Annotated in this window: 441 protein-coding genes, 6 tRNA genes, 1 other RNA gene, 6 pseudogenes and 1 other annotated feature (1 of these 455 cut by a window edge); of the genes and pseudogenes, 222 read left to right on the top strand and 232 right to left on the bottom strand. The window is 65.8% G+C overall.

Going from position 1 to position 442,942, the window contains the following annotated elements:
- Window positions 1-471, top strand: the 3' portion of a protein-coding gene (locus tag P73_RS13935) for a hypothetical protein (RefSeq protein WP_043870034.1). The gene continues 174 nt to the left of window position 1, outside the view; the window shows 471 of its 645 coding nt (coding positions 175-645); its start codon lies off the left edge, out of view; the stop codon is at window positions 469-471.
- Between the two features lie 11 nt (window positions 472-482).
- On the opposite strand, the gene P73_RS13930 is transcribed toward P73_RS13935, so the two are convergent.
- Window positions 483-2,027 carry a Fic family protein gene (locus P73_RS13930; RefSeq protein ID WP_043870033.1) on the bottom strand — a complete coding sequence of 515 codons (1,545 nt, stop codon included), beginning with the start codon at window positions 2,025-2,027 and terminating at the stop codon, window positions 483-485.
- A gap of 235 nt (window positions 2,028-2,262) precedes the next feature.
- On the opposite strand from P73_RS13930, the gene P73_RS13925 reads away from it, so the two are divergent.
- From P73_RS13925 to P73_RS13835, 20 genes are all read left to right on the top strand, one after another.
- The gene (locus P73_RS13925) at window positions 2,263-6,585 is read left to right on the top strand and encodes a strawberry notch family protein (protein ID WP_043870032.1); all 4,323 of its coding nucleotides are present in this window, start codon (window positions 2,263-2,265) and stop codon (window positions 6,583-6,585) included.
- Window positions 6,585-7,631: a DUF7146 domain-containing protein gene (locus P73_RS13920; RefSeq protein ID WP_043870031.1), complete on the top strand. Its 1,047-nt coding sequence runs from the start codon at window positions 6,585-6,587 to the stop codon at window positions 7,629-7,631. The genes P73_RS13925 and P73_RS13920 overlap by 1 nt, the downstream gene beginning before the upstream one ends.
- A gap of 343 nt (window positions 7,632-7,974) precedes the next feature.
- Window positions 7,975-8,901: a DUF2493 domain-containing protein gene (locus P73_RS13915; protein WP_043870030.1), complete on the top strand. Its 927-nt coding sequence runs from the start codon at window positions 7,975-7,977 to the stop codon at window positions 8,899-8,901.
- Between the two features lie 46 nt (window positions 8,902-8,947).
- On the top strand, window positions 8,948-9,700 hold the full coding sequence (locus P73_RS26515; protein ID WP_245629170.1) for a hypothetical protein: 753 nt from the start codon (window positions 8,948-8,950) through the stop codon (window positions 9,698-9,700).
- Window positions 9,701-10,028: 328 nt separating this feature from the next.
- Window positions 10,029-10,352, top strand: coding sequence for a DUF736 domain-containing protein (locus tag P73_RS13905; protein ID WP_009573768.1), 324 nt, complete (start codon window positions 10,029-10,031; stop codon window positions 10,350-10,352).
- A gap of 194 nt (window positions 10,353-10,546) precedes the next feature.
- On the top strand, window positions 10,547-10,795 hold the full coding sequence (locus tag P73_RS13900; RefSeq protein ID WP_009573769.1) for a helix-turn-helix domain-containing protein: 249 nt from the start codon (window positions 10,547-10,549) through the stop codon (window positions 10,793-10,795).
- Between the two features lie 99 nt (window positions 10,796-10,894).
- Entirely contained in the window at window positions 10,895-11,164 is a 270-nt protein-coding gene (locus tag P73_RS13895; protein ID WP_043870029.1) for a DNA -binding domain-containing protein, read from the top strand.
- Window positions 11,165-11,270: 106 nt separating this feature from the next.
- Complete coding sequence (locus tag P73_RS26765; RefSeq protein WP_074743007.1) at window positions 11,271-11,591, top strand: transcriptional regulator domain-containing protein; 321 nt, start codon at window positions 11,271-11,273, stop codon at window positions 11,589-11,591.
- Window positions 11,539-12,045, top strand: coding sequence for a DUF2285 domain-containing protein (locus tag P73_RS13890; RefSeq protein ID WP_245629169.1), 507 nt, complete (start codon window positions 11,539-11,541; stop codon window positions 12,043-12,045). The genes P73_RS26765 and P73_RS13890 overlap by 53 nt, the downstream gene beginning before the upstream one ends.
- Before the next feature lie 137 nt (window positions 12,046-12,182).
- Window positions 12,183-12,464 (top strand): helix-turn-helix transcriptional regulator, encoded by a 282-nt coding sequence (locus P73_RS13885; protein ID WP_009573772.1) that lies wholly within the window; start codon window positions 12,183-12,185, stop codon window positions 12,462-12,464.
- Between the two features lie 114 nt (window positions 12,465-12,578).
- A complete protein-coding gene (locus P73_RS13880) occupies window positions 12,579-13,658 on the top strand; it encodes a replication initiator protein A (protein WP_437438330.1) in 1,080 nt (359 codons plus the stop codon).
- Window positions 13,655-14,308 (top strand): ParA family partition ATPase, encoded by a 654-nt coding sequence (gene parA / locus P73_RS13875; protein ID WP_043870026.1) that lies wholly within the window; start codon window positions 13,655-13,657, stop codon window positions 14,306-14,308. Before P73_RS13880 ends, parA begins: the two co-directional genes overlap by 4 nt.
- On the top strand, window positions 14,305-14,559 hold the full coding sequence (locus P73_RS13870) for a ribbon-helix-helix protein (protein WP_043870025.1): 255 nt from the start codon (window positions 14,305-14,307) through the stop codon (window positions 14,557-14,559). The genes parA and P73_RS13870 overlap by 4 nt, the downstream gene beginning before the upstream one ends.
- A complete protein-coding gene (locus P73_RS13865) occupies window positions 14,556-15,077 on the top strand; it encodes a DUF2840 domain-containing protein (protein WP_052453276.1) in 522 nt (173 codons plus the stop codon). Before P73_RS13870 ends, P73_RS13865 begins: the two co-directional genes overlap by 4 nt.
- A complete protein-coding gene (locus tag P73_RS13860; protein WP_043870024.1) occupies window positions 15,074-15,616 on the top strand; it encodes a S26 family signal peptidase in 543 nt (180 codons plus the stop codon). Before P73_RS13865 ends, P73_RS13860 begins: the two co-directional genes overlap by 4 nt.
- A 67-nt stretch (window positions 15,617-15,683) precedes the next feature.
- Window positions 15,684-16,025, top strand: coding sequence for a DUF736 domain-containing protein (locus P73_RS13855; protein WP_043870023.1), 342 nt, complete (start codon window positions 15,684-15,686; stop codon window positions 16,023-16,025).
- On the top strand, window positions 16,022-16,783 hold the full coding sequence (locus P73_RS13850) for a lytic transglycosylase domain-containing protein (protein WP_052453275.1): 762 nt from the start codon (window positions 16,022-16,024) through the stop codon (window positions 16,781-16,783). Before P73_RS13855 ends, P73_RS13850 begins: the two co-directional genes overlap by 4 nt.
- 243 nt (window positions 16,784-17,026) lie before the next feature.
- Window positions 17,027-18,781: a relaxase/mobilization nuclease domain-containing protein gene (locus tag P73_RS13845; RefSeq protein WP_043870022.1), complete on the top strand. Its 1,755-nt coding sequence runs from the start codon at window positions 17,027-17,029 to the stop codon at window positions 18,779-18,781.
- Between the two features lie 27 nt (window positions 18,782-18,808).
- Window positions 18,809-20,794: a conjugal transfer protein TraG gene (locus P73_RS13840; protein ID WP_043870021.1), complete on the top strand. Its 1,986-nt coding sequence runs from the start codon at window positions 18,809-18,811 to the stop codon at window positions 20,792-20,794.
- Window positions 20,795-20,796: 2 nt separating this feature from the next.
- Window positions 20,797-21,228 (top strand): hypothetical protein, encoded by a 432-nt coding sequence (locus P73_RS13835; RefSeq protein ID WP_043870020.1) that lies wholly within the window; start codon window positions 20,797-20,799, stop codon window positions 21,226-21,228.
- Window positions 21,229-21,512: 284 nt separating this feature from the next.
- Here the strand turns inward: P73_RS13835 and P73_RS13830 are convergent, their stop codons facing one another.
- From P73_RS13830 to P73_RS13780, 11 genes are all read right to left on the bottom strand, one after another.
- Window positions 21,513-22,178, bottom strand: coding sequence for a cation:proton antiporter regulatory subunit (locus tag P73_RS13830; RefSeq protein WP_074743005.1), 666 nt, complete (start codon window positions 22,176-22,178; stop codon window positions 21,513-21,515).
- Window positions 22,175-23,050 (bottom strand): protease HtpX, encoded by an 876-nt coding sequence (htpX, locus tag P73_RS13825; RefSeq protein ID WP_043870019.1) that lies wholly within the window; start codon window positions 23,048-23,050, stop codon window positions 22,175-22,177. Before htpX (P73_RS13825) ends, P73_RS13830 begins: the two co-directional genes overlap by 4 nt.
- Before the next feature lie 3 nt (window positions 23,051-23,053).
- A complete protein-coding gene (locus P73_RS13820; protein WP_052453274.1) occupies window positions 23,054-23,626 on the bottom strand; it encodes a nucleotide exchange factor GrpE in 573 nt (190 codons plus the stop codon).
- Between the two features lie 30 nt (window positions 23,627-23,656).
- Window positions 23,657-25,060 carry a DegQ family serine endoprotease gene (locus tag P73_RS13815; RefSeq protein ID WP_043870018.1) on the bottom strand — a complete coding sequence of 468 codons (1,404 nt, stop codon included), beginning with the start codon at window positions 25,058-25,060 and terminating at the stop codon, window positions 23,657-23,659.
- 89 nt (window positions 25,061-25,149) lie between these two features.
- Complete coding sequence (locus P73_RS13810; protein WP_052453273.1) at window positions 25,150-26,139, bottom strand: YfdX family protein; 990 nt, start codon at window positions 26,137-26,139, stop codon at window positions 25,150-25,152.
- Window positions 26,140-26,231: 92 nt separating this feature from the next.
- The gene (locus P73_RS13805) at window positions 26,232-26,738 is read right to left on the bottom strand and encodes an NADH dehydrogenase ubiquinone Fe-S protein 4 (RefSeq protein WP_082033239.1); all 507 of its coding nucleotides are present in this window, start codon (window positions 26,736-26,738) and stop codon (window positions 26,232-26,234) included.
- A 37-nt stretch (window positions 26,739-26,775) separates the two neighbouring features.
- Complete coding sequence (locus P73_RS13800; protein WP_043871727.1) at window positions 26,776-27,396, bottom strand: HdeD family acid-resistance protein; 621 nt, start codon at window positions 27,394-27,396, stop codon at window positions 26,776-26,778.
- A 16-nt stretch (window positions 27,397-27,412) separates the two neighbouring features.
- Entirely contained in the window at window positions 27,413-30,256 is a 2,844-nt protein-coding gene (locus tag P73_RS13795) for an ATP-dependent Clp protease ATP-binding subunit (protein ID WP_043870017.1), read from the bottom strand.
- A 154-nt stretch (window positions 30,257-30,410) separates the two neighbouring features.
- Window positions 30,411-30,893 carry an Hsp20/alpha crystallin family protein gene (locus tag P73_RS13790; RefSeq protein WP_043870016.1) on the bottom strand — a complete coding sequence of 161 codons (483 nt, stop codon included), beginning with the start codon at window positions 30,891-30,893 and terminating at the stop codon, window positions 30,411-30,413.
- Between the two features lie 37 nt (window positions 30,894-30,930).
- A complete protein-coding gene (locus P73_RS13785) occupies window positions 30,931-31,332 on the bottom strand; it encodes an Hsp20/alpha crystallin family protein (protein WP_043870015.1) in 402 nt (133 codons plus the stop codon).
- 27 nt (window positions 31,333-31,359) lie between these two features.
- Window positions 31,360-31,806 (bottom strand): Hsp20/alpha crystallin family protein, encoded by a 447-nt coding sequence (locus P73_RS13780; RefSeq protein WP_043870014.1) that lies wholly within the window; start codon window positions 31,804-31,806, stop codon window positions 31,360-31,362.
- 114 nt (window positions 31,807-31,920) lie between these two features.
- On the opposite strand from P73_RS13780, the gene ftsH (P73_RS13775) reads away from it, so the two are divergent.
- Window positions 31,921-33,975 (top strand): ATP-dependent zinc metalloprotease FtsH, encoded by a 2,055-nt coding sequence (gene ftsH / locus P73_RS13775; RefSeq protein ID WP_476727302.1) that lies wholly within the window; start codon window positions 31,921-31,923, stop codon window positions 33,973-33,975.
- A 6-nt stretch (window positions 33,976-33,981) separates the two neighbouring features.
- Here ftsH (P73_RS13775) and P73_RS13770 read toward each other — a convergent pair whose 3' ends face one another.
- Complete coding sequence (locus tag P73_RS13770; RefSeq protein ID WP_052453272.1) at window positions 33,982-35,238, bottom strand: MFS transporter; 1,257 nt, start codon at window positions 35,236-35,238, stop codon at window positions 33,982-33,984.
- Window positions 35,239-35,748: 510 nt separating this feature from the next.
- Between P73_RS13770 and trbB the strand changes: the two genes are divergently transcribed.
- The 11 genes from trbB to P73_RS13715 are packed head-to-tail and all read left to right on the top strand — an operon-like array spanning window position 35,749 to window position 45,334.
- Window positions 35,749-36,696: a P-type conjugative transfer ATPase TrbB gene (gene trbB / locus P73_RS13765; protein WP_425466428.1), complete on the top strand. Its 948-nt coding sequence runs from the start codon at window positions 35,749-35,751 to the stop codon at window positions 36,694-36,696.
- Entirely contained in the window at window positions 36,693-37,025 is a 333-nt protein-coding gene (locus P73_RS13760; protein ID WP_043870011.1) for a TrbC/VirB2 family type IV secretion system protein, read from the top strand. Before trbB ends, P73_RS13760 begins: the two co-directional genes overlap by 4 nt.
- On the top strand, window positions 37,025-37,306 hold the full coding sequence (locus tag P73_RS13755; protein ID WP_009573786.1) for a VirB3 family type IV secretion system protein: 282 nt from the start codon (window positions 37,025-37,027) through the stop codon (window positions 37,304-37,306). The genes P73_RS13760 and P73_RS13755 overlap by 1 nt, the downstream gene beginning before the upstream one ends.
- A gap of 6 nt (window positions 37,307-37,312) precedes the next feature.
- On the top strand, window positions 37,313-39,823 hold the full coding sequence (trbE, locus tag P73_RS13750) for a conjugal transfer protein TrbE (RefSeq protein ID WP_043870010.1): 2,511 nt from the start codon (window positions 37,313-37,315) through the stop codon (window positions 39,821-39,823).
- Entirely contained in the window at window positions 39,820-40,602 is a 783-nt protein-coding gene (gene trbJ, locus P73_RS13745; protein WP_043870009.1) for a P-type conjugative transfer protein TrbJ, read from the top strand. The genes trbE and trbJ overlap by 4 nt, the downstream gene beginning before the upstream one ends.
- A gap of 17 nt (window positions 40,603-40,619) precedes the next feature.
- Window positions 40,620-40,907 (top strand): putative entry exclusion protein TrbK-alt, encoded by a 288-nt coding sequence (trbK-alt, locus tag P73_RS13740; protein WP_043870008.1) that lies wholly within the window; start codon window positions 40,620-40,622, stop codon window positions 40,905-40,907.
- A 3-nt stretch (window positions 40,908-40,910) separates the two neighbouring features.
- Window positions 40,911-42,263, top strand: coding sequence for a P-type conjugative transfer protein TrbL (gene trbL, locus P73_RS13735; protein ID WP_043870007.1), 1,353 nt, complete (start codon window positions 40,911-40,913; stop codon window positions 42,261-42,263).
- On the top strand, window positions 42,260-42,949 hold the full coding sequence (gene trbF, locus P73_RS13730; RefSeq protein WP_043870006.1) for a conjugal transfer protein TrbF: 690 nt from the start codon (window positions 42,260-42,262) through the stop codon (window positions 42,947-42,949). Before trbL ends, trbF begins: the two co-directional genes overlap by 4 nt.
- Entirely contained in the window at window positions 42,946-43,974 is a 1,029-nt protein-coding gene (gene trbG / locus P73_RS13725) for a P-type conjugative transfer protein TrbG (RefSeq protein WP_043870005.1), read from the top strand. The genes trbF and trbG overlap by 4 nt, the downstream gene beginning before the upstream one ends.
- The gene (locus P73_RS13720; RefSeq protein ID WP_043870004.1) at window positions 43,971-45,092 is read left to right on the top strand and encodes a TraB/TrbI/VirB10 family type IV secretion system protein; all 1,122 of its coding nucleotides are present in this window, start codon (window positions 43,971-43,973) and stop codon (window positions 45,090-45,092) included. Before trbG ends, P73_RS13720 begins: the two co-directional genes overlap by 4 nt.
- A 2-nt stretch (window positions 45,093-45,094) precedes the next feature.
- The gene (locus P73_RS13715) at window positions 45,095-45,334 is read left to right on the top strand and encodes a DUF2274 domain-containing protein (protein WP_043870003.1); all 240 of its coding nucleotides are present in this window, start codon (window positions 45,095-45,097) and stop codon (window positions 45,332-45,334) included.
- Here the strand turns inward: P73_RS13715 and P73_RS25045 are convergent.
- The 5 genes from P73_RS25045 to P73_RS13695 form a co-directional block, all read right to left on the bottom strand.
- Window positions 45,267-46,247 (bottom strand): LysR family transcriptional regulator, encoded by a 981-nt coding sequence (locus P73_RS25045; protein WP_074743003.1) that lies wholly within the window; start codon window positions 46,245-46,247, stop codon window positions 45,267-45,269. The two genes, P73_RS13715 and P73_RS25045, sit on opposite strands and share 68 nt — an antisense overlap.
- 265 nt (window positions 46,248-46,512) lie before the next feature.
- Complete coding sequence (locus P73_RS13710) at window positions 46,513-47,004, bottom strand: Hsp20/alpha crystallin family protein (protein WP_043870002.1); 492 nt, start codon at window positions 47,002-47,004, stop codon at window positions 46,513-46,515.
- Window positions 47,005-47,045: 41 nt separating this feature from the next.
- Window positions 47,046-47,444 (bottom strand): Hsp20/alpha crystallin family protein, encoded by a 399-nt coding sequence (locus P73_RS13705; RefSeq protein ID WP_043870001.1) that lies wholly within the window; start codon window positions 47,442-47,444, stop codon window positions 47,046-47,048.
- Between the two features lie 15 nt (window positions 47,445-47,459).
- Window positions 47,460-47,888, bottom strand: a complete 429-nt coding sequence (locus tag P73_RS13700) for an Hsp20/alpha crystallin family protein (RefSeq protein WP_043870000.1) — start codon at window positions 47,886-47,888, stop codon at window positions 47,460-47,462.
- 265 nt (window positions 47,889-48,153) lie between these two features.
- Window positions 48,154-49,089: a zinc metalloprotease HtpX gene (locus P73_RS13695; RefSeq protein ID WP_043869999.1), complete on the bottom strand. Its 936-nt coding sequence runs from the start codon at window positions 49,087-49,089 to the stop codon at window positions 48,154-48,156.
- A gap of 187 nt (window positions 49,090-49,276) precedes the next feature.
- Here P73_RS13695 and ftsH (P73_RS13690) point away from each other — a divergent pair, with 187 nt between their 5' ends.
- The 6 genes from ftsH (P73_RS13690) to P73_RS13670 all read left to right on the top strand — a co-directional run bounded on the left by ftsH (P73_RS13690) (window position 49,277) and on the right by P73_RS13670 (window position 59,375).
- A complete protein-coding gene (ftsH, locus tag P73_RS13690; RefSeq protein ID WP_043869998.1) occupies window positions 49,277-51,109 on the top strand; it encodes an ATP-dependent zinc metalloprotease FtsH in 1,833 nt (610 codons plus the stop codon).
- 52 nt (window positions 51,110-51,161) lie between these two features.
- A complete protein-coding gene (locus P73_RS13685; protein ID WP_052453271.1) occupies window positions 51,162-53,942 on the top strand; it encodes an ATP-dependent Clp protease ATP-binding subunit in 2,781 nt (926 codons plus the stop codon).
- A gap of 56 nt (window positions 53,943-53,998) precedes the next feature.
- Complete coding sequence (locus P73_RS25040) at window positions 53,999-54,583, top strand: NADH dehydrogenase ubiquinone Fe-S protein 4 (protein WP_074743001.1); 585 nt, start codon at window positions 53,999-54,001, stop codon at window positions 54,581-54,583.
- Window positions 54,583-55,728: a cation:proton antiporter gene (locus tag P73_RS13680; protein ID WP_043869997.1), complete on the top strand. Its 1,146-nt coding sequence runs from the start codon at window positions 54,583-54,585 to the stop codon at window positions 55,726-55,728. Before P73_RS25040 ends, P73_RS13680 begins: the two co-directional genes overlap by 1 nt.
- Window positions 55,729-56,052: 324 nt before the next feature.
- A complete protein-coding gene (locus P73_RS13675) occupies window positions 56,053-57,153 on the top strand; it encodes a glycosyltransferase family 4 protein (RefSeq protein WP_043869996.1) in 1,101 nt (366 codons plus the stop codon).
- 17 nt (window positions 57,154-57,170) lie between these two features.
- A complete protein-coding gene (locus tag P73_RS13670) occupies window positions 57,171-59,375 on the top strand; it encodes an amylo-alpha-1,6-glucosidase (RefSeq protein WP_043869995.1) in 2,205 nt (734 codons plus the stop codon).
- 42 nt (window positions 59,376-59,417) lie between these two features.
- Here P73_RS13670 and P73_RS13665 read toward each other — a convergent pair whose 3' ends face one another.
- Window positions 59,418-59,642 (bottom strand): hypothetical protein, encoded by a 225-nt coding sequence (locus tag P73_RS13665; protein ID WP_043869994.1) that lies wholly within the window; start codon window positions 59,640-59,642, stop codon window positions 59,418-59,420.
- A 212-nt stretch (window positions 59,643-59,854) separates the two neighbouring features.
- Here P73_RS13665 and P73_RS13660 point away from each other — a divergent pair, with 212 nt between their 5' ends.
- The 4 genes from P73_RS13660 to P73_RS24445 all read left to right on the top strand — a co-directional run bounded on the left by P73_RS13660 (window position 59,855) and on the right by P73_RS24445 (window position 61,793).
- A complete protein-coding gene (locus P73_RS13660) occupies window positions 59,855-60,352 on the top strand; it encodes an Hsp20 family protein (protein WP_043869993.1) in 498 nt (165 codons plus the stop codon).
- Between the two features lie 80 nt (window positions 60,353-60,432).
- Window positions 60,433-61,164, top strand: coding sequence for an NADH dehydrogenase ubiquinone Fe-S protein 4 (locus P73_RS25035; protein ID WP_082033237.1), 732 nt, complete (start codon window positions 60,433-60,435; stop codon window positions 61,162-61,164).
- Window positions 61,161-61,400 (top strand): DNA-directed RNA polymerase subunit omega, encoded by a 240-nt coding sequence (gene rpoZ / locus P73_RS13650; protein WP_052453270.1) that lies wholly within the window; start codon window positions 61,161-61,163, stop codon window positions 61,398-61,400. The genes P73_RS25035 and rpoZ overlap by 4 nt, the downstream gene beginning before the upstream one ends.
- 30 nt (window positions 61,401-61,430) lie before the next feature.
- Complete coding sequence (locus P73_RS24445) at window positions 61,431-61,793, top strand: SPW repeat domain-containing protein (RefSeq protein WP_052453269.1); 363 nt, start codon at window positions 61,431-61,433, stop codon at window positions 61,791-61,793.
- Between the two features lie 438 nt (window positions 61,794-62,231).
- On the opposite strand, the gene P73_RS13640 is transcribed toward P73_RS24445, so the two are convergent.
- Window positions 62,232-63,302, bottom strand: a complete 1,071-nt coding sequence (locus P73_RS13640) for a site-specific integrase (protein WP_043869992.1) — start codon at window positions 63,300-63,302, stop codon at window positions 62,232-62,234.
- Between the two features lie 179 nt (window positions 63,303-63,481).
- Here P73_RS13640 and dusA point away from each other — a divergent pair, with 179 nt between their 5' ends.
- Window positions 63,482-64,414: a tRNA dihydrouridine(20/20a) synthase DusA gene (gene dusA / locus P73_RS13635; RefSeq protein WP_052453268.1), complete on the top strand. Its 933-nt coding sequence runs from the start codon at window positions 63,482-63,484 to the stop codon at window positions 64,412-64,414.
- A gap of 3 nt (window positions 64,415-64,417) precedes the next feature.
- Here dusA and P73_RS13630 read toward each other — a convergent pair whose 3' ends face one another.
- From P73_RS13630 to P73_RS13615, 4 genes are all read right to left on the bottom strand, one after another.
- Window positions 64,418-64,756: a zinc ribbon domain-containing protein YjdM gene (locus P73_RS13630; RefSeq protein ID WP_043869990.1), complete on the bottom strand. Its 339-nt coding sequence runs from the start codon at window positions 64,754-64,756 to the stop codon at window positions 64,418-64,420.
- 268 nt (window positions 64,757-65,024) lie between these two features.
- Window positions 65,025-68,783: an efflux RND transporter permease subunit gene (locus P73_RS13625; RefSeq protein ID WP_043869989.1), complete on the bottom strand. Its 3,759-nt coding sequence runs from the start codon at window positions 68,781-68,783 to the stop codon at window positions 65,025-65,027.
- Complete coding sequence (locus tag P73_RS13620) at window positions 68,780-69,919, bottom strand: efflux RND transporter periplasmic adaptor subunit (protein ID WP_043869988.1); 1,140 nt, start codon at window positions 69,917-69,919, stop codon at window positions 68,780-68,782. The genes P73_RS13625 and P73_RS13620 overlap by 4 nt, the downstream gene beginning before the upstream one ends.
- A 230-nt stretch (window positions 69,920-70,149) precedes the next feature.
- On the bottom strand, window positions 70,150-71,304 hold the full coding sequence (locus P73_RS13615) for an HPP family protein (RefSeq protein ID WP_043871721.1): 1,155 nt from the start codon (window positions 71,302-71,304) through the stop codon (window positions 70,150-70,152).
- 243 nt (window positions 71,305-71,547) lie between these two features.
- On the opposite strand from P73_RS13615, the gene P73_RS13610 reads away from it, so the two are divergent.
- From P73_RS13610 to der, 3 genes are all read left to right on the top strand, one after another.
- Complete coding sequence (locus P73_RS13610) at window positions 71,548-72,201, top strand: tetratricopeptide repeat protein (protein ID WP_043869987.1); 654 nt, start codon at window positions 71,548-71,550, stop codon at window positions 72,199-72,201.
- An 83-nt stretch (window positions 72,202-72,284) separates the two neighbouring features.
- A complete protein-coding gene (locus tag P73_RS13605) occupies window positions 72,285-73,613 on the top strand; it encodes a PQQ-like beta-propeller repeat protein (RefSeq protein ID WP_043869986.1) in 1,329 nt (442 codons plus the stop codon).
- 75 nt (window positions 73,614-73,688) lie between these two features.
- Window positions 73,689-75,188: a ribosome biogenesis GTPase Der gene (der, locus tag P73_RS13600; protein ID WP_043869985.1), complete on the top strand. Its 1,500-nt coding sequence runs from the start codon at window positions 73,689-73,691 to the stop codon at window positions 75,186-75,188.
- Window positions 75,189-75,260: 72 nt separating this feature from the next.
- Here der and xth read toward each other — a convergent pair whose 3' ends face one another.
- The 4 genes from xth to P73_RS13580 all read right to left on the bottom strand — a co-directional run bounded on the left by xth (window position 75,261) and on the right by P73_RS13580 (window position 78,363).
- Window positions 75,261-76,091, bottom strand: a complete 831-nt coding sequence (gene xth / locus P73_RS13595) for an exodeoxyribonuclease III (RefSeq protein WP_043869984.1) — start codon at window positions 76,089-76,091, stop codon at window positions 75,261-75,263.
- 34 nt (window positions 76,092-76,125) lie between these two features.
- Window positions 76,126-77,310, bottom strand: a complete 1,185-nt coding sequence (locus P73_RS13590) for a BaiN/RdsA family NAD(P)/FAD-dependent oxidoreductase (RefSeq protein ID WP_043869983.1) — start codon at window positions 77,308-77,310, stop codon at window positions 76,126-76,128.
- A 123-nt stretch (window positions 77,311-77,433) separates the two neighbouring features.
- Complete coding sequence (locus P73_RS13585; RefSeq protein ID WP_043869982.1) at window positions 77,434-77,793, bottom strand: hypothetical protein; 360 nt, start codon at window positions 77,791-77,793, stop codon at window positions 77,434-77,436.
- A gap of 237 nt (window positions 77,794-78,030) precedes the next feature.
- Window positions 78,031-78,363 carry a HesB/IscA family protein gene (locus P73_RS13580; RefSeq protein WP_043871720.1) on the bottom strand — a complete coding sequence of 111 codons (333 nt, stop codon included), beginning with the start codon at window positions 78,361-78,363 and terminating at the stop codon, window positions 78,031-78,033.
- Between the two features lie 189 nt (window positions 78,364-78,552).
- Between P73_RS13580 and P73_RS13575 the strand changes: the two genes are divergently transcribed.
- The 8 genes from P73_RS13575 to P73_RS13540 all read left to right on the top strand — a co-directional run bounded on the left by P73_RS13575 (window position 78,553) and on the right by P73_RS13540 (window position 87,661).
- Window positions 78,553-79,725, top strand: coding sequence for a deoxyguanosinetriphosphate triphosphohydrolase (locus tag P73_RS13575; RefSeq protein WP_043869981.1), 1,173 nt, complete (start codon window positions 78,553-78,555; stop codon window positions 79,723-79,725).
- Between the two features lie 36 nt (window positions 79,726-79,761).
- A complete protein-coding gene (locus P73_RS13570) occupies window positions 79,762-81,828 on the top strand; it encodes a cation:proton antiporter (protein WP_082033235.1) in 2,067 nt (688 codons plus the stop codon).
- Between the two features lie 27 nt (window positions 81,829-81,855).
- The gene (gene argS / locus P73_RS13565; RefSeq protein ID WP_043869980.1) at window positions 81,856-83,574 is read left to right on the top strand and encodes an arginine--tRNA ligase; all 1,719 of its coding nucleotides are present in this window, start codon (window positions 81,856-81,858) and stop codon (window positions 83,572-83,574) included.
- A 211-nt stretch (window positions 83,575-83,785) separates the two neighbouring features.
- Entirely contained in the window at window positions 83,786-84,886 is a 1,101-nt protein-coding gene (locus tag P73_RS13560; RefSeq protein ID WP_158401942.1) for an SPOR domain-containing protein, read from the top strand.
- A 3-nt stretch (window positions 84,887-84,889) separates the two neighbouring features.
- Window positions 84,890-85,873 (top strand): beta-N-acetylhexosaminidase, encoded by a 984-nt coding sequence (gene nagZ, locus P73_RS13555; protein ID WP_043869979.1) that lies wholly within the window; start codon window positions 84,890-84,892, stop codon window positions 85,871-85,873.
- A 12-nt stretch (window positions 85,874-85,885) separates the two neighbouring features.
- Entirely contained in the window at window positions 85,886-86,683 is a 798-nt protein-coding gene (locus P73_RS13550; protein ID WP_043869978.1) for a segregation and condensation protein A, read from the top strand.
- Window positions 86,676-87,347, top strand: a complete 672-nt coding sequence (gene scpB, locus P73_RS13545; RefSeq protein WP_139267030.1) for an SMC-Scp complex subunit ScpB — start codon at window positions 86,676-86,678, stop codon at window positions 87,345-87,347. The genes P73_RS13550 and scpB overlap by 8 nt, the downstream gene beginning before the upstream one ends.
- 95 nt (window positions 87,348-87,442) lie before the next feature.
- The gene (locus P73_RS13540) at window positions 87,443-87,661 is read left to right on the top strand and encodes a hypothetical protein (protein ID WP_043869976.1); all 219 of its coding nucleotides are present in this window, start codon (window positions 87,443-87,445) and stop codon (window positions 87,659-87,661) included.
- Window positions 87,662-87,688: 27 nt separating this feature from the next.
- Here the strand turns inward: P73_RS13540 and P73_RS13535 are convergent, their stop codons facing one another.
- The 8 genes from P73_RS13535 to P73_RS13500 all read right to left on the bottom strand — a co-directional run bounded on the left by P73_RS13535 (window position 87,689) and on the right by P73_RS13500 (window position 93,843).
- Window positions 87,689-88,759 (bottom strand): 2'-deoxycytidine 5'-triphosphate deaminase, encoded by a 1,071-nt coding sequence (locus P73_RS13535; protein ID WP_043869975.1) that lies wholly within the window; start codon window positions 88,757-88,759, stop codon window positions 87,689-87,691.
- Window positions 88,760-88,857: 98 nt separating this feature from the next.
- Window positions 88,858-88,934, bottom strand: a tRNA-Pro gene (locus P73_RS13530).
- Window positions 88,935-89,022: 88 nt separating this feature from the next.
- The gene (locus tag P73_RS26510; RefSeq protein WP_245629168.1) at window positions 89,023-90,162 is read right to left on the bottom strand and encodes a MerR family transcriptional regulator; all 1,140 of its coding nucleotides are present in this window, start codon (window positions 90,160-90,162) and stop codon (window positions 89,023-89,025) included.
- 36 nt (window positions 90,163-90,198) lie between these two features.
- Window positions 90,199-90,498 (bottom strand): integration host factor subunit alpha, encoded by a 300-nt coding sequence (ihfA, locus tag P73_RS13520; protein ID WP_074742997.1) that lies wholly within the window; start codon window positions 90,496-90,498, stop codon window positions 90,199-90,201.
- 115 nt (window positions 90,499-90,613) lie between these two features.
- Entirely contained in the window at window positions 90,614-91,588 is a 975-nt protein-coding gene (locus tag P73_RS13515; RefSeq protein ID WP_043869973.1) for a beta-ketoacyl-ACP synthase III, read from the bottom strand.
- Between the two features lie 21 nt (window positions 91,589-91,609).
- Window positions 91,610-92,626, bottom strand: coding sequence for a phosphate acyltransferase PlsX (plsX, locus tag P73_RS13510; RefSeq protein WP_245629283.1), 1,017 nt, complete (start codon window positions 92,624-92,626; stop codon window positions 91,610-91,612).
- Window positions 92,627-92,779: 153 nt separating this feature from the next.
- Complete coding sequence (rpmF, locus tag P73_RS13505) at window positions 92,780-92,986, bottom strand: 50S ribosomal protein L32 (RefSeq protein ID WP_009571770.1); 207 nt, start codon at window positions 92,984-92,986, stop codon at window positions 92,780-92,782.
- A gap of 293 nt (window positions 92,987-93,279) precedes the next feature.
- Entirely contained in the window at window positions 93,280-93,843 is a 564-nt protein-coding gene (locus tag P73_RS13500; RefSeq protein WP_052453264.1) for a YceD family protein, read from the bottom strand.
- Window positions 93,844-93,919: 76 nt separating this feature from the next.
- On the opposite strand from P73_RS13500, the gene P73_RS13495 reads away from it, so the two are divergent.
- Complete coding sequence (locus P73_RS13495; RefSeq protein WP_052453263.1) at window positions 93,920-94,390, top strand: outer membrane protein assembly factor BamE; 471 nt, start codon at window positions 93,920-93,922, stop codon at window positions 94,388-94,390.
- A gap of 87 nt (window positions 94,391-94,477) precedes the next feature.
- On the opposite strand, the gene msrB is transcribed toward P73_RS13495, so the two are convergent.
- On the bottom strand, window positions 94,478-94,888 hold the full coding sequence (gene msrB, locus P73_RS13490) for a peptide-methionine (R)-S-oxide reductase MsrB (protein ID WP_043869972.1): 411 nt from the start codon (window positions 94,886-94,888) through the stop codon (window positions 94,478-94,480).
- Window positions 94,889-95,033: 145 nt separating this feature from the next.
- On the opposite strand from msrB, the gene P73_RS13485 reads away from it, so the two are divergent.
- Window positions 95,034-95,786 (top strand): GNAT family N-acetyltransferase, encoded by a 753-nt coding sequence (locus P73_RS13485; RefSeq protein ID WP_043869971.1) that lies wholly within the window; start codon window positions 95,034-95,036, stop codon window positions 95,784-95,786.
- Window positions 95,787-95,832: 46 nt separating this feature from the next.
- On the opposite strand, the gene P73_RS13480 is transcribed toward P73_RS13485, so the two are convergent.
- Window positions 95,833-96,333, bottom strand: coding sequence for an Hsp20/alpha crystallin family protein (locus P73_RS13480; protein WP_043869970.1), 501 nt, complete (start codon window positions 96,331-96,333; stop codon window positions 95,833-95,835).
- Window positions 96,334-96,448: 115 nt separating this feature from the next.
- Here P73_RS13480 and P73_RS13475 point away from each other — a divergent pair, with 115 nt between their 5' ends.
- From P73_RS13475 to P73_RS13445, 7 genes are all read left to right on the top strand, one after another.
- Window positions 96,449-98,278, top strand: coding sequence for an ABC-F family ATP-binding cassette domain-containing protein (locus P73_RS13475; RefSeq protein ID WP_043869969.1), 1,830 nt, complete (start codon window positions 96,449-96,451; stop codon window positions 98,276-98,278).
- A 225-nt stretch (window positions 98,279-98,503) separates the two neighbouring features.
- Complete coding sequence (locus P73_RS13470) at window positions 98,504-99,097, top strand: outer membrane protein (protein WP_043869968.1); 594 nt, start codon at window positions 98,504-98,506, stop codon at window positions 99,095-99,097.
- 176 nt (window positions 99,098-99,273) lie between these two features.
- A complete protein-coding gene (gene speB / locus P73_RS13465; protein WP_043869967.1) occupies window positions 99,274-100,236 on the top strand; it encodes an agmatinase in 963 nt (320 codons plus the stop codon).
- Window positions 100,237-100,238: 2 nt separating this feature from the next.
- Window positions 100,239-100,655 (top strand): DUF1499 domain-containing protein, encoded by a 417-nt coding sequence (locus P73_RS13460; RefSeq protein ID WP_043869966.1) that lies wholly within the window; start codon window positions 100,239-100,241, stop codon window positions 100,653-100,655.
- A 78-nt stretch (window positions 100,656-100,733) separates the two neighbouring features.
- Window positions 100,734-101,783, top strand: coding sequence for a peptide chain release factor 1 (prfA, locus tag P73_RS13455; protein WP_043869965.1), 1,050 nt, complete (start codon window positions 100,734-100,736; stop codon window positions 101,781-101,783).
- The gene (prmC, locus tag P73_RS13450) at window positions 101,780-102,643 is read left to right on the top strand and encodes a peptide chain release factor N(5)-glutamine methyltransferase (RefSeq protein WP_245629167.1); all 864 of its coding nucleotides are present in this window, start codon (window positions 101,780-101,782) and stop codon (window positions 102,641-102,643) included. The genes prfA and prmC overlap by 4 nt, the downstream gene beginning before the upstream one ends.
- 347 nt (window positions 102,644-102,990) lie before the next feature.
- Window positions 102,991-103,674, top strand: coding sequence for a DUF4167 domain-containing protein (locus tag P73_RS13445; RefSeq protein ID WP_043869964.1), 684 nt, complete (start codon window positions 102,991-102,993; stop codon window positions 103,672-103,674).
- A gap of 126 nt (window positions 103,675-103,800) precedes the next feature.
- Here the strand turns inward: P73_RS13445 and P73_RS13440 are convergent, their stop codons facing one another.
- The 7 genes from P73_RS13440 to P73_RS13410 form a co-directional block, all read right to left on the bottom strand.
- Window positions 103,801-104,220, bottom strand: coding sequence for a VOC family protein (locus P73_RS13440; protein WP_043869963.1), 420 nt, complete (start codon window positions 104,218-104,220; stop codon window positions 103,801-103,803).
- A 3-nt stretch (window positions 104,221-104,223) separates the two neighbouring features.
- On the bottom strand, window positions 104,224-105,066 hold the full coding sequence (rsmA, locus tag P73_RS13435; protein WP_043869962.1) for a 16S rRNA (adenine(1518)-N(6)/adenine(1519)-N(6))-dimethyltransferase RsmA: 843 nt from the start codon (window positions 105,064-105,066) through the stop codon (window positions 104,224-104,226).
- On the bottom strand, window positions 105,066-106,046 hold the full coding sequence (gene pdxA / locus P73_RS13430) for a 4-hydroxythreonine-4-phosphate dehydrogenase PdxA (RefSeq protein WP_043869961.1): 981 nt from the start codon (window positions 106,044-106,046) through the stop codon (window positions 105,066-105,068). The genes rsmA and pdxA overlap by 1 nt, the downstream gene beginning before the upstream one ends.
- Window positions 106,043-107,296, bottom strand: coding sequence for a peptidylprolyl isomerase (locus tag P73_RS13425; RefSeq protein WP_052453262.1), 1,254 nt, complete (start codon window positions 107,294-107,296; stop codon window positions 106,043-106,045). Before P73_RS13425 ends, pdxA begins: the two co-directional genes overlap by 4 nt.
- 133 nt (window positions 107,297-107,429) lie before the next feature.
- Window positions 107,430-109,619, bottom strand: coding sequence for an LPS-assembly protein LptD (locus P73_RS13420; RefSeq protein WP_052453261.1), 2,190 nt, complete (start codon window positions 109,617-109,619; stop codon window positions 107,430-107,432).
- A 4-nt stretch (window positions 109,620-109,623) separates the two neighbouring features.
- Window positions 109,624-110,721 (bottom strand): LPS export ABC transporter permease LptG, encoded by a 1,098-nt coding sequence (gene lptG / locus P73_RS13415; RefSeq protein ID WP_043869960.1) that lies wholly within the window; start codon window positions 110,719-110,721, stop codon window positions 109,624-109,626.
- Window positions 110,718-111,800: an LptF/LptG family permease gene (locus P73_RS13410; RefSeq protein WP_245629166.1), complete on the bottom strand. Its 1,083-nt coding sequence runs from the start codon at window positions 111,798-111,800 to the stop codon at window positions 110,718-110,720. Before P73_RS13410 ends, lptG begins: the two co-directional genes overlap by 4 nt.
- A 197-nt stretch (window positions 111,801-111,997) precedes the next feature.
- Between P73_RS13410 and P73_RS13405 the strand changes: the two genes are divergently transcribed.
- Entirely contained in the window at window positions 111,998-113,464 is a 1,467-nt protein-coding gene (locus P73_RS13405; protein WP_043869959.1) for a leucyl aminopeptidase, read from the top strand.
- A gap of 6 nt (window positions 113,465-113,470) precedes the next feature.
- Window positions 113,471-113,929: a DNA polymerase III subunit chi gene (locus tag P73_RS13400; RefSeq protein ID WP_043869958.1), complete on the top strand. Its 459-nt coding sequence runs from the start codon at window positions 113,471-113,473 to the stop codon at window positions 113,927-113,929.
- 84 nt (window positions 113,930-114,013) lie between these two features.
- On the opposite strand, the gene P73_RS13395 is transcribed toward P73_RS13400, so the two are convergent.
- The 4 genes from P73_RS13395 to P73_RS13380 are packed head-to-tail and all read right to left on the bottom strand — an operon-like array spanning window position 114,014 to window position 117,612.
- Window positions 114,014-114,610, bottom strand: a complete 597-nt coding sequence (locus tag P73_RS13395) for a retropepsin-like aspartic protease family protein (protein WP_245629165.1) — start codon at window positions 114,608-114,610, stop codon at window positions 114,014-114,016.
- A 35-nt stretch (window positions 114,611-114,645) separates the two neighbouring features.
- Window positions 114,646-115,272 (bottom strand): MarC family protein, encoded by a 627-nt coding sequence (locus tag P73_RS13390; RefSeq protein WP_043869957.1) that lies wholly within the window; start codon window positions 115,270-115,272, stop codon window positions 114,646-114,648.
- A 4-nt stretch (window positions 115,273-115,276) separates the two neighbouring features.
- Window positions 115,277-117,124 (bottom strand): ABC-F family ATP-binding cassette domain-containing protein, encoded by a 1,848-nt coding sequence (locus P73_RS13385; RefSeq protein WP_043869956.1) that lies wholly within the window; start codon window positions 117,122-117,124, stop codon window positions 115,277-115,279.
- A gap of 41 nt (window positions 117,125-117,165) precedes the next feature.
- Entirely contained in the window at window positions 117,166-117,612 is a 447-nt protein-coding gene (locus P73_RS13380) for a hypothetical protein (protein WP_043869955.1), read from the bottom strand.
- A gap of 185 nt (window positions 117,613-117,797) precedes the next feature.
- Between P73_RS13380 and ndk the strand changes: the two genes are divergently transcribed.
- Window positions 117,798-118,220 carry a nucleoside-diphosphate kinase gene (ndk, locus tag P73_RS13375; protein ID WP_043869954.1) on the top strand — a complete coding sequence of 141 codons (423 nt, stop codon included), beginning with the start codon at window positions 117,798-117,800 and terminating at the stop codon, window positions 118,218-118,220.
- 72 nt (window positions 118,221-118,292) lie between these two features.
- Here the strand turns inward: ndk and P73_RS25030 are convergent, their stop codons facing one another.
- From P73_RS25030 to kdsA, 3 genes are all read right to left on the bottom strand, one after another.
- Window positions 118,293-118,469 carry a YqaE/Pmp3 family membrane protein gene (locus P73_RS25030; RefSeq protein ID WP_043869953.1) on the bottom strand — a complete coding sequence of 59 codons (177 nt, stop codon included), beginning with the start codon at window positions 118,467-118,469 and terminating at the stop codon, window positions 118,293-118,295.
- 78 nt (window positions 118,470-118,547) lie between these two features.
- Window positions 118,548-118,757, bottom strand: coding sequence for a hypothetical protein (locus P73_RS13365; protein WP_043869952.1), 210 nt, complete (start codon window positions 118,755-118,757; stop codon window positions 118,548-118,550).
- 135 nt (window positions 118,758-118,892) lie between these two features.
- A complete protein-coding gene (kdsA, locus tag P73_RS13360; RefSeq protein ID WP_043869951.1) occupies window positions 118,893-119,738 on the bottom strand; it encodes a 3-deoxy-8-phosphooctulonate synthase in 846 nt (281 codons plus the stop codon).
- Between the two features lie 249 nt (window positions 119,739-119,987).
- Here kdsA and P73_RS13355 point away from each other — a divergent pair, with 249 nt between their 5' ends.
- From P73_RS13355 to modC, 6 genes are all read left to right on the top strand, one after another.
- Complete coding sequence (locus P73_RS13355) at window positions 119,988-120,203, top strand: DUF1127 domain-containing protein (protein ID WP_043869950.1); 216 nt, start codon at window positions 119,988-119,990, stop codon at window positions 120,201-120,203.
- 214 nt (window positions 120,204-120,417) lie between these two features.
- Window positions 120,418-121,356: an XdhC family protein gene (locus P73_RS13350; RefSeq protein ID WP_052453259.1), complete on the top strand. Its 939-nt coding sequence runs from the start codon at window positions 120,418-120,420 to the stop codon at window positions 121,354-121,356.
- Window positions 121,357-121,486: 130 nt separating this feature from the next.
- Window positions 121,487-121,870, top strand: coding sequence for a winged helix-turn-helix domain-containing protein (locus tag P73_RS13345; RefSeq protein WP_043869949.1), 384 nt, complete (start codon window positions 121,487-121,489; stop codon window positions 121,868-121,870).
- 69 nt (window positions 121,871-121,939) lie between these two features.
- Complete coding sequence (modA, locus tag P73_RS13340; protein WP_043869948.1) at window positions 121,940-122,737, top strand: molybdate ABC transporter substrate-binding protein; 798 nt, start codon at window positions 121,940-121,942, stop codon at window positions 122,735-122,737.
- A 6-nt stretch (window positions 122,738-122,743) separates the two neighbouring features.
- Window positions 122,744-123,439, top strand: coding sequence for a molybdate ABC transporter permease subunit (modB, locus tag P73_RS13335; RefSeq protein ID WP_043869947.1), 696 nt, complete (start codon window positions 122,744-122,746; stop codon window positions 123,437-123,439).
- The gene (gene modC, locus P73_RS13330; protein ID WP_043869946.1) at window positions 123,436-124,533 is read left to right on the top strand and encodes a molybdenum ABC transporter ATP-binding protein; all 1,098 of its coding nucleotides are present in this window, start codon (window positions 123,436-123,438) and stop codon (window positions 124,531-124,533) included. The genes modB and modC overlap by 4 nt, the downstream gene beginning before the upstream one ends.
- Window positions 124,534-124,711: 178 nt before the next feature.
- Here the strand turns inward: modC and mepK are convergent, their stop codons facing one another.
- The gene (gene mepK, locus P73_RS13325; protein WP_043869945.1) at window positions 124,712-125,281 is read right to left on the bottom strand and encodes a peptidoglycan L,D-endopeptidase MepK; all 570 of its coding nucleotides are present in this window, start codon (window positions 125,279-125,281) and stop codon (window positions 124,712-124,714) included.
- 741 nt (window positions 125,282-126,022) lie between these two features.
- Between mepK and P73_RS13320 the strand changes: the two genes are divergently transcribed.
- The 4 genes from P73_RS13320 to P73_RS13305 all read left to right on the top strand — a co-directional run bounded on the left by P73_RS13320 (window position 126,023) and on the right by P73_RS13305 (window position 130,458).
- The gene (locus P73_RS13320; protein ID WP_082033362.1) at window positions 126,023-127,690 is read left to right on the top strand and encodes a L,D-transpeptidase family protein; all 1,668 of its coding nucleotides are present in this window, start codon (window positions 126,023-126,025) and stop codon (window positions 127,688-127,690) included.
- Between the two features lie 127 nt (window positions 127,691-127,817).
- Window positions 127,818-128,885: a UDP-3-O-(3-hydroxymyristoyl)glucosamine N-acyltransferase gene (lpxD, locus tag P73_RS13315; protein ID WP_043869944.1), complete on the top strand. Its 1,068-nt coding sequence runs from the start codon at window positions 127,818-127,820 to the stop codon at window positions 128,883-128,885.
- Window positions 128,886-128,983: 98 nt separating this feature from the next.
- The gene (locus P73_RS13310; protein WP_043869943.1) at window positions 128,984-129,250 is read left to right on the top strand and encodes an acyl carrier protein; all 267 of its coding nucleotides are present in this window, start codon (window positions 128,984-128,986) and stop codon (window positions 129,248-129,250) included.
- Window positions 129,247-130,458, top strand: a complete 1,212-nt coding sequence (locus tag P73_RS13305) for a beta-ketoacyl-[acyl-carrier-protein] synthase family protein (RefSeq protein WP_043869942.1) — start codon at window positions 129,247-129,249, stop codon at window positions 130,456-130,458. Before P73_RS13310 ends, P73_RS13305 begins: the two co-directional genes overlap by 4 nt.
- Window positions 130,459-130,540: 82 nt before the next feature.
- On the opposite strand, the gene P73_RS13300 is transcribed toward P73_RS13305, so the two are convergent.
- Window positions 130,541-131,242: an invasion associated locus B family protein gene (locus P73_RS13300; protein WP_052453258.1), complete on the bottom strand. Its 702-nt coding sequence runs from the start codon at window positions 131,240-131,242 to the stop codon at window positions 130,541-130,543.
- A 573-nt stretch (window positions 131,243-131,815) separates the two neighbouring features.
- Between P73_RS13300 and P73_RS13295 the strand changes: the two genes are divergently transcribed.
- Window positions 131,816-133,375, top strand: a complete 1,560-nt coding sequence (locus P73_RS13295; protein WP_043869941.1) for a helicase HerA-like domain-containing protein — start codon at window positions 131,816-131,818, stop codon at window positions 133,373-133,375.
- Window positions 133,376-133,378: 3 nt separating this feature from the next.
- Here the strand turns inward: P73_RS13295 and htpX (P73_RS13290) are convergent, their stop codons facing one another.
- From htpX (P73_RS13290) to P73_RS26185, 6 genes are all read right to left on the bottom strand, one after another.
- Window positions 133,379-134,299 (bottom strand): zinc metalloprotease HtpX, encoded by a 921-nt coding sequence (gene htpX / locus P73_RS13290; protein ID WP_043869940.1) that lies wholly within the window; start codon window positions 134,297-134,299, stop codon window positions 133,379-133,381.
- A 73-nt stretch (window positions 134,300-134,372) separates the two neighbouring features.
- Window positions 134,373-135,149 carry a 23S rRNA (adenine(2030)-N(6))-methyltransferase RlmJ gene (locus P73_RS13285; protein ID WP_043869939.1) on the bottom strand — a complete coding sequence of 259 codons (777 nt, stop codon included), beginning with the start codon at window positions 135,147-135,149 and terminating at the stop codon, window positions 134,373-134,375.
- A gap of 1 nt (window position 135,150) precedes the next feature.
- Window positions 135,151-136,479 carry an HlyC/CorC family transporter gene (locus tag P73_RS13280; RefSeq protein WP_043869938.1) on the bottom strand — a complete coding sequence of 443 codons (1,329 nt, stop codon included), beginning with the start codon at window positions 136,477-136,479 and terminating at the stop codon, window positions 135,151-135,153.
- 73 nt (window positions 136,480-136,552) lie between these two features.
- Window positions 136,553-137,485 carry a site-specific tyrosine recombinase XerD gene (locus P73_RS13275; RefSeq protein ID WP_043869937.1) on the bottom strand — a complete coding sequence of 311 codons (933 nt, stop codon included), beginning with the start codon at window positions 137,483-137,485 and terminating at the stop codon, window positions 136,553-136,555.
- Window positions 137,482-139,080 (bottom strand): hypothetical protein, encoded by a 1,599-nt coding sequence (locus P73_RS13270; RefSeq protein ID WP_052453257.1) that lies wholly within the window; start codon window positions 139,078-139,080, stop codon window positions 137,482-137,484. Before P73_RS13270 ends, P73_RS13275 begins: the two co-directional genes overlap by 4 nt.
- Before the next feature lie 13 nt (window positions 139,081-139,093).
- Window positions 139,094-139,231, bottom strand: coding sequence for a hypothetical protein (locus P73_RS26185; RefSeq protein ID WP_169747681.1), 138 nt, complete (start codon window positions 139,229-139,231; stop codon window positions 139,094-139,096).
- A 235-nt stretch (window positions 139,232-139,466) separates the two neighbouring features.
- Here P73_RS26185 and P73_RS13265 point away from each other — a divergent pair, with 235 nt between their 5' ends.
- Window positions 139,467-140,021: a shikimate kinase gene (locus P73_RS13265; protein ID WP_043869936.1), complete on the top strand. Its 555-nt coding sequence runs from the start codon at window positions 139,467-139,469 to the stop codon at window positions 140,019-140,021.
- Complete coding sequence (aroB, locus tag P73_RS13260) at window positions 140,018-141,139, top strand: 3-dehydroquinate synthase (RefSeq protein WP_043869935.1); 1,122 nt, start codon at window positions 140,018-140,020, stop codon at window positions 141,137-141,139. Before P73_RS13265 ends, aroB begins: the two co-directional genes overlap by 4 nt.
- A 60-nt stretch (window positions 141,140-141,199) precedes the next feature.
- On the opposite strand, the gene P73_RS13255 is transcribed toward aroB, so the two are convergent.
- Window positions 141,200-142,024: a universal stress protein gene (locus P73_RS13255; RefSeq protein ID WP_052453256.1), complete on the bottom strand. Its 825-nt coding sequence runs from the start codon at window positions 142,022-142,024 to the stop codon at window positions 141,200-141,202.
- A gap of 167 nt (window positions 142,025-142,191) precedes the next feature.
- Window positions 142,192-142,716 carry a single-stranded DNA-binding protein gene (gene ssb / locus P73_RS13250; RefSeq protein ID WP_043869934.1) on the bottom strand — a complete coding sequence of 175 codons (525 nt, stop codon included), beginning with the start codon at window positions 142,714-142,716 and terminating at the stop codon, window positions 142,192-142,194.
- A 170-nt stretch (window positions 142,717-142,886) separates the two neighbouring features.
- Between ssb and P73_RS13245 the strand changes: the two genes are divergently transcribed.
- Both P73_RS13245 and P73_RS13240 read left to right on the top strand, forming a co-directional pair.
- Window positions 142,887-143,480, top strand: a complete 594-nt coding sequence (locus P73_RS13245) for a lytic transglycosylase domain-containing protein (RefSeq protein WP_139267029.1) — start codon at window positions 142,887-142,889, stop codon at window positions 143,478-143,480.
- 109 nt (window positions 143,481-143,589) lie between these two features.
- Window positions 143,590-144,168 (top strand): hypothetical protein, encoded by a 579-nt coding sequence (locus P73_RS13240; RefSeq protein WP_043869933.1) that lies wholly within the window; start codon window positions 143,590-143,592, stop codon window positions 144,166-144,168.
- A 75-nt stretch (window positions 144,169-144,243) separates the two neighbouring features.
- On the opposite strand, the gene P73_RS13235 is transcribed toward P73_RS13240, so the two are convergent.
- Entirely contained in the window at window positions 144,244-145,146 is a 903-nt protein-coding gene (locus P73_RS13235; protein WP_043869932.1) for a helix-turn-helix domain-containing protein, read from the bottom strand.
- A 153-nt stretch (window positions 145,147-145,299) separates the two neighbouring features.
- Complete coding sequence (gene miaA / locus P73_RS13230; RefSeq protein ID WP_043869931.1) at window positions 145,300-146,187, bottom strand: tRNA (adenosine(37)-N6)-dimethylallyltransferase MiaA; 888 nt, start codon at window positions 146,185-146,187, stop codon at window positions 145,300-145,302.
- Between the two features lie 137 nt (window positions 146,188-146,324).
- Here miaA and pyrH point away from each other — a divergent pair, with 137 nt between their 5' ends.
- From pyrH to lpxB, 13 genes are all read left to right on the top strand, one after another.
- Complete coding sequence (gene pyrH, locus P73_RS13225) at window positions 146,325-147,062, top strand: UMP kinase (protein ID WP_043871702.1); 738 nt, start codon at window positions 146,325-146,327, stop codon at window positions 147,060-147,062.
- 82 nt (window positions 147,063-147,144) lie between these two features.
- A complete protein-coding gene (frr, locus tag P73_RS13220) occupies window positions 147,145-147,708 on the top strand; it encodes a ribosome recycling factor (protein ID WP_043869930.1) in 564 nt (187 codons plus the stop codon).
- A 149-nt stretch (window positions 147,709-147,857) separates the two neighbouring features.
- Window positions 147,858-148,586: an isoprenyl transferase gene (locus P73_RS13215; RefSeq protein ID WP_043869929.1), complete on the top strand. Its 729-nt coding sequence runs from the start codon at window positions 147,858-147,860 to the stop codon at window positions 148,584-148,586.
- On the top strand, window positions 148,583-149,293 hold the full coding sequence (locus P73_RS13210) for a phosphatidate cytidylyltransferase (RefSeq protein WP_052453255.1): 711 nt from the start codon (window positions 148,583-148,585) through the stop codon (window positions 149,291-149,293). Before P73_RS13215 ends, P73_RS13210 begins: the two co-directional genes overlap by 4 nt.
- Before the next feature lie 18 nt (window positions 149,294-149,311).
- Entirely contained in the window at window positions 149,312-150,481 is a 1,170-nt protein-coding gene (gene dxr, locus P73_RS13205; protein ID WP_043869928.1) for a 1-deoxy-D-xylulose-5-phosphate reductoisomerase, read from the top strand.
- A gap of 18 nt (window positions 150,482-150,499) precedes the next feature.
- Window positions 150,500-151,846 carry an RIP metalloprotease RseP gene (gene rseP / locus P73_RS13200; RefSeq protein WP_043869927.1) on the top strand — a complete coding sequence of 449 codons (1,347 nt, stop codon included), beginning with the start codon at window positions 150,500-150,502 and terminating at the stop codon, window positions 151,844-151,846.
- Between the two features lie 145 nt (window positions 151,847-151,991).
- Complete coding sequence (locus P73_RS26660) at window positions 151,992-152,123, top strand: hypothetical protein (RefSeq protein WP_275451659.1); 132 nt, start codon at window positions 151,992-151,994, stop codon at window positions 152,121-152,123.
- A gap of 110 nt (window positions 152,124-152,233) precedes the next feature.
- Window positions 152,234-154,582 (top strand): outer membrane protein assembly factor BamA, encoded by a 2,349-nt coding sequence (bamA, locus tag P73_RS13195; protein ID WP_043869926.1) that lies wholly within the window; start codon window positions 152,234-152,236, stop codon window positions 154,580-154,582.
- On the top strand, window positions 154,582-155,238 hold the full coding sequence (locus P73_RS24440; protein ID WP_052453254.1) for an OmpH/Skp family outer membrane protein: 657 nt from the start codon (window positions 154,582-154,584) through the stop codon (window positions 155,236-155,238). Before bamA ends, P73_RS24440 begins: the two co-directional genes overlap by 1 nt.
- Window positions 155,239-155,352: 114 nt before the next feature.
- Window positions 155,353-155,820, top strand: coding sequence for a 3-hydroxyacyl-ACP dehydratase FabZ (gene fabZ / locus P73_RS13185; RefSeq protein ID WP_043869925.1), 468 nt, complete (start codon window positions 155,353-155,355; stop codon window positions 155,818-155,820).
- Between the two features lie 10 nt (window positions 155,821-155,830).
- Complete coding sequence (lpxA, locus tag P73_RS13180; RefSeq protein WP_043869924.1) at window positions 155,831-156,628, top strand: acyl-ACP--UDP-N-acetylglucosamine O-acyltransferase; 798 nt, start codon at window positions 155,831-155,833, stop codon at window positions 156,626-156,628.
- Window positions 156,629-156,639: 11 nt separating this feature from the next.
- Complete coding sequence (locus P73_RS13175) at window positions 156,640-157,422, top strand: LpxI family protein (protein ID WP_043869923.1); 783 nt, start codon at window positions 156,640-156,642, stop codon at window positions 157,420-157,422.
- Window positions 157,419-158,558 (top strand): lipid-A-disaccharide synthase, encoded by a 1,140-nt coding sequence (gene lpxB, locus P73_RS13170; protein WP_043869922.1) that lies wholly within the window; start codon window positions 157,419-157,421, stop codon window positions 158,556-158,558. The genes P73_RS13175 and lpxB overlap by 4 nt, the downstream gene beginning before the upstream one ends.
- 27 nt (window positions 158,559-158,585) lie before the next feature.
- Here lpxB and P73_RS13165 read toward each other — a convergent pair whose 3' ends face one another.
- Window positions 158,586-159,074: a DUF2059 domain-containing protein gene (locus tag P73_RS13165; protein ID WP_158401941.1), complete on the bottom strand. Its 489-nt coding sequence runs from the start codon at window positions 159,072-159,074 to the stop codon at window positions 158,586-158,588.
- Between P73_RS13165 and P73_RS25660 the strand changes: the two genes are divergently transcribed.
- Entirely contained in the window at window positions 159,073-159,462 is a 390-nt protein-coding gene (locus P73_RS25660) for a c-type cytochrome (protein ID WP_043869921.1), read from the top strand. The two genes, P73_RS13165 and P73_RS25660, sit on opposite strands and share 2 nt — an antisense overlap.
- Window positions 159,463-159,470: 8 nt before the next feature.
- Here the strand turns inward: P73_RS25660 and P73_RS13155 are convergent, their stop codons facing one another.
- Complete coding sequence (locus P73_RS13155) at window positions 159,471-159,851, bottom strand: lysozyme inhibitor LprI family protein (RefSeq protein WP_043869920.1); 381 nt, start codon at window positions 159,849-159,851, stop codon at window positions 159,471-159,473.
- Between the two features lies 1 nt (window position 159,852).
- Window positions 159,853-160,995 carry a tRNA 2-thiouridine(34) synthase MnmA gene (gene mnmA / locus P73_RS13150; RefSeq protein WP_043869919.1) on the bottom strand — a complete coding sequence of 381 codons (1,143 nt, stop codon included), beginning with the start codon at window positions 160,993-160,995 and terminating at the stop codon, window positions 159,853-159,855.
- A 124-nt stretch (window positions 160,996-161,119) separates the two neighbouring features.
- On the opposite strand from mnmA, the gene sciP reads away from it, so the two are divergent.
- The 5 genes from sciP to P73_RS26655 all read left to right on the top strand — a co-directional run bounded on the left by sciP (window position 161,120) and on the right by P73_RS26655 (window position 166,879).
- The gene (sciP, locus tag P73_RS13145; RefSeq protein WP_043869918.1) at window positions 161,120-161,419 is read left to right on the top strand and encodes a CtrA inhibitor SciP; all 300 of its coding nucleotides are present in this window, start codon (window positions 161,120-161,122) and stop codon (window positions 161,417-161,419) included.
- A gap of 124 nt (window positions 161,420-161,543) precedes the next feature.
- Window positions 161,544-162,263 (top strand): response regulator transcription factor CtrA, encoded by a 720-nt coding sequence (gene ctrA / locus P73_RS13140; RefSeq protein WP_043871698.1) that lies wholly within the window; start codon window positions 161,544-161,546, stop codon window positions 162,261-162,263.
- Window positions 162,264-162,427: 164 nt separating this feature from the next.
- Window positions 162,428-164,542: an NAD-dependent DNA ligase LigA gene (gene ligA / locus P73_RS13135; RefSeq protein WP_043869917.1), complete on the top strand. Its 2,115-nt coding sequence runs from the start codon at window positions 162,428-162,430 to the stop codon at window positions 164,540-164,542.
- Window positions 164,539-166,632: an ATP-dependent DNA helicase RecG gene (gene recG / locus P73_RS13130; RefSeq protein WP_043869916.1), complete on the top strand. Its 2,094-nt coding sequence runs from the start codon at window positions 164,539-164,541 to the stop codon at window positions 166,630-166,632. Before ligA ends, recG begins: the two co-directional genes overlap by 4 nt.
- Before the next feature lie 124 nt (window positions 166,633-166,756).
- Complete coding sequence (locus tag P73_RS26655) at window positions 166,757-166,879, top strand: hypothetical protein (protein WP_275451658.1); 123 nt, start codon at window positions 166,757-166,759, stop codon at window positions 166,877-166,879.
- Between the two features lie 174 nt (window positions 166,880-167,053).
- Here P73_RS26655 and P73_RS13125 read toward each other — a convergent pair whose 3' ends face one another.
- Window positions 167,054-167,500: an iron-sulfur cluster assembly scaffold protein gene (locus P73_RS13125; RefSeq protein ID WP_043869915.1), complete on the bottom strand. Its 447-nt coding sequence runs from the start codon at window positions 167,498-167,500 to the stop codon at window positions 167,054-167,056.
- 64 nt (window positions 167,501-167,564) lie between these two features.
- On the opposite strand from P73_RS13125, the gene hisI reads away from it, so the two are divergent.
- Entirely contained in the window at window positions 167,565-167,924 is a 360-nt protein-coding gene (gene hisI / locus P73_RS13120; RefSeq protein WP_043869914.1) for a phosphoribosyl-AMP cyclohydrolase, read from the top strand.
- Here the strand turns inward: hisI and gluQRS are convergent.
- The 3 genes from gluQRS to trmFO are packed head-to-tail and all read right to left on the bottom strand — an operon-like array spanning window position 167,921 to window position 170,333.
- Window positions 167,921-168,790: a tRNA glutamyl-Q(34) synthetase GluQRS gene (gene gluQRS, locus P73_RS13115; RefSeq protein ID WP_139267028.1), complete on the bottom strand. Its 870-nt coding sequence runs from the start codon at window positions 168,788-168,790 to the stop codon at window positions 167,921-167,923. The two genes, hisI and gluQRS, sit on opposite strands and share 4 nt — an antisense overlap.
- Complete coding sequence (locus tag P73_RS13110) at window positions 168,775-168,981, bottom strand: hypothetical protein (RefSeq protein WP_043869913.1); 207 nt, start codon at window positions 168,979-168,981, stop codon at window positions 168,775-168,777. The genes gluQRS and P73_RS13110 overlap by 16 nt, the downstream gene beginning before the upstream one ends.
- The gene (gene trmFO, locus P73_RS13105) at window positions 168,978-170,333 is read right to left on the bottom strand and encodes a methylenetetrahydrofolate--tRNA-(uracil(54)-C(5))-methyltransferase (FADH(2)-oxidizing) TrmFO (protein WP_043869912.1); all 1,356 of its coding nucleotides are present in this window, start codon (window positions 170,331-170,333) and stop codon (window positions 168,978-168,980) included. Before trmFO ends, P73_RS13110 begins: the two co-directional genes overlap by 4 nt.
- A 157-nt stretch (window positions 170,334-170,490) precedes the next feature.
- Here trmFO and P73_RS13100 point away from each other — a divergent pair, with 157 nt between their 5' ends.
- Together P73_RS13100 and P73_RS13095 are read left to right on the top strand one after the other, a co-directional pair.
- Window positions 170,491-171,342, top strand: coding sequence for a LysR family transcriptional regulator (locus P73_RS13100; RefSeq protein WP_043869911.1), 852 nt, complete (start codon window positions 170,491-170,493; stop codon window positions 171,340-171,342).
- Window positions 171,343-171,456: 114 nt separating this feature from the next.
- Window positions 171,457-171,903 carry a hypothetical protein gene (locus tag P73_RS13095; protein WP_043869910.1) on the top strand — a complete coding sequence of 149 codons (447 nt, stop codon included), beginning with the start codon at window positions 171,457-171,459 and terminating at the stop codon, window positions 171,901-171,903.
- Window positions 171,904-172,028: 125 nt separating this feature from the next.
- On the opposite strand, the gene P73_RS13090 is transcribed toward P73_RS13095, so the two are convergent.
- Both P73_RS13090 and gyrA read right to left on the bottom strand, forming a co-directional pair.
- Window positions 172,029-172,889, bottom strand: coding sequence for a hypothetical protein (locus P73_RS13090; protein WP_043869909.1), 861 nt, complete (start codon window positions 172,887-172,889; stop codon window positions 172,029-172,031).
- Between the two features lie 179 nt (window positions 172,890-173,068).
- Window positions 173,069-175,828: a DNA gyrase subunit A gene (gene gyrA, locus P73_RS13085; protein WP_074742992.1), complete on the bottom strand. Its 2,760-nt coding sequence runs from the start codon at window positions 175,826-175,828 to the stop codon at window positions 173,069-173,071.
- A 218-nt stretch (window positions 175,829-176,046) separates the two neighbouring features.
- Between gyrA and P73_RS13080 the strand changes: the two genes are divergently transcribed.
- Entirely contained in the window at window positions 176,047-176,334 is a 288-nt protein-coding gene (locus P73_RS13080; RefSeq protein WP_043869907.1) for an usg protein, read from the top strand.
- A 7-nt stretch (window positions 176,335-176,341) separates the two neighbouring features.
- On the opposite strand, the gene P73_RS13075 is transcribed toward P73_RS13080, so the two are convergent.
- The 3 genes from P73_RS13075 to P73_RS13065 are packed head-to-tail and all read right to left on the bottom strand — an operon-like array spanning window position 176,342 to window position 177,634.
- Window positions 176,342-176,524, bottom strand: a complete 183-nt coding sequence (locus P73_RS13075) for a hypothetical protein (RefSeq protein WP_139267027.1) — start codon at window positions 176,522-176,524, stop codon at window positions 176,342-176,344.
- 40 nt (window positions 176,525-176,564) lie between these two features.
- Complete coding sequence (locus tag P73_RS13070; RefSeq protein WP_043869905.1) at window positions 176,565-177,059, bottom strand: disulfide bond formation protein B; 495 nt, start codon at window positions 177,057-177,059, stop codon at window positions 176,565-176,567.
- Window positions 177,056-177,634 carry a YqaA family protein gene (locus P73_RS13065; protein ID WP_043869904.1) on the bottom strand — a complete coding sequence of 193 codons (579 nt, stop codon included), beginning with the start codon at window positions 177,632-177,634 and terminating at the stop codon, window positions 177,056-177,058. The genes P73_RS13070 and P73_RS13065 overlap by 4 nt, the downstream gene beginning before the upstream one ends.
- A gap of 137 nt (window positions 177,635-177,771) precedes the next feature.
- Here P73_RS13065 and ypfJ point away from each other — a divergent pair, with 137 nt between their 5' ends.
- Both ypfJ and P73_RS13055 read left to right on the top strand, forming a co-directional pair.
- On the top strand, window positions 177,772-178,626 hold the full coding sequence (ypfJ, locus tag P73_RS13060; protein WP_043869903.1) for a KPN_02809 family neutral zinc metallopeptidase: 855 nt from the start codon (window positions 177,772-177,774) through the stop codon (window positions 178,624-178,626).
- Window positions 178,627-178,689: 63 nt separating this feature from the next.
- Window positions 178,690-178,776, top strand: a tRNA-Leu gene (locus P73_RS13055).
- A 180-nt stretch (window positions 178,777-178,956) separates the two neighbouring features.
- On the opposite strand, the gene P73_RS13050 is transcribed toward P73_RS13055, so the two are convergent.
- From P73_RS13050 to P73_RS13020, 7 genes are all read right to left on the bottom strand, one after another.
- Window positions 178,957-179,901 (bottom strand): hypothetical protein, encoded by a 945-nt coding sequence (locus P73_RS13050; protein WP_043869902.1) that lies wholly within the window; start codon window positions 179,899-179,901, stop codon window positions 178,957-178,959.
- 453 nt (window positions 179,902-180,354) lie between these two features.
- Window positions 180,355-181,107, bottom strand: a complete 753-nt coding sequence (locus P73_RS13045; RefSeq protein WP_043869901.1) for a glycosyltransferase family 2 protein — start codon at window positions 181,105-181,107, stop codon at window positions 180,355-180,357.
- Between the two features lie 147 nt (window positions 181,108-181,254).
- On the bottom strand, window positions 181,255-181,419 hold the full coding sequence (locus tag P73_RS13040) for a zinc ribbon-containing protein (protein WP_043869900.1): 165 nt from the start codon (window positions 181,417-181,419) through the stop codon (window positions 181,255-181,257).
- 78 nt (window positions 181,420-181,497) lie between these two features.
- Entirely contained in the window at window positions 181,498-182,100 is a 603-nt protein-coding gene (locus P73_RS26325; protein ID WP_074742990.1) for a DUF2934 domain-containing protein, read from the bottom strand.
- 100 nt (window positions 182,101-182,200) lie between these two features.
- Window positions 182,201-182,980: an SDR family NAD(P)-dependent oxidoreductase gene (locus P73_RS13030; RefSeq protein ID WP_043869899.1), complete on the bottom strand. Its 780-nt coding sequence runs from the start codon at window positions 182,978-182,980 to the stop codon at window positions 182,201-182,203.
- 23 nt (window positions 182,981-183,003) lie between these two features.
- Window positions 183,004-184,173 (bottom strand): zinc-dependent alcohol dehydrogenase, encoded by a 1,170-nt coding sequence (locus P73_RS13025; RefSeq protein WP_043869898.1) that lies wholly within the window; start codon window positions 184,171-184,173, stop codon window positions 183,004-183,006.
- A 10-nt stretch (window positions 184,174-184,183) separates the two neighbouring features.
- Entirely contained in the window at window positions 184,184-184,840 is a 657-nt protein-coding gene (locus tag P73_RS13020) for an SRPBCC family protein (protein ID WP_043869897.1), read from the bottom strand.
- A gap of 844 nt (window positions 184,841-185,684) precedes the next feature.
- On the opposite strand from P73_RS13020, the gene P73_RS24435 reads away from it, so the two are divergent.
- Both P73_RS24435 and P73_RS13010 read left to right on the top strand, forming a co-directional pair.
- Window positions 185,685-188,492 (top strand): Hint domain-containing protein, encoded by a 2,808-nt coding sequence (locus P73_RS24435; protein ID WP_052453252.1) that lies wholly within the window; start codon window positions 185,685-185,687, stop codon window positions 188,490-188,492.
- A gap of 303 nt (window positions 188,493-188,795) precedes the next feature.
- Window positions 188,796-189,581, top strand: a complete 786-nt coding sequence (locus tag P73_RS13010) for a Hint domain-containing protein (RefSeq protein ID WP_082033229.1) — start codon at window positions 188,796-188,798, stop codon at window positions 189,579-189,581.
- Here P73_RS13010 and P73_RS13005 read toward each other — a convergent pair.
- From P73_RS13005 to P73_RS12980, 6 genes are all read right to left on the bottom strand, one after another.
- Entirely contained in the window at window positions 189,578-190,165 is a 588-nt protein-coding gene (locus P73_RS13005; RefSeq protein ID WP_082033228.1) for a nucleotidyltransferase family protein, read from the bottom strand. The two genes, P73_RS13010 and P73_RS13005, sit on opposite strands and share 4 nt — an antisense overlap.
- A 9-nt stretch (window positions 190,166-190,174) precedes the next feature.
- Window positions 190,175-191,485 (bottom strand): branched-chain amino acid ABC transporter permease, encoded by a 1,311-nt coding sequence (locus tag P73_RS13000; RefSeq protein ID WP_043869895.1) that lies wholly within the window; start codon window positions 191,483-191,485, stop codon window positions 190,175-190,177.
- Window positions 191,482-192,492 carry a branched-chain amino acid ABC transporter permease gene (locus P73_RS12995; protein WP_043869894.1) on the bottom strand — a complete coding sequence of 337 codons (1,011 nt, stop codon included), beginning with the start codon at window positions 192,490-192,492 and terminating at the stop codon, window positions 191,482-191,484. The genes P73_RS13000 and P73_RS12995 overlap by 4 nt, the downstream gene beginning before the upstream one ends.
- 3 nt (window positions 192,493-192,495) lie before the next feature.
- Entirely contained in the window at window positions 192,496-193,203 is a 708-nt protein-coding gene (locus tag P73_RS12990) for an ABC transporter ATP-binding protein (protein WP_043869893.1), read from the bottom strand.
- Window positions 193,200-193,985: an ABC transporter ATP-binding protein gene (locus P73_RS12985; protein ID WP_043869892.1), complete on the bottom strand. Its 786-nt coding sequence runs from the start codon at window positions 193,983-193,985 to the stop codon at window positions 193,200-193,202. The genes P73_RS12990 and P73_RS12985 overlap by 4 nt, the downstream gene beginning before the upstream one ends.
- Window positions 193,986-194,101: 116 nt before the next feature.
- Complete coding sequence (locus tag P73_RS12980; RefSeq protein WP_043869891.1) at window positions 194,102-195,286, bottom strand: ABC transporter substrate-binding protein; 1,185 nt, start codon at window positions 195,284-195,286, stop codon at window positions 194,102-194,104.
- Window positions 195,287-195,609: 323 nt separating this feature from the next.
- On the opposite strand from P73_RS12980, the gene P73_RS12975 reads away from it, so the two are divergent.
- The gene (locus P73_RS12975; RefSeq protein ID WP_043869890.1) at window positions 195,610-196,725 is read left to right on the top strand and encodes a PQQ-dependent sugar dehydrogenase; all 1,116 of its coding nucleotides are present in this window, start codon (window positions 195,610-195,612) and stop codon (window positions 196,723-196,725) included.
- Window positions 196,726-196,899: 174 nt separating this feature from the next.
- Complete coding sequence (locus tag P73_RS12970; protein WP_043869889.1) at window positions 196,900-198,270, top strand: class II 3-deoxy-7-phosphoheptulonate synthase; 1,371 nt, start codon at window positions 196,900-196,902, stop codon at window positions 198,268-198,270.
- 70 nt (window positions 198,271-198,340) lie between these two features.
- Here the strand turns inward: P73_RS12970 and P73_RS12965 are convergent, their stop codons facing one another.
- Window positions 198,341-198,748 (bottom strand): GNAT family N-acetyltransferase, encoded by a 408-nt coding sequence (locus P73_RS12965; protein WP_043869888.1) that lies wholly within the window; start codon window positions 198,746-198,748, stop codon window positions 198,341-198,343.
- A gap of 95 nt (window positions 198,749-198,843) precedes the next feature.
- Window positions 198,844-199,563: a PAS domain-containing protein gene (locus tag P73_RS12960; RefSeq protein ID WP_043869887.1), complete on the bottom strand. Its 720-nt coding sequence runs from the start codon at window positions 199,561-199,563 to the stop codon at window positions 198,844-198,846.
- Window positions 199,564-200,028: 465 nt separating this feature from the next.
- Between P73_RS12960 and gmk the strand changes: the two genes are divergently transcribed.
- Together gmk and P73_RS12950 are read left to right on the top strand one after the other, a co-directional pair.
- Window positions 200,029-200,712 (top strand): guanylate kinase, encoded by a 684-nt coding sequence (gene gmk, locus P73_RS12955; RefSeq protein ID WP_052453250.1) that lies wholly within the window; start codon window positions 200,029-200,031, stop codon window positions 200,710-200,712.
- On the top strand, window positions 200,709-201,239 hold the full coding sequence (locus tag P73_RS12950) for a gamma carbonic anhydrase family protein (RefSeq protein WP_043869886.1): 531 nt from the start codon (window positions 200,709-200,711) through the stop codon (window positions 201,237-201,239). Before gmk ends, P73_RS12950 begins: the two co-directional genes overlap by 4 nt.
- Before the next feature lie 10 nt (window positions 201,240-201,249).
- On the opposite strand, the gene P73_RS24430 is transcribed toward P73_RS12950, so the two are convergent.
- On the bottom strand, window positions 201,250-201,681 hold the full coding sequence (locus tag P73_RS24430; protein ID WP_052453249.1) for a hypothetical protein: 432 nt from the start codon (window positions 201,679-201,681) through the stop codon (window positions 201,250-201,252).
- 214 nt (window positions 201,682-201,895) lie between these two features.
- Here P73_RS24430 and P73_RS12940 point away from each other — a divergent pair, with 214 nt between their 5' ends.
- From P73_RS12940 to P73_RS12905, 8 genes are all read left to right on the top strand, one after another.
- A complete protein-coding gene (locus P73_RS12940) occupies window positions 201,896-202,963 on the top strand; it encodes an ATP-binding protein (RefSeq protein ID WP_043869885.1) in 1,068 nt (355 codons plus the stop codon).
- A 217-nt stretch (window positions 202,964-203,180) separates the two neighbouring features.
- Entirely contained in the window at window positions 203,181-204,212 is a 1,032-nt protein-coding gene (locus P73_RS12935; RefSeq protein WP_043869884.1) for a substrate-binding domain-containing protein, read from the top strand.
- 109 nt (window positions 204,213-204,321) lie between these two features.
- Entirely contained in the window at window positions 204,322-205,794 is a 1,473-nt protein-coding gene (gene pstC / locus P73_RS12930) for a phosphate ABC transporter permease subunit PstC (protein ID WP_043869883.1), read from the top strand.
- Window positions 205,794-207,158 (top strand): phosphate ABC transporter permease PstA, encoded by a 1,365-nt coding sequence (gene pstA / locus P73_RS12925; protein ID WP_043869882.1) that lies wholly within the window; start codon window positions 205,794-205,796, stop codon window positions 207,156-207,158. The genes pstC and pstA overlap by 1 nt, the downstream gene beginning before the upstream one ends.
- 11 nt (window positions 207,159-207,169) lie before the next feature.
- Window positions 207,170-207,967 carry a phosphate ABC transporter ATP-binding protein PstB gene (pstB, locus tag P73_RS12920; protein ID WP_043869881.1) on the top strand — a complete coding sequence of 266 codons (798 nt, stop codon included), beginning with the start codon at window positions 207,170-207,172 and terminating at the stop codon, window positions 207,965-207,967.
- Window positions 207,968-207,981: 14 nt separating this feature from the next.
- Window positions 207,982-208,707, top strand: coding sequence for a phosphate signaling complex protein PhoU (gene phoU, locus P73_RS12915; RefSeq protein ID WP_043869880.1), 726 nt, complete (start codon window positions 207,982-207,984; stop codon window positions 208,705-208,707).
- Between the two features lies 1 nt (window position 208,708).
- Window positions 208,709-209,398, top strand: coding sequence for a phosphate regulon transcriptional regulator PhoB (phoB, locus tag P73_RS12910; RefSeq protein WP_043869879.1), 690 nt, complete (start codon window positions 208,709-208,711; stop codon window positions 209,396-209,398).
- Window positions 209,399-209,533: 135 nt separating this feature from the next.
- Window positions 209,534-210,211, top strand: coding sequence for a GntR family transcriptional regulator (locus P73_RS12905; RefSeq protein ID WP_043869878.1), 678 nt, complete (start codon window positions 209,534-209,536; stop codon window positions 210,209-210,211).
- Between the two features lie 33 nt (window positions 210,212-210,244).
- Here P73_RS12905 and P73_RS12900 read toward each other — a convergent pair whose 3' ends face one another.
- The 4 genes from P73_RS12900 to rocF all read right to left on the bottom strand — a co-directional run bounded on the left by P73_RS12900 (window position 210,245) and on the right by rocF (window position 215,587).
- A complete protein-coding gene (locus tag P73_RS12900) occupies window positions 210,245-211,684 on the bottom strand; it encodes an aldehyde dehydrogenase family protein (protein WP_043869877.1) in 1,440 nt (479 codons plus the stop codon).
- A 27-nt stretch (window positions 211,685-211,711) separates the two neighbouring features.
- Window positions 211,712-213,016, bottom strand: coding sequence for an NAD(P)/FAD-dependent oxidoreductase (locus P73_RS12895; RefSeq protein ID WP_043869876.1), 1,305 nt, complete (start codon window positions 213,014-213,016; stop codon window positions 211,712-211,714).
- Window positions 213,017-213,020: 4 nt separating this feature from the next.
- A complete protein-coding gene (locus P73_RS12890; protein ID WP_043869875.1) occupies window positions 213,021-214,412 on the bottom strand; it encodes an aspartate aminotransferase family protein in 1,392 nt (463 codons plus the stop codon).
- A 245-nt stretch (window positions 214,413-214,657) separates the two neighbouring features.
- On the bottom strand, window positions 214,658-215,587 hold the full coding sequence (rocF, locus tag P73_RS12885) for an arginase (protein WP_043869874.1): 930 nt from the start codon (window positions 215,585-215,587) through the stop codon (window positions 214,658-214,660).
- A 258-nt stretch (window positions 215,588-215,845) separates the two neighbouring features.
- Between rocF and P73_RS12880 the strand changes: the two genes are divergently transcribed.
- Window positions 215,846-216,580 (top strand): helix-turn-helix transcriptional regulator, encoded by a 735-nt coding sequence (locus tag P73_RS12880; RefSeq protein ID WP_245629164.1) that lies wholly within the window; start codon window positions 215,846-215,848, stop codon window positions 216,578-216,580.
- A 454-nt stretch (window positions 216,581-217,034) separates the two neighbouring features.
- Here P73_RS12880 and tsf read toward each other — a convergent pair whose 3' ends face one another.
- Window positions 217,035-217,910, bottom strand: coding sequence for a translation elongation factor Ts (gene tsf, locus P73_RS12875; protein WP_043869872.1), 876 nt, complete (start codon window positions 217,908-217,910; stop codon window positions 217,035-217,037).
- Between the two features lie 103 nt (window positions 217,911-218,013).
- Entirely contained in the window at window positions 218,014-218,778 is a 765-nt protein-coding gene (gene rpsB / locus P73_RS12870; RefSeq protein ID WP_043869871.1) for a 30S ribosomal protein S2, read from the bottom strand.
- Window positions 218,779-219,043: 265 nt separating this feature from the next.
- Here rpsB and P73_RS12865 point away from each other — a divergent pair, with 265 nt between their 5' ends.
- From P73_RS12865 to P73_RS12855, 3 genes are all read left to right on the top strand, one after another.
- Complete coding sequence (locus P73_RS12865; RefSeq protein ID WP_043869870.1) at window positions 219,044-219,937, top strand: PfkB family carbohydrate kinase; 894 nt, start codon at window positions 219,044-219,046, stop codon at window positions 219,935-219,937.
- Window positions 219,934-220,857, top strand: coding sequence for a pseudouridine-5'-phosphate glycosidase (locus P73_RS12860; protein ID WP_139267026.1), 924 nt, complete (start codon window positions 219,934-219,936; stop codon window positions 220,855-220,857). Before P73_RS12865 ends, P73_RS12860 begins: the two co-directional genes overlap by 4 nt.
- 126 nt (window positions 220,858-220,983) lie before the next feature.
- Window positions 220,984-221,763 carry a DUF502 domain-containing protein gene (locus P73_RS12855; RefSeq protein ID WP_052453248.1) on the top strand — a complete coding sequence of 260 codons (780 nt, stop codon included), beginning with the start codon at window positions 220,984-220,986 and terminating at the stop codon, window positions 221,761-221,763.
- Here the strand turns inward: P73_RS12855 and P73_RS12850 are convergent.
- Both P73_RS12850 and P73_RS12845 read right to left on the bottom strand, forming a co-directional pair.
- Window positions 221,738-222,787: a patatin-like phospholipase family protein gene (locus P73_RS12850; RefSeq protein WP_043869869.1), complete on the bottom strand. Its 1,050-nt coding sequence runs from the start codon at window positions 222,785-222,787 to the stop codon at window positions 221,738-221,740. The two genes, P73_RS12855 and P73_RS12850, sit on opposite strands and share 26 nt — an antisense overlap.
- A 10-nt stretch (window positions 222,788-222,797) precedes the next feature.
- On the bottom strand, window positions 222,798-223,571 hold the full coding sequence (locus P73_RS12845) for a 3-hydroxybutyrate dehydrogenase (protein WP_043869868.1): 774 nt from the start codon (window positions 223,569-223,571) through the stop codon (window positions 222,798-222,800).
- Between the two features lie 385 nt (window positions 223,572-223,956).
- On the opposite strand from P73_RS12845, the gene P73_RS12840 reads away from it, so the two are divergent.
- Both P73_RS12840 and P73_RS25020 read left to right on the top strand, forming a co-directional pair.
- Window positions 223,957-225,777 (top strand): extracellular solute-binding protein, encoded by a 1,821-nt coding sequence (locus tag P73_RS12840; protein ID WP_043869867.1) that lies wholly within the window; start codon window positions 223,957-223,959, stop codon window positions 225,775-225,777.
- A 1-nt stretch (window position 225,778) separates the two neighbouring features.
- The gene (locus tag P73_RS25020) at window positions 225,779-225,895 is read left to right on the top strand and encodes a putative periplasmic lipoprotein (RefSeq protein WP_074742988.1); all 117 of its coding nucleotides are present in this window, start codon (window positions 225,779-225,781) and stop codon (window positions 225,893-225,895) included.
- Window positions 225,896-225,904: 9 nt separating this feature from the next.
- On the opposite strand, the gene P73_RS12835 is transcribed toward P73_RS25020, so the two are convergent.
- Both P73_RS12835 and P73_RS12830 read right to left on the bottom strand, forming a co-directional pair.
- Window positions 225,905-226,534 carry a helix-turn-helix domain-containing protein gene (locus tag P73_RS12835; protein ID WP_043869866.1) on the bottom strand — a complete coding sequence of 210 codons (630 nt, stop codon included), beginning with the start codon at window positions 226,532-226,534 and terminating at the stop codon, window positions 225,905-225,907.
- Window positions 226,535-226,698: 164 nt separating this feature from the next.
- Window positions 226,699-226,935 (bottom strand): hypothetical protein, encoded by a 237-nt coding sequence (locus P73_RS12830; protein WP_043869865.1) that lies wholly within the window; start codon window positions 226,933-226,935, stop codon window positions 226,699-226,701.
- Between the two features lie 306 nt (window positions 226,936-227,241).
- On the opposite strand from P73_RS12830, the gene P73_RS12825 reads away from it, so the two are divergent.
- Together P73_RS12825 and P73_RS12820 are read left to right on the top strand one after the other, a co-directional pair.
- On the top strand, window positions 227,242-227,883 hold the full coding sequence (locus P73_RS12825) for a DsbA family oxidoreductase (protein WP_043869864.1): 642 nt from the start codon (window positions 227,242-227,244) through the stop codon (window positions 227,881-227,883).
- A 122-nt stretch (window positions 227,884-228,005) separates the two neighbouring features.
- Window positions 228,006-229,187: a multidrug effflux MFS transporter gene (locus P73_RS12820; RefSeq protein WP_043869863.1), complete on the top strand. Its 1,182-nt coding sequence runs from the start codon at window positions 228,006-228,008 to the stop codon at window positions 229,185-229,187.
- A gap of 3 nt (window positions 229,188-229,190) precedes the next feature.
- Here P73_RS12820 and mfd read toward each other — a convergent pair whose 3' ends face one another.
- Window positions 229,191-232,661, bottom strand: a complete 3,471-nt coding sequence (mfd, locus tag P73_RS12815; RefSeq protein WP_043869862.1) for a transcription-repair coupling factor — start codon at window positions 232,659-232,661, stop codon at window positions 229,191-229,193.
- A 10-nt stretch (window positions 232,662-232,671) separates the two neighbouring features.
- Window positions 232,672-233,199: a hypothetical protein gene (locus P73_RS12810; RefSeq protein ID WP_043869861.1), complete on the bottom strand. Its 528-nt coding sequence runs from the start codon at window positions 233,197-233,199 to the stop codon at window positions 232,672-232,674.
- A gap of 163 nt (window positions 233,200-233,362) precedes the next feature.
- On the opposite strand from P73_RS12810, the gene hemB reads away from it, so the two are divergent.
- From hemB to P73_RS12795, 3 genes are all read left to right on the top strand, one after another.
- Complete coding sequence (gene hemB / locus P73_RS12805) at window positions 233,363-234,361, top strand: porphobilinogen synthase (RefSeq protein ID WP_043869860.1); 999 nt, start codon at window positions 233,363-233,365, stop codon at window positions 234,359-234,361.
- Between the two features lie 190 nt (window positions 234,362-234,551).
- Window positions 234,552-235,109 carry a lipid-binding SYLF domain-containing protein gene (locus P73_RS12800; RefSeq protein WP_043871689.1) on the top strand — a complete coding sequence of 186 codons (558 nt, stop codon included), beginning with the start codon at window positions 234,552-234,554 and terminating at the stop codon, window positions 235,107-235,109.
- Between the two features lie 351 nt (window positions 235,110-235,460).
- Window positions 235,461-236,195, top strand: a complete 735-nt coding sequence (locus tag P73_RS12795; protein WP_043869859.1) for a hypothetical protein — start codon at window positions 235,461-235,463, stop codon at window positions 236,193-236,195.
- 81 nt (window positions 236,196-236,276) lie between these two features.
- Here the strand turns inward: P73_RS12795 and P73_RS12790 are convergent, their stop codons facing one another.
- Window positions 236,277-237,389: a Ppx/GppA phosphatase family protein gene (locus P73_RS12790; protein WP_043869858.1), complete on the bottom strand. Its 1,113-nt coding sequence runs from the start codon at window positions 237,387-237,389 to the stop codon at window positions 236,277-236,279.
- A gap of 215 nt (window positions 237,390-237,604) precedes the next feature.
- Between P73_RS12790 and P73_RS12785 the strand changes: the two genes are divergently transcribed.
- The 7 genes from P73_RS12785 (at window position 237,605) to P73_RS12755 (ending at window position 243,085) form a co-directional block, all read left to right on the top strand.
- A complete protein-coding gene (locus P73_RS12785) occupies window positions 237,605-237,904 on the top strand; it encodes a virulence factor (RefSeq protein WP_043869857.1) in 300 nt (99 codons plus the stop codon).
- A gap of 14 nt (window positions 237,905-237,918) precedes the next feature.
- The gene (locus P73_RS12780; RefSeq protein WP_043869856.1) at window positions 237,919-238,908 is read left to right on the top strand and encodes a methyltetrahydrofolate cobalamin methyltransferase; all 990 of its coding nucleotides are present in this window, start codon (window positions 237,919-237,921) and stop codon (window positions 238,906-238,908) included.
- 149 nt (window positions 238,909-239,057) lie between these two features.
- Window positions 239,058-239,645, top strand: coding sequence for a pseudouridine synthase (locus tag P73_RS12775; RefSeq protein WP_043869855.1), 588 nt, complete (start codon window positions 239,058-239,060; stop codon window positions 239,643-239,645).
- Window positions 239,642-241,681 carry an ASKHA domain-containing protein gene (locus tag P73_RS12770; protein ID WP_043869854.1) on the top strand — a complete coding sequence of 680 codons (2,040 nt, stop codon included), beginning with the start codon at window positions 239,642-239,644 and terminating at the stop codon, window positions 241,679-241,681. Before P73_RS12775 ends, P73_RS12770 begins: the two co-directional genes overlap by 4 nt.
- A 164-nt stretch (window positions 241,682-241,845) precedes the next feature.
- On the top strand, window positions 241,846-242,478 hold the full coding sequence (locus tag P73_RS12765) for a fasciclin domain-containing protein (RefSeq protein ID WP_043869853.1): 633 nt from the start codon (window positions 241,846-241,848) through the stop codon (window positions 242,476-242,478).
- Window positions 242,479-242,614: 136 nt separating this feature from the next.
- A tRNA-Gly gene (locus P73_RS12760) sits at window positions 242,615-242,688 on the top strand.
- 106 nt (window positions 242,689-242,794) lie between these two features.
- A complete protein-coding gene (locus tag P73_RS12755) occupies window positions 242,795-243,085 on the top strand; it encodes an SCP2 sterol-binding domain-containing protein (RefSeq protein ID WP_043869852.1) in 291 nt (96 codons plus the stop codon).
- Window positions 243,086-243,110: 25 nt separating this feature from the next.
- Here P73_RS12755 and P73_RS12750 read toward each other — a convergent pair whose 3' ends face one another.
- The 7 genes from P73_RS12750 to P73_RS12720 all read right to left on the bottom strand — a co-directional run bounded on the left by P73_RS12750 (window position 243,111) and on the right by P73_RS12720 (window position 250,458).
- On the bottom strand, window positions 243,111-243,743 hold the full coding sequence (locus tag P73_RS12750) for a hypothetical protein (protein WP_043869851.1): 633 nt from the start codon (window positions 243,741-243,743) through the stop codon (window positions 243,111-243,113).
- A 37-nt stretch (window positions 243,744-243,780) separates the two neighbouring features.
- Window positions 243,781-245,397 carry a glucose-6-phosphate isomerase gene (pgi, locus tag P73_RS12745; RefSeq protein WP_043869850.1) on the bottom strand — a complete coding sequence of 539 codons (1,617 nt, stop codon included), beginning with the start codon at window positions 245,395-245,397 and terminating at the stop codon, window positions 243,781-243,783.
- Between the two features lie 128 nt (window positions 245,398-245,525).
- Complete coding sequence (gene pgl, locus P73_RS12740) at window positions 245,526-246,197, bottom strand: 6-phosphogluconolactonase (RefSeq protein ID WP_043869849.1); 672 nt, start codon at window positions 246,195-246,197, stop codon at window positions 245,526-245,528.
- A complete protein-coding gene (gene zwf, locus P73_RS12735; RefSeq protein ID WP_043869848.1) occupies window positions 246,197-247,648 on the bottom strand; it encodes a glucose-6-phosphate dehydrogenase in 1,452 nt (483 codons plus the stop codon). Before zwf ends, pgl begins: the two co-directional genes overlap by 1 nt.
- Window positions 247,649-247,996: 348 nt before the next feature.
- Window positions 247,997-248,581: an HNH endonuclease gene (locus P73_RS12730; RefSeq protein WP_043869847.1), complete on the bottom strand. Its 585-nt coding sequence runs from the start codon at window positions 248,579-248,581 to the stop codon at window positions 247,997-247,999.
- 570 nt (window positions 248,582-249,151) lie between these two features.
- A complete protein-coding gene (locus P73_RS12725; RefSeq protein ID WP_043869846.1) occupies window positions 249,152-249,829 on the bottom strand; it encodes an alpha/beta hydrolase in 678 nt (225 codons plus the stop codon).
- Window positions 249,829-250,458 (bottom strand): DNA-3-methyladenine glycosylase family protein, encoded by a 630-nt coding sequence (locus tag P73_RS12720; RefSeq protein ID WP_043871688.1) that lies wholly within the window; start codon window positions 250,456-250,458, stop codon window positions 249,829-249,831. The genes P73_RS12725 and P73_RS12720 overlap by 1 nt, the downstream gene beginning before the upstream one ends.
- 123 nt (window positions 250,459-250,581) lie before the next feature.
- On the opposite strand from P73_RS12720, the gene cobA reads away from it, so the two are divergent.
- Window positions 250,582-251,439, top strand: a complete 858-nt coding sequence (gene cobA / locus P73_RS12715) for a uroporphyrinogen-III C-methyltransferase (protein ID WP_043869845.1) — start codon at window positions 250,582-250,584, stop codon at window positions 251,437-251,439.
- Window positions 251,440-251,551: 112 nt separating this feature from the next.
- Window positions 251,552-252,769 carry an MFS transporter gene (locus P73_RS12710; RefSeq protein ID WP_043869844.1) on the top strand — a complete coding sequence of 406 codons (1,218 nt, stop codon included), beginning with the start codon at window positions 251,552-251,554 and terminating at the stop codon, window positions 252,767-252,769.
- A 36-nt stretch (window positions 252,770-252,805) separates the two neighbouring features.
- Here P73_RS12710 and P73_RS12705 read toward each other — a convergent pair whose 3' ends face one another.
- The 5 genes from P73_RS12705 to P73_RS12685 form a co-directional block, all read right to left on the bottom strand.
- Window positions 252,806-253,672 (bottom strand): NUDIX domain-containing protein, encoded by an 867-nt coding sequence (locus P73_RS12705; RefSeq protein WP_139267025.1) that lies wholly within the window; start codon window positions 253,670-253,672, stop codon window positions 252,806-252,808.
- Complete coding sequence (locus P73_RS25655; RefSeq protein ID WP_043869843.1) at window positions 253,669-254,109, bottom strand: TrgA family protein; 441 nt, start codon at window positions 254,107-254,109, stop codon at window positions 253,669-253,671. Before P73_RS25655 ends, P73_RS12705 begins: the two co-directional genes overlap by 4 nt.
- Before the next feature lie 254 nt (window positions 254,110-254,363).
- On the bottom strand, window positions 254,364-255,770 hold the full coding sequence (locus tag P73_RS12695) for a cryptochrome/photolyase family protein (RefSeq protein WP_043869842.1): 1,407 nt from the start codon (window positions 255,768-255,770) through the stop codon (window positions 254,364-254,366).
- A 46-nt stretch (window positions 255,771-255,816) separates the two neighbouring features.
- Window positions 255,817-257,640: an ABCB family ABC transporter ATP-binding protein/permease gene (locus P73_RS12690; protein WP_052453246.1), complete on the bottom strand. Its 1,824-nt coding sequence runs from the start codon at window positions 257,638-257,640 to the stop codon at window positions 255,817-255,819.
- 126 nt (window positions 257,641-257,766) lie between these two features.
- Window positions 257,767-258,999, bottom strand: coding sequence for a LysM peptidoglycan-binding domain-containing protein (locus P73_RS12685; RefSeq protein WP_043869841.1), 1,233 nt, complete (start codon window positions 258,997-258,999; stop codon window positions 257,767-257,769).
- A gap of 107 nt (window positions 259,000-259,106) precedes the next feature.
- Between P73_RS12685 and P73_RS12680 the strand changes: the two genes are divergently transcribed.
- Window positions 259,107-259,676: an LOG family protein gene (locus P73_RS12680; protein ID WP_043869840.1), complete on the top strand. Its 570-nt coding sequence runs from the start codon at window positions 259,107-259,109 to the stop codon at window positions 259,674-259,676.
- Here P73_RS12680 and rarD read toward each other — a convergent pair.
- From rarD to P73_RS12650, 6 genes are all read right to left on the bottom strand, one after another.
- Entirely contained in the window at window positions 259,613-260,575 is a 963-nt protein-coding gene (gene rarD / locus P73_RS12675) for an EamA family transporter RarD (RefSeq protein ID WP_043869839.1), read from the bottom strand. The two genes, P73_RS12680 and rarD, sit on opposite strands and share 64 nt — an antisense overlap.
- A 158-nt stretch (window positions 260,576-260,733) precedes the next feature.
- Window positions 260,734-261,213 (bottom strand): baeRF12 domain-containing protein, encoded by a 480-nt coding sequence (locus P73_RS12670; RefSeq protein WP_052453245.1) that lies wholly within the window; start codon window positions 261,211-261,213, stop codon window positions 260,734-260,736.
- Window positions 261,210-261,434 carry a hypothetical protein gene (locus tag P73_RS12665; protein WP_043869838.1) on the bottom strand — a complete coding sequence of 75 codons (225 nt, stop codon included), beginning with the start codon at window positions 261,432-261,434 and terminating at the stop codon, window positions 261,210-261,212. Before P73_RS12665 ends, P73_RS12670 begins: the two co-directional genes overlap by 4 nt.
- 1 nt (window position 261,435) lies before the next feature.
- Window positions 261,436-262,407, bottom strand: coding sequence for a metallophosphoesterase (locus P73_RS12660; RefSeq protein WP_074742985.1), 972 nt, complete (start codon window positions 262,405-262,407; stop codon window positions 261,436-261,438).
- On the bottom strand, window positions 262,388-262,987 hold the full coding sequence (locus tag P73_RS12655; RefSeq protein WP_043869837.1) for a superoxide dismutase: 600 nt from the start codon (window positions 262,985-262,987) through the stop codon (window positions 262,388-262,390). Before P73_RS12655 ends, P73_RS12660 begins: the two co-directional genes overlap by 20 nt.
- Window positions 262,988-263,107: 120 nt before the next feature.
- The gene (locus tag P73_RS12650; protein WP_043869836.1) at window positions 263,108-263,314 is read right to left on the bottom strand and encodes a hypothetical protein; all 207 of its coding nucleotides are present in this window, start codon (window positions 263,312-263,314) and stop codon (window positions 263,108-263,110) included.
- A 292-nt stretch (window positions 263,315-263,606) separates the two neighbouring features.
- Here P73_RS12650 and ccmI point away from each other — a divergent pair, with 292 nt between their 5' ends.
- From ccmI to P73_RS12635, 3 genes are read left to right on the top strand one after another with little or no spacing between them, the layout of a single operon-like run.
- Entirely contained in the window at window positions 263,607-264,842 is a 1,236-nt protein-coding gene (ccmI, locus tag P73_RS12645) for a c-type cytochrome biogenesis protein CcmI (protein WP_052453243.1), read from the top strand.
- The gene (gene ruvX, locus P73_RS12640; RefSeq protein WP_043869834.1) at window positions 264,839-265,312 is read left to right on the top strand and encodes a Holliday junction resolvase RuvX; all 474 of its coding nucleotides are present in this window, start codon (window positions 264,839-264,841) and stop codon (window positions 265,310-265,312) included. Before ccmI ends, ruvX begins: the two co-directional genes overlap by 4 nt.
- 24 nt (window positions 265,313-265,336) lie before the next feature.
- Window positions 265,337-265,576 (top strand): DUF1289 domain-containing protein, encoded by a 240-nt coding sequence (locus P73_RS12635; protein WP_043869833.1) that lies wholly within the window; start codon window positions 265,337-265,339, stop codon window positions 265,574-265,576.
- A 76-nt stretch (window positions 265,577-265,652) separates the two neighbouring features.
- Here P73_RS12635 and P73_RS12630 read toward each other — a convergent pair whose 3' ends face one another.
- Window positions 265,653-266,477 (bottom strand): sulfite exporter TauE/SafE family protein, encoded by an 825-nt coding sequence (locus tag P73_RS12630; RefSeq protein ID WP_043869832.1) that lies wholly within the window; start codon window positions 266,475-266,477, stop codon window positions 265,653-265,655.
- Window positions 266,478-266,758: 281 nt separating this feature from the next.
- Here P73_RS12630 and P73_RS12625 point away from each other — a divergent pair, with 281 nt between their 5' ends.
- The 10 genes from P73_RS12625 (at window position 266,759) to P73_RS12585 (ending at window position 274,568) form a co-directional block, all read left to right on the top strand.
- Window positions 266,759-267,799 carry an extracellular solute-binding protein gene (locus P73_RS12625; RefSeq protein ID WP_043869831.1) on the top strand — a complete coding sequence of 347 codons (1,041 nt, stop codon included), beginning with the start codon at window positions 266,759-266,761 and terminating at the stop codon, window positions 267,797-267,799.
- 80 nt (window positions 267,800-267,879) lie between these two features.
- Window positions 267,880-268,229, top strand: a transfer-messenger RNA (tmRNA) gene (gene ssrA, locus P73_RS25015).
- A gap of 140 nt (window positions 268,230-268,369) precedes the next feature.
- Window positions 268,370-268,795, top strand: a complete 426-nt coding sequence (locus P73_RS12620) for a nuclear transport factor 2 family protein (protein WP_043869830.1) — start codon at window positions 268,370-268,372, stop codon at window positions 268,793-268,795.
- Window positions 268,796-268,894: 99 nt separating this feature from the next.
- Complete coding sequence (gene chrA, locus P73_RS12615) at window positions 268,895-270,163, top strand: chromate efflux transporter (protein ID WP_043869829.1); 1,269 nt, start codon at window positions 268,895-268,897, stop codon at window positions 270,161-270,163.
- Between the two features lie 115 nt (window positions 270,164-270,278).
- Window positions 270,279-270,776, top strand: coding sequence for an SspB family protein (locus P73_RS12610; RefSeq protein ID WP_043869828.1), 498 nt, complete (start codon window positions 270,279-270,281; stop codon window positions 270,774-270,776).
- Window positions 270,777-270,909: 133 nt separating this feature from the next.
- Window positions 270,910-271,467, top strand: coding sequence for a class I SAM-dependent methyltransferase (locus P73_RS12605; RefSeq protein ID WP_043869827.1), 558 nt, complete (start codon window positions 270,910-270,912; stop codon window positions 271,465-271,467).
- 121 nt (window positions 271,468-271,588) lie between these two features.
- Entirely contained in the window at window positions 271,589-272,983 is a 1,395-nt protein-coding gene (gene fumC, locus P73_RS12600; RefSeq protein ID WP_043869826.1) for a class II fumarate hydratase, read from the top strand.
- A 168-nt stretch (window positions 272,984-273,151) separates the two neighbouring features.
- Window positions 273,152-274,126 (top strand): serine hydrolase domain-containing protein, encoded by a 975-nt coding sequence (locus P73_RS12595; protein WP_043869825.1) that lies wholly within the window; start codon window positions 273,152-273,154, stop codon window positions 274,124-274,126.
- Window positions 274,127-274,155: 29 nt separating this feature from the next.
- The gene (locus P73_RS12590) at window positions 274,156-274,338 is read left to right on the top strand and encodes a DUF4169 family protein (protein ID WP_043869824.1); all 183 of its coding nucleotides are present in this window, start codon (window positions 274,156-274,158) and stop codon (window positions 274,336-274,338) included.
- The gene (locus P73_RS12585) at window positions 274,335-274,568 is read left to right on the top strand and encodes a ribbon-helix-helix domain-containing protein (protein WP_043869823.1); all 234 of its coding nucleotides are present in this window, start codon (window positions 274,335-274,337) and stop codon (window positions 274,566-274,568) included. The genes P73_RS12590 and P73_RS12585 overlap by 4 nt, the downstream gene beginning before the upstream one ends.
- Here P73_RS12585 and P73_RS12580 read toward each other — a convergent pair.
- From P73_RS12580 to cysS, 3 genes are all read right to left on the bottom strand, one after another.
- Entirely contained in the window at window positions 274,541-275,320 is a 780-nt protein-coding gene (locus P73_RS12580; RefSeq protein WP_043869822.1) for a squalene/phytoene synthase family protein, read from the bottom strand. The two genes, P73_RS12585 and P73_RS12580, sit on opposite strands and share 28 nt — an antisense overlap.
- A complete protein-coding gene (cimA, locus tag P73_RS12575; protein WP_043869821.1) occupies window positions 275,320-276,948 on the bottom strand; it encodes a citramalate synthase in 1,629 nt (542 codons plus the stop codon). Before cimA ends, P73_RS12580 begins: the two co-directional genes overlap by 1 nt.
- Window positions 276,949-277,063: 115 nt before the next feature.
- Window positions 277,064-278,434, bottom strand: coding sequence for a cysteine--tRNA ligase (gene cysS / locus P73_RS12570; RefSeq protein ID WP_043869820.1), 1,371 nt, complete (start codon window positions 278,432-278,434; stop codon window positions 277,064-277,066).
- Window positions 278,435-278,621: 187 nt separating this feature from the next.
- Here cysS and P73_RS12565 point away from each other — a divergent pair, with 187 nt between their 5' ends.
- From P73_RS12565 to P73_RS12550, 4 genes are all read left to right on the top strand, one after another.
- Window positions 278,622-278,957 carry an MmcQ/YjbR family DNA-binding protein gene (locus P73_RS12565; protein WP_043869819.1) on the top strand — a complete coding sequence of 112 codons (336 nt, stop codon included), beginning with the start codon at window positions 278,622-278,624 and terminating at the stop codon, window positions 278,955-278,957.
- A 37-nt stretch (window positions 278,958-278,994) separates the two neighbouring features.
- Window positions 278,995-279,861: a nucleoside triphosphate pyrophosphohydrolase gene (mazG, locus tag P73_RS12560; RefSeq protein WP_052453573.1), complete on the top strand. Its 867-nt coding sequence runs from the start codon at window positions 278,995-278,997 to the stop codon at window positions 279,859-279,861.
- A gap of 60 nt (window positions 279,862-279,921) precedes the next feature.
- A complete protein-coding gene (locus P73_RS12555) occupies window positions 279,922-280,929 on the top strand; it encodes a Fe(3+) ABC transporter substrate-binding protein (protein WP_043869818.1) in 1,008 nt (335 codons plus the stop codon).
- Between the two features lie 119 nt (window positions 280,930-281,048).
- A complete protein-coding gene (locus P73_RS12550; RefSeq protein WP_052453242.1) occupies window positions 281,049-281,585 on the top strand; it encodes a GNAT family N-acetyltransferase in 537 nt (178 codons plus the stop codon).
- A 631-nt stretch (window positions 281,586-282,216) separates the two neighbouring features.
- On the opposite strand, the gene rnd is transcribed toward P73_RS12550, so the two are convergent.
- The 4 genes from rnd to purM form a co-directional block, all read right to left on the bottom strand.
- On the bottom strand, window positions 282,217-283,374 hold the full coding sequence (gene rnd, locus P73_RS12545; RefSeq protein WP_043869817.1) for a ribonuclease D: 1,158 nt from the start codon (window positions 283,372-283,374) through the stop codon (window positions 282,217-282,219).
- Window positions 283,375-283,508: 134 nt separating this feature from the next.
- Window positions 283,509-283,880, bottom strand: a complete 372-nt coding sequence (locus P73_RS12540) for a DsrE family protein (protein WP_043869816.1) — start codon at window positions 283,878-283,880, stop codon at window positions 283,509-283,511.
- Between the two features lie 121 nt (window positions 283,881-284,001).
- A complete protein-coding gene (gene purN / locus P73_RS12535) occupies window positions 284,002-284,589 on the bottom strand; it encodes a phosphoribosylglycinamide formyltransferase (RefSeq protein ID WP_043869815.1) in 588 nt (195 codons plus the stop codon).
- A complete protein-coding gene (gene purM, locus P73_RS12530; protein ID WP_043869814.1) occupies window positions 284,586-285,644 on the bottom strand; it encodes a phosphoribosylformylglycinamidine cyclo-ligase in 1,059 nt (352 codons plus the stop codon). The genes purN and purM overlap by 4 nt, the downstream gene beginning before the upstream one ends.
- A gap of 152 nt (window positions 285,645-285,796) precedes the next feature.
- On the opposite strand from purM, the gene P73_RS12525 reads away from it, so the two are divergent.
- Window positions 285,797-285,872, top strand: a tRNA-Ile gene (locus P73_RS12525).
- Between the two features lie 89 nt (window positions 285,873-285,961).
- Here the strand turns inward: P73_RS12525 and P73_RS12520 are convergent.
- On the bottom strand, window positions 285,962-287,620 hold the full coding sequence (locus P73_RS12520) for a BCCT family transporter (protein WP_043869813.1): 1,659 nt from the start codon (window positions 287,618-287,620) through the stop codon (window positions 285,962-285,964).
- A 39-nt stretch (window positions 287,621-287,659) separates the two neighbouring features.
- Entirely contained in the window at window positions 287,660-288,076 is a 417-nt protein-coding gene (locus P73_RS12515; protein ID WP_043869812.1) for a universal stress protein, read from the bottom strand.
- Window positions 288,077-288,827: 751 nt separating this feature from the next.
- Between P73_RS12515 and P73_RS12510 the strand changes: the two genes are divergently transcribed.
- Window positions 288,828-289,463, top strand: a complete 636-nt coding sequence (locus P73_RS12510) for a sensor histidine kinase (protein WP_043869811.1) — start codon at window positions 288,828-288,830, stop codon at window positions 289,461-289,463.
- A gap of 10 nt (window positions 289,464-289,473) precedes the next feature.
- On the opposite strand, the gene P73_RS12505 is transcribed toward P73_RS12510, so the two are convergent.
- Together P73_RS12505 and P73_RS12500 are read right to left on the bottom strand one after the other, a co-directional pair.
- Window positions 289,474-290,202, bottom strand: coding sequence for a Crp/Fnr family transcriptional regulator (locus P73_RS12505; protein ID WP_043869810.1), 729 nt, complete (start codon window positions 290,200-290,202; stop codon window positions 289,474-289,476).
- A gap of 306 nt (window positions 290,203-290,508) precedes the next feature.
- A complete protein-coding gene (locus tag P73_RS12500; RefSeq protein WP_043869809.1) occupies window positions 290,509-291,840 on the bottom strand; it encodes an ATP-binding protein in 1,332 nt (443 codons plus the stop codon).
- Window positions 291,841-291,886: 46 nt separating this feature from the next.
- Here P73_RS12500 and P73_RS12495 point away from each other — a divergent pair, with 46 nt between their 5' ends.
- Both P73_RS12495 and P73_RS12490 read left to right on the top strand, forming a co-directional pair.
- Window positions 291,887-292,783: an MBL fold metallo-hydrolase gene (locus P73_RS12495; protein WP_043869808.1), complete on the top strand. Its 897-nt coding sequence runs from the start codon at window positions 291,887-291,889 to the stop codon at window positions 292,781-292,783.
- An 81-nt stretch (window positions 292,784-292,864) separates the two neighbouring features.
- Window positions 292,865-292,939 (top strand) — tRNA-Asn (locus P73_RS12490).
- A gap of 526 nt (window positions 292,940-293,465) precedes the next feature.
- On the opposite strand, the gene P73_RS25010 is transcribed toward P73_RS12490, so the two are convergent.
- From P73_RS25010 to P73_RS12410, 16 genes are all read right to left on the bottom strand, one after another.
- Window positions 293,466-293,972 (bottom strand): hypothetical protein, encoded by a 507-nt coding sequence (locus P73_RS25010; protein ID WP_074742983.1) that lies wholly within the window; start codon window positions 293,970-293,972, stop codon window positions 293,466-293,468.
- A 4-nt stretch (window positions 293,973-293,976) separates the two neighbouring features.
- On the bottom strand, window positions 293,977-294,303 hold the full coding sequence (locus P73_RS12485) for a phage tail assembly chaperone (protein WP_052453241.1): 327 nt from the start codon (window positions 294,301-294,303) through the stop codon (window positions 293,977-293,979).
- 1 nt (window position 294,304) lies between these two features.
- Entirely contained in the window at window positions 294,305-294,946 is a 642-nt protein-coding gene (locus P73_RS12480; RefSeq protein ID WP_043869807.1) for a hypothetical protein, read from the bottom strand.
- Complete coding sequence (locus P73_RS12475; protein WP_052453240.1) at window positions 294,946-296,916, bottom strand: phage tail tape measure protein; 1,971 nt, start codon at window positions 296,914-296,916, stop codon at window positions 294,946-294,948. The genes P73_RS12480 and P73_RS12475 overlap by 1 nt, the downstream gene beginning before the upstream one ends.
- Window positions 296,916-298,526: a terminase large subunit gene (locus tag P73_RS12470; RefSeq protein ID WP_043869806.1), complete on the bottom strand. Its 1,611-nt coding sequence runs from the start codon at window positions 298,524-298,526 to the stop codon at window positions 296,916-296,918. The genes P73_RS12475 and P73_RS12470 overlap by 1 nt, the downstream gene beginning before the upstream one ends.
- On the bottom strand, window positions 298,523-298,966 hold the full coding sequence (locus tag P73_RS12465) for a phage terminase small subunit P27 family (protein WP_043869805.1): 444 nt from the start codon (window positions 298,964-298,966) through the stop codon (window positions 298,523-298,525). The genes P73_RS12470 and P73_RS12465 overlap by 4 nt, the downstream gene beginning before the upstream one ends.
- Window positions 298,966-299,274 (bottom strand): phage head closure protein, encoded by a 309-nt coding sequence (locus tag P73_RS12460; RefSeq protein ID WP_158401940.1) that lies wholly within the window; start codon window positions 299,272-299,274, stop codon window positions 298,966-298,968. Before P73_RS12460 ends, P73_RS12465 begins: the two co-directional genes overlap by 1 nt.
- Window positions 299,275-299,288: 14 nt before the next feature.
- On the bottom strand, window positions 299,289-299,699 hold the full coding sequence (locus tag P73_RS12455; protein WP_043869803.1) for a DUF3168 domain-containing protein: 411 nt from the start codon (window positions 299,697-299,699) through the stop codon (window positions 299,289-299,291).
- Window positions 299,696-300,151 carry an HK97-gp10 family putative phage morphogenesis protein gene (locus P73_RS12450; protein ID WP_043869802.1) on the bottom strand — a complete coding sequence of 152 codons (456 nt, stop codon included), beginning with the start codon at window positions 300,149-300,151 and terminating at the stop codon, window positions 299,696-299,698. The genes P73_RS12455 and P73_RS12450 overlap by 4 nt, the downstream gene beginning before the upstream one ends.
- The gene (locus P73_RS12445; RefSeq protein ID WP_043869801.1) at window positions 300,151-300,465 is read right to left on the bottom strand and encodes a head-tail connector protein; all 315 of its coding nucleotides are present in this window, start codon (window positions 300,463-300,465) and stop codon (window positions 300,151-300,153) included. The genes P73_RS12450 and P73_RS12445 overlap by 1 nt, the downstream gene beginning before the upstream one ends.
- A 2-nt stretch (window positions 300,466-300,467) precedes the next feature.
- Entirely contained in the window at window positions 300,468-300,953 is a 486-nt protein-coding gene (locus P73_RS12440) for a hypothetical protein (RefSeq protein ID WP_043869800.1), read from the bottom strand.
- 366 nt (window positions 300,954-301,319) lie between these two features.
- On the bottom strand, window positions 301,320-301,697 hold the full coding sequence (locus P73_RS12430; RefSeq protein WP_043869798.1) for a hypothetical protein: 378 nt from the start codon (window positions 301,695-301,697) through the stop codon (window positions 301,320-301,322).
- A 12-nt stretch (window positions 301,698-301,709) separates the two neighbouring features.
- Window positions 301,710-303,230, bottom strand: coding sequence for a phage major capsid protein (locus tag P73_RS12425; protein WP_043869797.1), 1,521 nt, complete (start codon window positions 303,228-303,230; stop codon window positions 301,710-301,712).
- On the bottom strand, window positions 303,230-303,616 hold the full coding sequence (locus P73_RS12420; protein WP_043869796.1) for a hypothetical protein: 387 nt from the start codon (window positions 303,614-303,616) through the stop codon (window positions 303,230-303,232). Before P73_RS12420 ends, P73_RS12425 begins: the two co-directional genes overlap by 1 nt.
- Window positions 303,606-304,808: a phage portal protein gene (locus P73_RS12415; RefSeq protein WP_043869795.1), complete on the bottom strand. Its 1,203-nt coding sequence runs from the start codon at window positions 304,806-304,808 to the stop codon at window positions 303,606-303,608. The genes P73_RS12420 and P73_RS12415 overlap by 11 nt, the downstream gene beginning before the upstream one ends.
- Before the next feature lie 249 nt (window positions 304,809-305,057).
- On the bottom strand, window positions 305,058-305,294 hold the full coding sequence (locus tag P73_RS12410; protein ID WP_139267024.1) for a helix-turn-helix transcriptional regulator: 237 nt from the start codon (window positions 305,292-305,294) through the stop codon (window positions 305,058-305,060).
- A gap of 291 nt (window positions 305,295-305,585) precedes the next feature.
- On the opposite strand from P73_RS12410, the gene P73_RS25995 reads away from it, so the two are divergent.
- Complete coding sequence (locus tag P73_RS25995; protein WP_043869794.1) at window positions 305,586-305,915, top strand: hypothetical protein; 330 nt, start codon at window positions 305,586-305,588, stop codon at window positions 305,913-305,915.
- A gap of 98 nt (window positions 305,916-306,013) precedes the next feature.
- On the opposite strand, the gene P73_RS12400 is transcribed toward P73_RS25995, so the two are convergent.
- Genes P73_RS12400 through P73_RS26250 form a run of 6 tightly spaced genes read right to left on the bottom strand, consistent with a single transcriptional unit; the run spans window position 306,014 to window position 307,402 of the window.
- On the bottom strand, window positions 306,014-306,223 hold the full coding sequence (locus tag P73_RS12400) for a hypothetical protein (protein ID WP_043869793.1): 210 nt from the start codon (window positions 306,221-306,223) through the stop codon (window positions 306,014-306,016).
- A 2-nt stretch (window positions 306,224-306,225) separates the two neighbouring features.
- Window positions 306,226-306,462 carry a hypothetical protein gene (locus tag P73_RS12395; RefSeq protein WP_043869792.1) on the bottom strand — a complete coding sequence of 79 codons (237 nt, stop codon included), beginning with the start codon at window positions 306,460-306,462 and terminating at the stop codon, window positions 306,226-306,228.
- On the bottom strand, window positions 306,459-306,668 hold the full coding sequence (locus tag P73_RS12390; protein WP_139267023.1) for a hypothetical protein: 210 nt from the start codon (window positions 306,666-306,668) through the stop codon (window positions 306,459-306,461). Before P73_RS12390 ends, P73_RS12395 begins: the two co-directional genes overlap by 4 nt.
- Entirely contained in the window at window positions 306,665-306,964 is a 300-nt protein-coding gene (locus P73_RS12385; protein WP_043869790.1) for a hypothetical protein, read from the bottom strand. Before P73_RS12385 ends, P73_RS12390 begins: the two co-directional genes overlap by 4 nt.
- Window positions 306,965-306,966: 2 nt before the next feature.
- Entirely contained in the window at window positions 306,967-307,194 is a 228-nt protein-coding gene (locus tag P73_RS12380) for a helix-turn-helix transcriptional regulator (RefSeq protein ID WP_245629163.1), read from the bottom strand.
- Window positions 307,163-307,402, bottom strand: a complete 240-nt coding sequence (locus P73_RS26250; protein ID WP_174446909.1) for a hypothetical protein — start codon at window positions 307,400-307,402, stop codon at window positions 307,163-307,165. The genes P73_RS12380 and P73_RS26250 overlap by 32 nt, the downstream gene beginning before the upstream one ends.
- A gap of 124 nt (window positions 307,403-307,526) precedes the next feature.
- Between P73_RS26250 and P73_RS12375 the strand changes: the two genes are divergently transcribed.
- From P73_RS12375 to P73_RS24995, 3 genes are all read left to right on the top strand, one after another.
- The gene (locus tag P73_RS12375; RefSeq protein WP_082033222.1) at window positions 307,527-307,916 is read left to right on the top strand and encodes an Arc family DNA-binding protein; all 390 of its coding nucleotides are present in this window, start codon (window positions 307,527-307,529) and stop codon (window positions 307,914-307,916) included.
- Window positions 307,917-308,229: 313 nt separating this feature from the next.
- Window positions 308,230-308,430: a hypothetical protein gene (locus P73_RS25650; protein ID WP_139267022.1), complete on the top strand. Its 201-nt coding sequence runs from the start codon at window positions 308,230-308,232 to the stop codon at window positions 308,428-308,430.
- Complete coding sequence (locus P73_RS24995) at window positions 308,420-308,716, top strand: type II toxin-antitoxin system RelE family toxin (RefSeq protein ID WP_074742979.1); 297 nt, start codon at window positions 308,420-308,422, stop codon at window positions 308,714-308,716. The genes P73_RS25650 and P73_RS24995 overlap by 11 nt, the downstream gene beginning before the upstream one ends.
- Here P73_RS24995 and P73_RS12370 read toward each other — a convergent pair.
- Complete coding sequence (locus tag P73_RS12370; protein WP_043869788.1) at window positions 308,703-309,950, bottom strand: tyrosine-type recombinase/integrase; 1,248 nt, start codon at window positions 309,948-309,950, stop codon at window positions 308,703-308,705. The genes P73_RS24995 and P73_RS12370 overlap by 14 nt on opposite strands.
- A gap of 438 nt (window positions 309,951-310,388) precedes the next feature.
- On the opposite strand from P73_RS12370, the gene P73_RS12360 reads away from it, so the two are divergent.
- A protein-coding gene (locus tag P73_RS12360) for an IS3 family transposase (protein ID WP_420836116.1) occupies window positions 310,389-311,611 on the top strand; the annotation gives its coding sequence in 2 pieces (ribosomal slippage) (window positions 310,389-310,677 and window positions 310,677-311,611; 1,224 coding nt in all).
- Window positions 310,670-310,786: a sequence feature (AL1L pseudoknot), on the top strand. (Overlaps the previous gene by 117 nt.)
- Window positions 311,612-311,930: 319 nt before the next feature.
- Here the strand turns inward: P73_RS12360 and P73_RS25990 are convergent.
- A pseudogene (locus P73_RS25990) lies at window positions 311,931-312,377 on the bottom strand (IS701 family transposase); the annotation flags it as partial.
- A gap of 66 nt (window positions 312,378-312,443) precedes the next feature.
- Between P73_RS25990 and P73_RS12350 the strand changes: the two are divergent.
- From P73_RS12350 to P73_RS12310, 9 genes are all read left to right on the top strand, one after another.
- The gene (locus P73_RS12350; RefSeq protein ID WP_043867921.1) at window positions 312,444-313,658 is read left to right on the top strand and encodes an IS256 family transposase; all 1,215 of its coding nucleotides are present in this window, start codon (window positions 312,444-312,446) and stop codon (window positions 313,656-313,658) included.
- Window positions 313,659-314,308: 650 nt separating this feature from the next.
- Entirely contained in the window at window positions 314,309-314,551 is a 243-nt protein-coding gene (locus P73_RS12345) for a helix-turn-helix domain-containing protein (RefSeq protein ID WP_245629162.1), read from the top strand.
- Window positions 314,552-314,871: 320 nt separating this feature from the next.
- Window positions 314,872-316,287, top strand: a complete 1,416-nt coding sequence (locus P73_RS12340) for a lipopolysaccharide biosynthesis protein (protein WP_158401939.1) — start codon at window positions 314,872-314,874, stop codon at window positions 316,285-316,287.
- Window position 316,288: 1 nt separating this feature from the next.
- Window positions 316,289-316,930, top strand: coding sequence for a sulfotransferase family protein (locus P73_RS12335; RefSeq protein ID WP_043869784.1), 642 nt, complete (start codon window positions 316,289-316,291; stop codon window positions 316,928-316,930).
- Entirely contained in the window at window positions 316,927-317,760 is an 834-nt protein-coding gene (locus tag P73_RS12330) for a hypothetical protein (protein ID WP_052453239.1), read from the top strand. Before P73_RS12335 ends, P73_RS12330 begins: the two co-directional genes overlap by 4 nt.
- Before the next feature lie 5 nt (window positions 317,761-317,765).
- Window positions 317,766-318,569 (top strand): glycosyltransferase family 2 protein, encoded by an 804-nt coding sequence (locus P73_RS12325; protein WP_139267231.1) that lies wholly within the window; start codon window positions 317,766-317,768, stop codon window positions 318,567-318,569.
- Between the two features lie 118 nt (window positions 318,570-318,687).
- Window positions 318,688-319,851: a hypothetical protein gene (locus P73_RS12320; protein ID WP_043869782.1), complete on the top strand. Its 1,164-nt coding sequence runs from the start codon at window positions 318,688-318,690 to the stop codon at window positions 319,849-319,851.
- Window positions 319,852-319,878: 27 nt separating this feature from the next.
- Window positions 319,879-321,063, top strand: coding sequence for a glycosyltransferase (locus P73_RS12315; protein WP_074743484.1), 1,185 nt, complete (start codon window positions 319,879-319,881; stop codon window positions 321,061-321,063).
- Window positions 321,060-322,154, top strand: coding sequence for a DUF1972 domain-containing protein (locus P73_RS12310; protein WP_043869780.1), 1,095 nt, complete (start codon window positions 321,060-321,062; stop codon window positions 322,152-322,154). Before P73_RS12315 ends, P73_RS12310 begins: the two co-directional genes overlap by 4 nt.
- Window positions 322,155-322,489: 335 nt before the next feature.
- On the opposite strand, the gene nusG is transcribed toward P73_RS12310, so the two are convergent.
- Window positions 322,490-323,008, bottom strand: a complete 519-nt coding sequence (gene nusG, locus P73_RS24990) for a transcription termination/antitermination protein NusG (protein WP_043869779.1) — start codon at window positions 323,006-323,008, stop codon at window positions 322,490-322,492.
- Window positions 323,009-323,012: 4 nt separating this feature from the next.
- Window positions 323,013-324,173 carry an MraY family glycosyltransferase gene (locus tag P73_RS12300; protein WP_202966908.1) on the bottom strand — a complete coding sequence of 387 codons (1,161 nt, stop codon included), beginning with the start codon at window positions 324,171-324,173 and terminating at the stop codon, window positions 323,013-323,015.
- Window positions 324,174-324,360: 187 nt separating this feature from the next.
- Between P73_RS12300 and P73_RS12295 the strand changes: the two are divergent.
- Window positions 324,361-324,662: pseudogene (locus P73_RS12295) on the top strand (transposase); the annotation flags it as partial.
- A 31-nt stretch (window positions 324,663-324,693) separates the two neighbouring features.
- Here P73_RS12295 and tnpC read toward each other — a convergent pair.
- From tnpC to tnpA, 3 genes are read right to left on the bottom strand one after another with little or no spacing between them, the layout of a single operon-like run.
- A complete protein-coding gene (gene tnpC, locus P73_RS12290) occupies window positions 324,694-326,250 on the bottom strand; it encodes an IS66 family transposase (RefSeq protein WP_043868168.1) in 1,557 nt (518 codons plus the stop codon).
- 54 nt (window positions 326,251-326,304) lie between these two features.
- Window positions 326,305-326,652 (bottom strand): IS66 family insertion sequence element accessory protein TnpB, encoded by a 348-nt coding sequence (gene tnpB, locus P73_RS12285; RefSeq protein ID WP_082033335.1) that lies wholly within the window; start codon window positions 326,650-326,652, stop codon window positions 326,305-326,307.
- Window positions 326,652-327,071, bottom strand: a complete 420-nt coding sequence (gene tnpA, locus P73_RS26760; RefSeq protein ID WP_420836115.1) for an IS66-like element accessory protein TnpA — start codon at window positions 327,069-327,071, stop codon at window positions 326,652-326,654. Before tnpA ends, tnpB begins: the two co-directional genes overlap by 1 nt.
- A gap of 84 nt (window positions 327,072-327,155) precedes the next feature.
- Here tnpA and P73_RS12275 point away from each other — a divergent pair.
- A pseudogene (locus P73_RS12275) lies at window positions 327,156-327,977 on the top strand (IS3 family transposase); the annotation flags it as partial.
- Between the two features lie 73 nt (window positions 327,978-328,050).
- Here P73_RS12275 and P73_RS12270 read toward each other — a convergent pair.
- From P73_RS12270 to P73_RS26120, 6 genes and pseudogenes are all read right to left on the bottom strand, one after another.
- Window positions 328,051-329,126: pseudogene (locus P73_RS12270) on the bottom strand (IS3 family transposase); the annotation flags it as partial.
- Between the two features lie 121 nt (window positions 329,127-329,247).
- On the bottom strand, window positions 329,248-330,123 hold the full coding sequence (rfbA, locus tag P73_RS12260) for a glucose-1-phosphate thymidylyltransferase RfbA (RefSeq protein ID WP_043869776.1): 876 nt from the start codon (window positions 330,121-330,123) through the stop codon (window positions 329,248-329,250).
- Window positions 330,120-330,971 carry a dTDP-4-dehydrorhamnose reductase gene (gene rfbD, locus P73_RS12255; RefSeq protein WP_043869775.1) on the bottom strand — a complete coding sequence of 284 codons (852 nt, stop codon included), beginning with the start codon at window positions 330,969-330,971 and terminating at the stop codon, window positions 330,120-330,122. Before rfbD ends, rfbA begins: the two co-directional genes overlap by 4 nt.
- Window positions 330,968-332,017 (bottom strand): dTDP-glucose 4,6-dehydratase, encoded by a 1,050-nt coding sequence (rfbB, locus tag P73_RS12250; protein WP_043869774.1) that lies wholly within the window; start codon window positions 332,015-332,017, stop codon window positions 330,968-330,970. Before rfbB ends, rfbD begins: the two co-directional genes overlap by 4 nt.
- Window positions 332,014-332,577: a dTDP-4-dehydrorhamnose 3,5-epimerase gene (gene rfbC, locus P73_RS12245; protein ID WP_043869773.1), complete on the bottom strand. Its 564-nt coding sequence runs from the start codon at window positions 332,575-332,577 to the stop codon at window positions 332,014-332,016. The genes rfbB and rfbC overlap by 4 nt, the downstream gene beginning before the upstream one ends.
- A gap of 522 nt (window positions 332,578-333,099) precedes the next feature.
- Complete coding sequence (locus tag P73_RS26120; protein WP_162484066.1) at window positions 333,100-333,429, bottom strand: FHIPEP family type III secretion protein; 330 nt, start codon at window positions 333,427-333,429, stop codon at window positions 333,100-333,102.
- Between the two features lie 33 nt (window positions 333,430-333,462).
- Between P73_RS26120 and P73_RS24985 the strand changes: the two are divergent.
- The 6 genes and pseudogenes from P73_RS24985 to P73_RS12210 form a co-directional block, all read left to right on the top strand.
- A pseudogene (locus tag P73_RS24985) lies at window positions 333,463-334,082 on the top strand (IS3 family transposase); the annotation flags it as partial.
- A gap of 370 nt (window positions 334,083-334,452) precedes the next feature.
- On the top strand, window positions 334,453-335,217 hold the full coding sequence (locus P73_RS12230; protein WP_043869770.1) for a gluconate 2-dehydrogenase subunit 3 family protein: 765 nt from the start codon (window positions 334,453-334,455) through the stop codon (window positions 335,215-335,217).
- Window positions 335,218-335,220: 3 nt separating this feature from the next.
- On the top strand, window positions 335,221-336,990 hold the full coding sequence (locus tag P73_RS12225; protein WP_043869769.1) for a GMC family oxidoreductase: 1,770 nt from the start codon (window positions 335,221-335,223) through the stop codon (window positions 336,988-336,990).
- Between the two features lie 12 nt (window positions 336,991-337,002).
- Window positions 337,003-338,346, top strand: a complete 1,344-nt coding sequence (locus P73_RS12220) for a c-type cytochrome (RefSeq protein WP_043869768.1) — start codon at window positions 337,003-337,005, stop codon at window positions 338,344-338,346.
- Between the two features lie 734 nt (window positions 338,347-339,080).
- Window positions 339,081-339,260, top strand: a complete 180-nt coding sequence (locus P73_RS12215) for a hypothetical protein (protein ID WP_043869767.1) — start codon at window positions 339,081-339,083, stop codon at window positions 339,258-339,260.
- Window positions 339,261-339,836: 576 nt separating this feature from the next.
- Window positions 339,837-341,438: an OpgD/OpgG family glucan biosynthesis protein gene (locus P73_RS12210; RefSeq protein WP_043869766.1), complete on the top strand. Its 1,602-nt coding sequence runs from the start codon at window positions 339,837-339,839 to the stop codon at window positions 341,436-341,438.
- 429 nt (window positions 341,439-341,867) lie between these two features.
- Here P73_RS12210 and P73_RS12200 read toward each other — a convergent pair whose 3' ends face one another.
- Window positions 341,868-342,809 (bottom strand): ABC transporter substrate-binding protein, encoded by a 942-nt coding sequence (locus P73_RS12200; protein WP_052453236.1) that lies wholly within the window; start codon window positions 342,807-342,809, stop codon window positions 341,868-341,870.
- 33 nt (window positions 342,810-342,842) lie between these two features.
- Window positions 342,843-343,691 carry an ABC transporter permease gene (locus P73_RS12195; protein ID WP_052453235.1) on the bottom strand — a complete coding sequence of 283 codons (849 nt, stop codon included), beginning with the start codon at window positions 343,689-343,691 and terminating at the stop codon, window positions 342,843-342,845.
- A 68-nt stretch (window positions 343,692-343,759) separates the two neighbouring features.
- Between P73_RS12195 and P73_RS12190 the strand changes: the two genes are divergently transcribed.
- The 3 genes from P73_RS12190 (at window position 343,760) to P73_RS12180 (ending at window position 346,153) form a co-directional block, all read left to right on the top strand.
- Window positions 343,760-344,329, top strand: a complete 570-nt coding sequence (locus tag P73_RS12190) for a GntR family transcriptional regulator (protein ID WP_052453234.1) — start codon at window positions 343,760-343,762, stop codon at window positions 344,327-344,329.
- A 154-nt stretch (window positions 344,330-344,483) separates the two neighbouring features.
- The gene (locus tag P73_RS12185; protein ID WP_043869763.1) at window positions 344,484-344,954 is read left to right on the top strand and encodes a MarR family winged helix-turn-helix transcriptional regulator; all 471 of its coding nucleotides are present in this window, start codon (window positions 344,484-344,486) and stop codon (window positions 344,952-344,954) included.
- Entirely contained in the window at window positions 344,951-346,153 is a 1,203-nt protein-coding gene (locus P73_RS12180; RefSeq protein WP_082033218.1) for a multidrug effflux MFS transporter, read from the top strand. The genes P73_RS12185 and P73_RS12180 overlap by 4 nt, the downstream gene beginning before the upstream one ends.
- 121 nt (window positions 346,154-346,274) lie before the next feature.
- Here the strand turns inward: P73_RS12180 and P73_RS12175 are convergent, their stop codons facing one another.
- Window positions 346,275-347,552: a TonB-dependent receptor gene (locus tag P73_RS12175; protein WP_052453233.1), complete on the bottom strand. Its 1,278-nt coding sequence runs from the start codon at window positions 347,550-347,552 to the stop codon at window positions 346,275-346,277.
- Between the two features lie 21 nt (window positions 347,553-347,573).
- On the opposite strand from P73_RS12175, the gene P73_RS12170 reads away from it, so the two are divergent.
- From P73_RS12170 to P73_RS12135, 8 genes are all read left to right on the top strand, one after another.
- Complete coding sequence (locus P73_RS12170) at window positions 347,574-347,966, top strand: iron chelate uptake ABC transporter family permease subunit (RefSeq protein ID WP_052453232.1); 393 nt, start codon at window positions 347,574-347,576, stop codon at window positions 347,964-347,966.
- A gap of 41 nt (window positions 347,967-348,007) precedes the next feature.
- A complete protein-coding gene (locus tag P73_RS12165; protein ID WP_043869762.1) occupies window positions 348,008-349,339 on the top strand; it encodes an NtaA/DmoA family FMN-dependent monooxygenase in 1,332 nt (443 codons plus the stop codon).
- Window positions 349,340-349,639: 300 nt separating this feature from the next.
- Window positions 349,640-350,530, top strand: coding sequence for a substrate-binding domain-containing protein (locus tag P73_RS12160; RefSeq protein ID WP_043869761.1), 891 nt, complete (start codon window positions 349,640-349,642; stop codon window positions 350,528-350,530).
- An 83-nt stretch (window positions 350,531-350,613) separates the two neighbouring features.
- A complete protein-coding gene (locus tag P73_RS12155) occupies window positions 350,614-352,125 on the top strand; it encodes a sugar ABC transporter ATP-binding protein (protein WP_043869760.1) in 1,512 nt (503 codons plus the stop codon).
- Window positions 352,122-353,096, top strand: a complete 975-nt coding sequence (locus P73_RS12150) for an ABC transporter permease (RefSeq protein ID WP_043869759.1) — start codon at window positions 352,122-352,124, stop codon at window positions 353,094-353,096. The genes P73_RS12155 and P73_RS12150 overlap by 4 nt, the downstream gene beginning before the upstream one ends.
- Window positions 353,097-353,099: 3 nt before the next feature.
- Window positions 353,100-354,050, top strand: coding sequence for a tagatose kinase (locus P73_RS12145; RefSeq protein ID WP_043869758.1), 951 nt, complete (start codon window positions 353,100-353,102; stop codon window positions 354,048-354,050).
- A 3-nt stretch (window positions 354,051-354,053) separates the two neighbouring features.
- Window positions 354,054-355,334 carry a D-tagatose-bisphosphate aldolase, class II, non-catalytic subunit gene (locus tag P73_RS12140; RefSeq protein WP_043869757.1) on the top strand — a complete coding sequence of 427 codons (1,281 nt, stop codon included), beginning with the start codon at window positions 354,054-354,056 and terminating at the stop codon, window positions 355,332-355,334.
- A gap of 5 nt (window positions 355,335-355,339) precedes the next feature.
- On the top strand, window positions 355,340-356,401 hold the full coding sequence (locus tag P73_RS12135; RefSeq protein WP_202966907.1) for a LacI family DNA-binding transcriptional regulator: 1,062 nt from the start codon (window positions 355,340-355,342) through the stop codon (window positions 356,399-356,401).
- A 17-nt stretch (window positions 356,402-356,418) separates the two neighbouring features.
- On the opposite strand, the gene P73_RS12130 is transcribed toward P73_RS12135, so the two are convergent.
- On the bottom strand, window positions 356,419-356,946 hold the full coding sequence (locus P73_RS12130) for a DUF3016 domain-containing protein (protein ID WP_052453231.1): 528 nt from the start codon (window positions 356,944-356,946) through the stop codon (window positions 356,419-356,421).
- Between the two features lie 351 nt (window positions 356,947-357,297).
- Here P73_RS12130 and P73_RS12125 point away from each other — a divergent pair, with 351 nt between their 5' ends.
- Window positions 357,298-358,284 (top strand): ABC transporter substrate-binding protein, encoded by a 987-nt coding sequence (locus tag P73_RS12125; protein WP_043869755.1) that lies wholly within the window; start codon window positions 357,298-357,300, stop codon window positions 358,282-358,284.
- A gap of 95 nt (window positions 358,285-358,379) precedes the next feature.
- Here P73_RS12125 and xdhB read toward each other — a convergent pair whose 3' ends face one another.
- Window positions 358,380-360,746, bottom strand: a complete 2,367-nt coding sequence (gene xdhB, locus P73_RS12120) for a xanthine dehydrogenase molybdopterin binding subunit (protein ID WP_043869754.1) — start codon at window positions 360,744-360,746, stop codon at window positions 358,380-358,382.
- Window positions 360,739-362,187, bottom strand: coding sequence for a xanthine dehydrogenase small subunit (gene xdhA / locus P73_RS12115; protein WP_043869753.1), 1,449 nt, complete (start codon window positions 362,185-362,187; stop codon window positions 360,739-360,741). Before xdhA ends, xdhB begins: the two co-directional genes overlap by 8 nt.
- A 261-nt stretch (window positions 362,188-362,448) precedes the next feature.
- Here xdhA and P73_RS12110 point away from each other — a divergent pair, with 261 nt between their 5' ends.
- The 3 genes from P73_RS12110 to P73_RS12100 are packed head-to-tail and all read left to right on the top strand — an operon-like array spanning window position 362,449 to window position 366,272.
- Window positions 362,449-364,269: a YbhB/YbcL family Raf kinase inhibitor-like protein gene (locus P73_RS12110; protein ID WP_052453230.1), complete on the top strand. Its 1,821-nt coding sequence runs from the start codon at window positions 362,449-362,451 to the stop codon at window positions 364,267-364,269.
- Window positions 364,270-364,292: 23 nt separating this feature from the next.
- Complete coding sequence (locus tag P73_RS12105) at window positions 364,293-365,603, top strand: erythromycin esterase family protein (RefSeq protein WP_052453229.1); 1,311 nt, start codon at window positions 364,293-364,295, stop codon at window positions 365,601-365,603.
- Window positions 365,604-365,618: 15 nt separating this feature from the next.
- On the top strand, window positions 365,619-366,272 hold the full coding sequence (locus P73_RS12100; RefSeq protein WP_043869752.1) for a phosphoribosyltransferase: 654 nt from the start codon (window positions 365,619-365,621) through the stop codon (window positions 366,270-366,272).
- Window positions 366,273-366,508: 236 nt separating this feature from the next.
- Here P73_RS12100 and P73_RS12095 read toward each other — a convergent pair whose 3' ends face one another.
- From P73_RS12095 to P73_RS12080, 4 genes are all read right to left on the bottom strand, one after another.
- Window positions 366,509-367,111 (bottom strand): nitroreductase family protein, encoded by a 603-nt coding sequence (locus P73_RS12095; protein ID WP_043869751.1) that lies wholly within the window; start codon window positions 367,109-367,111, stop codon window positions 366,509-366,511.
- A 276-nt stretch (window positions 367,112-367,387) separates the two neighbouring features.
- Window positions 367,388-369,610 (bottom strand): FepA family TonB-dependent siderophore receptor, encoded by a 2,223-nt coding sequence (locus tag P73_RS12090; protein WP_052453228.1) that lies wholly within the window; start codon window positions 369,608-369,610, stop codon window positions 367,388-367,390.
- A 217-nt stretch (window positions 369,611-369,827) separates the two neighbouring features.
- Window positions 369,828-370,373: an AAA family ATPase gene (locus P73_RS12085; protein ID WP_043869750.1), complete on the bottom strand. Its 546-nt coding sequence runs from the start codon at window positions 370,371-370,373 to the stop codon at window positions 369,828-369,830.
- 124 nt (window positions 370,374-370,497) lie between these two features.
- On the bottom strand, window positions 370,498-371,238 hold the full coding sequence (locus P73_RS12080; protein WP_082033215.1) for a sulfite exporter TauE/SafE family protein: 741 nt from the start codon (window positions 371,236-371,238) through the stop codon (window positions 370,498-370,500).
- Window positions 371,239-371,329: 91 nt separating this feature from the next.
- Here P73_RS12080 and P73_RS12075 point away from each other — a divergent pair, with 91 nt between their 5' ends.
- Complete coding sequence (locus tag P73_RS12075) at window positions 371,330-372,094, top strand: helix-turn-helix domain-containing protein (protein WP_043869749.1); 765 nt, start codon at window positions 371,330-371,332, stop codon at window positions 372,092-372,094.
- Window positions 372,095-372,096: 2 nt separating this feature from the next.
- Here the strand turns inward: P73_RS12075 and P73_RS12070 are convergent, their stop codons facing one another.
- Window positions 372,097-372,729: a LysE family translocator gene (locus P73_RS12070; RefSeq protein WP_043869748.1), complete on the bottom strand. Its 633-nt coding sequence runs from the start codon at window positions 372,727-372,729 to the stop codon at window positions 372,097-372,099.
- A gap of 3 nt (window positions 372,730-372,732) precedes the next feature.
- The gene (locus P73_RS12065; RefSeq protein WP_043869747.1) at window positions 372,733-373,278 is read right to left on the bottom strand and encodes an RBBP9/YdeN family alpha/beta hydrolase; all 546 of its coding nucleotides are present in this window, start codon (window positions 373,276-373,278) and stop codon (window positions 372,733-372,735) included.
- 117 nt (window positions 373,279-373,395) lie between these two features.
- On the opposite strand from P73_RS12065, the gene P73_RS12060 reads away from it, so the two are divergent.
- The gene (locus tag P73_RS12060) at window positions 373,396-373,851 is read left to right on the top strand and encodes an Lrp/AsnC family transcriptional regulator (protein ID WP_043869746.1); all 456 of its coding nucleotides are present in this window, start codon (window positions 373,396-373,398) and stop codon (window positions 373,849-373,851) included.
- A 25-nt stretch (window positions 373,852-373,876) separates the two neighbouring features.
- Here the strand turns inward: P73_RS12060 and P73_RS12055 are convergent, their stop codons facing one another.
- From P73_RS12055 to P73_RS12045, 3 genes are all read right to left on the bottom strand, one after another.
- Window positions 373,877-374,251: a YybH family protein gene (locus P73_RS12055; protein ID WP_043869745.1), complete on the bottom strand. Its 375-nt coding sequence runs from the start codon at window positions 374,249-374,251 to the stop codon at window positions 373,877-373,879.
- Between the two features lie 71 nt (window positions 374,252-374,322).
- The gene (locus P73_RS12050; RefSeq protein WP_043869744.1) at window positions 374,323-375,156 is read right to left on the bottom strand and encodes a GNAT family N-acetyltransferase; all 834 of its coding nucleotides are present in this window, start codon (window positions 375,154-375,156) and stop codon (window positions 374,323-374,325) included.
- On the bottom strand, window positions 375,153-375,839 hold the full coding sequence (locus tag P73_RS12045; protein WP_043869743.1) for a GntR family transcriptional regulator: 687 nt from the start codon (window positions 375,837-375,839) through the stop codon (window positions 375,153-375,155). Before P73_RS12045 ends, P73_RS12050 begins: the two co-directional genes overlap by 4 nt.
- A gap of 254 nt (window positions 375,840-376,093) precedes the next feature.
- On the opposite strand from P73_RS12045, the gene P73_RS12040 reads away from it, so the two are divergent.
- The 5 genes from P73_RS12040 (at window position 376,094) to P73_RS12020 (ending at window position 380,878) form a co-directional block, all read left to right on the top strand.
- Window positions 376,094-377,068: an ABC transporter ATP-binding protein gene (locus tag P73_RS12040; RefSeq protein ID WP_043869742.1), complete on the top strand. Its 975-nt coding sequence runs from the start codon at window positions 376,094-376,096 to the stop codon at window positions 377,066-377,068.
- A gap of 59 nt (window positions 377,069-377,127) precedes the next feature.
- Complete coding sequence (locus P73_RS12035; protein WP_043869741.1) at window positions 377,128-378,399, top strand: ABC transporter substrate-binding protein; 1,272 nt, start codon at window positions 377,128-377,130, stop codon at window positions 378,397-378,399.
- Window positions 378,400-378,503: 104 nt separating this feature from the next.
- Window positions 378,504-379,361, top strand: coding sequence for an ABC transporter permease (locus tag P73_RS12030; RefSeq protein WP_043869740.1), 858 nt, complete (start codon window positions 378,504-378,506; stop codon window positions 379,359-379,361).
- A 3-nt stretch (window positions 379,362-379,364) separates the two neighbouring features.
- Window positions 379,365-380,201 carry an ABC transporter permease gene (locus P73_RS12025; protein ID WP_043869739.1) on the top strand — a complete coding sequence of 279 codons (837 nt, stop codon included), beginning with the start codon at window positions 379,365-379,367 and terminating at the stop codon, window positions 380,199-380,201.
- Complete coding sequence (locus P73_RS12020) at window positions 380,198-380,878, top strand: aspartate/glutamate racemase family protein (protein WP_052453227.1); 681 nt, start codon at window positions 380,198-380,200, stop codon at window positions 380,876-380,878. Before P73_RS12025 ends, P73_RS12020 begins: the two co-directional genes overlap by 4 nt.
- A 66-nt stretch (window positions 380,879-380,944) precedes the next feature.
- Here P73_RS12020 and P73_RS12015 read toward each other — a convergent pair whose 3' ends face one another.
- The 7 genes from P73_RS12015 to P73_RS11985 all read right to left on the bottom strand — a co-directional run bounded on the left by P73_RS12015 (window position 380,945) and on the right by P73_RS11985 (window position 387,254).
- Complete coding sequence (locus tag P73_RS12015) at window positions 380,945-382,528, bottom strand: FAD-dependent oxidoreductase (RefSeq protein ID WP_052453226.1); 1,584 nt, start codon at window positions 382,526-382,528, stop codon at window positions 380,945-380,947.
- Complete coding sequence (locus P73_RS12010; RefSeq protein ID WP_043869738.1) at window positions 382,521-382,928, bottom strand: 4Fe-4S dicluster domain-containing protein; 408 nt, start codon at window positions 382,926-382,928, stop codon at window positions 382,521-382,523. Before P73_RS12010 ends, P73_RS12015 begins: the two co-directional genes overlap by 8 nt.
- Complete coding sequence (locus P73_RS12005; protein WP_043869737.1) at window positions 382,925-383,698, bottom strand: ABC transporter ATP-binding protein; 774 nt, start codon at window positions 383,696-383,698, stop codon at window positions 382,925-382,927. Before P73_RS12005 ends, P73_RS12010 begins: the two co-directional genes overlap by 4 nt.
- A 1-nt stretch (window position 383,699) precedes the next feature.
- Window positions 383,700-384,446, bottom strand: coding sequence for an ABC transporter permease (locus P73_RS12000; protein WP_043869736.1), 747 nt, complete (start codon window positions 384,444-384,446; stop codon window positions 383,700-383,702).
- Window positions 384,439-385,254 (bottom strand): ABC transporter permease, encoded by an 816-nt coding sequence (locus tag P73_RS11995; protein ID WP_139267143.1) that lies wholly within the window; start codon window positions 385,252-385,254, stop codon window positions 384,439-384,441. Before P73_RS11995 ends, P73_RS12000 begins: the two co-directional genes overlap by 8 nt.
- A 15-nt stretch (window positions 385,255-385,269) precedes the next feature.
- Window positions 385,270-386,319, bottom strand: a complete 1,050-nt coding sequence (locus P73_RS11990) for an ABC transporter substrate-binding protein (RefSeq protein WP_052453224.1) — start codon at window positions 386,317-386,319, stop codon at window positions 385,270-385,272.
- Window positions 386,320-386,666: 347 nt separating this feature from the next.
- Window positions 386,667-387,254, bottom strand: coding sequence for a TetR/AcrR family transcriptional regulator (locus tag P73_RS11985; RefSeq protein WP_043869735.1), 588 nt, complete (start codon window positions 387,252-387,254; stop codon window positions 386,667-386,669).
- Between the two features lie 120 nt (window positions 387,255-387,374).
- Here P73_RS11985 and P73_RS11980 point away from each other — a divergent pair, with 120 nt between their 5' ends.
- The 5 genes from P73_RS11980 (at window position 387,375) to P73_RS11960 (ending at window position 395,336) form a co-directional block, all read left to right on the top strand.
- Window positions 387,375-388,445 (top strand): HlyD family secretion protein, encoded by a 1,071-nt coding sequence (locus tag P73_RS11980; RefSeq protein WP_043869734.1) that lies wholly within the window; start codon window positions 387,375-387,377, stop codon window positions 388,443-388,445.
- A complete protein-coding gene (gene rbbA / locus P73_RS11975; protein ID WP_043869733.1) occupies window positions 388,442-391,201 on the top strand; it encodes a ribosome-associated ATPase/putative transporter RbbA in 2,760 nt (919 codons plus the stop codon). The genes P73_RS11980 and rbbA overlap by 4 nt, the downstream gene beginning before the upstream one ends.
- 4 nt (window positions 391,202-391,205) lie before the next feature.
- Window positions 391,206-392,318 carry an ABC transporter permease gene (locus P73_RS11970; protein WP_043869732.1) on the top strand — a complete coding sequence of 371 codons (1,113 nt, stop codon included), beginning with the start codon at window positions 391,206-391,208 and terminating at the stop codon, window positions 392,316-392,318.
- Between the two features lie 6 nt (window positions 392,319-392,324).
- The gene (locus tag P73_RS11965) at window positions 392,325-393,407 is read left to right on the top strand and encodes an alpha/beta hydrolase (protein WP_043869731.1); all 1,083 of its coding nucleotides are present in this window, start codon (window positions 392,325-392,327) and stop codon (window positions 393,405-393,407) included.
- A gap of 108 nt (window positions 393,408-393,515) precedes the next feature.
- Window positions 393,516-395,336: a PHA/PHB synthase family protein gene (locus P73_RS11960; RefSeq protein ID WP_052453223.1), complete on the top strand. Its 1,821-nt coding sequence runs from the start codon at window positions 393,516-393,518 to the stop codon at window positions 395,334-395,336.
- Between the two features lie 124 nt (window positions 395,337-395,460).
- Here P73_RS11960 and P73_RS11955 read toward each other — a convergent pair whose 3' ends face one another.
- The 3 genes and pseudogenes from P73_RS11955 to P73_RS11945 form a co-directional block, all read right to left on the bottom strand.
- Window positions 395,461-396,507, bottom strand: a complete 1,047-nt coding sequence (locus tag P73_RS11955; RefSeq protein ID WP_043869730.1) for an LLM class flavin-dependent oxidoreductase — start codon at window positions 396,505-396,507, stop codon at window positions 395,461-395,463.
- Between the two features lie 111 nt (window positions 396,508-396,618).
- Entirely contained in the window at window positions 396,619-397,524 is a 906-nt protein-coding gene (locus P73_RS11950; RefSeq protein WP_043869729.1) for an NADP-dependent oxidoreductase, read from the bottom strand.
- A 41-nt stretch (window positions 397,525-397,565) separates the two neighbouring features.
- Window positions 397,566-398,343 (bottom strand): annotated as a pseudogene (locus tag P73_RS11945) (glucose 1-dehydrogenase).
- A gap of 121 nt (window positions 398,344-398,464) precedes the next feature.
- Here P73_RS11945 and P73_RS11940 point away from each other — a divergent pair.
- Complete coding sequence (locus tag P73_RS11940) at window positions 398,465-399,376, top strand: LysR family transcriptional regulator (RefSeq protein ID WP_043869728.1); 912 nt, start codon at window positions 398,465-398,467, stop codon at window positions 399,374-399,376.
- 276 nt (window positions 399,377-399,652) lie between these two features.
- Here P73_RS11940 and P73_RS11935 read toward each other — a convergent pair whose 3' ends face one another.
- From P73_RS11935 to P73_RS11915, 6 genes are all read right to left on the bottom strand, one after another.
- Window positions 399,653-400,648 carry an NAD(P)-dependent oxidoreductase gene (locus P73_RS11935; protein ID WP_052453222.1) on the bottom strand — a complete coding sequence of 332 codons (996 nt, stop codon included), beginning with the start codon at window positions 400,646-400,648 and terminating at the stop codon, window positions 399,653-399,655.
- Window positions 400,649-400,989: 341 nt separating this feature from the next.
- On the bottom strand, window positions 400,990-401,979 hold the full coding sequence (locus P73_RS11930; protein WP_052453221.1) for an aldehyde dehydrogenase family protein: 990 nt from the start codon (window positions 401,977-401,979) through the stop codon (window positions 400,990-400,992).
- 53 nt (window positions 401,980-402,032) lie between these two features.
- Window positions 402,033-402,563: an alpha/beta fold hydrolase gene (locus P73_RS26825; protein ID WP_052453220.1), complete on the bottom strand. Its 531-nt coding sequence runs from the start codon at window positions 402,561-402,563 to the stop codon at window positions 402,033-402,035.
- Between the two features lie 40 nt (window positions 402,564-402,603).
- On the bottom strand, window positions 402,604-402,870 hold the full coding sequence (locus P73_RS26820; protein ID WP_052453219.1) for an alpha/beta fold hydrolase: 267 nt from the start codon (window positions 402,868-402,870) through the stop codon (window positions 402,604-402,606).
- Window positions 402,871-402,920: 50 nt separating this feature from the next.
- Window positions 402,921-403,832: an acetoacetate decarboxylase family protein gene (locus P73_RS11920; RefSeq protein WP_043869727.1), complete on the bottom strand. Its 912-nt coding sequence runs from the start codon at window positions 403,830-403,832 to the stop codon at window positions 402,921-402,923.
- A gap of 4 nt (window positions 403,833-403,836) precedes the next feature.
- Window positions 403,837-405,081 carry an NADH:flavin oxidoreductase/NADH oxidase family protein gene (locus P73_RS11915; protein WP_043869726.1) on the bottom strand — a complete coding sequence of 415 codons (1,245 nt, stop codon included), beginning with the start codon at window positions 405,079-405,081 and terminating at the stop codon, window positions 403,837-403,839.
- A gap of 83 nt (window positions 405,082-405,164) precedes the next feature.
- Here P73_RS11915 and P73_RS11910 point away from each other — a divergent pair, with 83 nt between their 5' ends.
- Window positions 405,165-405,578 carry a MerR family transcriptional regulator gene (locus tag P73_RS11910; RefSeq protein ID WP_043869725.1) on the top strand — a complete coding sequence of 138 codons (414 nt, stop codon included), beginning with the start codon at window positions 405,165-405,167 and terminating at the stop codon, window positions 405,576-405,578.
- Window positions 405,579-405,587: 9 nt separating this feature from the next.
- Here P73_RS11910 and P73_RS11905 read toward each other — a convergent pair whose 3' ends face one another.
- The 18 genes from P73_RS11905 to iscR form a co-directional block, all read right to left on the bottom strand.
- Window positions 405,588-406,271: a type 1 glutamine amidotransferase domain-containing protein gene (locus P73_RS11905; RefSeq protein WP_043869724.1), complete on the bottom strand. Its 684-nt coding sequence runs from the start codon at window positions 406,269-406,271 to the stop codon at window positions 405,588-405,590.
- 169 nt (window positions 406,272-406,440) lie between these two features.
- A tRNA-Arg gene (locus P73_RS11900) sits at window positions 406,441-406,517 on the bottom strand.
- A gap of 76 nt (window positions 406,518-406,593) precedes the next feature.
- A complete protein-coding gene (locus P73_RS11895; RefSeq protein WP_043869723.1) occupies window positions 406,594-407,811 on the bottom strand; it encodes a cysteine desulfurase in 1,218 nt (405 codons plus the stop codon).
- Complete coding sequence (locus P73_RS11890; RefSeq protein ID WP_043869722.1) at window positions 407,804-408,301, bottom strand: hypothetical protein; 498 nt, start codon at window positions 408,299-408,301, stop codon at window positions 407,804-407,806. Before P73_RS11890 ends, P73_RS11895 begins: the two co-directional genes overlap by 8 nt.
- A 4-nt stretch (window positions 408,302-408,305) precedes the next feature.
- Window positions 408,306-409,547 (bottom strand): Fe-S cluster assembly protein SufD, encoded by a 1,242-nt coding sequence (gene sufD, locus P73_RS11885; protein ID WP_420836137.1) that lies wholly within the window; start codon window positions 409,545-409,547, stop codon window positions 408,306-408,308.
- Window positions 409,548-409,606: 59 nt separating this feature from the next.
- Complete coding sequence (sufC, locus tag P73_RS11880) at window positions 409,607-410,368, bottom strand: Fe-S cluster assembly ATPase SufC (protein ID WP_043869721.1); 762 nt, start codon at window positions 410,366-410,368, stop codon at window positions 409,607-409,609.
- A 128-nt stretch (window positions 410,369-410,496) separates the two neighbouring features.
- Complete coding sequence (locus P73_RS11875) at window positions 410,497-410,733, bottom strand: hypothetical protein (RefSeq protein ID WP_043869720.1); 237 nt, start codon at window positions 410,731-410,733, stop codon at window positions 410,497-410,499.
- Between the two features lie 120 nt (window positions 410,734-410,853).
- Window positions 410,854-411,408, bottom strand: coding sequence for a hypothetical protein (locus P73_RS11870; protein WP_139267144.1), 555 nt, complete (start codon window positions 411,406-411,408; stop codon window positions 410,854-410,856).
- Window positions 411,409-411,516: 108 nt separating this feature from the next.
- The gene (locus P73_RS11865; RefSeq protein ID WP_052453217.1) at window positions 411,517-412,137 is read right to left on the bottom strand and encodes a hypothetical protein; all 621 of its coding nucleotides are present in this window, start codon (window positions 412,135-412,137) and stop codon (window positions 411,517-411,519) included.
- 8 nt (window positions 412,138-412,145) lie between these two features.
- Window positions 412,146-412,358, bottom strand: a complete 213-nt coding sequence (locus tag P73_RS11860) for a hypothetical protein (protein WP_043869718.1) — start codon at window positions 412,356-412,358, stop codon at window positions 412,146-412,148.
- Window positions 412,359-412,368: 10 nt separating this feature from the next.
- Entirely contained in the window at window positions 412,369-412,680 is a 312-nt protein-coding gene (locus P73_RS11855; RefSeq protein ID WP_043869717.1) for a heavy metal-binding domain-containing protein, read from the bottom strand.
- Entirely contained in the window at window positions 412,677-413,567 is an 891-nt protein-coding gene (locus P73_RS11850; protein ID WP_052453216.1) for a hypothetical protein, read from the bottom strand. Before P73_RS11850 ends, P73_RS11855 begins: the two co-directional genes overlap by 4 nt.
- A 4-nt stretch (window positions 413,568-413,571) precedes the next feature.
- Window positions 413,572-413,715 (bottom strand): YbjQ family protein, encoded by a 144-nt coding sequence (locus tag P73_RS25985; RefSeq protein ID WP_158401938.1) that lies wholly within the window; start codon window positions 413,713-413,715, stop codon window positions 413,572-413,574.
- A gap of 23 nt (window positions 413,716-413,738) precedes the next feature.
- Window positions 413,739-414,029: a hypothetical protein gene (locus tag P73_RS11845; RefSeq protein ID WP_043869716.1), complete on the bottom strand. Its 291-nt coding sequence runs from the start codon at window positions 414,027-414,029 to the stop codon at window positions 413,739-413,741.
- Entirely contained in the window at window positions 414,026-415,576 is a 1,551-nt protein-coding gene (gene sufB / locus P73_RS11840) for a Fe-S cluster assembly protein SufB (protein WP_043869715.1), read from the bottom strand. The genes P73_RS11845 and sufB overlap by 4 nt, the downstream gene beginning before the upstream one ends.
- A gap of 66 nt (window positions 415,577-415,642) precedes the next feature.
- The gene (locus tag P73_RS11835) at window positions 415,643-416,701 is read right to left on the bottom strand and encodes a cysteine desulfurase family protein (RefSeq protein WP_043869714.1); all 1,059 of its coding nucleotides are present in this window, start codon (window positions 416,699-416,701) and stop codon (window positions 415,643-415,645) included.
- Window positions 416,698-417,279: an NAD(P)H-dependent oxidoreductase gene (locus P73_RS11830; RefSeq protein WP_043869713.1), complete on the bottom strand. Its 582-nt coding sequence runs from the start codon at window positions 417,277-417,279 to the stop codon at window positions 416,698-416,700. The genes P73_RS11835 and P73_RS11830 overlap by 4 nt, the downstream gene beginning before the upstream one ends.
- Before the next feature lie 4 nt (window positions 417,280-417,283).
- The gene (gene iscR, locus P73_RS11825) at window positions 417,284-417,745 is read right to left on the bottom strand and encodes a Fe-S cluster assembly transcriptional regulator IscR (RefSeq protein WP_043869712.1); all 462 of its coding nucleotides are present in this window, start codon (window positions 417,743-417,745) and stop codon (window positions 417,284-417,286) included.
- 435 nt (window positions 417,746-418,180) lie between these two features.
- Between iscR and P73_RS11820 the strand changes: the two genes are divergently transcribed.
- The 3 genes from P73_RS11820 to P73_RS11810 are packed head-to-tail and all read left to right on the top strand — an operon-like array spanning window position 418,181 to window position 420,296.
- Complete coding sequence (locus P73_RS11820; protein ID WP_043869711.1) at window positions 418,181-418,834, top strand: alpha/beta hydrolase; 654 nt, start codon at window positions 418,181-418,183, stop codon at window positions 418,832-418,834.
- A 6-nt stretch (window positions 418,835-418,840) separates the two neighbouring features.
- On the top strand, window positions 418,841-419,110 hold the full coding sequence (locus tag P73_RS11815) for a hypothetical protein (protein WP_043869710.1): 270 nt from the start codon (window positions 418,841-418,843) through the stop codon (window positions 419,108-419,110).
- Window positions 419,111-419,117: 7 nt separating this feature from the next.
- Window positions 419,118-420,296: an HD domain-containing protein gene (locus tag P73_RS11810; RefSeq protein ID WP_043869709.1), complete on the top strand. Its 1,179-nt coding sequence runs from the start codon at window positions 419,118-419,120 to the stop codon at window positions 420,294-420,296.
- Between the two features lie 160 nt (window positions 420,297-420,456).
- Here P73_RS11810 and P73_RS11805 read toward each other — a convergent pair whose 3' ends face one another.
- The 5 genes from P73_RS11805 to P73_RS11785 form a co-directional block, all read right to left on the bottom strand.
- Window positions 420,457-421,425, bottom strand: coding sequence for an oligopeptide/dipeptide ABC transporter ATP-binding protein (locus tag P73_RS11805; protein WP_074743231.1), 969 nt, complete (start codon window positions 421,423-421,425; stop codon window positions 420,457-420,459).
- Complete coding sequence (locus P73_RS11800; RefSeq protein ID WP_043869708.1) at window positions 421,422-422,396, bottom strand: ABC transporter ATP-binding protein; 975 nt, start codon at window positions 422,394-422,396, stop codon at window positions 421,422-421,424. The genes P73_RS11805 and P73_RS11800 overlap by 4 nt, the downstream gene beginning before the upstream one ends.
- Before the next feature lie 3 nt (window positions 422,397-422,399).
- Window positions 422,400-423,254, bottom strand: a complete 855-nt coding sequence (locus tag P73_RS11795; RefSeq protein ID WP_043869707.1) for an ABC transporter permease — start codon at window positions 423,252-423,254, stop codon at window positions 422,400-422,402.
- On the bottom strand, window positions 423,251-424,264 hold the full coding sequence (locus P73_RS11790) for an ABC transporter permease (protein ID WP_043869706.1): 1,014 nt from the start codon (window positions 424,262-424,264) through the stop codon (window positions 423,251-423,253). Before P73_RS11790 ends, P73_RS11795 begins: the two co-directional genes overlap by 4 nt.
- Before the next feature lie 139 nt (window positions 424,265-424,403).
- Window positions 424,404-426,017 (bottom strand): ABC transporter substrate-binding protein, encoded by a 1,614-nt coding sequence (locus P73_RS11785; protein WP_043869705.1) that lies wholly within the window; start codon window positions 426,015-426,017, stop codon window positions 424,404-424,406.
- A gap of 254 nt (window positions 426,018-426,271) precedes the next feature.
- Between P73_RS11785 and P73_RS11780 the strand changes: the two genes are divergently transcribed.
- From P73_RS11780 to P73_RS11760, 5 genes are all read left to right on the top strand, one after another.
- Window positions 426,272-427,345 (top strand): DUF917 domain-containing protein, encoded by a 1,074-nt coding sequence (locus tag P73_RS11780; protein ID WP_043869704.1) that lies wholly within the window; start codon window positions 426,272-426,274, stop codon window positions 427,343-427,345.
- Entirely contained in the window at window positions 427,342-428,898 is a 1,557-nt protein-coding gene (locus tag P73_RS11775; RefSeq protein WP_043869703.1) for a hydantoinase/oxoprolinase family protein, read from the top strand. Before P73_RS11780 ends, P73_RS11775 begins: the two co-directional genes overlap by 4 nt.
- Window positions 428,899-428,982: 84 nt before the next feature.
- A complete protein-coding gene (locus P73_RS26490) occupies window positions 428,983-429,921 on the top strand; it encodes an AroM family protein (protein WP_043869702.1) in 939 nt (312 codons plus the stop codon).
- A 118-nt stretch (window positions 429,922-430,039) separates the two neighbouring features.
- On the top strand, window positions 430,040-431,494 hold the full coding sequence (locus tag P73_RS11765) for an LLM class flavin-dependent oxidoreductase (protein WP_245629161.1): 1,455 nt from the start codon (window positions 430,040-430,042) through the stop codon (window positions 431,492-431,494).
- Window positions 431,495-431,599: 105 nt separating this feature from the next.
- On the top strand, window positions 431,600-434,200 hold the full coding sequence (locus P73_RS11760) for a LuxR C-terminal-related transcriptional regulator (RefSeq protein WP_043869700.1): 2,601 nt from the start codon (window positions 431,600-431,602) through the stop codon (window positions 434,198-434,200).
- Here the strand turns inward: P73_RS11760 and P73_RS11755 are convergent.
- From P73_RS11755 to P73_RS11720, 8 genes are all read right to left on the bottom strand, one after another.
- Window positions 434,179-435,264: a DUF917 domain-containing protein gene (locus tag P73_RS11755; protein WP_043869699.1), complete on the bottom strand. Its 1,086-nt coding sequence runs from the start codon at window positions 435,262-435,264 to the stop codon at window positions 434,179-434,181. The two genes, P73_RS11760 and P73_RS11755, sit on opposite strands and share 22 nt — an antisense overlap.
- Window positions 435,261-436,352 carry a DUF917 domain-containing protein gene (locus P73_RS11750; RefSeq protein WP_043869698.1) on the bottom strand — a complete coding sequence of 364 codons (1,092 nt, stop codon included), beginning with the start codon at window positions 436,350-436,352 and terminating at the stop codon, window positions 435,261-435,263. Before P73_RS11750 ends, P73_RS11755 begins: the two co-directional genes overlap by 4 nt.
- Entirely contained in the window at window positions 436,349-437,902 is a 1,554-nt protein-coding gene (locus tag P73_RS11745) for a hydantoinase/oxoprolinase family protein (protein ID WP_043869697.1), read from the bottom strand. The genes P73_RS11750 and P73_RS11745 overlap by 4 nt, the downstream gene beginning before the upstream one ends.
- 42 nt (window positions 437,903-437,944) lie before the next feature.
- A complete protein-coding gene (locus P73_RS11740; RefSeq protein ID WP_043869696.1) occupies window positions 437,945-439,018 on the bottom strand; it encodes an ABC transporter ATP-binding protein in 1,074 nt (357 codons plus the stop codon).
- Between the two features lie 73 nt (window positions 439,019-439,091).
- The gene (locus tag P73_RS11735) at window positions 439,092-440,192 is read right to left on the bottom strand and encodes a type 2 periplasmic-binding domain-containing protein (protein ID WP_043869695.1); all 1,101 of its coding nucleotides are present in this window, start codon (window positions 440,190-440,192) and stop codon (window positions 439,092-439,094) included.
- A gap of 30 nt (window positions 440,193-440,222) precedes the next feature.
- The gene (locus tag P73_RS11730; protein ID WP_043869694.1) at window positions 440,223-441,029 is read right to left on the bottom strand and encodes an ABC transporter permease; all 807 of its coding nucleotides are present in this window, start codon (window positions 441,027-441,029) and stop codon (window positions 440,223-440,225) included.
- Window positions 441,029-441,931 carry an ABC transporter permease gene (locus P73_RS11725; protein ID WP_082033211.1) on the bottom strand — a complete coding sequence of 301 codons (903 nt, stop codon included), beginning with the start codon at window positions 441,929-441,931 and terminating at the stop codon, window positions 441,029-441,031. The genes P73_RS11730 and P73_RS11725 overlap by 1 nt, the downstream gene beginning before the upstream one ends.
- Window positions 441,932-441,935: 4 nt before the next feature.
- A complete protein-coding gene (locus P73_RS11720) occupies window positions 441,936-442,700 on the bottom strand; it encodes an aspartate/glutamate racemase family protein (protein WP_043869693.1) in 765 nt (254 codons plus the stop codon).
- Window positions 442,701-442,942: the final 242 nt, after the last annotated feature.

The following is a 442,942-nucleotide window of genomic DNA, read 5'->3' as shown; positions in this document are numbered from 1 at the left end:
GCCGTCCGGTTGATGGGCGGCGGCACACGGCAAGCCCCCTGCATCTGGTTTCGCGGCTTCTGGAGCCAGGGCGATGGCGCCTGCTTCGAAACCTTCTATGCCTACCGCAAGGGCGCCCCGGGCCGGATCAGGGAATACGCGCCGCAGGACTCCGAGCTGCACCGCATCGCCGATGCCCTGCAGGCGGTCCAGCGGCGTAATTTCTATCAGCTTCGCGCCGAGGCCAGCCGTCGCGGCCATTATTACCACGAATATTGCATGGGGATCTCGGTCGAGCGTGACAGTCCGACATATCAGGACATGACCGCCGATGCCGAGGAAGGCGTGATCGAGGCGTTGCGCGATCTCGCCCGCTGGCTCTACCGCCAGCTCGAGCGCGAATACGATTATCTGTCCTCGGATGACGTTGTCGATGAGGCCATCATCGCCAACGGCTACACTTTCACCGAGGCGGGGCAGCGGTTCGGGTAAGGTGCAACGCCTCAGAACTCGTCCTGCAACTCTGCATAGATAGCTTCGATCCGGTCGGCCTCCCCGTCGGTCAGAGCGGAGAACTCCTTCGCTCTGGCACGTCCGGAGAGTCTGCCACCGTTCTGGTGCAGGAAGCGAAACAGCAGGTCGAGCACGCGGTCGGGCATGTCGATCAGGCCCGAGACGCGGGACTTGAACCCGTCATAGGCACGCAGGAATCGGGTCTCTGCTGGCAGGTCGTGGTCGATTGTCTGGGCCACGCAGGCGAAGAGGAATTCGGCATGGGGCGTTGCATCGAAGAAGCGATAGAAATCGCCGGTGTCGTTCAGAACCTCGACGTTCCCGCGATCGGTTGGGTGCCAGCTGACATTGGGCAGCAGTCGACGCGAATAGCTCTCGAGCACCTGTCGGTAGGCCTCGATCCGTTCGAGGATCACCGCTGACACCGGGAAGACCAGCCCGGGCGGATTGAAGCCGCGTGCAGCAAGCACGTGGTGGATCAGGTAGCGATGGAGGCGCCCGTTGCCGTCCTCGAACGGGTGGATATAGACGAAGCCGAAGGCGAGGCCGGCGGCGGCCAGAACAGGGTCGAGCCCCGGGGCGACGTCGCGGTCGAACGCTTCGAGCCCGGTGATCAGCGCAGGCAGGTCTTCATGCCGGGCGCTGACGTGATCGGGCAGGGGGGCGCCGGTCGCGCGGTCATGCTCGCCAATGAAGCCACCGTCCTGCCGCAGGCCCAGATGGACGAAGCGGGCATCGCCGATGACGATGCGTTGCAGGCGTTCGAGTTCTGCCCGGTCGATCGGATGGCGCCCGGCTTCACCGATGATCTGGCCCCAGCGCCGGATGCGATCCTGGGGCGGGTTCTCGCCTTCGATCTGGAAACTCGACCGTGAATCCTTGAGCAGCAGGAAGGCCGCCGTGCGCGCCAGCAGATCGGCGGGCACCTCGGCCAGCACCGCGCGGGCCTCGGCTGCCAGATCGCGGGCGATGAAGGCTTCGATTGCCGCTGTGCGGAAGATCATCGGGCAAAAATCCGGGGTGCCGGGCAGGTTGTTGCGGACCCGGTGGCGCGGCGAGGGGGCGCCCTCTGCGTCCCATTGGAGCCTGGTATCGACCACGGGCGCGTAATTGCCGCGCGTGGCGTCGGGCAGATCCAATTCTGCGCCGAGGAGCCACTCGTAGAGGAACCAGACCCTGCGCGCGTAGCTGCCCGTCGGGGCGGCCTCGACAATGGCCTGGACCGGCTCTGGGCCGGTTGCCTTGAACAGCCGCTTGAGAACCGTCAGATCCAGCCCCTCGTAGCGCAGCGCGAAGGTCAGATGACCGATGAGGCTCGCCTCGGGTTCATGGCGGGGCGTGTAGAGGCGCCAGCCGTCGGCCGCGTAGACCTTGTGACGTGGGCCGATGGCGGAAAGTGTCCGGGGCAGGGGCGTTGCGAGCGCATAGGCATCGATCAGCGCAGCATAGCCCGCAGGTGTGGCCTCCTCGGGGAGCCAGCGCTCGTGAAAAACGGTTACGGCACCTGAAAACGGATTCCTTTGCGCCTGCTCCATGAAATTCAGATCTCAGCCATGATGATTGGTTTCAGATCTATGTATCTCATGAATATCAATTCTAATCAATTATGCCTCGCGAAAGTTGATGGCGGAGCGCTGTCGCCGTCAAGTCTGCGAGGTTATGGGGCCTATGATGAAGAGTCAGAGAGGTACCGGGACAGGGTGAGTCCGGGTGGTTGAGAGAGAGCGCCGTCCGGGTCCTCCCCGTTCCCGCTCTCCGAGGTTCCCCGACATGAATATCTCATCTCCCGTGACCGATCCGGTCACGCCGCTGGCGGCTGCGCCAGCGATCCTGGCCGCCGCCAATCTCCTCCTTCCCCATCTCGAACGCGGTCAACGCGTCAATACTGCGGACCTCCGCAGTGCCATGGAAAGCGCTTTCGGCGCCTCCGACGCCAGCGGCGCGTGGGACTGGAAGCTCGCCTATGAGGCCTGCGAAGTCGCCACGGTTCTGTTCCTGCGCAAATACGGAAAGGCGCTTTTCCGCAAAGCCGGTTCTCCGGCGTCCCGGCTCGGTCCTCTGGCGAAGATCGCGGGCCTACTGCCGACGCAGACCCGCCGCTCCGAGGAAAGCCAGAGCTTCCAGCAGTTCAGCACGCCTCTGCCTCTCGGTCTTGCCGCGCTGGCGGCGGCCGCGATCACGCCTGATGACGTGGTGCTGGAACCCTCGGCCGGCACCGGCCTGATGGCTATCCTGGCCCAGACCGCGGGCGGTTCGTTGATCCTCAACGAACTCGCCGAGACCCGCGCCGATCTTCTCTCTTCCCTCTTTCCGGCCTTTCCCGTCACCCGGTTCGACGCCGCCCAGATCGACGATCATCTGACCCCGGAGGCTGTGCCGTCGGTGGTGCTGATGAACCCGCCCTTCTCGGTCATGGCCAATGTCGAGGGACGGATGGCGGATGCTTCCCTTCGCCATATTGCCTCGGCGCTGGCCCGGCTTGCTCCTGGCGGACGGCTGGTCACGATCACCGGGGGGAACTTCGGACCGGAAGCACCGGCCTGGCGCGATGCTTTCATGCGCTTGCAGGACCGTGGCCGCGTGGTCTTCACCGCGGCCATCGATGGCGCGGTCTTTTCCAGGCATGGCACCCGCATCGACACGCGGCTGACAGTGATCGACAAGCTGCCCGCCAACGACTCTGCCATCTTCCCGGCCTCACCAGAGATTGCACCCGACGTCAGCACGCTGCTCGGCTGGATCGAAAGCCAGGTTCCGCCGCGCTTGCCGGTCTCGCTCCCGAAGGTCGCTTCTCCCGTGCTGGCGGCTGCCCCGAAGACCGTGCGCGGTTATCTCGCTCGCGCCACAGCGTCCCGACCCGCCGCCGCACCAGCGTCCGATCCCGAGGGGGTGGAGCTCGAGTATGAGACCGTGGACTGGGTGCCGCCCGAGGGCGCGCGGCTGTCGGACGCGATCTATGAGGAATATGCGCTGCAATCGCTGCGCATACCTGGCGCCGCGCCGCACCCGACCAAGCTGGTGCAATCCGCCGCCATGGCCTCGGTCGCACCACCCAGGCCGTCTTACCGCGCCATGCTGCCCGCTGACATCTGCGCGCGTCTGTCGGACGCCCAGCTCGAAACGGTGATCTACACAGGTGAAGCCCATGCCGATCATCTCGCCGGTGCCTGGACCGTGGACGAGCATTTCGACAACGTGCGCGCCGCCGCCGAGGATGCCGCTGGCGCTATCCGCTTCCGCCGGGGTTTTATGCTGGGTGACGGCACCGGCGCCGGCAAGGGCCGTCAGTCGGCCGGGATCATCCTCGACAACTGGCTGCGCGGTCGCCGCAAGGCGGTCTGGATTTCCAAATCCGACAAGCTGATCGAGGACGCGCAACGCGACTGGTCGGCGCTCGGCATGGAGCGACTGCTGGTCACACCTCTGTCACGCTTCCCGCAGGGAAAGCCAATCACGCTGTCGGAAGGCATCCTGTTTACCACCTATGCCACGCTGCGCTCCGATGACCGCGGAGAGAAGGTTTCGCGTGTGAAGCAGATCGTCGAATGGTTGGGCAGGGACTTCGATGGGGTCATCATTTTCGACGAAAGCCATGCCATGCAGAATGCCGGTGGCGGCAAGGGAGACCGCGGCGATATCGCCGCCTCGCAGCAGGGACGCGCGGGCCTGCGGCTCCAGCACGCGCTGCCCGATGCGCGCGTGGTCTATGTCTCGGCGACCGGCGCCACCACGGTTCACAATCTCGCCTATGCGCAGCGCCTCGGCCTCTGGGGCGGCGAGGATTTTCCGTTCCAGACTCGGGCCGAATTCGTCGAGGCGATCGACGCCGGTGGCGTTGCGGCCATGGAAGTGCTGGCCCGCGATCTGCGATCTCTCGGCCTCTATACCGCCCGCTCACTCTCCTATGATGGCGTCGAATATGAACTGATCGAGCATCAGCTCACGGACGAACAGCGCCGCATCTATGACGCTTACGCGGCCGCGTTCGCCGTGATCCATGGAAACCTGGACGCGGCGATGGAGGCGGCCAACATTACCGGCAGTGAAGGCACGCTAAACCGGCAGGCCAAATCCGCAGCGCGGTCGGCCTTCGAGAGCACCAAGCAACGCTTCTTCGGGCATCTGCTGACCTCAATGAAGACGCCGACACTGATCCGCTCGATCGATGCCGATCTCGAGGCGGGCCATGCCGCCGTCATCCAGATCGTCTCCACCGGCGAGGCGCTGATGGAACGGCGGCTGGCAGAAATCCCCACCGACGAATGGAACGACATCTCCGTCGACGTCACGCCACGGGAATATGTCGGCTCGTACTTGCAGCATTCCTTCCCGGTGCAACTCTATGAGCCCTTCACCGACAGCGAAGGCAATTTGTCCTCGCGGCCCGTGTTCCGCGATGGGCAGCCGGTCGAAAGCCGAGAAGCCGTCGTCCGGCGCGATGAGATGCTGGAGCAGCTCGGGTCGCTTCCGCCCGTGCCGGGAGCACTCGACCAGATCGTCCAGCGCTTCGGCACCGACCTGGTGGCCGAGGTTACGGGGCGGTCCCGGCGCATCGTGCGCAAGGGCGATGGTGCATCGGCGCGTCTGGCGGTCGAGAACCGTGCGCCGTCCGCAAACCTGGCAGAGACCTCGGCCTTCATGGATGACCAGAAGCGCATTCTTGTCTTTTCTGATGCCGGGGGCACCGGGCGCAGCTATCACGCGGACCTCTCGGCGCGGAACCAGCGGCTGCGGGTGCACTACCTGCTGGAGCCGGGCTGGAAGGCGGATGCCGCCATTCAGGGGCTCGGGCGCACCAACCGCACCAATCAGGCGCAGCCGCCGCTGTTCCGACCCATCGCCACGGATGTGAAGGCTGAGAAGCGTTTCCTTAGCACGATTGCCCGTCGCCTCGACACCCTGGGCGCGATCACCCGCGGCCAGCGCCAGACAGGTGGTCAGGGACTGCTCCGGCCCGAGGACAATCTGGAATCCGCCTATGCCCGCGATGCGTTGCGCCAGCTCTACCTGTTGATCGTGCGCGGCAAGGTCGAGGGATGCTCGCTCGAACGGTTTGAGTCCGCCACCGGCCTGAAGCTGATGGACAGCAACGGTGTGAAGGACGAACTGCCGCCGATCACCACCTTCCTCAATCGCCTGCTGGCGCTGACCATCGAGTTGCAGGGCATCCTGTTCTCGGCCTTCGAGCAGCTTCTGCAGGCGCGGATCGACGGGGCGATTGCATCCGGCACCTATGACATGGGGCTGGAAACGCTGAAGGCCGAAAGCTTCATCGTCACAGGCCGGCAGGTGATCCACACCCATCCGGGGACTGGCGCGGAAACCCGGCTCCTGACGCTCACCGAGCGCAAACGCAATCAGCCGGTCACGCTCGATGCAGCCCTGGCGGAGCTGGATGATCCGCGGGCGAAGCTGCTCGTGAACGAGCGGTCCGGTCGTGCCGCCGTGCAGATCCCCACCACCAGCGTGATGCTGGACGATGGCGAGATCGAGCGCCGCGTCCGGCTGATCCGGCCGATGGAAGCAATGAACCTGCCCATGCGGGCGATGGGCGAGACCCACTGGGTAGAGGCCGAGCGCGCTGCCTTCGCCTCGGCATGGCAGGCCGAGTTGGACGAAGTGCCGGAGTTCACCGACAGCATCCTGCATATGGTGACCGGGCTCCTGCTGCCGATCTGGAAACGCTTGCCGCAAGACTCCTCCCGCGTCTATCGACTCCAGACCGACGAGGGCGAACGCATCATCGGTCGCCGTGTCTCGTCGGCATGGGCTACCAATGCTTCGACCAGTGGCGTCACCAGCAGCCTGACGCCGGATGCCGCCTATGCCGCGTTGATCGAAGGCCGAACGATCCTTGATCTCACCGAGGGGCTGCAACTGCGCCGCGTCCGCGTCATGGGCGCGAACCGTATCGAACTGACGGGCTTCACCGATACCATGCGCGATCGGTTGCGAACCTATGGTCTCTTCAGCGAGATCATCTCATGGAAACTCCGCTTCTTCGTGCCGGTGGACGCATCGGGGCCGGAGATCATCGGCAAACTGCTCGACCGCTTCCCGGTCGAGCGCATCTCCGAGCGGGGGGCTGCGTGATGGCACGTCTCAACGCTTCCGAGCTGGCGCAGCGTCTCGGCCGACAGGCCGAGGCGGTGTGCCGCCACTATCTCTCGAACGGGCGCAAGCAGGGCAATTACTGGCAGGTTGGGGATGTGCGAAACACGCCCGGTCGTTCGATGTTTGTCCGTCTGACCGGGCCGGAGGCCGGTAAGGGCGCGGCTGGAAAATGGACCGATGCGCAGAGCGGGGAACATGGCGATCTGCTCGACGTGATCGGCGAAAGTCTTGGCCTCATCGACTTCGCCGACATTGCCGAAGAAGCGCGCCGCTTTCTCAGCCTGCCGCATCTTGAACCGGAGCCAAACTCCCGCCGATCCCGAACACCGCCAGCACCATCGGGATCGTCCGAAGTTGCCCGCCGGCTCTGGCGCATGACGCAACCGCTCACCGGCAGTCTCGCAGAGGCGTATTTACGGATACGCGGCATTGCGGATTTACGCGGAACCGCGAACCTGCGGTTCCACCCGACCTGCTACTGGCGCGCGGAGAGCGACGGCCCAACCGAAACCTGGCCGGCCATGATCGCCGCCGTCACCGACCTCGATGGCAGGATCACCGGTGCGCATCGCACCTGGATTCAACGTGACGGCTCTGGGAAAGCGCCGGTCGATCCGCCGAGAAAGGCGATGGGAGATCTGCTCGGAAACGCCGTGCGGTTTGGCGAGGCGCAGGATGTCATGGCAGCGGGCGAGGGGATCGAGACCATCCTCTCGCTGCGGCAGGCATTGCCGATCATGCCGATGGTCTCCGCACTCTCGGCCGGACATCTCGCTGCTATCCTGTTCCCGCCGCATCTGCGCAGGCTCTATATCGTCCGCGACAACGATCCGGCAGGCGACGCGGCACGGGACAGTCTGGTGGACCGGGCCATCGAGGCCGGGATCGAGGCCATCACGCTTTCGCCCATGCTGGGAGATTTCAACGACGATCTCGTGAGCCTCGGCCTGGAGGCGCTTCGGGCGCGGATCCGGGTGCAGATCGCTCCCGAAGACGTCAGACGCTTCATGTCGCGCGCACCATAGCCAGAGAGGGCCGTGATCGAGGATAACCGATCCCGCCATGGGCAAGGGGTGTAGCACCTCGGCAAAAGACCCGCGCCTTGGCCTTCTTGAGAGGGCGAGCGGCCCACAAACGCTCCGGCCCGGCAATGGCGGCGCCCGACTGATTTCCGTCGGCGGCCCGCCACCCCACGCGACAGGTCGCGTGGGGACCCCGTCTCCCCCGCCTTTACAGCGCGAAGCAAATCAGCCGGGCTTTGCCATCAAGGTCCTCGCCTGAGGCTCGGACTGCCAGACCGGAGCGCCCGTGGGCTTGTCGTCGCCATGAAGGCCGCGACGGTCGCGGTCCAGCCGAAGGATACATCCCATGTATGCCCATGACGAATTCGAACCTGATCACAGCACGTCTCCCACCGGCCATGTCATCGAAGCGCTCGAACTCTATGGCTACCGTCCCGCCGAGGGCGAGGCCGATCCCCGGAGCACGCCAGAGGATACCGCCATCCAGGGCGCGGTCGCCGACATCTTCGACGCCCTGATCTCCACCATGGCCGATACCAGCCTTGATTTCGACCTCGACGAAATCATGTGGTCCACCGTCAACACCTTCCACCGCGCGGTCGAGCGGATCGAACGTAAACTCGACGATAACGAGCAGGCTCAGAAGCGCCTTCAGCGCGAACAGGACGGTAGCGAAGTGAAATCCGTCCAGTTGGAGAGCCTGATCGGCATCGGACAAAACCTGATCGAGCGCCGCGACAGCATGGAGACTTTCCGCGATACTGCCGCCGACCTCTTCCTGCGTACCACCGGCACGCCCTGGTCGCCGCGCTCCGGATCACGGCTCAACCATCGCCAGATGACCTCGGCCATGATCGACAGCCGCGACTTCCTCGCCGCCAAGCGACGCGCCGACAATGAGGTGCTCTTGCCCGCCGGGCCGAAGATTGCCTTCTCGGGCGGGGATACCACCGATCACCGGCTGATCTGGGGCAGGCTCGATCAGGTTCATGCCAAGCATCCCGACATGGTGCTCCTGCACGGCGGCAGCCCGAAAGGCGCAGAACGCATTGCGGCCACCTGGGCCGACAACCGGAAGGTGCCGCAGGTTGCCTTTAAGCCCGACTGGACGAGACACGCCAAGGCCGCGCCCTTCAAGCGCAACGACCGGATGCTCGATGCCATGCCGATCGGGGTCATCGTCTTCCCGGGTACCGGCATTCAGGAAAACTTGGCCGACAAGGCCCGCAAGATGGGTATCCCGGTCTACCGCCTCGCGGAGGGCAGCGCGTGAGCGCTGCCTGCAATCCATCGATACCATGCCCGGCAGAACTCTCGCCATGCCGGGCGATTTCATGCTATGTTCGCCTTGCGCCATGGTGGTGGTGGAAGGCGCGACCGTTCCAAGTCAAACGGGAGACTCCACCATGATCGTTCTCGGAATCCTTACATCTTTCGCGGCCATTGCGGGCCTGTGCTGGTTGGTGTTCAACCTCGCGGTCTTCGCCCTGCCGTTCCTCGTCGGACTTCATACCGGCATATGGGCCTATGGAACCGGCGCAGGCTGGTTCGGTGCAATCCTCGTCGGCGGCTTCGCTGCAGGGTTGACGCTTGCCATCGGTCAGGCGCTGATCATGCACGTGCGCCCGCTCTGGGCGCGGTTTGTCATCGCGCTGATCTTCGTGGTGCCGGCGGTGCTCGCTGGCTTCCACGCAACCCTCGGGATCGCCAGGGCCATGATGCCCTCGGAGACCTGGCAGATGATCTTCGCCGTCATCGGCGCTGGCGCTGTAGGCGTTTCCGCCTTTCTTCGCATTGCGGGTTCGGCAGCCGAGCCTTCGGACAGCTCTCCCGTGAGCGCCTGTCACTGCAGGCGATCCGATGAGGCGGGGCCTGATCACTGCTGGACTGTCATCCCAATCCTCAGATTGCCGGTATGGGGCGGTGTGCGGATCGGCATGAGGCCCGCGTCGCGGCCCGTGGCCGTGCGGTGGAGGGGGCGGAGCGTTCGAGCGGCAGACTGCACCTGCGATCGCGGGGGGCACGTCGGGCGGGGCGCCTGGAGAGTGATGCGTATGGCCTGTCGCGGGTGAGCAAACCTGCCGGTGGAAAGGCCGGTCAGGCTGGCGGGCATCCGCGGTTGCCATCGTCTCCGTTCTGACCCGTCCCATGTCCGCTCCATACGGCCCTTTCAATGGCCTGATCTGGCCGAAGATCGGCTACGCCTCGACCGGCTTGGCGCAACAGCGCCGCCATAACTTTCTTCCCCTGGGCTGCGCCCATTCCGCGCGAGACAAGAAAGTTCTGCCTTTGCTGTCCAGCCCCCGGCACGCCGGGGGTGCGCCGCCGGTCGTCTCCGGCCTGTCGATCGCCATCGGGCCGCAATGGTGCGGACCCGGAAACGGAAGACGGAGACTTAAAATGGCAACCATCGGCACTTTCAAGAAGACCGGCAACGAATTCACCGGCGAAATCGTCACCCTCAGCGTCCAGGTCCAGGGCGTGCGCATCGTTCCCGACACCCGCGCCACCGGCGAGAACGCCCCCAGCCACCGGGTCCTGGTGGGCCGCGCCGAGATCGGCGCCGCCTGGTCCAAACGCTCGGGCGAGGGCCGCGACTATCTGGGCCTCAAGCTCGACGATCCGAGCTTCACCGCCCCGATCTACGCCAATCTCTTCGACGACGAAGACGGCGAGAGCTACGCTCTGATCTGGTCCCGCCCCAACGGTCGCCGCGGCGAATAACGCCGTCGCGAGGCCCCGGTCGAAAGGCCGGGGCCGATCGCCGAACAGGGCAACCGAATCAGTTCCCGAAATTTCCGGCGAGAAAGCGAAAACGCGATGTAAACACGTCAGAATTTTGGTGGTGAAATTCTGATAAGCGACTATAATAGTCGTAGTTCTGGCGTTTGCGCCGGGCCGGATGGGAGGTGATCTGCATGATCACCGCCCGACAATCACGGGCCGCGCGGGCGCTTCTTGGCTGGACACAGGAGCAGCTGGCGGATGAGGCCCGGGTATCTTTGACCGCGCTCAAGCGCCTCGAGTCCGAAAGCGGGCTCGAGGTCTATGAGACCACGCGCGATCAGGTCCGACGGGCTTTCGAGGCGAATGGCATTCTGCTCCTGAACTCCGACCAGGGGATAGGAGTGATGCATGTTCAGGCGAAGGCTGCCTCGAAGGCCTGACCTTTCCGGCAGGTTTTGCAGAGAGCCGAATTGCGCTATTGCCGTGCTCACAAAACTGTCAACTGGCTGTGCTAAGGATGTGCAGCAAACGCCGTGGGGATGCGCGTGACGATCAGCAGCTTGCAGGATGTACCGCCGCAGGGGGACGTGGTGACTGAGTATGACCGTCATCACATGGCGCAGTATATGCGTTTGCTCGATGCTGCAGGCGAGGGCGCGAGCTGGCAGGAGGCCGCGCAGATCATTCTAGGTCTCGATGCGCAGACAGAGCCAGAGCGGGTGCGTCTGGTCCATGACGCACATCTTGAACGCGCGCGTTGGTTGAGCTCGGAAGGGTATCGGCAGTTGGCGGCGGGGCGAACCGCCTGAGGAGGTGATGCGTTTCACGCATCACCTGATGCCTTGCGACGGGCTTCCCAAGTGATTGATCTCTTGGAATCCTTTCTTGTGATCAACCCAGGGGAGAGGCGATGCCATGCAACCTGATCGCTCGAATTGGCGTGACCAGGCCGCCTACGACTATCTTGATGATTTGGCTGCGCCGGACCTCGGCTGGGAATGCCTGCGCCGCAATCCCGAATATCAGCATGACTACGCGAAGCTCGCAGGAGAACCCCCGGAGAGGGTTGATCTGAGGGATCAGGTCGGCCGTCGATGGGGGTTGTGCTTTCCCGATCCGGCCCGGGCTGCCCGCCTCCGTTGCGGAGGTGTTCTGGTGTCCGGCGGTCGATACAGGTGTCGTGGTGCTCGTTGCCGCCCCCGAGGCACTGGCCGAAGAGGCAGACGCCCGCGGTAGTGAAATAGTCGCCCCGACGGGCAGGGCGTCCCCCATTGGCAAGCACCTGCGCCACAGGCTGCCGGACGGGACATACCTGCATCTCGTCGCTCCCCTGAAAGACCGTGGTCGGCTTGTGGCCACCGTTCCTCTCGGCCTCGAGGGGCTCGACCGCATCGAAGCAATCCAGCGGCTCCTGGCGGATCAGCATCGACGTCGATCCATCCCCCGCGACACCCGTCTGACCGCGCAGCAGAAAGCGCGCCTGCGGCGTGTCCTTCAAGCCTCCGACGCTGCCTTTCATGGCGCGACCCAAAAGCAGATCGCCGAGGTCCTCTTCCGGACCGGTCGCCTGGACCGCGATGAATGGCAGGTCTCCTCGGCCCGCTTTGCCGTCTCCAGCCTCCTTCGCGAGGGGCGTGACCTGATCGCTGGCGGCTATCGCAAGCTCCTGCGTCACCAGCGCCGCCTCTAGGTCGGCGATCCCGCGCCGCGGTGTGCGGATTTACCCCTGCTACCTTCCCACTGCATCTGACCGGACGCGCTTCGCCATCGTGACCGTCATCAGCCGCTGTTTCGCGGCACTGGTCACACACAGTAGGGAGACTCCCGATGTCCGCTATCTCAACCGAACTTCCCCCGCGCTATCTGCGCACCAAGGAAGCCGCCCAGTTCCTGAGCCTGTCGGCTCGGACGCTGGAGAAGCACCGGACCTACGGCACCGGTCCCGCCTACCACAAGCTGGGCGGACGCGTGGTCTATGCGATCGAGGACCTGCAGGCTTGGGTCGGACGCGGCGCTGTCACCTCGACTTCCGACCCGCGCGGGCAGGTGCTGCCAGCGAAACGCCACACGCTCCCGAACCTCCCGCAGCCCGGCCGCTTCGTGCGCTGACCTGGGGGCGACACCTTCATGACCGATGGACGCAGACCCCGTTCCGAGCGTGGACAGCTCGATCTGTTCCGCGCGTTGCCCGGTGACTTCGCCCCCAGAGATGCGCAGGACCTCATGGCCTATCCCTTCTTTTCCCTCGCCAAGTCTAAGCGTGTTGCGCCGATCGACTTTGCCGCTGGCAGCGTCAGCATTCGGGTCGAGGCCGTTCCCGATCACGGTATGGCCACAATCTGGGATGCCGACATCCTGATCTGGGCGGCGAGCCAGATCGTCGAGGCGCGTGACGCGGGGCTGCGCACCTCCCGGCTGATGGCCGCCACCCCATATGAGATCCTCACCTATGTTGGTCGCGGAACCAGTGCGCGGGATTACCAGCGCCTGAAGGCGGCGCTGGATCGTCTGCAGTCGACGACGATCTCCACCTCGATCCGGCAGCCTGCGGAAGGACGCCGCCATCGCTTCTCCTGGATCAACGAATGGCAGGAGCGCAGCGACAGGGAGGGGCGCCCGGACGGCATCGAGTTGATCGTGCCCGACTGGTTCTACCAGGCCGTGCTCGACAATGCGCTCGTCCTCACCATCGACCGGGCGTATTTCGACCTGACCGGCGGGCTTGACCGCTGGCTGTATCGCCTGGTGCGCAAGCATGGTGGCCGACAGCGCGATGGCTGGCGTTTCGACTTCCATCATCTTCACCAGAAGTCCGGGGCGCTGTCCCCCTTCAAGCGCTTCGCCTTCGAGCTTCGCGACATCATCCGGCGGCAGCCGCTGCCGGGCTACACGCTCTTTCTCGAGACTGAGGTTGGTGGACGCAAGCTGCTGGCTTTCGAGCCTACTCCGGGCTGTGGAAAACCTGTGAATGGGCTCGTGCTATCGGGAACCCGGGCTATCGTGCTATCGGGAACCAAAGGCTCGTGCTATCAGGAACCCAAACAGGGGGTAACGCACGGAAGCAAAAGCGGAAATCGCCCCCTTAACTTAGAGTCTAACAAAGAGTCTAACTTTGAAGAGCGCGCGCGTGATGTGGAAAACCTCATCCGTGCCACCGCAAAAAGCCTGAGCCAGGCCGGCAAGACGAAGGCAGCCGTCGCCCCATCGGTGCCGGGAACGGCTTCCGATAAGGGCGTCGCAGCAGCCTCCGATCATCCAGATACGCCCCGCCTTCCTCTCGAATTGCCGGGAGGTGGCGAATGATCGTCGCTCTGCTCAATCAGAAGGGTGGCGTCGGCAAGACGACGCTGGCGCTCCATATTGCTGGTGAATTGGCGATACAGGGCAAGCGCGTCACCCTGATCGATGCCGACCCGCAAGGCTCCGCCCTGGACTGGTCGCAGCAACGCGCCCGCGAAGGTCTGCCGCGGCTCTTCGGCACCCTTGGCCTGGCCCGTGACACCCTGCACCGCGAAGTCCCCGAACTTGCCCGCACAGTCGATCATGTCGTTATCGATGGCCCACCGCGTGTTGCCGGGCTCATGCGCTCAGCGCTGCTCACCGCCGATCTGGTGCTGATCCCGGTACAGCCCTCGCCATTCGATGGCTGGGCCTCTGCCGAGATGTTGTCCCTCCTTGCGGAGGCCCGCATGTATCGGCCGGAACTTGTCGCCCGCTTCCTGCTCAACCGCTGCGGCGCGCGCACCGTCATCGCCCGGGACACCGCCGAGGCGCTGGCGGATCACAATCCTCCTGTGCTTGCCAGCACGATTGGTCAGCGCGTCGTCTTTGCAGATGCGGCGCAAACCGGTCGCCTCGCCAGTGACATCGACCGTCAATCGCCTGCTGCCCGAGAGATCGCGGCGCTGACGTCTGAGATCGGGCGCCTCGGTCTTGGGAAGGTGGCGGTATGACCGGGCGCAATGACAAGCGTGGTTTCGCCGCGCGGCCAGTCGATGCCGAGACCTGGATCAAGGCTGGCGAGGCGCCATCCGCACACGGTCGCGCGGCGGCGATCTATACGGCCCGGCTCACCATCGACATCACCCCGGACCTGCGCGGTCGCATCAAGGTCGCAGCTTTCAGCCGCGGCGTCACTGTCGCTGACATGCTGCGCGAGTTGCTCGGGCGCGAATACCCGGAACCCGAAGGAGAACCTCAATGACCGGCTTTGTGATCCCTGACGTGACGGGAGACGGACCTTTCGACGCCCATTCCCGCGGCGCGCTGACGCGCGTGGAACTGACCTGGGTGGAGAAGCGGATCGAGTTCTGGATCAGGTTCGGCCAGGAGGCCGGAACGCAGATCCTCGACCGCAGCCGCCGCATCGTCTTCTTCCGTCCCGGCGCCGTGTTTGGCTTCGTCCGCTGGGCGGCGAATGACTACGGAACCGTTGTTTCGCGCATCGACATTCTGCGCGCGATCGCGCCTGGTAGCGCCTGTCAGACGCTGCCCTTCGTACGCCCCGGTGGCGAGATTTTGTTGAAGATCGAAGGCTGGCCCAAGGTCGAGAAGGTCCTCCGCCATGTCGATGCCATCGAGGGTCTCGGCATCGATCCGGCCGACGTCGATCCCGATCACTGGCGCCATGTCGCCCACTGGATGAAGGCGGGCGAAGCGCCGCGACCCTATGCGGCGGAACGCCATGCCGCATGGCTCCGGCGCCGGGAGATCGGAAAATGACCCGTGCCCGCTACATCATGGTGACGGTTGCGGCGCTTGCCGCCGTCATCGCCGGCAGCATTCCGACTGCGCCACGGCTGGTCTGGAACGCCTCGGCCAGCGTGCCGATTGGTTTCTACACCATCGCGCCGGTGGACCGGCTCGCGGTGCCAGATCTGGTCGTGGTCATGCCGCCCGAACCCTTTGCAGGTTTCATGGTTGCGCGCGGCTATGTCGGTCGCGATGTGCCGATCCTGAAACACGTCATCGGGCTGCCGGGACAACGGGTCTGCCGTGACGGTGCTGCGATCACCGTCGATGGCAGACACCTGGGGGAGGCGCGAGAGCGCGACAGCCAGGGCCGTGATCTTCCCGTCTGGCAGGGCTGCCGCACCATCGCGGAGGGCGAGGTCTTTCTGATGAACCCGGCGGTCTCTGACAGCTTCGATGGCCGCTACTTCGGTCCGTTCCCCACCTCGGCAGTGATCGGCCGGGCCAGTCCACTGTTCACCGACGAGGGTGGCGATGGCCGCCTCGTCTGGCGCGCGCCGGATCGGTGACGGCGCGCTCATGGCGGGACGTGCGAGCGGCCTGCCTCCCATTTACCGCATGAGGAAGGAGCCTCCAATGCCACAGATCGGCCAATTCACCCGCACCTCGTCTGGCTATGCCGGACAACTGCGTACGCTCTCTCTCGACCTGGAACTGACCTTCGTTCCCACAGACAATGTCGATTCAGAGAAAGCTCCCGCCTATCGCATCCATCTCGGTGACGAGGAGGGCCCGGAGGTTGGCGCGGGCTGGAAACACACCGGCGAAACCGCAGGGGCATTCGTCTCGGTCCTGCTCGATGATCCGGTTTTCCGGCATCCGATCCGCGCCCGCCTGTTCCAGTCGGATGAGGCGGGCAGGGCGTGGGGGTTGCACTGGACCCGCCCGAAGACGCGCGACGAGCGGGACGGACAATGACAATGTCCTGCACCCGTCCCGCCTCGGGGAGAGGTGGCATCTGCCGCCGCATACTCCTTCTTCTTTCCGGCCTCCTCATCCCGGTCACCGCCACGCAGCCGCTCTTGGCGCAAACCGGTGTGCCCGAACACGCAATCGCCGCGCATCCCTACGCCGCCCAAGTCACCGAGGCATCGCAGCGCTTCGGCATTCCGACGACATGGATCATGGCCGTGATGCGGGTAGAGAGCGCGGGCGATCTTCGCGCGGTTTCTTCTGCTGGCGCGATGGGGCTGATGCAGGTCATGCCCGACACCTGGGCCGGGCTGCGCATCCGTCATGGTCTTGGCCAAGACCCTTTCGAGCCGCATGACAACATCCTCGCGGGGACGGCCTATCTGCGCGAGATGTGGGACCGCTATGGCAATGTCGCGGCGATGCTGGCGGCATATAATGCCGGTCCCGCCCGCTACGAAGACTACCGACTGGCGGATCGTCCGTTGCCGGCCGAGACGCGCGCCTATGTCGCTGCGCTTGCGCCCGCGCTGCTTGGCGAGCGGCCATCGGGCACCGTTATTACTGTAGCCCGGCCGCTCGATTGGCGTGAGGCGGCGATCTTCATCAGCCGCGACGACGGCGCGTCTGTGTTCGGTTCTGTGTCGCCTCACCGGACGGTCGGCCGCGCTCCTTCACCCGTCCCGGCGGTGCCACAGCCGGGCCTGGCCCCGCAGCCTGAGGGCCTCTTCGTCAGGCGAGAAACTGGTGAGGCCCGGCCATGACCTGCGCGACGACACTTCGCATTCCGTCGTACTCGGGCGTGCTTCTGAGGGGACGGGCGGTGGCGGCAGGCACCACGACCGAAGGATGGCAGGATAAAAGGGCGCACGGTGCGCGGTGGTTGGGCGGTTGTTTTTGTTCATGTTTTTGCTGCGATCCGCACCGTGTGGCGCGTGTTCGCACCGTGCGAGATGTGCCTAAGTTTGTGAAAATGATCGCTGTTTCGCACTGTGTGGGGACCTCCCATGCCCGATGATCGCGAGTTCCGCATCCGTCCGGGGCGTATCCGCTCGACACGGGTGCAGCAGGGCCGGCCCTTTGTCGCACAGGCCCTGGCTGCGGCGAAAAAGGCCGGGGGTGGTGTGTCGCGGGCCGGGCGCGTCACCCCGAGCAATCGGTCCCGCTTCGGGCGTGGTCAGCGCGCCAGCATTCAGGCCAACCGCCTCATCACCGCTCGCACGCGCGGCGCGGTGATCAAGGCGCGTGTGGTGCGGCACAGCGGGACGTCCGCGCCTCTCGGAGCCCACCTCGATTACCTGCGCCGGGATGGCGTGACCCGGGATGGGGAGAAGGCCAGGCTCTTCGGGCCGGGAACGGAGGATGCCGATGGCCGGGCCTTCGCCGGGCGGTGTCGCGATGACCGTCATCATTTCCGCTTCATCGTCTCGCCCGACGACGCGCCGGACATGTCTGATCTGCAATCCTTCACCCGCGATCTCGTCGGGCGAATGGAGCAGGATCTCGGCACGTCTCTTGATTGGGTCGGCGTCGATCACTGGAACACCGCCCATCCGCATGTCCATCTGATCGTTCGGGGTGCGCGCGACGACGGCGAGGATCTCGTGATCTCGCGGGACTACATCAAGGAGGGGATGCGCGACAGGGCACGCGATCTCATCACCCAGGAACTGGGCCCACGCAGTGATCTCGACATCCGCCGGTCGCTTGAGCGACAGATCGGGGCCGAGCGCTGGACGCAGCTCGATCGTCAATTGCTCCGGGATGCCGGGCGTTCGCGCATCCTCGATATGGCGCCGGATGCGGATCGGCAGCCGGATGTGTTTCACGCGCTGAAGGTCGGGCGGTTGCGAAAGCTGGAAGTGCTCGGCGTCGCCGACCAGATCGGACAGTCGCAATGGCACATCAGGGACGATGCCGAGGCGGTCCTGCGCGAGATGGGGGAACGTGGCGACATCATCAAGCGGATGCATCGGGCGCTGACGGACCGGGGGATCGAGCGCGGGTCCTCGAGTTACGTCCTTGCCGCGGAGAGCCTCGATGTTCCCGTCATCGGTCGTCTGGTCCAGCGGGGTCTCGATGACGAGCTGAAGGGGACAGCCTATGCCGTCGTCGATGGTGTCGATGGCCGGAGCCACCATATCCGTCTGCCCCATCTCGACGCCGCCGGCGACAGTGCCCCGGGCTCGATCGTGGAGCTCCGCACCTATGACGATGTGCGCGGCCAGCGTCGTGTCGCGCTAGCGGCTCGGTCCGACCTGGATCTCGCTGCGCAGGTGACCGCGTCCGGGGCGACCTGGCTCGACCGGCAGGCAATCGCGCGCGACCCGCTCGCCTTGTCGGACCAGGGCTTCGGTGCCGAGGTCCGGGAGGCCCTGGAAGCCCGGGCCGAGCACCTGGTCACGGAAGGGCTAGGAGAGCGGCGGGACGGCAGGGTGGTCTTTGCCCGGCGCCTGCTCGGAACCTTGCGCGACCGGGAGCTGCAGGCGGTTGGCACGCAGCTCGCAGCGGAAACCGGGTTGCCGTTCGGCAAGGCGGGGGCGGGTGACTACGTCAGCGGCATCTATCGCCAGCGTCTCGTGCTGGCTTCGGGCCGTTTTGCCATGATCGAGGGCTTTGGAGCTGACGGCGCGCTCGGCTTCCAGTTGGTGCCCTGGTCTCCGTCTCTCGAAAAGCACCTCGGCCGGGATGTCACCGGCGTCGCGCGCGGGGACAGCGGAGTGGACTGGGACTTTGGCCGCAAGCGCGGTCTTGGCCTTTGATCAACACACCGGAAAGGAGCGACAGTCATGTCCGCGACCAAGATCCTCTGGGGGCAAATCTCTATCGTCTTCCTCATCATTCTGGCCACCACCTGGGGCGCGACGCAATACGTGGCCGCGAGCCTCGGCTATCAGGCACAGCTGGGACCGCCCTGGTTCGAGCTGTTCGGGACGCCCGTCTACTATCCTCCCGCCATCTTCTGGTGGTGGTATTTCTACGAGGCCTACGCGCCGCCGATTTTCGCGACAGGCGGGATCATCGCCGCCTCTGGGGGCTTCATCGCCATCGGTGTGGCCATCGCCATGTCGGTCTGGCGTGCCCGCGAGGCCCGCAACGTTGCGACCTATGGATCAGCCCGATGGGCCGAGAAGGGCGAGGTGAAGGCGGCTGGATTGCTGGACCCGGATGGAGTGGTCCTCGGCCGCTATGAGCGGGAATACCTGCGCCACGATGGGCCGGAGCATGTACTCTGCTTCGCGCCGACGCGATCCGGCAAGGGGGTAGGGCTTGTCGTACCCTCGCTTCTCACCTGGCCCGGCTCGGCCATCGTTCATGACATCAAGGGCGAGAACTGGCAACTGACCGCAGGGTTCCGCGCCCGGCACGGTCGGGTCCTCCTCTTCGATCCGACCAATCCGAACTCCTCGGCCTACAACCCCTTGCTGGAAGTGCGCCGTGGGGAGTGGGAGGTTCGCGATGTCCAGAACATCGCCGACATCCTCGTCGACCCCGAGGGGAGCCTGGAGAGGCGAAACCACTGGGAGAAGACCAGCCACAGCTTGCTCGTCGGTGCGATCCTGCATGTGCTCTATGCCGAGAAGGACAAGACGCTGGCCGGTGTCGCCAACTTCCTGTCCGACCCGCGGCGCCCCGTGGAGGCCACACTCCGCGCGATGATGCGGACGCCGCACCTGGGCGAGGCGGGGCCGCATCCCGTGGTCGCCAGCGCCGCCCGCGAGTTGCTCAACAAGTCCGAGAATGAACGCTCCGGTGTGCTTTCGACGGCGATGTCTTTCCTTGGCCTCTATCGCGACCCCGTGGTCGCGCAGGTCACGCGCCGCTGCGACTGGCGGATCGGTGACATTGTCGGGGGAGTGCGCCCCGTCACGCTGTATCTCGTGGTGCCGCCCTCTGACATCAATCGCACCAAGCCGCTCATCCGGCTGATCCTCAACCAAATCGGCCGACGCCTGACCGAAGACCTACAGGGTAAGGATGACCGTCATCGGCTGCTTCTGATGCTCGATGAGTTCCCGGCGCTTGGCCGGTTGGATTTCTTCGAGAGCGCGCTGGCCTTCATGGCGGGCTACGGGCTGAAGAGCTTCCTCATCGCCCAGTCGCTGAACCAGATCGAAAAGGCCTACGGCCCAAACAACTCGATCCTCGACAATTGCCACGTCCGGGTGAGCTTCGCGACCAATGATGAGCGCACGGCGAAGCGGGTATCCGACGCTCTCGGCACCGCTACCGAGATGAAGGCGATGAAGAACTATGCCGGGCACCGTCTGGCGCCGTGGCTCAGCCATCTCATGGTGTCCCGATCGGAGACCGCGCGGGCGTTGCTCACCCCCGGAGAAATCATGCAACTGCCGCCGTCCGATGAGATCGTCATGGTGGCCGGCACACCGCCGATCCGGGCGACAAAAGCACGGTATTACAAAGATGCGCGGTTCACCGAGCGGGTCTTGCCGCCACCCGATTTGGGGAATGTGGGCGCTTCGGGGAAGGATGACTGGAGCAGTCTGGCAGTCCCAACGCAGAACGACGAGTTGGAGCCAGTATCCGAGACGGGATCGGAGGATGAGGACCCGACTGCGTCAGAGCGCCGTCTTCAGCCGGAGCTGGCGCAGCCTCGGCCGGTCGACAGGCAGTCCCCCATTGAGAACGAGTTTGAATTCGACCCACCCGAGGATGAGGAGGACGGTGCCATTCGCAATCGCCGCATCATGCAGCAGATGCGCGGTGTCGCGCGGCAGGTCTCCCTCAATCCCGACGACGGCATGGAGCTTTGATCATGACCACCAGCCGCAAGAAGACGAAGATCTCGGTCTACCTCGATCCCGAGGTAATGCAGATGCTGGCAGACTTCGCCGCCCGGCGTGATCGATCCCAGTCGATGGTGGCCGAGGCCGCGATCGCATCCTTCCTCTCTCCGGATGACGGAGAGCGCCGCGAGGCGGTTCTGGCCCGACGCCTGGATCAGATCGACAGGCGGATCACCCGGCTGGAACGCGATGTCGGGATCTCCATCGAAAGCCTGGCGGTGTTCATACGTTTCTGGCTGGCAACAACACCGGCTCTGCCGGAACCCGCAGCCAAGGCGGCTCGGGCCAAGGCAGGGGAGCGTTACGAGGCATTCATCTCGGCTCTCGGTAGACGCCTGGCCCAGGGGCCGAAGCTGCGGCAAGAGGTGTCCGAGGATGTTGATGGCGGGGCAGGTAGCTGAAAAGATGTCACCTGCCGCCGCCGCAGACGTGGGAACTGTAGCCGTGATCAGCATGTCCGGGTTGCTCGCCCCTGAGCGGACCTCCGTGATCACCTCGAATTGCTGCTGCGTTCGCGACAACGGCCATTCGCGGCGGCTGCGAAGGTCCCGATGAGGCTAACGTGCGCTATGCGGACAAAGTGCACTTCGCTACCGTTGCGCCAATGGCAGCTATCGGAAGCGAGTAGTTACAGAGGGGCGTTCTAGCCTGGTTCGATCAACGGCTCTCTATGAACGACCCGCTCTTACCCCAGACGATCCATTTCGTCCCGATCTCCGAATAGCACCACCCGGTCCCCAGCCTTGAGTGCCGTTTCCCCGTCGGGCACGCCGACATAGCTTCCATCCATACGCTCGATCCCCAAAACATTGATCCCGAGCGAGGGCAGGTTCAGGCTTTTCAGTGTTTTCCCGGACCAGTCCGATCCTTCTGCCCCCTCGACGCGCCCGACCGCGAAATTCTCCCGCAGGTGAAGCACATGGGCATAGTCCCGCAGATCGAGGTCCGTCGATTTCTGAAGGGCGTGGCGGATCAACGGGGTGGCCCACCGTTCGAGCCGCTCAGAGCGGGCGAGAGCGAAGATGAGGGCCACACCGAGCAAGAGTATGATCAACCGATCCGCGGTCGCCTGCCGCTCCGCCCCGATCATCGACAGCATCAGCGTCGAGATCGCGGTCACGATCCCCACCGAGCCGGCCCGGATCAACAGGCCGATGATGCGGCGGCGTGCCGGCCCGGAGACCACGTGTTCGGCCTCGTCGGTGGTGAAGCCCGCGCCGGAAAAGGCAGAGAGCGCCTGAAACTTCGCAACCTCTTCGGTCAGGCCGGTCATCGTCAACGCGATGGTGCCGATACGAACGATCAGCAGTGACAAGGCGATGACAAGCAGGAGCGAGAAGATCGCGATCATACACCCTGCCTCAGCGCGGCGATGCGTTTCTCCAGCGGGGGATGGCTGGCAAAGAGCGCCTGAACGCGGCCAGCGCTGATGGCAAAGGCGCGCATTTCCTCGGGCAGTGGCGGTGCGTTCTGCGCCTGCCGCAACCGTTCGAGCGCCGCGATCATGTTGCGCCGTCCTGCCAGTGCCGCGCCGCCTGCATCGGCCCGGTACTCGCGCCAGCGCGAAAACCACATGACGATGGCCATGGCCAGCACGCCCAAGACCATTTCCATGATCAGCGACACGATCCAGAAGCCCGGCCCATAGCCACGCTCGATCCGCAGGATCAGCCGATCGAACAGCAGTCCGGCAATGCGTGACAGGAAGATGACGAAGGTGTTCACCACGCCCTGGATCAGCGCGAGCGTCACCATGTCGCCATTGGCGGCATGACTGACCTCATGGGCTAGCACCGCCTCGACCTCGCCCCGGTCCATATGATGCAACAGGCCGGTGCTGACGGCGATCAGTGCGTCATTGCTATTCCAGCCGGTGGCAAAGGCGTTGGGCGAGGGGTGATCGAAGATGCCGACTTCGGGCCGCCCGATCCCGGCGCGATCCGCCTGGGCGTGGACGGTTTCGATCAGCCAGCGCTCGACCGCACTGCGTGGAGTGGTGATGACCTGCACGCGCATCGCGGCCTTTGCCATGCTCTTGGACAGAATGAGCGAGATCAGCGATCCGGCAAAGCCCAGCACCCCGGCGAAGATCAGCAGCGCCGTCAGGTTCAGATCGACGCCGTTTGCCTGCAACAGGCTGTCGATGCCGAACAGGCGGAACGCCACCGACAGCACCGCGAGGATCGCGAAGTTCGCACCGAGATAGAGCGCAAGTCGCAGCATTACTTATGCCTCCGCCGCTTTGGCTGGTGCGGCGCTCACAGTGACGCGGGCAGGCCGGATCAGGCGCTGGCCGATGGCATAGCCGGGGCGATGCAAGACCATGACCTGTCCGGGTTTGACTTTGTCTGTTTCCTGCATCTGCATCGCTTCGTGCAGGGCTGCGTCGAAAGGCGCGTTCTCGGGCGCGATGGTTCTCACGCCGAGTGCTTTCAGTCCGGTCTCGAAGGCCGTCCGGGCATTGCACAGACCCTCAAGATGCGAAACGATCCTGGGATCTTCGGCATCCGGATTTGCTCGCGCGGCCTCGATCCCGAGCGCCAGGGCGTCAAGGGCAGGCGCGAGAGCCTCGACGGCCAAGGCGATACCGTGTTCACGCCCCTCCGCGTACGACGCGTCTGCCCTCTTGCGGGTGTTTTCGGCATCAGCGAGCGCGCGCTTCCACTTGTCGGTCAGACGCGCGATGTCGACCTCCGGGCTTTTGTCCTCCGCCTTCGGCATCGTTCCAAGGCCCTTAGCGTCTTGGCCAATGTCATCGGTGATCGCTACGGCTTCGGGTTTCTTTTCAGTCTCGGACATGGAACCCTCCTCTTCGATATCCACCAAGGTTCAGCGCATGACCAGAAAGATGCGGGCCGCGCCTCGCTGAATGGTGAGGGCGAGCGCCCCATCGACCTGCGCCAGTTGCTGGCGCAAATCCGCAACCGAAGCGACCGACACGCGGTTGACAGCGAGGATGATGTCACCCGCTTCCAATCCCGAACGCGCCGCCCGGCTTCCCGGATCGAGCCGCGCAACCACGACGCCGGAAAGGTTGCCATAGAACGGGTCGCCCGGTTGAAGGTCGCGAAGCTCCGCTCCCGAAAGCCGGTCGAACGCGCGCTCGCCGGTTGCGGCGGCGACCAGCCCGCCTTCACGCAGGGTCGCACTTAAAGTCAGTTCCTCGCCGTCGCGAATGACCTGCAACTCGACATCGCTGTCGATCCGTTTCAGCCCGATCTGACTGCGAAGATCGGCGGAGCCCGCTACGGGGCGGCCATCGACGGCGACGATCAGGTCGCCGGGTTGCAAGCCGGCTTCCTCGGCCGCGCTGTCGGGCTCGACCTGTGTGACCACTGCGCCGACGCCCGCTTCGATGCCCAATGCGTCGGCAAGATCGGGCGTGAAATCCTGAATCATCACACCAAGCTGGCCTCTGCGCACTTCGCCATACTCGATCAGCTGATCCATGACCGCGCTGGCCATGTTGGCGGGCACAGCGAATCCTATTCCGACATTGCCGCCGGACGGCGCGATGATCGCGGTGTTGATGCCGACCAATCGCCCGTCGAGGGTGATCAGCGCGCCGCCCGAGTTTCCGGGGTTGATCGACGCGTCGGTCTGGATGAAATCCTCGTAGCCGTCGACATTGAGGCCGCTGCGCCCCAATGCACTGACGATACCGGAAGTCACCGTCTGTCCGAGGCCGAAAGGGTTTCCGATAGCGAGCACATAGTCCCCGACAAGCAGGCTGTCGCTGTCCCCAAGCTCCAGCGCGGAGATATCCTCGGCTTCGATCTGCAATAATGCGATGTCGGTTCCGGGGTCACTGCCGATGAGTTCAGCATCGAACTGTCGTCTATCCTTGAGCGTGACCACGATCCGGTCGCCGTTTTCGATCACGTGGTGATTGGTAAGGACATAGCCTTCTTCGGAATCGATGATCACACCCGACCCGGCGCTCATCTGCTGGCGCGGCGTGGGCTGCTGCGGCACGGGCGGCATATCGAAGAACCGCCGGAAGAACGGGTCGTTGAAGAGCGGGTTCATCTCCGCTGTCTGGCGGCTTTCGACGGATATATTGACCACGGCCGGAGTGACCTCGGCCAGAAGGGGTGCCAGAGTGGGCAGTCCGCTGTCGCTTCGAAATAGCGGACGGTCGGCCGTCTGCGACGCGACCGGCGCCGCGAATGTCAGCGAAACGATGCAAAGAGCCACCAGAATGTGGCCAAGACGAGAAACAAGTGCGGGCATCTTCGATCTCCTTCAAGCCGGTGGAAAAGGTGGCCGGAGGTATCCGGCCACCGGTGTTGCAAGGCAGTTGATTGTGGAAGGGCAGCGCATCATTCCGAATCCGTTCCGAACAGCCTCTGCTTGAGACGGATGAAGCTGTCGCCGATCTTGTCGAAGATGCCGCCGGTATCGTGCGCGGCGTCGATCTTCTCGTCGAGTTCATCGAGGTTTTCGTGCAGTTCCTCGAAATCGTCCTCGTTGCCGTAGCCGAGCGCTTCGGCAATCCTGAGTTGGTTACGCGCAGCCTCGACATATTCGCCGGGCGAAAGCGGTTCCGCATCGACGGCGGCGTCGGCATCCTCGGTCTCGGCCGCCGCGGATTCCCCGGCTTCGGTATCCGCAGTCATGCTTTCACCGTCGCCAAGCGCATTTTCCGCAGCGTCGATCAGGAGTTGCGCCCTCAGAACCGGAAGCGCGATCACTTCCTCGGTCACGACCACGGTTCCAAGCGCGGTCGCAAGCGTCTGTTTCGCGGTCTCCACATCGCCTGCATCAATCTGGGAGGTCGCGCGCAGAAGCGCGTCGGGGTAGGTGGCAAGCGGCAGATTGGTGGTCTCCACCACGATTTCGCTGGCAAAATCGCGCATCAGGGGGCGGGCCTCCTGGAGGTTGCCTTCGTCCACCAGATTTTCGATTGCCTCGCGGGCCGCGTCGATCGTTTCCACGTCACCCAACAAATCACGTTGGAGCAGCTGGACATCGACAGGCGCAAGAGCGAGGTCGGGATCGCGGGCGACGACGCTTTGAAGCTTGCCGGTTGCGACTGCCAGCGCTTCGAGCGCAGCCTCGCTGTCTCCTTCATCGAGAGCCTTGAGAGCGGTCTCCGTTTCCGCAAGTGCCCTAGTTGCGTCATTGAGAAGTTTCTTCCGTTTCTCGTCGACCTGTGCGGACGCTTCATCCTGCACCGCTTCGCTTACCGCCTCATTGGTCTGGGCGGTCGGGGGCTGCGATGTCTCCTGGGCAAAGGCTGGCGAAAGGGCCAGCATGGATGTCAGCGCCAGGGCACTGACGGACGAGGCGAGTGTCTTGCGAATGAACATGGGCATCTCCTTTCTCCTTTGCGGTTTCCTGTCGTCCGGTCCTTCATCGTGATGTGAACATGCGGCGGGCCGGTTTTCGCACGTCCAATACGTCAGCGGCCCCCCAGGGTCGTTCCCGTCCAGGCCGGCGGGTCGGAGGCCGGGAAGGATTCCAGCGCGGCCAGGGTCACTGGATCGGTCTCGTCCTCGGCGGGCGGTTTGCGGTCTTCGGTCCGGACGCGCGGTTGCGGCCCGTCCAACCTTTCAAGGGGCCGGAAGATCGGTTCCCGCCGGGGGCCGCGGCGGCGCTGGCTTTCGTCCCGCACAATGTAATCCCAGTTCTGCCGTTCGGCGTAGTCGATGGCGCTTTCACGATCCGGAAAGCTGAGCCGGATCGGCCGGTAGGGATCGCGCGTGGCGGTCCAGCCCATCAGCGGCTCGATCTCCGGGGATGCGGCGGGCTCGAACTCCAGTATCCAGTGCCGCGGGCGCGGCCCCGACTGGGTCGCGCTGCGCGACGGGCGATAGATGATCGCCGTGGGCACGTCCGGCGACGACAGGTCGGTTCCGGGGATCGTCGGCCGGGACATCGGCCGGTTATGACCTCTCATGCTGAACATCGTGACCTCCTTTCAGAACAGGTTGCTTTCAGATGTCTCAGGCCGTTTCCGCCGATGCGGTATGGTCGGCCCCGCCGCCGGATTTTCGCAGCTTCAAGCCCAGCAGAATGATCGTCACGCCGAAGATCGCGGCATAGATCGCCAGCAGCCAGCCGAGGGCCAGCAGGGTTTCAACGGGGCTTGTTGCCAGGAACCAGACGATCAGGACGCCCAGCAGGACCGACACGATGCCGCTCAGCCCGAGCCAGACCTCGCCCTCGATCTCCTTGCGCAGACGGATCGCAGTGACGATCTCGAGCAGACCCGAAAAGACCGACCAGAAGGCGATGCTGGCCCAGAGGAATACGGCCAGAACCAGAGTCGCCACGAAGGGCGAGACGATCACGACGATGCCGGTCAGGATGCCGAGGATGCCGCTGAAGGCGAGCCAGCCCCAGCGTTCGCCCTCGCGCATCTGGCGCACGGCCGCGATCAGGCCGAAGACGCCATCGGCAAAGGCGAAGGCACCGAAGACCAGCGTGAGCGTCAGCACCGCCTCGGCCGGCATGAACCAGGCCAGCACGGAGATGACAAGCGCCAGCACACCGCGCAGCACGAAGGCCCACCAGTTCTTCGACAGGGAACAGAAGCCGGGGATCGGGTTGGTTTCATGTGTCATCTTCAAAACCCTCCAGTTACTTCGCGGAAGCCTCCTCGGACGCATCGGACTCCCCTTTTGCGTCCGTGGCTTCACTGTCTTCATCGCCATCGGCGGTGCCGGACGTGTCAGCCGGTTTGTCTTCCGGTTCGGCGCTGTCCTCCTCCGCGACCTCCTGTTTCTCGAAGGTGATCTTCTGCTCCTCCGCCGACCAGGCGGCGCGGACCTTGTCGCCATCCTCGACCGAGCCGGAGAGCATTGCGCGGGCCAGTTCGGTTTCCAGTTCCGACCGGATCAGGCGGCGCAATTCGCGGGCACCGAATTCGGGCTGGAAGCCCACGGCGGCGAAATGATCGGTCACGCTTTCATCGAACGCCATCTCGACGCCCTGACCAAGCGCGGTGCGCGCCACGCGGTCGAGCTGCAACTCCACGATCCGGCGGATTTCCGGGCGGTTGAGCGAATGGAAGACGATGATCTCGTCGATCCGGTTGATGAACTCGGGGCGGAAATGCTGCCGTAGCACCTCCATCAACTCACCCCGTTGCTTGCCCTCGTCGAACTCCTTCGTGCCGCGCTTCTTGAGGTTGCGCTGGATGATGTCCGAGCCGAGGTTCGAGGTGGCGATGATGATGGTGTTGGTGAAATCCACCACCCGGCCCTTGCCGTCGGTCAGCCGCCCGTCGTCGAAGACCTGCAACAGGATGTTGTAGACATCCGCGTGGGCCTTTTCGATCTCGTCCAGCAGAACCACCGAATAGGGGCGGCGGCGCACGCGCTCGGTCAGCTGGCCGCCCTCGTCATAGCCCACGTAACCCGGCGGGGCGCCCACCAGCCGCGCGACGGCGTGGCGCTCGCCGTATTCCGACATGTCGATGCGGATCATCGCATCCTCGTCGCCATAGACGGTCTCGGCCAGCGCCTTGGCGAGTTCGGTCTTGCCGACGCCGGTGGGCCCGAGGAACATGAATGTCGCCGTGGGGGCGGACCCTTCGCGCAACCCCGCGCGCGCCAGCCGCACCGCGTCGGCCACCGCACCGATCGCCTGATCCTGGCCGATGACGCGCTCGTGCAACTGGTCCTCCAGCTTCAGCAGCTTCTCGCGCTCCTCGGTCGTCAGGTCGGTGACGGGGATGCCGGTCAGCTTGGAGACGATCTGCGCGATGTGGTCGGTGCGCACCTCGGCGCTGGCCGAGGCACGGTCGCGTTTCCAGGTTTCCAGCAGGGCATCCAGTTCGGTCTGCTTTTCCTCCAGTTCCTTCTTCAGTTCGCCTGCACGGTCGAATTGCTTGCGGGCGGCGGCGTAATCCTGTTCGCGCTGGATTTGCTTCGTCTCCGCTTCCAGCTCCTGCACGTCCACCGGCCGTGCGGTGGCGCTGATTTTCACGCGCGCAGCGGCCTGGTCGATCAGGTCGATGGCCTTGTCGGGCATGAAGCGGCCGGTGACATAGCGATCGGACAATTCGGCCGCGGCGACGATGGCCTCGTCGGTGATCGTCACCTTGTGGTGAGACTCCAGCGTGTCGCGCAGGCCGCGCAGGATCATGATGGTCTGCGCCACCGTGGGTTCATCGACATAGACCGGCTGGAAACGCCGCTCCAGTGCCGCGTCCTTCTCGATGTGCTTCTGGTATTCATTGAGTGTGGTGGCACCAATCAGGTTCAACTCGCCCCGTGCCAGCGCCGGCTTGAAGGTATTGGCCACATCGAGCCCGCCTTCGCCGCCGCCCTGGCCCGCGCCCATGATCGTGTGCAATTCGTCGATAAAGAGCACGAGATCGTCCTTGTTGGCCTCGATCTCCTTCAGCACTTTCTGGATGCGTTCCTCGAATTCGCCGCGATATTTCGATCCGGCGACCATCGAGTTGATGTTCAGCTCGACCAACCGCTTGTCGCGCAGAGCTTCGGGCACCTCGCCAGCCACGATCCGTTGTGCCAGGCCCTCGATGATCGCGGTCTTGCCGACGCCGGGCTCGCCGATCAGCACGGGGTTGTTCTTCTTGCGCCGCGCCAGAACCTCGATCGTGGTCTCGATCTCGCGGGCGCGGCCGATAACGGGGTCGAGCTTGCCGTCGCGAGCCAGTTTCGTGAGGTCGCGAGAAAATTCATCGAGGTCGGGCGTGTTCGAGGGCGTCTCGACCCGACCCTCCTCGGCCCCCTGGCCCACAACCTTCGTGACCTGCTGGCGCAGCGACTGCGGCGTCAGGCCGAGCTTGCGAAGGATGTCGGCGGCCAGGCCATCGCCTTCTTCGGCGAGTCCGATCAGCAGGTGTTCCGGGCCGACATAGGAATGGCCCAGCTCGTTCGAGGCGACGAAGGCGCGGTTCAGCGCATCCTTCAGACGCGGGCTGACGCCGATCTCGCCATCCTGTTTGTCTTCGCCGCGAGGGGCCTCTTTGTCGATCTGGCGGCGCAGGTCGTCCACGTCGATCTTGAATTGCTCCAGCAGCGTCCTGACCACATCGCTGTGACTCAGCGCGAAGAGCAGATGTTCGGTATCGACCTCGGAGCGGCCGAGTTCCCCTGCTTTCTGCGCGGCCTCCTGCAAGAGCTTGTTGCCCTGTTCGCTAAGACGATCGGCGATGCTCGCCCCGCCCTGGCCGCGCCGACTGCCACGATTTACGGGAATGCGCTGACCTTCGCTTTCGTCGCCGATACGCCGGTCCATCCCGCCAAGCGGGCTGTCACCGAAGAATTCGTCGAAGAGCGATCCGCCGCCGAAGAGCGATTCCAGCGGCGAGGACGACCGCCGCTGCTGGCGTGCGAGCTTGCGGTAATCATCGTCACAAAGCTCCATTACCTGGCGTTCGCCATTGACCGATACCTGCGCCCGGAACGAGGCCGGGCGGCGCTTGCAGATGTCACAGATTCCGTTTGCCATCCTGTCTTCCTCCTGACTATTTGCTATGGCGCAATTTTATTCAAAGTTGTGGAGCCTTGCCTTGACCGGCATCAAAATGTGGCGGTTAGCGACACGCCGAGCAGTGAAATGGGGCGAGTCAGGGCGCGGACAAATCCCCGCGCCCCTAGCCAAGTCAGCCGGACTTGACGTCGATCCGCTTGACGCGCGCCTTGGCCTCCTCGGTCTTGGGCAGGGTCACGGTCAGCACGCCGCGCTTGAACTCCGCCTCGGCCTTTTCGGCGTCCACGCCCGGCGGCACCGGGATCATCCGGTGGAAGCTGCGCCGGGACTGCGAGGTGAAGCCATCCTTCTCGGCCTTCTCCTCGCGCTCGCCGCGGATCGTAAGCATGTCGTCGGTGACGTTCACCTCGACATCCTTGTCGTCGAGGCCGGGCAGATCGACCGAGACCAGCATCGCCTCGTCGGTTTCCGAGATGTCGGTGCGCGGCCCATTGGTGGCCATGCTGCCGAATGGGCTGTCGAACCGGCTCCAGAAATCCTCGAACACGCGGTTGAGGTCGCGCTGGAGCGACATCAAGGGGTTGTCGTCTTCATTGCGTCGGCCGGACGGCTGGTTGCGGTCGCGGCCCCAGGGAATGAGATCGCTGAATGCCATTGTCATTTCCTCCTTTCCTGTTTCGGTCCGGGTCGCCTCAGGCGGCCTTGACCTTGATCTGTTTCGGCTTGGCGGCCTCGCTCTTCTTCAGGGTGAGCGTGAGGACGCCGTCACGATGGGTGGCGTCGATCTTGTCGGCGTCGATGGTGTCGGGCAGGCTGAAGGCCCGCTCGAAGGTGCCGGGCGCGTATTCTGCATAGATGCGCCGATAGCCTTCGGGCACGGGCGCCTCGATCGTGCCCCGCACCGTGAGCGAGCGGTTCTCGACCGAGACATCGACGCTGTCCGGGACAACGCCCGGCATGTCGATGGTCAGCGTCACCACATCGTCCTTCTCGAAGATGTCCGTGGCGGGACGGAAAGTCGGGCCGGTATCGCGGGTTTCTTCCGCTTCGGACCGGGCCACATCGCCGCCGGTTTTCTGCATTTCGTTTGCCATGGTTCTTTCCTCCTCTCGTTTCAGCTGTCAGCTTGCCTTGACCTTGATCTTGCGCGGCCGTTCCGCATCGGGGCGGCCCATCTCGATCTCCAGCACGCCGTTCTTCGCGCGTGCCTCGACCTTGTCGGGATCAACGCGCAGCGGCAGGCGGACGGAACGTGAGAACTCGCCATGCGGGCGCTCGCGACGATGCCATGCGGCATCTTCGTCATCGGTGGACGGATTGCGCTTGCCCGAAATGATCAGGGTGTTCTCGCGCACCGTCAGGTCGATGTCGTCCTTGCCCACACCGGGCATCTCGGCGGTGACGACCACGCTTTCGTCGCCCAGCCACATGTTGACCGGGGGCCAGTTGCCATCGCTTGCACGCTGGCTACGCCCGCCGCCTTCGAACATGCGGTTCATCTGCGATTGAAGCTGGCGCAGTTCCGCGAAGGGATCCCATTGCGCCTGGGACAGTCCGTAGTTCAGCATCGTATCCTCCTCTTCCTGGTCACAACATCGGGGGTCCGCAGCGGGCGGACCGCGTTTCACGTTGCGGGACTGTCGCGAAGGGAGGGGCCCGGTTGCGAGCCTGCACGAAGACGCATGGCGACCACGTGTTTCGATACGCAAGGCCAACAGATGCACCTCGCGGCCGATGACGGGACCGAAGCGTTGCATCATGCACACGCCTCGTATCTCACCAACATCTCCGGGACCCATTCAGCGGCATCCCGCACTCAAGCATTTGGGAAGGGCGTAAAATCTTGTCAAGAGGGTGTGTCAGGAATTATGTTTGGCAGCATCAAGAAAGGAGGATTGCCGCCAATGGACAAGAAAACACAGATCAATTTCTGGTATGTCCTGCTCGCGATCTTCGGGGTCGTTCTGCTTCGCGATCTCTGGGTGCAGTCCCAGACCATTGCCGCAATCCCCTACAGCCAGTTCGAGGATTATCTCGGTGAGGGTGTCATCGAGGAAGTCGTGATCGGCAGCGATACGATCCGCGGCACGTTCAGCGAGCCGCAGGACGGCAAGACCGGTTTTGTCGCCACCACCGTGCCCGCCGACATGATCGAGCGTCTTGAAGAGGCCGATATCACCTATACCGGGGCGGTCGAGAACACCTGGCTCACAACGCTGCTATCCTGGGTGCTGCCGGCGCTTGTCTTCGTCGGCATCTGGATTTTCTTCATCCGCAAGTTCGCCGAGCGGCAGGGGATGGGCGGCTTCATGTCGATCGGCAAGAGCAAGGCCAAGATCTATGTCGAGAGCGACACCAAGGTCGGTTTCGACGATGTGGCGGGCGTGGACGAGGCCAAGCAGGAACTTGAAGAGATCGTCGAGTTCCTGAAGGACCCCGAGCATTACGGCGGCCTGGGCGCGCGGATGCCCAAGGGCGTGCTTCTCGTCGGCCCGCCCGGCACCGGCAAGACGTTGCTGGCCAAGGCCGTTGCCGGCGAGGCGGGCGTGCCTTTCTACTCGATATCCGGCTCGGAATTCGTGGAGATGTTCGTGGGCGTCGGCGCCGCGCGGGTACGCGACCTCTTCGAGCAGGCGAGGAAGGCAGCGCCGGCCATCATTTTCGTGGACGAATTGGACGCGCTTGGCCGGTCCCGCGCCGCGGGCCAGCATCCCGGCGGGGGCCATGACGAACGCGAGCAGACGTTGAACCAGCTTCTGACCGAACTCGACGGTTTCGATCCGACCGAGGGCGTCGTTCTGCTGGCCGCAACGAACCGGCCCGAAATCCTCGACCCGGCGTTGCTGCGCGCGGGCCGTTTCGACCGGCAGGTGCTGGTGGACCGCCCCGACCGCGCCGGGCGGGTGCAGATTCTCGAAGTGCACATGAAGAAGATCAAGGTGGCCGATGGCGTCGACCCGGACCAGATCGCGGCGCTGACCACGGGGTTTTCCGGCGCGGACCTAGCAAACCTGGTGAACGAGGCCGCACTGATGGCGACACGGCGCCGGGCTACCCACGTCGAGATGCAGGATTTCACGCAAGCGGTAGAGCGCATCGTCGCCGGGCTGGAAAAGAAGAACCGTCGGCTGAATGAGAAGGAGCGCGAGATCGTCGCCCATCACGAGATGGGGCACGCCATCGTCGGCATGGCCCTGCCGGGCGTGGACGAAGTGCACAAGGTCTCCATCATCCCGCGCGGCATCGGCGCACTCGGCTACACGATCCAGCGGCCGACCGAGGACCGTTACCTGATGACCCGCGAGGAGCTGGAGAACAAGATCGCCGTCCTGCTGGGCGGCCGCGCGGCGGAAAAGATCATCTATGGCCACCTTTCGACCGGCGCCTCCGACGATCTCGCCCGCGCCACCGACATCGCGCGGTCGATGGTGGCGCGCTACGGCATGGACGACGAACTGGGCCACGTGGCCTACGACACCGAACGTGGCAATTTCCTGGGTCAGGGCGACCAGGGCTCGTGGCTGAATCGTCGCTACAGCGACGCCACTGCCGAACGCATGGATCAGGCGGTAAAGGACGTGATCGACAGCATTTTCGAGCGCACACTCGCGCTTCTGGACGAGAACCGCGCGTTGCTGGAAAGCTCTTCGGCCGAACTGCTGGAGCGCGAGACGCTGGAAGACGCGGATCTGAAGCGGATCGCCGACGGCGTCAAACAGCCGGCCGAGGCAGCGTGAAACAGATCACCGCGGCGCGGGTTCTCCTGTGGCCCGATCCTGCGCGTCCGGATGCAATGGCAATGCCGCGTGGCTGGTGCTGGGCGTGGCGACGTAGGGCTGCTTGTCCGCGATGACGGTCTTTTCCCGAAGCCGGATACGCAAGGTGCCGTAGGCTGCGAACAGGCCCAGGATCGCAACGATGAAGTAGAACAGGCCGGACGGTCCCACCCATCCCATCGTCACGCTTGCCGCGAACGGTCCGGCGGCGGAGCCGACCCCGTAAACCAACACAAAGCCGCTCGCCGCGGCAATCAGCTCGCCCTCGTCGATCCGGTCGTTCACCTCGGCCAGACAGACCGAATAAAGCGGCAGAAGCGTGCCGCCTAGAACGAAGGACAATACAACCGCAACTATCTGCGCAGCACTCGACAGGAGCAGGCCGAGCAGAAGTGCGGCGAGAAGACCGGCGAGGCTGCTGCAGAGGATGATGAGACGGCGATCGGCCTTGTCCGACAGCCAGCCCAAAGGCCATTGCAAGACCAGAGCCCCGATCAGGGCCGCCGAGAGGATTGTGCCGGTCTGAGTATCTGTGAAGCCGGCCTGCTGGCTCGCCACCGGCGCCATCCCGAAAAAGGCCGCGACCGTTGCGCCCAATACAAAGGCCCCAGCAAGGGCCGTCGGCGAGATCGCGAAGAGGCGCTTCAGTTCCAGGCGCGTTGCAAGCACGACGCCCGGACCGCCCGCGCGGCTGAGCGTGATCGGGACCAGTGCCAGTGACAGGCAGATCGACACGACGGCGAAAAGAACGAAGCCCGATGTCGGCGCCAGTCCGACCATCGGCTGGCTCGCCGCCCAGGCCGCGTACATCACGATGGAATAGATCGCGAGCACACGTCCGCGCCAACTGCGTTCCGCTGAGGCATTGAGCCAGCTTTCCACGATGATGATCAGCCCGGCCCAACAAGCACCCTGTGCAACCCTGAGCGCGATCCAGACCGGCGGCGAGACGAAGATCGCAAAGCAAAGCGCAAAGGCAGACGCGGCCGAAGCGAAAGCAGCGAAGGCGCGGATATGCCCGACCCGCTGGATCACCCGCGGCGCCTGAATCGAGGCGAATACAAACCCGACGAAATAGGCCGACATCATCACGCCGACCGTTTCTTCGGCATATCCTTCGATGCCCGCGCGCAGACCGACCAGCGTCTGTTGAAGGCCGTTACCGATAACCAGCAGGGCGACGCTGACGAGGATCGAGAGATATCTAAGAGGAATCCGAAGCATTTCCAATATCTATTTCACATAGCGGCAACTGTACGAAGACGAACGCATCTCGCTGTAGCTAGCATAGCCTGTTTGGTCTCCGCTTGTGGTCGCAAAAAATGAGCTGACATTCGTGCCGATCGCAGCATCGGTCGAAATGGGCTCCGAGCGGTCATGCGGAGATGCGGCAACGCCCCGGTTTTATCGTCCGGTGGAATGGCCGCTATCAACAAAACGTCCATCTCGGTTCGCAGGTGCGGAGAACGGCCGGTCTTCGCCCGAAACCGCCATGTTCTCATGACGGTGGCCGCGACGCCTTCCTCCTAGAGTGGATCTGAGGATCATTCCGCCGTTTTCCTGTCTTTGCACGCCACGCTACTACGCCCCGCGGAAACCTGTTGAGCCGTAGGCATTTACGACTTTCTTAATCGACCCCGATCCAGGGCCGCCTGTTGGAGGCGCCCGTAAGGGAACGGGGCCGGCATGGCAAAGAACGATCAGAGACCAGAGGTGATCCGGAGAGGCGCGCGGATGCTGCGCACCGCGCTCGGGCCGGCGATCGCCGGGTTTCTGGACGACCCCATGATCGTCGAGGTGATGCTCAACCCCGATGGGCGGCTCTGGATCGACCGACTTTCCGAGGGGCTGGCAGACAGCGGCAAGACGCTCAGCGCAGCCGATGGCGAGCGCATCGTTCGGCTGGTCGCCCATCATGTTGGCGTCGAAGTTCATAGCCAGTCCCCGCGAGTCTCTGCGGAGCTTCCGGAAACAGGCGAGCGTTTCGAGGGGCTCCTGCCACCCGTCGTCGCAGCCCCGGCCTTCGCCATCCGCAAGCCCGCTGTCGCTGTGTTCACGCTCGACGACTATGTCTCTGCTGGGATCATGACCCCGACGCAGGCCGAGGCGCTGCGCCAAGCAGTTGCGACCCGTGCCAATATCCTGGTGGCTGGTGGGACCTCGACCGGCAAGACCACGCTGACCAATGCGCTGCTCGCCGAGGTGGCCAAGACCTCTGATCGCGTCGTGATCATCGAGGACACCCGAGAACTGCAATGCGCCGCGCCGAACCTCGTGGCGATGCGTACCAAGGACGGTGTTGCCAGCCTGTCCGACCTGGTGCGCTCCTCGCTGCGTCTGCGCCCCGATCGTATTCCGATCGGTGAGGTGCGTGGCGCCGAGGCGCTGGACCTTCTCAAGGCCTGGGGCACGGGACATCCCGGCGGCATTGGCACCGTCCATGCCGGTACCGGGATCGGCGCGCTGCGTCGTCTCGAACAGCTCATCCAGGAAGCCGTCGTCACCGTGCCCCGCGCCATGATCGCGGAGACCATCGACTTCGTCGCTGTATTGGCCGGTCGAGGGTCCGCACGGCGTCTGGCTGAACTCGCCCGCGTCAAGGGCCTCGGGCCGGACGGCGACTACCGGATTTCACCTGTCATTTCAGAACCCACTACTCACGAACCAGGAGACCTCGAATGATCCGTCACACCCTGCGCATTCGGCGCCACATCGCCACTGCGGCCACCGCCACCTATGTCAGCCTGTTCATCGCCCCGGCCGCTCATGCCTCCGGTTCTTCCATGCCCTGGGAAGCGCCTCTGCAATCCATCCTCGACTCCGTCGAGGGGCCGGTGGCCAAGATCGTGGCGGTGATCATCATCATCGTCACCGGTCTGACGCTGGCCTTCGGCGATACCGGCGGTGGCTTCCGGCGGCTGATCCAGATCGTATTCGGGATTTCCATCGCCTTTGCGGCCTCGTCCTTCTTCCTGAGCTTCTTCAGCTTCGGTGGCGGAGCGCTGATCTGATGGCGGTGAGTTTTGAGGCCCTCGACGCGGTGCCGGGGTTCAGCGTGCCGGTTCACCGTGCGCTGACCGAGCCGATCCTGCTCGGCGGCGCACCGCGCTCGGTTGCCATTCTGAATGGCACGCTCGCCGGTGCGGTCGGCCTCGGGCTTCAGCTCTGGCTTGTAGGGATCCTGATCTGGGCCGTCGGCCACATCGCTGCTGTCTGGGCGGCCAGGCGCGATCCGCTCTTCGTCGAGGTCGCCCGCCGCCATTTGCGCATTCCCGGTCATCTCTCGGTGTGAACTCCCATGATGAAACTCGCAGAATACCGCCGCACCGCGTCGCGTCTTGCCGACTACCTGCCCTGGGTGGCGCTGGTCGGGGAGGGCGTGGTCCTCAACAAGGACGGCTCGTTTCAGAGGACGGCGAAATTTCGGGGTCCCGATCTCGACAGTGCCGTCGCGGCCGAACTGGTCGCGGTGGCAGGACGGCTGAACAACGCCTTCCGCCGCCTCGGGTCCGGGTGGGCGATCTTCGTGGAAGCACAGCGCTCCGAGGCCTCGACCTATCCGCTGAGCACCTTCCCGGATGCGGCTTCCGCGCTGGTCGATGCCGAGCGCAAGGCCGATTTCGAGGACGAGGGGAGCCACTTCGTATCCAGCTATTTCCTGACCCTCCTCTGGCTCCCGCCCGCCGAGGATGCAGCACGTTCAGAATCCTGGCTCTATGAGGGCCGCGAAACCTCAGGTGTGAACCCCTGGGAACAGGTGCGCGGTTTCATCGACCGTACCGATCGCGTGCTGGCGCTGCTCGACGGCTTCATGCCGGACTGCCACTGGCTCGATGACGCCGCTACGCTCACCTACCTGCATTCGACGATCTCGACCAACCGGCATCGCGTGCGCGTGCCCGAGGTGCCCGTCTATCTCGACGCGCTCTTACCCGACCAGCCGCTGGCCGGTGGGCTGGAGCCGCGTCTGGGTGATCATCACCTCCGCGTTCTGACGATTACCGGCTTTCCCGGCGCCACGACCCCGGGCCTGCTCGACGAGCTGAACCGGGTGGCCTTTCCCTATCGCTGGTCGACCCGGGCCATCCTCATAGACAAGCTGGATGCAACCAAGCTGCTGACCCGGATACGTCGTCAGTGGTTTGCCAAGCGTAAGAGCATCGCCGCGATCCTCAAGGAGGTGATGACCAACGAGCAATCCGCGCTGGTCGATACAGATGCCGCGAACAAGGCCGCTGATGCGGACATGGCCCTGCAGGAACTCGGCGCGGATGTGGCTGGCATGGCCTATGTCACGGCCACGATCACGGTCTGGGACGAGGACGTCCGCCGCGCCGACGAGAAGCTGCGGCTGGTCGAGAAGATCGTCCAGTCCCGCGATTTCAGCGTCATGGTCGAGACGGTCAATGCGGTCGATGCCTGGCTCGGAAGTCTGCCCGGACATGCCTATGCCAATGTCCGCCAGCCACCGATCAGCACATTGAATCTTGCCCATATGATTCCGCTTTCGGCGGTCTGGGCGGGGCCGGAAAAGGATGAGCATTTCGGCGACTCTCCATTGCTCTACGCCAGGACCGAAGGCTCTACCCCGTTCCGGTTTTCTCTTCATGTCGGCGATGTTGGTCACACCCTCGTCGTGGGCCCGACTGGGGCGGGCAAGTCCGTGCTGCTGGCACTGATGGCGCTTCAGTTTCGGCGGTATCCGCGCAGCCAGGTCTTCGCCTTCGACTTCGGCGGTTCGATCCGTGCCGCCTCGCTCGCCATGGGCGGCGACTGGCATGACCTCGGCGGAGAGCTGACCGACGCGGACGAGAACTCCGTCTCGCTACAGCCGCTGGCCCGCATTCACGAGACGTCGGAGCGTGCCTGGGCGGCTGACTGGATCGTCGCCATCCTGACGCGCGAGAACATCCAGATCACTCCGGATGTGAAGGAACATATCTGGACGGCACTGACCTCGCTGGCCTCGGCCCCTGTGGGCGAGCGGACCATGACCGGCCTCGCGGTCCTGATGCAGTCCAACGATCTGAAGCAGGCGCTGCGTGCCTATTGCGTCGGTGGACCCTATGGCCGGCTGCTCGATGCCGAGACCGAACAGCTGGGGTCGGCGGATGTGCAGGCCTTCGAGATTGAGGGGTTGGTGGGAACCGGTGCGGCGCCCGCGGTCCTCTCATACCTGTTCCACCGGATCGGTGATCGGCTCGATGGACGCCCCACGCTGCTCATCATCGACGAGGGCTGGCTCGCACTCGATGACGATGCCTTCGCGGAGCAGCTCCGCGAATGGCTGAAGACGCTGAGGAAGAAGAATGCTTCGGTGATCTTCGCGACGCAGAGCCTCAGCGACATCGACGGCAGCGCCATCGCGCCTGCGATCATCGAAAGTTGCCCGACGCGGCTCCTGCTGCCGAACGAGCGGGCCATCGAGCCCCAGATCACGGCCATCTATCGCCGCTTCGGCCTCAATGACCGGCAGATCGAGATCCTCGCACGTGCTACGCCCAAGCGCGACTACTACTGCCAGTCGCGGCGCGGCAACCGGCTGTTCGAGCTGGGTCTCAGCGACGTTGGGCTCGCGCTCTGCGCGGCTTCCGCCAAATCGGATCAGGCGCTGATCGCCGAGATCTGCGCTGAGCACGGCCGAGACGGCTTCCTCGCCGCCTGGCTGAAGGCGCATGGCCTGGATTGGGCCGCCGATCTGATCCCCGACCTCACCAATCTCGCCATCGACGCAGAGGGCGCATCTCCGGCCTCCGGCGTCGTTGAGGACACCGAACCTGCCCTGAAAGAAGAGGAGATCACATCATGACCCGCAAAATCACACCCCGGTTCGCCGGCCCGTCGCTGCTCGCCCTCGCGCTGGCGATGCCCATGGCCATGTCGCCCATCGCAGCACCGCCCGCCCATGCGCTCTTTGGCATCGGCGGCGGTCCGTTCATCGTCTATGACCCGACCAACCACGCCGAAAACCTCCTGACCGCGGCGCGCGCTCTGGAGCAGATCAACAACCAGATCGCACAGCTCCAGAACGAAGCGCAGATGCTGATCAATCAGGCGCGCAATCTCGCCAACCTGCCGTATTCCGCGCTCCAGCAGATCCAGCAGAACGTCAGCCGCACGCAACAACTCCTGGCCCAGGCGCAGAACATCGCCTTCGATGTGCAGAGCATCGACCAGATGTTCCAGCAGGACTATGGCAACCTTTCCCTGACGGCGACCGACCAGCAACTGATCGCCGAGGCCCGGTCCCGTTGGGAGAATACCGTCGGCGGCCTCCAGGATGCCATGCGCGTGCAGGCAGGTGTCGTCGGCAATATCGATGCCAACCGCGCAGAGATGTCCGCGCTTGTGGGGCAGAGCCAGAATGCGGTCGGTGCTCTGCAGGCCACGCAGGCGGGCAACCAGCTCCTCGCACTGCAATCGCAGCAGCTCTCGGATCTGATCGCGGTGATTTCGGCAAACGGCCGCGCCAACGCGCTGTCCGAGGCCGAGCGCACCACCGCTGCCGAACAGGGCCGCATCCAGCGCGAGCGCTTCCTGACGCCGGGCGCGGGCTATCAACCCGGCAACGCGCAGATGTTCAACTGAGGCCGGGAGGGGAGACGATGGAGGGGAAGGTGCTGGCCCGGATCGCGGCCATCGTGTTCGTGGCGATCGCGATCACCGCCACGGTGATCGAGGTCACGCGGGAGGAGGGGCCAGCGCCGGTCAGCACCGCGCCCGCGCTCCAGCCGTCTGCCGATCCTCTCCGCGCGACGCTGCGCCGGTGCCAGCAGCTTGGCGAGGCCGCTTCCAGCGATGCCGATTGCCTCGCCGCCTGGGCCGAGAGCCGTGACCGGTTCCTCGGCCGGACGCCTGCTCCCGAAGCGCCGCAGCGTCCGGGAGATCAGTGAGCCATGGGTGGAACCGGCGTCATCGACAACTTCCTAGGCATCTTCACCAGCTATATCGACAGCGGGTTTGGGCTGCTCGGGGCTGAGGTGGCCTTCATCGCCACCACGCTGATCGTGATCGACGTGACGCTGGCGGCCTTGTTCTGGGCCTGGGGCGCCGATGACGACATCATCGCCCGGCTGGTGAAGAAGACGCTCTTTGTCGGGGTCTTCGCCTATATCATCTCCAACTGGAACAACCTCGCCCGCATCGTCTTCGAGAGCTTCGCGGGCCTTGGTCTGATGGCCTCGGGCACCGGGTTTTCCGCCGCCGATCTTCTGCGCCCCGGCCGCGTCGCCCAGACCGGACTCGAGGCCGGACGACCGCTGCTCGAAAGCATCTCCGATCTGATGGGCTGGGTCGCGGTCTTCGAGAACCTCGTCCAGATTCTCTGCCTGTTCTTCGCCTGGGCGCTGGTGATCCTCGCCTTCTTCATCCTCGCCGTGCAGCTCTTCGTCACCCTGATCGAGTTCAAGCTCACGACCCTCGCGGGCTTCGTGCTGATCCCCTTCGGCCTCTTCGGCAAGACCGCTTTCATGGCCGAGCGCGTGCTGGGCAACGTCATCTCTTCCGGCATCAAGGTCCTGGTCCTCGCCGTGATCATCGGCATCGGATCGACGCTCTTCGGCCAGTTCACCGCGGGTTTCGGTGGCGTGACGCCGACCATCGATGACGCTATGGCAATTGTTCTGGCCGCCCTGTCTCTGCTGGGCCTCGGAATCTTCGGCCCCGGCATCGCCTCGGGTCTGGTGTCCGGCGGGCCCCAACTCAGCGCGGGGGCGGCCATAGGCACCGGCCTTGCCGTTGGTGGTGCTGCGATCGGCGCCGGAGGCGCGACCATGCTCGCGGCGCGCGGGTCCGTGTCCACGCTCTCCGGAGGTGCCGCCATCGCACGCGGCGGCGCCACCGCGGCGGGCGCTGCCTCGAGCGCCTACACGCTCGGCTCGATGGGCGGAGGTGGTCTCTCCGGTGGGATGGCTGGTGTGGCGCGCGCCGGGGCCGCTGCCGCGGCATCACCGCTCAAGAGGGCGTCCTCTCGCGCGGCGGGCGGGATCCAGTCCAGCTACGCCGAGGGCGTCAAGGGCGGTGTTGCGGCGACGGGCGGAACCACCTCGATGGGCACGCTCGGCGGCACGGCGCCCGAGCCTGGCAGCTCCGGCCCGTCCGCCTCCGATGGCCCGCCAGCCTGGGCAAAGCGCATGCGCCATAACCAGGCCGTGAGCCATGGCGTCCGCGCTGCCGCCCATGCCATCCGGTCGGGCGACAGCCACGGCTCGGGCTCCTCCGTCAATCTCTCCGAAAGGGATCACTCATGAACCTCTTCAGGCGCTCCGCCACCCATTATGGCAAGACTCCGCAGCCAGAGACGCCTTACCAGAAGGCCGCGCAGGTCTGGGATGAGCGTATCGGCACCGCCCGTGTTCAGGCCCGCAACTGGCGCTACATGGCCTTCGGCAGTCTGATCCTCGCGGCGGGATTTTCTGGCGCCCTGGTGTGGCAATCCGCACGCGGCACGGTTGTGCCCTGGGTTGTTCAGGTCGACGCGCTCGGCGAGGCCCAGGCTGTCGCTCCGGCCTCCGCCGACTACGAGCCCACCGATCCGCAGATCGCCTTCCATCTTGGCCGTTTCATCGAACAGGTTCGTTCCATCCCCGCTGACCCGATCATCGTGCGGCAAAACTGGCTGCGCGCCTATGAGTTCACTACGGACCGTGGCGCGGCGGCTCTGAACGACTTTGCTCGCGCCAATGACCCGTTCACCCGCGTCGGTCGCCAACAGATCGCTGTCGAGGTGTCCTCCGTCATCCGGGCCTCACCGGGATCGTTCCGCGTCGCCTGGACCGAGCGCCACTACGAGAACGGTCAGCTTTCCACGACCGAGCGCTGGACCGCGATCCTGACCGTCGTGATCCAGACGCCGCGCAGCGCCGAGCGCCTGCGCGCCAATCCCCTCGGTATCTACGTCAATGCGATCTCCTGGTCGCGGGAGATGAGCCAATGACTGAACAGCATCTTCATGCAACCAGGTCTCCGGGTGTCAATAAGCCCACCTTGGTGGCCTTGCTGCTGTCCGCGTCCGTGCTGGCGGGGTGCGCCAGCAACCCGGTGCCGGAATTCAGCTACGACGAGTCCGTGCCGCCGCTGCCCACTCCGCCCGCCTCGGCTGCCGAGGAACGTCCTCGGCCCCTGCACACGCCGCCGGTCTGGACAGTGGCGCATGGCGGAGCGGCGGCGGGCACACCAACCGGTCGTGTCGAAAACGCCAATGCCGCCGCCCGGGTCGAACCGCGCCGCGAGGGCTATTACAATGCGATCCAGATTTATCCCTGGTCGGAAGGCGCCCTCTATCAGGTCTATGCCGCGCCGGGTCAGATCACCAACATCGCACTCGAGCCGGGCGAGCGTCTGACCGGCGCAGGCCCGATCGCCGCGGGAGATACCACGCGCTGGATCATCGGCGACACGGAGAGCGGGTCCGGATCCAACGCCCGCGTCCACATCCTCGTCAAACCGACGCGGGACGACATCTCGACCAATCTGGTGATCAGCACTGACAGGCGGGTGTATACGATCGAGCTGCGTGCCCGCGAGTCGCTCTACATGCCCTCCGTCGCCTGGGCCTATCCGGCAGCGCCCCGTGGTGGGCGACAGGCTGTGGCAACCGCGCCGGCCATTCCGGCGCCCTCTGCCCGCATACATCGCTACGGCTTGCAGATCCAGGGCGAAAGCCCGCCCTGGCGTCCTGTCTCGGTCTTCGACGATGGCCGTCGTGTTTATGTCGTCTTCCCGGCTGGCATCGCCCAGGGCGAAATGCCGCCGCTCTTCGTGCTCGGTGCCGATGGAGAACCGCAGATCGTGAACAGCCGCATTCACCGGAACGTGCTGATCGTGGATCGCCTCTTCGGTGCGGCGGAGCTCCGGCTGGGCGCAGGAGACCGCCAGCAGGTGGTCCGGATCGTGCGCATGGAGGAGCGCGAGGCGGATGCGCGAACGGAAGGGGATGCGCGAAGGGGAGGGGCGTCATGAGTGACACCGATACCGCAGCTCCGATGCGTCTGCGCCCCGATCCTCCGCGCGTGACCCGGTTGTCGCGCAAGGTTCTGGCCGGTGTCGGGGCGGTCGCCCTGTTCGGCATCGGGGGTGCGCTGATCTATGCGCTCCAGACCCGTGAGGCAGGGCCGGGAGGTGGAGAACTTTATTCCATCGACAACAGACCGGCAGCGGATGGTCTGGAAGGGCTGCCGTCCGACTATACTGGACCGGTTCTGGGGCCTGCGCTGCCCGGTGACCTCGGGCGGCCGATCCTTGACGCGCAGGAGCGCGGAGTGCCCGTGAGCCCTCCGCCGATTGCGAGCCCGACCGTCGATCCGGAAGCGGAGCGCCGCAGGGCAGAGGAGGAAACCGCGCGTCTGAGCGGTGTCTTCTTTCAGACGGCGTCTGGCAGGGCAACGACGGCCGGGGGCGGAGTGAACCTTCCGGGCCTGGGGGGCTCCGGGCAACCTGAGGGGAGCCGGCATACGGCTTTCCTCAACGGTCCGGTGGACCGGCAGACCGTCGCATCGGATCGCATTCAGCCGCCAGCCTCGCCGAACATCCTTCAGGCGGGAGCGGTGATCCCGGCCGCGCTCATCACCGGCATTCGCTCCGATCTCCCGGGGCAGATCACCGCGCAGGTCACCGAGAATGTCTATGACAGCCCGACCGGGTCGCTGCTGCTGATCCCACAAGGAACCCGCATCATCGGCCAATACGATGACGGCGTGACGTTCGGCCAACGCCGCGTGCTGCTGGTCTGGAACCGCCTGATCCTTCCCGGCGGTCAATCCATTGTTCTCGAACGTCTGCCGGGGGCGGATGCGAGCGGCTATGCCGGCCTCGAGGATGGCGTTGACTATCACTGGTGGGATCTGATGCGCGCGGCGGGTCTGTCCACGCTGCTCGCGATTGGTGCGGACCTCGCCACCGATGACGAGGACCGCCTGGTCCAGGCGATCCGCGATGGAGCGGTGGACACGATCAACCAGGCCGGCCAGCAGATCGTCCAGCGTCAGTTGCAGGTCGCGCCGACGCTGACCATCCGTCCGGGGTTCCCGGTCAGGATCATCGTCACCCGTGATCTGGTATTCGAACCCGCAGGAGGTTGATCATGTCGAAACTGAAGCTTGGGCCGTTGCCCGATGACAAGCCGGTGAAGGTGACAGTGGAACTGCCGGCGTCCGTTCATCGCGATCTTGTCGCTTATGCAGAGGTGCTGGGGCGGGAGACAGGCCAAGCTGTTGCCGATCCTGTCCGGCTGATCGTGCCGATGCTGGAGCGGTTCATGGCGACGGATCGCGGGTTTGCGAAGGCGAGGCGTGCGGCTCAAATCCACAGAGATGCTCACTGATAGCCGCGCTTCTTTCCGACCCTGCTTTTGTCCTCGCCATGCTCAGAAGACGCCTGAACGCGGGGTTGTCGTTATTCGGCGACCAGATTGCAGAAAATGGAAGGCGCTCGCCCTTGATCGGTCGAAAGACCACTCCCGGGTGGTTCGTCACCGTCATCGCCTCGCTGACCACGGTCAAACCTCGCCCAATGGCAACCAATGACAGCAGGTTATCTCGACTTACGGATTGCACATGTATGTCAGGGTGCCAACTGAGGTCTGCCAGCTTCCTCACCAGATAGTCATAGATCTCTTGGCCCGGCGCTGTTTTGCTGACCATGAAAGCCTCGCCGCTAAGCTCGCGCCAGTCGACTGCTGTCCGGATGGCTAACTCATGACGTTCAGGCAGGACAACGAAAACACCTTCTGACCACATTAATGCGCTGTCACATTCTTGCCAGGTCCGGGTTCCAGTTAGGAAAGCGACGTCGAGTTTGAGCCGACGGATGGCAGCGACGTGTTCTTCCGGGTTTCCATCGATCAATTCGATCTGCACATGATTGTGCTGATCCCCGAAGGAGCACAGCAATTCGGCCAGAAAGCCCGAGGCAATCGATGAATAAATGCCGACTCTTATACTGCCGTTTTCCGATCTGCCAAGTGCCGCCATCGCGTGCAAGCTCTCATCAAGCCCGCGAATTATCTGACGTGCGCGAGGTAGAAATTGTTGCCCGGCGCGGTTTAGGGTCACACCGCTTCGATGACGGTGGAACAAGGATGTTCCGAGGCGATCCTCGAGATCGCAGATGCATCGACTGATTGATGACTGCTGGACACCCATCGTGCTTCCAGCCTTTCGGAAACTGCCATGATCGGCTGCATTAACGAAGCACCGCAGGTGCCGAAACTCAATGTCACGTGCTCTCCTTTTCATCGTGTGTCATCCGCTCGATGCCCCCATAGGTGAGTCTCGCACTCAATCGTGCAGGGTTCTGGTGCTGTGCTTGTGACGAGATCGTTCGTCCATTTTAGCTATGTGAACTACTCGGAAGTACTTTTGCGGAAGACCTGTCCCGGGCAACCGCCTGAAGTTCCAACCCGACCTGCATGGCTCTCTCCCGATTGGATTTAAGCGTCCAAGACAGGAGAAGTGTAGATCGTCGTGCCGACAGCACGGTACTGTCGGCACGACATTGGTATCAGGCGTTTTTCACCTCGATGCGCTTGACCTTGGCCTGCGCCTCCGGGGTCTGCGGCAGCTTGATCGTCAGCACGCCGTTCTTGAAGCTGGCATCGGCCTTCTCACCGTCGACTCCCGGCGGTAGCGGGATCGTGCGATAGATCGCGCCATAGCTGCGTTCGGAGAGATAATAGCCCTTCTTCTCCTCCTGCCGCTCGATCTTCTTCTCGCCCTTGATGGTCAGGATGTCATCGGTCACGGTGACCTCGATGTCCTTCATTTCCATCCCGGGCAGTTCGATCGATACCTCCACGTGATCTTCGGTCTCGACCACGTCGGATTTCGCCTCGCCGCCTCCCCAGGGCCAGTCGAAATCGCCGACGCGGTTCCAGAAGCCTTCGAACACACGGTTCATGTCGCGTTGAAGGGTGGCGATGGGGTTCTGGTCATCACTTTTCGGGTCGGGCGCATGATCCTTCCGCGCCCAGGGGATCAGGTCCTTGATCTGCATGTGAGTTCTCCTTTCTTCTTTTTTGGTGCGACGTGCCCGGCTTACGACGCCGTTACCGTGATCTTTTTGGGTTGGGCTTCCGCTGCGCGCGGCAGCGTCAGGGTCAGCACACCATTAGAGACCTGCGCGCCGATCTTGTCGGGGTCGAAATCGTCGGACATGGTAAAGGCTCGCTCGAAATCGCCCTCGCCGTATTCGGCATAGGCCAGTTGCAGCTTCTCGGGCTGCGTGGCATGGACCTTACCTCTGATCGTCAACACGCGCTTTTCGAGCGTGATATCCACGTCTTCGGCGGCGACGCCCGGCATCTCGAGTGTCAGTGTCACCCCGTCAGCCGTTTCGACGATGTCGGTCAGCGGCCTATAGATACGACGGCCGGTGGTGGTTTCCGGTGTCTCGGCCGGGGTCTTGTCGGCAGTATGTGTTACATCGTTGGTCATATATTGGTCCTCCTCTTACGCAGCCTTGATCTCGATTCTCCGCGGCTTGTCCTCTTCGGGGCGGCCGATCACGATGCGGAGCACACCGTTGGTCATCCGCGCCTCGACCTTGTCCTCCGCGGCCACGAAGGGTAGCCGAACCGAACGAGCGAACTTGCCAAAGCCGCGTTCGTTGCGGTGCCAGCGGGCGCCTTCCGGAATTTCGGGCGCCTTGCGCTCGCCAGAGAGCGTCAGGACATTCTCCTTCACGGAAATGTCGATGTCGGCCGGATCCACGCCAGGGAGTTCTGCAGTGATCGCGACCGCCTCGTCGCCCTGCCAGACGTTTACGGCGGGGAAAACGGGCTGGGTTACGCGGCTAGGAGAGGTCCCGTCAAAATCGCGCAGCATCGAGCGCATCAGCGCAAACGGATCGCTGCGACGTGTGTAGGTGGGATAGAGCATGTTTCGCCTCCGTCGTTTCAGTTGACGGCGTGGATTTGTCACCACGCCACTGAACGCCGGCGGAGAACGGACATGCTTCAAGGTTCGCCATTTTGGCGGCGGTCTAGAGCATTCGCGTCTGCCATGCGCTCCCCTCGGGCGAACGCCAGGCGGTCCGCTGAATCAGCCGAACCTGTCGCGTATCCGTGAAACCCCAACTGGGCGTTCCGCTGCGGATAAAGTGTTGCCTATTTGCAACTTCAAGACCTCGACGCAAAAAATGTTCTCATCGATAGACGCCCCCAGGCCCGTAACGCGGCGTGGAAACGCGCACAGCCCGCGGTGCGTTCAGGGGAACGGACGGTGGGACCGGTCGGCGGGGTCCGGAAAGTGCGCGCAGCCGCCGGACTCGATCGGCGGTGGGCGGGTGCGTGCGCAGGAGCGAGGGTTCGGGGATGCGGCGTCCGGGCAGGAACATGTCTTCCCAGACGCGCCCGACGCGACGTTCCAGCTTGAGGAGGGCCGAAGCGAGGCCATCGGGATCGCCGGTCAGCTCGGCGCCACCCCTGTCGGCATCGTATTCCCGGGCCCGCGACAGCGCGAGCTGAAGAAGGGCCATGATCGTGGGTGAAAAGATCAGGACAAGCGGTACCTGCCAGGGCACATAAGCCGCGCCGGCCAGGATGAGCGGCAGGTTCAGCAGCAGGATGAGTTGCCCAACCCAGGACGCGAGCGACACTGCGCGCGACATCGCGTCGGCCAGACCCATGATCCAGAGATCGCGGTTGGCGATGTGAGCGACCTCATGCGCCAGGACCCCGGCCAGTTCGCGCTGGTTCATCAATCGCAGAAGACCATCACTGACGCAGACGGCGCTTTCATCCGGAGAGCCCATAGCGAAGGCGTTCGGCATCTGGCTCGGTACATAGTAGAGTTCCGGTACACGCGGCAGCCCGGCGCGGCGTGCGAGTTCGGCCAGTATCGCCATGCCCTCTGGAAATTCCCGCCCGCTGAGCCTGCGTGCGCCGTAGGCGTTCAGCAAAAGGCGTTTCGGGATGCCGGGTGACAGCAGCAATCCCAGCAAGGATCCGATGACGATCGCAATCGCCAAGCCCTGTCCCGCAATCGCCGAAACGATGAACCAGGCGATAACCGCCATACCCGCCAAAAGCAGTATGGATTGGAGCAGGTTCAGGAATTGGTGGCGCGGCGTCGCAGTCATGATCGCAATAAATTTCACTCGCGGCTAACGGGAAGTGGCACGCCACGGGATGTAAGAATTTTGGGCATCGTTGCCAGCTTCGATCTTCATGTCGGATCCCTCTTGAACTCGGCTCAAGCAATACCAATCTGGCCGGATGTGACAAATCAGCAACATCTCTACGGGTTGGCGCCGAGGAGAGAAGGGGATGGAAAAGAGAACCGAATTTAACATCTGGTACTGGATCGTCGCATTTTTTGCGGTGATCTTTATTCAGGATCTGATCGCCAGCTACCGCAGCATCGCGCCGATCAGCTACAGCCAATTCGAACAGTATCTCGCCGACGGCGACATCGCTTCGGTTTCGGTCGGGTCCGATACGATCACCGGCACCTTCGAGACTCCCATCGACGGCCGCTCTGGCTTCGTCACCACGATCGTCGATCCCGCAATTCTTGAACGGCTGGACGACGCGGATGTCGAGATCACCGGCGTTCCGCAAAACACCTGGATCGGGGTGCTTCTCTCCTGGGTGGTGCCTGCAGTGGTCTTCTTCGGTCTCTGGATGTTCGTCTTTCGCAAGTTCGCCGAGCGTCAGGGTTTTGGCGGTTTCCTGCAGGTCGGCAAGAGCAAGGCCAAGGTCTACATGGAGAAGGAAACGGGCGTCAGCTTTGCCGATGTGGCCGGGGTCGACGAGGCCAAGGCCGAGCTGGAGGAAGTGGTCGATTTCCTGAAGACGCCTGAGGATTACGGCAAGCTCGGCGCCCGGATCCCGAAAGGCATCCTGCTGGTCGGCCCGCCGGGTACCGGCAAGACGCTTCTGGCGCGGGCCGTGGCGGGCGAGGCGGGCGTGACCTTCTTCTCGATCTCGGGCTCGGAATTCGTCGAGATGTTCGTGGGCGTCGGTGCGGCCCGGGTGCGCGACCTGTTCGAGCAGGCCCGCAAGAACGCACCGGCGATCATCTTCATCGACGAGCTCGACGCGCTCGGCCGCGCCCGCGCCTCCGGTCAGATGGCCGGCGGGCATGACGAGCGCGAACAGACGCTGAACCAGCTTCTCACTGAGCTGGACGGGTTCGACCCGTCGTCGGGGATCGTGCTGCTGGCGGCCACCAACCGGCCGGAAATCCTCGACCCGGCGCTGCTCAGGGCCGGGCGCTTCGACCGGCAGGTGCTGGTGGACAAGCCCGACAAGAAGGGCCGCATCCAGATCCTCGGGGTACACATGAAGAAGGTGACGCTCGCACCGGACGTGGATGCGGAGAAGGTCGCCGGGCTGACCCCGGGCTTTTCCGGAGCGGACCTGGCAAATCTGGTCAATGAGGCGGCGCTATTGGCAACCCGCCGAAAGGCCGATGCGGTGACCATGGAAGACTTCAACAACGCAGTAGAGCGTATCGTCGCCGGGCTGGAGAAGCGCAACCGTGTTCTGAACGCGCGCGAGCGGGAAATCGTGGCGCATCACGAAATGGGGCACGCGCTGGTCGCGATGGCGCTGCCGGGGGTCGATCCGGTGCACAAAGTCTCGATCATCCCGCGCGGGATCGGTGCGCTCGGCTATACGATCCAGCGCCCGACCGAGGACCGCTTCCTGATGACCCGCGAGGAACTGGAGAACAAGATCGCCGTTCTTCTGGGCGGGCGTGCGGCCGAGAAGCTCATATACGATCACCTTTCGACCGGTGCCGCCGACGACCTGGTGAAGGCAACCGACATCGCCAGGGCCATGGTCGCGCGCTACGGCATGGACCCCGATCTGGGCCATGTCAGCTATGACACCGAGCGGCCCGGCTTCCTTGGCACGGGGGATCAATCCGCCTGGCTCAACCGCCGCCACAGCGAGGCAACGGCCGAGCGGATGGATACCGCTGTCAAGGCGATCATCGACGACATCTTCGCGCGTACGGTCGCGCTTCTCGACGCGAACCGGGCGCTGCTGGAGGAAACGTCCCGCGATCTGCTCTACCGCGAGACGCTGGACGAGCCCGACCTTCGGGCCATCGCAGAAAAGGTCCGCACTCAGGAGGTCGAGGCGGCCTGAACACAGAGACCCAGTCCGGACGTTCCGGCTGGGAGCATGACGGAGGTGAAAAATGGCAAACGGCATCTGTGATATCTGCAAATCCCGACCTGCCAGCTTTCGTGCGCAGGTCTCTGTCAACGGTGAACGCAAGGTGATGGAGCTTTGCGACGAGGACTACCGCAGGATCGCCCGACGGCAAGGGCGTAGCGCATCGCCACTGGAATCGCTTTTCGGAGGGCGCTCGCTCTTCGATGAATTCTTTGGCGATGCCGGTGGCCTTTTCGATCGGCTTGGCGAAGATCAGGGGCAACCCGTCCCTATCCGACAGGCGGGGCGCACCGCGCGGCGCGGCGGCATCAATATCGCTGACCGCCTGAGCGAACAGGCCAACCGGCTTTTGCAGGAGGCGGGCCAGAAGGCGCATGAATTCGGCCGGACCGAGGTTGATACGGAACACCTTCTGCTGGCGCTTACCGGCTCGGATGTTGTCCGCACGGTGCTGGGGCAGGTCAAGATCGACGCCGACGATCTGCGCCGCCAGATCGAGAGCGAAGCGAAGAAGGGCGACGCAACGGGGGAGGACCGTGAGATCGGCGTCAGCCCGCGGGTGAAGGATGCGCTGAACCGCGCCTTCATCGCCTCGAACGAGCTGGGCCATTCCTATGTCGGCCCCGAACACCTTCTGATCGGTCTCGCCGAAGAGGGCGAGGGCGTGGCGTCGAGCATCTTGAACCGGCTGGGCCTGACGCCGCAGGCGCTACGCCAGCAGGTGACAAAGGTCGTCGGTCAGGGGGCCGAGGAAGGCCGCGTCGAAACCCCGTCGAGCACGCCTGATCTGGATGAATACAGCCGCGATTTGACCAAGCTGGCGCGCGAGGGCAGGCTCGACCCGGTGATCGGCCGGGCGCGTGAAATCGAGACGACGATCGAGGTTCTGGCGCGGCGCAAGAAGAACAACCCGGTGCTGATCGGCGAACCGGGTGTCGGCAAGACCGCGATCATCGAGGGCCTGGCACAACGGATCGTGGCTGGCGAGGTGCCCGAGGCGCTGCGCGACAAACGGCTGGTCGAACTCAACATCAATTCGATGGTGGCCGGATCGAAATATCGCGGTGAGTTCGAGGAGCGGGTCCAGAAGATCCTCAAGGAGATCGAGGCCAACAAGGCCGACATGATCCTGTTCATCGACGAGATCCACACCATCGTCGGAGCCGGACAGGGCGGCGGCGAAGGCGGGCTCGACATCGCCAATACGTTCAAGCCGGCGCTGGCCCGCGGCGAGCTGAACCTGATCGGCGCGACCACCCTGAACGAGTACCAGAAATACATCGAGAAGGACGCCGCGCTGGAGCGCCGCTTCCAGCCGGTCTATGTCGATGAGCCGACGGTGGCGCAGACGATCATGATCCTGCGCGGACTGCGCGACACGCTGGAAAGCCACCACAAGGTGACGATCACCGACGAGGCCATCGTCGCGGCGGCCGAGCTTTCCGACCGCTACGTCACCGGCCGCTTCATGCCCGATAAGGCCATCGACCTGATCGACCAGGCTGCCGCGCGCGTGAAGATCAGCGCTACCGCGCGTCCCGTCGATGTCCAGGAGCTCGAGGCTGAGGTCGCCCAGATCCGGCGCGAGCAGGACTACGCTGCGGGGAGGAAGCAGTTCGACCGTGCTGCTGAACTCAAGAAAGAGCTTGAAGCCAAACAGGTCGAGCTTGACGAGTTGATGGAAACCTGGAAGCGCGACCGGGCCTCTGCGACGGCTGAAGTGCGCGCCGACCACGTGGCGCAGATCGTCTCGAAACTGACCGGCGTGCCGGTGAGCGAACTGACGACAGAAGAGCGCGAAAAGCTGCTGAAACTCGAGGACAAGTTGCATGAGCGGGTAATCGGCCAGGAAGAGGCCATCCATGCCGTTGCCGATGCCGTGCGACTGGCGCGCGCCGGGCTGCGCGAGGGCTCCGGCCCGACCGCGACCTTCCTGTTCCTCGGCCCGACCGGCGTCGGCAAGACCGAGCTGGCCAAGACTCTGGCGGAGACGATCTTCGGTGATCAGGATGCGATGATCCGCATCGACATGTCCGAATATGGCGAACGTCACGCGGTCGCGCGGCTGGTTGGCGCCCCGCCGGGCTATGTCGGTTACGACGAAGGCGGCCAGCTGACGGAACGGGTCCGGCGCCGGCCCTATTCTGTCGTGCTGCTCGACGAGATCGAGAAGGCGCATGCAGATGTCTATAACATCCTGCTGCAGGTCTTCGACGATGGCCGCCTGACCGACGGCAAGGGCCGCGTGGTGGATTTCACCAACACCATCATTATCGCCACGTCGAACCTCGGCTCCGATATCATCCAGCGCAACCTTCGCAAGCGCGGAACCAAGGAGTTCGACGAGGCAGGGCAGAAGGCCGAACTGATGGACGTGTTGCGTGCCCATTTCCGGCCCGAGTTCATCAACCGGATCGACGAAATCATCGTCTTCCATTCTCTGAACCAGTCGGAAATCCGGCAGATCGTCGAGCTGCAGCTGGCCCGTGTCGCCCGCACGGCGCTGACCCAGGGGGTCGAGCTCGACTATGACGGAAGCGTTGCGGAGCATTTCGGAGCAGTGGGTTTCCGGCCAGAGTTCGGCGCCCGCGAGTTGCGACGGCTAATCCGTTCGGAACTGGAGACTGAGCTCGCCCGCGAGATGCTTTCCGGTCGGATCGAGGACGGCGACAAGGTGCGCGTCGCCTGGACCGCGGATGATCAGAAGATCACGTTCCAAAAGCTGGAGAGCGCAGGAGAAACCGAGACCCCCGAAGTGCCGGGCAAAGCCGATAGCGAAGAGGCTGAGCCCGCCTCTGAATGATGGCCCGCGCACCGGCGGTGACGCCGCCGGTGCCGCAATCCGAAGAGAGGTAAATCATGCTGAAAGGACACAACCGCCCACCGTTTCGACCGAAGATCCCCGGAACTGACCTGACATCTCCAGACGTGCCGACAGCGTTGATCTACAGGCCAGCTCGCTCGTCTCACACCTCCGCTCCAATCAGGCGGCAGCATTGGATACTCGAGTTTGAGACGGCCCGGGCGCCGGTCATCGAGCCTCTTATGGGCTGGACCGCAACCAAAGATCCCTATCGTCCGATCCGCCTGACATTCCCTGATCTCGACAGCGCCATCGCCTTCGCGGAACGAAACGACTGGCAGTATATCGTGCGCCACGAGCCGGACAAACGTCGATCCGTGCCACCGCGCCGCTTCTGGTGGGAGACAGCGCCAACCAGCAAGGGAGCCGATGCTCCTGGCGCCCACCGCATCGAGACCGGCCACCGACCGAGTTCCCGGCACCGGCTTCACCGAGGCATCGACGCGGCCAGCGTTCGTGATCTATCAGCGGAACTCGCGACGGCTGCAGACCCGGTCTGTGAAGCGAGTGCTGAATCCTTCCCCGCGTCCGACCCACCGGCGTGGATCGGGGCAACTGTCTATGGAAGCGGGCGACGTTGATGCACGCCGACCAGGGGCTGTTGGAGGCCGCCGCGTTGCTCGCCATGATGGCTTTTTGCCATGTCGCGATCTGCGCATGGCTTGGCATCCCCGCACTGGTCGGTTTCCTGCTGTCCGGCATTGTGATCGGGCCGTCCGGTCTGGGGCTCATCGCCGAGGGTGCCACACTGACGCTTATAGGTGAGGTCGGGGTGATCCTGCTTCTCTTTGCGCTTGGTCTGGAATTCTCCCTCGACAAGCTCGTGTCGCTCCGGCGGCTGATCTTCGGACTCGGTCTGACACAGGTGCTCGTAACCGGAGGGTCGGTCACCGCAGGGCTGCTCGTCTTTACCGAGATCGCGCCGGCGGCGGCGGTTCTGATCGCTGGCGCGGTCGCGATGTCGTCGACCGCGCTTTGCCTTAAGGTCCTGGCGGGCGGCGATGCGCTCGGGACGCCCCAGGGACGGGTCGCGATCGCTGTTCTGCTGTTTCAGGATCTGGCGGCCGTCGGCTTTCTGGCCTTTCACGATGTCATCGCCGCGGCAGGAGTCGTGGAAAGCGGGCACGACGTCCTGAAGATGGTCGAGGGCATGGGCGTGCTCGTCGGGGCGCTCTTCATCGCCCGGTCAATGCTTCAGCGGCTTGCCGGATGGGTCGCAACCCAGGGCGAGGCTGAACTCGCACAGCTTCTGGCCCTGACCGTTGCCTTGCTCGCGGCCATTATTGCGCAGGTTGCGGGTCTTTCGCCGGCGCTCGGTGCCTTCGCTGCCGGCATGATGATCGCTGAGGGCGACGCCCGCCAATTCGTTGAACGGGAAATCAGGCCGTTCCGGGATCTGTTCGTCGGGGTGTTCTTCATCGGTATCGGAGCTCAACTCCATATAGGTGCGCTTTGGTCGACATGGCCAATGGTGTTGGCATGGCTTTTTGTGCTCATGGTGGTGAAACTCGCGCTTGTTGTTGCCCTGACCCGCATGTTCGGAGAACAGCTCGAGACTGCGCTTCGCGCGGGCGCCATCCTGGCCCATGGCGGCGAATTCAGCTTGATGCTCATCTCTGTCACGACTGCCTCCGGCCTGTTGCAAGCCAAGATCGCCGACCCTCTGTTCCTTGCGTTGGGGCTGAGCATGCTGATTGGAGCGGTTGTGGTTCGTCGCGCAGCGTGAATGCGGCCAACGCACACTCAGCACCTGCCTGCTTCGCGCCATATTTTTTGCGCGCGGGAGGGGGTTGAAACTCCAAAGTCGATTTCTAACTGAACTTTTCGCAGGGGTTCCCTGCTATCTGACATCGCTGTTTTGCGCAGGAGGTTTTGCCGGGCAAGGCCATCTCGCGTTCCGGAACCATGGTCCGGCGGATGGCAGTGATCTTGTATCACGACTGTCCGAATTCGAGATGCCACATCCGGCGGTCATGCCCAGGCGGGGTGATCGTAGACGACCTTCTCGCATCCATTGTTGAGGCTTCGCTCAGAAGAGGAGGTTTTGCCGATGAAGATCGCACAGATCGCACCGCTGGAAGAAAGTTGCCCGCCGCGTCTCTATGGGGGAACAGAAAGGATCGTCTCCTATCTCACCGAAGAACTGGTCAGGCAGGGCCATGAAGTCACGCTGTTCGCCAGCGGCGACAGCCGGACCAAGGCCCACCTGGTTCCGTGCAGCAAGGAAGCGCTCCGGCTCGATCCGAACGTGAAGAACTCGCTGCCTTGGCATGTCGCCATGCTGGAGGAAGTCCGCTTGCGGGCCGATGAATTCGACGTGCTGCATTTTCACATCGACTTCCTGCACTATCCCATGGCGCGCGCATTCGCCGATCGCATGGTGACGACCATGCACGGCCGGCTCGACGGGCCTGATCTTCGTCCCTTCTATGCGACCTTCCCGAACTATCCGCTCGTTTCGATCTCGGACGACCAGCGCCGTCCGCTGCCCTTCGTGAACTGGGCAGGAACAGTTTATCACGGTCTTCCCAAGACTCTGCTGCCCTTCACCGAACGCCCGAACGGCGACTATCTTGCTTTCCTCGGACGGATTTCGCCGGAGAAACGCCCGGACCGCGCCATCGAAATTGCGGCGCGGGCGGGGATGCCACTGAAAATCGCCGCCAAGATAGGCGATGCGGATCGCAAGTATTGGGAAGAGATCATCGCGCCTATGGTCGACGCCCACGACAATGTCGAGTTCATCGGAGAGATCAACGAGAAGCAAAAGGCCGAATTTCTCGGGAACGCGCGGGCGCTGCTCTTCCCGGTCGACTGGCCCGAACCTTTCGGCTTGGTGATGATCGAGGCCATGGCCTGCGGCACGCCTGTAATCGCATGGGCGAATGGCTCAGTGCCCGAGATCGTGGAGCCAGGGCTGACCGGCTATGTCGTGCACTCGCTGGAGGACGCTGTCGCGGCCGTCAGCAAGCTGGACCGTATCAGCAGAGGAATCGTGCGCGAGACGTTCGAAGAACGCTTCACCGCAGATCGCATGGCGCGCGACTATGTCGAAATCTATCGCGGGCTGCCGGGCGTCGAGGCTGTTACGATGCCGCTCCCGCATATGCTCGGCGGCCATGGGGCCCATGTCCTGCATGCAGCGGAATGAGTGCGAAGGAGAGTAAGATGACCGAGGCGCTGCAACAGACGGCCTTGCGTGCGTCGCAACTGGTCGCGCCGCCGGCGCAATTCTTCATCCCGGCGGCAGCCTCCTTGCAGGAGCGGCGGCCACGAACCCTGAAGCACGGCGATACCTTCGCCGTGTTCGATCACAATGGCGATGTGCTCTCGGGGCCAGGCAGCCCCGAGGGCCTGTTCCATCGCGACACCAGGTATCTCTCGCATTACTATCTGACCATCGGGGGAGAGCGGCCCATGCTGCTCTCGTCCACATTGCGCGACGATAACGCCACGCTGACCTGCGATCTGACGAATCCCGATCTTTATGACGAAACCGGTCGCTGTCTGATTGCGCATGATCGCATCCACATGCGCCGGACGCGGTTTCTCTGGCAGGGCACGTGTTATGAGCGGCTGGCGGTACGCAATTTCGACGAGGCCCCACATGAGATTACCTTGGAAATCGCCTTTGAGGCCGATTTTGCGGATATTTTTGAGGTCCGTGGCCGGGTGCGGGCCCGCCGGGGAACGTCGCTCTTGCCGGAGGTGGATGGCTCGCACGTGCTCTTGTCGTACCGGGGGCTCGACCACAATCCACGTAGCACCGCTCTGCGTTTTGATCCTGCGCCTGCGCAGCTTGAGCCGGGGAAAGCCGTCTATCGTCTGAGCCTCGCCCCCGGCGAAACGCGTTCGCTCTTTATCGAGATCGGCTGCGACGTGAATGGGGCTGAGGATCCTCCGTCGCGCCTGTTTTTCCGCTCGTTGCGGGACGCGCGCCGCGCACTCAGACGTTCTTCTTCCCGCGCAGCCACGGTGCAAAGCTCCAACGAGATATTCAACGAGACCATGCGCCGTTCGGTCTCGGACCTCTACATGCTCATGACCGATACGGAGGAGGGGCCCTATCCCTATGCGGGCGTGCCCTGGTTCAGCACCGTGTTCGGGCGCGATGCTCTGATCACCGCCTGGGAAATGCTCTGGCTCGACCCGGCGGTCGCGCGGGGCGTTTTACTGCATCTTGCGGCCAACCAGGCGACGGAATTCGATCCGGATACCGATGCCGAGCCAGGCAAGATCCTTCATGAAGTGCGTTATGGCGAAATGGCGGAAACCGGCGAAGTTCCGTTCCGGCGCTATTACGGCAGCGTGGATTCGACACCGCTGTTCGTGATGCTCGCCGGGGCGTATTTCGAACGCACCGGCAATCGGGTGGTGCTGGAAACACTCTGGCCGCATGTCTGTGCGGCGCTCGACTGGATCGAGACCTATGGCGATCGGGACGGCGACGGTTTCGTGGAATACGGGAGGCGCAGCGACAAGGGGCTCGCCAACCAGGGGTGGAAGGACAGTCATGATGCGGTGTTTCACGCCGATGGGACGCTGGCCAAGGGGCCGATCGCGCTATGCGAGGTACAGGGCTACGTCTATGCTGCCCGGCTGGCTGCGTCCGAGATCGCACGGGAACTCGGTCATGACGGGATCGCGGAGGAACAGGCGCAAAAGGCCTCGGAATTGAAGTCCCGTTTTGACGCGGCGTTCTGGGACGATGAGCTTGGAACCTATGTGCTCGCCCTCGATGGTGACAAACGGCCCTGCCGAGTACGCAGTTCGAACGCGGGCCATCTGCTCTGGACGGGAATCGTCCCGGAGGAGCGCGCCGAAACGGTCGTTCGAGCCCTGATGGGGCCGTCGTCTTTCTGCGGATGGGGAGTGCGGACCATTGCCGCGGGTCAGGCACGGTACAATCCGATGAGCTATCACAACGGGTCGGTCTGGCCCCATGACAATGCGCTGATCGGGGCGGGGTTGGCGCGCTACGGGTTCCGTGAAGAGGCCGCACGGATTTTCGAGGGCATCTTCTCTGCGGCCACCTATATCGACCTGCGACGGTTGCCGGAGTTGTTCTGCGGCTTCCCGCGCCGCGAGACGCAAGGCCCCACCTTCTATCCGGTGGCCTGTACGCCGCAGGCCTGGGCGGCGGGAGCGCCGCTTTTGCTGCTTCAGGCCTGTCTCGGGCTGCGCTTCGACGCCGAGGCGCGGCAGGTGATCTTCGAGCAACCGATCCTTCCGGAGTTTCTGGGAGAGGTCGTGCTGCGCAATCTCCGCCTTGATGGTGGATCCGTCGATGTGGCTCTGCGCCGGTCTGGCACCCACGTGGTTGCCGATGTTCTGCGTCGCGACGGACCGGTTCGGGTTATTGTGACCACCTGAAGGGACGGGCTGGCGCCATCGTCTGCGCCAGCCCGATTTCTGCTACTGCAGATCATCTTCTTCCTGATCGGCTTCGAGCAATTCGACCAGCCGGGCGACCCGGCCCGATGGGAAGGGGCTATGGGCATCGACCTGCGCCTCGTCCGCCTCGACCCAGGCCTTGGCACAGGCAAGTTCGGAGGCGTCGGCGCCGGTGCGCAGAATATCAGACAGAAGCGTGGGGTCCGTGCCGGGACCCAGGATGCTTTTCACGTCGTTTTCGGTCATGATCTCCTCCTTTCGAATGCTACAAGGAAGCAAGAGAAATATAGGAGAGCTGTTCGTAGAAAAAAGTTTCCGAGCATCCTCTTGAAACCGTAAGGTGCTGTTCCAAATCACTTTATGCAGATCGCCCAGATGGGGATCGGCCATAAAGCGGGACATCGCTCCTGCGGTGCTCCCGATGTCTGTACCCATGTTGCTCAAAGGAGGATATGGCTATGGCAACGACACTTGATTTTGCACCTCTGTTCCGTTCGAGCGTTGGCTTCGACCGTATGCTCGACGCGCTCGAGACAGCCCGTCGAGTGGAGACGCTCGACAACTGGCCGCCTTATGACATCGTCAAGACCGGCGAGGACGACTATCGCATCGACATGGCGGTGGCGGGCTTTGCCGAAGACGATCTGACCCTGACCCAAGACAAGAACATGCTGATCGTGTCGGGCCGCAAGGAGACGCCCGAAGGTGACGGCGGTGTCAGCTATCTCTATCGTGGCATCGCCGGCCGGTCGTTTGAACGTCGGTTCGAACTGGCCGATCACGTCCGGGTCGAAGCGGCCACGCTGTCGAACGGCTTGCTGACCGTCGAGCTCAAGCGCGAGATCCCCGAGGAACTCAAACCGCGTCGGATCGAGATCGCGTCGGCTGAGGCGACCGAGGGTCTCGAGACCAGGCAGCTCGAGACAGCTCCAGAGCCGGAACCGGTCGCGGCCTGAACCAGCTTGGACCCAGAACGGGACGTTCCGGCCGCTCGGGTGGCGGCCGGACGCCCTTCCTGCAATCTGGAGGCTAAGAGATGAACGTGATCAGCGGAGATTTCACAGGACAATCACATGTATCACCCATTCTGAGTCAGGCCGGTTCGCGACCAGACTGGGACTCTTCTCTGCCGGACGATGCGGTCGCCCGGATATGGAAACCGTCGAAATCGGCGATGACCTCGGGGCGCACGCGTACGAAGGGCTGGAAGATGAGCTTTCCACGCCGGACCGGTCCTTGGCTCGAGCCTTTGATGGGCTGGACGGGTGGCGACGACACGATCCAGCAGATAGACCTTAGCTTTCCGACGCTGGAAGCCGCTATTCGCCATGCAAAGCGTCTGGGGGTGGCTTACGAGGTGCATCTGCCGGCAGGCGAAGCCGCGCGCCGTGCCGCCCGGGCACGGGACAGGCAGGCCGGGCTGTGGTCCGATGCCACGCTCTCTCGGCTCGGACTGTCCGAGATGCGGCAAACCTATCGTGACGCGATGGCCGGCGCAAAACGGCGGGGCGATCCGAAAGGCGGCGATGATGGGCGTTCTCCCATTGAAGTTGCTTCGGACGCCAGCCTGTCGTTGGAGGCTCGCCGTTCTATCCTGATGAACTGGGCCTACACGGAGTATCTTCAGGATGTCGCCAGCACCGAAGGCATGCCGGAAAACCAGCGTGCATCGCAGTTTGCCGAGGTTGAACGAGCGCTGTTGGCGCTTGAAGCGGCGGTGGCCGCCGACGGATTGTATCCATCCGTTGAGGAAGGGAGGGCGGCATGAATCCCTTCGTTGCAATTGATGCCCAGCAGGCGGTGCCCGATCGTTTCGCACTGGTCCTCGCCGCGAGCGCCCGCAGCCGGGCGCTGAGGGCCGGGGCAGAACCGCGGGTCGAACCTAAACGGCAAGCAACCGAAGAGCTTGCCTTGGAAGAGATCGCGACCGGTGCGATTTCGCAGGAGGAGCTGTTGCCCTTCCTGCCTGCGCCGGCGCCCAAGCGGCTGGCTCGGCCGCATTGAATCCCTGGTGAAGAGAAAGGAGGTAACACCATGAGCAAGACCTGGACCACGAACTATGACAAGCTTGGCGACGGCATCAGCCTTCTCGCGGGCCTAGCCCTCGCTGGGTTGCCCTTCGTCGTCACGATGACCGATATTGCCTTCTGGAGCGCCCTACTGACAGGAGGACTGATCGCAGTGCTTGCCGCAATTGCGCTTTGGCGACCGCATGAAGGGCTTGACTGGGCGCGTATGGTTGCGGGTGTCTGGGCTGCGATCAGCCCATGGGCTCTCGTAGCCGGCTTCACGCTCAGTATCGCGCTTGCCCATGTGGCCCTCGGCGTGCTCGCGCTGGCCTTTCCCGCCTGGCGGCGCTGGAAGAACGACGGTGGGAATTCTGCTCTGACAGCCTAATTTGGCTACCGGCCCCGCGAACGGGGCCGGTAGTTTCTTACGTTGTTTGAAAGACCAACGAAGTAGTGACGCGTTATCGGGATTTAAACCTCCACCTTCGGAGGGCAGCGCTCAAGAGTGCTGTCGCGTTTCCGCCAAGGCTAAGCTACCGCTCGAAATAGCAATTCCAGACCGCGGGAAATCCCCACAACCATCGCAATTTTCTTAGATACATCTCTAACATCATCTGGCCCCATGGGCCGACCGTCCAGTGGCAAGTTATGATGGGTGCGCCCTCCCGCAACCATCTTTACTTGCTCGGGGCGCAAGTTGTGATCAGATCCTGCCCCCGCAACCAACGATACTTCGATAATTTGAAGGCAGATCGCTTGGAGTGTGGCCTATTTGAGCTTCCTTCAAAGTTTCAGGCTGGGGAACCTTCGGCAAGGCGGGCTGAGCTCAGGCTCTGTCGATTGCGACCTGCATTCCCGGCCAGTTTGCATATTTGTCGCCTGTTTCTCGGATGTGCGTATAGCGTTTCAGGCTAACCCAAGACCTGTGTCCGCTGACCGCCGCGACATGGGGGATGTTCCAACCCATCTCGAACAACCGGGAAATGCCTTCGTGGCGCAGATCGTGGAAGTGCAGATCCTCGATCCCGAGTAGCTTGCAAGCGCGTGTGAAGTTGGTCGTGATCGCGTCCGGGGAGTAGGGGAAGATCTCAGCCTTGCTCTTGCGCATACTGTCGATGACCCGAATGGCCTCCTCAGGCAGATCGACCCAGGTATCGTTTCCGAGTTTTTCGCCGGGATGCTTCATGTCGCGGACCAGGATGCGCTTGTGCTCCTTCTGAAAGTCATCCCAGGTGAGCCGGGTGATCTCTGCCTGTCGGCGCGTCGAGAAGAGAGCGAAAACGATCACCTTGTGCATGGGCATGGCTTGAGGCGTTCTCTGGCGCCGATCAATGAAGTGGGCCAGCAGCCGGTCGAGTTCATCAAGGGTGGGCCTGCGGTTCCGCTGCGCAGAACGGGAGATGATCCCCATGCGGCGCGCGACGGTGATCGCGTCTCTCATCTCCCGGTCATCCAGTCGAAAGTCCCACATCGGTCGGGCTATGGCGAAAATGGAGGCGAGATGGCTCGCGTAGTTCCCGACGGTTTGCGGTTGTCCAGGCAGTGACTGAAGGAACTCGATGATATCCTTCGCCTTGATGGTGGAGCAGGGCAGATCGGCGATCGGGTAGGTGGTGATGGTCCTGAGGACCTGCGCTTTCGTGCGGCCGATGTCCTTCACGGCTTCCTCGGTATAGCGCTCGATCGCTTTGGACAGCGGGGGATCGGATGCGTTCAACTCTTCCAGCGCACCAGGTCTTGCTAGCTCTTTCTCGCGTTTCTTTATCCAGGCGGTCGCAGCTGGACGTCTGTCAAAAGTCTTCGTCTCATGATAGACGGTGCCCTCGCGCATCACTCGTACACGTGCCCTGTAGCTGTTATGTCCATCCTTGCGTTTGCGCGTGGTGATCGAGCCCATGATGGTCTCCCCATTTGGTCCATGGAACTGTATTTGGTCCACAGGACCAAATCCAGTGTCAAAATCGACTGATTTGGTCCATAATGAGCGGAAACGAGACGAGCTGAAGGTGCGCCGAAGTGGCTGAGAAAAAAAGAAAAAAGGAGATATCAACGGCTTCCCGTCTGTCCGTCGCGCCCATGATGGACTGGACCGACCGCCATTGCCGCTATCTGCACCGGCTGATGTCGCGCCATGCGCTGCTGTATACGGAGATGGTGACGGCCCCGGCGCTGGTGCGGGGCGGGGCGGTGCATCTGCTCGCCTTCTCGCCGGAGGAGCATCCCGTCGCGGTGCAGCTCGGCGGCTCCGAACCCGCGGAACTGGCGCAGGCGACGCGGCTTTGCGTCGAGGCGGGGTATGACGAGGTCAATCTCAATGTCGGCTGTCCCTCAGACCGGGTGCAGTCGGGGGCTTTCGGCGCGGTGCTGATGAAATCGCCCGATCTCGTGGCGGAGTGTGTCACGGCGATGCGGGAGGCGGCCGGCGATGTGCCGGTCACGGTGAAATGCCGCATCGGGGTGGACGACCAGGAGCCGCGCGAGGTTCTTCCGGCCTTCATCGCAACGATGCGCGCGGCGGGGATCACGCGCATGTCGATCCACGCGCGCAAGGCCTGGCTCGAGGGGCTGTCGCCGAAGGAGAATCGCGACGTCCCGCCGCTCGACTACCCGCTCGTGCACGAGATGAAGCATGCCTTTCCCGACCTGCACCTCTCGGTCAACGGCGGGATCGGGAGCCTCGAGACGGTGGAGGACGAGCTCGGCCACATGGACGGGGTGATGGTCGGGCGCGCCGCCTATCATCAGCCCTATGACATCCTCGGGGAGGCGGACCGGCGGATCTTCGGAGACACGCGGGCACCGCTGTCGCGCGAGGAGGTGGTGCTGGCGATGGAGGACTACATCGGCCGCCATGTCGCGGCGGGCGGCAAGCTCGCGCAGGTCACGCGCCACATGCTCGGCCTGTTCGCCGGACAGCCGGGCGCGCGGCGCTGGAAGCGGGTGCTCTCGGAAGGGGCGCACAAGGACGGCGCGGGCTTCGGACTGGTGCGGGAGGCGCTGCCGCGCTGAGGTTCAGTCGGAAACCTTTTTGACGAATTGCGACTTCAGGCCCATCTGGCCGATGCCCGGCACCTTGCAGTCGATGTCGTGATCCCCCGCCACGAGCCGGATGCCCCGCACCTTCGTGCCGACCTTCACGACGGAGGAGGAGCCCTTCACCTTCAGATCCTTGATCACGGTCACGGTGTCGCCGTCGGACAGGAGGTTGCCCACGGCATCGCGGACCTGCTCGGCCTCGCCCTCCTCGGCGGCGGACCATTCATGGCCGCATTCCGGGCAGGTGAGGAGGGCGTCCATCGCATAGGTGAATTCGGAGCCGCATTCGGGGCAGGGGGGCAATGTCTCTGTCATGGCGATGGCATAGCCCGGTTGCGCGGATCTGGGAAGCCCGTATGTGTCAGGCACCGCGCGATTTGGGCTCTCGCGACACCGTCCGGTTCGGAGATGAAGATCGCGCTTCGCGTCGGGAGAGAGCCGGGCGCAGACGGACCGGGAGGATCGGTGCACCGGCCCGGAGGACCGGCCTTGGAGCGGCATCCGCCGCCCTCCGTCTCCTTGGGCCCGCAAGGCGCTCCGGTGCCGTGGCGCGCTTGCGGTGTGCAGCGGCCGGAAATCCCCGCTATTCCGCCGCCTCCGACCCCTTGCGCCCCTTTTTCCGTCCCGGACCGCGCTCCGGCGTTTCCGCATCGACCTGCTCGACGCTCTCGGGCGTCGCGGGCGGCGGCTCGGGCGCGCGTGCCGGGGGGGCGGCGCGGGTCGCGGCGAGCGGCGCGGGGCCGGACGACATCGCGGGCGCGCTCACGCGATGCGCGTCGAAGCTGTCGGGCGCCCCCCAGGCCCCTTCGCCCGTGCTCCAGACGAATTCCGGGTTCTGCGCCCGCTTCGCCTCCCGGCGCAGGCGGTAGTCCTCCGCGGAGCGGCTCTGCGCGCCCAGCGCGGTCGCGAGCCGCATCCGCGCATGGTGCAGGATGTCCCAGAACCAGACCCGGAGCGCCAGCATCGCCGGAGTGAAGACCAGCGTCAGGACCGTGGCGATCCCGAGGCCGAAGACCACGGCGGTCGCGAGGTTGGTCCAGAATTGCGCCGTGGGCGCGTTGATCGTGTAGCCGCCGCCGATGAAGTCGAGCGAGATCGCGAACATCATCGGCGTGAGCCCCGCCATGGTGGTGATGGTGGTGAGGATCACCGGCCGGATGCGGTCCTCGGCCGTGCGCACGATGGCCTCGATCCGGGGCATGTAGCGGGCGTATTCCTGATAGGTGTCGATCAGCACGATGTTGTTGTTCACCACGATCCCCGCGAGCGCGACGATGCCCGTCCCGGTCATGATCATGCCGAAGGTCATGTCCATCACGAGGAGCCCGACGAGCACGCCCGCCGTGGACATCACGACCGCGAGCAGCACCAGCACCGCGTTGTAGAAGCTGTTGAACTGCGCGAGCAGGATGATGAACATGAGCGCCAGCGCGGCGCCGAAGGCCTGGCCGAGGAAGGCGCCGGTTTCCTGTTGCTCCTCGTCGTCGCCGGTCCATTGCCATGTGACGCCGTCGGGCAGGGCGGCCTCCTCCCGGAGCCAGCGGGTGAGCGTGCCGATCCGCTCGGTGGCGGTGATCGTGACGCCGTCCTCCCGCGTCAGTCCGCTGTCCACCGCCGCCTTCACGTCGTAATAGCGCTGCTGGTCCACGCGGTCGATCTGGGCGAGCTTCGCGACCGGCTCGCGGGTGATGAAATTGGACAGCGGCACGAGCCCGTCCCGAGTGCGCACCTTCAGCGTGTCGAGGGTGGAGAGCACGCGGTCCTGTTCGGGCAGGCGGACACGGATCTCGATTTCCTCGTCGGAGGACGGCACGCGCATCGTGTCGAGCAGGATGCCGCGGGTGACGAGCTGGATCATGCCGCCGACGGTGGCGACATCCGCGCCGTAGCGCCCCGCCTTCTCCACGTCCACGTCGATCTGCCAGTCGATGCCGGGCAGGGGGCGGGTGTCCTCGATATCGGCAAGCCCCTCCATCGTCTCGAATTTCGCCCGCACGGTCGCGGCCGCTTCCGCGAGCGCGTCGAAATCGTTGCCCTTCAGCCGCAGGTGCACGGGCTTGGCCGAGGCCGGGCCCATCGCGAGGTTCAGCGTTTCGGTGTAGATGCCCGGCAGGGCCGCGAGCTTGCGTTCGAGTTCCGCGAGCACGTAATCGCCGTCGTATTCGGGCCGCACATGCGTGTCCTCGAAGAACAGGATGCCGTCCTTCGTCTCCGTCGGGCGGTCGTCCCAGGGGATGAGCTCGACCTGGATCTGGCCGATCGTGTCGCGCGGGGCGGAGGAGCCGCCGGTGTTGCGGTTGAGCCCGCCCTCGCCGGCGAAGACGAAGGCATTGTCGACGCCCGGCTGGTTCAGCACGATCTCCTCGGCCTGGTGCACGAGCGCGTCCTTCTCCGCGAGCGAGAGATTGCCGCGGGCGCGCACGTAGATGATCGCCTGTTCGGGTTCGGAGGCGGCGAAGAATTCGATGCCGCGGTTGTTCTGTCCGTAATAGACGAAGACGGCCACGACCCCCGCGATGACGGAGGCGACGGCGACGAGCGGCATCACCGGATTGCCGGCGATGAAATGGGTGAAATGGCCGAAGGGTGTGCGCCTGTAGCCGGCGTCGACCTTTTTCGCCGGGCGTTCGATCCGTGCCGCCGAGAGCATGATCCCCGTGCCTGCGGAGCCGGTCAGGAAGAGCGCGAACCCCAGCGTCAGCGGTCCCCAGCCGGAGGCGCCGTCGGGCAGCAGGTAGGACGGGTTCATCATCTGCATCAGCCCGAGGAAGACGAGATAGGCGAAGGGCAGCACGAGCACCGCGCGCAGCCACCAGGGCGCGATGCGGCGCAGCCCGGCGGAAATGTCGTCGAAGGCCCGCGCGATCCGGCCGGAGACCCCGCCCATGACCGGAAGGTAGATCAGCGCGACGATGAGCGAGGCGGAGAGCACGAAGATGATCGTGACCGGCAGCATTCCCATGAAGGCACCCGCGACGCCCGGCCAGAACAGCATCGGCAGGAAGGCGCAGAGCGTGGTGGCCGTGGAGGAGACGATCGGCCAGAACATGCGCTGCGCCGCCTCGACGAAGGAGGCCATCGGCCCGTCGCCCTCCTCGATCCGGCGGTCGGCATATTCGACCACGACGATCGCCCCGTCCACGAGCATCCCGACGGCGAGGATCAGCCCGAACATCACGATGTTGGAGATCGTCACCCCCATGAGCCCGAGGAGGATGAAGCACAGCAGGAAGGAGGTCGGGATCGCGAAGCCGACGAGGAGCGCCGAGCGGATGCCGAGGGCGGCGAGCACGACGACCATCACCAGCGCGATCGCGGTGAGCACCGAGCCCTCGAGCTGGCTCACCATCGAGGAGACCTGCCGCGACTGGTCGTTCGAGGTGCCGACGACGATCGCCTCCTGCAACTCCTCGGGCCATGTCGCGTATTCCGCCTCGATCTCCTGTTTGACGAGCGCGACCGTGTCGATGATCGGGAAGCCCTTGCGCTTGACCACCTGGAGCGCCACGGTGCTCTCGCCGTTGAACCGCGCGGTGCCCTCGGGATCCTCGAAGGTGAGCCGGATGTCCGCGAGATCGCCGAGCGTCACCACCCGGTCGCCGTTGACCTTCACCGGAAGCTCCATCACGTCGCGCTGGTCGTCGAAGCTCGACGGGATCTTCACCGAGAAGGCGCCCTGGTCCGTTTCCACCTCGCCCGCCGCGACGAGCTGGTTGTTGGCGGTGACCACGTCGATGAGTTCGGCGGCGGTGACGTTGTAGCTTTCGAGCCTGAGCGGGTCGATGATCACCTCGAGCATCTCGTCGCGATGCCCGGTGAGCGCCGCTTCGAGCACGGGTTCCAGCCCCTCGATCCGGTCCTGCATGCGCTTGGCGTATTGCACGAGCGTGCGTTCGGGCACGGGGCCGGTGAGGTTCACGATGAGGATCGGGAATTCGGAGAAGTTGATTTCCGTGATCGTGTAGCTGTCCGCGCCCTCGGGGAAGTCCGCCTCGGCCCGGCCCATGCGGTCGCGCACATCGGCGATGGTCTTCGACTTGTCCCAGCCGAAATCGAATTCAAGCGCGATCCCCGCATAGCCCTCTGCGGCGGTGGCCGACATGGTGTCGAGCCCGTCGAGATCCGACAGTTCCGTTTCCATCGGTCGGACGAGCAGTTTCTCCGCATCCTCGGCGGAAATCCCCGGAAAGGGGACGGAGACGAACAGGGCGGGGATCTCGATATCCGGCTCGCCCTCCTTCGGCAGGCTCATGTAGGCGAAGGCCCCGGCGACGAGAGTCAGCACGATGAAGGCGAGGATCATCCGCGCGTGATGGCCGGCCCAGGCGACGATTCCGGTCATTGCATGCTCTCCGCCTCTGCGCCGGCCTGCGGTGGTTCGGCATAATGGGGGTCGACCGCCACGCCCGCGCGCACGAAATCCTGGCCGACGGTGATGATCGCCGCCTCCTCGGCCAGCCCTGTGACCCAGATCCCCTCGCGCGTGTCGCGCATGACGGTGACCGGGGCGAATTCGACGCGCTTGTCCGGTCCGACGAGGCGCAGCCCGATCCGCCCTTCGTCATCAAGCGTGAGCGCCGATTGCGGCACGAGATGGGCGGTGACACCCTGGGCGCGGATCGCGAGTTCGACGGTCTGCCCGTCGCGGATCCGGAAGTCGGGATTGGGGATCTCGACCTCGACCCGGAAGGTGCGGGTGGTCGGATCGGCCGAGCGCGACAGGAAGGTGACGCGGCCGCTCACCTCGTCGCCCGACAGGAGCCGCGCCCCCGCGGGCGCGCCGACCTCGATCTGGTCCACCTCCGCCTCGGGCGCGTAGCCCACGAGCTTGACCGGATCGAGCTGAATCACCGTCGCGCAGGACGATCCGGCGGCGAGAAACGTGCCGAGTTCCGCCGTGTCGCTTTCCAGAAGCCCGGCGAAGGGCGCCTTCACCTCGAGGTTCACGATGTCCCGCTCGGCCTGCGCGACCGCGGCGCGGGCCCGTTCGACCCCCGCCTGCGCGGTGAGGATCTGCGTGTCGGAGGCGTAGCCGCCCCGGTTGAGCCGCTGCGCGTTCGACAGGGCGACCTCCGCCTCCGACAGCGCGGCCTTCGCCTCCGCGAGCGTCGCGTCGCGGGTGCCCCGGTCGATCCGGCAGAGCACCTCGCCCGCCTGGACATAGGCGCCCTTGCGCAGCGGGTCGTTCACGACGCGTCCGGCCGTCTCGGCGGTGACCTCCACGCTGCGTGCGGCCTCCGTCTGTCCGCGCAGCAGCACGACGTTGTCGAGCGCGCGGGCCGTGGAGCGCGTCGCAACGACGGAGACCGTCTTGTCCTCGCCCGCTGCCTTGCGCGCGGGCGGCGCGAAGCTCTCCGCGCTCTCCGGCGCCGGATCGGCCGCGCCGCTACCGCCGCCGGTCAGCCGGTCGCGTTCGAAGACGAAGGCATAGAGGAAGGCCATGACGAGCAGGGCGGTGAGGACGTGAATGAGGCGCATCGAGGTCTCGTCTCTTGTCGTTTTCGGCGGTGCCCCCTGTCAACGTCCGGAGAGGCGGTTCGGATCAGTCGCCGGAGGGCTGAAGGTGGAGTTAAACTTTTTAACATCTTCGCCAAGATGGGGCGGATGCGGTGCGTTCGCAACCGGCCTCTTTGCCGCCGGTCAGGGCATGTGTCCTTCGTGTCCGGTTCGCCCTTCGGCTCCCGTCGCACCCCCGCTCCTGCGTCGGATCAGGGCTCCTGCCGCGCGCGCACCGCATTGCGCGCGAGCGCCGCGATGAGATCGGTCCGTGTCACGATGCCCGCGATCCGTCCGTATTCTACCACGGGGACGGCATCCGTGTCCCCGTCCGCCATCATCGGCAGCAGGGCGCCGACCGGTGTGTCCGCCGTGGCACGGGGACCAGCGACGCTCATGATGTCGCCCGCCGTCACCGGTCGGTCGCGATCGCGGTCCAGCAGGCGCCGGAGCGCGGCGAGGTATCCCCGCTCGAGGCGGAAGGCATCGTCCCGCGCCTGGCCGATCAGGTGCATCTGGAAGATGACGCCGAGGAATTTCCCCTCCGCCCCGATGACGGGCAGGGAGGTGAACCTGTGGCGCCTGAACAGGTCCGCCACCTCTCCGAGCGGGGTGTCCGGGCGGACGGTGACCAGGTCGCGGGACATGATGTCGCCCGCCTTCAGCGGTCCCGAGGAGTGAGCCGCCGCCTGCAACTCCGCCGCGCCGATCAGCCGGGCGAGGTCCTCGACCCCGAGGTTGAAGGACTGCCTGTAGCGTTCGAGCAGGCCGGTCAGCTCCTGCGCCGAAAGGCCCAGGCGTTCGGACGGGGCGCGGTCGGCGGTCCGGTGCCGGTTCGGGTCGTCGAACTGCCGGAACGGATAATGCCGGCCCGTCATCCGCGCATAGAGGGTCGCGAGCACGACAAGAGCGACGGTGCCGGCGGCAACCGGCGCAAGGGCGAACCAGAACCCGAGGCGGGCGACGGCATCGGGGCTCATCGCGGCGGTCATGGCGACGGCGCCCGCCGGCGGATGCACCGCCCGGCACAGGATCGTGGCCGTGACGGCCAGCCCGACGGCGAGGCCGATCCGCAGGGCGGGATCGGCGACCGCGGCGCAGACCGCGACGCCGACAATGGCCGCGACGGTGTTTCCGACGATTGCCGACCAGGGCTGCGCAAGCGGGCTGTTCGGCACCGCGAAGAGCAGGACGGAGGTCGCGCCGAAGGGGGCGACGAGATAGAGGCCCATGTCGAGATCCACATGCGGCGACAGGAGAAACAGCCCGGTCAGGCAGAGCCCGGCGAAGGCGCCGATTCCGGCGCGCAAGGCCTCCATGGCAGAAACCCGCGCGACCGCCGGGCCGAGTGATCGTAGAATGTGCAAGATGCCTGCCTCCCCGCCGAGTTGGGACAAGGTTTCAGCATCATGATGCGAAAAGCGCAAGCGCAACGATCATCAGGGACACGGGCGCCGCGACATCCGCGATATTCCGGGCGCGCAGCGCGCCGTTTCCTCCGCTCCGGAAGGTCGCGCGCCCGAGGGGCCTTGGCATTTCTTTGCGGATCGGGGTAAGAGGGAGCGGAACGACAACATGACTGATGCGCCGCCGCGCAGGCTGGGGGAGAGTTGAGCCAGACCGACAGCTTCATCGACGAGGTGACCGAAGAGGTCCGCCGGGACCGCCTTTACGCGTTTCTGAAGAAATACGGCTGGATCGGGATCCTCGCCGTGGTCGTGCTCGTGGGCGGTGCCGCCTGGAGCGAGTATGCGAAGGCGAAGGCGCGGACCGAGGCGGAAGCCACGGGCGATGCGATCACCGCCGCGCTCGCCGCGGAGGACCCCGCCGGGCGCGCCGCCGCGCTCAACGAGATCACGGCCGCGGGCGATGCGCGGATCGTCGTGGCGATGCTGCGCGCGGGCGAGCTTCACGCCGCCGGCGACGTCAAGGGCGCGCTCGCCGCGCTCGCGCCCTTCACCACCGATGCGATGCTCGATCCGGTCTATCGCGATCTGGCGGTGCTCAAGTCGGCGATGCTCGGGGCGGGGGAGACGCCGCCCGAGGAGCGGATGAGCCAGCTCGCCGGCATCGCCGGGCCGGGCGCGCCCTATCGGCTGCTCGCCGAGGAGCAGATCGCCGCGGCGCAGGTCGAGATGGGCGACACCGAGGCCGCGGTCGCGGGGTATCGGGCCATTTCGCAGGACGAGGAGGCAAGTAATGCCTTGCGTCGGCGCGCGCTCCAGATGATTGTGGCGCTTGGGGCGGACCCGGAGGCCGGGTGATCCGGGCCGGGCCTAACGGATTGATATGACGGCTGAAGGCCGCGTGACAGGTTGAACTCAGGGGTAGCATGAGGGAGAGCGGGATGATGGGTCAGGCAGGAAAGGCGGGGCTTTTTGCGGCCATGCTGGCGCTCACCGCCTGTGGCGCGGCACGCGAGGAGATCCTTCCCGGTCAGCGCCTCGACCCGCGCGCCGGGACCATTCTCGGCAGCGGCGAGGCACCGCGCGCCGATCGCGCCGCGCAGATTTCGCTCGGGGCGCCGGTCAGCCGTGCGGACTGGCCGATGGTCGGGGCCGGACGGCTCCATGCCTCGGGCCACAATGCCTTCACCACGGGCGCGCCGGCACTTGCCTGGACCGCGTCCGTCGGGAAGGGCAACACCCGCAAGCTGCGCCTGACCGTGGATCCCGTCGCCGCCGGCGGCCGGGTCTTTGCGATGGATGCCGAGTCGCGGCTCGTGGCGCTCTCCGCCTCGGGCGGCGGCACGCTCTGGTCCGTCGATCTCACCCCGCCGGGCGAACGCCGGGGCAAGGCCTTTGGCGGCACGCTCGCGGTGGCAGGGCCGACGCTCTATGCGACGACGGGCTATGGCGAACTGATCGCGCTCGATGTGGCGACCGGCGGCATCCGCTGGCGCCAGGATCTCGAGGCCGTGGGCGCGGCGGGCATCAGCGTGCATGACGGCATGGTCTATGTCACCGCCGGCGACGGCCAGGCCTGGGCGCTCGACGCCGGCACGGGCCGGGTGAGATGGACCCTTGCCGGTCCCGAGAGCGTCACCCGCCGCGTTGGCGCGGCCTCTCCGGTCGTCACCGACCAGCTCGTCGTCTTCCCCTTCGCCTCGGGCGATCTCTATGCGAGCTTCCGCAAGGGCGGGATGCGTTACTGGACCGCGTCGATCGCCGGCCAGCGGCCGGGCGTGGTCTATGCCAATGTGTCCGACATCACCTCCGATCCGGTCGTGGTCGGCGAGCGGCTTTATGTCGGCAACCAGGCCGGGCGCTACGCCGCCTTCGATCTGGGGACCGGGGAGCGGATCTGGACCGCAGACGAAGGCGCCTACAGCCCGGCCTCCGTGGTCGGCGGCTCCGTCTTCATCGTCACTGACCGCAACGAGCTCGTGCGCCTTTCGGCCGCGACCGGGGAGCGGATCTGGGGCGCGCAGCTTCCCTATTTCACCACCGACAAGCCGCGCAAGCGCAAGACGGTCTTCGCCCATTACGGCCCCGTGGCCGCCGGCGGCCGGATCTGGGTCGCCTCCGACGACGGCACCCTGCGCGGCTTCGACCCGGCCACCGGCGCGCTTTCGGCCAGCGTCGCGCTGCCCGAGGGTGCGGCCTCCGATCCGATCGTGGTCGGCGGGGTGATGTACGTGCTGCTGGAGAACGGTTCGCTCGCCGCGCTGCGCTAGGCCCTTTACTCGCGCGCCCGTTCGGGTGTATCGGGGCCGCTTGGAACGAAGACCCGCAACACCCGGAGAGTGACCATGAGTTTCTCGCTCGCCATCGTCGGCCGCCCCAATGTCGGCAAGTCGACCCTGTTCAACCGCCTCGTCGGGCGGCGGCTCGCGCTGGTCGACGACCAGCCCGGCGTCACGCGCGACCTGCGCGAGGGCGAGGCGAAGCTCGGCGACCTGCGCTTTACCGTGATCGACACGGCGGGCCTCGAGGAGGCCACGGACGAAAGCCTCCAGGGCCGGATGCGCAGGCTCACCGAACGCGCCGTGGACATGGCCGACATCTGCCTGTTCATGATCGACGCGCGCGCGGGCGTCCTGCCCGCGGACGAGGTCTTTGCCGAAATCCTGCGCAAGCGCGCGCGCCATGTCATCCTCGCCGCCAACAAGGCGGAGGGGCAGGCGGGCGAGGCGGGGCTGCTCGAGGCCTATGCGCTCGGCCTCGGAGAACCGCTGCGCCTGTCGGCCGAGCATGGCGAGGGGATGCCGGACCTCTACTCGGTGCTGCAACCGCTTGCCGAAGGATTCGAGGCACGCGCCGCGGCGGAGGCGCCCGAGGTCGATGTGGATCTGACCGAGGAGGAGCAGGAGTTCGGCGAGGACGAGGAGATCGGCGGCACCTCGCGCGACTTCACCCGCGACAAGCCGCTCCAGATCGCCGTGGTCGGCCGCCCGAACGCCGGCAAGTCGACGCTGATCAACAAGCTTCTGGGCGAGGATCGCCTGCTCACCGGCCCGGAGGCGGGGATCACCCGCGACGCGATCTCCGTCACGATGGACTGGGACGGCACGCCGGTGCGTATCTTCGACACGGCGGGCATGCGCAAGAAGGCGAAGGTGCAGGAAAAGCTCGAGAAGCTTTCGGTAGCCGATGGTCTGCGCGCGGTGAAATTCGCGGAGGTCGTGGTCGTGCTGCTCGACGTCTCGATCCCGTTCGAACAGCAGGATCTGCGCATCGCCGATCTTGCGGAGCGCGAGGGGCGCGCGGTGGTCGTGGCGGTCAACAAATGGGACACCGAGGGCGACAAGTCCAACAAGGCGCGCGAGTTGCGCGAGGAATTCGCCCGGCTTCTGCCGCAGCTCAGGGGCGCGCAGCTCGTCACCGTCTCCGCGGTGACCGGCAAGAACCTCGACAGGCTGCGCGAGGCGATCCTCGAGGCGCATGCGGTCTGGAACCGGCGCGTGTCGACCTCGCGGCTCAACAGCTGGCTCGGCGCGATGACCGAGGCGCACCCGCCGCCCGCTCCCGGCGGGCGCCGGATCAAGCTCAGGTACATGACGCAGGTGAAGGCGCGCCCGCCGCAATTCGTGGTGATGTGCAGTCATCCCGAGGAGCTGAACGAGAGCTACAAGCGCTACCTCGTCAACGGGTTGCGCGAGGATTTCGACATGCCCGGCACGCCGATCCGGCTGTTCTTCCGCTCCCAGGCGGACCGGAATCCCTACAGGAACAAGACGAAATCGACACCGTCGCGGCTTCGGAAGCATCTCGGCAAGGATCGGGCGGACGCGCCGAAGAAGAAGCGCTGACGCGCTTGCCTCCGGCGGGGATATTTCAGGAGCAGATGAAGCCGGGCGCGGTGCCTCTGCCTTCGCCTGCGTTCAGATATCCAGCTCGACCCAGATCGGCACATGGTCCGACGGTTTGTCCTTTGCGCGCGTATGGGCGTCGATCTGGCAGTCGGTGAGCCGGTCGGCGGCCTGCGGCGACAGCAGGACATGGTCGATGCGGATGCCGTCGTTCTTCTGGAAGGCGCCGGCCTGGTAATCCCAGAAGGTATACAGCCCCGGCGCCCCGTTGCGCACGCGCAGCGCGTCGGTGAGCCCGAGCGCCGTCAGCCGCCGGAAGGCCGTGCGGCTCTCGAGCCGGAAGAGCGCGTCCTCCGTCCAGGCCTCCGGGCGTTTGGCGTCCTCGGGCTGGGGAATGAGGTTGTAGTCGCCGGCCATCAGGAAGGGGGCCTCGAGCGCCAGAAGCGCCTTCGCCCGCGCCTCGAGCCGGGCGAACCACTTGAGCTTGAAATCGTATTTGGAGCCCGGAACCGGCGTCCCCTCGGGCGTCAGCTCGACCGGGTTGCCGTTCGGCAGGTAGAGCCCGCAGATGCGGATCGCGCCCTTCTCTCCGCTCACCGTTGCCTCGATGTAACGCGCCTCCACGTCGTCGCCGTGGTCGCGCCCCATGCCCGCGCCGCCGGGCAGGCCGCGCGTCACGTCCTCGAGCGGGCGTTTCGAGAGGAGCGCGACGCCGTTGAAGCTCTTCTGCCCGTGGGTTTCCACGTTGTAGCCCAGATCCTCGAAGAGGTCGCGCGGGAAGTTCTCGTCGAGCGACTTGATCTCCTGAAGGATGACGACATCCGGTTCCGCCTCTTTCAGCCAGTCGACGAGTGCGCCGGCGCGGGCCTTGATGCCGTTGATGTTGAAGCTCGCGATCTTCATGGAATGCTCCCTCGTTTGCTTCTTTGTAGGGGGCTCAGCCGCGCTCGGCAATGGCGCGTCCCGCCGCGGCGGCGGAGGCCCAGGCCCATTGGAAATTGTAGCCGCCGAGCCAGCCGGTGACGTCCACCACCTCGCCGATGAAGAACAGGCCGGGCAGGGGGGGCGCCTCCATCGTCTTCGACGACAGCCCGGCGGTGTCGACCCCGCCGAGCGTGACCTCGGCGGTGCGGTAGCCTTCCGATCCTGTCGGTTTGAGCGTGAGCGCGTGGAGCCGGTCGGCAAGGGCGGCGAGCGCCGTGTCGGGCTGGTCGGCGAGATTGCCGGTGAGGGACCATCGCCCGGCGAGGGCCGCGGCGAGCCTGGCGGGCAGCAGGGTGGCGAGCACCGTCTGCATCTGCCGCCGGCCATTCTCCTGCCGCGCGGCGCGCAGGGCGGCGAAGGCGTCGCGGCCAGGCAGCAGATCGGCGGTGATCGCGTCGCCTTCGCGCCAGTAGTTCGAGATCTGGAGAACCGACGGGCCGGATAGGCCGCGGTGGGTGAAGAGAAGCGCCTCGTCGAAGGCGGTGCCGTTGGCGGAGAGGCGCGCCTCGAGCGCGGTGCCGGCGAGCGGTGCGATCCAGTCGAGTTCCTGCGGCGCGAAGGTGAGCGGGACGAGGCCGGGGCGGGTGTCGGTCACGGGCAGGCCGAATTGTTCGGCGATGCGGTAGCCGAGGCCGGAGGCGCCGATTTTCGGAATGCTCTTGCCGCCGGTCGCGACGACGAGATGGCGGGCATGGGCGGGGCGCCCCGAGAGGGTGAGGCGAAAGCCGGTCCCGTCATGGGCGATCTCGTCCACCGTGGTCGCGAGGCGAATCTCCGCGGCGCGGGCTTCGGCCAGGAGCATGTCGATGATGGTCTGGGATTTTCCGTCGCAGAACAGCTGTCCCAGCGTCTTCTCGTGCCAGCCGATGCGGTGGCGGCCGAGCAGGTCGAGGAAATCCCATTGGGTGTAGCGGGCGAGGGCGGATTTCGCGAAATGCGGATTGGCGGAGAGGAAATTTTCCGGCCCCGCGTGGAGATTGGTGAAATTGCACCGTCCGCCGCCGGAGATGCGCACCTTTTCGGCCGCGCGCCGCGCGTGGTCCACGACGAGGACCCGGCCGCCTTTCGCCGCCGCGAACCCGGCGCAGAAAAGCCCGGCGGCACCGGCGCCCAGGATGATCGTGTCGAACTGTTCCATGCCCCGCTTTGAGCAGGGGGTGCGGGGTTTTGCAAGAGTGGTCGGGCGGGAAAAAGGGGGGATGGGGAAAGCCCCCGGACCCTGGGTCACGGGGGCTTTCGCACCGTCGGCCGGAGGGTCCGGTCAGTTGGTATTCGCGTCGTGGATCGTGGTGGTCGCCTCGACCTGGCCGCCGACGGTCAGCACGATGAGAAGCTGCTGCGCGGTATTGGCGTCGAGGGTGACGTTCACCCCCTCGTTGGCGCCGGCGCTGACTTCGGCGGAGCCGATCAGGTCGCCCTGTTCGCCGGCGGTGTAGTCATAGACCTGAACCGTGCCGGCCTGCGAGGCGCGCACCATCTCGAGGGTGAGCGAGGTGGAAATATTGTCGTTCTCGCCGGGCACGATGTAGTTGTATCCCATGCCCTGCGCATAGGAGGCCGTGCCGGTCGCGAGCGCGATCAGCGAGGCGGCGGCGAGGGTTTTCATCGAAGTATAGGTCATGATCTGGTCCTTCCTTGCATGATGCCGGGCCGGGCGTGTCATGGCGCGGCCGTTGTGAGGGACGAGATGTGTCGCGACACGGAAAAGTTAAGGCATTGTGCCATAACAAAAAATTTATGCCGGTCCTGGCGGCGGACTCGGAACCCCGAGCCCGTCTCGCGCGTTGTCTCACGCCGATTTGATCGCCTCGGCGGGATTTCGCGTGGGCGCGCCGTGCCGCGCCTCCCCGCAAGGGATCTAAAGCGAGAAGGACACGCCGCAGCCGCAGGAGGAGGTGGCGTTGGGATTGTCGATGACGAAACGGGCACCGATCAACTCTTCGGTGAAGTCGATGGTCGCGTTCTCGAGGAAGGGCAGGGAGACCGGGTCGATCACCACCGCGCCGCCCTCGCCCTTGAGGACCACGTCGTCCTCGGCCGGTTCGTCGAGGGTGATGTCGTACTGGAAACCGGAGCATCCGCCGCCTTCGATCGCGACGCGCAGCACCTTCTCCTCGCCGGTGCTCGCGTTGATCTCGGCAAGGCGGGCAAAGGCGCGGGGCGTGACTTTCGGGGGGAGCGTGAGGGACATGTCGGAGCCTTCGGATCGAATTTCTGTCGCGTTTCGCATGAACTGGTCAATTTCGGGCGGCTTTTCAGCCCTTTGGCCGTCAAAACCCGGCTTCATCTGTTTGTCGCCGGGGGTCATCATGGAATATAGTCGTTCGAAACAGACGCGACAAGGACGCGGCGCAGGCTTGGCCTACCGCGAGACAGGCAGATGCTGAAACCCTATGCAAGCCAGCCGGGCGAGACCCGCGGACGGCTTCACGCCGAGAAACTTTCCACCTTCCGCTCGCCCTGGCAGCGGGACCGGGACCGGATCATCCATTCCTCCGCCTTTCGGCGGCTCAAGCACAAGACGCAGGTCTTCGTCGAGCACGAGGGGGATTATTACCGCACGCGGCTCACCCATTCGATCGAGGTGGCGCAGGTCGCGCGGACGATCGCCGGTGTGCTCGGGCTGAACGAGGGCCTCGCGGAGGCGGTGGCGCTCGCGCACGATCTGGGCCATTCGCCCTTCGGCCATACCGGCGAGGACGCGCTGGAACTGCTGATGGCGCCCTATGGCGGGTTCGATCACAATGCCCAGGCCCTCAGGATCGTGACGAAGCTCGAGAAGCACTATGCCGATTTCGACGGGCTGAACCTCACCTGGGAGAGCCTCGAGGGCATCGCGAAGCACAACGGGCCGATCGTGGGGCCCTATGCGGACAAGAAGAAACATCCCGAGGACGCGCCGCTGCCCTATGCGCTGGAGGAGGTGAACGCGCAATTCGATCTCGAGCTGCACACCTTTGCCTCCGCCGAGGCGCAGGTCGCGGCCATCGCCGACGACGTGGCCTATAACCATCACGACCTGCACGACGGGCTGCGCGCCGGGTTGTTTACCGCCGAGGATCTCATGGAACTGCCGCTGACGGGACCGGCCTATGAGGAGGTCGACCGGGAGTATCCGGGGCTCGAGGCGAACCGGCGCGATCACGAGGCGCTGCGGCGCATCTTCGGCTACATGGTCGAGGACGTGATCGCCATCGCCACCAACCGGCTGGAGAGCGCAAAGCCGGAGACCGCGCAGGACATCCGCGACATGGACCGCACGATCATCCGGTTCTCGAAACCGTTCTACCAGAACCTTAAGGTAATAAAATCTTTTCTTTTCAAGCGAATGTACCGCGCTCCTTCGGTGGTGCGCGAACGCAGGCGCGTGACGATGATGGTCAACACGCTGTTCCCGCTCTTCATGCAGAAGCCCGAGCTTCTGCCGCAGGAATGGCGCCAGGAAGTCGACGCGGTGCAGAGCGACACGGAACTCGCGCGGCTGGTTCTGGATTATGTCGCAGGCATGACCGATCGCTTCGCGATCCAGGAATACAAACGGCTCTGCACCTGACGGGCAGGGCGGAGAAGGGACAGCGAAAGGGGCAGCATGGCCACGAACATCATGGGGGGACTCGCCCCCGTCGAAGCCTTCGCGCTCATCGGCGTTCTGGGCGTGGGCTCGCAATGGCTGGCCTGGCGGCTGAAGCTGCCGGCCATCGTGCTCATGCTCGTGGCGGGCATCCTCATCGGGCCGGTGACCGGCATCCTCGATCCCGACCGCGATATCGGCGAGCTGGTGCAGCCGCTCATCTCCCTCGCCGTGGCGGTGATCCTGTTCGAGGGCGGGCTGACGCTTGATCTGCACAAGCTCGGGGATGCGCGCACCGGCGTGACGCGCCTCGTCGTGATCGGCGCGCCGCTGGGCTGGTTTCTCTCCGCGCTTGCGCTGCATTTCGGGGCGGGCATCGGCTGGGAGGCTTCGGCGGTCTTCGGCGGGATCATGGTCGTCACCGGCCCCACCGTCATCGCGCCGCTCCTGCGGCAGGCGAAGCTGCAACGCCGTCCCGCGAACCTTCTGCAATGGGAGGCGATCGTCAACGATCCGGTGGGCGCGCTGGCCGCGGTGCTCGCCTTCGAATTCGTGCTCGTGGGGCGGGAGGCGGAAAGCCTTCCGGCGGCGCTCCTGCAACTGGGCTTCGGCATCGCGATCGCGACCGGGATCGGCCTCGCGGCGGGGGCCGCGGTCTCCTACACCTTCCGGCGCGGCTATGTGCCGGAATACATGAAGGTGCCGGTGCTCTTCGCGGCCCTTCTCGCCACCTTCGCCGTGCCCGACCTGCTGCTGCACGAAAGCGGGCTTCTGGCCGTGACGGTGATGGGGCTCGTGATCGCCAATGCCGACCTGCCCTCCTTCGAGGAGCTCCGGCGCTTCAAGGAACATGCGACGATCCTGCTCGTCTCGGGGGTCTTCATCCTTCTGGCCTCCTCGGTGGACTTCGCCACCCTTGCGCAGCTCACCTGGCGCGCGGGGCTGTTCGTCCTGCTGGTGATCGCCGTGGCGCGTCCGCTCACGGTGCTGATCTCCCTCATCGGCACGGGGCTGCCCTGGAAGGAGAAGCTGTTTCTCGCCCTCACCGGCCCCCGCGGGGTGGTGCTCGTCGCCGTGGCGGGGCTTTTCGGGGAACGGCTCGCCGCCGCGGGCGTGCCCGACGGGGTGCTCCTCGGTCCCCTGGCCTTCGTGCTGGTGATCGCGACCGTGACGCTTCACGGTTTCACCCTCGCACCGATGGCGCGCTTCCTTGGCCTCGCCTCGACCGGCAGGCCCGGCGTGCTCTTCGTCGGCGGCTCGCGCTTCACCACCGCGCTCGCCGCGGCGCTGAAGAAGGAGGAGGTGCCGGTGCTGATTTCCGACCCGAACCACGGGCGGCTGGTGCGGCCGCGCGCGGAGGGCCTGCCGATCTTCTACGGCGACGTGCTCTCCGAGGCGGCGGAGGACAATCTCGAACTGCTCGACTTCTCGATCGTGATCGCGGCGACGGAGAACGACGCCTATAACACGCTGGTGACCACCGATCTGGCGCCGGAATTCGGGCGCGAGCACGTCTGGCAACTCGCCCGCGTGCGGGAGAACCAGTCGCGCCACGCGCTCCCGACCCAGCTCGGCGGGCGCGGATTCGGGGCGGGCAAGACCTATCGCGAACTCGACGACCTGATGCGCGCGGGCTGGCGCATCTCGGTCACGCCGCTCACCGAGGAATACGGTTTCGACCAGTGGAAGGCGGATCGGGAGGGCGCGCATCTCCTGGGTCGGCTGAGCGAGGCGGGGGAATTCAAGCGCCTGCTCGCGGAGGATGCGGAGATCCTGTTTCCGAAGCGCGCCGAGGCGGCGATCGAGGCGCTGCCGGAGGATCAGCGCGAGAGCGCGCGCGAGGGGCTGAAACGCCGGATGACGGAGGCGCGGTTGCAGGCCGCGCGCGGACGGATGGCGCCGGGCGTGCGCCTCGTGGCCCTTGTCCCGCCGGAGCCGGCGAAGGAAAAGCCCAAACCTTCCGCCTCCCGGCGTGAGGCGGCGCGTCTGGCCGCAGGGGACGGCAGCGGGACCGCCACCGGGGGAAGCGCGGGGCAGGACAGGGGCGTTGACGCGCCCAACGGGCGTGGTAAACCCACGCCCTGACAGAAGATGACCCCCGATAGGACCGCCATGAACCTTTTCGCCGACATCCGCGCCCTCGTGATGGACAGCCTCGCCGCGCTCGTCTCGGAGGGCGTGCTGCCCGCGGGCCTCGATTACGCTGCCGTCGCGGTGGAGCCTCCGCGCGATCCGCTGCATGGCGACATGGCGACCAATGCCGCGATGGTGCTCGCCAAGCCGGCGAAATCGAACCCGCGCGAGATCGCCGGCAAGCTCGCGGAGAAGCTCGGCGCCGATCCCCGGATCGAGAGCGTCGATGTGGCCGGCCCCGGCTTCATCAACCTGCGCCTCGCCGACGGCATCTGGTCGGAGCTTGTCGGAACCGTACTGACGACGGAGGGCTATGGCCGCTCGCGGATGGGCGGCGGCAAGAGGGTGAATGTGGAATACGTCTCCGCCAACCCGACCGGACCGATGCATGTCGGACACACGCGCGGCGCGGTGTTCGGAGACGCGCTGGCCTCGCTTCTGGATTTCGCGGGCTATGACGTGACGCGCGAATATTACATCAACGACGGCGGCGCGCAGGTCGACGTGCTGGCGCGCTCGGCCTTCGAACGCTACCGCGAGGCCAACGGGCTCAATCCCGAGATCGCCGAGGGCATGTATCCGGGCGACTACCTGCGTCCCGTGGGCGAGGCGCTGAAGGAGACCTATGGCACGAGCCTGCTCGACAAGCCCGAGGGCGACTGGCTCGAGGAGGTGCGCGAATTCGCGACCGCCCGGATGATGGACATGATCCGCGACGATCTCGCGACGCTGGGCGTGGAGATGGACGTGTTCTTCTCCGAGAAATCGCTCTACGGCACCGGGCTGATCGAGGCCGCGCTGAAGGAGCTCGACGAGAAGGGCCTGATCTACGAGGGTGTGCTCGAACCGCCGAAGGGCAAGACGCCCGAGGACTGGGAGCCGCGGGAGCAGACGTTGTTCAGGTCCACCGCCCATGGCGACGATGTCGATCGTCCGGTGAAGAAATCCGACGGTTCCTGGACCTATTTCGCCCCGGACATCGCCTATCACTACGACAAGGTGAAGCGCGGCTTCGACGAGATCATTGACGTGTTCGGTGCCGATCACGGCGGCTATGTGAAGCGGATGAAGGCGGCGGTCTCCGCCCTGTCGGACGGCAAGGTGCCCTGCGATATCAAGCTCATCCAGCTCGTGAAGCTCTTCAAGAACGGCGAGCCCTTCAAGATGTCGAAACGCGCCGGCACCTTCGTCACCCTGCGCGACGTGGTGGAGCAGGCGGGCAAGGATGTCACCCGCTTCATCATGCTCACGCGCAAGAACGACGCACCGCTCGATTTCGATTTCGACAAGGTGCTCGAGCAATCGAAGGACAACCCGGTCTTCTATGTGCAATATGCCCATGCCCGCGTGCGCTCCGTGCTGCGCAAGGCGGAAGAGCAGGGCGTGGTGCTGACGGATGTGCCGCGGTTCGACGATCCCGCCGAGATCGCGGTGGCGCGCAAGCTCGCCGACTTCCCGCGCCAGGTCGAGATCGCCGCGAAGGGCCACGAGCCCCATCGCATCGCCTTCTACCTCTACGAACTCGCCTCCGACTTCCATGCGCTGTGGAACAAGGGCAACGAGGACACGCGCCTGCGCTTCCTTCAGGACAGCCCGGAGGCGTCGGCGGCGAAAATGGCCCTGCCGCGTGCCGTGGCCGTTGTGATTTCCGCAGGTCTTGGTATTCTTGGCGTGACCCCGGTCGAGGAGATGCGCTGAGCGCGGCGTCCCCGACCGGCGACAGGAGCGGACCGCATCAGGCAGAGAAGGCAAAGACCTTCGCGCGGTTCCTCACGAGCAGGACATAACCCGCGAGAAACAATGCGGGAAGCGGTGAGAGGCAAAGATGGCGCAGGATTTACGGCACGCCCCGTATATGGGCGGATTCCACTCCGACACTGGCTATGGGCGCGATCCCGCGCGGGAGCGCATGCCCCCGGCAGGATACGCGCCGGCCCCGGCGGAGGGCTGGGCGCCGCAGTACGATGCCGCCTTCCACCCGCCCCATGATGTGCGCTTTGCGCAACAGTTCGCCCATGGCGGCCCCGCGCCGCAGTACGGCCAGGCCCAGCCGGTCGAGGCGATGATGGCCGATGACGACACCGCGGGGGCGCGTCCGCGCCTCGGGATGGCGCAATGGTCGGGGGCGGCGGTGTCGCTCGCGCTCATCGTCGGGCTCGGGATCTGGGGATACCAGCTCCTCGTGCGCGACGTGACGGGCGTGCCGGTGATCCGGGCGCTCGAAGGGTCGGCGCGCATCGTGCCCGAGGATCCCGGTGGCCAGCTCGCGATGCACCAGGGGCTCGCGGTGAATTCCGTCACCGCCGACGGCTCCGCCGCGCCGCCTGCCGATCGCCTCACCCTCGCGCCGCGGCCCGCCTCGCTCACCGAAGAGGATCAGCCGATGGAGCTTATCGCCGAGCCGGTGCTGACCTCCTACACGCCCGAGGTCCCGGCGCAAGCGGACATGCAGGACGCGCTGTCCGCAGCACCGGACCTGTTCCCGGAGGACACCGGGGAGGGGCAGGAGGAGGATCTCGAGACGCTTGCGCTGACCGAGGATCCGCTGGAGCTCCAGGGCCTCGAGGAGGTCTCCGAGGAGGAGATGGCTGAGGACATGCCCGCGGGACCGCTCGCCGTCTCCCCGATCCCGGCGCCGCGCCCGGTGCGCCTCGCCTCCCGCCCGGCGGTGAGCGATGCGGCGAGCCTCGACGGGGTGGCCGGTGACATTCTCGCCGCCATCGCCGGCTCCGGCGAGATGACCGCTTCCGATGTGCCGGCGGGCGATCATCTCGTGCAGTTCGGCGCCTTCCAGAACGAAGAGATCGCCCGCGGCGAATGGGAGCGGCTGAACGCCCGCTTCTCCGACCTCATGGCGGGCAAGACCCGCGTCATCGAGTCGGCGGAAAGCGGCGGGAAGACCTTTTATCGCCTGCGCGCCCACGGCTTTGCGGATGCCTCCGATGCGAACCGCTTCTGTGCCGCGATGACGGCGATGAACGCGGCCTGCGTGCCGACCGTGCAGCGCTGAGGCATGGGGCAGGGCGCGTTCATCCTGGGATGCGAAGGGACCGCCCTGACCGCCCCCGAGGCCGCTTTTTTCGCACAGGCCGATCCCTGGGGCTTCATCCTCTTCTCGCGGAACGTTTCCGATCCGGAGCAGCTGCGCCGCCTTACCGGCGCGCTGCGCGAGGCTGTCGGGCGGGAGGCGCCGGTTCTGATCGACCAGGAGGGCGGACGGGTCCAGCGGCTGCGGGCGCCGCACTGGCGCGAATTCCTCCCGCCGATGGAGCAATGCGAACGCGCCCGAGATCCGGCGCGCGCCATGTGGCTGCGCGGGCGGCTCCTGGCCGAGGATCTCCATGGCGCGGGCATCGACGTGAACTGCGTGCCCGGTCTCGACGTGGCGCGGGCGGAGACCCATCCCTTCCTGCGCAACCGCTGTTTTTCCGAGGATGCTGAGACGGTCGCACGAATGGGACGCGCGCTGGTCGAGGGACTGGCGGACGGCGGTGTGGCCCCGGTGATGAAACACCTGCCGGGCCACGGGCGCGGCACGCTCGACAGCCACAGGGCATTGCCGCGGGTCAGCGCCTCGCGCGCCGATCTCGAGACGGATTTCGCCCCCTTCCGGGCGCTGCGCGATCTTTCCATGGGCATGTCCGCCCATATCGTCATGGAGGCGCTCGACCCCGACCGTCCCGCGACGCAGAGCCCGGAGGCGATCCGGGTGATCCGCGAGGAGATCGGCTTCGACGGGCTGCTGATGACCGATGACATCTCGATGGAGGCGCTCGCGGGCAGCGTGGCCGACCGGGGTACCGCGGCGCTTGCGGCGGGCTGCGATCTCGTGCTGCATTGCAACGGCGATCTGCGGGAGATGGAGACGATCGCGGCGCTCGGCGAGATGGATGCGGCGGCCCAGGCCCGTGCGGATCGTGCGGCAGACAGCCGGCCGGGATATCGCCCTGTTGACATCGCCGCGCTCGAGGCGGAATTTCGACACCTCCTGGGATAGGCAGAGGGGCCCATGGCCGAGCAGGACCAGTTCGACATCGCGGATATCCTGAGCGTCGAGGACCGGCTTGCGGCCGAGGCCCTGATCGTCGACGTCGACGGGTTCGAGGGGCCGCTCGATCTGCTGTTGCAGCTTTCGCGCACGCAGAAGGTCGATCTGCGCCGGATTTCCGTCCTGCATCTCGCGCGGCAATATCTCGCCTTCGTGGAGAAGGCCAAGGAACTGCGCATCGAGCTCGCCGCCGACTATCTGGTGATGGCCGCCTGGCTTGCCTTTCTGAAATCGCGCCTGCTGCTGCCGCCCGATCCGGCGGACGAGGGGCCCTCGGGCGAGGAGCTCGCGGCCCATCTCGCCTTTCAGCTCCAGCGGCTCGAGGCGATGCGGGAGGCCGCCGCGAAGCTCATGGCGCGCGATCAGAAGGGGCGCGACTTCTTCGTGCGCGGTCTGCCCGAGGAGGTCGCACGCATCCGCAGCGTGAGCTATACCGCAAGCCTTCTCGACCTGATGCAGGGCTATGCCCGCGTGCGCACCAAGGACGAGTTCCGCCCCTTCGTCATGGACCGGGAGGCGATCCTGTCGATGGAACAGGCGCTCGACCGGCTGCGCCACCTGATCCCCTATGCGATCGACTGGGCGGATCTGTCGAGCTACCTGCCCGAGGGCTGGGAACTCGACCCGAAGAAACGGCGCTCGGCGACCGCGGCGACCTTTGCCGCCTCGCTCGAGCTTGCGAAACAGGGTAAGATCGTGATCCGGCAGGGCGACACCTTCGCGCCCATCGAGATCAAGGCAAGGAGAGCCGATGAGTGAGCCCGAGACAGAGCCCATGGACGGGGCGGAGGCCCCGGAGATCGGAGAGAGCCTCTTCGGCGCGCCGCCGCTGGCCGAGCAGGAGCGCATGGTGGAGGCCGTGCTCTTTGCCTCCGCAGATCCGGTGAGCGTGGCCGACCTCGCCGCGCGGATGCCGCATGGCTGCGATCCGAAGGTGGCGCTCGAGCTGTTGCAGAAGCGCTATGAGGGGCGCGGCGTGCGCGTCGTCCGTGTGGGCGAGGCCTGGGCGATCCGCACCGCGCCCGATCTCGGCTTTCTCATGCAGAAGGAGACGGTGGAGACCCGCAAGCTGAGCCGCGCGGCGACCGAGACGCTTGCGATCATCGCCTATCATCAGCCCTGCACCCGTGCGGAGATCGAGGAGATCCGGGGCGTCTCCGTCTCGAAGGGGACGCTCGATCAGCTCATGGAGCTCGAATGGATCCGCTTCGGCCGCCGCCGGATGTCGCCGGGGCGTCCGGTGACCTACGTGGTGACGCCCGCCTTCCTCGACCATTTCGGGCTCGAGAGCGCGCGCGACCTTCCGGGTGTGAGGGAATTGCGCGCCGCCGGCCTTCTCGAAAGCCGCCCGATGCCGGGGCTCGGAGAGGACGGTGCCGAAGAGGACGAGGGGCAGGAGGACCTGTTCGAGGACGAAAGCTGAGCGCCGCACCTTGGATCGGCGGGCGGTGCATACTAGCTAGGGAGAGAGGCCGGTCGGGCAGGCGGGCCCGACGTGCAAGGAAAAGGACCGGAGCGATGAATATTGACAGAGTGATCAACATGGTTGTGCGCCAGGTGATGCGCCGCCTCGTCAACATGGGGGTGAACAAGGGCATCGACATGGGCGGCAAGGCCTGGGAAAGGCGCGGAGGCGGCGGGAGCGAGGCGTCGGGCGACACCAAGGCCGGCGCGGGCGACACGGCCAAGCGTGCGAAGAAGGTCGCGCGGCTGTCGCGCCGCATCGGCCGCTTCTGACCGTCGGAGCCTCCGCAGACCGCGCGCTCAGGCGCGGAAGTGCTTCGAGAGCTTGAGGCCCTGTCCCTGATAGTTGGAGGCGAGATCGGCGCCGTAGAGCCGTTCCGGCCGCGTTTCCATCCGCTCGTAGACCAGCCGTCCGACGATCTGCCCGTGCTCGAGCACGAAGGGCGCCTCGTGGCACCGCACTTCGAGCACCCCGCGCGATCCGGCTCCGCCGGCGTTCGCATGACCGAATCCCGGATCGAAGAATCCCGCGTAATGCACGCGGAACTCCCCCACCATCGCAAGATAGGGCGCCATTTCGGCGGCATAGTCGGGCGGGATATGCACCGCCTCGCGGCTCACTAGGATGTAGAAGGCGCCGGGGTCGAGGATGATGCGGCCGTCCCTGGCGTGGATCGGCTCCCAATATTCGGAGGGATCGTAGCCGCCGATGACGTCGAGGTCGATCACGCCGGTATGCGGTTTCGCGCGATAGCCGACGAGATCGCCCGACGCGGGTTTCAGGTCGACGGAAAATCCGAGCCCCTGGTCGATCACCGCCTCGCCGTCGACCAGCGGGCTTTCCGCATGGAGCGCGCGCAGCTCCGCGTCGCCCAGCACCGCCTGACCCGCGCGGAAGCGGATCTGGTTGAGGCGCATGCCGGGCCGCACGAGCACGGAGAAGGAGCGCGGGCAGATCTCCGCATAGAGCGGGCCGCAATAGCCCGGTGCGATGCGGTCGAATTCCACGCCGTCGTCAGTGACGAGCCGGGTCAGGAGATCGAGCCGCCCGGTCGAGCTTTTGGCATTGGCCACCGCCTGAATCCCGTCGGGCAGCGCGAGGCTCTCCATCAGCGGCACGACGTAGACGCAGCCTTTCTCGAGCACCGCGCCGCCTTCGAGGTCGATCTGGTGCATCTCGAATTCCGCGAGCCGCTCGGCCACCTTGCGGCCGTCCCCGGCGAGAAAGGAGGCGCGGACCCGCCAGGCGCGGGCGCCGAGGCGCAGGTCGAGCGAGGCGGGCTGAACCTGCGCGTCGATGACGGCGGGGGCGGCGGTGATCTCGCCACGCGCGATCATCTCCCGGATCGCGTGATCTGCCAGAACGCCCATCTTTCCATCCTCCGCTCCGCCGCCGGTCCGGGCGGGTTTCTGTCCGTCCCCCATAACGCAAAACCGCCCGCAAGCAAAGGCTTACGGGCGGGTTTTGATGGTCGGGCTAGCAGGACTTGAACCTGCGACCTTCCGTCCCCCAGACGGACGCGCTACCAGGCTGCGCTATAGCCCGACGTGGAGCCTTACATAAGGATTTTGACGGCGGGGGCAAGCGGAAATTCGGAAGAAATCTCTCCCCCGCGCGCCTTTCTCTCAGCGGCTCAGGAGGCGAGACGGGCGCGCAGCGCCTCGATGCGCCCGCAGAGGGCGGAAATCTCCGCCTGCGGCAGCGCGGCCAGCCGGCGCCGGTCCAGCCGCCCGAGAACTCCCTCCGCCGCGATATGCTCCCCGGCCTCGTCCGGCAGGTCGTCCCCGAGCGGAAGATCCGCGCCGAGCGGCACTCCGGCGGCGGGCGGGACGGGGCCGGCGGTGTCGGTGCGCAGCGGCTGCTCGGCGATGCCCTCCGGCGCGGTGAACTCCGACAGGCCGGTAAAGGTATCGGCGCGGGCAGGGGCGGTCAGGTCCTCTGCCGCGGGCGCCTCATGCTCCTGAGCGGTCTCCGGCGCCTCCGCGGGCTCCTCCGACTCCTCTGCCCGCAGAGGCTCCTCCACAATGTCCTCCGGTGCGGTGAATTGCGAAAGGCCGGCAAGCCGCGCCTCGTCTTGCTCGGGCACGGTGAGATGTTCCGTGAGGGGCGGTTCGTCCTGTTGCGGCCAGTCTTCGCCTTCGCCCGCCTCGGGCGCATCGTCCATCAACTCCCCCGGTGCCTTGAAGGAGTCGCGGTCCTCCGCGCCGCCGAGGGGCACGGGCGCGGCGTCCTCTCCGTGCGGCTCCATCGCGGCCTCGTCCTCCGCGCTCTCCGCCTCCGGCCCCGTTTCCTCCGGCAGGCCGGTATCGGTGTCGAGGCCGAAATCGAAGGCGGATTGCGCGCCGGGTGTGGCTTCGGATCCGGCGGGACGCGCGAAGGGCAGGACGTTTTCACCGGGTGGCGTGTCCTCCGCCTCGAACCGGTCCTGCGGCACGTTCTCCGCCATCGGGGCGGAGGGAATCGGCGGGCGCGGCGCGGGAGTGTCGGAGGGGGTGCCGTCGATCGCGGGCGAGAGCGAGGCGACATATTTCACGCCATGTTCCCGCAGCAGCTTCTGCACGCCGCGAATCGTCATTCCATCGTCGTGCAGCAGCTTCTTGATCCCGCCCAGAAGCGCCATGTCGGCGGGGCGGTAATACCGCCGTCCCCCCGCGCGCTTGACGGGTTTCACTTGGGTAAAACGGCTCTCCCAGAAGCGCAGCACATGCGCGGGCGTGTCGAGCCAGTCGGCGACTTCGCTGATCGTGCGAAAGGCGTCGGGTGATTTATCCATGGAAAACCAAACCCTTGCTAAGGTTTATCCGCGATGTCAGCCCTTGTTGCCCGCCGCCACGCGATCCTTCATCAGATGCGAGGGGCGGAAGGTCAGCACGCGCCGCGCCGGGATCGGGGCCTCGTCGCCGGTCTTCGGATTGCGCCCGACACGCTCGGCCTTCGCCCGCACGGAGAAGGTGCCGAAGGACGAGATCTTGACCGTCTCGCCTTCGACGAGCGCGTCGGAGATATGCTGAAGCACGCTCTCGACGAGCGTTGCGGATTCGTTGCGGCTGAGCCCCACCTCGCGGAAGACGGCTTCGCTCAGGTCCATACGTGTCAGAGTCTTGCTCATGAAACCTCCCAGAGATGTGTTCCCCCGAGACTGGCAGCTTGCCAAGGCGCCGTCAATATCAACGACTTGGACGGCATCATTCAGGCGGAAGTTTTCCGCTCCGCCTGCTGCGCCCTCACCAGCGCAATACCACCGCGCCCCAGGCGAGGCCGCCGCCGATGGCCTCCGCCACGCAGAGATCGCCGGGCTTGATCTGGCCGCGCGCGCGGCCCACGGACATGGCGAGCGGGATCGAGGCGGCCGAGGTGTTGCCGTGATCCTGCACCGTGACGACGACGTGATCCATCGACAGGCCGAGCTTTTTCGCCGTGCCCTCGATGATGCGGATATTGGCCTGGTGCGGCACGATCCAGTCGACCTCGGACGCGGCCACGCCAGCCTTGGCGAGTGCGGTCTCCGCGGTCTCCGCGAGCTTTACCACCGCCTGACGGAACAGCGCGTTGCCCTGCATCCTGAGCTTCCCCGCCGTGCCGGTGGTGGAGACCCCGCCATCGACGAAGAGCATGTCCTTGTAGGAGCCGTCGGAATTGAGATCGACCGCGAGGATGCCGCGGTCCTCCGACGTGCCCTTGCCCTCCTGCGCCTCGAGCACGATCGCGCCCGCGCCGTCGCCGAAGAGCACGCAGGTCGCGCGGTCCTCCCAGTCCATGATGCGCGAGAAGGTTTCAGCGCCGATCACCAGCACGCGCTTCGCCTGGCCCGAGAGGATCTGTGCATTGGCGGTCGACAGCGCATAGATGAAGCCCGCGCAGACCGCCTGGACGTCGAAGGCGAAGCCGCAATTCGCGCCGAGCGCGTTCTGGACCATGGTCGCGACGGAGGGAAAGGTGAGATCGGGTGTCGAGGTGGCCACGATGATCGCGTCGATGTCGGCGGGCGTGCGTCCCGCATCCGCGAGCGCAGCCTTCGCCGCCGCGGTGCCCATCATCGAGGTCGTCTCGCCCTCGGCGGCGAAATGGCGCCGCTCGATGCCGGAGCGGGTGCGGATCCATTCGTCGGACGTGTCGAGCGTCTTCTCGAATTCGGCGTTCTCCACCACCCGTTCGGGCAGGTAGTGACCCACGCCCGTGATGACTGCCCGAAGTGTCATGGCTCTGCGCCTTTTTCTTGGTTATGACGTTCCGTCATTCTGCGTCGAGGCCACAGCGGATGCAACCCGTGCGGCGAGACGCTCGGAGAAGCCGGAGGCGGCGAGCTCATAGGCGAGCTTCACCGCGGCGGAGACGCCGGTCGCATCCGCCGAGCCGTGCGATTTCACCACCGTGCCGCGCAGGCCGAGGAAGACCCCGCCATTGACGCGGCGCGGGTCGATTCGCTTTTGCAGCCGCTTGAGCGAGGTCAGGGCGAGCAGTGCCGCGACGCGCGACAGGGGCGTCGCCTTGAACGCCTCCTTGAGCAGGTCACCCACGAGTTTCGCCGTGCCCTCGCCGGTCTTCAGCGCGACATTGCCGGTGAAGCCGTCGGTCACGATCACGTCGACCACGTTGCCGGGAATATGGCCGCCCTCGACGAAGCCGACATAGGTGTATTTGCCCAGCGTCTCGCCATTGGCGATCAGGTCGTTGGCGGCCTTGAGCTCCGCACGGCCCTTGTGTTCCTCGGTGCCGACGTTGAGCAGGCCGACGCGCGGCACCTCGAGCCCCAGCCCGTTGCGCGCATAGGAGGCGCCCATCATCGCATATTGCAGGAGATCCTGCGCGTCGGCGCGGATATCGGCGCCCACGTCGAGCATGACGTTGAAGCCCTGCGCGTTGCGCGACGGCCAGAGGCAGGCGATGGCGGGACGGTTCACGCCCTCGAGCTTGCGCAGGCGGATCATCGAGGTGGCCATGAGCGCGCCGGTATTGCCGCAGGAGACGCAGGCCTGCGCCTCGCCGTCCTTCACCGCGTCGATGGCCGAGCGCATGGACGTGTCCGCGCGCCGCATCGCCTGGGAGGGTTTCTCGTCCATCGTGACGATGCCCGGCACGCTGCGGATGATGACCCGGCCGCGCAGCGATCGGCGCCGCGCCACGAGCTTTTCGAGCAGCGGTCCGTTGCCGTGGAGGATGAATTTTACCGCCGGGTTCTTCGCCGCGGAGCGCGCGATGCCGGCGACGATCGTCGCGGGACCGCGATCGCCGCCCATGGCGTCGATCGAGAGCGTGACCTCGGTGCCGGCGCGCACGCCGAGCCGGCCCTTGACCTCATCCGTCTCCGCCGGCTGGCCGGCGGCGGTGCTGACAGAATTGGTCGAGCCGGTCGTCATGCGTGAGACACCGTCTGGCGCACCGGGGCGCGCTTATGCCGCGTCGTCGTCGAGATCGATCTCGTCGGCCTGGGCCACGACCTCACGGTCGTCGTAATGGCCGCAGGCGCCGCAGACGTGGTGCGGGCGCTTGAGTTCGCCGCAGTTCGGGCATTCGGCCGGATTGCCGGCAACGAGCGCATCGTGGGCGCGGCGCATGTTCCGCTTCGAGCGGGTGACTTTGTTCTGAGGGACAGCCATGTCTCAACCTCGGTATCAGGAGGGGCGGGCGCGGGCGCCTTTCCCATGGTGGGCGGGGCATTTGCCCCTTGTTGCTCCCGGACGGCGTCCGGAGGAATTCTCGGCGCTTCATAGGGCTTTGCGCGCAGAGTGTAAACCATGCTCTTCGTCATGATTTTCCTCTGGAAACCGGCAAGGCCGGTTCCGGGTTCCGCGATCGGACCGTGCGGGGAAGCGAGGCCGGGAACATAGCCGGAATCGGCAAAACTGCAACCCTTTTGTGAGGCGGGTTGTGAGGCGGGGGGCGGCGCGCCCTATTCTTCGCCTTTTTCAAGCTTCTCGCGCAGCGCCCTGAGCCCGGCGAAGGGCTTCGTGTCCTCGTCCGTCATCGCCTCCCGTCCCGGCTCGGTGAACTGCGTCACACCAAGCTCGGCGCCTTCGGCGCGCGGATAGTCGGGCGCGGCGAGGGCGAGCGCCTCCTCGGCCACATCCGCGAGGGACAGGCGCGCGGGCAGGGGCTCCACGCTTTCGTCCTCGGGCATCTCGACCTCGCTCTCGGGGGCGAACTCCTCCTGGAAGTCGGCCACATAGAGGCGCGCCACCTCGGTGTCGATCCGCGTCGTCACCGGCACGAGCGTCGCGACGCAGGGCTGCACCACGGTGGCGCCGAGCGTGCCCTCGAGCCGCCAGTCGCGCTTGCCGAGCGGCACCAGACGGCCCTCGAAGCGCAGCTTGCGCAGTTCCGACAACCCGAGCTCGCTTGCCAGCAGGTCCATGTCCTCGCGCGTCGGCACAAGCCGGAAAGGATGGGCATGGGCGGGCGAGAGGTCGCGCAGGCGCAGCTCGGTCCCCCAGCTCGTCAGTCCGTCATGTCCCATGATGCCTCCTTGATCGTCGGGCGCTGTTTCTATAAGCCGGATACGAGGCGCGAGAGCACAAGGCAAGAGGGGGCACATGTCCGCACGCATTTTCCCGCAAGGGGCCAAGTCCATGGCGAAAGCCGCGATCGGGATCGCCCTGGCGCTCGTCCTGTCGGCCTGTGCCGCGCAATACCGCAACCATGGCTATGTCCCGACGCCGGACCAACTGCGGACGGTGAACATCGGCGACACGCAGGAGGAGGTGGCCTCCGCCATCGGGCGTCCGACGACGGAAGGCATCCTCGACCGCTCCGGCTGGTATTACGTGCGCTCCCGGTTCCGCCACCTCGGCGCCTTCGAGCCGAAGGAAGTGGACCGTCAGGTGCTCGCCATCTCCTTCGACGGCGCCGGCCGGGTCAGCAATATCGAGCGCTTCGGCCTCGAACAGGGCCGCGTCGTGGTGCTCGACCGCCGCGTGACGGAATCGAACGTGCAGGGCATCACCTTCCTGCGTCAGCTCTTCAGCAATGTCGGCAACATCACCGCCGAACAGCTCCTGCAATAGGCCGGGGCTCCGTTCGAAGCGGAAAGAACGAAAAGCCGTCTTCGGGGCGGCTTTTTCATGAGTATTTTCAGCAGCAAAAAGCCCCGCTCAGCGCTCGGCTGCGTTCTCGTTCGGCTCGAAGCGCAGCGCCACGCCGTTGATGCAGTAGCGCAGCCCGGTCTTGTCCTGCGGACCGTCGGGGAAGACATGGCCGAGATGGGCGCCGCAATTGTCGCAATGCACCTCCGTGCGCACCATGCCGAAGGAGGTGTCGCGGCTCTCGCCGACCGGCGCGTCCTCCTTGGTGGCGTAGAAGGCGGGCCAGCCGCAATGGCTTTCGTATTTCGTCTCCTGGGTGAACAGTTCGGCGCCGCAGCAGGCGCATTTGAACACACCGGGAACGGCGGGAAAGCCCGGATGGGAAAAGGCCCGCTCGGTCCCGTGCTGGCGCGTGACGCGGTAGGTTTCGGAATCCAGTTCGGCGCGCCATTCGGCGTCGGTCCTGTCGATCTTCGGCATGGGTGCGTTCCTTTGTGCTTTGCCCCATGAGGTAGGCATGTCGCGGCGCGGAACAAGGCTTCGCAACGTCAAGAAAACGACATATCCTCTGCGGTAGAACCCGTGACAGGTTCCGGAGGCCGTGCGAGAGACGGGAGCGCGCCGCATGTTCGATTTTCTGAAGGGGCGCTATGTCGCCCGGTTCGCGGAGAGCCGCGCCGATCTCGAGGCGGCGCAGCGGCTGAGGTATCTCGCCTTCGTCTCCGGTACGGGCGCCGCCCCGCGCGCCGACGGGCGGGAGGCGGATGCCTTCGACGGGCTGTGCCGCCATGTGCTGATCGAGGAGCGCAGGAGCGGGCGCCTCGTCTGCACCTATCGCTTTCTCGATCTCGCGGGCGGGGCGGAGATCTCCCGCAGCTATTCGGCGCAGTTCTACGGGCTCGAGGCGCTTGCGGGCTACGAGGGGCGGATGCTCGAGATGGGGCGCTTCTGCATCCATCCCGACTGCCGCGATCCGGATATCCTGCGCATCGCCTGGGGGGCGATGACGCGCTACGTGGACGAGACGGGGGTCGAGATGCTTTTCGGCTGCTCGTCCTTCCGCGGCACGCACTGGCAGGACCACGCGGATGCGCTCGCCATGCTCAAGCACCGCCATCTCGGCCCGAAACGGCTTTTGCCGAAGGTGAAGGCGCCGAACGTCTTCAGATTCGCTGCGCGGCTGCGGCGCAAGCCCGATGCGAAGCGCGCGATGCTGAAGATGCCGCCGCTCCTGAAGACCTATCTGATGATGGGGGGCTGGGTCTCCGATCACGCGGTGGTGGATCGCGAGCTGAACACGATGCATGTCTTCACCGGGGTCGAGATCAAGGCGATCCCGCCCGCGCGCAAGAAGCTGCTGCGCGCCGTCGCCGGGTGATCCGGCGGGAAAGGGGGCATCCAACGCCCCCTTCCGCCTGTGGCCGCTATGTCGCGCGCTCGACGACGATCTTGCGGGCCTCCGCCTGGACCTCCGGCGGTTTCGGCAGGGTGACGGTCAGAACCCCGTCCTTCATCCGGGCGGACACCGCGTCCGGATCCACCTCGAAGGGCAGGCTCATGACCCGCCGGAAGCTGCCGGAATACCGTTCGATCCGGTGAAAGGCGCGGGCGTCCTTGTCGTCCGCGTTCTCCTTGTCGTCGCGCGAGGAGGTTTCGGTCTTCTTCTCCCCCTCGATGGTCAGGCGGTTGCCGCTGACCGAGACGGTGACATCCGCTTCCGTCATGCCCGGAAGTTCCGCGGTGACGGTGAGATCCGTCTCCGTCTCGCTGATGTCGCTCTTCATGGCAAAGCGGCGGTCGCGCAGCGTCAGGCCCTCGCCGAAATCGTCGAACAGCCTGTCGATCTGGTCGCGCAGCGACATCAGGCTGGTGTCGGCGTCTTTATGTCCAAACCAGGACGACGGAAGCCAGTGGTTCGTTCTCATGGTCTTTCTCCCGATTGAATTGCCGATTAGCCATTTATAGCAGATTCGGCCCCGCCCGGCTTTGATCTGAGGTCGCCCGTTGACCTTTCGCGCGGCTGCGAGTAGCGGTGCGGCCATGGCACGCGCACCGGTTCTCCAGCTTTCCGACATCTCGCTCACCTTCGGCGGCGATCCCGTCTTCGACGGCCTCTCGCTCATCGTCCAGGAGGGCGACCGCGTCGCGCTCGTGGGCCGCAACGGCTCGGGCAAGTCCACGCTGATGAAGGTCATGGCGGGGCTAGTCGAACCGGATCGCGGCGCCCGCGTGCTCGGTCCGGGCGTGACCGTGGGCTACATGGAGCAGGAGCCGGATCTCTCGCCTTATGCGACGCTTGGAGATTTCGCGGCCTCGGAGCTCGGGGAGAGCGAGGCATATCGCGTCGCGATGGTGGCCGAGGGGCTGAAATTCGATCCCTCGACGCCGGTGGCGACGGCCTCGGGCGGAGAACGGCGGCGCGCGGCGCTCGCCAAGCTCCTCGCCGAGGCGCCCGCACTCATGCTGCTCGACGAGCCGACGAACCACCTCGACATCGAGGCGATCGCCTGGCTCGAGGAGGAACTGCGCACCACCAGGGCCGCCTATGTGCTGATTTCCCACGACCGCGCCTTCCTCAACCACCTGACACGCGCGACGCTCTGGATCGACCGGGGCGACGTGCGGCGGCAGGAGCAGGGATTCGCGGCGTTCGAGGAATGGCGCGACAAGGTCTGGGAGGAGGAGGACCAGCAGCGCCACAAGCTCGACCGCAAGATCAAGGCGGAGGCCCGCTGGGCGGTCGAGGGCATTTCCGCCCGGCGCAAGCGCAACATGGGCCGCGTGCGCGCGCTCCAGGACCTGCGCACGGAGCGGGCCGGGCAGATCCGGCGGCAAGGCACGGCGGCGATGGAGCTCGAGGTCTCGGAGAAATCCGGCAAGCGGGTGATCGAGGCCGAGCATATCGCGAAGGCCTTCGGGGAAAAAATCATCCTGCGCGATTTCTCGATCAAGGTCGCGCGCGGCGACAGGATTGCCTTCGTCGGGCCGAACGGGGCGGGCAAGACCACGCTCCTGAAGATGCTGACCGGGGAGATCGCGCCCGACAGCGGCACGGTGCGGCTCGGCACGAAGCTCGAGATGGCGGTCTTCGACCAGGCCCGCAGCAATATCCGCGAGGACCTGACGCTCTGGGAGGCGCTGACCTCGGACAAGGACATGCGCGTGTCCGGCAAGGCCGATCAGATCATGGTGCGCGGCACCCCGAAACACGTGGTCGGCTATCTCAAGGAATTCCTCTTCACCGATGCGCAGGCCCGCGCACCCGTCGCCTCCCTCTCGGGCGGGGAAAAGGCGCGGCTTCTGCTGGCGAAGATCATGGCGAAGCCTTCGAACCTTCTCGTGCTCGACGAGCCGACGAACGATCTCGACATCGAGACGCTCGACCTGTTGCAGGAGCTGCTGACCGAGTTCGAGGGCACGGTGCTCCTCGTCTCCCACGACCGCGATTTCATCGACCGGGTCGCGACTCAGACCGTGGCGATGGAGGGCAGGGGGCAGGCCACCGTCTATGCCGGCGGCTGGTCGGATTACCTCGCGCAGCGCGGCACCGCCACCCCGGAGCGGGCGCAGCCGAAACCCGCCGCGACGGCAGCGAAGGCGGCGCAGGCGCCCGCGGAGAAACCCGCCGCGACGCCGAAATCCGGCCTGTCCTTCACCGAAAGGCACCGTCTCGAGGCGCTGCCGGCGGAGATCGAGCGGCTCGAGGCGGAGATTGCGCGCCTCTCCGACCTGCTTTCCGATCCGGAGCTGTTCACCCGCGACCCGGTGAAGTTCCGCAAGGCCACGGAAATGCTCGCCGCGCGGCAGGAAACACTCTCCGCCGCAGAGGAGGAATGGCTTGATCTCGAGGAGAGGAACGCCGCTGTCTGAGCCTCTCGCGGAGGCGGGCAGGATCGGCTGAAACACGCCATGCGCCGGGCCGCCCTCGGCCATTTTCCTCCGACGTCGCGTCACCTCACGCGGGCGTGACCCCCGCCCCCCTTTTTTCCGCCTGAATTATACACGATTTCCTTGGTGAGACGCCTGACAGAGAAGGCGTCGTCCTCTCAATGCAATGAGGCACGAAAGAGGCAGTGTAAGAAGGAGTTCAGATAAATGAAACGTTTCGCAATTCCGGCCGCCGCAGTCGCCGCGCTCGCCGTGACCGCGCCCGCTTTCGCGGGCGGCTACAGCGAGCCGACCCCCGAGCCCGTGATCACCCCGGCGCCGGTCGCGCCCGTGGTTGCCGGCACCGACTGGACCGGCGGCTATGCGGGTCTTTCTGCAGGCTACGGCTGGGGCGATGATGTGGCCGACGACGCCGACGACATGGTCTATGGCCTCTTCGGTGGTTACGATTACGACTTCGGTAATTTCGTGCTCGGTGGCGAACTCGAATACAGCGCGTCCGAGATCGAGAACGACGTTGCGTCGATCGACGATTTCACCCGGCTGAAACTGCGCGCCGGCTATGACCTGGGCTCCGCGCTCGTCTACGGCGTGGTCGGTGCGACCTACGTCAATGCGGATATCGCGGGCGAGGATTATTCCGACACCGGTTATGCCTATGGTATCGGCGTGGATTATGCGCTGACCGACCAGATCAACCTGGGCGCCGAGCTGCTCCAGAACGAGTTTGACGAGTTCGACGACAGCGGCGAAGACCTCTCCGCCACCACGCTGGGTGCGCGCGTGTCCTTCCGCTTCTGAGTGTTCCCCTCGGCGGCATGCGGCGGCTCCCCTCGTACCCCACCGCATGCCCCGCTCCGGGCCTCCCGTTCGCAGCAGCACGGGAGGCCCATTTCCTTTTCCCCGCCCGCCGCCGCGATTGCCAAGCCCGTCTGCCGCGCTAGAGTGGCGGCGACAGGCAAGGGGAGACCACCGCGATGGCGCTCGAAGACGCAAAGACCCAGATTGATCTGGCCTTCACCGGTCCGGGACGGGGACTCGCCTTCGAAAACGCCTTTGGCGGCGCCACCTCGACCTTCCGCCGGCGCTACACGAAGGACCTCGCCGGCGTCGATCTGGCCATCACCGGCGTGCCTTTCGACCAGGCGGTGACGAATCGCCCAGGCACGCGGCTCGGCCCCCGCGCGATCCGGGAGGCCTCGACGCTTCAGGCCTTCGACGCGCCCTATGGCTGGGGCTATTCCCCCTTCGACGAGTTCACCGTGGTCGATTATGGCGACCTGCCCTTCGACTACGCAAAGGTGGCCGACTTCCCCGACGCGCTCACCGCCCATATCCGCGGGATCCTCGCCTCCGGCGCCGGAAGCCTCGCGCTCGGCGGCGATCATTCCATCAGCTATCCGATCCTGAAGGCCCATGCCGAAAGGTTCGGCCCCCTCAGCCTTATCCATTTCGACGCCCATTCGGACACATGGGCCGATGACGACCTGACGCGGATCGACCACGGAACGATGTTCTACAAGGCGGTGAAGACCGGGCTCGTCGATCCCGAGACGTCGGTCCAGATCGGCATCCGCACCGACAATCCCGACACGCTCGGCATGACCACGCTCGACGCGCGCTGCGTGCATGAGCGCGGGCCGGGCTGGGTGGCGCAGGAGGTGAAGCGCATCGTCGGCACCGGCAATTGCTATCTCACCTTCGACATCGACTGCCTCGACCCCGCCTTCGCGCCGGGCACCGGCACGCCGGTCTGGGGCGGGCTCGCCAGCTGGCAGGCGGCGGCGATCCTGCGCGATCTCGCCGGCGTCCGCCTCACCGGCGGCGACATCGTCGAGGTCTCCCCGCCCTATGACACGACCGGCGCCACCGCCGTGGCGGGTGCCCATGTGGCGATGGAGATCGTCGCGCTTTACGGCTGGACGCGGCGGAAGGCGTGACCATGGCGCTCTGGATCCTGCTCGGGCTCTTCCTCGTCCTCCAGGCCGTCATCCGGCTCGCGCCCACCGATCCCGCGCGCTGGCATGTCGATCCCTTCGCCGCTGCCGACCCCGGCCGCCGCGGCGCGAAACGCCTGCTCGCCGTGCCGCATCCGCCCGCGGAGGCGCTCGCGCAGATCGACGCCGTGGCCGCCACATGGCCGCGCACCCGCCACATCGCCGGATCGGCGGGCGAGGGGCGGATGAGCTATGTCACGCGCTCGGGCTTCTGGGGCCTGCCCGACTACACCACCGTCGCCGTGCGCCCGCACGAGGCCGGGGCGGAACTGGCGCTTCTCGCCCGCCAACGCTTCGGTAGGGGTGATTTCGGCACCAACGCCGCCCGCCTGCGCGACTGGATCGCAGCCGCGGGCGTCTAGCTTTTTGCTGCCACAAATACTCATCCGCCGCGACGCCGCCGCTTGACCGGCCCGCATTTTCGGCGCAACAGACCCCTCATGATACCCGAAGACCGTCTCCACCAGATCACCCAGCGTTTCGAATACGTCGAGGCCGCGATGAGCGCGGGCACGGGCGACATCGCCGCGCTCGGCCGCGAGTATGCGGAGCTGAAACCCGTCGTCGACCAGATCCGCGCCTATCGCACGCTCCTCTCCGATATCGCCGAGGCCGAGGCGATGCTGTCCGACCCCGAGATGCGGGCGCTGGCCGAAGATGAGCTGCCCGCCCTGCGCAAGCGCCTGCCCGAGGCGGACGAGGCGCTCCGGATCGCGCTTCTGCCGAAGGACGCGGCCGATGCGCGCCCGGCGATCGTGGAGATCCGCCCCGGCACGGGCGGCGAGGAGGCGGCGCTCTTCGCAGGCGATCTGCTGCGCATGTACCAGCGCTATGCCGAGGCGCGCGGCTGGACGGTGGAAATCGTCGATCTCGCCGAGAGCGAACTGGGCGGGATCCGGGAGGCGGTGGTGCGCATCTCGGGCGAGGGTGTCTTCGCCCGGCTGAAATTCGAATCCGGCGTCCACCGCGTCCAGCGCGTGCCCGAGACCGAGAGCGGCGGGCGGATCCACACCTCCGCGGCCACCGTCGCCGTGCTGCCGGAGGCGCAGGAGGTGGATCTCCGCCTCGACCCGGCCGATCTGCGCATCGACACGATGCGCTCCTCGGGGGCGGGGGGACAGCATGTCAACACCACGGATTCGGCCGTGCGCATCACCCATGTCCCCAGCGGCATCGTCGTCACCTCCTCGGAAAAATCCCAGCACCGCAACCGCGAGATCGCGATGAACGTGCTGCGGGCGCGGCTATATGACGCAGAGCGCCGGCGGCTGCACGACGAACGCTCCGCCTCCCGCCGGAGCCAGGTCGGTTCCGGCGACCGGTCCGAACGCATCCGCACCTACAATTTCCCGCAGGGACGCATGACCGATCACCGCATCAACCTGACGCTCTACAAGCTCGATCAGGTGATGAACGGCGATCTCGACGAGGTGATCGACGCGCTGATCGCGGATCACCAGGCGGCGCAGCTCGCGGAGATGGACGGGTGAGCGAGACGGACCGGATCACGGTCCAGGCGGCTCTGATCCCGGCGACGCAGGCCCTCGCCGCGGCCGGGATTCCGGGCGCGGGGCGCGATGCGCGCCTGCTCATGGCCCATGCGCTCGGTCTCGCTCCGGACCGGCTCACGCTCGTGCTGCGCGACCCGCTCGATCCCGGTGCCAAGGCGGCTTTCGCGGCGGCCCTCGCGCGGCGCCTCGCGCGGGAGCCGGTGTCCCATATCCTCGGATACAGGGAGTTCCACGGCCACCGTTTCGAGGTCGGCCGGGACGTGCTCGACCCGCGCCCCGAGACGGAGATCCTCGTGGCCGAAGCCCTCTCGCGCCCCTTCGCCTCCGTCCTCGACCTTGGCACGGGATCGGGTGCCATCCTATTGAGTTTGCTTGCGGAAAGGCCGCGTGCCATGGGGCTCGGCACGGATCTGTCGGAGGCCGCGCTCGCCGTGGCGCGGCGCAATGCGGCGGCGCTCGATCTCGGCGCGCGTGCGCGCTTCCGACGCGCGGACTGGTGGCAGGGCGTCGATGGCGTCTTCGATCTGATCGTCTCCAACCCGCCCTATATCTCGGCGGCGGAGATGGCCGGCCTCGCGCCCGAGCTCTCCCATGAGCCGAGGGGGGCCTTGACAGACGAGGCGGACGGCTTATCTGCCTACAGGGAGATAGCGCGACAGGCCGGTGCGTTCCTTGCCCCAGGGGGGCGGATCGCGCTGGAGATCGGACCGACACAGGGGTCCGCTGTCGCCGGTCTCCTGCTTGCGCAAGGGTTCAGGTCTGTGCGGGTGATCCCCGATCTTGACGGGCGCGACCGCGTGGTCCGCGCCGATGCACCCGAACCCGCCCCGGCGTCATGACGGAAGGGATACGGATCGCTTTCCCGGTGCCGCGCAGGTCAATTGCAACAGTCTCGAAAACAGGCGCTCGCTGACGGTTCCGAACGTGAAAACAGGTCGAAATCCGGCAGATTTGGCTCGAATGAAGCAATAAAACCCCTTGTCAGGACAGCCGGGACATGGTTATTGGGGCAGGCGTCCGGTGGGAATTTGCTCCCCCGCGCAGTACCCTTCACAGCTTTGACGTTGACGGCTTCCATGGCTGGAAGCGCAAGGGACAGACAAGCCAGATCAAGGATAAGCCGGTCCGTGAACCCGGTAGAAACAGGCTCGAAAGAACCCGAGACATAGGCTCGAAAGAACATCGTATGAGATCTTCGAAAAACCGTTCGCGGTCCAAGAACAACCGCAACCGTTCCGTTGGCAATATCGTCAACCGTGTCTTCGACAGCTCCGGCCCCGAGGGCAAGGTGCGTGGCACGCCGCAACAGATTATCGACAAATACAACCAGCTCGCCCGCGACGCCCAGCTCGCCAACGACCGCGTGGCCGCGGAGAATTTCCAGCAGCACGCGGAACATTACCTGCGGATGCTCGGCGAGGCGCAGAAGGAGATGGAAGCGCAGCGCGAGGCCCAGGAACGTGAGGCCCAGGAACGCCGCGACCGCCAGGACGCCGAGCGTGCCGAGCGGGCCGAACGTGCCGAGCGGGCCGAACGCCAGCAGCGCAAGCGCGAGGAGGAAAAGGCCGCGAGCGACGACCAGCCCGGCCTCGTCTTCGTCGAGGGCGACAGCTCGTCCGACGACACCGGCCTCGTGGAGACGCCGGAGGACGCGCCGAAGCCGAAGAAGCCGCGCGCCCCGCGCAAGCCGCGCAAGACCAAGGCCGAGAAGGACGCGGAAGCGAAAGCCGCCGCCGCGGCTGAAGCCGAGGCCGGAAAGGACGCTGCGAAAGACGATGCAAAGCCCGGTGCGAAGCGGGCGAAGGACAGCGGCAAAGAGGACGGGGACACCGCCTCCGCCAATGGCGACACGCCCGCCGCCGCGGAATAAGCGCCGGACAGGGGGTCAGATCTCCCACAAGAAAACCCCGCCGATCCGGCGGGGTTTCGTTTTGACGGCGCCTGTTTCGGTCCGGTTGCGCCTGTCCCGCCGATGGGGCGCAGAACGCCCGCAGAGTCATCCCGGAAAGAGGTAGCCGAGCAGCTTGTCGCGGTGGACGACATGGATCTTGTTGCCCGAGGGATCGCGCAGATAAGCGCCATAGTAATCCGCCGCGTAATGCGGCCGCAGCCCTGGCGCACCCTCATCCGTCCCGCCATGGGCAAGCCCCGCCGCATGGGCGCGGTCGACCGCCTCGCGCGAGGGCGCGATGAAGGCGGCCATGGTGCCGTTTCCCGGCGTGGCCGGCGCGCCGTCGAAGGGCAGATGGGCATAGAAGCGCGGATAGGGCGCCTCGGGCCGGACCCAGCAGCGGGCCTCGGGCCCGCCGTCGGGTTCCTCCTCCCGCTGGACCAGACCGATTTCGGTGAGCACCGCGTCATAGAAACGGGCGGCTTCGTCCAGATCGTTGACGCCCAGGGTGATATGAGAAAACATCGGCTATCCTTTCGCCATTTCCCGTGCGAGCGCGCACCAGCCCTCGATCGGCACCTGTTCGGCACGGTCCGTGGGCCTGATCCCCGCCGCCGCCAGACGGTCTTCGATATCGGGGGCGAGCCCCCTCAGTGCTGCCCGCAGCATCTTGCGCCGCTGGTTGAACCCCGCCGCGACGACCCGCTCGAGAACCTTCGGCTCCGCCGCGAACCGGGGCGCCGTGAGCGCCTCGAGATGCACGACCGAGGAATGGATCTTCGGCGGCGGCGAAAACGCCTCGGGCGGCAATTCCATCACGATGCGCGGGCGCGTGCGCCACTGCGCGAGGATCGCGAGTCGCCCGTAGGTCCTGGATCCCGGCTGCGCCACGATCCGCTCGGCCACCTCGCGCTGGAACATCAGCGTGAGCGAGGTCCAGTAGGGCGGCCATTCGGGAGGGGTGAGCCAGCGCACCAGAAGCTCGGTGCCGACGTTATAGGGCAGGTTGGCGACCACACGCACCGGCGGCGTAAGCCGGTCCCGCGGGTCGATCTCGAGCGCGTCCGCGTTCAGCACCTCGAGCCGTCCGGGATAGGCGGCCGCGATCTCCGAAAGCGCGGCAATGGCGCGGCTGTCCTTCTCGACCGCGAGCACCCTGCGCGCGCCCTCGGCCAGAAGCCCGCGCGTCAGCCCGCCGGGGCCGGGTCCGACCTCCAGCACGTCGCATTTCGACAGATCGCCCGCCTGGCGCGCGATTTTCGATGTCAGGTTGAGATCGAGCAGGAAATTCTGCCCGAGCGATTTCTTTGCCACGAGCCCGTGCGTCTCGATCACCTCGCGCAGCGGGGGAAGCCCGTCGAACGTTGCCATCACCCTGCCTTTTTGCTGCCGGAAATACTCATCTCCCGCGCCATCCGAAGCGCGGCGATCAGCGAACTCGGATCGGCCAGATCCTTCCCGGCGATGTCGAAGGCGGTGCCGTGGTCGGGTGAGGTGCGGATGAAGGGCAGGCCGAGGGTCACGTTGACGCCGCCCGCGAAATCCACGGTCTTGATCGGGATGAGTGCCTGGTCGTGATAGGCGCAGAGCGCCACGTCATAGCCCGCGCGCGCCGCGGCATGGAACATCGTATCGGCCGACATCGGCCCCTTGAGGCGGAGCCCCTCCGCCTCGAGCCGGGCGAGGAGCGGGATCATCCAGTCGATCTCCTCGCGTCCCATCGCGCCGCCTTCGCCCGCGTGGGGATTGAGGCCGGCAATGGCGAGGCGGGGCCGCTCGATCCCCCAGAACCGGCGCAGCCCGGCCTCGGTGATCCGGATCGTCTCCTCCAGAAGCGCGGGGGTGAAGGCGCCCGGCACCTCGCGCAGGGGAATGTGGATCGTCACCGGCACGACGCGCAGCTCGGGACAGGCCAGCATCATCACGACGCGGTCCACCCCGGCGAGATGGGCGAGGAATTCGGTATGGCCGGGAAAGGCGAAATCCGCGCCGTCCTTCAGCACCTTCTTGTTGACCGGCCCGGTGCAGACGGCACCGGCGCGGCCCTCCTGCACGAGGGCAACGGCGCGTTCGATCACCGCCACGACGCTGGCCGCATTGGCGAGCGAGGGATGGCCGGGCCTCGCCGCCTCCGGAAACGCGTGCGGCATTATCGCCAGCGTGCCCGCCGGCACCTGCGCCGCCTCGGCAGGATCGGTGATTTCCGCGACGGCCGTGTCCTGGGGCAGGTGGCGCGGGTCGCCGATGAGGAAGAAGGGAAGTTCCCCCTTCAGCACCTCCGCCGCCGCCGCGGCGAGTTCCGGGCCGACGCCTGCGGGGTCGCCGCAGGTGAGGGCGATCGGCGCGGTCATGGGATGACGATGGCGGCGTCGGCCTTCAGCTCCGCCACATAGCTGTCGGCAAGCGCGCTGATCCGGTTCACGATGAGCTCCTGGCGCACCTGCTCGCGCGCCTCCTCGTCGGTCGCCTCGTCGAAGGACCGCGCGCACAGCATCAGGAAGACGAGCGTCTGTCCGTTCGCGCGGGTGAGCGCGGTGGAGACTTCGCCGGGATCGAGCTTCGCGAGTTCGAGCGCGACGTCCTGCGGGATCTGCGAGGGCGACAGGCTGTCGATCTGGAGCGTGCTCTCGGGCTGGCCCTTGGCCACGGCATAGAGATCGTCGCAGGTGTCGACCCGTGCCTGAACCTCCGCCGCACGTTTCAGCGCCTCGGGGCTGTGGCCGCCGGCGATGTAATAGGCGGCATAGCGGATGGTGTCGGGAGCCGGTGTGGGCACGTCGGTTTCCGCGACGGCGCGGAGCTGGAACATGCCGATGGCATTGCCGGTGGACAGCGGCGCGGTGACCTCGCCGGGCTTGAGCCCCATGACGGAGGCGCGCAGCGGGCCGGGCAGGTTGCCGATCGGCACCCAGTCCATCTCGCCCCCGGTCTCGCGGCTCGGCGCCACGGAATATTCCCGCGCGGCGGCCGCGAAGGATCCGATCGTGGCATCCTGGGCGATGCGGGTGGCGAGGGCTTCGGACTGCGCCCTTTCCTCCGGCGTGCGTGCCGGCAGGAAGAGCTCGGACAACAGGACGCGCAGCCCGCCCGACGGCCCCTGGTTCTGGAGCGCGCGGTCGATCTCGCTCTCGCTGACGGTGGCCTTCTGGCGGAAGCGCGCGCGCGCGTATTCGCGCCAGATCGTGCCTGAGGTGATGTAGTCGCGCACGGTCTGTGCCGACACGCCGTTGCGGGCCATGAGCGCGAGGAACTGCTCGGGCTGGAGATCGCCGCGGGCGGCGAATTCGCGGATTGCCGCGGCGGTCTGCTCGTCGTTGAGCGACATGCCGACACGGGCGGCGACCTCGTCCTTCAGCCGTTCCTCGATCAGCGCCTCGAGCGCGGCCTTCTCCGTCGTGGGTGCGCCGAGCACCGCGAGCATCTGGCGCCTCTGGTCCAGTTCGAAGCGGGTGACGACCTGATCGTTCACATAGGCGACGGGCGCGAACATGTTCTGCGCCAGGGCAGGAAGCGCGGGAAGCACGGCAAGGCCGAGCGTCCCGGCCAGTCCGAGACGGCGGAGCCCCGGCGACAGCCGCGCCGCGCGGCGGGTGATGCTCATGAGACCTGCTCGGATCGTTCTCATTCTGCCAACCTCTTTATTCTGCGCCCGAAGCGCGATTTCAGTCTTTACTTACGGGGTTTCGCGGCGCGGGCCAAGGGGCTTGCGATCCCTCCCTCCGCGGGCTGGGGGCTCAGAACGCGCAGCGGGTGGATTTCCCGCCTTCCGCCGCGAAGGCGCCGAAGCCCACCGAGAAACTGTAGCTCGTCGTCGGATCGAGCGCGTCCGTGTCCGAATAGCGGCGCGACATGCCGAGCCGCAGGCGGACGCATTCGTTGAGGAATTCGATCCCGACCCCCGCCTTCGTCGCCTCGCCGCCGTTGAAATCATAGAGATATTCGGCATCCGCCCGCCAGTTCGCGGCGAGTCTCACGCTGCCGTCGAAGCGGAACTCGTCGACCGGCCTGTCGCGGTTTTCCGCCGCGTCCGCGATGACATAGGCATAGCTCGCCCCGACCTCGTAGCGCGGCCGCGTGAGATCGAGCCGCGCCTCCCATTTCGTCAGCTCGAACGCATCGTCGAAAAGCGTGCGCGAGGTGAGCGCGATACCGCTTTCGAAACCGAGGCCGACGCCCAGCAGCCAGTCGGACCGCGTGTCCGCAAGGCCGGAGGCCTCGGCGAAATCGCCCGTGTCGCTGAGGTAGAGCAGCCGGCCCAGCGTGACGCTGTAGCGGCTTCCCGGCCCGTCATGGGCGAAGTGCAGCCCGGCGGCGGCGGTCAGCCCGGTCTCACGCCGGTCCGATCCCGGAAAGCGCGACAGCGACAGAAGGTTGCCCTCGTCGAATTCGACGAGCGTCGAGTCGATGTTCGGCACCTCGTCGCCCCAGGTCCGCGACCAGCCGATCTGGAGGAGCGGCGTGAGGATTTCAGAGGCACCGCCGGCGGTCTGGCGCACCATCGGATAGCTGAGCCGCGTCTCGACGGCCGGGGTGACGCGCAGCGCCGTGTCGCCGTAGAGCGAGTTCTGGTGCATCGCATAGCCGTCGACATAGCCCGCCGCCGTGGTGTCGAGCCGGAACCCGGAGGCGAAGATCCGGCTGCCGGACCATTCGGCCTCTGTGCCGAGGCGCAGCACGTCGTAGCCTTCCACATCCTCCTTGCTGTCGCGGTAGGAGCTCGAGGCGGAGAGGCCGAAGCGGAGCTGGCCGGGCAGCTTCGGCAGGTCCAGGAGCCGCTCGTAGCGTGCCTCGCCGAGGAAGAAGGGCAAAGTGTCCTCGATATCCTGTTCGGAGGCACGCAGGGTGCGCAGATAGGTGAGCTCCGCCGACAGCGCCTCGTTCGCCGAATAGCGGCTGAGCGTGAGCTGCGAGGGCAGCGTGTCGTCGTCCGAGATGCCGTAATCGACGAGATAGGCGATGTCGGAGACCGCGCGCAGGTCGAGGCCGAAGGTCAGCCCGCGCCCGACCGTCCATTCGCCTTCCGCGAAGAGATAGGCACGTGTGCCGTCGCGCGTGTCGTCCTGGCTCACCGCGCCGTTCATTTCCAGCCGGCCGTTGTAAAAGGCCTGCCGGTAGCGCAGGTTGAGTGTCGTCGTTGACGTCGCGAGATAGGGCGAGACGGTGAGATCGCGATGGTCGCCGAGGGTGATGAAATAGGGCACGATCACCCCGGTGCCGAGGGTCGAATCGGTGCGCAGCTCCGGGACGAGAAAGCCCGAGGCGCGCTCGAGCGAGGGATCGGGGATGCGCAGCCGCGGCAGCCAGAGGACCGGCGTGCCCATGAGGCGGAAGCTTGCGTCGGTGAAATAGATCTGCCGCTCCTCGGTGTCGTGGATCACCTCCTTCGCGCGGATTTCCCAAAGCGGAACCGGCCGTGCGGCGCAGACCTCGCAGGCGGAGGCGACGCTGCGCGACAGGCGCAGGTAGCGCCCGTCGATCACGTCGAGCCGCCGGGCCGCGAGCTGGAGCTGGCGGTCGATCACCAGCCGTGCGGAGGACATGATCCCGTTCTGGAGTTCCGTGTCGATCTCGGCTGCGGAGGCGAGGACGACGACATCGCCGCCCGCGCGGGTGATGCGGATCGGCCCGTCGATCTCGAGCGCCCCCGTATCCTGGTTGTAGGCGATCCGCGTGGCGGTGAGTCGGGTCTCGTCGCGCAGCACCTCGACCGCGCCGGTCGCGGTGAGCCAGGTTCCGTCGAAGGTCACGCTGTCGGCAAAGAGGGCGGTGGGCTCCTCCTCCGTCCGCGCCGCGGCGTCCTGTGCCGCGGCGGGCAGTGGCAGGAAGGCGGGCGCGATCGGCACGCCCAGTCCCAGCGCGGCGGCAAGGGCGAGACGCAGGGCAGGACGGAAGGCGGCGGCGAGGGCAGGGGCGGATGCGGTCATGATCCTATCCATCCTCCAAATGCAGCAGCAGGGCAAGGGAGGCGAAGATCACCGCGACCGGTGGCGCCCAGGCGGCGAGGGCGATCGGCAGCATCCCGTTCTCCCCGAGCACGATGGAGAAGGAGCGCAGGAAGTAGAAGCCGAAGGCGAGGATGATCGCCGTCAGCACCAGCGTGGACGTGCGTCCGAGCCTCGTGTGGCGCATCGTGAAGCCTGCCCCGATCAGCACCATGGCGACGAAGCTGAGCGGCAGCGCAAGCTCGCTTTGCAGCCACATCTTGTAGGCGCGGGCGGAAAACCCTGCCCCCTCCAGCCGTGCGATGTGGTCGGGCATGTCCCAGATCGCCACCGCCGCCGGGACGCCGAACCGGTCCTGGATCTCCTCGAGCGTGAGCGAGGTGGTCAGCGTCAGTTCCCGGCTCTGCGTTGCCGCGGCCTCCGGATTGGCCGCGCCCTCGAGCGGCCAGCGCTTCGCCTCGCGCAGGTGCCACTGGCCATCCGCGATCCTGGCCTCCTGCGCCTCGATGCGGTAGAGCGGCAGCCCGCCGGTGGAAAACCCGAGGAAGGTCACGTCGTGGAGCGCCGAGCCGTCGAGGTTCGCGCGCGTCGCGCGGATCACCATCTGCCCGGAGGCCGTGCCCTCGCGCAGCCAGAGCCCTTCGTCGGAGACGGAGAAGATCTGCCGGTCGCCGTCCAGATAGAGGTTTTCGCGCTCCTCGTAGCGCCGTTCCGTCGTCGCCGCGATCGGATTGAGCACGGCCACCGTCACGACGCCGAAGAGAAAGGCTACGGCGACGGGCGGCAGGAGGGAGCGCATGGCCGACCGCCCCGCGGCGCGGGCGACCACGAGTTCGGAGGACCGCGCGAGGCCGAGGAACATGATCAGAGTCGCGATGGCGACGATGATCGGCAGGAAGCCGTAGATCGTCGTCGGCAGGCGCAGGAGCGCAAGGTTCAGGCTCTGCGCGGCGGTGATGCCGTCGGCGGCGAAATCGCGGATGATGTCGACCGTCTCGATCATCAGGATGAGACCGCAGAAGATGCCGAGCGTCATCAGCAGCGCACGCAGGAACCGCCGGGCGAAATAGAGATCGAGCCTCATGGCAGCTCTCCCCCGGCCCCGCGCGTCCCGCGCAGGCGCGGATGGGCGGCCTTCCACAGGAGGAGATAGCCGAGCACCACCCCGAGCAGCGTCGAGAGATAGGTGACCGGCCAGAGTGTCGGATCGCGTTCGATCGCGCCCTCGAGCGAATTGTCGATCGACTTCACGATCACGAGGAGCAGGAGCGCGAGGAAGATCTGCCGCCAGAGCCCGAAGCGGGAGAAGCCGCCGACGATCAGCGCCCCGAATCCGACGAGCGTGACCGCGAGGCTCTGAAGCGCCTTGTTCATGCGGCTGTTCGCCGTGGCGAGGTTCTCCGCGGAGAGATCCCGCGCGAGCAGCGCCGTGGTCGTGGTGGCGCGCGTGCTCTGTCCGGGGACGCGCACCTCCGCCATCAGCCCGGCGAGGCTGTAGGCGAAACTTTCGAAACGCGTGACCGAGAGGCGCTGGCTCTCGAGTTCATAGACCTGCGCCATGCCGTCGAACATGAGCAGCATCGGCGCCTCCTCTTCCTTCACCAGAAGCCCGCGGGAAGCCATGAAGCTCTGGCGCTCGCCATCCGCGAGACTGCTCGAGAGGTAGATGTCGTGCAATTCCCCGTTGGGCGTGATCTCGCGCACATAGAAGGTGATCCCCTTCGCCGGGTGCACGAAGGTGCCTTCCTGCAGGAGCCGCGCGGTCACGTCCTGGGCGATCTCGTCGCGCCGGAGGTCGAGTTCGCGCACCGACAGCGGCACGAGCACATGCGACAGGATCGCGGTCATCACCGCGACGACGAGCCCGAAGACCAGCGCCGGCCGCGCCAGCCGGTAGGGCGAGTAGCCCGCCGCCTGCACCACGACGAGCTCGGATTCGTTCGACAGCCGGTTGGTGACGTAAACCGTGGCCCCAAAGGCCGAAATCGGCAGGAGATTGACGAGGATCGTCGGCAGGGACAGTGCGCTGAGCTGGAGGAAGACGGAGGCGGATTGCCCGTCGCCCATCAGCCAGTCGAGCAGGCCCACGGCGCGGTTGACCCAGAAGACGAGCGCGAGCACGAGGGAGAAGAAGCCGAACAGCATCAGCAGTTGCTGAAGCATGTATTTGTCGAATCTCCCCAACACCATCCCTCGGGCAAGCACGCAGTCGCGCGGGACTTTATCCGCTGAACCGGACGGGAGAAACCCGAAATCTCGCTCTGGCCACGCCCTGCGCGGCGGGTTACCAATAGGCCGGAGCCGGCCGCGCCGCCGCGCGGGCCAGTGCCCTCAGACCGCAGTCCAGCCCAGGAGTTCCCATGACCACGCCCGTCCGTTTCGCCGTCACAGCCCCCGATCTCGACGCCATAGCCAAGGCCGCCGGGCGCGTGGCCCTGATCGTCCCGTCCGATGGCCGGATGAGCCCGGCGGCGCGGCGCGTGAACCGGGTGACGAAGGGCGCGCTGGCACGGTTTCTCGAAAGCGAGGCCTTCGGGAAGATGAAGGAGGGCGAGGCGAAGGAGCTGAGCTGGCCGACCGGCATGGCGGCCGAGGCGCTCCACGTCGTGAAGCTGCCGAACCAGGCCGGCGCCGATCTCGCGCGCGGGGCCGGTGCGGCACTCGGCGCGGCACTCGGCAAGGAGGGGGCGCTCGTGCTGCCGGGCGGGTTGAAGCGGGTCGCGGATCTCGCGCTCGGCCTCGCGCTGCGCGCCTACAGGTTCACCGATCACAAATCCGAAGGCCCCGCCGCGGAGGTGCCCGAGGTGACGTTCGCCGTCGCCAAGCCGGAAGAGCTCGATCTCTCCGCCACCGCGGCGCTGGCCGAGGGCGTGTTCTTCACCCGCGACCTCGTTTCCGAACCCTCGAACGTGCTCACCACGACCGAATTCGCCAGGCGCCTCTCGGAACTCGAAAGCCTCGGCGTCGAGGTCGAGGTGCTCGAAGAGGACCAGCTTGCCGAACTCGGCATGCGCACGCTCCTCGCGGTCGGGCAGGGCTCGGCGAGCCCCTCGAAGGTGGTCGTGATGCAGTGGAAGGGCGGCGCGGAGGAGGCTCCGCTCGCCCTCGTCGGCAAGGGCGTCGTCTTCGACACGGGCGGCATCTCGCTCAAGCCCGCCGCCGGGATGGAGGACATGACCATGGACATGGGCGGCGCGGGCACGGTCGCCGGAGTGATGAAATCGCTCGCCCTGCGCAAGGCGCGCGGCAATGTCGTCGGCCTCGTCGGCCTCGTGGAGAACATGCCCGACGGCAACGCGATCCGTCCGGGCGACGTGGTGAAGTCGATGAAGGGCGACACGGTCGAGATCATCAACACCGATGCCGAGGGGCGTCTCGTGCTCTGCGACGTGCTCTGGTATGCGCAGGAGCGGTTCGGGCCGCGCGGCGTGATCGACCTCGCCACGCTCACCGGCGCGATCATCATCGGCCTCGGGCATGAGAATGCGGGCGTCTTCTCCAATGACGACGCCTTCTGCGCCGCCTTCCTGAAAGCGGCCGGGACCGAGGGCGAAGGCGCCTGGCGCATGCCGCTCGGCCAGGCCTATGACGACCAGCTCAAATCCGATGTCGCGGACATGAAGAACGTCGGCGGACGTCCGGCCGGCTCGATCACCGCGGCGCAATATCTCAAGCGGTTCATCAAGGAAGGCACACCCTGGATCCATCTCGACATCGCTGGCGTGGCGTCGGTGAAATCGGCGACGACACTCGCGCCGAAGGGCGCGACCGGATGGGGCGTGCTGGCGCTCAACCGCCTCGTCGACGACCTGAACCCGGCGACGTAGGCGCCGATGGGCGCGGTTTTCTTCTATCACCTGACGCGCAACCCGCTCGCGGCGACGCTTGCCACGCTGGCGGAAAAGTCGCTTGCGGCGGGCTGGCGCGTGGAGGTGCGCGGGCGCTCGGAGGAAATGCTGCGCGGGCTCGACGCCGCCCTCTGGACGCGGGAAGGCTTCCTGCCGCACGGCCTTGCAGGCGGGCCGCATGACGCCGACCAGCCGATCCTGCTCACGACTGCGCCCGGCGGAAACGGCGCGGCCTGCGTGATGAGCGTGGGCGGCGCGGAGATCGCGCCCGACGAACTGGCCGGCCTGTCGCGTGCCTGCATCCTGTTCGACGGGCACGACCCGGAGGCGGTGCAGCAGGCGCGGGGCCAGTGGACGGCGCTCACCGCCGCCGGTATCGAGGCGCAATACTGGTCCGAGGAGTCTGGCCGCTGGGAGAAGAAGGCCGAGAGCCGCAAGGGCTGAGCCTTCATCTGCTCGGAAATATTCCGGGGTGAATTGCGCCGCAGGCGCAAGAGGGGCAGCGCCCCTTTGCCTGCGGCCCGGCGCCTACCGCGTCAGGATCAGCTTGTCGCGCTGGATCTCGATCCGCTCGTAGCGGCGCAGGTAATCCATGCCAAGAAGCGAGCCGAACAGCTCGCCGTCCGTGACATAGGCCCGTACCTTGCGGTCGTGCACGCCCTCGAGGTCGAGCGTGTCGAGGGTCACGGGGGCGGTCCGCACGGTGCCGTTCGCCGTCTGGGCACGGCCGGTGAAAACGAGATTGCCGATGTCGATCCCGGCGCGTTCGGCATCCTCCATCGACAGGACCACATTCGACGCGCCGGTGTCGACGAGGAAGGCGACCGGCGTGCCGTTGACCGCCGCCCGGACGGAGAAATGCCCGGTCATGTCGCGGTCGACCGCAATGATCCCGTCGCCGCGGCTGATCTGCGCCGGGGCGAGGCGGGGCCGGACGTCCTGCCACAGCCCCACGGCCGAAAGCACACCGATGAAGATCAGCGCCCAGAGCACCGCATGGCGCACCATCGCCCCGAGAGTCCGGCGGTTGGCGATGACGTAATAGAATGCCACCGCCCCGAGAAGGAGCGAGAGATAGAGGATGCGGGCGGTGTCGAAGCTCTCCATGCCCTCATAGATAAGCATCCCCGCCGCGCTTACCAGAGCGGGCGCACGTCCCGTCAGCCCGCGAAGAACAGTGCCTTGACCCCGTCGGCGACAAATTGCACCGACAGGGCGGCGAGCAGCATGCCCATGAGGCGCGTCACGACGTTGATGCCGGTCGCGCCCAGAAGCCGCTCCATCGCGGTGCTGAGTGAGAAGAGCACGAAGACGAGCACGAGCACGGCGGCCATCACGCCGATCATCAGCAGCGCTCCGCTCACCCCCTGCGACTGGTCGATGAGCAGGATCATCGAGGTGATCGCGCCGGGTCCGGCCAGCAGCGGCGTGGCGAGGGGAAAGACCGAGGGATCCGCGACCGGCTGGTGTTCCGGGTGCTCGGCATGTTCGCTGCGCCGTTTCGACCGTCTCTCGAACAGCATCTCGAGCGCGGTGAGGAACAGCAACAGCCCGCCGGCGATGCGGAAGGCCGGCATGGAGATGCCCGCGAATTCGAGGACGCGGTCTCCGAACAGGCCGAACGCCGTCAGGATCGCGAAGGCGATCAGCACCGCGCGCAGCCCGACCGCGCGGCGATGCGCGGGGGTCGCGCCCTGGGTTAGCGCGATGAAGAGCGGCGCGAGCCCGATCGGGTCGATGATGACGAAGAGGGTGAGGAAGGCGGTGACGAGGGTCTGGACGTCCATCGCCTCAGCCCCCCGCGGTCTCGAGCTTTTCGAGCGCGTCCATCCACATCGCCTCGGCGCGGGCCATGGCCTCGCTCACCTCGGCATATTTCTTCTGCCAGACCACGGCGGCGGCCTTGTCCTCGTAGAGTTCGGGATTGGCGAGCTTCACCTGGAGCTTTTCGCTCATGTCGGTGAGCTTTTCGACGCGGTCCTCGCATTTGCGCACCTCGGCGCGCAGGGCGAGGATTTCGTCGCGGGAGGCGCGGCGGGGCTTCGGCGCAGGCTTTGGCCTGTCCTCCTTCGGCTTGTCGTCGCCGGTCAGCAGCAGGCGGCGATAGGCGTCGAGATCGTCCTCATAGGGCGACACGCGCCCGTCCTTCACGAGCCAGAGCCGGTCCGCGACGAGCGACAGAAGGTGCATGTCATGCGACACGAGCACCACCGCGCCGGTGTATTCGGTCAGCGCCTCGACCAGCGCTTCGCGGCTCTCGATGTCGAGGTGGTTCGTCGGTTCGTCGAGGATCAGAAGATGCGGCGCGTCGAGCGTGGCGAGCAGCAGCGACAGCCGCGCCTTCTGCCCGCCCGACAGCCGCCCGACCTCGGTCTCCGCCTGATCCGCACCGAGGCCGAAGCCCGCGAGCCGCGCACGCAGCTTTGTCGGTTCGAGACCGGGCAGGGCACGGCGCAGGTGTTGCAGCGGACTCTCGTCGAGATGCAGCTCGTCCACCTGGTGCTGGGCGAAGAAGCCGACGCGCAGCTTGCGATGCCGGGTGATCTCCCCACCCATCGGGTCGAGCCGGTCCGACAGCAGTTTCGACAGCGTCGACTTGCCCTCGCCGTTGCGCCCCAGAAGCGCGATGCGGTCGTCCTGGTCGATGCGCAGGTCGAGGCGCTGGAGCACCGCCTTGCCGTCGTAGCCGACGGAGACGCCTTCGAGCCGCAGGATCGGCGGGGACAGTTCCTCGGGCTCGGGGAAGGTGAAGACGACGCGCGCCGCATCCTCGGGCGCGGTGATCGTCTCCATCTTCTCGAGCATCTTGACGCGGCTCTGCGCCTGTTTCGCCTTCGACGCCTTCGCCTTGAACCGGTCGACGAAGCTCTGGAGATGGGCGCGCTGCGCCTCCTGCTTTTTCGCCGCCGCGGCCTGCACCGCCCGCTGGGCGGCACGGGTGCGCGTGAAATCGTCATAACCGCCGGTGTAGAGCGTCAGCTTCTTGCTCTCCAGGTGCAGGATCGAGCCGACGGCGCGGTTCAGCAGCGCGCGATCGTGGGAGATCAGCAGCACGGTATGCGGATAGCGCGCCAGATATGTCTCGAGCCAGAGCGCGCCCTCGAGGTCGAGATAGTTCGTCGGCTCGTCGAGCAGCAGGAAATCGGGCTGGGAGAACAGCACCCCCGCGAGGGCCACGCGCATCCGCCAGCCGCCGGAAAAGGCGGAGCAGGGCATGGCGATCTCGTCTTCGGTGAACCCGAGGCCCCGGAGAATCGCGGAGGCGCGGCCTTCCGCGCTCCAGGCGTCGATATCGGCGAGCCGGGTCTGGATCTCCGCGATGCGATGGGGATCTGTGGCGGTCTCTGCCTCCGCCATCAGCGCGGCGCGCTCGGTGTCCGCGGCGAGCACCGTGTCGAGCAGCGAGACCTCGTTGCCCGGCACCTCCTGCGCGACGCCGCCGATGCGGGCGCGCGACGGCACCTCGATCGCACCGCCCTCGAGCGTGAGCTCACTGCGGATGATGCGGAACAGCGTGGTCTTGCCCGCGCCGTTGCGGCCCACGATCCCGACCTTGTGGCCGGTGGGAATGGTGACGGAGGCACCCTCGATCAGGGTGCGGCCTTCGACGGAATAGGTGATGTCGCGGATCTTCAGCATGTCGTCCGCATATCAGCGCGCGGCAGGGCGGTCCAGTGGGGTCAGAAGGAGGGCAGCACGCCCTCGATATCGGAATTGTAGCGCCACCAGACCGGGATGATGCCCTCCTCGCGCTTGTGCGAGACGATGTTGATATAGAAATAGTCGGTGCCGCCCGCAGGCCAGAAGGCGAGCACTTCCTCGACCCAGGATCCCGAGAGTTCGCGGTGATAGAGAATGTCGCTGCGGTCGAGCGAGGGTCCATAGATCGTGTCGAGCTTCTCGGCGAGGCTCGTCACCTCCGCCTCGCTGTAGGCACGGGTGCCCGACAGCGCCCGGATCAGGCCGGGATAGTCCCCCGCCGTCGCCAGATCGGTGAGCGTGCGGATCATCGCGCGCCGGTCGTCATAGAGCGGATAGCCGTCGAGACGGTCCTGCGCCGCCATCGGGGCGGCAAGCGCAAGCGCCGCGAGCAGGGCGGCGGCGAGGACGGCGGCGGGACGGCGCATGGCGGATCTCCTTTTGCGCGGGCAGGGATGCGCGGCACAGGATTTGTCGCGCCCGCCGGCCCTCCCTGTCAAGCCGCGCTCAATCACCGCTTTCCAAACCGCGCCCCCCATGTTATCCGGCGCGCGATCACGGGGCGCGGGACTGGCCGGGCCCTTCCGACGACTTTCAGCCGCAAGAGGTTTCCATGGCGATCCAACGCACCTTCTCCATCATCAAGCCCGACGCCACCAAGCGCAACCTGACGGGCGCCATCACCGCGAAGCTCGAGGAAGCGGGCCTGCGCGTCATCGCCTCCAAGCGCATCCGGATGACGCTCGAGCAGGCGCAGACCTTCTACGGTGTGCACAAGGATCGTCCCTTCTTCGGCGAGCTGTGCGAATTCATGACGTCCGAGCCGGTGGTCGTGCAGGTGCTCGAAGGCGAGAACGCCATCGCGAAGAACCGTGAAGTCATGGGCGCGACCAACCCGGCCGATGCCGCCCCCGGCACGATCCGCGCCGAATATGCGCTCTCCGTAGGTGAAAACTCCGTCCACGGTTCCGACGCGCCGGAAACGGCCGCCGAGGAGATCGCCTATTTCTTCTCCGGTCTCGAACTCGTCGGCTGAGCCGGCCGGAATTCCCGGAAACGGAAAAGGCCGCCCCGCGGGGCGGCCTTTCTCATGTGTTCCGGGCCGGGATCAGATCCGGCGGGTGTCGGGCGTGCGGGCAATGATCCACACCGCGTGGACGATGCCGGGGATGTAGCCCAGAAGGGTGAGCAGCACGTTGATCCAGAAATGCTTGCCCAGTCCCACCTGGAAGAACACGCCGAGCGGCGGGAGGATGATCGCGAGGATGATGCGGACGAGGTCCATGGGGCTCTCCTTTCCTTGTGTTGACATGTCAACGGAAAGGACCGGACCAAGGTTCCCGGCGGCTGCCGGACCCGCGGATCAGATCAGCGCCCAGTCGTGGAAGCGGTAGGTTCGGGGTTTCTTCGTGGGAAGGGGGATCGGGATCGTGCCGGTCGTCTCCGACCGGCCCGCGCCGGTGTCGGAGGGGGCGCCGGATGTTTGCGAAGAGTCCTGTGAGTAGGACTCGTCTTCCTCGCGGGCCTCGGGTTCCTGCGGGGTCTGACGGGTCTGCGGTGCTGCGCTTGCCATGTGGTGCCTCATGTGTTGCGGGCTTCTCAAGGAGCCCGTTTCAGACTCCCATTATGCCACGCCAACGCGGAAAACGAGTCGGAGTTGCGACATTTCACGGGAAATTGTGGCAATTTTGCCCGGTAGTGCCGCAACTCAGCCCGGTTTCACGATTTCGTCGAGCGCATGAAGCCGGTCGAGCAGCGGGCCGAGATCCTCGATCCTGAGCATGTTCGGCCCGTCCGAGGGCGCGTTGTCGGGATCCTCGTGCGTCTCGATGAAGAGGCAGGCGACGCCCACCGCGACGGCGGCGCGCGCGAGCACCGGCACCATGGTGCGGTCGCCGCCGGTCGAGCTGCCTTGCCCGCCCGGCTGCTGCACCGAATGGGTGGCGTCGAACACCACCGGATACCCCGTTTGGGCCATACGCGGCAGCCCGCGGAAATCGCTCACCAGCGTGTTGTAGCCGAAGGAGGTGCCGCGATCGCACAGGAGGATCTTTTCGTTGCCGGTGGAAGCCAGCTTGGCCGCGACATTGTCCATGTCCCAGGGCGCGAGGAACTGCCCTTTCTTGACGTTGACCGTCCGGCCCGTCTCGCCGGCCGCGAGCAGGAGGTCGGTCTGGCGGCAGAGGAAGGCGGGGATCTGGAGCACGTCCACCGCCTCGGCGGCCGTCGCACAATGATGCGTCTCATGCACGTCGGTGAGCACCGGACAGCCGAATTCCTCGCGGATCTTCGACAGGATTGTGAGGCCCTTCTCCGCGCCCAGTCCGCGCCTGCCCGAGAGCGAGGAGCGGTTCGCCTTGTCATAGGAGCCCTTGAAGATGAAGGGCGTGCCGGAGGGCGCGCAGGCCTCCGCGATCCTTTCGGCCAGCATGCGCGCGTGATCGAGGCTTTCGAGCTGGCAGGGGCCGGCGATGAGGCCGAAGGGCAGGGCGTTCGACAGGGCGACCCGGTCGCTGATCTCGACGGTTCTGGCAGGGGTGGGGGTCGGGCTCATGGCAGGCTCCTTCTCTGGCGCGGCGCGCACGCTTGGCGCGGGCAGCGATGCCGCTCATAGACCACGAGGCGCCCCTCTGGCAAGAGCGCCGCCCGCGGGCGGCCGGCAAGCCATGAGCACATCGCATGGCGGCTTTCGCGATCCGGCTCTGGTGTGTTCGCGCTAACGAAAGCATATAGGCCCCGAAACGCAACAGGGCCCCGCAGCGGTCCCAGCCACAGAAGCCCGATACCGGAAGGAGCGAAGAGCATGGCCACCCTGACCCGGACTTTCCCCATCACGGCCGCCATCCAGAGCCGTTTCGCGGCCCTGCGCGCCGATGTCTCCCTGCGCCGTGCCCGCCGTGCCGAGATGGCGCGCATCTGCCGCGAGCTCTCCGCCCTGAGCGACCGCGACCTGACCGATATCGGCATCTCGCGCGACGCGATCCGCGACATCGCTGCGGAGGCCGCCCGCCGCGTCTGAGCGTCCCGTTCCCTTTCGCGCCGGACTTCCTCCTCCCCTGGTCCGGCGCCACCGAAGCCCGCGAGCATCCTCCTCCCGCTCGCGGGCTTTTTTATGCGCGCCCTGCGGCCGTGCAGGGGACCCGCACGGTCGGGCCAAAGGTTGACATGCCGGTCGGGCAACGTACATCTGCGGTCTGTGCGCCCCTGTGGCGCCCCCAGGAGGAGAGCTCACGATGGACCATCTCCGGACCGACCAGCGGCCCCACCCGGCGGACACATGCCAGCGCGTCGCAATCTGCGAACGCGAGATCCCGCTCGCCGCCGCGCTCGCGGCCGATCGCTGCTGCCTTGCGGTGATCACCGCGGTGGAAGGTCCCTCCTACCGGCCCCTCGGGGCGGCGATGGTCGTGGATGCGGACGGGCGGCGGACCGGATCACTGAGTTCCGGCTGCATCGAGGACGATGTGGTGATCCACGCGCTTGAATGCCTGCAAGGCGGCGTCTCCCGCCGGTTGCGCTACGGCCGCGGCTCGCCCTTCATGGATCTGCAACTCCCCTGTGGCGGCGGGCTCGAGATCACGCTCGTGCCGGCGCCCTCCCGCCCGGTCCTCGAGGCGGTGCAGGCCCGGCTCGTCGCGCGCGAGGGCGCGACTCTCTCCATCACACCGGAGGGGGCGCTCGTGGAAGGGGCGTGCGAGGAGGGATTCACCCTCTCGATCGTGCCGCAACTGCGCCTGATCGTGCTCGGCAAGGGGGTCGAGGCCCGCACGGTCTATGAGATCGCCGGGGCCATGGATGTCGCCGCCGAGCTCTGGTCACCCGACGAGGAGACGCGGGGCGGGGTGCGCGGGGCGCGGGAGCTGGTCTCGCAGGAGGGGCCCTGGGATTTCGGGATCGACGCGCGGACCGCCGTCGCGCTGTTCTTCCACGACCACGACTGGGAACCGCCGCTCCTCGCCTCGATTCTGAAAAGCCCCGCGCTCTATATCGGGGCGCAGGGCAGCGCGCGGGCGCGGGCGACGCGCGAGGCCGCGCTCGTGCAGATGGGGGTCTCCGAGGCGGAGATCTCCCGGCTGGTCCGGCCCTTCGGCCTCGTCCCGCATGCGCGCGACCCGAGATCGCTCGCGGCCGGTGTCATCGCGCAGGTTCTCGATCACGCGCGGATTTCCTGACTGCGGCACGGGCGCGTTATATTCTATTGAAAATATCGACATCCGTCGTGACGGTCCAATCGCCGGAGAGGCGCGGCCCGGCTCGCGATAGCGCTTGCCCGGAGATTTCCCTCTCTGGCATAACCCTGTCATGACAGATCCATCCGCCCCCAGTGCCCCAAAACCGCGCCTGCGCATCCGTATCCAGTTCGACGACGATCTCGTGCTCGGGCCCGGAAAGGCCGATCTGCTCGAACTGATCCGGGACACCGGCTCGATCGCCGCCGCCGGGCGCGCGATGGCAATGAGTTACAAGCGGGCGTGGATGCTGGTCGAGGAGATGAACGCGGCCTTCGCCGAGCCGCTCGTCGACAGCTCCCGCGGCGGCGCGAAGGGGGGCGGGGCGCGGGTGACCCCGGCGGGCGAGGCCGTTCTGGGCCATTATCGCAAGCTCGAGGAGATCATGGCGGAGGCGGGCGCCGCGCGGATCGGCGCCCTTCAGTCCATGCTGCGCGATATGTCCAAAGAAAAATAACGCTTGAGAATATGCGCGGACCTTGCGATATGTTTTCCCGACCATAACAACCATCAGGGATGTCTTCGCATGACCGTTTTCCGTCGCACGCCTTCCGCAGTTGCCGCCGTCTCCACGGCGCTCGGCCTCTCGCTCGCCTGTGCCGCGCCGTCGACCGCCGCGGCCGAGGAGATCACCGTCTTCGCCGCCGCGAGCCTGACCAACGCACTCACCGAGATCGAACAGGCGTTCGAGGCGGAAAGCGGCCACGACCTCGCCATCTCCTTCGCCGGTTCCTCCGCGCTCGCCCGCCAGATCCAGCAGGGCGCGCCGGCCGATATCTTCATCTCCGCGAATGCCGAGTGGATGGACACGCTCGAGGAGGAGGGGCTGCTCGAACCGGACACGCGATTTGACCTGCTCAACAATTCCATCGTGCTCGTCGCGCATGGCGCGGAGGCCGCGCCGGTGGAGATCGGACCCGACCTGGATCTCGTCGGCCTCCTGGACGGCGGGCGGCTCGCCATGGCGCTGGTCGATGCGGTGCCTGCCGGGATCTACGGCAAGGCGTCGCTCGAAAGCCTCGGGCTCTGGAGCGGCGTCGAGGACCAGGTGGCGCAATCCGACAACGTGCGCACGGCGCTCACGCTCGTTTCCACCGGCGAGGCACCCTATGGCATCGTCTATGCGACCGATGCGGTGGCCGATGACAACGTGACCGTGGTCGGAACCTTCCCCGCCGACAGCCATCCGCCGATCGTCTATCCTGCCGCGGATCTCGCGACCCGCGATATCCCGGCAGAAAGCGAATTCCTCGACTACCTGCGCGGACCCGATGCGCGCGCGGCCTTCGAGGGCCAGGGATTCGTCGTGGTCGGCGGCAACTGACGCGCAATGGCGGAGTGGCTCGGTCCCGAGGAGTGGAGGGCGGTAGCGCTCTCCCTCAAGGTCTCCTTCTGGGCGACTCTGGTCAGCCTGCCGCTGGGCCTGTTCACCGCCTATGCGCTCGCCCGCTGGCGCTTTCCGGGCAAGCAGGTCCTCAACGGCATCGTGCATCTGCCGCTCATCCTGCCACCCGTGGTGACGGGCTATCTTCTGCTGCTCACCATGGGCGCGCGGGGGCCGGTCGGCGGGCTGCTCGCGGAGGTCGGCATCGTCTTCGCCTTCCGCTGGACCGGGGCCGCGCTGGCCGCCGGGGTCATGGCCTTTCCGCTCATGGTGCGGGCGATCCGGCTGTCCCTCGAGGCGGTCGATCCGAAGCTCGAACAGGCGGGGGCGACGCTCGGCGCTTCGCCGGCCTGGGTGTTCCTGACCGTGACCCTGCCAATGACGCTTCCGGGCATTGTCGCGGGGGCGATCCTTGCCTTCGCCAAGGCGATGGGGGAATTCGGGGCGACCATCACCTTCGTGTCCAACATTCCGGGCCAGACCCGCACGATCCCCTCCGCGATCTATGCCTTCCTCCAGGTGCCGGGCGGGGAGGGGGCAGCGATGAAACTCGTCCTCGTCTCCGTCGTGGTCGCGATGACCGCGCTCCTGCTCTCCGAACTGATCGGCCGGCGCGTGGCGGCGCGCGTGGGAGGGAAATGATGCTGGAGGTCGCGCTTCACCACGACTTCCCCGGCTTCACGCTCGACGCGCGGTTCGAGGCGCCGCCGGGTCTCACCGTGCTGTTCGGCCGGTCCGGGTCGGGCAAGACGACGATCGTGAACGCGGTGGCCGGGCTGCTGATGCCGGATCGCGGGCGCATCGCCGCCGGCGACTGGACGCTGCTCGACACCGCGGCCGGGCTGCGGCTGAAGCCGCATCGCCGGCGCCTTGGCTATATCTTTCAGGAGGGGCGGCTGTTTCCGCACCTCACCGTGCGGCAGAATCTGCGCTACGGCGCCTGGTTCGCGCCGAAGGACGCCCCGCGCGAGGAGATGGGCCGCGTCGTCGAGATGCTGGGCATCGGCGCCTTGCTCGACCGCCGCCCCGGCGCGCTGTCGGGGGGGGAGAAACAGCGTGTCGCGATCGGCCGGGCGCTGCTCTCCGCCCCGAAGATCATCCTCGCGGACGAACCGCTCGCCGCCCTCGACGAGGCGCGCAAGGCGGAGATCCTGCCCTATTTCGAGCGGCTGCGCGACGAGGTGAACGTCCCGATCCTCTTCGTCAGCCATTCCGCCTCCGAAGTTGCCCGGCTCGCGACGACGGTCGTCGCGCTCGAAGACGGCCGGGTGATCCGGCAGGGGCCCGCCGCGGAGGTCCTGGGCGATCCGGCCGTGCTTCCGACCGGGGCGCGGGCCGCGGGGGCGGTGGTGACGGCGCAGGTCGTGGCACATCACGCCGACGGGCTCACCGAGCTTTCGGCGGGCGGCGTGCCGGTGTTCCTGCCGCGGGTGGCGCAGGGGCCGGGGGCGGTGCTGCGACTACGGATCGCCGCCCATGACGTGATCCTGTCGCGCGCCCGGCCAGAAGGGCTGTCGGCGCTCAACATCTTTCCCGGAACCGTGGCGGAGATCCGCGAAGGAGAGGGGCCGGGCGCGATGGTGGCGCTCGATACCCCGGCGGGCCGGGTTCTGGCGCGGATCACTCACCGGTCGCGCGCCGCCCTTGGACTGGCACCGGGCGTTGCGGTCCATGCCATCGTCAAGAGCGTCTCCTCCGCACCTTCCGACATCGGCGGCGGCGGTCCCGGCGCCTGAGCCCTGAGCCCAGTGTCGCGGAGGCACGGCGGCGCCGGGAGAGGCGCAACGAAAAAGCCGCCCTCGGGGCGGCTTGTTTCATGGGGTCTCTCGGTCTGGAGCGCTGACAGACCCGTCAGCGATCCGCCATGTCTCAGATCGCCTGAGCGATCCGGCGTTTCCCCAATCGCGTGAGCGATCAACCGTTCCAGGTGCGGACCGGACCGCAGTCCATATGCACGAAACCGGAGCCGTAATAGGTGCCGACACCGCCCGCGGAACAGGCTTGCGCGGCGGCGGCCATCTGTTTGACCGAGCGCGACTTGAGACGCAGGTCCGCGGCCTGGCCCTTCAGGTGGAGGGAGTTCTTCGCCACCCCGCCGGACCGCGAGCGCAGCATGGCGTTGGTTTCCGGCGAGCGGTAGCCCGACAGCAGCATGTAGGGCTCGGTCACGTCCATAAGGCTGTGGGAGGCCGCCATGATGTCCACCGTGCGCGCATCGATGCCCATCAGCTTGGCATTGCGCCAGTCGCGCATGAAATAGGTGATTTCCTTGAGCGCATCGGGGATATATTCGCCCTCGATCCAGTAGATCGTGTCGATGCTCTCGCCGGTGCGGCCCGAATACATGTTGATCCGGCGGATGTCGCCCGCGCCGCGCAGGAACCCTGCCGCGTTGGCATATACCGGTGCTGCGCTCAGTGCTGCTGCTGCGAAGCCGCGCAGAATTCCGCGGCGTGAAATTACGCTCGTTGCGTCCTTGGTCATTCTCTCAAAGCGTCCCGTCGCTTACCTGTTCCCGCCTCAAGCGGTTTTTTTCGAGTTGCGCCGCTTTTTCGCGGCATTCTTGAACCGTCGTGACCTGATGCCCGATCCGTGGCGGAGCCGGTCATTCCGGCCCTGTCCCAAGGATCCTGCCGCGGCAGGATGCGTCGGAGCGTGAGGGAGTCCGGCCCAAGCCGCAGGATCCCCGCGCCCCCATGGGGCAGGTCCGGCAAGATCGGTCCGGAAGAAACGTATCCCGAAATCGGCAGGGGAGCTCGCGAGGCCATGGCCTCGTCCGTCACCGTCCTCGCCCTCTCGGGTCCGCCGCTTCCAACTGGATCGCGTCCTGGTCGAACCCTTTAACGCATCTTTTCAGATGTTCTGCGTTCTTATTGCACATCATGATTCACCGGCCAAGCGCGGGTTTCATGACACCCTCGTCACCAGAGCGAAATCGGCGGGATCTCGCGCAAAATGGGGAGGCGGGGTTGATGCCGCGTCCGCAGGCCCCGCCCCGCAACCCGCCTTGCCGGGCACCCGCCATGCCCTGTCGCTGGTGTCGTGGAGAGGATGTTTTGCAAGACTTTTCAAAGGCTAGGGGAAAATGATGCCGCTGCCGCCTTTCACGGGATGTGTGGTGGATTGGGCACATGAAGGGAAAGCTCGTTTCTTCCCCCTCACGGCCCGACCGGAATTCCTGTAGCGTTTTCGCAAGACTGCTGAACAAGGTTTCGAGGCGCAATGATGTTGTTTTTTCCCCTGGCCCGTCGCGGCCGGAACGAGAATGAGTCCCCCCTGCGCGGCGGGCTGCGTGCCGTCACGCTGGCGGCTTCGGTGTCGCTCGGCGCGCTTTCCGGCGCGGCCGTCCTGACCGTCGCCCCCGCGCCGGTCGCCGCCCAGCAGGTGAGCGCGCTCATGCAGTCGATCGCGGAAGCGGCGGCGGAGTCGAAGGATCTCACCGCCTTCTACCGCGCGAACGGCTACACGCCCGTCTTTGCGGATGACTCCGCGCGGGCCAGGGCGCGGCGCCAGGCGCTTCTGCGCGCCGTGCAACTCGCGCCCGAGAAGGGGCTTGCCCCCTATGACACGACGCTCCTCACCGCCGATCTGCGGGCGATCCGGTCGGAACGCGACCTCGGGCGGGCCGAGGTGGCGATGGCGAAGCTCTTTCTCGACTATGCCCGCGACGTCCAGACCGGCCAGCTCGTGCCTTCGCGCATCGACAGCGGCATCGTCCGCCAGGTGCCCTATCGCGACGGCGTCTCGGTACTGACGAATTTCGCGAGATCCAACCCGCAGGCCTATCTGCGCGCGCTCGAACCCTCCTCGCCGGAATACGCCCGGCTCCTGAGGGAGAAGGCGAGGCTCGAGGAGGTGCTCGCGCAGGGCGGCTGGGGCCAGGAGGTGCCGGGCTCGAAATACGAGGCCGGCCAGTCCGGAAATGGCGTCGTGATCCTGCGCAACCGGCTGATGGCCATGGGATATCTGCCGCGCTCCGCCTCCACGAGCTATGATGCCGACATGAGCCGGGCGGTGCAGCTTTTCCAGATCCGTCACGGGCTCGCGCCGGACGGCGTGGCCGGGCCGGGCACGCTGTCGCAGATCAACGTCCCGCCGGAGGAACGGCTCGCTTCCATCCTCGTCGCGATCGAACGCGAACGCTGGATGAACTTCGACCGGGGCCAGCGCCATATCTGGGTCAATCTCACCGATTTCACGGCGAAGATCATGGACAACGACCGCGTGACCTTCGAGACGCGCTCCGTCATCGGCGCGACGCAGCCGGACCGGCGCAGCCCGGAATTCTCCGACGAGATGGAATTCATGGTGATCAACCCCACCTGGAACGTGCCGCGCTCGATCACGGTCAAGGAATACCTGCCGATGATGCAGCGCAATCCGAACGCGGCCGGCCACCTGCGGATCGTCGACCGCAACGGCCGGACGGTCCCGCGTTCGGCGATCAACTTCGCCGCCTACACGCCCTCGACCTTTCCCTTCGCGATGAAGGAGCCGCCTTCGGACGGCAACGCGCTCGGGCTCGTGAAGTTCATGTTCCCGAACAAGTATAACATCTACCTGCACGACACGCCGTCGAAGTCGCTCTTCGGCCACGAGACGCGCGCCTATTCGCATGGCTGCATCCGGCTGCAACAGCCCTTCGACTTCGCCTATACGCTGCTCGCAAGGCAGACGTCCGATCCCGAGGGCTTCTTCCGCGCGCGGCTCAACACCGGACGGGAGACCGTGGTCGAGCTCGAACAGCACGTTCCGGTGCACCTCGTCTATCGCACCGCGATCACCCTGCCGAAAGGCGGAATGGAATACCGCCGCGACATCTATGGCCGCGACGAGAAGATCTGGCAGGCGCTGCAACAGAAGGGTGTCCAGCTCCGCGCCGTCGGCGGCTGAGCCGCGGCGCCTTGGTCGACATGGCTTCGCAACAGCGGGAGGCGCCTTCGGGCGCCTTTCCTTTTCAAAGGTCCGCAAAGACCTTATGTCTTCGGCGAATGCCGCAAGGAGGTCCCAAGGAGGTCCCATGTCCGAGCCCATCACCATTGCCGAACTCGCCACCCGCCTCGGCGCGCCCTACGAAGGGGAAGGGGACCTCGTCGTGCGCCGTGCCTGCGAACCGCAGGAAGCCGGTGCCGGGGATCTCGCGCTGGCGATGGATCCGAAATTCGCCCCCGCGCTCGAAAAGGGCGCGGCGGAGGCGGCGGTGCTCTGGGCGGATGCGGACTGGCGCGCGTTCGGGCTCAGGGCGGCGATCCTCGTGCGCCGCGGGCGGCTTGCCATGGCGGGCGTCACCGCGAGTTTCGATCCGGGGCTGGGGCTTGCGGAGGGGATCCATCCGACCGCGGTGATCGACGGAACGGCGGAGATCGGTCCGGGGGCGGCGATCGGCGCCTTCGTGGTGGTCGGCGCGCGGGCGCGGATCGGGGCGGGCGCGCGCATCGGCAGCCACGTGGTGATCGGCGCGGACGTGTCGCTCGGGCCTGACGCGCTCCTGCATCCCGGTGTGAAGATCGGCGGGCGCACCGTGGTCGGCGCCAGGTTCATCGCCCATCCGGGCGTGGTGGTCGGTGGCGACGGTTTTTCCTTTGTCACCGCGGAAAAGAGCCATGTCGAGGAGGCGCGCGAAAGCCTCGGCGCGGATGTCGCGGCCGAGGGACAGTCCTGGCTGCGCATCGCCTCGCTCGGCGGGGTGGAAATCGGCGATGACGTCGAGATCGGTGCGAATGCGACCGTCGACCAGGGGACGATCCGTCCGACACGGGTGGGCGATGGCACGAAGATCGACAATCTCGTCCAGATCGGGCACAACGTGGTGGTGGGCCGGCATTGCCTCTTGTGCGGACAGTCGGGCGTCGCCGGATCGACCGTGATCGGCGATTACGTGGTGATGGGCGGACAGGCCGGCGTGGCGGACAATCTCGTGATCGGATCGGGCGCGATCATCGGCGCTGGCAGCGGCATTCTGTCGAACGTTGCCGCGGGCCGGGCGATGATGGGCTATCCCGCGGTCGCGATGCAGACGCATGTGGAGATGTACAAGGCGCTCCGTCGCCTGCCGCGGCTCCTCTCGAAGCTCCGCGGAGAGGGATGAGCGCCCCTGCGGCACCGGCAGCGGGGATGCGAAAAACGGTTTCAAACCCCGCCGTTTCAGACTAAGTCAGGGGCCAGCTTGACGTCGAGGAGGCACTTATGGCGCAGGATGTGAAAGAGAAGATCATCGGGATCATCGCGGAACAGGCCGTTCTCGAGCCCTCCGATATCGGCATGGACCAATCGCTCGAAGAACTCGGGATCGACAGTCTCGGCCTTGTGGAGAGCATTTTCGCAATCGAGGAAGCCTTTGACATCTCTGTGCCTTTCAACGCGAACGAACCTGAACAATCGGAATTCGACATTTCCTCCGTCGCCGCCATCGTGGCGGCGGTCGAGGGGCTGATCGCAGACCAGAAGGCATGAATCGCGTCGTCATCACCGGGGCTGGCACGGTCAATGCGCTGGGGCTCGACGTGCCCGCGACGCTCGCCGCCTTCGCCGAGGGAAAATGCGGCATCGGCCAGCTCGAATTCCGCGACGTCGATCGGCTGTCGATCCGGATCGGCGGCCAGATCCACGACTGGAATGCCGAAGGCCGCTTCAACCGTCAGCAGATGGCGCTCTACGACCGCTTCACGCAATTCACCCTCGTCGCCGCCGAGGAGGCGATCCGCCAGTCGGGCCTCGAATTCATCGGCGAGCTTGCGACGCGCTCCGGCGTGATCCTCGGCACCTCGGGCGGCGGGCTCGGCACGCAGGACGAGAATTACCGCATGGTCTACGAGGAGGGAAAGAACCGCGTTCATCCCTTCGTCGTGCCGAAGCTCATGAACAACGCGGCCTGTTCTCATGTGAGCATGGAATACAACCTGAAGGGCCCGTCCTTCACCGTCGCCACCGCCTGTGCCAGTTCCAATCACGCGATGGGGCAGGCCTTCAACATGGTGCGCTGCGGCGCGGCCACGGCGATGGTCACCGGCGGCTCCGAATCGATGCTCTGCTTCGGCGGCGTGAAGGCCTGGGAAGGGCTGCGCGTGATGTCGAAGGATGCCTGCCGCCCGTTCTCGCTCAACCGCAACGGCATGGTGCAGGGGGAGGGGGCGGCGGTCTTCGTCTTCGAGGAATACGAACATGCGAAAACGCGCGGAGCGGAGATCCTCGCGGAGGTGATCGGCTTCGCCATGACCTCGGACGCCTCCGACATCGTGATGCCCTCGAAACAGGGGGCGGCGCGGGCGATTTCCGGCGCGATCCAGGATGCGCGGATCGACCGTTCCGAGATCGGCTATATCAATGCCCATGGCACCGGAACGGCGGCCAATGACAAGACGGAATGCGCCGCGGTCGCGGATGCGCTCGGCGCCCATGCCGACAACATCATGATTTCCTCGACGAAGTCCATGCACGGCCATCTGATCGGCGGGACGGGCGCGGTGGAGCTGCTGGCCTGCATCATGGCGCTGCGCGACGGGATCATCGCACCGACGATCAATTACGAGGAGCCCGACCCGGAATGCGCGCTCGACGTCGTGCCGAACGAGGCGCGCGAGGCGAAGGTCGAAGTGGCGCTCTCGAACGCCTTCGCCTTCGGCGGGCTGAACGCGGTGCTCGCGCTGCGCCGCGTCGCCTGAGCCGCCCGGCACCGGGGGCGACATGAAAACGCCGCGCGGGAGATCCGGCGCGGCGTCGTCATGGGCGGTCGGAGGCGCGGGCTTATTCGGCCGGCGGTTCCTGTCCGGCGGTCTCGCCCTCGCGCGCCGCATCGTTGATTTCGGTCACCCGGTCATAGGCGGCGGTGAAGCCCTTGAGCGACATCTTCAGCGTGACCGGCTCCTCCGGACGGCCGATCGGCACGATGCCGATGAGTCCCTCGTTGCCCCTCTTCAGCAGATCCACATCCCTGCTCGCGAGGCCCGCGCGCACGAAACAGCCGACGCGGTTGCAGAAGGAGAAGGGATATTTGCGCCCGTTCTCGCCGTCCACGAAAAAGGCGAGCTGCCCGGTCAGCAGGGTCTCGAGCGGCGTGGTAAAGGTCGCGGCCGCCTCGATCTCGTCCTCCCCGACGTGGAAGATCGCCACTTCGGCGACCTCGGTGCCGTCCTCGTCCTTGAGAAGCTGGTACATGCTGCACGGATCGACCTGCCCCTCGGGGGCGTTGATGCAGCGGATTTCCCAATCGCCCTGGGTCTCGAGCGTATAGGCACGGCCGACATTGTCGCCGGTCTCGATCGGTGTTCCGGCGGAGAGGCCGGGGGCGGCCGGGGTGGCAGGCGCAGCGTTTTCGGCGGCAGGCGCGCCGTTCTCCGCGGCGGGGGCCTCCTCTGCCTCCTGCGCGGCGAGCGGCAGGGCGGTCGCGAAGGCCAGCGCGGCGGCGCAGAGATAGCTTGCGGTCTTGTGGGAGATGGTCGTCATCATCTGTCCGTTTCTCGTTGGTTCATCGCCTCTCCTCTATCACGCCCGCTCGAGCCTGTCAGGAGTGATCCGCGAAATTTGCCGTGAAGAGCGCGGCGGGGCGCGGCCCTGAGCGGCTGCGGCAGGGATCGCGGCCCCGTCGCGCAAAAGCCCCGGACGGAGCCGGGGCCTTTGCCGATCTTGCGATCTTGGATGTCTCGATCTTGCGATCGTGGATGTCTCCCTGTCGGACTTGGCCGACTTAATTGTGAAAACGGTATGACAGAGCCCCGGACGCGTCAACGGAAAATTTCACGGTCTCGTGAAGGCGAAGGTCGCCTCACGCGGCCCGTGCCGGCGCAGGAGCCACCCGGACCGCATCGGGCCGGAATCGCGACGGCCGGAAAAAAGGCCGCGCGGGGAAAGCGCCCCCGTGCGGCCAGTCAGACAGGGAGGAAGTCACTCCGGCCTCGGGAGAGGAGGCCGGATGAGACTCAGACTGGCAGGAACGTGTTAAAATTGTATTGTGACGGCATACGGGTTTGAAAACCCGAGTCTTTTCACGGGGAATCGGATTGGAACGGAGGAAGGTCGCGGATGGGCGGGAGCATATTTGTCGGAGGCGGTGGCGAGGGCTACGGCACGCCGCAGGAACTTTTGCTGAAATATGGCAATCGCCACGGGCTGATCGCGGGCGCCACCGGGACGGGGAAGACCGTGACGCTCCAGATCCTCGCCGAAAGCTTCTCGGCGCAGGGCGTGCCCGTCTTCCTCTCGGATGTGAAGGGCGATCTCTCGGGCCTTGCGAAAGCCGGCTCGGAGGACGCGAAGACGCATGACTCCTTCGTCGGCCGCGCGGCGACCATCGGCCTGTCCGACTATCGCTACGAGGCCTTTCCCGTCACCTTCTGGGATCTCTACGGCCAGCAGGGCCATCCGATCCGCACCACGGTTGCGGAAATGGGGCCGCTCCTGCTGTCGCAGTTCCTCGGCCTCACCGAGGTGCAGGAAGGCGTGCTGAACGTCGCCTTCCGCGTGGCCGACGAACAGGGGCTGCCGCTCCTCGACCTCAAGGACCTGCAATCGCTCCTCGTCTGGTGCGGCGAGAATGCGGAGGCGCTGACACTGCGCTACGGCAATATCTCCCGCGCCTCCGTCGGGGCGATCCAGCGCGCGCTGCTGGTGCTGGAAAACCAGGGCGGCGCGAAACTCTTCGGTGAACCGGCGCTCGAGCTGTCGGACATGATGCGCACGGATGCGGACGGGCGCGGCCGGATCAGCATCCTCGCCGCCGACGTGCTGATGGCGGCGCCCAAACTCTATGCGACCTTTCTGTTGTGGCTGCTCTCCGAACTGTTCGAGGAACTGCCGGAAGTGGGCAATCCCGACAAGCCGAAGTTCGTCTTCTTCTTCGACGAGGCGCATCTTCTGTTCGACGACGCTCCGAAGGCGCTGGTCGACAAGGTCGAGCAGGTGGCGCGGCTGATCCGGTCGAAGGGCGTCGGGATCTATTTCGTGACGCAGAATCCCGACGACATCCCCGAGGATATCCTCGGCCAGCTCGGCAACCGGGTGCAACACGCGCTGCGCGCCTTTACCGCGCGCGACCAGAAGGCGCTGCGCCGCGCGTCCGAAACCTACCGCGCCAATCCGCGCTTCGAGATCATCGACGCGATCAAGGAGGTCGGAACGGGCGAGGCGGTCACCTCCTTCCTGGAGGAAAAGGGCGTGCCCGGCGTCGCGGAGCGCACGCTGATCCGCCCGCCGTCCTCGCATCTCGGGCCGATCGCGCCGCAAGAGCGTGCCGGCATCGTCGCGGCCTCTCCGCTGGCCGGGAAATACGAGACCGTGCTCGACCGCGAAAGCGCCTTCGAGATCCTGACGCAACGCGCCGAGGAGGCCGCCGCGCAGGCCGAGGCGGCAGAACGCGCCGAGGCGGAGGCGCAGGCGCGGGAGAAGGCGGAAAGGGACGCGGAGCGCGGCGGCTTCGCGAAGGCCCGCCGCTATGAGGGAAAAAGCTATACGCGCAGCACACGCGGCGCGCAGTCCGGTGGTCTCGGGGAGACAGTGACGAAACTGGTGATCCAGGAGCTGAAGGGCACCACCGGACGCCGCATCGTGCGCGGCATCCTCGGCGGGATGTTCAAGGGGCGCTAGGCGTCAGCCCCACGGCCCCTTGCGGGGAGCGGGTTTCGTCCCCCGTGTCCTCCCCCAGGGCGCGCCGCGGCCGGCAGGGGCAGGGGCGGTGCGTCCGCCTGCCATCTCGCGCAGCGCGGCGACGCGGTTCTCCGTCGAGGGGTGGGTGGCAAAGAGATTGTCTGCGCCTTTCCCGCTCAGCGGATTGATGATGAACATATGCGCGGTGGCCGGGTTGCGCTCGGCGGCGACGTTCTCGACCCGCGCGGCCCCCGCCTGGATGCGTTCGAGCGCGGAGGCGAGCCAGAGCGGCTGACCGCAGATCTCCGCGCCGGCGCGGTCGGCGGCATATTCGCGCGTCCGGCTGATCGCCATCTGGACGAGCGCGGCGGCGAGCGGGGCGAGAACCATCATCGCGAGCGTGCCGAGAAGGCCGAGACGCTCGCGCGCGCCGCCGAAGAACAGCGCGAAATTGGCGAGCATGGAGATTGCCCCGGCAAAGGTCGCGGTGATCGTCATGATCGTGGTGTCGTGGTTGCGGATATGGGCGAGCTCATGGGCGATCACCCCGGCGAGTTCCTCGCGCGAAAGCGTCCGCATCAGCCCGCGCGTGACCGCGACGGCGGCATTGGCCGGGTTGCGCCCGGTGGCGAAGGCGTTCGGCTGATCCGTGTCGATCAGATAGACCGCGGGCATCGGCAGGCCGGCATTCGCGGCCAGCTCCGCGACCAGTTCCGTGAGCCCCGAGCGGTCGCCGCGCGGCACCGGCTGCGCATTGTGCATCCGGAGCACCATCCTGTCCGAATTCCACCATGTAAAGGCGTTCATCGCCGCGGCGACGACGAGCGCGATCAGCGCGCCCCCCGACCCGCCGATGAGATAGCCGATGCCCATGAACAGGGCCGTCATGGCGGCCATAAGCAGTCCAGTCTTCACGTAACCCATCTGAGTCCACCCGGAAAATCTCGTGTCCGGATCTATGTAGGTATGCGCGCGCCCGGTTCAATCGCCCCGCGGGTCACAGCCCGGCGAAGAGGGCGGAGAGGCGCTCCGCCTCCCCGGCAAGTCCCCAGGGCGGGTTGATCACGATCATGCCCGAGCCGATCATCCCGTGACCCGCGCGCGCGGGCGGGAACCGCACCTCATGGGCGAGCGCGTCGGGATGCGCGGCGACGATCGCCTCGCGCATCGCCAGATGCGCCGCCGTCGCCAGCACCGGATACCACAGCGCGATCACGCCCACGTTCCACTTGCGGTGCAGCTTTGCGATGGCGCCGGGCAGGGTGGCATAGTCCGATTTCACCTCATAGGACGGGTCGATCAGCATCAGCCCGCGCCGGGGGGTCGGCGGGAGGAGCCGGTTGGCGGCGGCAAGCCCGTCCTCGCGCATCACATGCGCGCCGCTTCGCGCCATCGCCGCCTCGAGGCGGGCATGTTCCTGCGGATGAAGCTCGGCGAGGTGCATCCGGTCGCTGTCGCGCAGCAGCGCCGCCGCGATGGCCGGGGAGCCGGGGTAGATCGTCGGACCCTGTGCCGCGGCCACGGCGGCCCGCGCCCGCGCATAGGGATGGTCCGGGGCGAACCAGTCCGCGACCTTCAGGATCCCCTCCGCCGCCTCTCCGGTCTTTGCCGCCTGCTCGGCCGCGAGATCGTAGAGCCCGCGCCCGGCATGGGTCTCGAGATAGGAGAGCGGCTTGTCCTTGCGCGTCATGTAGTCGAGCGCCACCGCGAGCAGCGCGTGCTTGTGCACATCCGCGAGATTTCCGGCGTGGAAACCGTGCTGGTAGGACAGCATCTCAGCCGTCCCCGAGCGGGCGGATCTTGAGCTTCGTGATGCGGTTGTCCTTGCGCCCTGCCACCTCGAACCGGTAGCCGTGGAAGGAAAAGACCTGCCCCGGATTGGGGATCATCTGCGCCTCGTGGATGACGAGCCCGGCCATGGTGTTGGCCTCCTCGTCGGGCAGGGTGCATTCCGTCGACCGGTTGAAGTCGCGGATCGTCATGCCGCCGTCGACCACCCAGTCGCCGGTATCGGGCGAACGCACCGGCGCCTGTTCGGCGCGGTCGAGTTCGTCGGTGATCTCGCCCACGATTTCCTCGAGGATGTCCTCGAGCGTGATGAGGCCGCGCAGCGCGCCATATTCGTCCACCACCAGCGCGAAATGCGTGTGGCGGTGCAGGAACTGGCGCATCTGCTCGTCGAGCGGCGTCGTGTCCGGCACGAAATAGGGCTTCATCGCCACGCGCACCACGTCGAAATCGCTGAAATCGACGATCACGCCCTGGCCCTCGCTCTCGCGTTCGATCCGCTCGGCATGCATCGCGCGCAACAGGTCCTTGGCATGGATCACGCCGACGATGTTCTCCTGTTCGCCGCGATAGAGCGGCAGGCGCGTGTAGGGGCTCTTCAGGCAGCGGTCGAGCACTTCGGCGGGCGGCAGCTCCGCGTCGATCATCTCGATATTCGAGCGGTGCAGCATGATCTCCTCGACGGTCCGGTCCGCAAGGTCGAGCGCGCCCAGAAGCCGGTCGCGGTCCTCCTTCTCCACCGCACCCTCCGAATGGCCGAGGGTGATCGCGCCCACGATCTCCTCCTTGACCGCGAGCACGCCGGCGTTGGGATCGGTCTTCACGCCGAACAGGCGCAGGATGCCGCGCACCAGAAGCCGCACCAGCCCCACCACCGGCGCAAAGACCCGCACCACGAGCGAGATCGGCGCGGCAACGCGGGAGGCGGCGGTCTCGGGATTGGTGATCGCATAGGTCTTCGGCAGCACCTCGGAGAAGATCAGCACGAGAAGCGTCATGATCAGGGTCGCCAGCGCCACCCCGTTCTGCCCGAACAGCCGGGTGAACAGCGCCGTGGTGAGCGAGGTTGCGAGGATGTTCACGAGGTTGTTGCCGAGGAGCACGGAGCCGATCAACCGCTCGCTGTCCTCGGTCACCTGGAGCGCGCGCCCCGCGCCCTTGTCCCCCCTGTCGGCCTGCGTGCGCAGCTTGCCGCGGGAGGCGGCGGTCAGCGCGGTTTCCGAGCCCGAGAAGAAGGCGGAGAGCACCAGAAGCCCCGCGATCGCGGCGGCGGTGATCCAGAAGGCGGCATCGAGAAGCGAGGAAGTCTCTGTCATGGCTTGGTTATGGGGATGGCGGGGCGGCTGCGCAAGGGGGCTTTTTGCTGCCCCAAATACTCGAAAGCCGCGCTCAGTCGCCCGCGAGCGGGTGGCGGGTCAGCACCAGCTCCCGCAGCCGCTCGTCGAGCACATGGGTGTAGATCTCCGTCGTCGACAGGTCCGCGTGCCCGAGCAGGGTCTGGATCGCACGCAGGTCGGCGCCATGCGCGAGCAGATGCGTCGCGAAGGCATGGCGCAGCGTGTGCGGCGTGACCTTCGACGGCATCACCCCCGCCTGCACCGCGATCTCCTTGATGAGCTGGTAGAAACCGACGCGGGTGAAATGCCCGGCCCGGCCGCGCGAGGGAAAGAGAAAGGCGGAGGGTTTCGCCCCCGCCTCGCGCCGGGCCAGAACCTCGGCGGCATCGCGGGTGGCGAGCCAGTCGCCCAGCGCCGCGCGCGCCGGCGCCGACAGCGGCACCATCCGCTCCTTGCCGCCCTTGCCGCGGATCAGCAGCATCCGCGGATCGCCGCGCGCCGCCGCCACCGGCAGGGAGACGAGCTCGGACACGCGCATGCCGGTGGCGTAGAGCAATTCCATGAGGCAGGCGTTGCGCTGGCGGTCGGCGGCGGCGCGTCCGGTCGCGCGCGCTGCGTCGAGGAGCCGCGACACCTCCTCCTCCGACAGGGTCTTCGGCAGGCGCTTCGTCCGGCCGGGCCCCTTGATCTGGATCGCCGGATTGTCGCCGCGCCAGCCTTCCTCGAAGGCGAAGCGATAGAGCTGCCGGATGGAGGAGAGACGCCGTGCGCGGGTGGACTGCGCCAGCCCCTCCGCCTCGCAGGCGACGAGATAGGCCTCGATCTCCCCGCGCTCCGCACGTGCGAAGTCCGTGTCGCGCCGGGCGAGCCAGCCGGAGAAGTCGACGAGGTCGCGCGCATAGGACTGCCGCGTGTTCTCCGCCGCGCCGAGTTCCGCGAGCTGCGCCTCTGCAAAGGCGGAGATCCAGTGCGCGTCCCGGCTCATCCGCGCCGCTCCAGCAGCAGGAGTTCGAGTGCGGCCCGCCGCGCCGTCGCCTCGAGCCCGACCGCGCGGAAGAACTGGATCGCGTCCGACAGCTCGTCGAGATCGCCCGCCGCGCCGCCCTCGAGCAGCTCGACCGCCCGGAGGATCGCTTCCCCCAGCCGGCGCTCCTCGACGAGCGTCGAAAGCCGCACGGGGATACCCGAGCTGCGGAAGCCGAGCACGATCGCGCGGGCGGCGGGGCTGCTCTGGCGCGGCGGCGTCGGCACCTCGCCCAGCGCGATGGCCTTGCGCAGCGCCTGCCCGTCGTCGAGCGGCCCGCTCCAGTCCTTTGCGATGCGTTCGTATTCCGGCGACAGCATCGCGACGTCGAAGGCGATCCGCGCGCCTTCGCCCGACAGCGGCAGGCGGGCGAGCCGGGGCGCGAAGAGGTCCGCGAAGACGGTCTGGAGCCCGGCGGCGCGCATCGCCTCCCATGCCGGGGGCAGGGCGCGGGAGACGGCGCCCGGATCGTTGGTGGAGAGCGCGGTCTCGAACCGCTGGAGCGCCTCGATCCGGTCCCAGATCCCGCCGGAGGCGGCCGGGAGATGTTCCGACCAGATGCCGAGCCACCGGTTCGGCGACAGCGCCCCGACGCGCGCCAGCCGCTCGGCGGCGGTGGCGCGTGCCTTCCAACCGACCGTGTCGCGCAGGTCTGACTGCGCGAAGGCGAGCGGCAGGGCAGCGGTCGGCAGCGGCTCCCCGATCGCCTCCATCAGCCGGAAGGAAAGCGGCGTCGGGTGGTCGGGCACGGGCAGGGGCGGATCGCCCTCGAAGAGTTCCGGGTCGAGGAACCGTGCGAGCAGCGCGCCCTGGTCGGGCCGGATCAGCCCCAGCGCCTCGCCGCTCTCGAGCGTCAGCGCCGCCGCGCCCCAGTCGCCGCCGCGCGCAAGGCAGAAGACGCGGGTCTGGAGCGTCGGCGACAGTCCCGGCGTGCGCGAGAGCTTGCGGCAGGCGGCGTCCTCGGTGCCGAGCAGGAGCTTGGTGTCGAAGGCGCGGCGGAAGATCTCCGGCGTGGTGAGCCCGGCGCGCTCCATCAGCGCGTCGGCCTCGTCGAGCAGCCCCTGGTTGAGCAGCGCGTCGATCCGGGCGAGAAACAGCCGGCCGTCGCGGTCGGTCTCGATCGGCGGATCGAGTTCGGCCAGGATGAGTGTGTTGAGCAGCCGGCGGGAGGCCGGGAGCAGGTCGGGACGGGAGGAAACCGCGGTGATCCGCCGTGCGAGATCGGCGGCGGCGGACGTCCCCCAGAGGTCGCGCGGCAGCCCGGTCGCGGAGGCGGGCAGAAGCCCTGCCGCATCCGGTCCCGGCATGTCGAGCGGGATGACGGTGACCTCCTCGGGCAGGGCATTGTCGGAAATGTCTGAATCGAGCGGGGGTTTCGCCGCCGGCGGCCTGCGCGGCTGGTCGAGCGTGTCGGAGAGCCAGTCGATCGCGGAGAGCGGGCGCTCAGAACGCAGCGCCGCCTCCGTGGCCTGTGCCCGTGCCCCGCCGGCACCGGCGAGGGGCGCCGCGAGGCTCGCGGTCAGCAGCACGGGGATCAGGCACGAAGGGGGGCGCATATCCGGGACGACCTCAGTTCACGTCGATGGTGACAGGCACGCTGCGTTCGCTGCGGTCGGGCGTGAGATCGCCGACATAGGCGAAGCCGACGAAGCCCAGCACCCCGAGCAGGATGATGATAGCCAGAAGCCGGAAAAGGAATTTGCGCACTGTGGTCTGCCTCCGTTCGATCGCCCGCGCCGGCCCCGGTCCCGGAGATCCGCGCGCGAACTTTTGTTTTGCCCGCGATTTCCTGCCGCGGGCCGCTTTTGGTCGATTTATATATGGCATTTTCGGCAAGATCACGCCATTGAAGGGGCGAAATTTTCGTGAGCGGGAAGTTGCCGCGTAAAGTGGCGCGGGAGTGGGCGGCACGGGACGGATAAGAGGCGACAACGGGGAGAGGATGGCGCAGGGATTGAAGAAAACGGTCGCGCTTGTGGGCATGATGGGGGCGGGAAAGACCGCGGTGGGCAAGGCGCTGGCCGCCCGTCTCGGCGTGCCCTTCCTCGATTCGGACGGGGAAATCGAAAAGGCGGCGGCGATGAGCATCGCCGAGATCTTCGAACGCTACGGCGAGCCCTTCTTTCGCCGGCGCGAGACGGAGGTGATCGCCCGGCTCCTCGAAGACGAGCGCGCGATCCTGTCCACCGGCGGCGGCGCCTTCCTGTCGGAGGCCAACCGCGCGCTCATCTCCGAGCGCGGCGTCTCGGTCTGGCTCAAGGCGGATCTGGACCTGCTGTGGAACCGGGTGAAGCACAAGTCGACCCGACCCCTCCTGCGCAGCGACGATCCGCGCGCCACCCTCGCCGCGTTCGTCGAGGCGCGCGAGCCCCTGTATGCACAGGCGGCGATCGTCGTCGAGGCGGAGCCGCGGCTCAGCGTCGAGGCGATGGCCGAGAAGGTGATCGGCGCGCTCAGGGCGCATGGCGGAATACTGGTGGAGGAGGAGGAGACATGAGCGAGGAAACGGTTCACGTCCCGCTGGGTGCACGCGCCTATGACGTACGCATCGGCGCGGGTCTCGTGGTGGAGGCGGGCGCGCATGTCGCCCCCCTTCTCGGCGGCAGGAAGAAGGTCTTCGTGCTGACCGACGAGACGGTGGCCGGACTGCATCTCCCGACGCTGCGCGCGGGGCTGGCGGAGGCCGGGATCGGGATGGAGGCGCTCGCGCTTCCCGCCGGGGAGGCGACGAAATCCTGGCGCGAGCTCGAGCGCGCCGTGGAATGGCTGATCGCGGAGAAGGTCGAGCGGCGCGATCTCGTCGTTGCCTTCGGCGGCGGCGTGATCGGAGATCTTGCGGGTTTCGCCGCCGCCATCCTGCGCCGCGGGGTGCGCTTCGTGCAGATCCCGACGACGCTTCTGGCGCAGGTGGACAGTTCGGTGGGCGGCAAGACCGGGATCAACTCGCCGCTCGGCAAGAACCTGGTCGGCGCCTTCCACCAGCCCGCGCTCGTGCTCGCGGACACCGCGCTCCTCGGCACGCTGACGGCGCGCGATTTCCTCGCCGGTTATGGCGAGGTGCAGAAATACGGTCTTTTGGGAGACGAAGGCTTCTTCACCTGGCTCGAGGCGAACGGCCCAGCGCTGGCCGCCGGGGACATGGATCTGCGGATCGAGGCGGTGCGCCGGTCGGTCCGGATGAAGGCGGATATCGTGGTGCGCGACGAGACCGAGCAGGGCGACCGGGCGCTGCTCAACCTCGGGCATACCTTCTGCCACGCGCTCGAGGCGGCAACGGGATATTCCGACCGGCTGCTCCATGGCGAGGGCGTGGCGATCGGCTGTGCGCTCGCCTTCGAGCTCTCCGCCCGGCTTGGCCTTTGCGCGCAGGAAGCGCCCTCGCGGGTGCGCGCGCATCTCAAGGACATGGGGATGAAATGCGACCTGCGCGACATTCCGGGCGATCTGCCCTCCGCCGGGGCGCTGGTCGATCTGATGGCGCAGGACAAGAAGGTGGTCGACGGCCAGCTCCGCTTCGTCCTCGCCCGCGGAATCGGGGAAGCCTTCGTCACCGCCGACGTGCCGCGCGACGCGGTCCTCGGGGTCATGGCCGACGGGCTTGCCGGGCGCGGATGACCGCGGCGGGGTGAGGTGAGGGGGCGCGGATCGTGCCGCGCCTCCCCCGGCAGCTCCCGTTCAGCCGCGCACGACCAGCGTGTCGCAGACCGGCTGGCGGATGTGGTCCTGCGTGAACCGGCCGAGCAGCGTCGGCGACAGGGGCGTGCGGCCGTGCGCGCCGATGGCGAAGAGATCGCAATCCGTCTTCTTGCGCATCGTCTCGAAGGCGGTCTCGACGCTCTCGGTCAGGATCTCCGGCGTGCCGAGCGCCTCCGGCAGATCGGCCTGTTTCAGCCATGCCGCCAGTTCGTCCTCCGCCTCATGGAGGAACGGCGCGATCTGGCGTTCGCGCGCCTCGCGGGCGATCAGGCCGCGGTAGGGGACATGGACCGCGTGATAGCTGTGGTAGTCCGCCTCCGGCGCGAGGGCGGCAGCGGTGCGCGCGGCCGTCTCGGAGGCCGGCGACAGGTCGATGCCGCAGAGGACCGAGCGGTAGGGGCCGGTCACCGGCTCGCTGACGAGCAGCACCGGGCAGCGCAGCGCGCGCACGATCCGCTCCATCGTGGTGCCCGAGAGCATGTCCCAGAAGGCCCGCGGCCTGTGGATGCCGAGGATCACGAGATCGGCGCCGACGGCCTCCGCGGTTTCCGAGATCGTCACGACGGCATCCCCGGCCTCGATCCGCACCTCGGCGTTTTCAGGGGCATCCTGCGCCTTCAACACCTCGCCGAGCGTCTCCGCCGCGCTTTCGCGCAGGCGCGCCACGAGCGGAGCCGGCAGGTCGTCGTCGATGACATGCAGCACGGTAAGCGCCGCCTCATGCTGGCGCGCCAGCCGGATCGCGCGTTCGAGCGCCCGGTCCGACCGGACCGAAAGATCGCTTGCGACGAGAAACTTCTTCATTCTATGCCTCCTCTGTTGCAAATGACGGGACCGACCGTCCCGTCCGGCTCATATGGGAACGATCCGGCGCGGGTTCGAGCGCGGCAGGGGGACGCAAGTGCGAAAAATAGCGAAAAACCCCCGCGACGGGCGCAGGGGTTTCTCGAATGTGCCGCGAATGACACAGTTCAGAACGGGATCTCGTCGTCATCCATCGACGAGCGCCCGCCGCCACCGCCCTGGGAGCCGCCGCCGTAGCCGCCGCCCTGCGAACCGCCGCCATAGCCCGGATCGTCATAGCCGCCACCGCCGCCCTGATCGTAGCCGCCGCCATAGCCGCCGCCGCCCTGGCCGCCCTCGCCGCGGCTGTCGAGTAGGGTGAGCTCGCCGCGATAGGGGCGCAGCACGATCTCCGTGGTGTAGCGGTCCTGGCCCTGCTGGTCCTGCCACTTGCGCGTCTCGAGCTGGCCCTCGATATAGACCTTCGAGCCCTTGCGCAGATATTGCTCCGCGATCCGCGCGAGCGGTTCGGAGAAGATCGCGACCGAGTGCCATTCGGTGCGCTCGCGCCGCTCGCCGGTGTTGCGGTCCTTCCAGTTCTCGGAGGTGGCAATGCGCAGGTTGCACACCTTGCCGCCGTTCTGGAAGGTCCGCACCTCCGGATCGCGCCCGAGGTTGCCGACGAGGATGACTTTGTTCACGGATCCGGCCATGCGGTCTACTCCCTGAGATTCTTCGGTTGGCTGACGTTACAGCATTCCGCGGCGGGTATGCCAAGCCGGAAATCCCCCGCAACGGTCTCCCGCGGGAATCTCGCCCTTGGAAAAGGCATCGGGCTCGGTCATAGTGCGCGCGGACAGTGACTAGGGAAACGAGTGGACACATGGCGGTGAGCATGCTGCGCCGGGCCGGATGGTTCGGACTGTGCCTTGCGATCTCGGCGGGGCCGGTCGCGGGCGAGGACATCTTTTCGACGAAAAGCCGGGTCGCGATCTTCGGATCGCAGCTCAAGGTACTCGACGGGCGCGCCTCCCAGCAATATTCCAGCTCCGTGTCGCTTCAGCCCGAACGTTTCACCGACGATCTCGTCGGGCGCGCCTATACCGGCAGCTATGCCGGCGAATGGCGGCCGGTCGCGGAAGCGGCGGCGCGGCGTCACGGGGTGCCGACCGATCTCTACCTGCGCCTCGTGCAGCAGGAGAGCGGCTGGAACCCCCGCGCGGTGAGCCACAAGGGCGCCCTCGGCCTCGCGCAGCTCATGCCGGACACCGCCCGCCTGCTGGGCGTCAACCCCGCCGATCCGCGGGAGAACCTGGACGGCGGCGCCCGCTATCTGCGGTTGATGTATAACAAGTTCGGCACCTGGCGGCTCGCGCTCGCCGCCTATAACGCCGGTCCGCTCGCGGTGGAGAAATACAAGGGCGTCCCGCCCTATCGCGAAACGATGAATTACGTGAAGGTGATCTGGGGCTCGTGAGCCCCAGCGCGGCGCGCAGGGACCGTCAGGCGGAACCTTTCGCGACGCAGGTCTGTTTGTCTCTCAACGGTGCCGGCGCTCCGGCTCCAGATTGTGAAAGGATGAACAGATGAAACCGACTGCATTTCTCGCGATTCTGGCCACCACCTCTCTCGTTGCAGTGCCGGCCCTGGCCGAGCCGCTCGACATTGCCGAGGTCGAAACCACGGTGACGCTCGACGATGTCGAGGCGAATGCCCTCGATTACTGGCCGGAGATCGGGGCGGACCTGAACGCGCTCGTCTCCGCCGGCCTGATCGACCAGATGGAGCCGAACGGCGATTACTCGATCCGGCTCGACGTGACCGAGATGTCGCTCGAAGGCGCGACCGTACTCGGCGCAGAGGGCGAATTCAACGAGCTCGACGGCTGGGTCTATATCTACGGACCGACCGAGACCACGGAGCCGGTGGAGCGGCTGCGGATCCAGCTCTCGGCCGAGGAAGCCTATGTCGAGGTGCCTTCGAACATGACCGTGGTGGCGCCGGCGCGGGCGGAATTCTACAACGCGCTCGTGACGGCCTTCGCCGCGAAGACGGTGAGCGAGGTCGCGAAGCAGGAGACCCAGTGGTTCCTCGACGACGACGGCCGCCCGGTGCTCGAGGATAGCGACAGCAACGACGGCGACAGCGACGGCGGCGACGACTGATCCGCACCGCGCGGCATCGTCCCGAAGGCAAACACGGCCCGTCGCCCTGCGTCGGGCCTTTTTGCGCGCCGTCCCTCAGGCGCCGCGGCGGAACTCCCGCGGCGAGCGCCCGGTCTGCTTGTGAAAGGCGCGCGAGAAATAGGCGGCCGATTGAAAGCCGAGCGCGGCGGCGATGTCCTTCACCGGCATCTTCGTCTCCGACAGCAGGCGGCGCGCCTCGAAATGCAGCCGGTCGGTGAGGATGGCGGAGGCCGAGCGCCCGCAGGCGATGTTGCAGGCGCGGGTGAGATGGGTCGGGGTGACGCCGAGTTCCGCGGCGAAATGCGCGACCGTGTGCCCGCCGCACAGTTCCTCCTCCACGAGCGCGGTGAAGGCCGCGGCGAGGCGGCGCGAGGCATCGGGCGTCAGGTCGTAATCCGGCATGATCTCGATCTGCCGTTCGAGCCAGACCGCGATCATCCCGGCCTGGAGCGCCATCGCCCGGTCGCGGCCCGGCCGGTCGTTCTCGATCTCCGACTTCAGGTTCTCGATCAGCGCGGTGATCTCGTTCTGCTGGAACACTTCGCGAAAGCGCATGTGCAGCGGCTCGCCGGGCAGAGCGAGCACCGGGTCGTCGGGAAGATGCACCATGTAGCCCATCACCTGACCGACCGGCTCATAGCCGTACATCGTGCGCTTCGGCAGGAAGATCAGGTTGTGCGGCCCGAAACCGCGGGTCACGCCGGAGACGGTGATCCGTCCCTGGCCGCGGGTGAACCACAGGAGCGCCGGGGCACGATGGCTGCGCATCGCCTCGGTGCGCCAGCGGGTCGCGGCCGAGGGCATGCCCGCCCCGCGCCCGAGCGGGAAGACGCGGTAGGCCGGCGCTTCCGGAAGATTCGCGCGCGGGCGCGGCGGAGAGGCGGCCGCCGCGGGGCGCGTCGTCATCTCGCCGAGCGGCAGGGATTGGAAGATCTTTCTGGGGGGCGTCCGGACCATGGGAGGCTGTCCTTCCCGACCGCCGGCTGGCGGCCGCATCTGTTCGAATTGTGCAAGTGGCGACAGGTTAGCGATCCGCGCCCGGCTGTCAAAAGAAATATGAAGGAATTTCAATGTGGTATGAGATCCTGCTCCGAAACCTCCTAGAGTTCGTCAGGGGCGCGAGATCTTGTGGTATGCCCCCATGCGCGCCCTAAACCAGGTGCGCTGACGCTTCGCATATTGCCGTGTGGCCAGCGTGGCCGCCTGTTTCGCCTGCACAAGATCCGTTTCCCCGCGCAGATGGGCGATGAGCTCCGGCGCGCCGATGGCCTTGGCAGAGGGCGCGGCAGGGTCCCAGTGCGGCAGGTTGGCCTCCGCCTCGGCGAGCGCCCCCTCCGCCAGCATCGTCTCGAATCGCCGGTCGATCCGCGCGCCGAGCCAGCTCTTCTCCGCCTCGACCAGGATCGGAAAGCACGCCGCCAGCGGCAGGAGCGGCGGCGGCGTGTCCGCCTGCCAGTCGGCAAGTCCCCGCCCGGTCGCGCGCAGCACCTCCCAGGCACGCTGCACCCGCATCGGGTTGCGCCGGTCGATCCTTGCCGCCGTGCGCGGGTCGTCCGCCTCGAGCTCCGCGAGCAGCCCCGCGTGGCCGCCCTCCGCCCGGCGCCGCCTGTCGGCCTCCGCGCGGATCGCGGGCGGGGTCGGCGGGATCTCCGCCAGCCCCTCTGTCAGCGCCGTGAAATAGAGCCCGGTGCCTCCGACGATGACCGGACGTTCAGCCCCCCGCACAAACGGCGCCACGTCGCGCAGCCAGTGGCCTACGGAATACTCCGCATCCCCCGGCACATGGCCGTAAAGGGCATGCGGCGCGCGGGCTTCGTCCTCCGGGGAGGGCCGGGCGGTCAGCACCCGCCAGTTGGCAAAGACCTGGAGCGCATCGGCATTGACGATCACACCGCCCTGCCGCTCCGCGATCTCGAGCGCGAGCGCGGATTTCCCGGAGGCCGTGGGACCGGCGATCAGGACGGGCAGATGCGCGGGGATGTCGAAGGGCAGGGGCATGGCACGGCGGGTGGCAAACTGCGGCGCGAAAGTCCAGAGGAAAAAGGGGAGATTATTCGCAAGCCACGCATTGATCCTCCCCGGCTTTCGGTCCATTTTGGCGGCCAATCACAGACATGAAAAGCCGGGGACATCTGATGAGCGACGCGGACAAGGGTCAACCTTCCACGAAGTATAAACGTGTGCTTCTGAAAATCTCGGGCGAGGCGCTGATGGGCGATCAGGGCTTCGGGTTGCATCCGCCGACGGTGGAGCGGATCGCGCGCGAGGTGAAGTCCGTGCACGACATGGGCGTCGAGATCTGCATGGTGATCGGTGGCGGCAACATCTTTCGCGGGCTCCAGGGCTCGGCGCAGGGGATGGAGCGCACCACGGCCGATTACATGGGCATGCTCGCCACCGTGATGAACGCGCTCGGGATGCAGGCCGCGCTCGAGGCGCTGGGGCTGCACACGCGGGTGATCTCGGCGATCACGATGAACGAGGTGGCCGAGCCCTATATCCGCCGCCGCGCCGTGCGCCATCTGGAGAAGGGGCGGATCGTGATCTTCGCCGCGGGCACCGGCAATCCCTATTTCACCACCGACACGGCGGCGACGCTGCGCGCCAACGAGATGAACTGCGAAGCGATCTTCATGGGCAAGAACGGGGTGGACGGCGTCTATGACAAGGACCCGAAGGTCCACCCGGACGCCAGGCGCTACGACCACATCACCTATACCGAGGTGCTGTCGAAGAACCTGCGGGTGATGGACGCCTCCGCCATCGCCCTGGCGCGCGACAACAGGCTGCCGCTGATCGTCTTCCCGCTCGATGCGCCGGGGGGCTTCCGCTCCGTTCTGGCGGGCGAAGGCACCTATACATTGGTCAACTGATGGGTCTATAAGCGCAGCGAGGCGCCCGCCTTGCCATGAGGGAACGCGTGCGGGCGCAAGACGATAAGAAGGGGAACGACCCATGTCCGACGAATTCGAACTCGACACCGACGACCTGTCCAAGCGGATGGACGGCGCGCTTTCCAACCTGCGCACCGAATTCGCCTCGCTCAGGACGGGCCGCGCCTCGGCCTCGATGCTCGAGCCGGTGCAGGTGGACGCCTACGGCCAGATGACGCCGATCAACCAGGTCGGCACCGTGAACGTGCCGGAGCCGCGCATGGTGACGATCAACGTCTGGGACAAGGGCCTCGTCGGCAAGGTGGAAAAGGCGATCCGCGAAAGCGGCCTCGGCATCAATCCGCAGCTCAACGGCACGATCATCATGCTGCCGATCCCCGAACTCAACGAGGAGCGCCGCAAGGAGCTGACGAAGGTGGCCGCGCAATATGCCGAGCACGCCCGCGTCGCCGTGCGCAACGTGCGCCGCGACGGCATGGACCAGATCAAGAAGGCGAAGGCCGACGGCATGTCCGAGGACGACCAGAAATACTGGGAAAGCGAGGTCCAGGATCTTACCGACGCCCATATCCGCAAGGTCGACGAGATGCTCGAGCACAAGCAGGAAGAGATCATGCAGGTGTGACCGCGGTCGCGGTGCGCGGGCCGGATCGTGCCCGCGGCCGGGCCGCCGCCGCCTGCGAGACGAGTGAAACGAAACGCTCCCCTTCCGGAGCGTTTCGCGTATAAGTAGAAAAAGGGCGGCTCCGCGCCGCACACGAAGCGAGAGGGGCGATGCCCGACACCACGGCGGATACCCGGATCGGACCGAGGCACGTTGCCGTCATCATGGACGGCAACGGGCGGTGGGCCCAGGCACGCGGCAAGCCGCGGCTCTTCGGTCATCATGCCGGAGCCAAGCGCGTGAAGGAGATCGTGCGCGCCTGTCCGGAGCTCGGCGTCGAGTACCTGACGATCTTCGCCTTCTCGACAGAGAACTGGAAACGGACCCAGACCGAGGTCTCCGGCCTCATGTCGCTGTTCCGCCGCTACATCACCAACGAGATGAAGGGGCTGGTGGCCGAGGGCGTGCGCGTCCGCTTCATCGGTGACCGGCACCGGCTCGACCGCAAGTTGCAGGGGCTGATGGACGAGCTCGAGGCGGCGACGGCGGGAAACGCCACGGTCCATCTGACGATCGCGATCAACTACGGCGGCCGCGACGAGGTGGCCCGCGCGGTCAAGGAACTCGCCTGTCAGGTCGCCAAGGGGGAGATCGACCCGGAGACGGTCGACGAGACCACGCTCACCGGCTATCTCGACACCCGCGTGCTGCCCGACCCGGATCTCGTGATCCGCACCTCGGGGGAGGCGCGGATCTCCAACTTCCTGCTCTGGCAGTCCGCCTATGCGGAATATGAATTCATCGACACGCTCTGGCCGGACTTCACGACCGAGGTCTTCGCCGCGTGCCTGGGCCGGTTCGCCAGCCGCGACCGGCGCTTCGGCGGGGTCCGGGTGTGACCCGGCCGCTGCCGGATATCGAGATCGCGCCGAAGAAAAGCAAATGGCGCGATCTCATGCCGCGGGTGCTCTCCGCGATCGTGATGATCGCGCTCGGCCTCGGCGCGATCCTGTCCGGCCATGCCGCCTTTCGCGGCCTCGTCATCGTCGCGGGGCTCATCGGGCTCTGGGAACTGACGAACATGTACCGCCTGCGCCGCGATGCCTTCGGCTTCGGCGGGAAGGACGCGCTCGCGCTCGGGGGATACGCGCTCATCCTGCTGCTCGGCTGCCTCGGCCTCGTGAAGCTCTCCGCCGAGGGCGGGCGGGCGGTGCTGCTCTATGCCATCGGCCTCGTGGTGGTGACCGACAGCCTCGGCTACCTCGTGGGCAAGGCCGTCGGCGGGCCGAAATTCTGGCCCCGCGTCAGCCCGAAGAAGACCTGGGCCGGCATCCTGGGCGGCTGGGTCGGCGTCGGGCTTCTCGCCTCCTGGGCGCATCGCTTCATGCCGGAGGAATTCGTGCGCTACTGGTTCTTCATCACCGTCTCGGTCGCGCTTTCCTTCGCCTCACAGATGGGCGACATGGTCGAGAGCGCGCTCAAGCGTCGCATGGGCGTGAAGGACAGCTCCAATATCATCCCCGGTCATGGCGGCGTGCTCGACCGGTTCGACGCCCTTCTGGCGCTCGGGGCGCTTTACTATATTCTTGCCATGATCTTCGGCTGACAGTTCGGGACGGGTTCCATGCGGCGCATTTCCATCTTCGGTTCCACCGGCTCCATCGGGCAGTCGACGCTCGACCTGATCCGGCGCGACCGGGAGGCCTATCGCGTCGTCGCGCTCACCGGCGGGCGCAACATCGCCCGTCTCGCCCGCGACGCCCGCGATCTCGGCGCGGACGTGGCGGTGACCGCCCATGAGGATTGCCTTCCCGATCTGAGGGAGGCGCTCGCCGGGTCGGGCGTTCAGGCGGCGGCGGGGCCGCATGCGCTGCTCGAGGCGGCGGAGCGGGAGGCCGACTGGATCATGTCGGCCATCGTCGGCGCGGCCGGGCTCGCGCCGGGGCTGCACGCCCTGCGCCACGGCACGACGCTGGCGCTCGCCAACAAGGAAAGCCTCGTCACCGCCGGCCCGCTCCTCATGAGCGAGGCGCGGAGCCACGGCACCCGCGTCCTGCCGGTCGACAGCGAACATTCCGCCGTGTTCCAGGCCCTCGTCGGCGAGGAGCGCGGCGAGGTCGAACGGGTGATCCTCACCGCCTCCGGCGGACCCTTCCGCGACTGGCCGCGCGAGCGGCTCGGGACCGTGACGCTCGAACAGGCCTGCCGGCATCCGTCCTGGGACATGGGGCAACGGATCACCATCGACAGCGCCTCCATGTTCAACAAGGCGCTCGAACTCATTGAGACACGGGAATATTTCGGCTTCACCCCGGCGCAGATCGAGGTCATCGTCCATCCCGGCTCCTATGTGCATGCGCTCGTCGGCTTCCGCGACGGCGCGCTCATGGCCCATCTCGGGGCGCCCGACATGCGCCACGCGATCGGCTATGCCCTGCACTGGCCGGAGCGGCGTGCGCTGCCGGTGGAACGGCTCGACCTCGCGCGGATCGGCCGGCTGCGCTTCGAGGCGCCCGACGAGACGCGCTTTCCCGCGCTCCGCCTCGCGCGCGAGGTGATGGAGATCGGCGGGCTCGCGGGCGCCGTGTTCAACGCCGCGAAGGAGGCGGCGCTCGACCTGTTCATCGCCCGGCAGATCGGGTTCCTCGACATGGCCCGGATCGTCGAGGCGGTGCTCGGGGAGATGTCCGCGGGCACGGGCCTCGGCCGGGAGGCGCTGAGCCTAGAGACCGTGCTCGCCGCCGACCGCGAGGCGCGGGCACGGGCCCATGCGACCCCGATCGCGGCGCAATAAAGGAAGGACGGTTCCGCAATGTATGTCACCACGCTTCTCGGCGATCTCGGCGGACTGGCCTATACGCTCGTCTCCTTCGTCATCGCGCTCTCGATCATCGTCACCGTGCATGAATACGGCCATTACATCGTCGGGCGCTGGTCCGGGATCAAGGCGGATGTCTTCTCGCTGGGGTTCGGCAAGGTGCTCTGGTCGCGCAAGGACAGGCGCGGCACGCAATGGCAGATCGCAGCGCTGCCCTTCGGCGGCTACGTCAAGTTCGCGGGCGACGCGAATGCCGCCTCCGCCCCCGACCCGCATGCGGTCGACGGATTGCCGCCCGAACAGGCGCGCCACACCATGCCGGGTGCGCCGCTCTGGGCGCGCACCGCGACGGTGGCGGCGGGGCCGGTCTTCAACTTCGTCTTCTCCTTCATCGTCTTCACCGCCTTCCTGCTCGCCTCCGGGCAGGTGGGCGAGCGGCTGATCGTCGACGAGGTCGCCGCGATGCCCGTGCCCGTCGCGCTCGAACCCGGCGACGAGGTGATCGCGATCGAGGGCGCTCCCGTGCCCGAGATGGCGGACTTCTTCAGCTTCGTCGAGGCGCTGCCGCACGGCGCGGCGCTCTCCTATACCGTCTTGCGCGACGGGGCCGAGGTGACGGTCGAGGCGCCGCATCCCTATCCGGTGATCGTCGCGGGGATCTCCCCGAAATCCGCCGCCCGCGACGCGGGGCTGCGGGTCGGCGACGTCATCACCGCGCTCGACGGCACGCCGGTGCCGACCTTCCGCGGGCTCCAGGACCATGTCATGAGCCACGACGGCGCGCCGATGACGCTCACGATCTGGCGGCCGGACGGGCAGGGCGGGGAGACCTTCGAGACCACGCTCGAGCCGCGCCGGCGCGATCTGCCGCGCCCCGAGGGCGGGTTCGAGACCCGCTGGCTCATCGGCATCACCGGCGGGCTGCTGTTCCAGCCGGGCACCGAACCCGCCGGGATCGGCGAAGCCATGGCCTATGGCGTCCAGAGCGTCTGGCAGATCATCGTCACCTCGATCTCCGGCATCTGGCACATGATCACCGGCGCGATCTCCACCTGCAACCTCTCGGGGCCGGTGGGCATCGCGGAGACCGCCTCGACCATGGCCTCCCAGGGCACCTCCTCCTTCATCTGGTTCATCGCCATGCTCTCGACCGCCATCGGGATGCTGAACCTGTTCCCGGTCCCGGTGCTCGACGGCGGCCATCTGGTGTTCTATGCCTATGAGGCGGTGCGCGGCAAACCGCTGCCGGACCGGGCGGTGGGGGTGATGATGACCGCAGGCCTCGCCGTGATCCTCTTTCTCATGCTGATGGGGCTCGGGGCCGATCTCTTCTGCCGCTGAGGCGGGCAGTCCGGCCGCGGCCGGATGCCGCGCCGGACGGTCCTAATCTCGCCACAATCGGCGCGTATCCGTCGGGCGTCGGCCCGGTCGGGCCCCGCCGGTCGGGCGTTGCGCCGCCGGTTGGCAGTCGAGAAAGGATCACGCCATGACCCCCCTTCGCGCCGGATATGAAAGCCTGTCGCAGCTCGCCGATCTGAACCGCGACCGCCTGCTTAGCACCGCGGCGATCGCCGTCGCCCTTCTCGTCGCGTCCGGCGTCGCCCGGCTGCTGCTCTGACCCCCGCGCGGGCCGCCGCGCTTTCCGTACCAGACGTTTTGACAAGGGAGAGTATTCCGGCTACTCACCTATACAAAACGTGGGATTTTGAGAAAGCTGTGGTGGTATCCATGACGCGTGGCTCCTTTCGCCCGAAACAGCGCCTCACGGCGCGCGCACTTGCCCTGACCTGTTCGGCTTTCGCCGTAAGCACAGTGGCTTACACGAGCTTTCCGACGCCCGCCGTCGCCCAAAGCTATTCCTTCTCCAATGTGACCATCGAGGGCGCGCAGCGCATTTCCGCCGACACGATCCTGTCCTATGCGGGAATCGCGCGCGGACAGGCGGTCTCGGCCGGCGAGCTCAACGACGCCTATCAGGCGGTGCTCGGCTCCGGCCTCTTCGAAACCGTCGAATTCGTGCCGCAGGGCAACACGCTCGTGATCCGGGTCAGCGAATATCCCGTGGTCTCGCGCATCGCGATCGAGGGCAACCGCGCCCTTTCCGACGACGTGCTCCTGCCGATGCTCACGACGAAGGTGCGCCGGGTCTATTCCCCCTCCGATGTCGAGGCCGACGCCGCCCTCATCACCGAGGGCTACGAGACCAAGGGCCAGCTCGTTGCCACCGTCACGCCGAAGATCATCCGCCGCGACAACAACCGCGTGGACGTCGTCTTCGAGGTGACGGAGGGCAAGGGGGTCGAGGTCGAGCGGTTGAGCTTCGTCGGCAACCGCAGCTTTTCCGACTACCGGCTGCGGCGCGTGCTCGACACGAAACAGGCCGGGCTCCTGCGCTTCATCATCGGGCGCGACACCTATGCCGAGGAGCGCATCGAATTCGACAAGCGCGTGCTCACCGATTTCTACACCTCGCGCGGCTATGTCGATTTCGAGGTGCTGAACGTCGCCGCGGAATTCTCCCGCGAACGCAACGCCTATTTCCTGACCTTCAACCTGCGCGAAGGGCTGAAATACGACTTCGGCACGATGACCATCAGCTCCCAGGTTCCCGAGGCGAATGTCGCGGATTTCCAGAGGGCGATCAATATCCGCGCCGGGCAGACCTATTCGCCGACCGCGGTGGACAACGTGATCTCGCGGATGGAAGCCATCGCCACTGAGAAGGGCATCGACTTCCTGCGCGTCGAGCCGCGCGTGACCCGCAACCCGCGCACCCAGACGCTCGACATCGACTTCGCGATGGTGCGCGGCCCGCGCGTCTTCATCGAGCGCATCGACATCGAGGGCAACGCGACGACGCTCGACCGCGTCGTGCGCCGCCAGTTCCGCGTGGTCGAGGGCGATCCCTTCAACCCGCGCGAGATCCGCGAAGCCGCCGAACGCATCCGCGCGCTCGGCTTCTTCTCCAATGCCGACGTGAACACGCGGCAGGGGTCGAGCGACGAACAGGTCGTGGTGGACGTCGACGTCACGGAACAGCCGACGGGCTCCTTCACCTTCGGCGCGAACTTCTCCGTCTCCGAGGGGGCGAACCTGATCGCCTCCTTCAGCGAACAGAACTTCCTCGGCCGCGGCCAGAGGCTGTCGTTCAACTTCACGACCAAGCTCGACGACGGCAACCTCAGCTTCAACTTCGTCGAACCGGCCTTCCTCGGGCGCAACGTCGCCTTCGGCCTCGCCGGCGGGCTGTCCTCCAGCCAGCCGAGCTATGCCGAACACATCACGCGCCGCGCCTATCTCTCGCCGCGCCTGACCTTCCCGGTCTCCGCCAATGGCAGCCTGACGCTGAACTACCGCGCCGAGCTCAGCGAGGTGACCGAGGATGACGACTACATCGACAACGGCAATGTCTATCCGGACATGATCCAGGAAGATATCGACGACGGGCGTATGATGGCCCATTCCGTCGGCTATTCCTACAGCTACGATACGCGCCGCAGCGGGCTCAACCCGAACGCGGGCTTCCTGCTGCGCTTCGGACAGGATTACGCCGGGCTGCTCGGCGGCGATGTCGACTACGTCAAGTCCTCCGCGGAAGTCACCGGCGAGATGAGGGTATGGAACGAGGAGGTGACGCTGCGGGCCACGCTCGAGGGCGGGGTGATCGACGCCGATGGCGACTCGCGCATCTCCGACCGGTATTTCAACAGCTCGCAGATCATGCGTGGTTTCGAGCCGGGCGGCATCGGGCCGCGGGACAGCGGCGACGACGAACTCGCGCTCGGCGGCAATTACTTCGCCGTCGCACGTCTGGAGGCGCAATTCCCGCTCGGCCTGCCCGAGGAATACGGCCTCGCGGGCGGTGTCTTCCTCGACTACGGGTCCGTCTGGGGCCTCGACGACACCTCCGGCATCATCGAGGATTCGGACGACCTGCACTGGCGCTCCGTGATCGGCGCCTCGGTCTTCTGGACCACGCCGCTCGGCCCGCTGCGCTTCAACTTCACGAAGGCGCTCGAGAAGGAAGACTACGACGAGGAGCAGAACTTCGACCTGACGATCTCCACGAGATTCTGATGCGCACACTGGGTCGGCATGGTGGGCTCGGACGGGCGGCGGTCTTCGCGTTGGCGGCCGCCGCGCTGCCCGTGCAGGCCCAGGAGGCCCGGCCGGAGCGGCCCGACCCGCAACCGCACGGCGCGGCGGAGGGCCAGCCGCGGCCGAGCTTTCCGATCCTGATCTTCGACCGTGCCCGCGTGCTGTCGCAAAGCGAGGCGGGGCAGGCGCTCGAGGCGCGGATCGACGAGGCCCGCGCCGCGCTCCTCGCGGAGAACGAACAGATCTACGCGGATCTCGAGGCCGAGGAACAGCGGATCGCCGACGAACGCCCACAGATGAGCGAACAGGAGTTCCGCACCCAGGCCGCCGCCTTCGACACGCGGGTGACGGAGACCCGCGCGCGGCAGGACGAAAAGGCGCATGAGGTTCAGGAACTCTACGACAACGGCATTGCGGAGATCGAGGCGGAGATGAACGCGGTGCTGACCGCGGTCGCGCGCGACCTCGGCGCATTCCTGGTCTTCGAGCGCCAGCAGGTCTATCTCATGTCGGGCGCGATCGACATCTCGGAAATCGTCATCGACCGGCTCGACGCCGGACCGGAGGACGCAGGACCCGCGGGAGACGCGGCCCCTCCGGAAGACGCGGACATCCCGGCCCCGACGCAGGAGTGATGTCTGCCGCGCTTGTCAGAGCCGGGCGGGGTTGCTAGGTAACCCAGACCGTTTCGCGGCGGGCGATGGCCCGGACGGAACCGCAGAACAACAAGAAGGGCCCAGGGAAGACACATGACAGATCCCCTCAAGACCGCCGATATCGACCTCATCCAGCGTATCCTGCCGCATCGCTACCCGTTCCTGCTCGTCGATCGCGTGATCGACATCGACGCCCCGAACGGCTGTACCGGGATCAAGAACGTGACCTTCAACGAGCCGCATTTCACCGGGCATTTCCCCGGCATGCCGGTCATGCCCGGCGTCACCATCGTCGAGGCGATGGCGCAGACCGCGGCGGTGATGGTGGGCGTTCACATGGATCTCGCCGACAAGGTCTTCAACGTCTTCTTCATGTCGATCGAGAGCTGCAAGTTCCGCCGCAAGGTCGTGCCCGGCGACCAGCTCAGGATGCACGTCACCGTCAAGCGCGGTGGTGGCAAGGTCTGGAAATTCGACGGCCGTGCGGAGGTGGACGGGGAGCTCGCCTGCGAGGCGTCCTTCACCGCGATGATGGACCTGTCGGCGGCAAAGACCGCATAAGGGGGCCGAGATGAGCATTCACCCGAGCGCGAAGATCCATCCCTCGAGCGTGATCGAGGCGGGGGCGGAGATCGGCGAAGGCGCCGAGATCGGGCCGTTCTGCCTCGTCGGCCCGCAGGTCAGGCTCGGCGCGCGGGTGCGGCTCAAGTCCCATGTCGTCGTCACCGGCGATACGGTGATCGGCGAGGACACGGTGGTGTTCCAGTTCGCCTCCATCGGGGAAATCCCCCAGGATCTCAAGTTCCGCGGGGAGCGGACACGTCTCATCATCGGCAAGCGCAACCGCATCCGCGAATACGTGACGATGAACCTCGGCACCGAGGGCGGCGGCGGCGTGACGCGCGTCGGGGACGACGGGCTCTTCATGTCCTCCTGCCATGTCGCCCATGATGTGCAGATCGGCGACCGCGTGATCCTCGTGAACTCGGTCGCCGTCGCGGGCCATTGCCATATCGGCGACGACGTGATCATCGGCGGCTTGTCGGGCATCCACCAATGGGTACGGATCGGGCAGGGGGCCATTGTCGGGGCGCTCTCCATGGTGACCGCGGATGTGCTGCCGCATGCGCTCGTGCAGGGACCGCGGGCCGAGCTCGACGGCCTCAACCTCGTGGGGCTGAAACGCAAGGGCGTCGACCGCGAGGACATCAACCAGCTCCGCGCCGCCTTCCAGATGCTCAAGCAGGGAGAGGGGTCCTTCAAGGACCGCGCCCAGCGGCTCACCGAGGATTTCGACAGCGACTATGTCGCGCGGATGGTCGCGTTCGTCATGGGCGACAGCGACCGCGGGTTCCTGACGCCGAAATGAGGGAGGTGCCGATGGGGCGGGCCGCGATCATCGCCGGAAGCGGCACCCTGCCGCGCCTCGTGGCGGCGGCGCTCGAGGCGCCGGTCTACGTCACCCTCGACGGCGCCTCCGCCCCGGAGGGGGCGACCCATGTCTCCGCGCGGATCGAGAAGCTCGGCCGGCTGTTCAAGGATCTCAGGGCACAGGGCGTGACCGAGGTCACCTTCGCCGGCGCGATGGTGCGGCCGAAGATCAACCCGGTGCTGCTCGACCGCCACGCGCTGCGCCTTGCCATGTCGCTGGGCAAGGGCGACGACGCGCTCCTGCGCGAGGTGCTGGCGCTCTTCGCGGAACAGGGGTTCACGGTGCGCGGCGCGGCGGAACTCTGTCCCGACCTCACCCTGCCGTCGGGCACGCATTGGGGCCATGCCCCCTCGCCGGAGGAGACCGCGGACACCGACCGCGCCCAGGCGGTGCTCGACGCGCTCTCGCCGCTCGACGTCGGACAGGGGGCGGTCTGTGCCGGCGGGCAGATGCTCGGGATCGAGACCGTCCAGGGCACGGATGCGCTGCTGCGCTTCGTCGCGCAGACGCCGGAGCGACTGCGCCGGGCGAAGGGCGTCTTCGTCAAGGCCCCCAAGCGCGGGCAGGACCTGCGCGTGGACATGCCGACCATCGGGCCGGAGACGGTCGCCGCCGCCATCGCGGCGGGGCTCGGCGGGATCGTCATTCCGGGCGGCGCGGTGATCGTGATCGAGCGCGACCGCGTCCGGCACCAGATCGAGGAGGCGGGCATGTTCCTGAGCGCGCAATGAGCCTGAGGGTCTTCGTGATCGCCGGCGAGGCGTCCGGCGACAAGCTCGGTGCCGCCGCGATGGCGGGGCTGCGCACGCTCACCGGGGTCGAGTTTCGCGGCGTGGGCGGCACGCTGATGGAGGAGCAGGGGCTCGAAAGCCGCTTTCCCATGTCCGAGCTGTCGCTCATGGGCATCGCGGAGATCCTGCCGAAATACCTCCACCTGAAGCGCCGGATCCGGGAGGTGGCCGAGGCCATCCTCGACTGGCGCCCCGATGTGGTGCTGACTATCGACAGCCCGGATTTCTGCCTGCGCGTCGCGGATCTGGTGAAGGCGCGCGCCGACATCCGGTTTTGCCACTATGTCGCGCCGACCGTCTGGGCCTGGCGCCCCGAGCGCGCGGCACGGATGGCGGCGAAGGTCGATCAGGTGCTGGCGCTGTTTCCCTTCGAACCGCCCTATTTCGAGGCCGTCGGGCTGAGATGCGATTTCGTCGGTCATCCGGCGGTGACGGACGAGATCGCGGACGAGGCGGCGGTGGCGCGGTTCCGCGCGGATCACGGGATCGGGGAGGCGCCGCTGGTCCTCGTCCTGCCGGGCTCGCGCCGGGGCGAGATCGCCCGGCTCGGACCGATCTTCGGCGACACGCTCGGCCGTTTCGCCGGCCCCCGGCCGGAGGCGCGCTATGTCCTGCCCGTGGCCCCTGGGCTCGACGCGGCGGTGCGCGCGGAGGTCGCGGGCTGGCCGGTCGATCCGGTCCTCGTTCCCTCTGCCGACCGTGCGGGCAAGCGCGCCGCCTTCCGGGCCGCCGATCTCGCGCTGGCGGCCTCGGGCACGGTGTCGCTCGAGCTCGCGGCCAACGGCACGCCGATGGTGATCGCCTACCGGATGAACCCGCTCACCGAACGGATCGTGAAGCGCAAGCTGCTGGTCGACACCGTGACGCTCGTCAATCTCGTGACCGAAACGCGGGTCGTGCCGGAATTTCTCGGGGCAGACTGTATCCCGCACAGGATCGCGGCGGCGCTGGCGCATGAGCTGAACGCGGGCGCGGCGCAGAAGGCCGCGCTCGACGAGACGATGCGGCGGCTCGGGCAGGGCGAGGAGCCGCCGGGCGTGCGCGCCGCGCGGGCGATCCTCGACGGGCTGTCCTGAGACGCCCGCCGGGACCGGCCGCGGGCCTCACTCCGGTGCGACGACCGTCTGGACCTCGGCCATGATGTCGGGCATCTTCGTCTGGACCATCTGCATGATGTCGGGCTGCACGGCGGCGAGCACGTCCGGCATCTTGCGCATCACCGAACGGCCTTCCTCCGTGCCGTAGAAATCGCGCAGCGCGGTGATCTCCTCAATCGTGAACTGATCGGCCATCACCTCCGCCTGTCCGTTCATCACCTCGCGCATCGGATCGGCGAGGTTGTCCATGTAGATCCGGTGGATCTCGGACCGCTGCTCCTCGCTGAGGCTTTCACCGGTGCTCGCCTCGATCTGCGGCAGGATCGGCGTATACATCTGTTCGATGATCCGCTCCATATCCATGTCCTCGACGGCCATTTCGGTATAGTCTTCGGCGACGGCAAGGCGCTCCTCGCGGGTTTCTGCGTGGAGCGGCAGGGCAAGGCCCGCGGCGAGCGTCAGCGCGGCGAGGCCGCGGGGAAGGGTGAACATCATGAAGTCCTTTCTGATCAGATCGGGCGGAGCTTCGCGCATTTGCCGCGAATGTCAAAACCTGCACCGGCGGACGGGGGAAACCGGCGAAAAGCCGCGGTCCGCGACGGGCGCACGGTCGGATCCCGCCATCCGCGCGGGGCGGCACGCGATCCGTCCCCTCCTGATCTGTCTGTGCCTTGCCGCCGCCCCCCTGCGGGCCGAAGGCGATGCGGAGCGTGGCGCTGCCCTCTATGCCGCCCATTGCGCATGCTGTCACGGCGCCGTCCTGCGCCTGACGCTGAGCCCGGAGGACGCACCGCGCGTCGCGACGTTTCTCGAGGGCCACAAGACCCGCAGCCGGCAGGACCGGGAGGATCTCGCCGCCTATCTCGTGGAAATGGCGCGCTAGCGGCGCGGTCAGCGCAGATGCTGCGCCAGTTCGCCCATGCGCGCCCGCGTCAGCCCGATCCGGCAGGACCGCTCCGCGATCCCCGCACCCGACCCGCCGCCATAGGTCGCGCCGACAAAGGCGCACTGCGTGTCGCGGTAGCTCTCCCAGGCCGCCTGCGCGGTTTCGAGCGCAGGAAGCGCCACCGCCCGTCCGGTCGTGTCGTCGAGCTCCCCGGCCGCCTCCCGCGCGAAGCCCAGCTCGAGCTCCATCGCGCGCTGCGCCCGCTCCTCGACCCCCGCGACGCAGTCGGCGATCTCCACCTGCGTGCCGAGATCGAGCGAACACTCGAGCGCCGCATCGGCCAGTGCCGGGATGGGGAGAAGCCCGAAGAGCGCCAGCCAGCGCATCTCAGCGCCCTTTCCAGATCCAGCCGCCGCCGAAGATCCGCGGCGAGGCCGGATCGTAGAACACACACGCCTGTCCGGGCGAGACGCCTTCCTCGGCCACGACCAGTTCCACCTCCGCCTCGGTGTCCGAGATCGGGCGCACGATCGCCTCGCGCGGCGGACGGGTCGACCGCACCTTGACGTCGAGCACCCATTCGTCTCGCGAGGTGAAGGGGTCGTCGCCCAGCCAGTTGATCTCCCGCACCGGGATCGTCCGGGTCGCGAGCATCTCCTTCGGCCCGACGATCACGCGCCGGGTGTCCACGTCGAGTTTCACCACGTAGAGCGGTTCGCTCAGACCCCCGATGCCGAGCCCGCGCCGCTGGCCGATCGTGTAATGGATGACACCGTCATGCGTGCCGCGCAGCTTGCCCTCATGGTCGACGATGTCGCCGGGCTCCGCCGCGCCGGGGCGCAGTTTCTCGATGACCTGCGCGTAATTTCCGTTCGGCACGAAACAGATGTCCTGGCTGTCGGGCTTGTCCGCGACCGGGAGACCGTATTTCGCCGCGAGCGCGCGGGTGGCGTCCTTCGACGGCAGGTGACCGAGTGGGAAGCGCAGGAAGGAAAGCTGTTCGGGCGTGGTCGAGAACAGGAAATAGCTCTGGTCGCGATTCGGATCGGCCGCCGCGTGCAGTTCCGGCCCGGTCGCGCCCATCACGCGCTGGATGTAATGCCCGGTCGCCATGCAGTCGGCATCGAGATCCTTCGCGGTCTCGAGCAGGTCCTTGAACTTCACCCGCTCGTTGCAGCGGATGCAGGGCACGGGCGTCGCCCCCGCCAGATAACTGTCGGCGAATTCGTCGATCACGGCATCGCGGAAGACATTCTCGTAGTCGAGCACGTAATGCGGGAAGCCCATCTCCTCGGCCACCCGCCGCGCGTCGTGGATGTCACGGCCGGCGCAGCAGGCGCCCTTCTTCGCGAGCGCCGCGCCGTGGTCGTAAAGCTGGAGCGTCACGCCCACCACGTCATAGCCTTCTTCCGCAAGCTGCGCGGCCACGACGGACGAATCGACGCCGCCCGACATGGCGACGACCACGCGGGTTTGCGAGGGAGGCTTAGGAAAGCCCAATGAATTCAGCGGGTATGCGCCGTCGTGCATGTCGGAACCTTTCGGGATTGCCGCAAATATAGATAAATCCGCGACACTCTCAACCCCCCGTTTCACCGGGCATTAAGGCGATTGCGGCACAAGGGGCAGGCCATTTCCGAAGAGGGTGAGATCCATGTATCTGAAAAAAGTCGACGGTCCGCGCGCCGTCACCCTTCCCGACGGGACCATCATGACACGGGCCGACCTCCCGCCGAAGGACACGACCCGCTGGGTGGCCTCGCGCAAGGCCGCCGTGGTGCGGGGCGTCGTCTTCGGGCTGATTTCGCTCACGGAGGCGCTCGAGAGCTATGGACTGTCGGAAGAAGAGTTCACCTCCTGGAAGACGGCGGTCTCCGAACATGGGGAGGCGGCGCTGAAGGCGACCGCAAGCCGGAGGCGCGGTCGGAAGACACGGACCAAGGACGGCGAATGACAACCTTGAGTTGCATTTGGAAATTCGCTACATCTGGTAACGTGTAGTTAACCATTTTTGATGATCTTGTGAATAAAAGAACGCAACATGAACGCACTTGAATAGCGATACGGAGACCCTCGATATGCGCATTTTGTTGGTTGAAGACGATCCGACGACGTCGAAAAGCATCGAGCTGATGCTCTCACACGCCAACCTGAACGTCTACACGACCGATCTCGGCGAAGAGGGCATCGACCTCGCGAAACTCTACGATTACGATCTGATCCTGCTCGACCTCGGCCTTCCCGACATGAACGGCCATGACGTGCTGCGGCAATTGCGCCTCGCGCGGATCGAGACGCCGATCCTCATCCTCTCGGGCGCCGACGATACCGAAAGCAAGCTCCGGGGCTTCGGCTTCGGCGCGGACGACTACCTGACGAAACCGTTTCACCGCGAGGAACTGGTCGCGCGCATCCATGCGATCATCCGCCGTTCGAAGGGGCATTCCCAGTCCGTCATCCGTACCGGCAAGATCGAGGTCAACCTCGACGCAAAGACCGTCACCGCCACCGGCAAGCCGGTGCATCTGACCGGCAAGGAGTACCAGATGCTCGAGTTGCTGTCGCTGCGCAAGGGCACGACCCTCACCAAGGAGATGTTTCTCAACCACCTCTACGGCGGGATGGACGAACCCGAGCTGAAGATCATCGACGTTTTCATCTGCAAGCTGCGCAAGAAGCTCGCGACCGCGACCGACGGCGACAACTATATCGAAACGGTCTGGGGGCGCGGCTATGTGCTGCGCGATCCCGAGCCGGGCTCGGACGGGCTCGGCGAACAATTCGCCATCGGTGCCTGACGGGCGCCATGGATCATGAGTGGCCGCCGGCGCATCCTGGCTCCCGTGCCGGCGGGAGACGAGTGCCTCAGATGTTTTCTGACCCCGTGGATCATCTCGCACTGGACCTCCCCCGGTGCCTCTCCTAAACCAAGGAGAATGCACTGTTCGGGGAGGCTTTTTTCATGTCGCAGTTGCAGGCCGTCGAGGCGATGAGCGAGGACGAGGCGCGCGCCGAACTGGCGCGCCTCGCGGACCTGCTCGCCAAGGCGAACGCGGCCTATCACGCCGAGGACGCGCCGGTCATGTCGGATGCGGATTTCGACGCGCTGAAGCGCCGGAACGCCGCGATCGAGGTCCGCTTTCCCGAACTCAAGCGCGCCGACAGCCCGACGGAACAGGTCGGCGCGGCGCCCTCGGAAGGCTTCGGAAAGATCACCCACGCCGTGCGGATGATGTCGCTCGCGAACGCCTTCGACGACGACGACCTGCGCGAATTCGACGCCTCCGTGCGCAAGTATCTCGGCCTGTCGGAGGAGATCGCCTATACCGCCGAGCCAAAGATCGACGGGCTGTCGCTGTCGATCCGCTACGAGGGGGGCCTGCTCGTCCATGCGGCGACGCGCGGGGACGGCGAGGTCGGTGAAAACGTCACCGCCAATGCGCTGACCATCGACGACATTCCCGCCCGGCTCGAGGACGCGCCGGAGGTCATCGAGGTGCGCGGCGAGGTCTACATGAGCCATGCGGATTTCGAGGCGCTGAACGCACGGCAGGCCGGGCAGGGCGGCAAGACCTTCGCCAACCCGCGCAACGCGGCGGCCGGATCGCTGCGCCAGCTCGATCCCGAAATCACCCGCGCGCGGCCGCTGAAATTCTTCGCCTATGCCTGGGGCGAACTCTCCGCTCCGCTGGGCGCGACGCAGATGGAGGCGATCGCGCGCCTCGCCGCGTTCGGATTTCCGACCAATCCGCTCACCGAGCGGTTCACCGGCCTGTCCCGCCTGATCGCGCATTACCACGACATCGAGGCGCGGCGGGCGACGCTCGGCTATGACATCGACGGGGTGGTCTACAAGGTCGATGATCTCGCGCTCCAGCGCCGGCTCGGCTTCCGCTCGACGACGCCGCGTTGGGCCATCGCGCACAAGTTTCCCGCAGAGCTCGCCTGGACCCGGCTCGAGGCGATCGACATCCAGGTCGGGCGCACCGGCGCGCTCTCGCCCGTGGCCCGCCTCGCCCCCGTCACCGTCGGCGGCGTCGTCGTCTCCAACGCGACGCTGCACAACGAGGATTACATCGCCGGCCGGGATTCCCGCGGCGAGGAGATCCGCGGCGGCAAGGACATCCGCGTGGGCGACTGGGTTCAGGTCTATCGCGCCGGCGACGTGATCCCGAAGGTGGCGGACGTCGATCTTGCCCGACGCACGTCCGACGCGGTGCCATACGCTTTTCCGACCACCTGTCCCGAATGCGGTTCGGCCGCGATCCGCGAGGAGGGCGACGCGGTCCGCCGCTGCACCGGTGGCCTGATCTGTCCCGCCCAGGCGGTCGAGAAGCTGAAGCATTTCGTCTCCCGCGCGGCCTTCGACATCGAGGGGCTGGGGGCGAAACAGGTCGAACAGTTCTACCGCGACGGATGGATCAGGGAACCGGCGGATATATTTGAACTCAGGGAGAAATTCGGCCCCGGCAACCTGTCGCAACTGAAGAACCGCGAAGGCTGGGGGGAGAAATCCGCGCAGAACCTCTTTGCCGCCATCGACACCCGCCGGGAGATCCCGCTCGCACGTCTGATCTTCGCCCTCGGCATCCGCCATGTCGGCGAAACCTCCGCCCATCTGCTCGCCACCCATTACGGCACCTGGACCGAATTCGAGGCCGCAATGCGTGACGCCGAAGTGGGTGACGGCCAACTCTGGTCCGATCTCCTGTCGATCGACGGCGTGGGCGAGGTCATGGCCACGTCCCTCGTCACCGCCTTCCATCAGGAGGCCGAGCGTGCCTCCATCGACCGGCTGGTGCGGCATCTCACCGTGCTCGAGGCGGAAAGGCCGAAAAGCGACAGCCCGGTCTCCGGCAAGACCGTCGTCTTCACCGGCACGCTCGAAAAGATGACCCGTTCGGAGGCGAAGGCGCGGGCGGAGGCGCTCGGCGCGAAGGTGGCGGGCTCCGTCTCGGCGAAGACGGATATCGTCGTCGCCGGCCCCGGCGCCGGGTCGAAGGAGAAGAAGGCGCGCGACCTCGGCCTCGAGATCCTCGACGAGGACGGCTGGCTGGCGCTGATCGGGGACGCATGACGGGCGGTCGGCCGGATATCCTCTTCCCGCTCTTCGCGGGGCTCGAGACGCTGTCGGGCGTCGGGCCGAAAATCGCGAAGGCTCTCGGCGCCATCGGCGTGGAGCGGCCGCGCGACCTGCTCTTCACCCTGCCGCACGGGGTGATCGACCGGCGCCGCCGCGACAGCCTGCGCGAGGTGCCGCCGGGTGCGGTCGCGACGGTGGAGGTGACGGTGCTGCGCCACCAGCCGCCCTCGCGCAAGGGCCTGCCCTACCGGGTGATCGTCGAGGACCGTGCGCTCGCCTTCCAGATCGTGTTTTTCCGCGGTGCGCCGAAATGGATCGAGGCACAGTTGCCCGTCGGCGCACGCCGCCTGGTCTCGGGCAAGGTGGAGATGTACGACGGCCAGTATCAGATGCCGCATCCCGACCACATCCTGCCGCCGGAGGAGGCGGCGGACCTGGCGCGGTTCGAGCCGGTCTATCCCCTCACCGCCGGCGTGACGCAGAAGGTGATGGCGAAGGCGGCCGACGCGGCGTTGTCGCGCGTCCCGGATCTGGCCGAATGGATCGACCCCGCCCTGCGCGCGCGGGAGGGCTGGCCCGATTTCGCCGCCGCCCTGAACCAGGCGCATCATCCGCTGTCGGGAGAGGAGCTCGCCCCGACCGCCCCGGCGCCGCAGCGGCTGGCCTATGACGAACTCTTCGCGCATCAGGTCACTCTGGCGCTCGCGCGGTCGCGGGTGCGGCGGAGCAAGGGGCGGGCGAATTCCGGCGACGGACGGTTGCGCGACCGGGTGCTCGCGGCGCTGCCCTATCGCCCGACCGGCGCGCAGACCCGTGCAGTGGCCGATATTGCTGCGGACATGGCCTCCGGGCACCGGATGAACCGGCTGCTGATGGGCGATGTCGGATCGGGCAAGACGCTGGTCGCGCTCATGGCGCTTCTGATCGCGGTGGAGACGGGCGGGCAGGGCGTGATGATGGCGCCGACCGAGCTTCTGGCGCGCCAGCATCTCGAGGGGCTGCGTCCGATGGCGGAGGCGGCGGGGGTGGAAATCGCGATCCTGACCGGGCGCGACAAGGGGCGCGAGCGGCGTGCGAAGCTCGAGGCCCTGGCGCGCGGCGATATCGGGATCCTCGTCGGCACACATGCGGTGTTCCAGGAGGAGGTGGTCTTTGCCGATCTGCGCCTCGCGATCATCGACGAACAGCACCGCTTCGGCGTCGCGCAGCGCCTCGCGCTGTCGCAGAAGGGCGCCGGGGTGGATGTGCTCGTGATGACCGCGACGCCGATTCCGCGCTCCCTGTCGCTGGCGCAATATGGCGATATGGACGTCTCCGTGCTCGACGAGAAACCACCGGGGCGGACGCCGGTGAAGACGGCGCTGAGTTCCACCGAGCGGATGGAGGAGGTGGTCGACCATCTGCGGCGCGCGGTGGGCGAGGGACGCCAAGCCTATTGGGTCTGTCCGCTCGTGGCCGAGAGCGAGGTCGTTGACATGGCGGCGGCGGAGGACCGGTTCCGGGACCTGCGCGCCGCGCTGGGGGAGGAGGCGGTCGGGCTCGTGCACGGGCAGATGCCGCCGGAAGAGCGGGATCGCACGATGGCGCGCTTCGCCGGCGGAGAGATCGGCGTCCTCGTGGCGACGACGGTGATCGAGGTCGGCGTCAACGTGCCCAATGCCTCGATCATGGTGATCGAGCGCGCCGAGCATTTCGGACTCGCCCAGCTCCATCAGCTGCGCGGCCGGGTCGGGCGGGGCGCGGTCGCCTCCACCTGCCTGTTGCTCTATCAGCCGCCCCTGTCGGAGGGCGGGCGCCGCCGCCTCGAGATCCTGCGCGAAACCGAGGACGGGTTCCGGATCGCGGAGGAGGATCTGATCATGCGCGGGGCGGGCGACGTGCTCGGCACCGCGCAATCCGGCCTGCCGCGGTTTCGCGTGGCGGATCTGGAACGGCAGTCGGCGCTCATGGCACTGGCGCAAAGCGATGCGCGCAAGCTCCTGCATGACGATCCGAAGCTCGAGACCGAGCGCGGCGGGGCGGTGCGGGTGTTGCTCTGGCTGATGGGCAAGGACGAGGCGATCCGTTTGATTTCCGTAGGTTAGCCCGGTCTGTGCGGGGTTCGCAGGATTTTGTTCACAAATGTTCTCAAAAATCTCTTTACAGATGTGGATAAAAATGAGAACAAATTAGCAACAAATGTCGCCCCAACTTGCCGGAGGATGCCAGATGATCGAGGAACTCAAATCCGTCGTCGCGCGGTCGCAGGCCACGCTGGTCGAGGACATGATCGGCGCCGTCGCGCTTCTGGTGATCCTTGTCGGGGGGCTGACGCTTCCGGCCCTGGTCTGACCCTGTTTCTGCCTGTGATCTGACGCCAGCCCCGCCGCCACGTCCCCGGCCTGACGGGAGCTCAGATCCGACTGCCGCCGCCTTCCTCGCGAAGTGCGGCGGTTTCTTTTGGGAGTGACGGGCATGGGGGCGTCGGTGTCGCGGGAGGTGGGAGAACGTCGCCGTTCCCGGAGATCAGGCGCAATCCTGTCTCTGCGCCTCCTCGAAGGCCTTCGCGGCAGCGGTGATCGACAGGAGGATGGAGGCATGGCGGTTCTTGTAGTCGCGCGCAGGCAGGAGCGCCTCGAACCCGTCGAAGGGGACGGCGGGAACCGGACCGTCCTCACGCAGGAAGGCGGCGAGCGCGTCGCGCGCGGCGGCGAGCTCCACGCCGGTACGTCCGATGACGTTCGCGCCGACAATGGCCGCGGCCGCCTGTCCGAGGGCGCAGGCCTTCACATCCTGCGCGAATTCCGTCACGCGGCCGTCCCGCACCTGCATGTCCACGGTCACGGTGGAGCCGCAGAGCGGGGCGCGTTCGCGCACGGTCGCATCGGGCGCCTCGAGCCGGCCGAGATGCGGGATGTCCGCGGCAAGGGCAAGCAGCTTGCCGGAATAGAGTTTCGCGAGATCGGTCGACATGGTTTGCCTTTCCTGACACCGCCCCATAGATAGGGCATGCACATGGAGATGGAAAGGTTGAGACATGCGCTTTGATCCGGCTTCCCTGGCCTATGACGACAAGGGGCTGATCCCGGCCATCGCGCAGGACGCGGCGACGGGCGAGGTGCTGATGATGGCCTGGATGAACCGCGAGGCCGTCGAGGCGACGCTCGAGACGGGCCGGGTGACCTATTGGAGCCGCTCGCGCCAGAGCTTCTGGATCAAGGGCGAGACCTCCGGCCATGTGCAGCGCCTTGTCGACTTCCGCTACGATTGCGACAGCGATTGCATCCTCGTGACGGTGGACCAGACCGGACCCGCCTGCCACACCAACCGCCGCTCGTGCTTCTACCGCGCGGTGCGGGACGGCGAGACCGTCGAACTCATGGCGCCGATGGGCTAGAGCCCGATCATCGCGCGCAGATCGGCAGGCGTCGCGCCTTCCTCGCGGTATTTCGAGATCGCCTTTGCATCCGCGCGTTTCGCGAGCCGCTTGCCCGCGGTGTCGCGGATCAGCCGGTGGTGGTGATAGAGCGGGGTCGGCAGGTCGAGCAGCGCCTGCAACAGCCGGTGTATCTGCGTTGCCTCCATGAGATCGGCGCCGCGCACGACCTCGGTGATGCCCTGCGCCGCGTCGTCGATCACGACGGAGAGGTGATAGGCAGCGGTCCCGATCTCCTTGCGGGCGAGCACCACGTCGCCGACCTCGTCAAGAAGCCTGCGCGGATCGAGCCGGTGGACGCCGGTCTCGTAAGGGCCTGTTTCCTCCCATGAGAAACGCTCGACATCCCCCAGAAAGGAAACGGCTTTTCGCATGTCGAGGCGGATCGCTTCACCGGGCTGGAACGTGGACATCGGGCGGCTGCGGCAGGTGCCGGGATAGACGATCCCGTCCGGTCCCATCGGCGCGCCTTCCTGCGGCGCCGAAAGCGCCGAAAGCACGTCGCGGCGAGTGCAGGAGCAGGGGAAGACGAGACCCATTTCCGCAAAGGTTTTCAAGGCGTTTCCATAGATCTCCTCACGCGCCGTCACATGCATGACCGGATCGGGCCAGGAGATTCCGAGCCAGCGCAGGTCGGCATAGATCAGCGCCTCCCATTCCGCGCGCGACCGGCTCGTGTCGCCGTCCTCGATGCGCAGCAGGAAGGTGCCGTCCCGTTCCTGCGCGCGCCCGAAGGCGGTCAGCGCGGAAAATGCGTGGCCGAGATGCAGGGGCCCCGTCGGCGAGGGCGCGAAACGGGTGACGTAGCCGCTCACCGCTTCCGCCATTGGCGTTCGCGGCGATCCTCGCGGGACTGGAAGATCAGGATCCAGGCGAGGATGACGAACATCGGATGGGTGAGCCCGCCCGAGAAGATGATGGCGGGCACCCAGATCAGGAAGGTCAGGATTGCGACGACGGGACGTCCGGTCAGCAGGATCGACAGCGGCGGAAGGAGGAGGGCAAGGACATAGTTCATGCGGTCACGGCCTCCGGGGCGGCCAGCCAGTCGGACCACAGCGCCTTGGCGCGGTCGGTGTAGCCCTTGTAGCGTTCCTTGCGGCCCTTTCGGCCGCCGCGCAGGCCCTCGAGCGGCGGGAAGAGGCCGAAATTGACGTTCATCGGCTGAAAGGTCTTCGCTTCCGCCCCGCCGGTGATATGCGTGACGAGGGCACCCATGGCGGTTTCCGGCGGCACGGGCGGCAGGCGGCGCCCGAGGATCTCGGCGGCGGCGAGACGCCCCGCGAGGAGCCCCATGGCCGCACTTTCCACATAGCCCTCGACCCCCGTCACCTGCCCGGCAAAGCGGATATGGGGGCGCGATTTCAGCCGCATCTCGTGGTCGAGGAGCGTCGGGGAATTGAGGAACGTGTTGCGATGGATCCCGCCGAGACGCGCGAAGCGCGCATTCTCCAGACCTGGAATCATCCTGAAAACATCGGCTTGCGCGCCATATTTCATCTTCGTCTGGAAGCCGACGATGTTGTAGAGCGTGCCGAGCTTGTTGTCGCGGCGAAGCTGTACGACGGCATAGGGCTTGTCCGCGGGCCTGTGGGCGTTGGTCAGGCCGATCGGCTTCATCGGCCCGTGGCGCAGCGTCTCGCGCCCGCGTTCGGCCATGACCTCGATCGGCAGGCAGCCGTCGAAATAGCCGGCGGTTTCGCCTTCGTGAAACTCGGTCTTGTCCGCGGCGAGCAGCGCGTCGATGAAGGCCTCGTATTGCGGTTTCGTCATCGGGCAGTTGAGATAGGCTTTCTGCTCCTCCTCGGTCTCACCCTTGTCGTAACGCGACTGGAGCCAGGCGACATCCATGTCGATGCTCTCGGCATAGACGATGGGCGCGATGGCGTCGAAGAAGGCGAGGCGGTCCGCCCCGGTCTCCCGCGCGATGGCCTCCCCGAGCCGGGCGGAGGTGAGCGGACCGGTGGCGAAGATCCATTTGCCCTCCGTCGGCAGGTCGGTGATCTCGCCATGGTCCGTCGTGATGTTCGGATGCGATCTGAGCGTCTGCGTCACCGCCTCTGCGAAGGGCTCGCGATCCACTGCGAGCGCGCCCCCCGCCGGCAGGCGATGCGCGTCCGCCGTCGCCATGATCAACCCGCCCGCGCGGCGCATTTCCCAGTGCAGAAGCCCGACCGCGTTCTGTTCGTCGTCATCCGAGCGGAAGGAATTGGAACAGACCATCTCGCCGAAATTGCCGGTCTGGTGGGCGAAGGTGCCGATCTGCGGCCGCATCTCGTGGAGCACGACCGCGACGCCGGCTTCGGCGGCCTGCCAGGCCGCTTCGGATCCGGCCATGCCGCCGCCGACGATATGAAGTGTCTCTGTCATGGGCTGGCATGTAGTGGATGGCGCGGCCTTTGGGAAGGGGCAGCGCACGGACCGGGCCATTGCATTTTGATATTTAGCTGCGCTTTTTGCAACGTACTCTCTTGCGGATCTGTGATATTTTGCGCAGGTTCGGCAGGCACAGACCGCAGGACATCCGATGGACCGTTGGGACGACCTTAAATTCCTTCTCGCAATCTTCAAGAACGGCACCATGGCGTCCGCCGCCCGCGCGCTCGGCACCAATCCCGCGACCGTGTCGCGGCGGATGGAGCGGCTCGGCGACGAGCTCGGCGTACCGCCGGTGATCAAGACGCCGCAGGGCTGGGGGCCGAACCCGGAACTCGCGAAGCTGATCGAGGAGGCGGAGAATTTTCATCAGGCGATCCTGCGCGAGCGCAGCCTCCTGCGCCACGGCAGCGGCCGCCCCGACAGCGAGATCACCATCGCCTGTTCGCCGCTCATGTCGGCGCATATCTTCATCCCGAACCTCGTTGCCCATGCGGAAAGCCTTGCGAATATCCGGCTGGTGTTCCGCGACCGCCGCCTGATCGAGTCGCTCGCCGACAATGACGTGATCGTGTCGATGTTCCGCCCGGCGACAGGGCGGGTGCTGAGCGCGAAGGTCGGAGCCATCACCCTTGCGGTCTACCGCCATGCCGCGGCGCCGTCGGACTCCCGGCTCTGGGTCGGGCTCGGCGAGGAGGTGAACGCGCTTCCCGTGACGGATCACGCCTGGCAGATCTTTGGCCAGCCGCCGCAGATCCGCGTGGGCACGTTCGAACACATCCAGCGGGTGATGGAGACGACGCATTACGGCGGCATCCTGCCGTGTTTCTCCGTCCGCGACCGGAGCGATTTCGTCGCCGTCGAGGGCTCCGCCTGCGAGACGGATATCTTCATGAGCTATCACGAAAGCCGCCGGGGCGATCCGGCGATGGAGACCGTCACCCGGTTCATCCGCGCGAGTTTTCTGAGGGCGCAGGGGCGCGGCGGGGTCAGCGGGGTCTGATCGCGGAGGCGCGCCTCCCTCGGTTTTTGCAAATATGGAATGTGGATAGATAGTATGGCGTCAGAGCACCACTTAGGGTGGAGTATACACAAGTAAAAAGAGCATCGAGGCAGCATGTTCTCTCTTCACACTCTTGGCGCGCAACTCGGCGGCGTGGCGCAGCTGTGCTTGCGCGGCGTTCTCGCCATTACGCTTCTCCAGCACCCTGCGGTCCAGACGCTCGACCTGTTTCGCAGTCTCGAAGCCACCGCGACCGTCTCCGACGCGCCGCCGCTTCCCTGGCCGCACCTGATCATGTTGCAGGATCTCGGTCCCCTGACGCTGAGCCTGCTGCTCGTGATGATCGCGCTCTGGATCGGGATGGGCATGCGCACGCGGGTCATGGCGCTGCTCGCGGTGCTCCTCACCCTGGCGTCCCATTTCGTCTCCGCGCCCATGCCGCTGGCGCTGAACGGGGATCTCATGCTGCCGCTTGTCGTTACGCTCCTCGCGCTGCCCCTCATCGCATTCGGCGGCGGGCGTTTTTCTTTCTGGCGCGGAGGCTGGCGCGATCTCGTGTGAACCTTTCAGCTTCACCCACATGAGAGAAGGGAGCCCGCGAAGGCTCCCTTTTTCGTGACCGTTCCCGAGGATCGGCAGGGGAAACCCCACAGGCCGGAAGACCTGCGGGGCGTCCTGTCCGAGGATCAGTAGCTCGCCAGATCGCGGAGCGGCGTGGTGTCGGCGGCATAGTCGTCGACCTGATCCGTCACGCGCATCCGGCGCCCGCCGGTCTCGAGCTTCAGCTTGAGCGCGAAGCCGTCGGCATCGTCCAGATCGCCGAAGCCGGTGCCGTAATTCGCCTCGAGCGACACACTGTCGGTGAAGGCGTAGCGGCCGCCGATGGTCGCGATGCCGGTGTCGAGGAAATCCTCGTTGCCGGTGATGACGGAGGCGAGCACGGTGAACTGCATGCTGGTGTCGAACTCACCGCTGAACGCGGTCAGGCCGGTGTCGAGACCGCCCTCGGCCCAGTCGGTGGCGATATTCGCCTCGAACTGGCCGCCGTCGTATTTGTAGCCGAGGCCGTAGGAGCTGAAATCCTCCACATCATTGGCATAGCCGTAGACGGTGGAGGGGCCGAAGCCCGCAAAGCCCGCCAGGGTGTAGCTGTCGGCGTCGCTGTCGTCGGAGGTCTCGTATTGCAGCGCCGCGCCGTAATCCCCGGTCTGGTATTCGACGCCGAGGCCATAGGCGGTGTCGTCGAAATCGTCGGTATCGACATAGCCGAGCATGCCGTAGACGGTGACGCCGGGAACGATCGCGTAGCCCGCGGTCATCTCGAGCAGGGTCATGTCGAGATTCTCGACCTCGCCGATCAGCACGCCGCCGGTAAAGGAGAACGGGCCGGTGACATAGTCGAAATTGCCGTTCAGGAGGGTCGCGTCGATCCCGTCGAGATCGTAATGGGACAGCTCGACGGAGGTGTAGGTGACGCCTTCGGCCGCGGCCGCGCCGGTGGCGGAGATCAGGGCGAGGGCAAGGGAAATTTTTTGTTTTTGGCTCATTTTTAACCTCATCGGAAATGATGGTACGGAGCTACTCCTTTGCCGCGGAAAGGTTGAGGGGGCAGAGCGCGCGGATCACAACCTTTCGGCGTCTGTGACAATTCGGAGACAGGCGTAGCGCACAACGAAACGGCGGCCCCATGGGACCGCCGTTCGTGATGTCGCAGGCCGGTGGCGCGTTATTCCGCGACCGGACGGGGGGCGTCGTCGGCATCCTCCTCGTCGCTTTCCGCGATCCAGGCGACGGAGACAACCTCCTCGCCCTTGCCGGTGTTGAACACCCGCACGCCGCCGGCCGAGCGCGAGCGGAAGGAGATGCCATCCACCGGGCAGCGGATCGACTGGCCCTTGGATGTGGCGAGCATGATCTGGTCGTCGAAGCCCACCGGGAAGGAGGCCACGATCGGCCCGCCGCGCATCGTCTTTTCCATCGCCGTCACGCCCTGGCCGCCACGCCCGCGCACCGGGTAGTCGTGGCTGGAGGAAAGCTTGCCCGTGCCGTTGCGGGTGATGGTGACGATCAGCTCCTCCGCGGCGCGCATCTCCTCGAACCGCTCCATCGAGATCGAGCCTTCGGCCACTTCCTCCTCGTCATCGCTCACCTCGGACTCGTCCGCTCCGGCCATCTGGCGGCGCATCTTGAGATAGGCCTGGCGTTCGGCACTCTCCGCGTCGAAATGGCGGATCACCGACATGGAGACGACCTCGTCGCCCTCGTTCACGAGCTTGATGCCGCGCACGCCGGTCGAACTGCGCGAGTTGAACACGCGCACATCGGGGACGGGGAAGCGGATCGCGCGGCCGGAGGAGGTGACGAGCATCACGTCGTCGTTCTCGTCGCAGATCCGCGCGTTGATGAGGCGCGTGCCCTCGTCCTCGCCCTCGAACTTCATCGCGATCTTGCCGTTCGCCTTCACATTGGTGAAATCCGACAGGCGGTTGCGGCGCACCGAGCCCTTGGAGGTGGCGAAGACGATCTGGAGATCGTCCCAGTCCCTCTCGTCGCGGTCCACCGGAAGGATCGCGGCGATGCCGACGCCCGTCGGGATCGGCAGGATGTTGACGAGCGGCTTGCCCTTCGCCGTGCGGCCGCCCTGCGGCAGGCGCCAGGTCTTCAGCTTGTAGGCCATGCCGTCCGTGGTGAAGATCAGGAGTTGGGTATGGGTGTTCGCGACGAACAGCGTGGTGATCACGTCCTCGTCCTTCGTCGCCATGCCCGACAGGCCCTTGCCGCCGCGCTTCTGGGCGCGGTAGTCGGCGAGCGGCGTGCGCTTTGCCCAGCCGGAGGCGGTCACGGTCACAACCATGTCCTCCTTCTCGATCAGGTCCTCGTCCTCCATGTCGCCCGACCAGTCGGTGATCTCGGTGCGGCGGGGCACGGCGAAGAGGTCCTTCACTTCCGTCAGTTCCGCAGAGATGATGCCCATGATCCGCTCGCGGGAGGCGAGGATGGCGAGGTAGTCCTTGATCTTCGCGGCGAGCTCCTGAAGCTCGTCGGTGACTTCCTTCACCCCGATCTGGGTCAGCCGTTGCAGGCGCAGATCGAGGATCGCGCGGGCCTGCACCTCCGACAGGTTGTAGGTGCCGTCCTCGTTCATCGTATGGGTCGGGTCGTCGATCAGGCGGATGTAATCCGCGATCTCGGCGGCGGGCCAGCGGCGCGTCATCAGCTTCTCGCGCGCCTCGGCGGCATCGGCGGAGGAGCGGATCGTCGCCACGACCTCGTCCACGTTCGACACCGCGACGGCGAGGCCGCAGAGGATATGCGCCCGGTCGCGGGCCTTGCGCAATTCGAAGGCGGTGCGGCGCGCCACGACTTCCTCGCGGAAGGTGATGAAATGTTCGAGGAACTGGCGCAGCGTCAATTGTTCCGGCCGCCCGCCGTTCAGCGCCAGCATGTTGCAGCCGAAGGAGGTCTGGAGCGGCGTGAACCGGAACAGCTGGTTCAGCACCACCTCGGGCGTCGCGTCGCGCTTCAGCTCCACGACGACGCGCACGCCGTTGCGGTCGGATTCGTCCTGGACATGGGAAATGCCCTCGATCCGCTTGTCGCGCACCATTTCCGCGATCTTCTCGATCATCGCGGCCTTGTTCACCTGATAGGGGATCTCATCCACGACGATCGCATAGCGGTCGCGGCGGATCTCCTCCACCCGTGTCTTCGCCCGGATGATGACCGACCCGCGGCCCTCCAGATAGGCCTTGCGCGCGCCGGCGCGGCCGAGAATGATCCCGCCGGTCGGGAAATCGGGGGCGGGCACGATCTCCATCAGCCGTTCGGTGGAGACATCGGGGGTCTCGATGAGCGCGAGCGTCGCGTCGACGACCTCGCCGAGATTGTGCGGCGGGATGTTCGTCGCCATGCCGACCGCGATGCCGCCCGCGCCGTTCACCAGCATGTTCGGGAAGCGCGCCGGGAGCACCGTCGGCTCCTGGTCCTTGCCGTCGTAGTTCAGTTCGAAATCGACCGTATCCTTGTCGATATCGGCCAGCAGATAGGCGGCAGGCTTGTCCATCCGCACTTCGGTATAGCGCATCGCCGCGGCGGCATCGCCGTCCATCGAGCCGAAGTTGCCCTGGCCGTCGAGCAGCGGCAGGGACATGGAAAACGGCTGCGCCATCCGCACGAGCGCGTCATAGATCGCCGAGTCGCCATGCGGGTGATATTTGCCCATCGTATCGCCCACGGCCCGCGCCGATTTGCGGTAGGGCTTGTCATGGGTGTTGCCCGCCTCATTCATCGCGAAGAGAATGCGCCGATGTACCGGTTTCAGCCCGTCGCGCAGGTCCGGGATCGCGCGGGACACGATCACCGACATCGCATAGTCGAGGTAGGAGGACTTCATCTCGTCGGTGATCGAGATTTTCGGGCCTTCCCAATACATCGGCTCGCGCGGTGTTTCTTCTTCGTTTTCAGGTGTTTCCGGAGTGTCGCTCACGTTGTCCGCCTGTCTTTGGCTGCGATCTGTATATAGTTGTGCCACACTCTACCCCATACGGGATATAGGGTGCAATGGCTGATCCCCCGCGGATTTGGCAGCCACCGGCCACCTGTGACAACATGCTGTTTTCATTGACAGTTAATGATTTTGCGGCAGGATTTTCAGGAGGGGGGCGCACAAGCCCCGTTCCAGCACCCGACAGGAGACCACGCCACATGACCAGAGAAGACGCGCGCGAGATGAGCGAGACCGAGATGATGCTGACCGGCTACGGCCTCACGCTTGCCGAATTCACCTACCGCATGCCGGACTACCGCAATGTGCTGAACACCTTCTCATGGCAGCTCTACGATCTCGCGCCGGACTATCCGAAACTCTTCCGCTTCATCGAATTCTGGCAGGAGAATATCGACGGTCCGCTGCATCATGTGCGCTTCACCCACCGCACCCTGGTCGGTCCCGGAGAATGGCGCAACTGCGTCGGCGAATTCACCCTTCACTGACGCGCGGCTAGAACCGGTTCAGGAGCATCTTGAGCGGCGTGGCGGCGCTGCCCGTGGTCGACGTTTTCGAGACCTCGGAAAACCGGGCCTTGAGCGCCGCCGCCCGGTCGTCGGCGAGCGGCGTGCCGAGCCGCTTGCGTCCGCGGCGAATGGCGGGAAGGGGAACGATCTTTGCGGCGGGTTTGCTCATGCCTTCAAAGATGGGGCGGAAATCGCCGGCTTGCAAGGGCTCAGGCGCGCGCCTTGCGCAGCGCCACGAGCCAGAGCGCGAGGAACAGCAGCGAGAACAGGAAATTCCAGCCCGCCATGGTGATGCCGAGCCCCCAGGTGTCCCAGACGATCTCGTCGCAGAGCACGAGATGGGAGGGGCCGCCGGCGCCCGGAAGCAGCTCGGTCCCCGAGAGCCCCGACAGCGTGTCGCCCGATCCGGTGCAGGAGGAGGGGCCGGACCACCATCTCTGCTCCACGCCGGCATGGAACAGGCCGAGCCCTGCGGAGACGAGCATGCTCAGCGCGCCGAGCGCCGCCAGGGCGCGCAGCCGCGTCGTCAGGAACAGCAGGCCGATCACGATGGCGATGGCATGCGGCCAGCGTTGCCACAGGCACATGGGGCAGGGCGCATAGCCGAAGGCCTGGAAGACGAAGGCGCCGGCGAGCAGGGCGAAGGAGCCGAGGGTCGCGGCGAGGGCGGGTTGTTTCGGGGCGAAATCGGAGGACTCGGTCATAGGTATGTCACGGCATAGAAGCCGCCGAAGAAGAGGAGAAGGAGAAGGGTGAAGACGAGGCCAAGGCGGCGCTCGATGAAGTCGCGGATCGGATCGCCGAATTTCCACAGGAGCGCGGCGACGACGAAGAACCGCAGCGCGCGCGCCGTGATCGAGGCGACGATGAAGACCGGCAGCGACAGCGCAGTCGCCCCCGACAGGATGGTGATGACCTTGTAGGGAAAGGGCGTCACCCCCGCGACCAGCACCGCCCAGGCCCCCCACGCGTTGTATTTGAGCGCGAACTCGTCGAAATAGGCATCCTTACCGTAGAACTCGAGCACCGGGCGCCCGAGGCTTTCGAAGGCGCCGTAGCCGATCCAGTAGCCGAGCATGCCGCCCGCCACCGAGGCCGCGGTTGCGATGCCCGCGATCCTGAACGCCTCGCGCGGCCGCGCCACGATCAGCGGGATCATCAGGATGTCGGGCGGGATCGGGAAGACCGAACTTTCGACGAAGGAGACGAAGGCGAGCGCCCAGAGCGCATGCGGGCTTTCGGCCAGCGACATGGTCCACTCGTAAAGCCGTCTGATCATACCCGTCCCGATCCTGCCGTTTCGCCCTTTAGGCCCCATTCGGTGCACAGGGTCAAGCGGCGGCCACCGCTTTTGCCTTGCCGCGCAATCCGGTGACGGTAATGTGAGCGGGACGGTGCAGGGCGGGAGAACGGACGATGAAGTGGCGGGGACGGCGCGGCTCGCGCAACATCGAGGACCGGCGGCGCATGGGCGGAGGCGCGGCCGTGGGCGGTGTGGGCGGCCTCGGCCTGCTGGCGATCGTGGTGATCGGCTATCTGCTCGGCATCGACGTGACGCCGCTTCTGGACGGCGCCGGCCCGGACCGGATCTCCACGCAGGGGACAACGGAAATCACCGCCGCCGACGAGGAGGCGGCGCAATTCGTCTCCGTCACGCTCGCCGACACGGAGGAGATCTGGACCGCGGTCTTCACCGAACAGCTCGGCGGCGACTATGTCCCGCCGATCCTCGTGCTCTACAAGGGCGTGACGCAGAGCCCCTGTGGTTCCGCCTCCGGTGCGACCGGGCCCTTCTACTGCCCCTCGGACCGCAAGGTCTATCTCGATACGGATTTCTTCGTCACGATGGAGCGCGATCTCGGCGCGGGCGGGGATTTCGCCGCGGCCTATGTCGTCGCCCACGAGGTCGCCCATCACGTGCAGGACGAGCTCGGTATCCTGGGCGAGGCGAACCGCTATCGGGCACAGGTCGGCGCCGCCGAAAGCAACGCCGTCTCGGTTCGTATCGAGCTTCAGACCGATTGCTTCTCCGGGATCTGGGCGCGCAGGGCCGACGAGGCCTTCGGCTCGCTCGAGCATGACGACATCCGCGAGGCGCTGAACGCCGCGCGCCAGATCGGCGACGACCGGCTCCAGCGCAGCGCCGGCCGGGTGCCGCAGCCGCATACCTTCACCCACGGCACCTCCGACCAACGCCAGCGCTGGTTCGCGCGCGGCTACGAGACCGGCGCGCTCGACGCCTGCGACACTTTCTCGGCGCAGAGACTGTGATCCCTCTGGACGGGACCCGCGCGCTTCGGTAAATGCGGCTTACCGCGCGCTCCGGCCGCGTGCGCCCGTGTGGTGGAATTGGTAGACACAGGGGATTCAAAATCCCCCGCTAGCGATAGCTTGCCGGTTCGAGTCCGGCCACGGGTACCATTGTTTGACAGAGGAATTTCGCCCCCGCCTCTTTCGGAAGACTTTCCACGGGGACCCGCACTCCAAACTCTTTGCCAAGATCCGTTTTTTCACGGCTTAGCCAACCGTGGAGAGGGGAGCGAGGCCGTGCGCGGCTGTGCCTCTTCTCCGGTCAGGCGCGGAGGGCTGGGACAGCGTGTATCAAAATCCGTGACGGCCTCGTGACGACCGCAAACCTCTCCCTTTGTATACCCATGTGGCGATCAGCACCGGTACAAGAGGAAATGCGACCGGAATAGCTCCCAGCAGGACCACGGTGAATATCGTGATTTCGGACCAGGTTACACCGGATCTGCGTGCCGCATGTAGAATGGCGCCGAACGCGATCACACCGAACCACCCCAGTTCATACAGCAACGCCCCGAGCCAACTCATGATTTTGCTTTGAAACGACGAATACCAGAAGAGGCCATTCCACTGGCCACGAAGAACGTCCTTCGTGGCTTCAAAGGTGTCCAGGCCGCCGGGGACTCCGTTGTGGAAGACGAAACCGTGCAGCGAAAGAAATACATCTTCGATGCGCGCCGATATGCTGGCGTCATAGGCGACCAGGCCTGCAATGCCGACATCCATCACCTGTGAGAGCAGTTTTGCGACGCGAGAGTCGACGAGAAAGCTGTTGATTCCATAGAAAGCGATCATTGCGAAGGCAATGAGCAGCAACATGACGACGAAATGAGTTTTGCGGGCTTTCAGCCGCGACACCGTCCGCACAAAGGCAAATATCGCGTAGATCATCGCCGCTGTCGCCAAATAGAGGATCACCATGGAAGATTGGGCCAGAACGAAGATGCTTCCGATCATCAAGGCGACCAGAACCTTATCTTTCCGGGATAAGCTGTCTCCGGATTTCGCGATGATTATCCATGCAAAGAACAGCAGGAATATGCCAAAGAATGTCGGTTCCGGTGCGAGTGACGTGAGGCCTCTGTCCGGGGTCGTGCGGTAGGGGGACAAGTAACTCGGAATGGAAGGATCCACGATCTCGACAAGAGCGAAGGCTATCCATGTGAGACCCGCGACAAAGAAGAATTTTCCGGGAAATCCGTTCCGGATCAGAAAATTATAGAAGGAAATATAGACCACAATAACAGTGGCATAGCTTATAAATGCCCTCGCAACCGCGGGGGGGGGGGGTAGAAATCAGAAGTGATGTCACTACGCCGCCGAGCAGGGCGACGCCGATGGTGGTCGCGTGGATCGGGAGGGAGAATTTACGCAGCGAAACAAGATAGATTACCCCGAGAATGAATGCCCACGGCTGGGAGTCCAAGGAATTCGTCCCAAAATTCGTCCATGGGTTGAGGCACGCGAAAACAAAAATAAGTCCCAGCAGATACTGGAGCGTTATTCTCCGCGACGTGGCCGATTTCACATGATCGAGGGAGGCAAAGGTATTGGTCACAATTGTTCTGAATCCAAACACTCGGAAGCGCCGCGCAGAGGCCGGTTTGAGTTTGAAGCGTCGAGCTTACCCGAAGTGCTTGCCAAAATTTCAGGAGGCAGGCAACACTTTTGCCGCCCGACCGGTCCGCCGTCTCACGGCGCGACGGACCTGCCCTCCGCTGTCGTCCATTGGGACCGGCCGCCGCTCAGCACCTTCTTGATGCCGCGCCTGTCGCGCCAGTCCCGGCCGATGTCCCGCACGATGGGAGAGCCGTCCCCGGCCTTGTGAAACGCGCATCGGAAGGACTGGCACATGTCGTAGAGGCCCCTGTTGCCGCCGGAGCGGCGCATCTGCTTCTCGGGATCGAGCTCCGGGTCGAGCATCTCGGCGGCGCGGCGCAGGAAGGCACCGTCGAACAGGCCCGGACTGGTGTTGAACCGCGTCTCGAGGCACCTGCGGTAGGGAACGCCGAGAATCCGCCGCCGGGTGCGCGCCTCGCTGAACGCGCGCATGCCGCGGGAACCGTGCTCCTGCGACAGGAAACTGACCGCCCTGGTCCGCTCGTCGAGGCGCGCAAGCAGCATGCAGGGATCGACCGGCTCCTCGAGCACCCAGTCATCCTCGAGATGCAGCACCGCTGGCGCGGTCGTGTGGCTCCAGACGCGCTTGACGGCCTCGCAGAATCCGGGCCGCTCGGGGGTGAAGATCACCGCTTCCGGGAAGTGGTCGCGCACGATTTCGACGGCCTCGGCCTCCTGACATGCGTCGCCCATGAAGGGGTCGATATTGACATAGGCCTGCCTGAGCGGCGCCTGCCGCAACAGATTGTCCCGGAAAGACGCGAGCGTCACCCGCAACAGGTCAGGACGGCGGCAGGCGACCAGACAGAGGTCGATTTCGTCCATAGGTACTCGCGCCCTCGATAAGGTCCTTCAGCCTCTGCGCCAGATCTGCCAGAACCCGTCACCCCGTTCAATCCCTTTCCCGCCCGCCGTGAGGCCGGGGCTCCCGTTGCGCGGGTCGCCGCGCAAGGGACGGGAAGGCCGCGGCTGTCAGCTCTTGTTTGCCGGCTCGTGATAGCGGGCGTCGAAACTGTCATTGCCGCAATTCGGGCACCGGGGGATCCTGTGCCCCTTGGTCACATGGACCTGCTCGTGGCAGCGCGCGCAGCGGAAGTCGCCGGTTTCGCGCGCTGTCTCGCCGGTTTTCGCGGTCATCTTCCTCGCCTTTCCTTCGTCGTGTTGCGCAACCCGGCCGCCCGGCGGGCGGAGCCGCCGGGACGGGCAGGGGGCGCATCAGCTCCGGGGCCGATCGCTTTCCCCGACGGTGTCGCTTCCGACCAGACCCGCCTCGTCACCGGCCGATCCGGTGGGCGCGATGCCGCTCGGGCCGAGGCCGCTGCCGGCGCTGCCGGAGTCCGCGGGGGTGCGGTCGCCGGCCCGCATCTCCTCCCCGATCTCGCGTTCCGCCTGCGTCCAGTGATCGACGTGGCGCCCGTCCGGCCGACCCTCGGTTTCCCAGATCTGGTGCGCGCGGGTCTCGATGCGCTGCTGCAATTCGCTGTTCATGGTCTCCTCCTGCTGTTGCGCCGCCTGCTCGCCGGCCTCCGCCATCTCCTGCCCGTCGGGCCGTTCGTCGGCGAGCTTGCCGCCCGCCGCGGCGGCACCGGGCTCTCCGGCGCCGGGCGCGTGGTTGTCCACATGCTCGTGATATTGCTCGGTGCTGACATGGCGGCTGTCGAGGCCGCGCTGGTCGGAATGGCGCGACGTCGCCCGGTTCGAGAGGATCTCGTTGTCGGGCAGGTTCTCGATATCGGGTGCCGACATCCCGCCGGTGCCGTCGCCCTTGCCCTGATCCTGCTGACCCGCGCCGAATTTCTTGCGGTTCGCATGTGCCATCTCTGTTCTCCCTATCCGCGAACCCGCGCCTCCCGCGGGTTCTGCGGTGAAGTCAACAGGCCCGGCAGGGCTTTGTTCCCGCCTCCTCCGGCGCCGGAGATCACGTCTCGGGTTCGGCCATCCGCCGGTGCATCTGCGCCAGGACCGTGTCGGGAATGATGCCGGCAAAGGTCGCCTGAACCTTGGTCATGAAGCCGGTCACAACCCCGCTTTCGCCCTTCATCATCGCGTCGTAGCCCTTCCGCGCCACCATCGCGGGATCGTCCTTGCCCTCGTCCCGGCCGATCGGCGTTTCCTCCATATGGGCGCGGTCGAAGAACTCGGTCTCGGTGGCGCCCGGCATCAGGCAGGTGACCGTGACGCCGCTGTCCTTCAGCTCGTTGCGCAGCGCATAGCTCAGGCTGTCGAGATAGGCCTTGGTTCCGTTATAGACCGCCTGAAAGCTGCCGGGGATCTTCCCGGCGATCGAGCCCGTCACGAGGATGCGGCCCCGCCCGCGCGCGCGCATCCGCTGTCCGCACTCGTGGAGCTGGCGCGTGGTGCCGCAGACGTTGAGGGCGATCACCTTGCCGATTTCGCCGGGATCCTCGTCGAGAAAGGCCTCTCCCAGACCGATCCCGGCATTGGCCATGAGGAAATCGACCTCCCGCCCGGCCACTGCCTGCCACAGTCGCGCGTCGCCTTCGGGCGTGGCGAGGTCCGCGAGGACGGCGGTAACCTCCACGCCTTCGCCGCGCAGCCGCTCCGCGACCGCCTCGATCTCCGCCTCATCCGCGCAGATCACCAGGTCGTGCCCGTCACGGGCACAGAGCTTCGCAAGTTCGAGACCGATCCCGGTCGAGGCGCCGGTGACGACGGCGAGCAGGTTGGTTCCGGGCATTCGGGGACTCCTTTCCGGCGGGATCAGGGGGTCAGGACGACTTTGGTCCACTCGTTCTTGTTCTCGTGGAAATTGGCATAGCCGGTCGCCGCCTCCTCGAGCGGCAGGCGGTGGGAGATGAGGAAGGTCGTGTCGATCTCGCCCTCTCCGATCCGGCGCAGCAGGTCCTGCGAATATTTCTGGACATGGGTCTGCCCGGTGCGCCACTGGAGGCCTTTCTCCATGAAGGCGCCGAGCGGGAACTTGTCGAGAAATCCGCCATAGACCCCCGGCACGGAGACCCGGCCGCCCTTGCGGCAGGCGAGGATCGCCTCGCGCAGCGCATGGCCGCGATCCGCCCCGAAGCCGAAGGTCTGCTTGGCCGCGTCGAGCACGGCATCGGGCGCGAGCCCGTGGCTCTCCATCCCGACCGCGTCGATCACCGCATCCGGGCCGAGACCGCCGGTCATCTCCCTGAGCGCCTCGAGGACATGGCTGTGGCGATAGTCGATCACCTTCGCGCCGAGCGCGCGGGCGAGCTCCAGCCGGTGCGGGTAATGGTCGATGGCGATCACCTGATGCGCGCCCATCAGCAGCGCGCTCTGGACCGCGAAGAGGCCCACCGGCCCGCAGCCCCAGACGGCCACGGTGTCGCCCTCCTCGATGTCGCAATTGTCGGCGGCCATCCAGCCGGTCGGCAGGATGTCGGAGAGAAACAGCACCTCCTCGTCGGAGAGCCCGTCGGGGATCACGATGGGTCCGACATCGGAAAAGGGGACGCGCACATACTGCGCCTGTCCGCCGGGATAGCCGCCGGTCAGGTGCGAATAGCCGAACAGGCCGGAGAGCGCATGGCCGTAAAGCAGTTCGGAACTGTCCTGCGTCTCTGCCGGGTTGGAATTGTCGCAGGCGGAATATTGCTGCCGCGCGCAGTGAAAGCATTTGCCGCAGGCGATGGTGAAGGGCACCACGACGCGCTGGCCCTTCTTGAGCGGGCTGTCGCGGCCGGTCTCCACGACCCGGCCCATGAATTCATGGCCGAGAATGTCGCCCCGGTGCACGCCGGGGATCACCCCGTCGTAGAGATGCAGGTCCGAGCCGCAGATCGCGGTGGCGGTCACCTCGATGATCGCGTCCCGCGGGTTGACGATCTCGGGATCGGGAACGGTCTCGACACGGACGTCGTGTTTGCCGTGGAAGGTCAGCGCGCGCATACGGTTCTCCTCAGGCTGCCCGACGGTTCGCGGCGGTGGCGACCTCGCCGGTTTCCATCAGCATCTTGAAACGTTTCAGTTCACGGCGCCCCTGAAGCTCGGGCTCGCGCCGGAAGAGCTTCGCGACCAGCCGGCCGAGTTCTCCGGCGGGCGGGACATAGGCCACGACCGCCTCGACCTCGGTGCCGCGACCACCGGGCGCGTCGCGGAACATCACCTTGCCCTCCGTGTCGATCTCGGACCCCTCGACCGAGCGCCAGGCGATCTCCTCGTCCTTCCGGTCGGAAACGATCCGCGTCTTCACCCGGATCTCGCCGGCCGGCGCGCGGATCGTCCAGGTCGAAAGCTCGCCCTCCACCTCGACCGCCTCGATATTCTCCATGAAGCGCGGCAGGTTGCCGAAATCGCGCCAGAAGGCATAGAGTTCGGACCGCGGGCGGTTGATCGTCACCGTGCGTCCGATCACGGCGTAATCGCCGTAGCGGCTGCGCCGGCTCGTGCGGCCCGGCGCGCTGTCGCGCATGCCGGGGGCGGTCGTCGCCATCCGCCGCGTGACGCCGAAGAGCACTCCGCCCACCGCCACACCGAGGGCGAGGGCGAGCGCCGTTTCCGCGCGCGGTCCGAGGCCGCTGTCTGTCCTGCGTTCAGTCCTGCGTTGCCGTGTCATCGGGGATCGGTCTCCTGTCTGCCGTTGTCTGCCGCGTATCTGGTCCCGCAAACAGGAGCGGGAGCGGATTGTTCCCGGCAAACGCCGGCGGTCCTCGCACCGCAGCCAGGTCTTCGGCGGCAGGTTTCCGAGCGACCCGTCCCGGTGGTGAGAAGCCTCTCGGGCGCCTGCTGTACGGCATCGCCTTCGTGCCGCGGTGTGATTCGGTGCCGGTCGGCAGACCGCTGGGCGAATTGTTCACGCTTATCAACAAATTGTAGAAGAACAGGGCGATTGGTTCGCGCATGACGCGAAAGCGGGCGGCGCCAGAGGGGCGGGAACAGGCCGGGTCGCGATGTTTGGGGCGTGGATGCCTCCGATCCGGCGGATGGGCCAAAAACAACGTCGCAACATGCTGATAATATTTTCGAATTGGGAATATTCCGAGGCAGGACCGCAGCGCCGGAACGGGTTTTCCCCCCGCATTCTGCCGCAGCCAGGCCCGTTTCGCGTCAGAAACTCGACAAGCTTCGGTCATTTTCCCCGTTGCGCGGCCGCATTTTTGCCATATCCCTAGAAGGGCCCAACCTGGGGGCACAAAGGCCAAGGGGGCGGCCGCGTGAAACCTGATGTCCGGAGCGGATGTCGGATCCCGCGTGACCGTATGGCCTGGGCCGGGAAACCGGCCTGCTGCTGAGTGAGACGATTGCAAATGCCAGTCGGCGCAATGGCGTCGTGTCTGTCCCGTGTCCGAAGACGCGCATGTGCTCACATGTCGTGGCCGGACGCATGTTGTGGCTCTTGTCCGGTGCGCCGGACGGTTGATTTTTCCGTTCCGGGGGAACGGCGGGTAAGGAGGTAGACGATGACGCGCAAGCACCACGATTGCGACCCGGCCAAGCCGGAGGAGCCGAGCGGAACCAACGGGATTGTCGAAGGCACCGCCGGCAACGACGTGATCGACACGGCCTATACCGGCGATCCGGACGGCGACATGATCGACGGGACGGACGGGCTCGACGACGTGGTCTATGCCGGGGGCGGCGACGACAGGGTCGAGGCGGGCGCGGGCAATGACGTCGTCTATGGCGACAGCGCGGTGGAAACCACCCGCGCGAGCGAGGTCTTCTCCTGGGCCCATCTGCCCGACCAGGACCACCGCGGCTCCGGCGCGGTCGACAATGGCGAGGATCTCGAGGGGCTCACGCTCCGGCTCGACACGGGGGCGGTGACGGTCTCGGTCACGACGCCGGACACCTATGACAGCTTCTTCCAGAAGGACATCGGCGTGGATTCGAATTTCTCCACCACGCGGGTGAACACCGACGGCGTCGAGGGAGCGGACAAGTATTCCTCGCTCAAGTCCTACGCCAAGGCGGGCGAGAGCGGCACCTACAACGTCTCCTTCTCCACGGCGGTGGAGAATGTCGCCTTCAACATCAGCGACATCGACGCCAATATTGGCCGCGTCACGATCGTGGCCTATGACAGCGAGGGCAGGGAGATCCCCGTCTCCTTCGACGCAGGCCACGACCTGAAGGTCACCGGGGGCACGGTGACGGCGCGGACCTATGACGACGCCAGCCCCGCCGCGGACTCCAATACCGTGACCGTGTCCATCGCGGGTCCGGTCTCCTCCTTCAAGATCATCCATTCCAACCCCGGCCACGGCCAGTCCGGCGTGCATATCTCCGACATCGCCTATGACGTGACGACCGGAGACACCGTGGTGCCCGGCGAGGCGGGCGACGACACGCTGATCGGAGGCGCGGGCGACGACATCCTCTATGGCGAGGGCGGCAACGACACGCTTCAGGGCGATGGCGGCACCAACCTGCTCGACGGCGGCACCGGGGACGACACCTTTATCGGCGGCGCGGGCGCGGACAGCTTCATCGGTGGGCCGGGGCAGGACAATCTCGACTATTCCGCCTCCGGCGCCGGGGTCACGGTGGATCTCGACAAGGAGACGCTTTCCGGCGGGGATGCGGAGAACGACACGATCATCTCCGGCATCGACGGCGCGATCGGCTCCGAATACGACGATACGCTGATCGGCTTCAACCAGCAGGGCAAGGCACCCGAGGACACCTATACGAACCAGTTCTGGGGCATGGGCGGCAACGATTTCATCTCCGGCGCGGGCGGGGACGACTATCTCGACGGTGGCGCGGGCAATGACACGATCCACGGCGGGGCCGGCAACGACACGATCATCGGCGGCGGTTTCGGCCTGCCGGATCGCGGCTATCCGGGCCTGTTCGACGCCGATGCCGATCCCGAAGACGACAAGGACACGCTCTACGGCGGGGCGGGGAACGACCTGATCTATGGCGGCGACGACGACGATTTCATCGACGGCGGCGACGGCAACGACACGATCTACGGCGGCAATGACGACGACGAGATCTATGGCGGCAAGGGCGACGATTTCATCGTGGGCGGCGAAGGCTCCGACCATATCGAGGGCGGCGACGGCAACGACACGATCTATGGCGGCATCGGCCCGGTCTTCGACGAGGTGAATATCGCCGATGACGCGGGCGATCTCGTCCCGGACAACGGCATCGACTATATCGACGGCGGGGCCGGCAACGACACGATCTACGGCCAGGACGACAGGGACGTGATCCTCGGCGGGTCCGGCAACGACTATCTCGACGGTGGGCTCGACGACGACGAGCTTTACGGCGGCGAGGGCGACGACCGGTTGTTCGGCGGGCAGGGGAACGACAAGCTCGTCGCCGGCGCCGGGCATGACCAGCTCGACGGCGGCACGGGCGATGACATCCTCATCGGGGGCGGCGACAACGACGTGCTCTCCGGCGGGGACGATCAGGACAGGTTCATCATTGATTTCTCCGGCGTCACGAGCGGCGTCTACAACACGACCGTGCACGGCGGGGCGGGCGGGGTCGATTACGACACGCTCGACCTGAGCGGACTGCTGTCGAACGGCTGGGTCATCACCCATTCGGTGCAGAACCCGGACAGCGACGGCAACGGCCATGACGGCCAGATCATGTTCTACAACCAGGATCTGAACGCCCATGCCAACCTGAACTACACGAATATCGAGAACGTGATCCCCTGCTTCACCCCCGGCACGCTCATCGCGACGCCGCGCGGCGAGGTGGCGGTCGAGGATCTGCGCGTGGGCGACAAGGCGATCACCCGTGACAACGGCCTGCAACGGATCCGCTGGATCGGCCGCAGGACGCTTTCGGCGGAGGCGCTCGCGGCGCAGCCCGGCCTGCGGCCGGTGCTGATCCGCCAGGGCGCGCTCGGCGCCGGACTGCCGGAACGCGACATGCTCGTCTCCCCGAACCACCGCATGCTGGTCTCCAACGAGAAGGCCGCGCTTCTGTTCGAGGAGCATGAGGTTCTCGTCGCGGCCAAGCACCTGACGCGGATCGAGGGGATCGACACGGTGGATGTCGCCTCCGTCACCTATGTGCATGTCATGTTCGACCGTCACGAGGTGGTGCTGTCCGACGGTTGCTGGTCGGAGAGCTTCCAGCCCGGCGACTACACGCTCGACGGCATCGACGCGGGCGCACGGGAGGAAATCTTCGCGCTCTTCCCCGAACTGCGCGATGTCGATGCGCGCGGCAGCTTCACCGCGGCCCGCCGCGTGCTGCGCAAGCACGAGGCGGAGTTGCTGGTGTCCTGAGCCTTCTCCTCCGGCGCCCCGCTCCGGGCACGGGGGATCCTGGGCTGTCCGGTCAGATCCGGCCGCACGATTCGCCCCTCCGACCATGGTCGGAGGGGTTTTCGTTGTCAGGTCCCGCCTCCGCAGCTCCATCGGAGGCTTTTCGGCCAAGGATCTGCTTCGAATGCGAAACAATCAGGGCCGTTGCCCTGAGATTGTGTTGGCTCAGCCGTCAAAACTTCGCAGATCGGAAAAAATTCTCTTTTTGAGTGATTTCTCCCCTTGGGTTGCTCGCCTTCCGGTAGCACACTGTCCGTGTTTCACATGTCCGGTCCCATGCCCGGAGGCACGCTGGCCTCCGCCGCGGCGGGACCGGGGGAGAAGGGGCTTATGGCGATCCATCGCGGCAAGGATGAGGGCAACGACAGGCGCGGCGCTTCCGCGCCCGATCCGCGCTGGCTCGCGCGGAACGGCCTCGTCCTCGACAGTGCCGTACATGGCGAAAGCCTCCTCCCCGGCATCGGCGCCGACGCGGCGATCGCGACGATGCGCGGCCTCGTCGCGGCGGGCGATCTGAAACCTGGCGACCGGCTCATCACCCGCGACGGCGGCCCGCGGGAAATCGTCTGGGTCGGACGATGCGATCTCACGGAGGCGGAACTCGCCCGGCAGCCGGGGCTTGCGCCGGTGCGGATCGCCGCGGGGGCGCTCGGCAATGGCCTGCCGGATCGGGCCCTGACCCTGTCTCCGCATCACCGGCTGCTCCTGCGCAGCGAGGCTGCGGCGCTCTATTTCTCCGAACGCGAGGTGCTCGCGCCGGCGGGCCATCTCGTTGGCCTGCCGGGGATTTCGCGCGTGCAGGACGCAGCGGTGAGCTATGTCCATGTCCTGTGCGACCGCCATGAGCTGACTCTCGCGAACAGCAGCTGGGCGGAGACCTTCCAGCCCGGCACCGCCGCGATGGCGGGGCTCGGGCCGGCCGAGCGGCGCGAGATCCGGGCGCTGGTCCCCGACCTGAGCGAAGGGGAGGGGCCTGCCGTCCAAGGCGCCGCACGCCGGACTCTCACGCGGCAGGAGACGCGGCTCCTGCTCGACTGGACCCGCTGCTAGAGCTTGCGCCAGTCGTCGGGCGTGTCGACGTCCCATGTCGCCGCGCCCGAGGGCATCGCGACCTGTTTCACGCCGTAGTGCTCGATCACCATGCGCGCGCCGTCGTCTCCGGAGAGCGCGGCGAAATCCGGCAGGACGGAGGCCGGGAAGATCACGGGATGGCCGCCGCGCTCCGTCTCGTCCATCGCGCGCACGATCCGGGCGCCCTCGAAGGTTTCGAAGAACTCCGTCAGCTTTTCCAGATGCGCACGGGTGACGAAGGGCAGATCCGCGAGGAGCACGATGAGCCCGTCATAGTCTCCCGCACGGGCCTCCGTGGCCAGCGCCTTCAGCGTCTCCGACAATCCCTTCTCTGCCCCGGCGACGAGGATGACGCGATCCTGCGGCTGGAGCAGGGCCTTGCGCGCGAGGTGGTAGGGGTGGTCCTCCGGCGGGAGGGCGATCACCGTGTCATGGCCGGATGCGGCGGAGATCGCCCGTGTCAGAAGCGTGTCGGGAGAATGCAGCGAGGGAGGGGTCGAAAGCTTGTCGAACCCCATCCGTGTCGAGCCTCCGGCGGCACAGATTCCAGCAAGCAAGCGCATGGCGCCTCCTCATTTCTCGGGCAACAGTCCGCGCGGCGAGAAGCGCAAAACCAGAAGCAGGATCAGACCCATCGTCAGATACCGCATGTAGGCCACCCGTTCGATCAGACCAGCCTTGAGCGGAGATCCGTCCTCGAGCCCGGCGGTGAGCAGCCCGATGATCCAGGCGCCGATCGGCTCGACCTCGACCCAGAGGAACCACACGAGCATCCCGCCCAGCACCGCGCCCCAGTTGTTGCCCGATCCGCCGACGATCACCATCACCCAGACAAGGAAGGTGTAGCGCAGCGGCTGGTAGGTGGTCGGCGTGAGCTGGCCGTCGAGCGTCGTCATCATCGCGCCCGCAAACCCGATGACCGCCGCGCCCAGCACGAAGATCTGGAGGTGCCGTCCGGTGACGTTCTTCCCCATCGCCTCGGCGGCGACCTCGTTGTCGCGGATCGCGCGCATCATCCGGCCCCAGGGCGACTTGAGCGCAAGTTCCATCGCCAGGACGATGACGCCGATCACCACGAGGAAGAAGAAGGCGTAGAGCAGCTTGACGAAGATCGTGGAGCCGACGACCGGATTGGCGCCGATCTGCTGCATCAGGTCGAGGAACCAGGGCGCCTGTTGCAGCTCGATCTCGTAGGGGACGGGGCGGGGGAGGCCGTTGACGTTCTTCACCCCGCGCGTCAGCCAGTCCTCGTTCTTCATCGCGGCGAGGATGATCTCGGCGATGCCAAGGGTCGCGATGGCGAGATAGTCGGAGCGCAGACCGAGCGCCGTCTTGCCGACGAGCCAGGCGGCACCGGCGGCGAGCAACGCCCCCACGGGCCAGGCGAGAAGCACCGGCAGGCCGAGCCCGCCGAGATAACCGCTCGTCGCCGGATCGACCGCCTCGATGGCGGCGACCGCCGGATCGAAGAGCCAGCGATAGGCGGCGAAGGCGACGATCAGGAAGGCGGCGAGGATGAAACCGCGCGCCCGCCCCCTGGGCAGGCGTTTCCACAGCAGGATCGAGACCGCGATGGAAGCCGCGCCCACCGCGAGCGCGAGCAGCACCCGCAGGCCGCCCGCCGACCAGGCGGCAGGCACGGGCGGCATGGAGGTGAGCACCACCGCGAGCCCGCCGAGCGCGACGAAGCCCATCACGCCGACGTTGAACAGCCCGGCATACCCCCATTGCAGGTTCACGCCCAGGGCCATGATCGCGGAGATCAGCCCCATGTTGAGGATCGACAGGGCCGAGTTCCAGGACTGGAGCAGGCCCACGGCGAGGATGAGCACGGCCATGGCCGCGAAATAGAGGGGCGCGCGGGTCCGGGTCACATGGGTCATATGGATTGTCCCTTGAACAGGCCGGTGGGTTTGAAGAGCAGCACGATGATCAGGATCGCGAAGGACACGGCGAACTTGTAATCGGTGGAGAGAAGCTGCACGAGCCCGTCGGGCGACCAGCCCTCGGGGCCGAGATAGGTGATGACCTTCTTGAACGCATAGGTGAGCGTCACCTCGGAGAAGGCGATGACGAAGCCACCCGCGATGGCGCCCAGCGGATTGCCGATCCCGCCGACGATGGCGGCGGCGAAGACCGGCAGCAGGAGCTGCTGGAAGACGAAGGGCCGGAAGGATTTGTCGAGCCCGTAGAGCGCGCCCGCGATGGTGGCGAGAGCCGCGACCAGAAGCCAGGTGATCGTCACGACGCGCTCCGGGTTGATGCCCGACAGCAGCGCGAGGTCCTCGTTGTCGGAATAGGCGCGCATGGATTTTCCGGTGCGCGTGCGGTTCAGGAACCAGAACAGCAGCGCGACGGTGATGAGGGCGACGACCAGGGTGATCGCCTGTGTCGTGCGGATCGCGAGCCCTTCGTCGAGGCCGGACCAGGCCCTGAAGTCGCGGGCGTTGACGAGGAAGCGTTCGCCATCGGCGAAACGGCGGTCGTCGACGCCGACGATCATCCGCACGATGCCGTTCATCATGAACATGACGCCGGTGGAGACGATGACGAGCAGGACCGGCGCGGCCTTCACCCGCCGGTAGAAGCGATAGACCGCGCGATCGGTGAACAGCAGCAGCAGCGCCGTGGCCGCGATCCCGAAGGGCAGGGCGAGCAGCGCCGTGGGCAGCGGGCCGAGGGTGATCCCCCGGCTCTGGAACAGCGCGGTGACGAGCACCACGACCATCGCGCCGAAGGACATGGTCTCGCCATGGGCAAAGTTCGAGAACCTGAGCACCGCATAGATCAGCGTCACGCCGAGGGCGCCGAGCGCGAGCTGTGCGCCATAGGTGGTGGCCGGGACGATGACGAAATTGGTGAAGGCCACGAGGGCGTTGAGGAAGTCCATGGCTCAGCCCCCAAGGAAGGTGCGGCGGACCTCGGGATCCGCGAGAAGGTTGGCGCCGGTGTCTGTATAGGCATTCGCCCCCTGCACGAGCACATAGCCCTTGTCGGCGATCCCGAGCGCCTGGCGGGCGTTCTGTTCGACCATGAGGATCGAGATGCCGGTACGCGCGACCTCGATGATCCGGTCGAACAGCTCGTCCATCACGATGGGCGAGACGCCCGCGGTGGGCTCGTCGAGCATCAGGAGTTTCGGCCGGGTCATCAGCGCACGCCCCACGGCGACCTGCTGGCGCTGGCCGCCCGACAATTCGCCGGCGTGCTGGTGGCGCTTTTCCTTCACCGCCGGGAAAAGGTCATAGACCTGTTCGATGGTCTCCTCGATATCGTCCTCGCGGATGAAGGCGCCCATCTCGAGATTTTCCCGCACGGTCATCGTGGGAAAGATGTTGTGGGTCTGCGGCACGAAGCCCATGCCCTTGCGCACCCTCTCCTGCGGCGAGAGGGCGGTGATGTCCTCGCCGTCGAAATGCACATGGCCCTCGCGCAGCGCGAGCATGCCGAAGACGGCCTTCATCGCGGTCGATTTCCCCGCGCCGTTCGGGCCGACGATGACGGCGATCTCGCCCTTCTGCACGGTGAGCGTGCAGCCGTGGAGAATATCCGCGCCGCGTCCGTAGCCGCCGCGCATCCCGCTTGCATGCAGAAAGGTCACTCTGCGCCCTCCGGCTTCCTGTTCTTCACGCCGGTGCCGAGATAGGCCTCGATCACCGCCTCGTTCTGCATGATCTCCGCGGCGCTGCCCTCGGCCATCACCTTGCCTTGCGCCATCACGATCACCGGATCGCAGAGCTGCTTGATGAATTCCATGTCATGCTCGATCATGCAGAAGGTATAGCCGCGCTCGATGTTGAGCCGCCGGATCGCCTCCCCGATCGTGTAGAGCAGCGTGCGGTTCACCCCCGCGCCGACCTCGTCGAGAAAGACGATCTTCGCATCCACCATCATGGTGCGCCCGAGCTCGAGGAGCTTCTTCTGGCCGCCGGAGATCTCCCCCGCCTTCAGGTCCGCGATATGGGAGATCGTCAGGAACTCGAGCACCTCGTCGGCCTTCGCGCGCAGCGCGCGTTCCTCCTCGGCGATGCGCTTGCGTCCGAACCAGGTGTTCCAAAGCGTCTCGCCCGATTGCTGCGGCGGCACCATCATCAGGTTCTCGCGGCAGCTCATCGAGCCGAACTCATGCGCGATCTGGAAGGTGCGCAGGATGCCCTTGTGAAACAGCTCGTGCGGCTTCAGCCCGGTGATATCCTCACCGTCGAAAAGCACCTGCCCGGAGGTCGGTGTGAGAACCCCGGCGATGCAGTTGAAGAGCGACGTTTTCCCCGCGCCGTTGGGGCCGATCAGCCCCGTGATGGACCCTTGCTCAAGCGTGAGCGAAGCGCCGTCCACCGCGCGAAAACCGCCGAAATGCATGTGCAGGTCACGCACTTCGATCATTGGAGTATGTCCCGTGTTTGTCCCGGCTCTCATCGACGCGGGCGGGCCCGGATAGGAAATTCAGCCCGGCACGTCAAGGGCACGCGCCGGGCCATCGGTCAAAGTGACGCGCCGTCTCAGCGGATGTCGACGGTCTCGTAGGCGCCGTCGGTGATCGTGTAGTAGCGGTAGGAGCCCGCGGCCTCGCCCGCCCCGATCAGTTCGACATTGGTCGCCCCGATATAGTCGATATCGCCACCCTCGGCCAGGATGTCGAGCGCCTTCTCGAATTCGCCCGGCAGGATCGGTTCGCCCGGCGCGTTCGCCACGTCCATGACATTGGCCGCGACGGCTTCGCGCGTGGCTTCGCCGCCCTTGGCCATGGCGAGCGCGATCAGGGCACCGGCGTCATAGCTTTCGCGGGTATAGGTGCTGTCGACGGTGATGCCCGCCTCGGTGCCCAGTTCGGTGAAGCGGTCCGTGCCTTCGCCCTCGGCCCAGGGCACCACGCCGAAGGAGCCCTCGACGATGTCGCCGAGCCCCAGGAGACTTTCGCCATACATGCCGTCGCCCACGAGGAAGGTGTCGAAGGCACCGGTATCCACGGAGGACTGGATGATGTTCTTGCCGCCCTGGTCGATATAGCCCAGCACGACGAGCAGCTCGCCCCCGGCGGAGGCCAGCGCCGCGATCTCCGCGGAATAGTCGGCCTTGCCATCCTCATGCGGCGCGCTCAGCGTGATCTCGCCGTCGAAATTCGCGGCGAAGGCATCCGCGAGGCCCTTGCCGTAATCGGAGTTGTTGTAGGTCACCGCGACCGAGCTGATGCCCTGTTCCTCGAGCACGTCGGCCAGGATCTCGCCCTGGCGCGCGTCCGAGGGGGAGGTGCGGAAGAACAGGTCGTTGTCCTCGACCGTGGAGAGGCCCGGCGAGGTGGCCGAGGGAGAGATCATCACCACGCCGTTGGGCACGGCGACATTGGAGAGCACGGCGCCGGTCACGCCGGAGCAATCCGCGCCCATGATCGCCACGACGCCGTCGGCCGTGACCAGACGCTCGGCGGCCGCGGTGGCCGCGGAGGCGTCCACGCAGGTGCTGTCGGCGCGCACGGAGCTGATGGTCGAGCCGTCGAGGAACTTGCCAGTTTCGGAAATTTCCCTGAACGCAAGCTCCGCGCTGTCCGCCATGTGCGGCATGATGGTCTCGAGCGGACCGGTGAAGCCGAGAAGGATACCGACCTTGACGTCTTCGGCAAAGGCCGCACCGACCAGCGAGCCGGTCATCACGGTGGCGGCGGTAGACGCCAGAAGCAGCTTTTTCATATGGAAATACTCCCTGTTTGGATCCTGTCCTGAGCCGGAGACTAGAACGGCTTCGACCGATTGGAAAGAGACCGGCGCGCCGATCCCCTCCGCTTTCCGGGCCCTGGCGCGAAAATGACGGCACGTCCGGGGGGCAAGGCCGTGCCGGGAACGGAAGAACGCGCGGCGCGGGCCCGGCCGCCGCGACTCACGCGAATGCGAGGAAACGTCATTTCCCCCGCGTCGCATCGGCCTAGATCTTTTCTCGACGCCAGTCGCGCGGCCGCGTGGATCGCGGACCGTTCCGGCACATCAGACGATCCCCCGACCGCAAGGAGACCGCCATGACATCCCGCAGACCCCCCGCTCGACCCCTTCCGACCGCGCTCGTCCTCCTGATCCCGACCCTGCTGCCCGGCCTCGCTGCCGCGGAGACCCGGCAGGCCGGCGATCTGAGCGTCGAGGTCACGCCGGCGGTGACGGGGCTCGACATGCCCTGGAGCATCGACTTTCTGCCGCGCGGGGGCCAGTTGATCACGCAGATCGACGGGACCCTGCTGCTCGTGGAAGACGGCGAGACGACGGAGGTGCCCGGCACGCCCGAGGTCTGGGCGAACGGGCAGGGCGGCCTGCTCGACATCCTCGTGCCGCGCGATTTCGCGGAGAGCCGGGAGATCTACCTGAGCTATTCCAAACCCATGGAGGGCGGCGCGGGCACCGCCCTCGGCGTCGGCACGCTGGTCGACGGGGAATTGCAGGACTTCCACGAGATCTTCGCCATGTCGCAGGGATCGGACAAGGGCCAGCATTTCGGCTCGCGGATCCTCGAGGCGCCCGACGGCACGCTCTATCTGACCGTGGGCGAGCGTGGCGAGCGGGAGGCGGCGCAGGACCTGTCGCGCCACAACGGATCGGTGCTGCGCCTCAACCGCGACGGCTCGGTGCCCGAGGACAATCCCTTCGTGGATGACGGGGAGGCGCAGCCGGAGATCTGGTCCTACGGCCACCGCAACGCCCAGGGCCTCGCGCTCGACGCCGAGGGCGCGATCTGGGTCAACGAACACGGGCCGCAGGGCGGCGACGAGATCAACCGCATCGAGAAGGGCGCGAATTACGGCTGGCCGCTCGCGACCTATGGCGAAGAGTATGGCGGCGGACGGTTCGCACCGGAGGAGACCGAGAACACGACCGGCCCGCTGCATCAATGGACGCCCTCGATCGCGCCTTCGGGCTATGCGATCTATGAGGGGGATCTCTTCCCCTCGCTCCGCGGGGTCCACCTGGTCGGCTCGCTCAAGTTCGATTTCATCTCCGCGCTCTCGCCCGAAGACTGGTCGGAGACCCGCTGGGAATGGCCGGAAACCGCCCGCGTCCGCGATGTCACCGAGGCGCCGGACGGCTCGATCTGGTTTCTCTCCGAGACCGAGGGCACGGCCTACCGGATCACGCCGGCGGAGTGAGCGCGGACAGGGAGGCGCGCAAGGATCAGGCCGCTGCCTGGCATTTGCGCGGAATTTCCCGTCGTTTTTGGTTTTCTCAGGCCCGATTGATCTTTATAACCCCGGCACCGGCGCGCTAACATCCAGTACTGGGTGACGTTGGGGAATGTTAATGCTGACTTCGGAGAGAAGACGATGACGGATTGGGTGAAAACCGCATGGCGCAACAAACCGCGTGTGCAGATGCCCGACTATACGGACGAGGCCGCGCTGAATGCCGTCGAGGCACAGCTCGCCAAATATCCGCCGCTCGTCTTCGCCGGCGAGGCGCGCAGGCTCCGGCGCGAGCTTGCGAAGGCCGCGCGCGGGGAGGCCTTCCTGCTCCAGGGCGGCGACTGCGCGGAGAGCTTTGCCGAATTCGGCGCGGACAGCATCCGGGACACGTTCAAGGTCATGCTGCAAATGGCGATGGTGCTCACCTTCGGCGCGAAGGTGCCGGTGGTGAAGGTGGGGCGCATGGCCGGCCAGTTCGCCAAGCCGCGCTCCGCGCCGACCGAGACGACGGACGGGATCGAGCTGCCCTCCTACCGCGGGGACATCATCAACGGGTTCGACTTCACGCCGGAGGCGCGGATCCCGGATCCGAGCCGCATGCTCCAGGCCTATACGCAGGCGGCCGCCTCGCTCAACCTGCTGCGCGCCTTCTCCAAGGGCGGCTTTGCCGACATCCACCGGGTCCACGCCTGGACGCTCGGCTTCACCGAATCCGACGAGGCGGAGAAATACCGCGACATGGCGAACCGCATCCAGGATGCGCTCGATTTCATGAAGGCGGCGGGAATGACCTCCGACAACAACCACGAGCTCGCGACGGTGGATTTCTACACCTCGCATGAGGCGCTCCTGCTCGAATACGAGGAGGCCCTGACGCGGGTGGACAGCACGACCGGCGCAACCATCGCGGGGTCCGGCCACATGATCTGGATCGGCGACCGCACGCGGCAGCCGGACGGTGCCCATGTCGAATTCTGCCGCGGCGTGCAGAACCCGATCGGGCTGAAATGCGGCCCGACCACCGCCGCCGAAGACCTCAAGGTGCTGATGGAAAAGCTCAACCCGGAGAACGAGGCCGGGCGGTTGACCCTCATCGCGCGGTTCGGCGCGGGCAAGGTGGGCGATCACCTGCCGCGCCTGATCGAGACGGTGAAATCCGAGGGCGCGCAGGTCGTCTGGTCCTGCGATCCGATGCACGGCAACACGATCAAGTCGGACAGCGGTTACAAGACGCGGCCGTTCGAGCGGGTTCTTCAGGAGGTCCAGGAATTCTTCGCCGTGCACCGTGCCGAGGGCACGGTTCCGGGCGGCGTGCATTTCGAGATGACCGGCAAGGATGTGACCGAATGCACCGGCGGGCTGCGCGCGCTGTCGGACGGCGATCTGTCGGACCGCTATCACACCGCCTGCGATCCGCGCCTCAATGCGTCACAATCGCTGGAACTCGCCTTCCTCGTCGCGGAGGAGCTCCAGAAGGGCCGCACGCCCGAGATGATCGCGGCCTCAGCCTGAGGCGGGCCGGTTCCGGGCGGCGGGACCGCATCGGGGAGCCATCGGAAGCCGGGCCATGCGCCCGGCTTTCTCATGCGCCGCGATGGAAGATGAAACAGTCGCCCGTCCGGAGATAGCCGGCGCGCTCGTAGAAGCCCACTGCCTTCGGCGCGGCGATCAGGAGATGGGTCTTCACCCGCGGCGTGACCCGGACCGTTTCCGCGAGCAGGGCCTTGCCCAGCCCCTCTCCCTGCCGGTCCGCGGCGACGGCGAGTTCCGAACAGTAGAGGCAATAGGCGAAATCCGTCACCGACCGGGCCACGCCGACGAGCCGCCTCGTTCCGTCGCGCGCGGTCACGATCAGGTCGGCGCCCGCCAGCATCGCCGCAATCCGGTCGGGATCGCCGACGGGGCGGCGCTCGGCCAGGGTAGAGGCCTCGAGCAGGGCGACGAATTCCCCTGCGGAAAGGTCGGGTTCGGTGGCGAGAGTGACGGTCATCGGAGCTCCTGCATCTGTCGGCGCAGGAAAACACGCACATGGCCGAAAGGAAAGCCGCGACCGCCGCTTGCCATGCGGAAGACCCCCGCGCGGGATCACTCCTCGGTGTCGATGAGCCTCAGGCTCGGCTTTCCGCCCGTCGGGCGCGGCAAGGCCTCCGGATCGGCTCCGGTCGGGCTCTCCTCATAGCCGCGTGGTGCCTCGGCGAAGCCGGGCTGGGGCATCCCGCCGCCGATGGTGGGCTCCTGCGCCTTGCCGTCGCCGGGATCGAGCAACAGCGGCCGCGCGGAGCTGTCCACCACGTCGAAGCGGCGCGGCTGGCGGCCGATCTCGCCCCGCGACTGGAGACAGCCCAGCACGCGGTTGACGTCGCCGAGATCGGATTTCAGCGGGCAGAGGAGAAGCTGCGCCTCCATCGCGCCACGCCCGACGCCGCGTTCGGCCTTGAGGGTGACGACCGTGACCTGCGGCGTGTCGAAGGTCGCCTCGAGCGCCTTGGAGATCTTCGCACGCGCCTCCGGCACGAACATCGCGGTGAGCGGCATGCCCCGGACCTCCATTCCCATCAGGTCGGTGAGATGCATGCCGGCAAGGCGGAACCGCGCGACGCCGGGGGCGATGCGTTCCAGGATGAAGGCATATTCGAGGGCGGACTGCATGCCGCGCGGGTCGATGTCCGAGCGGGCGGGCACCGGCCGGCCGTTGCGCAGTCCGTCCCAGTAGGCCTCCACCGTCCGGAGCGCGGGAAAGCTCAGCCCGGTCCGGCGCGGCATGAGTGAAATGACGTTGGAGCCGCTGACATATTCGATCTTCATCTCTTCACCTGTAGTTCACGCCATGTCCCTGTGTCCCGAGGTCGTCATCGCGACGGTCTCGGGGCCCGTGCGTCGCTCCGGGGCGGGGCCGGCCCCGGCGTCCGACCGAATCCCGGTCACGGAGGCCGGCGGAGAGGTGCCGGTCTGCTCCGACTATGCCACGAGATTGGCTGATTTGGTGGAATTTCCTAACAAATGGTTAATATCCGTCGCCCCGCGCGAAAAATTTCGGCAGCAGGGCCGGACGGCGACAGCAGGGCCACACCAGCGCGCGCCGGAAAGCCCCGTTGATCCCCCGCCGTTACGGTCCGGGCCCGCTGGCGGGGCAGGGCCTGCGGATCTCTCCCGCAGCACCGCAGGCGCGCCGGACGCGCGAGGCCTCCGCGGTAGCCAAGCGCGCGGGGGGACGGTATAGAAGCGCCGAACGACACACGGCCCGCCGTCGGGCCCATCACGGAGCGGCACATGGCAGCAGTCCCGGCAGCAGCCCCGGCCGCCGTCGCGAACGACACGCGACGCGGCCTTCTCATCATCCTTTCCTCCCCCTCCGGGGCGGGAAAATCCACGCTTGCCCGTCGCCTCATGGGCTGGGACGAGACGCTGCGGTTTTCCGTCTCGGCCACGACGCGTGCGCCCCGCGCGGGCGAGCAGGATGGCGTGGATTATCACTTCGTCGACGAGCCGGGCTTCAAGCATATGGTGGCGGAAGGCGAGATGCTCGAACACGCCCATGTCTTCGGCAATTTCTACGGCTCGCCCGTCGGCCCCGTGCGCGCGGCGATCGAGGCCGGGCGCGACGTGCTCTTCGACGTGGACTGGCAGGGCGCACAGCAGATCGCCAATTCCGTGTTGAGCGAGCATGTCCTGTCGATCTTCGTCCTGCCGCCGTCGATCCGCGAACTGCGCCGCCGGCTGGAGACGCGCGGGCAGGACGCCGCCGAGGTGATCGCCAAGCGCATGGAGAAGAGCTGGGACGAGATCAGCCACTGGGACAGCTACCATTACGTCCTCGTCAATGACGATCTCGACGTGACATTCGAGCGCCTGACGACCATCGTGTCGGCGGAACGCCTCAAACGTGCGCAGCAGCCGGGACTGACCGGCTTCGTGCGCAGGTTGCAGGCCGAATTCGAGGAGATCGAGGGATGACACTCTACAGCTTCGAGGATCACGCGCCGGTGCTGCCGGAGAATGGCGATGTCTGGATCGCGCCGGACGCCAATGTGATCGGCAAGGTCGTTCTGGAGGAGGGCGCGAGCGTCTGGTTCGGAGCGACGCTCCGCGGCGACAACGAGGCGATCCACGTCGGCGCGGGGACGAATGTGCAGGAGAACTGCGTCTTTCACACCGACATGGGCTTTCCGCTGACGATCGGCGCGGGCTGCACGATCGGCCACAAGGCGATGCTCCACGGCTGCACCATCGGGACCAACAGCCTCATCGGCATGGGGGCCACGGTGCTGAACGGGGCGATCATCGGCGACAACTGCCTGATCGGCGCGGGGGCGCTCGTCACCGAGGGCAAGGAGATCCCCGACGGTTCGCTCGTGGTGGGGGCGCCGGCGCGGGTGGTGCGCGCGCTCGATCCGGAACAGATCGCGCGCCTGCGGGCCTCCGCGCATCATTATCAGGACAAGGCGCGGCGCTTTCGCGACAGCCTCACCCCCGTCGGCTGAGCCGCGGCAGTCAGTGCAGCGGCACACGGGGGCGCGGGGAGGCGGGGCGCTCCGCGCCGGTCTCGATCACGTCGAAGTTGAGTCGCGGAAAGCGCGCCCGCGCTTCCTGGCGCACGATCTCCGGCCGCGGCAGGTCCTGCGCGAGGACGCGAAAGGCGCCGCGATAGGACAGGCCGTCGAGAAAGGCGCCGAGATCGAGACAGTCGAACTCCGCCGACATCACCTGCGAGACGACGCAGGCCGGTTGCAGCGCCGCGAAGGCTTCCGGCGTCAGGTCCTGGAACTCGATGAAAAACATGCCGCTGCGTCCGGGAAAATGCCGCCGCAACACATGCATGCGCTGAGGTTCGCCCACCACGAGGACCATGCCCTCGCCGGACTGGTCCCGCGCCTGGCGCAGGGCGACGATTGCGCCGAAGCCGTTCTGCCTGATGCTCCCCATGGGACCTGCGCATCCTGTGCTGTGCATGTGCCTTGGATACGATACAAACGGAGAAAGACGGACGAACGCAACAAAGTTTTTTCCTGATTTGCAATTTTTTGCAAAATGCAACGATACTGCGCAAAATGTTGCGTGTTTCAGACGTTTGTCCGATGACATTGTCACGAAGAAGTCACTTTTTCCGCCTAGACCCGGCGGCATATCGGAGAGGACGATGCGCAGCGAGACCAAACCATTCGTCCTCGGCGAGGACCTGATCGCGGAGCTGGCGGCCGCGATGCCCCTGCCTGTCGTGGTCGTGGGCGCCGACGAGCGCATCATCGCCGCCAACGCCCCCGCCCGCGCGCTGTTCGGAGAGACGATGGCCGGACGCCATTACATCACCGTGCTGCGCCAGCCGATGCTGCTCGATGCCATCGAGAACGTGCTGCGCCTCTCCGAACCCGCCGAAGCGACCTATCGCATCACCCAGAACCAGCGCGAACTCGTCTATGACGTCGCCATCCGCTCGGTTCGCGTGCCGGGCTTCTCCTGTGTCACCGTCGCCTTCGAGGACAAGACGGAGGTGCAGGAGGCCGGGCAGATGCGGCGCGATTTCGTCGCCAATGTGAGCCATGAGTTGCGCACGCCGCTGACCGCGGTGCTCGGCTTCATCGAGACTCTGCTGGGCCCCGCGTCGGAGGACGCGGCGGCGCGCAAGCGCTTTCTCGAGATCATGGATCGCGAGGCGAAGCGGATGAACCGCATCGTGGGCGATCTGCTGTCGCTCAGCCGGGTGGAGGCGGAGCGGCGGGTGCGTCCGACCGACCGGGTCGATATCTGCGCGCTGATCCGCTCCGTGAGCCTCAGCCTGCAACCGCTCGCGCGCGATGCCGAAGTGCGGCTCATCGTCGAGGGCGCCGAGGGGGTCGAGGAGGTGCCGGGCGATTTCGACCAGCTCACCCAGGTTTTCACCAATCTCATCGAAAACGCGATCAAGTACGGCGGGCGTGGCAAGGAGGTGCATATCTGCGTGACCTCCCATTCCGTAGAGCCGACGATGCGCGGTGCCGGGGTGCGAGTCGATATCTCCGACCAGGGCGAGGGGATCGCGACGCGGCACATCCCGCGCCTGACGGAACGGTTCTACCGCGTCGATTCGCACCGGTCGCGGGAAATGGGCGGCACGGGCCTCGGCCTTGCCATCGTGAAGCACATCCTGAACCGCCATCGCGGGCGGCTGCGGATCGAAAGCCATCCGGGGCAGGGCAGTTGCTTTTCGGTGATCCTGCCCTACGAATGACGGGCGCAGCACGGTTAACGCACTGTCACAAAACCCGCGGGCAGGGCGGCGGGAGCGCCAATTTTCGCCGCCAACTTCCAAAGATGTCTAGAAAATCGGCGGATGGCGTCATGAAACTGTTACATTACATTCACAAAAGCATTGCGTCAGACGCCTAAACCGCCCCTCGAGGGAGCGCTGCTGCTCTCGGACATGAAGCAAACTTCAGGAGCATATGATGTCCTTTGTGAAACTCTCCGCCTCGGCGATCGCGATCGCTGCCGTGTCGGCCACCGCTGCCGCCGCCCGTGACCAGGTTCAGGTCGCCGGCTCTTCGACCGTTCTGCCCTATGCCTCGATCGTCGCCGAAGCCTTTGGCGAAAACTTCGACTTCCCGACCCCGGTCGTGGAATCCGGCGGCTCCTCCGCGGGCCTCAAGCGCTTCTGCGAAGGCGTCGGCGAGAACACGATCGACATCGCGAACGCCTCCCGCGCGATCAAGTCCTCCGAAGTCGAAGCCTGCGCCGCCAACGGCGTGACCGACATCATGGAAGTGCGCATCGGCTATGACGGCATCGTCTTCGCCTCGCAACTGAACGGCCCGGAATTCACCGCCTTCGAACCGGCCGACATCTACAACGCGCTGGCCGAGCAGGTCGTCGTCGACGGCGAGCTCGTCGCCAACCCGCACAACCAGTGGGCCGATTTCAACCCCGAGCTGCCGGCCGAGGGCATCGTTGCCTTCATCCCCGGCACGAAGCACGGCACCCGTGAAGTCTTCGAGGAGAAGGTGCTCCTCGCCGGCTGCGAAGCCTCCGGCGCGCTCGAGGCGATGGTTGCCTCCGGCATGTCCGAGGAGGACGCCGAGGGCGAGTGCATGTCCGTGCGCACCGACGGCAAGTCCGTCGACATCGACGGCGACTATACCGAGACGCTCGCGCGCATCGACTCCAATGCGAACGGCGTCGGCGTGTTCGGCCTCGCCTTCTACGAGAACAACACCGACAAGCTGAAGGTCGCGACCATGTCCGGCATCGAGCCGACCACCGAGACCATCGCCTCCGGCGATTACCCGGTTTCCCGTCCGCTCTACTTCTACGTGAAGAAAGCCCATATCGGCGTGATCCCCGGCCTCAAGGAATATGCCGAATTCTTCGTCTCCGACGACATGGCCGGCGCGAACGGCCCGCTCTCCGAATACGGCCTCGTGGCCGACCCGGAACTGGCGGCGACCCAGGAAGCCGTGGCCTCCGAGCAGACCATGAACTGAGGCCGACAGCCTTCTGTCGCGATCGGGGCGGCGTGGAAATTCCGGTTTTCCGCGCCGCTTTCCTCCCGGTGGGCTGGGTGGCCCGCCGCAACCCCAAAGGGAGCGCCCCATGCCCGCACTGTGGCTGCTTGTTCTCGTCCTGGTGATCGGCATCGCCGGATTTATCATCGGACGCCAGCGCGCGATGCGCACCGCGCAGGGTGATATCCGCCTGCTTCATTCCCTGCCGAGCTATTACGGCTCCAACGTCTTTCTCTCCACCGTGATCCCCGGCCTGCTGCTGCTCGCGGTCTGGCTCATCGCACAGCCGCTGGTGATCCAGGGCCGCGTCGCGGCGATGATCCCCGAACAGGGCCTGTCCGACTACGGCTCCCTCAGCCTCGTGATGTCGGACGTGCGCCGCGTCGCCGACGGGCTCGACCTCGCCGTCGAGCGCGGCGCGCTGACGCCGGAGGCCGCCGGGTCGATCCGCACCGAGCTGACCGACGTGCGCGCGCGCCTCGGTGCGGTGGGCGTCGCCCTCGGCTCCAACGTCCAGCCCTATGTGCTGAGCGCCGCGCAGAGCTACCGCGCGATGTCGGCCACCGGCTCTCTCTTGATGAGCGTGGTGGTGATCGCCGCCACGATTGCCGGTTTCGCGGTCTCCGTCCTGCGCACGAACAAGGACTTCCGCGCCCGCAACGCCGTCGAGAAGGTGGTTCTCGCGCTTCTGCTTGCCGCGGCATCCATCGCGATCCTGACAACGGTCGGGATCGTGTTGTCGCTGATCTTCAACACGATCGAATTCTTCAAGCTCTATCCGGCCTCCGACTTCTTCTTCGGCACCACCTGGTCGCCCTCCTTCGGCGGCGGCTCCGAACTCGGCATCGTGCCGCTGTTCTGGGGTACCTTCTACATCTCGCTCATCGCGCTCGCGGTGGCGGTTCCGATCGGGCTCTTCGCCGCGATCTACCTGTCGGAATATGCCGGGCCGAAGGTGCGCTCCGTCGCGAAGCCCCTGCTCGAGGTGCTCGCGGGCATCCCGACCATCGTCTACGGCCTCTTCGCGCTGCTGACCGTCGGCCCGCTGCTCGTCTCCGTCTTCGGGCAGGGGGGTATGCTCGGCGTCGGCTGGATGCGCGGCGGCACCGCCGTGGCGACCGCGGGGCTCGTCATGGGGGTGATGCTGATCCCCTTCGTCTCGTCGCTGTCCGACGACATCATCAACGCCGTGCCGCAGGCGATGCGCGACGGCTCCCTCGGCCTCGGCGCAACCAGGTCGGAGACGGTGAAACAGGTGGTCATGCCCGCAGCCCTTCCCGGCATCGTGGGCGCGATCCTGCTCGCCGCCTCGCGCGCCATCGGGGAGACGATGATCGTCGTGCTCGGGGCAGGGGCCGCGGCCAGGCTGTCGCTCAACCCGTTCGAGGCGATGACCACGGTGACGGCAAAGATCGTCTCCCAGCTTACCGGCGACGCCGATTTCGCCTCGCCCGAAGCGCTCGTCGCCTTCGCCCTCGGCATGACGCTCTTCGTCATCACCCTGGGGCTCAACATCGTCGCGCTCGTGATCGTGCGCAAATACCGGGAGCAGTATGACTGATGACCGATTTCACCGCAGACACCGCCGGTCCCGGCACTCCCGCCGCCCGCAAGAGCTCGCTCTACACCGAGACCACCCGCACGAAGCGCCGCAACGCCTCCGAGACCCGGTTCCGCCTCTATGGCGTTGCCGCCATCTCCGTCGGGCTCCTGTTTCTCGTGGCGCTGCTCTATTCCATCGTCACCAACGGCATTCCGGCCTTCAAGCAGACCTTCGTCACCATTCCGGTGACGCTCGACGCCGCGCGGCTTGACGAGACCGGCAACCGCGATCCCTCCGACTTGGCCAGGGTCACGACCTTCGGCTACAAGCCGCTCGTCACCGAGGCGCTCGTCACCGCGCTGCGCGACAACGGGATCGCGATCCCCTTCGAGGACGAGGGAGACGTCGAGAAGCTGCTGTCCTCCTCCGTCGCCGCGCAGGTGCGCAACACGGTGCTCGCCGACCCGGAACTCGTCGGCCAGACCGTCGAGTTCCGCATGCTCGCGGCCTCCCGCGTCGACGGCTATTTCAAGGGCCGCGTGTCGCGCGAGAGCCTTGCGCGGGACCGCAACCTCGATGCCGAACATCTCGACCTCGCCGACCGGATGGTCGAGGCCGGGCTGCTCCAGACCGCCTTCAACGCCGATTTCATCTTCGGCGCGGATGCATCCGAAAGCCGTCCCGAACAGGCCGGCATCGGCGTGTCCATGGTCGGCTCGCTCTTCATGATGCTCGTCGTGCTGGTGCTCGCCCTGCCGATCGGGGTCGCGAGCTCGATTTATCTCGAGGAATTCGCGCCGCAGAACAGGTTCACCGACTTCATCGAGGTCAATATCTCCAACCTCGCCGCCGTGCCCTCCATCGTCTTCGGGATCCTCGGCCTCGCGGTCTTCATCCAGTTCGCCCATCTGCCGATGTCGGCGCCGCTGGTCGGCGGTCTCGTGCTCACGCTGATGACGCTCCCGACGATCATCATCTCGACCCGCGCGAGCCTTAAGGCCGTGCCGCCCTCGATCCGCGACGCCGCACTCGGCGTCGGCGCCTCGAGGATGCAGTCGGTGTTCCACCATGTCCTGCCGCTCGCCATGCCCGGCATCCTCACCGGCACGATCATCGGCCTGGCACAGGCGCTGGGGGAAACCGCGCCGCTCCTGCTGATCGGCATGGTCGGCTTCATCGCCTCCAACATGCCCGACAGCATCGGCGCGGGCTTTCTGTCCCCGAACTCCGCCATGCCGGCCCAGATCTACGAATGGGCAAAACGTGCCGACCCGGCCTATTACGAACGCGCCTGGGGCGGTATCATCATCCTGCTTGTGTTCCTGATGACGATGAACATCATCGCCGTCGTCCTGCGCCGCCGCTTCGAGCGCCGCTGGTAAGGAGATCTTACATGAACGATATGCGAACTGTTAGAAAAGACGTGGACATGAACGACATCAAAATCTCCGCCAGGGGCGTGCAGGTCTATTACGGCGACACACATGCGATCAAGGACGTCGACGTCGACATCAGGGACAAGACGGTCACCGCCTTCATCGGGCCGTCGGGCTGCGGCAAGTCGACCTTCCTGCGCTGCCTCAACCGGATGAACGACACGATCGACGTCGCCCGCGTCGAGGGCAACATCCTGCTCGACGGCGAAGACATCTACGACAAGCGCGTGGATCCGGTCCAGCTTCGCGCCAAGGTCGGCATGGTGTTCCAGAAGCCGAACCCCTTTCCGAAGTCGATCTACGACAATATCGCCTATGGCCCGCGTATCCACGGGCTCGCGAAGAACAAGGCGGAGCTCGACGAGATCGTGGAGAAATCCCTGCGCCGCGGGGCGATCTGGGACGAGGTGAAGGACCGCCTCCATGCGCCGGGCACCGGCCTTTCGGGCGGTCAGCAGCAACGCCTGTGCATCGCGCGCGCGGTGGCGACAGAACCCGAGGTGCTCCTGATGGACGAGCCGTGCTCCGCGCTCGATCCCATCGCGACGCTCCAGGTCGAGGAACTGATCGACGAGCTGCGGGAGAATTTTTCGGTGGTGATCGTCACCCACTCGATGCAGCAGGCCGCGCGGGTGAGCCAGAAGACGGCCTTCTTCCACCTCGGCAACCTCGTGGAATACGGCGATACGGAACAGATTTTCACCAATCCGAAAGATGAGCGCACCGAAAGCTACATCACCGGCCGGATCGGGTGAGGGAGGACAAGCCGATGTCAGCAGACAACAAGCATATCGCGTCGGTCTTCGACCGGGATCTCGAAGCCATCCAGGCGCTCATCATGAAGATGGGCGGCCTCGTCGAGGCCAATATCAAGGACGCCGCCCAGGCGCTCGAGGAGCGCGACGTGGAACTGGCCGAGAAGGTGCGCGACTCGGACCGCGTCATCGACGAACTCGAGGAGGAAGTGAACGAGGAGGCCGCGCGCCTCATCGCCCTGCGCTCTCCGACCGCCGGCGACCTGCGCACCGTGCTCACGGTGATGAAGATTTCGACCAATCTCGAACGCTGCGGCGACTACGCGAAGAACCTCGCGAAACGCACCGGCGTGCTCGTGAACATGCGCCCGATCGAGGGATCTGCCACCTCGATCCGTCGCATGGCGCGCGAGGTCGAGGAGATGCTGCGCCTCGCGCTCGATGCCTATCTCCAGCGCGACGCGGATCTCGCCAACCAGGTGCGCCACCGCGATCTCGACGTCGATCAGATGTATAATGCGCTGTTCCGCGAATTCCTCACCTACATGATGGAGGATCCGCGCAACATCACGGCCTGCATGCACCTGCATTTCATTGCGAAGAATATCGAGCGCATGGGCGATCACGCGACCTCCATCGCCGAACAGGTGATCTATCTCGTCACCGGCGACATGCCCGGCGACCCGCGTCCCAAGGGCGACGTGACCTCGCAGGATGCGCTGGACATGGAGGAGGACTGAGATGGCGGCCGATCAGCCCCGCGTTCTCGTGGTCGAGGACGAACCGGCCCAGCGTGAAGTGCTCGCCTACAATCTCGAGGCCGAGGGCTTCGCCGTCTCGCGCGCGGAGAACGGCGACGACGCGCTGCTGTTCGTGGATGAGGACCAGCCTGACATCATCGTGCTCGACTGGATGCTTCCGGGCGTGTCGGGAATCGAGATCTGCCGGCGGCTGAAGACGCGGCCGGATACGCGCGAGATCCCGATCATCATGCTCTCCGCGCGGTCGGAGGAGGTGGACCGGGTGCGCGGGCTGGAAACGGGCGCGGACGATTACGTCGTCAAGCCCTATTCCGTGATCGAGCTGATGGCACGGGTGCGCACGCAGCTCAGGCGCGTGCGTCCCGCGGCGACGGGACAGGTGCTCGAATTCGAGGACATCCGGCTCGACAGCGAAACCCATCGGGTGACGCGGGGCGAGGACCAGCTCAAACTCGGGCCGACCGAGTTCCGGCTGCTCTCGACCTTCATGGAAAAACCGGGCCGGGTCTGGTCGCGCGAACAGTTGCTCGATCGGGTCTGGGGCCGCGACATCTATGTCGACACGCGCACGGTGGACGTTCATATCGGCCGGCTGCGCAAGGCCCTGTGCCAGCATGGCGGCGAAGATCCGGTACGCACGGTGCGCGGTGCGGGATACGCGCTCGGCTGAGCTTGCGTCCGGCTTTCAAAGCGCCGTCCGCGCGCCGGCGGCGCTTTTTGTCCACCGCGCGCGTGGCCTCTGGTCAAGCAGGGGCGAGACATGCTTATTTGATCACATTTCGCATGTGATCACGCCGGAGCCGCCATGTCGCCCACCGCGCCGAAGGAACCCGCCCATCTGAGCACCTACCGCGGTATCCGCGCGCTGATCCTGTCGGGCGATCTGGTGCCCGGCGAGCCGGTCACGATCCAGGGGCTCACCGACCGGCTCGGCGCCGGGATGACCCCGGTGCGCGAGGCGATCCGCAGGCTCACCTCCGAAGGGGCGCTGATCTTTCACGGCAACCGCCGCGTGACGGTCCCGGTGCTGACGCTGCCGCAGGTGGACGAGCTGATCTTCGCGCGCCTCGCCCTCGAACCCGAACTCGCGCGACGCGCGGCGGACCGGATCACCGGGGCGGAGATCGACGCGCTCGAGATGGTGGATGCGGGGATCGACGCGGCGATGCGCGCCGGCGACACGCGCAGCTACATGATCCGGAACCACCGCTTCCACATGCAGCTCTATGCCCCCGCAGGGACCGAGGTCATCGCGCCCATCGTGGAGGCGCTCTGGCTGCGCTCGGCCCCGGCGCTGCGGGTGATGTGCGCGCGGTTCGGAACGCAGAACCTGCCGGACATGCATGTCGCGGCGCTGGCCGCGCTGCGCGCCGGCGATCCCGAGGCGGTGGCCGAGGCCATCCGGCACGACATCCTTCAGGGCATGGACAACGTGCGCAACCTTATCCGCGAGGCGATGCAGCACAGCGCGCTCGGCGCCTGACGCACACGCACCGGGATCTTAAACAACCTTAAGTCAGGTGGATATCGCCTTGATTTCGCAGAAATCCTCGATGCCGTAAACACCGCCCTCGCGGCCGTTCCCGGACAGCTTGTAGCCGCCGAAGGGCGAGCCATAGGCAATATCCGAGCCGTTCAGATGCACCATGCCCGCCCGGATCTCCCGCGCCATGGCAAGCCCGCGCGCCTGGCTCTCTTCCGAGGCGCCGGTCTGGATATAGGCAGCAAGCCCGTAGGGCGTGTCATTGGCGATCTCCACGGCGTCCGCCTCATCGGCATAGGAGATCATCGCGAGCACCGGGCCGAAGATCTCCTCCCGCGCGATGGTCATGTCGTTGGTCACGTCGCCGAAAACGGTGGGACGCACGAAATAGCCGCGGTTGACTCCCTCCGGCCGCCCCGGACCGCCGGCGACGAGGCGCGCGCCCTCGTCGATCCCGGTCTGGATGAGCGCCTGCACCTTGTCGAACTGCACCTGGGAGACGAGCGGGCCGATATGCGGGCCCGGCTTGGCGGGCAGGTCGACGACGGTCGCCTCGGCCACCTCCCGCGCGATCTCCATCGCCGCCTCGTAGCGGCTTTCGGGCACGAGCATCCGCGTCGGCGCGTTGCAGGACTGGCCGGTATTCTGGAAGCAATGCTCCGCGCCGCGCGTCACCGCCGCCTCGAGATCGCAATCGTCCAGAAGGATGTTCGGAGATTTCCCGCCGAGCTCGAGCGTCACGCGCTTCACCCCCGGCGCGGCGGCCCTGGAGATGTCCACGCCCGCGCGGGTCGAGCCGGTGAAGGAGACCATCGCGATATCGGGATGGGCCGACAGGGCGGCGCCCACGGTCGGCCCGTCGCCGTTCACGAGGTTGAACACGCCCGCGGGCACGCCCGCCTCCGCGAGGATCTCGGCATAGATCAGCGCGTTCATCGGCGTGAGTTCGGACGGCTTGAGCACCATGGTGCAGCCCGCGGCGAGGGCGGGGATCACCTTCAGCGCGATCTGGTTGATCGGCCAGTTCCACGGCGTGATCAGCCCGCAGACCCCGACCGGCTCGTGCCGGATCAGGTCTCCGACCGCGTTGCGATGTTCGAAATCGAAGGTTTCGAGCGCGGCCACGATCCCGTCGAGGTGGCCGATGCCGACCGCCGCCTGCGCCCGGTCGGAGAGGGAGATCGGGGCGCCCATCTCTTCGGTGATCGCGGCGGACATCTCGTCATAGCGCCGCTGATAGACCTCGCGGATCGCCGCGAGCAGGTCGAGCCGTTCGGCCCTGGTCGTGCGCGAAAAGGAGGGGAAGGCGGCCTTTGCGGCGGCGACGGCCGCGTCCACGTCGGCGGAGTTGCCCATGGCGACGGTCGCAAAGGCTTCTTCGGTCGCCGGGTTCACGACATCCGCCACGCCGGAGGCGTTCGGCGTGACCCAGGCGCCGCCGATATAGAATTTCCCGGTGTTCAACTCTGTCATCTTCGCCTCACATCTCTTTGCTTCTGTTCACATCCTGTCACGCATCGCGTACCAGATCATCGCCGCCGCCAGAAGCGGCGTGCGCAGCAGCGGCCCGCCGGGAAAGGGCGCGGTCGGCAATCCCGCCATGAGATCGAACCGCCCGGCCTGGCCGAGCACCGCCTCGGCGGCCATCTTGCCAGCCAATGTGGCGAGCGTCACGCCCTGACCGGAAAAACCCGAGACGGTAAGCGCCGCGGGTCCGAGGCGCGCGAAATGGGGCAGGCGGGACATGGTGATCCCGAGCGTGCCGCCCCAGGCGTAGTCGACCTTCGTCTCCCGCAGCGCCGGAAAGACCTCCGCCATCGGTCCGCGCACCTTCGCCTCGAGATCCTCGGGGAACCTGTAGCCATAGCTCTCGCCGCCGCCGAAGATCATCCGGTTGTCGGGAGAGAGGCGGAAGTAATTGATCACGAACCGGGAATCCGCAACCGCATGGCGGTTCGGAATGAGCCGGTCCGCAAGATCCGGGGGCAGGGGCTCCGTCACCGCGATGAAATTGTTGATCGGCATGACCCGCCGGGCGATCCGCGCCTCGAGATTGTTGTGATAGCCGTTGAGCGCCATCACCAGATGATCGGCCGCGATGGTGGCGTGAGCGGTGGAAACGCGGGGCCGCGCCGTGCCGGCCTCGACCGCCGTCACCCGCGTGTTCTCGAAGATCCGCACGCCGGCGGCGTCGGCAAGGCGACCGAGGGCGAGCGCATAGCGCAGCGGATGCAGATGCCCCGAACCCATGTCGAGCGTCCCGGAATGATAGTCCGGCGACCCGACCTCATGCCGGATTTCGTCCCGGTCGAGAAAGCGGATTCTGTCGTAATTGTAATGGCTTCGCATATGCTCCACATGCGCGCGGCTGTCCGCCGTATAGCGGTCGCGGTGGTTGGCGTGGATCACTCCGTCGCGCCAGTCGCAATCGTCGCCCGCCTCGGCACAGAGACCACGGACAAGGTCGACCGCTTCGCAGCCATACTCCCAGAGAAGGCGCGCCTTTTCCACGCCCACGATCCGCTCCAGATCGCCCTGTTCGAGCCGCTGGCCGGTGGAGACCTGACCGCCATTGCGCCCCGAGGCGCCGGAGCCGAGGCGCGAGGCGTCCAGAAGCACCACGTCGAGCCCCGCGCGCGCCATGTGAATGGCCGCGGTCAGCCCGCCGTAGCCGCCGCCTACGACCACGGCATCGGCGCGGATGTCGCCCTCCGCGCGGGGCTTCGGGGCAGGGGCCTCGACCGTGGCCGCATACCAGGAGGCGGCGTGCTGTCCGGGAGTGTCGTTGATCGTCAGGATATCCATGGGATCACGCCGGGACGTTCAGCCCCTCCGCCTCGATCCGTTCGAGCGTTTCGTCGAGCGAGAGACGGGCGCGGGCGATCAGCTCGTCGATCTCCTCCTTCGTGATCACCAGCGGCGGGGAGATCACCATGCGGTCTCCGACGTGGCGCATGACGAGGTTGTTGGCGAAACAACGCTCGCGGCAGATATAGCCGACCGTCCCGGCGTCGCCCTTGAACTTCGCCCGGCTCGCCTTGTCGGGCGTGAGTGCGATGGAGCCCATGAGGCCGACGATTTTCGCTTCTCCGACAAGGGGATGGTCGGCGAGGCTTTCCCATTTCTCTTTCAGGTAGGGGGCGATTTCGCTGCCGGCGCGGGCGATGATTCCTTCCTCCTCGAGCAGGCGGATGTTCTCGAGCGCCACGGCACAGGCCACGGGATGGCCGGAATAGGTATAGCCATGGGCGAATTCGTCGCCCTCGTCGATCACCTGTGCGATGCGGTCGGAGACGAGCGAGGCGCCGAGCGGAATATAACCGGAGGTGATGCCCTTCGCGACGGTCATGATATCGGGCGTGATCCCCAGCGTCTCCGCCCCGAACCACCTGCCGGTGCGCCCGAACCCGGTGATGACCTCATCGAGGATGAGGAGAATGCCGTACTCCTTTACAATCCTTTGGATTTCCGGCCAATAGGTCTCCGGTGCGACGATCACGCCACCGGCGCCCTGGACCGGTTCCGCGATGAAGGCGGCCACGGTGTCTGGCCCGAGCTCGAGGATCTTCTCCTCGAGCTGGCGGGCACGGGAGAGACCGAATTCCTCGGGGCTCATGTCGCCACCCTCGGACCACCAGTCCGGCTGGTCGATATGGTGGATGCCGGGGATCGGCAGGCCGCCCTGGGCGTGAATGCCCTTCATCCCGCCGAGCGAGCCGCCGCCCATGGTCGAGCCGTGATAGCCGTTCCAGCGGGAAATCACGTTGAATTTCTCGGGCTTGCCCCTGAGCTCCCAGTAATGGCGGACGAGGCGCAGGTTGGTGTCGTTGCTGTCGGAGCCCGAGCCGTTGAAGAAAACATGGTTCAGATCGCCGGGAGCCAGTTCAGCGAGCTTCTTCGCGAGCAGGATCGCCGGGACATGCGAGGTCTGGAAGAAGGTGTTGTAGAAGGGCAGTTGCCGCATCTGGCGCGCGGCGGCCTCCACGAGCTCTTCACGCCCATAGCCGAGATTGACACACCACAGGCCGGCCATCGCATCGAGGATCCGTGCGCCGTCGCTGTCCTGAAGCCAGACGCCCGAGGCCGAGGTGATGATCCGCGCACCTTTCTCCGCGAGCGCCGCACCATGGGTGAACGGGTGCATGTGATGCGCGGCGTCGAGCGCCTGGAGTTCGGCCGTGGGCAGATGATTGTCGATCATGGCGGATCCTTTGCGAGAGGGCATGGCACGGGAGGCTTCGGACGACCGGTCGGGGAAACCGGCGCAGGGGGCTCGGCGAGCGGTCCGACGGCTTCCGGCAAAAATATGATCAAATTCTGAGGCGGTCAAGGGACTGGCCATCCGCGGCTCCGTAAGTCCGATAATTGGTATTATGTATGATATGAGCTAGGCTGATGTCAGGAAAACCATATAATCTACTGATATAACAAGGCATATTCAAATCCTCACCCATAGCTCCGCGTCATGCGGTCCAGCACCCGCCGGCCGAACAGGCTCGCCGTCAGGTCCCGCAGGAGCTTTGCCGTGCGCCCCCGCTCGTCGAGGAACGGGTTCAGCTCCACGAGATCGAGCGAGGTCACGAGGCCGCTGTCGCAGAGCGTTTCCATGATGAGATGCGCCTCCCGGAACGTCGCGCCGCCCGGAACCGTCGTGCCGACGGCCGGCGCGATCTGCGGTTCGAGGAAATCGACGTCGAAGCTGACATGCAGGCGCCCGCCCGCCGCGGCGACGCGTTCGAGGAACCCGCGCAGCGGCACGAGGACGCCGAACTCGTCGATGCTGCGCATGTCGTGGACCTCGAGACCCAGCGTGGCGATCGTCGCGCGTTCGGCGGGATCGACGGAGCGGATGCCCATGAAGCACATGTTCTGCGGCGGCACGGGGACCTCGAGCGGCGGAAAGGCCTCGAAACCGGGCTGTCCGGTGAAATACGCCACCGGCGTGCCGTGCAGATTGCCGCTTTCCGTCGAATGCAGCGAATGCAGGTCGGGATGCGCGTCGAGCCAGAGTACGAAAAGCGGCGCCCCGAGCTCGGCCGCGTGACGCGCGACGCCGGGAACCGTGCCTGCCGAAATGGAATGGTCGCCGCCGATGAAGACCGGCAGATCGCAGGCCCGCGCCGCCTCAAGCGCCGCGGGCACCAGCGCCTCGATCCAGGCGCGCGTCTCCGCCAGGTTGCGCAGCGCCGGATTCGGATGGTCGAGCGGCCGTTGCGGTGCGATGGTGACATCGCCGCGATCCTCGATCCGCCAGCCGAGCGCTTCGAGCGCCGCCACGAGTCCGGCCGTGCGCAGGCTCGCGGGCCCCATCAAACATCCGGGTTGCGAGGCGCCGGTTTCGATCGGGGCGCCGAGAATCACTGAACTGCGGGACATGCTCGCCTCGTGCTGGGGACATTTTCGGACAGGATGGTATCGCACGGGCGGCGCCTGACCAGCCGTAACGGAGTTTTTCCTCCACATCCGATGCCCCGGATGGCGCGGCCCCTGCCCCTTCGGCCCCTGTCTCGGCGGCGACCGGGGAGCTCACGATCCTTCATCCGGCCAGCGCCTCACGAAAACCTCCCGGCCGATCACTAAGACTTGTCTCGACCTTCACAAACTCGGTACTGTCACCCCATGGGTGGAACGCAGGTGTCATCGCGGCTTCAGGCGATCCTGGAGGCCGTAAACGTGCAGGACGTGTGGGTGCTGATCCTCGACTATCTCGAGGAGATCGGCTTCAAGCATGCGCTCTACGGATTCACGCGGTTCCATACCTCCTCGGGTCTCGGTGACCATAACGACCATCTATTTCTGACGAATTTCGGTCCGGGCTACATGAAGGGCTATTTCGAGGAGGGTCGCTATCGCAACGGTCCCATGGTCCGCTGGGCGCTCGAGAACGTGGGAGCGAAATCCTGGCAGTGGATCGGCGAAAATTTCGACCAGCTCACCGAAGAGGAACGCGAGGTCGCCGCCTTCAACCAGCGCTGGGGCGTCACGGCGGGTTATACGGTCGCCTTCCAGCACGCGATCAAGCGGGCGAAGGGGGCGATCGGCATGTCGCTCGCTCCCTTCTCCGGCACGCAGGAAGAGGCAGACGAGATCTGGGCGCGCCACGGCACGGATGTGGAAGTGATCTGCGGCGTCGCCCACCTCAAGATCATCAGCCTGCCCCTGCCCCGCCGCATCCTCACGTCCCGCCAACGCGAAGTGCTCGAATGGATCGGCGACGGCAAGACCGTGCGCGACACCGCGGAGATTCTCGGACTGAACAAGGCCACGGTCGAGAAGCATCTCAGACTCGCACGCGAGGCCCTCGGCGTGGAAACGACGGCGCAGGCGGTGCTCAAGGCCTCCTTTCACAACCAGATCTTCACCTTCTGAGCCCATCCTGACCGCGCGCGCTCTCCGGTGACGGCATCGGGGACGTGGCATTTGCGCACATCCGGCGGGTTTGTGGGGCAAGGTAAGGAAATCCGTACTTTCGCGCGCGCCCACGCTTTTCCAAAGTGAGACCGTTCCTGCTTTCGGGGCTTGGCCTTTGGAACGGGGGAAGTGCGGCGGGGCACCTGGATTTCGCTCTACGGCTCTTCCTTGGGGGGATCGTAGGCTTATAGTCGGCCGCACGGTCTCCCGCCTTCGGCTCTCATGGTTTTTCGGTGGCACCCTCATCCCGATCTGCCCCGGAAAAGGGAGGCATGGCCGTGCGAGACGGTCATGTCTTTCTTTCGCCTGGCACGGGCTGCGCTGGCCACAGCCTTCCGGCCGGGAACGACGCCGGCAACAAAAAAGGGCCGGCATGACAGCCGGCCCTTCGGAATGGAAACTGGCGGAGCGCTCAGCCCTGCATCGCCTTCGCGACCTCGGCCGCGAAATCCTCTTCGGCCTTCTCGATGCCTTCGCCGACCTCGAGACGGACGAAACCGGTGATCTCGGCTCCCGCTTCCTTCGCGGCTTTCTCCACGGTGAGGTCCGGGTTCACCACGAAAGCCTGACCGAGCAGCGTGGATTCGGCGATGAATTTCGCCATCCGGCCCTTGATCATGTTCTCGATGATATTCTCGGGCTTGCCGGATTCACGCGCGATGTCGATCTGGATCTGACGCTCCTTCTCGACCACGGCCGGGTCGAGGTCGGATTCGTTCAGGCCCTGCGGGTTGGCGGCGGCGATATGCATCGCGACCTGCTTGCCGAAGGCTTCGTCGCCCCCCTTCAGGCCGACGAGCACGCCGATCTTGCCCATGCCGTCCGCGGCGGCGTTGTGGATATAGGTCACGACCGTCTCGGCCTCGATCTTCGCCATGCGGCGCAGGCCCATGTTCTCGCCGATCTTCGCGATCTTGTCGGTCAGGAGTTCGGACACCGGCTTGCCGTTCACGTCGGCGGAAGACAGTTCCTCGATGTTCGAGGCGCCGAGCGCGGCCTCCGCGATGTCCTTCACCATGGTCTGGAATTCGGCGTTCTTGGCGACGAAGTCGGTTTCGGAGTTCACCTCGACGGCGACACCCACGCCACCGTCCACGGCGACGGCCACGAGGCCCTCGGCTGCGGTGCGGCCGGATTTCTTCGCGGCTTTGGCAAGGCCTTTCGTGCGCAGCCAGTCCACGGCGGCGTCGAAATCGCCATCGGTCTCGGTCAGCGCCTTCTTGGCGTCCATCATGCCCGCGCCGGTCGCTTCGCGCAGTTCTTTCACCTGAGCAGCAGTGATTGCCATATCGGCTCTCCTCGAATTCTGGATAAGGGTGCGGGGGCGGGATTACCCTGCCCCCGTGTCAGTTTCGTAACGTCCCGCCGCCGCGAGGGCGCGGGCGGACGGATCAGGCGGAGGCCTCTTCGCCGAGCACGTCCTCGGACACCTCTTCGAGCGCGCCCACATCCACGCCGGCGGCGTCGAGCTGCGCGGTCACGCCGTCGAGCGCGGCGCGGGCCACGAGGTCGCAATAGAGGGAGATCGCGCGGGCGGCGTCGTCATTGCCCGGAATGATGTAGTCCACGCCTTCCGGCGAGCAGTTGCTGTCGACCACGGCGACGACCGGGATGCCGAGCTTCCTGGCCTCGAGGATGGCAAGGTCTTCCTTCTTCACGTCGATGACGAAGAGGAGATCGGGAACGCCGCCCATCTCGCGGATGCCGCCGAGCGAGGCCTGGAGTTTCGCCTGGTCGCGCTCCATGTTGAGGCGCTCTTTCTTGGTGAGGCCCTCGGCGCCGCCGGAGATCGTCTCGTCGATCGCGTTCAGGCGCTGGATCGACTGGGAGACCGTCTTCCAGTTGGTGAGCGTGCCGCCCAGCCAGCGGTGGTTCATGTAATATTGCGCACATTTCTCGGCGGCCTCGGCGATCGGGCCGGAGGCCTGGCGCTTGGTGCCGACGAAGAGGATGCGGCCGCCCTTGGCCGCGGTGTCGCGCACGACCTGAAGCGCCTGGTCCAGCATCGGGACGGTCTGCGTGAGGTCGAAGATGTGGATGCCGTTGCGCTCACCGTAGATGAACTCCGCCATACGCGGGTTCCAACGCTGAGTCTGGTGGCCGAAGTGAACGCCAGCTTCAAGAAGCTGACGCATGGAGAAATCGGGAAGCGCCATGTCTTTTCCTTTCCGGTTTAACGCCCTGGCGGAGGTTTCGAGGCACCTGCCCCAACCGGTGGACCGTTCGGGGATGTCTCCCCCGAGGGCCCGCCTCCGCCTGTGAAGTGTGCGCGCGTATAAAGAGGTTTCGCGCGCTTGGCAAGGCTTTCGCAGGGTTTGAGTATTTATCGCAGCAAAAAGCACGGCAGAATGCCGGGACTTCCTGCCGGGAGCGGGCGGCTTTCTCTTGCCAAACGGTCAAAATTCGGCGCAAGGAGACGGAATGGACGACAGGCATGACATTCTTTGCATCGGATCGGTGCTCTGGGACGTGATCGGGCGGACCGACCGCGCGATGCGCGTCGGTTCGGATGTGCCCGGCCGGATCGCCCGCGTGCCCGGCGGCGTGGCGATGAATATCGCCATGGCGCTCGCGCGGCTCGGTTTGCGCCCGGAGCTTCTGACCGCGCTCGGCCGCGATCCGGCGGGCGAGGAGCTTCTGGAGGCGGCGCGCCGGCGCGGGATCGGCACGGAGCATGTCTATCTGTCCGACGACCTGCCGACCGACGCCTATATGGCGGTCGAGGGCGCGAACGGGCTGATCGCGGCCATCGCGGATGCGCATTCGCTCGAGGCGGCGGGCGACAAGATCCTGCGCCCGCTCGCGGACGGCCGGCTCGGCAACGCGGCGGCGCCCTATCGCGGCACGGTCGCGCTCGACGGCAATCTCACCTTCGAGCTCCTGGGCGAGATCGCCGCCTCGCCGCTCTTTGCCGGGGCGGATCTGCGCGTCGCCCCCGCCTCGCCCGGCAAGGCCGAGCGGCTTCTGCCGCTGCTCGACCATCCGCGGGCGACGCTCTATGTCAACCTCGAGGAGGCCGGGCTGCTCGCGCATCGCAGCTTCGACAGTTCCGCCGATGCGGCGCGGGCGCTCGTGGCCCAGGGCGCGCATCGCGTGCTCGTCACCCATGGCGGCCGGGGCTGTTCGCTGGCCTGCGGCGATCTCCTCCTCACCGAAACCCCGCCCGAGGTGCTGGTCGCGCGCGTGACCGGCGCGGGCGACACCTTCATGGCGGCCCATATCGCCGCCGAGATCCGGGGCGCGGAGCCACCCGCCGCCCTGACCCGCGCCCTTGAGGCCGCCGCCCTCTACGTTTCCGGAGATACCCCGCTATGACCGACCTGCCGATCGTCTACGCCCCCGAAGTGGCCGAAGCCATGAAGGCGGGCGCGCCCCTCGTCGCGCTCGAATCCACGATCATCACCCATGGGATGCCCTATCCGCAGAATGTCGAGACCGCGAAGACGGTCGAGGCGGATGTGCGCGCGGCCGGTGCCGTGCCCGCGACCATCGCCGTGCTCGACGGGGTGCTTCATATCGGGCTCACCGAAGGACAGCTCGAGGCGCTGGGTCAGGCGACAAACGTGATGAAGGTCTCTCGCGCCGACATGCCGGTCTGCATTGCGCTCGGGCAGACCGGGGCGACCACCGTGGCCGCGACGATGATCGCGGCGAGGATCGCGGGCATCCGCGTCTTTGCCACCGGCGGCATCGGCGGGGTGCATCGCGGTGCGGAGGAGACATTCGACATCTCCGCCGATCTCACCGAACTGGGTCAGACCCCGGTGACCGTCGTCGCCGCCGGGCCGAAGGCCATCCTCGACATCGAGAAGACGCTTGAAGTGCTTGAAACCCAAGGCGTTCCGGTGATCGCCTACGGGCAGGACGAACTGCCCGCCTTCTGGTCGCGCTCTTCCGGCCTCGCCGCGCCCCTGCGCCTCGACACGGCCGGAGAGATCGCGCAGGCGATGGAGATGCGCGCGGCGATGGGGATACCGGGCGGACAGCTCGTGGCCAACCCGATCCCCGAGGCCGACGAGATCCCGCGCGCGGAGATCATGCCCGTCGTGGAGACCGCGCTGCGCGAGGCGGCGGCCCAGCGGATCGCGGCGAAGGAGGTCACGCCCTTCCTGCTGCGGCGGATCTTCGAGCTGACCGGGGGGCGCTCGCTCACCGCCAATATCGCGCTGGTGCGCAACAACGCGCGGCTGGCCGCAAAGATCGCGGCGGCCCATGCGACCGCGACTTCGGGATGACGAAATAATGCGGGCGGGCGGGGAATTCCCGGCCTGCCGTTATTGTGTCTCTCCGCCTTCGCCCCTAAGTTTCCGGGAGCGCGCCTCTTTTTGCGCCTGCCGCACAGCCCGAGCCCGATCCAGCCCATGAGCAATCCGTTCGAAGAAGAGACCAGTCCGCCCCCGCGCAAGTCGGGGGTTTTCGCCCGCCTGCGCGCGTCCTTTCTCACCGGCCTCGTCGTCGTCGCGCCGGTCGGACTCACCGCCTATGTGATCTGGACGGTGATCGGCTGGGTCGACGGCTGGGTGCTGACCTTCGTGCCGCAATCCTATCACCCGGACGCACTGATCAACCGGTTTCTCGGCTATACCGATCCGGGCGAGCGGATCCATGTGAACCTGCGCGGAGCCGGGGTGATCATCTTCCTGATCTTCACCATCCTCGTCGGCTGGATCGCGAAGGGACTCGTCGGCCGCTCTCTGATCCGCTCGGCGGAAAGGCTCGTCGACCGCACGCCCGTCGTGCGCTCGATCTACAACGGGCTCAAGCAGATCGCGGAAACCGTCTTCTCGCAATCCGGCACCTCCTTCGACCGGGCCTGTCTCGTGGAATATCCGCGGCGCGGGATCTGGGCGGTGGGCTTCGTTTCCACCGTCGCGAAGGGCGAGGTCATGCGGCGGACGCCCGATGGCGAGGTCTTCCTCTCGGTCTTCCTGCCGACGACGCCGAATCCGACCTCCGGCTTCCTGCTGTTCTTTCCCGAAAGCGACGTGATCCTGCTCGACATGACGATCGAGGACGCGGCGAAACTCGTGATCTCCGCCGGGCTCGTCTATCCCAATCCGAAGGATCCGGCGGGGCCGCCCGCGCCGGCCCCCGCCCCGCTCCGGGAGGGCGAGCTCACGCAAACATCTCCCTCAGATTAACGCTCGCCCGCGTGCCGATCTTGTCGAAATGCGCCTCGAGAAAGGCGTCGCAGGCCGCCTGACCCGCGCCCTTCATCCGGCTCAGCAGGAAGGGCGACGGCACGAGCTTGGTGCGCGCCGACAGGTCCTGCATCAGCGCGTCGTCGGAGATCATGTGCACGAGCACGTCCTTCATCGACCCGCGGCTCACCCGCTTCTCCGCGATCAGCTCGCGCACGAACTGGATCGCGCGAAGTTCGCGCAGCATCGAGGAATTGAAGGATATCTCGTTGATCCGGTTCTGGATTTCCTCCGGTGTGGTCGGCGTGCCCGGCCGTTCCAGCGGGTTGATGTTCACGATCACCACATCTTGCGGCAGATCCGGTTCGAACAGCGGGAACAGCGCCGGGTTGCCGGTATAGCCCCCGTCCCAGAACGCATCGGTGATGCCGGTCTCCGGGTCCGTCATCTCGACCGCCTGGAACAGCTCCGGCAGGCAGGCCGAGGCGAGGATCACCTCCGTCGTCACCTCCCGGTTGGAGAAGACCCGGATCTTTCCCGTCCGCACATTCGTCGTGGAAATATAGAGCCTTGGACCGTTTTCCTCATCCATCCCGGAACAGTCGAGATCCTCGACGATAGGCTTCAGCGGGTTCTTGTAGAAAGGGCCGTAGTGATACGGGCTCGACATGTTGGCGAAGGACCCGAAGAAGGAGAACGGCAGGCTCGCCTCGAGCCATTTCGTCATCATCGCCGTCGTCGGGCCGAACTGTGTCATCCAGGCGTTGATGCGCATGTCGGAGACCGCGCCCATCTTTTCCCAGAGCGCGTTGAGCGCCTCTCGCGCGCCCTCGCGGCCGCCGCGCAGCAATCCGGTCCGCAGCGCCGCGCCATTGAGTGCGCCGGCGGAAGTGCCGGAAATGCCCGCAATCTCGATCTCCTCGTGATCGAGCAGCCGGTCGAGCACACCCCAGGTGAAGGCGCCATGCGCCCCTCCCCCTTGGAGGGCGAGATTGATCCGCTTCACCGTCTTCGCGCCTGCCATCGCGCCAGCCTCAGAGCGCGGTCCAGCCGCCATCCACGGAGATGGTCGTGCCGGTGATCTGCTCGGCGGCCTCCGAGCAGAGGAAGATCGCGGTGCCGCCGATCTGCTCGACGGTGGCGAACTGTTTCGAGGGCTGGCGGTCGAGGATCACCTTCTCGATCGCCTCCTCCTCGCTCATGTTGTATTTCTTCGCGGTATCGGGGATCTGCGCCTCGACGAGCGGCGTGTGAACATAGCCCGGACAGATCGCGTTCGCGGTGATATTCTCCTTCGCGGTCTCGAGCGCCACGACCTTCGTCATGCCGACGACGCCGTGCTTGGCGGAGACATAGGCGGCCTTGTAGGGCGAGGCGGTGAGCCCGTGGGCGGAGGCGATGTTGATCACCCGGCCCCATCCGGCCTTGCGCATCATCGGCAGGGCGACGGCGGTGGTGTGGAAGGCCGAGCTCAGCATGATCGCGATGATCGCATCCCATTTCTCGACCGGGAATTCCTCGATCGGGGCGACGTGCTGGATGCCGGCGTTGTTCACGAGGATGTCGCAGGTTCCCGCCTGCTCCACCAGCGCCCGCGCCTCCTCGCCCTTGCTCAGGTCGGCCCCGATATAGCGTGCGGCGACGCCGAATTCGTGCCCGAGTTCCTCGGCGAGCCTGTGATCCTCGTCGCGATCGGTGTAGGAGTTGAGAACCACATCCGCGCCCGCCTTCGCAAGCCCGCGCGCGACCCCCAGGCCGATACCGGAGTTCGAGCCGGTGATGATGGCGGTTTTTCCCTTGAGTGTCATGAGGCCTCTCCTGAATCTGTGCCGCCAGCTTAAATGCTGCGTCCGCAAATCAAAGGGCAGAATCGCATGGGAGGGGCGAGAATCAGCTCAGCCTGCCCAGCCTCCCTCCCGCGATGGCGCGGCGGCACGCGCCCCTCCGGCGGCGACCGGGTCGCGTTTCGGGCAAGCCAGCTTGACATTTCGGGCGGTCTGGAGCCAAAAAAAACGCCCGCACAAGGCGGGCGCTGAGTTATTGAGGCAGGTTTCATACAGGCAAGAAACCTATCGAGCAGTGACTCCTTTATACGCGTTTCTCTGCCGCACTCCAAGCTTAAAGTTTGTAAACCTGTCGCGGGCGTCGTAGCTTGGCGCAAACAACAAAAGAGCACGGAGGCAGGATCCCCAGATGGCAGGGCAGTCGTTGCGCAGGTTCGGAAAACTCTCCACATTCTGCGGGCTTGCGCTTGCGCTCTCGGCAGGCGCGACAGGCGCGGAGCCGCAGCACGGGCTCGCGATGTATGGCGAGCCGGAGCTTCCCGCGGATTTCACCGCCCTGCCCTATGTGAGGCCGGACGCGCCCAAGGGCGGCGCCATCGTCACCGGCGAGGGCGGCAGTTTCGACAGCCTCAATCCCTTCATCCAGAAGGGCAACGCGCCCTGGCAGCTCCGCTTTCTGATGGCCGAGAGCCTGATGGCGCAGGCCTTCTCCGAACCCTTCACCCTCTATTGCCTGCTCTGCGAGACGGTGGAGACGGATCCCGCGCGCAGCTGGGTCGAGTTCACCCTGCGCCCGGAGGCGCGATTCTCCGACGGAAGCCCGGTGACGGTCGAGGACGTGATGTGGTCCTACGAGGTGCTCGGCACCGAGGGCCACGGGCGCTATGCCGCGCTCTGGGACCAGATCGAGACGATGGAACAGACCGGCGAGCGGTCGGTGAAATTCACCTTCAACACCGAGAATCGCGAGTTGCCGCTGCTCGTGGCCCTGCGCCCGATCCTGAAGAAGGCCTATTGGGACGACAAGGATTTCACCCAGTCGGGCGTGACGAACGTTCCCGTCAGCTCCGCGCCCTATGTGGTGAGCGCGGTCGATCCCGGCATGTTCCTGGAGCTGAGCCGAAATCCCGATTACTGGGGCAAGGATCTGCCGCTGATGCGCGGCCAGGCGAATTTCGACACGATCCGGTTCGAATATTTCGCCGATGCCTCGCTCGTGATCGAGGCCTTCAAGGCCGGCGCGCTCAATGCGCATCGCGAATTCAACATCCAGAGCTGGGAAGACCAGTACGACTTTCCCGCGGCCGCGCGGGGCGACGTGGTCAAGTCGGTGATCCCGCACCAGCGCCCGACCGGCATGACCGGGTTTGCGATGAACACCCGCCAGCCGCAATTCTCCGACTGGCGCGTGCGTCAGGCGATGATCGAGATGTTCAACTTCGATTATGTCAACGAGGTGCAGACCGGCGGACAACAGAGCCGGATCACCTCCTATTATTCCAACTCTCCGCTCGGCATGCGTCCGGGTCCGGCCGAGGGCAAGGTCGCCGACCTGCTCGCGCCCTACCGCGACCAGCTTCTCCCCGACACGCTCGAGGGCTATGAATTCCCGACCTCCTCGGGCCGGGAGCTCGACCGCGGCGCGATGCGTCGGGCGCTCGGGCTGATGGAGGAGGCCGGCTGGACGGTGGAGAACGGCCGGATGGTGAACGCCTCCGGCGCGCCCTTTACCTTCGAGATCGTGCTCGAGGTCAACGATGACGAGAACCAGTCGATCGTGGACACCTATGTGCAGGCGCTCCGCCAGGTCGGGATCGAGCCGCGGATTTCCGTCGTGGACGCGGCGCAATATACGCAGCGGATCAACACGTTCGACTTCGGTATGACGCCGGTGCGCTACGGGCTGTCGCTGAGCCCCGGCAACGAGCAATATGCCTATTTCGGACAGACCGCGGCCAACACGCCCGGCTCGCGCAACATCGCGGGGATCGACGATCCGGTGGTTGACGCACTGATCGCGAAGATGCTCGATGCGGAGGATCGCGAGACCGCGACGGCCGCGACGCGGGCGCTTGACCGGGTGCTGACCGCGGGCCGCTATGCCATCCCGCTCTACGCCTGGAACGAGAGCTTCGATGCGCATGTGAAGGAACTGCATTACCCGGAACCATTGCCGCTCTATGGCGACTGGATCCTTTGGCGTGAAACCACCTGGTATTGGGAAGACTGAGATGAGGACGAAAATCGTGGTACTTCTGGCCTGCCTTGGCCTTGCCTCCTGCGGGACGGTTGCGGGAGCCGGTGAGGATATCACCGGCGCGGCGCGCACGGTCCAGAGCTGGTTCTGACCGCGGCGCTCAGCCGAGCGAGGTGACCCAGAGGATCGTCGCATCCTCCGGGCTCACGGAAATCACGTTGTGGCCCATCGAGGCGTCGTAATAGGCGCTGTCGCCGCGGCGCATCTCCACCGGTTCGTAGAACTCGGTGATGAGCGTGATCACCCCTGTGAGCACGTAGAGGAATTCCTCGCCGTCGTGCCGCACCCATCCATCGAATTCCTCGAAGCTGCGCGCCCGGATCGTGGCGCGATAGGGCAGCATGCTCTTCTTGGTGAGGGAGGAGGCGAGCAGCTCGTGCTCGTAGGTGGCGGTCGGATGGGCCGTCCCCTGCCCCGATTTCGTCACCGACATCCGCCCCGAGATCTGCGCCTTGCGCGGCGGGGTAAAGAGTTGCGGCACGGAGATCTCGAGCCCCACGGCGAGCTTCTTGAGCGCATCGTAGGTGGGCGACATCTGCCCGTTCTCGATCTTCGACAGCGTGGAGCGGGCGAGCCCGGCCTGGCTCGCCGCCTGTTCGAGCGTCCAGCCCCGCGCCTTGCGTAGTTCGCGCACCCGCGCACCGAGATCGAGGGGCCGCGCCTCCTCGGGCGCGCCTTCGCCGCTTTCGCGGGCCAGCCGGATGAGGCTCGGTGTGTCGTCTCTCTCCATGGCCCTTTCTAGCGCCTCGCCGGGACAAAAGGGAAGAGCCGCGAAAAGAAAGCCCCCGGATGCTGTTGACCGCATCTCGGGGGCTCTTGTGGGGCAGGTGTCAGTTATGGGGGGACTGCTCGTGAGGTTTTTGCCTGCCCGTGTTCCGCGGTGACCTGCCGGCCTCAGCGCGCGTGTTTCAGCGCGCCGGTGAGGAATTCGATCTGCGACAGCTCGCCCGACATCCGAGGTGTCGAGAGCCGGTCGAGCGCCCCGCCCGCAATCGCCAGCGCCGCGATCGCGCCGAGCACCAGGGTGGCCATCGGCACGCCGAGGCGACGGTGGCGGCCCGGATGGTCGCGCCCCGTGGCGCGCGCGTGACCGTGATAGGAGCGAAACTCGTGTGACAAGGTGAAAGCCATCGTACCGGTATCCTGCGAACTCAAGAAAAAGTGTTTCGTTGCGATCAGTTAAACACGATTCCCCGCCCCGGTCATCCGCATCGAACTGAAACACCCGCGCCCCTGCCGCGGCGGAACGAACCGGAAACACAGGGCGAACATCGGCGGTTTGCAAAGTTGCAAACAGGCCGCGGACACAAGATCTGGGTCAACGGGAACATCGCCCAGCGGGAAAATCGTGAAGGGCAGGAATATTTTCCTTTTCTTGCCCCCTCCCCTTCGCCCGCCCGGTTCGCTAGGACTGGAGAGGACGACAAGGAGCCCGCGATGATCCCCCTCGATATCTTCCACGACCCGATCTGCCCCTGGTGCTATATCGGCAAGGCCCGGCTCGACCGCGCGCTCGAGGCGCGGCCGGATCATCCCTTCGCGATCCAGTGGCACCCGTTCCAGCTCAACCCCGACATGCCGCCCGAAGGCATGGACCGGCGCCGCTATCTCGAGGCGAAATTCGGCGGTGCCGAGCGCGCCCGCACGGCCTATGCGCCGCTCGTCGAGATCCTCGTGAAGGAGCAGCCGAAGGCCGACCTCGCCGCGATCACCCGCACGCCGAACACGCTCGACGCGCATCGCCTCATTCACTGGGCCGGGATCGAGGGCCGGCAGACACCGATGGTCGCCGCCCTCTACCGCGCCTATTTCCAGGAGGGGCGCGACATCGGCGACAGCGAGGTGCTCTGCGAGCTCGCCGCCCAGGTGGAGATGGATCCCGAGGCGGTGCGCCGCCTGCTCGCCTCCGGCGCCGACCGCGAGGAGATCGGGCGGCGGGACGCCCATGCCCGCGAGCGTGGCGTCAACGCCGTGCCGCTCTACATCGTCGGCAACCGCCACGCGGTCGAGGGCGCACAGCCGACCGACCTGTGGCTGCGGGTCATCGACGAACTCGCCGGACGCGAGGCGGAGAGCTGAGGCTCCGACCCTCTGTGCATTCGCGCAGAGGGGTTGCGACCGCCGGCAACTGGTCAATCCGGGAAACGCCGCATAGGTTGCGGGCGAATCCCCCCCGATTCTTCCCCCACGACGAGTGTCCCATGCCGCGCCGATTGCCCCAGATCGAATTCACCATCCTGCTCGCACTCATGTTCGCGACCGTGGCCTTTTCCATCGACGCGATGCTGCCGGGCCTGCCCGACATCGCCGCCGACCTCACGCCCGACGATGTGAACCGCGCCCAGCTCGTGCTCACTTCCTTCGTCTTCGGCATGGGTTTCGGCACGCTCGTCTCCGGCCCGGTCTCCGATCACTGGGGCCGCAAGCCGATCATCCTCTTCGGCCTCGGCCTCTATATCACGGGAGCGCTCATCGCAGGCTTCTCCGGCTCGCTCGAGGTGATGCTCGCCGGGCGCGTGCTTCAGGGCATGGGCGCGGCCTTCCCCCGCACCGTCGGCGTCGCGATGGTGCGCGACCTCTACGAAGGCCGGGAAATGGCGAAGATCACCTCCTTCGTCATGACGATCTTCATGGTCGCGCCCGCCGCCGCACCCTCCATCGGTGCCTTCATCATCGCGGGATTCGGCTGGCACGGGATCTTTGCCTCCTTCGTGCTCCTCGCCCTCATCGTCGGCACCTGGCTCGGCCTGCGCCAGGACGAGACGCTGCTGCCGGAGAACCGCCGCCACCTCAACTGGACCGATCTCGCCGGCGGCGTGCGCGAGGTCTTCGGCAATTACAACGTGCGGATCTATATCGCGATCCTGACGCTCGGCTTTGCCCAGATGTTCGCGATCCTCTCCTCGGTACAACAGATCTACGAAACCACGTACGGCATGGCCGACACCTTTCCCTACTGGTTCGGCGCGACCGCGCTGGTCTCCGCGGCGGGGGCGATCCTGAACGGCAACCTCGTCTCCCGGCTCGGCATGCATTTCATGATCCGCCTCGGATATTCGATCTCGCTCACCGCCTCGACCATCGCGCTCGTGCTGAACCTCGCCGGTTTCACGGACAGTTTCGCGATCTTCTTCCTGTGGACGGTGGCGATGTTCTCCATCGCCGCGCTGACCTTCGGCAACCTGAACGCGCTCGCGCTCTCGCCGCTCGGCCGGCTCGCGGGCCTCGCCAATTCACTGATCGGCGCGACCTTCACGATGGGATCGGTCCTGATCGCGGCGCCGGTCGGCCTGATGTTCAACGGCACCGCGATCCCCGTGGTGACGGCGGGCATGATCTGCTCCGGCCTCGCGCTCTTCCTGTTCCGGCTCGAGCGCCGCTGAGGCTCAGCCCTTCGCCTTCTGCGGGGCGGCCTTCGCGAACTTCGCCAGATCCTGCGCGATGGAAAAGGCGCCCTTGATCTTGTCGGCATCGCGGCTCCAGTCGCGGCGGATGACGATCTTGTTGTCCTTCACCTTCGCCTGACCCTTCTGGCCGTGGATGAACTCCACGAGCCCCGCGGGATTGGCGTATTTGTCGTTGTGGAACTGGATCGTCGCGCCCTTCGGCCCGCCGTCAAGCCGCGCAATCCCGGCCTCGCGGCATTTCTCCTTGATCCGCACGACGAGCAGCAGGGTGTTGACCTCCTTCGGCAACTTGCCGAAACGGTCGATCAGCTCGGCGGCGAAGCCTTCGAGCTCCACCTTCGTCTTCAGCCCCGAAAGCCGGCGATAAAGCCCGAGCCGCACGTCGAGATCGGGAACGTACTCCTCGGGGATCAGCACCGGCACGCCGAGATTGATCTGCGGCGCCCATTGCCCGTCCTCGAGGCTCACCTGTTCCTCGCCCGAGCGGATCCGCGCGATCGCGTCCTCGAGCATCGACTGGTAAAGCTCGAACCCCACCTCGCGCACATGGCCGGACTGCTCCTCGCCCACGAGATTGCCCGCCCCGCGAATGTCGAGATCCTGGCTTGCGAGGGTGAAACCCGCGCCGAGCGTGTCGAGCGAGCCCAGCACGCGCAGCCGTTTCTCCGCCTGCGGCGTGAGCGGTGCGCGGGGTTTCGTCGTGAGGTAGCAATAGGCGCGCGATTTCGACCGGCCGACCCGGCCGCGGATCTGGTAGAGCTGTGCGAGACCGTACATGTCGGCGCGGTGCACGACCATCGTGTTCGCGGTCGGAATGTCGATGCCGCTCTCGATGATCGTCGTGGCCAGAAGCACGTCATACTTGCCGTCGTAGAAGGCATTCATCCGCTCGTCGAGCTCGCCCGCCGCCATCTGGCCATGGGCGACGACGACGGAGACCTCGGGCACCTGATCGCGCAGGAACTCCTCGATCTCGGGAATGTCGGAGACGCGCGGCACGACAAAGAAACTCTGCCCGCCGCGATAATGTTCGCGCAAGAGCGCCTCGCGGATCGTCACCGTGTCGAACTCGCTCACATAGGTGCGGATCGACAGCCGGTCCACGGGCGGCGTGCCGATGATCGACAGGTCGCGCACCCCGGTGAGCGACATCTGGAGCGTGCGCGGGATCGGCGTTGCCGAGAGCGTGAGCACGTGGATATTGGAGCGCAGCGATTTGAGCTGTTCCTTGTGGGTCACGCCGAAGCGCTGTTCCTCGTCCACGATCAGCAGGCCGAGATTGGCGAATTTCACCGATTTCGCCAGAAGCGCATGGGTGCCCACGACGATATCCACCGTCCCGTCGGCCAGTTCCTCGCGCGTCTTCGCCATGTCGCGCGCGGAGACGAAGCGGGACATCGGCCGGACGTTGAGGGGAAAGCCGCGGAACCGGTCGGCGAAGGAGCGGAAATGCTGCCGCGCGAGCAGCGTCGTCGGCGCGATCACCGCCACCTGCGCGCCCGACATCGCCGCGACGAAAGCCGCGCGCATCGCCACCTCGGTCTTGCCGAAACCCACGTCGCCGCAGATCAGCCGGTCCATCGGCCGGCCGGCCTCGAGGTCGTCGAGCACGTCCTCGATCGCGCGAAGCTGATCCTCGGTCTCGCTGTAGGGGAAGCGCGCGCAGAAGGCCTCCCACATGTCGGCGGGCGGCTCCATGATCGGCGCCTTGCGGATATGCCGTTCGGCGGCGATGCGCATGAGCTTCTCGGCCACCTCGCGGACACGTTCCTTCATCCGCGCCTTCTTGGCCTGCCAGGCGCCGCCGCCGAGCTTGTCGAGAAGCCCCTCCTCATGGCCGTAGCGGCTCAGAAGCTCGATGTTCTCGACCGGCAGGTAAAGCCGGTCGCCGCCCGCATATTCGAGCAGGAGGCATTCATGCGCCGCGCCCGCCGCCGTGACCACCTCCAGCCCGCGAAAGATGCCGACGCCGTGATCGACATGGACGATCAGATCGCCGGGGGTGAGCGTGGAATATTCGGTGAGGAAGTACTCCGCCCGCTTGCGGCGCCCCGGACGGCGCACCAGCCGGTCGCCCAGCACGTCCTGTTCGGAGATCACCGTGACCGAATGGCCGCCGCCCACCGGCGCCTCGAACCCCTGTTCGAGCGCCCAGACCGACAGGTAGACGCCGCCCGTGCCTTCCGGCACGTCGCGCCAGTCCCCGATCTCGTTCAGCCCGCTCAGATCCTGATCCTCGAGCAGCGATTTCAGCCGTTCGCGCGCGCCCTCGGACCAGGAGGCGATCACCACCTGCCCCTGCTTGCGCCGTTTTTCGACGTGATCCGCCAGCTCCTCGAAAAGATTGATGCCCTCCATCTGGCGCTCGGGCGCGAAATTGCGCCCGATCCGCCCGCCGGCGTCGATGACGCCCGGCCCCGTGGCCTGCGCGAGCGGGTGGAAATGCAGCACGCGCCGCCCGGCCACCGCCGCCTCCCAGGCCGCGTCGTCGAGGTAGAGAAGTCCCGGCGGACAGGGCTTGTAGACGCTGTCGAGCCGGCCCTTCTGGGTGAGCGCGATACGCCGCGTCTCATATTGGTCGACGATGCCTTCCCAGCGCGAAAGACGCGCGGCAGTCGATTGATCGTCAAGGGAAATCACGGATTCCGGCAGGTAGTCGAACAGGGTTTCCAGGCGGTCGTGGAAATAGGGTAGCCAATGCTCGATCCCGGCGTGCTTCTTGCCGGCGGAGACCGCCTCGTAGAGTGGATCGTCGCTGCCCGCGGCCCCGAATTCGATGCGGTAATTCTGCCGGAAGCGCGTGATCGCAGCCTCGTCGAGGATCACCTCCGACACCGGGGTGAAGGTGATCTCCGTAAGGCTGTCCACCGTCTTCTGGCTGCCCGGATCGAAACGGCGCAGGCCGTCGAGTTCATCGCCGAAGAAATCGAGCCTCACCGGCAATTCATGCCCCGGCGGAAACACGTCGATGATGCCGCCCCTGATCGCATAGTCCCCGTGCTCGACCACCGTCGGCGCCTGGGTGAAGCCCATGCGCACGAAGAAGTCCCGCAGCTGCCGCTCGTTGACCCGCTGCCCCTTGCGCAGCCCGAAGGCGGCCTCCGCCAGCGTCTCCCGCGCGGGAACGCGCTGCATCGCCGCCGAAAGCGTCGTGAGCAGGACGAAGCGTTTCGGCAGCGCGCCATGGACGAGCGCCGCGAGCGTCGCCATCCGCGCCGCGGAGATATCGGCATGGGGCGAAATCCGGTCATAGGGCAGGCAGTCCCAGGCCGGGAAGTCGATCACCGGCAGGTCCGGCGCGAAGAAGCGCAACGCCTCGCGCAGCGCCGCGAGCCGCTTGTCGTCGCGCGCGACATGGACGACCGGACCCGCCGCCCGCGCCACCTCGCGCGCAAGAAGAAAGGCGTCGAACCCCTCGGGCGCTCCCCCGATCTTGATATGTTCCGTCACTCCGGCCCCCTTACCCGCCCAGCGGGCCGGTTGCGATATTCTGATACATGCCCCACATGGCGGTGACGAAGATCGACAGCATGCCGATGATCTGGACGAAGAGTCTGTGGCGGCGCAGGAGTGCGACAAGGGCCTCTCCCCGCGGCGCCTGTGCCGCGATCCGCCGCGCCGTGCGCAGGTTGAGCAACGCGACCAGCGTCATCGGAAACGCCATCAGGAAGACCGCCTGCGAGAATTCCGCCCCGTAGACGAAGCCGGTCACGCCGAGCACGGTGATGACGGTCGCGACGAGGGCGGTGATCAGGAGGCCGGAGACCTCCGCGATGTTCAGCAGGCGCCCGATGTTGATTCGCACCATCGCCTCGAGTTCCTCCATGCGCTCGCCCCCCTGCCGCCGCGCCTTCTGCGCGAGATCGAAGGGCACGCCGAGGACGAAATGGGAGGCGGTCGACCACAGCACCGCGAGCGCGATCCAGTACCACAGGTTGGAAAAGGACCGCATGTCGATGAGTTCGAAAAGGGTTGCGTAGAAATCCACGGTCGTCGTTCTTTCCCGGCGGGTGTGAGCCCGCTCTGCTCTTGCGCGGCGGCGTTTGTGCGTCCTGCGTCATCAATAGGACCGGGGCGCGGCGATTCCTACCCTTGAAGCGCCACAAAATCCATGCCACCCCAAGACCGACATCAGAAGAACGAGGCCCGCCATGACCCGCACCACCGCACCCTTTCCGCTCACCCGCCTGCGCCGGACCCGGAAGATGGAGGCGCTGCGCGGGCTCGTGCGCGAAAACCACCTCTCCGTGGCCGACCTGATCTGGCCCGTCTTCGTGCGCGAGGGCGAGGATGACGCGACGCCGATCCCCTCCATGCCCGGCGTCGAACGGCTGACGATCGACCGGCTGGTGCGCGCGGCCGTCGCCGCCCACGAGGCCGGGATCCCCGCCATCTGCCTCTTTCCCTATATCGAGCCGGAGCTGAAGACCGAGGATTGCGCCGGCGCCTGGGACGAGGACAACCTCGTCAACCGGGCGATCCGCGCGATCAAGGCCGAGGTGCCGGAGCTTGCGGTCATGACCGACGTGGCGCTCGATCCCTACAACATCAACGGCCATGACGGCTATGTCGTGGAGGGAGAGATCGTCAACGACATGACCGTCGAGGCGCTGGTGAAGATGGCGCTGGCCCAGGCGCGGGCGGGCGCGGACATCATCGGGCCGTCGGACATGATGGACGGGCGTATCGGCATGATCCGCCAGGTGCTCGAGGCGGAGGGGTTCGACAAGGTCTCGATCATGTCCTATGCGGCGAAATACGCCTCCGGCTTCTACGGACCGTTCCGCGACGCGGTCGGCGCCTCCGGCGCGCTGAAGGGCGACAAGAAGACCTATCAGATGGACCCGGCCAACGGCGACGAGGCGCTGCGGCTCGTCGAGCGCGACCTCCACGAAGGCGCGGACATGGTGATGGTGAAACCGGGCATGCCCTATCTCGACATCTGTCGCCGGGTGCAGGACCGCTTCGGCGTGCCGACCTTCGCCTATCAGGTCTCCGGCGAATATGCGATGCTCGCGGGCGCTTTCGAGAGGGGCTGGCTCGACCGCGAGAAGGTCATGCTCGAAAGCCTCATGTGCTTCAAGCGTGCCGGCTGCAACGGCATTCTCACCTATTTCGCGCCCGAGGCCGCGAAACTGCTGCGCGGGTGAAACTATAGATCGGCGAAACCTGACCGCCGCCACAATAGGTGGTGTTTTGGCAATGACAGCACTGCGGCACTGAGGCTATAGTGCCTGCGAGAACGGGCCAGGCCGCGCGCCCCGCGTGACCACCAAGAGCCCGACGAACGAGGATCTCGGCGCGCCGGAGGCCGTGTCGAGCAGTGAAAAGGGCTTACAGATGAGCATTACCAACCGAAGGACCTTTATGATCGGGCTGGGCAGCGCGGGGCTGCTCGCGGCCTGCGACAATTCCATGCGCTCGAGCGGTCCGGCGACCATCGACGCGCGGGTCGACGCCACGCTCAACCATCTCTACCAGAATTATCCGGGGACGACCGCGCTGCGCGACAAGGCGGTCGGCATGCTGGTGATGCCGCTCATCACCAAGGCGGGATTCGGCCTCGGCGGCTCCTACGGCCGCGGCGCGCTGCGCGTGGGCGGCGCCACCGTCGACTACTATTCCTCGACACAGGCGACCTTCGGCCTCCAGATCGGCGCGCAGCAATATGCGCATGTGCTGTTCTTCATGACCCAGCAGGCGCTTTCCGAATTCCGCAACTCGCCCGGCTGGTCGGCGGGCGCGGATCTCGAATACGCGGTCTCCAACCGGGGCGAGAACGTGTCGGCGGAAACGCTCACCTCGCTGTCGCCGGTGATCGCCGTCGTCTTCGGCCAGGCCGGGCTGATCGCCGGCGCCACCGTCGAGGGAACGAAATACACCCGGATCATCCCCTGATCCCCATCCCCTCCGAAAGATGACGAAAGCGGCCCAAGGGCCGCTTTTCTCATTGTCGGCCCCCCGTGAGCCCGACCATCCGCCGCCGTCCGGCGGGAAGCGTTCCGATCGCCCTGCGCGGTTCGGCCGATGGGAAAAACCTGCGGCGCGGTGCACCGGCGCCCACCCTTCATGCGTGTAATTTTCGGGCAGCCGGACAGGGTATCAAGACATGTTTACCAATACTTTTTATAGTTATTACATACTTAATAATAATTCATATAAACTTTTAGTTGTATTTTAAAGTTGGTTCGATATTCATTTCTGGCGTCTTCCACTTAACAGACGCGAATAACTGCATAGGAGAGGGACATGCCCCTTAACAATCTGACCTTCCTCACCGGCCAGCTCGCCGGACTTACCGGCACGCTGCAAAACACCGTCTCTGCCGTGACCACGACACTCAATCCGGCGCTGGTGACCGATGTCGTCGACGCCACGCTCTCGACCGTGACCGACACGCTCGACCTGGGCCTTCTCGACACCTCGAGCCTTGGCGAAACGGTCGGCACGGTCACCGATGCCCTCGACCTCTCCGTGGTCGAGGACACGCTCGGAAGCGTGACCGGCATCCTGGACACCTCCCTCCTCTCCGATGCGCTTGACACCGTCACCGACACGCTCGACCTGAGCGTCCTCGACGGCCTGACCGGCGGCCTCGATGCGGGCCTTCTCGACGGCACGCTGGGCACCGTCACCGGACTGCTCGACGCCTCGGTGCTCGACGGCCTCCCGGAAACCGTGACCGGCCTGCTCGACCTCGGCCTCGTGGAGGATGTCGCCGGCGGACTGGACCTGGACATCGTCGACACCCTGCTGGGCGGCACCTCCGACCTGCTCGACCTGTCCCTCGTGGACGGCGTTCTGGATACGGTGGAAGGCCTTCTCGGCGGCGTGGACACCGGCCTCGTGGGGGGCCTCCTCGGCACGGTCACCGGTGTGGTGGACGGGCTGGTGGGCACCGTCACCGACCTGACGGGCGACCTGCTCGGCGGCCTCGGTGATCTGGGCGGCCTCGGCGGCCTGGGCGACGACCTGCTCGCCTGATCCGGCGCCCGCCTGACCATTCCGGCCACCGCGGCTCCGGTCGCGGTGGTTCCCCGCGCGGAGCCGCCGGACCGTGTCCGGTCAGGGCACCGCTTCCTCGAGCACCCCATCCGCCGACATCTGCGCATAAAGCAACCCTTCGCGCAGCCCCCGGTCGGCCACGGAGAGGCGATCCGTGGGCCAGATCCGCAGCAGAGCCTGGAGGATCGCCGCCCCCGACATGATGAGCTCCTGCCGGTCGCGCCCGATACGCGGATCGCGCCTGCGCCCCTCCGGCCCGAGATCGAGATAGGTGCGGATCACCCGGTCGATCTGCTCCGAACTCATCCGCAGCCCGTCGACCTTGTTGCGGTCGTAGCGCTTCAGCCCCAGATGCGAGGCCGCGACCGTCGTCACCGTGCCGGAGGTGCCGATGATCTGGAACCCCTCGCGCGCGGGCTCGTTCGCATAGGGGGTGAAATCCGCGAGCTTCTCCTCGAAGAACCAGGACATGAGCGCGAACCGCGCGCCGTCGTCCTCCACGTCCCCGAACTGCTCCATCAGCGTCGCGACCCCGAGCGGCACGGAGATCCAGTCCACCACCTTCGCATGCGGAAACGGGCTGTCGGCATTCTTGAACCCGGTATGGAGGCGCATGATCGCCCGCGGCCGTTCGGCCCGCGGCACGGTGGACAGGTCGATCCAGACGAGCTCGGTCGAGCCGCCGCCGATATCGACGACGAGAAGCTGCTCCGTCCGCGTGGAGACGAGCGGCGCGCAGGAAATCACCGCGAGCCGCGCCTCCTCCTCCGGCTTGATGATCTCGAGCTGCAACCCGGTCTCGCGCTGCACCCGGCGCAGGAAATCCCGCGAATTGCGCGCCCGGCGGCAGGCCTCCGTCGCCACGAGCCGCATGCGCTTGACCTCATGCTTCTCGATCTTCTTCTGGCAGACGCGCAGCGCCTGGATCGTGCGGGAGATCGAGGCCCGGCATAATCGGCCGGAGGATTCGAGCCCGTTGCCGAGCTGAACCGATTTCGAGAAGCTGTCGACCACATGAAACTGGCTGCCCTTCGGCTGGGCAATCAGCATGCGGCACGAATTGGTGCCAAGATCCAGCGCGGCATAAAGCTCATGCGGATCGGCCATGTCAGGCGCGGGGGTTACGACCGCTTTCGGGAACGCGCCCGCACCTTTGGGACGCTTGGGCGCCATCGTTCACGCCCTCCATTTCAACTTGGCCCCACCATAGGCGAAGACCCCTTTCCGGGCAAGCGCCGCGATGGTGCGTCAGGGCGCGCCCCCCTGTGCACCGGCCAAGGCGCCTGCCCCTTCATGATCTTGTTGAGAATTTTTCAGACAACCCGCCCTTTTGCGCCCTGCGCCTTTCCAGTATGGCTTGCGGGAAGGATCGAGGGAGCGGAAGCGACATGTCCGAACTGACCATCATCTACTGGCGGGGCATTCCCGCACAGGTCCGCGTCGGCCGCGGCCGGCGCGCGGCGCGGGCCGTGCTGCCCGAACGGTTCGAACAGGCGATCGACCGCGTCGCGATGCGGATCGGAGCGACCGCGGGGGACGCCTATATGGCCGAGTGGCGCGACGTGACCGAACCCTGCGAGGGCGAGCCGCAGGCCGCCGCCGATGCGCGCGCCGCGGCGCTCGATGCACAATATGACAAGGCGCGGCTCATCGCGCTCGTGAACAACGACGGGCGCGAGCCCCACTGAAGGAGGCCGGGACGATGACCCGCACTGTGATCGAAAGCAAGACCAGAACCGTCGTGATCGGCTTTGACGAGCCGTTCTGCGTGATCGGCGAACGGATCAACCCCACCGGGCGCAAGAAACTCGCCGCCGAACTCGAGGCCGGCGATTTCTCCACCGTGGAACGCGACGCGCTCGAACAGGTGGCCTGCGGCGCCAATGTGCTCGACATCAACTCGGGCGCGGTGTTCTCCACCAGGATGGCCGAGGATCCGCGCTATGCCGACAACAATTTTGTCGAACCGCCGCTGATGCGCGATCTCGTCGCGCGGGTGCAGGCGGTGGTCGACGTGCCGCTCTGCATCGACAGCTCCGTGCCCGATGCGCTCGAGGCCGGGCTCGAGACGGCGGAAGGACGCCCGCTGCTGAACTCCGTCACCGGCGAGGAGGAACGGCTCGAACGCGTGCTCCCGCTCGTGAAGAAATACAACGTCCCGGTCGTGGCCATCGCCAATGACGACACCGGGATTTCCGAGGATCCCGACGTGCGCTTCGCCGTGGCGAAAAAGATCGTCGCGCGCGCCGCCGATTTCGGCATCCCCGCCCATGACATCGTCGTGGACCCGCTGGTGATGCCGATCGGCGCCATGGCCACCGCCGGGCACCAGGTCTTCACCCTCGTGCGCCGCCTGCGCGAGGAACTCGGCGTGAACACGACCTGCGGCGCCTCGAACATCTCCTTCGGCCTGCCGCATCGCCACGGGATCAACGCGGCCTTCCTGCCGATGGCCATCGGGGCGGGCATGACCTCCGCGATCATGAACCCGGTGCGCGTGCAGGAGATGGAGGCGATCCGCGCCGCCAACCTGCTGATGAACCACGATCCGGACGGCACGAAATGGATCGGCTTTTCGCGCGTGGCCGAGGCGGTCGCGCAGGGCACGCCCTTCTCCGAGGCCGCACAGGCCGCTGCCTCCGGCGGCGCCGGCGGCGGTCGCCGCGGCGGGGGCCGGCGCCGGCGCGGCTGAAAGGACGGCTGCCTCCGGCGGGGATATTTGAAAGCAGATGAAGGCCCGGCTCCTTCATCTGCTCGGAAGTATCCTCGGGGGTGAACCGGCCGCAAGGCCGGGAGGGGGCAGACAGCCCCCTGCGACGGAAATCTGACGGAGGACGGTGCATGACGAGGCTGATCGCGTTCAACAAGCCCTTCGACGTGCTCTCCCAGTTCACGGACAGGGGCACGGAGGGCACGGCGCGCGCGACCCTGTCGCGCTTCATCGACGTGCCGCGGGTCTATCCCGCCGGGCGGCTCGACCGCGACAGCGAGGGGCTGCTTCTGCTGACCGATGACGGCGCGCTCCAGGCGCGGATCTCCTCGCCGCGGCACAAGATGGAAAAGACCTATCTCGCCCAGGTGGAGGGCCTGCCGGACGAGGCGGCGCTCGCGCGGCTGCGGGCGGGGATCGAGCTGAAGGACGGCACGACCCGCCCTGCCCGCGTGCGCCGCGTGGAGGCCCCCGGCTGGCTCTGGCCGCGCACCCCGCCGGTGCGCTACCGCAAGTCCGTCCCCGATAGCTGGATCGAGCTGACGATTTCCGAGGGGCGCAACCGGCAGGTGCGGCGGATGACCGCCGCCGCGGGGTTTCCGACGCTGCGCCTCGTCCGTGTGGCGATCGGCCCCTGGCGGCTCGACGGCCTGGACAGCGGCGCGTGGCGCGACGAGGATCCGGCGAAAGCCGCCGGCAAGGGAAAGGCGACAGGATGAGCGACACGGATCCCCTGGTGATCTTCACCCCCTCGGGCAAGCGCGGCCGCGTGCCGGCGGGCACGAGCGTCCTGCAAGCCGCGCGCAATCTCGGCGTCGATGTCGACAGCGTCTGCGGCGGGCACGGGATCTGCTCGAAATGCATGGTGCGCCCCGCCTTCGGCACCCATCCCAAACATGGCATCACCGCCGCGGAAGACGCGCTCAGCCCCGCCAATGCCGTCGAACGCGCCTATCGCGAGAAACGCCCGGTGAAACCGGGATATCGCATGAGCTGCCAGACGCAGGTCCTGGGCGACATGGTGATCGACGTCCCCGCGGAAAGCCAGGTGCACAAGCAGGTGGTGCGCAAGGCCGCGACGGACCGGGTCATCGAGATGGATCCGGCCACGCGCGCCGTCTATGTGGAGATCGCGCCGGCCGACATGCACACGCCCTCGGGCGATTGGGAGCGCGTCACCGCGGCCCTGTCGGAGAGCTGGGGGCTCGGGGATGTGGCTGTCTCCGTCGCGATGCTCGCAGAGGTACAGGCGGCGCTGATCGCCGGCGGGAATGCCGTGACCCTCGCGCTCAACACCGCGCGCGCCGGGCGGCCCCGCGTCGTCGGCGTCTGGCCGGGATTTGCCGAGCCCGCGCTCTACGGGCTTGCCATCGACCTCGGCTCGACCACCATCGCGGCCCATCTCACGGATCTCTCGACTGGCGCTGTGAAGGCCTCGGGCGGGGTGATGAACCCGCAGATCCGCTTTGGTGAGGATCTGATGTCGCGCGTGTCCTACGCGATGATGACGCCCGGCGGCGCGGCGGAGATGACGGCGGCGGTGCGCGAGGCGATCGGCACGCTCGCGACCGAGCTCGCACAGGAGGCGGGTGTCGGGATCGAGGCGATCTTCGAGGCGGTCTTCGTCATGAACCCGGTGATGCATCACCTGCTGCTGGGGCTCGATCCGGTGCCGCTCGGCCAGGCGCCCTTCGCGCTCGCCACCGGCGCGGCGCTCGATCTTTCGGCCCGCGAGATAGGCCTGTCCTTCGCGGCCGAGGCCCAGCTCTATGTGCTGCCGCTCATCGCCGGCCATGTCGGCGCGGATGCCGCCGCGGTCGCGCTGTCGGAGGCGCCGCAGGAGCAGGAGGACCTGACGCTCATCGTCGATGTCGGAACCAATGCCGAGATCCTGCTGGGCAACCGGGAGCGGGTGCTCGCCTGTTCCTCGCCCACCGGCCCGGCCTTCGAAGGGGCGCAGATCTCCTCGGGCCAGCGCGCGGCCAACGGGGCCATCGAACGGGTCGAGATCGACCCCGTGACGAAGGAACCGCGCTTCCGCGTGATCGGGATCGCGCAGTGGTCGGACGAACCCGCCTTTGCCCGGAAGAGCACGCGCACCGGCGTCACCGGCATCTGCGGCTCGGGCATCATCGAGGCGGTGGCCGAAATGCGCATCGCCGGGATCATGGATGCCAACGGGCTGATCGGTTCGCCCGAGGCGGTGGGCAGCCCGCGCTGCCGGAAGGTCGGGCGCACCTATGAATACGTGCTGCACGATGCGAGCGCCACGGGCGGCCCGGTGATCTCGATCACCCAGGCCGATGTGCGCGCGATCCAGCTTGCCAAATCGGCGCTCTACGCGGGCGCGCGATTGCTGATGGACGAATTCGGGGTCGACCGGGTGGAGCGCGTGGTGCTCGCCGGCGCCTTCGGGGCCCATATCTCCCCCAAACACGCGATGGTCCTGGGGATGATCCCCGATTGCCCGCTGGAGAAGGTCACGAGCGCGGGCAATGCCGCGGGCACGGGGGCGCAGATCGCGCTTCTCAACCTCGGGGCCCGGCGGCGGATCGAGGCGCTGGTCCACGAGATCACGAAGGTGGAGACCGCCATCGAACCGCGGTTCCAGGAGCATTTCGTCGCCGCGAACGCGATCCCGCACGCGACCGATCCCTTCAGCGGCCTGCGCGCGCTCGTTCCCCTGCCGGAGCCGTCCTTCAACGCGGGACCGGACAGCGGACGCGCCACGCGGCGCGCGCGGCGCCGCCGCTGAGGCGGGATCCGCCCGCGACCGCATCGCCGTCTCTCGTCACGCATCCGTCAACAGGATGTGTAGTCGGCGTGCGCAACTTTCGCCAGAGGGTGTCGTTATCTCGCCAGAAGGCCCGCGGGCGTGCCGTGGGTCCGTTTATTTGCATGGTATCAACGGAGGTTTCGATGAAAACCCGCAGCAAGATGATCGCCCTGTCCACCGCCGCCCTGATGGCGGCCGCCCCGCTCGCCGCGCCGATCTACGCGCAAGCGGTCAACGGCGCGGAAATCCTCAACGAGGAGGCCCTGAACCCGGATGCCTCGATCGCGGAGAACGCGATGAAGGTCCAAAACCTCACGACCCTTGTCGAGGCGCTTCAGACCGCCGGCCTCGCCGAGGAACTGATGGGCGAAGGACCCTACACCGTCTTCGCGCCGACCAATGACGCCTTTGCGAAGCTGCCCGCCGAACAGGTCAGCGAGCTGATGCTGCCCGAGAACCGCGAAACGCTGAGGAATATCCTCGGGGCGCATGTCGTGCGCGGCGAATACACGCCGGAATATATCGACGAGCTGCTCTCCCAGGACGATATCGACCGTGACCCGCTTCCGGCCGGGATCGAGATCGGCGAGGAGGACCAGAGCGTGACGCTGACCACGGTGTCCGGCGACATGATCCACATCCGGAAGGGGACCGGCTCCGAGCTGATCCTGCGCGATGCGGCCTCGAACGTGACGACGACGCTCGCGGACAATGTCCAGCAGTCGAACGGCGTGCTCTACTTCGTGGATGGCGTGCTGATGCCGGCCCTGTCCTGACCCGGACTCTTGACCGGACGACGAACTTGCGGACCGGCGGGAACGAGATCCCCGCCGGGCTCGCGCTTTTCCGCAGCGGGCGTGTAAATGCGCTTGACCGCGTCCGCCCGTTTGACTACCTGTTCGGCCCAGGACGGCGGGTATGATGTAATGGTAGCCTGTCAGCTTCCCAAGCTGAACGCGCGGGTTCGATTCCCGCTACCCGCTCCATATGTCCCCCCTCCCTTTCCCGAACTCTTCGGCCCGCAACGACGCGACGTTTCGCTGGGATTTTCCCGTGGCTGCGCTTAGCGCTTGGGAAAATGAAGGAGTTTCCATGACCGATTTCCTGACCCTCGCCCGCGCGGCGCTCGCGGAGCGGCTGAAAGGCGAGAATTTCGAGAAGACCGTCAGCCTCAGGATCCGCGACGTCGGCAACCTGCTGATCTCCGGGGACAGCGCCGAGATTTCGGACGCCCGCGCCGATTGCGCGATCATCGCCGATCAGGCGAGTTTCGAGAAGATCCTCGCAGGCGAGCTCAATCCCGTCAGGGCGGCGATGTTCGGCAAGCTCAGGATCGCCGGGGACGCGAAGACCGCGATGAAATTCGGCGCCCTCTTCGGCTGAGCGCTCCGCGCGGAGGTCCGGAGCCTCAATAGCGGATCTCGGCCTCGTAGAGCGGCGGGACCTGGCGGTTTTCCGGCCCCTCCATCACATCGGACAGCGGAATGAAGAAGGTCGCGCTCCGGCCGTCCGCGCTCACCGCGCCATTGGTTTGCCTCACGCTCCTGCCGGTGAAGGTGAAGGACAGGCCATGACCCGCGATCCCGGCCATGAACAGGGGTTTCATGCCTTCGGGAATGTCCTCCTCTCCCCCTTCCATGCCCGGAGCGTCTTTCAGGAATTCCTGCGTATCCAGAGTGATACGGAGCGTCTTGAATCCACTCCTTTCGATTGCGAGCGGCAGGCCATCCTCCCGTGTCGGCAGCGGCATGTCCCCTTCCGCCAGAACGATCCTTCCTTGGTCGATCCAGTCCTCGCGGAAAAATCGGGTCTCCAGGGTGCAGCGTCCCGCCTCCGCGGTCAGCGTATAGATGCCGCCATTCGCCTCGCACCCCTCCCGCGGGTCCTTGCCCTCACCCGCCATCGCAAGGAGCTGGCTCGACATGGACCACTCCATGCGGGCCGTCTCCCTGCTCAGATCAAAGGCGAGATCCGCATCGAAACAGGCCGAGAGGCCCAGGACGGGAAGGAGCGAAAGCGCCGTTCTGTAAATGAAATTCATGAAATAAACAGTTCAAAATATTGTTTTCAGATGGAATTTACGTCTTCAGGTAGTCGACCAGCTGTAGCGTCGATCCATCCTTGCCCGCGCCGTCGGCCGTCCCTGCGAGCACGGGGTGCAGCGCGAGGGCGAGTTCCTTGCCCAGCTCGACGCCCCACTGGTCATAGGAATTGATGCCGAGAATCACGCCCTCGACAAAGACGCGGTGCTCGTAGAGCGCGACGATCTGGCCCAGCACGAAGGGCGTGAGTTTCTCGTAGGCCAGCACCGTGGAGGGGCGGTTGCCGGGGAAGACGCGGTGCCGGGCCTGACGCTCGAGCTCCGCGCCGGAAAATCCCTTTGTCTCCATGATCTCCGTCGCTTCGACCAAAGAGCGGCCGCGCATCAGGGCCTCCGACTGGGCGAGGCAATTGGCGACGAGCAATTCGTGCTGATGCGCGAGATCGGGCTCGTGGCCGTATTTTCCGACCATGAATTCGCAGGGGACGACTCGCGTTCCCTGGTGGATGAGCTGGTAGAAGGCATGCTGGCCGTTCGTCCCTGGCTCGCCCCAGACCACCGGTCCGCTGTCGAAGGGCAGATCCGTGCCGTCCATCGCGACCCGCTTGCCGTTCGATTCCATCTCGAGCTGTTGCAGATAGGCCGGAAGGCGCAGGAGGCGCTGTTCGTAGGGCAGCACCGCGCGCGTCGCATGCCCGCAGATCTGGTTGTGCCAGATGCCGACGAGGGCAAGCAGCGCGGGCAGGTTCTCCGCCCAGGGCGCGGTGCGGAAGTGCCGGTCCATCGCCTGCCCGCCGCGCAGGAAATCGGTGAAGGTCCGCGGCCCGATCGCAAGCATCAGCGACAGGCCGATCGGCCCCCAGACGGAATAGCGCCCGCCGACCCAGTCCTCGAACCCGAAAACGAGATCGGGGGCGATGCCGAACTCCGCCGTCTTGTCCCCCGCGGTCGAGAGCGCCGCGAAATGCCGCGCCACGCCCGCCTCGCCCAGGGTCTCCACCAGCCAGGCGCGCGCGGTCTTCGCATTGGTCATCGTTTCGATGGTGGTGAAGGTCTTCGAGGCGACGATGACCAGCGTGGTCCGCGGATCGAGCCCCGCGAGCACGTCATGCACATGCGCCCCGTCCACGTTGGAGACGAAATGACAGCGCGGCCCGTCGACATAGGGTTTCAGCGCCTCATAGGCCATCACCGGGCCGAGATCCGAGCCGCCGATGCCGATATTCACCACATCCTCGAAAGGTGCACCGGAGACCCCCGTGGCCTCGCCGCGCCGCAGGCGGTCGGCAAAGGCTTCCATCCGGGCGAGCGTGTCGCGCACGCCGGGCATCACGTCCTTGCCGCCGACCGTCACCGGACCGCCATCGAGATTGCGCAGCGCCGTGTGCAGGACCGCCCGTCCCTCGGTGTCGTTGATCTTCTCGCCGGAGAACATCGCCTCCCGCTTCTCGGCCACGCCCGCCGTATCGAGCAGCCCGAGGAGCGCCTCGCGCGACTGGGCGTCGATATTCGTCTTGGAATAGTCGAACAGCAGCCCGTCGGCACGGGCCGAAAACTCCGTGGCCCGGTCGGGATCGCGGGAGAAGAGATCGAGGATATGGCGGTCGCCTGCGGCGGCATGGAGCGCTTTGAGCGCGGCAAAATCTACGGGCATCTGGCCTCCGGTCACTTGAACGCGCCGCGGACCGGCGACGCGCACGGATTCTCGTTACTGCTGCGGCGACTGTGTTTCAGTCCCGCCGGGGCGTAAAGCCCAAAAGCCGCGGTCCGGGCGGCCAGGGATCAGGCCGCCCAATGCACCGTCGCCTCGGGCAGGAAGGCCGCGATCGGCGCATCCTTCGGGTCGCGTCCCGCCGCCGCCTCGAGCGCGGCACGCTTGTCTTCGCCCACGATCAGCACATGGGTGCAAAGCGCGGTCCTGAGCGCCTTCGCCGAAAGGGTGATCCGCGGCTCGGCCACCCCCGGCGCGCGCATCGCGAGCAGCACGGGCGCGCGGTCCGACAGCGCCAGCTCGAGCTGGTCGGCACCGGGAAACAGGCTCGCCGTGTGCATGTCCGTGCCCATCCCGAGCAGCAGCACGTTGATCGGCAGGGTCGCCTCGACCGCGGGCATCAGCGCCTCGAGCCCTTCCTCGGGCGTCGGCACGTCGCGGTAGAGCGGCACGAGCCGCGCGGCGGCGGCCTTCCCGACCAGCAGCCGGTTCTTCAGAAGCGCCGTGTTCGAGCGTTCGGAGCTTTCCGGCACCCAGCGTTCGTCGTTCAGGAGCACATCCACCCGGTCCCAGTCGATGCTGAGATCGGAGAGCGCGTCGAACACCGGACCCGGCGTCGTTCCGCCGGGCACGCAGAAACTCACCCGCTCGCGTGTGTCCAGCGCGGCGCGCAATTCGCCCGCGATCCGGTTCGCCAGATCGAGCAGCAGCACCTCACGGTCAGGATATTCCACGAAGTCCATCAGCGTATCTCCCGCCAGCGCCGGCCCTCGCGATGCAGCATCATCGCCGCATCCTCCGGCCCGCTGGAATAGGCATCATAGGTTTTCGGCACGTCGCTGCGGAGCTCCCAGCCCTGGATGATCGGATCGGTCCAGGCCCAGGCCGCCTCCACCTCGTCGCCGCGCATGAACAGCGTCTGGTTGCCCCGGATCACGTCCATGATGAGGCGTTCGTAGGCGTCGGTGATCTCCTCCGCCTCCTCGCCCAGGGCCTCGGCAAAGGACATGTCGAGCGGCACGTCGATGAGGCGCATCCCGCCCGGTCCCGGCTCCTTGATCGTCACCTTGAGCGTGATGCCCTCGTTCGGCTGCAACCGGATCGACAGCACGTTCGCGTGCCGTCCGGCCTCCTCGCCGAAGATCGAATGCGGCGCATCCTTGAACACCACGGCGATTTCGGAGGTGCGCGCCCGGAGCTTCTTGCCGGTGCGCAGGAAAAACGGCGTGCCCGCCCACCGCCAGTTCGAGATCATCACCCGCATCGCCACGAAACTTTCGGTGCGCGACCGCGGATCGCCGACATCCTCGCGGAAGGAGGGCTCCTCGCCCTTCGCCTCGTATTGCCCCCGCACGATATGGTGGTGATCGACCGGCTCGAGCGCGCGGATGACCTTGAGCTTCTCGTCCCGCACCGCATCCGGGTTGAACCGCGACGGCGGCTCCATCGCGATCAGGCACAAAAGCTGCATCAGGTGGTTCTGCACCATGTCGCGCATTGCGCCCGCCCGGTCGTAATATTCGCCGCGCCCGCCGACGCCTACCGTCTCGGCCACTGTGATCTGGATGTGATCGACATACTGGCTGTTCCAGAGCGGTTCGAACAGGATATTGCCGAAGCGCACCGCCATCAGGTTCTGCACCGTCTCCTTGCCGAGGTAGTGGTCGATCCGGTAAATCTGCGTCTCCGCGAAATGCCGGGCGAGGTCGGCGTTGAGTTTCCGCGCGCTCTCGAGATCCCGGCCAAAGGGTTTCTCGACCACGATCCGCGCGTCGGGATCGGCGATGCGATGGCTCATCAGGCGTTCGGCGAGATCGCCGAACAGCGACGGCGCGACCGAGAAGTAGTAGGCCTTGATCACGTCGTCGCGCATCTTCGCCTTGAGATCGTCCCAGCCGCCCTCGCCGCGCGCATCGACCTGGACGTAGTCGAGCCGGTCGAGGAAGGCGCCGATCCCCTCCTCCTCGCATTCGTTCTTCTTGGAGAATTCCCGGATCGCGTCGCCCACCATCTGCCGGAATTCCTCCGTGCTGTGGTCGGACCGCGCCGCGCCGATCACCCGTGCCGTCTCCGGCATCTGCCCCGCGCAGAAGCGGCGGTAGAGGCCCGGCAGGATCTTGCGCCGGGCGAGATCGCCGGTGCCGCCGAAAATGACGAGATCGAAATCATCCACCGGAATGACGCGTGAGACCATGCCTTCCCTCTCCTTGCCCGATTGCCCGTTCCGTCGTGACCCGCAGCGCCCCGCACCCCGTGGTCCGGCTCCGCGCCCTGCGATCGTTAGCGCTAACGCGCCCTGCTTACCGTTCCGACCGCCCAGAGTCTAGCACCTCGCCGCATCCTCTCAAGAGGTGAGGCCGAAAAACCGGGGGCACCTGGCCCACGGCGCTTCGGACAGGGCTTTTTCATCGCGGACACAGGGAGTTAACCACCGGGAGGGCGCGCGCGCTACCGCGCAGGACAGTTCACCGGCAAAGGGCCTTGCCCGGTCCCGGCGCGACAGGCGCCCCCGCCGCGGGCGGTGTCCCGCCCCGCCTCGCGGTCATGCCTCCAGTTCGGTGTCCCAATAGAGGAAGTCGATCCAGCTTTCATGCAGGTGGTTCGGCGGAAATTTCCGTCCCATGTTGCGCAATTCCTCTGCGCCGGGCGCGCGCGGCGGCTTGCGCAGGCTCATGCCGGCCTGCCGCAGCGATTTGGACCCCTTCCGCAGGTTACAGCGCGAACAGGCCGCGACCACGTTTTCCCAGCTCGTGATCCCGCCGCGGGCGCGCGGGATGACATGGTCGAAGGTCAGATCCCCCCGCGAACCGCAATACTGGCAGCAGAATTCATCCCTCAGAAACAAATTAAAGCGCGTGAAGGCCACGCGCTTTTGGGGTTTGACGTAATCTTTCAGGACGACGACCGAAGGGATGCGGATCCTGCAACTGGGACTGTGAACGTAATCGTCATATTCCGCGACGATATCCACCCGGTCGAGGAACACCGCCTTGATCGCCTCCTGCCATGGCCAGAGCGATAACGGATAATAGGAAAGCGGCCGGTAATCCGCGTTCAGCACGAGCGCGGGATGCGCCCTCCCCGCATTCGGTTCCCTGACGAAATGTGTCCTGAAGTCTCCGTCCATGGCCGTCTCTACCCACCCTGCTCACCAGTTGGTCGCGGGACGGGACAGCCCGTCCCTCGTGTGTCATCACTATATATCGGGGCGGCTGCCTGACAAGCCCCAGCATATGCGAAGTGTCCTGGGTGAGGGTCTACACGGGCTTCGTGACGTTCCGGTGACGCCCATGTGACGATCACATTGCCGAAGCTTTGGGCAGTTTGCGGAAAACGTCCATCGCGGCTCCGACGGACCGGCGGCATCTTGGCCGCTGTCCGTCCACCTCGAAACGTCGGATCCGGATCGCGCGGGCCGCCTCAGCGGCGGCGGCGACGCGCCTCGCGGCTGTCGAGGCGGATGCGAAGCGGGAGACGTTCGCCGGACGACCGGAGAAGACACCCCACCATGACAGCAGAGGCTGCGAACGCAAATGCGGTTGTCATGATCATATCCATCGGGTCAGCCCTCCTAGCTTCTGCTGAAAAAGTTAACACCCGATGGCCCGCGGTCAAGGGGCGCCGTCATCTTTCCGCTCAAAAAGGCAAGGAGAGCCGATCCTCGCCGACCTCGCCCGCGCGCCCGGCGCGCGCGATGTCAGCCGCGTGTCGGCCGCTCGTAGCCGAGCTTTTCGCGCAGGAAGGCCAGCGCGACCGACAGCCCGTCTGGGGAGATCCCGTGCCCCGTGCCGCGCATGATATGGGCATAGGTCTCGAACCCCGCCGCCTGCAAGGCCTGCCCGGCCTCGGGCAGCGACTGCGGCGGCACGACCTCGTCCTCCTCGCCATGCAGCAGCAGCACCGGCATCTTCACCCGCATCTCGTCCTCGAGCATCTCCGGCTCGAGCAGCCGCCCGGAAAACCCCACGACGCAGGCCACCGGATCCTCGCGCCGCGGCGCGACATGCAGCGCCATCATCGTGCCCTGCGAAAAACCGACGAGGGCGAGCTGATCGGGCTCCAGCCCGTAATCCACGAGCAGGGTGTCGAGATAGTCGTTGAGCTCGTCCACCGCGCGCATCATCCCCGCCCGCGCCTCCTCCTCCGAGGAGCCGTCGATCCAGGGGATCGGAAACCACTGGAATCCCATCGGATTGCCGATGCAGCGTTCCGGCGCGTCGGGGGCAAAGCACAGCGTATCGGGCAGATGCTCCCCCAGCGGATCGGCAAGGCCGAGAAGGTCGTTGCCATCCGCCCCGTAGCCATGCACGAACACGACGGCCGACCCCGCCCGCCCCGAAACGCTGTCCCTCATGTGGCTGGTCAGTTCGGCCATCACCGTATCCCCTCGCGTTGCTTCTCGACATGGTAGTAGGCCCAAAGCAGACGTGCCGCAACTGCCCTCCACGGCGCCCAGTCCTCCGCCATGGCGCGAAAGACACGTTCTCTCGGACGCTCCGGCAGGTCGAACAGCAGGCGCGCCGCCTCCTGCAACGCGAGATCGCCGGGCGCGAAGACATCGGCATGGCCGAGCGAGAACATCGCATAGATTTCCGCGGTCCAGACGCCGATGCCCGGCACCTCGGTGAGCGTCGCGACCACCTCCGCCGTCGGCGCCCCGCGCAGCGCGGCATAGTCGATCCGGGCGGCGGCGAGCGCGCGGGCATAGCGGATCTTCTGCCGCGACAGGCCGCAGGCGCGCAACTCCTCGTCGCTGGCCGCGAGGATCTTGCGCGGGCCGGTGAGCCGCGCCGCCTTGAGCCGCCGCCAGATCCCGTCGGCGGCAGCGACCGACAATTGCTGGCTCACGATCGCGCCGAGCAATTCCCCGAACCCGTCGCGCCGGCGGCGCAGCGGCAGCGGTCCGGTGAGGGCGAGCGCATGGGCGAACCGCGGCTCGCAGGCGCTCAGATGCGCCCCGCCTTCGGCAAGATCCTCGGCCGTGCTGATGATCCGCATGTCCATTGCCGCCTCCCCGCCTGCCGCGCGCATCTCCGTCCGGGGCCGATCCTGACGGAGATGGCCGCCGCTGTCACCCTCTCCCGCGGCACCCTTCCGTCGCCCCTGCCCCTGCGTCATAACAGGATCATGACCGAATCGCCCCTCTCCCTGCCCGACTTCGACTGGCCCGCGCTCGAACCCGGCTGGGTCTGGCTCTGCGGCGCGGGTCCGGGCGATCCGGGGCTGCTGACGCTGCATGCGCTCAACGGGCTCCGCCAGGCCGATGTGGTGGTCTATGACGCGCTCGTGGGCGAGCGGATCCTCGACTGGGCGCGTCCGGATGCCGACCTCGTCTATGCCGGCAAACGCGGCGGCAAACCCTCGGCGAAACAGGCGGATATCTCCCTGCGCCTCGTGGAACTCGCGCGGGCGGGCAAGCGGGTGCTGCGGCTCAAGGGCGGCGATCCCTTCGTCTTCGGACGCGGCGGCGAGGAGGCGCAGACGCTGATCCGCAACGGTGTGAACCTGCGCATCGTGCCGGGGATTTCCGCGGGGATCGGCGGGCTCGCCTATGCGGGCATCCCCGTCACCCATCGCGACATCAACCAGGCCGTGACCTTCGTCACCGGCCACGACCAGACCGGCGGGACGCCCCGGAACCTCGACTGGCAGGCCCTCGCGCGCGGCGCGGGCGTGCTGGTGTTCTACATGGGCATGAAACACGCCGCGAAGATTCGCGACGGGCTGATCGGCGCGGGACGCCCGGCGGACGATCCCGTCGCCGTCGTCTCCCAGGCGACGACACCGGGGCAGCGCGTGCTCGAGACCACGCTCGCCGCGATGGTCGAGGACATCGCCGCCGCCGGCATGGAGCCGCCAGCGATCATCTGCGTCGGCCGCGCGGTGCTGATGCGGCAGGTGCTCGACTGGCAGGGGCTGATGCGCGGCGAGCCCCCGCGCGACCCCGACCCGCTCGGGCACGACCGCCCCGCACCGGAGACCTAGCCCCCGCCCGCCCGAAATCGCACAGGCGCGCCCCGAAGAACGCGACTTTCCCCGCCGCCCCTGAGCCGCTAAACCTCCCGGAAACATATTCAAGACCCTGCAAGAGATCGCCATGACCGATGCCGCCCTCACTTCCGACCGGAGCCGCGCCCGACGCAACGTCTATGTTCTCGTGATCGCGCAGGCCTTCCTCGGGGCGCAGATGTCGATGATCTTCACCATCGCGGGCCTCGCCGGACAGTCGCTCGCCTCCAATCTCTGTTTCGCCACCCTGCCGATCTCCGCCACCGTGCTCGGCTCCATGCTCGCCGCCACGCCGCTCTCGGCGGCGATGCAGCGCTACGGGCGGCGCGCCGGCTTCTGGATCGGCACCGGCGCAGGCGCGCTCGGCGCAGCCGTCGGCGCCCTCGCCCTCATGCAGCAGAATTTCTGGCTCTTCGTCGCCGGCGGCCTGCTCACCGGCGTCTACCAATCCTCCCAGGGCTTCTTCCGCTTCGCCGCCACCGACACCGCCGACGACGCGTTCAAGCCGAAGGCGATCTCCTATGTGCTCGCCGGCGGGCTCGCCTCCGCCATCATCGGCCCGCAGCTCGTCAAGGTCACGTCGCAGGCGATGGTCGTGCCCTTCCTCGGCACCTATCTCGCCGTCATTGCGATCAACCTCATCGGCTCGGTGCTGTTTCTCTTCCTCGACATCCCGCGCCCGCCGGTCTCGACCCAGGATCACCTGATCGGGCGGTCGCGCCGGGAGCTGCTGAAAACCCCGCGCGTCGCGGTGGCGATCATCGTCGCCATGGTCTCCTATGCGCTCATGAACCTCGTGATGACCTCCACACCCCTGGCCATCGTCGGCTGCGGCTTCGAACAGAACACCGCCGCCGACGTCGTCTCCGCGCATGTGCTCGCGATGTTCGTCCCCTCCTTCTTCACCGGTTTCCTGATCGCGCGCTTCGGGGTCGAACGGATCATGGCGACCGGCCTCGTGATCCTCGCAGCGGCGGGGGTCACCGGCATGATGGGCGTCGATCTGGAGAATTTCTTCCTTGCCCTCGTGCTGCTGGGCGTCGGCTGGAACTTCGGCTTCATCGGCGCGACGGCGATGCTCGCCTCCGCCCACGCGCCCTCCGAACGCGGCCGGGTGCAGGGCATGAACGACCTCATCGTCTTCGGCGGCGTGACCGTCGCCTCGCTCGCGTCGGGCGGGCTGATGAACTGTTCCGGCGGCTCGGCCCAGGACGGCTGGCAGGCGGTGAACCTCGCCATGGTGCCCCTGCTCACCCTGGCGGGCGGCGCGCTGATCTGGCTCTGGATGCAGCCGAAGGCGCGCTGAGCTTTTTGCTGCGGCAAATACTCCCGCCGGAGGCGGTCAGACCCCCGCCTCCCGGCGCAGCCGGTCGCGGTGACGCGCCAGCCACAGCGCGGAGAGATAGAGCGGCGCGACATCGAGCGCGCCGGCGTCGAGCAGCTCCATGAGCCTGTCGAAGCCCACGAGCATCGAGGCGATATCCTCATGCTCCGTATCCACCCCGCCGACGCCGGTGATCCCGTCGGGCAGATCCGCGATGCCGATATAGGAATGGACATATTCCGTGACCGCCCCGCCGGAGGGATAATATTCCGCGATCTTGTGCAGCGCGCCGAGCGTGACGCCCGCCTCCTCCACCGCCTCGCGCCGCGCCGTGCTCTCCGGCCCCTCGCCCGGATCTATCCGGCCGGCGATCGGCTCGATCATCCAGGGATGCGCGTCGCCGCGGGCGAGGGGGCCGACGCGGAACTGTTCGATCACCAGAACCCGGTCCCGGAGAGGATCGTAGGGCAGCACCGTCACCGCATCGACCATGAGAAAGGCCGCGCGGCTCATCTCCCCGGACATCCCGCCGTCGAAGCGGCGGTGGGCGAGCCGCATCTCCTCGACCGCGAAGAACCCGCTGTAGGGCAGCTCCGCCTGGCGCAGCTCGACATCGGCGCGGGTGAGGTCGGCATGCAGCTCCGTCGCCCGCGGACGGGTGGACTGGCGCGCCGCGCGCCGCGACCAGGCGCGGATCAGGATCATCGGGCGCAGAGGCCGCAGCGCCTCCGCATCGCGGCTGCCGCGATAGCGGATGGCCTCCGCGGCGGCGAGCGCCACGAGCCCGGCATCGAGCCAGGGTTCGTCGCCCGCGAGCGCGGCGCGCAGATAGGCGATCTCCTCGGGGGAATACTCCCCCTCGAGGGCGGAAAACGGATCGCTCACGACCATTTCCGCGCGGCCTTCTCCGCCAGCCAGCCGCCGAAGACCCCGCCCGCGACGAGGACGAAAAGCACATCGGGTTTCAGAAGATAGAGCGCGAAGTCCCGCATCAGGTCGACCATGGCGAGCAGCGCCGCGGTCGGTCCGCGGTAGCGCCCGTCGAGGGAGCGGTGGATCATCGTCTCGAAGGCGAAATAGAAGACGCACCAGAAGGCGAGGATCAGGGAGGTCGAAAATCCGAACCCCCAGGCCGCACGCATCGTGTCCCCGGCCCGCTTGCCGAGAAAGAGCCATCCCGTCAGCAGACCGAACGCCCCGGCGATGAGGGAGAAGACGCCGAACCGCGTGCCCTCCGGCAGATGGTGCTTCACGAGTTCCGCGGCGAACCACGCCAGAAGCGCGAACCAGAGGGCGGCGACGAGTTTGGCGGCTGTGGGCATCGGTCTCCTGTCAGGACTTGCGCATCGGGATCTGTGTCAGGTCGCAATCTCCACCCTGGAACGGTGCGGCGCAAGAGGTCAGATGAAAATTCCGCATCCGGGGACAACGCGCGGTGCCATCCGCCCGCAGCAGCTCCCGCCCCGGCGCCCGTGCACGGCGAGGACCCGGCCCCGGCGCCGGGGTCGCGCGGCTGTCCGTGGCGATGTCTGCCTCCTGTCGCCCCGCCTCCCCGCGACGCCCCGGCCCTCGCGCCTCAACCGCCCCTCACCGTCTCATAGGCCGCAAGCGCCCGGTCGCGGCCCTCCTTCAACCCCACCACGGGCGCGGGATAGGCATCGTCGGGCGCCATCGCCCAGCGGACCGGGATCGCGTCGAAATAGCTGAGCGCGGTTGTCGTCGGACTTGCCTCCCGCTCCGCGATCCAGCGGCGCAGATAGCTGCCCTCGGGGTCGAATTTCTCCGCCTGGGTCTTCGGGTTGAAGATGCGGAAATAGGGCGCGGCATCCGGGCCGCAGCCCGCGACCCATTGCCAGCCGAGGGCGTTCGAGGCCGGATCCCAGTCGACCAGACAGTCCTCGAACCACCTGCGCCCCACCCGCCAGTCCACGAGCAGGTGCTTGGTGAGATAGGAGGCGACGATCATCCGCGCGCGGTTGTGCATCCTGCCGGTGACATACATCTCGCGCATCGCCGCATCGACAAAGGGCACGCCGGTGCGGCCCCGTTTCCAGGCCGCGATCTCGGGAAGCCGGTCATCCGTCCTCCACGGAAAGGCCTCCCAGCCGTCGCGGTGGCTTTCCGTCGGCAGACCGGGTTCGTGATACAGGAGGTGCCAGGCGAATTCGCGCCAGACGAGTTCCCTGAGGAACGCCTCCGCCCCCGCCTTGCCCTCCTCCAGCGCGCGATGGCCGGCATGCCAGACCGTGCGCGCAGAGATCTCGCCATAGGCGAGGTTTTCCGACAGGCCGGAACAGGCCGGTTCGGCGGGAAAGTCGCGCAGTTTCCCGTAGTCCTCCACATGCTGCGCAAGGAAGACCGAAAGCCGCCCCCGCGCAGCCGCTTCGCCGACATGACAGTGCCCCGCGACCACCTCCGCGCCCCGGCGCATCGCAGTGCCGAGCGCCCAGTCGGCAAGGCGGTCGCCATCGGGCCAGCCGGAGGGCCAGCGGAGTGCCGGTTTCGGCACGCCCGGCCCCACGCCGATGTCGCGCACCGCGCGCCAGAAGGGGGAATAGACCTTGTAATAGCCGCCCTGCCTCGTCGTCACGCACCACGGCTCGAACAGGAGATGACCGGGATGGGAACAGGCGGTGACGCCCGCCTCCCGCAACGCCGATTTCACGGCGGTGTCGCGTGCGACGGACTCCCCGTCATAGAGCCGCGACCAGTGCACCGCCAGCGCCCCGGTCTCCCGCAGCAGGTCGCGCAGCACGTCGCGCGCCGCGCCGGTGCGCAGGATGACGCGCCCGCCCGCGTCCTCGATCGTCTCGATCAGCCTGCCGAGCCCGAGCCCCAGGCGGAATTTCGGCGCCGCACCGAGCGCGTCCACCGTCTCGTCCCGGATGAAGACCGGGATCACCTGTCCCGCCCCCGCCGCGGCCACGAGCGCGGGGTTGTCCGAAAGGCGGAAATCCCGCCTGATCCACCAGATCGCCGTCATATGCCCTCCCTGTCCCGACGGACCGGCGCGCCCGCCGCGGCAAGGCTCACGCCGCCTCCCGATCCTCCGCCTGCACCGCCCACATCTCCGCATAGCGCCCGCCGGAGGCGAGCAGCATCTCATGGCTGCCGCGCTCCACGATCCGGCCCTGTTCGAGCACGATGATCTCGTCGGCATCCGCCACGGTCGAAAGCCGGTGCGCGATGGTGAGCACGGTGCGCCCCTCGCCCGCCGCCTTCAGCGCGGAGAGGATGTCGCGTTCCGTATGGCTGTCGAGCGCGGAGGTCGCCTCGTCGAGCATCAGGATCGGCGGGTCCTTCAGCAGGGTGCGCGCGATACCGACCCGCTGCTTCTCCCCGCCCGAAAGCTTCAGCCCGCGTTCACCCACCTGCGTGTCGTAGCCTTCGGGCAGGCCGGTGATGAAATCATGGATCCGCGCCTTCTTCGCCGCGGCCACGATCTCCTCGAAACTGGCGCCGTCCTTGCCGTAGCCGATGTTGTAGCGGATCGTGTCGTTGAACAGCACCGTGTCCTGCGGCACCACGCCGATGGCCGCGTGCAGGCTCTCCTGCGTCACCTCGCGCACGTCCTGCCCGTCGATCTTCAGCGCGCCGCCCGTCACGTCGTAGAAGCGGAAGAGCAGCCGCCCCAGCGTCGACTTGCCCGAGCCCGACGGCCCGACGATGGCGAGCGACTTGCCGGCCGGCACGGTGATGTCGAGCCCGTGCAGGATCGGCCGCGCCGGGTCGTAGTGGAACTGGACGTGATCGAAATGGATCTTGCCGCCGGTGACGCGCAGATCCGGCGCGCCGGGCCTGTCGACGATCTCGGCCGGCTGTTCCAGAAGCGCGAACATGTCCTCCATGTCCACGAGCGACTGGCGGATGTTGCGATACATCGAGCCGAGGAAATTGAGCGGCATGGTGATCTGCACCATGTAGGCGTTGACCATGACGAAATCGCCCACGGTCAGATCGCCGCGCTCGACGCCCACGGCCGCGAGCACCATCACGCCGATGAGCCCGCAGGTGATGAGAAAGGTCTGGCCGAAATTCAGCAGTGCGAGCGAGCGCTCGGTCTTCACCGCCGCCGTCTCATAGGCCGCCATCGCCGCGTCGTAGCGCGCGCTTTCGCGGCGGTCGGCGTTGAAATACTTGACCGTCTCGAAGTTCAGGAGGCTGTCCACCGCCTTCTGGTTGGCCTCGGTGTCCTGCCTGTTCATCTCGGTGCGGATCTTCACCCGCCATTCGGTGACCTTCAGCGTATAGGCGATATAGGCCCCGATGGTCAGCGCCACGACCCCCATGTAGCTCCAGCCGAAGGCGTTCCAGAGAATCACGAGCACCAAAAGCAGTTGCAGCATCAGCGGCACGAGGCTGAACACGAGCACGTTCAGCAGGAAGGCCACGCCCTTCACCCCGCGTTCGATGATCCGGCTGAGCCCGCCGGTGCGGCGCGACAGGTGAAAGCGCAGCGACAACGCATGGATATGCCGGAAGGTCTCGAGCGCCAGCGCGCGCAGCGCCGCCTGTCCGACCGGGGCGAAGACCGCGTCGCGCGCCTGCTGGAACGCCACCTCCATGATGCGCCCGAGGCCGAAGGCGACCGTCAGGCCGACCGCGCCGAGGGCAAGCATCCAGGCGACGCTGTCGCCCGAGGCCTCTCCAGAAAGGCTGTCCACCGCCGCCTTGTAGAACCAGGGCGTCGCCACCGCCGTGAGCTTCGCCGCGACGAGCAGCAGCACCGCGACCACCACCTGGATCCGCGCGGTCCGGTCTCCCTTCGGCCAGAGATAGGGCGCGACCTTCCTCAGCACGCGCCAGCCGTTCTCGGGGCCCTCGGGGGTGGTCATGGTGGGGCGCAGGGACATTCTGGCTTCCTTCGGGGGTGTTGGCTGCGGAGCGGGCGGGGATCGGGGCGCGAGCATCGCGAAATTCCCGCCCGACCACAAGGCCCCCCGCAAAGCTCCGGCCCGCCTGGCCGCCGCGTTCGTCCCTCACTCCTCCGGCAGGACGAAGATCTGGCCCGGATAGATCAGGTCCGGGTCGCGGATCTGATCGCGATTCGCGTCGAAGACCCGCGCATAGAGATAGCCTTCGCCATAGCGCGACGTGGCGATCCCCCAGAGTGTGTTGCCCGGCTGCACCGTCACCGAGGCGATCCGCGACCCCGCGCCCTGCCCGCCTTCGCCGCTCCCGGCGGCGGAGGGGGACGTTCCCGTGAGTTCGGCGAGCACCGCCACATCCTCGCGCTGGAACGGCAGTTCCGCCCGCGCCAGCACGTCGCCCCCGCCTCCGATCTGATCGACCCGAAGCGTGTAGCGCCCCGGCGCGATCCCCGCGAGTTCCTCCCGCCACTGGCCGTCCTCGTCCGCCTCCGCCGCGGTGAGGAACCCGTTGTCGAGATAGATCCGCAGCGCCACGCCCGCGCCCGCGCGACCCGAGACGAAGACCCGCCCCTCGGGATCGTAGGTCACCGCATCGACGCGCAATTCCCCGCTGCGTGTCCCCGGCTGTTGCAGGACGGCGACGCCCGCATCGTCGGCGCGCAGCACCGTCGCCGGGGCCTCCGCCGTCGCCGGCAGCGCGCTTTCGGCCTGCCGCAGGATGGCATCGGCCACCGCGGCGCCGGCCTCTGCGGCGACCCCGGCCTCTCCGCCGGACGGATCGCCGCCTGCGTCTTCCGTGCCATCGGGGGCGGTGCCCTGCGCCACCTCCCTCTCCCCGGTCCGGGTCGAGGGCGTGGCCGGGCCGATCAGGATGCTTTCCTCCGCGGCCTGCCGGATGCCGCCGACCTCCGTCTCGATCCGCATCTCCCGTGCCTCGCCGCTCGGCTCTAGGTCGAACAGCGCGACGAACTCTCCCCGCGCGTCCGCCTCCGTCTCCGCGACCTTCTCGCCGTCCACCAGGATATCGACATGCGCCATGGGTGCGGCGCGCCCGGCGACGGTCGCAAGCCCGTCGGGCGGGATGCGCACGAGGTCGAAGGCGGGATAGGCTCCGTCCGCCGGCCCGGTGGCGGCAACCGCATCGCCGTCGGGCGAAGGCGTGGCATCCGGGGCGGTATCGGTGAGCGTGGGAGCGGCCAGTTGCGCCGTGGCGTCCGCCCCGCCCTGCGCGCGGTCTCCCGCCCCCGGAGCGAAGCGCCAGAGGGTCGCACCGATCGCCGCAATCAGCACGACGGCCGACACCACGGCCAGCGGGCGCAGGTGTGTCCGAGCCTCGGTCATATCCAGTCTTTCATCCCCCGAAATCGCCTTGGTCTAAAGGCTTGAGACAGCCTATCAAGGGGTCTAACAAGGGTCAAAGATTTCCTTTCCCAGACGCAGGTATTCCGATGTCAGCCGTCCGCCCTCATCCGTCCTTTTCCGTCTGCGTCTACTGCGGCTCCCGCGCGGGCGGGCGGCCGGTCTACGAGGCCGACGCGACCGCGCTGGGCCATGCCATCGCGGAGGCGGGCTGGCGGCTCGTCTATGGCGCGGGCGACGTGGGGCTCATGGGCGCGGTGGCGCGCGCCGCGCAGGAGAAGGGCGCGCAGACCTTCGGCGTCATCCCCACCCATCTCCTGCCGAAGGAGGTCGGCAAGCGCGACCTCACGACCTTCATCGTCACCGAGAACATGCACGAGCGCAAGAAGGTCATGTTCATGAATTGCGACGCGATCGTGGTGCTTCCGGGCGGCGCGGGCTCGCTCGACGAATTCTTCGAGGTGCTAACCTGGAAGCAGATCGGCCTGCACGACAAGCCGATCTTCCTGCTCTCCACCGAGGGCTACTGGGCGCCGCTCGCGGATCTCATCGACCATGTGATCGACGAGGGCTTCGCCCCCGCCTCCACCGCCACCTATTTCGAGACGGTGGACACCGTGCCGGAGCTTCTCGAGGCCCTGCGCGCGGCGCGGGTCTGACGGTCCTCCCGCATCGCCTGCACGGTGTAGAGCACGAGCCCGGTCCAGATCAGCGGCATCGCGATCGCATGGGCATGGGTGAAGGGCTCGCCGAAGACGAAGACGGCGATCAGAAGCTGCATCGTGGAATTGAGATACTGGCCGAGCCCCACGGCGATCATCGTCACCCGCTGCGTCGCATAGGCAAAGCCCAAAAGCGGCAGGCCGGTGAGCAGCCCCGACAGGATCAGGAGCAGCGAGGAGCCGAGATCGTGGCCGAAGAGGCCCGCCGCCCGCGCCTCCGTCGCGCCCCATCCGCCGAATTCCGCGCCCGCGATCCACAACAGCGCGAGCGGGGAGAGAAGCACCACCTCGGCGGCGGTGGACAGGATCGGATCGGCGGAAAAGCTTTTCTTCACCGCGCCGTAGAGGGCAAAGCTCGTGCCCATCCCGAGCGCCCGCCACGGCATCTCGCCCAGTTCGAAGGCCAGCACCGCCACGGCGACGGCGGCCAGTGCGACCGCCGGATATTGCAGCCCGCGCAGCCGCTCGCCGAACAGGACGAGCCCGACCAGCACCGCGATCAGCGGCAGGATGTAATAGCCGAGCGCCGCCTCCAGCGTCTTTCCGATGCTCACCGTGTCGATATAGAGGAACCAGTTGACCGAGATGAGCACGGAGGCGAGCGCGACCTTGTAGAGCCCGCTCCAGCCCGTCGAGGGATGCAGCAGCGCCCGCAGCTCTCCGAGCCGTCCGGTCGCGGCGATGTAGAGGGTGAAGAGCACGAAGGACCAGAAGGTGCGATGCGCGAGCACCTCCACCGACGGCACATAGGCGACGAGGTGATAATAGAGCGGCAGAACGCCCCAGGCCATGTAGGTGAGTACGAGGACGAGAAGTCCCTTGCGTGTGCGGGTCATGGCGGGACAAAGCGCGGTTTGGCCGGCGGGCGCAAGCCACGAAAACCGCACAGGGGGGAGCGGGCAAACCGCAACGCGCCGCGACCGGCACAGGAAAAGGGCGCGCCGCCCCCGGCACGCCCTCTCCGCCCGGCGGGACCGCGCGCGCCCGATCCCCGTCAGATCACCGGGGTACGTCCGGTCTCGCCCGGCCCGAATTCCTTCTTCAGGAGCTCCTCGACCTTGTCGAGCGGGTGGTTCGTCAGCGTCTTCGGCAGTTCCGCCACCACCTTGTCGGCCACTTCCTTGTGAAGATGGTCGCGCAACTCCCCGAGCGTGGCGGGCGGCGCGACGAGCACGATACGCTCGAACCGCCCCTTGTGGGCCTCCTTGTAGAGGATCGCGGCGACCTCGGCGGCAAAACGCTCCTTGGCCAGTTCGTGCCAGTCCGTGTCCGCAAAGGCCGATTTCTGCCCCGGCCCGTTGTCGTTCATCCGCCCCGGACGGTTGGCGCCCTGTTCATGGTCGGGCGGATTCTCCTGCGTCTCGATCTTGACGACATTCAGGTCGGGCGTCTGCGCGTCCAGGTCGTTGCGCAGAAACAGGGCCTTCTCCCCGTCCGCGATCAGAACCCAGGTGCCCTGTGTGAGGATGGTCATCTGTCGGTCTCCTTTTCGGTGCCGGTGGCGATCTCGTCGGACTTGCGCACCCGCGTGGTGGTCGGGGTGCCCTGCTCGACGGCCTTTGCCTCGTCGCGCGTGCCCACACGGGCGCCGAGCGTGCCGCCCTCGCGGCCGCCCTGTGCCGGAGCCTCGCCGGGCGTGCCGGTGAGCCTCTCCGTTTCGCGTGTTCCGTCCGCGGACCTCTTGCGCTCTGCCATGTCAGGCCTCCTTTCTGTCCGGGGACCCAACGCGCGCCGGGCCGTGCCCGTTCCGCGCCGGCCGCGCCGGGGCGCGGATCGTGACCACGGTGATCTCGGGCGGCATGTTGACCCGCACCGGCAGTTCGGAACAGCCGATTCCGCCGGAAACGATCATCGTCCGCCCGTCCGAGACATAGCGGCCATAGGAATAGGTTTCGGTCTCCGCCGCCATGATCACCGGCGAACGCTGCCCGAGACGGATCTGGCCGCCATGGGTATGGCCCGAGAGGGTGAGGATGCAGTTCTCCGGCACGTTCGGAAAGAGGTCCGGCTCATGGGCCAGCAGGATGGCCGGCGCATCCGGCGGGATCTGCGCGAAGGCCGCGTCGATATCGTCGAATCCGTCGGTCTTCGGATCGTCGTCGAGCGGCCGCTGGTCCGCGAGACCGGCGAGCCAGAAATCGCCCCCCTCGTGCACAATCCGGGCGGCCTCGTTGTCGAGCAGCGGGATCTCGTGATCCCTCAGCGCGATCTGCGCCTCGCAGGGCCGGCGCTCCCGCGCCGCGGCCTCGTCCTGCCACCAGTCGTGATTGCCGAGCACCGCGAAGGTGCCATGCCGCGCGGTAAAGGGCTTCAGCGCGCCGATGATGTCGTGTTTCGTCATCCGCCCCCAGACCCAGCCATGCGCGGCGTAATAGTCCCCGAGAAGGATCGCCAGATCCGGCTCGAGCGCATTCGCCCGCCGCACGATTCGCCGCACGCGGGACAGCGGAATATGCGGCGCCCCCGCGTGCAGATCGGCGATGAACACGATCCGCAGCGGTGCCCGCCCCGCCCACATCGGGTGGTCGAGCTCATAGCGCTTCACCCGGAGCCGCCAGGCCGGTTCGATCCAGAAGGCATAAAAAAGGGCCAGGAGGAGAAGACCCCCCAGCCCCGTGATCAGCGCGGTCAGCACCAGCGCGCCCTCCTCACATACGGGAGGCGACATTCTCCCAGTTCACGAGCTTGTCGAGGAAGTTCGACAGATAGGCCGGGCGCTTGTTGCGGAAGTCGATGTAATAGGAATGTTCCCACACGTCGCAGCCCAGAAGCGCGGTCTGGCCGAAGCAGAGCGGATTCACGCCGTTCTCGGTCTTGGTGACCTTGAGGCCGCCATCGCTGTCCTTCACCAGCCAGGCCCAGCCGGAGCCGAACTGGCCCGCGCCGGCCGCCGCGAAATCCTCCTTGAACTTGTCGACCGAGCCGAAGCTTTCGGTGATCGCCTTCTCGAGCTCGCCCGGAATCTTGCTCTCGCCCGGCCCCATCATTTCCCAGAACTGGCTGTGGTTCCAGTGCTGCGAGGCGTTGTTGAAGATCCCCGATTGCGCGACGGCGCCGGCCTCGTAGGTGCCCTTCACGATCTCTTCGACCGACTTGCCTTCCCACTCGGTGCCCGCGACGAGCTTGTTGCCGGTGTCGACATAGGCCTTGTGGTGCAGGTCATGGTGATATTCCAGCGTCTCCTTCGACATGCCGAGATCGGCCAGCGCGTCGTGGGCGTAGGGAAGATCGGGAAGTTCGAATGCCATGTTGGGCCTCCATTTTCAGAAGTTTGCGTTTCTGTCGGGTAATAGGTGATCCGACCGCCCCGCCGGGTCAAGGGCGAAGTTCCGGATTCGCCTCCAAAACTCCGCCCCTGCACATGCGCCTCAGCGCGATACCGCCGCGCGGTTCATGTCTCCATAGCCGGTCTGATAGGCGGCCTCACTCTGCGGCCCCGCCGCGGGTTCCGCCTGCGCGGGGAGCTCCCCGCCGGTGATCGCGTACCATGCAAGCCCGGCCAGGATCACCAGCAGCGCACTGACGAGCAGCGCGTAGCTGGCACCTTCGCCAGACAGGCTGTCTCCTTTCTTCATGCTGCATCCTTTCATGATCCCCGTGGTCCCGCCGATGGGACACACTTGCTTACCTGTCCAACGTGTTCCGCGACGGCAGGTTCCCTCTCACCACGCCGCCCCTGTTCACATTCGGGTTGGGTGTGGGCGATATGTCACGGCGGCCGGCACGATCCCGCCGGGGCGGCGCGGCACGCCGCGGGGTGCGGAACGGCCGGGCCAAACCGTCACACCTGCCTCATTGGGGGTTTCGCGGGCCGGTGCGGGCGGATAAACCTCTCCTCCAGACCCTGAGATATCGACGGACCACCCCATGACCTTCTGGATCATCGCCCTCTGCCTCGCCCTCCTGTCGGTGGCCCCGATCGCCCTGGCGCTGCGCCGCGGGCGCGGGATCCTCGACAGCACCGCCTCGGCGGCCGATCTCGAACTCCAGGTCTATCGCGACCAGCTGCGCGATCTCGACCGCGACCTCGCCCGCGGCGTGATCTCCGCCGAGGACGGCAAGCGGGCGCGGGTCGAGATCTCCCGGCGCCTGCTCGAGGCCGACAAGACGCGCGACACCCGCGGCCCGCGGCCCGTCCGCGGCACGCTCGTCGGCGCGCTCGTCCTCGCCGCGCTGGTCCTGGGCGGCAGCGCATGGCTCTACACCGATCTCGGCGCCCCCGCCTATGAGGACCTGCCGCTCACCCGGCGCCTCGCCCTGGCCGAGGCGCGGCGGGAGAACCGGCCCTCCCAGGCGCAGGTCGAGGAACGCCTGCCCGACGCGCCGCCGGCCGAAGCGCCCGATCCGCGGCTCGAGGACCTCCTGGTCCAGCTCCGCGCGGCGCTGGAGACGCGGCCGGACGACCTCCGCGGCCACATCCTGCTGGCGCGCAACGAGGCGGTGGCGGGCCATTACCGCGCCGCCTACGCGGCGCAGCGCGAGGTGATCCGGATCAAGGGCGCGGGCGCCACCGCCGCCGATTACGCCGACCTGGCCGACATGATGATCCTTGCGGCGAACGGCTATGTCTCGCCCGAGGCGGAGGACGCGCTGACCAGGGCGCTGCAACGCGACCCGCAGAACGGCACGGCCCTCTATTACTCCGGGCTGATGTTCGTCCAGTCCGACCGGCCGGACATGGCCTTCCGCCTCTGGCAGCCGCTGCTCAACCGCTCCGCCGCCACCGATCCCTGGGTCGGCCCGATCCGCGCGCAGATCGAGGCGGTCGCCCGCGCCGCGGGGATCGGCTACACCCTGCCCCCCGCCCCCGCCGGCGAGGGGCTCGCGGGCCCGACCCAGGAGGATATCGACGCCACCGCCGACATGACCCCCGAAGAGCGCCAGGACATGATCCGCGGCATGGTCGACGGCCTCGCCGCCCGCCTCGCCAGCGAGGGCGGCAGCCCCGAGGAATGGTCGCGCCTCATCTCCTCGCTCGGCATGCTGGGCGAGACCGAGCGGGCCACGGCGATCTGGGGCGAGGCACAGGTGATCTTCGCCGCCATGCCCGAGGCGCTGGCCACCGTGCGCGCGGGTGCGGAACGCGCCGGGGTGGCGGAATGACCGCGCTCGTCACCGACGATCTCGCCGCCTTCCGCGCCGCCACCCCGCCGCGAACACCGCTCGCCGGGCTCGATTTCGGCGACAAGACGATCGGCGTGGCGATCTCCGACGTGCTGCGCGGCATCGCCTCGCCCACGACCACCATCCGGCGCAGGAAATTCACCCTCGACGCGGAGGCGCTGCTCGCCCTGCTCGCGAACCGCGGGGTCGGCGGCATCGTCCTCGGCCTGCCGCGCAACATGGACGGCTCCGAGGGGCCGCGCTGCCAGAAGACCCGTGCCTTCGCGCGCAACCTCTCCGCGCTGACCGACCTGCCGATGACCTTCTGGGACGAACGCCTCTCGACCGTCATGGCCGAACGTGCGATGCTCGAGGCCGACCTGTCGCGCGCCAGGCGCGCCGAACGGATCGACCAGGTGGCCGCGGGCGTGATCCTCCAGGGCGCGCTCGACCGGCTGCGGAACCTCTGACCCCGATGAGCCCCGAGCCGCGCCATGACTGACGAGATCTGGAAACGCGACGAGATCGAGAGCCCCTGCACCAAGATCTGCCAGATCCACCCCGAGACGGGGCTCTGCCTCGGCTGCGCCCGCTCCGGCGAGGAGATCGGCCGCTGGTCGCGGATGAGCCCCGAGGAACGGCGCGCGATCATGGCCGACCTGCCGGGCCGCACGCCTGCACCGACGGGACGCCGCGGTGGACGGGCGGCGCGGCTGAAACGGATGGAAAAGTGAGTATTTGAACAGCAAAGGAGACGGGATTTCCTTTGCTGTTCAAATACTCGGCTCCGACGGTTCGGCCCGCGACCGCTCAGCCCATGAAGGCCTTGCGCAGCATGTTGAGCGCGACGAGGATGAGGAACAGGCCGAAAACCCGCTTGAGCGGCTTCGGGTCCATCGCATGCGCGATCCGCGCGCCCAGCGGTGCCGTCAGCAGCGTCATGCAGATCACCAGCGCGAAGGCCGCGACATTCACCGCGCCGATGGTGAAGGGCGGCGCGACGCCGTCGGGCAGCGTGACGAAGAGAAAGCCGATGACGGAGGGAATCGCGATCACCGCGCCGAATCCGGCGGCCGTGGCCACCGCCCGGTGGATCGGCACGCCGTAGAGGGTCATCGTCGGCACGCCGAAGGAGCCGCCGCCGATTCCCATGAGCACCGACAGGAACCCGATGAGCGGCGAGACGACGATGCGCACCACACCCTTCGGCATCTCCTCGCCCAGCCGCCAGGCGGCGTTGCCGAAGGTCATGTAGAGACCGATGAAGATCGCGACCGCGCCGAAGATCGCCTGGAGCGTCGCCGAGTGCAGCGAGGAGGCGACCAGCACGCCGATCACCGCCCCGACGACGATGCCGGGCGCGAAGCTCCTGAGGATCGCCCAGTCCACCGCCCCCTTGCGGTGATGCGACATCACCGACCGGATCGAGGTGACGATGATGGTGGCGAGCGAGGTGGCGAGGCAGATCTGCATGAGCTGCGGACTGTCATAGCCCAGCCCCGCGAAGGCGTAGTAGAAGGCCGGCACGAGCACGATCCCGCCGCCGACGCCGAGGAGCCCCGCGAGCACGCCCGCGAAGGCACCGATCACGGCGATGAGCAGGGCGAAGGGCAGCAGGGTGGCGAGATCGGGCATGGAATGTCTCCGGGTTGGAACAGGCCCGGCAGGCTTAGCCCTCCCGCCGGGGATTGGCCAGAGCCCGCGCGCCGGACCCGCCGCTTTGCCCGCCATGCCGTCGCCCGGCCGCCACAGGGCCGCGCCGCCGCCACGGCCGCGCCGGCGGGATGGGGCGATCTGGTCGAAAATCAAGCAGGCGCGTCTTTTTCGGGCGACGGCGCGCCAACGGGCTCTTGCGCGGCGCAAAACCCGTGCTAGCGTCAGATCCCGACACCGGTCCATTTCAGGGAGACGACCACATGACCCCGCTCAAGACCCTCCTCGGCACCGCCGCCTTCGGCGCGCTTGCCAGTGCCGCGACGGCCGAGGATCCCGATCTTCTGGTTTTCGACTATTCCGGCTTCGAAAACCCCGCCTTCCATACGAAATACGAGGAGAAGAACGGTCAGCAGCCCTCCTTCGCCTTCTTCGGGGAGGAAGACGAGGCGCTCCAGAAGCTCGTCTCCGGTTTCAAGGCGGATGTGAGCCATGTCTGCGCGGGCTCCGTCATGAAATGGGAGGAAAGCGGGATTCTCGAGCCCTGGGACACGTCGAAGATCACCGAGTATTCGAAGCTCGACAGCAATCTGCTCGGCAATGACGTCGCCGCCGAGAGCACTTATTTCATCCCCACCGATTTCGGCTCCACCGCCATCGCCTACAACACCGAGGACGTGCCCGAGGAGGCGGTCGCCACGCTTCAGGTCTTCAAGGATCCCGAATATGCCGGCCGCATGACGCTCCCCGACAATGTCGACGACGCCTATGCGCTCGCCTATCTCGCCACCGGCACGACCGACTGGACCGCGGCGACCGACGAACAGTTCCAGGCGGCCTCCGACTGGCTGCGCGAGGTGCATCCGAACCTGCGCACCTACTGGACCGATCCGGCCGAGCTCGCACAGCTTCTCGCGACGGGCGAGGTGCTCGTCGCCTGGGCCTGGAACGAGACGCTGCCGACGATGGCCGAGGAAGGCTTCCCCATCGGCTTTCAGCGCGAGGCGGAGGAAGGCTCCTCGCTCTGGCTCTGCGGCTACGTGAACCTCCGCAACGGACCGGGATCGGAGGAGAAGGCCTATGACTTCCTCAACAGCTTCCTCGACGCCTCCAACGCCGAGACGCTGATGTCGGAAGGCTACGGCATTTCCAACACCGACGGGCTCCAGAGCCTCGGGGAACAGGCGCTGATCGAGGGCGGGCTCGAACCGATCGACGTGCCGGTGCTCGCCCAGCTCCCGATGCCCGTCGAGCTGCGCGAGAAGCAGTCCGAAGAGTTCGAGAAGATCAAGGCCGGCTTCTAACCTGCTGACCGACCGCCGAAAAACCACCGGAACGCCGCCTCCCCCGGAGCGCGGCGTTTTGCATGTCCCGCGCGTCGGCGCCCCTTGAAACCGGGCGCGCATTCGCCTAATTATGGCATGTCCCCTCGGGGGCTATGGACATAAACGCGCATGTAATAAGCGGATCGGACCCGGGGGCGGTACCCGGCGGCTCCACCAAACACCCTCGTTGGGGGATCATGGGGCCGAAACAGGATCGACGGACGTCTAAAGATGTGGCTTTGTCCCGGTGAGATACCACCGTTATCGGTTCACAAAGTACAATTGCCAACGACAATCGTGCTCCGGTTGCTCTCGCCGCTTGATGCGGTGCGAAAGACCGAAATCTAAGTCCTGACCTCTAGCAAGGCCAGGCGGGGTTCGCAGGCACCTGGCAACAGAAGCCTGCACTTCCCCCTCCTCTCCCGACACCGACGGACCTCCCGAGATCGCACGCGCGCGGGGCGACGGCATCTGCGGGCGGCGCGTCAACCTTTTCTTCAGATCCGCCTGCCATCCTCGCAGCCGGAACGGAGTGGAAAGGAGGCCGCCGTGACCGGGCTCGAGCTTCTGACGGCATGGTATGAACGCATCTGGGTGAAGGGCGACCTTTCCGGCCTCGACGAGTATTTCGAGCGCGACGCCTCCGCGGGCGGGCTGATGTCCGACCTGGCGACGGAGCTCGAGGATTTCCGCGCCCTCATCCCCGCGGTTCTGCTGCGGCTGCGCGACATCTCCTTCGAGGTCGAGGATGCGATGGAACTGGGCGATCGTGCCTGGATGCGCATGACCCTCCGCGCCCGGCGGGCGGAGGACATGAATCCCGTCTCGATCTCCGGCCAGGTGATGATCCGGACCCGCCACGGCAAGATCGTCGAGGCGCATAACGCCTTCGACCTGCTGAGCTATTTCGAGCAGATGGGCAACCTGCCCCGCGACACGATCGCCCTGTGCCTCGCGGGGGAGGAGCTGCGGTGATCCCGGCGGCGCGCCCGCGCCTCGCGCGGAGGAAGGCGCCATTGACGCCGCGCTGCGCCCCGCTACGATGGCCGGACCCTCTTCCCCTGCGAGCGCCTCATGACGCCCCGGCCGATTTCCCCGTCCATCCCCCTGCCCGAGTTTGTCCGCGCCTTCGCGCGGATCGGCCGGCTCTCCCCGCCGGTGCTCGCCGCACAGATCGCGGTGATGCACCACGAACTCGTCACCCGGAGAGGCTGGATGAAGGAGGAGGGTTTTCTCTCCGCCCTCTCCTTCTGCATGATGCTGCCCGGACCCGAGGCGATGCAGCTCGCCACCTATTGCGGCTGGCGCTTGCGCGGCGTGCCGGGCGGCGTGGCCGCGGGCCTGTTCTTCGTCGCGCCGGGCGCGCTCGTGATGCTTGCGCTCGCCGCGCTCTACGCGCGCTTCGGCCAGTTGCCGCTCTCCGAGGCGCTGTTTTCCGGGGTGAAGGCGGCGGTCGTGGTGATCGTGCTCCAGGCGCTCCTGCGCCTCGCGCGCACATCGCTCGGCCGCCGCGACCGCCGGGCGCTCGCCATCGCGGCCTTCCTGCTGCTCACCGTCTTCGCCGTGCCCTTCCCGCTCATCGTCGCCGGGGCGGCCGCCTTCGGCGCGCTGCGGGCCGCCCCGGCCCCGCGACGCCCCGTTCCGCCGCCCGCCACCGGCCATCTCCCGCGCACGCTCCTCCTCTGGGGCACGCTCTGGGCCCTGCCCCTCGCCGGGCTGTGGCTCGCCGGACAGGAGCGGCTGCTCGCGATCGGGCTGTTCTTCTCCCGCCTCGCGGTCGTCACCTTCGGCGGCGCCTATGCCGTCCTCGCCTACATGTCGCAGGAGATCGTGGCGCGCCAGGGCTGGCTCACGCCCGAGGCGATGCTCGACGGGCTCGGCCTTGCCGAGACGACGCCGGGACCGCTCATCCTCGTCACCGAATTCGCCGGCTATCTCGCCGCCGCCCCGCTCGGCCCCTGGGGCGGGCTGGCCGGGGCCGCGCTCACGCTCTGGGTGACCTTCGTCCCCTGCTTCCTCTGGATCTTCGCCGGCGCCCCCTATGTCGACTGGATCGCGACCCGCCCCCGGCTCTCGGCCGCCCTGTCCGCGGTCACCGCCGCCGTGGTCGGCGTCATCGCCGCGCTGGCCTGGTGGTTCGCGCTCCACCTGCTGTTCGCAGAAACCGGTCCCCTCGCCCTCGGCCCCGTCCACATGACGCTGCCCCATCCCGAAAGCCTCCGGCCCGAGGCGCTGCTCCTCCTGGCCGTGGCGGCGGTCTCGCTCTTCGCTCTCCGGCTCGGTCTCGGCGCCACGCTCGGCCTCGCCGCCCTGGCCGGGCTCGCGCTCCACCTGCCCGGCTGACCCCTCTTTCCTTACCCGCAGAATCTCGTATGCTGCCCGAAAGGGGAGCGCGTCAGGCGGCCGTGCGGGGCCACCGTCCCGGCGTTTCCGCGAGGATAAAGGAAAGGATGCTCGGATGGCCAAAACCATCGACTACGGGAACCTGATGCACGAGGCCATGCGCGGGCTGATCCGCAAGGTGCTGGCCGCGGTCGCACAGGAGGGACTGCCGGGCGACCATCACTTCTTCATCACCTTCGACACGATGCATCCCGACGTGGAACTCGCCGACTGGCTGTCGGACCGCTATCCCGAGGAGATGACCATCGTCATCCAGCACTGGTTCGACAATCTCGAGGTCTCCGCCGACGGATTCGCCATCACCCTCAATTTCGGGGACAGCCCGGAACCGCTCTACATCCCCTATGACGCGATCCGCACCTTCGTCGACCCCTCGGTCGAATTCGGGCTGCGCTTCGAGACGCAGGAATATGACGCGGAGGAGATCGACGAGGACGAGGAGGAGCTTCCGCAGGATGCGGAGGTGAAGGCCTTTGCGCCGAAGGACGAGGACGACAAACCCGCCGGACCGAAAGAAGCGGAAATCGTGTCGCTCGACAAGTTCCGCAAGTGATCCCCGCCGCCTGCCGCCGGGGAGACGGCGCAGGGACCGGACCATGAAGTTTCGGTAACGGCGGTTCAACGCCCCTTGCCCGGACGCCGCGTTCATCGCATGTCTGTCGCACTTGCGCCAACCGGAGGAAGCGATGCCGCCTGAATTTGCCGTGTTCCTGGGAGAAATGATCCGCAATCCGGGCGAGGTGCGCGCCATCGCGCCCTCCTCCTCCGGGGCCGCACGGCTGATCACCGCAGGGCTCGAGGCGGTGCGCGGGCCGATCGTGGAGATCGGCGCGGGCACCGGCGCCTTCACCCGTGCGATCCTCGCCCGCGGCATCGCCCCGGAACGCCTCACGATCTTCGAGCTGAACCCGCGCTTCTGCACCGACCTGCGGGAGAAATTCCCCGGCGTGCGGGTGCTCGACCGTCCCGCCGAGGACATCGCGGAGGCCGGGCTTTCCGAGGTCGGCGCGGTCGTCTCCGGCGTGCCCGTGCTCGCGAAGCCCGCGCTCCAGCGTGCGGTCGTGGGCCGCGCCTTCCGGGTCATGGCGCAGGACGGTTTCTTCACCCAGATCACCTATGCCAACAGCTCGCCGGTGACGCCTGAGATGCAGGCCGAGCTCGGGCTCGTCTCGGTGAAGCGCGGCACGGTCTGGGCCAATCTCCCGCCCGCGCGGATCTTCGAATATCGCCGCAAGCCCGCATAACCCGCCAAAGGGGGTGGGATTTAGCGCAAACAGCGGCCGTGTATGCTTCGGTATACATTGCATGGGCGCGGGCGAGGCTCTATAGCCAAGGCGACGTTTGGTAAAGCCAGGGAGATCCCCGATGACCGAGACCCGCACCGAAACCGACAGCTTCGGCCCGCTCGAAGTTCCCGCCGACAAATACTGGGGTGCCCAGACCCAGCGTTCGATCATGAACTTCCCGATCGGATGGGAGAAGCAGCCGGTTCCGATCGTGCGTGCGCTCGGCGTGATCAAGAAGGCCTGCGCGATGGCCAACAGGGAGCTCGGCACGATGGAGCCGGAGATCGCCGATGCGATCATCGCGGCCGCCGGTGAGGTGATCGAAGGCAGGTTCGACGACAACTTCCCGCTCGTCGTCTGGCAGACCGGCTCCGGCACGCAGTCGAACATGAACGCCAACGAGGTGATCTCCAACCGCGCGATCGAGATGCTCGGCGGCGAGATGGGCTCGAAGGCGCCGGTCCATCCGAACGATCACTGCAACATGGGCCAGTCCTCGAACGACACCTTCCCGACCGCGATGCATGTCGCCATCGGCATGCAGGCGCGCGACGTGCTTCTGCCGGGCCTGACCAAGCTCGCAGAGGCGCTCGAGGCGAAATCCGAGGCCTTCAGGGACATCATCAAGATCGGCCGCACCCATACGCAGGACGCCACCCCCCTGACGCTCGGCCAGGAATTCGGCGGCTATGCGCATCAGGTCCGCATGGGCATCAAGCGCGTCGAGATGTGCCTGCCCGCGATCTACGAGCTGGCGCAGGGCGGCACCGCCGTCGGCACCGGGCTCAACACGAAAAAGGGCTGGGCCGAAATGGTCGCCGCCAACATGGCCGACATCACCGGCCTGCCCTTCGTCACCGCCCCCAACAAGTTCGAGGCACTGGCCGCCCATGACGCGATGGTGATGTTCTCCGGCGCGCTGAAAACCGTTGCCGCCTCGCTCTTCAAGATCGCCAACGACATCCGCCTTCTGGGCTCCGGCCCCCGCTGCGGCCTGGGCGAGCTGATCCTGCCGGAAAACGAACCCGGCTCCTCGATCATGCCGGGCAAGGTGAACCCGACCCAGGCCGAGGCGCTGACCATGGTCTGCGCGCATGTCATGGGCAACGATGCCGCCATCGGTTTCGCCGGATCGCAGGGCCATTTCGAACTCAACGTCTACAACCCGATGATGTCCTACAACGTGCTGCAATCCATGCAGCTTCTGGGCGACAGCGCCTCCGCCTTCACCGACAACATGGTGGTGGGCATCGAGGCCAACGAGCCGCGGATCGAGAAGCTTCTGCATGAATCGCTCATGCTCGTGACCGCGCTCGCCCCGACGATCGGCTATGACAACGCGACGAAGGTCGCGAAGACCGCGCACAAGAACGGCACGACGCTGAAACAGGAGGCCATCGCCCTCGGTTTCGTCGACGAGAAGACCTTTGACGAGGTGGTGCGCCCGGAGCTGATGATCGGGCCGAACGACTGACCGGGGGCCCCTGCCCCAAACGGATCCTGCGAAGGCGGCTCTCGGGCCGCCTTCGTCATTCCGGGACGCGCCGTTCGCGGACCGCCCCGATTTTCACCCGCGGCACAGTGATCGCTTCGTGAGCGGGTGTGACTCCCTCCCGCAAGACAAACGTGGCACTCTGCCGGAATGAACCGCCGCCAGATCCTCGCCGCCGCCCTCGCCCTGCCCTTTGTCCGGCCGGCTTCCGCACAGCCGAGCGTCCCCCTTCCGGAAGCGGTCGCCGGCCTCGGACAACTTCACTCGGTGCAGGTGCAGCGCGGCGGCGAGGTGATCTTTTCGGAGGCCCCGCGCGGCCCCGGCCTCGGCGGCCTCGCCAATATCAAGAGCTGTTCGAAAAGCCTCGTCGCGCTCTGCCTCGGCGATGCGCTCTCGCGCGGCGTCATCGGGAGCATCGAGGCGCCGCTGTCCGAGGTGGCGCCCGACCTCATTCCCGCCGGCGCGCTGCCGAAGGTCGGCACAATCACGATGGAAGACCTCGTGACCCTGCGCGCCGGGCTCGAACGCACCTCGGGACCGAATTACGGCAGTTGGGTGAGTTCCAGCAACTGGGTCGCCAATGCGCTCGGCCGCAGGATGGAGGCCGAGCCCGGCGGCCGGATGCTCTATTCGACCGGCACCACCCATGTGCTCGGCGCGGCGCTCGCGGAGGCGACCGGCGAAACGCTCCTGGCCCAGATGCGCCGGATCCTGGCCGACCCGCTCGACATCGAGATCCCGGCCTGGATCCGCGATCCGCAGGGCTATTACCTCGGCGGCAACGAAATGGCGCTCACCCCGCATGCGATGCTGCGGATCGCGGTGATGATGCGTGACGGCGGACGCTACAACGGCACACAGGTGATCCCGGCGGACTGGGTCGCCGCCTCGCTCGAACCGCGCACGCGCTCGCCCTTTTCCGGCATGTCCTACGGCTATGGCTGGTTCCTGACCGACACGGGCTATGCGCTCGCGCGCGGCTACGGAGGCCAGATCATCGCCTGCCATCCCGAACTCGAGCTCGCCGTCGCGATCACCTCCGACCCGAGCCAGCCTGCGCGGTCCGAGGGCTATTTCGGCGATCTCATGGCGCTGCTCGAGGGGCCGGTGCTGGCACTGGCGTGAGGCCGCGCGATGTGGTATCATCCCACCTCATGAGCACCGTGACCAATCTCAACCGCTTCCGCAAGGAAAAGGCCCGCGCCGAAAGGCGCGCCGAGGCCGATGGCAATGCCGTGAAATTCGGTCGCACGAAGGCGCAAAAGGCGCTGGAGGAGGCGCAGACGGCCAGGGCCAGGGCCACGCTCGACGCCCACAGGCGCGACACGCCGGAATGAACGCGCGCCCGGTGAAACGGTCGCTGACGCTGCACGGGCACCGCACCTCCGTGTCGCTCGAGGAGCCGTTCTGGCGCGCCTTCCGCGCCATCGCGAAGGAACGCGACCTGCCGATCAACGTGCTCGCCGCGGAAATCGACGAGACGCGCGGCACCGAGAGCGGGCTTGCCTCCGCGATCCGCGTGTATGTCCTTGATTATACTCAGAAAAAATTCCAGGCAGGCGCCTGAGACACGAGGCTGAGGCGCAAGGCGCGCCGGAATGGCCCCTGCCCCAGCCGTGCCTCGGCCACCGCCGCGGGATCGCGCGCCGCCTGCCGCAGGAGCGGGATCTGCATCATCGCGTCGATCATCGGCGCACGGGTCGCCGCGGGCAACCGTCCGATGCGCACCGCCGCCTCCCGCGCCGCCTCCAGCGCCTCGCGCGCCAGCGCCGCGACCGCCTCCGGCCGCCCGTCGACGAGCGGCACGCGCCCGGCCTCCTGCAAGGCCGGGATTGCCAGCAGGTAGCGCCCGAGCGCCCCCGCAAAGCCGAGCCGGTCGAAATCCGCGGTCAGATCCGCAGCCGCGCCGAGCCGCCGCGCCGCAACCGTCATCGGCAGCGCGTAGCTGTCGTGCAGATAGCGCCGGAACGCCGCCTCATCTTCATGCGGATCGCGATAGATGTCCCATTGCCGCGCCACCACCGCGCGATCGAGCGCCGCGGCCGAATCCGCGTCGAGCACGACGGAGAGCGGGTCCGCGACCTCATGGGCGCGCGGCGGTTTGCCGTCGATCCGCTCCTGCAACACGTCGCGCCAGAACTGGAGCCGCATTTCCGCGATCATCGCCTCCTGCGTCACCCAGGGCGCCTTCGCGACCTCGAGGCAGAAGGCATGGATCGGGAACAGCACCTCGCGCGCGGCCACCGGCGCGGCCATCGTGGCGCGGAACCGCTCCGCGTCGCCCTTCTCCACGATCTCCGCACAGGCCTGAACGCTCATCACGCTGCCCCCGGCACCCGCGCCCCGTCGGACACGAGCTTCCACAGCACCGCGTCGAGCAGCGCCTCGAAACTCGCATCTATGATGTTCGAGGACACGCCCACCGTGGACCAGCGCCGCCCGAGGCTGTCCTCGTGGTCGATGACGACGCGGGTGCGTGCCTCGGTGCCGCCGTTGGTGATGCGCACCTTGAAATCCACGAGCTCCATGTCCCCGATCAGGTCCTGATAGGGGCCGAGATCCTTCATCAGCGCCTTGGAGAGCGCGTGGACCGGCCCGCCGTCGCTGCCGTCGGCCATGATGCCTTCGGAGACCGACAGATGCCGCTCCCCCGCGATGTTCACGACCACCGTCACCTCGGAGAGGTGCACCGGATTGCCCCGCGCGTCGCGGCGCCGTTCGACCGTGGCACGATAGCGTTCGACCTCGAAGAACCCCGGCATGAGCCCGAGTTCGCGCCGCGCCTCGAGTTCGAAGGAGGCCTGCGCCGTGTCATAGCTGTAGCCGTCCGCCTCGCGCGTCTTGATCCGCTCGAGGATGCGGCCGAGATCCGCCTTTTCGGGAACGGCGAGCCCCATGTCGCGCAGCCGCTCGCGCAGGTTCGACTGCCCCGCCTGGTTCGACATCGGCACGATGCGGGCGTTGCCAACCGTCTCCGGCGGAACATGTTCGTAGGTCGCGGGATCCTTCAGGATCGCGGAGGCATGGAGCCCCGCCTTGTGCGCGAAGGCCGAGGCCCCGACATAGGGCGCGCTCCGCAGCGGCACGCGGTTGAGGATGTCGTCGAGCATGCGCGAGGTCTTCACGAGGCCGCGCAGCGCCGCCTCGCTCACTCCGGTCTCGAAGCGGGAGCGATAGGGCTCCTTGAGCAACAGGGTCGGAATGAGCGTCGTCAGGTTGGCATTGCCGCAGCGTTCCCCGAGCCCGTTCAGCGTGCCCTGAACCTGCCGCGCGCCGGCATCGACGGCGGCAAGGCTGTTGGCGACCGCGTTGCCGGTATCGTCATGGGTGTGGATGCCCAGACGGTCGCCCGGAATCCCCGCCGCGATCACCGCGCGGGTGATCCGGGACACCTCGGCCGGAAGCGCCCCGCCATTCGTGTCGCACAGCACGATCCAGCGCGCGCCCGCCTCATGCGCGGCCTTGCAGCAGGCAAGCGCATAGTCGGGATTGGCCTTGTACCCGTCGAAGAAATGCTCCGCATCGAACAGCGCCTCGCGGCCCTGCGCGACGACATGCGCGACGGATTTCGCGATATTGTCGAGATTGTCACCGAGCGTGATGCCGAGCGCGGTGGTGACATGGAAATCGTGGGTCTTGCCGACGAGACAGACCGCCCGCGTGCCGGCGTTCAGCACGCCCGCGAGCACCTCGTCATTCTCCGCCGAGCGCCCGGCACGCTTGGTCATGCCGAAGGCGGTGAAGGTGGCGCGCGTTTGCGGCGCATCGGCGAAGAAATCGCTGTCGGTCGGATTCGCACCGGGCCAGCCGCCCTCGATGTAATCGACGCCGAGCCGGTCGAGCGCCGCGGCGATCAGGTGCTTTTCCGGCGTGGAGAACTGCACGCCCTGGGTCTGCTGCCCGTCGCGGAGCGTCGTGTCGTAGAGGGTGAGGCGGTCCCTGGTCATTCGTTCTGTCCCTGATTTCGCCTGTGGGAACCACGGGCTGCGCCTGCCTGCCCTCCGGCAGGCGCAGTCGCGCCCGCCCGGTGAGGCGCTGCCCTCAGTTCTGTTGAACGAACCGTCACAGCAAGCCCTCCAGTTTCCCCGCATCGAAATTCGGCCCCGGCTCCAGCGCGACACCTGTCTTCGACATGCGCACCTCGACGCCTGCCTCGAGAAGCGCGGCTTTCATCGCGTCCACGGCAGAGAAGTCCTTGGTCTCCATGGCGGTCTGGCGGAGGGTGGAGAGACGGTCGGCATAGGACGTAAGGTCCACGCCCGCGTCTTCCCAGCCGCCGAGGTCAGGGGTGAGAAGGCCGAGGAGGTTGGCAGACCCCAGCAGCACCGCCGGATGGTCGATCCCGTGCAGTACGGAAATCGCGCCCGCGGTGTTGAGATCGTCCGCCAGCGCGGTGACGACCTCCGGCGCGGGCTCTCCCGGCACCACACCCTCCGTCATCCTGCGCCACTTCCTCAGCGTCGCCTTCGCCTGGTCCGCCTTCTCCGCGGTCCAGTCCATCGGCTTGCGGTAATGCGTCGAGAGGAACACGAAGCGGATCACCTCCCCCGGCACGCCCGGCAGTCCGTCGTGGCCGTCGAGCAGGTCCCGCACGGTGAAGAAATTGCCCAGTGACTTGGACATCTTCCTGCCCTCGACCTGCAACATCTCGTTGTGGAGCCAGTAGCGCGCGAAACCGCCCTGCGGATGGGCGCAGCAGCTCTGCGCGATCTCGTTCTCATGGTGCGGGAACATCAGGTCGTTGCCGCCGCCATGGATGTCGAAGGTTTCTCCGAGCAATTCATAGGACATGGCCGAGCATTCGATGTGCCAGCCCGGACGCCCGCGCCCCCAGGGGCTGTCCCAGCCGGGCAGATCCCCGGAGGACGGTTTCCAGAGCACGAAATCCATCGGATTGCGCTTGTAGGGCGCCACCTCCACCCGCGCGCCGGCGATCATGTCGTCGATGGACCGGCCCGAAAGCCTGCCGTAATCGCGGTAGCTTTCGACGGCGAAGAGCACATGCCCCTCCGCCTCATAGGCATGGCCGCCCGCGATCAGCCCTTCGATCATCGTGATCATCGCGCCGATATACTCCGTCGCCCGCGGCATCTCGTCCGGGTCGAGCGCCCCCACGGCGCGCATGTCCTCGAGATACCACTGCGTCGTCTCGTCGGTGATCTCGCGGATCGGGCGGCCAGTCTCGGCGGCCTTGGCGTTGATCTTGTCGTCGACATCGGTGAAGTTGCGCACATAGGTGACGTGATCGACGCCGTAGACATGGCGGAGCAGCCGGTAGAGCACGTCGAACACGATCACCGGCCGCGCATTGCCGATATGGGCGCGGTCATAGACCGTCGGACCGCAGACATACATCCGCACGTTGCGGGGGTCGATCGGCGTGAAGATCTCCTTGCGGCGGGTCTTCGAGTTGGTGAGCTTGATCTCGGTCATAAGCCGTCCCTTCGGGCTGTCCCCGCGGGCTTTATCAGCTTCGTTTTCAGGTGAAAAGAGACCGGCCCGCGTGACGTTGTCAGCTGACAATACAGCAGGTGATGAGGATGCCGCGGTTGGTCATGGCGCCGTTGTAGCGCGCTCCTTCGCACTTGCATAGCCCCCATCGTCGCGCCACACTCCGGCCATGACCCGTGACGAGGTGAACGCCATATGCCGGGACTTTCCCGGTGCCGAAGTCTCCGACCCCTGGGGCGGCGGGCATGACGCGTGGAAGGTCGGCGGAAAGATGTTCGCGGCCATCGGCGCGATGGATCTCGGCGTCTGCGTCAAGACGCCGGACGTCGAGACGGCGCAGATGCTGATCGACGCGGACGTCGGGCAGAAGGCGCCCTATTTCCACCGGAGCTGGGTGTTGCTCGGCTGGGACCAGCCGCATGAGGAGGTCGCACACCGGATCCGCGTCTCCTATGAACTGATCGTCTCGAAACTCCCGAAAAAGACGCGGGACGCGATCAAGTGAGATGGACTTCGCCCCGGCAACGCGGCAGGTTGGCCCCATGACACGCGATCCCATCCACGACCTGCCCGAAGGCATCGACCAGCTCCTCGAAATCATGCGCCGGCTGCGCGATCCCGTGACCGGCTGCCCCTGGGACATCGCCCAGGATTTCGCGACGATCTCCCCCTACACGATCGAGGAAGCCTATGAGGTCGACGACGCCATCGCGCGCGGCGATATGGAGGATCTGAAATCCGAGCTCGGGGATCTTTTGTTCCAGTCGGTCTTTCAGGCGCAGATCGCCGCCGACAAGGGTCTTTTCGACTTTCACGACGTCGCGCAATCCATTGCGAATAAAATGATTTCCAGACATCCTCATGTGTTCGGCGAGGACAGCAATGCGAAGACGCCCGAACAGCAGACGGTGGACTGGGAACGGGAAAAGGCCGCCGAACGCGCCCGGCGCGGGGAGACGCGGGTGCTCGACGGGGTGGCGATGGGGCTGCCGGCGCTGATGCGCGCGCAGAAGCTGCAAAAGCGCGCCGCGCGGGTCGGGTTCGACTGGCCCGACGCCGCCGATGTGCTCGACAAGATCCGCGAGGAGGCCGCCGAACTCGCCGAGGCGCGCGACCGGCTGACGCAGGCGGAGGTGTTCGAGGAATTCGGCGATCTCCTTTTCGTCATGGTCAATCTCGGCCGGCACCTGGGCGTGGATGCGGAGGAGGCCCTGCGCGCCTGCAACGCGAAATTCACGCGACGTTTCAATGCGGTGGAGGACGCTCTTGCGGACCTGGGCAAGGTACCGCAGGACAGCGACCTTGCGGAGATGGACGCGCTCTGGAATGCCGCGAAGGCGGCGGAGAAGGCCGGCGGCCGCCCCGACGCGCCCGCCGCCGCCCCGGAACCGGGCCCCGATCGCAGTTGACCCAAGGAAAATTGTCGGATTTAACCGCAGGAAACGGACCCGCACAGACAGGAGACGCAAATGCGCTGCGGACTGGCCCTGCTCGTCACCACGACCCTTGCCGCGGCGCCGGCGCTGGCGGATGTGAACGTCTATTCCTATCGCCAGCCGGAGCTGATCGCGCCGCTGACAGAGGCCTTCACGGCGGAGACCGGGATCAAGGTCAATGTCGCCTTTCTCGAACAGGGCATGGTCGAACGGCTGAAGGCGGAGGGCGACCGCTCCCCCGCCGACGTGATCCTGACCGTGGACATCGCGCGCCTTTCCGAGGCGGTGGATGCCGGCGTGACCCGGCCGCTCATGACGGAGACGCTGCAACGGAACGTGCCGCCCGCCTTCCACGACCCCGACGGCCACTGGTGGGGCCTGACCACGCGCGCGCGTATCGTCTATGCCTCCAGGGAGCGCGTGCCGGAGGGGGAGATCACCACCTACGAGGATCTCGCGAACCCGAAATGGGAGGGCCGCATCTGCACCCGTTCGGGGCTTCACACCTACATGATCGGCCTCACCTCCGCCTATCTCGCCCATCACGGGCCGGAGGAGACGAAGGCCTGGCTCGAGGGGCTCAAGTCCAACCTCGCGCGCCGGCCGCAGGGTGACGACCGCGCGCAGGTCCGGGCGATCTGGGCCGGCGAATGCGACATCTCGCTCGGAAACACCTATTACATGGGCGAGATGCTGTCCGATCCGGACCAGAAGGACTGGGCGGAGAGCGTGCGCCTCGATTTCCCCGTCTTCGACGTCGAGGGCGGCGGCACCCATGTGAACATCTCCGGCGTCGCGCTCACGAAAGCCTCGAAGAACACCGAGGATGCCATTCGTTTCATTGAGTTTCTGACCTCGTCGGAGGCGCAGGAGATCTATGCCGAGGTGAATTCCGAATATCCGATCGCGCCGGGCGCCGCCCCGTCGGAGCTCGTCGCGGGCTGGGGCAGTTTCACGCCGGACAACCTGAACCTGATGGAGATCGCGACGCAGCGCGGCGCGGCGCTGCGGCTGACCGAAGAGGTGGATTACGACGGCTGACGGGCCGGCCGCGGCGACGTTCGGCAGCGTTCCGCCGTCATGAAAAATTCACGGGCACAATAACCCGTTCTTAAGGTTTCAGAGGTAGTGTTGCCGTGAAGGAAGCAGGACCTTTTGAAATGCCCTATGCGATGCCCGCCTATGCGATGCCCGATGCCATGACGACGGATGCCATGACGACTCCCGTGACGACGCTGTCCCCCCTCCGACCCCTGGTCCTCCGCCCTGCCCGTGCGGAAGACCTGCCCCATCTGGCGAAGCTGATCGCCGCCTTCGCCGCGGAACATCCCGACCCCCTCCGGCTCGACGAGGCGACGCTGATCGACCTCGTCTTTGCCGACGCGCCCTGGGCGCAACTGATCGTGGCCGAGGCGGAGGGCCTCTATCTCGGCTATGCCGTGCTCACCGGCACGCTCGGACGCCCCGGCGGCAGGACCGGCCTGTCGCTGCGGCACCTCTTCGTGCGCGCGGACCATCGCGGCCACGGGATCGGCCGCGCCCTCCTTACCGCCGCGCAGGAGGCGGCGGCGACGCTCGGCCCTGCGGCCCGGCTGTCCGTCTCCCCCGCCACCCTGTCGCGGCTGCACCGCGGCAGCGCGCCGGTCGAGTTCGGCTTCCGCGCCCGGCGAGCGGAGGCGGTGGCCCTCGCCGTCTGAGCGCGCCGTCCGCGGATCGGACTGCGTCGCATATGGACCGAATGGACCGAAGTGCGCGCGCACGCGGGGCGGCTCATAGGTCGGTCAGGTCGCGGTCTGTCGCATGCGACGCCCATGGATCCGGGTGTTGCTGATCCGGCCGTGTGGTCCAGAAGTCGAGGACGGCGCCAGCGGAGCACACCGCCCGGCGCGCCAGCCTTGGGGCAGAGCCTGCATCCCAGTGCGGAGCGGAGCGCGCCGCCTGTGCATGGGAGCAGTCCACGCCGCGGGGCGGAGCGCATCGCTTGCGGATGAGAGAGCGCACCGTTTGTGGATGAAAGGGTGGGCCAGTCGGTTGGCGCGGCCGATGGTGCATCGCAGCCACGGCTTGTGGAGGAGAGTCTTCCGCGCCGGCTGTGGAGGGGAGCAGTCCATGCTCCCCGGCTCAGAGCAGATCGCCTGCGGGGCGCGCAGCGGTCCACGCCGCGGAGCGGAGCGCATCGCTTGCGGATCGAGCCATCCGGGGGCGCATCGCCTGGGGTTTCGGAGCGGCCCCTCCCGCAGTCCCTCCCCACGGATCAGCGTGTGCCGCCAGTGGAGCGGAGCATCCTGCCGATGGACCGCAGCGGACCGAGGCCCGCCGCAGCGCGGGTCAGAGCGGGAAGACGTCGACGCGCTGGCCTTTCACGGCGAGTCCGACTTCGCCCTTGCAGAGCCGCAGCGCATCGGCGCCGAAGACCTCCCTGCGCCAGCCTTTCAGCGCGGGAAGGTCGCGCTGGCCCGCGGCGATGAGGTCCAGGTCGGCGGCGGAGGCGATCATCTTCGCCGCGACATTGTAGGTGTCGGACTTCGCCTTCAGCAGCACGCGCAACATGTCGGCAAGCGCCGGATTCACCTGAAGCTTGTCCCGCGACTGGTCGAGCTTCGGCATCTGCGCGGGCGTGTAGGCCGCCGCCGTCTCGATCGCCTGGAGGATGCCGTCCGCGATCTCGCCCTTGCGCGCCTCGCGCAGCAGCAGCCGGGAGCGCGACAGGTCCTGCGGCGTCTTCGGCTTCGTGGAGGCGAGCTCGAGCAGCGCGTCGTCCTTGAACACGCGGGTGCGGGGGATGTCGCGGCTCTGGGCATAGGCCTCGCGGAAGGCGGCGAGCTCCTTCACCGCGGCCAGGAACTTGCCCGAGCTCGTGCGCGTCTTGACCCGCAGCCAGGCCTCGTCGGGATGGACGATATAGGTCTCCGGCGAGGACAGGATCTCCATCTCCTCGGCCACCCAGGCCTCCCGCCCCTCCCGCGCGATCTCGTCGCGCAGGTATTCGTAGATCACCCGCAGGTGGGTGACGTCGGCGATCGCATACTGTTCCTGCGCGGGCGTCAGAGGACGGCGGGACCAGTCGGTGAAGCGCGAGGTCTTGTCGAGGCTTTCGCGCGCGATCTTGCGCACCAGCGTCTCGTACCCCACCTGTTCGCCGAAGCCGCAGACCATCGCGGCCACCTGCGTGTCGAAGAGCGGTTCGGGGATCACCCCGCCCTGGATGAAGAAGATCTCGAGATCCTGGCGCGCGGCGTGGAAGACCTTCACGACGCCCGGATCGCGGAACAGCTCGTAGAGCGGCGCGAGGTCGAGCCCCTTCGCCAGCGGATCGACCAGCGCCGCGTCCTCCTCGGCGTCGCCCGGAACGGCGAGCTGCACGAGGCAGAGCTTGGAGTAATAGGTGCGTTCCCGGAGAAACTCGGTGTCGACCGTGACATAGGCATGTGCGCTGGCCCGGTCGCAGAAGGCGGCGAGGCCTTCGGTCGTCGTGATCTTGATCATGCGTCTTCTTTTTCGCTCGCGGGGCGGGGTCATCCCGCCGATCCGTCGTGCATACGCAGCTTCCGGGGGAAAGAAAAGGCCCTTGCGGCACCGCGGCCACAGTCTGTGGCACGCGCGCCATGCCGGGGGCGGGATCAGGTGATCGGCAGCGTCCCCCTGGCCTCGCACAGGAGCGTCACCACCGCGCCCGCGTCGACGATCTCGTAGGCCGGGTCCATCTGCTCGGCGGTGAAGCCGTTGTGGATCATGCAGGAGCTGCAAATGCCGATGCGTCCGCCATTTCCGGTAAAGGCGGCGAAAAGCTCCGGCACAGGCTTGAACGGCGCGCCCACGTCCATGCCCCCGGTCGCGCCGGGCACACCCAGTTCGACGGCTTCGACCATCAGGAGCACCATGGCCGAACGCCCCTGTTCGAGCGCCTTGTTGGCCATGGTGAAGGCCACGGTAACCTTGGCGGGGTTGGATTTTCCGTCAAAGACGGTGGCGACGAAATCGGCAGTCTGCATCTCTGTCCTCCTCTGCTCGCGGGCGGGTCGCTTCGCGCCCGGCGTGAAAGATGGAGAACAGATAGCATTTCAGGAATACGAAAACAGCCCCCGCGCGGCGATGCCGCAGGCGAGAGGCCGCTCAGAGCGACAGGAAACCGCGCTCCCCCTCGACGAAGCGGCGCAGGACCGCCGGATAGAGTGCGTGTTCGCAGGCGAGAATGCGCGCGGCGAGCGTCTCGGGCGTGTCGCCCGGCTGCACCGGCACCCGCGCCTGCCCGAGGACGGGCCCGCCGTCGAGCTCCGCCGTGACCTCATGCACGGAACAGCCCGCCTCCGCATCGCCCGCCTCGATGGCGCGCAGATGGGTGTTGAGCCCGCGGTATTTCGGCAGCAGCGAGGGGTGGATGTTGAGCATCCGTCCCGCGTAATGGCCGATGAAGGCGGGGGTCAGGATGCGCATGAACCCCGCCATGGCGATGACGTCGGGCGCATGCGGGTCGATGGCGGCGATCATCGCCCGTTCAAAGGCTTCGCGGTCGCCCTTGAAGTCGCGGTGATCGACGACCGCGGTCGGGATGCCCATCTCCGCCGCCTTCGCGAGCCCGCCCGCACCCGGCACGTTCGACAGCACGAGGCACGGCCGCGCCGGATGGTCGCCGGTCATGGATTTCGCGAGCGCCACCATGTTGGAGCCGCCGCCCGAGATCAGGATCGCGACGCGTTTCAAGAAAGCTCGCCCTCGTAGGTCACGCCCGCCCCCGGCGTCACGGTGCCGAGGCGACAGACGGTCTCGCCCTCGCCCGCGAGCAACTCGGCCAGCGCATCGGCGCGGTCGGCGGCGCAGACCACCACCATGCCGATCCCGGCATTATAGGTCTTCAGGAGTTCATGCGGGCTGAGGCCGGCGGTGTCGGTGAGCCAGCGGAACACCGGGCTGAGCTGCCAGGCGCCGAGGTCGATCTCAGCGCCGAGCCCTTCGGGCAGGACGCGCGGCAGGTTCTCGGTCAGCCCGCCGCCGGTGATATGGGCGAGCGCATGGACGCCGCCCGCGCGGATCGCCTTGAGCACCTGTTTCACATAGAGGCGCGTCGGCTTCAGCAGTGCCTCGCCCAGCGTCTCGTCGGAAAACGGCGCGATGTCGGACCATTTGAAGCCGGAGATCTCGACCGTCTTGCGCACCAGCGAATAGCCGTTGGAATGCACCCCGTCGGAGGCGAGCCCGAGCAGCACGTCGCCCGCCTGCACCCCCGCCGGAAGGTCCGTGCCGCGCTCCATCGCCCCCACGGCAAAGCCCGCGAGGTCGAAGTCGCCCTCCTCGTACATGCCCGGCATTTCCGCGGTTTCCCCGCCGATCAGCGCGCATCCCGACCGCGCACAGCCCTCCGCGATGCCTTCGATCACGGCGGCGGCGTTGTCGAGCTTCAGCTTTCCGGTCGCGAAATAGTCGAGAAAGAACAGCGGCTCCGCGCCCTGGCACACGAGGTCGTTCACGCACATGGCGACGAGGTCGATGCCGACGGTCCGCACATTGTCGGTGTCGATCGCGATCCGCAGCTTGGTGCCGACGCCGTCGGTCGCGGCCACGAGGATCGGGTCGTCATAGCCCGCCGCCTTCAGGTCGAACAGCGCGCCGAACCCGCCGAGGCCCGCCATCACGCCCGGACGCGCGGTCTTCTTCGCCGCCGGCTTGATCCGCTCCACGAGCGCGTTGCCTGCGTCGATATCGACGCCCGCATCAGCATAGGTGAGACCGTTTTTCCCCGGAGTGCCGGCGTTGCTCATGGCGATTTTCCCTGCGTGACGTCCCGTTCGCCGCCCATTTACGCGGTTTGGGGGCCGTTGAAAAGGGCGCGTTGGGGCGCCGGTGCGCAGGTTCGGCTTGACCCCTGCCCCGTGCGGCAATAATCAGGCCGGGAGGGGAGCGACCCCCGTGGGGGCCTGTAGCTCAATGGTTAGAGCAGAGCGCTCATAACGCTTTGGTTGCGGGTTCAAGTCCTGCCGGGCCTACCATCTCTCTCCCCCGTCCGTCTCCGGTCGTCCCGATCCCGCGGTCGCCGCGACGCGGATGCGCGAGGGGCCCGCAGGCCCCCCGCGTCGGATCATTTGCTGAGCGCGCGTTCCGAGCTGAGCCCGCGGGCGATGGCAAAGCACATCAGCAGCAGCACCAGGGTGAACGGCAGTCCGGTGGAGATCACCATGGACTGAAGCGATTGCAGCCCGCCCGCCGAGAGCAGGAGCACGATGGCCACCGCACCCTCGAAGATGCACCAGAAGGCCCGCTGCGGCACCGGCGCGTCGACCTTGCCGCCCGCCGTGATCGTGTCGATCACCAGCGACCCCGAATCCGAGGAGGTGACGAAGAACACCACCACGAGGATGATCCCGACGAGCGAGGTGATCGCGCTCAGCGGCAGGACGTCGAGCATCTTGAAGAGCTTGAGCTCGAGGTCGGCCTCCTGGGCCAGCGTATAGCCGTCGTTGACCACCTGATGCAGCGCCGTGCCGCCGAAGACGGACATCCACAGCACGCAGACGAGCGAGGGGATCAGCAGGACGCAGATCACGAATTCGCGCACCGTCCGGCCGCGGGAGACGCGGGCGATGAACATGCCGACGAAGGGCGACCAGGAGATCCACCAGGCCCAGTAGAAGGAGGTCCAGCCCTGCACGAAGTTGAGGTCGTCGCGCCCGACCGGGTTCGACAGCGCCGGGAGGTATTCGAGATAGGTCAGAAGCGATCCGCCGAAGAGGGACAGCAGGTAGCCGGTCGGTCCGATCAGCAGCACGAAGAGCAGCAGCACGAAGGCGAGCCCCATGTTGATCTCCGAGAGCACCTTCACCCCGCCGTCGAGCCCGCGCAGGACGGAGACGAGGGCGATGGCGGTGATGCCGGAAATCAGCAGGACCTCGGTCGTCGGACCCACCGGGATACCGAAGAGTTCGTTCAGCCCGGCATTGGCCTGGGTCGCGCCGAAGCCCAGCGAGGTGGCGAGGCCGAAGAGTGTGGCGAAGACCGCCAGGATGTCGATGACATGCCCGACCCAGCCCCAGACCGCATCCCCGAAGATCGGATAGAAGGCGGAGCGGATGGTGAGCGGCAGCCCCTTGTTGTAGGTGAAGAGCGCGAGGGCGAGCGCGACCACCGCATAGATCGCCCAGGGGTGCAGCGCCCAGTGGAAGATCGTCGCGGCCATGCCGAGGCGCACGGCGGCCTCCGCATCGCCCTCGGCCCCGCCGAGCGGCGCCCAGTCGGTGCGCACCCCGTTCTCGGTGACGACGCCGCCGAAGGACGAGGAGAAATGGCTCATCGGTTCGGACACGCCGTAGAACATGAGCCCGATCCCCATGCCGGCGGCAAAGAGCATCGCGAACCAGCCGATATAGGAATAGTCGGGCTCCGCCTCGGTCCCGCCGAGGCGCACGCTGCCCCAGGGGCTGACGATCAGCACGAGGCAGAACAGCACGAAGATGTTGGCTGCGCCGATGAAGAACCAGTCGAAGACCGTCGTCACGGTGTCGAAGAGCCAGGTGAAGAGATTTCCCGCCTGCTCCGGCAGGGCGAGGGCGTAGAAGACGAAGGCGACGATCGCCAGCCCCGAGACGAGGAAGACGGGGTTGTGGATGTCGAAGCCGAAGGGGCCGAGGCTGCCTTCGACATTGTCCTGTCCGATCTCGTAATCGGTTTCGATGAGATCGACCACGCCCTCCGGGCTGGGAATGCCCTCCGGCGTTTGTTCCTGAGGAGTTTCTTCGGCCATTGAGCCTCCTTGTTGGTGTCTGAACGTCCCGGCCGGGCCTCAGCCGCGGACCAGCATGACGGAGATATCGCTGTGCGTGGCGATATGCGCCCCATGTCCTGACCACAGATGGTCCGCGAGGTTCGGGACATGGGTCGCCATCACCACGAGATCGGCGTCCAGCGTGTCCAGCGCCTCTTCGAGTTCGCGGTTCATCTGGACGGCGGGGTCGTGGCTGACGATGACGTGGCTGTCGGTGCGGATGCCGCGGGCTTCGGCCTGTTGTGCGGCGAAAGCGGCGAGCCTGGTGCGGAATTCCTCCGGCGAATGCGCCAGCGCACCGGGGGTGGCGGTGGTCACACTGACATAGACCACGCGCGCCTCGTAGATGCGCGCGATATCGCCGGCCACACCAAGCGATTTTTCGAGCTTTGCCACATGGGCCAGATCGACGGGAACAGCGATCGTGCTGAACATAGTCCCTCCTGTATCCTGCGTCGCACAGGGCGCGCGCATGTTTCCGGGCATCCGCCCGTCCTGCCGCATGCGGCAGGGCCGGACCTTTGGACATGACGGGATCGCGGGGCCGAAGGCCTCGGCGGAAGATCCCGGCACATCCAAGGTTGTAACATTTTCGAGAGAAATTTCAAATCCGCCCCGCCCGGAGCCGTGACCGAATTGTCACAAAGGGGCGTCTCAGGGCACCAGCGGCGCGCCCGTCCAGGGGCCGATGGCGCGCCTCGTCAGGTTTCCGGCGAGAGAAGCGAAGCCCGGAGGCAGGTTGCTGCGCCGACCGACACAGCCGACCGACACAGGGGCATTTGAGCGGATGCCTGTCGAGACGGACCGCCCCGAGGTCCGGGACCGCGCCGGCCGCCCCGAGGACGATCGCGACGCGGCCCGGACGGATCGTCGAGAAGCTTTCGACGTCCGGGAGCGTCCCGAGGAGGGAAAGACCATCGCGACGGCGGCTTGGCCCACCGATGGGCGCGGGACGCGGATGTTCCGCCGCTGCGGTCCTTTCCGGCCCCCTGCCTGCACGTGTTCGGTGTGCGCATGGTACGCTTGCGCACCATAGGTTGAAAAAAAGATGCAATAGGTTGAGAAGTGACGCAACGTCAAGATCATACTGAAGGGATTTTTCATCGCATCACGCGAGCCGCATCCTTACCGGGAGAGGCCGCGGCGCATGTTCCTGCCTCACCCGATTATCTCAGAGAAGCACTATATGGCGAACCTAGAACAATTTGATCCGACCATGGACAAGGACCGATCGGCAAGGTCCGGGGCGGATCAGGAGGCCGACCACCGCATCGGCAACAGCCTTGCCTTCCTTTCCGCCATGCTGAGATTCGAAAGTCGCCGGATGACTTCGGTGGACGCGGGCCGGATCGCCCTGCTCAACGCCGCCAATCGCCTCAATGCCGTGTCCCGCGTGCATTTCGCGCTCTCCCGTGCCGGGCATGACGGCAAGGTGGAGCTGACGGGCTTCCTGTCGGAGCTTGCGGCGGATCTTTCCGAAAGCTTCGGGATCGACGTGCAGGTGACCTGCGGCGACGTCACCACCCCGGCCGACCGGGCGAGCGGGCTGGCCGTGGTCATCAGCGAGGTCGCGACGAACGCGGTCAAGCATGGCGGGGTGGATGGAAAGGTGACTGTGACGGTAACCGCCGCGGTCGACGGGGACGGTCGCCTGGCTGTCGTGATCAGCGACAATGGCAACGGCCTGCCGGACGGCTTCGACATGGACCATACCACGGGCCTCGGCATGACGATCATCGGATCGACCGTCCAGAAGCTCAACGGCACGATAAGGACCGAGAACGGGCCCGGCGCGACGTTCCGGATCGAAATTCCCGGCTGACCCCAGGCGGTCACCGCCCGGCGCGGACGGGTCCGAACAGACGCAGATATTCCTTCTCGGCCGGCCCGAACGTTCCCCGCGCCTCGGCCTCGAGCCCCTCGCGGTCCAGCACCGTGATGACGCCGCGCTCCGCACGGATCAGCCCCTTGCCTTCCAGCAGATGCGTCCCCACGGTCACCCCGGCGCGCCGCACGCCGAGCATGACGGACAGGAATTCATGGGTGAGCTCCATCCGGTCGCCGACGATCCTGTCGTGGCACATGAGAAGCCAGCGCGCCAGCCGCTCCTCGAGCTTCGCCTGTCCGTTCGAAAGGGCCGTCTGGGCGGTCTGGATGTTCAGGCAATGGATATAGCGCATGAAATGCGTCTCAAGCCCCCCGTGCGCATCGAGCAGGCCCCGGAAGACCTCCCGCCCGATCACATGGCCCTCTCCCGCGATCTGGACGAAGACCTCGAGCGGGCTGGTCTCGGCCCCGGTGACGATGGTCGTGCCGGACATCCCCTCGAAGCCGAAGAGGCCGACCTCGATGCGGCGGCCCTGGTCGCCGACCGCCACCATCGAGCAGACGCAGCTGACGGGAAAGACGATCTGCTCTACCAGTTTCTGCGGATATTCCAGCGCCAATCCCTGCTCCAGCTGCAAGAGGTCGAGATGCGGAGCGATCGCGCCGAAAAGATCGGGGGACAGCGAGGCGAGAAGCCGGTTCCCGGCCACGGGCTCGCCGAAACTCTTGGTCATCAAGCGCTCCTGCACATCGGGCAGGAGCACAACGCGCGTCTCCCAATCGGCCAACCCCGAACACCAACAGCCGACGACACAGACTAGCAGACGGCGTCGCCAAAGTCGAACGCCGTTTCCGGCGCGGGCGTTGTCCACCGTGCCCCGATCCCGGTGGCCCCGTCCTCTGCCCGCGTGCGCGAGGGGGGTGCGTGGACCGCGCCGGCAAGGCGGCCGTTCGTTCTCTGCCCGCGTGCGCGAGGGGGGTGCGTGGACCGCGCCGGCAAGGCGGCCGTTCGTTCACGGCACCTGCGCCGAAAGGCGGGCTCAGCGCGCGATCACCAGGTCCGCCTTCAGCCCGCCCATGTCCTCGCTCACCCCGAGGCGCAGCGTGCCGCCATGGCGCCGGGCGATGTCATGGGCGATTGACAAGCCGAGGCCGACACCCGAGCCGAGGTTCTGGTTGCGCGCCGCGTCGAGCCGCACGAAGGGCTGAAGCGCCCGCTCCCGCACGTCCTCCGCGATGCCGGGGCCGTTGTCCTCGATCGAGATCACCGCCGCCCGCTCGAAGGGCTTGAGGCTGATCCGCACCGCATCGCCGTAGCGCAGCCCGTTGCCGACGAGATTGTCGAGCGCCCGCGCCAGCGCCTCCGGCCGCACCCGCAACACCTCGGGCGCGTCGGGCATCGTGCCGAGCGCCACCTGCCCGCCCGCGCGCTCCGCCTTCGCCTTCGCCGCCTGCACGATCTCGCGCAGGTCGCAGGGCTGCGGCTCCTCCGTTGTGTCCGACCGCGCGAAGGCGAGAAAGGCGTCGATCAGCCGCTCCATCTCGTCGAGGTCGCCCTGCATCGCCGCCACCTCCTCCGCCTCGGCCTCGCTCACCTCCAGCATCGACAGGCCGAGACGGATGCGGGTGAGCGGCGTGCGCAGGTCGTGCGACACGCCCGAGAGCATCAGCGTGCGCTGCTCGATCTGCCGCTCGATCCGCGCGCGCATGTTGAGGAAGGCCGCCCCGGCCGAGCGCACCTCCGTCGCGCCGGCGAGCCGGTAGGGCTTGCTTTCCCCCCGTCCGAAGGCCTCGGCCACCTCCGAGAGCTGCCGGATCGGGCGGAGCTGGTTGCGCAGGAAGATCGCCGCGATCAGCGTCATCACCACCCCGGTGAAGAGCGTCCAGACCATGAGCTGATGCGGATTGCGGGCCGAGGCGCGGGTGCGCGGGATCTCGAGCAGCAGCCGCCCCGCCGCGGTCCGTGCGGAGACGCGCACCGCGCGCCGGTCGCTCGCCGTGTCCACGCCCTCGATCCCCTCGACGCCCGCGCGCAGGTCCGAGGCGATCACCCGCGCGGAGAAATCGTACCAGGGCCGCGCATCCGTCACCGGCGCCGCCGCCCCGAGATCGGCGACGAAGCCGATCCGCCGGTCGAGCGCCGCCATCGCCTCCGGCAGGTCCTCCGGCTCGAGCGCCGCGATCGCGTCCACGTAGAGCCCCACCTCCGCCACCACGCCGCGCATGAGCTGCCGCGTGATGTCCTCGAAATAGCGCTGGGAAAAGGCGACGAGCACGACGAGCTGGATCATCACCATCGGAACGAGGAGGATGAGCGCCGCGCGACCGTAGAGGCTTCCCGGCAGATATCTTTTGAGCCATGCGAAGAACATGCGCTATTGGTAGTCGCGCGAGGCGGAGAATGGAAAGGAAAATCGCGTGAATGCCCATCCCGGACAGGTGACGCGGCTCGAGGACGGGCTGGTGCGCGTGATCGCGCCGAACCCCTCTCCCATGACCTTCTGGGGCACGAACAGCTTCCTGCTCGGCACCGGAGAGGCACGGGTGCTGATCGACCCCGGCCCCGAACTGCCGGCGCATCGCGCGGCCCTGCGCGCCGCGTTGCCGGCGGGCGCGCGGATCGCGCTGATCCTCGTGACCCATGCCCATCTCGACCATTCCGGGGGCGCCGCGGCGCTCGCGCGCGAGACCGGTGCGGAGATCCTCGCCTTCGGAGATGCCGTCTCCGGCCGCGCGCCGCATATGCAGGCGCTGCTCGCCGACGGGCTCGTGGGCGGCGGCGAAGGCGTCGACCACGGTTTCGCCCCCGACCGCAGGCTCTCCGACGGGGAGACGGTCGCGACCCCCGCCGGCCCCGTCACCGCGCTGCACACGCCGGGCCACATGGCCGGACACCTGAGTTTCGCCTGGCGCGACGTGATCTTCTGCGGCGATCTGGTGATGGGCTGGTCCTCCTCGCTGATCTCCCCGCCCGACGGCGACGCCGCGGCCTTCCGCGACAGCTGCGCCCGCCTCTCGGCGGCGGAGGCGCGGCGCCTCTACCCGGCGCACGGCCCCGCGGTCGAGGACCCGGCCGCGCGCATCGGCGCCCTGCTCGCGCACCGCGCCGCCCGCGAGGCGCAGATCCTCGACGCCCTCGCCCGCGGCCCGCTGGACCTCCCCGGCCTGACCCGCGCCGTCTATGCCGACCTGCCCGAAACGCACCTGCCCGCCGCGGCCCGCAACACCCTCGCCCATCTCATCGACCTGACCACCCGAAACCGCGTCCAGGCCACCCCGAGATTGTCCGAAAACGCCATATTCTCAATAGCTTGAAATATTTTGCGGCAAAACACGGATTTTTGCCACAAACCCTCTTGCACGGCCGAAACCACATGGCTATACACCGCCTCGTGTTCCGGCGTAGCTCAGCGGTAGAGCAGTTGACTGTTAATCAATTGGTCGTAGGTTCGATCCCTACCGCCGGAGCCAAAAATTCCATATATTACATGGGTTTACCAAAACCCCTTCGGGCTCCGTCTTTTGCTGCAAGTCTCGGGGGCACGATGGGGGCACAGCGAGGCACAGATTTGCCCCCCAAAAAAGTTCAAGGTCATTTATCAACAAAACATGGCGTCGAATCGGGCGGCAGTCAGGCGGGCGCGCAGGTGGTTGCGAGACCCACTTTTCCATTCCAGTGCCTTACCGCAGGATTTAGAGCACGTTGCTTGATGACGATGCTTTGTCCTGAAATTTGCTCCGCAGTTAGCGCACAACTTTTGATGCAGCTTCGGCGGGTGAGAGCGTGACTGACAACGCGCGCTGCAATAAATGGTATTTGCAGGCTTGTCGTCGCTCACGGCACCGCCGCACAGCGGGCAGATTCTACCAGCGCGAGCGGCGCGGCGCGCGGCACTGTCCAAGGCAACTCGCGATGCGGTCTGGCATTTCTGGTCACAATATTTTCGCGTGGGGTGGCTGTCTTCCGGCAAAGCCTTTCCACAGTGGAGGCATCGATTTATAACATCAATCCGGTTGCAATCCTGATAGCCTGATCCTCGTTGGCGATTTTCAATCGTGCCGTGATTGCGTGATGTGCTCCTTTGCACAAGTCGCTGCAAAACTTCGGCCTTCCCTCTGGCAATGGCTTGTGACAATTGGCACAAAGGGTCCGTTCGATCAGAGTTCCTTCGTAAATCACCCATTCCGGCTGCCCTTCATTCCAAGTTGGTCTTTTAGCTCCGACGCGCCTGTGCGCGCAATCCATGAGTTCGCGCGCCATCAGATCAGCTGTCTCCCATGCCCAGCCCTGTAAACACAGATCAGAGCAAATGGCATGGCGCAGCGGACCTTCCAGCCCCCACACGCTTGCTGTCGCCCCTGCCTCAAAAGCGAGACGGATCACCTCAGCCAGTTCATTCACCAGCGCGTCAAAGCGCCCCTGCCCCAGCCTCCCGCGCCGTGCGTCCCTCTCTTTCCGTTGCTGTTTTCGTTTTTTCTTCTGATCAATGAGCGTAAGGTTCATAGCATCACCCGAAGCTGAAATCGAACAGCGCTGCGGTGAGCGGCAGTGTCTCGGTCTTTTGATCCTTCGGCTTCCTCGTCCATTCGAGCCAAACTTCGTCCATCGCCTCGATCGCCTCGATGTGATGAGGCGCGAACGGGATGCGGCAGCAGCGGCAATAGGCAAGGATCTCCTGGTGGCTGATCGCCTCCGGTCCGGCCGCATGGTGGCGGCGGGCGCGAGACAGTCTCAGGAAGGCCTCCCAGATCGGCTCGCCGCCGGCCGGTATGGTGAAGGATCGCCTGTAGAGTGCGGCTTCCAGCGCATTGCACAGATGTTTTCTGAGCCGCATCCTATCGCACCTTCTGCAACATGGTGATCGAGGCGCTCTCGGCATAGAGGCCAGGGCGCACGGTAAACGGCATGTAGCCATCCCGTGCCAGCATGACCTTGAGGAACGGCTTCACCAGCTCGAGCTCTGCGCCGACGGGGATCCCGAGAGGGAGATAGGGAAACACCTGGATTTCCGCTGCGTCGGCGGACGAGGCGATGCTTCGGCTCTCGCGGAACACTCCAAAATAGACTTTTCCAGCCCCGTATTCGATCGAGAACCGGTCCCCGGCGGACAACAGGAAATTGCTGCCCAGTCCTGTGAGCGAAACCGATCTTCGGTCCTCGCTTACCCCGCTGAGGCAGACTGTCATGTCATGCAGGAGGTAGCTGCCCGGTCCCCATGCCGGACCGTGGTAGGACGGATCGGCGAACAGGAAGTCATCCCCTGCCCCCATCCCGAGGAGCTTCGCGTCAATCGCTCGCCCCAGTTCGGCGTGACGCAGATGTAGGCTCACGGTGATCTTCCAGAGCGGGCGGGCGAGTTCTGTGCGCCAGACTGCCCCGTCTCCGGTGCCGTGCATTTCCTCGTTGCGCTGCACATCGAAAGTCACCGCCTCGAGGCCAAGCTCATCGGACAGGAAATCCAACGGATATGTGGCCATTATCGTTTCCTCGGGTTTTGGTTGTATTGTTGGATCTGAGCCGGAACACCCGCACGCACGACCTGTGCTGCCGAGGCGGCCTCGTTCCGCGCGACGTTCTTCACATAGGCATTGCCGCTCTCGTCGAAGGCAGCTGTGACGTGGATGGCAAGGCGCTCCGCGCGCGGCGACGCCCCACCCGCCGATCTGCCCACATAGCCGCCTGACGCATATCCCCGCTTGGCGCGCTCATGAATGGCATGGAGATTGCCCGCCCCCAAGGCCCTGGTCGCCCTTTTCGAGAAGACGTATTCTCCCCGGTGAACGATGCCCGCAGGTTCATGAGTGCCCCCGTCTCCGGTATAGCCACCCTCGGCAAACAGGCTTCCAAGCAATCCCCCGCCACCGGAACTGGCTTCCAGGCCACGTATGAGCTTGCTGATCTGTGCGTTCCCGATCTGCCGAAGCAGAGTTGCCAAGGCGCTGCGCAACCCGTCTATCCCCTCGGTGAGCGACATGAAGACGTCCGCCAGCGCGTCCGCTCCCTCCCGCGCCTGAGATTGCACCTGATCAATCTTCTGGCGAGCGTTATCGGCCGCGTTGGCCGCGTTCACATAAGCCTTTGCCAGGAGCTCGATCTGTGCTTCCATCTCGGGCGTGACCTGAACCCCGTCGGCCTGAGCTGCCGCAAGGAGTTCGGCCTTGACCCGTGCGAGTTCCATGGCGTCCGCATAGTCGCGCCCCGACGCCGCGATCTGCCCATAGGCCGTTGCCTGAGCCTCAAGTGCCGCCGCCTCGCTCGCGATCCGCGCGGCCCGGTTTTCAAAGGATGAGGAGGAGGCGCTGCTCCGACCGCCCGTCCCGCCAGGGGGCGCTGGCGGCGGTGTCCATGTGTCGCTTTCGGGTGTCCATTGCGGGGTGTTCCGCTGCGACAAGATCGCGATGATCTTGTTTTCCTCCTCGTCGAGCGCAGCAATCTGTTGGGCGATCACTTCTGCCGCAATGCCTGTCCTCGACCGCTTGCGTTCAGACCATGACGATTGCTCCTGATCGGTCGCATGGAGACGAGCCTTTTCCGCCATGATCTCGGATTGCCGGCTCTCCAGCGTGGCGGTGCGTTGCTGTTCAAAGGCTCTGAACCCGTCGATAAACTCGGAGAGCGAATAGGCGGCGCTGATGATGGCACTTTTGAGTGTCGTTCCGACGGTTCTCGAGATCCGGTTGAACTGTTGATCAAGGATTTCGGCCTTCGCAATCAACTCATCCGACATGACCATACCGAGGCCGGTCGCCTCCTGCTTGGTGGCGCGGATCTTTTGAGCGCCCTGGTCGAGCAATTCCACGAAGCGCTCCCCGCCCGTGCCGCCGAACACCTCGTCGGCAATGCGGATCTGCGCGGCCTTGTCCATTTTCTCAAGCCTCCCGAGGATCTCGAGCATGAGCTCCGATGGATCTTCCAGCTTTTTCGCCAGCTCATCCGCCGAATACCCGAGCCGCTCGAATGCCTCCGCCCCACTGCCCTTTCCTGTCGTCGCGAATTCGTCCGCCCGGAGCGAGAGCTCCTTGAGGCCGTCCGTAAGGCTATCGACGCCGATCCGGTTCTGCTGCGCCACATAGGCCCATTCCTGAAACTCGGAGGCGGAAAGGCCCGCCCTGCGCGCCTGATTGCCCACCTCCGCCACTTCCGAAGCCAGCACCCGAACTTCCCGTGTCGCGGATTTCAACGTCTCGAACAGCGTGGCGCCGAGGAAACCTCCGAGGAACGCCTTTCCCATGGTGCCGATTTCATTGCTGACCGAAGAGACCGCCTTGTTTACCGCACGCGACGAACGGGACATATCGTGCTCCATCTGACGCGATGCGGACCGGCTCCGGCGTTGAAGGCTCGTGTAGGTCTTCGTGCCCTTCTTTTCCGCCTTGGCCATGCGCTTCTCGAATTCGTTCACGCGCGCCTCGAGCAGCACCACAAGTCTTTCTTCATCCCGCGCCATCACGCCACCCACATATCGTCGTTGAACCAGTCCGCCTCAGTCGTCAGTCCGCCATCGCCCGCCGCAGCCCGCGCCACAGCCATCGCCGCGGCGATGGCGCCGTCGATCTTGTCTTTCGACTTGCCCTTGTGGAACATCCGGTTGCCAGCCGGGTCCGTTCGCACTTCGATATTGGCGAAGTTCCAGCGCAAAACGGGATGCCCGCCATGCCGAAGCTTTCGGCCAACAATCACGCGCTCGAGCTCCTTTACCGCCGGAGCCATCGTCACCCACCCCTGCCGCATCTCGACAGCCGGGAAACCATCCTCGAGCAGGTTGTTGAGCATATTGCGTGCAAGGTGCGGATCGAACGCAATCTCACGGACGTTGAAGCGCGCGCACAACTCGCGAATGTGATCCTCCACTACTCGGAAATCCACCACGTTGCCCGGTGTCGGGATGATGTGTCCCTGCTCCGCCCATGTCGTGTAGGGCACGCCCGACCGCTCTTCGCGCCCCCGGAGGTTTTCCTCGGGACAGAAGAACCACGGCCACACCAGAAACCCTCCGTCTTGATCTTTCCAGCACGCGACAGCGACCGTCAAATCGTCATTGCTCGACAGATCTACGCCGATCCAGCAGGGATCCTCTTCGAGCCCTTCCAGATCGACCGGCTTGGCACCTTCGTCATAGACCGGCATTTCCACGAAAGGTTCGGTCGCATGATCGAGCCAGATATTCAGGTTGAGCTGCCGAAAGGCTTCGCGATCCCCGACGCGGCGTTCGCCTTCACGGGCAAGCTGGCGCAGGCCCTCGATATCGGGATATCCGTGTCGCAACCCCGGATTGACGCGGAACCAGAGATCCTCGTCCGTCCAGTCGCAGTTGCGATCCGCCTCGAACAGGACGGGCAGAACAGAGGGATCGTCCACCTCGCCGCGCGCAATCTTGCGCGCATCGTCCACGATATCCCAGGCGATATTTTCCTGACCGCGCCCAGCGGTCGTCGCCACCACCAGAAGAGAGCCGCGCGTTTTCACAAGACCGGACCGGAGCACGTCCCACAGATCGCGCTTCTTCCACGCGTGAAGTTCATCCGCCAGGACAAAGACCGGTGTGCGACCGTGCTGCGTTCCCGCGTCGGCGCTGATCGCTTCGCAGAAGCTGCGCAGCCTCGGAAACTCGATCCGGTTTCGGTAATCTTTGGGCTGGACATGCGGCGCGATCTTCGGATGTGCTAACATGAGGCCGCGCAACTCCTCGTAGGCTATGCGCGACTGCTTGCGATCGGAAGCCGCCGAGATCACTTCGCCACCCGGCACCGCCTCCGGCCCGACCGTATGAAGCGCCTCCAGCGCGGCCGCCAGCGAGGTTTTCCGGTTGCCACGCGGGACGAGGATCACCACCGTCTTGACGATCCGCGAACCATCCTCGTGGCGCGGACCATAAATGCGGCGCACAATGCGCTCCTGCCATGGGTCGAGCTGGAAGGCACGCCCGCTCTTCGGGTGGCGCAGCATCCGCAGGAAGGTTACAGCGCGCTCTCCGAACCCCATGGGATCCGGAATTTCCGACGCGTCATAGATCCAGTCGGGAAAAGTTGATGCAGTTACCGTCCGTCCCTCGCTCATTGCACGGCACCGCCGAGCCCGCCCTGCCAGCCGAAAAGGCCGCCGAGGCTCAAGGGATCATCCTCCTCTGGTGCGGCATCATCACGGATTGCCGGGCGCGATCGCGACACCGGCGTGAGGCCGAGCTCCGCCGCCAGAAGCCGCGCGCGGTTCATCGCGTCCGCCTGGATGCTTGCCGCCGGATTTCGTTTGAGCATATCGCCTGCCTGATAGACGGCGCCTTTTTCCTGAAGGACACGCTCCATTTCCCGTACCTGCCCCATCGCGACGCAAAAGTTTTCCAGACTGCCCACATCTGCCGCAGTCAGGATGCGCCGCTTCGACAGGATCGGCATGACGCGCACCCATTCGTCCTTCGCATCACCGGATAACCACCCGGGCGGATCCAGATCGGTAATGGCTTCCGGATCGGTTTTCATTTCGGGCTTCACTCCACGCATCACGGTTGTCCCCCTGATTTCCGACAGCGCAGTTCAAGTCCGCGCTCGTTCTCAATGGGAACGATCTCGCGAATGCCGTACGTGTCGCCCCGGTAAATGACACGCATCGAGGTCGTCACCCCGCCGGGATTTCGAACACGGAACAGAATCAGTGTTTCATCGAGCGCGCCCTGCGCACGGATAAATTCCTCCGTGGTCTGCTGAACTACTTCGGCCCGCAGGATTTTGGACGCCTGGCTGCTCTCGACCGGTGTTCCGAATTCATTCGGTTCGACGGCAACGGCCCTGATCTCGATCTTGTGACGCATCTTGCCGGCCCTCATCAGCCGTCCCCCGATACGAGAACATCGACCGTCACCACACCGTGGGAGGTCACCCCATCGCCGTCCCGAAGGTATCGCATCCCCGACACCCGCCAGTCCGCGCAATGGAAAGCCCCCAGATCGGGCCGGTGCGACTTCAGTGCCGCCCGAATCTCTCCGCAGATCCTCTTGACGCCTTCGAGAGACGGCTCCCGCAACCAGACGTGGATCGTGTGAAACACCCGCGTGTGCGATCGGCTGAGGCTGTCTCCCTCGTCCACAGACTGGCTCTCGCCGAGAATGATCGCCGGCGATGACGCCGGGCGCTCGTTGCGATCAAGGATTGCGGCGGCAGGAACAAGCGCCGTCAGACCGGCCGATCCGATCAATCGTGCACGTATGGCTTTCTGAACGGCAAGTTCGGCGCTCATTTGCCTGACTCCTTGACGGCCTTCGAGATCGCCCGCTTGATCGACGAAGCCGCTTTCTTGCGATGCAGGCGCACAGCGGGCCAGAAAAACGGCTTCGCTGGAACCTCCTGCCCCCGCGTCCCCTGTTCGGCACCCTGCATGAAGCCGTTGCTATGGCCGTATTCCACGAGGTGGGCATAACGCGCGTCGCTGTTTCCCGCCGTGACCGCCGCCTGGGTCAATCCAACCGACTGCGATCCGCCGGGTTGCGAGTACGGCGGTGTACTTTCGCCGGGCCCCGTCACGAGGATGCTCTCCTTGAGCTTGCCTGTTTCCTCGGGAACCATTGTGCGCATCGTCCGCGCCATCTCCTCGGCGTTGCGCACGAGTGCTGGCTTCACCGCGGCGCGCACATCCTTCGGAATTGCCTGCATGCGTTTTTGAAACTTCGAGAGACCGCCATCCTTTTCCATCAGAAGGTGAACTCCCGATATTCGTTGACGATGCGTGACACACCGAAGGGCATTTCCCGTGCCCCCTCTCCTGCCGCTTCGCGGGTCTCATACCACCACGCCGAGAGCTGGCAGACCGCCTCGATCAGATCCGGAGGCACCTCTCTTTGGTCGGACCCGCCGTAGGTCTCATCGATCCGAAACCCCAGAAGGCGTTCGAGATGGTGCTGCGCAGCCTCGATCTTGCGGATGATCAGATCATCATCCTCGCCGATGCCGAGATCGTCCGAAAACGACAACTGCGCCTTCACCTGCCTGAGCGTCACGATTGCCATGATCAGCTTCCCGATTCCGCCGCGTCTATACGCACGATATTGCTGTTCACCCACAAGGAGGAATTCAGCATCATTACGCTGTTGGTCTCATCGAGAACTTCCGTCGCGCTCGACACCATGGCCGCGAAAAGACGCTCAGACGGCGTTCCGCCACCGGCCGGCGCGTCATTCATGACGACACGGAACGCATAGTTGTCCTTGGTTTTCTCGGCAGCCTTCAAGGCGATCTGGCCTGTGTCCGCCGCATCGAGGCCGAAGGCCAGTTCCATGGTACCGCCATCACGCGTGCCCTTGAGGCGACGGGTGCGCGAATGGCTCAGGCCCTCGAACGTGATTTCCGATGCCGTATCGCCCAGCGTTCCGATACTTGAGGCCTCTCCGATTTCGACCCAAGGTTGGGAGGCGAAATCGCTTTCGACCACATCTTCACCGAGAACCTCGACGGCCGCGCCGATGTAAATCTTTGCGCCGTTGGTCGCGTAGATCATGTCTTCCTATCCTTGTAGAGGCGGCGCTCGAGGCTCTGCTTGGCGCCGGAGTGATGAGCTTTGCACAAGCTCTGAAGGTTGAAGGTGTCGAGCCGCCGTTCGGGCGCCACAGACCTCGGAACGATATGATCCACGTCCGTCGCGATTGCGCCGCAGATCACACAAAACGGGTTGTCTCGAAGATACCGTGCGCGGAGCTTTCGCCAGTCCGCGCCCAGGCCGCGCTGATGTGCGCTTGGGCGCCTCTTGTCGAACCGCGCCTTGCGCTCCGCGTCCCGTTTCACCTGGCACGGACAGCGCATCCCGGCAGGGACGCGCTGTCCGCAGCCGCACACATGAGGAGCACGGAAAGCCATCGCCGCCGCCTTACGCCGCCGGACGGTCCAGCGGCTCGAGCGCGGCGACTGCGCCCAAGGCAAGACTTGTCCCGCCCGCCCTCGTCAGCGCGAGGCGCACGTAGCGCTTTGAACCAAGATAGCCGAGACGATACGCGCTGTCGGCTTCGAGCGTGGCGGGCGCATTGCTTTGCACCTGTGCCGCGTCTACGCTCTTCCAGGATGTCCCGTCGTCGCTTTCCTGCAAGCTGACGCCGAAATCCGCCGACCCGACAACGGCACCAGTGCTCACGACGAAGGCGGCGGATCTGCTGCGCGCGGTGTCGATGCCGGCACCGGTTGCCGCCGCGGTGTGAACCGCGGGGGCGAGGGCGGGAAGCGTGACAATGTTGTTGTAGAGGTCTCGCATGGATCAGACTCCTCAGCTCGCGGCCATCTTGAGTTTGCGGAAGCGCGCAGCCTGCAACACCGCACCGCCGGTGCGCCGCGTTGCGTGGATGCGGGTGATGCCGGTGGTCGCCTGCGTGTAAGGATCCACCAGCGTCGTCACGGCAAGCCGATCGATGATGCGATAGGCGGAGAAATCGCCGTAGCAGATCGGGAACGCATTCGCTTCCACGTCCGGCATATCGACCATTTCCACCACAGGGCGCCCGAGGATCGTCTCCGGTTGCCCGGCCTGATAGGACGGTTGCCACAGGTAGTTGCCCTGCCCGTCCTTCATCGTGCGAACGAGACCCAGCGTGGTGCCATTGAGCGCCCAGACACCCCGGTTGCGGTAGGTAGCCGGGAGCGCGTACAGCAGCTTGATCAGCGCGTCGGCCTTAATCTCCGTTGCATGGCCATTCACCGTGTGCTCGATGCTCGGATGGGCCATGAAGCCTTCGGGCTCAGGGCCGCCCGCACCGTTCACGAAAGCCTTGGCTTCCTTCTGCCCAAAATCTTCCGAAAGCGCCGCGCGGACCTCGATTTCGGCCTGCGGAGCGTCGGCGAGCAAGCGATTGGAAATGTCCACATAGGTGGAAATTTCTTTCGGCTCGAGCTCCTTTTGGCCGAACGAAATATCGCTGCCTTTCCGCTCGTCCATTTCCCCATGCCAGCGCGCGTTGGTGACATCACCACGTGTCGGATAGATCACGGACGGCGCCGTGGTCGTGCGCACGGAAGCAACGGATCGGATCGGGGAATATTCCACCAGATCGCGGATGATCTCCGAAGACAACTCCGGCGGGGCGAGATAGCCGCCCTGCGGATCGCTCGACACGTTGAGCGCCTTGCGGTCCTCGTCGCTGATCCGATCGCCATGGCGGAGGTAGTTCGCGAAGGCCTTGCGCTCGTCAGAGGGATCGTCCTTCCTCTCCTGATCTCCGCCGGGGCGGTTTGCCTTGGCCTCCACCTTGTCAAGGCGCTGGGTCAGCACCGTGATCGCCTCCGTGGTTTCGCCCACCTTGGTTTCGAGCGCCGTCACATCCGGCGCGCCGTTCTCTTGTTCGGCCATTTCTGCTCCTTTCGCAGAGGTGATGCGCGCGCCCGGATGCGCCGGAACCGCGACGATTGAGATTTCCATGAGTTCGAGGGCTTGAATGGTCCTGCCTCCGCCATGGCGCGGTAGCGCCTTTGTAGCGTGGAAACCGATGGAGAGACCGCGCATGCCGCCTGCCAGAACAAGCGCCCGCACCTCGCGTGCTCGCTCCACGTCGTTGACCAGGAGGCGCCCTTTCAGCTTGAGGCCCTCGTCTGTCACCGCCACTTCATTCCAGACCCCAATTGCTTTAGTCTGGTCATGCGTATCGAGCATCGGCAAGGGTGGCACCGCGTTGGCGAACGCCGCCCTCTCGATTACGTCGCCCATGCGATCCGCCGAGCGGAAAGGCCATGCCACGCCGGTGACGGAACCCTCGTCATCAACGGAGAGGTTTGCCTTGACTTCGATCTTGTCCATCACAGCCCCCCGAAGTTCCGGCGATCACCCGCAAAGGCATCGACCTGAACTTGAACCCATGTCGCCGCCCGCAGTAACCGCAGGACATTCTTGTGAGTGAAGGGTATCGGCTGGTCGTCCTCCATCACCTCCCAGTCCAGAACGCAGCGCGCGAGGCTGTTGAGCCGCGCCTTTTCGCGGGCGGCCGCATTTACCCTGCCATCGAGATCTGCGGCCTCGGCAAGTTCGTCGGCCAGACTGAGGCGCGAGCGCGACTGCGTGTCGCTGTCGGGCCCCGCCAGACGCAGGCGAATTCCGGTCGGTTCACCCGTTTCGGGATGTGCCAGATCCAACCAGGCGCCCTTCTCATGATCCGCCGCCGCCGAGAGAATATCGTCAATCTGCATTGTCGATCTGTTCCTTGTCTTCGGGATCTCGCGCGACAGCCGCGCCGCCCGAGGTAGAAATGTTGGGATTGAAGAACTCCTCGCCGCCCTGGTACGGAGCGAGGCCGAGCCAGTCGCGGCCCTCGTTGGGATTGATAGTGCGGCTCGCGATCAGGCTGTTGATCGCCGTCGCGCGCGCCGTGAGGTCGGCGCGGGTCAGGTCGTCGCGATCGAACCGGATCGCCATGCGCGGGCGCTCATCCGGCAGGAACAGAGCCCGCCGGAGCGCCCCTTCGAGCGCGCGCAGCCAAGGCTCGAGGCTGTAGGTAAGGAATTCCTGCCCCATCTGTTCCGAATTGCTCCACGTCGCTCGGTCGAGCTGGAAGAGCATCGAAGGCGGCACCCTGAACGCCCGTGCGATTTCCGTGATCTGGAACTGCCGGTTCTCCAGAAACTGGCTGTCGGTCGAGGTCAGTTGCAGCGGCGTGAAGCTGGCGCCGTCATACAGGATCGCGGTGCGGCCGGTTTCGCCGCCCTCGTGAGTTTTGCGCCACGCCTCTCGCGCCTTCTTCACCGATTCCTCGCCCATGCCCTTGGGGAAACTCAAAACGCCCGATGGCCGGGCTCCGGATCCGAAAAGGTTCGATCCGTGCCGTTCCATGACTATCGCAAGTCCGATGGCCTCGCGCGCCAGTGAAAGCGGGGCCCGTCCGAACGGGCTGCGAAGATGGATCACATCCTGAGAGCGCACCACGCGGCCTGAGATTCGATAGGACGGCTCGCCGGTGTCCGGTTCGTAATCCACGCTCATGATCCCTGCGCGATAGCGAATGAGCTCCACCGGACGCCCGTCGATCCGGTTCACGAAGGCCAGACCGCCGCGATCATCGGACAGGGCGTCAATCACCAAGTCGCGGATGAAGGAAAAGCCGTCCGTCCAGTCATTCGCCTGGTCACGGAGAAGTCCTAGAATGGACGAGCCCGGATCGTCAGCTTCCGTGCCGTCTGCACCGATCCGCTTCACCTTGACTTCGAGCGAGGCTGTCGCCTCCGAAATCAGGCGAATGGCCGAGGAGACGGCGGGAACACGAAGCGCAGCCTCCGACGACACCGCCACACCCGCAGCGGTCGGCGTGATCCCGAACAGGGACAGCAAATCCGGTGAGGGATCAGCGAAGGATTTCGTTTCGGAGCGACGGAAGATCTTGAACATGGCCCGACAGTGCGCCGCGCCGTTTTCTTCGCCAACCTAGCAGATCCTAGTAAATCCTAGCAGATCCTAGTTTCCCCTCAGAAAAAATCCTATTTAGCCTCTATATCGCGCGTTGGTCCCCTCGCCGGTCCCGCCTTTGGTCCCAAAGTTCAGGACCACCCCCCGACACACCGTCACCCCAGCCCCGACACACCGTCACCCCATGGGGCCAAAATGGCCGGATAGGTTAGCGGCCAAATTCTGCATTTATCACTTCGTCCTCAGCCATGCCATGAGGTCCGATCTGAACGCCATGTAAGTCGCGCCGTCTGGTCTATAGATTGGCACATCGTCCTTCTGTGCCAGCTTCCTTGCCTTGTCCACGCTCACACCCAGCGCCTTGGCGATAGACGGCAAGCCCCAAAGCTTCTCCGTCTTCGACGTCATGTCATCAAACCGCCACTTATCGAGGGGCGGAAATTCATCGTGTTTTTCCATTGGTGTCATCTGCCTGTTCCTGCTGTTTCATTGCCGTGAGGCTGTTTTTTCTGCTGTTACCGGGGGGCACAGTGTGCAAGGGCGTCTTCTTGGCTGCGTCTGCACCAGTGGGTATGGTAGGTAAGGATGTCTCAAAAATTGCGACGGGGGATGCCGTCAGATCGTCGGTTTCGTCGCAATTTTTGAGACGGCCCGTCTTCATTTTTGCGACGGCCTCCGAGGGAACGTCGCAATTTTTGAGACGGCCCCGTCTTCATTTTTGCGACAGGATTCTAATTTTGGGCCGCGACCGGTGGGGTTATGAGCAACGGCTCGGATGACCGGGAAATCGTGTCCCTCTCGCCAATTCCTGTAAAGGCGCTGCCCTTGGTTCGATTCTGCATTCGGCAGGGGCAATTCGGTCAGTTCAAAGGCCGGCGATTTTGCTTCACCCTGCGTGCCGAGAACCGCATGCTCACGCACTACGAGGAAACCCTTAGCCTGAAGATCGTGAAAAGCGCGGCTGATGGTGTTGAGAGACTTTACACCCATTCGCTCAGCTGCCTGCCTGACGCTCAGTCTGATTTTCCCATTGTTATTTGCTTTCGGCCCGCGCCACTCAAGCCGGACCCATACGTACAAGGATTGTGAAGTCGGTGAGAGCGCCCGCCAGGCGGGCGCCTCCATCGTATTCCTCACCATTGTAGTGAAGTGCTCGTGTCGCTGCTCATTCCGCTTATCGCGTCCCATCACAGCGCCTCCGCGACAAGCCCCGTAAGGCCCTGATCCGAAAGCGCCATACGCACTTGGTTTGCGTGACCAGGGGAGAGGCACAGAATGATCTCTTCCAGCTCGCCGGGACGGTTCACGGTGATGATCGTGCGGCCACGGACATTTTCTACACGGAAGACGCCTTTAGGCTTGAGCGCGAGAACGTCATCAAGATCGGTGAAGTTCATGCTTATTTCTCGCCCTCCCAAGAGAGGTCCTCCAGCACGTCTATCACAGGTGCCAACAGGGCGACTGCGGCCTCAAGGCCATCATCTTTAATGTGATTACCGCCCCACATCATATGCGGGTCCAAGGCCGAGTCAGAGGCAAGGATGTGGCTCTGGATGATTGAAAGAGCTACGGTGATGTTGAACAAAGGTGTGTTCATCTTGAGTTCACGGAAGTGATGTTCAGGAAAGTCGCTCACGCCGCGCCCTCCTCTTCGGGAAGCGCCACAACATCAAGATTGTGGTTCAGCCTGATTACATGGTCCAGCGCGACGTTCAGGAGCGCCGTCACCGCATCCGGAGCAACGCCTTGGTCGTCCAAGACAAGAATGGCTTCGATTATCCCTTTCAGACTGCAAGCAAGGTCTTGCTGCGCCTGGATGTGCTGTGCCATTTTCGATTTCATGCTACGTTCTCCCCGATGATCAGGAGCGCCATTTCGAGCGATCTTTTCGCCTCAATGCGGTTGCGTTCGGTTAGGGCCGGGGCTTCGATTGCATCGAGCGCGATCACGATCAGGCTGTGAACCGCGTCCACATGTTTGCTTATCAAGGCCTTTTCGCGGACCTCAGCTTGGAGCGCGTCAAGCCGCTTGACGAACGGGTCGGCGACATGAGATCCTGCCGTCATATCCAGTCCCTTATGGATTTCCGCCCCGGTTGCGTTAGCCTGCGCGCCGGGGTTTTTCATTTTGTTTTCCATGGTCATCCTTCCTGCGCTTCCAGCCACGCGATAATGTCCGCCTCTTTCCAGTAACGTCGGTTGCCGATTCGGATCGGCTTCGGGAAATTGAAATCGTCACGGTTGAGCCAACGGTGAATGGTCATGTTCGACACGCCGCCGCACAGGGTGCGGACGACAGCTGCCGGGATACGCTTGTCGGGAACGAGCGGTTGCGCATCAGGCGCAGGTTGCGGAATCATCGCGTTCATGATGACGTTCCTTCTGATTGAGGGTTTCTTCCTTGGTCACTTGCGCAGCGGGGGCTTGGTCGCCAAACTGTTCCCCCGCTGCCTTCATCGTTGCCCGCACGGCACGAACAACTTCCGAATTTTGACTTGAACGATTGAGGCGCGATTGCTCCTCTAGCCAAGCCTTCATGTCTTTCGGAAATCTAATTCCGATTTGAACTGTCTCCATTTCTTCTCCTCGGATTTGCCCCAATTTAGTCACATTATGTGACCATACACACTTTTTGTGAGTATTGTGTCAATCAAAAATAGTCACATAGTGTGATTTTGGACTTTCAGCTTATGGAGCAGGCATGGCACGCAGTAAAAACGCAGAGACTGGACAGATCGTAATTCGTCCGCCTGCCGGAATGCGTGACCGCATCAAGGCCGCTGCCGAAGCGAACAACCGATCCATGAATGCCGAGATCGTGGCGACATTGGAAGAAGCATATCCCGCGCTGTCGCCCGACATGCACCAGGTAACCTTTGAAGTTCTTCAGCTGCTAGGCTTGCTAACGATCATGACGAAAGAAGACCGCGAACTCTCCGTTAGAGAGAAAGAGCAGGAGCTGCGCCTTCGCGGCGCCCAGTGCGAAATGTCGCTGCATGACAATACCCTCCGCCTTACGATGGCTGGAGGAGATATAAAATATGAGTTCGGACTTCCGGAGCCATTCCCGGACAACCTCCCCGACGACTAATCCGACAAAGAAAAAGCCCGCACCATTTCTGGCCGGGCTGTCCGGTGCGCTACATGACACACCATCGCTTTGCGATAATACTTAAATGGGCCCCCCGCTCCTGTCAACGTGCTTTATAGCGTAATTGGCCCTTTCAAAATCACCCCCCCCCGCCCCGAACCTCAACTACCCACTCGCGCGCGGAGGTGTCGATTTTACAGAGCGCAATTTTGCGCTCTCTACGCAACCACCCCCACGCGCGCGAACGTGTCTTTAAGCTATGATTGATATCGGTAAGCAAAGTTGCTATATAAAGCAGGACTAGGAGCCAACCATGACCACCTTTGCACTTACACCCCCCTACAGCCGTAGCGGCAACAAACTGCTTGCGATGCGTGCGGCACGTAGGCGGATTGGTGTGCGTGTTGTCAGTGAAGAAGCCTTGGAAGATGCTCTTGAAGATGCGCGCCTGAATGCGATTGCCGATGAACGGGCCGGTGGCCCCTTCGTCTCGGTGTCGCTTGATGACCTATAATCTGCAATTCCACAAAAAGGCCCTGAAAGAATTCAAGGCGCTGGATCACGTTGTGCGAAAGCGGCTCACAGACAAGCTGGCGGAGCGCTTGGAAGATCCTCATGTGCCCTCTGCGCGCCTTTCAGGCAATCCCAACCGCTACAAGATCAAACTCAAATCCCCAGGCATCCGTTTGGTCTATGAGGTCGTTGATCAGGAAGTGGTTGTGTATGTCTTGGCAGTAGATAAGCGAGAACGCGGCGCGGCCTATGACAAAGCTGCCGGCCGGGTTGTCACACGCCCCTGATCGACACCACCTTCTCACTGGAAACGTTGCCGGTGACAATCTCCGCCACCAGCCCGGCCCATGCGCCCAGCGCGCGCCGTTTTTCGTCGGCATAGTCGTGCCGCTGATAGACCGCGACGATCCCGCCGCCCGTGCCTGAGACGTGATTCAGAACCGCCTCAGTGACGCGCACAGCAATCCCAAGCCGCGCCATGCCGGTTGCCGCCGTGCGCCTCAGATCATGGAAAGTCCAATGCGGAATGGTGACGGCCTCTCCGGCTTCCTTAGAGGCGATTGCAGCCATCCGGCCGGCAATGTGGTTTCGGCCCTTGTTAAACCCGCTCAGAGGCGTTTCACCCGTGGTCGTGAAAATGAATTGCACCCTGCCCTTTTCATCCGCGGTCCGTTCAACACCGGCCAGAATGTCACGGACGGGCTTTGAAAGCGGTACGTCATGGGCGCGTCCGTTTTTCGTCCGGCCCGCGTCCATGTGCCAGAGATCGCCCATCAGCTCAGAGTCGGACATTCCGACCACCTCGCCAAGACGCTGCCCGGTGAGCAAGAGCACCTGCCCCACAGGCCCCCATGGAAACCCCAGGTCGTCACAGGCCTGCCAGAACCAGCACACCTCATCGTCGCTCAAAACCCTGTCACGGCTCTTTTCCTTCGCCACTAGCTTGACACCGGTCGCCGGGCTCATGGGAAGAATATCGCGTTCAACGCACCAGTTAAGGAATTTCGAGAGATAGGCCCGGACGCGGTTTGCCGTAACCGTGCGCCCGCTGTCCGCGATTTCGTCCAAAAGGTCGATCACATCGCGCTTGGTGATCGAGTGAATATCCCGATCGCCCCACTCGGCCCCAACAAAGCGGTCAAGCTCGCGCTTCACCGTGGCACCGGATTTCAGGCTCTTGAGGTGTCGCTTGGCGTATTGGGTCAAAAGCGATGAAACCTTGTCGCGATCATCCTCCGGCTTAGAGGCTTTCGCGGCCCGCACCTCTTCGGCAGGGTCACGCCCTTCCGCCGCCGCTGCGAATACCTCCCGCGCCCGTTGCCTCGCCTCAGCCAGAGACAGGATCGGATAGGCCCCGAGGGTCATGCGCCGATGGGTGTCTCCTATCCTGTATCGCACCGCCCAGCCCTTCTTTCCCGAGGGCTGCACAATGAGGTTCAGGCCGGGGCAATTGTCATCCGAAATCTGTTGGCGTTTGTCGGCCGGCTTAATCTTGGCAACACTCTGCGCGGTGAGCTTCATAATCAATTTGTCCTTCGGGGGCACACTTGGGGGCACAAAATAGTTTATGGCCCTGTTATACACTGTTAGGATGAGTTACCACAATACAAAGTGTTTTCAATAAGTTCCAGATAATTTTGCTATATATAGTTATAATGTGATATATGTAAAAATTAGACTGTTAATCAATTGGTCGTAGGTTCGATCCCTACCGCCGGAGCCATATCCAACTTAACCTGTTGATATGGATAAGAAAAAGAAAGTAGCTCCGCTCACTTTTGATTTCTCACCTAGATTCGTCTCACTGGCGTCTCACAAAAGGTTCACACAGCGCTGGTTGTAAGTTGTTTCATATGCGATGGCCTCATCACAGAGGTCCACTTTGACTCAGCAGAAATATCTCTACTGAACCGCTCCGGGTTTGCCGGAGGCTCCAACTCTTGAGTAGGATGGAGCATCATGAGCAAGACAACGAACAAATATTCCCCTGAAGTGCGCGAGCGAGCGGTTCGTATGGTTTTGGACAACGCCGGTCAGCATGAGAGCCGCTGGCAAGCGATCGTATCGATCTCGGCGAAGATAGGCTGTTCGACGAACACGCTGAATGACTGGGTCAAAAAGGCAGAGATTGATCGTGGCGACCGTGCTGGGGTCAGTACCGAGATGGCCGAGAAGATGAAGGCGCTGGAGCGCGAGAACCGCGAACTCAAGCAGGCGAATGAGATCCTGCGGAAGGCGTCGGCGTATTTTGCGATGGCGGAGCTCGACCGCCGACCGAAGTCATGATCGCCTTTATCGACGATTATCGTGGAGAGCTCGGGGTCGAGCCGATCTGCAAGCACCTGCCGATTGCCCCGTCCACATACTACGATCATCTGGCCAAACGGGCCGACCCTGATCTGCGCTCGGATCGGTTCAAGCGCGACGACGAGCTTCGCCCCGAGATCGAGCGCGTGTTCGATGAGAATTACAAGGTCTATGGCGTGCGCAAAGTCTGGCGCCAGATGCGGCGGGAAGGATTTGATGTGGCCCGATGCACGATAGCCCGGTTGATGAAGGATTTGGGCCTGCAGGGCGTCATCCGGGGCAAGCCGCATAAAACGACGATCCCTGACAAGAAGCAGCCGTGCCCGATGGACAAGGTAAACCGGCAATTCCGGGTGCCGGCACCGAACATGCTCTGGGTCAGCGATTTCACCTATGTCGCCACCTGGCAAGGGTTCGTTTATGTGGCATTCGTGATCGACACGTTCGCGCGCCGGATCGTTGGGTGGCGCGTCAGCCGCACGGCTCACACAGGCTTCGTTCTCGACGCTTTGGAACAGGCTGTTCATCAGCGGCAGCCTGGTGTGGGACTGATCCATCACTCAGACCGCGGATCGCAATACCTGGCGATAAAATACACCGAACGCTTGGCCGAGGCAGGAATCGAACCCTCGGTCGGCAGCGTCGGTGACAGCTATGACAACGCTTTGGCCGAGACAATCAATGGTCTCTTCAAGGCGGAGGTCATCCACCGCCGTGGCCCGTGGCGCAGTCTGGACGCCGTGGAATACGCCACTCTGGAATGGGTCGACTGGTTCAACAATCGCCGCCTCCTCGAGCCCATCGGGAACATCCCACCAGCGGAAGCAGAGGCAAACTTCTACGCAGCTCTGGTAACTAAGACCATAGCCGCATAACTTAAACCAAACAGCCTCCGGCAAACCCGGAGCGGTTCAGTCCCCCGATTTCGTCAACAGGATCGGTGGCTTGTTCCCAATCGCGCTGTGTGTGGCCGTTCCTCGTTGTAGCCGGCAGCCTAGTACTACAGTTGCACTTGATCTCGATTTCTGCGGTGAGCGCTTGCGGCGCTGGCTTGATGTCGTCGTCGCCAGAACGACCAGGCGAGAATGAATTCAGCCGGTGGCGCACGGTTGAGAATAAGGCGCGCGACCAATCGCAGGATTTCGGATGTCGTGAGGCATACCGGCGTCGTGTAGCGTTCGGCGCGAACAAAAATCATGCGGCACCGAGGCTGGCCATCGGACTCGTTTTGTTCGCTTTTCCGAAAGCGTGAAGACGTTGAGCTGCGGTCAAGCCGGCAAGGAAGGCGGCGGCGGCCATCACCAGGCTCATATGGCGGTGCCAGCCATGCCAGGACCGGGTCTCACAATGATCGAGCCCCAGATCGTCCTTGGCCCGCAGGAAACATTCCTCGATGGTCCAGCGCAAACCGGCGGCTGCCGCGAGTTCGGCAAGCGCGGTCCCGGCTGGCGCAAAGGCGAAGTAATAGGCAATGGCCCGCGGGTCGTGGCGGCTCCTGCGGGCCAGCACCCAACGGTCGAACCCGTTCCCTCGTGGTGCCCCCAATGGCAGGCGAGCCCAATCATAGAGACGCGGCCCCTTTGCGCCTTCCCCGGCGGCACAGGACTGCCAGGCTTCGGTATCAAGTTCTGCAAAGAGCGTATCCGAGAGTGTCCGACCTTTTGTGTATGGCTGATCCGGTTCATGCTGCACCGAAAGGAAGCATGAATGACTATTTCGAAAGACATCTTGGACGAATTGCTTAAGGGTGTGGAGCGCCCTGAGGATCTGCTCGGCGATGCCGGGCTGATGAAAGAGCTGAAGATCAAGCTCATGGAACGAATGCTGGGCGCGGAGCTGACGGCGCATCTTGGCTACGAGGAAGGCAAAGACGCTCCACCCGGCCAGACCAACCGCCGCAATGGCGCCTCGAGCAAGGTGCTGAAGAGCCAAGACGGCGAACTGCCGCTGGCGGTGCCTCGCGACCGCGACAGCAGCTTCGAGCCCGAGCTGGTGAAGAAGGGCCAGACCCGGATCGACGGGATCGATGACAAGATCATCGGGCTTTATGCGGCCGGGCTGACGGTCCGGGACATCCAGGCTCACCTGCTTGATCTCTACGGCCTGAAGGTCTCGCCCGACCTGATCAGCCGCGTCACCGATGCGGTGCTGGACGAGGTCAGGGAATGGCAGACCCGCGCGCTGGATCGGATGTATCCCATCGTGATCTTCGACGCTCTACGGGTGAAGATCCGTGACGCCGACAGCCGGACAGTGAAGAATAAGGCCGTCTACGTCGCCCTGGGCGTCACCCGTGATGGGAGCCGTGAGGTTCTGGGCCTGTGGACCGCCGAGAACGAGGGCGCCAAATTCTGGCTCTCGGTGATGAACGAGTTGAAGAACCGGGGCGTGCAGGACATCCTGATCGCGGTCGTGGACGGGCTGAAGGGCTTTCCTGAGGCCATCACCGCCGCGTTCCCGGACGCCATGGTCCAGACCTGCATCGTGCATCTGGTGCGCCATTCCCTGAATTTCTGCTCTTGGAAGGACCGCAAGGCCGTGGCTGCGGACCTACGCCGGATTTACAGTGCCCCGACCGCCGATATGGCCGAGGCCGAGCTCGATGCCTTCGAGGAGAAATGGGCCGGGAAATACGCCTCCATCGCCCCGGCCTGGCGCCGGGCATGGCAGGAGGTGATCCCGTTCTTTGGTTTCGATCCCGCGATCCGGAAAATCATCTACACCACGAATGCCATAGAAAGCTTGAACCGCGTGATCCGGAAAACGATCAAGACGCGGGGCTCCTTCCCGACCGACGAGGCCGCAACCAAGTTGATCTATCTGGCAATCCGCAAATTCGAAAAGGATGGCCGAAATGTCCGGGAATGGTTTGCAGCCCGCAACCAGTTCGCCATAATGTTCGGCGAGCGCTTCGACGCTTGAGTATCTGAAACCGCATGGGCCGGGCCAGATACACATAGTTCATGACACTCCCGGGAATGGATGGTCAACACGGGTGAAAGGCTCGTCTCGGCATGAGCATCCGAAAACTTTGGCCAAGTGACTGACACAAAGCCGACAAGTGGCCGCGTGCCGAGGAGCCGTAGCCACGCCCCGGTCGGGATTGGCGCCCAACCAGATTCCTGATGTGGTTTTGTGCTGACAAGGGCGTTCAATTATCAGCTTATTACAATCAAAGGCGACAGCGCGGGTGCGAACCTGAATTCCAGCCGCAGTCTCACTCCGGGCGAAGCTCCGCTTAAGTCTGAGTACTCAACCCACAGGTCGACCACTGATATCGTCTTTACGAAAAAGTCTTGAGGCTCTACATTTCACTCTTGTTTGCTCGCGCACCATTTAATATCGTTCAAAATTCGGACAATGATGAAAATCCACTCTCGTCATTACCTTTGCACACAACAAGGCGCCTCACAGGCAGTCCTTGTGCGGTAGCCTTAGAAAATCCTAAAATGAATAGCAAGCGGACCAAGCTGCAAGAGGATACGCATTTTCGTGTGCTTCGCCTCCTGCAATAGAACCCTGAGATGTCTCGGAGAGAGCTGACTGCGGTGGTCGGGGTTAGCGTTGGTGGCATGCTTTATGTGCTGAACGCCCTGATCGACAAGGGATTTGTGAAGATAGGGACTTTCACCGCCACTAAAGACAAACGTCGATATGCCACCGTGTTGACGCCAGAAGGCATCGCGAGGAAGGCAGCACTTACGCGGGCGTTTCTCGTGAGGAAGTTGGAAGAGTACGAAGCGTTGAGGAAAGAGATTGACGGGTTGACCCAAGAAATAGACTGCGACACCGACCTATTGCCGAGTGCTCGTTAAGAGTTTGCATTATTTGGCTCTTGTGAAACTAAGCGTTTTGAATTGAGAGATTTAGAGGCATTAGAACAATCTCGAAAAATCAGGAATTTACATAGCCAGTGAGTACGTTCGCATGAAAATCGCATAGATGCCTCAAGGTCTTCCTCTCCGCCAGCACCTTGGTCGCTGTCGTCATCTTCTGGCTATGACCATCAATGTGTCTGGAGCGCAGTGTAACCAAGCCATATTCAGCCGGATTTTACACATTAATTCGGCGTTTCTCTTCCCTAACAACTATGAATTCTGGAAAAAAAAAATCAAAATCCACACGCGCCCGTAGCATGAAACGCGGCATGATATGGAATGCCCTGAATCTCGTTGTAAACAAGGGCTTGTCGGTTCTGGTTCGGCTGGTCCTGGCGCGTTTGCTTGTGCCCGACGACTTCGGACTGATCGGGCTTATCATTGTGTTTCTGGGATTAACGAACGTTCTCGTAGATTTCGGCTTTGAGAAAGCGCTGGTCCAGCGTCGCCGTGATGCCGACAGCCCTTTGCGGTATGACAGTGCGTTCTGGTTTCTCATTGCGGCTGGCGCCGTGCTGTCACTGGTCTTCGCCTTTGCCGGGACGCGCGTGATGGTATGGTTCTACGATGAGCCTCGCCTTTCCACCCCTTCCATGGTCATGGCGGCAAGCATTCTCCTGCACAGCCTCGGCATACTGCCCACCATTCGGCTGACCCGGCGCCTGCGGTTTCGCAACATCGTTCTCGCAGAACTCGTTTCCATGGTGGGCGGCGCGACCGTGGCCATAAGTTTTGCGCTTCTCGGATTTGGCGTCTGGAGTCTTGTACTGCAGCAGCTCACTGCGGTTGCTCTCAAGACAGCCGCACTTTGGTCTATGTGCCGCTGGCGCCCGCGCTGGCGGTTCTCGTTTCAGGCTCTGCGAGAGATCGCCTCGTTCGGAACCTACAGCCTGGGCAATCAACTCATTTACTATGCGCGTCAAAACAGCGACTACATGTTTGTGGGCGCGATCCTGGGCACCAACGCCCTCGGCATTTACACGCTGGCCTACACCCTGACCGAAACGCTGCGGACAAGCGCTGCGCAAATCGTGGTGCGGGTCATGTTTCCCGTGTTCAGTCAGCTCCAGGATAATCCGAATGAAATTGCCCGGATCTTTCCGGGATTCACGCGAACCTTGTCGCTGCTGCTCTTTCCGATCGCGCTTTCGTTGATTTTCTACGCCGCGCCGCTCATCGACATGATGTTCCCCCCGGAATGGGAAGGAGCCGCGCTGCCGGCGCGTATCCTCGGCTTTGGCGGACTCGTCTATGCGATGTCGGGACCAAGCGGAGAAGCACTGCAGGGCATGGGGCGTATACGGGCATTCTTTCGTCTGAACCTGATCAACTATGTCGTGGTGGGAATTCCCGCGCTTTTGGTTGGAGCCAATTACTTCGGCCTTGCAGGCGTTGCGGTTGCCGTGACAATTACGGTCCTGACTTTCCGGGTTCTTGTTCTGACGGCATTGCTGAGTATAACGAGCTTGACCATAGGCGCTGTTCTCTATGGACTTTTACCCGCAATCTACGCGAGCGTGGTGGCAACCGGCTGGTATTTTGCTCTTGGTGACAAAATCAATTTTATCCTGAGCATCGCGGTTCTTTTTCTGGTTTTCGGATGCGCAGCATTACTTTCAGGCTCGGCTCGCCTGCCGCGGTCGCGTTTAATCAATAAGGTCGGAGTGCGGTAGGATGCCGGTATTCACTTTTCAAAACAAAACCTGCCTGTTTGTCCATATTCCCAAGGCCGCCGGCACCGCCTTCGAAAACGCCGTGGTGGAAAACGGGTGGACCAAGCATTTTTCAGTCAACGGCTTGAGTCCTGAACGGGTGTCTTTCATGAAAGTGACCCCGCAGCATTTTCATGCCAGCCTGCTGGAGACTGTTTTCCGCTTTGAGGCATTCGACGAGATCATCATCATTGTTCGCGATCCCGTCGCGCGAATGAAATCGGAATTCTATTGGCAGGAGACGTCGGGGCAGACGGATCTTCCGGCCGAGACATGGATCGAGCACGCCTTTGACAGCTACGCGGCGGATCCCGGATGTTTCGACAATCATCTGCGCCCCCAGACCGAATTCATCCCTTCCAGCGGCCCGGTTCGCGTGTTCAAGCTGGAGGATAACGGTGTTTCCGGCGCCCTTGACGCCGTGCTTTCGCATAGCAGCCAATCTCTGCCGAAACGCATGTTCAGGAAAGGGCTGCGCAGCCGCAAGCGCTCCAAGGCGTCAAGCTACCGCCCGGACGTCGAAGCCTTGTTTGCCAGAAGAGCGCCGGACATCCGCAGCTTCTACAGTCGCGACTGCGAAGAGTTGGGATATCCGGCGAGATGAGAAATACGCAAATCGCAATCTGCTTTTTCGGCATTACCCGATCGTTGAAACACACGATCGGATCGATCGAGGCCAATGTGATAGAACCCGCCCGCGCGCTCGGCACGGTTCGCACTTACGCGCATTTCTTTGATCAGGCATCAATCAGCAACTCGCGCTCCGGAGAACAGGGTGAGCTGGATCGCGAAGAATACAGACTCCTCAAGGCGGATAGGCTACGGCTGGAGGCGCCCGATATGTGCCTTGAGGAATGGGGATTTGAAGGGCTGAAGGATTTCGGGGATTCCTGGAACGATGGTTTCCGCTCTCTACGCAATCTCGTCCATCAGCTTCATTCGATGAACGCGGCCGCCGCAGACGCACTGGCTGACGATCCAGACCTGGTCATCTACTGCCGCCCCGATATGCTCTACCATCACAATCTCGGCCCCTGGATCGGCCGGGCTTTGGCAAGTTCCGAGCCAGGTGTTACCCTTCCGAACTGGCAACACTGGCATGGGGGATACAACGACCGTTTTGCAATTTGCCGCGGCGTATCGGCTGCGCGTATTTATGGTAGCCGCGTGAACCGGATGCGGGATTTTTGCGTCGAAACCTCCAGCCCCGTTCATTCCGAACGTCTGTTGCGTTTCGTTCTCGACGAGGCGGGGATCAAACCACCTCTCATGTCCGCACGGGCAAGCCGCGTCCGCGCCAACGGCGACGTGAAGCGGGAACGGTTTTCCGGCCCCGTAAGGTCGGCCCTGCGCCTTGGAATCGGAAAGACGATAACGGCCGCAGGACTAAGGCCGTTACTCATGCGCTTGCGTCGCAACAACAACGCCCGGTGAAGTTCATGCCGCTGGTTTCTGTCATAATGACCTTTCGCAACGGAATGCCGTGGGTATTGAATGCCGTCGGCAGCGTGATTGCCCAGAGTTTCACCGATTGGGAGTTGATCCTGGTCGATGATGGCTCCACGGATGGATCGCGCGATGCGATCCTCGCCAGGTGGGGCGATCACCCCGGCTTGCGGTTTGTGCAAACGCCGCCCGAAGGGCGCGGCCACGCACTGAACCGGGCGCTTGAAGCGGCGCGCGGCGAGTGGGTCGCCAATCTCGATGCCGACGACCTGTTCCATCCGGAGAAGCTGAAAATGCAAATGAACGTGGCATCAGGCGCCGGAAAACACGACATTCTCTGCACCCACTCGCTCGTGATCGGAGAGCAGGAAGGCATTCCCTGGCCAGGCATCGAACAGCAGGGCGGCTACCGGGACCTTTCGCGCCAGATGCTGCGCCGCAACCATGTGAACCACAGCAGCATATTGGCGCACCGTAATTTCCTGCGGGAGATCGGAGGGTATGACGACACCCGGAGATCTCAGTTCGACTATGAACTATGGCTGAGGAGCCTTCACGCCGGAGGACGCATTCTGGAACTTCCCGCCATACTCACGGCAAAACGAATCCACGCGCGCCAATCCTTCGAGGCACGCGCGCGGCTGCGCTATGTCTGGTCAAGCCTGAGACTCCAGTTGCGCTACGCGCCGAAGCTGGGCGCCAGACCGCTGGACTATGCGTTCTTCATTGCCAAGTTCCTGTTCGGACTAACGCCCCGGGGCGTGCGCCGGCTAACCTGGAAGGTTCGGGGGGCATGATAAAGAAGCAGAATGAAAAGCGTGGCGAATACTGTGTCAGCCTAAGCTTGAACGCCCGCGCCACAGCCCTTCAGGTTTGGCGCAAATACGAGCGGTGTGGTGATTTGGAGGGCTGGAGATGAAGTCGAGGCCGACCACGCTGCTTTTCACCCTCTATATCGTCTTGGCACCGCTCTATCTACTGCCAAGCGGCATGCCGCAGCCAGCCGACTTTCTGGTTCCGATCGGGATAGCTTTCATCTTGCTTACAGGCAGACGTATTGCCTTTCCGACTGCCCGCGCCCGTTCTTTTCTTTTAGTCACATTCGTTTTTTTCGTCTGGGTTCTAGTCGTTTCGGTTGTAAACTCACTCATGTCTGGTCTCACTGATATTCTGATGGCACCCGCCTTTGGGATGTTCAATTTCATGCTCGTATTGCTTGGATTCGCCGCGCTCCAACACCTAGATTATCCAGACAAGTTGATCGCGAAAGCCTTGACGGTTTCGGCCGTTGTCATGTTTACGGGCTTATTGCTGACTTTCTCAGGCTCTTCTTCGCGTCAGACGGCCATGTTCAACAACCCAAACCAACTGGCTTACTTTTCAATACTCGTGCTTGGCGGCCTCATCTTGGCCTCTGATCGCCCGAGCTTGCTCCGGTTGCGTTTCGCGATGCCGGCTGCGATGCTGGTCATTTCAAATTTGGTCGCAGCATCACTTACTGGATATGCCGCCCTCGCCTTGCTGGGCGGTGCGTGGTCTTTAAAAGTCGGCGCTAGAAGGCTGTTCCTTATCGTTTTTTTTGGTTTGACCGCCGCGCTTCTGGCCCCGTCCCTTTTCCTCCCTGAAAGCCACAGCCAGGTCTTTGAAATTGTCTCAAATCGCTTTTTATTGCTTGATGACAAGCTAGACGGAGGCATCGCCGAGCGGGGATATGACAGGATTTATGAATTTCCGCAGTACCTGTTGTTTGGTGCCGGGGAAGGTGGATTGTCGAGGTTCGGCATTGAAGCAGCGCTCGAATTGCATTCGACATTCGGAACCTTGCTTTTCAGCTACGGGATCATCGGACTACTTCTGTTTCTGAGCATGATATGGATTGCCGCCCGCGGTGCGACTTTGGTGGAACTTGCCGTATTGGCCGCGCCGCTAGCCTATTCCGTGACTCACCATGGGTTCCGGTTTTCAGCTTTTTGGCTATTCATCACTATTTTTTTGATGACTAAGGAAAAACGAACAATGCGATTGTCAACACCTATACTGGAGCAACCGGTGTCTCGTCCGGGTGAGAGCCCATTATGACAAAGCTTGAAAATGGGTAAGTATCGCATGAAAAAGGTCGTCCTTCTGTCGAACTCGGCCGGAACACTTTTCCGGTTTCGGTTGCCGCTTTTTCGCGCGGCTCAGGTAGCAGGCTATGAAATGATCGCGGTGTGCGGGCGCGGCCACAACGCGGACAATTATATCGCCGGTCTCAGGGCGCTTGGAATTGAAACCCATGTGATCGACGGGCTGGAGACCGCCGAAATCCGCCCTGGGCGTCTGCTGCGTCAGGCGAAGGAACTGCGCGGTATTCTCGGGCAGACCAGTCCTGATATTCTTCACGCCTTCACCCACGCCGGAAATGTGGTCGGATTTCTTGCGGTCCGTCACTTTCCGAAAATCCGTTTTTTCCCGAATCTGACAGGCTCGGGACGTTTGTTTTCTAACACGCTCGATCTGCGCGGACGCATCTCCAAGCTGGGTTTGGTCACCGCATACAAAAGTATGGCGAAACGTGCCGAAGCAGTGTTTTTCCAGAACGATCAGGATGCCAAGGAATTTACCGCCATTATGGAGCTGACACGCGACAAAATCGTTGTGACGCCGGGTTCGGGACTTGACCCCGCCCTGGTGGGCCAGGAGACAGCCGGGTCCGACGATGTCTTGAAAAAACGGCTGCGAGACGAGTTTGGCGTGGATACCGACAAGCGCATCGTACTCTATCCGTCGCGGGCGCTGGAAGCCAAAGGGGTTCGGGACTTTTACGACGTCGGCAACCTGTATTCCCAATTGTTTGACGACTGCGTTTTTCTCCATGCTGGTGAAGAGGCAAATGAGGCCCAGGGCGGTCTTTCCAAGACCGATCTGAAAAAACTTGAAAGCGAAAATGTCCGTTTCATCGGGTTTCAGGACGATATTTTCGGTCTCATGCGGCTTGCTCAGGTCGTGATTCTGCCATCCAGATATCGGGAAGGCGTCCCACGATCGCTGATCGAAGCCCTGCATTTCGGCAATGCCGTCGTCACCTACGACACTCCGGGTTGCCGGGATACGGTCATCCAGGGATGGAACGGCTATGTGGCGCGCCCGGGATCGGTCTCCGATCTTCTGGCTGGACTTGTATCGCTCCGGGAAAAATCAGCGCAGGAACTGACGAAAAACAGCAACCACTTGTTCCTGCACCGTTTCCATGCGCGTCTCGTGACTGACATCTATCTTTCTTACTATGGGCTTGAGGGGACGCGCCAGTGACAAAGGTTGCGATCATAGGAACGGTCGGGGTTCCCGGCGCCTACGGCGGTTTCGAGACGCTGGCCGATAACCTTGTGCGCTATCATGAAGCAGAAAATCTGGACGGCGAACTGAGTGTGTATTGCAGTGGATCACGGAATGAATCTTCGCTGGCATTCTATCACGGAGCGGAGTTACGATATGTCCCCCTAAACGCCAACGGGGTCCAGAGCATCCCCTATGACATACGATCCATGCTTCACGCTGTATTCCGCCGCACTGACGTTCTTCTCATTCTTGGAGTATCCGGCGCAGTATTTATTCCGGTTGTCCGACTTTTTTCCAATTCGAAGATCGTTACCAATATCGATGGTATCGAATGGCGGCGTGCCAAGTGGAACGGGCTTGCCAAGAGATTTCTAAAAATGTCCGAAGCAATCGCCGTGCGGTGGTCGCATGAGGTAATTGCGGACAACGATGCGATCACGGAATACGTTGCCGAAACCTATGGCATCCGGTGCAGCACAATTGCTTATGGCGGAGATCACGCGATGACTGTGGCGCCCGATCATGATCTGCCGTTTATGCCGCCTGAACGTTACGCATTCGCACTCAGCCGGATAGAGCCGGAGAACAGCGTCGCGAAAATCTTGGAGGCATTTTCCACAGTTCCAGACAAGTCACTTGTCTATGTTGGAAACTGGAACAACAGCGATTTTGGCCAGCGTTTGCGCCGCCAGTATTCAGGATTCGCGAACATCCATATGGCAGAACCGATTTACGACCTCGCCAAACTCCGGGGGCTGCGCGAAGGCGCTGACCTCTATGTTCACGGGCATTCTGCCGGAGGCACCAATCCAGCGCTAGTCGAAATGATGCATTTCGGCCTTCCGATTGTCGCCCACGGTTGCGTTTTCAACCGCAAGACCACGGAAAATGAGGCGGACTACTTCGAAACTGCCGAAGATCTGGCTCGGTTTCTTGCTAACCGGGACCATGAAGTCGAAAAAGCGCGCGGGCTGCGCATGTTGGAAATCGCGCGCAAGCGATACACTTGGGACGAAATTGGCAGAAGCTACTTCAACCTGATCGAAAAAGTCGACGCCAACTAATGCCTTCCATACAGTCCATCTCCAGAGGCGAGCTCGTTCACAGAAAAACTTTGTCGTGCAATATAGCTACCTCGCAGGCGGTGACTTCACTCACCTCCAGCATTCGATGCAAACACCAGTCCCTCAAACCTTTCACAATGCGATTGAACCACAAGCAATTGCAAAAGGCCGTCGACATCAAACGTTGACCACAATGTCCCAAAAACGTGACGCTTAACGTGCGCGCAAAACTCTCGAGTGTTCAAAAAATGAGCGCTGGTATATTTTCTCAACCGAGGCAAAGTGAAAACCGCCGTTGAGAAAAAACACCGAATACCAGCTACATACCCCAGCCGTCATGCCCGCTGCACCTCACGCTCGCTTAGCGCAACACGCGTCTGCCGCCCGAGCAAATCCAGAAGAACCCAAATCCGTTTCGAGCTATCGATCTTCTCAATCGTGGTGGTAAAATCCGCAAACGGACCTTCGGCGATGCGAACCTCATCGCCTGCGGCAAGCTCATCAGGTTGAAGAAGCTGCCCCGTCTCACCACATCGCGCCATTAAGCCCACCATCAATCCCTCGGGCACCGGCGTAGGTTCTCCGGTCAGCGAAACAATTCGCGACACACCCCGAGTGCTGTTCAACTTGCGCCAGCGCCCCTCTAAAGGGTCAAAACGCACAAACAGATACCCTGGAAACAGAGGCTCGGGTTGTTGTACGAACCCACCAGAGCGTCGCCGCGACACCATCTGGGTTGGACTAAAGACCTCGAAACCCTGCCGTGCCAAATTGGTAAGAGCCAACTTCAAACCATTGGGTCGCAGTTGAAGAATATACCAGCGGCGCAAAGGCCCAAGACTACCATCATGCATCGGCCTACCCTTTATATTCAGGAAGATAAGGGATCAGACTGTGAACCTTCTGGCGCATCAAACCATAGATGAACTTCCGGCCGGAATTCTTGCGCCACGCACGCGCCAGCAGCACACCCGTCGAATAACTCGTCGCGAAAAGCACAACAAAACAGAAAAATGCGATCGCTGCCGCAACTGCATTATCCCACAGAATGACAGCCACAAAAGGCGGCGCCATAAAGAACGGCATCATCACCACAGTGGCCAGCGGATTGGCAATATGGCGCGCGCCGCGCCCTAGCTTGCCAATCTCGATCGCTCGCATAACGAGCTGGTGGAAATGAAGCCGGTCCGGTTGGTCTGTAGGCTTTCCACTCCGGCGGCGACGGACGATGGCGAGAACGGTATCAGCCAGGGGCCAGAAAAAAACCAAGAGCAAAGCCCAAGGTGTCAAATCCGGGAGAGCATCAAGCATCAGGATCGCCACCCAGACCAGAAGATGCCCGATCCCATAGGCCCCCGCATCCCCCATAAAAATCTTCCCCCAAGGAAAGTTGAGCAACAGAAATCCGGTAAGCGCACTGGCAATCACATATCCCCAGGTTGCAAGGTCGGGCTGCCCCCCCCGGCTTGCAATAAGTCCAAGTGCGACAGCAACCGTAATGCCAATCGTGGCTGACAGACCATTGAGCCCATCGATCAGATTGAAGGCGTTACAAATCCCCGCACCACCAAAAACTGTCAGTGCGATTCCCACGGGTGCAAAAGCCACTAGGAAGTCGAGCCCGACCAAGTCGGTGCGCGCCACCCAGGCTCCAAACAGAATGATCGCCAGAACCGAAGAAAGCGCCGCCGCCAACAGGCGGTGTTTGGGACTTACGCCGACGCCTAAATCTTCCAATAGACCTGCAGCAAATACTGGAATGAGTGAGAGCGCGAGAAACCAGGTCTGCCCCGTCCCATCCATAGCCATGGGTACTCCTGCCGCCAAGGCGCCTACCAAAACGGCAACACCACCAATTCTCGGGGTTGGCACACTGTGCGCGGACTGGATCGCCGATACATCCTTTTGTCTATATGTGAGCTTGAGATGAACCCGGCGGGTTACCACCAGCAAAGCCGAAAGAGTAGTGGAAATCAAAAAGGCGCTCAAAAGTCCGTAATTATTCAAAAAATCTTCCAAATTCTCACCCTAGAATACTCTATTTACGTCAATCCAAGTCTTACTTTCCGAACGTTCACGCTCCACTAACCGCAGCTTGCGACGCATCGACTCTACTTCTGTCTATATTTAATGACTTGATCAGTGGACGTGTCACGGTTTGATGCCGCTCCTTTGATAGCCTTTACTGGAACAAAGGAGACTGACTATGGGACTGAAACGGACGGACGAATTTCGCCAAGATGCAGTGCGTATTGCGCTGACCAGCGGGTTGACGCGCAAGCAGGTGGCTGATGATCTGGGCGTTGGCATGTCGACGCTGAACAAATGGATCACAGCACACCGAGACACGAAGGTGGTTTCACAAGAGGATTTAGACCTCGCCAAAGAGAATGAGCGGCTTCGACGAGAGATCCGGCTTCTCAAGGAGGAGAGGGAAATCCTAAAAAAGGCCACCCAGTTCTTCGCGGGCCTAAAGCAATGAGATTTAGGTTTGTCGAGGAACACAGGAACGTAAGCGGCGTCTGCGCCCCACCGGAGTTCAGCTTGACGGCGTGAAGTTCCACGGCAGGAGCTCGTCGATTCGGTGCGCAGGATGGCCTGCCGCGATCGCCTCGAGCGTCGCCTTGAGGTAGGCGAAGGGCTCCACGCTGTTGATCTTTGCGGTGGCGATGAGCGAGGCGATGCGGCCCCAGGTGCGTCCGCCTTCATCGTGCCCAGCAAAGAGTGCGTTCTTCCGTGTCAGGGCGATCGGCCTGATGAGGTTCTCCACGGCATTGGAGTCGATCTCGACGCGGCCGTCCTGCAGGAAGGTCTGCAGCCCGTCCCACTGCCGGTGGATGTAGGCGAGTTTCTCTCCGAGGCGGGACTTGGCGGAGACCCGGCGGCGCTGGAACTGCAACCATTCGCCGAACTCGGCCACCAGCGGCGCGGTGCGTGTCTGTCTCGCCGACAGGCGCTGTCCCGGTCCCATGCCGCGGATCTCGGTCTCGATACGGTAGAACTCGGCGATCCGGCGCAGCCCCTCGGCGGCGACCTCCGATCCGTCGCGGTCAAAGACTTCCTTCAGCTTTCGGCGCGCATGTGCCCAACAGTGTGCAACCGTGATCGGCGCCCCGCCCGTGCGCGAGGGGCGCGTCAGCCGATCGTAGCCGGCATAGCCGTCCAGCTGCAGGATGCCGTCAAAGCCCTGCAGGATCTGCTCCGCGTTCACGCCGGCGCGGCTCGGGTGATACGTGAAGACCACGCCGGGCGGGTCATCGCCGCCCCAACCCCGATCGTCTCGGGCCAGCGCCCAGAGGAAGCCGGTCTTCGTTCGGCCCCGCCCGGGTTCCAGAACCGGCGCCGTGGTTTCGTCCATGAAGAGCTTTCCCGAGCTCTTCAAATGCTCGGCGAGCCGATCGACCACCGGGGCAAGGTGGAAGGCCGCGGTGCCGACCCAATCGGCGAGCGTGCTGCGCTGGAGCTCGATCCCAGAGCGCGCGAGGACCTGGCTCTGGCGATACAAGGGCAGATGGTCGGCGAACTTGGCGACGAGCACATGCGCGATGGCGCCCTCGGTCGGTAACCCGCCCTCGATCAGGTGGGCGGGGGCCGGAGCCTGGGTGATCCCTTCGGCGCAGGCACGACAGGCATACTTTGGCCGGACCGTCACGATGACGCGGAGCTGGGCCGGCACGATGTCCAGCCGCTCGCTGCGGTCCTCGCCGATCCGGTGCATCGTGCCGCAGCCGCACGGACAGTCCAGGCTGGCCGGCTCGATCACCTGCTCGGTCCGGGGGAGTCCTTCGGGCAGATTGCCTCGGTTGCGCCGGACGGTCTTGGCTCGCCGCGGACCGGACGAGGCCGGGGCGTCTTCATCCTGCTGCGCCTCGACCTCGGCAACGGCAGTTTCCAGGTCCTCGAAGGCCAGCTGCCGCTCGTCCTCGCTGAGCCTCTCGGACTTCTTGCCATGCACGACCTGGTTCAGCTCGGCGACGAGATGCTCGAGGCGCTTGTTGGCTTCCCTGAGTGCATCGCGCTCACGCAGCACGGCCAGAACAGCTTCACGCTGGTCTTCCGGAATGGCCGACAGGTCGAGGGATGGGGCGCTGGACATGGCGGGATCATACCCTGCTCCCGTCTTCGGCAGGCAGGCTTTCCCGCCCCTGAGTCATTCTGCCACAGCCGGGCGGCGCGCTTCCAGGGACCGCACCCGCCGCCAATCCAGCCCGGCGAACAGCGCCTCGAACTGGGCGCGGTTCAGCGTCATCGCCCCATTCCGGATCGCGGGCCAGGTGAAGGTGCTCTCTTCCAGCCGCTTGTAGGCCATGACGAGGCCGCTGCCGTCCCAGAACAGGATCTTCATCCGGTCCGCGCGCTTCGCCCGGAAGACGAAGACCGTCCCGGTGAACGGATCCTCGGCCAGGGTCGACTGCACCAGGGCGGCCAGGCCATCATGTCCCTTGCGGAAGTCTACCGGCTTCGTCGCCACCAGGATGCGGACGCCTTGGGACGGCATCAGCACGTCGGTGCTTCCAGAGCATGCACGATCGCCGCGATCCGATCTGCCGGTGTGTCGGGCGACAGCTCGATCTGCATCGCTCCCCTGATAATCCGGATCATATGCTCGGGCGTCGCGCTCGCCGGCCCGCTCATCTCGGCCGGATCGCAAACGACCAGCGGCGTGAAGACAGGACCGCCGATCTCCTCGGCGGGGAGAACCAGCTGTCCCTGCTTTGCTAAGCGCCGCCAGGCGGAGAGCTGGTTTGGGCGGATGCCATACCGACCGGCCACAGCATACACTGTCGCCCCCGGCTCCAAGGTCTCTGCCACAGCGCGAGCCTTAGCATCGTCCGGCCAGCGCCGGTGACCCGACGCGTAGATCTCGACGCCCAGAGATTTGAGAAACGAATTTGTGGCGCACATTGCGAAACGCACTCCCCATCATGAGATGGGTATCACCTCGCAGCGCCAGAGCTCATCTACAACGTGGGCCGCAGACGCCGCTTACACAGGAACCATTTTCCAGCCAACCGTTTATGCAGTGTCGTTGGCGTCAGCACACGTGGCTTGCGGGCCTTCCGTAGTCGCCCTGCCAGTCGCAGACAACGATCTGATATGGTCACGCTTGCACACATCAAAGAACAGTCCCGCCTGAGCCTTGGTAGCTACGGCAGGCCGCGAATGACCGAAGAGTTGAAGGAGATCGGTCTGGACGTCGGTCATCGCCGTGTGGGCCGCTTGATGCGCGAGAACGGCATCCGGGTCGAAAGATCGAAGAAATACAAGGTCACGACGGACAGCAACCATGCGTTCAACATCGGGCCAAACCTGCTGAACCGGGACTTCCACGCCGATCAACCGAACCAGAAGTGGGCGGGCGACATCAGCTATGTCTGGACGCGAGAAGGATGGCTCTACCTGGCTGTTATTCTTGACCTGCATTCTCGGCGGGTGATCGGCTGGGCAGTCAGCAATCGCATGAAACGCGACTTAGCGATCCGAGCATTGAACATGGCCATAGCTTTCCGGGCGCCGCCCAAAGGCTGCATTCATCATACGGATCGCGGGTCGCAATATTGTTCACATGACTATCAGAAGCTTCTGTGCCAGCATGGCTTCAAGGTGTCGATGAGCGGCAAGGGCAATTGCTACGACAATGCTGCTGTCGAAACGTTCTTCAAAACCATCAAAGCCGAACTGATCTGGCGCAAGTCATGGGAAACGCGGCGGCAAGCTGAAGTGGCGATCTTTGAATACATCAACGGGTTTTACAATCCGCGACGACGCCACTCAGCACTAGGCTGGAAAAGCCCCGTCGCATTCGAACGGAAAGTGGCTTAAACGAGCACATGGGGCGGCACGAAAACGGGACAGGTCCAGAGTGTGGGCGTTGGTTGTTGTAGAAGGTCATCTATTTCCGGATGCCTGCCTTCGCTTCCGAGCCGGTCTCCCAGGCATGCAGGTAGGCGCACTCGTATTTCAGGGTTCGCCACAACCGCTCGATGAAGATATTATCGAGGAAGCGGCCCTTGCCATCCATCGAAATGCGGACGCCGGTCCGGCGCAGTCGATCCGTCCAGGCAAAAGATGTGAACTGAGATCCTTGATCAGTATTCATGATCTCCGGCGGACCAAACTTGTGAATGGCCTCGTTCAGTGCCTCAACGCAGAAGTCCGCCTCCAGCGTATTCGAGATGCGCCAAGCCAGCACCTTACGGGTGTGCCAATCCATAATGGCGACCAGATACAGGAACCCTCGGCGCATGGGCAGATAGGTAATATCCGAGCACCAAACTTGGTTCGGACGCTCCACCCGCAGACCTCTCAGCAGATAGGGATAGGTCTTGTGCCCTTTTGCTGGCCTGCTGGTGTTGGGCTTTTGGTAGATCGGCATCAGCCCCATCAGGCGCATCAGCCGCCGTATCCGTTTCTCGTTCACCAAATGGCCGTCGTTGCGCAGGTGCCACGTCATCTGGCGGACACCGAAGAACGGCGTCTCCAGAAACTGCTCATCGATCCGCCTCATCAGGCCAAGGTTCTGCTCGGTCTCGCCCTTAGGCTTGTAATAGAATGACGAGCGCGAGATCGACAGCAACCTGCATTGCTGCCCAATGGACAAAATGGAATTGTTCGGCTCAATCATGTCGCGCCTCACTTGCCGGTCCACGGTTTGAGCTTTCGTGACAAAGTTAAGGGGGACCGTGGCCCCAGTGGGGCCGCGTAAGCCCCCGTACCGTTGGCCACAGCCAGCTCCCCGATCTTGGCGTGCAATTCTTTCACCTGCTCTTCGTCGATCTCGGGGTTTTTCCTGCCGCCGCGCTCGAACACGCCAGACGCACCTTCCAGCAACGCCCGATTCCATGTGTGGATCATCGTCGGATGAACCCCGAACCGGCTCGCCAGCTCGGCCACCGTCTGCTCACCCTTCAGCGCTTCAAGCGCCACCTTCGCCTTGAACTCAGGCGAATGCTGCTTCCGTTTCGACATCATTCGACCATTGTCCTCGGACCAATGGCGGACAAGGTCTCATTCTCCTTCTCGTCGAAGATCAGCAGACAACAAATCGTTGCTTACGTCAGTGTCCGATTTTCGGGGGGTAGCTCACCTTACCTTAGTCTTTCAACAGATTCGCGAGATACCTGCCATATTCCGTTTTCTTGAACGTTTCTGCATGCTCACGCATTTTATCGGTATCGATCCAGCCCCTTTGATATGCAATTTCTTCGGGACAACCCGATTGCATGCCCTGCCTCATCGAGAGCGTACGCACGAAGTTGCCAGCATCCAGAAGCGAGCCATGCGTGCCGGTGTCGAGCCAGGCGTAGCCACGCCCCATCCGCTCCACCGACAGTGTGCCATCGGCAAGATAGCTTTCAAGCAGTGTCACGATTTCCAACTCGCCGCGCGGTGAAGGCCGGACTTCTTTTGCCCTGCGCGGCGCATCGCCATCGAGGAAATAAAGCCCGGTGACCGCGTAATTCGACGGCGGCACTTCGGGCTTCTCGATGATCTCTTCGACCGTACCCTCGCAATCGAATTTCACAACACCGTAACGTTCGGGGTCGGCCACATGATAGCCGAACACCGTCCCGCCCACCTCTTTGGCATCGGCCTCAGCAAGCATTTCCGGCAAGCCATGACCAAAGAAAATATTGTCGCCCAGAACCATCGCGGAGGGCGCACCATCTAGGAAGTCTTCGGCGAGAAGGTAGGCCTGCGCCAAGCCATCGGGCGAAGGTTGAGTAATGTAGGTAAGGCTCAGGCCCCATTGCGAACCATCGCCCAGAAGGCGTTTGAACTGATCCTGATCCTGCGGCGTGGTGATCATCGCGATCTCGCGAATGCCCGAAAGCATCAGCACGGAGAGAGGATAGTAAATCATAGGCTTGTCGTAGATCGGCATGAGCTGTTTCGACACCGCCATGGTCAACGGATAGAGCCGCGTACCCGAGCCACCGGCGAGGATGATGCCTTTGCGGTCGGTCATAATGTCTTCTCCAACTTTTTAAGAACTTCAGCCAGTCCCGTCTTCCAATCCGGGCGATCTATGCCAAAGACTGCTTTGGTCGTCTCGCAATTCATCCGGCTGTTGCCCGGACGTGCTACAGAGGTCGGATAGGCCGAGGTCGGGATATCCTCGACCCCCATTACCTTGCCCGCCTGAGCGAAAATCTCGCGCGCAAAATCGGCCCAGCTTACATCAGGCGCGCCGGAGAAATGATAAGTGCCCGCCCTGTTCGGATCTGTTTTGAGCTGGTCCGCGATCGAGACACAGGCTTTCGCGATGTCGCGCGCGGGCGTCGGGCCGCCGACCTGGTCGGCCACGACCGTCAACTTGTCACGAGTCTCGGCAAGCCGCAGCATGGTCTTCACAAAGTTGCCGCCATGGGCCGAGAACACCCAGGAGGTGCGCAGGATCGCAAAAGGCCCGCCCGCCTCGCGCACGCCGTTCTCGCCCTCAATCTTGGTTTCACCATAGACGCCCAGAGGGCCCGTGGGATGATCCGGGAAAAACGGTGCCTCCCCTTCCCCGTCGAAGACGTAATCGGTGGAAATATGCACAAAAGGAATGCCCAGATCGGCGCAGGTCTCCGCCATCTCGGTCGGTGCTGCTGCATTGACGAGTGTGGCGACCAGTGGGTCACCTTCGGCTTTGTCCACCGCCGTGTAAGCTGCCGCATTAATCACGGCCTCCGGTTTGATCTCCCGGATTTTTCGGCCACAGAGCAGCGGATCGGTTAAATCCGCCTCGTCGCGCCCGAGGAAGGTCGCCTCAGGCAGAAGCGTTTGTAATTCCGTGGCCACCTGACCGGTTTTGCCAAAGACGAGGATCATCCCTTGACCCCCAACCGTTCCCCGACCCCGTGGCGTTGCTGCAGGGCACGCCACCAATCCTCGTTGTCGAGATACCACACAACGGTTTGCGCCAGCCCCTCTTCGACCGTTACCGAAGGCCGCCAACCAAGCTCGTCACGGATCCGGGACGGGTCGATCGCATAGCGTGCATCATGACCCGGACGATCCGTCACAAAGGTGATCTGATCGGCGTAACTTCCGCTGGATTTGGGTCTCTTTTCATCGAGAATGGCGCAGAGAGTTTTGACCAGTTCAAGGTTCGTGCGCTCGTTCTCGCCGCCAATATTGTAGCTCCGCCCCAGTTCTCCTTTCTCGACCACCAGCAAAAGCGCGTCGGCGTGATCCTCGACATAAAGCCAGTCGCGAATATTGGACCCGTCGCCGTAAATCGGCAGGGCTTTCCCCGCCAGCGCGTTGAGGATAATCACCGGGATCAGTTTTTCGGGGAAATGGAAGGGGCCATAATTGTTGGAACAGTTGGTCAGAACCACCGGCAAGCCATAGGTCTCATGCCAGGCGCGCACCAGATGGTCCGAGCTGGCTTTCGACGCCGAATAGGGCGAGCGCGGGTCGTAGGGCGTGTCTTCGGTGAACTGGATCGCTGGATCGTTAGGTAGCGAGCCGAACACCTCGTCGGTGGAAATGTGATGGAAGCGAAACGCCTCCGGCTTGTCCGCCTCGCCCCAGCATTTGCGCGCTGCTTCCAGCATATTGAATGTGCCGGTGATGTTCGTCTCGATGAAATCGCCCGGCCCATCAATCGAGCGATCCACATGGCTTTCGGCGGCCAGATGCATCACCGCATCGGGTTTGTGACGCGCAAAAACAGTGTCTAATCCAGCCCGATCACGGATATCCACCTGTTCGAACGCATACAGCGGGCTGTCAGCCACAGAGGCCACATTGTCGAGGCAGGCCGCATAGGTCAGCGCATCGCAATTCACCACCTCATGCCCGCGAGACACCGCAAGCCGCACCACGGCAGAGCCAATGAACCCTGCTCCACCCGTCACCAAAATCTTCATGCGTTGTCCTTCGTAAAAGGCGTCTCGAAGTCTGCAAAAGCCTGCGCTTTCTCATCCTTTTCCGAGATCACTGGCGAGATCCCATCAAGCGGCCAGTCGATGCCGCAGCTGTCCCATTTTACCGCCCCGTCGCACTCCGGCGCGTAATAATCGGTACATTTGTAAATAATCTCGCTGTCAGGCTCCAGCGTCATGAAACCATGCAAGAACCCTGCCGGGATCCAAAGCTGTTTGCCATTCTCAAAGGACAGCTCTTCTCCAACCCACTGTCCATAAGTTGAGGACCCTTCGCGGGCATCAACCGCAACATCGAAAATCCGTCCTCTACCACAGCGCACAAGCTTGCCCTGCGCATGCGGCGGACTTTGGAAGTGCAGGCCCCGAACAGTTCCAACCTCGCGCGAGAGCGAATGATTGTCTTGTACGAATTCCGGCAGGTCGAGACCTGCCTCTGTCAGTTTCTTTTTGTTCCAGCTCTCCGAAAAAAAGCCCCGATGATCGCCAAAACGTGGCGGAGTAATAAGGTAAACGCCCGAAAGCGATATCTTTGTGCTCATCATATTGTAACCTTATAATACTACGGCGTGGTCCACGTATCGAGTGTTTACACAACGTATGATGCGAATAGACAAGCAACTTTGCGGTTTTAAGGCGAGGATAAAAAGCGAGCGTAACAACCATGTTTCATTCTGGCTGAGACAACAAGCGTATAGCTCAAGCTTTGTGTCTTTGCTCCAAGAGCTCCTATTCATACGTACCCAGAATATGATCCCAAGAGAAATGTGCCTGGAGCCGCGCGCGGCCTTTTGTGCTGTCTGAACCGCCTCGTAATCGTGGCACATACGGATCATTCGAGAATTCGAACGTTTAAAACACGCAGCACAGCAGCCCTACAGCACACCACATTTTTTATCTCGACCTAACAATAAAACGCTCCTAATGTCTGGAAGGAACATCGTGAGAACGGTTTCACCTCCGTCTCACAAATGTCTCACAAATCATGAAGTCCGCCATCGCAAGTTCACAACAAAACAACTTAAATTCAATAACTTATAACCACCGTGAGAAAACAGCTCCGATCCCTACCGCCGGAGCCAAAATCTCCTAGAGATTACAACACGATAAAGGCCGACTCTCAGGGCGGCCTTCGTCGTTTTGGGTAGGCTCTGCAACAACTCTACAACATTAGGCGGTTCACACATTTGCTGCGGCAGGCGGCTGCGCAGAATGTCGATTTGCTCTATGGTTTGGCATAGCGCCCAAGGCAACTGGCGCTCTTGGTCGATCAACTGCGCTGCGATCTGTGCAGCAAGCCGTTGCGTCGGTTTGCCATGGAACGCATCTCGGTCGCGCAGCGTTTTTCGCAGATGGTCTCGCAGATTTGCCGTTGCGCGGGACTGATCGTGGTTCATGCCGCCACCTCTCTATTCTTGACGGCTTCGGTCATCCAAGGCATCATCCGCGGCAAGCCGCACAGGACGACGATCCCAGACAAGAAGGCCCCATGCCCGCTGGACAAGGTGAACCGCGAGCTCGCGTGCCGGCGCCCAACATGCTCTGGATCAGCGATTTCACCTGCGTCGCGACCTGGAAGGGGTTCATCTATGTCGCCTTCGTCATCGATGCCTATGTCCGCAAGATCGTCGGCTGGCGCGCCAGCACGTCAGCGCAGACAGGTTTCGTTCTGGATGCACTGAAGCAGGCGGTCCATGACCGAAGGCCGACAAAGGCCATGGGGTTGGTTCATCACAGCGACCGCGGCTCGTAATATCCGTCCATTCGCTACACCGAGAGGCTGGGCGAAGCCGGCATCGAACCTTCGGTCGGCAGCGTTGGCGACAGCTACGACAATGCGTTGGCCGAAACCATCAACGGCCTGTTCAAGGCGGAGGTCATCCATCGCCGCGGCCCATGGCGCAGCTTCGAGGCAGTCGAATACGCGACACTGGAATGGGTGGACCGGTTCAACAACCGCCGTCTCCTCGAGCCCGTCGGGAACATCCCGCCAGCCGAGGCAGAGGCCAACTTCCACGCAGCGCTGGAAACTGAAGACATGGCCGCGTAACTAACCGTAATCATCCTCCGGCAAACCTGGGGCGGTTCACTGATCCCCTGGATCAAAGACCGCAAGACCCTCAGGGATGGCCAAGAAGACCCGGCTATCCTGCCCACCGGCGTGGCCGTTCTGCCGCTTGGCATCGCCGAGGAATTTCAGGAGATCAGCGCGCTTGCCGGTCGCGCACTCGCATCTGACTGATCCTGCCCGCCCGGTGTTTCGGCGGGCGACAGGTTCGCAAATTTGAATGTATTTGATACCCATCGATACCACCCTAGGGTCAATAAGCACGCAAGAGAGCATTCGCTTGCAAGCGTCGGCCTCGGGGTGATGCACCCCTTGCGCCGTGCTTGCCAACCCCTTGGGAGAGGCAGACGCGATGAGCCATCCAACCTATCTAAATACCACTCGCCGGAGGTTTCTCGGCGGCACTGCCGCAGCATCGGCGTTTGCCCTCGGTGCGCGCGCCCACGCGCAGGACGTGCCGCCGCTGGAGCAGTACAGCCCCGAGTACCTGAATGCCGCCGAATGGGCCTTCGTCATGGCCGCCACGGCGCGGATCATCCCCTCGGACGGCGACGGGCCAGGCGCGATCGAGACGCGGGTGCCGGTCTTCATCGACCTGCAACTGGCCGGGGATTTCGGCAACGCGGCGGATCTCTACATGGAAGGCCCCTTCAGGCCTGATGCACCCGACACGCTCGGCCCGCAAAGCCCGCTCACGCCAGCCGAGATCTACCGGGGAGCCATCGAGGCCATCGATACCGCCTGCACCGACGAATACGGCAGCGTCTTCGCCGATCTCGACCCGACACAGCAGGACGAGGTGCTGAGCGCGCTCGAGGAAAGCCCGTCGACCAGCGGCAGCACACAAGACATGGCCGAGGACAGCGGCGGCGGCGCGATGAACACGGGCGGAAGCACCGCCTTCGGCCTTGCCCCGGAGCTCAAGGAGTTCTTCGCGCTACTCGTGCAGAACACCAAGGAAGGCTATTTCGCCGATCCGATGTACGGCGGCAACGCGGGCATGGCCGCCTGGAGCTACATCGGCTTCCCCGGTGCGCGGGGCAGCTATGCCGAATGGGTCGGACGCGAGGAAGACTACCCGCTCGGCCCCGTCTCCATCTCCGGCGAAAGGGCCTGACCCATGGCAAGAACCGACACCAAACGCGATGTGGTCATCGTCGGCCTCGGCTGGACCGGCGCCATAGCCGGGATCGAACTGGCAAAGGAAGGGCTCAACATCCTCGCGCTGGAACGCGGGCCGGACCGCTCCACAGTGCCCGACTTCAAGTATCCCGAGGTCATCGACGAGCTGCGCTTCGGCATCCGTTACGGCTACATGCAGCGGCCGAAGCAGTCGACGCTGACCATCCGCCGCAGCCTGGACGAGGAGGCGCTGCCCTATCGCCGGCTCGGATCCTTCCTGCCCGGTGACGGCGTCGGAGGCGCGGGCATCCACTGGAACGGCCAGACCTGGCGTCCGCAGGCACAGGAATATCGCCTGCGCTCCTACGTGGAGGAGAGTTTCGGCGCAGACGTCATCCCGGAGAACATGACGATCCAGGACTGGGGCATCACCGCCGAGGAATTGGAGCCCTACTACGACCGCTTCGAATACATGGCCGGGATCTCGGGACAGGCCGGCGTTGTGAACGGCGAGACGCTCGAGGGAGGCAACCCGTTCGAGTCCAGCCGCTCGCGCGGCTATCCCCTGCCGCCGCTGGCACAGCAGCCCGACGGCCTGCATTTCGCCGAAGTCGCGCGGCAGATGGGCTACCACCCCTTCCCGCGCCCGGCCGCCAATGCCTCGGCTCCGCATGTGAACGAGTACGGAATGCAGCTCGGCCCCTGCAACTACTGCGGATTCTGCGCCCGCTACGGATGCCTGAATTACTCGAAATCCTCGCCGCAGACCTGCATTCTGGACGCGCTGAAGCGGTATGAGAATTTCAACTACCGCGTGAACTCCGAGGTGCTGCGCGTGACTTTGGCCGAGGACGGGCAGACCGCCACCGGCGTCACCTACTGGGATGCCGAGGCCGAGGAAGAGGTGACGCAGCCCGCCGACATCGTGATCCTCGCCGCCTACTCGATCCACAACGTCCACCTGATGCTGTTGTCGGGCATCGGCGAGCCCTACGATCCGCGCAGCGGCACCGGCACCACCGGCAAGAACTACAGCTACCAGATGAACGGCGGCACCACGATGTTCTTCGAAGACCGCCAGTTCAATCCCTTCGTGGCGGCCGGCTCGTCGGGCATGTCGATCAACGATTTCGGCATGGAGCAGATCGACTACGCCGCCGAGGGCTTCATCGGCGGCAGCTACATGACCTGCGGCCATTCCAACGGCCAGCCGATCCGGGGTATCGCGGTGCCCGAGGGCACACCTAGCTGGGGCGCGGACTGGAAACAGGCGGTGGGGACGCATTACGGCCATTCCACCTCGCTCGGCTCTCACGGATCGAACATGTCCTACCGCGACTGCTATCTCGATCTCGATCCGACCTACACCGACCCGCACGGGCGGCCCCTGCTGCGCCTGACCTTCGACTGGAAGGACAACGACATCCGCATGACTCAGTTCATGCGCCAGCGCATCGAAGAGATCGTCGAGGCCATGGAGCCCGACAGCTGGCAGTCGAGCTACAAGGAGGACGGTGCCATCTACGACGTGCGCCCCTACCAAACGACGCACAACGTCGGCGGCGCGATCATGGGCGAGAACCCACAGACCTCGTCGATCAACCGCTTCCAGCAGGCCTGGGGGCAGCACAATGTCTTCGTGCTCGGGGCCTCCGCCTTCCCGCAGAACATCCAGTACAACCCGACCGGCGCGGTGGGTGCGCTGGCCTACTGGACCACCGACGCCATCATCAACGATTACCTGCCGAACCCGCGGCCCCTGGTCTGAGGAGATGCCATCATGAAGACTTTCCTCCGCACCCTCGCCGCGCTGGTGATCGTCGGCCTTGTCGCCCTGGCGGCATTCATCTTCTGGCCGGTCTCGCGCAGCGCCCCGCAGCAGGTGGCCTCCGGTGGCCCGGAGCCCAAGGACCACGGCGAATACGCGATGCGCCTCGCCGATTGCGCTGCCTGCCATACCGCCGAGGGCGGCGCGCCCTTTGCCGGCGGGCGGCCCATTGAAAGCCCGGTGGGCACACTCCACTCGGCCAACATCACCCCGGACCCCGAGACCGGCATCGGTGGCTGGACCCTTGCCGAGTTCCGCGGGGCGCTGGTCGACGGGCTCGACGACGAGGGGCACCACCTCTATCCGGCGATGCCCTACACCAACTACCGGGGACTCACCGAGACCGACATCGCCGGTCTGTACCATTACTTCATCGAGGAACTGGACCCGGTGCGCAACGAGGTTGCCGCCAATGACCTGCCCTTCCCCTTCGACCAGCGCTGGGGTCTACGGGCGTGGAAATGGGTCGCGATGCCAGAGGTCGGCTTTGCCTCGGGCGCGACATCGGACGACCCGTTGCGGCGCGGTGCCTACCTCGTCGAAGGTCCGGGCCATTGCGGAGCCTGCCACAGCCCGCGCAACATGCTCTTCGTGCAGGAGGGGTACACCGCGGACGACCCCGGCTTCCTGGCCGGCGGCGTCGTCGCGGGCTGGACCGCCCCCGCCCTGCGCGGCGAGGACAGCGCCATCGCCGGCTGGACCGCCGAGGAGGTGGCACAGATCCTCGGCACCGGGCGCAACGCCCATGCCGCGATCAACGGCGAGATGCTGCTGGTGGTCGAGGACAGTACGCAATACTTTACGGAGGACGACCTCATAGCGGTATCACGCTACCTCGTTAGCCTTGACGGCAATGGCGGGGCCACAGCGCAGGACCCGCCCTCGGGCGGCCTTGCCGAGCGCCTCGCGGACGCCCCCGCGACCGAGACCGAACGGATGCTTGCGTCTGCAGATCCGAACATGCCCGAAGGTGCGCGCCTGTACCTCGACAATTGCGGGGCCTGCCATTTCGTCGACGGCAAGGGTGCGGACGAGGTCTTCCCCGAGCTCGACGGCAGCTCGATCGTTCAGGCGGGCGAGCCCACCGGCCTCATCTCGATGATCCTCGAAGGCGGCGCCCTTCCCTCAACCGAAAAGCGCCCCTACGCCCTGCGCATGCCGGGCTTCGCCGACCGGCTCTCGGACGCGGAGGTGGCCACCCTCGCCTCCTTCTTGCGCAGCGCCTGGAGCAACGATGCCTCGGGATCTGTCGATGCAGGCACCGTCGCGGACCTGCGCTCCGGCGAGGACAGCTGACATCCCCGTATCATGGGCCGCTGCCATGACGCGGCCCGTGATGGCCCCTGCGCGGCAAGCAGGGAAACAGCTGGGGAAGGGTACCTTGGACTGACGGATCTTCCGGCGCACATATGTCGATACCTTCGTGCGCGACAATCTGCGTCATGGCCGGACACCCTGTCCTTGCGATGTGACCGAAGACTTTGTGGCGGCAACCGCTGCACTCAATCGGTCCGGGTCCTCACTCGATCCCGGTAGCGCGCGAAAGCAGTTGATGAGGTCCGCCATGTAGCCGTGGCGACGGCTCACAGTTGATACGGACGTGAGGCTGGCTATGTCCTGTTCGCCCGAGATCTTGTTCCCGTTTCCGGTAACGCAGAGCGGGTCGAGTGGGGGGCTGGAAATGGCAGCCTGGGGCGAGAGCGCTACAGCCACGCGGTGGCGGCAGATCGATAGCCGCGCGCCTGCCGCAGGATGCGTCCCCCCCTTTGGGCCAAACCCGCCAGCAAGCACAAGGTCCAGGATGAGCCACACCGCTTCCCGGAACATCATTCTCCCCGTCTGATCACGACACACGGGCAAATGGAAAATTCACTCCAATACGTTTCCGGAGAATTCGGGGGGCGTTGGCCCTTCGCAGCAGCGCCGACTGAACACCGTATGGCGAAACCTGATCGCGGCCACCCGGTCTTCACATGTATACCCTGCCCCACCGCGATCTCAGTGTCCTGCGCGGGATCAAGGGAGTTTGGATGAAGGAGATCTATCCGCTCTGGGGCCGGCGCATCGGCATCGGCTGGCACGGGCGCAAATACAGGCGCTCCAATCCCGGTGCCGCCGATCTTCCCACGCCGGTCGATCCGGTAAGCCTGTCGCCAACCGCTTCATCGACGGACCGCATCATGCGCGCCATAAGCTCAAGCAAATCCTGAATCTCATGTCCGGCGCTCTCATCCCCTGTAGGGTCTTGATATCGACCCCTTCCTTGATTTCGGACTTTGATCTATATTTGCAGTGCAGGCACGCGAGACCGGTGATGGTCCAGGTAGCTCCCTGCAAGGGCGGTCGATCACCCGGCCGTCTGTTCCTCTTCCAGCTCAGCCACCACGTCCCGCCTTTCATGTCAGCCGCTCCATTTTGCTTGTGAGCGGGTAAATCATGCTTTCCTTCCACCAGTTGCGACCGGTCTGCATGACCGCCCGCAGACCTGTCGATAGATGATCAGATTCCGAGACCTCCGGGTCTGTCGGATCTGGCGTCTGCACCGCATCGCCCCGTTGCGGCAGATGTCCGAACCTGTCCGCACTCCCCCTCTTGCGGTTCTGAAAATCGGCCCGCCCGGCACCCGATCCTCCGGGTTTGCAGGGAAATTGCGCTCATCGGCGCCTGCATCTCCTCCTTTATAGGCCCTTATAGGCGATCTTCTGCCGCTGCATCCTCAAGGGATTTACCCTTTGGCAACAGGTGATCAGATTGTGCCTGAAACGAACTGGGACAACAGGGACGACATGTCTGACATCGCACTCTCCCGCCGCAGAATGCTTGCCTCCGCCGTGGGCGCCGGCGCATTCTTTCTCCTGCCTGAGCTGGCCCGCGCGCAGAAGGGAAGCACCGGATCCTCCGGGCTCGGGCCTGCCGAGCCGTTCTCCTTCGCACAGCTGCGCGAGACCGCGCAGTCCCTGGCGCGCGAGGAGTTCGTGCCGATGCGTGTCGCCGATGGCGATGTTCTCGATCAGGTCGACTATGACCGTCACAACCAGATCGCGTTCCGCAAAGACCGCACGCTGTGGAACGAAGACGGGGCCTCGCCGGTGCAGTTCTTCTTTCCGGGGCGGTATTTCCGCGAGCCGGTGCATGTCTATGCGCTACAGGACGGCATGGCGCGGGAGGTGGTCTTTTCGAAGGAATTCTTCGACATCCCCGGCGACAACCCCGCCAACCAGCTCACACGGACGGAAGGCTTCGCAGGCTTCCGCGTTCAGGACCGGCCGGATGGCGACGACTGGATGGCCTTCCTCGGCGCCTCCTACTGGCGGACGTCTGGTTATTCCGGCCAGTTCGGGATGTCGGTGCGCGGCCTGGCGCTGGACACGGCGATCGCGGGCGGACCGGAGGAGTTTCCGCGGTTTACCCGCTTCTGGCTCGACCAGGGCGAGGATGGCGATCTGACGGCCTATGCGCTTCTGGAAAGCCCGCGCGCGACCGGGGCCTACAGGATCTACTCCGCCCGAGGCGAGGAAGGCGTCGCACAGGATGTGGAGGCGCATGTCTTCCTGCGCGCGGATGTGGAGCGGCTTGGCCTCGCGCCGCTCACTTCGATGTACTGGTTCGGCAAGCCCAATGCCCATGTGGCGCCGGACTGGCGCCCGGAGGTGCATGACAGCGACGGGCTGGAAATTCACGCCGCCAACGGCGAACGGATCTGGCGCCCCCTCAACAATCCGCCGCGGACCATGGCCTCCGAGTTCTCCGCGCCGGGAGTAAAGGGATTCGGGCTGATGCAGCGCGAGCGGGCATTCGAGGAATATCAGGACGACGGCGTTTTCTACGAGAAACGCGCCTCCGTCTGGGTCGAACCGAAGGAGGACTGGGGAGACGGGGCCGTGACCCTGATCGAGCTGTCCACCGATGACGAGATCCACGACAATATCGTCGCGATGTGGACCCCCGGCGGGCAGGATCGCGAGCACAGTTTCAGCTATCGGCTGACCTGGTTCGAGGACGCCCCCGTGCCGCCGAATGCCGCGCGTTTCATCGCGACGCGCATCGGTGCGGGCGGCATTCCCGGCCAGCCCAGACCGCCGGGCATCGTCAAGATCGTGTGCGATTTCGAGAACACCGGTTTCGAGGGCCTCGACCGCGATCCGTCGATCCTGCCCGTGGTATCGACCTCGCGCGGGAGCACCGGGAGCCTTGTGGCCTATCCCGTCGTGGGCGAGAGCTACTGGCGCGCCATCTTCGATCTCGATTTCTCGGAGATCCCGGAGGAGGACGACGAGCCCATCGACCTTCGCATGTATGTCGAGGTGGAGGGACAGGCACGGACCGAGACCTGGCTGATGCAGCTTTTCCCCTCGCAACTGCGGAGCCTTCTGGACTCGCACGCCTGACGCCCGTCGATGCGACCGGCGCCGCCGGTCGTGGCGTGCCGCGTCGGGGACGGTTCAAGCCGTGTCAGTCGTCGGGCTCCACCGGAAAGGGCGGAATTCCCCCATCCCGGACCCCGCGTCGTCCATATGGTCGACGAACCTGTCCCAGATCTCGGCCCACCGCTCCGGCCGGCCCTCCTGGTCACCGGATGATCCGGGAGAACGGCGTTCGGGCGACGTGGGGAACAGGTCCCGCATCAGGTGGACCGTGGGCTCATCGAAACGCTCCTCGCGCGCACCCGGCGCCAGAAAACGGTCTGCTCCGAGGTCATAGATGAGATCGGCGGTTGCCTGACGATGTGTCGCGACAGGCCGGCCCCGCCCTGCCCGCCGCCCGGAAACGGCCGCGCGGGGGCTCCGCGCGGCCGGCCGTTTTCGCGACACCGCCGGTCACATGCAGTCGGCGATGTATTCGTATTGGTCGGCCTTGTCCGGCTCGTCCTCGCGGATGACGACGAGTTCGGTCATCGTCGTCTTCTCGAGCGTCTCGCCGTTGATCAGCGCCAGCGCGGCATCCATGGCCGCTTGCCCTTCCTGCTTGGGGTTCTGGGCGATCAGCGCCTGGATCGCACCGTTCTTCAGGGCCGCGACCTCGGCGGAGGCGGCATCATAGGCCACCATCTTCACGCGGCCCACCGCGCCCGCCTGGCGCAGGCCGGTGATCGCGCCGATCGCCCCCTGATCGTTGGTCGAAAAGATCCCCGCGAGATCGGGATGCGCCGACAGGGTCGAGGTCACGATCTCCGCCGCCTTCTGCGGATCGTCGGACTGGTACTGTGCACCGATATAGGTGATGCCCTCATATTCCGCGATCTTGTCCTCGAAGCCGCGCGTGCGCGCATCCTGCGCCAGCGACCCCGGCGGCTGGGTGATGATCAGGACCTTTCCCTCGCCGCCGAGGATCTCGGCCATGATCTCCGCGGCCATCCCGCCGCCGGCTTCGTTGTCCGTCAGCACCTCGGTCTCCACGAAGCTGTTGTCCGCGATGGTCTGATCCACGGTGATGACTCGGGTCCCGCGCTCCGACAGCTCCCGCATCGGCTGCACCAGAGCCTGCATGTCGGTCGGCACGATGGCGGCCACGTCCGGGCCCGCGGCCGTCACCGCGTTCACCACCGGGATCTGGCTGTCGGCGGCGAACTGATCGCCCGCGGACACGGTCAGATCGAGGCCAAGCTCTTCGGCGCGCGCCATCGCCCCGCACTGAAGCACCTGATAGAAGGGAGAGCCGCTGACGCCCAGCACCAGGGCGACCGACCCTGCGTCCTGCGCCTGTGCCGCGCCGAGGCCGGCAAAGGCCAGCAGGGCCGTGGTCGTGATCATCTTTTTCATGTTCTTACCTTTCCTGTTGGGAGGGGACGCGCGTCAGCCGCGCTTGCGGAGCCGTCGTTTGAGCTGGTCGATCCAGACGGCGAGGATCAGGACCGCCCCCATGGCAACCGTCTGCCAGAAGGGCGGGATTCCGAGGATGACGAAGCCGTTCAGCAGGATGATCGGAATGAAGACGCCCACCACCGTGCCAAAGACGCTGCCGACGCCGCCGAAGAGGCTGGTGCCGCCGAGCACGACGGCCGAAATCGTGGTCAGGTTGTCCATCGCGTGACCGTTGATCGTCGTGGTGGCGAAACGCGCGTTGGCCATCACCGCGGCGATACCGGCCATGGCGCCGGAGACGGCATAGACCCCGAGGGTCTGGCGGACGACACTGATGCCGCTGCGCCGGGCGCCTTCCATGTTCGACCCCAGCGCATAGGTATGCAGGCCGAACCGCGTCAGGTGCAGCACCAGGCCCGCGACCACGACGACCAGCGCCGCGATCGCCACCAGGGTCGGAAGGCCGAGGAAGCGGCCCGAACCGACATGCGTCACCAGAAGCTCCGGCATCGCGCGCACATCCGTGCCGCCCGACAGGATCTGCGCCCCGCCGAGCGCCATGCCCAGCGTGCCCAGCGTCACGATCAGCGCCGGGATCTTCGCCACCGCCACGAGGAAGCCGTTCAGCAGGCCCCAGGCGATCCCCGTCAGGATGGCCGCGACCGTTCCCGCGAGGATGACGCCCCAGCCCGCCGAGGTGGTGCCGAAGGTGGTTCCCGGTTCTCCCGACAGCGCCAGCATGATCTGCGCGGAAACGACCGAGCAGAAGACGAGGACCGACCCCACGGAAAGGTCGATGCCGTTGGAGATGATCACATAGGTCTGCCCGATCGCCAGCACGAGAATGATCGCCGCGTTGATCGTCAGTTGCTGGAGGTTGTAGGCCGAGGCGAATTGCGCGGGCCGCGATGCAACAGCTCGTGTCCGAGGGGCTGGTGAGCCGGCAGGCCGGTCATGGCACCATCGTCCTGGATCGCAAGGTCGACACGCAGATGCACCAGATCCGCGGCTTTTCCGAGGACATGAAGGCGCGCGGGCTGACGGCAAGCTACGAGGTGCTCGACTGCGGCTTCGTCACGCCCCCCGGAGAGGCCAGCCAGGCCCTCGGCACACCCTCGGCCGACAAGCCCTTCTTCCTCAAGCGGCTGCTGAAGACGAACGGCCGCCTCATCGGCATCAGCCGCTCCTACATCCGCGCGGATATCTTTGCCGAGATCGCACCGCCCACCGCCGAACAGCTGACCCACGGGTCGCTCTACGACTGGCTGCGCGAACATGCGGGGACGGAGATCACCGGCGGCGTCGAATTCATCGAGGCCGGGCTGGCCGGCCCGGACCTGCACCGCGACCTCGGTCTCGCCCCGCAGGATCCGGTGCTGATCGCGCAGCGGACCGCGCATTCCCCGGCCCGGCTGCCGGTCGAATTCGCGATCATCACCTACCGGGCCGACCGCTATCGCTTCCGGATCGAACTGTAGAGGCGCTCCCGCGCGGCGAAGTCCCGCCGCCCTCGTCCCGGCGCGCGCCGGACCCGCCTCGCCCCCTCCGTCCGCGCATGGCCCGGTTGCAGTTTCGTGCATTGCGGCAAAATAGTTTGTATGTCATCTATCTTTCGCAACAGCAGGAATCCTCATGTCCAAAGACGAGACGCAGGGTGAGCCGCCCCGCCTGGGCAGGCTGATCGGCCAGGCGAGCCGGCGCTGGCGGCGGGCGGTCGATCTGCGCCTGCAAGGCGTCCGTGTCACCGAGGCCGGCCTTGCGCCGCTCGTCCAGCTCGCCCGCGCCGGAGAGCCGGTCCGGCAGAAGGATCTCGCCGCCGCCCTGTCGCTGGACAGTTCCTCCCTGGTCCGGGTCATCGCCCGGCTCGAGGCGGACGGCCTGGTGCTCAGCACGCCCGACCCGCGCGACGGGCGCGCCAAGGCGCTGAGCCTGTCCCCGGCGGGCGCGGCGCTGGCGGCGCGGGCGCTGGCCATTTCGGGCAGCCTCGAGGCCGAAGTCCTCTCCGGCCTCGACGAGGAGCGGATCCGGATCGCCCGCGAGGTCCTGCAACATGTGCTTGACCGGCTGGACGCCGACCGGCCCGACCACGAAAGCCCCGGATGACCATGCCCCTCCACCCGTCCGAAACCGCCCCCTCCGCGCGCGCCCCGGCGCCGCTCTGGCTGCTGGCATTGCTCACGCTCAGCGGCACGATGGCCATCCACATCTTCGTGCCGGCCCTGCCGCGGGTGGTGGATGCCTTCGGGACCACCGCCGGCGGGGCGCAGATGACGCTCAGCGCCTATATCGTGGGCCTGGCGCTGGCGCAGATCGTCTACGGCCCCGTCGCCGACCGCTACGGGCGCCGCCCGGTGCTGGTCGCGGGCATGTTCATCTATGCCCTGTCCGGGCTGGTCGCCTTCCTCTCCCCCACGATCGAACTGCTGATCGCGGCCCGTTTCTTCGAGGCGATCGGCGGCGGCTCCGGCCTGGTCCTCGGCCGGGCGATGGTGCGGGACGGGAACAGCCACGAGGCGGCGGCCAAGAAGCTCTCGCTGATGAACCTGATCGTCATGACCGGCCCCGGCATTTCCCCCCTGGTCGGCGCGGGACTGTCGGCGGTCACCGGCTGGCGCTCGATCTTCCTCCTCCTGTGCCTGCTGGGGCTGGCGAACCTGCTGCTGGTCTGGCGCCGGCTGCCGCGCGGCCCGGAGGCCGAGGGACGGGACCTGCGCGTGGTAATGGGCAACTACCTCCGGCTTCTGCGGTCCCGCGGATTTCTGGGCTATGCCATCGGCGGCAGCTTCGCCACGACCGCGCTCTATGCCTATATCGGCGCGGCGCCCTTCATCTTCGTCGACCAGCTGCACCGGCCGGAAGGCGAGATCGCGGCCTATCTCGCCTTCAACATCCTCGGCGCCTGGTTCGGCAGCCTGACCGCCAACCGGCTGGCCGGCCGGATCCGCACCGGACGGCTCATGGTCACCGGCAACCTGATCAGCTGTCTCGGCGCCCTGCTGTTCCTGCTGGTGGTGCTGACGGGCGGGCTGGGCGTGGCGCTCACCGTCCTGCTGATGCTGCTGTTCAGCTATGGCGCGGGGATCGCCTCGCCCATGGCGCTGTCGGAGGCGCTGAACCTCAATCCAGCCGCGACGGGATCGGCCTCGGGGCTCTACGGCTGCATGCAGATGGTGATCGGCGCGCTTTGCGCCGCGCTCAGCGGCATCGGCGGCAACCCCGCGCTGTCCGCCGCCCTCGTCCTCGCCGCCGCCGGCCTCCTCGCGCAGCTCTCCTTCCTGATCGCGCAACGCAGTCCCGACTGACGCGGTCGCGTGAGCGGGCCGCTCTCCGCGACCGGATCGCCATCCTCCCCCTCGACAGGCTGCACGCGTTCCCCGGTCGGCGGCGAAGCGCGACGACGCATCCCGCCCGGTTCCATCGCGATCAGAACGTGCCGCGGAAACCGATGCCGACGGTCCGTGGCGTCGTGATCGAGGCTTCCGTGCCGCCGCCGGTGCGGTTGAACTGCTTGAACGTCGCCTCGCGCACGTCGAAGAGGTTGTTCACGTAGCCGTAGACTTCGAGCCCCTCGACAATGGCATATGAGGCCTGGATGTCGGCGATCGTGTAGTCGCCGACCTTGTAGTCGCCGGTATTGCCCACGTCGGAATAGTAATCGCCGCCGACATGGCGCAGTTGTCCGCCGAGACGGAGCCTGTCCGTCACGCCCCAGTCGGCGCCGAGCGTCAGCGTGACGGGCGGGGCCTTGGCGAAGGCATTGCCTTCGAAATCCGTGTTCCGGCTGATCTCCTCGATCTTGGTCTCGAGCAGGCCGAGGCTGCCGCTCAGGCGCAGCGCCTGGCTCGGCGCGAAATCGACGCCGAGATCGAGCCCGTAGGCATGGGATTCCTCGGCATTGATCGTATAGATATTGAACACACCCGGCGCCACCGCGTTCTGGATGTTATACTGCGCATCGGCATAATCCATGTAGAACAGGTTCGCCGTGACGAAGAGCCGGTCGCCCATCAGGCTCGCGCGGGTGAAGAGCTCGTAGTTGTCGATGGTCTCGGCGTCGAACTCCTCCCACCGAAAAGTGGTGAAATTCGGCGACACGCCGCCGGGGTTGTACCCGCGGCTGTAGAGCGCACCCACCGTCCAGTCCGGGTTCAGCTCGTAGGACAGGGAGAGGCGCGGCAGGAGCTCGGTGAAGGTTTCGTCGTAATCGGCGGGTTCCGTGATGTAAGCCGACTGGCCCTCCCGTTCGATCCGGTCCCTTTCGGCACGCAGCCCGGCATTCAGGCTCCAGCGCTCCGCGAAGTTCCACGTCACCTCGCCGAAGAGGCCGAGATAGGTCTTCGTGTCGTCATATTGCGTATCCGCCCCGACCCCGTCGGCCTTCGTGACATACATCCAGAGCCGGTCGTCGCTCTCCACCTTCCTGGCATAGAGGCCGACGAGGCCGGAGAGCCTGTCACCGCTCTCCCCGAAGGAGAGCCGGAACTCGTTCGAGATCTCCTCGGAGGAGATCACCGCATCGCCGCTCGCCACGCCGGTGACACGGTCGACATCGCTCTTGCTCACCTGTAGCTGGTTGAACAAGCGGATGCCGTTGAAGAAGTCATAGTCGATGTCGAGCGCGGCGGAATTCACCTCGATCTCCCACCCCGGCAGGCTGGTCGCATAGGCGTTGTCGAGGTCGTCATAGGGCCGCGTCGCCATTTCCTGCCCGCCGCCGCCGGGTTGTTCCTGCTCGCACCCGTCGTCCTCCTGCTGTCGCGCCGGCTGGCGATGTTCGATCTCGGCGAGGACAGCGCCGCCGCGCTCGGCGTGTCCGTGGACCGCACCCGCATCCTTGCCGTGCTTGCCGCCGTCGGCATGACCTCGGTCGCCACGGCCGCAGCGGGGCCCATCAGCTTCGTCGCGCTCGCCGCGCCGCAACTGGCCCGCCGCCTCAGCGGCACAGCGCATATCCCCGTCTTCGCCGCCAGCCTCATGGGCGCGGGCCTGCTGCTCGCCGCCGATCTGGCGAGCCAGCGCGCGCCGCTGGACCTGAGCCTGCCCGTGGGACAGATGACCGGACTGCTCGGCGGCGGATATCTTCTGTGGGTGCTGACCCGGCGCTCGCGACCATGAGGCCGGCCCGGACGCGCCGGCCAGGACCGAGGAGAGGAAAGATGAGTGCATCCGACGCACCGCTGCATATCGGCATGACATTGACCCCCACATGGCTCTCCGGCGAGGCCTGGCGCCGCCCCGACAGCGGGGTCGAGGGGCTTATGGGCCAGGACTATTACATCGACATCGCGCGGCGGGCGGAGGCGGCGAAGCTGGATTTCGTGTTCCGGCCGGACACGCTCGCCGTCAACATGGGCCTGCTCGGGCGCGGCGCGGGAATGGCGGGGCTGGACCCGACGCTCCTGCTCTGCGCGATCGCCCATGCGACCAGCCGGATCGGCCTCCTGACCACGGTGTCCACGACCTTCTATCCGCCCTATATCCTCGCCCGGATGCTCATGTCGCTGCATTGGCTGTCCGGGGGACGCGCGGGGTGGAACATCGTGACCGCGCTCGACGGCCAGAGGAATTTCTCGCTCGAGGACATGCCCTCGCCAGAAGACCGTTACACCCGCGCCGCGGAGGTCACGGAAATCGTCACCCGGCTTTGGGACAGCTTCCCCGGCGACGCCTGGCAGCCGGACCGGGAGACGGGACAGTTCGTCCGGGCCGAGCTGGTGCGCCCGATCCATTTCAAGGGAACGTATTACAGCGTCGAGGGCCCCCTCGGCGTGCCGAACATGGGGGCGGCCACGGGCGCCTGCCGCATTCCCCTCGTGCAAGCGGGGGCCTCGGAGGCCGGGCGCGACTTCGCCTCCCGCGTCGCCGACGCGACCTTTGCCTCGACGCCCGACATGGAGGCCGCGATCGAGCTGCGCCGCGACCTGCGCCGCCGCGCCAGGGCGCATGGCCGCCCGGAGGATGCCGTGCGGCTGATGCCGGGGCTGAGCCTCTATCTCGCCGCGACCGAGGCGGAAGCCCGCGAGCTCTACCGTGCCACTCACGCCGGGGCCGACGAGGCGCGCAAACTCGCCAATATCCGCGAGATGACCGGACTCGATCTGAGCGGCTGGCCGAAAGACAGGAGGATCCGCGCCTCCGACCTGCCGCCCGCGCCGCAGAAGGTCCGCTCGCGCACCCATGCCGCCCTGCTGCGCCGGGCGATCGAACGGCAGGAACCCACCCTTGCGGAGTTGCTGAACGCGCCCGAGGTCATGGGTTCCGCCCATTGGCAGGTGATCGGGACACCGGGCCAGGCGATGGATGCCATACGCACCTGGCGCGCGGCGGGCGCTCTCGACGGGTTCATCCTCTTCCCCGGCGGCTCCGTCGACGCCATGCACCTCTGCCTCGACACGCTCGCCCCGGCGCTGAGCGACGCGGGCCTGCTGCGGCGGGAGTATGCCGGCTCGACCTTCGCAAGCCATTTCGAGCGGCCCCTGCCGGTGTGACGCCCCGGTCCGCGAAAGATCCCCTGGGGCTTCGCGGCGACGGAGCGGCCCGGAACCTCCGGCCGCCCCCGTTCCGTCCGCGAGCCTTCCCCATCCGCATCTTCTGCCCCGGTCCGGCAGGGTCTTCGGCACGGTACAGGACCGTCCGGTCCGGCCCCTGCCGCATGTCCGGTTTGCAGAATGCGCATAAAGTAATTTACACGAGTAAAGTTTTAAGATATCACGAGTGAACTTGACGGGGGAGGCCGTCGACCCGCATCCGCGCGACCGGCCCCTGTCGCAACGCCGAAGGGAGGACCCATGGCACTCAAATCCGTTCTGAAATCCGCGCTGCTGTCCGGCGCGGCGCTCCTTGCCACCAGCGGCGCATGGGCCGAGGGCATCGGGGCGTCGCTGCTGACGCAACAGCATCCGTTCTACATCGAACTCGCCGACGCGATGCGGGCCGAGGCCCAGGCGCAGGGCGTGCCCCTCGAGGTCTCCATCGCCAATCAGGACCTGAGCAAGCAGCTTGCCGATGTCGAGGACTTCATCGTCAAGGGCGTGGATGTCATCGTGATCTCGCCGGTCGACAGCCAGGGCGTGCTGCCCGCCATCATGAAGGCGAAGAATGCCGGCATCGACGTGCTGACCGTCGACGTGCCCGCCGCGGAGGTGGACGTCACCTCCTATATCGGCACCGACAACTATACCGGCGGCCTGCGCGCGGGCGAACTCATGGCCGAGGTGCTGGGCGAAGCCGGCAAGGTCGCGATCATCGACTATCCGACCGTGCAATCCGTCGTCGCCCGTGTCGAAGGCTTCAAAAAGGCGCTCGAGGATTACCCGGAGATGGAGATCGTCGCGCAGCAGACCGGCATCACCCGTGCCGAGGCGCTCGCCGTGGCGCAGAACATGCTCCAGGCCAATCCCGACATCACCGGCATCTTCGGCTTCGGCGACGACGCCGCCCTCGCCGCGGCGGTCGCGGTGAAATCCGCGGGGCTCGCGGACCAGGTGAAGGTGATCGGCTTCGACGGGATGGAAGAAGCCCGCAACGCCGTCGACACGGATCCGGTCATGGTCGGCGTGATCCAGCAGTTCCCCGGCGAGATGGGCAAACAGGCCATCGACACCGCCATCGCCGTCATGAACGGCGAGGAGGTGGAGGCGGAGCAGCCGATCGTCCCCGGCGTCTACACCGGACAGTAAGGCTGCCCCCGCTCCCGCGCCGCCCCTCCCTCCCCTTCGGCGGCGCGGGACGTTTTTCCAATACCAGACGAGAGGGTGGCCGCATGGCTGAGACCCCGAACGACGTCGTGCTGTCGCTGCGTGACGTCAGCAAGACCTTCGGTCCGATCACCGCGATCAGGCGCATGGATCTCGACGTGCGCCGGGGGCGCGTGCACACGCTCCTCGGCGAGAACGGCGCGGGCAAATCCACGCTGATGAAGATCCTCGCCGGCGTCCAGCCGGCCACGGGCGGCACGATCACGCTCGACGGCCGCCCCTTCGCCCCCGCCAACCCGCAGCAGGCCGCCGAGCGCGGGCTGTCGATCGTGTTCCAGGAGCTGAGCCTCGCCAACACGCTGACCGTGGCCGAGAACATCCTCGCGACGCGCGAACCCGCCCGCTTCGGCTTCATCTCCGACCGCAGGCTCATCGAACGCGCCGAGGCGCTCGTGCGCGAACTCGGGCTTCCGGTCGATGTGCGCGCCCGCGTCGGGGATCTGTCGATCGCCCAACGCCAGCTCGTCGAGATCGCCAAGGGCCTGAGCCACGACGCGAAGATCGTCATCCTGGACGAGCCGACCTCCTCGCTTTCGGATGCGGAGGCGGAGATCCTGTTCGGCATCATCGGCCGGCTGACACAGGCGGGCAAGGCGGTGATCTACATCTCGCACCGGATGGAGGAGATCCTGCGCCTGTCCGACGACATCACGGTGATGCGCGACGGCGAATATGTCGCGACGCTCGAGAAGGACAGGACCGGCATCGACGAGCTGATCGCGCTCATGGTCGGGCGGGAAATGACCGAGATCTACCCGCCCCGCCTCGGCCCCGCGCCCGGTGCCGGCGTCGCGCCGGTGCTCGAGGTGTCGGGGCTCAGCCGGGAGGCGGAGTTCCATGACATCTCCTTCGCGGTGAAACCGGGCGAGATCCTCGGCTTCTTCGGACTGGTCGGCTCCGGGCGCTCGGAGGTGATGAAGGCGCTCTTCGGCATGACCCGCGCCGAGGGCGAGGTGCGCCTCGACGGCGCGCCGCTGACGCTGTCCGGGCCCGCGGAGGCCATCGCGCGCGGCCTCGGCTTCGTCACCGAAAACCGCAAGGAGGAAGGCCTGGTCCTCGGCCAGTCCCTGCGCCACAACATCACCATGGCCTCGCTCGGGCGCGTCTCATCCCGCGGCTTCCTGCGCCGCCGCCTCGAGGGCCGGCAGGCGCGCGAGGAAAGCGCGCGCCTCGGCGTGCGCGCCGCCTCCATCGAGGCCGCGGCGGGCACGCTGTCGGGCGGCAACCAGCAGAAGGTCGTGCTGGCCAAGTGGCTCATGACCCGGCCGCGCGTCCTCATCCTCGACGAACCGACGCGCGGGGTGGATGTGGGCGCCAAATTCGAAATCTATCGCATCATCCGCGACCTCGCCGCCGAGGGCACCGCCATCGTCATGGTGTCCTCCGAACTTCCCGAGGTGCTCGGCCTGTCGGACCGCGTGGCGGTGATGTCCGAAGGCCGGCTCCAGACGATCGCGGACCGTACCGACCTGACGCCCGAGCGCGTCATGAGCTTTGCAACAGGACAGACCAAATGACCGAGACGACCAGATACAAGGCCGATCCGCTGGCCACAGTCAGGAGCATGATGCGCCAGTACGGCGGGATCTTCCTCGCCCTCGTGGTGCTCTGCGTCTTCTTCTCCCTCTCCAACCCGCGCTTCATGTCCGTCGCGAACATGATGAACATCCTCCAGCAGGTCGCGGTGATCGCCATCGCCGCCTTCGGCATGACCTGGGTCATTCTCCTGGGCGAGATCGACCTCTCGGTCGGCTCGATCATCGCCGTCGCGGGGATGGTCGGCGCACAGGTGATCGGGCTGGGCTGGGGCTTTGCCCCGGCGCTCGCGCTCACGCTGCTCTCCGGCGCGCTCATGGGGGCGCTGAACGGCGTGCTGACGGCAAAGCTCCTCCTGCCCTCCTTCATCGTGACGGTCGCCACCATGAGCATCTATCGCGGCATGGTGAGCCTGCCCACGAACGGCGCACCGGCGATGATCATGGATCCGACCTGGACCGCGATCGGCGCCAACAGCCTGCTCGGCGTGCCGATCATCATCTGGATCGTGATCGCCCTGTTCCTCGCCAACCACATCCTGCTGTCGAAGACGACCTTCGGGCGGAGGACCTACCTCACCGGCGGCAACCGCGAGGCGGCGCTCTATTCCGGGATCAAGGTCGACCGGATGAAGATCGTCATCTTCATGATCTCCGGCCTCATGGCCTCGATCTCCGGCATCCTGCTCTCCTCCCGGCTCTATTCGGCGCAGACCAACGCGGGCATGAGCTATGAACTCGACGCCATCGCCGCGGCGGTCCTCGGCGGCACCTCGCTCGCGGGCGGCACCGGAACGATGGTCGGCACGCTGATCGGCGCGCTCATCATCGGTGCGCTGAACAACGGCATGAACATGCTGTCGGTCCCCTATTTCTACCAGCTCATCGTGAAGGGGCTCGTCATCCTCGTGGCCGTCTGGCTTGACGTGCGCTCCAAACGGCGGAAGGCCTGAGCCATGGCAGGCAAACGCCTCCTGACGGTCGGGGAAGTCCTCGTGGAAATCGTCGCCACCACGAAGGGCGACGGCTTCCGCGCGGCGCAGCCGCTGACCGGACCCTACCCCTCCGGCGCGCCGGCGATCTTCGTCGACCAGGCGGCACGGATCGGCGCCGCGGCGGCGATCATCTCCCGCGTGGGCGACGACGATTTCGGCCGGGTGAACCTCGACCGGCTCGCCGCCGACGGGGTGGACGTCTCGGGCATCGAGATCGCCCGCGACGGCGCGCCGACGGGCTCCGCCTTCGTGCGCTACCGCGAGGACGGATCGCGCGCCTTCGTGTTCAACATCGCCCATAGCGCCTGCGGCACGCTCGCCCTCACCCCCGCCGCCGAGGCGGTGATCGCGCGCTCCGATCATATTCACGTCATGGGCACCGCCCTCTCCGCCCCCGGCCTGTCGCAGCTCGTGCTGACCGCGATCGCGCGGATCAAGGCCCGCGGCGGCACCCTCTCCTTCGATCCGAACCTGCGCCCGGAGATCCTGAACGCACCGGGCCTGCGCGCGGCGCTCGAGGCGGTGCTCGAGATGACCGACGTCTTCCTGCCCTCCGGGGAGGAGATCTTCCTGTTCACCCGCGCCCGCGACGAGGCCGGCGCCGTGGCCGAACTGCTGGCCCGCGGCATTCCCGAGATCGTGCTCAAGCGCGGCGACCGGGGCGCGAGCCATTTCGACGCCCGCGGCCGCACCGACGCGGCGCCGGTCACGGTCGAGGAAATCGACCCGACCGGCGCCGGCGACTGTTTCGGCGGGGCCTTCGTCGGTCTCTGGCTCGACGGCACCCCGGTCGGGGAGGCGCTGAGGCTCGCCAACGCGGCCGGCGCCCATGCCGTGACGAAGCTCGGCCCGATGGAGGGCGCCGCGACCCGCACCGAGCTCGAGACATTCCTGAAAGAGCGCAAAGGATAAACCATGTCGACCAACCTCCTCTCCGACATCTCCGGCTGGCGCGGACGTGCGGGCGCCTCCGGCATCCCCTCCATCTGCTCCGCCCATCCCGAGGTGCTCGTGGCGGCGATGCGCGCCACCGCCCCCACCTCCCTGCCGCTCCTGGTCGAGGCGACCTGCAATCAGGTCAACCAGGACGGCGGCTATACCGGCATGACCCCCGCGGATTTCCGCGATTTCGTCCATGGCATCGCGGAACGCGAAGGCTTTCCCCGCGCCCGCCTCATCCTCGGCGGCGATCACCTTGGCCCGAACCCGTGGAAATCGCTTCCGGCCGAGGAGGCGATGGACAAGGCCGCGGTGATGATCGCCGCCTTCGCCGCCGCGGGTTTCACCAAGCTGCATCTCGACTGCTCGATGGGGTGCGCGGGCGAGCCCGTGGCCCTGGACGATGCGGAGACCGCCGCGCGCGCGGCGCGGCTCGCCGATGTGGCCGAGGCGCATCTGCCGGGCGGGGACATTCCCCCGCCGGTCTATGTCATCGGCACGGAGGTTCCGGTGCCGGGCGGCGCGATGGAGGAGATCGGCGAGCTCGAACTCACCGACCCGGAGGCCGCCAGGATCACGCGGCGCGTGCATGAAGCGGCCTTTGCCCGACGCGGCCTGTCGGAGGCGTTCGACCGCGCGATCGCCCTCGTGGTGCAGCCCGGCGTGGAATTCGGCAACCACAACGTCATCGACTACGACAGCGGCAAGGCACGCGCGCTGAGCGCGGCGCTCGAGGACATGCCCGGCCTCGTCTTCGAGGCGCATTCCACCGATTACCAGACCCGCGACACCCTCCGGGCGCTGGTGCGCGACGGGTTCGCCATCCTCAAGGTCGGGCCCGGCCTGACCTTTCGCTGGCGCGAGGCGCTCTACGGGCTCGACGCCATCGCCTCCGAACTCTTCCCCGGCGCGCGCGATGCGACGCTGCGGCAGGCGATGGAAAAGGTCATGACCGACGCCCCCGGCAACTGGGACCGCTACTACGAAGGCGACGAGGCCGCGCGCGCGATGATGCGGCATTTCTCCTATTCCGACCGGATCCGCTATTACTGGCCGGTGCCCGAGGCACGGGCGGCGGAACGGGAGCTCTTCGCGCTGCTCGAGGGCGTCGATCTGCCCGAGCCGCTCATCGGCCAGTACCTCGGCGCGCGCTACGCCGATGTCAGGAGCGGCAGACTGCCCCCCAGGGCGAAGGATCTGGCCCTTGCGGCGGTGGGGGATCTTGTGGCTGACTATATCCACGCATGTGAGGACTGAACGGCTTGGCGCGAGAAACTGATCGTATTCCGGACCCGGACGGGGAAACCCCGTCCGACATTCGCACGATGGAAGACTTCGCGTCCTATGTCGGCCTCTCCCGTCCGACCGTCTCGAAATATTTCAACAATCCCGGCTCCGTGCGCTCCAAGACCCGCGCGCGGATCGAACGGGCCGTCGAGCAGTCCGGTTTCCGCCCGAACCTCTTCGCGACGAATCTCAAGCGCCGCAGGACGCGCGTCCTCGGCGTGATCATCCCCAACACCACCGATCCGTTCTACATGGAGCTGACGAGACGGATCGAGGATATCGCCCAGGATGCGGGCTATTTCCCCTTCGTGCTCTCCTCGAACGGCGACAGCGATCTCGAGACCGAGGCGATCGGCAGGCTCCAGTCGCTCAGCGTCGCCGGCGCGATCGTGGTGCCGCTCGGCGCGACGCGCAGCAATGCCGATCTCGCGCGGCTCGAGGCGCGGATCCCGCTGGTCTATGTCGACAGCTCGCCCGATCACGACATGCCCTTCGTCGGGACGGACAACGTGCAGACCTTCCATCTGATCGTGGATTACCTGTGCCGCTCCGGCACCGCGCCCGCCTATCTCGGCATGCCCGACATCAACAGGAACGCCGGCGCCCGGCGCGACGCCTATGCCGCCGCCATGTCCGCCTTCCGCGAACCGGCGCGGTTCATCGACATCCCGCCGGAGACGACCTGGGAATTCGAACGCGTCGGCCATGAGAGCATGACGGCCGCCCTTTCCCGTCCCGCCTTTCCCCGGACCGTGCTCTGCGCCAACGACCGGATCGCCTTCGGCGCGCTGCTCGCGGCATGGGAGGCGGGGCTGAAGGTCGGCCATGGCGACGATGCCGACATCCGGATCGCCGGTCACGACGATCACCCCCTGTCGCGCTACAGCTGCCCGCCACTGACCACGGTCGCCCAGAATTACGGGGAGATCGCGCGCGTCGCGATGCAGAAGCTCATCCGGCGTCTCGAGGGGCGCGAGGAGACGGGCGAAAGGCACATGCTGCTGCGCGGCGACCTGATCCTGCGCCGCTCCGCCTGATCCGCAGTCCGGCGCCGCTAGCTCTTCGGACCCGCGGGCCGGGAACGGCCGGCGGGAGCCGTCGCAAAGGTCTTCCGGAACCAGTCCTCGAGCAGCCGCTTGTCATAGGCGAAGCGTTCCGTGCTGCTCCGTCCGCCGTGCCAGGACAGGTAGTTCAGATCCGACAGCCGCACCTCCTCCTGCGCCAGAACCTGCCCCGCCTCGAGGAGGGTGTAGCGCAGCCGGATCCTCGGCGGCGTGGTGTCGCGCAGGATGCGCACATCGCGATAGGCGAAGTTCCACGGCTCGAATTCCCCGGCAAGGTCGATGTCGAGCACCTCGACGGCCAGATCCTGCCCCTCGGGCAGAAAGCGCGCCGCCAATTGCCCGAACGTCTCGTCGAACTCGGCCAGCACCGAGGCGCGGCTGTGTGCCTGCCGGAACTCGCGGTCCCGGAAGCTCTCCGGCGCGACATAGGTGACGGTGATCCCGCCCGCGGCCACGGGTGCTGCGGTGGCCAGCACCGGCAGGGCGAGAAGGAGGGAAAGGCAGAGAGGCCTGAACATGTCGATCCTCCGCATCATGGGTCCATGGCCATTCATATGGGTGCGGATGCGCGCGAGGCAAAGGGGGAACGCCGCCCGAAGACGGCTGTTTCGGACCACGTCGAGCGCAGGACTACGGAGCGGAACAGGGCTGACGCGCCCCCACGCGATTTTTCAGCCGGCACAGCTTGCCGCGTCACGGGGTGAAATCCGCGTAAATTTTACGCGTCTGTCCCACGGGCAGGCGTCCGGAATGGCTTCGTTGGTGGCGCGCGCCATTTTTGGCATACAATGTGGATGCCACCAAAATACTGACTGTATGCGAAGCGTGGCGCACGCACGAAGCAAACGCACGAAACAACGGAGAAGACGATGAACGCCATTCTGACAACCTTTGCCGGGGCCGCCGTTGCGGGCCTGCTTTCGCTGACTCCGGCCCTGGCGCAAGAGCTGACGGATGTAAAACTGCGCCTCGCATTCATTCCCGGCGGGGTCGATGCTCCGTTTTTCCTGGCCGCGAAGAAAGGCTATTTCGCCGATGAGGGGCTGAACGTGGAGATCACCGACGGCAACGGCACAACCGGCACGATCAAGGCGCTGATGGCCAGGGATTTCGACATCGGCATCGCCAGCCTCGGCGCGACGGCCAAGGCCGTGCAGTCCGGGGGCGCGGCCGACCTGATCGCCACCGCCGTGCTGGTGCAGAAGGATCCCTCCTCGATCATCGCGCTCGAAGGTTCGGGCATCACCGAGCCGAAGGATCTCGAGGGCAAGCGGTTCGGCACGGACGCCGGCAACCTCGAGGACGGGATGATCCGCGCCTTTACCGAGGTGAACGGCGTGGACATGGACGCGATCGACCTCGTTATCATCAACGGCGGCGCCGACCGGACCGCGCTGTTGAACGGGGACGTCGATTTCATCAACGGCTGGGCCAATCCCGACGGCGACAAGGTGGCGGCGATGCACCCGATCGAGCCGCCGATGCTGTTCGCCGATTACGGGGTGAACCTGCTGGGCTCCTCGGTCATGACCCGCAAGGACTGGCTGGCCGAGAACGGGGACGTGATGAAGGGCTTCCTTGCCGCGATCACCAGGGCGAAGGCGGATGTCGACGCCGATCCCGAAGAGGCGCTCGCGGCCATCATGGAGGCGCGCCCCGATCTGGACCCGGAGATCATCGCCCTGGAGATCGACGTGATGGACAACTACCGCCATACCACCGCCTCGGAAGGCAATCCCTTCGGCGTGCCTGCGGAGGAGGATATCGAACTGACCCTCTCGCTTCTGGAGAAATACGGCAACATGCGTCCAGGCCTGACGCCGGGGGACATCTTCACGGCCGATTACCTGCCCTGATCCGGTTTTCGGGACGACGGGGACATCGCGGAGCCCTCTGCGATGTCTCTCTCCGGACGGCATTGCGACGGGCGCTGAACGCGCCCCCGTCCCCCCTATTCGGCCGCGCGGACGCCGGGAGCACGCTGCGCCATCTGCCGCTGGCGCGCGCATTCGGCCAGGACGCGCTCGGGCGTCGCGGGCAGGTCCAGCTTCGGCGGAAAGGCGTAATCCGCAAGCGAGGCCGCCGCCATCGCCAGTGCGCCCGGCACCGACAGCGCCAGCATCACCGGCGGCTCGCCCACGGCCTTCGACCGCATCACGGTCGGCGCGGCATTCTCCGACCATTCCGCGATGCCGATATTCAGGACGGCGGGCCGATCCGAGGCCAGCGGGATCTTGTAGGTCGAAGGCGCATGGGTCGCCAGCCGGCCCGAGCCGTCCCACCACAGCTCCTCGGTGGTGGACCATCCGAGCCCCTGCATGAACCCGCCCTCGATCTGCCCGAGGTCGATGTCGCGGTTGATCGAATGGCCCACGTCCTGAAGGATGTCGGTCCGCAGCACGCGGTATTCGCCGGTCAGCGTGTCCACCGCCACCTCGGAACAGGAGGCACCGTAGGTGAAATAGAGGTAGGGGCTGCCCCGCCCCGCAGCGCGATCCCAATGGATATGCGGGGTGCGGTAATAGCCGGTCGCGGAAAGCGAGACACGGGACTTGAAGGCCCGTTCGACGAGATCCGCGAAACCGACCCTGCCCTCGGGCGTCAGAACCTCGCCCGCTTCGAAACCGATCTCCTCCGTGGGCAGGCCGGGCGCGACCAGGTCCGCGAGGCGCGCCTTGATCTTGCGCGCCGCATCGACGACGGCCATGCCGTTCAGATCCGTGCCGAGCGAGCCGGAGGTCGGAACGGTGTTGGGCACCCGGTCCGTCGCCGTCGCCGTCACCCGCACCCGCGACAGCGGCAGGCCGAATTCGCTCGCTGCGATCTGCAAGATCTTCGTGTGAATGCCCTGCCCCATCTCGGTTCCGGCATGGCTTATATGGACCGACCCGTCGCGATAGACCGACAGGAGCGCCGCGCCCTGGTTCATGAACTTGGCCGAATAGCTGATCCCGAACTTGACCGGCACCAGCGCGATGCCCCGGCGGATCGGTCCGGCGGTGCCGCGGTTGAACGCGATCACCTTCGCCCGCCGCCGCTGATAGTCGCTCGTGCGTTCCAGCTCGTCGACGACGCGGGCGAGGATATTGTCGCGCACCGGCTGGTGATAATGCGTCACGCCCCGCGCGCCCTCGCCATAGAAATTCCGGCGGCGCACCTCCAGCGGGTCCATCCCGAGCGTATAGGCGATGTCCTCGATCCACCGCTCGGCGGCGGCGATGCCCTGGGGGCCGCCATAGCCGCGAAAGGCGGTGTTGGAGACGGTGTTGGTGAACAGACAGCGAGACTCGGCCCGCGCGGCGGGATAGAAATAGGCGTTGTCCACATGCAGCACCGCCCGGTCCGCCACCCCGCGCGTCAGATCCTCGGAATGTCCGGCGCGGGCGTAGAGCGTGGCATCGAGTCCGGTGATGCGGCCCTCGTCGGTAAAGCCGATCTCGTAATCGACCGTGAAATCATGGCGCTTTCCCGTGATGGTCATGTCGTCGTCGCGATCCGGCCGCAGCTTCACCGGGCGTTTCAACCGATCCGCCGCCAGCGCCGCCAGCGCGGCAAAGATCGCGGGCTGGCTCTCCTTTCCGCCGAACGCGCCGCCCATCCGCCGCACGCTCACGGCCACCGCATTGGCGGGGAGGTTCAGCATATGGGCGACGACCGACTGGACCTCGCCCGGATCCTGCGTCGCGCTGTAGACGAGGAGTTCGTCGTCCTCGCGCGGCAGGGCCAGCGCGATCTGGCCCTCGATGTAGAAATGCTCCTGACCGCCCACCGACATACGGCCCGACAGGCGGCGCGGGGAGCTCTCCAGCGCCGCGGCCACATCCCCCCGGCGAACGGTCAGCCCGGCCGCGATGGGCGCGGCTCCGGCAGTCCGGGCGGCCGCGATGTCTAGAACCGGCGGCTCGGGCGCGTAGTCGATCCGGCCCAGCCGCGCCGCGCGCCGCGCCGCCATCCGCTCCTCCGCCACGACGAGGAACAGGGGCTGGCCGTGATAGTCCACCCGGCCCTCCGCGAGGAGAGGATGCACCCCCTTGCCCATGGCCGAGGCAGTGTTCGCGCCGGGGATGTCCTTCGCCGTCAGCACCGCGACGACGCCGGGCGCCGCCGCGACGGCGTCGAGATCCATGGCGGCGATCCGGCCGCGCGCGATAGTCGCAAGGCCGATCGCGGCGTGGAGCGTCCCTGCCGGCTCGGGCATGTCGTCCACATAGTCCGCCCGGCCCGTGACATGCAGGCGCGCGGAGTCGTGGGGAATCTCGGACTCCTGCGCCACCGGTTCGGTTCCGGTCAGTTCCGGTTTCGCGCTGCCGTCAGACATGGGCAAGCTCCCGCAGATCGGTGTCCACACCCCGCGAGGCGAGCCAGACCCGCACCAGCAGGTTCCGCGCCACCGTCAGGCGATACTCCGCACTTGCCCGCATATCGTCCATCGGCGTGAAATCGCGGGCGAATTCCGGGAGGGCGGCGTGAAGCGTCGCCTCGTCCCATGGCCGGCCGGTCAGTGCGGCCTCGACATGCGCGGCGCGTTTCGGAATGCCCGCCATGCCGCCGAAGGCGATGCGGGCCTCGGCCACCACGTCGCCCTCACGCCGGAGATGGAACGCGCCCAGGACGGCGGAGATATCCTCGTCGAACCGCTTGCTGACCTTGTGCGCGGCCAGAAGCACGGTGTTTTCGGGAAGGGGAACGACAAGCTCCTCGATGAACTCGCCGGGCTTGCGGTCCTGTCGGCCGTAGTCGATGAAATAGTCCTCGACGGCGAGAGCGCGCCGTTCTGTACCGTGGCGCAGGATCAGGCGTGCACCGAGCGCGATCCAGACCGGGGGACCGTCCCCGATCGGGGAGCCGTTCGCGATATTGCCCACGAGCGTGCCGGCGTGGCGCACCTGCGGCCCGCCGATCCGCCGCCAGAGCGCGGAAAGCTGCGGCAGATGCGCGTCCAGAACCGGCATCGCCTGAGCAAAGGTCACGCCGGGCCCGATATGCAGCCGTCCGTCCCGCGCCTCGATCCGGTCGAACCCCGCCACGCGGCCGGTGAAGATCAGCGCCGGCGGCACCTCGAGCCGCTTGGTCAGGTTCAGCGCGAAATCCGTCGCCCCGGCGACGATCCGCGCCTCCGGCCGGGCGGCAAGGGTCGCGGCGAAACTGTCGATGCTCGCCGGGAGCCACGATGTCCCGCCCGGCCCGCTCAGTTCCAGATCCGCGCCATCCGCCATCTCCGCGAGCCGGGCGGCGGTGCGGGCGTTGGCCCGGACGAGCGGATCTTCGGCCATCGGCGCCTCGCCCACCGTCCGCGCCGCGCGCAGGATCGGGCCATAGCCGGTGCAGCGGCAGAGATTGCCCTGAAGCGCGGTTTCCGTGTCCACCGGCGCATCGGCCAGCCGGTTCGCCTCCAGCGCCATGACCATTCCCGGCGTGCAGAAGCCGCATTGCGAGCCGTGACAGCCGACCATGGCCTCTTGCAGCGGATGCGTGCCCCGCGCCCCGCCGAGATGTTCGATCGTCACCACATGACACCCGTCCACCGACGCCAGCGGCCGGATGCAGGCATTTACCGGCTCATAGCTCACCCGGCCCGTGCGCAGCCGCCCGACCAGAACGGTACAGGCGCCGCAATCGCCCTCGCCGCAGCCTTCCTTCGTGCCCGTGGAACGCCGGGTGAGCCGCAGGAACTCCAGCAGCGTGCCATCGGTCGGAACCGTCTCCAGATCGGCCCTCGCCTCGTTGAGCAGAAAGGAAAGCCGTGTGCGCGTCGCCATCGGTCGGGATCGTCCTTGCAGGTCGGTGTCAAGCTGTGCCGCAGGCCGGAACGGCCATGGCATGTCATTAGTATACCAATGACATGCAATCGGTCAACGCAGCGCCCGGCGATCCGCACCCTCTGTCCCCGTTCCCGCAGGCGACTGCCCGATTTTCCGGCGACCCTCCGGGAAATCCCCGGCCGAGCCGCGGTTTTTCACCCGCGGCGGGAACATTCCGCCCCGCGATCTCTTTCTGGGGCGGTGTTCAGGAGGTTTTCCATGCCCATCCCCATGTCTTCCGCCCGTGCGGGCGCCGCGTTGCTCACCACAGCCCTCGCAGGCGCCGCCCTCGCGCAGCCGCAAGGCGAGGTGGGCGAATATTCGGACGCGACGATCAGCAACTCGGTCCTTCAGCCCGAGCCGATCACCGTCTCCGACGACAGCGAACTCGCCTCCCTCATCCGGGTGCCCGAGGGGTTCGAGGTCTCCGTCGCCGCCCGCGATCTCGGCAACACCCGCATCCTTGCCGTCCATGACAGCGGGACCGTCTATGCCACGCGCAGGTCGGAAAGCGACGTGATCCGCCTGATCGACGAGGACGGCGACGGCCGGTTCGAGGCTCACGAGACGGTCGCCGCGCGACCGGGACTGCACGGGATCGCCCTCGACGGCGACACCGCCTATCTGGTCACCGTGACCGATGTCTACACGGCCCCGGTCAACGAGGACGGCAGTTTCGGCACGCTCGAGCGGATCATCGACGACCTGCCGGAGGGCGGGCAGCATCCCAACAGGATGGTGGCGGTCGGTCCCGACGGCATGCTCTATATCAGCGTCGGATCGACCTGCAACGCCTGCGACGAGACCAGCCCGGAAAACGCGACGCTCCTGCGCGCGAAGCCTGACGGCTCGAGCCGCAGCATCTTTGCCAGCGGCCTGCGCAACACCATCGGCTTCGGCTGGGATCCCTCGAGCGGCCGCCTCTACGGGGCGGATCACGGCACCGACTGGCTGGGCGACGAGGAACAGCAGGAGGAATTCAACCTCATCGAGCAGGGCACGAAATACGGCTGGCCCTATGTCTACGATTTCTCCAACTTCAATCCGCAGGACGCGCCGCCGGAGGGCATTTCGCTCGAACAATGGGCCGCGCAGAGCCGGGAGCCGGAGTTGGGATATACCGCCCATGCCGCGCCGATGCAGATGGTATTCCATTCCGGAACCTCCTTCCCCGAGGAATATCGCGGCGATGCCTTCATCGCGATGCGCGGCTCGTGGAACCGCCGCCCCCCGAGCGGTTACGAGGTGACGCGGCTCGATTTCCAGGACGGCGAACCGGCCTCCTGGGACCATTTCGCCGAAGGTTTCCTGATCGAGACCGAGGCGGGCGGCTACGGCTTCCTCTCCCGCTTGGCGGGCATTGCCGAGGACCGCGACGGATCGCTCCTGCTCGCGGATGACGCGAACGGGATCATCTGGCGCATCTCCTATTCCGGCGAGGCCGGAGCGGGCGAGACTGCCGAAACGGCCAGCGTCCCGAACCTCGTCCCGGATCCGCGCACCGACGATCTGGCCATGGCCAAATTCGACGCCGGGGCCGGGATCTCCGTCAGCTCGGAGAGTTTCGCGGCGGGTGAGGCCATCCCCTTCAGCCACGCCGCCGAAGGCCACGACGCCTCGCCGCCCCTGTCCTGGGCCGACGCGCCGGAGGAGGCGGCGTCCTTCGTGCTGATCGCCGAAGACCCGGATGCGGCGGAGCCGAAGCCCTTCGTCCACTGGATCGTCTACGACATTCCGGCAGACACCACCTCGCTTGCGGAGGGGCGGCCGACGGCGCCCGTCCTGCCCGACCCGGAGGGCGCGAAGCAGGGCACCAACAGCCGCGGGCAGATCGGCTATCACGGACCGCGCCCGCCACGGGAGGACGGGCCGCACAGCTATCATTTCCAGATCTTCGCCCTCGATGTCGATCAGCTCGGCCCCGAGCCGGGCGCGACGCGCGAGGAGGTGCTGTCCGCGATGGAGGGGCATGTCATCGCAGCAGGAGAGCTGACCGGCAGCTACGAACGCCCCGCCCCCGAAGAAGCGCAGGGCAACTGACCGCAGGAAGGAGGAGGACTGCAATGGACGACAGCACCGGCAGGACGGTCGCGAGCGAGCGGGAGCTGATCCGCGACCTGCGCGAGGCCGCCGAACCGCTGCCCCAGGTCGACGACCCGGCCTTCGCCCGGATGTTCGACCGCTGGGCCGATGCGCGCGTCCTCCTGCTCGGAGAAGCGAGCCACGGCACCGCCGAATTCTACCGTGCCCGCGCGGCGATCACGCGGCACATGATCGAACACCACGGCCTGCGCATCGTCGCGGTCGAGGCGGACTGGCCCGATGCCGCCGCCATCGACGCCCATATCCGCCACCGGCACACACCATCCGGTGAGGCGCCGTTCCAACGCTTCCCCACCTGGATGTGGCGCAACACGGAGATCGCCGCGCTGGTCGGCTGGATGCGCGACTGGAACGCCGGGCGGGCGCCGGAGGATCGCGTCGCCTTCCGCGGGCTCGACCTCTACAGCCTGACCGCCTCGATCCGCGCCGTGCTGGCCTATCTCGAGGAGGTCGACCCCGAGGCGGCCGCAATCGCGCGCGACCGTTACGGCTGCCTCGCGCCCTGGGCCGACCGGCCCGCCGCCTATGGCCGCGCGGCCCTGCACGGCCATTCCACCTGCGAGGAGGCGGTGGTCGAACAGTGCCGCGCGCTTCTGGACCGCGACAGGCCGGACGGCGACGCCCTGCTCGACGCGACACAGAACGCACGGCTCGTCGCGGCGGCGGAACGGTATTACCGCACGATGTATCGCGGTGGCGCGGCGGCCTGGAACCTGCGCGACACGCATATGTTCAACACGCTGTGCCAGCTTCTCGAGGCGGGCGGGCCGGAGGCGAAGGCCATCGTCTGGGCACATAATTCCCATATCGGAGATGCGCGGGCGACCGACATGGGCTGGCGCCGGGACGAGGTGAATATCGGCCAGCTCTGCCGGGAACGCTTCGGGTCCGGGGCGCAGCTGATCGGCTTCGGCACCCATGGCGGCACGGTCGCCGCCGCCTCCGACTGGGACGCTCCGATGGAGGTGAAACGCATCACCCCCTCCCGCGCCGACAGCTACGAACGCCTTTGCCACGAGACCGGCCACCCGCGCTTCCTGCTCGAGACAGGAAGCGACGCGGGTCTTGCGGAGAAGCTGTCGGAGCCGCGGCTCGAACGCTTCATCGGCGTCATCTACCGGCCGGCCACGGAATTCCAGAGTCATTATGCCGAGGCCGTCCTGCCCGAGCAGTTCGACGGCTGGGTCTGGTTCGACGAGACGCGGGCGCTGACCCCGCTCGGCCCGGAGGCGCGGCACGGCCCCGACGACACCTGGCCCTTCGGCCTCTGAACGGGAGGACGCTCCATGCCCCAGACCTTCGACAGCCGCACCGACGCCGGCCGCCAGCTCGCCGCGGCGCTGGCGCCCTGGGCGGGGAAGGATCCGGTGGTCCTCGCCCTGCCCCGCGGCGGCGTCCCGGTTGCGGCCGAAGTGGCCCGCGCGCTTCACGCCCCGCTCGATGTCGTGCTCGTGCGCAAGCTCGGCGCGCCGGGCCATCCGGAACTCGGCATCGGCGCAATCGTCGACGGGCCGGAGCCGCAGGTGGTGCTGAACGACAGCGTGATGCGCCAGCTCCGCCCGTCCGAGGCGCATGTCGCAGCGGAACGGGAGCGGGAGCTTGCGGTCATCGACCGCCGACGCACGCTCTACCGCGAGCGCGCGCCTCCGGTTCCCCTCCGCGGCCGCAGCGTGATCGTGGTGGACGACGGCATCGCCACCGGCGGCACCATGCGCGCGGCGCTCAGGGCGCTGGCGAAGGAAGGCGTCGCGCGCCGCATCCTCGCGGTACCGGTCGCGCCCGCGGAGGTTCTGGCCGATCTCGAAGGCGAGACCGAGGAGATCGTCTGCCTCTCCACGCCCGAACCGTTCCGCGCCGTGGGCTTCCACTACCGCGATTTCGGGCAGACCCCGGATGAGGAGGTGATCGCGCTGCTGCGGGCGGCGCGGGAGGACGGCTGATCCGTTGACCGGCGCGATGGCGGGGCCTCTTCCGAAACGCCTCTGCCGCGGGACGACCTGCGGCGGCGCGGCCCGGCAAGGGACCGGGGCCCATCTCACCTGCCCGTCTCACCGCACCGGCAGGTCGCGCGCCGGTCGGGCAGGCTCACGCACGTTTCGCGCCGCGTCACTACGGGCGCCGCCTTTCTTCGGACGGCGCCCGTGTCAGGGTCCGGCTCAGGCGACCGCGGTCGGCCTCATTTCCCGAGGGTGATGAACCGCGCGTCGTCGTCGATGAAGGTCTTTTCCTGGAACCCCGCCTCGTTCGATCCGAAGGGCATCTGCGCGATCAGCTTCCATCCAGCCGGAACGCCGAAGGCCTCCGCGAGCGCCGCATCCGCGATGGGGCTGTAATGCTGGAGGCTCGCGCCGATCCCCTCTTCGGCGAGCGCGGTCCAGACCGCGAGTTGCGCCATGCCGGAGGAATGGCTGGAGAACCCCGGAAAGGCGTCGGCATAGAGAGGGAATTGCTCCTGAAGGGTCCGCACCGCCTCCTGGTCCTCGTAGAACAGCACCGTGCCGGCACCGGCGGCAAAGCTCTTCATCTTGGCTTCGGTGGAGGCGAAGGCGTCGGCCGGGACGATCTTGCGCAGTTCGGCCTCGATCAGCGTCCAGACCTTCTCGCTTTCCGCGCCGAACAGGATCACCGCGCGCGAGCTCTGGGAGTTGTAGGAGGAGGGAGATTGCCGGACCGCCTCCTTGATCAGCGCCTCCGCCTGATCCGCGGAGAGCGGAAGCGTCTTGCCAAGCGCATATTGGGATCGGCGTTTCATCAGCAGTTCGAGTGTTTTGTTGGTCACGTGTCATGTCTCCTGAAGGGTTCGTGCGTCCGGACCATCTCTCCTCCCATCGCCGCGCCATCGCAATGCTCGGGACTGTGCGGCTGTGAACAGCCGTCGTGCCTATATGAAAAAGGGCGCCCGCGTCGGCCGGAAATGCCTCCTCCGCAGGCATGGGGAGGAAGTGCGTCGCACTTCGCGAACGGAAAGGCGCCTGCCGGGGAGAGCGGGCCTCCCCCCGCGCCGCAAAAGATCACGCCGCCCCGAAGGGCGGCGCCGTCTTCACCTGCGAAAGCCTCAGAAGGATTTCTGAAGGCCGATATAGAATCCGCGGCCCGGCTCGTTGAAGGTCTCCGACCCTTCGCTCGTCCGCTTGATCTGCTTGTCGAACAGGTTGGTGACCCCGGCTGTGACATAAGAGGCCTCGGAAATGTCCCATTTGGCCGCGAGGTTGAAGAGCGTGTAGGGATCCCGCTCGGTCAGCGCGTCCTCATCCGTGATTTCCTCGTTCTGGCTCAGCGACCGCGTGATGGTCGGGATCCGCCCGTAATGCGTCGCGGAGAGGGTCACCAGAAGATCGTCCGTCGCCTGCCAGTCGAAAGCCGCGTTGATCGTGTAATCCGGCACGAGGCTGAGCGGGTTGCCGGTCTGCTTGTTCTTGGACTCGATCATGTAGGTGACATTCGCGTTGAAGGCGTAATCGTCGCCGATCGGCGTGTAGAAATTGCCCTCCATGCCGCTCACGACGGCTTCCGGGACGTTGTTCCACTGGAACACCGAGCCGCCGGTATCGGGGTCCGTTTCGCCGTCCACCACATCGGCCGCGATGCGGTCCTTGTAGTCGTTGTGGAAGTAGGTCAGGCTTCCGTTGATGCCGTTGTCCCCCTCATAGGCGAAGCCGATTTCCTTGTTGATGCTGGTTTCCGCCTGGAGATCGTCATTGCCGCGGATCCGGCACGGGCCGGAATAGCCGGCGGGACAGCCCCTGCCCCGCGTATTGTAGTAGTAGTCCGGGTTGAGCTGGAAGAGGTTCGGCGCCTTGAACGCCTGCGCGACGCCGACCTTCATCGACCATTCGGGATCGAACTCCCAGGTCGCGTTCAGGCTCGGGGAAAGCTGGTCGCCGAACCGGTCGCTGTAGTCGTAGCGGAGCGCCGGTGTCAGCGTCAGCTGCTCGGAGGCGAGGATATTCGCCTCGGCATAGATGCCGTAGAGCTTCTGCGAGGTATAGTCGCTGTTGCGGAATTCGAACCTCGTGTCACGGTCGGTGACCTCCTCCGGCACGGTCTGGTCGATCTTCTCGCCCCGGAATTCCCCGCCGAACGTATAGCTCGCCTCCCGGCCCATCACGGTGCCGGGGAGATACCATTCCGTCTTGGCAGAGATCGCATCGTATTCGGTGTCGATGAAGGCGACATCGTCTCTCACCCCGTTTCCGTCCCGGTCCACGCAGAAGCTCAGCGTCCCTTCCCCGCCGCCGTTGAGGCCCGGACAAAGGCGGCTGTCGAGCGTGTTTTCCCACTGGATGAAGCTGTGCGATTCCCCGAACGCATAGCTGCCCCGGTGGGTCAGGGCGAGCGTCTTGCGTTCGCTGCTGTTCGTCTTCTCGCCGTAGACGTTATAGAACGTGTCCTCTACGCCGTCCCCGTCATTGTCTGCGGAGATAACGCTGGTGACGCCGCTGCCGAAGCCGGTCTCGCCGGCAAAGGCGTTCCACTGTTCCGAATAGCCGAACTCGAAATCGAGACTGTGGTTCTCGTTGATATCCCAGCGCAGCAGGCCGCCGATGTCGCGGTTCGTCACGCCCTCGGACCCGGCGGCGTCCCCGTCGTTGATGTCCGCGGAATCCATGCCCGTCTTGTTGTAGTTGCCATAGAGGCGATAGCTGAGCCTGTCGTTGATCGGCCCGGCGAGCAGAAGGTTCATCCGCCGGGTGACGCCCTCGAGCTCGCTCTCGGGAATGTCGAAATGCAGGCCCGCGGACACGGTCGGCTCGTCCGGCTTCTTGGTGATGATGTTCACCACACCGCCGGCGGCGCCCGAACCGTAGCGCGCCGCCGCCGGGCCGCGAATGACCTCGATCCGCTCGACCAGTTCCGGCGGAACCCAGTTGGAATCGCCGCGCGTGTCCCGCTCGCCCTGGCGCCCCATGCGCGAGGCGTTGCGCGAGGTCACGGGTTTGCCGTCGATCAGGATGAGCACGTTCTCGGGCCCCATCCCGCGGATGTCGATCTGGCGCTGGTTGCCGCGCTGCCCCGAGGCGCTGTTGCCCGTGAGGTTGACGCCGGGCATCCGGCGGATGACTTCGGACAAATCGTTGGTGACGGGCTGGCTTTCGAGATCTTCCGCGGAAATCTGCGAGACGCCGAGCGCCTGCTTGATCTGCTCCTCGGCGGTGATCACGATCGGATCGAGCATGATTTCCTCGCTCTCCTGTGCGACGACCGCGGGAACGAGGGTGGCCGAGAGCAGCAATCCGAGAGCCGTGCCGCTCCGCGCGGCATATCCAGCTATTCGCATGGAACCTTCCTTCAAAAAGATGATGTCTGGGGGATCGGCTGGCGGACGCTCGCTGTCGGAGGCGTTTCAAACATTCGTGATTGCCTGTGGCAAGACAGAATCAGAGTATTTTTGTCAGATTTCTGAAACTGTCTCTTTTTTCCAGCTCCGGCGGCCTTGCTGCCTTTTCCTCCACCATTCCTCCACCATGCGGCGGGACATGCCGCCCGGCCTGCCGTCACCCGCCCGTGCCGATCCGCTCCATCACGAAATCCGCCCGCGCCGCGACCGGGGCCAGAGGCAGGGGCAGAACCTCGTATCCCGCCGCCCTGTAGGCCCGTTCCATCGCCCCGGCGGTGGCGACGGCTTCCCCGGCGCCCTGCGCCCGCTCCGCATCCTGCCCGAAGATCTCAGACCAGGGCGGGGCAAGGAACACGGTCGGGTTGTAGCGGAACAGCTCCGCCGCGCGGAGCGGATGATCGGGCACCCGTCCCTCGTAGAGCATGAGATAGCCGATCACGTCGGGAATGCCGCGGTCGAAGACCACGGGCCCCTCCAGCGCCTGCGCCTCGTGCCAGGAACGCATCTCCCAGCCGAGCATCAGCTCCGCAAAGAGCCGCCGGTCCTGCCCGTGCCAGCCGGACCCGCCGATCCGGCTCTGGTCCCGGATGATCGCGCGCCCGGCCTCGGGCATCGTGGCGAGGCCCCTCTGCGCCAGCGCGGCGACGAGCGTCGTCTTGCCGGATCCGGGCCCGCCGGTGATGACGAAAAACCGTTTGTGCATTGTGGTCCTGTTAGTGTGGTTGTTGCTGAGAGCGTCCCCTCACGCGCCCGATGCGACGATCCGCCCCGGCGCATCCGCGGGCAGCGCCCCGCGCCCGGCCGGTCGCCGTGACCTTTCCCCGGCCTCACGCATAGTGCCAGCTCAGCAGGAGGCCAAGACCCACCACCGCGACGCGCAGCGCCCGCGGGCTCACCCGGCGCGCCAGCCGGCCGCCCAGCACGCCGCCCGCCGCCGCACCCAGAAAGACCAGCACGGCCGGCTCCCAGGCCACCGCCCCGCCGAAGGCGAAGATCAGCACCGCGATGCTGGTCGCGAGCGTCGCCAGCGCGTTCTTGACCACGTTCAGCCGCGACAGGTTCTCGCCTCCGGTCAGGGTGAGCAGCGCCAGCAGCAGCACCCCCAGCCCCGCCCCGAAATAGCCGCCATAGACCGCCACGATCCCCTCCGCGAGGCCGGCGATGCCGGGCGGGACGCTCACCTCCCGACGCGCCAGCCAGCGGTTCAGCGCCGGACCGGCCGCGAAGAGCAGCGTCGCAAAGAGCAGGAGCCAGGGGATCATCTGCCGGAACAGCGCGTCGCCCGATGCGAGCAGCAGCGCCGCGCCCCCCGCCGAGGCCAGCGCGAACAGCGCCACCCGCCCCGGCCGTGCGCCGAGTTCCTGCCGCAGCACCGCGCCCTCGCCGATCAGGCTCGCGGCGTGCCCCGCCCAGATCGCCACCGCGCTCGTCGCGCCCGCCGTCACCGGCGACAGCCCCGCGGCCAGAAGCGCCGGGAAGGTAAAGAAAGTGCCGCCGCCCGCAATCGCGTTGCACAGCCCGCCCAGCAGGCCCGCACCCGCGAGCAGTCCCATATCCTCGATCCGCATCCGGTCCTCCGTTCCTCTGCCGCGCGATCCTGCACGAAAGACTGGAAAAATGTGTCGCGCCGGTGCCAGATGATGTCGTGGAGGTGCCGGAATGCAGACGGATGACATCGGCGGCTTTGTCGAGGACGGCAGCCCGGTGATCGGCACTGTGACGGGCTTTTCCCGCGGCACCATGCCGGACACCCATGCGCACCGGCGCGGGCAACTCGCCTGGTGCCCCGACCGGCCCGTCACGGTCGAGACCGGGCGCGCGCTGCATCTGGTCTCCCCCGGCATGGCGATCTGGCTGCCGCCGGACTGCCCCCACCGGATCCGTGCCGGGGGCGCGCGGCAGTCCGTCAATCTCTACGCCCTGCCCGGACATGCGCCGCTGCCGGATCATCCCGCCCCCTTCGCGCTGGGGTCTCTGGAGCGCGAGGTGCTCCGAACCCTGGCCGGTGCCCCGCGTTCGGACCGGCGTGAGCCCGCCTTCGCGCGGCTGACGGCGGTGCTGTGGGATCGTCTTGCCCGGCCCGCCGGAGCACCCGGCCTCCCCCTGCCCGCCGATCCCCGGCTGCGCCGGATCGCCCTGACCCATCTCGACGGCGCCGAACAGCCGCTCGACCGCTGGGCCGAGGCCCTCGGCCTGTCGCGGCGCAGCCTGCAACGCCTCGTCGCCCGCGACACGGGCCGGAACTGGGCCACCTGGATGCGCGCGCTGCGGCTGGCCCGCGCCCTCGCGCCGCTGATGGCGGGCGCGAGCGTCCAGACCGCCGCCCATGCCGCAGGCTATGCCACCGCGAGCGGCTTCGTCGCCGCCTTCCATGCCGCCTATGGGATCACGCCCGGCCAGATGCAGCGCCGGATGGGGGTCTGAACTCATCCGACCCTCCGCTCCGCCAGCAGGCGCAAGGCGAAGGCGATGAGCACGCTGCCGGTCAACCCGTCGAGGATCCGCGGCAGCCGCGGCGCGCTCAGCGCAGTCTGGAACGGCACTGTCGCGACGGTGAGGACCGCGAAGAACACCAGCCCCATCGCCGCGTGCAGGCCGGCAAGAAGGACGCTGAAGGCCACGACCGGAACGCCCTCGGGCAGAAACTGCGGCAGGAAACTCACATAGAACACGCCGACCTTGGGATTCAGGAGGTTGGTCATCACCCCGCGCAGGAACCAGTTGGGCGCGGGCGGCGCGGCCACCTTGGCAAAGGGCCGCGGACCGGGCCGGATCGCCGCGCGCAGCATGCCCGCCCCCAGCCAGATCAGGTAGGCCGCACCCGCGAGCCGGATGGCGCGGTAGGCCAGGTCCGAGACCGCCAGGATCGCGCCGAGCCCGAGCGCCGTGATCAGCCCCCAGGCCAGCACGCCGGTGACCACACCGGCCCCCGCCAGCATCGCCCGGCGCGGCCCCTCGACCGCCGCCGTGCGCAGGACGAGGGCCGTGTCGAGCCCCGGCGTGATCGTCAGCAAAGCCGCGGCGATGGAAAAGCTCAGGAGTGCGGTGGGGATGTCCATGCCCTATCCTCCGATCTCGTGCAGGAAGCCCGCCAGAAGGGCCTGCCCCTCCGGCCATGCGCCGAGGGTCGCGGCGCCGTTCAGATGCCCCCGCGGGCCGAGATGGCAGGGCCGCGCGCCCTGAGCGGCCGCCCAGCCGATCCCCCGCCCTCGGGGATCGTAGGGATCGTCCGAACTCGCGACGGCCAGCACCGGCCCGCGCCCGAAGCCCTGCACCGGCAAGGCACCGAACGCCTCCGCCTGCGGCGGGAAGGCCGGACCCGCGGGATCCGGCACGGCGACGAGAAAGGCCGCCGCGATCGCGCGGGAGGACGCCACGCGCCAATGGGCGAAGAGCAGGCAGCCGAGGGAATGGCAGATGAGCACGGGCGGGCCGGAGCAACCGGCGACCGCCCGGTCCAGTGCGGCGATCCAGTCCGCGAGATCCGGCCGGTCCCAAGAGGCCGGCGCGATCCGCGTGGCGCGCGGACAGAGCTCCTCCCAGTGGCTCTGCCAATGCTCGGGGCCGGACCCGCCGATGCCGGGCACCATGATGAAACCGTGAGTCATGCGCCGCTCCTGACCGTCGCCCCGCGTGAGTTTCGCCTGTGACGCGCCGGTGTGGAATGGCAAATCATCGGCGTCTGTGACATTCTTCCGATGATTTAACGGAACAGAGGGCCACGAATGCCGACGCGCACGCTCGACCGCCTGGACATCGCGATACTGGAGGCCCTCCAGGAGAACGCGCGCATGCCGCTTTCAGAGGTCGGGCGGCGCATCGGGCTTTCGCAGCCGGCCACGTCGGAGCGGGTCAGGCGGCTGGAAGATCGCGGGATCATCACGGGCTATGGCGTGCGGGTGGACCCGGCGGCGCTGGGGCTCGGCATGACGGCTATCATCCGGCTCAGGACCACGCATGAGCACATCAGGCCGGCCCTGCGCGCCTTTGCCGGGATGCCGCATGTCATCGAGGTGCATCGCCTGACGGGAGAGGACTGTTTCCTGCTCAAGGTGCTGGTCCCGACCCCCGCGCAGCTTGAAACCCTCGTCGACACGGTCGCGCGCTTCGGCGCGGTCACCACCTCGCTCGTCCTGCGCTCCGAACCCGTGAAGCCGCTGGGCAAGGCCCTGCTCTCCTGACGGCGACGGACCTTCGCCGCGGCGCTCACATCGGGAGGTTGGCGTCCCGCGCGAGGCGCCAGCGACCGTCGGCCTCCTTGCGCAGGAGCGAGAGCGTATGGCCGGTGCGACGGAGGGGCGCGCCGCCGGAGGGGGTCACCGTCATGTCGACGCGATTGCGGAGAAACGCCCAGGTCCCCAGAACCTGCAATTCGAGGATCTCGTTCGTCCCCTCGATCCGCGCCTCGGCCAGCCTGTCCGAGGCGGCGGCGAAAGCCTCCTTCCCGAACGGTTCCTGTCCGGGCACCAGAAAGACCACGTCGTCGGTCATCAATGCCAGCACGGTTGCGATATCGCCCGCCTTGCTCGCCGCCATCCAGGTCTCCACGACCTGCCGGATCGCCTTTTCGTCCTCGGTCATCTGCCGCACTCCTCCATCTGGCGGTGTCTCCCGTCTTCCCGGAGCCGCACCGCGCGGCCCGCCTGCCGCGGTCACCCCAGTTCCAGTGTCGCCACCGCCTGCAACCCCGTGCCGACGACGGGCGCAGGACCGCGATACATGCGGGCGGTCGCAAAGGTCTCGGTGAACTCCCGCGCCCTCAGCAGCCGGCCGAAGCCGGCGCTGCTGTCGGGAATGTCGATCATGACCTTCCTCCGGTCCAGCGCGGCAGCGGCCCGGACCGCCAGTTCGAACGCCTCTTCGGCGGTGGGGGCGACGACGGGCCCGATCTTGCAGCCGCTCCGGCACAGGCGGGCGGTGGCGAAGCCGGCGATGCCGCCCGGTCCGGGGAGCAGGACGGTCCTGCGGGTCGGGCCGTTCCACGTCCATTCGCGCAGGAAGGCCGGACGCGCCACGCCCGTCGCCGCCCGGTCGAGCCGCGCGATCGCCGCGGGGTCATGGGCCGGCTCTCGGGGCAGATGCGGACCGGCGGCCGGCAGCCTGCCGCAGAGGCGCCGGGTGCGTCCGGCCCTCACGAAACCGGAGGTCGCGTAATTCGCCTCCTGCGCCGCAACCCCGTCGAGGCCGACGGTCCGCCGCCCCGCATGGGCGAGCGCATGGGTCCAGAGCGCGAAGCCGATGCCCCGGCCGCGAAAGCCCGGCCGGCAGAGGTACAGCCCGAGGAAGGCGAAATCGTCGGAATGGTTGACGACGGAAATCGCGGCGACCGCCCGGCCGTCGAGCTCCGCGACGAAAAATCCCTCCGGATCCGACGCGCGGAAGGCCGCGGCATCGTCGAGGCCGGGATTCCAGCCCTCCTCGGCGGCCCAGTCGAGCATCTGCGCCACCTCCACGGCGGTGGCCCGGCGACAGAGGACGGCGCTCATCGCTTCAGCGCCTCGCGCAGGGAGGTCGGCGGCTGCTTGACGTTCCGCAGGTCGAGCGAGGCGACGAGGTCCAGAAGGTGACTTTTCATGAGCTGTTCGGCCAGCGCGCCGTCGCGGCGGGCGAAGGCGTCCAGCAGCGCGTGATGGGCCTGGGTCTCGCACAGCGCCGCACGCCGCCGCCAGTAGAGCGCGATGATCAGCGACGACCGCGAGATCAGCTCGGAAATGAGCGCCTCGATCGTGCTCTGGTCCGCGATCCGCGCGATCTCCGTATGGAACTGGCCGGAGAGGAAGAGCGCATGCCCGTTCTCGCCGGCGTCGAGCGCGGCATGTTCGTTGCCGATATTCGCCCGCAGGATCGCGAGATCCTCCTCGGTCATGCGCTCGGCCGCGGAGCGGGCGGTGCGGGGCTCGAGCAGGGAGCGGGCCTCGAACACCTCGCGGGCCTCGCGGACGGAAGGCTGGGCGACATAGGCGCCGCGATTGCGCTTCAGCTCCACGAGCCGGCGGTGCGACAGGGCGAGGAGCGCGGCACGGACGATCGTGCGGCTGATGCCATAGGCTTCCCCGAGCTCGTCCTCCCCCAGCTTCGTGCCGGGCGGCAGCCGGTGCTCGTGGATCGCGCGCTCGAGATCCGCCGCGACGGCGTCGCTGCTCCGGTGCCTGGTTTCGATCCTGTTCATCTCATTCCGCGCCGACGGGCGCCCTCTGCTGTCCTGTCTTTCCGATTCGCGCCGGAGAGGACAAGCAGACCCTACAGCCGCCCTCGGGCGATTTAAATCGTATACAAAATTGTGCCGATTTTCGTGCACATCAACCCCGCACCTGCACAAATTTCACCCGAACGACAGGCCGGGCCGCGCCGCGGCGGCAAAAACCCTCCCGGCGCGCAGCGTCCTCGCCCCACTCTGAACGGGTAAGACCGAGCGGAGGCAACATGCGCGCAGGATACGATCTGGAACTGGTTCACCTGACCAAGCGCTATGGCGACACGATCGCCGTGCGCGACCTGAACCACAGGTTCGCCCCCGGCAGCTATGTCTGCCTGCTCGGCCCCTCGGGCTGCGGGAAATCCTCCACCCTGCGGATGATCGCCGGGCACGAGGATGTCAGCGAGGGCTCGATCGTGCTCGACGGGCAGGACGTCTCCTGGATGGCACCGGCACAGCGCGGCACCGCGATGATGTTCCAGAACTACGCGCTCTTCCCGCATCTGTCGGTCCGCGACAACGTCGCCTTCTCGCTGCGGATGAAGGGAGTGGACAAGGCGGCGCGCCATGCGCGGGCGGACGAATTGCTGGCGCTGGTCGACATGACGCGCATGGCCGACCGCCTGCCCGCCCAGCTTTCCGGCGGCCAGCAGCAGCGGGTCGCCCTCGCACGCGCGCTCGTCACCGAGCCGAAGGTGCTCCTGCTCGACGAGCCGCTTTCCGCTCTGGACCCGTTCCTGCGGATCCGCATGCGGGCCGAGCTCAAGCGGCTCCAGCGCGAGCTGGGCATCACCTTCATCCACGTCACCCACGGCCAGGACGAGGCGCTGGCGCTGGCCGACGAGATCGTGGTGATGAACGACGCGGTGATCGAACAGGCCGGCCCCGCGCGCGAGGTCTGGGCCCGGCCCCGGACCGAATTCGTCGCCCGGTTCATCGGCGGACACAACGTCATCGCCCTTCCCGGCGGCAAGGCCACCGTGCGCGCCGATGCCGTGGCGATCGCCGAGGACGGGCTGGCCGCCACGGTGACGGCGGTCGAATACCAGGGCGCCGCCGTGGCCGTCACGACGCGGACCGAAAGCGGCGACGAGGTGCTCGCCCTGCTGCCCGAGGAGCAGTTCTTCGCCGCCCCGAAAACACCCGGCGAGGCCGTCAGGCTGAGCTGGGACGAGAGGCGGCTGCACCGCCTCCAGGCCTGACCGGCCGATCCGCCGTCGGCGAAACCCCACACAGACGAGAGAACAGAGAGGACGAAATCATGTCGAAACCCAAGGTCGGATATTCCCGCCGCGCGCTGCTCAGGACCGGGGGCGCGGCGCTCGCCGCATCCGCGTTCCCCGCCCCGATGCTCTGGGCGCAGGACACGAAGGACATCGTGCTGCGCCAGTTCGGCACCGGCGTGTCGAACCTGAACGACGTGGCGCAGAAGGTGAAGGAGGATCTCGGCTTCACGCTCGAGATGACCGCGCTCGACAGCGACAGCGTGACCCAGCGGGCCGCCACCCAGCCCGACAGCTTCGACATCGCCGATATCGAATACTGGATCTGCAAGAAGGTCTGGCCCACCGGCAACCTTCAGGCGATGGACACCTCGAAGATCGCCAATTACGACAGGATCGTCGGCATCTTCAAATCCGGCAAGCTCACGCCCGAGAGCGAGATCGCACAGGGCACGGCGCCGCACACCGTCGGCTTCGTCGACGGGCCGGACGGCACCGAGTTCGCCACCGAGGACACCGGGTGGATGACCCTCATCCCGACGATCTACAACGCCGACACGCTGGGCATCCGGCCCGACCTGATCGGCCGCCCGATCGAGAGCTGGACCGAGCTTCTGAACCCCGAATTCGCCGGCAAGGCCTCGATCCTCGACATTTCCTCGATCGGCATCATGGACATGGCCATGGTCTGCGAGGCGATGGGCGAGATCCAGTATGGCGACAAGGGCAACATGACCCGCGACGAGATCGACAGGACCATCGCGATCTTCACCGAGGCCAAGCAGAACGGCCAGTTCCGCGCCTTCTGGAAGACCTTCGACGAGAGCGTGAACCTGATGGCCTCGGGCGAGGTGGTGATCCAGTCGATGTGGTCACCCGCGATCACCGCGGTGAAGTCCCGCGGCATCGACTGCGTCTACCAGCCGCTGAAGGAGGGCTACCGGAGCTGGGGCGGCGGCATCGGCCTGTCGAAATCGCTCTCCGGCATGGAGCTCGACGCGGCCTATGACTACATCAACTGGTATCTCTCCGGCTGGGTCGGCGGCTACCTGATGCGTCAGGGCTATTATTCGGCGGTACCGGAAACGTCCAAGGAGTTCATGAGCGAGAACGAATGGGGCTACTGGTTCGAGGGCAAGGAAGCGACCGACGTCATCACCTCGCCCACCGGCGATACGCTGGCCCAGGCGGGAGAGGTGCGCGACGGCGGCTCCTTCTACGACCGCATGGGCAGCGTCGCCTGCTGGAACGCGGTGATGGATGAAAACCAGTACATGGTCCGCAAATGGAACGAGTTCATCGCGGCATGACCCATGGCATCCCCGCCCCGGCGCGGCAGGCGGACGGGGGGCCCATGCCCCCCGACGCTCCCGCGGTTTCCCCGACAGGACACGGAGGTCGCAGGAAGGACGCGATGCGGCTGACCAACCGGCACCTGCTCGGATGGCTTGAGGCGGCGCCGCTGACGCTGGTGCTGCTGGCCTTCCTGGCCGCCCCCATCGCGATGATCGTGATCGTGAGCTTCTGGGGCGCCACCGAATTCTCGATCTATCCGGCCTTCCAGTTCGACAATTACGAATTCCTGTTCTCCTCGCCGGTGACCTACAGGGTGTTCGGCGCGACGCTGAAATACGCCTTCGTCACCTGGGCGCTGACGCTCTCCATCGGCTTCACGGTGGCCTATTTCCTCGCCTTCCACATCCGCAGCCAGACCGTGCAGATCGCGCTGTTCCTCGTCTGCACCATCCCGTTCTGGACCTCGAACATCATCCGCATGATCTCCTGGATCCCCTTCCTCGGCCGCAACGGCATCGCCAACCAGACGCTGATTTCCTGGGGCGTGATCGACGCGCCGCTGGAATGGCTGCTCTATTCGGACTTCTCGGTGATCCTCGCCTTCGTGCATCTCTACACGCTGTTCATGGTGGTGCCGATCTTCAACACGATGATGCGCATCGACCGCTCGCTCCTCGAGGCCGCGCGCGACAACGGCGCCTCGGGCTTCCAGACGCTCCGCCATGTGATCCTGCCGCTGACCAAGCCGGGGATCATGATCGGCACCATCTTCGTCGTGACGCTGGTGATGGGCGATTTCATCACCGTGCGGTTCATGTCCGGCTCCCAGCGCGCCAATGTCGGGCGGCTGATCTCGAACGACATCGGGCTGCTGCAATATCCCTCGGCCGCGGCCACCGCCGTAGTGCTGCTCTGTACCGTGCTGATCGTGATCGCGATCCTGCTGCGCTTCGTCAACATCCGCAAGGAGCTCTGAGCCATGGACCGCCGCCCCCGCAGCTTCTACGTCCTCGCCGCCGTCTTCGGGCTCTTCGTCCTGTTCCTCTACGGCCCGATCCTGACCATCGGCATCCTCAGCTTCCAGGGGCCGCAGGGGGGCCTGACCTTCCCGATGAACGGGGTGTCGCTGCACTGGTTCCGCGACCTGTTCCAGGAGCAGGCCGTGGGCGACATCTGGGGCGCGTTCCGCCGCAGCTTCGGCCTCGGTCTCATGGTGATGGTGACGACGGTAGTGATCTCCGTCATGGCGGGCCTCGCCTTCCGCAAGCGGTTCGCCGGCTCGGGCGTGCTCTTCTACGCGGCCATCACCTCGCTGGTGATCCCCTCGATCCTGATCTCGCTCGGCGTCGGGCTGATCTTCAACCAGCTCGGGCTGAAGATCCACTGGGCGACGAGCGGCTTCGGCGCGCAGCTGACCTGGACCCTGCCCTTCGGCCTGCTGATCATGTTCGCGGTCTTCAACCGCTTCGACAGGAGCTATGAGGAAGCCGCCCGCGACCAGGGCGCGAGCGCCTGGCAGACGATCCGCCACGTCGTGCTGCCGATCATCGCGCCCTCGCTGATCGGGGTGGCGCTGTTCGGCTTCACGCTCAGCTATGACGAATTCGCCCGGACCCTGCTGACGGCAGGCAGCTACAACACCCTGCCGCTGGAGATCTTCGGCATGACCACGAACGTGACCACGCCCGTGATCTACGCGCTCGGCACGCTGACGACCGCCTTCTCCTTCGCCGTCATCGCGCTCTGCCTCCTCGGCGTCTGGATCGTGAGCAGGCGGCGCGCGCGGCTCGGATCGGATGCGGGCAAGGGCGTATGAAGCTCACCTATATCAACCCGAATTCCACCGCCCGGATGACGCGCGGCATCGTCTCCGCGGCGCGGCAGGCCCTGCCGGAGGCGGAGATCACCGGACTGACCAACACCGCCGGGCCGCCCGCGATCGAGGGGCCGGCGGATGGCGCCGCCGCACTGCCGGGCGTCCTCTCGCTGCTCGAAACCGCGCGCGCCGGAGGGGCCGACGCGGTCGTCATCGCCTGTTTCGACGATACCGGCCTCGCCGAGGCGCGGGCACAGGCGGACTGCCCCGTCCTGGGCATCGGCCAGTCCTCCTATGTCATGGCGACGCTCCTCGGGCTGCGGTATTCGGTCATCACCTCCCTGCCCGTCTCCGTCCCGGTGCTCGAGGGCAATATCGCCGCCCTTGGCCTGTCCGGGCTCCGCGCCTCGGTGCGCGCCTGCGGCCTGCCGGTGCTCACCATCGAGGCGGGCGCCGCGGGCACGATCGAACGCATCGTGGCGGAAATGCGGGCCGCGAAGGCCGAAGACGGCGCCGAATGCGTGCTCCTCGGCTGCGCCGGAATGGCGCCGCTGGCCGGCCTGCTCGCCGCGCGGACAGGCATGCGGGTGATCGACGGCGTCGCCGCCTCCGCCCATCTGGCGCAAGCCGCCGCCAAATGCACCGCCCCGCCAGCCCTCGTTCCGGGCGCGGGGTGACACGCCGCCGCCGCGCCCCAACAGCGCGCGCCGCCGGGAGGCCGGAAGTCCCTCGGGAGAGGGGGATCAGGCGGCCTCTCGCCGGAACCCTTCGAAGTCGAGCGGACGCGGCCTTTCCTCGGCCGAGTGCAAGACGAGCCGCTTGCGCCAGTCCGGCAGGTCGGCAGCCTCCAGATCGGTCCGCCGGTGAACGCCCCTGCTCTCGTTTCGCAACAGGGCCGCGGTGGCTCCCTGCCCGGCGAACAGAAGCATCGCCTGGAATTCGCGCCAGGCGAGGGCCTGCCTTGCACGCGGTGCGGCGGGGCGAGTCATCAGCTCGTCCCTCAGCCCCGAAACCGCCGACAGCGTGCGCCGGAGGCCGGCCGCATCCCGGAAGCCGTTGCGATGAAGCGGCAGAACCTCCGCCTGCAAGGCAGAGAGCAGGGCCGCGGCCTTCGCCGGCTCCAGGCCCGCGGAACCGGACGCCCCGTTCGCCGGCGCAGGACCCGCCGGGCCCCTCGCCCGCGCCCAGTCCGCCGCCGCGCGCCCGGCCCAACGACCGGAGGACAGCGTCCAGGCGGCATTGACAGATCCCGCCCCGGAGGACGCCCCGACCAGCATCTCGCGCGAGGCGGCGTCGCCCGCGACCCAAAGTCCGGGCACCGCGGTCGCGCAGGTCTCGGTCTCGACAAGGATGCCGCCCGTCCCGCGCACCGAGCCCTCGAACATCGGTTCGACCTCGAATTTCTGCGTGAACGGGTCGATCCCCAGCCGGTCGAACTGGATGAACAGGTTCGGCTGTCCGGCCCGCAGCAAGGGCCGCCGGTCGGCAGGCACCTGTGTGAACTGGCAATAGACCGGCCCCTCCGCGAAATGATCCGCCGCGCCGGTTCCCATCACGCCATATTGCGACGACCAGCCCCGATGCACTTCGCGCCCATGGGCGTCGAAGAAGCTCGATTGCAGGAGATAGCCGTTCTTGTCGACCGATCCCCCCTTGGGCACGATGCCGTAATAGTTGGAGAATTCCATCCCGGACAGGCGCGCGCCCGCCTCGAAGGCCATCAGGGCGGCATCGCCGGTGTTCACGTTGCCGCCGAGGCAGCCGCTCTTGAACGCACAGCCGCCGGCGGCCAGCACCACGGCCCCGGCGCGGATGCGCCAGCGCGCCTCCTTCTGCCGCAGCACCCCCTCGGCGCCCGCGCACCGGCCCGACGCATCGGTCAGCAACGCCAGGGCCGGCGCATGGTCGAGGATCGTCACACCCGCGCGGTGGTTCAGACGACGCATCTCCTTCAGATAGACCGGCCCCTGCAAGACGATCTGGCCGCCGCGTCCGCCGCGATAGGCCGGATCCCCGACATAGCCGCGGGTCGCGGCGAATTCCGGCCAGGCCGCCCAGGTCTCGGCCAGCACACGCGCCATCCACGACCGCTCCGCCAGATCGCAGCTGTCGGCATTCTTGTCGGCCATCGCCTGTTCGCGCTCCTCCGGCGACACCCACCAGTGGCCGATCGTGGAGGCGGCGGCAACGCCAGAACTCCCGCAATACCCCTTGTCGACCAGCGTCACGCGCGCCCCCGCCCGCCGGGCCGACAGCGCGGCCCATGTCCCCGCCGGACCGCCCCCGATCACCAGCACATCGGTTTCGAGATCGAGATCTTCAGACATCGGGACACTCCTCATGGAAAGCGGCCGGCGCAGGCTGGCGCGGAGGCGCCACTCCGGCTGCCGCCGCCGGCGCATGCGACAACTCGACCGCCGCGTTCAGGGTGCCGGGAGGGCGCAGGCCCCTGCCCCATCCCAGCCGGGCGCGATAACTGCCCATCAGGTCGGTCCCGGCAAGCTCCGCCTCGCGCGGCCGGAGCCTGTCGGAAAGCGGCGTCCGCTCCGCCGCGACGTAGAGCGCGTCGGTGGGACAATGCGCCTCGCAGAGATAGCAGGTCTGGCAATCCTCCTGGCGGGCGATGACGGGCAGACCGTCCTCCGCCCGGTCGAACACGTTCATCGGACAGACCGCGATACAGAGATCGCAGGTCACGCAGCGGCTGGCGGAGACGAGTTCGATCATGCGACCCGCCTCCCCGGAGCGCTCTCCGCCAGTGCCGCGAGAAGCCGGCTGCGCAGGGCGCCGAACGCGGCGGAATCCCTCTGGCGCGGGCGCGGAAGAGCGATCTCGACCGTCTCCTGGATGTGACCCGGATCGGGGCGCATGACGACGACACGGTCCGCGAGGTAGAGCGCTTCCTCGATGTCATGCGTGACGATCAGGATCGAGACCTGATGCTCCTGCCAGATCTTCAGAAGCTCGTCCTGCATCCGGCTGCGAAGGATGGAATCGAGCGCGCCGAACGGCTCGTCCATCAGCACGAGCCCGGTCTCGACGGCAAGCGCGCGGGCAAGAGCCGCCCGTTGCGCCATGCCCCCCGACAGCTGGCGCGGGAAACTGTCGGCGAAGCGGGACAGCCCGACCAATTCGATGTAACGCGCCGCGCGACGGGTCTGGTCGGCGCGCGACAGGCGCAGGGGCTCGAGCGCCAGTTCCACATTGGCGCGCACGGTCAGCCAGGGCAGAAGCCGGTGATCCTGGAAAACCAGCGCGCTGCCCTGACCGGGACGGGTGACGTCGTTGCCCTCGATGCGGATGCGTCCCGTGTCGGGATGTTCGAGCCCGGCGATGCAGCGCAGCAGGGTCGATTTTCCGCAGCCCGAGGGGCCGATGACCGCAACGATCTCGTTCCGGCCCAGCTCGAGCCCGGTCGATGCCAGCGCGACGAAGCGCGCGCCCTCGACCTCGAAGGATTTGGAGAGATCGCTGATCGAAAGAACGGATGAGAACATGTCAGACTCCGGTATTGAGGTGACGGATGATGCGGGCCGAACCGGCGTGCAGCGCGACGCCGACAAGCGCCAGTGCGGCGACGCCGACCAGTGTGATGTCCATGCGGAACTGCTCGCGCGCCGCGGCAATATAGGAGCCGAGGCCGCGCCCGTTGCCGATGGCATATTCGGCACCGACCGTGCCGATCCAGGAGGAGATCAGGGCAATCTGCACCCCGACGGCGATCGAGGGAAGAGCCGCCGGCAGGTAGAGCGCGGTCACCTGCCGCCGTCGCGACAGTCCCATGACCTGTACCGCCTCGCGCAGGGCCGGCGCGACGTTCCGCACGCCCTGTTCGGCAGACAGCACCAGCGGGAAGAAGGTCGCGAGCGCGATGAAGACGATCTTTGCGACCTCGCCATTGCCGAACCATGAGGTCAGCAGCGGAATCCAGGCGAAAAGCGCGATCTGGCGAAAGGCGTCGACCGTCGGCGAGAGGGTGCGCCGCAGCGGTCGCAGCAGGCCGAAGGCAAGCCCCGTCGCCAGGCCGAGCACACCGCCGATCACGCCCCCCGTCACGAGCCGCAGCAGGCTGGTGCCGATGCCGGCCCAGATTTCGACCCCTGCCGGATCGGCAAAGGGAACGCGCAGGACAGCGGCGGGTGTCACGGCCATCGGGCCGTTCAGCAGGCCCGCCGCGGCGGCGGCGCCCCAGACGGCCACCACGACGCCGGGCAGGACCAGTCCTTTCAGCGTCACCTCAGACATCTTCGCCCATCCTCTTGCGGATCAGATGCTCCAGCAGTCTCAGCGTGCGGTCGAGCGCGATGCCTGCCGTGCCGACCACGATCATGCCGACGATCACCACGTCCATCTGGAAGAGGGTGCGCCCCCAGATCATGAGATATCCGATGCCCTCGGTGGCGGCGAGCATCTCGCAGGTGACCAGCGACACGAAGGCCTGTCCGGAGGCGAGCCGCAATCCGCCGAAGATCAGCGGCACCATGGCCGGCAGGCGGATGCGCAGGAACCGTGCGGAGGGCGAAAGCCCCAGCACCTGCCCCAATTCCTCGTATCCCGGCGGCACCGCGCGCCATGCATCCCGCGAGGCGATCGCGACCGGCACGAAGCAGGCCTTGGTCAGGATGATGACCTTGAGCATCTCGTCGATGCCGACCAGCAGGATCAGGACCGGAATCCAGCCGAGGGCCGGGACCGCGGCGAAGGCGCGGAAGGTGGGACCGACCCACTGTTCGACCCGCTGCGACGCACCGAGCGCCAGGCCGAAAACCAGGCCGAGGCTGCCGCCGAGCGCCAACCCGACCGCGAGGCGCCAGAAACTGATCCGTGCGGCCGAGGACAGCTCTCCGGAGGCCGCAAGCTCGGCAAAGGTCTGCACGACCCGTGACGGAGACGGCAGGATCTGCTCCGGCAGGAGGCCCGTCGCGGTGGCCGCCTGCCACAGCACCAGCAGCGCGAGCGGCGCGACAAGGGCCGGAGACAGGCTGCGCCACCCGCGGCCCGTCGTGACGGGACCACGCGGCGTCGCCTCCTGTCCGGTCGCGAGAAGTGTCATTCCCTTGTCCACCACTCAGTTCGAGACGGCCGGCGTCCGTTCCGGCCAGACTGTGTCCAGCTCGTTCCGGGCCAGGGTGTCGTTCAGGAAACTGCCATCCGTCCAGCTCTCGAGATCGGGAGTGCTGCGCACCAGCTTCTGCTCGAGCGCGAATTCCAGGGCGCTGTGATACCGCCGCTCGAACTCGCCATCGAGCCGCGGATTGTAGGCTTCGGCGAAATCCGTGTCGGCATTCGATCGCGCGATCAGCTCCACCGGCGTGCCGGCGCGGGCCCAGATCTCGAAGGCTTCGTCCCGGTTCGCCGGATCGGCAAGCCATTCGGCGGCATGGATATAGCCGTCGACCACCTTCTGCGTCGCATCCGGATAGGCCTCGACGAAGTCGCGGGAGACAAGGAAACCGCCGAAACCGCTCACCGCCGGATTGTCACGCGCGGAGCTGAAGATGACCTTCGCGATCCCCTTCTGCTCGAGCGGCAGCAGGAAATCCGCGCCGAAGACCGCATCGACGCTGCCGGCGGTGATCGCGGCGAGCTGGTCGGCGTTCTTCAGGTCGATCAGGGTGAAATCGCTTTCCTCCACGCCCGCATCCTTGAGCGCCTCGAGAGCGGCCCAGTGGATGATGGTCGCCTTTTGCAGCGCCACCCTCTTGCCCTTCAGGTCGGAGAGCGTTTCGATCCCGGCGTCGGGACGTGCGACGGCGAAGATGTTGGTTCCCTGCGTCGACGCAAGGATGACCGTATCCAGCCCGCCCGCGGCGCCCACGATATTCGGCACCGCGCCATAAGAGGCAAAATCGATCTGATCGTTCGCAAAGGCTTCGTTGATGGCCGGGCCGGTTCCGGTGAAATAGGTCCAGCTTACCGTGGTTTCGGTGCCTTCGAATTCCTTTGCGATGAATCCCTTGGCATCGGCGATGGCCTGAAGCCCCACTCCGAACGGCGTACCGAAACCGAAGCCGACGTCCCCCAGCCGGATGGTCGAGGGGGCGTCCTCGGCCTGTCCCGCTGAGGCCAGGGCCAGGCCAGCGACAGCGGCCATGGTGAGCGTGAGACGGCGAAACATCGTGATCTCCTGTCAGGTTCCTTCGTAATCACGATAATTCCAATAGTGTTTTACGCAATTTGTAATGCCGCCCCGCAGCGAAATCGAAACCTCCCTTCTGCCGGGCGCGTTCGCAAGAGAAGGGCGATGGCGTGGGGAACTGCCGGCGGAGAACGGTATTCCGGCGGCCGCGCGCCAGATGGGGGACGGGAGAAGGAATCGGAACAGCGCCGGTGCCGGGGCCACTCTGCGTCCCAGCGTCCGCGCTGCGGCCCGCCGGCCGGCGTCCTCTCACCCGATGGAAAGAGTCTGGTCGGAAGGTGACCGGACCCGTGTCACGATCGCCAAAGCTCCCCTCCCGCGCCGGGTCACGGCGCCGGCGGGTCGCCGTCGAGGATCGTGCGCAATATGCCGGCGGAGATCTGCCTGACCTCGTCCTGGGACAGGGATGCGATCGGTTCGATCTGCATGGCCTCGCGCAGGATGGAGACGCCCAGCAGCAGGCTCATGCCGAAGGAGACGGCCACCTTTTTCTCCGCGCCGAACACGGCCGCCAGGGGCGGCAGGAAATGCTGTTCCACCGCCTCGCGCAGGATGTCCCGCGGTTCCGCGCTGGTGCAGGATTGCAGGATGAGGTCCAGCGCCCGCGCCTGGCTGCCATCGTCGGAACGGTCGGAAATCATGGAGACGCTCATCCGTTCGATCATCTCGCCGGGCGTGCAGGGCAAGGCAAAGAGCGCCTCGATCCGCAGCAGCTCGTCCAGCGCGGCGCGGAAAAGCTCGGCCTTCGATCCGAAGGAGCGGTGCACATAGGCGACGTCGACATCGGCGAGCGTGGCGACCTCCCGCAGGCTGACCTCGGCATAGAGCGCCCGCGAAAAGCAGGTGATCGCCGCCGTCAGGACGCGGTCCCGACCCGGAGGCCGGCTGGAAGTGTCTCTGTGCTGCTGCGTCATCTCAAGGTCACGTTCCTCTGCGTGTCATCACATGTTGACATCCGCCGGAGCTGATGTGCAATGCTGCCTGCGGTTGTCCCGTGGGGAAAGCCGCCTCTGCTTCTATCCGGGATGGTGTCCATGAAAAAGCCGAAGACGAAATATATTCTCCTGGGCGGGCTGGTGCTCGTGGTGGCCATCGCCGCCACGGTGGCCTGGGACAGGATGAATGCCTCGACGCTGCCCGAGGGCATCGCCGCCGCCAACGGGCGGATCGAGGCGACGGAGATCGACATCTCGGCGCTGACCGGCGGGCGCATCGCGGAGATTTCCGCGGCCGAGGGCGACTTCGTGACGGCCGGCGACACGCTCGTCCAGATGGATATCGTCCAGCTCAACGCCCAGAAGCGGGAGGCCGAGGCGCAGCTCCGCCGCGCCGAGATCGGGGTGAAGACGGCCGAGGCGCTCGTGACGCAGGCGGAGGCGCAGGAACGCGCCGCGGCCGCCGCGGTGGACCAGGCCGAAGCCGCCGCCGACGCGGCCGCCCAGAAGCTCGCGCGGTCGGAGCGGCTGGTGACCTCGAATACGGTCTCGCAGCAGGTTCTGGACGACGACCGGGCGCGGGACCGGCAGATGAAGGCGGGGCTCGCCTCCGCGGAAGCCTCCCGCGCGGCCGCCGTCGCCGGGGTGAGTTCGGCGCAGGCGCAGGTCGTCGATGCCGAAGCCGCGGTCGATGCGGCCAGGGCCGCGATCGACTCGATCACCGCCTCGATCAACGATGCGACGCTGATCGCGCCGCGCGACGGGCGGATCCAGTACCGCGTCGCGCAGGAGGGGGAGATCGTCGCCTCCGGCGGGCGCATCCTCAGCCTCGTCGATCTGGGAGATGTCTACATGACCGTCTTCCTCCCGACCTCTCAGGCCGGCCGGGTCCAGCTCGGTTCCGAGGTGCGGCTGCTGATGGATGCCGTGCCGCAATATGCGATCCCGGCGACCGTGTCCTATGTGGCGGATGTGGCCCAGTTCACCCCCAAGACAGTGGAAACCGCCGACGAGCGGGAAAAGCTGATGTTCCGCGTCCGCGCGCGGATCGATCCCGATCTGCTCACGCGCTACCTCGAATACGTCAAGACCGGCCTGCCCGGCATGGCCTATATCCGGCTCGACCCGGAGGCCGAATGGCCGGCCTTCCTCTCTGACGTCGCGCAATGACGGGGGGTGGCAGCGCGCCCGTCGCGTCGGTGGCGCATCTGACCCTGCGATACGGGAAGGTTACGGCGCTGGACGACGTGACGCTCGAGATCCCCTCGGGCCGGATGGTCGGGCTGATCGGCCCGGACGGGGTCGGCAAGTCGAGCCTGCTGTCGCTGATCGCGGGCGCGCGGAAGCTTCAGGACGGGGAGGTGCAGGTGCTCGGCGGCGACATGCGCGAGGCCGCGCATCGCCGCAAGGTCTGCCCGCGGATCGCCTACATGCCGCAGGGGCTTGGAAAGAACCTCTATCCGACCCTCTCGGTCGAGGAGAACCTCGACTTCTTCGGCTCCCTCTTCGGGCATGACGAGGCCGAGCGCGACCGGCGCATCACCGACCTGCTGGCGGCGACGGGGATGTCGCCGTTCCGCGACCGGCCGGCGGCAAAACTCTCCGGCGGCATGAAGCAGAAGCTCGGCCTGTGCTGCGCGCTGATCCATGATCCGGATTTCCTGGTCCTCGACGAGCCCACGACCGGGGTGGACCCGCTGTCGCGGCGCCAGTTCTGGGATCTGATCGACCGCATCCGGCGGGAACGTCCGGGCATGAGCGTGATCACCGCCACCGCCTATATGGAGGAGGCCGCGCGTTTCGACTGGCTGGTGGCGATGAACGCGGGCCGGATTCTGGCCACCGGCACGGCACAGGACCTGCGCGACCGCACCGACAGCGAGACCCTCGATGAGGCCTTCATCGCGCTGCTGCCCGAGGAAGACCGGGGCGATCATGTCGCCCTGCATATTCCACCGCGGACCGTCGGCGATGAGGACGACACCGCCATCGAAGCCGAAGGGCTGACGAAGTGTTTCGACGATTTCGTGGCCGTCGACAACGTCAGCTTCCGTATCCCGAAAGGCGAGATATTCGGTTTCCTCGGTTCGAACGGCTGCGGCAAGACCACGACGATGAAGATGCTGACCGGGCTGCTCGAACCGACGGAAGGAAAGGCGAAACTCTTCGGCCATGAGGTCGATGCGCGTGACATGGCCGTGCGCCGCCGCGTGGGCTTCATGTCTCAGGCCTTCTCCCTGTATTCGACTCTGACCGTGCGGCAGAATCTCGAACTCCATGCCCGGCTTTTCGAAGTGCCCGCAGAAACGCTCCCGGACCGGGTGCGCGAGATGATCACACGCTTCGATCTGGCCGAGGTCGAGGACAGCCTGCCCACCGTGCTGCCGCTGGGTGTCCGGCAGCGGCTGTCCCTCGCGGTTGCGATGATCCACGACCCGGAGATCCTGATCCTCGACGAGCCGACCTCGGGCGTCGATCCGGTCGCGCGGGACGATTTCTGGCGCATTCTGGCGGAGCTGTCGCGCCAGGACGGGGTCACGATCTTCGTATCGACCCATTTCATGAACGAGGCGGAATGGTGCGATCGCATCAGTCTGATGCACGCAGGCAAGGTCCTGGTCAGCGATTCCGCCGCCGACATCATCGCCTCCAAGGGCGTCGAGACGCTGGAAGACGCCTTCATCGCCTATCTGGAAGAGGCGATCGGCAGGGATGGCCGCCCTGCGGGCGAGCCCTTGCCGGCGGAACCACACGCAGGCGACGCGCTGACCGCGCCCGTCGATGCGGGATCGGGCGGCGGTTTCAGCCTGCGACGGCTGTTCAGCTATTCGAAACTCGAAAGCCTGCAATTGCAACGCGACCCGATCCGGCTGACCCTTGCAACCGTCGGCAGCCTGATCCTGATGATCGTCATCGGTTTCGGCATCAACATGGACGTGGAGGATCTGTCCTTTGCCGTGCTGGACCGCGACCAGACCACGACAAGCCGCGATTTCATCCAGGATATCGCGGGCTCGCGCTACTTCATCGAAAAGCCGCCGCTGACAAGCTATGCGGACATGGACGCGCGGATGCGGGCGAACGATCTCGGCCTCGCCATCGAGATCCCGCCGAACTTCGCCGCCGATGTCGCACGCGGCCGCGACGTCGAGATCGGGGCCTGGATCGACGGCGCCGATCCGAACCGGGCCAACACGGTGCTGGGCTATGTGCAGGGGCTCCATGCCGACTGGCTCACGCGCAAGTCCCGCGAGATCTACGGCGATGCGGCGCTTGCGGGAAATTACGAACTCGTCACCCGCTACCGCTACAACCCCGACGTGCTCAGCATCGTGGCCATGGTCCCCGCGGTGATCCCGATCCTTCTGCTGATGATCCCCGCGATTCTGACCACGCTGTCGGTCGCACGGGAAAAGGAAATGGGGTCGATCATCAATTTCTATGTCACCCCGGTGACCCGGATGGAATTCCTTCTGGGCAAGCAATTGCCCTATATCGTCCTTGCGATGCTGAACTTCCTGCTGATGATGGGGATGGCCGTCTTCTTCTTCCGCGTGCCGCTCACCGGCAGTTTCCCCGGCTTTACCCTTGCAGCACTGGTCTATGTCACCGCGACCACGGCCCTGGGATTCCTCGTGTCGGTCTTCATCTCCAGCCAGGTGGCCGCGCTCTTTGCCACGGCGCTTCTGACGATGATCCCGGCGGTACAGTATTCGGGCCTGCTCAATCCCGTCTCTTCCCTCAACGGACCCGAACGCCTGCTGGGGCAAATCTATCCGACCACCTGGTTCGTCACCGCCGCGCGCGGCGCTTTCTCGAAGGCCTTCGATTTCGCCGCGCTCATGCAGCCGATGGTCGCTATGGGACTGTCGATACCGGTGATCATCGGCCTTGCTGCGATCTTCCTGAAAAAGCAGGAGAAGTAGGGGCATGAAGCTCAAGCACGTCTGGAACCTCGGCATCAAGGAATTGCGCGGTCTCTGGCGAGACCCGATCATGATGGTGCTGATCGTCTATTCCTTCAGCCTCTCGATCTATACCAATACCCGTGCGGCCCCCGACACGCTGTCGAAGGCCGCCATCGCGATCGTCGACGAAGACCAGTCGCATCTCTCCTCGCGCATCACCTCGGCCTTCTACCTGCCCTATTTCGTGCCGCCCCAGATGATCACCACGGCGGAGATGGACACGCGCATGGATGCCGGAATGGACACGTTCGCACTCAATATCCCGCCGGAATTCGAACGCGACGTGCTGGCCGGAAAGGTGCCGCAGATCCAGCTCAACATCGACGCCACGCGCATGACCCAGGCCTTCACCGGTGGCGGCTATGTCCAGCAGATCGTCGGCAACGAAGTGTCGGAATACGTGTCGGGCTACCGCGCCGAGGCGGCGTTGCCCGTCGGACTGGCACTCCGCGCGCGCTACAACCCGTCGCTCGATCCGGTCTGGTTCGGCGGGATCACCAACGTGATCCAGTCGATCACGATGCTGTCGCTGATCCTGACCGGCGCGGCGCTGATCCGCGAAAAGGAGCACGGAACCGTCGAGCACCTTCTCGCCATGCCGGTCACGGCGACCGAAATCATGCTGTCGAAAATCTGGTCGATGGGCGGCGTGGTGCTGCTGGGCTCGGCCTTCGCGCTGATCGTCGTGGTCCAGGGCATGCTCTCGGTCCCGATCGCAGGCTCGATTCCGCTGTTTCTCGTCGGCGCCATCCTGATGCTCTTCGCGATGACGGCCCTGGGGATCTTCATGGCCACCATTGCCGGAACGATGCCGCAATTCGCGCTGCTGATGATGCTGGTCCTGATGCCGTTGCAGATCCTCTCCGGCTCGCTCACCCCACGCGAATCCATGCCGGAGATCATCCAGAACATCATGCTGGTCGCGCCCAACACCCATTTCATCATCCTGTCGCAGGGGATCCTCTTCCGCGGCGCCGGGATCGGGACCGTCTGGCCCCAGTTTCTCGCCCTCGCCGTGATCGGCGCGGTGCTGTTCTGGCTCGCATTGCAGCGGTTCCGAAATTTCCTGAGGTAGAGATCCATGGGAGTCAGCCGCTTCCTGCTGATGGCGACGCTCGCGCTGTCCGCCTGCACCGCCCGTCCCGCGCCCGAGGTCCTGGCGCCGCAGGGCGTGGCCGCGCCCGCCGCCGCTGACGTCGTGAGGATCCATGTCGTGACCACGCGGGAACGGATGCCGGACCGGCCCTATGCCTTCGGGGCGGACCGCGCGCCGGAGCCCTCCTATGCCGCCTTCGACATCTCCATCCCGCCGCAGCACCAGCCGGGCGTGATCGAATGGCCGGCCGAAGGCCGGGTGCCGGACCCCGCGACGGCCTTCGTCACCCTGCGGCGGACCGATCTCGACCGTGCGGCGCTGTTGCGAGCGGCTTCGAACACGGCGGCGGGCGTCTATGTCCACGGGTTCAACACCAGCTTTCAGGAAGCGCTCTATCGCACCGCGCAGATGTCCGCCGATGTGGAGATCGAGGGCGTTCCGATCCTGTTTTCCTGGCCTTCGGAAGCGCATGTCGCCGCCTATCTCACCGATCGCGACGCCGCGGACTATTCCCGCGACGCGCTGGCCGACCTGCTCGCCCAGCTCGCCGCACCGCGCCGGCCCGACGACCCGCTGCTCGTCCTCGCGCACAGCATGGGCGCGCGCCTGACCATGGAAGCGATGCGCCAGCTGAGACTGACGGGACAGGATGCGGTCCTGAACCGGCTGGAAGTCGTCCTGGCCGCCCCCGACATAGATCTCGACCTGTTCCGCGAACAGATGACCGTGATCGGAAGCACGCGCCATCCGGTCTCCGTGCTCGTTTCCTCCGACGACCGCACGCTGGAGGTCTCCTCGCGCCTGTCCTCGCGCAGAACCCGGCTCGGTCTCGTGGATGTGCATGATCCGCGGGTCCAGGAAGCGGCGCGGGCGATGGGCGTGCGCGTCATCGACATCACCTCGCTTCCGAGCAGCGACATCCCGCACCGGCGGTATCTCGGCCTGATCTCCAGCGGCGAGATCGCGCAGGTGGAAACGGCCTTGGGCGGCATTCGCGAGGCCGGCGCCTTCGTGTTCGACTCCATCGGCCTGACGCTCCGGCGGATCGAAACGGTCCTGACCGAGTAGCGGCCGGCGGTCGCTACTGGGCAGAAAAGTCAACATATGTTGATTTTTGATCCCCTTTCATGCTAGATCGCATCCGGACACGCCCGGACAGCCCGGACAGGAGGCGACATGCGCAGCACCCCAGCCCTTCCGCACATCGACCGGGTCACCGGACCGGAGGACACGGCACCGGCGGCGCGGAGCCGCCCGGCACCTGCCGCGGCCCAGGACGGCGAACCGCTCGGCATCGAGGCGTTCCGCGCCTTCGACCGCGTGCGCGAGGCCTTCGCCGGCCAGATGACGAACGGCATCTCCCCCGGATCGGCCGCCATGGCCTCCTTCGACTGGGCCTTCCACCTCGCCTCCGCCCCCGGAAAACGCATGGAACTGCAGTGGAAGGCCGTTCGGAAATGGCAGCGGCTGCTGGCCTATCTATGGTCCTCCGCGCTCGATGCCGACGCGCCGCCGGTCATCGAGCCCCTGCCCGGAGACCGCCGGTTCTCCGGCGAGGCGTGGTCGCGCGCGCCCTTCGCGCAAATGGCGCAGGCCTTCCTGTTGCAGCAGCAATGGCTGCACAACGTCACCCATGAGGTGCCCGGCGTGACCCGGCATCACGAGGAGGTCGTGTCCTTCGCCGCGAAACAGATGCTGGACGTGTTCTCCCCCTCCAACACGCCCTTCACCAATCCGGAGGTGATCGCCCGGACGCTCTCCACCGGCGGGCTGAATTTCCTGAACGGCTGGAAGAATTTCCTGGAGGATCAGGGGCGCCGCGCGACGGACCGCCCGGAGGTAGGGACAGAAGCCTTCGTTCCGGGCGAGACCGTCGCCTGCACGCCCGGCCGGGTCGTGTTCCGCAACCACCTGATCGAACTGATCCAGTACGAGCCCTCCACCGAAACGGTGCATCCCGAACCGGTGCTGATCGTGCCCGCCTGGATCATGAAATATTACATCCTGGACCTTTCGCCGGAGAATTCGCTGATCCGCTGGCTCGTGGCACAGGGCTACACGGTCTTTGCGATCTCCTGGCGCAATCCCGACGCCTCGGACCGCGATCTGGAGATGGAGGACTATCGCCGCATGGGCATCATGGAGGCGCTCGATGCGGTCAATGCCATCGTCCCGGACCGGAAGGTGCACGCGACGGGCTACTGCCTCGGCGGGACGCTGCTGTCGATCGCGGCGGCGGCCATGGCGGGACAGAACGACGACCGGCTCGCCTCTCTGACCTTGCTGGCCGCGCAGGTCGATTTCACCGAACCCGGAGAGCTCGCTCTTTTCATCGACCCGAGCCAGCTCCATTTCCTCGAAAGCATGATGTGGAACCGCGGCTATCTCTCCGACGACCAGATGTCGGGAGCCTTCCAATTGCTGCGCTCCAACGATCTCGTCTGGTCGCGGATGGTGCGCGACTACATGATGGGCGAACGCGGGCAGATGACCGACCTGATGGCCTGGAACGCGGACAGCACGCGGATGCCCTACCGGATGCACGCCCAGTATCTGCGCAAGCTCTACCTGGAAAACGAGCTGTCCTCCGGCCGCTACGCCGTCGACGGGCGCCCGGCCCTGCTCCAGAACATCCGCGTGCCGATCTTCACGGTCGGTACGGAGCGCGACCATGTCGCGCCCTGGACATCGGTCTACAAGATCAACCAGTTCACCGATTGCGAGGTGACCTTCGCCCTGACCTCCGGCGGGCACAATGCGGGCATCGTCAGCCCTCCGGGCCACCCCCGCCGCCACCACCGCATCGCCACCCGCGGACATGACGCCCCGCTCCTCTCCGCCGCCGACTGGAAGACTGCGAACGAGCCGGTCGAGGGGTCGTGGTGGGAGCCCTGGCAGGCCTGGCTGGCGGCGCGCTCCGGCCCCCCGGCCCCGCCGCCGCCGATGGGAACGCCTGCCCTGGCGGCCGCGCCCGGAACCTATGTCTTCCAGAAGTGACCGCCCTGCCCGGACCCACGATGCCGCTGCGCACCGGGCAATGTCCTGTCCTCCGGCGTCGGCAAAGGCGCCGTGAGGTCGCCGGAGGTTGCATCGCACACCGTCCCGGTGGGACCGTCACCGGCTAGCCGCGTTTCGAGAGCCCCCGGCGCACTTCCGGTATGACGCGGGTTCCGAGGATCTCGATCGCCTCGAGCTGCTGGCGGTGGTCGATGATCCCCAGCCCCATCTCGATGAGGATACGGTCGAACCGCAGCACCTCATGGGCCGCGAGGATCTTTTCGGCCACTTCGCTCGGCCCGCCGACGAAATAGCCGCCGCGCGGACCGGACAGGGCCCTGAACTGCTCTCGGCTCTGCGTCGGCATGCCGCGGTCGCGCCCGAGATGCGCGAACCAGGCGGAATGCGCCGGATAGTAGATGTCGAGGGCCTTCTCCATGCTGTCATGGACGAAGCCGTGGACGTTCAGCGAGGTCTTGAGGCGGGCGCTATCGTGCCCCGCGCCGTGGCCCGTCTGGTGATAGAGCTGGAGCAACGGCGCGATCCGCGCCCATTCGCCGCCGAGGATCAGCGCGAAGGCCGCAGGAAGGCCGAGGCTCGCCGCACGCGCCGCCGACTGCGGCGTGCCGCCCACCGCCATCCAGACCGGAAGCCGCTCCTGAAACGGCCTCGGATAGACCCCCAGCCCGTCGAGGGGGCGCGTGTGGGGGCTGCCCGGCCAGCGCGGAGGGTCCTGCCTGTTGATCTCCAGCAGCATGTGCAGTTTTTCGACGAAGAGGTCATCGTAATCGCCCAGATCGTAGCCGAAGAGCGGGAAGGACTCGACGAAGGCCCCCCGCCCGGCGATGATCTCGGCGCGCCCCGCGCTCAGCCCGTCGAGCGTCGCGAACTGCTGGAAGACCCGCACCGGATCGTCGGAGCTCAGAACGGACACGGCGCTGGTCAGGCGGATGCGCTTCGTCTGCGCCGCCGCGCCGGCAAGAGCGACCGCCACGGCCGAGACCGCGTAATCGGCCCGGTGATGTTCTCCCAGCCCGTAGACGTCGATCCCGACCTGGTCGGCCAGCACGATTTCCTCGACCGCATTGCGCAGGCGTTGATCGGCGGTGACGGAATAGCCCGTGTGCGGGTTGGTGCCGACATCGCCGAAGGTGAAGAGTCCGATTTCCATGGGGCCTCGCATGATTGGCCTGAACACCCGGACGCGGAAAGGCCGTCCGTGTATCGCAGGCATCTTCCGGATGGCTGCCGCAGGTGGGTTGCGGCGTTAGCCATCCCTGGTTCAGTTCACCGTGATGACCAGCTTGCCGGTGACATCCCCCTGGGCGGCGAGCGTGTGCGCCTCGGCGAGCTGCGCCAGCGGGAAGATCTTGCCCACGCGCTGCTTCAAGGCCCCTTCGGAATAGAGCCGGACGGCCTCTTCCAGCGCCTTGCCGGCATTTTCCTGCCGCTGGGGCGAGAAGTGCGCCCCATGTTCCGGCGCGCTGAAATCGACGATGGAGAGCACCCGCGACGCATCGCCGGTAATCCCGATCAGTTCGGGAATGACCCCGGCGCCGGCGAGATCGAGGGCCGCGTCAATGCCCTGGGGCGCGAGCGCCTTCACACGGTCGGCAAGTCCGGGTTCGTATGTCGTCGGACTGGCGCCGAGCTCGCGCAGATAGTCCTGCTTCGCCGGGCTTTCCGTGCCGATTACGATGATCCCGCGCGCCCGCGCGATCTGGACCACGGCGGAGCCCACGCCGCCGCCCGCGCCGCAGACCAGAATGGTTTCTCCCGATGCCGCGCCCACCCCGTCGAGGCTGCGCATCGCCGTTTCGATCACAAGGGAAAATCCGCCGGCCACCTCGAAGGGCATGTCGTCGGGCTTCTTCGCCCAATCCGTCAGCACCGCGTATTCCGCCATCGTGCCCATGCCGAAGCCGAGAACGGCGTCCCCGACGGCAACACCCGTCACGCCCTCACCGACCTCGTCCACGACCCCGGCGGCCTCGAACCCGATCCCGGCGGGAAACTCGAGCGGCATGAACTCTTTCATATATCCGGCCCGGATTTTCCAGTCGATCTGGTTGACCCCGGCCGCCTTGACCGCGATCCGCACCTGGCCCGCGCCGGCATGCGGTTCCTCGATCTCGACGAGTTTCAGAACTTCCGGCTCTCCGTATTCACTGAACTGGACGGCTTTCATTTCTGTCTCCTTTTCGTGTTCCGGGATGGTGTTCACGCGGGTCACTCGACCGCGCCGCCGCCGATGACGGCCGCCGTACCGCCGTCGACCGGCAGGGCCACGCCGGTGACGAAGGAGGACGCGTCCGAGCAGAGCCACACGGCCGCCTCAGCGATCTCCTCCGGCCGGCCCATGCGCCCGATCGGCTCGGCGGCATCCATCAACTCCTGCATCTTCGGGTCGCCGCCGATCCAGGCCTGCATCATCGGCGTGTCCACCACGCCGGGGCAGATCGCATTCACGCGGATGCCCTTGGCGGCGTAATCCGTGCCGGCCACCTTCGTCAGCCCGACCACGGCGTGTTTCGAGGCCACATAGGCCGGCTGCAACGGCGACGCGCCGAGCCCGGAGCCGGAGGCGGTGTTGACGATCGCCCCGCCGCCATGCGCGATCATATGGGCGATCTCGTATTTCATGCAGAGGAAGGTCCCGAGCGCATTGATGTCGGAAACGCGCCGGAACATCTCGATCGGTTTCGTGGAGCAGGCCGGGCTTTCCGGGGGTGCCCGCGTTGTTGTGGGCGTAGTGCAGCCCGCCGAAGCTTTCGACGGCGGCCTCGACCGCGGCCCTGACCTCCTCGGCGGAGGAGACGTCGCAATGCCGGTACCGGGCGACACCGCCCTCGGCCTCGATCAGCCGGACGGTCTCGGCGCCCTGTTCGTCGTTGACATCGGTGACCAGCACGCTGGCGCCGCGCCGCGCGAAAGCCTGCGCGGAGGCCCGGCCGATACCACTCCCGGCTCCGGTGACCAGAGCCACCTTTCCGTCGAATTCCGCCATCTCCGGCCTCCTGCGTCCTGAAAGCGTCCCCCCGGAGCACCGGGTCCGACCATTGATCTACCGAAACCGCCCCTGTATAAAAACCCGAACAGTTTTGAAAACCGTATTCAGGAAATCTGAAATGAAGCTGGCGCCCGCCCTGAGCCTGGACCAGATGCAGGTCCTCCTGACCGTCGAGGAGACCGGAAGCTTCGCCGCCGCCGGAAGGAAGCTCGGCCGCGCCACCTCTGCGATCAGCTATGCCATCGACACGCTGGAGAGCCAGCTCGGCCTCGATCTCTTCGACCGCGAAACACGCCGCAGGCCGGTGCTGTCGCAGGCCGGAGAAGCGGTGGTGACCGAGGCCCGCGCGGTCGTGCAGGGCGCGGACATGCTGCGGGCACGGGTCAAGGCGCTGGTCGAGGGGCTCGAGGCGGAAGTCACCCTGGCCGTGGATCAGATCGTGCCGCTGGACCGCCTTGCCCGGACGCTGCGGGCATTCCACCGGGAGTTCCCCGCCGTGCCCCTTCGCATCCGGAGCGAGGCTCTGGGCGGTGTCGAGCGTCTCCTGCGCAGCGGAGAGAGCCAGCTCGGCCTCGGGGGCGCGCTTCACATGAACACCGAGGGGCTCGCCGCGACGCAGATTGATGCCGTCCGGATCATTCCGGTCGCCGGCGCGGATCACCCGATGGCGCGCGCAGGCTCCAATGCCTCCGCGCGCGATCATCTCCAGATCGTCATGGCCGACTCGGTCGAAGCCGGCCAGCGGTCCTGCGTCGTCATCTCGAGCTCGACATGGCGGGTCAGCGACCTGACATCGGCGCGTGCCCTGCTGCTTGCGGGCGTCGGCTGGAGCATCCTGCCGGAGCCGATGGTGCGGGACGATATCGAGGCGGGGCGCCTGTGCCGTCTCGACATGTCGGATTTCCGGGAGGGGCAATATCCGCTCCAGATCGTGCACAAGCTCGATACCCCGCCCGGACCGGCGGGGAGCTGGCTGATCGCCCGGCTGACCGAGGAGTTCGGCACGGAACCGGCGCGATCGACGGAATGACGCCCGGCGCCGCGATCCGGGCCGCGACCCGGAAGGCGAGCTGACGGCAACGGGATCCGACCCGACGCGCGCCGGCCGCGTTCGGAAGCACGTCTCGGCGCCTTCCGTTCTCAGCACCTGATGTCGGGGGCATGCCGCAGGTGCCACGACGATCCGCCGCACGGGCGTTCGACATCGGGCGGGCTCTGTCCCGGTGCCGCCGCGGACCCAACCCGCCTGCCCGTCCGAAACACCCGCGGAGGGCCGCGTTGCCTGTCGCGCCACGGCGTCTCCGCCTCATCCGGCGGGCCAGGTGTCCAGGACGTCGGGGTTGCAGACGATCTCCGGCGGCCTGCCCGCCACCAGATCGAGCACCGCCGCGATCGCCGCCGGGGCGAGCGACGCGATGGACTCGCGCGTGTGGCCGATGCCGTGCGGCGTCAGGATGGCCGAGGGCAGATCGCGCAGCGGGCTGTCCTCCGCAAGCGGTTCCGTCGCAAAGACATCGAGGGCCGCCCGGACCTCGGGACGCCGTCGCAACATCGCCGCGAGGGCCGCTTCATCGACGATGCCGCCGCGCGAGGTGACCACCAGAACGGCGTCCTGCTTCATCCGGTCGAGCTCCGCCTGCCCGAGCAGGCCGCGCGTCTCCGCATTGAGCGAGGCGAGGACCAGAACGATATCGCTGCGCGAAAGCAGCGCCTCCAGGTCCACATGCTCCGCACCGGCCGGCAGCGGCACTTTCAGCCGTGGCGTGGACACCAGCAGCGAAACCTCCCAGGGCGCGATCCGCGCCGCCACCGCCTGCCCGATCCGTCCGTAGCCGATCACGCCGACGGTCCGCCCCTTGAGCATGCGCGATCGCATGCCGCCGGGCCTGCGCCAGCCTGCCGCGAGCTGGTCCCGCGCGTCGTCGAGATCGTAAAGCGCCGCGAGCATCAGCAGGACCGTCGCCTCGGCCATACTCTCGACATTCTGCCATGTGCTTCCGTTGGCAACGAGAACCCCCCGCCGGGTCGCAGCCCCGACATCGAACCCCTCGATGCCGATGAACGGCGAGACGAGCCCGCGCAGGCGGGGCAGCGCATCGAGGACGCGCGCATCCACGACAAGCGCGCCGGGCGTGACCAGCACGGCACAGCGCGAGGCGGCCTCCGGTTCGGCGATCAGCGCGTCCAGCGTCTCGAACTCCGTGACCTCGCAGCCCGCCCCGGCAAGACCCTCGGCAATGGGATCGAAAAAGGACCGCGCCGCCGGGGAGCGCACGATTGCGACGGTGTTGTGTTCGGTCATCTGCCCGCTCCACGTCTGATTCGTGTTATGGCCTCCGGGGTATTCTAGGATCACGGCTCGGGTTTTTAAGCAGTTGTTTCTGCCGGCCGGGTTGCGGCGGCTGATGCGGCGCATCGGCAGACCGGCGCGCCAGAGCCATGAGGCCCGCGAACAGGGGCGAGCGGCGAGACAGGTCCGTCCGGCCCCACACCGGGTGATGATGTGAACGATGCTTACGCCCTAGCGCAGCTTCAACCCGCCTCGCCCGCCGTGCGCCTTGCCAGATCGCTGCACCGCGGCTCTCGATGGCGGAGCGAGTCCTCTCGATCAGCGCGCCGGTCGCAACGCCGCGGGCAAGATAGTCAGCGAACGGAACGCCCGAGTGTCACGGCGAGTGCGAGATCTGCCATTTTCCCGAACGGGGCCCGTAACAGGCCGGACAGAGTCCACCGCCCCTGGATGAAAACGCCCTTCGCATGGCTCATCGAGCGAAACCCTTCGACACCGTGATAGGCGCCCATTCCGCTCGGGCCGATGCCTCCGAAGGGCAGGTCATCAATGGCGACATGCATGAGCGTGTTGTTGATGCCGACGTTCCCGGATGTCGTGCGCGTCAACAGGGTCGCGCAGTCACCGTCACGCTCGCCGAAATAGTAGAGCGCGAGCGGCCGAGGGCGCGTTGATGAAGGCGATCGCCTCATCACCTTGCGCCCCACCTGCGTGCTGCCCGTGAAGAGGAGATGGTCGAACGCCAACGCGCTGAATGCCGCGCCGATTTCCGGTCCACCGACGACCACCGCGACCTCCTCCGGTCCGAACACGTCGGCAAGCATCCGGCGGATCACCTCGCCGGTTCGCGGCGTCAGTTCCGAAGGCTTGATCATGGCGCGGTTGCCCGCAGCCAATGCCGTGACCAAGGGCACCATGACGAGGGAAAAGGGATAGTTCCACGGCGCCATGATGCCGATCACGCCCTTGGGCTGATATTCGATATGGGCGTGCCCCGCCCGATAGGGCAGCGCAACGTGCCTGCGTTCAGGCGTCATGAAGCGGCGGAGCTTCCTTCTGTGGTAGTCGATCGCCTGGATCACCGGCACGACTTCCATGATCTCGGTCTCATAGCGCGAGCGGTTGCCGAAGTCCGCGCTGATCGCGTCCGCCAGTTCAAGCCGGTGCGCCAGCACCGCAGAGCGCAATCGCCGGAGTTTTTCCTTGCGCTGGCGTGCATCAGGCGGACCCTCGGACAGAAACGATTTCCGCTGCCGCTCGAGGATCGCCGCAAGTTCGGAACGATCTCTGGATTGCTGCCCGACAGGCCCATCGTCCGCGATGCACCGGCCGGCGGGACGCATTTCCGCTTCCCGCGACCGCGGGTCCGATGGCGCGACGTGATCTGCGGCCCCGTTCATTTGCGGATGAACTTCAGCAAATCTGCGTTCACGGCATCGGCATTGACCGTCAGCATTCCATGAGAAAAGCCGGGATAGAGGATCAGCTCGCTGTTCTGCAACAGCTTGTCCTGCATGATCGCCGCCGCCTTGTAGGGCACGACCTGATCGTCATCGCCCTGCATGACCAGCACCGGGACGGTGATCGCCTTCAGGTCGTCGCTCTGGTCGGTTTCGGAAAAGGCCTTGATGCCGTCGTAATGCGCCTTGGCGCTGCCCATCATGCCCTGACGCCACCAATTCCTGATCACGCCCTCGGACGGTTCGGCGCCGTCGCGGTTGTAGCCATAGAAGGGGCCGGAGGGCACATCGAGGAAGAATTGCGAACGATTGGCGGCAAGCGCGGCACGGAATTCATCGAACACCTCGATCGGGGTGCCGTCCGGGTTGTCGTCGGACCTGACCATCAGCGGAGGAACGGAACTGACCAGCACCGCCTTTGCGACGCGGCCCTGCGGCTGCCCGTATTGCGCGACATAGCGCGCCACCTGGCCGCGCCCGTCGAATGCCCGATGTGAATGGAATTCTTCAGATCGAGATGCTCGACCACGGCCGAGGCATCGGCGGCGTAGTGATCCACATGTCGTGGCCCTCGCTCACCTGCGCCGAACGGCCATGCCCGCGCCGGTCATGGGCGATGACCCGGAAGCCCTCGTTCAGGAAAAACAGCATCTGGTTGTCCCAGTCGTCGGCGCTGAGCGGCCAGCCGTGGTGGAAATGCAGGGGCTGCGCGTCCTTCGGCCCCCAGTCCTTGTAGAAAATCTCGACACCGTCTTCGGTGGTTACGAAAGGCATGATCGTTACTCCCTGATGTTGACGGCCCCGCCGCCGTTGCGATGTTGAAGCTAGGCGAAGCCGCCCAGCGGGATCGGCATGTTGAGGACGATCTGCGCGTCCCTGACGATATCGAGACGGAGAACCATTCCGGCGCCAAGGCCGTTCAGCAGTTCGCTTATCGGTCCGCCCTGCCGGGATAAAGCGATCCCGCGCGGGAACAGTTCCTGCCCGTAGGCCAGGAGGTTCGATTGCACCGCGGTCTGGTGCCAGCGGCCATCGACCCGGTGGATCATGGTGTTGGTGCTCATGTGCGATTGCGACGGCACCTCGTGGATGTTCGGCATCGGCGCCGACAGCGTCAGGTCCGGCGTGCCATCGGTGGAGAAGATCGTCGCGCGTGCCTCGTCGCCGATGTCCACCTCCATGCCGGTCAGCCATTTCGGAAGCTGATAGCCCTCGACGCCGCGCACGCGGGCGATCTCGGTGGACACCGGCAGCGCGAGGACATGCGCGTTAAAGCTCCGCCTGCGGATCGACGACATCAGTTCGCGCGCGTGCGATCCCCGCGCGCCGGGCCTGCGGACGACGACCGCGATCGACACCTCGTCATAAGGATCGTTGTCGCACACCGCGTAGGAAAAGAAGGTGAGCGCCACCAGCCCTTTGCCCGGCACGGCCCGCAACGGCTCCAGCGGGGTCGGCAAGGCCGACCGCAGCCGGTCGACGGGCGCGAGCATCAGCACTTGGACGCTGCTGCTGCGGTAATAGAAGTTGGGCGCCCAGACGGGACCGACACGCGAGGCGACCTTCTGCTTCGGGATGCGGCGGAAGAAGTCGATGTTCCCTGCCGCCGGGTCGCGGGCAACCTCGTCCAGATCAGGGTTGGAGCGATAGCGGTCGTAATAGCCGCCCGCCGGGACCAGGACCTTGTGGCCCGCGAATTCGACCTCGACGGTCGCATCGTGGCTGGTGCTCTGCATGGCCTCACACCCCTGCCGCCACGGCACGCTTCGACATCCACTCCCGATATGCTCGGGTGGCGCGCCTGAGGTGCCGCTGCGAGACGATCAGCGCCCAGACCGGAGAGACGTTGGGCGACGTGCGGCGGCGGCGGCCAAGGCGTTCAAGCTGATACCGGACCGCGGCCATATGCGCCGCCGACGCGACCGGCTTGTTCTTCCAGGTAATCGGCTTCAGCGCGGGTGCGTCATCTGCACCGGCACGCCACTTGTTCGGCAGGTTGGGCTCGATCGCCAGTGCAGTTGCGATGCCCGCCATGGCGACACCGCTTTCCACGACCTCTTCGGCCACGGAACGGCGGCGGATACCTCCCGTGACCATCAGCGGCATGGGCGCGACTTCGGCAATCTCGCGGGCAAACTCGAGGAAGTAGGCCTCGCGCGCGAGGGTACGCTCGTCACGCGCGGCACCCATCATCGCCGGCGCCTCGTAGCTGCCGCCCGACAGTTCGACCAGATCGACGCCGAGAGGGGCGAGCATTTCAACGACCGCCCGTGCGTCTTCCGGCGAAAAGCCGCCGCGTTGGAAGTCCGCCGAGTTGAGCTTGACCGCCACCGCAAAATCCGCGCCGACCGCAGCGCGGACGCCGCGCACGATCTCGACCAGCAGCCGCGCCCGGTTTTCGAGGCTTCCGCCCCAGCGGTCGGTGCGCCGGTTCGACAGCGGCGAGAGGAACTGGCTGAGCAGATAGCCGTGCGCGGCATGGACCTCGACCCCGTGGAATCCGGCACGCTCCGCCAGAACCGCCGTGGTGACGAAGCGCTGCGCGACCTCGTCGATCTCGGCTTCGGTCATCTCGCGCGGCATCGGAAACTGCCTCGACTGGGCGCCGAGATCGAGCGCGATGGCGGAAGGCGCCAGCGTCTCCTGCCCCATGCCGGCCGGCATCTGCCGCCCCGGATGGTTGATCTGCATCCAGACCTTGCCGCCGCCCGAACGCGCGATCCCGGCCCAGGCGCGGAACCGGTCGAGCAGCCGGTCGTCTTCCAGCACCACGCCGGCAGCGCCGGTCATGGCGCGCGCATCGACCATCACGTTGCCGGTGATGATGAGGCCGGTGCCGCCCTGCGCCCAGGCACGATAGAGTTCCAGCAGCTCAGCCGAGGGACCGTGATCGGCGTCGGCCATGTTCTCTTCCATCGCGGCCTTGCCAATGCGGTTGGGAATCGTCTGGCCGTTGGGCAGGCTGAGCGTCATGAATAGCGACATTGATATCTCCGAAAACCTTCGATTTGACCAACCATAACTTTTAAGCTAAGTTTAAGGTCAAGCGAAAATGGAGGTGCCGGGAGATGAAAATCGGCGAACTGGCAAAGCGCAGCGGGCAGACGCCGTCTCGCATCCGCTTCTACGAGCGGATCGGCTTGCTCAAGCTGGTGGACCGCCGCCCCAACGGCTACCGGAGCTATCCGCCGGAGGCGCTTGTGGTCCTCAACCTGATCGACACGGCTCAAAACGCGGGCTTCAGCCTGGACGAAATCCGGCGGATGGTGCCGTCCGACCTCGACGAATGGACGCACGACGGTCTGCTGGACGCGCTGCGTGCGAAGGTGGCCGAGATCACAGCGCTCGAGGCCAGGCTGAAACAGAGCAAAGTGCAGATCAGGCGCCTCATCGACGAGATCGAGGCCAAGCCCGACGACATGGACTGCAAGGACAACGCCCGCAGGATCATGGCGAACATGCTGATTGGAACGACCGGCTGATCGGCCCGCTCAGAGCAGGGCGGCAACCCGTTTCGCCGTCGCCCTGGCCGAGCCTGGATTTTGACCTGTCACCAGCCGGCCATCCACGACGACGTGCGACACGAAGGGCAGCAGGGCCTTGTCGTAGAGCGCGCCGCGTTGCGCCATTTCGGCCTGCGCGTTGTAAGGCATCCATCCGGCGACCCCCGCCAGCACTTCCTCATTCCATGAAAACCCCGTCACCTTCCTGCCGACCACCAGGAGGCTGCCGTCCGACAACCGCGTGTTCAGCAGACCGCAATAGCCATGGCAGACCGACGAGACGATCCCGCCCCGCTCCCAGATGGCGCGCGTGATGCGTTGCAGGCCTTCGCTGTCCGGAAAGTCCCACATCACGGCATGGCCGCCCGTCAGGTAGATCGCATCGAAATTCACCGGGTCGATCTCGTCGGGGCTGGCGGTCGATTGCAGCAGCGCCATGCGCGCCGGATCGGCCCTCCATGCCCTGGCGGAGGCATCGAGCAAAGGCCATTTGAGGGCCCGCGGCTCCAACGGCGAGACGCCGCCCTTCGGACTCATGATCGTCTGTTCGTGGCCCATGTCTGCGAAAACGTCATAGGCGTGGGTCAGTTCGGACAGCCACAGCCCGGTCGGCTTGTTGGAACCCGCGTAATGCGAGACGTTGCTGACGACGTGAAGGATGCGCTTGGCCACGAACGAGCTCCTGATGTGAGTGCCCTGACCGTAACATTGAACGTAACCTTAAGGTCAAGCACATGCTGCTTTGGCCCTGTGGGCGTGACACACACCCCTCATCCAGTTCACGCCGGATGCCTCCCATGCGGCAATCGGCGGTCTTAAACGGACCAAATTTAGGGAGATTTGGCGCACCCAAGAGGATTCGAACCTCTGGCCTCTGCCTTCGGAGGGCAGCGCTCTATCCAGCTGAGCTATGGGTGCGCGTGCGCCCGTCTATAGGCGATGCGAAAGGGCGGCGCAATCAGTTTTCCTGCCGCGCCGCACCCTTCTTCGCGGATCACGCAAAGAATTCGTGACAGAGCTCGAGCGCCTCCACGAGGCGGTCCACCTCTTCCTCCGTGTTGTACATCGCAAAGGACGCGCGGCAGGTGGCGGTGACCCCGAGATGCTCCATCAGCGGCATGGCGCAATGGGTGCCCGCGCGCACGGCGACGCCCTTCTTGTCGAGCACGGTCGAGAGGTCATGCGCATGCGCCCCCTCCATGGTGAAGGAGAAGATCGCCCCCTTCCCAGGTGCCGTGCCCTGGAGGTTGAGCCAGTTCAGACCCGCGAAGCGTTCGGAGGCATAGGCCGCGAGCCGTGCCTCATGCGCGGCGATCGCCTCCATGCCGATGCCCATGAGATAGTCGAGCGCGACGCCCATGCCGATGGTCTGCACGATGCCCGGCGTCCCGGCCTCGAATTTCAGCGGCGGCCTGGCGTAGCTGACCGCCTCCTTCGAGACCACGTCGATCATGTCGCCGCCGCCGAGGAAGGGGCGCATCTCCGCCTGCCGCTCGGCCCGGATATAGATCGCGCCGGAGCCCGAGGGTCCGTAGAGCTTGTGCCCGGTGATCGGATAGAAGTCGCAGCCGATGTCCTGCACATCCACCGGCCCGTGCACCGCGCCCTGCGAGCCATCCACGAGGGTCGCGACGCCACGCGCGCGGGCGGCATGGCAGATCGCCTTCACATCGACCCGCGTGCCGGTGACGTTGGACAGCTGGGTGATCGCGACGAGCTTGGTCTTCGGCCCGATCGCGTCGATCACCGCCTGCGGATCGAGGCTGCCGTCGGGCGCGCAATCGACCCATTTCAGCACCACGCCCTGCCGTTCGCGCAGGAAATGCCAGGGCACGATATTGGCGTGGTGTTCGAGCACCGAGAGCACGATCTCGTCGCCGGGCCCGAGCCGCTCGGCGGCCCAGCCGTAGGAGACGAGGTTGATGCCCTCGGTCGTACCGGAGGTAAAGACGATCTCGTCCTCATGGCCCGCGTTCAGGAAGCGGCGCACGGTCTCCCGCACGGCTTCGTATTTCTCCGTCGCGAGGTTGGAGAGATAGTGCAGCCCCCTGTGGACATTGGCATATTCATGGGAATAGGCGTTGGTGATCGCGTCGATCACCACCTGCGGCTTCTGCGCCGATGCCCCGTTGTCGAGATAGGTGAGCGGCTGGCCGTTCACCTCCCGCGAGAGGATCGGAAAATCGGCGCGGATCCTGGCGACGTCAAACATTCTGCGTCTCCTTCCTGACTGCGATCTCGGAGAGCATGGCTCCCCAGAAGACGATGAGCGCGGCGAGCGCGAGGAGCCCGACGAGCGCGGTCGCCGGCCCCTGCCCCACGAACCCCGCCGTCAGCCCCCAGAGGAGCCAGAGCGGCGCGGCGCAGAGAAGGCCCCAGAACAGCGCCATGCGCGTCTGGAACCCGGTGGCCGTCCGGCCGGCGAGGCGCAGGACGAGTGCCACGAGAGACGCGAGCACGTAGAACACCAGCGGCATGATGAAGAGCCAGCCCAGCAGCGTCGCGCCGAGAAGCATCTGCACCTCCTGCCCCGTCTCGAAGGAGATCCGCGACAGCCGCGGCCATTGCGCGACGAAGATCAGCCCGCAGGCGAGCATCAGGGTCACGAGCGCCGTGCCCTCCTTCTCCCCCGCTCCGAGGCGATGGCGCAGCACCGCGCGCGGCGCGCGGTAGCTGCGAACGATATCGGAGACGACGCCCACGCCCTCAGTCCTTCCGGCGCCGCGCGAGCCAGCCCTCGAGGCGGGCGATCACGTCGCCGGCGATCTGTTCGTCCTCGATCTCCTCGATCGCCTCGGCGAGGAAGGAGAGCGTCAGAAGGTCGGTCGCCTCCGCCACCGGCACCCCGCGCGAGCGCAGGTAGAACAGCGCGTCCTCGTCGATCGCCCCCACGGTCGAGCCATGCGAGCAGGCCACGTCGTCGGCGTAGATCTCGAGCTCGGGCTTGGCGAGGAACTGGCTGTCGCCGTCGAGCAGGAGGCCCTGGGAGATCTGGTAGCCATCGGTCTTCTGCGCGCCGGTCTTCACGAGGATCTTGCCCTGGAAGATGCCCTTCGCCCCGTTGCGCAGCACCTTCTTGAACACCTGCCGGCTCTCGCAGCATTCCGCGCCATGCACGATGAACACCGTGTCGTCATGGTGGAAATTGCCATCGCCGACGCAGGCGCCCGCGACATGGGCGACGGCATTGTCCCCGGCGATGTCGATGAAGACCTCGTTGCGCGTCAGCACGCCGTTCGCGGTCATGGTGAAGCTCTTGAAGGTCGCCTCTTCCCCCACGGTCGCGAAGAGATGCGTCACCGCGCGGCGTTCGTGGTCGCGGCCCTGGGCGCGCACATGGTGGAAGCCCGCGCCATCGGCGACCTCGACCTCCATCACCTTGTTGAAGCGCGCCGCCGCCGGCCCGTTCTCGAGCACGGTCAGATCGGCCCCCGCTTCCACCCGGATGACGTGGTGCAGGATCGCGTCCGATCCCTCATCGCGATGCAGGTAGACGAGCGACACGGGTCGGTCGACCTTGCCGGTGGCGCGGATCACCACGCCATCGGTGGCAAAGGCGGTGTTGAGCGTCGCGAAGGGCCGTTCGACCGGCACCTGCGCCTTCTTTTCCTGCGCGCCATAGGCGTCCTTCACCCAGTGGATATCGGTGGCGAGCGCGTCCGTCAGGCGCATGATCTCGAGATTCTCGCCCGTGAGATCGTCGGAGGCCCCGGCATCGAAGACCCCATCGACAAAGACGATCCGGATCCGCTCCAGCGCGGAGAAGAATGGCGGCTCCGTCGCCTGGAACAGCGCGGCCTGCGGCGCTTCCGCCGCGATCAGGCTGTCGGGCCGGGTCCAGCGCCAGTATTCGTCGCGCCCCTGCGGCAGGCCCATGGCCAGAAGCCGCTCCAGCGCGTCCTGCCGGAGTGCCGTGGCCCAGGGCGCGCCGCCCTGCGGCAGCGCCATGCCCTCGACGCGCGCCGCCGTGGTGTCGAGTTTGCGTTGTTTCAGATCCGCGCGTTTCATCAGGCCTTCTCCACCTCGGCGAGGATGTCGGCATAGCCGTTGTGCTCGACCTCGAGCGCAAGCTCCGGCCCGCCCGACTTCACGATCCGGCCGTCATACATGATATGCACCACGTCCGGCTTGATGTGGTCGAGAAGCCGCTGGTAGTGGGTGATCACGACAAAGGACCGCTTGCCGTCGCGCAGCGCGTTCACCCCGTCGGAGACGAGCTTCATCGCGTCCACGTCGAGCCCGGAATCGGTTTCGTCGAGGATGCAGAGCTTCGGCTCGAGCATCGCCATCTGGAGGATCTCGTTGCGTTTCTTCTCGCCGCCGGAGAAGCCGACATTCACCGGGCGTTTCAGCATCTCGGCGTCGATCTTGAGGCTCTTGGCCTTCTCGCGCACCAGCTTGAGGAAATCGGTCGCCGAAAGCTCCTCCTCGCCGCGCGCCTTGCGCTGCGCGTTCACCGCGGTGCGCAGGAAGGTCATGTTGCCGACGCCGGGGATTTCCACCGGATACTGGAAGGCGAGGAAGACGCCGGCGGCGGCGCGCTCCTCGGGATCCATGTCCAGGAGCTCCTCGCCGTCGAGCTTTGCCGAGCCTTCGGTCACCACATAGCCGTCGCGGCCCGAGAGCACATAGGAGGTCGTGGATTTGCCCGATCCGTTCGGGCCCATGATCGCGTGAACCTCGCCCGCGCCGACCTTGAGGTCGACACCCTTGAGGATCTGTTTGTCCTCTTCTTCAAGTTTGACGTGGAGGTTGCTGATTTCCAACATGTTCTTGTCCTTTCACGAGGAATGGCCCGCGCGCGAGCGGATCGCGGCAGGCTTGAGTGCGTTTTGTGTGTTATATGGGATGCGGGCGGCGCGATACCACCCCGCGGGAGATCGCGCCGGACCGCCGGTCAGAGGCCGGCGTAGCGCAGATAGACGATGAGGCACAGACCGGCTGCGGCGGTCCGCAGGAGGCCGGAGGCGAGCCCGGCCATCATGCCGGCGGCAAGCGTCGGGCGACGGGCACCGGCCATCCCCGGTCGGGCGGCCTTCCGAAGTCCGGCATGGGGCATGACAAAGGTGTTCGCTCCGCCCGCCTCGATCCGTGCAAGCCGCGCGGCGAATTGCGCCTGTTGCCCCTCTTTCATGCCGTTCCTGCCCTTTCTGCCGGTGCACGCCCCTGGTCTCGGGATCAGGATGCCGGGCAATTGCGAAAGGATCGTGGCGAGACGGCGGCCTTGTTGCGGTTGCCCGCGCCCGCGCCGCGCTCAGAGACGATAGCTCTGGCCGAGGATGAGCAGCGTATGCGGCGCGGTCGTCGCGACGACATGCGCGACCCAGCCGAGGGAGAGCAGCCGCGAAAACAGGTCCGGCATCGCATGCACCGCGTTGTGCAGGGTCATCATGGCAAAGAGGATTCCGGCGAGCTGCGCTCCCATGCGCTTCACCGCCGAAAGCGACACCGCCTCGCGCAGGAGGAAGGCCACGGCGATCGCGAATATCGTATCGAGCGCGAGATCGGGAGCCGCGCCGAACTGCACCGGCACGCCGGAAAGCTGGTAGCGCAGCGCCCGCGCGAGAAAGGCCGCGAGCACCCCGATGCCGAAGGCGACGAGACAGGACAGCACCTGCGTCAGCGTCCGCCGCGGGACCGGCGCGGAGGGGGCTCCCGTCTCCGCCCTGTGCCGTGCGAGCATCTGCGACAGGTGCCGGTTGCGCAGCATGCGCTGCGTCGGCGCCGGGCCGGCCGGGGGCACAGCCGTCTGCGGCCCCTGCGAAAGCCGTCCGATGCGGTCGAGGAACTCCTGTCTCTGACGATCCATGCCCATGCCCTTCGTCCCCCCGCACCGGCGCCGATCCTACCATGTGAAGATGGCGGGAATCGGGCAGCGCACGCGGCGCGGCGGCGGGATATGCGGGGGCGGTCCGGGTCATGCCTTCTCCTGAAACGCCTTGAGCAGCGGATAGAGCGCGGAAGCCGGAAGGTGATCGACGGGCGCGAGGGCGAATTCGGCCATGCGGCCGTGCATCGCCGTGACCGGCACGAACTCCTCGATCAGCCCGTAGCGGTCGCGGCGGCCCTTGTAGTCGTCGAACAGCACCGTGACGGGTCGGGGGATCGAAACCCATGTCGCGAAGAAACAGCCCATGCGGAACCGCCCGTCGATCAGCACGAGATCGGGCGCCTTCAGGTCCGGGCGCTGCCAGACGCCGAAACAGTAATCCGGGTAGCGAAACCATTTGCCGTTGCCCTTGGGCCAGGCCCAGTCGGCGGTGGGGCCGACATCCTCGTAAATCAGGTGCAGGTCGGCCTGCGGCGGACGGGCGGCGAAATGCGCCTCCATCGCGCCATGCCAGTCGCGCGATCCTTCCACGGAATAGAGCGTCTTTCCGGCACGCGACGCGCCAAAGGCCGTCGACCCGCCGGAGCCGTATTCGACAATGACGGACGCCCGCTCATAGGCCGCGCACACGACATCGCCGACCTTCTGCGGAAAGGTCAGCTCGGGCCCCTCCGGTCCGAATGGCGTGATATGCGGCGCGGCGGTCATCTGCTGTCTCAGCCCTGATAGGTGGCCATGCGAATGAGGATCATCACCGCAAAGGCGAGCATCGAGGCGAGGAAGGAGGTCGCGAAGACGCTGTCACGATAGAGCCCGCGCGTGCCGGCGGTCTTCTTGCGGACCGACAGGCCGATGACCGCTCCAATGAACACGCCCACGGCCACGCCGAGGCTTTTCATCGCGAAGAAGGGGAGAAGTTCGGGATGCATCCTGCTGTCCTTATCCGAGCGACACGGCCGTGCCGGAGGCGGAGACCATGAGCATCTGCCCGATCACCTCGTAGTCGAGATCGACACCGACCACCGCATCCGCCCCCATGGCGGCGGCGCGCTCCTGCATCTCGCGGAGCGCGGTCTCCCGCCCCTGCCCGAGCTTCGCCTCATAGGCGCCCGAGCGCCCGCCGATGATGTCCGTCACCTGCGCGAAGAGATCGCGCACGACGTTCGCGCCCATGATCGCCTCGCCGGTGACGATGCCGTGATAGGCCACGATCCCGCGCCCCTCGATGGAATTCGTGGTGGTGACGATCATGCGCCGTGCTCCCGTCTGATCTGATGCCCGATTTCGCGAAGGCGTCGGGCAACCCCCTGCGCCAGGGCCTCGATCTCCGCATCGGACATATGCGCGAAGGACAGGCCCATGTTTTTCAGGAACCCGTGCGCATTCGCGGCGATCCGCTTGCTGACGGCGCCGGAGAAACTGTCGAATTCCCGCACCGGGTGGCACACCTGGTTGCGGCCGCCGGTCCGGGCCGCGACGGCGCATTTCAGCAGATCGGGATCGGTGTCGAAGAGCCCCAGCCCGAACCACTCCGGCAGCGCCTCGCGCAGTCCTCCCGCCGTGAAACCGGGATGCGCCACGAGATGCGAGAAACAGAAGGTTTCGTCATTGGTGAAGCGGTGCGACCCGGTGCCCTTCCCGCTGTAATCCTGCCGCGCGGCGAACAGGTAATCCAGCGCCCGGCCGGAGAACCGCGTCAGCGCGAAGGTGGCGCGGTACGGCACCAGGTTGTCCGGCAGGCCCTTGACGAAACGGTTCACCTGCTCCTGCCTGTGGAAATCCACCCCGAGGGCGTCCGGATCGAGCCGCGCGGCCCCGGCGAAGAATCCGGCAATGTCGCCATGGATCGACACATCCGGTTCGATCAACCAGTATCGGTCATAATCGGGGAACTTCCGCCGCAGTGCGTAAAGCGCATAATCGCCACAGCGCCAGCCGTAATCGTCGAGCAGACGCAGGCCGTTGGACCTCACCCAGTCGTCGTCGAAATCGGCGACGGGCACGGGCGGGGTCACCCCCTCGGGCCGGTTGTGAAAGGCCACGAACAGATCGTCGCCGAAGACGGGCGACAGCTCTCCGACCAGACGATCCTCGTCCGCTCCCCAGGTATAGGTCCTGATCGCGATACAGTCTCTCACGCTCTTACCGCCCCCCTGACGCGCAGGAGCGCCGGCCGGCGATCTCCGTCACCTGTGCGAAGAGATCACGCACGACACTCGCGCCCATGATGCCATGGCAGGCCGCGATCCCGCGCTCCTCGATGGACTTCGTGGTGGTGACGATCATTCCGTCCTCCGTTTCCCGCAGGCTCAGCCCGCGTCGCGGGCGGATTTGAGACAGGCCATCAGACGGGTTTGGACCACGGCGAAACAGGCGAACAGCACGGCGCAGAAAAGCACCTCCGCCGTCTCCGCCCGCGCCGCGGCGAGCCAGCCGCGCTGCACCGCCTCCGCGACGAACTCGTCATGCGCCACCGTCGCCCCGAAGATGCCGATCAACAGCAACAGAAGCAGAGTGACCTGCCGCGTTTCGGGCTCGAGACGGTTGCCGTGCCCGATCCGCAACCGGACCGGGCGACGAAGCTTCGACGTATCGGTCATCCCACCGACCCTTCGAGCGAGATCGCCACGAGCTGCTGGGCCTCCATCGCGAATTCCATCGGCAGCGCCTGGAGCACGTCCTTGCAGAAGCCGTTGACGATCAGCGCCACCGCCTCCTCCTCGTCGAGACCGCGCGAGCGGCAGTAGAACATCTGGTCGTCGTCCACCTTCGAGGTCGTGGCCTCGTGCTCGACGCGCGAGGAATTGTTCTTCACCTCGATATAGGGAACCGTATGCGCGCCGCAGTCCGAGCCGATCAGCAGGCTGTCGCATTGCGTGTAGTTGCGCGAATTCGTCGCCTTCGGGTGCATCGCGACCTGGCCGCGATAGGTGTTCTGCGCCCGGCCGGCGGAGATGCCCTTGGACACGATCCGGGACCGCGTGTTCTTGCCCAGGTGGATCATCTTCGTGCCGGTGTCGGCCTGCTGGTAGTTGTTGGTGATGGCGATGGAATAGAATTCGCCCTGGGACTCGTCGCCGCGCAACAGGCAGGACGGGTATTTCCACGTCACCGCCGAGCCGGTCTCGACCTGCGTCCACATCACCTTCGCCCGGTCGCCGCGGCAATCCGCACGCTTGGTGACGAAGTTGTAGATCCCGCCCTTGCCGGTCTCGTCGCCGGGGAACCAGTTCTGGACCGTCGAGTATTTCACCTCGGCGTCCTCCTCCACGACGATCTCCACCACCGCGGCGTGAAGCTGCGCCGTGTCGCGCTGCGGCGCGGTGCAGCCCTCGAGATAGGACACGTAGGAGCCCTTGTCCGCGATGATCAGCGTGCGCTCGAACTGGCCGGTGTTTTCCGCGTTGATGCGGAAATAGGTCGACAGCTCCATCGGGCAGCGCACGCCCGGCGGCACGTAGACGAAGGACCCGTCGGAGAAGACCGCCGAGTTCAGCGTGGAATAATAGTTGTCGGACACCGGCACGACCGAGCCGAGATATTTCTTCACGAGCTCGGGATGTTCACGGATCGCCTCCGAGATCGAGCAGAAGATGACGCCCGCCTTCTGGAGCTCCTTCTGGAAGGTCGTCCCGACCGAGACGCTGTCGAACACCGCGTCCACCGCGACCTTGCGCTCCGGCGCGGCGGCGTCGGTCAGCCCGGAGACGAGATCCTTCGCCGCCTCCCCGGCCCCCTCGACGCCCGCAAGGATCATCTGTTCCTTCAGCGGGATCCCGAGCTTGTTGTAGGTCTCGAGCAGCTTCGGATCGACCTCGTCGAGCGACTTCGGCCGGGTTCCCATGCTCTTCGGCCGGGCATAGTAATACTGGTCCTGGAAGTCGATCTCCGGATAGTCGATCATCGCCCAGTCCGGTTCCTCGAGCGTCAGCCAGCGCCGGTAGGCCTGGATCCGCCACTCGGTCATCCACTCCGGCTCCTCGTTCTTCTGCGAGATGAGCCGGACGATCTCCTCGGACAGCCCCTTGGGGGCATATTCCATCTCGATTTCCGTCTCCCAGCCGTATTTGTACTTTCCGGCCAGCGATTTGACGGCCGCAACCGTCTCTTCCTCGACGCCTTCCTTGACCTGAACGTCATCCATCATCGGATCACTCCTTCGTGCGTGTCTTGCGGCCTCTGTCGGGCCTCTTGTCTCTTTTCCGATCGCCGCTCACCGCGCGACCGCTACACTCGCCGAACGCTCCTTCCAGCGTCCGAAGGCGGCCGACCAGGTTCTGGCAAACCGCTCTAGATCTTCCTTCCTCGTCTCCGGCCCGATCGAGACGCGCAGCGCGCTCGCCGCCTCCGTCTCTGAAAAGCCCATGGAGGTCAATACCTTCGATGCCCTTACCTTGCCGGACGAACAGGCCGAGCCGGCGCTCACGGCAAACCCCGCGAGATCCATCTGCATCACCTGCGTCTCCCCCTTCCAGCCGGGGGTGATCAGGCTCACGGTATTGGGCAGGCGCTGCCCGCCCTTCCCTATAAAGATGGGGTCTCCGACCGCTTCGGCCAACAGGGTCTCGAGATAATCTCGCTTTTCCGCGACCTCGTCCCAGACACCCTCGGCCAGCATCTTCGCCGCCCGCTCCGCCGCCGCGCCGAATCCCGCGATGCCCGCGAGGTTCTCGGTGCCCGAACGCCGGCCCATCTCCTGACCGCCGCCGCGAATGCGCGCGGTCACGTCCAGTCCCTGTTTCAGGACCAGCGCGCCCACACCCTTCGGTCCGCCCAGCTTGTGCGCGGAGACGAGCGCCATGTCGCAGCCCATCCAGTTGAAGGCGAGCGGAATTTTCCCGAAGCCCTGCGTCGCGTCGCAGACCGCAAGCCCCTCGGGCAGGCTCTGGATCACGCCGGTTTCCGAATTCGCGACCTGGAGCGCGCTGCGCGCCGGGTCCGCGACCGTCACCCGCCCGTCCCGCGCCACCGGCAGGCTCGCCTCGCACCAGCTCGCGACCGCGTCATGCTCGATCCCGGCGCAGGACAGCCCCCGCCCCGCCAGCGCCAGCGCCGCCGCTTCCGTCGCGCCGGAGGTGAAGACGATATCCGCCCCCTGCGCGCCGAAGGCCTCCGCCACCTGCGCCCGCGCCCGCTCCAGAATCCCCTTGGCCGCGCGCCCCTCGGCATGGACGGAGGACGGGTTGCCCGTGACATCCATCGCCGCGATCGTCGCCGCGCGGGCGGCGTCCGCCAGAGGCGCGGTGGCGTTCCAGTCGAGATAGACCCTCATGCCGCCGCCCTCCGTCCGAGCGCCTCGGCCCGCGCCAGCAGGCGCTCGCGCTGTGCCGCGGACTTGCCGCGCAGGTTGCCGATCGCGTGCACCCGCGTCCTCATCCCGGTGAATTCGAGAATGGTCTTGCGGATGCGGGTCAGGCCGGAATTGCGGTAGACGAGCCGGTAATAGAACCCCGGCGTATCCATCGTCGTGACGATTTCCGCGCTGCGCCCCTTCAGAAGCTTGTCCCAGAACGGGTCCTTTTCGTGGTAGCGGAATGCCTTGCCCGGCAGGAAGACCCGCTCGAAGAACCCCTGCAACAGCGCGGGATGCCCGCCCCACCAGGTCGGATAGAAAAAGGCGACGTGATCCGCCCGGAGCAGTTCGTCGAAGGCGCGTTCGAGATCGGGTTCGAGCGGCTGGACGACGGCATACCCCTCGTGCAGGATCGGGTCGAAGGCGAGATCGCGCAGCGCGATCTCCCGCAGCTCTCCCCCCGCCGCACGCACCCCCTGCGCATAGCGCGCGGCGAGCGCGGTCGAGAACCGCCCCGTGCCGGGATGCGCATCGAGGATCAGGATCCGCCGGGTCATCGCCTCAGTCCTCGTCGACCACGGCAAAGAGGTTCGGCACGGCCGGGCATGGGCGCAGCTCGTTGCGCACCACGTCCGACAGCCGCGTCTGGTGCAGGAAGACATAGACATGCGCCGACAGCCCTTCCCAGAGGCGGTTGGTCATCGACTGCGCGCGCGAGCCGGAGATCCCCCCCGACGCCCCTGCGCCCGTGTGCATGGCGGAGACGGTTTCATCCACCGCACCGAGGATGTCGGACACCCGGATCTCGCTTGCGGGCTTGGCGAGCTTGTAGCCGCCGCCCGGTCCGCGCACCGAGGTCACCAGATCGGCGCGGCGCAGTTTCACGAAAAGCTGTTCGAGATAGGGCAGAGAGATGTCCTGCCGCTTGGAAATATCGGCCAGCGACAGCAGCCCGCCTTCCGGCTGAAGCGCCAGATCCGCCAGCGCCACCATCGCATAACGCCCCTTGGTCGAGAGTTTCATGCCCGTTTCCTTTCTTCGCCACCGGCTCACGCCATCCGCATCCGTCCGCACCCGTCGCGCCTGACAGGACCGATACACGCTCCCGCCGCCGCAGGGAAAGCGACACAACGTCCGCCTCCCGCATCGCCGCCGCGGCGGAAATCTGCATCTTTCGGACAGGCACCCGCCCCGCACATGCGATTCCTGCCGGATCTGCCGCAAAAACCGGCGCAAAAACATTGACGTGCGGGGCAGCGGGTCTTAGGTCCATACCACCCTCGCGCGCTGTTTCGCGATAATTTAGAACGTTTCTAAATTGCCCGATCAAATGCGTCAACTATAAAGGCGCCGCGCGGGCGAGAAGAGTTTAGAGCGGCCGTCCGCATCCGGGCGCGCCACCACCCTCGGCGGAGGCCGCATTCCGCCGGCGGTGCGATATGAGGAGACTGGGACCTGATGCCCGAAGTGATTTTTCCCGGCCCCGAGGGCCGGCTTGAAGGCCGCTACCATCCGCAACGCGACAAAGACGCCCCCATTGCCATCATCCTGCATCCGCACCCGCAATTCGGCGGGACGATGAACAACAGGGTCGTCTACAACCTGCATTACGCATTTCACAACATGGGCTTCACCGTGCTGCGCTTCAACTTCCGCGGCGTGGGCAGGAGCCAGGGCGAATACGACCAGGGCGTGGGCGAGCTGTCGGACGCGGCCTCCGCGCTCGACTATCTCCAGTCGCTGAACCCCAATGCGAAACATTGCTGGGTCGCGGGCTTCTCCTTCGGCGCGTGGATCGGAATGCAGCTCCTGATGCGCCGGCCGGAGATCACCGGCTTCGTCTCCGTCGCGCCGCCCGCGAACATGTACGACTTCTCCTTCCTCGCGCCCTGCCCCTCCTCGGGCCTCATCATCAACGGCACCGCCGACCGCGTCGCCCCGCCGAAGGACACGCATGCGCTCGTCGACAAGCTGCACGAGCAGAAGGGCATCACCATCACCCATGAGGAGATCGAGGGCGCGGGCCATTTCTTCGAGGATCCGCATATGGAAGAGATGATCGGCACCGTGGACCGCTATGTCCGCCGCCGCCTGACCGAGACGACGAGGTAAGCGGCCATGGGCGTCATGGAAGAGCTTGCCGACGCGCTGGCGAAGGACACGATCGCCGCCCTCGACCTGGTGGGCGACGATCAGCTCATCCAGGATGTCGCCCGCGTGCTCGGCGCCTCCTCGGTGACGACGCAGGAGGCCTTCATGACCGCCGCGCGGGTGCGGCTTGCCGAAAAGCGCGCCCGCGACTACCTTGCCAGACGCCTCCACGAGGCGCGGGAGGGGCTTGCCGCCTCCGCCCCGCCGCCGGGGGCCGAGGACGATATCGACTATTGAGGCCGCCATGCCCAGGGATGCCCCCCACACCCGCCTCGACGCGCAATATGCCTTTCTCATGGAGGCCGACCGGCTGAAGACGGTGGAGCGCGCCAACCGGCTCATGAACCGCAGCCGGTTCGAGAATTCCGCCGAACACAGCTGGCATGCCTGCCTGCTCGCCCTGCTCTGCGCGCCGCTCGCCGGGCCGGAGGCCGACCTCGACCGCGCGCTGGAGATGCTGATGCTCCACGACATCGTCGAGGTGGATGCCGGCGATCACCCGATCCACATCCTCTTCAACCCCGAAGAGATCTCGGCGCGCGAACGTGCCGCCGCCGACCGCATCTATGGCCTGCTGCCCGAGGCGCTCGGCCGCGAACTGCGCGCGACCTACGATGAATTCGAGGCGATGGAGACGCCGACCGCACGCTTCGCGAAATCCGTCGATTTCCTCGCGCCCGCATTGCAATGCATCGGCGCCGGCCCCCGGCCCGCGGAGGAGGACGAGATCGTCGCCGGCAATCTCTCCCGCGGACGCGCGCGCAAGACCCGCGAGATGCTGCCCGCGCTCCACGAGTTCACCGCCGCCGCCTTCGAGGGTCGCGCGACCGATCCCGACATGGCCGCGCGCTTCGCCTTCTGGTGCGAGGCCGACCGGCTCAAGTCCGTCATCCGCGCCACGCCGATCGCGGACGGATCGCGCCGTGAGAACAGCGGCGAGCACAGCTGGCACATCATGCTCTACGCGCGGGTGCTGGCCGATCACGCAGGCGCCGGGGTGGACATCGCCCGCGTGCTCCGGATGCTCCTGCTGCACGACATCGTCGAGGTGGACGCGGGCGACACACCGATCCACGGCGCAGTGACGCCCGAGGCGCTGGCGGCACAGGAGGCGGCCGAGTGCGCCGCCGCCGACCGGCTCTTCGGCATGCTGCCGGGACATCAGGCGCGGGAGTTCCGCACCATCTGGGACGAGTTCGAAGCCGCCGAAACCCCGACCGCGGTCTTCGCCAAGAGCATCGACCGGGTGCAGCCCCTGCTCCACAACCTCTCCGACGACGGCGGCTCCTGGCGCACCTATGACGTGAAGCTCTCACAGCTCGAAACCCGGATCGGCACGAAGATCACCCGCGGCTGCCCCGACCTCTGGCCCTATGTCCGCGCCAAGGTCACACCCTGGTTCGTCGCACGCGGGGCGCTTTAGCCAGAGGCACAGCGCCATTGCAGGGCATAGGGCGCAGCACAGCGATCTCCCATGGTTTCAGGTTCCGGGTCAATCGTCTCAGTTTCGAATGCGATAGCGGACGCTGTGTTTGCGCACAGACGTTCGTTACGCGTGTGATCCGGCAACAGCCGGCTCGCGATCAGGCGGCACCGAACGTCTCGGGCGCGACAAGCGGGTTAAGGCACGCGTGTCGGTGATCGCGCGCACCTTTCAGGTCCGGCACACCGGAGAAACAGCCAGGCTGTGCAAAGGGACAGCGCGGATGGAAGGGACAGCCATCGGTAACGATCGCGGTGCTGTCGACATCACTGTGCCACGGCCAGCCGGGCCGCACCGCGTCCTCCTCCTCCGAAACCGTCGGGATCGAGGCCAGAAGCTGCTGAGTATACCGGTGTCGCGGCGAAAAGAAAACCTTCTCGACCGCCCCTTCCTCGACGATCCGGCCGCGGTACATCACCGCCACGCGACTTGCCAGCACCCGGACCACGCTCAGATCGTGGGTGATGAACACATAGGTGAGCCCAAGATCCTTTTGCAGATCGCTCAGAAGCCTCAGGATATGCGCCTGCACCGACACGTCCAGCGCCGACGTCGGTTCGTCAAGCACCAGCAGATCAGGCTCGGTCGTCAGCGCTCGGGCGATGGCGACACGCTGGCGCTGGCCGCCGGACAGGGCAAGCGGACGGCGGTCCTGCAAATCGCTGTTCAGACCCACGCGCTCGAGCTTTTCAGAGATGATACGGCGCCGTTCCGCCCGGCGGCCTATTCCATGCACCGCCAGCGGAAGCCCTATCGCCTGTCCGATGGACTTGCGCGGGTTCAGCGTGGAATAGGGATTCTGCTGTACCAGGCCGATACGGCGCCGCTGGGTGGTGTCGCGCGCCTCCTCCAGGCGCGCTCCGCTCAGGAAGAGCGCGCCGTCCGTGGGCTTTTCCACCCCCAGGATAAGATTGGCCAGCGTCGTCTTGCCAGATCCGCTTTCGCCGACGATGGCCAGCGTCTCGCCGCGCTCGACCCGGAGGTCGACACCGTTTAGAGCGTTCACCACCGTATCTCCGACGAAGAATTGCTTACGCGCCCCCGCGATTTCCAGAAACGGACGACTCATGTCACCTTCTCCGGATGGATACAGGCGACCCTGCGGTCAGGTCCGGCCTTGGCAAACGGCACCGGCGCGGCGCAGGCGTCGGTGGCATGGGGGCATCGCGGCGCGAAGGCGCAGCCCAACGGCATGTCCATCATCCCCGGCACGCTGCCTTCGATCGGGATCGGCAGATCTGGGGACGACAAACGCGGAACCGAAGCCAGCAACGCACGCGTATACGGATGGCGCGGATCCGCGAAAAGCTCCGCGGTCGGCGCCTCCTCGACGATGCGTCCGGCATACATCACACAGACCCTGTCGGCAAAATTGCGCACCACGCCGAGATTGTGGGAAATGAACAGGATCGCCGTCCCGAAACTTTCGCTGAGCCGCCCCATGATATGCAGGGTCTGCTGCTGCACCGTCACGTCGAGCGCGGTGCCGGGCTCGTCCGCGATCAGGAGTTTGGGCCGGCTGACCAGGGCCATGGCAATCATCACCCGCTGATTCAGCCCGCCGCTGAGCTGGAAGGAATAGCTCGACAGCACACGCTCGGGATCGGCGATGGACACATCGGCCAAAGCATTCTGCATCCGTGTTTCCGCCTCGCCGTCGCTCATCCGTTGCTCCAGCCGATCAACAATGGCGCGAAACTGCGTGCGGATCGTGAAAACCGGATTGAGCGCTGCCATCGGATCCTGGAAGATCATGGTGATCTCACGTCCGCGACGTCGGCGCAGCGCCGCCTCGCTTTCGCCCAGCAGCGATTTTCCGGCGAATGTGATGTCACCTGCGACCCGGATGCGCTTGCGCGGGAACAACCCCATGATGGCGCGCGCCGTGACCGATTTGCCCGAGCCGGATTCGCCCACCAGCGCCACGCGCTCGTGCTCGCGTATGCGCAGCGATACGCCGCGCAGCACATCCACCGGGCCGTCGAGCGTCTTGAAGGTCAGATCCAGATCGGAAAGGGCAAGGAGATCGGTGTCGGTCATGTCCTATCCCACGATGTCGAAAAGGTCGCGCAAACCATCGGCCACAAGGTTGAAACCGAGCACCAGGACGAAGATCGCCAGTCCCGCCGTGACCGAGAGCCACCAGATATCAGGCAGGTACTGAGCCCCTTCCGATACCATGGTGCCCAGATCGGGTGTCGGCGGCGGCGCCCCCATGCCGAGAAAGCTGAGCGCGGCACCAAGCAGGATGACGAATCCCATGTCGAGGCTGGCCTTGGTAAAGAGGTTGGGTGCGCAGTTCGGCAAAAGCTCGCTCAGCATGATGCGCAGGGGAGACGCACCGAGAACCTCTGCTGCGACCACGAAGCCTTCGGCGCGGAGCGACCGGACGACCCCATAGACGAGCCGTGCATGCCACGGCCACCATGCGATGGCCATCGCTACCATCGCCATGAACTGGGAGGGCTGGGCGAGGCCGAGGATTGCCATTGCGAGAACCAGCGAAGGGATCGCTAGGAAAATGTCGGTGATCCGCATCAGCACCACCTCGATCCTGCCGCCGAAATAGGCCGCGCACATGCCCACCGCCGTGCCGACGGTGATCGCCAGCGTCACCACGACCGCCCCCAGCATCAGCGAGTTGCGAAAGGCAAACATGATCCGGCTCAGCACATCCCGCCCGACACTGTCAGTTCCCAGCCAATAGGTCGCGTCCGGCGACCGGTTCGCGTCGATGAAATTCACCGCGACGCCCGCATGTTCGGGATAGGGTGCCAGCACGGGCGCGAAGACTGCAGAGATCACCACGAGAAAGATCAGCACCATGCCAAGCACAGAGAGCTTGTTGCGTGCAAAGCGTCGCCACGCGCGCAGCCGGTCGCCGTTTCTGACCATCATTTCGTCTTGAGCCTTATTTTGGGGTCGATAAAGGACACCACCGTATCGATCAGCATGTTCACGAGGACGAAGAACACGGAGATCAGCATCACGACCGCCACCATGGCGTTCAGATCCTTGCGCAGGATTGCGTTGACGCCATATTTCGCCATGCCCGGCCAGATGAAAATCGTCTCGACGATGAAAGCATTACCCAGGAGTGCCACGATCTGCATTCCCATGATCATGAGAGTGGGAATGATCGCCGGCCGGAGTGCCCATTTCAGGGCGACCGACCGTTCGGACAGACCATAGGCCCGGCTGAACTCAACGAAAGGCCGGTCATAGCTGTCCACCATATTGGTGCGGGTCAACCGCGATATCTGCGCGAGGCCAGGAAGCGCCAAAGCGGTTGCCGGCAGGATCAGATGCGCCAGCGCGTCCGCAAATACCCGCCATTGTCCCTGCAGCACCGCGTCGATCGTATAAAGGCCAGTGATGGCGGCGGGCGGCGCGAGGCTTTCCGACAATCGCCCCGTCAGCGGCAATATCTGCGCCCAGAAGGCCAGAAGCAGCATCATGAAGATCGCCCAGACGAAATTCGGCATCGCTACGGCCAAGAGCGAGAAGACCCGTGCCGCGTTGTCTGGCCAGCGATCCTTGAAATGCGCGCTGGCGATACCCATTGCACCGCCGATAAGCGTCATGCCGATACCTGCGTAGAGCACCAGTTCCAGGGTCGCCGGAAAAGTCTTCGCCACGTCCATGGCCACCGGATTGTCGGTATAGAGCGACCGGCCGAAATCGAACCGCAGCGCCCCGACAACGAAATTCAGGTATTGTTCCGCCAAGGGACGGTCGAATCCCATCTGGATGCGCATCGCCTCCACCTGCTCGGCTGAGGCCTCCGGCCCCAGCGCCAGCCGCGCCGGATCGCCCGGAACGATCCGGGCAATCACGAAGATGAAGATCGAGACCCCGACGATCACGACCAGTCCGCTGAGGAGCCGCACGCCCAAAAATCGCGCCATGTCGCCTTTTTTCCTTTAGCTTTGACCAGAATCCGACGCATCTGTCCACGCATCCGGACTGGACGCTTCGGCTCTCCGCCCCGCCGGGAGGACCCTACGGTGCGCGCCGGCAGATCGCTGCCATCACATGAAGGCCCATCTACGCCATGCTCATGCGGTGGTACTGATAGTTGCCCGCCATGATCGGCACCGATTGGGCCGGATCCCCGAAGCCGGGCACCTTCAGGTATTCCTGATAGGCCACGAGATCCGTCGGCTGATAAAGGAAAACCGACGGATATTGTTCGCGAATTTTGGCAGCCAATTCCCTGTATACGGTCTCACGCGCAGCCGGGTCAGTCAATTGCCGCCCTTCCTCCAGCATGGCGTCGATTTCGGGCATCTGAAGCCAATGCATCGACAGGTATGTTCCTGCAGCTGAGCTGTGGTATTCGCCCCAGATCATCGAATCCACATCCGTTGTCGACATCGAGGTCGACACGCAGGCCAGATGCGGAGAGGCCTCGGGACTGGTCGCCATCTCGACGATCTGCGGCCAAGGCGCGGAGCTGATGTTGAGGCTGATCCCCAACTCGGCCAGGTTCGCCTGAAGCAGCAGCGCGTATTTCTCCTGCAGCGCCATCCCCTTGAACCAGACCAGATCGAGTTCCAGGTTCTGCCCGGCATATTTCGATGCGGCCATCGCGGCCTTGGCAGCCTCCGCATCCTTCTTGAGCAGCGACACATCGGGATCAAAACCGGGCACGCCCGTGGGAATGGGGCCGCGCACCGGAATACCCTGCTGATTGCCCGCAACATTGAGCAGACCGTAAATCTGATCATAGTCGAAGATATGTGCGATTGCCTTGCGAACGTTGACGTCGTCGAGGGGCGCCTTCTGTGTGTTCATTTTGAAGTGAAACATGCCGGGCTTGCGGTCCTGCCCGATAGAAACACCCTCTTCTCTCGCGAGCGCGGTGACGATTTCGGGTGGCAGCGGCAGGCGTGTCAGGTCGATCTCTCTGCGCGGCATGAGCTGACGCACCGTCACCGCCTCGACACCGAAGCGCGAGCGGATCACCTCGGGCGGATTTTCGGCGAAGCCGCCGAAATAATCGGTGTTGATCGCCATCACCGTGCCGGTCTGGGGATCGTGCTCGTCGATCATATAAGGTCCGGAACCGGCATCGCTGGTGCTGAGGAAGGCCTCGCCATAGTCGCCCAGGTCGCCGAAGCCGCCCTCGGCCAGGTTGGCCATGACCAGTCTCTTGTTGACGATGGCCAAACGCACCAGCGCGGCAAGGAAAGGTGCAAACGGTTCGTTCAGCGTAAAGACGGCAGCGCCATCCACCTCTTCGACCTTGTCTACCGATGAGAAAAGGTAGGAATAGCCGCGCTTCATCGTCAGCAGGCGGTTGGCGGAAAACACCACATCCTCCGCCGTCAGCGGGCTTCCGTCATGGAAGGTAATGCCATCCCGGATGTGGAAGATGTAGACCGTGCCATCCTCCGAAATCTCCCAGGCCTCGGCAACCGAAGGCTCAAGCTCGCCACCGGGCATCGGACGCACGAGGAAGTCGTAAAGGTTGAACATGAGGATAGAGCCGGGAAAATCGACCGGCTTGTGAGGATCTGCCTGACCGATATTGCCGTCCGCAAGCCGCAGGGTTCGCGGCTCCTGCGCAAAGGCTCCCATAGGCATCCCGCCGAATCCCGACAGAAGGCCGAGTCCGGCACTGGTCATGAGAAGCTGTCGGCGCGAAAGTCTGGACATTTGAATTCCCTGTCAGAAGCGCGTGCAACCTGCGGGGCCGCCGCATTGTTTAGACGGTTTCGCGATCTTTGCTCGCCGGCACCGTTATTGGCCGATTGCCCCTGTTACGGCATCGCCGGCAAGGAGCAGATATTGCACTTCATATTATCAGCTCGCTGCACCTGCAAAATACGTGCGAGCCCTTACTAGTCCGCAGCCGGCGGCGCAGGATAGCTTTCGTCCGACAACCGCGACAGCGCATCAAAGGACATTGCATGCGGGAATTTCCAGAGGATGACATCGCGCCGCTCGCCACCGGCGCCTGGGTGTTGGGCACGGGCGGCGGCGGCAGCCCCTATCACGGCTTTCTGAACCTGAGAAAGCTCTACAGGCAGGGCCACAGGGTGAACGTCATTGGCGCGGAAGAGCTTGACGACGACGCAATGGTGGCCGTCGTGTCCAACATGGGTGCGCCGGTCGTCGGGCTGGAACGGATTGCCGATCCCGCCACACAGGTCGGTGCGATCCGCATGATGGAGCGTTTTCTGGGACGCCGCTTCGACGCGATCATGGCGCTCGAGATCGGCGGCGGCAACGCTCTTCAGCCGTTTACCGCCGCCGCACTGATGGATTTGCCGGTGATCGATGCCGACAGCATGGGCCGCGCTTTTCCCGAAGCGCAAATGACCAGTTTTTCGGTCGGGAAACTTCAGATGTTCCCATTGACGCTTCAGGATATCCGTGACAACGCCGTCATCGTAGAACGCGCCGCCTCCTGGAAATGGATGGAGCGGCTGTCGCGCAAAGCCTGTGTCGAGGTCGGTTCCATCGCCGCCACCTGCAAGGCGCCCCGGTCGGGCGCCGAGGTCAAGACCTGGGGCATCCGCGGCACGGTCGCGAAGGCCGTGCGCATCGGCCGCGCCATCGCGGCCGCACGCGCGGCACATGAGGATCCTGTCGCCGCGGTTGTGGAACAGGAGAACGGCCTGCTGATGTTCACCGGGCGCGTGTGGGACGTCGAACGTAACACCACCGAGGGATTCCTGCGGGGGCGTGTCGAGCTCGAGGGGCTGCAGGGCGACAAGGGCAGAAGGCTCTCAGTCGATTTCCAGAACGAATATACGCTGGCGACCTGCGACGGCACACCGCTTGTCTCCGTGCCGGATCTCATCTGCCTTCTGGACAGCGTCAGCGGCGAAGCGATCGGGACCGAAATGCTGCGCTACGGCCAGCGCGTTTCCCTCATCGCGCTGCCGGCCCCACCAGTTTTCACCTCGCCCGACGGGCTCGCCTGCGTCGGGCCTCGTTGTTTCGGGCATGACATGGATTTCATATCGGTGTTCGCATGAAGAAAATCGGACTGGACGTCGGCGGCACCAACACGGATGCCGTGCTGATCGAGGAAAACCGCGTGATCGCCGCGGTCAAGACGCCGACCACGACGGACGTGACGAGCGGCGTTCTAAACGCAATCGTCGCGCTGCGGAAGAAGGCACCGCTCGACGGAATAGACGCGTTGATGCTCGGGACAACGCATTTTACCAATGCGGTGATAGAGCGCCGCGGGTTGAGCCGCGTGGGCGCGTTGCGCATCTGCCTGCCGTCCTGCGCGAGTCTCACTCCCGGTGAGGATTGGCCCGACGATTTGCGGGAGGCAATCGACCCTATGTGCTTTCTGATCGAAGGCGGGCACGAGTATGACGGGCGTCCCATCGTGGACCTCGATGTGGCCGCCATCGAGGTCGCCGCGCGCGAGATGCGGACCGCCGGCATCACCGCCGCGGGAATCACATCTGTCTTTTCCCCGTTGAACAACGCTTTCGAGCGACAGGCACGGGATATTCTCGGCCGCGTTGCCCCCGAGATCGCTGTCACCTGCTCGTTCGAACTGGGGCGTATCGGCCTGCTCGAACGCGAAAACGTGGCCTTGCTAAACGCGGCCCTCTCCCGGCACGGAAAGGACACAGTGGAGGCCTTCGAGGAGGCGCTGGCCCGCAGCGGGCTCGATGCGCCGCTCTATCTGACCCAGAACGATGGCACGGTGATGAAAGCCGGACGCGCCGCGCGCTATCCTGTTTTCTGCTTCGCCTCGGGGCCCACGAATTCCATGCGGGGTGCCGCGAGCCTGTCGGGCATCGACAACGCGATCGTGGTCGATGTGGGAGGCACCACCAGCGATGTCGGTCATCTGCTGAATGGCTTTCCACGCGAGGCGAACAACGTGGTCGAAATCGGCGGTGTTCGCACTCTGTTTCAGATGCCCGATCTCATCTCCATCGGCATCGGCGGAGGCACTGTCGTGGCACCGGACGGCAGCAGGATCGGTCCGAAATCGGTGGGTTACCGCTTACCTGAAGAGGCGCTCGTCTTCGGGGGAGAAACCCTGACACTGACCGATATCGCCGCACGCGCCGGCACGATCGCATTGGGCGACGTGTCGCGCACCACGGCGCTGGGCACCGAACTGGTGGACAGCGTGCGTCGCGAGGTCGGTCGTCGGATCGAGGAAACGGTGGACCGGATGAAGACCTCTCCCGATCCGGTCACCGTGATCGCCGTCGGCGGCGGCGCCTTTCTGGTGCCTGAATCCATGAGCGGCGTCTCCATGGTCGTTCACGTGGAAAACGGGGATGTGGCGAACGCAGTCGGTGCCGCCTCTGCCATGGTTTCTGGCGAGGTAGACCAGATCGTCACCGGCATGACGCGGCAGGAGGCGCTGGAGCATTGCGAGGCACTGGCGCGCCGTCGCGCGGTGGAAAGCGGCGCCGATCCGGCGACGCTCAGGGTGGTCGAGCGCGAAGATATCCCGGTCAGTTATCTGCCCGGCGATGCGCGGCGTGTCCGCGTGCGTGCAATCGGCTCAATTTCCGTGCAAAGGGCCGATTCAGACCCCGTCGTATGACCCCACATCTCTTGCAAGCTCCTGCGGTTTCGGCTGTCCTGTACCAAATCAAAAGAACAGGGCGCCGGTCGCGCGCACAGCAATATGCCAAGCAGAATTTGCATTGTCACCCTCGGACAATCGCCACGCCCGGGCCTCATCTCGGAAGTGACGGCCCGGTTAGGCCAGGATATCGTCTATGACGAGATCGGCGCGCTCGACGGGCTGAGCCGCGCGGAAATCTCCCGCGCCGGACGACCGAACGGCGACCTGCCGCTGGTCAGCAAACTGAACGACGGCAGCCCGGTCGTTGTTTCGACCAGGTTCCAGAATGAATGCCTCGACCGGGTCATCGGCGAAGCGGACAGGAAGGGCTATGATCTGATCGTCCTCATGGCCAGTGGCGTGTTTCGCAACTTTCACACACAGACGCCGTTCCTGAACGGGCAAATGGCGGTGGACGACTGGATCGCCTCTTTCGTCATCGGACCTGCGCAACTTGGTGTGGTGTTCCCGTTGCGCAGGCAGGCCTCAAATCCGGTCTCGCTGCAGAACTACGGCGTCATCATCCAGAATTCGCGCGCGATCGACTATTCGGGAGAGGCTTCGCGCCTGCGCGAGGTGGCCGGGCCATTGCGTCAAGTCGATCTCGTTCTGATGCATTCCGTCGGCTACTCGGAAAGCATGGCGCAGACATTTGCCGAGCAATGCGGAAAACCCGTCGTGACCGCGCGCCGGGTGATCGCCGGAGCGTTGCATCTGCGTCTGGCAGGTGCCGGCGCCGCTCCGAACGGCCGGACGGTCGGAGCACAGGAAGACGCGCTGATGATCGACCTTCTGCCCGACCCGGAGACACCGCTGACTCCGCGAGAGCGCGAGGTGCTGGCGCTCGCGCTGGACGGACTGGCCAACAAGGTGATCGCGCGCGAATTGGGCATCAGTCATCGCACGGTGGAAGTTCACCGCGCCCGCGCCATGACCAAATACAATGCGACCTCTCCGATGCAGCTTGTCCGTCGCACCATGATCGAGAGGCAGCCCTAAGCCCTTTCCGAAACATCCGGAACATGGATTTTCGGGGGCGACGCAAAGATTTTGATGCAGACGGACGTTCTGCGACCACCCCTGTCACACGTCCATGCATGGGACTACGAGAGCCGCCTTGCGCATACCGTCTACGTGGCAGCCCGCATATTCACCGCCTCTGCAAGCCCGTAGGTTTACGACGGGCGCGCTATCCAACGGAGGAAGGCAGATGAGACAACCCGGCGACAAGATGAGGCTCGGCGCCTTTCTGACAGCGACAGGCCAACACATTGCGGCCTGGCGACATCCGGACGTGCAGGCGGACGGCGGCATCAATCTCCAGGAATACATCCGCATTGTGAAGATCGCCGAGGCGGGCAAATTCGACATGATGTTTCTCGCTGACAATGCCGGGATCTGGGACCGCGAACTCGAGTCGGACGGGCGCAGTTCCCGCGCGGGATATTTCGAGCCGATCACCCTTTTGTCGGCGCTGTCGGCCGTGACCGAAAAGATCGGCCTCGTGGCCACCGCCACCACCAGTTTCAACGAACCCTATACCATCGCACGCAAATACGCCTCGCTCGACCACCTGTCGGGCGGCAGGGCGGGCTGGAATCTGGTTACGTCGGCCAATGCGGCAGAGGCATATAATTACGGGCTTGATGTGCACCTGCTCCATGCCGAACGCTACAATCGCGCCGAGGAATTCGCAGATGTGGTAACGGGTCTATGGGAAACCTGGGAGGACGACGCCCTTCTGTTCGACAAGGAAGGCGGGCGGTTCTTCGATCCCGATAAGCTGAAACTTCTGAACCATGCGGGGAAATACTTCAAGGTGCGTGGGCCTCTGAACGTACCACGCACCCCGCAAGGCCGGCCTGTCATGGTGCAGGCCGGTTCATCGGAACCTGGCAAGGAACTCGCGGCACGCACCGCTGAGGTGGTGTTCACCGCGCAACCCAAACTTGAGGACGGCATCGCCTTCTATGCCGATCTCAAGGGCCGGCTGGCGAGATACGGCCGCACGCCGTGCGAGCTGAAGATCATGCCCGGCCTCTCGCCCGTGGTTGGCGCAACCCGCGAAGAAGCACAGGCCAAGTTTCGGGAATTGCAGGACCTGATCGACCCGGATGTGGCTCTGGGCATGCTGTCGTCGATGGCGGGGCACGATCTGTCCGGCTATCCGCTCGACGGGCCCTTCCCCGATCTTTCAGACAGCGACTCCGGCAAGGGACGCCTGAAGGTACTGACGGATACCGCGCGACGCGAAAACATGACGATCCGCGAACTCGCCAACCACATCGCGGGAACCCGAGGCCACAACCTCGTGATCGGCACCCCGACGGAAATCGCCGATCAGATGGAAGAATGGTTCGCCTCGGAAGCCGCTGACGGCTTCAACATCATGCCTCAGGCCCTGCCCGGCTCGCTCAGCGACTTCGTCGATCTGGTGATCCCCGAGCTTCGGAAACGCGGGCTGTTCCGCGACGAGTACGAGGGCACCACGCTGCGCGAAAACCTGGGCCTGCCCTGGCCGGAGCTTGGCGGCGTCCGGCGCGCCGCGAAACAAGACGCTTCGCTCACTTGACCCCGGCGAGCGGTGGCGGGAGAATTCCTGCGGGTATCCCCCCGAAGGCATCCGCAACAAGATAAAGCCTGACTGCGGTGACGGTCAGGCGGGTCGGTTGGAAAAATGGACGGAGTCACTTCTCAGCCGCCGCGCAACGCGCTGTCGCTTCTGCACCGGTCGGAACTGGAACAGCGGCTTCTCACGGGGCTTGACGGGCAGATTGTGCTGCTTCAGGCACCTGCCGGCTATGGCAAGACGGAAGCCATGGTCAGCCTCTACCGCAGCGCGGAACGGCGCGGACGTGACGCACTTTGGTTGACGGTAACTCCGGATCTGCGCCCCGATACGCTGCATGCGCGGGTGGCGTCGGTGCTGGGGCTGGAAACACAGGCGCTTCCCCAGATCCTCGCCGCGATCCAGCAACGCCCCGCCCCTGTTGAACTCTATCTCGACGATGCGCATCGGATGTCCGACAGCGGGCTGATCACCGGGCTGCTGGACTATCCGCCCGACCAACTCCGACTGGTGATGGCCAGTCGCGACCTACCCGAACTGAGGCTGTCGCGGCTGCGGATGCGCGGGCTTCTGACTGTCATCGGCGCCAACGAACTGGCCTTCAGCCATGGGGAAATGCATCAGCTTTTGCGCCACTGGATGACGCCGGAACAGATGGACAGGATCATCGACACGCTTGCCGGCTGGCCCGCACTCGTCCGGCTGGCGCTGATGGAATGCGAGCGCGGCGCGCCGGAGCTTGAACTGGATGCGCTGGCCGAGGGACAGGCCGGCATCTATCGCGAGTTTCTGGATGAAGAGGTCTTCTCGAGCCTCGCACCCATGGAATGGAACGTGTTACGCGCGGTCAGTGGGCTTGAGAGTTTCACCCCGCGCATCGCCGCCGAGCTTGCCGGGCTCTCTTACGACCACCACGCGTTGCGCCGGATCGAGCTCATGTATCCTCTGGTGCAACCGGAGGAACAGAACGCAGGCTGGTTTCGCCTTTGCCCGGTGGTGGCGCGGGCGCTGGAATTCATCGCCGGATCCGAACCGCCCGAGACGCATCGCGCCCGGCATATCCGTGCCGCCGAACTTTTCGCGGAGAGCGGGATCGTCGAAAAATCGGTGCTGCATGCCTCCCTCGCCGGAGATGTGCACCTGGCGGTGAACACAATCGAGAAAGCGGGTGGCGTCAACCTGTTTCTGCGCGCTGGATATACGGTGCTGCGCGGGATCATCCGCGCTGTCCCGCATGAGGCAGTTCTGGCCGTTCCATCGCTCAGGATTTGCAGGGCAGTCATGCTGGCGAAGGCCGGGCAGATACAGCAGGCACGCACCGTGCTCGACCTTCTGATCGCCGACACCCAGGCCGGCAAGTTTCCGACCAACGAAGCCTGGGTGGCCACGCTTCAGCACATCAGCAGCCTGAACGAGATCTACGAAGACAAGGCGATGGACGCGGCCGGGATCGAACGGCTAAGGGAGCGGGCTGACAGCCAGCGGCAGGAAAATACCTGGCAGCTTGCCTGGATCTACAACCATCTTGCCATCTGCTATACGCGTACAGGCGATCTGGAGGCGGCGCAGTCCTGTGCCGCCCGAGCCCTGTCGCTGTATCAGGAAGAAAGGTCAACCTATCCGCAGGCCTTCATGTTGATCCACCTGGGCTTCATCAACTATAGCGCCAATCGCCCGGAAGCGGCACTCGACCACCTGTCGCAGGCGCGCAAAGCCATCAATGCAAGACATTGGAGCGACGCCAATCTGCTTGCCATCGCCAATGTGCCGCTTGCGGCCATCCGCTTTCTGCAGGGGCAGATCCCGGAAGCGCGCCGGATGCTCGAGCGCGACATGCCGGTTATGGCGCGCGGCGAAGGCTGGGTGGATTTCTATGTGCAGGGCTACGCCGCCCTTGCCAGGGCTCGTTTCATCGAGGACGGCTGGGCCTGCGCCCAGGAATGCCTGCAGGACGGGTTGACGCAGGCTGATGCGCGCGGGCTGCCGCGGCTCCGGCTTTCGCTGAGCATCCTCAGAGCAGAGCTTCTGACACGCGACGGACAGCTGGACGCGGCAGAGACGACCATCCGGCAATGGCCCCAGGTGACGCAGCCCGCAGCATGGCCCACACCGCGCGAACGGCGCGAGGCGCTGTTGGCCATCGGCCGGGTGCGCCTGCGTGAAGGTCATGTCCAGGCCGCCCGCGATTATCTGGAAGTGCTGGCGCTGGACGCCCGCGAGGCGCGATGCTGGGCACTTCTCATCCGCGTTTCGCTTCTTTTGGCCGAAACGCGCGCGCGACAGGGAGACATCGACCTGGCGCTCGATGCGCTGGAGACCGCGGCCGAACTTTCACGACCCGGTCAGCAGGTGCAGCAATATCGTGACGAGGGCTCAGACTTCGCAGAGGTTATCCGCAAGCTCATCCGGCGCAGCGGGCTGAGCCGCCTGAGCCCGACCGCCGCGCAATACCTGTCGGCGGCGGCGGCCGTTCATGGGCGGCGCGCCCGCAACCACAGCCTGTTGAGCAGGCGCGAGGAAGAAGTGCTCGGTCTGCTGGCCGAAGGGCTCTCAAACAAGGCAATCGCACGCAGGCTGGACATAAGCGAACCCACGGTGAAATTCCATCTCAAGAATCTCTATTCCAAGCTTGGAGTCGCCCGGCGCACCCTTGCGGTCTCGGTGGCGCAGGCAAATGGCCTGCTGGATCAGCCCCCTCCCAGTGGTTGATACTTGGCGGACAAGCCGAAGGCGGCGGGGCCGAACACCTTGAGCGCCGCGGGACTGCGCATGATCGGCGGGACGCGAACCCCAAGAATCTCGACCCTCTGACCATAGCGCAGCCGTTCTGTCGGAATGGCCTCGGCAGTGTCCACGTCCAGCACGCAGATCAGGTCAGGCACCACGGCCAGAATGTCGCTGCCCCGCTCGACCACCAGATTTTCGTTCTGGATGCGAATGCGGTAGGGCATTCCCTCCCCGAACGGCGAGATGGTGACGATCCCCACGGACCAGCCGTTCTCAACCCTGCGTTCGATATCCGTCACCTTACCCGATCCCAAACGCTCGGCATGGCCGTAATGTGTGGTGCGCAGGAATACGATGAGATCCGACAGCGGGTCGGTCTTTTCCTTGCGGGCGCGACGCAGCACTTTTCCGATATCCTGTGCCAAGGACATGGTTGCCGGCACCGACACGCGCTTCGCCGTGGCCCCGTCCATCGGATAGTTCACGAGGCTGGCCTGCCCGCCCATGCGGATGCACAGGCCGCGGGCGATGAACTCTGCCCTGCTCGCGCTTCGGGTTCTGACCATGGCGAGATTGCCTTTCTCGTCGGCCATCGCCATCGGCGCGGCGGCGATACCATAAACGTTGAAGGTCTCCATCTCGAGCTGCGGAAAGGCCCGGCCCATGCCGTCGGCATCCACCAGCGGCAGACCGGTCTGCGCGGCAAGAACGATGGGCAGGCAGGAGTTCAGCCCGCCCGCCTCGAACGGCATGATCGCCGTCACCCGGTCGCCGGTCACCTCTTCGTAATGGCGCAGCGCCATCAGCATCTCGTCCCCGGAGGGCACCTTTTCGAGCACGATCGTCGGAGCCCCCATGGCGCCGCAGGTGATGACACGCGCGTCGTCTTGCAGTTCTTCCAGTGAAACAAGCCGCACCGGCCCGTGACTTTGGATGGCGCCGCGCGCCAGCAGCTTGCCGATATACGGATCGCCCCCGCCGCCCGTGCCCAGCACGGCGGCGCCGACAGCGATATCCTCCAGATCCTCCGGTTGCAGCAGCCTCATGCGGAAAGGTCCTCGATTTTGGTGTAGGGTTCCGGCAGTCCGAAACAGGCCGGACCGAACACATCCAGCGCTTCCGGCGTGCGCATGATCTCCGGCACGGAGACGGAAATCACGGTGACCCGCTGGCCATAGCGCAACGCCTCGGTGGTGATAGGTTCGGCGGTCTCGCTGTCCATGATACAGATGAGATCGGGCACGATGGCTTTCACCTCGCCATCCAAACGGGCGATCAGGTTTTCGTTCTGGATCTCGATCTCCATCAGACCGTGATAGCTGCCGAACCCCTCGATCTTCGCCCGGCCCATGGAAAAGCCGTTCTTCGTCTCACGCTGCATGTCGGCAACCTTGCCGGAATAGATGATGGTCGCATAGCTGTAGAGCGTTTGCGGCATGAAGGAGAGCAGCGCCTCGAAGGGGTTCCGGTGGTCGCTCCTGGCCTCGCGCAGCACCCGGCCCACCTGAATGGCCAGGCTCAACGTCCGGGGGACAGCCGTGCGTTTCACCTCCGCCCCCGACATGGCATATTCGGCGATATAGGCCGCGCCGCCCATGCGGATCGCCACGCCGCGCGACAGCCATTCCATCATCCTGTTGTCCGTCGCCTCGATTAGCGCGCAGTCGCCCCATTCATTCGACACCGCCATCGGGCAGCCCGGAACGCCGTAGACGCCGAAGGTTTCCATCTGAAGCTCGGGAAAGGCCCGGCCCATCCCGTCCGCGTCGACTACAGGAAGGCCGAGGCGCGCACCGACGAGCAACGGAATGGTCGAGTTGATGCCGCCGATCTCGATCGGCATCGTATGAGTGGCCTTGCGTCCCAGCCGTTGCTCCAACTGCCGCAATGAGGCTATCGCCTCGTCGCCTGAAGGAATCTTCTCCACCAGAACCGTCGGTGCGCCCATCATCGCGGTGGGAATGACCAGCGCCTCGTCACCGATCTCGTCAGGATCGACCAGGTCGACGCTCAGCCCCTCGTCGAGACATCGCTGGACCATCTGGCGTCCGATATAGGGATCTCCTCCGCCTCCCGTTCCAAGGAAGGCCGCACCGACGGCGAGATCGGCCAGATCTTGTGAATCAAGCTTCATTCCGCGGCCTCCTTCATCGTCAGGTCGCCCACCGCCTTGACCCGGATACGGGTGGCCGAGCCCGGCAGATAAGCCAGCGGCACCTCTTCGATATCCATGATCTTGACGCTGCCCTCGGCCGCGCCTGCCGCCACCGCGTTGGCCGAAGCTTCGGCCCTCGCCTCGTCGAGCACCTCCTCGCGGGAGCGGCCCTCCATGGCGTAGATGCGGTCCACCTCGCCGCCAACTTGTGCGATCGCCGCGCCGATGGCATTGGCGACACCGGAATTTTCCGGACGGATCACCTCGCTCGCCGAGGGCAGATCGCGCGAGATCAGCACTGCACCGCCCCCCACAAGAATGACCGGAAGCCTGTCGGCGGACGTCTTCATGCGATCCACCGCTTCGTCCACCATGCGATGCATGGTAGCGAGCGCGGAGTCGATGGTCGCGGCGGGGATATCTGCAACGCGGGAGGCATCCCCGATAATGGCCAACCCCGCGGCCACCACGATATCTGTCGTCGTCAGGGTGTCCCCGCCGAAGACCCGCGCGTCTTTCGTGATCTCGTATCCCACGGAATCGGGCCCGATCCGCATCCCCTGCTCGCGCACACGGGAGCCTCCGCCAAGGCCGATGGCCAAAACGTCGGGCATGCGGAAATTGGTCCGCACCCCGCCGATATCCACGGCCACGGCGCTTTCGCGCGGGAAGCCTTGCATCAGCATGCCTACATCGGAGGTCGTGCCTCCGACATCGACGACCATCGCATCGCCGATGCCCGCCAGACGTGCCGCGCCGCGCATCGAATTGGTGGGCCCGGAGGCAAAGGTCAGAACCGGATAACGTTCCACATGATCTGGCGTCATGAGAGTGCCGTCGTTCTGGCTGATGAAGAAAGGCGCGGTGATCCCCTTGCCACGTAGCGCGGTGCGGAAACTCGCGACAACCTTGACCGAAAGCTCGGCCAGACAGGCATTCATGATGGCGGCATTCTCACGCTCGAGAAATCCGACGCGTCCGATCTCATGGCTGAGCGACACTGCGATGCCGGGACATTCCTCACGGAGGATTTCGGCCGCGCGCAATTCCATCACCGCTGTCACGGGCGAAAAGACCGAGGTGATCGCAGCGCTGCGCAGCCCCTTGGCCCTGATCTCCTTCGCCACCTCCAACACGCCCATTTCGTCGAGCGGAGCGATTTCGCGGCCGTCGAACTCATGCCCGCCGCGTAACATGTAGGTATGACGCCCCAGCGCACCGGCCAGATCGGCGGGCCAGTCGGTCATCGGCGGCACCCCGCGCGTTGCAGGAAGACCGATACGGACAGCCGCAACCTGCAACAGGCGCCGCCGCTCGACCACCGCATTGGTGAAATGCGTTGTACCGATCATCACGGCGTCGACTGCCGCCGCGGGGACCCCGCTTTCGTCCAGGACGGTGGCAAGCGCGGCGGAAATGCCCGAGCTGACGTCCTCGGTGGTCGGAGATTTGCAGGCCGCAATCACCCGGTCTCCCTCAAGAATGACGGCATCCGTATTGGTGCCGCCCACATCAATGCCGATACGCATTGGCAGGTCCTCTCACTTTCAAAACTTCATGAGTCGCCGGTCTCAACCGGCCGGCAGAAGACGCGCGCGGACGGGCGACCAGCCGATATTCACAAACTCGCCGGGCTGCCACCGGACCAGGTGCACCTGGTTCTGGCGCTCGGCCACCACCTCCTGCCCCGCCAGATCGAGGCGGTAGCGCACCGTCGCCCCCTGATAGGTCTCCCCCAGGACGCGCGCCTGCATCACCGGCACACCCGCCTCCTCGGCCTCGGCCCCCATCAATACATTCTCCGGACGGATCACCAGCCGGACCGCGGTTCCCTTCGGAATGTGATGCCTGACACCCGCCATCAGAACCTGATCCGCGAGTTGCAGGGACGCCCGGCCATCGGCGGCTTCGAGGCAGGTGCCATTCAGAACATTGGACTGTCCGATAAAGGTGGTGACGAACAGGGTGGACGGATCCTCGTATATTTGTGTCGGCGTACCGCTTTGCTCGACACGGCCCCCACGCATCACCCCGATCCGATCCGACATCGTAAGTGCCTCGTCCTGATCGTGAGTGACATAAATCGTCGTGATACCAAGTTCTTGCTGAAGGCTCTTTATCCAGAACTTCATTTCTTCCCGCAGCGCCTTGTCGAGTGCCGAGAGCGGCTCGTCCAGAAGCAGGATGCGCGGCCTCGTCACCAGGACTCGCGCCAGCGCCACGCGCTGCTGCTGCCCACCCGACAAGTTCCGCTGGTAACGATCCTCGAACCCCGTGAGGCCCACCTGCGCCACCGCGGCCTTCACCGCCGTGTCGATCTCCATCCGCGACCGCTTGCGCAGCTTCAGACCGAAGGCGATGTTCTCGGCCACGGTCATATGCGGGAAAATCGCATAATTCTGGAACACAATACCGACATCGCGCTTTTCGGGAGGCAGCGCCGTCACATCCTCGCCGCCAATGACGATCCGCCCGGCGGAGGGTTTGACAAAGCCTGCCACCATCCGCAGGGTCGTCGATTTGCCGCAGCCCGAGGGACCGAGCAGCGCATAGAACTCGCCCTCCTCGATATGCAGCGTTACGGCTTCGACCGCAACGGCCTCCGCATAGGTCTTGGTCAGTTGTTCGAGCCGGATGTCGGACACGGCGCAGCCACCTCGTTCTTTTCGGTTATAGAGGAAAAGCGGCTACCCGGGCCGGGTCACGCCGCCCGGGGAATCACGATCCGAAGATCTCGTTCACGGTTTCGACGATGTCGATTTCTTCGTCCAGGTACGCCTGCCAGTCGGGGATATGCAGACCGTCGGTCGCATCCGCACTGTTGACCACGCCAAGCGCGGCCATCTTCTCGGGGATCACGGCCTCCCGGTTCGAGGGACGCATCCAGAACGTGTCGGCAAAGGCGGTCTGGTAGTCGGCGTCGAGGTAGCGATCGAGCAGCGCAAAGCTGAGCTTCTTGCTCATCGGATCGGCATATTTGCTGATCGTCTTGGTCTGCGTCAGGATGCCCTTGTACTCATCCCAATAATAGAGATCGACCGGAACGCCCTTTTCCTTCTGCAACAGAGCCTCGGCATCGGACTGCACCGCGATCTCGACCTCGCCGCGCTCCACCAGCGTCGCCATGTTGCCCGTGAAATCGGAAATCTTCATCGGCATGGCATCGCGCATCGCCTGATATCCGGCCGCGAAATCCGTCTCGCCCTCACCGAAGGCTGCCGCGGCCGCCATGAAGAACATCATCTGCAACGTGTTGGAGGTGATGTAGGTGCCGCGCTTTCCGGCGTAGTCCTGCAGCCAAAAATCCTTGAAACCCGCCGGCGTCACGCCCGTGTCCGTCCGATAGACGTAGCAATAGCGCGAGAAAGCCCACGTCACGCCGACCCCCGTCTGCGAGGCGAAGTCCCACAGCTTGGCGGTATTCGGCACGTTTGCCTTGATCTCTTCCACATCCATGAAATAGTCGCCCGCCGCGGAGGTCTTGAACATTTCAGGCATGTTCCAGTTGGCCAGATCGACGGGCGGATGCTCCGCCCCGCCAGCGACGAATTTCGGAAACCAGGGAAAGGTGCTGTCATAGCGGATCTGGCAGTTGAAGTCCTTCTGGAATCGATCGAGCAGCAGCGCGTTCTGCGTCTCCTGCCAATAGCCGCCCCATTCGGCCAGGTTCAGCACGGCGCCGCCCGCGTCAAAGACGTCGCCGTCATAGGTCACATCCTGCGACCAGGCGTGATTGATATTGAACAGACTGACCCCGGCGGCGGCGGCGCCGGTCCTGAGCAGGCTACGTCGGCTGAGGCCCTTGTTGGACATCGTCATGGTTCACTCTCCTTGCTGGAAAAGGCCGGTTCAACGCCGGCGCAACATTTTCTTGAGGTTGACGAGGCGGGACGTGAGCAATGTCGAAACGGTGACGAGAAAGATTGCAAAGATCCCCGCCGCCGCGGCCGTAGGTTCGAAGGCGTAGCGCAGCGAGGTGTACATGGCGATCGGCAGGGTTTGCAGATCGGGAGTGGACAGGAACAGCGTCAGTTCGAACTGGCCGAAGCTGACGATGAAGGCGAAGATCGTGCCGGCGGTGATGCCGGACGCGATGTTAGGCAGGGTGACCTTGACGAATGCCTGCGCCGCAGTGGCACCCAAGGCGCGCGCCGCCTCTTCGATGGAAAGATCGAAATCCACCAGCGATGCGGTGACCGTGGCAATCACGAAAGGCATCGTGACCAGGACGTGACCGATCAGCAGGCCAGTCAGGCTACGGGCAAGGCCGATATCCGTCCAGATGTAGAACACATAGAGTGCCAGCCCCAAAACCACTCCAGGCAGGATGACGGGCAGGATGAACAGACCCCGGAGGAGTTCCCGCGCCCTGCTCCTCGTGCGGGTCAGGAACACCGCCGCCAAGGTGCCCAGCACAGTGGATACCAGCGTCGTGACCAGCGCCAGCCCGAAGGACAGCTTGAACGCCGGAAGGAATGTGGGCGAGACAAAGAATCCTTTCACCCAGCGCAACGAGATCCCCTCGGGCGGGAAAGTCAGATATTCTCCGGAGTTCAGCCCTGCCATCACTACGATGGCCACCGGCACGAGCAGGACCAGAAGCGCGAGCCCGGCGAGCAGCCGAAAAGCAAACGGAACGGGATTGATCTCGTTCATCACACGCGACCTCCGGCATTGCGGCGCAGCGCGAGGATGTAAAGCGCCATGGCGAACAGCGATGTCAGGAACAGGACAACCGCCACCGCCGCGCCGAACTGCCAGCGCCCGACCTCCGCGATCTGCTGATAGATGTGGATCGGCAGGGTGATGACCTTCCAGCCCCCCATCAGCGCGGGCACCACGTAGGACGAGATCGCCAGCGCGAAGACCAGCAGCGTTCCCGCATAGACGCCGGGCAGCGACAGCGGCCAGGTGATCGTGCGCATCACATGCCAGCGGGAAGAGCCGAGGCTGCGTGCAGCCTCCTCGAGCGCCGGGTCGATCGACCTGATCGTGCCGATCAGAGACAAGATCATATAAGGCAAGGTCACCTGTACCAGCCCCAGGATCACCCCGAAGGCATTGTACATCAGCGGCAATGGCTCCGATATCAGCCCCAGCGCCAAAAGGCCCGAGTTGATCAGCCCCCGGTCGCCCATCAACACCATCATGCCATAGAGCCGGATCACCATATCGAGTTGCATCGAGGCAAGCACCAGGATGGTCAGCAGCGTCACGACGCCGGGCCGCATGCTTCGGGCGATGACGAAGGCGAGCGGGTAACCGACCACCAGACAGATCAGGGACACCGCCATCCCGATCCAGACCGACCGAAAGATCGCGGTGTAATAGAGCGGGCGGGTGAAGATCCGCTCGTAATTATCCCAACTCAGCCGTCCCTGAAAGGTGAGGACGCCGGGCGAGGCCTCGTCAAAGCTCGATGCGAAGAGCGACAGGACCGGTATCAGGAAGAACAGTACGATGAAAAGGATCGCGGGCACCACCAGCCACCACATGTTCGGCAGCAACCACGCCGGCCGCTGACGCATCCACACCCGATCCGCCGTCAATTCCGCCATCGCATCACTCCGCCGCTTTCGTATGCAGATCGGGCATGTCGTAGCCCGGCATCGGCTTGACCGGCGGCAGCGGGAATGTCAGGGTCGAATGACTGAGATCGCTGCGCACCAGCGCCACGGCGATGTTCACTGCCGTCGGGATCGGGTCGATCACCGGAATGTCTATCCCCCGCGCGAGCAGTCCGGCCCGCAACCCGGCCGCACAGCCCATAAGGCCGGTGCAGCCGAAGACCACCGCATGTGCCCCGTCCTGCTCCACCGCCCGCTGCGCCTCATCCACCAGCGCCGATTGCGTGGCGGCGAGATCGTCTTCCAGCGACAGCACGGGAATGTCGAGAGATCGCACCGAGGCCAGGCGCGACGGGAGACCCGCCAAGGCCGCAGCGTTTTCGAACTGCGGGATCAGGCGCGGCAGCACAGTGAGGACCGAAAACTTCTGTCCCAGCATCGCCGCCACATGCAGGCCGGTCTGACAGGGGCCCAGTACCGGAATGGTCACCGCCTCCCGTGCGGCGCGCAGACCGGGATCGCCCATGCAGTCGATGATACAGGCGTCCACCCCTTCGCGCTCGGCCTCGACGATCCGGACCACAGTGTCCGGAACCGCCATCGCGGTTTCGTATTCGCTTTCGATCGACCCCGGTCCCCTGGAAATCTGCGTGGCCGAAACCGTCAGCCCCGGCGCCTCGAGGCTCTTGAGTGTGTCCTTTCGGCGAAAACCAAGCGTGGTAATTGGCGACACGACACGAACATGAACCTGACGTTCCATTCCCGACCCCCTCTCGAAACATTGGGTTGGTAGATGATCAAAGGCTGTCATCCCGACGCGCCTGTTAGAAAGGCACTTCGCGAATAGGTTCGCGACTGTTACGGAGCATTCCAGGAACGGAATTGATCCGAAGACCAATCCTTTCGGATAGGGGTACGCAATTTTAACTTTTATTTTCAAAATGATGAATTCAGCCATAAAATACGACTGCACAAGGCTGCCACCTATCCGGCCTTTGCCGC

The organism is Celeribacter indicus (genome assembly GCF_000819565.1).
GTDB lineage: Bacteria > Pseudomonadota > Alphaproteobacteria > Rhodobacterales > Rhodobacteraceae > Celeribacter > Celeribacter indicus.
The sequence above is the reverse complement of the archived record's forward strand: the minus strand, read 5'-3'. Positions and strand labels throughout refer to the sequence as shown.

What these genes read in the sequence shown, in the direction of transcription:
- P73_RS13930 (WP_043870033.1), bottom strand. Translation starts at nt 2,027, where the DNA reads ATGGAGCAGGCGCAAAGGAATCCGTTTTCAGGTGCCGTAACCGTTTTT.
- P73_RS13925 (WP_043870032.1), top strand. Translation starts at nt 2,263, where the DNA reads ATGAATATCTCATCTCCCGTGACCGATCCGGTCACGCCGCTGGCGGCT.
- P73_RS13920 (WP_043870031.1), top strand. Translation starts at nt 6,585, where the DNA reads ATGGCACGTCTCAACGCTTCCGAGCTGGCGCAGCGTCTCGGCCGACAG.
- P73_RS13915 (WP_043870030.1), top strand. Translation starts at nt 7,975, where the DNA reads ATGTATGCCCATGACGAATTCGAACCTGATCACAGCACGTCTCCCACC.
- P73_RS26515 (WP_245629170.1), top strand. Translation starts at nt 8,948, where the DNA reads ATGCCGGGCGATTTCATGCTATGTTCGCCTTGCGCCATGGTGGTGGTG.
- P73_RS13905 (WP_009573768.1), top strand. Translation starts at nt 10,029, where the DNA reads ATGGCAACCATCGGCACTTTCAAGAAGACCGGCAACGAATTCACCGGC.
- P73_RS13900 (WP_009573769.1), top strand. Translation starts at nt 10,547, where the DNA reads ATGATCACCGCCCGACAATCACGGGCCGCGCGGGCGCTTCTTGGCTGG.
- P73_RS13895 (WP_043870029.1), top strand. Translation starts at nt 10,895, where the DNA reads ATGCGCGTGACGATCAGCAGCTTGCAGGATGTACCGCCGCAGGGGGAC.
- P73_RS26765 (WP_074743007.1), top strand. Translation starts at nt 11,271, where the DNA reads ATGCAACCTGATCGCTCGAATTGGCGTGACCAGGCCGCCTACGACTAT.
- P73_RS13885 (WP_009573772.1), top strand. Translation starts at nt 12,183, where the DNA reads ATGTCCGCTATCTCAACCGAACTTCCCCCGCGCTATCTGCGCACCAAG.
- P73_RS13880 (WP_437438330.1), top strand. Translation starts at nt 12,579, where the DNA reads ATGGCCTATCCCTTCTTTTCCCTCGCCAAGTCTAAGCGTGTTGCGCCG.
- parA (WP_043870026.1), top strand. Translation starts at nt 13,655, where the DNA reads ATGATCGTCGCTCTGCTCAATCAGAAGGGTGGCGTCGGCAAGACGACG.
- P73_RS13870 (WP_043870025.1), top strand. Translation starts at nt 14,305, where the DNA reads ATGACCGGGCGCAATGACAAGCGTGGTTTCGCCGCGCGGCCAGTCGAT.
- P73_RS13865 (WP_052453276.1), top strand. Translation starts at nt 14,556, where the DNA reads ATGACCGGCTTTGTGATCCCTGACGTGACGGGAGACGGACCTTTCGAC.
- P73_RS13860 (WP_043870024.1), top strand. Translation starts at nt 15,074, where the DNA reads ATGACCCGTGCCCGCTACATCATGGTGACGGTTGCGGCGCTTGCCGCC.
- P73_RS13855 (WP_043870023.1), top strand. Translation starts at nt 15,684, where the DNA reads ATGCCACAGATCGGCCAATTCACCCGCACCTCGTCTGGCTATGCCGGA.
- P73_RS13850 (WP_052453275.1), top strand. Translation starts at nt 16,022, where the DNA reads ATGACAATGTCCTGCACCCGTCCCGCCTCGGGGAGAGGTGGCATCTGC.
- P73_RS13845 (WP_043870022.1), top strand. Translation starts at nt 17,027, where the DNA reads ATGCCCGATGATCGCGAGTTCCGCATCCGTCCGGGGCGTATCCGCTCG.
- P73_RS13840 (WP_043870021.1), top strand. Translation starts at nt 18,809, where the DNA reads ATGTCCGCGACCAAGATCCTCTGGGGGCAAATCTCTATCGTCTTCCTC.
- P73_RS13835 (WP_043870020.1), top strand. Translation starts at nt 20,797, where the DNA reads ATGACCACCAGCCGCAAGAAGACGAAGATCTCGGTCTACCTCGATCCC.
- P73_RS13830 (WP_074743005.1), bottom strand. Translation starts at nt 22,178, where the DNA reads ATGATCGCGATCTTCTCGCTCCTGCTTGTCATCGCCTTGTCACTGCTG.
- htpX (WP_043870019.1), bottom strand. Translation starts at nt 23,050, where the DNA reads ATGCTGCGACTTGCGCTCTATCTCGGTGCGAACTTCGCGATCCTCGCG.
- P73_RS13820 (WP_052453274.1), bottom strand. Translation starts at nt 23,626, where the DNA reads ATGTCCGAGACTGAAAAGAAACCCGAAGCCGTAGCGATCACCGATGAC.
- P73_RS13815 (WP_043870018.1), bottom strand. Translation starts at nt 25,060, where the DNA reads ATGCCCGCACTTGTTTCTCGTCTTGGCCACATTCTGGTGGCTCTTTGC.
- P73_RS13810 (WP_052453273.1), bottom strand. Translation starts at nt 26,139, where the DNA reads ATGTTCATTCGCAAGACACTCGCCTCGTCCGTCAGTGCCCTGGCGCTG.
- P73_RS13805 (WP_082033239.1), bottom strand. Translation starts at nt 26,738, where the DNA reads ATGTTCAGCATGAGAGGTCATAACCGGCCGATGTCCCGGCCGACGATC.
- P73_RS13800 (WP_043871727.1), bottom strand. Translation starts at nt 27,396, where the DNA reads ATGACACATGAAACCAACCCGATCCCCGGCTTCTGTTCCCTGTCGAAG.
- P73_RS13795 (WP_043870017.1), bottom strand. Translation starts at nt 30,256, where the DNA reads ATGGCAAACGGAATCTGTGACATCTGCAAGCGCCGCCCGGCCTCGTTC.
- P73_RS13790 (WP_043870016.1), bottom strand. Translation starts at nt 30,893, where the DNA reads ATGGCATTCAGCGATCTCATTCCCTGGGGCCGCGACCGCAACCAGCCG.
- P73_RS13785 (WP_043870015.1), bottom strand. Translation starts at nt 31,332, where the DNA reads ATGGCAAACGAAATGCAGAAAACCGGCGGCGATGTGGCCCGGTCCGAA.
- P73_RS13780 (WP_043870014.1), bottom strand. Translation starts at nt 31,806, where the DNA reads ATGCTGAACTACGGACTGTCCCAGGCGCAATGGGATCCCTTCGCGGAA.
- ftsH (WP_476727302.1), top strand. Translation starts at nt 31,921, where the DNA reads ATGGCGACCACGTGTTTCGATACGCAAGGCCAACAGATGCACCTCGCG.
- P73_RS13770 (WP_052453272.1), bottom strand. Translation starts at nt 35,238, where the DNA reads ATGCTTCGGATTCCTCTTAGATATCTCTCGATCCTCGTCAGCGTCGCC.
- trbB (WP_425466428.1), top strand. Translation starts at nt 35,749, where the DNA reads ATGCTGCGCACCGCGCTCGGGCCGGCGATCGCCGGGTTTCTGGACGAC.
- P73_RS13760 (WP_043870011.1), top strand. Translation starts at nt 36,693, where the DNA reads ATGATCCGTCACACCCTGCGCATTCGGCGCCACATCGCCACTGCGGCC.
- P73_RS13755 (WP_009573786.1), top strand. Translation starts at nt 37,025, where the DNA reads ATGGCGGTGAGTTTTGAGGCCCTCGACGCGGTGCCGGGGTTCAGCGTG.
- trbE (WP_043870010.1), top strand. Translation starts at nt 37,313, where the DNA reads ATGATGAAACTCGCAGAATACCGCCGCACCGCGTCGCGTCTTGCCGAC.
- trbJ (WP_043870009.1), top strand. Translation starts at nt 39,820, where the DNA reads ATGACCCGCAAAATCACACCCCGGTTCGCCGGCCCGTCGCTGCTCGCC.
- trbK-alt (WP_043870008.1), top strand. Translation starts at nt 40,620, where the DNA reads ATGGAGGGGAAGGTGCTGGCCCGGATCGCGGCCATCGTGTTCGTGGCG.
- trbL (WP_043870007.1), top strand. Translation starts at nt 40,911, where the DNA reads ATGGGTGGAACCGGCGTCATCGACAACTTCCTAGGCATCTTCACCAGC.
- trbF (WP_043870006.1), top strand. Translation starts at nt 42,260, where the DNA reads ATGAACCTCTTCAGGCGCTCCGCCACCCATTATGGCAAGACTCCGCAG.
- trbG (WP_043870005.1), top strand. Translation starts at nt 42,946, where the DNA reads ATGACTGAACAGCATCTTCATGCAACCAGGTCTCCGGGTGTCAATAAG.
- P73_RS13720 (WP_043870004.1), top strand. Translation starts at nt 43,971, where the DNA reads ATGAGTGACACCGATACCGCAGCTCCGATGCGTCTGCGCCCCGATCCT.
- P73_RS13715 (WP_043870003.1), top strand. Translation starts at nt 45,095, where the DNA reads ATGTCGAAACTGAAGCTTGGGCCGTTGCCCGATGACAAGCCGGTGAAG.
- P73_RS25045 (WP_074743003.1), bottom strand. Translation starts at nt 46,247, where the DNA reads ATGAAAAGGAGAGCACGTGACATTGAGTTTCGGCACCTGCGGTGCTTC.
- P73_RS13710 (WP_043870002.1), bottom strand. Translation starts at nt 47,004, where the DNA reads ATGCAGATCAAGGACCTGATCCCCTGGGCGCGGAAGGATCATGCGCCC.
- P73_RS13705 (WP_043870001.1), bottom strand. Translation starts at nt 47,444, where the DNA reads ATGACCAACGATGTAACACATACTGCCGACAAGACCCCGGCCGAGACA.
- P73_RS13700 (WP_043870000.1), bottom strand. Translation starts at nt 47,888, where the DNA reads ATGCTCTATCCCACCTACACACGTCGCAGCGATCCGTTTGCGCTGATG.
- P73_RS13695 (WP_043869999.1), bottom strand. Translation starts at nt 49,089, where the DNA reads ATGACTGCGACGCCGCGCCACCAATTCCTGAACCTGCTCCAATCCATA.
- ftsH (WP_043869998.1), top strand. Translation starts at nt 49,277, where the DNA reads ATGGAAAAGAGAACCGAATTTAACATCTGGTACTGGATCGTCGCATTT.
- P73_RS13685 (WP_052453271.1), top strand. Translation starts at nt 51,162, where the DNA reads ATGGCAAACGGCATCTGTGATATCTGCAAATCCCGACCTGCCAGCTTT.
- P73_RS25040 (WP_074743001.1), top strand. Translation starts at nt 53,999, where the DNA reads ATGCTGAAAGGACACAACCGCCCACCGTTTCGACCGAAGATCCCCGGA.
- P73_RS13680 (WP_043869997.1), top strand. Translation starts at nt 54,583, where the DNA reads ATGCACGCCGACCAGGGGCTGTTGGAGGCCGCCGCGTTGCTCGCCATG.
- P73_RS13675 (WP_043869996.1), top strand. Translation starts at nt 56,053, where the DNA reads ATGAAGATCGCACAGATCGCACCGCTGGAAGAAAGTTGCCCGCCGCGT.
- P73_RS13670 (WP_043869995.1), top strand. Translation starts at nt 57,171, where the DNA reads ATGACCGAGGCGCTGCAACAGACGGCCTTGCGTGCGTCGCAACTGGTC.
- P73_RS13665 (WP_043869994.1), bottom strand. Translation starts at nt 59,642, where the DNA reads ATGACCGAAAACGACGTGAAAAGCATCCTGGGTCCCGGCACGGACCCC.
- P73_RS13660 (WP_043869993.1), top strand. Translation starts at nt 59,855, where the DNA reads ATGGCAACGACACTTGATTTTGCACCTCTGTTCCGTTCGAGCGTTGGC.
- P73_RS25035 (WP_082033237.1), top strand. Translation starts at nt 60,433, where the DNA reads ATGAACGTGATCAGCGGAGATTTCACAGGACAATCACATGTATCACCC.
- rpoZ (WP_052453270.1), top strand. Translation starts at nt 61,161, where the DNA reads ATGAATCCCTTCGTTGCAATTGATGCCCAGCAGGCGGTGCCCGATCGT.
- P73_RS24445 (WP_052453269.1), top strand. Translation starts at nt 61,431, where the DNA reads ATGAGCAAGACCTGGACCACGAACTATGACAAGCTTGGCGACGGCATC.
- P73_RS13640 (WP_043869992.1), bottom strand. Translation starts at nt 63,302, where the DNA reads ATGGGCTCGATCACCACGCGCAAACGCAAGGATGGACATAACAGCTAC.
- dusA (WP_052453268.1), top strand. Translation starts at nt 63,482, where the DNA reads ATGATGGACTGGACCGACCGCCATTGCCGCTATCTGCACCGGCTGATG.
- P73_RS13630 (WP_043869990.1), bottom strand. Translation starts at nt 64,756, where the DNA reads ATGACAGAGACATTGCCCCCCTGCCCCGAATGCGGCTCCGAATTCACC.
- P73_RS13625 (WP_043869989.1), bottom strand. Translation starts at nt 68,783, where the DNA reads ATGACCGGAATCGTCGCCTGGGCCGGCCATCACGCGCGGATGATCCTC.
- P73_RS13620 (WP_043869988.1), bottom strand. Translation starts at nt 69,919, where the DNA reads ATGCGCCTCATTCACGTCCTCACCGCCCTGCTCGTCATGGCCTTCCTC.
- P73_RS13605 (WP_043869986.1), top strand. Translation starts at nt 72,285, where the DNA reads ATGATGGGTCAGGCAGGAAAGGCGGGGCTTTTTGCGGCCATGCTGGCG.
- der (WP_043869985.1), top strand. Translation starts at nt 73,689, where the DNA reads ATGAGTTTCTCGCTCGCCATCGTCGGCCGCCCCAATGTCGGCAAGTCG.
- xth (WP_043869984.1), bottom strand. Translation starts at nt 76,091, where the DNA reads ATGAAGATCGCGAGCTTCAACATCAACGGCATCAAGGCCCGCGCCGGC.
- P73_RS13590 (WP_043869983.1), bottom strand. Translation starts at nt 77,310, where the DNA reads ATGGAACAGTTCGACACGATCATCCTGGGCGCCGGTGCCGCCGGGCTT.
- P73_RS13585 (WP_043869982.1), bottom strand. Translation starts at nt 77,793, where the DNA reads ATGACCTATACTTCGATGAAAACCCTCGCCGCCGCCTCGCTGATCGCG.
- P73_RS13580 (WP_043871720.1), bottom strand. Translation starts at nt 78,363, where the DNA reads ATGTCCCTCACGCTCCCCCCGAAAGTCACGCCCCGCGCCTTTGCCCGC.
- P73_RS13575 (WP_043869981.1), top strand. Translation starts at nt 78,553, where the DNA reads ATGCTGAAACCCTATGCAAGCCAGCCGGGCGAGACCCGCGGACGGCTT.
- P73_RS13570 (WP_082033235.1), top strand. Translation starts at nt 79,762, where the DNA reads ATGGCCACGAACATCATGGGGGGACTCGCCCCCGTCGAAGCCTTCGCG.
- argS (WP_043869980.1), top strand. Translation starts at nt 81,856, where the DNA reads ATGAACCTTTTCGCCGACATCCGCGCCCTCGTGATGGACAGCCTCGCC.
- P73_RS13560 (WP_158401942.1), top strand. Translation starts at nt 83,786, where the DNA reads ATGCCCCCGGCAGGATACGCGCCGGCCCCGGCGGAGGGCTGGGCGCCG.
- nagZ (WP_043869979.1), top strand. Translation starts at nt 84,890, where the DNA reads ATGGGGCAGGGCGCGTTCATCCTGGGATGCGAAGGGACCGCCCTGACC.
- P73_RS13550 (WP_043869978.1), top strand. Translation starts at nt 85,886, where the DNA reads ATGGCCGAGCAGGACCAGTTCGACATCGCGGATATCCTGAGCGTCGAG.
- scpB (WP_139267030.1), top strand. Translation starts at nt 86,676, where the DNA reads ATGAGTGAGCCCGAGACAGAGCCCATGGACGGGGCGGAGGCCCCGGAG.
- P73_RS13540 (WP_043869976.1), top strand. Translation starts at nt 87,443, where the DNA reads ATGAATATTGACAGAGTGATCAACATGGTTGTGCGCCAGGTGATGCGC.
- P73_RS13535 (WP_043869975.1), bottom strand. Translation starts at nt 88,759, where the DNA reads ATGGGCGTTCTGGCAGATCACGCGATCCGGGAGATGATCGCGCGTGGC.
- P73_RS26510 (WP_245629168.1), bottom strand. Translation starts at nt 90,162, where the DNA reads ATGGATAAATCACCCGACGCCTTTCGCACGATCAGCGAAGTCGCCGAC.
- ihfA (WP_074742997.1), bottom strand. Translation starts at nt 90,498, where the DNA reads ATGAGCAAGACTCTGACACGTATGGACCTGAGCGAAGCCGTCTTCCGC.
- P73_RS13515 (WP_043869973.1), bottom strand. Translation starts at nt 91,588, where the DNA reads ATGACACTTCGGGCAGTCATCACGGGCGTGGGTCACTACCTGCCCGAA.
- plsX (WP_245629283.1), bottom strand. Translation starts at nt 92,626, where the DNA reads ATGGGCGGCGATCGCGGTCCCGCGACGATCGTCGCCGGCATCGCGCGC.
- rpmF (WP_009571770.1), bottom strand. Translation starts at nt 92,986, where the DNA reads ATGGCTGTCCCTCAGAACAAAGTCACCCGCTCGAAGCGGAACATGCGC.
- P73_RS13500 (WP_052453264.1), bottom strand. Translation starts at nt 93,843, where the DNA reads ATGGGACATGACGGACTGACGAGCTGGGGGACCGAGCTGCGCCTGCGC.
- P73_RS13495 (WP_052453263.1), top strand. Translation starts at nt 93,920, where the DNA reads ATGTCCGCACGCATTTTCCCGCAAGGGGCCAAGTCCATGGCGAAAGCC.
- msrB (WP_043869972.1), bottom strand. Translation starts at nt 94,888, where the DNA reads ATGCCGAAGATCGACAGGACCGACGCCGAATGGCGCGCCGAACTGGAT.
- P73_RS13485 (WP_043869971.1), top strand. Translation starts at nt 95,034, where the DNA reads ATGTTCGATTTTCTGAAGGGGCGCTATGTCGCCCGGTTCGCGGAGAGC.
- P73_RS13480 (WP_043869970.1), bottom strand. Translation starts at nt 96,333, where the DNA reads ATGAGAACGAACCACTGGCTTCCGTCGTCCTGGTTTGGACATAAAGAC.
- P73_RS13475 (WP_043869969.1), top strand. Translation starts at nt 96,449, where the DNA reads ATGGCACGCGCACCGGTTCTCCAGCTTTCCGACATCTCGCTCACCTTC.
- P73_RS13470 (WP_043869968.1), top strand. Translation starts at nt 98,504, where the DNA reads ATGAAACGTTTCGCAATTCCGGCCGCCGCAGTCGCCGCGCTCGCCGTG.
- speB (WP_043869967.1), top strand. Translation starts at nt 99,274, where the DNA reads ATGGCGCTCGAAGACGCAAAGACCCAGATTGATCTGGCCTTCACCGGT.
- P73_RS13460 (WP_043869966.1), top strand. Translation starts at nt 100,239, where the DNA reads ATGGCGCTCTGGATCCTGCTCGGGCTCTTCCTCGTCCTCCAGGCCGTC.
- prfA (WP_043869965.1), top strand. Translation starts at nt 100,734, where the DNA reads ATGATACCCGAAGACCGTCTCCACCAGATCACCCAGCGTTTCGAATAC.
- P73_RS13445 (WP_043869964.1), top strand. Translation starts at nt 102,991, where the DNA reads ATGAGATCTTCGAAAAACCGTTCGCGGTCCAAGAACAACCGCAACCGT.
- P73_RS13440 (WP_043869963.1), bottom strand. Translation starts at nt 104,220, where the DNA reads ATGTTTTCTCATATCACCCTGGGCGTCAACGATCTGGACGAAGCCGCC.
- rsmA (WP_043869962.1), bottom strand. Translation starts at nt 105,066, where the DNA reads ATGGCAACGTTCGACGGGCTTCCCCCGCTGCGCGAGGTGATCGAGACG.
- pdxA (WP_043869961.1), bottom strand. Translation starts at nt 106,046, where the DNA reads ATGACCGCGCCGATCGCCCTCACCTGCGGCGACCCCGCAGGCGTCGGC.
- P73_RS13425 (WP_052453262.1), bottom strand. Translation starts at nt 107,296, where the DNA reads ATGAGCATCACCCGCCGCGCGGCGCGGCTGTCGCCGGGGCTCCGCCGT.
- P73_RS13420 (WP_052453261.1), bottom strand. Translation starts at nt 109,619, where the DNA reads ATGACCGCATCCGCCCCTGCCCTCGCCGCCGCCTTCCGTCCTGCCCTG.
- lptG (WP_043869960.1), bottom strand. Translation starts at nt 110,721, where the DNA reads ATGAGGCTCGATCTCTATTTCGCCCGGCGGTTCCTGCGTGCGCTGCTG.
- P73_RS13410 (WP_245629166.1), bottom strand. Translation starts at nt 111,800, where the DNA reads ATGCTTCAGCAACTGCTGATGCTGTTCGGCTTCTTCTCCCTCGTGCTC.
- P73_RS13405 (WP_043869959.1), top strand. Translation starts at nt 111,998, where the DNA reads ATGACCACGCCCGTCCGTTTCGCCGTCACAGCCCCCGATCTCGACGCC.
- P73_RS13400 (WP_043869958.1), top strand. Translation starts at nt 113,471, where the DNA reads ATGGGCGCGGTTTTCTTCTATCACCTGACGCGCAACCCGCTCGCGGCG.
- P73_RS13395 (WP_245629165.1), bottom strand. Translation starts at nt 114,610, where the DNA reads ATGCTTATCTATGAGGGCATGGAGAGCTTCGACACCGCCCGCATCCTC.
- P73_RS13390 (WP_043869957.1), bottom strand. Translation starts at nt 115,272, where the DNA reads ATGGACGTCCAGACCCTCGTCACCGCCTTCCTCACCCTCTTCGTCATC.
- P73_RS13385 (WP_043869956.1), bottom strand. Translation starts at nt 117,124, where the DNA reads ATGCTGAAGATCCGCGACATCACCTATTCCGTCGAAGGCCGCACCCTG.
- P73_RS13380 (WP_043869955.1), bottom strand. Translation starts at nt 117,612, where the DNA reads ATGCGCCGTCCCGCCGCCGTCCTCGCCGCCGCCCTGCTCGCGGCGCTT.
- ndk (WP_043869954.1), top strand. Translation starts at nt 117,798, where the DNA reads ATGGCGATCCAACGCACCTTCTCCATCATCAAGCCCGACGCCACCAAG.
- P73_RS25030 (WP_043869953.1), bottom strand. Translation starts at nt 118,469, where the DNA reads ATGGACCTCGTCCGCATCATCCTCGCGATCATCCTCCCGCCGCTCGGC.
- P73_RS13365 (WP_043869952.1), bottom strand. Translation starts at nt 118,757, where the DNA reads ATGGCAAGCGCAGCACCGCAGACCCGTCAGACCCCGCAGGAACCCGAG.
- kdsA (WP_043869951.1), bottom strand. Translation starts at nt 119,738, where the DNA reads ATGAGCCCGACCCCCACCCCTGCCAGAACCGTCGAGATCAGCGACCGG.
- P73_RS13355 (WP_043869950.1), top strand. Translation starts at nt 119,988, where the DNA reads ATGGCCACCCTGACCCGGACTTTCCCCATCACGGCCGCCATCCAGAGC.
- P73_RS13350 (WP_052453259.1), top strand. Translation starts at nt 120,418, where the DNA reads ATGGACCATCTCCGGACCGACCAGCGGCCCCACCCGGCGGACACATGC.
- P73_RS13345 (WP_043869949.1), top strand. Translation starts at nt 121,487, where the DNA reads ATGACAGATCCATCCGCCCCCAGTGCCCCAAAACCGCGCCTGCGCATC.
- modA (WP_043869948.1), top strand. Translation starts at nt 121,940, where the DNA reads ATGACCGTTTTCCGTCGCACGCCTTCCGCAGTTGCCGCCGTCTCCACG.
- modB (WP_043869947.1), top strand. Translation starts at nt 122,744, where the DNA reads ATGGCGGAGTGGCTCGGTCCCGAGGAGTGGAGGGCGGTAGCGCTCTCC.
- modC (WP_043869946.1), top strand. Translation starts at nt 123,436, where the DNA reads ATGATGCTGGAGGTCGCGCTTCACCACGACTTCCCCGGCTTCACGCTC.
- mepK (WP_043869945.1), bottom strand. Translation starts at nt 125,281, where the DNA reads ATGACCAAGGACGCAACGAGCGTAATTTCACGCCGCGGAATTCTGCGC.
- P73_RS13320 (WP_082033362.1), top strand. Translation starts at nt 126,023, where the DNA reads ATGTTGTTTTTTCCCCTGGCCCGTCGCGGCCGGAACGAGAATGAGTCC.
- lpxD (WP_043869944.1), top strand. Translation starts at nt 127,818, where the DNA reads ATGTCCGAGCCCATCACCATTGCCGAACTCGCCACCCGCCTCGGCGCG.
- P73_RS13310 (WP_043869943.1), top strand. Translation starts at nt 128,984, where the DNA reads ATGGCGCAGGATGTGAAAGAGAAGATCATCGGGATCATCGCGGAACAG.
- P73_RS13305 (WP_043869942.1), top strand. Translation starts at nt 129,247, where the DNA reads ATGAATCGCGTCGTCATCACCGGGGCTGGCACGGTCAATGCGCTGGGG.
- P73_RS13300 (WP_052453258.1), bottom strand. Translation starts at nt 131,242, where the DNA reads ATGATGACGACCATCTCCCACAAGACCGCAAGCTATCTCTGCGCCGCC.
- P73_RS13295 (WP_043869941.1), top strand. Translation starts at nt 131,816, where the DNA reads ATGGGCGGGAGCATATTTGTCGGAGGCGGTGGCGAGGGCTACGGCACG.
- htpX (WP_043869940.1), bottom strand. Translation starts at nt 134,299, where the DNA reads ATGGGTTACGTGAAGACTGGACTGCTTATGGCCGCCATGACGGCCCTG.
- P73_RS13285 (WP_043869939.1), bottom strand. Translation starts at nt 135,149, where the DNA reads ATGCTGTCCTACCAGCACGGTTTCCACGCCGGAAATCTCGCGGATGTG.
- P73_RS13280 (WP_043869938.1), bottom strand. Translation starts at nt 136,479, where the DNA reads ATGACAGAGACTTCCTCGCTTCTCGATGCCGCCTTCTGGATCACCGCC.
- P73_RS13275 (WP_043869937.1), bottom strand. Translation starts at nt 137,485, where the DNA reads ATGAGCCGGGACGCGCACTGGATCTCCGCCTTTGCAGAGGCGCAGCTC.
- P73_RS13270 (WP_052453257.1), bottom strand. Translation starts at nt 139,080, where the DNA reads ATGCGCCCCCCTTCGTGCCTGATCCCCGTGCTGCTGACCGCGAGCCTC.
- P73_RS13265 (WP_043869936.1), top strand. Translation starts at nt 139,467, where the DNA reads ATGGCGCAGGGATTGAAGAAAACGGTCGCGCTTGTGGGCATGATGGGG.
- aroB (WP_043869935.1), top strand. Translation starts at nt 140,018, where the DNA reads ATGAGCGAGGAAACGGTTCACGTCCCGCTGGGTGCACGCGCCTATGAC.
- P73_RS13255 (WP_052453256.1), bottom strand. Translation starts at nt 142,024, where the DNA reads ATGAAGAAGTTTCTCGTCGCAAGCGATCTTTCGGTCCGGTCGGACCGG.
- ssb (WP_043869934.1), bottom strand. Translation starts at nt 142,716, where the DNA reads ATGGCCGGATCCGTGAACAAAGTCATCCTCGTCGGCAACCTCGGGCGC.
- P73_RS13245 (WP_139267029.1), top strand. Translation starts at nt 142,887, where the DNA reads ATGGCGGTGAGCATGCTGCGCCGGGCCGGATGGTTCGGACTGTGCCTT.
- P73_RS13240 (WP_043869933.1), top strand. Translation starts at nt 143,590, where the DNA reads ATGAAACCGACTGCATTTCTCGCGATTCTGGCCACCACCTCTCTCGTT.
- P73_RS13235 (WP_043869932.1), bottom strand. Translation starts at nt 145,146, where the DNA reads ATGGTCCGGACGCCCCCCAGAAAGATCTTCCAATCCCTGCCGCTCGGC.
- miaA (WP_043869931.1), bottom strand. Translation starts at nt 146,187, where the DNA reads ATGCCCCTGCCCTTCGACATCCCCGCGCATCTGCCCGTCCTGATCGCC.
- pyrH (WP_043871702.1), top strand. Translation starts at nt 146,325, where the DNA reads ATGAGCGACGCGGACAAGGGTCAACCTTCCACGAAGTATAAACGTGTG.
- frr (WP_043869930.1), top strand. Translation starts at nt 147,145, where the DNA reads ATGTCCGACGAATTCGAACTCGACACCGACGACCTGTCCAAGCGGATG.
- P73_RS13215 (WP_043869929.1), top strand. Translation starts at nt 147,858, where the DNA reads ATGCCCGACACCACGGCGGATACCCGGATCGGACCGAGGCACGTTGCC.
- dxr (WP_043869928.1), top strand. Translation starts at nt 149,312, where the DNA reads ATGCGGCGCATTTCCATCTTCGGTTCCACCGGCTCCATCGGGCAGTCG.
- rseP (WP_043869927.1), top strand. Translation starts at nt 150,500, where the DNA reads ATGTATGTCACCACGCTTCTCGGCGATCTCGGCGGACTGGCCTATACG.
- P73_RS26660 (WP_275451659.1), top strand. Translation starts at nt 151,992, where the DNA reads ATGACCCCCCTTCGCGCCGGATATGAAAGCCTGTCGCAGCTCGCCGAT.
- bamA (WP_043869926.1), top strand. Translation starts at nt 152,234, where the DNA reads ATGACGCGTGGCTCCTTTCGCCCGAAACAGCGCCTCACGGCGCGCGCA.
- P73_RS24440 (WP_052453254.1), top strand. Translation starts at nt 154,582, where the DNA reads ATGCGCACACTGGGTCGGCATGGTGGGCTCGGACGGGCGGCGGTCTTC.
- fabZ (WP_043869925.1), top strand. Translation starts at nt 155,353, where the DNA reads ATGACAGATCCCCTCAAGACCGCCGATATCGACCTCATCCAGCGTATC.
- lpxA (WP_043869924.1), top strand. Translation starts at nt 155,831, where the DNA reads ATGAGCATTCACCCGAGCGCGAAGATCCATCCCTCGAGCGTGATCGAG.
- P73_RS13175 (WP_043869923.1), top strand. Translation starts at nt 156,640, where the DNA reads ATGGGGCGGGCCGCGATCATCGCCGGAAGCGGCACCCTGCCGCGCCTC.
- lpxB (WP_043869922.1), top strand. Translation starts at nt 157,419, where the DNA reads ATGAGCCTGAGGGTCTTCGTGATCGCCGGCGAGGCGTCCGGCGACAAG.
- P73_RS25660 (WP_043869921.1), top strand. Translation starts at nt 159,073, where the DNA reads ATGAAGTCCTTTCTGATCAGATCGGGCGGAGCTTCGCGCATTTGCCGC.
- P73_RS13165 (WP_158401941.1), bottom strand. Translation starts at nt 159,074, where the DNA reads ATGATGTTCACCCTTCCCCGCGGCCTCGCCGCGCTGACGCTCGCCGCG.
- P73_RS13155 (WP_043869920.1), bottom strand. Translation starts at nt 159,851, where the DNA reads ATGCGCTGGCTGGCGCTCTTCGGGCTTCTCCCCATCCCGGCACTGGCC.
- mnmA (WP_043869919.1), bottom strand. Translation starts at nt 160,995, where the DNA reads ATGCACGACGGCGCATACCCGCTGAATTCATTGGGCTTTCCTAAGCCT.
- sciP (WP_043869918.1), top strand. Translation starts at nt 161,120, where the DNA reads ATGTATCTGAAAAAAGTCGACGGTCCGCGCGCCGTCACCCTTCCCGAC.
- ctrA (WP_043871698.1), top strand. Translation starts at nt 161,544, where the DNA reads ATGCGCATTTTGTTGGTTGAAGACGATCCGACGACGTCGAAAAGCATC.
- ligA (WP_043869917.1), top strand. Translation starts at nt 162,428, where the DNA reads ATGTCGCAGTTGCAGGCCGTCGAGGCGATGAGCGAGGACGAGGCGCGC.
- recG (WP_043869916.1), top strand. Translation starts at nt 164,539, where the DNA reads ATGACGGGCGGTCGGCCGGATATCCTCTTCCCGCTCTTCGCGGGGCTC.
- P73_RS26655 (WP_275451658.1), top strand. Translation starts at nt 166,757, where the DNA reads ATGATCGAGGAACTCAAATCCGTCGTCGCGCGGTCGCAGGCCACGCTG.
- P73_RS13125 (WP_043869915.1), bottom strand. Translation starts at nt 167,500, where the DNA reads ATGTCGACCGATCTCGCGAAACTCTATTCCGGCAAGCTGCTTGCCCTT.
- hisI (WP_043869914.1), top strand. Translation starts at nt 167,565, where the DNA reads ATGCGCTTTGATCCGGCTTCCCTGGCCTATGACGACAAGGGGCTGATC.
- gluQRS (WP_139267028.1), bottom strand. Translation starts at nt 168,790, where the DNA reads ATGGCGGAAGCGGTGAGCGGCTACGTCACCCGTTTCGCGCCCTCGCCG.
- P73_RS13110 (WP_043869913.1), bottom strand. Translation starts at nt 168,981, where the DNA reads ATGAACTATGTCCTTGCCCTCCTCCTTCCGCCGCTGTCGATCCTGCTG.
- trmFO (WP_043869912.1), bottom strand. Translation starts at nt 170,333, where the DNA reads ATGACAGAGACACTTCATATCGTCGGCGGCGGCATGGCCGGATCCGAA.
- P73_RS13100 (WP_043869911.1), top strand. Translation starts at nt 170,491, where the DNA reads ATGGACCGTTGGGACGACCTTAAATTCCTTCTCGCAATCTTCAAGAAC.
- P73_RS13095 (WP_043869910.1), top strand. Translation starts at nt 171,457, where the DNA reads ATGTTCTCTCTTCACACTCTTGGCGCGCAACTCGGCGGCGTGGCGCAG.
- P73_RS13090 (WP_043869909.1), bottom strand. Translation starts at nt 172,889, where the DNA reads ATGAGCCAAAAACAAAAAATTTCCCTTGCCCTCGCCCTGATCTCCGCC.
- P73_RS13080 (WP_043869907.1), top strand. Translation starts at nt 176,047, where the DNA reads ATGACCAGAGAAGACGCGCGCGAGATGAGCGAGACCGAGATGATGCTG.
- P73_RS13075 (WP_139267027.1), bottom strand. Translation starts at nt 176,524, where the DNA reads ATGAGCAAACCCGCCGCAAAGATCGTTCCCCTTCCCGCCATTCGCCGC.
- P73_RS13070 (WP_043869905.1), bottom strand. Translation starts at nt 177,059, where the DNA reads ATGACCGAGTCCTCCGATTTCGCCCCGAAACAACCCGCCCTCGCCGCG.
- P73_RS13065 (WP_043869904.1), bottom strand. Translation starts at nt 177,634, where the DNA reads ATGATCAGACGGCTTTACGAGTGGACCATGTCGCTGGCCGAAAGCCCG.
- ypfJ (WP_043869903.1), top strand. Translation starts at nt 177,772, where the DNA reads ATGAAGTGGCGGGGACGGCGCGGCTCGCGCAACATCGAGGACCGGCGG.
- P73_RS13045 (WP_043869901.1), bottom strand. Translation starts at nt 181,107, where the DNA reads ATGGACGAAATCGACCTCTGTCTGGTCGCCTGCCGCCGTCCTGACCTG.
- P73_RS13040 (WP_043869900.1), bottom strand. Translation starts at nt 181,419, where the DNA reads ATGACCGCGAAAACCGGCGAGACAGCGCGCGAAACCGGCGACTTCCGC.
- P73_RS26325 (WP_074742990.1), bottom strand. Translation starts at nt 182,100, where the DNA reads ATGGCACATGCGAACCGCAAGAAATTCGGCGCGGGTCAGCAGGATCAG.
- P73_RS13030 (WP_043869899.1), bottom strand. Translation starts at nt 182,980, where the DNA reads ATGCCCGGAACCAACCTGCTCGCCGTCGTCACCGGCGCCTCGACCGGG.
- P73_RS13025 (WP_043869898.1), bottom strand. Translation starts at nt 184,173, where the DNA reads ATGCGCGCGCTGACCTTCCACGGCAAACACGACGTCCGTGTCGAGACC.
- P73_RS13020 (WP_043869897.1), bottom strand. Translation starts at nt 184,840, where the DNA reads ATGACACGGCAACGCAGGACTGAACGCAGGACAGACAGCGGCCTCGGA.
- P73_RS24435 (WP_052453252.1), top strand. Translation starts at nt 185,685, where the DNA reads ATGACGCGCAAGCACCACGATTGCGACCCGGCCAAGCCGGAGGAGCCG.
- P73_RS13010 (WP_082033229.1), top strand. Translation starts at nt 188,796, where the DNA reads ATGTCCGGTCCCATGCCCGGAGGCACGCTGGCCTCCGCCGCGGCGGGA.
- P73_RS13005 (WP_082033228.1), bottom strand. Translation starts at nt 190,165, where the DNA reads ATGCGCTTGCTTGCTGGAATCTGTGCCGCCGGAGGCTCGACACGGATG.
- P73_RS13000 (WP_043869895.1), bottom strand. Translation starts at nt 191,485, where the DNA reads ATGACCCATGTGACCCGGACCCGCGCGCCCCTCTATTTCGCGGCCATG.
- P73_RS12995 (WP_043869894.1), bottom strand. Translation starts at nt 192,492, where the DNA reads ATGGACTTCCTCAACGCCCTCGTGGCCTTCACCAATTTCGTCATCGTC.
- P73_RS12985 (WP_043869892.1), bottom strand. Translation starts at nt 193,985, where the DNA reads ATGATCGAAGTGCGTGACCTGCACATGCATTTCGGCGGTTTTCGCGCG.
- P73_RS12980 (WP_043869891.1), bottom strand. Translation starts at nt 195,286, where the DNA reads ATGAAAAAGCTGCTTCTGGCGTCTACCGCCGCCACCGTGATGACCGGC.
- P73_RS12975 (WP_043869890.1), top strand. Translation starts at nt 195,610, where the DNA reads ATGACATCCCGCAGACCCCCCGCTCGACCCCTTCCGACCGCGCTCGTC.
- P73_RS12970 (WP_043869889.1), top strand. Translation starts at nt 196,900, where the DNA reads ATGACGGATTGGGTGAAAACCGCATGGCGCAACAAACCGCGTGTGCAG.
- P73_RS12965 (WP_043869888.1), bottom strand. Translation starts at nt 198,748, where the DNA reads ATGACCGTCACTCTCGCCACCGAACCCGACCTTTCCGCAGGGGAATTC.
- P73_RS12960 (WP_043869887.1), bottom strand. Translation starts at nt 199,563, where the DNA reads ATGAAGATCGAATATGTCAGCGGCTCCAACGTCATTTCACTCATGCCG.
- gmk (WP_052453250.1), top strand. Translation starts at nt 200,029, where the DNA reads ATGGCAGCAGTCCCGGCAGCAGCCCCGGCCGCCGTCGCGAACGACACG.
- P73_RS12950 (WP_043869886.1), top strand. Translation starts at nt 200,709, where the DNA reads ATGACACTCTACAGCTTCGAGGATCACGCGCCGGTGCTGCCGGAGAAT.
- P73_RS24430 (WP_052453249.1), bottom strand. Translation starts at nt 201,681, where the DNA reads ATGGGGAGCATCAGGCAGAACGGCTTCGGCGCAATCGTCGCCCTGCGC.
- P73_RS12940 (WP_043869885.1), top strand. Translation starts at nt 201,896, where the DNA reads ATGCGCAGCGAGACCAAACCATTCGTCCTCGGCGAGGACCTGATCGCG.
- P73_RS12935 (WP_043869884.1), top strand. Translation starts at nt 203,181, where the DNA reads ATGTCCTTTGTGAAACTCTCCGCCTCGGCGATCGCGATCGCTGCCGTG.
- pstC (WP_043869883.1), top strand. Translation starts at nt 204,322, where the DNA reads ATGCCCGCACTGTGGCTGCTTGTTCTCGTCCTGGTGATCGGCATCGCC.
- pstA (WP_043869882.1), top strand. Translation starts at nt 205,794, where the DNA reads ATGACCGATTTCACCGCAGACACCGCCGGTCCCGGCACTCCCGCCGCC.
- pstB (WP_043869881.1), top strand. Translation starts at nt 207,170, where the DNA reads ATGAACGATATGCGAACTGTTAGAAAAGACGTGGACATGAACGACATC.
- phoU (WP_043869880.1), top strand. Translation starts at nt 207,982, where the DNA reads ATGTCAGCAGACAACAAGCATATCGCGTCGGTCTTCGACCGGGATCTC.
- phoB (WP_043869879.1), top strand. Translation starts at nt 208,709, where the DNA reads ATGGCGGCCGATCAGCCCCGCGTTCTCGTGGTCGAGGACGAACCGGCC.
- P73_RS12905 (WP_043869878.1), top strand. Translation starts at nt 209,534, where the DNA reads ATGTCGCCCACCGCGCCGAAGGAACCCGCCCATCTGAGCACCTACCGC.
- P73_RS12900 (WP_043869877.1), bottom strand. Translation starts at nt 211,684, where the DNA reads ATGACAGAGTTGAACACCGGGAAATTCTATATCGGCGGCGCCTGGGTC.
- P73_RS12895 (WP_043869876.1), bottom strand. Translation starts at nt 213,016, where the DNA reads ATGGATATCCTGACGATCAACGACACTCCCGGACAGCACGCCGCCTCC.
- P73_RS12890 (WP_043869875.1), bottom strand. Translation starts at nt 214,412, where the DNA reads ATGATCGACAATCATCTGCCCACGGCCGAACTCCAGGCGCTCGACGCC.
- rocF (WP_043869874.1), bottom strand. Translation starts at nt 215,587, where the DNA reads ATGTCCCGCAGTTCAGTGATTCTCGGCGCCCCGATCGAAACCGGCGCC.
- tsf (WP_043869872.1), bottom strand. Translation starts at nt 217,910, where the DNA reads ATGGCAATCACTGCTGCTCAGGTGAAAGAACTGCGCGAAGCGACCGGC.
- rpsB (WP_043869871.1), bottom strand. Translation starts at nt 218,778, where the DNA reads ATGGCGCTTCCCGATTTCTCCATGCGTCAGCTTCTTGAAGCTGGCGTT.
- P73_RS12865 (WP_043869870.1), top strand. Translation starts at nt 219,044, where the DNA reads ATGGACGACAGGCATGACATTCTTTGCATCGGATCGGTGCTCTGGGAC.
- P73_RS12860 (WP_139267026.1), top strand. Translation starts at nt 219,934, where the DNA reads ATGACCGACCTGCCGATCGTCTACGCCCCCGAAGTGGCCGAAGCCATG.
- P73_RS12855 (WP_052453248.1), top strand. Translation starts at nt 220,984, where the DNA reads ATGAGCAATCCGTTCGAAGAAGAGACCAGTCCGCCCCCGCGCAAGTCG.
- P73_RS12850 (WP_043869869.1), bottom strand. Translation starts at nt 222,787, where the DNA reads ATGGCAGGCGCGAAGACGGTGAAGCGGATCAATCTCGCCCTCCAAGGG.
- P73_RS12845 (WP_043869868.1), bottom strand. Translation starts at nt 223,571, where the DNA reads ATGACACTCAAGGGAAAAACCGCCATCATCACCGGCTCGAACTCCGGT.
- P73_RS12840 (WP_043869867.1), top strand. Translation starts at nt 223,957, where the DNA reads ATGGCAGGGCAGTCGTTGCGCAGGTTCGGAAAACTCTCCACATTCTGC.
- P73_RS25020 (WP_074742988.1), top strand. Translation starts at nt 225,779, where the DNA reads ATGAGGACGAAAATCGTGGTACTTCTGGCCTGCCTTGGCCTTGCCTCC.
- P73_RS12835 (WP_043869866.1), bottom strand. Translation starts at nt 226,534, where the DNA reads ATGGAGAGAGACGACACACCGAGCCTCATCCGGCTGGCCCGCGAAAGC.
- P73_RS12830 (WP_043869865.1), bottom strand. Translation starts at nt 226,935, where the DNA reads ATGGCTTTCACCTTGTCACACGAGTTTCGCTCCTATCACGGTCACGCG.
- P73_RS12825 (WP_043869864.1), top strand. Translation starts at nt 227,242, where the DNA reads ATGATCCCCCTCGATATCTTCCACGACCCGATCTGCCCCTGGTGCTAT.
- P73_RS12820 (WP_043869863.1), top strand. Translation starts at nt 228,006, where the DNA reads ATGCCGCGCCGATTGCCCCAGATCGAATTCACCATCCTGCTCGCACTC.
- hemB (WP_043869860.1), top strand. Translation starts at nt 233,363, where the DNA reads ATGACCCGCACCACCGCACCCTTTCCGCTCACCCGCCTGCGCCGGACC.
- P73_RS12800 (WP_043871689.1), top strand. Translation starts at nt 234,552, where the DNA reads ATGAGCATTACCAACCGAAGGACCTTTATGATCGGGCTGGGCAGCGCG.
- P73_RS12795 (WP_043869859.1), top strand. Translation starts at nt 235,461, where the DNA reads ATGCCCCTTAACAATCTGACCTTCCTCACCGGCCAGCTCGCCGGACTT.
- P73_RS12790 (WP_043869858.1), bottom strand. Translation starts at nt 237,389, where the DNA reads ATGGCGCCCAAGCGTCCCAAAGGTGCGGGCGCGTTCCCGAAAGCGGTC.
- P73_RS12785 (WP_043869857.1), top strand. Translation starts at nt 237,605, where the DNA reads ATGTCCGAACTGACCATCATCTACTGGCGGGGCATTCCCGCACAGGTC.
- P73_RS12780 (WP_043869856.1), top strand. Translation starts at nt 237,919, where the DNA reads ATGACCCGCACTGTGATCGAAAGCAAGACCAGAACCGTCGTGATCGGC.
- P73_RS12775 (WP_043869855.1), top strand. Translation starts at nt 239,058, where the DNA reads ATGACGAGGCTGATCGCGTTCAACAAGCCCTTCGACGTGCTCTCCCAG.
- P73_RS12770 (WP_043869854.1), top strand. Translation starts at nt 239,642, where the DNA reads ATGAGCGACACGGATCCCCTGGTGATCTTCACCCCCTCGGGCAAGCGC.
- P73_RS12765 (WP_043869853.1), top strand. Translation starts at nt 241,846, where the DNA reads ATGAAAACCCGCAGCAAGATGATCGCCCTGTCCACCGCCGCCCTGATG.
- P73_RS12755 (WP_043869852.1), top strand. Translation starts at nt 242,795, where the DNA reads ATGACCGATTTCCTGACCCTCGCCCGCGCGGCGCTCGCGGAGCGGCTG.
- P73_RS12750 (WP_043869851.1), bottom strand. Translation starts at nt 243,743, where the DNA reads ATGAATTTCATTTACAGAACGGCGCTTTCGCTCCTTCCCGTCCTGGGC.
- pgi (WP_043869850.1), bottom strand. Translation starts at nt 245,397, where the DNA reads ATGCCCGTAGATTTTGCCGCGCTCAAAGCGCTCCATGCCGCCGCAGGC.
- pgl (WP_043869849.1), bottom strand. Translation starts at nt 246,197, where the DNA reads ATGGACTTCGTGGAATATCCTGACCGTGAGGTGCTGCTGCTCGATCTG.
- zwf (WP_043869848.1), bottom strand. Translation starts at nt 247,648, where the DNA reads ATGGTCTCACGCGTCATTCCGGTGGATGATTTCGATCTCGTCATTTTC.
- P73_RS12730 (WP_043869847.1), bottom strand. Translation starts at nt 248,581, where the DNA reads ATGGACGGAGACTTCAGGACACATTTCGTCAGGGAACCGAATGCGGGG.
- P73_RS12725 (WP_043869846.1), bottom strand. Translation starts at nt 249,829, where the DNA reads ATGGCCGAACTGACCAGCCACATGAGGGACAGCGTTTCGGGGCGGGCG.
- P73_RS12720 (WP_043871688.1), bottom strand. Translation starts at nt 250,458, where the DNA reads ATGGACATGCGGATCATCAGCACGGCCGAGGATCTTGCCGAAGGCGGG.
- cobA (WP_043869845.1), top strand. Translation starts at nt 250,582, where the DNA reads ATGACCGAATCGCCCCTCTCCCTGCCCGACTTCGACTGGCCCGCGCTC.
- P73_RS12710 (WP_043869844.1), top strand. Translation starts at nt 251,552, where the DNA reads ATGACCGATGCCGCCCTCACTTCCGACCGGAGCCGCGCCCGACGCAAC.
- P73_RS25655 (WP_043869843.1), bottom strand. Translation starts at nt 254,109, where the DNA reads ATGCCCACAGCCGCCAAACTCGTCGCCGCCCTCTGGTTCGCGCTTCTG.
- P73_RS12695 (WP_043869842.1), bottom strand. Translation starts at nt 255,770, where the DNA reads ATGACGGCGATCTGGTGGATCAGGCGGGATTTCCGCCTTTCGGACAAC.
- P73_RS12690 (WP_052453246.1), bottom strand. Translation starts at nt 257,640, where the DNA reads ATGTCCCTGCGCCCCACCATGACCACCCCCGAGGGCCCCGAGAACGGC.
- P73_RS12685 (WP_043869841.1), bottom strand. Translation starts at nt 258,999, where the DNA reads ATGACCGAGGCTCGGACACACCTGCGCCCGCTGGCCGTGGTGTCGGCC.
- P73_RS12680 (WP_043869840.1), top strand. Translation starts at nt 259,107, where the DNA reads ATGTCAGCCGTCCGCCCTCATCCGTCCTTTTCCGTCTGCGTCTACTGC.
- rarD (WP_043869839.1), bottom strand. Translation starts at nt 260,575, where the DNA reads ATGACCCGCACACGCAAGGGACTTCTCGTCCTCGTACTCACCTACATG.
- P73_RS12670 (WP_052453245.1), bottom strand. Translation starts at nt 261,213, where the DNA reads ATGACCATCCTCACACAGGGCACCTGGGTTCTGATCGCGGACGGGGAG.
- P73_RS12665 (WP_043869838.1), bottom strand. Translation starts at nt 261,434, where the DNA reads ATGGCAGAGCGCAAGAGGTCCGCGGACGGAACACGCGAAACGGAGAGG.
- P73_RS12660 (WP_074742985.1), bottom strand. Translation starts at nt 262,407, where the DNA reads ATGTCGCCTCCCGTATGTGAGGAGGGCGCGCTGGTGCTGACCGCGCTG.
- P73_RS12655 (WP_043869837.1), bottom strand. Translation starts at nt 262,987, where the DNA reads ATGGCATTCGAACTTCCCGATCTTCCCTACGCCCACGACGCGCTGGCC.
- P73_RS12650 (WP_043869836.1), bottom strand. Translation starts at nt 263,314, where the DNA reads ATGAAGAAAGGAGACAGCCTGTCTGGCGAAGGTGCCAGCTACGCGCTG.
- ccmI (WP_052453243.1), top strand. Translation starts at nt 263,607, where the DNA reads ATGACCTTCTGGATCATCGCCCTCTGCCTCGCCCTCCTGTCGGTGGCC.
- ruvX (WP_043869834.1), top strand. Translation starts at nt 264,839, where the DNA reads ATGACCGCGCTCGTCACCGACGATCTCGCCGCCTTCCGCGCCGCCACC.
- P73_RS12635 (WP_043869833.1), top strand. Translation starts at nt 265,337, where the DNA reads ATGACTGACGAGATCTGGAAACGCGACGAGATCGAGAGCCCCTGCACC.
- P73_RS12630 (WP_043869832.1), bottom strand. Translation starts at nt 266,477, where the DNA reads ATGCCCGATCTCGCCACCCTGCTGCCCTTCGCCCTGCTCATCGCCGTG.
- P73_RS12625 (WP_043869831.1), top strand. Translation starts at nt 266,759, where the DNA reads ATGACCCCGCTCAAGACCCTCCTCGGCACCGCCGCCTTCGGCGCGCTT.
- chrA (WP_043869829.1), top strand. Translation starts at nt 268,895, where the DNA reads ATGACGCCCCGGCCGATTTCCCCGTCCATCCCCCTGCCCGAGTTTGTC.
- P73_RS12610 (WP_043869828.1), top strand. Translation starts at nt 270,279, where the DNA reads ATGGCCAAAACCATCGACTACGGGAACCTGATGCACGAGGCCATGCGC.
- P73_RS12605 (WP_043869827.1), top strand. Translation starts at nt 270,910, where the DNA reads ATGCCGCCTGAATTTGCCGTGTTCCTGGGAGAAATGATCCGCAATCCG.
- fumC (WP_043869826.1), top strand. Translation starts at nt 271,589, where the DNA reads ATGACCGAGACCCGCACCGAAACCGACAGCTTCGGCCCGCTCGAAGTT.
- P73_RS12595 (WP_043869825.1), top strand. Translation starts at nt 273,152, where the DNA reads ATGAACCGCCGCCAGATCCTCGCCGCCGCCCTCGCCCTGCCCTTTGTC.
- P73_RS12590 (WP_043869824.1), top strand. Translation starts at nt 274,156, where the DNA reads ATGAGCACCGTGACCAATCTCAACCGCTTCCGCAAGGAAAAGGCCCGC.
- P73_RS12585 (WP_043869823.1), top strand. Translation starts at nt 274,335, where the DNA reads ATGAACGCGCGCCCGGTGAAACGGTCGCTGACGCTGCACGGGCACCGC.
- P73_RS12580 (WP_043869822.1), bottom strand. Translation starts at nt 275,320, where the DNA reads ATGAGCGTTCAGGCCTGTGCGGAGATCGTGGAGAAGGGCGACGCGGAG.
- cimA (WP_043869821.1), bottom strand. Translation starts at nt 276,948, where the DNA reads ATGACCAGGGACCGCCTCACCCTCTACGACACGACGCTCCGCGACGGG.
- cysS (WP_043869820.1), bottom strand. Translation starts at nt 278,434, where the DNA reads ATGACCGAGATCAAGCTCACCAACTCGAAGACCCGCCGCAAGGAGATC.
- P73_RS12565 (WP_043869819.1), top strand. Translation starts at nt 278,622, where the DNA reads ATGACCCGTGACGAGGTGAACGCCATATGCCGGGACTTTCCCGGTGCC.
- mazG (WP_052453573.1), top strand. Translation starts at nt 278,995, where the DNA reads ATGACACGCGATCCCATCCACGACCTGCCCGAAGGCATCGACCAGCTC.
- P73_RS12555 (WP_043869818.1), top strand. Translation starts at nt 279,922, where the DNA reads ATGCGCTGCGGACTGGCCCTGCTCGTCACCACGACCCTTGCCGCGGCG.
- P73_RS12550 (WP_052453242.1), top strand. Translation starts at nt 281,049, where the DNA reads ATGCCCTATGCGATGCCCGCCTATGCGATGCCCGATGCCATGACGACG.
- rnd (WP_043869817.1), bottom strand. Translation starts at nt 283,374, where the DNA reads ATGATCAAGATCACGACGACCGAAGGCCTCGCCGCCTTCTGCGACCGG.
- P73_RS12540 (WP_043869816.1), bottom strand. Translation starts at nt 283,880, where the DNA reads ATGCAGACTGCCGATTTCGTCGCCACCGTCTTTGACGGAAAATCCAAC.
- purM (WP_043869814.1), bottom strand. Translation starts at nt 285,644, where the DNA reads ATGAGCAACGCCGGCACTCCGGGGAAAAACGGTCTCACCTATGCTGAT.
- P73_RS12520 (WP_043869813.1), bottom strand. Translation starts at nt 287,620, where the DNA reads ATGGCCGAAGAAACTCCTCAGGAACAAACGCCGGAGGGCATTCCCAGC.
- P73_RS12515 (WP_043869812.1), bottom strand. Translation starts at nt 288,076, where the DNA reads ATGTTCAGCACGATCGCTGTTCCCGTCGATCTGGCCCATGTGGCAAAG.
- P73_RS12510 (WP_043869811.1), top strand. Translation starts at nt 288,828, where the DNA reads ATGGCGAACCTAGAACAATTTGATCCGACCATGGACAAGGACCGATCG.
- P73_RS12505 (WP_043869810.1), bottom strand. Translation starts at nt 290,202, where the DNA reads ATGACCAAGAGTTTCGGCGAGCCCGTGGCCGGGAACCGGCTTCTCGCC.
- P73_RS12500 (WP_043869809.1), bottom strand. Translation starts at nt 291,840, where the DNA reads ATGTTCTTCGCATGGCTCAAAAGATATCTGCCGGGAAGCCTCTACGGT.
- P73_RS25010 (WP_074742983.1), bottom strand. Translation starts at nt 293,972, where the DNA reads ATGAACCTTACGCTCATTGATCAGAAGAAAAAACGAAAACAGCAACGG.
- P73_RS12485 (WP_052453241.1), bottom strand. Translation starts at nt 294,303, where the DNA reads ATGCGGCTCAGAAAACATCTGTGCAATGCGCTGGAAGCCGCACTCTAC.
- P73_RS12480 (WP_043869807.1), bottom strand. Translation starts at nt 294,946, where the DNA reads ATGGCCACATATCCGTTGGATTTCCTGTCCGATGAGCTTGGCCTCGAG.
- P73_RS12475 (WP_052453240.1), bottom strand. Translation starts at nt 296,916, where the DNA reads ATGGCGCGGGATGAAGAAAGACTTGTGGTGCTGCTCGAGGCGCGCGTG.
- P73_RS12470 (WP_043869806.1), bottom strand. Translation starts at nt 298,526, where the DNA reads ATGAGCGAGGGACGGACGGTAACTGCATCAACTTTTCCCGACTGGATC.
- P73_RS12465 (WP_043869805.1), bottom strand. Translation starts at nt 298,966, where the DNA reads ATGCGTGGAGTGAAGCCCGAAATGAAAACCGATCCGGAAGCCATTACC.
- P73_RS12460 (WP_158401940.1), bottom strand. Translation starts at nt 299,274, where the DNA reads ATGCGTCACAAGATCGAGATCAGGGCCGTTGCCGTCGAACCGAATGAA.
- P73_RS12455 (WP_043869803.1), bottom strand. Translation starts at nt 299,699, where the DNA reads ATGAGCGCCGAACTTGCCGTTCAGAAAGCCATACGTGCACGATTGATC.
- P73_RS12450 (WP_043869802.1), bottom strand. Translation starts at nt 300,151, where the DNA reads ATGGAAAAGGATGGCGGTCTCTCGAAGTTTCAAAAACGCATGCAGGCA.
- P73_RS12445 (WP_043869801.1), bottom strand. Translation starts at nt 300,465, where the DNA reads ATGGCAATCGTGACGCTCAGGCAGGTGAAGGCGCAGTTGTCGTTTTCG.
- P73_RS12440 (WP_043869800.1), bottom strand. Translation starts at nt 300,953, where the DNA reads ATGATCTACGCGACCAACGGCGCAAAGATTTACATCGGCGCGGCCGTC.
- P73_RS12430 (WP_043869798.1), bottom strand. Translation starts at nt 301,697, where the DNA reads ATGCGAGACCTCTACAACAACATTGTCACGCTTCCCGCCCTCGCCCCC.
- P73_RS12425 (WP_043869797.1), bottom strand. Translation starts at nt 303,230, where the DNA reads ATGGACAAGATCGAAGTCAAGGCAAACCTCTCCGTTGATGACGAGGGT.
- P73_RS12420 (WP_043869796.1), bottom strand. Translation starts at nt 303,616, where the DNA reads ATGCAGATTGACGATATTCTCTCGGCGGCGGCGGATCATGAGAAGGGC.
- P73_RS12415 (WP_043869795.1), bottom strand. Translation starts at nt 304,808, where the DNA reads ATGTTCAAGATCTTCCGTCGCTCCGAAACGAAATCCTTCGCTGATCCC.
- P73_RS12410 (WP_139267024.1), bottom strand. Translation starts at nt 305,294, where the DNA reads ATGACACCAATGGAAAAACACGATGAATTTCCGCCCCTCGATAAGTGG.
- P73_RS25995 (WP_043869794.1), top strand. Translation starts at nt 305,586, where the DNA reads ATGAGCAACGGCTCGGATGACCGGGAAATCGTGTCCCTCTCGCCAATT.
- P73_RS12400 (WP_043869793.1), bottom strand. Translation starts at nt 306,223, where the DNA reads ATGAACTTCACCGATCTTGATGACGTTCTCGCGCTCAAGCCTAAAGGC.
- P73_RS12390 (WP_139267023.1), bottom strand. Translation starts at nt 306,668, where the DNA reads ATGAAATCGAAAATGGCACAGCACATCCAGGCGCAGCAAGACCTTGCT.
- P73_RS12385 (WP_043869790.1), bottom strand. Translation starts at nt 306,964, where the DNA reads ATGGAAAACAAAATGAAAAACCCCGGCGCGCAGGCTAACGCAACCGGG.
- P73_RS12380 (WP_245629163.1), bottom strand. Translation starts at nt 307,194, where the DNA reads ATGAACGCGATGATTCCGCAACCTGCGCCTGATGCGCAACCGCTCGTT.
- P73_RS26250 (WP_174446909.1), bottom strand. Translation starts at nt 307,402, where the DNA reads ATGGAGACAGTTCAAATCGGAATTAGATTTCCGAAAGACATGAAGGCT.
- P73_RS12375 (WP_082033222.1), top strand. Translation starts at nt 307,527, where the DNA reads ATGGCACGCAGTAAAAACGCAGAGACTGGACAGATCGTAATTCGTCCG.
- P73_RS25650 (WP_139267022.1), top strand. Translation starts at nt 308,230, where the DNA reads ATGACCACCTTTGCACTTACACCCCCCTACAGCCGTAGCGGCAACAAA.
- P73_RS24995 (WP_074742979.1), top strand. Translation starts at nt 308,420, where the DNA reads ATGACCTATAATCTGCAATTCCACAAAAAGGCCCTGAAAGAATTCAAG.
- P73_RS12370 (WP_043869788.1), bottom strand. Translation starts at nt 309,950, where the DNA reads ATGAAGCTCACCGCGCAGAGTGTTGCCAAGATTAAGCCGGCCGACAAA.
- P73_RS12350 (WP_043867921.1), top strand. Translation starts at nt 312,444, where the DNA reads ATGACTATTTCGAAAGACATCTTGGACGAATTGCTTAAGGGTGTGGAG.
- P73_RS12345 (WP_245629162.1), top strand. Translation starts at nt 314,309, where the DNA reads ATGCTTTATGTGCTGAACGCCCTGATCGACAAGGGATTTGTGAAGATA.
- P73_RS12340 (WP_158401939.1), top strand. Translation starts at nt 314,872, where the DNA reads ATGAAACGCGGCATGATATGGAATGCCCTGAATCTCGTTGTAAACAAG.
- P73_RS12335 (WP_043869784.1), top strand. Translation starts at nt 316,289, where the DNA reads ATGCCGGTATTCACTTTTCAAAACAAAACCTGCCTGTTTGTCCATATT.
- P73_RS12330 (WP_052453239.1), top strand. Translation starts at nt 316,927, where the DNA reads ATGAGAAATACGCAAATCGCAATCTGCTTTTTCGGCATTACCCGATCG.
- P73_RS12325 (WP_139267231.1), top strand. Translation starts at nt 317,766, where the DNA reads ATGCCGCTGGTTTCTGTCATAATGACCTTTCGCAACGGAATGCCGTGG.
- P73_RS12320 (WP_043869782.1), top strand. Translation starts at nt 318,688, where the DNA reads ATGAAGTCGAGGCCGACCACGCTGCTTTTCACCCTCTATATCGTCTTG.
- P73_RS12315 (WP_074743484.1), top strand. Translation starts at nt 319,879, where the DNA reads ATGAAAAAGGTCGTCCTTCTGTCGAACTCGGCCGGAACACTTTTCCGG.
- nusG (WP_043869779.1), bottom strand. Translation starts at nt 323,008, where the DNA reads ATGCATGATGGTAGTCTTGGGCCTTTGCGCCGCTGGTATATTCTTCAA.
- tnpC (WP_043868168.1), bottom strand. Translation starts at nt 326,250, where the DNA reads ATGTCCAGCGCCCCATCCCTCGACCTGTCGGCCATTCCGGAAGACCAG.
- tnpB (WP_082033335.1), bottom strand. Translation starts at nt 326,652, where the DNA reads ATGCCGTCCCAAGGCGTCCGCATCCTGGTGGCGACGAAGCCGGTAGAC.
- rfbA (WP_043869776.1), bottom strand. Translation starts at nt 330,123, where the DNA reads ATGACCGACCGCAAAGGCATCATCCTCGCCGGTGGCTCGGGTACGCGG.
- rfbD (WP_043869775.1), bottom strand. Translation starts at nt 330,971, where the DNA reads ATGATCCTCGTCTTTGGCAAAACCGGTCAGGTGGCCACGGAATTACAA.
- rfbB (WP_043869774.1), bottom strand. Translation starts at nt 332,017, where the DNA reads ATGAAGATTTTGGTGACGGGTGGAGCAGGGTTCATTGGCTCTGCCGTG.
- rfbC (WP_043869773.1), bottom strand. Translation starts at nt 332,577, where the DNA reads ATGATGAGCACAAAGATATCGCTTTCGGGCGTTTACCTTATTACTCCG.
- P73_RS26120 (WP_162484066.1), bottom strand. Translation starts at nt 333,429, where the DNA reads ATGAACCACGATCAGTCCCGCGCAACGGCAAATCTGCGAGACCATCTG.
- P73_RS12230 (WP_043869770.1), top strand. Translation starts at nt 334,453, where the DNA reads ATGAGCCATCCAACCTATCTAAATACCACTCGCCGGAGGTTTCTCGGC.
- P73_RS12225 (WP_043869769.1), top strand. Translation starts at nt 335,221, where the DNA reads ATGGCAAGAACCGACACCAAACGCGATGTGGTCATCGTCGGCCTCGGC.
- P73_RS12220 (WP_043869768.1), top strand. Translation starts at nt 337,003, where the DNA reads ATGAAGACTTTCCTCCGCACCCTCGCCGCGCTGGTGATCGTCGGCCTT.
- P73_RS12215 (WP_043869767.1), top strand. Translation starts at nt 339,081, where the DNA reads ATGAAGGAGATCTATCCGCTCTGGGGCCGGCGCATCGGCATCGGCTGG.
- P73_RS12210 (WP_043869766.1), top strand. Translation starts at nt 339,837, where the DNA reads ATGTCTGACATCGCACTCTCCCGCCGCAGAATGCTTGCCTCCGCCGTG.
- P73_RS12200 (WP_052453236.1), bottom strand. Translation starts at nt 342,809, where the DNA reads ATGAAAAAGATGATCACGACCACGGCCCTGCTGGCCTTTGCCGGCCTC.
- P73_RS12190 (WP_052453234.1), top strand. Translation starts at nt 343,760, where the DNA reads ATGCAACAGCTCGTGTCCGAGGGGCTGGTGAGCCGGCAGGCCGGTCAT.
- P73_RS12185 (WP_043869763.1), top strand. Translation starts at nt 344,484, where the DNA reads ATGTCCAAAGACGAGACGCAGGGTGAGCCGCCCCGCCTGGGCAGGCTG.
- P73_RS12180 (WP_082033218.1), top strand. Translation starts at nt 344,951, where the DNA reads ATGACCATGCCCCTCCACCCGTCCGAAACCGCCCCCTCCGCGCGCGCC.
- P73_RS12175 (WP_052453233.1), bottom strand. Translation starts at nt 347,552, where the DNA reads ATGGCGACGCGGCCCTATGACGACCTCGACAACGCCTATGCGACCAGC.
- P73_RS12165 (WP_043869762.1), top strand. Translation starts at nt 348,008, where the DNA reads ATGAGTGCATCCGACGCACCGCTGCATATCGGCATGACATTGACCCCC.
- P73_RS12160 (WP_043869761.1), top strand. Translation starts at nt 349,640, where the DNA reads ATGGCACTCAAATCCGTTCTGAAATCCGCGCTGCTGTCCGGCGCGGCG.
- P73_RS12155 (WP_043869760.1), top strand. Translation starts at nt 350,614, where the DNA reads ATGGCTGAGACCCCGAACGACGTCGTGCTGTCGCTGCGTGACGTCAGC.
- P73_RS12150 (WP_043869759.1), top strand. Translation starts at nt 352,122, where the DNA reads ATGACCGAGACGACCAGATACAAGGCCGATCCGCTGGCCACAGTCAGG.
- P73_RS12145 (WP_043869758.1), top strand. Translation starts at nt 353,100, where the DNA reads ATGGCAGGCAAACGCCTCCTGACGGTCGGGGAAGTCCTCGTGGAAATC.
- P73_RS12140 (WP_043869757.1), top strand. Translation starts at nt 354,054, where the DNA reads ATGTCGACCAACCTCCTCTCCGACATCTCCGGCTGGCGCGGACGTGCG.
- P73_RS12130 (WP_052453231.1), bottom strand. Translation starts at nt 356,946, where the DNA reads ATGTTCAGGCCTCTCTGCCTTTCCCTCCTTCTCGCCCTGCCGGTGCTG.
- P73_RS12125 (WP_043869755.1), top strand. Translation starts at nt 357,298, where the DNA reads ATGAACGCCATTCTGACAACCTTTGCCGGGGCCGCCGTTGCGGGCCTG.
- xdhB (WP_043869754.1), bottom strand. Translation starts at nt 360,746, where the DNA reads ATGTCTGACGGCAGCGCGAAACCGGAACTGACCGGAACCGAACCGGTG.
- xdhA (WP_043869753.1), bottom strand. Translation starts at nt 362,187, where the DNA reads ATGGCGACGCGCACACGGCTTTCCTTTCTGCTCAACGAGGCGAGGGCC.
- P73_RS12110 (WP_052453230.1), top strand. Translation starts at nt 362,449, where the DNA reads ATGCCCATCCCCATGTCTTCCGCCCGTGCGGGCGCCGCGTTGCTCACC.
- P73_RS12105 (WP_052453229.1), top strand. Translation starts at nt 364,293, where the DNA reads ATGGACGACAGCACCGGCAGGACGGTCGCGAGCGAGCGGGAGCTGATC.
- P73_RS12100 (WP_043869752.1), top strand. Translation starts at nt 365,619, where the DNA reads ATGCCCCAGACCTTCGACAGCCGCACCGACGCCGGCCGCCAGCTCGCC.
- P73_RS12090 (WP_052453228.1), bottom strand. Translation starts at nt 369,610, where the DNA reads ATGCGAATAGCTGGATATGCCGCGCGGAGCGGCACGGCTCTCGGATTG.
- P73_RS12085 (WP_043869750.1), bottom strand. Translation starts at nt 370,373, where the DNA reads ATGCACAAACGGTTTTTCGTCATCACCGGCGGGCCCGGATCCGGCAAG.
- P73_RS12080 (WP_082033215.1), bottom strand. Translation starts at nt 371,238, where the DNA reads ATGCGGATCGAGGATATGGGACTGCTCGCGGGTGCGGGCCTGCTGGGC.
- P73_RS12075 (WP_043869749.1), top strand. Translation starts at nt 371,330, where the DNA reads ATGCAGACGGATGACATCGGCGGCTTTGTCGAGGACGGCAGCCCGGTG.
- P73_RS12070 (WP_043869748.1), bottom strand. Translation starts at nt 372,729, where the DNA reads ATGGACATCCCCACCGCACTCCTGAGCTTTTCCATCGCCGCGGCTTTG.
- P73_RS12065 (WP_043869747.1), bottom strand. Translation starts at nt 373,278, where the DNA reads ATGACTCACGGTTTCATCATGGTGCCCGGCATCGGCGGGTCCGGCCCC.
- P73_RS12060 (WP_043869746.1), top strand. Translation starts at nt 373,396, where the DNA reads ATGCCGACGCGCACGCTCGACCGCCTGGACATCGCGATACTGGAGGCC.
- P73_RS12055 (WP_043869745.1), bottom strand. Translation starts at nt 374,251, where the DNA reads ATGACCGAGGACGAAAAGGCGATCCGGCAGGTCGTGGAGACCTGGATG.
- P73_RS12050 (WP_043869744.1), bottom strand. Translation starts at nt 375,156, where the DNA reads ATGAGCGCCGTCCTCTGTCGCCGGGCCACCGCCGTGGAGGTGGCGCAG.
- P73_RS12045 (WP_043869743.1), bottom strand. Translation starts at nt 375,839, where the DNA reads ATGAACAGGATCGAAACCAGGCACCGGAGCAGCGACGCCGTCGCGGCG.
- P73_RS12040 (WP_043869742.1), top strand. Translation starts at nt 376,094, where the DNA reads ATGCGCGCAGGATACGATCTGGAACTGGTTCACCTGACCAAGCGCTAT.
- P73_RS12035 (WP_043869741.1), top strand. Translation starts at nt 377,128, where the DNA reads ATGTCGAAACCCAAGGTCGGATATTCCCGCCGCGCGCTGCTCAGGACC.
- P73_RS12030 (WP_043869740.1), top strand. Translation starts at nt 378,504, where the DNA reads ATGCGGCTGACCAACCGGCACCTGCTCGGATGGCTTGAGGCGGCGCCG.
- P73_RS12025 (WP_043869739.1), top strand. Translation starts at nt 379,365, where the DNA reads ATGGACCGCCGCCCCCGCAGCTTCTACGTCCTCGCCGCCGTCTTCGGG.
- P73_RS12020 (WP_052453227.1), top strand. Translation starts at nt 380,198, where the DNA reads ATGAAGCTCACCTATATCAACCCGAATTCCACCGCCCGGATGACGCGC.
- P73_RS12015 (WP_052453226.1), bottom strand. Translation starts at nt 382,528, where the DNA reads ATGTCTGAAGATCTCGATCTCGAAACCGATGTGCTGGTGATCGGGGGC.
- P73_RS12010 (WP_043869738.1), bottom strand. Translation starts at nt 382,928, where the DNA reads ATGATCGAACTCGTCTCCGCCAGCCGCTGCGTGACCTGCGATCTCTGT.
- P73_RS12005 (WP_043869737.1), bottom strand. Translation starts at nt 383,698, where the DNA reads ATGTTCTCATCCGTTCTTTCGATCAGCGATCTCTCCAAATCCTTCGAG.
- P73_RS12000 (WP_043869736.1), bottom strand. Translation starts at nt 384,446, where the DNA reads ATGTCTGAGGTGACGCTGAAAGGACTGGTCCTGCCCGGCGTCGTGGTG.
- P73_RS11995 (WP_139267143.1), bottom strand. Translation starts at nt 385,254, where the DNA reads ATGACACTTCTCGCGACCGGACAGGAGGCGACGCCGCGTGGTCCCGTC.
- P73_RS11990 (WP_052453224.1), bottom strand. Translation starts at nt 386,319, where the DNA reads ATGTTTCGCCGTCTCACGCTCACCATGGCCGCTGTCGCTGGCCTGGCC.
- P73_RS11985 (WP_043869735.1), bottom strand. Translation starts at nt 387,254, where the DNA reads ATGACGCAGCAGCACAGAGACACTTCCAGCCGGCCTCCGGGTCGGGAC.
- P73_RS11980 (WP_043869734.1), top strand. Translation starts at nt 387,375, where the DNA reads ATGAAAAAGCCGAAGACGAAATATATTCTCCTGGGCGGGCTGGTGCTC.
- rbbA (WP_043869733.1), top strand. Translation starts at nt 388,442, where the DNA reads ATGACGGGGGGTGGCAGCGCGCCCGTCGCGTCGGTGGCGCATCTGACC.
- P73_RS11970 (WP_043869732.1), top strand. Translation starts at nt 391,206, where the DNA reads ATGAAGCTCAAGCACGTCTGGAACCTCGGCATCAAGGAATTGCGCGGT.
- P73_RS11965 (WP_043869731.1), top strand. Translation starts at nt 392,325, where the DNA reads ATGGGAGTCAGCCGCTTCCTGCTGATGGCGACGCTCGCGCTGTCCGCC.
- P73_RS11960 (WP_052453223.1), top strand. Translation starts at nt 393,516, where the DNA reads ATGCGCAGCACCCCAGCCCTTCCGCACATCGACCGGGTCACCGGACCG.
- P73_RS11955 (WP_043869730.1), bottom strand. Translation starts at nt 396,507, where the DNA reads ATGGAAATCGGACTCTTCACCTTCGGCGATGTCGGCACCAACCCGCAC.
- P73_RS11950 (WP_043869729.1), bottom strand. Translation starts at nt 397,524, where the DNA reads ATGAAAGCCGTCCAGTTCAGTGAATACGGAGAGCCGGAAGTTCTGAAA.
- P73_RS11940 (WP_043869728.1), top strand. Translation starts at nt 398,465, where the DNA reads ATGAAGCTGGCGCCCGCCCTGAGCCTGGACCAGATGCAGGTCCTCCTG.
- P73_RS11935 (WP_052453222.1), bottom strand. Translation starts at nt 400,648, where the DNA reads ATGACCGAACACAACACCGTCGCAATCGTGCGCTCCCCGGCGGCGCGG.
- P73_RS11930 (WP_052453221.1), bottom strand. Translation starts at nt 401,979, where the DNA reads ATGCGTCCCGCCGGCCGGTGCATCGCGGACGATGGGCCTGTCGGGCAG.
- P73_RS26820 (WP_052453219.1), bottom strand. Translation starts at nt 402,870, where the DNA reads ATGCCTTTCGTAACCACCGAAGACGGTGTCGAGATTTTCTACAAGGAC.
- P73_RS11920 (WP_043869727.1), bottom strand. Translation starts at nt 403,832, where the DNA reads ATGCAGAGCACCAGCCACGATGCGACCGTCGAGGTCGAATTCGCGGGC.
- P73_RS11915 (WP_043869726.1), bottom strand. Translation starts at nt 405,081, where the DNA reads ATGTCGCTATTCATGACGCTCAGCCTGCCCAACGGCCAGACGATTCCC.
- P73_RS11910 (WP_043869725.1), top strand. Translation starts at nt 405,165, where the DNA reads ATGAAAATCGGCGAACTGGCAAAGCGCAGCGGGCAGACGCCGTCTCGC.
- P73_RS11895 (WP_043869723.1), bottom strand. Translation starts at nt 407,811, where the DNA reads ATGTTTGACGTCGCCAGGATCCGCGCCGATTTTCCGATCCTCTCGCGG.
- sufD (WP_420836137.1), bottom strand. Translation starts at nt 409,547, where the DNA reads ATGGCGCTGCCGCAGGGCGGCGCGCCCTGGGCCACGGCACTCCGGCAG.
- sufC (WP_043869721.1), bottom strand. Translation starts at nt 410,368, where the DNA reads ATGTTGGAAATCAGCAACCTCCACGTCAAACTTGAAGAAGAGGACAAA.
- P73_RS11875 (WP_043869720.1), bottom strand. Translation starts at nt 410,733, where the DNA reads ATGAAAGAGGGGCAACAGGCGCAATTCGCCGCGCGGCTTGCACGGATC.
- P73_RS11870 (WP_139267144.1), bottom strand. Translation starts at nt 411,408, where the DNA reads ATGGATCGTCAGAGACAGGAGTTCCTCGACCGCATCGGACGGCTTTCG.
- P73_RS11865 (WP_052453217.1), bottom strand. Translation starts at nt 412,137, where the DNA reads ATGACCGCCGCGCCGCATATCACGCCATTCGGACCGGAGGGGCCCGAG.
- P73_RS11860 (WP_043869718.1), bottom strand. Translation starts at nt 412,358, where the DNA reads ATGCATCCCGAACTTCTCCCCTTCTTCGCGATGAAAAGCCTCGGCGTG.
- P73_RS11855 (WP_043869717.1), bottom strand. Translation starts at nt 412,680, where the DNA reads ATGATCGTCACCACCACGAATTCCATCGAGGGGCGCGGGATCGTGGCC.
- P73_RS25985 (WP_158401938.1), bottom strand. Translation starts at nt 413,715, where the DNA reads ATGATCGTCACCACCACGAAGTCCATCGAGGAGCGCGGGATCGCGGCC.
- P73_RS11845 (WP_043869716.1), bottom strand. Translation starts at nt 414,029, where the DNA reads ATGACCGATACGTCGAAGCTTCGTCGCCCGGTCCGGTTGCGGATCGGG.
- sufB (WP_043869715.1), bottom strand. Translation starts at nt 415,576, where the DNA reads ATGATGGATGACGTTCAGGTCAAGGAAGGCGTCGAGGAAGAGACGGTT.
- P73_RS11835 (WP_043869714.1), bottom strand. Translation starts at nt 416,701, where the DNA reads ATGAGGGTCTATCTCGACTGGAACGCCACCGCGCCTCTGGCGGACGCC.
- P73_RS11830 (WP_043869713.1), bottom strand. Translation starts at nt 417,279, where the DNA reads ATGACCCGGCGGATCCTGATCCTCGATGCGCATCCCGGCACGGGGCGG.
- iscR (WP_043869712.1), bottom strand. Translation starts at nt 417,745, where the DNA reads ATGAAACTCTCGACCAAGGGGCGTTATGCGATGGTGGCGCTGGCGGAT.
- P73_RS11820 (WP_043869711.1), top strand. Translation starts at nt 418,181, where the DNA reads ATGCCCGAAGTGATTTTTCCCGGCCCCGAGGGCCGGCTTGAAGGCCGC.
- P73_RS11815 (WP_043869710.1), top strand. Translation starts at nt 418,841, where the DNA reads ATGGGCGTCATGGAAGAGCTTGCCGACGCGCTGGCGAAGGACACGATC.
- P73_RS11810 (WP_043869709.1), top strand. Translation starts at nt 419,118, where the DNA reads ATGCCCAGGGATGCCCCCCACACCCGCCTCGACGCGCAATATGCCTTT.
- P73_RS11805 (WP_074743231.1), bottom strand. Translation starts at nt 421,425, where the DNA reads ATGAGTCGTCCGTTTCTGGAAATCGCGGGGGCGCGTAAGCAATTCTTC.
- P73_RS11800 (WP_043869708.1), bottom strand. Translation starts at nt 422,396, where the DNA reads ATGACCGACACCGATCTCCTTGCCCTTTCCGATCTGGATCTGACCTTC.
- P73_RS11795 (WP_043869707.1), bottom strand. Translation starts at nt 423,254, where the DNA reads ATGATGGTCAGAAACGGCGACCGGCTGCGCGCGTGGCGACGCTTTGCA.
- P73_RS11790 (WP_043869706.1), bottom strand. Translation starts at nt 424,264, where the DNA reads ATGGCGCGATTTTTGGGCGTGCGGCTCCTCAGCGGACTGGTCGTGATC.
- P73_RS11785 (WP_043869705.1), bottom strand. Translation starts at nt 426,017, where the DNA reads ATGTCCAGACTTTCGCGCCGACAGCTTCTCATGACCAGTGCCGGACTC.
- P73_RS11780 (WP_043869704.1), top strand. Translation starts at nt 426,272, where the DNA reads ATGCGGGAATTTCCAGAGGATGACATCGCGCCGCTCGCCACCGGCGCC.
- P73_RS11775 (WP_043869703.1), top strand. Translation starts at nt 427,342, where the DNA reads ATGAAGAAAATCGGACTGGACGTCGGCGGCACCAACACGGATGCCGTG.
- P73_RS26490 (WP_043869702.1), top strand. Translation starts at nt 428,983, where the DNA reads ATGCCAAGCAGAATTTGCATTGTCACCCTCGGACAATCGCCACGCCCG.
- P73_RS11760 (WP_043869700.1), top strand. Translation starts at nt 431,600, where the DNA reads ATGGACGGAGTCACTTCTCAGCCGCCGCGCAACGCGCTGTCGCTTCTG.
- P73_RS11755 (WP_043869699.1), bottom strand. Translation starts at nt 435,264, where the DNA reads ATGAGGCTGCTGCAACCGGAGGATCTGGAGGATATCGCTGTCGGCGCC.
- P73_RS11750 (WP_043869698.1), bottom strand. Translation starts at nt 436,352, where the DNA reads ATGAAGCTTGATTCACAAGATCTGGCCGATCTCGCCGTCGGTGCGGCC.
- P73_RS11745 (WP_043869697.1), bottom strand. Translation starts at nt 437,902, where the DNA reads ATGCGTATCGGCATTGATGTGGGCGGCACCAATACGGATGCCGTCATT.
- P73_RS11735 (WP_043869695.1), bottom strand. Translation starts at nt 440,192, where the DNA reads ATGACGATGTCCAACAAGGGCCTCAGCCGACGTAGCCTGCTCAGGACC.
- P73_RS11730 (WP_043869694.1), bottom strand. Translation starts at nt 441,029, where the DNA reads ATGAACGAGATCAATCCCGTTCCGTTTGCTTTTCGGCTGCTCGCCGGG.
- P73_RS11725 (WP_082033211.1), bottom strand. Translation starts at nt 441,931, where the DNA reads ATGGCGGAATTGACGGCGGATCGGGTGTGGATGCGTCAGCGGCCGGCG.
- P73_RS11720 (WP_043869693.1), bottom strand. Translation starts at nt 442,700, where the DNA reads ATGGAACGTCAGGTTCATGTTCGTGTCGTGTCGCCAATTACCACGCTT.